Below are 461,373 nucleotides of genomic sequence, written 5' to 3'. Positions count from 1 at the left end.
GCGCCTTATGGCGACTGTTGCACGCCCTCACCCATGAAGGCACACCCAATCAACCGAACCAGGACTGCCTGTCGGAAGCCCTGCAAAGGGCCGACAAAGGCACCTCAACCGGCTCTCTGATCTTCGTCATCGCCGACCTGAACCGTGAAGTCATGGGACTACAGCAAACCCTGGGGCGTTTATGCCAACACCATACGGTGGTGCTGATACCGGTGGATGACCCGGCCGACAGGGAGCTTCCGGAGATGGGCCGGGTTACCTTTGTCGGCCCGGACGGGAATGCCATCGAGATCGACACCCGTGACCGGGGGGCCAGATCGCGCTATGCGGAGACCTGGCAGAAACATCGCAATGAATTAAACGCCATGGCCAGCGGTCTGGGCATCACCCTGATGCCGATCACCACCAATGAAGAGATACACCTCACATTGACCCGTGGGCTGGCGAAACACTTCGGTCGGCACTGATGGATCCGTTACGCGACATTCGAGGTATTGATACGGTCTCCTGGTGGCCTCTCGCCCCGGGCTGGTGGCTGCTTCTGATCGGTATCGCACTGTTGGTGCTATTGGTCTGGTGGGCCATCCGCAGACGCAGACTCTACCCTCTGGGCCGCTGGCAACAGGATGCCCGGCGCCACCTGATCGACCTGAAACGTCGCATCAAACAGGAACCTGCAAAACCGGTTGCCAGCGATCTCTCCGAACTGCTCAGGCGTATCGCGATCGCCCGCTGCGGTCGAAGCATGACCGCCTCACTCACTGACGAAGCCTGGCTGGCGTGGCTGCAGCGCAATGACTCAAGTGGATTCCCCTGGCAGGAGAAGGGACGGCTGCTGCTCGAGCTCCCCTATGCGCCTCCCGACCGCTCAGCCGACAATGAGACTCTCGTGCAGCTGATCGACGCGGCGATCCACTGGGTCAGTGAGGATGCCTGCCATGTTTGAGTTTCACTGGCCCTGGATGGCGCTTCTTCTGGTATTGCCACTGCTGGTCAGGCTCTTCTGGAGGCGACCTGCTACAGAACAGTTTGAAACGGTGGAGGGTCTGCAGGCCACCCTGTTGCACCCAAGCCTACTCCATCTGGAAGCCGCCTTTCAGACCAAACGTCCAAAGGTACCGCTCAGCAAACGGCTCTATCTCGGACTCCTCTCCCTGATCTGGCTATCTCTGGTATTGGCCATGATGCGCCCGCAATGGCTTGAACCCTATACCGAAAACCGCACAGCAGGTTACGACCTGATGTTACTGGTGGATGCCTCGCACTCGATGAATGCCCTGGATTTTACCCTCGATAAGAAACAGGTCAGTCGAATGCAGGTAGTCAAAGGCGTGGTCTCCAAATTTATTGAAGGGCGCCAGGGCGACCGAGTCGGTCTGGTGATTTTCGGTAGCCGCGCCTATGTCCTCTCTCCCCTCACCTATGACCGGAAAGCAGTTAACAGTCTGCTTCAGAATGTGGTGCCGCGCATTGCCGGGGATGGCACAGCCATTGGCGATGCCCTGGGACTGGGCGTGAAAAAACTGCGGGAACGCCCGGCCGGCTCACGAGTACTGGTCCTGATAGCGGATGGGGAGAACACAGCCGGTACCATCCCCCCTTTGCGCGCGGCTGAACTGGCCGGTCAGGAACAGATCCGTATCTACAGCATCGGTGTGGGCAGTAACAAAAAACGCATCCCCATCAAAGAGAATGGCCGCATCGTTACCCGCACAGACCTGAATTTCAATGAACAGGCGATGCGGGATATCGCGGAAGCCGGGGGTGGTGCCTACTTCCGCGCCACCGACACTGAGGCCCTGGAGAAGATCTATCAGAAGATCGATGAGCTGGAGAAGACCGAGGCGGAATCCCGCACTGTCTATGTCCCCCAGCCTCTCTACCACTGGCCGCTGTCTGCAGCCCTGCTGCTGTTGCTGATCCTGGGAATCTACCCGGAGGGCAGGCAACGGCAGCTCAAGGGAGGCGGCTATGTCTGAGGGTGTATTCCATTTTGCCAGACCTGAATGGCTGTTTGCCCTGCTTGGCATTATTCCGGTTTTGGCCTGGCTGATTTTCAGTGTGGTTCGTCCCCGAAAAGGCCCGTTTCACCGCTATGCCGATGAGCATCTACTCCCCCATCTGGTCGGTATCCGGGAACTGAGCGTGAATGAACGATGGAGCCGCTTCATCCGTTGGGCACTGTTGTGGCTGTTTCTGATTGTTGCACTGGCAGGCCCCCGTTGGGATTTCAAAGACATCCAGGCATTCTCGCCGACTAATGACCTGGTCGTGCTGATGGATATCTCCCGCTCGATGAATGTCGCTGACACCCCACCTTCACGACTTGCCAGAGCCCGCCAGGAAGTCCAGGACCTGGTGATGCTGAATGATCAGTTGCGCATCGGTATGATCGCCTTTGCCACAGTCCCCCATGTGATCTCGCCGATTACCGAAGACAGCCAGAGTATTCTGGCGGCACTGCCTGCCGTAACCTCGGAACTGGCCAACCTGCAAGGCAGTCGCCTGGTTGCGGCCATGGAGCGGGCCGAACAGCTGTTCAGCAGCGACTCCCTGCAGAACAGCCGCACGATTCTACTCATCAGTGACGGGGATTTCGTCGAGCCGGGGCTGATTAAACAAGTGGAAGCCATGAAGGATCAGGGGATCATACTGCATACCCTGGGCATTGGCACCGGCGGCGGCGGACCGGTCCCGGCGCGCATTGGACAGAGCGACCTGATGCGGGACAACAATGGGAAAGTGATCGAATCGAAACTCAATCAACCTCTGCTGCAGCGTCTCGCACAAGCCGGCGGCGGGCAATACCTGGAGGCCGATTTTCGTGACCAGGACAGCCGTCGGATACTCGACCTTTCCAGCATTGACTCAGGCACGCCGAGCCAGACCCAGGAGAAGACGAGAATATGGAATGAACGTTTCTACTGGTTGCTGGTACCTTTGCTGCTTTTGCTGCTGCCCTACTTTCGCGTTGTAGCGCCCGGGAAACAAACACCATGAGCAGGCGCTACTCGGTTTTACTCCTGCTCTGCTATGCCGCACTGGTGGACGCCGACTGGTTCCTGAACCAGGAGCAACAGGCCGCAGAGAACTATCAGCAGGGTCTCTATGAAGAGGCAGCCGAGGGGTTTCTGGACCCCTATCGCCGAGGCGTGGCCAACTACCGGACCGGTGATTACGAAAACGCGATCAAAGACTTCAAACAGGTTGAACGGGAAGAGGTCAAGCTTGATGCCCAATACAACCTGGGGAACAGCCACTACCGGATGGAGGAGTTTGAGCAGGCCGTTAAAGCCTATGAATCCGTTCTCCAGGAAGATCCGGAGCACGAAGATGCCAGACACAATCTAGCGCTCGCCAGGGATAAGCTGGTCGAAGAGCAGGAAGAGGAGGAAGGGGAAGAGGAGCAGGAGCAGCAGGAGCAGGAGCAACAGGAGCAGGAGCAACAGGAGCAGGAGCAACAGGAGCAGGAGCAACAGGAGCAGGAGCAACAGGAGCAGGAACAACAGGAGCAGGAACAACAGGAGCAGGAACAACAGGAGCAGGAGCAACAGGAGCAAGAACAGCAGTCTTCAGGTGAATCGGAAGAGCAGGAAGAAGAGCAGTCATCCTCTGGAGAACAAGAGCAGGAACAACAACAGAGCGGCGACCAGGATGAGCAGAGTGATTCCCAGTCGGGCGAGGAAGAGGAAGAGCAGCAGCAGGAACAGCAAAGTGAGTCATCGGACGAGCAGCAGGAGACCGGTGAACAGGACGAGTCACAGGAGCAGGAGTCCGATCAAGGTGAGGAGCAGGAAACCGATTCCCAAGCGCGTGGAGCCAAGGACAGAGAGGAGAGCCTGGAAGGTGATGAAGAAGAACAAAACAGTGAAAGGTCTGCTAACCTCAATAGACCGGATAACGATAAAAACAGAAGCCGATCACAGGAGAGTCTCGGTCAGCAACAGAAAGATCCCGAGTTGAATCCTGACGACCCGCAAAATTCCGAGGCCGTCGATCAGGTAGACCAACAGGAGAGCCCCGAATCAGAAGAGGGTCAGGATGAAACCGAGGGAGGCGAAGAGAAAAGCGGCCCCCGGAGCAAGCTCAATCCACTCATGGAGCAGTGGCTGGATCAGGTTGAAGGCGATCCAACCCAACTGATGCAACAACAATTCAAACTGGAAGAGTACAACTATCTGCGCAGCCGTGGAGGCCGGGACAGAGAAACCAGACCCTGGTAGAACAAGGGGGAGGCACTATCGACATCGTCAAGCTCGCATTAAGCGCCATCATGCTCATGGTCCTGTCGACCAGTGCAACGGCTAATCAGTATCCGGGTCAAAACTATTGGTACAACCCGGCACCGGGTCAATGGAACTATCCGGCCGCCAAGCAGAGGCAACCGGCGCCAGCCACCGGGGGGCAAAGATCAAACAATCCCTACGGCAATGCCTGGCCTTCCCAACAGAGACCAGGCTACCCAGCCTCCAACTACTACGGCAACCAGACAACCAAACCCTTCATAGAGACAAAGATCTCTACCGAAACCCCCTATGTACAACAAAACGTCATTCTCAAGCTGAGCGTCGTCAGTCAGAACAACCTGTTGAGCGTAATACCCAACTTACCCCAAATCGGCAGTTTCCTGCTCAATCTTCAGGAGGGTCCGGTAACCTACTCCCGCACCATCAAAGGCAAGCGGCAGATCGTCAACGATTTCTACTACCAGGTCACACCGCTGAAACCCGGTCAGTTTGAAATCCCGGCGATCAGTGTTACCGGCGAAGAGCAGGCGGTCGGTTACCAGCGTGGCAACAACACGTTTAAAGCCAGCATGAGTAGCGCCATCCAACTCAATGTGAGAGAGGCCAATCCTTCCAGCAAACCCTGGCTTCCGGTTGAACAGTTGAACCTGAAGGTAAAGCTGCCGGAGAACTTCAAAGCGGCCGCCGGCAAACCATTGCCATTCACCACTGAAGTGTCTGCTCTCGGGATTTCCGGCAATAAACTCCCCAGCCTGGAGAGTCAGCTCAACAGCGATGCTTTCAGAGTCTATCGGGATAAGAATCAGACCCACACCTATCTCGATAAAAAATCGAACCGTATCGTCGGACGCCGGGTTGAGACCTTTACCTTGGTACCCCAGTTTGGCGGTGATCTGAAACTCCCTCAATTGAGCATCAACTGGTGGAATACCCGATCCGATATGGCGCAGCGGGCCTCGGTACCACTCCAGCCGATTGCGGTCAGTGGCAACCGAAAAGAGAGCGGATTTTTCGAAGCCGAGAGCTCTCTCTTCCCCTCTGGAACCTCAGCCGCCTTCTGGGTACCTCTGGGATTAGTGTTCGGCGTCATCTTCGGCTACTGGATGGCACTCTGGCTCTCACACAGGAAAGCCGGCAGCAAGCAGAGTTCTCCTTTGGAACCTCTGATCATTTTCTTCAGAAACCCGATGCAGCGGTTGGCGCCCGCCTTCTCACCCCTCAAGGATAAACTGAGAAGCACCACGGCGATTCTGAATCCGGTGACACGCTGGCATCGTTGGCGTCGTCGGCTTGTCGGCGCCCTGCCCCTGTCAGTACGTTTCTATTATTGCGTGCGCTTTGTTGACGAGGAGAGCGATCCGGAGATCTGGGGTTACACCTTGCGCTTTCTCGCCAATAAACATTTGAGTCTTCCGACCAATGCACCCTATAGCGTGATTGCTGATCACATTCTTGATTTCCACCCGAAAGCCGAGCCGGTCAAAATAAGGCAGTTGATCCATCAACTTGAAGAGGCGATCTATGGTCACAATGATCTCGAATTCGATCAGTGGAAAGAGGCCTTCAAACACGAAATCCGTCCCAGCCTGAAGATCTGGAGAATGGATCGCAAGGGTCAGCCAAAACAGAAAGACCAGAACAACATTCTACCCAACCTCAATCCCGAGGTTGTTTCCGGGCAGACTACCAGTTGAACTCGATTGACCTTCGCAGAGAATACTAACTACTTCCGATGACTGTACAAGAATCAGGTTCAGTACAGTTCTGCCTGGCACAATGATCCTGACAGCGATAGACCAGTCTATGATCAGTAGCATCAAACGAGGATTACGAAATCAAGACTACTTTTTTCTAGCCCGATCGGCAGCACCTGCACGGTTGACTTGACGGGGAAAGAGGCGATGGATAGGGTTTTTTACCAGAATCATTACAAGCATCAAGCAAGCGTATGAAAACTGAGTTTACCGGCATTCACCATACCGCCTTTGCCACCCACGACATCAACCTGACGGTCAAGTTCTGGCGGGATCTGTTGGGGATGCGCCTTGTCTACGCCTACGGCTCACCCGGCTACCGACAATACTTCTTCCTCGTCTCTGGCAATAACCGCATCTCGTTTTTCGAATGGCATGATGTGGAGCCCATTCGACCACGTCGACACGGCGATCCGGTGAAAGGATCATTCGTCTTCGACCACATTGCCATCGGCGTGCCCGACAAGAATGCCCTCTGGGATATCATGTCCCGCCTGGATGCAGCAGGATTCCACTGCTCGGATATTATCGATCACGGCTGCTTCTTGTCGATCTACTCCTACGACCCTAACGGCATCCCCATCGAATTCAGCTGTGAAGTCCCAGGTCATGATCTCTTCTGGAACCCGGTCATGAAGGACCTGGCCGCGACCTCCGATTTTCTGACTGAGCCGAATCCGGTACCCGGTCAATGGCCAAAACCGGAGCCCGTAAGCGAAGAGGAGCGAGTCATCGTCCCCGGGGAGGGCAAGGACTTCTTTCCGGAAACCCCCGATAGGACAAACGTATCAACGCCAACCTCGGTGGCAGAGGGCGCCATGAAGGTGCGTGATGTCATGCATCGTGGTGTCTATACCACGACAGTGAATGACACCATTCGATCCGTAGCGGAGACCATCGCAAACGAAAAGATCAGTGGACTGCCGGTGGTTGATGAGAATAACCGGCTTGTGGGCGTCATCTCGGAGAAGGATATCCTCAAGGCCCTGCTGCCCGGCTATACCCAGTTTCTCGAGGATCCTGCCCAGGCCCTGGACTTCCATGCGATGGAATCCTCATACGGTGGAGTGCTGCAGAAGAGTGTCGGTGAGTTGATGTCCCCCTCAGTCATCTCCATCGGTATTGACGCCCCCGTCATGAAGGCAGCGGCACAGATGGACCTGCACAGTTTTCGTCGCATCCCCGTGGTAGACCAGGATTGCCGGCTGGCCGGGATCATCAGCCTCAGTGATATCCATCATGCGATTTTCATGCGTGAACTGGAAGATGCCTCTGACCGCTGAGTTACCCTAACCAGCAACGGGAAGAGAACTTCCAGGGCCTGTTAACACTAATCCAATAAGGCCCCGGTGTTATCGGCTGGAGGTGGGTATCTGAGAAATATCAGTGCCAGAATCGATTCAATCACAAGATAGAAGAGTGTCGGCCAGTCTGGCACACCTTCACTGAACAGAGAGTAGACGCGCGCAGCCACCACCAACGCCAGAGTAAGCCCGATCCCGATTACAAGCGTGCGTTCTCTTTCAATGCGATAACAGGCTAAACAGGCCATCACTCCCAAGCCTGCCATCATGCCATGCAACGCCCGAAACTGATTTGCCTGATCGGCCATTTGCGTATTCAGTCCGGCAGGTTCCGGGTGAAATATGGCGATGGCACCGGGAACCAGGAGACTCAAACCAAACAACATCAATAGTGCCACCAGTAACCGTTTGTGACGTTTCTGCATGGTTGATCTCCACCTCATGGAAGCATCTTAAAGTGATCAGATTCAACCATTGGTTGCGTTTTCTACCACTTAATGTCTTGTCACTCTGTTGATTGATATCCCTTGCTATACGGCAGAGTGGGATCGGCGAGATGACCAGATAAATCATTCCAAAGCAACCAAGAGTTTAATCTTTCAATGAAAGCAGTGTGCAGGTGCTTTTTTACTCGCTCAACCACCCTACATGAAGCCCTGTAATCAACCCAAGTAATTCCTACCCGATGCTCCGAGTTGATCTCTCACACCAAAAACTCCACCCATAACGGACGGTGATCCGCGATATGGTATTTCATAGTCTTGTTAAAGTAATCAGGACTGACATCCCAGGCTGCTCTGAAGAAAGGATCACGATCAAAATCGAACACCCCTGAGTTGCCCTGATAGGCATTGTTCATCGCTCCTGCGTGAAAGGCAACCTGATCGTAATATTTGTCGCCTGCCAAGTTGCTACCCATGGCTGTGGAGTGTTGTGGCAAGATGAGGCGTTTGGCCTTCAACGCTTTATACACTGAGCTTGAGTTGTCTCGAATGGGGAGGTTGAGATCACCCATAACGAGGATGTTCTGTGAATAGGCCCCAGCGGCTCGGTTGCGTTGGTCGGCCCAACGAGCCAGGGCGTATGCTTCGAGGGCACGGCGGTCTTCATCATAATATCTGTTGCTGCCAAAATATAGGTGAGCAGAGACAGCTGTGAATTCCAGCGCCCCTGCCTTGAAAGCTACAACATAGGGGTTACGGTCGAAGCCTTTGTAAGCGCCGGAGACACCACGCATGCGTATGTAGCGATGGTCACTGGGGGGCACTGCGATTTCAGCAGCGAGTTCGAGGCGAGCAACTTTTTGGCTGTCGTAGATGAAGCCTGAGCGTTCATCGTTGCCACCGATGTCGGAGAGTATGACACGGTAGCCTGCCGGCAGGTGATCGACGAGTGCGCATAGGTCTGTAAGGTCGTCGGCGATCTCCTGGATGGCGATGAGGTCAAACCAGCTGATGATTTCGGCCATTAATGCCAGATCGTCATCGGTACGTTGCTGGACACCGAAATTGGTCAGGTTCCAGGTGGCGGCGAGGAGTCGGTTGGGGGCTTTGTCCGGAATACCGCGGTGAGTTTTGTTTCCACGCAGGGCTTGGCGCTCGGTGGCCAGATCGTAGGTGAAATCGGGGCTTTCCTTCTCGTGGGGGATCATGAGCTTCCCTCAGGGATCCGTGTTGTTTTTTTATCCTGTTCAATACTCATTTCAGAATAGGTTGCGGCTGGGGGTTAGGCAACTCGTTACAGGAACGGGATTCCTGTTTTACTGGTTTTCAGTCCGCACAAGCGTGGTGATAAACGCACAGGGATTGGGTGTGATTTCCAAACGCATGGCGAGGTAAGTTATGAATTTGCATTTGGAGCATTGTCAGCTAAGCAATTCCCCATAGGAATCTCAACACTGCCCGACACTCAAAAGCACGATATAATCACTACCCCATGACTCAGCCTGCCAACATCTTCTCCTACCGACCCTACTGGGCCGCCCGCTTTGGTGTCTCCCCTGTCCTGCCGATGAGCCGGGAGGAGATGGACGACCTGGGCTGGGACAGTTGCGATGTGATTCTGGTGACCGGCGATGCCTATGTGGACCATCCCAGTTTCGGCATGGCGCTGATCGGACGACTGCTGGAGGCGCAGGGCTTTCGGGTCGGCATCATTGCCCAGCCGGACTGGAGCCATGCGGATGCTTTCAGAGAATTAGGACGCCCCAACCTGTTTTTCGGCATCACCGCCGGCAATATGGATTCGATGGTCAACCGCTATACCTCGGATCGCCGTATCCGCAGTGACGATGCCTATACTCCCGATGGGGAGGCAGGCAAACGTCCTGATCGCTCCGTGATCGTCTATGCCCAGCGCGCCCGGGAGGCCTTTAAAGGGATTCCTGTCATCATTGGCGGCATCGAGGCGAGTCTGCGGCGGATTGCCCACTACGACTACTGGTCAGACAAGGTGCGCCGCTCCATTCTGCCCGATTCGAAGGCGGATCTGCTGATCTTCGGTAATGCGGAACGGGCCATCGTGGAGGTCGCACACCGGATGGCGAAAGGTGAGAAGATCGATCAGATCCGGGATATCCGCGGCACCGGGTATATGAGCCAGGGGATACCCGAAGCGTGGTTCGAGATCGACTCCACCAAGCTGGATACCCCGGGCGCCAAGGCGGTCCACAAAGACCCCTACCAGCATCAACCCGACTGTAAGCAGGCGATCCGATTCACACCCCACAACCGACCCAGCCGACTCGACCGGGCGCTCAGTGTGGTTCGCCTCCCCTCCTACGATCAGGTGGTGGAGGATGAGATCATCTATGCCCACGCCTCCCGGGTGTTCCACCTGGAGACCAATCCGGGTAACGCCCGTGCGCTGGTACAGCAGCACGGCAAACGGGATGTCTGGCTCAATCCGCCTCCCATCCCCCTGACCACGGAGGAGCTGGACCGGGTCTATGAACTCCCCTACAGCAGAACCCCCCACCCGTCCTACGGGGAGGCGCGCAATCCGGCCTGGGAGATGATCCGCCACTCGGTCAACATCATGCGCGGCTGTTTCGGTGGCTGCACCTTCTGCTCGATCACCGAGCATGAGGGGCGCATCATTCAGAGCCGCTCGGAGGATTCGATCATCCGCGAGGTGGAGACGATCCGCGACCAGGTACCGGGCTTCACCGGCAACATCTCCGACCTGGGCGGCCCGACCGCCAACATGTACCGACTGGCCTGCAAGGATAAGACGATCGAGTCCGCCTGCCGTCGGCTCTCCTGTGTCTTTCCCGGTATCTGCCCGAATCTCAATACCGATCACAAACCGCTGATCAATCTCTATCGGCGCAGCCGCAAACTGCCCGGCATCAAGCGTATCTTCATCGCCTCCGGCCTGCGCTACGACCTGGCGATTCGCTCCCCCGAATATATCCGGGAGCTGGTCACCCACCATGTGGGGGGCTATCTGAAGATCGCACCGGAACACACCGAAGCCTCCCCCCTCGATAAAATGATGAAACCTGGGATTGAGAGTTATGAACAGTTCAAGAGGCTGTTCGACAAATACTCGGCGGAAGCGGGCAAAGAACAGTATCTGATCCCCTACTTCATCGCCGCCCATCCTGGCACCAGTGACAAGGATATGCTCAACCTGGCACTCTGGTTGAAACGCAACAACTTTCGTCCTGATCAGGTACAGGCCTTCCTGCCGACCCCGCTGGCCATCGCCTCGGCGATGTATCACACCGGCAGAAATCCGCTTAGGAAGATCGGCCCGGGCCGGGCCAATGTGAGTGTGGTCAGGGGATTGAAGCAGCGACGCCTGCATAAGGCCTTTTTACGCTACCACGACCCGAAAAACTGGCCCATGCTGCGTGATGCGTTAGCCCGTATGGGGCGCAGCGACCTGATTGGTAACGGCAAAAAACATCTGGTACCGAGCTGGCAGCCCACGGCCGATGGCAGACAAAAACAGCCATCCCCCAAAGGCCGGAATCAAGCCGCCAGAGCCCCGATCAAACAGCGCAGACAAAAGCGCGGCAGCAGCCCAAAAAGAGCCCGTAACAGCCGCTCAAAATAGCTTTTTTATCCCTTTTATTTCAGATAGTTGGAAACAATTTCCCAAACCCGAAAATTGCCCTTTTCGGGGCTTGAAAAAGCGCCCAAACAGAACCATATTCAAAGTAGGGGCGAGTCGTAATATTTACGAATTTCACCTCTTAGGAAGCACCTTACGAAAGGAGGTACGTCATGAATATCACACGTTATGACCCCTGGCGTTCCCTTGAAGAGTGGCGTCAGGAAATGGACCGGATGTTCCATACTCAACCACATCGGGATGAGGAAACCTCCCACCTGGTAGGCGGTGACTGGGTACCCGCTGTTGATATCAAAGAAGAGACGGATCACTTCCTGATCCGTGCCGATATCCCAGGCGTAAAACCGGAAGATATCGAAATCACCATGGAAAATGGTGTCTTGAGCATCCGCGGCGAGCGTAAGTTCGAAGAGACTGAGGAGCGGGATAACTTCAGGCGGGTGGAACGTTCCCACGGTATCTTCTATCGCCGTTTCTCACTGCCGGAAAATACCGATGCCGAAGCGGTACAGGCAACCGGTAAAGACGGCGTCATCGAAATCACCATCCCAAAGACGGAAGATAAAACACCAAAACGGATCGAGGTGACCCACTAACTTCTGCTACCGGGGCTCTTTTCAGAGCCCCGGTTGTTGTTGACAGCAGATCACCGTTAGCCGCGAATGAACGTCAAGCACCGCTGATGATTCTGGAATCTGAAAACCGCAACAGGCTCCAGGGCAGACTCAACGGAAGGATTGGAATCTATTGGGCAACCAACAACGGTTGATCAGAAACGAAAAATCAGACCCAGATTGGTTTCGAACTGAGGAAAGGCATCGCCGCTGATCTGCAGTTCGCAGCCACTATCACAGAAAAGGCTGCTGTTGGAGTTGACCAGGGTACTGTAACCACGCATCTCAAAACGAATTCCCAAACGCTCGGTCGGGTACCATTTGAGACCACCGCCAACACTCAGGGAGAAGCGGGTCTTGTTCTCATAGCCTGCCTGCCCGGGATGCAGATAGGTCATACCCAGCCCACCTGAGAAATAGGGGGTGAAACGATCCTGATAGACGTCCACGGTGCCACCCATGTGAAAGTAGTGCACATCAAGATCGAAGGCATTGTTCGGGTCGGTGGTGTCCGCCAGGGAGGTATCCTGATGGCTGTAGAGAAACTCATAACGGGTTGTTTCAGATGCCGGCTGACTCAGGGTGAATCCCCAATCCGAAGCTTCATCAAAATCCCAACTGCGACCAGTCCGCTCATCATCCAGGGTACCGCCGAAGCGATAGCCGACAAAGGGAGTGAACTCAAGCTCACTCTCTGCCGCCAGACTGGATGTACTACCGAAAATCAGTAGCCAGATTGTTAGAAATTGTGGTCCGCGCATCATGTCGTACAAATGAAACAACTTGTTAGACTCATTATCGTCCAAATTGCTCACAAATTAATGGTAACAATTCACAACTTAGGTGCGAGACAACTCAAGCGCTTGATTATATAGCTTATTTTTCTTTATGCCGGTGACCTTCGAAGCCAGGGAAACAGCCTGTTTGAGCGGTAGTTCCGCCAGGAGTGTGATCAGCATCTGCTCCACATCCACTTCCACTCGTGTCTGAGATACAACAGTCGAGCCTTCGATCAGAATGACAAACTCACCTTTCCGCTGATCCTCATCTTGCTGCAGAATCTGCAGCAGAGATTCAAGATTCCCCCTGAGGAAGGTTTCATAGGTCTTTGTCATCTCTCGGGCAATCACAGCGTCCCGCTCGCTGCCGAAGCTGGCACTCATATCTTCCAGGCTCTCCACCACCCGGTGACTTGCCTCGTAAAAGACCAGTGTCGCCCGCTCAGTTGTGAGATCCTGCAACCACTTCTGCCGCTGGGAGCGGCTGCGGGGTGGAAAACCGGCGAACAGAAACCGGTCGGTGGGCAGGCCGGCTGCCGAGAGAGCGCAAGCCAGCGCGCTGGCACCTGGAATCGGCACAATCTCACCCCCGACAGCGGCGTAACCCCTGACCAGGGGGAAACCGGGATCGCTGATCAGTGGCGTACCCGCATCTGATACCAGGGCGATCGAGGAGCCCTGATCGAGCTCAGCCAGCAGGGTCTCCATTTTTGCCCGTTCATTGAACTGGTGCAGCGAACGCATCGGGGTATCGATGGCATAATGGCGCAACAGAGGGCGGGTATGCCTGGTATCCTCGGCGGCGATGAAATCGACCTGCTTGAGAATTTCGACCGCTCTGGGGGTCAGGTCATCAAGATTGCCGATTGGTGTTGCGACAACGTAAAGTACGCCCTTAGACACAGATATTCCCGTTTCACAGACACTGCTAGGTAGTGTCTAATATAAGTTACTGATTTCGATGGTCAATCCTGGCAGTCATGCGCTGTTCGGATGAACACCATTGTTGAAGCCCTGTTGGCAATCGATTATGTTGCCGGGTTGATTATACTGGATCCCGCTACAGATACTGAGTTATGCACATCATCCGCCATATTGCCCTGTTATCGATCTTTGTCCTGTTGTTTCAGCAGGGTTGTACCACAGTCACCAAAGAGTCCCAGCCTGCCCCGCAGATGTCGCCAGAACTCCGACTGCAGGTCACCTCGTTGCTTGAAGATGAGGATTACGCCACGGCGGCGATGATTGTTGAAACCTACGCCATGGAGTCTGAATCCCCGTTTCGCGAGCAGCTGTTGCTGGAAGCGGTTGAATATTGGCTGAGAGCGGGCGAGCAGGAGCGGAGCCTGGCACTGGTCAAGCTGATCCAACCATCTGAAACAGATCTCGATTTCAACCTGAAACTGAGGATGTTGCGAACCGAACTGGCGGTATTGCAGGGTGACATCGACCAGGCATTGGATCTGATGCAGCCGGAGCCGGGGCCGGACGCACCGTTGGCGCTGCGTCAGCACTACCATCGCAATATGGCGGAGATCTTCCGTCTATCAGGAAACCTGCTGGAGAGCGCACGGGAACTTGATGTACTCGATCTGCTGATGGAGGAGGATCCGGATCAACGCCTGGTCATCCAGGAGCTGCTGGTGCAGACCCTGACCACCATGACCGATACCGCACTGACCCTGTTGCAGCCCCAGCCCCCATCCACCCTGATCGGCTGGATGGAACTGGCAAAAGTCATCAAATCCCAGACAGCGGATCCGGAGGAGCTGAGCAGCAGTCTGGCGGAGTGGCGGCAGCGCTTCCCCGACCACCCGGCGATGCAGACAATGATGGCTGGCCTGCTTGAGCTGCAGGGACTCAGTCCCGATGACCATATTGCCGTCATGCTGCCCCGCAGCGGTCCCTACGCCAAAGTTGCAGCGGCGGTCAGGGATGGACTGATGGCAGCCTGGTATCAACAGCCTCCCCAATATCGCCCCAAACTGCAGTTTTACGACAGCAGTGAGTTACAGAGCACCCTGAGCATCTATCAGCAGGCGATCCTCAACGGCGCACAGATGATTGTCGGCCCGTTGAACAAGGATTCGGTGAAGATGATCTCCAACCTGGAGCTGCTCGACATCCCGGTCCTGGCGCTCAACCAGGTGGAGGACGAGTTCTATGAGACCAATCCCAACCTGTTCCAGTTTGGCCTGGCCCCGGAGGATGAGGCGGAACAGGTCGCCGAACGCGCCTGGCTGGAAGGCCATAGAACAGCCCTGATCCTGACTCCCCAGGGTAACTGGGGAGACCGTCTGGCCAACAGCTTTCGCAATCGCTGGCTGACTCTGGGTGGCGAAATCATGGAGAGCCAAACCTATCTGCCCAAGGAGAACGATTTCTCGGTACCGATCCGAATGCTGCTGAATATCAATGAGAGCGAGGCTCGGATACGCTCACTGACCCGATTGATGGGACAAAGAGTTGAGGCTGAACCCCGCACACGCCAGGACGCGGATTTCATTTTTCTCGCAGCCCGTCCGCAAAAGGCGAGACAGATCCGTCCGCAGCTGAAGTTTTTCCGAGCCGGCAACCTGCCGATTCTATCCACTTCCCACATCTACTCCGGGATCGAACAGGCCGAGCTGGACCGGGATCTGGGCAAGATCAGTTTTGTCGACACCCCCTGGTTGCTTGAAGACAATCACGGAGGTGCCCTGTCGCGCAAAAGTCTCGAGCGGTTCATGCCCGGGGTAAAGGGTCGCTATGCCAGACTCTATGCCATGGGGATCGACAGCTACAACCTGCTCTCCCAACTACAGGCCATGCAGCAGCAGCCGGGCAGACTCTACAACGGCAAGAGCGGCACCATCTATCTGGATGCACAGAACCGCATGCACCGGTTATTGGCCTGGGCCGATATGGAAAAGGGTAAGGCGAGTATCATCGGTTATGCACCTCGCATTGAGATGCCACACAATACCCAAACCTTCAATGACATGAACAGTATTGATGAACTGGGCATCGATGTGGAAACCGGTAGATCCGAAGCAGTCGAAGCCGAACTGCCGCCGGTATCGGATCACGATCTCTCTGAGCCAGCCGGCAGACGATGAAAGCCGACCATCTGCAGCAGGGAGAAGCCGCAGAGCAGCTGGCCGTCGACTACCTGAGTCGTCGCGGTCTCAATCTGGTTACCCGTAACTTCCGCTGTAAAGTGGGAGAGATCGATCTGATCATGCGTGAAAAGCGCACCCTTGTATTCGTTGAGGTCCGCTACCGTCAAACGGACGATTACGGTTCCGCGCTGGAGAGCATCACCCCAAGCAAACAGCGCAAGCTGTTGGCTGCCGCCAATCTCTATCTGCAAAAAAACCGCATCGACCAGGCCTGCCGGTTCGATGTGGTGGCGATCAACGGTTCCGCTAACAACCGGACCACCTGGATCAAGGATGCCATTCAGAGTTGAGGAGCCCCTTACCGCCAACCAGGCTATTCAACCGGAATTGTGGCCGCAACTGATGGTGAATAAGTGCCTATAGTCTGTTCTGTCTCCGATACATCCAGGTAGCAACCTGCAATTCGCCGGGGTGGCAAAGGTGAATGAAGCACTCCAGCAGTCTCCAGTGATCAACAAACCATTTGCGTTTATTCGTGCACATTTTCGGACCGTTTTTTCTTTTGCCATGCGCGGAATTGAATGATGCCGGGCTGAAGAATTTATGAGACACTTGCCAGCGAATCCGGATCAGATCCACCACCAGGCCTAATACACAGATGCTAGACCAAGAGCGCATCCAGAAACTCTTCAACCAGAGCATTCAGATCAAGATCGAAGCTCTGCCGCTTTTAACCCAACCGATTGCCGATGCCGCCAGACTGGTGTTCGACCGCCTGCTTGAGGGCAACAAGATCCTGAGCTGTGGCAATGGGGGCTCAGCAGGCGATGCGCAACACTTCTCATCAGAGATGCTCAACCGCTACGAACGGGAGCGACCAGGTCTACCCGCCATTGCTCTGACAACCGACAGCTCGACTGTGACCTCGATCAGCAACGACTACGATTTCTCATTGATCTTCTCCCGCCAGATCGAAGCCCTGGGTCAACCCAACGACCTGTTGCTGGCAATCTCCACCAGTGGCAATTCGAGTAATGTGAATCATGCGGTACAATCGGCTCACGAACGGGAAATGGCGGTGGTTGCCCTGACCGGAAAAGATGGCGGGGAACTGGCGAAACTACTCGCCCCGGGGGATGTCGAAATTCGCGTTCCATCGATTGTCACCGCGCGGATACAGGAGGTGCATCTTCTGATCATTCACTGTTTGTGTGACCTGGTGGATCAACAGCTGCTCGGCGGTTGATGGTACCGCCTATCAGTTTTTTCATCCGATATAACGAGCAAATTAAACGGATCCCTAAGACAGATAACCATAAGAGGAAGCTCATGCAGATAAAATTCTCACCCACGCTCTACATCCTTCTCGCTGCGCTCACCCTGCAGGGATGTGCCGCAGCGATTGTCGGCGGTGCAGCGGCCACTGCAACCATCATCCACGACAGACGCACTACCGGCGTGATCGTCGAGGACCAGAGCATTGAGCTCAAGGCCTACGATGTGTTGAAGAAAGATCCAAAGATCAAAGAACATACCAATATTTCCGTCACCAGCTACAACATGGTGGTACTGCTCACCGGACAGGCGGCCAATGAAAACCTGCGACGCAAGGCGGAGCAACTGGTCACCGGTGTGGAACGGGTACGCCGGGTGGTCAATGAAATCGAGATCGGCAGTGCCTCCTCGATTGGCGAGGACAGCCGTGATGTAGCCCTGACTTCCGAGGTCAAACTGAAACTCTCAAGCATCGACATACCCGGTTTCGATCCACTCAGAGTCAAAGTGGTCACCGAACGGGGAACCGTGTTTCTGCTCGGTTTGATCACCAAACAGGAGGGTGACGCGGTTACCGAGGTGGTGCGTCATATCAGTGGTGTACGACGGGTCGTGCGGGTCTTCGAGTACATCTGAATTGAGCGAAAAACTCTCAGCGGAGCTGATCAAACAGCTCTCCAAAATAGTCGGCAAGGAGAATCTCTTTACCGACCCGGGAGACTGCCTTCCCTACGGTTATGACAACAGTCGTTTGCAGGCCACGCCTGAGGCCGTGGTATTTGCCCGGGAGCACGATCAGGTTGCCGGCATCGTCAAGCTCTGCCATCAGCATCGCATCCCGCTGGTTACCCGGGGGAAGGGTACCGGCACAACCGGTGCCACGGTGCCACAACAGGGCGGCATCGTTCTCTCACTGGAGCGTATGAACCGGATCCTGGAGATCGACCGGGAAAACCGCCTGGCCAGGGTTGAACCCGGGGTTACCAACAAGGAACTGCAAACCGCACTCCAGCAGCAGGGCTTCTTCTGGCCACCGGACCCGACCAGTGCCACTGTCTGCACCATTGGAGGGAATCTCGCCTACAACTCAGCCGGTCCCAGGGCGGTAAAATATGGCACTCCCAGGGAGAGCACACTCGGCCTGAAAGGGGTCACCGGCAGCGGTGAAACCTTCTACACCGGCGTCAATACAACCAAAGGTGTGGTGGGCTACGATCTGACAAGGTTGATTATCGGATCCGAAGGCACCCTGGCGATCATTACCGAAGCCCGTCTCAAACTGACACCATTGGCACAGACCAAAAGAACCCTGCAAGCCACCTATAGCGATATCCATGCGGCCGCCAAAGCGGTCTCTGCCATCATGGGACAACCGGTCATCCCCTGCGCCCTTGAGTTCATGGATAAATCTGCGCTGGAGATGGTCAGGGAGTTCTCCGATCTGGCCCTCGATTCATCGGTTGGCGCACTGCTGATGATTGAAGTGGATGGCGCCGAACACTGCATTGCCGACGAGGTAACTGCGGTCGCCCAGGCCGCCAGCGTTGAGGGATTGATCGACATCCATACCGCTGAGACCAAAGAGGAAGTGGCCAAACTGTGGAAGACCCGCAAGGCCCTCTCCCCGGCACTGCGCAATATTGCACCTAAAAAAATCAACGAGGATGTGGTGGTGCCCGTCTCCCGCATACCGGAGTTGATCGAGACCCTGGAGAACCTCTCCAAGGAGACCGGTGTCACCATCGTCAATTTCGGCCATGCGGGTAACGGCAACATCCATGTAAACCTGCTGCTCGACCCGGACGACCCGAAGCAACTCGCCGCTGGTGAGCACTGTCTGAATGCGCTGTTTGAACTGGTGCTGGGATTGGGTGGAACACTCTCCGGCGAGCACGGCATCGGCGTCGTCAAACGCCAGTTTGTCGATCAGGAACTCGATCCTGTGGAGCTGAAACTGATGCGCAGCATCAAACAGCAGTTCGACCCCCACCAGATCCTCAATCCGGGCATTCTGTTTCCAGACTGAAATAGAGAGCACCGCAGCAGCCCAGATCATCTGATAGGCCACACTCGATAAACATCAGGCAAAAAAAAACACTCTCAGCCTAAGACAGAGAGTGCTACCCAAATGAGAGGTCGAGCAGTAGAGAAATCGCCTGGTTCAGCATCCGTTGCGGCACAGTTTTTTTGGCCGCAGGCTAACCATTCAAGAGTTCCGTTTCCCTCCCAGCTCTGACCCGTTAGTCTGTTCAGTCTCCACCAATGAGAGCAGGATCTGCAGTGGAGATTCGTGAGAGATCTGGAACCTGTCCAGGCATAGGGGCGCGGAGAAAAAACTGATCATTAAACCGATGGTGATGATGAGTGTTTTGTGCCACATGCCTTTCTCTCCCCGATTAGTTCAAGTAACTGAAAGTTCATGCTGTTAAGGATAGGGAATGGGGAATTTTATGGCTGTGAAATATTCACATCTCAGCTGCGACTTTTTTCCACTGGATTCAGCTCTTGCTGCAGATGGGTACGCTCTCGATAGTATGGGGATAACAGTGCGTAGAGCAGGGTTGTGAATAACATCAGCAGGGTGAAAAAGAGATAGTAGTCCACACCCTGCAGCAGCGAGGTGCCCTCAATGGCAAAGTTGACGATACTGGTAAAGAGATTACCGATCGCAATCGACATCATGAAAAAGGCCATGACAAAGGATTTCATGCGCACCGGCGCCTGGGTATAGGAAAACTCCAGACAGGTAATGGAGACCATCACCTCGCCACTGGTCAACACCAGATAGGCGAGCAGCTGCCAGGCGATGGATGGGGTATGGCCGGCATCGATCTGATACTGAATCCAGGCGGAGATGGCGAAGGCCAGTGCGGCGAGCAGCATACCGAAACCGATTTTTCGCAGCGGGGTCAATCGCCACCTGCGCTGTATCGCCGGGTAGATCAGATAGCTGAAAGTGGGCACCAGCAGCATCACCAGCAGCGGATTGGCGGCCTGGATCTGGGCCGGCAGAATCGCCAATCCAAACAGCTTCAAATCCATGCTTTTGGCCTGTAGCACCCAGGCGGAGCCGGTCTGATCGAATAGCGACCAGAATACAGCGACAAACAGATAGAGCCCGAAGAGCCTTAACAGAACCGACAAGCCCTGGGGAGTGAAGACCTCCCGCACAAAACTCAGCCCCGCAGGGGGGATATGGACAAACCTGCGGCGGCCGGACCAGAAGATAATGGTTGCGATGACCATCAAAATCCCCGGTACGCCGAACGCCCAATCGGGCCCGGCCTGCTGCAGCAACCACGGAGTGGCCAGGGTCGATGCAAAGGCCCCGAGATTGATGGCAAAGTAGAACCAGCCGAAACTGCGTGACAGCAGATAGGCATTGCTGCGACCGAACTGATCCCCAAGGTGAGCCGAGACACAGGGCTTGATGCCACCAGAACCCATTGCGATCAAACCCAGCCCCAGCAGCAACCCCAAACGGGTGTGATCGAGCGCCAGAGCAAAGTGGCCCAGACAGTAGACCAGAGAGAGCAGAATGATGGTGCGGTACTTGCCCAGCAGACCATCGGAGATCAATGCACCAAACAGAGGCGTAAGATAGACCGCCGATACAAACAGATGAAACCAGCCCTTGGCCTCCTCCCCGTTCATCGGATTAGCGGCACCGCTACTGTCGAGCAGGTACTGAGTCATAAACACCACCAGTACCGCACGCATGCCGTAGAAGCTGAAGCGTTCAGCAGCTTCGTTACCGATGATAAAAGGAATTCCTGCCGGCAGATCTTTGGAGGCTAAAGGGGCGCGCAGGTAGTCAGTCACAGTGAAAGGATTCTCCGATTACTCTCCACCCAGAGCTACTGCCATCCAGGCTCAAGGGCGCAACCGATGTCTGGGATCAGTAGCGGGCCGGCAACTGCTTGTTGATCACATACTGATTGGTACTGGAGGTGATATAGCCACCTTTGACAAGATCCTTGAAGATTCGACAGACCATTTCACGGGATGCACCAATGCGATTGGCCAACTCCTGCTGGGTAACATGCCCCTCGATGACCAACAACCCATCCTTCTCTTCAGCCAGACTCAACAGGGTTTTACTCAGTCGTCCATAGACATCTGACAGGGCAAGACTCTTCACCTCGTCGGTAAGTGTTCTAACCCGATGGACCATATCCTTCAACAGATGGATAGAGATATTCGGGTTGGTCTGCAACACCTGATGGAAGGCCTGTTTGGACATGATCGCCACAGTAGTCTTGACGGTGGTCATGATCGAAGCTGATCTTTTGTAGTCATCGATCAATGAGAGCTCACCAAAGTACTCACCCTCCTCCTGATAGTTGATAATGGCCTCTTTGCCATTTTCATCATTCAGATAGACCTTAACCTTACCACTCAAGATGACATACAGGGAGTCGCTGTTATCACCTTCCGAGAGGATGATGGTGTTTCGTGGATAGCTCCTTCTGACCATACGTTGTTCGATCAACGCAAGATCGCTTGGGTCCATACCGGCAAAAATGGAGACGTTTTCTATCATGGCCTTATTATATTGTCTGTGGGTAAATGTTATCTACAGGGGCCACACTCCATATCAACCCATGCCTATTGCCACACTGTCTGGAATGACGCAGTTCTCTCCCTTCACGCTCCCATGTTGTACACTGTGGATCAATCACCCTGAATACACATAAGCAGGTCTGTACCAGGTCAGGGCCTGTCATTACGCATCCAAATGGATGGCCCTGGTAAAACTTTAACAGAAAATAGTGACTTCTACAGTGGCAAGATCAACTGTATTGGAATGTGGTGATCCAAATCTCACTCTGAATCTGCTGGCCAGACAATACATCTTCAGGACTTCAGTGGTGTTTTTCAGCCTCGCAGAAGGCCGTTTCACTGCAGCTGATAGAGACTAACTGGTCAACAGTTTTATAAACCAACAGGGTCGTTGTGGAAAAACATCAGCTTAGATCAACACTGCTACTGGGTATCTCGATTGGTATTCTGGGCGTACTTTTCAGCCTTCTGCCCATGGGTAGCGCCTGGGAGGAAGATGCGGGTCTTGGTCTGTTGTTCAAGTTACGTGGCCAAAGAGCGCCACCTGAATCGGTCGAGATCATCTCGATCAATGGTGAAACCGCAGCTCAACTCGGGTTGGGTGAAGAGATCCCTGATTGGCCACGCAGTCTGCATGCAGAACTCATTGAGCGGCTCAATCAGGCCGATGTCCGGTTGATTGTTTTTGATATCTTCTTCAAGAAAGCCAGGGGCGTTGAATCAGATCGCCAGCTCGCCGATACCATACGACAAAGCGGTAATGTTCTGCTGGTCTCCTACCAGCAACAGCTGCAGATCAAAAACAGCAACGGAACACACGCCTTGGAACAGCTGATCCCCCCTACGACCATCCTGGCCGAGGCGGCACTCGAACTCGCACCGTTCGTGCTGCCGAAAGTTCCAGTCAAGGTCAGTCGGTTCTGGACATTCAGTGGTAATCAAAAACTGCTTTCACTCCCAGCTGCTGCGCTGCTGCATGCCGCCGATCCTGGTGGAAAAAGACTCAAGCAGCTTTTGCTTGGATCCCTTGATGCACATGGGTCATCACTGCAACCACCGAATCTGACAGATCTGCATGAGACCGCACTCTTCATTCGCAACAACCCGGCTCTGGTTGAGCATATGCAAACCCAGCTGGAAGAGCAGCATAAACTGAGGATGTCGAATCTACGCTATCAGCAGATGCAATCAGTGATGCATCTGTTTGAGACACCGGCCTACCCCCATCTCAACTTCTATGGACCGCCAGGCAGCATCAAAACCCACAGCTTGCAGGAAATCCTCGCCTCACCGGCCGATTCATTAAATCATCTACGGGGTAAAACCCTCTTCATCGGCTATGCGGGAGCCTATCAACCGAAACAGAAAGATGGCTTCTATACCGTCTTTTCTCAATCCAACGGCCTGGATATCAGTGGTGTTGAAATTGCCGCCACAGCCTACGCGAACCTGCTCAACCAGGAGATTCTGCATCACCCTCATACCGGCTGGATCGCATTATTGTTGATCCTCTTTGGTGTGGGGATCAGTTTGCTGTTTCGATTCACCCCTGGACTGAATGGAGTTTTTGCGGGTTTGGTGGTTGGTGGGGCTTACTTCGGCTCGACCCATCTGCTGTTCAGCCAATTCAATCTCTGGCTGCCCTGGTTTATCCCACTGGTCATACAACTCCCGGTAGCCCTGGTCGTCAGTCTGATCTGGCACTATCAACAGATGCGTACCAGCCGTGAGCATCTGCGTCGTCTGTTTGGTTACTATCTACCAGGCGATGTAATTGAAAGATTGGCCCGGGACAACAAACAACCGGCTGGCCTGATCGACTCAGCCTACGGGGTATGCCTGGCCTCCGATGCACAGAACTACACGGCGATGGCGGAAAAGATGGCGCCGAAAGTGCTGCAGGAGTACCTGAACCGCTATTTCAAAATCCTCTTTACCCCGGTACGGGCAAACAAAGGCATCGTTTCGGATGTGGTCGGTGACGCGATGCTCGCCATCTGGCCGGCGACCGAAATCAACCACAACATGGAGCAGATGGCCTGTGAAGCGGCCCTGGAGATAGGAACGGCGATCCAAAACTCCGATCTCGAACCCAAACTTTTCACCCGCATCGGACTCCATTCGGGCGAACTGGTGATGAGCCATGTGGGCGCCATCGACCATTTCGAGTACCGAGCGGTGGGAGACATGGTTAACACCACTTCCCGCATCGAGAATCTCAATAAGTTGTTGGGCACGCGGATTCTCGCTTCGGAGGACTTCATCAAACACCTGAAGCGTATACAGACCCGGGAGCTGGGTCTGTTCTCCGTCTCGGGCAAGGAGAAGCCGATTAAGATCTTTGAGGTTGCCGCCAAATCAGAATCTGTCGACGCCAGTATGCTCAGCCTTCATCAGGCTTTTGCGGAAGCGCTCCTATTATGGCAAATGGGCGAGCGTCCAGCGGCCAACAGGAAATTTCAATTGATCGCAGAGGATTTCCCCTCGGATGGCCCGACGAACTACTACATCAATCAGTTCGCTGACCGTAGAAGCACACAAAAGCGCAAATACTAAACATTCCCACTGACCAGGCCATATTGTTAATTAACACCAACATCTGAATTAAGGAAATATATGGTGATAATTACGATTTTATGAATAAAAACGCCTAAACAGCAGACGAGCTGGCTTGAGAACATCAATGGTAAGGCCCATTTTATCAGTCGCATCAGCCACCCCGCCCAGGCCAATTATCCCCCACATCAACGCCTCGATCGAAGGGACGGAATTCACCCTGGAGGTCAACGACAGCGCCACCCTGATCAGGGTGGCGGAAGGCAAGGTCAGGGGCCAACTTCTTGTTGATAAAGTAGCAACATCACAGGGTAAGTGCGCACCAAGGTAGTACGAACAGTCATCAATATGCAATGAGCTGCACAACATCATCACAGCCTTACAGAAAAGGTTTCGGTCTTGAGCCACCCGTTGATAATCAGCTGCAAATTCGCCAGTGCGACTGTCGAAGATACGGATTCAGAAATAATATTCGGCTTGGTAAACTATCCCGACGACAAAAACCGCATAAAGCATTGGGATAATTACACTTTTCTACTGGTTTATTGGGTGTGATCCTGTTTGCAGAGAGGGGGTTATGAGGAGGTACGAACAATCTACATTAAAAATAGGGGCCAATCGTCTTAGCAAATATGAAATAAATTCGCATATCGTTTAATTTTGGTTACTATATAACTCAAGCTTGAGAAATTTTTTTTGCTCAAAAACTGGCTATGCTTGAGATGTTTTTGGATCTAAAAATCGCTATTCAGGGGATCACTATGCAGCATTGCCGAAACTTCACAATGCTCGCCCACTACTTGTTTCTTGTTTTCATCCTTTTCTTACCACAGCATGCCGTCTCTGATGATTGTGTCCATGTGGCGCAATTGGTCTCCCTGGAGGGGAAGGTGGAAAAGAGGGTTGCTGATCAAGGGGGCTGGCACCAGGCAGTACTCGAAGATCATTTCTGTGCTGGCGATACCCTCAGAACATCACACAACAGCAGGGCGGCCATCCGCCTGACAAATGATACCTTGCTGCGTCTGGATGAGAATTCCTCACTGATATTTAGTCAGGTCGCTAAGTCGACCCCCTCCTTCCTGGACCTGCTGCGAGGGGCCATTCATTTCATCAGCCGCACACCAAAGAGTCTTGAGGTCAAAACGCCTTATGTGAACGCCTCCATAGAGGGTACTGAATTTGTGGTTCGAATAGATGATACCGGCACGGATGTGATCGTCTTAGAGGGGGTGGTAATTGCCAGCAATAATGTGGGCTCGGTAGAGCTGGGTGCCAATCAGGCAGCCCGCGCCGAGCAGGATCAACCGCCTGTCGTTACGTCAATCGCCAGACCCTTCAATGCCGTTGCCTGGGCACTTTACTATCCTCCACTGCCAGCTCTACCCAGCGAAGCGGATACATTGGCTCAAGCCGCCATCAAGGCGATTGTTGAGAATCGACTTGAAGAAGCGGCAGAGTCGGCGAAACAAGCACTGGAAAAGGATAGGCATTCAGCCACTGCCTATATGGCGCAATCCTATGTCGATCAGGCTATGTTTGACATACCCGCCGCCTTGGCCAACAGCCAAAAAGCCGCGCAACTTGCACCTCAAAACGCCCTGACACAGGCGCGACTTGCGGAAGTCTGGTTAATGACAGGCAATACCCGCGCCGCTCGTGATTCCGCCAACCAGGCTGTCACCATCGATCCCAAGCTCTCACTGGCGCATACCGTTCTTGGGTTCGCATCGTTACGCGAGATCAGCCTGGATACCGCGAAAACGGCATTTCAGAGGGCTATTGAACTTGATTCAGCGGCTCCCCTCCCCCACCTTGGCTTGGGCCTGCTGGGTATTCGCCAAGGTGATTTGGTGGAAGGCCGCAAAGAGATTGAAACAGCAGCACTGCTCGATCCAAACAACGCCTTGCTTCGCAGTTACATGGGCAAGGCCTATTACGAGGAGAGGCGCAACGACTTGGCATCCCAACAATTTGCCATGGCGAAAGAACTCGATCCCAACGATCCCACGGCCTGGTTTTATGATTCAATATTGTTGCAATCAGCCAATAGACCGGTAGAGGCGTTACATGCGCAGCAGCGTGCGATTGAGTTAAATGATAACCGGGGTGTATATCGTTCAAGGCAGCTTCTTGATAATGACGAGGCATCACGAAACGTAGCGCTTGGTAGAATCTACAACGATTTGAGTTTTGAACAGCAGGCAGCCTATCAGGCGACAGACGCCTTAATACAGGCTCCCATCAATCACTCAGCTCATCGGTTGTTGGCTGACAGCTACGTGGGTATTAGCAACCGGGATGCCGCAAGACAAAGCGAGTTGCTACAATCAAAATTGACTCAACCCCTGAACCTGGATCCTCTGCAACCTCAATTGAGTAACTCAAACCTTGGTCTATTGGATGGAAATGGGCCAGCCGACCTATCCTACTATGAATATAATCCGCTGTTTACTAAGAGTGGTTTGGCGTTTCAATTAGATGCCTCATATGGTGAAGAGAGCACCTGGGCTGAGGATGCAATTTTAGCCGGATTAACTGATCGATTTGCGTTCAGTCTTGGACAGTACCATGCCGAAACAGATGGATTTCGTAACGAAAGTGCTGTTTATGAGCAGGACATCTATAACGGATTTGCCCAATTTGCTCTTTCAGATAGCACATCGTTCCAAATTGAGATTAGCGAATCCGAAGAAGAAAAAGGGGATGTGACTCAACGACTGCTCCCAGAGTTTCTCAATGTTGATGACTTCCAGGTCAATAGTGACATATCCACGATTCGATTAGGTGTTAGGCATGCATTGGCGGCCAACACCAACTTGCTGATTTCCGGCATTAGGCGCGATTATGAATTTGTCCGTTCTCAGGACCTTGATCCCTTTACAACATTCAGTACAGAAAGCGACCGTACGATTGATCTCTATGAAGTGCAATTATCCGGAAAACTGGAGCAAACGGTTTGGTTGGCGGGCGTAAGCCATCAAAATGAAGAGGAAGATGCCTTGTCCGTCTTTGAATTCGCAATGGGTTGTCCGTTTCCAAGTTGCACATCCTCATCTGAACATGATGCATGGCAAACAAGACTATATGGTTATCTGCATTACGACATCAACGATCAATCCACTTTGATGGGTGGATTAAGCTATATAAAGGAAGATGTAGATAATGATGAATTTAACAAGGCCTATCCAAAAATAGGATTTCAGGTCATCCCAACAACCAGCAGCGAACTTCGACTGGCTGTTTTTCGAAACCGCATGAGTGTTGTTTTACCATCACTCTATGAGACACTGGAGCCTTCACAAATTTTCGGTTTCAATCAATTGTACGATGATTTTGACAAAACTGATTACTGGGCCTATGCAGCGGAGTATAACCATCAATTTACACATAATTTACATGCCGGTGTCTCTTCAGTTTTTCGTGAATTAGAGACAGAAATTGGGCTTGTTGACTTTTCAACCATACCTCCAGGCAACACTTCTCAAATAATAGAACACGATGACATGAATACCGTATTGTGGCTTAATTGGACCACTTCACCTTTCTGGTCCTTTGGCGTCGAGTACTCATATAGCAGGAGCGATCTAGCTCAAAACATTCAATCAAATTCCGTTGTATTGGCACCAGACGGCGTTCTTGAATTGAAGACTCACCAACTACCCGTCTCCATCAGTTATTATCATCCGCTCGGTTTCTCTACCAAGCTTACTGCTACCTACTATGACCAAGAAGGCGAGTTCATCAACAAAACCGGGACAGAAACCCAGCAAGGAGAAGACAATGGCGTGTCAACTGACCTTGCTTTTAACTACCGATTTCCAAACCGTCGCGGATCTGTATCCCTTGGCATAAATAACATCTTCGATAAACAGATAAATTTTGAAGATCGAGATAGTTATGACATTAACGATCCGGAGCTTACCGCGTCACCTTCATCCTTTGCTGGCGAAAGATTTGTGTTTGGAAAAATTTCAGTAAACGTTCGCTAGTTAATATAACCACAGAAGAGAGGAGCAGAATATGGCAAAAAGCAACAAAGAAAAAAAGACAAATACCAAGAAAAAGGATAACGAGTCTATTTTTGATTATACTCTGGTATTGAAACCTGACGGGACCGTCAAAGTATATGATGACAGTGACGGCGAGATGAAACTTATAAAACCTTCGAAACGAAAATGCCCACCAATCAAGAAAGTAGTCAACGTACGGCAGTTGACAATAGTCGAAGCAAAGGGCTCTCGCTGGGCATATATCAATCCACCAGGTTATTGGTGGCCAGTCTAAATATAGCTACTGCAGTATATTTAGTTGCTTAGTGAAATTTCAGGCCATTTTCGCATGTGATTTATGCGCTTTTGAAAACCACTTACCGAGACTCTGTTGTATATAATGGCAGAAGCCCGATATTTAGTGGCCTAAGCACCGTTTCACAGCATTATTAAATACGCACTGCGTTACAGGATAATTTATCTTGTTGACGTTTGTTTAATTTAACCTTACCTGCATGATTTCCGCATAAACGCATATACAGGATGTCTCGTATTGATTTTCTCTTCACCCAAAAGGGATACAAGGTGAAGGGAAGGAAGTTCAGGAAGTGAATGGAGAAGTAATGATTTGATTTGATCCGATGCAGATTGGAAAGACCGCTTTTCTGACTCCTGTCAGCTTTCCAAAAATAAACATTATTTGGCAGGTGAATTATGGCCAAGTTTTGTAACATCAAATCTAAAAAGTCGGCATTTGATTACACCTTGGCGATAAGGCCAGATGGCAGCTAATGGATATCAGATAAAAAAACGCTAAAAACCAAAGGAAGAAAAGCAACGCCTCCAATTAAGAAGATTCTCAACACACGTATAATAACCATCATGGAAGCAAAGGATGATTCTGATTTGATATACGAGGAACCTCCCGGCAAATGGTATCAACTTTTATAAACTGATGACAGGTAGTCCAGAATACGAAAGATCAGCGAGGATGATCAACAAACCGTCGGGTTATCAATCTAAGCCACGTGGTTCATAGAGATCGTTTCAATCCGGCCAGCTCCAAATCCAACTTAAAGTAGGCTTGATGATGCCTCAGCGTCTGCAAACAAAGTCTGTATCACCAGATTCTTCAGAAAGGCGAACCGATTGTAATCTTCGTTGAGTTTCTCTGTTCATAACACCTAAGTATAGTGAAAGGATGCCTATGAATCACACACATACCCATGCCAGAATCTACCCACAAATTTTCTGACGAGGTAAAATCTCCAGTGAAACAGTTTTATGATCACACTCGATTAAATCCATCGACCAAACCGACACTCAAATACAGAATAGCACCCATATTGGGGACATTCCGATCGATGCATTATCAAATTACGGCTATAACAGTGACACCAGTACTGCAAAGCGATTCCCGTAAAAACAACACCTATTGCAGAGTCGCAGAAGGATAAGGTGAAGTGCCCCCCTCTTCCATGACCCCTTCTTTTTCACAGGCATACGCTTGCTTTTTACGGGCAATGTCCACCAAGCTATCAGAGTTACCCACTATTTGAACAAAGCGTACATTCTTATACCCTGCAACTTGAAGAAGACTTGCAGCCTTTACACCCTTACGGTTCGACTTGGTTAACAACACAATTGAGCTATCCCGATAGAGTCCATATTCTCTTATCAGATCGAAAACACCATTGATAAAACTGGTATTACCATGGGTGATAAAGCTTTGTTGAAACATATTCCACTCATCGATCGGTCCACCATGGTAGGGAATGTGGGCATCCGCATCCTCAGCCATGCCATATAACATGACCTCTGCACTGCTGCGAATATCGATTGCCAGGGCTTGATCAGTTGGAAGAAACATTTTGCAAACTCCTCTGGAGTACGATTGTTATCAACAACTGCGAAACGGATTGTTCTTTATATCCTTCCCTGGTTCATGGATACCGGTAATCACCGGAATGACAGAAAATCAGATTGATATTTTGAGCCTCAATATAACCGGCTCCTTTTTCTTTTAATTGTTGTAGCAATAACAAGAATCTGTTGTGAATTTGTGCCGACCGGAAAGTGACATAGTGACACCCGACAAGGCCAAACCCGGCACCAGATTGCTATTTAAACCGGACACAATGCAGGGAGCGACTGCCCCACTGCCTTGAAACTCCATGGATAGCCCTATCCGCGAATACTATTTGTGTTCATTCACATTCATTTGCAAACCAATAAAATGACAAACTATCGTGCCCCATGCCCGGTCAAGATCACCGGTATAGTCCGCAGCAGTACCATCATGTCAAACAGCACACTGTTCTTACGCACATAGGTCAGGTCGTAATAGAGTTTATGAGCGGCATCTTCCACCGTCTCACCATAGGGGTACTTAACCTGCGCCCAACCGGTGATTCCAGGTTTAACCTGATGCCTCAAAGCATAGCCACGAATCTTACGTTGAAACTTGGATACGAATTCCGGCCGTTCGGGACGGGGGCCAACCAGACTCATATCACCGACAAATACATTCCATAGTTGTGGCAATTCATCGATCCGGGTCTTTCTGATGAAACGACCGATAAGGGTTACCCGGCTATCATTTTTCGCAGCCATCTGTGCACCATTGCGTTCTGCATCGGTACGCATACTACGGAATTTCCAGACATAAAACTCACGGCCTTTCAGTCCAACCCTGAGCTGGCGATAAAATACCGGATCACGACCCATGGAGCTCAACCAGATCAATCCAGCCGTGATCAACATCACCGGACTTGCAAGTAGTAGGATCAGTGCTCCCAATACAAGATCGAACTGTCGTTTACCAAGACTTTCACCACCCGCTTTTTTTGTCAGCACAAGCTGACTGAACAGAGTATTACCTGTCATCGACCCGGATGCGTTGATAACACCCAGTGAGTCGGTCGTATCGATTTGATTGAATCCGTAACCCGGCCCATCTTGACTTACGAACATGTCGCGATCAGTCTGAACATTCATCTTCCTCTCCCCGTCTGTTTTGTAGATTTGGGCTTCCTTACCCAACTCAGCCGATTCACCAGGCTTTACCAGACCTTTTATCCATTGAAACGAATCATTCTCTGCTTCTGCGGCGCCGTTTCCGCCTGGTATGACCTTATGATTTCAAATCCCAGACCTGGGAAGTTATCGAATGACACACTTGTCATATGTGACATATTCACTTGTCAGTAAGGATTGATCTGCTACTGCCGATAGAGTGACGGGGAGGTGTTTTGTAGTATCTGTCAGTGATGGCTACTCAACAGGTAGTAACCAACAACAGTTAACCCTGACTCAGGCCATCAAACAGGGTGAACGATGATCCCCCTGCTGATGACCGCTGATTGGCATCTTGAAATGGAATAACAGCTCTTTCTCCGATTCGACTTGTATCTGGGAGTCAATACGATTGCCGAATATAGGTACGAACTCCGGATCCAGTTCAGGTACAAGATTCCATGAAAGTACGGCCCGGACGATCGGCCGGTAGCCCTGCATCAAAGACTCCCAATAGCGATCGGCATTGAAACCCAGCGAGACCAGATGACAAACCGGGAATCGAGTCTCGGATTCATCCGCAGCGGCGTCACTGACCTTGAAATGGCTCAATCCAAGGGCCTGAAATCCCGCCTGATCTCCCCAGTCGATAAAGAATCTTACGTATTGCACTGAGCCGTGGCGCCTGAGAATACCACTGTAACCTTCGGGCTGACGCCGGCTGACGATGGCGATCAGTTTTCCAGCTTTCGGATATATTGCCGCACACAAAACTTCTTCCCAGTGAGTAACCTCTGAATAGCGGCGGACGCAGCGTAAAATATCCTGCGGCGGCACCTTCCCGGAAAACATGTTTGCCAGCAAAACACTTCTGGCAAGGATCAGTTCGTCTTCTCCCGCCTCTCCCTTCTCCGGAATGGTTATATTTCTTTTCATTAGCTTGTCCTGAAGCCATTGATGCGAGCCTGCCCAGATAGCATGCAATACGAAAGTTATTCCCAGCCATGTAAAGACGCATCCTCCCGATGTGAAATATTCACTTGACAGTTGACTGAAGAAGCCACAGCAGTGACGGCTCATCTCCCTTTTTCCCAGCCCATTGCGGGCTCTCTGCCAGTGATAAAATAGAATGGTGAACCATAAATGTACGCAATTCACAGCGCAGAAATACAAATTCATCAGCCGCTGCCAAACCGGGTCACAGGTGATAGAGAACAGCTACGAACCACCAGCACAAAACATCGATGTCATGAGAATGTGGTCAACAAATCTGACTAAAAACAGCAGGGTCGGCAATATCTAATTTTCATTATTTTGCAAGATATTGCGCCTATTTGCAGCGAAATATAGGCTATTACAGAAAATAGTGGACACTTCGTTCGAAGCTGAAAGGGCCTTGTCGAACAGACTCACATATTGCATCGCAGCATCATTCTTATCTCTACCGGAAAGCCGGATGACGTTACCGGAAAGGTCAAACCGGGAGGTGGATCTGTGCCCCCAAATCGCTGGTATTGGAGAAATGCCGTGTTATAGTTGGCAACCATTTTTTCAACATAATCCAGTCCGGATACAGAAAAACCACCCCCACGAGGGGTCACCGGACCTAACCATTACAATGATCAAATTAGGGAGAAGCACATGTCAAAGAAGCATCCAGTGGTGGCCGTAACCGGCTCATCAGGCGCTGGCACCACAACTGTAAAACGTGCATTCGAGCACATCTTCTATCGTGACGGCATTAAACCCGCAGTCGTAGAAGGCGACAGCTTTCATCGCTATACCCGTGTGGAAATGCGTGAGAAAATGGCTCAAGGTCTCAGCCATTTCGGCCCTGACGCCAACCATTTCGATAAGATCGCAGAACTCTTCAAGACCTACGGTGCAACCGGCGGGGGCAACAAACGCTACTACCTACATAGCCCGGAAGAAGCCGCTGAACACAATGCCCGACTCGGCTGTGATCAGAAACCCGGTGAATTCACTCCCTGGGAGGAGATTAATCAGGGTACCGATCTGCTGTTCTATGAGGGCCTGCATGGAATGGTTGTGGATGGTGAAACGGATGTAGCCAAACATGTCGATCTGGGTGTAGGCGTGGTACCGATCGTCAACCTGGAGTGGATCCAGAAGATTTTCCGTGACAACGCAGAGCGGGGCTACAGCGAAGAGGCGATCGTCGATACCATCATGCGACGTATGCCGGACTATATCAACCACATTACTCCCCAGTTCTCCCGCACCGACATCAACTTCCAGCGGGTACCGACTGTGGATACCTCGAATCCCTTTATCGCGCGCGATATTCCGACACCGGATGAGAGCTTCGTGGTGATTCGTTTCAGCGATACGAAGAAGTTCGATATCAACTTCCCCCATCTGCTGTCGATGATTGACGGCTCCTTCATGTCTCGGCGCAACTCCATCGTTGTGCCTGGCGGCAAGATGGGATTCGCGATGGAGATCATCCTGCAGCCGATCATCGAGCGTATGATGGACGCCCGTAACGTCTGATTTCGCAGCGCGCAGTCAGAGAGCCGCCCTGCCTCCCGGCACGGCGGCTTTTTTTATCCCGCAAGCCTTTCCATACCCAGATAGATCATAGGGATTTTGAGAATTTTCAATGTCCCGGTATCACGCTTAACTTACCATTTCAGTCAACAATTGATCGTAGCCTACCCCGGAATCAAACCCATGAAAGAAACAGCGCGTCTCGCACATTTCCCGATCTCATTTTTTGCGATGGTCATGGGGTTGGCTGGTCTCTGTATTGCCTGGGAGAAAGCCCAGAGCGTGTTCCAATTACCGATCCGTATCGATATGGCTCTGACCCCCTTCACGGCCCTGACCTTTATCCTGTTGTTCGGGCTCTACAGCATGAAATTGCTGCGCTATCCGCAACAGGTGGTGAAGGAACTCAATCACCCGGTCAAACTCAACTTCTTTCCCGCGGTATCCATCAGCCTGATTCTGTTGTCGGTCACCCTGTTACAGACACTGCCATCGATCTCCTATCTGCCCTGGTCAATCGGCAGCGCGCTGCATCTGGGTTTTACCCTCTATGTCATGAACATCTGGATTCATCACGATAAGTTTGAGATCAACCATATCAATCCAGCCTGGTTTATTCCTGTGGTCGGTAATGTGCTGGTACCGGTGGCCGGCACCGCCCATGGACACGATGAAATTTCCTGGTTCTTTTTCAGTATCGGCATTGTCTTCTGGATGGTGCTGCTGACCATCATCATCTACCGGGTTCTGTTTCATAATCCGCTGCCGGATAAATTGATGCCTACCTTCTTCATCCTGATCGCTCCACCGGCGGTCGGTTTCATCTCCTACGTGAAATTGAATGGTGGATTGGACAACTTTGCTCATGTGCTCTACTACAGCGGCCTGTTCCTCACCCTGCTGCTGGCCAGTATGGCACCTCGCTTTACAAGACTTCAGTTCTTTCTCTCCTGGTGGGCCTACTCATTCCCACTGGCTGCAATCACCATTGCCACCCTGCTGATGTATGAAATAACCGGTCTGATTGGCTTTGCCGTTATTGGATGGTTGCTGCTCTCTTTGCTGACTCTGGTTGTTACCTTTCTGTTTTACCGGACACTGAAAGCGGTTGGCGGAAATAAGATCTGCGTGCCCGAGGATTAGTCTCAAAACATCGATCGTGTTGAGCAGATGAAAGGACGGTCAGTCGGTCGGAATATTGTGTAGAGGGGAGATCCAGATAGGAGGCAGCTGGATCCCGACCTTCGCCCGATGCTGTCCGGAAAAAATCGGTGCGTCTGTGCGGATTCGATGATCATGGCAATGCTTCACCCTATTACGAACCTTACCATCCGTATTAAGACTGATGGTGGCTCAGCAAGCACCATGGGCTTAAATGCATTTAATCAAAACGTATTAGGTGGGGCATGGCCCCACCAAACTGGGTTAGAGTAAGCACGATTCAGGTCTGTTTAATATTGCCTTGTGCAGATTATGAATCTTTGCAGTAAATTGCGTCTGATTGTGGCCCATGGCAATCTCCTCGCTGCAGGCTACAGAGAGGTATCCCCCATTGCTGTAAGAACAGTGTCGCAGAGACGACTAACAAAGAGATTCATTAAGTGATGTTTTTAAGGTAATCGAGACCTTCCGATGTTCGACCCTGCTCATCCAGCAGCTTTGCATACCGGTAAGGCAGATTGCTGTCGAACAGACAGGCAGCATGCTTCTTCCGCATCAGCAACATGATCTTATCCAACTCACCACTCCACTTCCGATCGACAAAAAGATCGGCAAGATGAAACAGCATCGATTCATTGAACCTGGGCCCAGGTTCGGTTAAATGGATGTAGTCACAATAGGTACGAAAAATCAGATCAACGGTCTTACTATCACGCTCAGGTAGACTGAAGATTGTTCGAGCAGCCCGGTGAACATCCTCTTGTTGTGGAAAATGCCGTCCACACTGATAGTAGAGCAACAAAAACCTCAGATCCCGACACTCCTCCCGATAGACTTCCCTGAGCACTTTCAAAGCGTCACTGAACTGTTGCTCATTAAAATAGACTCCGGCTCGATCCATTTCAGCTTCGATGTCCTTGGCAGTCGCTGCTTCATTGAACAAACTCAGATCGGATACCCAATGTGTTTTCTTGATCACCAGCGCCAGCAGCGCACCGATCAGCAGACCCAGGATATGCACAAGGTAGTTCATTTGACTGTTGGAGTAGACCATGAACTGAATAAACTCGATGCTTATCCAGAGTGGCAGCAAACCGAATACCGGTATTGACTGCACATTGGCGTAACGACCGGACAGTTTCAACAGAGGAATCTGCCGATGACCGAAGATCACTGCCGACAGACCCAGCACACCCGAGATCGCCCCAGAGGTACCGAATCCAGGAATCAGAGTCTCTGGAGCAAACATCAGTGCCAAAATGGTAACCACCAGGCCGGATGCCAGATAGAGGGCAAGAAACAGATGACGACCAAGCAGTCTCTCGGTCATATAACCCAGTAACGCCAAGAACAGCAGGTTGCTGATGAGATTCAGTAATCCAGCGTGGACAAACATATGGCTGACCAGTGTCAGACCGATCCACTTACCGGTATATAAACCACAATCGATGCAACCGACTGTCGTTGGTTGATGCCAAATCGAATAGATAAAAAGGTTGATCAGGATCAGCGCAAACGTCACCAGAGGGAGGCGCTTGAGATCAGAGGTGATTGTTCGTGGAGCAGTTGCCATACGGTCTTCCCTGACTTGGTTGTACATTTTTCCTTAATAAACTCATGCCACATTCGCTGTCAGACACGAGCCCCGGCCATGCTTGGTACAAGCGGATGACCAGTGTTGCTGAACGGATAATTGAACAGCCGATCAAGAGGGTCCCTCCACTCAATCATATTCCCTATCCTTCCATTGACGGATAACCATAAAAATTTCTGCGTGATCGGTCAAGGTTTTTCCCGCAACTTTTTCCGCTGCTGTCACGATGGATGGCACCTGAGTGCGTAAAAAAGGATTGGTCGCCAACTCAAGCTGTAGCGTTGAGGGCAGGGTTGGCTCGCCGTTTTGTCGCTTTGCCTGTTCGCTATCAATGCGCTGCATGACCGCCTCACTTTCAGGCTCCACCCAACGGGCAAAGCCCAGATTGTCGAGGGTGTATTCGTGGGCACAATAGATTTTGGTTTCTGCCGGCAGCTGCGCAATCCTTTGCAGTGAGTTTGCCAGTTGTGTCATCGTTCCATCGAATACCCGTCCACAGCCTGCCGCGAACAGAGTATCGCCACAAAACAGCGCCTGTTCGCCCAGATAGGCAATATGTCCGGCGGTATGGCCAGGTAGTTCAAGCACTTGAAAATCTGCATCCAGACCTGGTATCAGCGGCCGATCCCCTTCATGCAGAGGTTCAGTCACCCCTTTGATCGACTCCCCGGCGGGACCGAAAACCTTCAGATCGGGAAACGCCTCCCTCAGTTCCGGAACCCCACCCACATGATCGTAGTGGTGATGGGTGAGCAGTACCGCACTCAATGTCAGTGAGTTTTCCTGCAGCCAGTCGAGCAGTGGAGTTTCATCGCCCGGATCAACGGCAACAGCGGTTGAGGCACCAGGATTTCTGAGCGCCCAGATGTAGTTGTCATCAAAGGCTTTGATTGGAGTGATCTGCAGCATCGCAACTCAGACCAGACGCAACTTTGTTGAACGACTGACCCGTTCAATGGCCGACAGGATGCCAGCGTAATCCAATCCGGCTTCTGTCAACTGCTCCTGATGGCTGGCATGATCCAGGTAGCGATCGGGTAGCCCCAGATTGATCAGATTGACTTGTATACTCTCGGCCACAAGAAACTCATTGACCGCAGAGCCGGCGCCACCTTGAACCACATTCTCCTCAAGCGTGACCAGAATCTCATGTTTGGCGGCCACCTCCCGCACCAGAGCCTCATCCAGCGGTTTGATGAAACGCATATTCACCAGCGTGGCATCGAGATGATCGGCAACCTGCTGGGCGGTGGCAAGCAGACTGCCAAACACCAGCAGCGCCACCTGTTTGCCGCTGCGTCTGGTCTCACCCTTGCCAATCTCCAGTGCCGCTGACCCGGTCTCGACCTCGACCCCCGGCCCGGCTCCTCTTGGGTAGCGGATCATCGCCGGCCCCTCATACTCATACCCGGTTTGCAGCAGTCGATCACACTCCTGCTCATCCCCTGGAGCCATGATCACCATATTGGGCAGACTGCGGACATAACTCAGGTCGAAACAACCTGCATGAGTCGCCCCGTCGGCACCAACCTGCCCGGCCCGGTCCACGGCCAGGGTAACGTCGAGATTTTGCAGGGCCACATCGTGGATCAACTGATCATAGGCTCGCTGCAGAAAAGTGGAGTAGATTGCCACCACCGGTTTCAAACCCTCGCAAGCGAGGCCGGCGGCAAAGGTGAGGGCATGCTGTTCGGCAATTCCCACATCAAAATAGCGCTGTGGAAAGCGTTTTGCATAGGTCACCATACCTGAACCTTCACTCATGGCCGGAGTGATGGCGACCAGCTTTTCATCCTGTTCGGCAACATGACATAACCAATCACCGAATACCTGGGTATAGGTCTTGCTGCTGGTGCCCTTCTCCATTTTGCCGGTAGCCGGATCGAATGGCGTCACCCCATGGTAAACACAGGGATCCTGCTCTGCCGGGATATATCCTTTACCCTTCTGGGTCACCACATGCAGCAGACGGGGTCCGTGCATATGTCGCATGTTGTGCAGCGTGGTGATCAGGGTATCGAAGTCATGCCCTTCAATGGGACCGATGTAGTTAAAGCCCATCTCTTCAAACAGGGTACCGGGCATCACCATGCCCTTCATGTGCTCTTCCCATTTGCCCACCAGATCGCTGAACTGGTGGGGCAGATGGCTGAGCGCGGACTTCCCACCCTCACGCATGCTGGTATAGACCTTGCCGGAGAGCAGTTTCGCCAGGTGATTACTGACCCCCCCAACCGGTTCGGAGATTGACATATCATTGTCATTGAGGATGACCAGCAGGTCCTGATCCAGTGCGCCAGCCTGATTAAGGGCCTCAAAGGCCATCCCGGCACCCATGGCGCCATCACCAATGATGGCAACAACCTTGCGGTTCTCCCCCTTCTGTTTGGCTGCTACCGCCATCCCCAGTGCGGCACCGATCGAAGTGCTGGAGTGACCGGTACCGAAGGCGTCATATTCACTCTCGCTACGCTTGGGAAAACCGGAGAGGCCGCCTTTTTTACGCAGGCTCCCCATACGTTCACGCCGTCCAGTGAGAATCTTGTGCGGGTAGGCCTGATGACCCACATCCCAGATCAGCCGGTCATAGGGGGTATTGAACACATAATGCAGTGCAATGGTCAGCTCCACTACGCCCAATCCAGCAGCCAGATGCCCACCGGTCTGAGAAACGCTGTCGATGAGGAATCGCCTCATCTCCACTGCCAGCGGACGCAGCTTGATCGGGTCCAGCTTACGCAAATCGCCCGGGTAGTTAACCTGGTTCAGGATTGGATAGTCACCCATGCTCTTGGGGGTGTTACCCGTCGTGCCCTGATCTGACATGATTAGGATGGCTCCTTGGTGATACAGTCTGAAAATGAGGCTGCCCTCTGCCTGACAACCCCTCTACTGCAGAAACCTATGATCGAATCCAGAATCGGCAGAATGCTTAATAGTCCGCTACTGATTCACCGCAGCAAGGGGAAAAACCGGCCTGTTGCCGTGACGCCGTGAAGCATTGGACCTTAAACGGTGATTATACCCTTTCACTGCTTCTCCTGCATTCAAACCGGCTCATCTTTGATGTGTTGGGCTTCAGCCATCACAAAATCGAAAAAAGCCCGTGCTGCCGGAGATAAGCGCTTGTTTTTACGGTAAACCAGGTACCAGTGGCGCTGCAGAGGAAAACCCTCGATATCGAGCACCACCAAGCGCCCTGTCTCCAGCTCGAGCTCGATGGTGTGGGTGGAGACCACACCCAACCCCATCCCAGCACGTACCGCTTGCTTGATGGCTTCGTTACGGGTCATCTGCATACCGGGTCTGATTTCAATCTGCTGCTCATCGAAATAGCGCTCCATGGCCAGTCGCGTACCCGATCCCGCCTCACGCATGATGAACACCTCGTCACTCAAGCGTTTGGCCGGAATATTGCGCTGATTCTGCAATGGGTGGCCCGGTGGTGCGATCACCACCAATGGGTTATCCATGAAAGGCTTGAATTCCAGATCGATATCATCCGGTGGCCGCCCCATCAGCACCAGATCGGTCTCATTGTTCTGCAACAGGCTCATCAACCGTTCACGATTGGTCACATCCAGACGCAAGTCGATACTGGGAAAACTGCGGCTGAAAGCCGCCAACAGCCTGGGGGCGAAATAGTTTACGGTACTCGCCACCGCGATATCCAGGTGCCCGGTATCGAGCCCTTTCAGGGCCGACACCACATCCTCCATCTCTTCGAAGGTCTGAAAGATCGTGCGAGCATATTGATGCACCTCCCGCCCGACCTCGGTCAGCTGGATCTTTTTACCCGCATGCTCGAACAGGGGCATACCCACCGATTCTTCCAACTGTTTGACCTGCATCGACACGGCTGGCTGGCTCAGATGCAGCGCCTTGGCGGCCTGCGTGTAGTTGAGATGTTGGGCGACAGTCTCAAAAACCTTTAATTGACGGAGAGTTACGTGCATTCCAGTGGTACCCAATGATCCATGTATCAGAAAAAATGATTATGACGCCATTATAGTATAAGTTTTTATTTATGATTTCGATTAAAAGATCTGACTTCCCTTAAGCTCTGAGATACCTATACTAGCTGCACCTTGATTGAGCATATGCTGAAACTTTGATTGAGCATATACATGAAATCTTTACTTACAGCCGGTCAATTGACTACCGGCTGTATTTCAAGGCAACGCAATCCTAAATTTGGAGGAATCGCTATAATGGCCAAGAAATATGATGCGGGTGTAAAAGAGTACCGCGAGACATACTGGATGCCCGAGTACACGCCACTGGATACTGATATCCTGGCATGCTTCAAAGTTACCCCTCAGCCGGGCGTACCACGTGAAGAGGTGGCAGCCGCTGTGGCCGCTGAGTCTTCTACCGGTACCTGGACTACTGTATGGACCGACCTGCTGACCGACCTGGATCACTACAAAGGTCGTGCCTACGCCATCGAAGACGTTCCTGGCGACGACACCTGTTTCTACGCATTCGTAGCCTACCCGATCGATCTGTTCGAAGAGGGCTCTGTCGTTAACGTCATGACCTCTCTTGTTGGTAACGTTTTCGGCTTCAAGGCCCTGCGTGCACTGCGCCTGGAAGACATCCGCTTCCCAATTGCCTATGTCATGACCTGTAATGGACCACCTCAGGGTATCCAGGTTGAGCGTGATATGCTGAACAAGTACGGTCGTCCACTGCTGGGTTGTACCATCAAGCCAAAGCTTGGCCTGTCCGCTAAAAACTACGGCCGTGCCTGCTATGAAGGTCTGCGTGGTGGTCTCGACTTCACCAAGGATGACGAGAACGTCAACTCCCAGCCTTTCATGCGCTGGAAACATCGTTTTGACTTCGTCATGGAAGCGATTCAGAAAGCGGAAGCTGAAACCGGCGAACGCAAGGGTCACTACCTGAACGTTACTGCACCGACTTCCGACGAAATGATGAAGCGAGCTGAATACGCAAAAGAAATCGGCGCGCCGATCATCATGCATGACTACATCACTGGTGGCTGGTCTGCAAACACCCAGCTGGCTCAATGGTGTCAGGACAACGGCATGCTGCTGCACATTCACCGCGCCATGCATGCGGTCCTCGACCGTAACCCGCACCACGGTATCCACTTCCGCGTACTGACCAAGATCCTGCGTCTGTCCGGTGGTGACCATCTGCATTCTGGTACCGTTGTCGGTAAGCTGGAAGGCGACCGTGACGCGACCCTGGGCTGGATCGACATCATGCGCGACTCCTTCGTCAAAGAAGACCGCTCACGCGGTATCTTCTTCGATCAGGACTGGGGCTCCATGCCTGGCGTACTGCCTGTTGCTTCCGGTGGTATCCATGTATGGCACATGCCTGCACTGGTTAACATCTTTGGTGACGACTCTGTACTCCAGTTCGGTGGTGGTACCCTGGGTCACCCATGGGGCAACGCTGCTGGCGCCGCTGCTAACCGTGTTGCGGTTGAAGCCTGTGTTGAAGCTCGCAACCAAGGCCGTGAGCTGGAGAAGGAAGGTAAGGACATCCTTACCAATGCTGCTGCTTCCAGCCCTGAGCTGAAAGCCGCCATGGAAACCTGGAAAGAGATCAAGTTCGAATTCGACACCGTCGACAAGCTGGACGTTTCTCACAAGTAATGACCAGTTCAGCGGTGGTCGGCACCCGACCACCGGCTGAACGACTCAATCAAATTCGAACAGTTAGAGGTATATACCAATGAGTGATATGCAAGACTACAAGTCAAGCTTGGCCAATGCAGATAGCCGCAAGTTTGAAACTTTCTCCTACCTGCCTTCAATGGATGCTGACCAGATCCGTACCCAGATCGAGTTCATCGTATCCAAAGGCTGGAACCCATCCATCGAACATACTGAACCAGAAAATGCGAGTGGCAGCTACTGGTACATGTGGAAACTTCCGATGTTCGGTGAGACCGACGTTGACGCCATCCTGGCCGAGTGTGAAGCTTGCCACCAGGCTCACCCGAAGAACCACGTACGCCTGCTGGGCCTGGACAACTATGCCCAGTGCGCTGGTGCGTCCATGGTTATCTACCGTGGTGAAACTGTCTAAGTTCTGATTTCAGAACCTTAGTCGAAGGGCCCCGCCCCCCTACCCTGGGCGGCGGGGCTTTTTTTTGAAACAGCTGCTCAAAGTCAGCTGGTTTTCCAAAACAATGTGTTAGGGTTTCGGAAAACCTGCTTTCAACTATTACCCCTGCGGTGCCTTTGGCATCCTGGTGAATAACAACCTGATTACAAAAGGTAGGACATCATGAGCGATATCAACTCAGACCAGTATCAGATTAAAGACGAGCCTTACTACCGCTCCGTAGGCAATGAAGTCGAGATGTACCAGGCAGCCTACGATGCACGCATGCCGGTCATGCTCAAAGGCCCAACTGGTTGCGGTAAATCACGGTTTGTTGAATATATGGCGTACAAGCTTAATAAGCCGTTGATCACTGTTGCCTGTAACGAAGACATGACTGCCTCTGATCTAGTTGGACGCTTCCTGCTCGATATCAACGGCACCAAGTGGCAGGACGGACCATTGACCGTGGCTGCACGGATTGGTGCCATCTGCTATCTCGACGAAGTCGTCGAAGCCCGTCAGGACACCACTGTGGTCATTCACCCGCTGACCGACCACCGTCGTGAACTGCCGCTTGAAAAGAAAGGCGAACTGGTCAAGGCGCATCCGGATTTCCAGATTGTTATCTCCTACAACCCCGGCTATCAGTCGTTGATGAAGGATCTCAAACAATCCACTAAGCAACGCTTTGGCGGCATGGACTTCGACTATCCGGAGACCGAAATCGAGACCGAGATCGTTCAACATGAAGGTGGCGTAGACGCGGAGACTGCCGGCAAGCTTGTACAAATCGCCCAGCGTTCCCGCAATCTTAAAGGTCATGGCCTGGATGAAGGTATGTCTACCCGACTGCTGGTATATGCAGCACAGCTGGTTTCCAAAGGCATCGATCCGATGTCAGCGTGTCAAATGGCCCTGGTCACCCCGCTTACCGATGATCCGGATATGCGCGACACCCTGAGTGCTGCGGTCAACACCTATTTCTGATGCGCGTTGGACGCAGAGAACGCACAGGAGCACAGACTACGCAGAGGGTTCAATCAATGACTCATGTCGTGTATCGATTTGAAAGCGTGCCTTCCCAAGAGGTAGGCACCCGGGCCAAAAGCCCCTTTCAGTCTGCACACACTGATTCTTACCCATCTGTATCAGCTGTTTGTTCTGCGGCCTCTGCGTACCTCGGCGGAATTTGCGTCCGGAGAGAACCATGAGCGTCAATTTTTCGGAATATATCACCTGCCTCGATGAGGGCGACCACGAGCACTTAGAGGCACTTGAGTCATCCTACCATGAGGCCCAACGGGTCATGTCACCGCGCGGCCTGCAAAACTACCTGGAAGGCATGCGTGCCTTCTGTACTCTGGGACGTGGCCAGGACCTGGTGCTGACCTATGTACAGGAAATGCCGGGTGTTGCCAAAGAGGTGGGTGAGGATATCATCCCCGACATCGTCGAAGCGATGATGAAACTGGCTTCGCACACCTCCGGCAGTGTCATCACTCTGATTGTGGCCAGCCTACCACTTGCAGCCTCACGCCTCGGCGATGCGGATGTCATGCGCGGTTTTCTCAAGCTGTTGCACCAGATGACAGGCAAGGCCCCAAGGGGTCTGCGTCCGATGATGGAGAACCTGGACGAACTCCTCTCCAAGCTGACTCTTGGCGGGCTTCGCCGTTGGGTGATGTGGGGTGCACAGGCGCATCAGCGTGACCTTGACGGACAGCTGGCCTATTTTGGTCTACAGACCGAGTCAGCCCGCTCGATTCTCCAGTCTGAGCGACGCGGTACCCTGTTCATCGACAATCAGCGTAAGCTTAACTTCTACTTGCGCGCACTCTGGGCACGTGCCTTTTTCATGCGACCCACGGCAGGCGACTTCGAATCGCGCCAGGGCATTCGTCCCTATATCGAGAGTTTTCAGATCCACGTACCGGATGCCTTCGATCCATTCCGAGGTATTGATGGGATGGAGGTCTATCGGGCCACCGCCGCTCATGCTGCCGCGCACATGGTCTATACCCGTGAACCGATCTCTGCGGAGCAACTCTCTCAGGCACAAATGCGTATGATCGAACTGTTCGAGGATGCTCGCGTCGAGTACCTTGCCTACAGCGCATTTCCCGGTTTACGCAAACTCTGGTTGCAGTTCTTCACCTCCGAGCCTGGTGAGAACGACGATTACGGCAAACCGCACGAGACTATGGATCTGATGATGCGCACGACCCGCGCCATCATGGATCGTGATTATCGTGATGAGAGTGATGTAATCAACCAGGCTGCCGATGATTTTGTAACCAAATTGGAAGAGGATCCTTACAATCCACGTTTGTCCTGGATGGCGGGCATCGATTTCTACAACAAAATTGTCGAAATCGCCAAGATTCCCAGTGTGCGCATCCTCTCCGAGTGGCCGATCCCATATCGGGACGACAACCGCTATTTCTGGGAATTCTCTGAGAACATGTTCGAATCCCAGGGCATCGACTACCTGCCGACTTCGCAGAAGACGGTTCGTCGATACGTCAGCCTGATGGAGTTCGTCAACGACCTCGACTCGGAGATGACTCACGACAATCCGGATGAGATCCTGGTGCTCTCCACTGAGCTGTTCCCCTACGAAGACATGGGAGTCAGTTACAATGAGATGGAAGGCGTGGAGCCTGTATCCGACCCCTACCACTACAATGAGTGGGATTACCATGTACAACTTGCCCGCCCCGAATGGGCAACCGTCATTGAGCGTAAGCAAGGCGTTGGTGATCCCGAGATCATGGACGAGATACTCACCAAGCATAAGCCGATCGCTTCGCGTATCCGCCATCTGATCGATGCATTGCAGCCCCAGGGCATTGTACGACGCAGGGGTTACGAAGAGGGAGAAGAGCTGGATCTTAATGCAGCCGTTCGGGCAATGATAGACATCCGCCGCGGTGTTATGCCAGATCCCCGGATCAACATTCGCATCACGCGCCATGTTCGTGATCTCTCGATTGTGCTGCTGCTCGATCTCTCTGAATCAACCAATGAAAAGATTGGCGACATCGCCGAAGGTGAAGAGGGTTATGAGGATCAGGAGAGCATTCTCGACCTGACCCGGGAGTCTGCCGGACTGCTCTCCTGGGCGATCGACTCGATTGGTGATAACTTTGCCGTTCACGGCTTTGCATCGGATGGTCGTCATGATGTGCAGTATTATCGCTTCAAGGACTTCGAGCAGAGTTACGACGATGAAGCCAAAGCACGCATGGCGGGTATGAAGGGAGGACTCTCCACCCGTATGGGCGCGGCACTGCGACATGCCGGCTGGCATCTGACCGAGCAAAATGCACAAAAAAGACTGGTGCTACTGGTTACCGACGGAGAACCGGCGGATATCGATGAGCGTGACCCTCAATACCTTCGACACGATGCCAAAAAGGCGGTTGAGGACCTGGCCATGCAGGGCGTCTATACCTATTGCCTGACCCTTGATCCCAACGCTGACCGCTATGTCTCCAGAATCTTTGGTGAGAACGGCTACTCGATCGTGGATAATGTGGAACGCCTGCCGGAAAGACTACCCAGTGTGTTCGCCGCACTGACCGGCTAACCGAGACAGCTGACTCTGATCAGGAATCTGCTTTTGGAAAGGGCAGAACCCGTTTGACTTTGGGTTCACAGCCATGCTCTTTGGCCCTTTCCTCAAGCAGATCCATGGCTTTCTTAAACTCGCCTATCAGACGATTATGGAGCTCTCTGGCCTTCTCGTCATAATAGATCATATCGATTGGTGCCGGTTCGGTCAGATTATCCCGATCGAGATCACGACGAAACTTCCAGGCCAATCGAATCAGCTTACCACCCTGGCCATCCTTAACCGCATAGGCCTGGTTATCAATAAAAATCACCTCTTCATCATCCAGCACGGCCTGTATCTGCAAGGTACGAACCGGGATAAAAACATGTTCGTACTGACACCGACTCAACATAAGTCGGCACTGATTGTAGAGAGGAGCCGGAATGGTCAAACGTTCACAAGCCAACTCATCCGGCCTAAAGAAGATTTCACTGAGATTTTCCCCCATGTCAGTAAACCTCAGTCATCATCACCCAATTCAGGATCCCATCCTTTCGCTTTCGCCTCGGTGATCGCCTGCTGATAGATTCGGCTGTGCCTTTCAGCCAGATCTTCCGGTAGATTCGACACCAGGTGTCCATATTTTTCCCACTCCAGAGTAACCTTATCATAGAGATCGGTGATCCTCGGAACCGTCCAGCCTTCGCAGGATTCAGTCTCCGGAATCAAGCCAAAAACCCAGGCATCACGAATGATGTTGCCGGTAGGGTTCATTGCGCCTTTGGGGGCGTTGTGAATACCTTCGTATATTTTATCTGCCATGGTCTTAACACGCTGTTGAGTCAATGTTGATTAAAAAAACCGCCTTTTCATATTATAGATATTGTAAACAGATTTTACTGATTCTCACATAGCTGAATCCACTCTATTTACTGGATTGATAGGTTGCAATAATCATCAACTCCGTGATTCGGTGAAATTCGGACCAGTACTAAAATGAACTATCCCGCTTAAAGTTGAGAGCCTGGAAACACCTATGGTAAAGCACCTTATCTCTGTAGGATGGAAGGAACCGGCAAATTGATCTCAACTCACTTTCATCACATCAAACCTCAATTAACCGCCTATTTTCCTGCAGAACGACCGAGCAGAACCTATTCCGCGTGAGCGTTTTAAAGGGTCGAGTGCTTCACATTTAATACGTCGTTTCATTTCACAGAATAGGGTAAACCCTTGTGTTATACAGCGAATCAAGTGGATATTGTCATAACTTCATAGATTGAGACATCAACTATGCAAGGCAAAGCTACTTCCACAAGTCAATAACAAGGAGATGTAAATGAAGTATCGACAATATATAAAATGGATAGCCGCATTGATGACGCTAGCCAGTTGCAATGCCATCGCAGCAATCGCACAGTATAGCTCCCAGCTGGATCTTACCAATCCTCAATATCCGGTTAATATCAATGGTGCCACAGGTACCGTTGCCGCCGATATCGTCAGAGTCGACCTTGGTAGTGGCTGGGATGGGCAGATGGATATCCAAGTAACGACCAGCAGCTATTCCACATTGGGCACGACATTGGGATTTGCCCTTGCAACAGATCCTAATGATGCTCTGTACAACGATCCGAGTGCTTTTCTTGCACTGTCAGATACGAATGCAGATGTGACCCAGTTCTTTAATGACAATGTCGTTGGGTGGGAGATCTACAGTTGGGGCTCGAACTATATTGCACCTGACGCCACGAATAACATTACCGGGTCCTTGAATCCAAGAAACTTTGATCCCACTAAGCACTATTACGCCTTTCTTGCAGGTGGGTCACTGCTGCCAACCACGATCGATATTCAACTCGATATATCCGATGGTAATGATGTAAGTGCTGTGCCAGTTCCCGCTGCAGTCTGGTTATTTGGCTCTGGCATGATCGGATTACTCTCTGTAAACAGAAGAAAAAGAGTCAGCAATGAAGAGTGTATCAGCTAACTGGCATTGAAGTTCGTCCGTTCTCACACGATACAGCCACAGGGACGCAGGTACCTTGTCCTGTGGCTGTGTATTGTCAATATACAAAGCAACTCATGTTTACTATCAAATTGTTTCACAACTCATTACGGAGTTTTTAATCATCGCTTCAGGTCTCTGCCTTGTTTACAACAGAGAAGCTTTATTAAACCTAACTCATTCGTTGGATTGCATCTCCAGCGATAGCCAGTCTCGTTCAAACTATAAATAATATTACTAACCGTTAGTTCATAAGAGCAATCGCAGCCCACTTACTTTTCGTTCCTCTGATCGCTAATACTAGATTACGGGGGTTGGTTGGAAGCAGAGAGTGATCTATACCATCACTTCTCACTCGATTCGTTTGAGCCTGAGCAGATACATATCGAGTAGTCCACAAAAGTCTCAAACTACAAGTTTGTCCACCTATCCAACAGATCTTCCGGCTTTGATAGTAACTCACCAATCTGAACCGATATTCTTGAATCTGTTTGTGTGAGTTTATCATCCAAGGCAGATCCCTCTGAAACACTGAGCCCAATTGGATAAACAGGCAACTTCCGTATTAGAGCCTGCGATATCAGGTTTTGGTGTAATTCACCAAAATACCCCCCTACCAGACAGCACTCAGGAAATACGCCAATACATTGACCACTCTGGGTAAACTCAAGAATTGTATCGATGTCTTCACGAAGCAACTCACCGTGGACGCTCCGTTTTACCGGAATCGCTCCCCATAGCTTCAGCCAGTAGGATTTCAAGCGATTGGTAAATATTTTTTCATCAGCCAACCATCTGACAGGTAACAAATGAAAAGGAACTGAGGCCGGAACTATTACCACATCAGAATGCTTGGTGTGTGGCGCAACAGCAAGTAGAAGAGGCGTATCTGTTTTTTCCAAATCAGATACATCTACAAGCCTTACACGCATTAACTTAAAATAGTATAGCCGACATAGAGGATAGATAAGTCGTTGTAGTAGCCATGCTGTAGTTGAGTAGAATGAATGGGTTATCTCTTTGTCCATGCAGCCTTCAAACCTAATAATTCCTAAAACAAACAAGTATTATTATTGATAACTATATATTCACTGATTTTACTTCTAATTAATTTTCACCCCCGGCTACAAGGGAAGATAACTCATCAAGCTTCAAGATTTTATCAAAGGATAATACTTACACTCGACAAACAACTCTACAATACCATTCATTTTTGCGTATGGTATATCTTATACAAAGCATGTTAATGGTGTGATTGATCGCTTAGGTTGACAACCAGATGATATTGCTTTGTCCATTTCTACTATTTATATAGTCTTCGATCGGCTTTGGTCGTGCAATACTGTACCCTTGAGCATAATATATACCAACCCTTTTAAGCTCCTCCTGAATCAGACTGTCCTCCACAAACTCAGCTATGGTAACCAATCCCATAGTGTCGGCAACTGTTTTAATCGCTTCCACCATACCCTTATCAACAGGATTCTTATTGATCTCTTTTACGAACATTCCATCTATTTTAACGAAATCGATTGGCAGATTCTTGAGATAACCGAAAGATGATAGGCCAGAGCCAAAATCATCCAGGGCAAACCGGCAACCAAGCTCTTTCAAGTCGTTAATTATTTTAAGTGCGCTTGTTAGGTTTTGTATCGCTGCCGTCTCTGTCACCTCGAAAACCAGCTTTTGTGGATTAATCTGGTACTTATCCAGCAACAATTTAAGCTTGGCTGAAAGTTCATTCCGACTTAATGTCATTCCTGAGATATTGATAAAACAGTCAGGGTGATCAGGTCCAGATTGGGAAAGAAGCCGCATGACTTTTTCGATCACAGAGTAGTCGATACGATCTATTAAGTCATACCGTTCTGCGGATGGTAGAAAAGCCCCAGGTGGAATGAGCTCACCTTCCTGAGATCTCATCCTGACCAAAATCTCAACTCCCTTGATCACCAAATCATTACTCTGTAAGTCTGCAATAGGCTGCGCATAGAGAACCAATCGATCCTCACTTAACGCATTGTTAATTTGTGACACCCACTGCATTTGCCCTAACAGCTGTTTAGTGGAACTGCTGTCCCGTTGATAGACAGTAATACAGTTTCTGCCAGAATCCTTGGCGGAGTAACAGGCCGCATCCACTGAGCTCATCAGCATTCCAATACTCTCACTATATTGATCAATCTCTGCAATCCCTATACTGATACTGATGCGGAAGTTATGCTCCTGCCAGGTGAAGGTATGCTCCTGAATCTCTTTGCGTAATCCATTCACACGATCCTGTGCCATGGAAAGAGGACAATCAGTTAAAATTGCACCGAATTCATCCCCACCCACACGTGCGAGCACATCGCTATCACGAAAATGGCGACGCATAATTGCTGCGATCTGTCTTAGCAGTTCATCTCCTGCCACATGGCCACAAGTATCATTGACTACTTTGAATTGATCCAAATCCATAAAACAGAGGATATGTTCATGGCCCCGCTTTCTTGCCGACTCCAAAGATTGTTCCAAGTGTGATTCAAATGCACTACGATTCAGCAGTTCAGTAAGATTGTCATGGCTCGCCTGCCGGTATAGCTCCTCCTGTAAACGTCTTTCCCTTGTCACATCCCTGATAACAACAACGATACCTGACATCTCCTTATCTTTCGCCAGAATCCGGTTGGCAGTAATATTCACATGCAGATTATTACCATCAACCAACGCCATTCGGGCCAACTGACTCACGACAGCCCCTGTCTTGTTCAACTGACACTTCACTAACAGATCATCAATTTGAGTATCCAGCTCTTCATCCATCAGGACGAATACCGCCTCAAAGTGTTTCCCAATGACGGACTCTGCATCTTGATCGAGTATTTTCAAGGCAGCATCATTCATATAGACAACTCGACCATTTGCATCAGTTGTTACAACAGCATCTGCAATCGATGATAATGTAGTACGTGCCTGATTTCTCTCATCGATCAAGGCCTGCTCAGCTAACCGTAGCGCCGTTACATCCTGTATGTAGACATAGACCTCTTGCACCAGATCAATCCACTGATAGTGCAGCAGTAGATGTTTGTATCCGGTATCCACTTCCGCATAGAGTTGATTCTCTCCACTACCGATTCTTTTGAGAATCTCAGCATGATCATCCGGCAATAAGACACTACTATCCTTGGCATGCAAAAGATCGATCAACCGTTTGAATGCCGGATTGTAAAATATTTCCTTACCATCCAGTTCAAAGGCAGCTATGGGATTAGGATTAGCTTTAGGGTATGCAGCCAGACGCTTATTGCGTGATTCTGCATCTTTCAGCTCATCAACCATATTGGTGAGCAGGCCCGCTTCCTGTCTGCGTGATGCAAACAGATAGAAAAGCAGTGAAAAGACAAAAGAGATACTCAAACCTGCCAGGATCATCTGAAAAACAAGATCGCTGGTTAGCTTATGCGCTCCCTCCAAGCTGTATGCCATCATTAATTTGGCATTACCACGATAGGAATAGGTAATCTCCTTTTCCGTTACAAATCTCCTATCAGCCGGATTCAGTGGACCATAACCGGCGATCATGAAACCATTTTTTGAGATCAATTCGACCTCATCTACTTCAACATACTGACTCGCCCACTGCTTGAACAATAACGCAATGGTATCGTAGTTTCCTTTCTGCAACTCTTCCTGGGTAATAAAAGAGATGACTTCCATTTGACCTCTGGCTAATGCTTTGGTTACCTCCATATGATGCTCGTGCTGATGTTTGATAAATAACCATACCGCTCCAAACAGCATCAATATGAACAACAGCGTTGAGATACTGACAAGCAGTAGAAATGGTTTGCGATTTAATTGCTCTACCACATTACCCCCCTCTGTTCGAGGGTATTCAGAATCTCCCTCAAGGCATCGTAGTCCTGGTAGCTGGTTTGCACCAGTGCAGTTGCCGTCTGCTTAATGGGTTTCAGAACAGACGCAGTATCACTGTTTTTGTGATCGAGATTTAATAGTGCCATTTTCAACTCTTTGAGTAACTGGCTGTCGGTTTTCAACGTGCCGATAAATAGATGTTCTGATACTGCCTCAGTTGTCTCAATGGCTACGATTCCATGTTTCCTATATTTTTCAAAAACCGCTTCTTTGACTGCGCCCGCATCGGCATCACCTGCAAGAACTGCCATAGCAACATTATTATGGTTACTGTAGTGGTGATATCCGGCGAGATCATCTAAGTCGATACCAGCCTCATACAACATCTGTCTTGGTATCAGATGACTCATGGTTGAAGATCTGTTGCCAAAAGCAAATTGGCGTTGTTTGAGGTCTTCAATATCATTTATCCCACTATCATCACTAACGATGATTTTACCGGTAAAAGTCGGTTTACCATTGATTTCCAATCGGGCCAATACCGGAATATCGTTACTAGTGCGCGTCAAACTAACAAACAACGAAGGTCCGATATAGGCAAAATCCACATCACCGGCAAGGATTGCATCAATATGAGACTGGTAGGAATCCCCGATTCTAACCTCGATCTTCTGATCCAACTCCATACTCAGGTAATCCGCCAACGGCTGAAACATCTCTTTCAGTTCATTGTGGGGTCGGTATGGATGCACACCCATTACCAGACTTTCTGAAGCATACGTGATCGTAGAGACAAATAACCACACAGCGAATCCTGAAAGGACTCGCCGTGAATCATGTATTTTAACGCCATCCAGTTTGAAACAACCAATATGCTTCAGCCATAACATCGTTTTTTATAAATACCCCGCACAACCCTAAATTTTGAAATTCCAACGCATTCACCACTTAAGATGGAGTCTCAATTGATCTCGATCTCTGTATACTCTTAAATAATCTCTAACTATGGATGATAATAATCGGTACACCCCGGACCACGATAATTAATCTCACTAGATCTGATCTGTTTTTATTATAATGAGTTCAGATATCAGCTATCTCACACATTATGAGCAGCACCCTCTTATGTCTGAAACCCCCTACCAATCCATCAGCAGGTAATTGTCGCCTCTGCCCTCCCACTCACCACATAGTTAAGACTAGATTAATCCTTTTTTAAAACAAGCTATTTAACATTTGCAGCAGCAACAAGAGCTTTTGAGGATTTACTTACGGCTTATCATAATCATTAATTTATGATTATGTCATTTGTATTTAATAGTATTTATATTTCGACAGAATCCAATGACATAATCTTTCTCCCACAAAGTTAAGCTTATTATTATTTTTGGGTGATTTTCAATGAATTGGGTTTTTTGGAGTGTTTATCGACATTGAACCATGAGGAAAAGAAGACCCGTTTTTACACAGTAATGGAATCAGACTGTCTGCAGTTGATTCTATGGCTATAACGAACCTCAAGTTGCAGACACCTTCATACCTCAGTCATCTGTATGATTGAGTGCTGTTTTAGAGCTGTTCACGACGAACGATAGACGAAATAAAAGCCCACCACCATCCGTTACAGGATGGTGGTGGGTCCACTAGAAATTTACTGATTCAGTAGTGTAGGCGGTGAAGGCGGGGCGTTTGCCGGCGTACCTGAATCCGGGTCCGTTTCACCCAGATAGTAATCATCATGGTAGATGATGCCGTTTTCACTGGTAACCCGATTATCAACCCAGCTGGAGAGGATCAATTTGTTCGGGTTGAAATTTGTAGATTCCCTGAGATTGACATTCGTATACTCTACCTTGAGCACATTATTAACCCACATTCTGACGATGCCGTCCGAAGCGCCTGGCGTATTGTTCCTGAAATAGACTTTCAATGTATCCCACTGACCAGGTCTAACTGGGCTGGCAGCACCACCCACATTTTGTGGCAGGAGGAAGAAACGCCAATCATTGATGTAACTATGCTCAATGGCGTATTCACCCTGGTAGTTATAGACAATAACCTGATATCGACGCTGACTGTCCTGGCCATTTGTATAATTGACCAAGGCTAGTTTCTGCTTACCACTCGGTGTAAACCGCTCGTCATATTTAACACTGAGTTTTAACCATAACTCGTTTGCAGCTTCACCACGAGTATGGGACCCGATACTTACATGATCTCCAAAGTAGTAATCGAGATAGTTGTCCCAATTCTCAGTGGCGCTGTAGTTGATCTGGGCACAGTAGTTTCCATCATAGGCATCGGTTGTATTTATTACTGTGGTATTTGTATCATTACCCCAGAACCAGTCGCTGAGATCGCCACTCTCAAATGAAGTAGTAAAAGGTAGTCCTTGTACTGAATAGGCAGAACCGGATAACAGTAACAACAACCCAAAAATAATAGTATGTGAGTATTTCATCTTACGATCTCAATATTCCAATTTTGTCTTTAGTCAGGGTCTCGATATACGTTGCTCAAGTTTTTTTAAACCTATCCACGGTTGCTGACCGGTTTTTGGTGTATGGCATAATACGAATTTAATTCCCCTGCCAATACGCCAACTCGTCTGAAATGATTCTATTTCGCAACCAGAATCCACATACTCAAGCTCAGTTGATTTTTGCCCTGATTCAGGGACTATATTAGTAGAATAAATATTAAGTGTGTGTGAACCAGGTCAGATAACCTATGAGCATGAGTTCTAAAAAATGATAACCTACTGTTTCTTGAGCTGTTTTATCTGTTTAATTTCTCATTTTTGATTAATCTGAATTTGCTATTTCGGTACCTCTTCACAAAACCGCTGGAGTAACGTAATTCATAATTTGCTTATGGAGTGAGCTTCATAAAAAACATTAATGCAGTCTGGTTTTTTCTCCCGCATGTCCGACTCAACAACCGAAGTCATCACCTTCGATGATTCTGTTCGATATTCTTGTTTAATCACTATTTGGATAGTTGAGTGTTCGGGTAATTTGTCGTTAGCCATTCACTCACGTATTTGTAGACAGATGCTTCCCACTCTCTACTTGCCAGTATGTGATTCGCCTCAGGAATCGTATGTATCTGATAACTGTCTTTATATGGTTTCAACTTTTTTTTGTAGATGTTTTCAAATTTCTCTTCAAACTCCCACAACAACCTGTCTGCACCGCTGAAAATCAGTAACATCTTTTTTGAATTTTTTAACATTTTGAAAAATGAGGGTGCAAATTTTGGATTTACATTACTTCCCTGAAGCGCTTTTGGCATGGCAAGTTCCGTATCCTCGGATTTGCTGGATTGTACACTGCCTGTTAGTTTGCGTAGCGGCTTCAGCAGTATTTTAAAAATAACCCTGAAATCACTTTTAAACGTTAACAGCCTTTTCCATGAGTTCAGGTCTGTGAGTTTTTTGATGTAGCCATCCTTTAAAGAGCTAAGCTGACCTTCAGTCACGAACTTACCAAAATTATCCTCACCACCCTCGAATACATTGATAAGCCCGAGTGCGAGCAATCCTGTGACCCGTTCATCCTCACAGGCTGTCAATAGACCGGTAAGTGCACCACCACACAGTCCACCTAGAATGAACTGATTTTGATCCTGATTAGTTTCAAGCCAGTTCATGGCGTCTACTGTATCACCGATAAAGCGACCATCCAGAATGGTGTTGTAGACATCTTTTAGTACTGATTCCTCTATAACACCTTCAGAATCACCCAACCCAAAAAAGTCGAATCTGAAAACATTGACGCCATGTTCAACAAGCTGCTTTGAAAGCTTGTTATAGAGACGGTGGGGACCAACACGCATTTTCACGCCTGGTGAGAGTAACAATACTGTGGTATTGGATCTGCTGTGTTCGGGTTGTTCAAAAATTCCATATAACTTATATCCATCCCTGTTATCGAATAGTACCGGCGTTGTCTTCATTTGCTTTCCAACCATGATAATGATCTCGTTAAAAGATTATCAGCCCGATCGTAAAATGATTTAATCTCCTTCCAGAACTGCTGTTCATGTGCCTTATCGAGGGTTGGGTTATTACTGAATTTCTCGGAGAACTGAAGATACTGTTTGTTTATCGGTTGCTTTGGATTCCTTACTACCTGCAATATACAGCAGCTCAAATTTTCCGGGTAATCTCGATCCAACAGATTGATTGAAGATATTTCCTGAAAGTAATTATAGTTGATGTAGTACCCTTCTATATTAACTGCCTCACCAGACTTCATTTTATCCACCAGTTCATCCCTGGTTACTTCAACTTTTCCTTTGATCGCCATTTGCGAAGCAAGATTACTGCGAAGTATTTCCTGCATGTACCTGTCGCCATCCAGAATAGGATCCCATAATATCAATTCCTCAATATCACCTCTTGATAATGCAGTTAAGGTTGCAAGGGTTGCACCAAGCCGCAAGCCGAACAGTCCTATATGTTTTATTGACGGATTTGCCTTCTTGACATGATCGACAACAGTACTGATATCTGTCAGGTGTCTCTTCAATGAGGCTTCATCATAATCACCGTCACTATCTCCGTGACCGCGAAAATCAAAGCGGGCAACCAGCATCCCTTGATCGCAAAATGCTCTTGCTGTTGTCACGTAGACTCTATGACTCCAAAGCTTCTCCTCAGCAAATGGATGTACGAAAATATAGGCCTTCGTTGGCTCAGTCTGTTTGGGAAAGTGCTCAATAGTGAAAAGACGTTCACCATCTATTTCTAATACTGTCAGATTTTCATTCATGGTCATTTATAACTTGATTCATGTTCTCAGAACTGGAAGTAGATGAAGACCTGTTTCTGCAGTGGAACAAAAAACAGTAACATCAGCACCATGTAGAGATAAGAGAGATACTGTACGACTGGATTCGCACTTACCAGGTAAAGAAGATCATTCTTTCTTTCAGTTATGTATTCAAAAAACATCAGCGGTACGACAAAGAACAGGATATTGCCTAGCACATAGATCGAATAATCTGTAACCCGATAGTCTGTCGCAAGCAAATAGATCATATCCACCACCTGCTGCATTGACTCTGCCCTGAATAGTAACCAACTGATGCAGGTCAGATGAAATAGGATAAAAACGAACAGTATATGTCGACCAAGTGACGTTGGTTGAGTAAAATAATCCTTTCCTTTGGCTGCTTCGATAGCATGGTAGACAACCAGTATGGCTCCGTGAAACAGCCCCCATACGATGAATGTCCAGCCCGCACCATGCCAGAGACCACCTAAAAACATGGTAAGCACAAGGTTACGAAAGGTCAGAAAATTTCCCAACCTTCCACCACCCAAAGGTATATAGATATAATCCCTGATCCAGGTTGAGAGACTGATATGCCAACGGGACCAGAACTCACTCGGGGATGTTGAAAAATAGGGATTCCTGAAATTCCACATCAAGTCAAATCCCATCCATCTTGCGACACCTTTTGCAATTGATGAATAGCCGGAAAAATCGCCATAAATTTGAAATGCAAAGGCGTATAAACCAACCAGCACCTCAAAGCCTGTCAATTCATTGACAGGTTTAGAAAATATCGTATTGACTATTGGCGCCATATTGTCTGCGATGACGACTTTTTTAAACAATCCAGAAATCACCAGAAAGAGGCCTTCTGAAAATGCTGGCGCATCGAGCTTACGTACCTTTAGAATCTGTGGTAACAGATGACTGGCTCTCTCAATTGGCCCGGCAACCAATTGAGGAAAAAAGGATACATACAGAGCGAAGTCGAGAAACTTATCCGTTGGTTGTACTTTGTTTCTATAGGTGTCAATTGTGTAGCTGAGTGTTTGAAACGTATAGAACGAAATACCGACAGGCAGAATAATATTCAACACAGGCAAACTGACATCGACGCCGATTGTGCCAAGCATCGCAGCGAATTCATTGGAAAAGAAGTTGTAATACTTAAAGAATCCCAAAAAGCCCAGGTTGGTGAAAACCGATAACAGCAACAGATGCTTCCTGAGTTTGGCGTCATCCTGCTTTGCGATATTCAGTGCAACGAAGTAATCAACGACTGTAGATATAAAGATCAGTGACAGAAACCGATAATCCCAATAGCCATAGAAAATATAACTGGCCACCAGCAACATTCGGTTTTGATATTTATGGGGCAGCTGAAAATAGAGCAGAATGACAACTGCAAAAAAGGCCCAGAATATGTAACTGTTGAATAACATTCTCTACTGCCCACTCAATTCCTGACTAATCAGCTTGCCCAGAGTGGTGGTGAATTGCTCACGACCCTTCTCATTAAAATGGACACCATCTTTGTAGAGTGCACCGAACGATCTGAAATTATCCCTATAGTCTTTATAGAGATAGGCCCTCTTTTGCAGCGTTTCTTTCAACTTTTCATTGACTGAATATGCCCCCTCAATAGGCATGGCAATCATAACCAGTTTGATTCCCTGCTCATCCAGCTGGTCGATCAAATCATTCAACATCCTGTAATCAGGTAGAGTCCCATCCGCTTGAGTCTGATGGACGGCCTGATCAGGTGCACCAGCCTGGTTCTGTACCTGAACAAACGTTTCATAGTTAGGTACCAAATTATTAAGTATTTTATTTCTGACCGCTTCTCTGTTGACGAATAATTTTGATGCCCAACCAATAATAAACTCAGATAACTCAGCAAAATCACTCATTCCATAACCAAACAGCAGCAGTCCATCACCAAGCCCAGAGAAGTATCCGCCCAGTCGACTGGGATTAGGTCGATAATCATCATTCAGCAATCCCCAGGCAAATCCGATCACCAGATAATCCAGCTGCATATCAGGTGTAATAAGATTATTTCTCAAAATCATATTCCAATCCCATAGCGAGGTACCATCCGGTGTAATTTTCTTTACCAGATAATCATCAGATAACTGCCTATTCAGTTGGCTGATGTCGACTGCCTCGTTAATCAGGGAATTCCCAAGAAACAGAATATTGGTGCCTTGGTGCTGCTCATATTCTGCGGCAATGTCCGGTATCTGATTGATATGATTCAGATTACCTGAAAGACGGTTTTCAAATGCTCGAAGACCGATCTCAAGTAGTACAACTGTGAGGACTACGGCAGTCAGGATGTATATGCTGTGTTTGGCATTCACTCTGAGCCACCCTTATCCATTTCGCCGCTTTTTTTCTGATTCTTCTCTATCACTTTTGCCGCGATATCAACCACTGATTGCTCTAGCTGAGAGATAACCTGACGAGTCTTCTCATTCCCCTGATTATAGGGATCGATTACTTCCACTGAGAGGTTGGGTGAGTACGCACCAATCCAGATAGTTTTAGCCAATGCTTGCTGATCCATTGAACTGAGCAGATCCCAGTTCTTTCGATCCATGATTACGATGAGATCAGCCCAATTAACATCATCCTGTGAAATCCTGCTGGATCGATGTGCTGCCAGGTCATATCCCCGTTCGGCCAGTAGCTTCAGATACTCTTCTGCACAACTTCGCCCAGTTCTATCGTGAAAGCCGGCAGACCTGATCTCTATATCTGTATTCGAAAGTGATTTTTTAAGTAGGTATTCAACTAACGGGCTCCGATAAATATTCCCATAACAGAGCACCAGGATATGATCTGTTTTCTGGGCAGAATTGATTGCGGATTCGCTTTTTTCCCGCACTACCCGTAACAGTTTTTGGTGACGTATACGTCTTTTAATCGAGCGAACAATACGAACTAAAAGTGATTTCAGCATATCATTTTCAGTCATACTGTCACTCATACTTCAAAATTCAAACGCTGCAGCACATCTGAAACAGTCGAAAACTCAAAATCCCTAATCAGTTTCAACAATCTGCTTTCAAATTTATCAATATTGTTATAGTGCCTGAACTCTGAGAGCCTGCTCGATTTGATCTTTGGCTGCCCTTCGTCGATTTCCCATGGGTGCATGTAGAAAATAAATGGCATCTGATCATTCCGGTTGACACGATTTAGCCCTGCCTTGGACAGCCAATAGGGAAACAGCCTGAAATACCCCCCGCCACTAACCGGTAAGCGACGCTTGGCTACTCCCACAGTCGAGAGAGGAAACTCGATAATCTCATTACCTTTTTCTGTTTTTAATCGGTGAGGCATGGTCTTCGCACCTGGGATACCATACCGATCATGCATGATGGGAAATATGCTTGAGTCATAGGAAAAACCACATTCCGTGAGAATATCCAGTGCCCAAAGGGATTTTTCTGTAATGGAATAACTGGCGGCGCGATAACCTTTAATCGGTCTGCCAATGATATCTTCAATAATTGCCTTGGATTGCTTGGTCTCCTCAAGGAATGTTTCAGGTGTTTGGTTATAAACCAAGTCATGGCTATATCCATGGCAGGCCACTTCGTGTCCAAGTTCAGAAATTTCGTTAATCAACTTTTTGTTTCGTTCAGCCACCCAACCCAATACAAAGAACGTGCCTTTAATATTACTGTCATCAAATATCTTCAAAATCCTGTGTGTATTGTCATAGACACGTGACTCATAGCTTTCCCATTCAGCTTTAGTTATCTGTTTGTTAAATGCCGACACCTGATAGTAGTCCTCAACATCAACGGTTATGGCATTAATTTGTCTGTTTTGCGAAGTCATGTATTTTGATTGTTATATATAATGAGTTTCAATAACTGTTAAGGGTGAGATCTCAGTTCTTTTGTGCTGAATAGTGTTGCTCAATTTTGTTGATGACCAAATCGGTGAATTTCATCATACTTTCACGTTCCAATGTACCATCACCTGTTTTATCTGTAGAGATCACTACCACAGCCGCATCATGACGGCCTTTCAGTGCACCAAGGATACCGTACAGTTTGCTTTGCAGCCTGCTCGATGAGATCTCTCCTCCTATGTAATACCATTGCCATATAATGCGTTCATTTCTCTTACTATCAACGATCGTCTCTTCCGATACCGAGATGGTACGCCCTGCTGAAAGATTGATATCCAGAATAACGCGATCACTGCTGACCCACTCCTCACTATTATATGCCTGATTAAGATCATTGACCGCTTCTTTTCCTTGCTCCTGTGTAGCGTAGTAGGCGGTATACAACTCTGCATTGATACCGGCTACCTGGTATGCGGTCCGTTTTTCAAAATCCGCATTTACCCAGGCTGGATTCCATCTTTCATCTGCGGTCACCTCAGTGAGATTTATTTCACCGAAGCTGAAATCAAAATCGTAACTTCCGCGCATTCCATCGCCATTCATGGCAATTACACTATATATCGGACCGGCACTGGCGGATATCAATAACACACTTGCAATCAAGATTGTTTTGCTGTAGGAAAACTTTGTTACAGGGACCTTACCAGTCTCTATCACAGGCTGTTTCTGTTCTCCCTTGAGTCTCTTCTCATAACTCACTGTGGCGTACATAAAAGCTGCATAGCAGATTACAAACACGACCCAACCAAGCCAGATATGATCATTCAGCAGACTGTGTGTCATATTTGTGTAGTGCCCTGAAAGCACCACAATGTAGATACGAATACTATTTGAGATAAAAGCAACGCCTGACGCCAGCAACATATAGATCACTGCGTGTCGGATTGAATAGTGGGAAAAGAATGAGTAGATAATTGCAAGGGTTATTGCGGCGATCTGATACCTCAGTCCACTACAGGTATCCCCCACTTCAAAAACTCCTTCCGGGATGGTAATAAAATAGGACTCTTGAAACGAGGCATAACCGGTAAAGTGCAACATTTGGTTAACAAATACAGCCGTCGGCACCTGTAATGGCTGTGAAAGTACAGACCAAACTGAGGTTGCACTGATCAAGACCAGGATTGGCAAAACCATCCTGGCTGTATGCTTGATGCCAAACAGCGCCATCACACTGACACTCAGTATCATGATCAGCACCATCTGGGATCCAACCTGTATCTGAGCGATCTCAGACAGCAGCCAGATCACTGAAAGGATAACTAGCAGCAGGAGTAAAATCGGCCTGAAACTTATTTGCAACTCATGCCGGCGTGAATACCACTCTCTGGCCAGCAGGTAATACGATAGGGGTAGCAGCAGCAATCCATGGGATTGCAGGCTGTTTTCAGCAACCCATAAACGGTAAAAGCCGATTGAAGTCTGCCCATACACCAGGGTCAAGATCAACACACAAGCAAGCAGAACCACTCCGCTAAACAGTTGATCTGGGGATAACTCTTTCAAAGTCATTCGTTCCGCCATCTTGGTGTCTCTGTCAGCTGTCCACAACGACCACTGATTACAAATCACTGAAAGTGATCTGCCCTGGTTGAGTGCAGATTGATATTTTCAATTCGCTATGCCTTCAACAACATCACTTCCGATCACTATTAACAAGCCCTAGTATTTGAAATAGCGATTTATTGCCTTTAAAGAGGTTCACAATCGAGCCTCGCTTCCGCACCTCAAATCGATATCCCTTGCAAGTATAGATACTGAGCTTATCCTCAGCTGAATCAACAACTTCCAGTAAGTCGCACAGCTTTTGCTCAGTCTCGCTCAATGCTTTTACCCAAGCGCCAGTGTCGGCATTGAGCTCAGCTTCGAGGAGGTCAGTGAAAAGAATCGCAATATTGCCATCTTCCGCCGTTGCTTCTGCAATATCGCTGGGTGGATCACTGACCGGCAATTTGCTCAATCGGGCCAGCCCGGAGAGCAGTGGGTGCGAACCGAACAAGGCGCGATATCTGTTATCAATCTCAGGGCAAACACCAAATCCGGACAACCAAATCCCATTCACATAGGAGTCTCCCTGAAGCATCCTTTGCTGGTTCATCTCCTCCTGATAAAACAGCATCTGTATTTCATTCAGAAGCCCCCGCCAAGATGCGCTATCACGACCTGACGGCATGAAGGTTTCAATATGCCGTCCCGCAACCGACTCTATATCGGATGTTGTCATATCCGGCAGTGTGCTCAGCTTCATACACCACTGCCCCTGAGCTACCTCTACCAGTGACAGCCCCTCTGTTTCAAAATGGGAATTGAATCGACTGATCAGCCGCTGGGCATAATCACTCTCGATGGACTGGGGAGCCAATCTGATCAAAATCAGCCTGTCTCGATCCGCCAGCAGATGGACAGGGGTTGCCAAAGCCCAACAATCCCCGTCTGATTGCCGATCAGGTGTAAATGCGGTGACGGCGCCGGAAGGAAGATCACGATCGGCAACCACACCAACCCCAAACAGACTGAACAGAGTTGTGGTCAAATCCGTGCCAGGTTCGGCGACTATTTTTGCCTTACCAAGCACCCTCTCCAGGTTTTTCGGCCGATATTCCTGATCATTGAGCTGTTTTAGCGCCGTATCCCAATGCAGGCCGGGCAACAACAGGTCGATCTGTCTCCCCATATTCGCAGCATCCGTTCAACAAGGAGGATTACCTGGTCATCAGACCATGTTGTCCAGGATCGAGTGTTTTACCGCTTCCAGCTCGGCATCAATGGTGATCACCGGTGAGGTTGATTGCTGAATCGCTGTGTCCGGATCCTTTAAGCCATTACCGGTAAGCGTACAGACAATGCTGGAACCTTCAGGGATCTTGCCGGATTTGATATCGCGCATAGCACCAGCCAGTGAAGTGGCCGAAGCGGGCTCACAAAATACCCCTTCATGCCCCGCCAACAGCTTCTGTGCCGCCAGAATCTCCTCATCGCTGCACTCGTCAAACCAGCCACCAGACTCCTGCTGGACTTTCCAGGCCTGATTCCAGGACTGTGGATTACCGATACGGATCGCCGTTGCGACGGTTTCGGGATCTTTAACCGGTCCACCTCGCATGAATGGAGCGGAACCCGAGGCCTGATAACCGACCATTTTTGGTCGTTTACCGGTGATTGCACCACCGGCAAATTTACACTGACCACCACAATAGGCACAGGCATCCGTCACTTTCTCTCCACTGGTGCAACTGTACTCACAGTAGCCTATCCAGTGAGCGGTGATGTTGCCTGCATTGCCCACCGGTAGACAGTGGAAATCGGGGGCGTGTCCCAGCTCCTCGACAATCTCAAAGGCTGCGGTCTTCTGCCCCTGCAGACGATAGGGATTGATCGAGTTAACGATCGTTACCGGGGCGTGATCAGCCACATCCTTGACCAGCTGCATACCATCATCAAAGTTACCCTTGATCTGGATGGTTACGGCGCCGTACATCATCGCCTGAGCCAGCTTCCCCATGGCAATCTTGCCATCTGGAATCAGCACGAAGGCGGTGATTCCGGCTCTTGCCGCGTAGGCCGCCGCAGCTGCGGAGGTGTTACCGGTGGAGGCGCAGATAATCGCTTTACTGCCCTCTTCCACTGCTTTGGTGACCGCCATGGTCATGCCCCGGTCCTTGAATGAACCAGTCGGATTCAGACCTTCATACTTTACGTAGATGTCCACATCCTTGCCCAGTTGCGAGGGAATATTGTGCAGACGTATCAGAGGTGTATTACCCTCTCCCAGACTGATGATCCGGGTATCATCGTGTACAGGCAGTCGGTCACGGTAGCGGTCGATCAATCCAGTGTATCGGGGACGGAATGACATGATATTTAATCCTCAAAAATCTTTATCTTTATCTTATGGGGTCTGATAATTTCTCAGCCCCACCTGTCAGAAACTTTCTGCTATATCGATCGGCAACTAGCCATCGAGACGCTCAATCCTGATCCGCATGATCTGTCCTGAGACGCTCTCCAGCTGTTCAATGGCAGCCAGCGCATCATTCAGGCGTTTCTCCACGACGGTCTGGGTGATCATCACCAGGGGTACGGTACTGTCACCTTCGGCGGGCTCTTTCTGATGAATCGCTTCAATGCTGATCTGTGAATCCGCCAGGATGGTTGCGATTCTGGCGACCACACCCGGTTTATCCTCAACCTGCATTCTCAGGTAATAGGCTGATTCGACCTCTTCGATCGGCAGGATCGGTAGATCGACCAGTTCTCCTGGTTGAAATGCCAGATGGGGGACCCGGTTCTCTGTGTCGGTGGTCAGTGCCCGCACCACATCAACCACGTCGGCTGTCACCGCAGATGCTGTCGGTTCGGATCCCGCCCCGGCGCCGTAATAGAGTGTTGGCCCCACGGCATCCCCGTTGACCAATACCGCATTCATCACCCCATCCACATTGGCGATCAAGCGCCGGTGGGGAATCATGGTGGGATGGACCCGCATCTCGATACCCTTATCGGTCATACGGGTGACACCAAGATGTTTGATGCGGTAGCCGAAATCGTTGGCATACTCCACATCCTGGGGTTCAATTTTGGTAATGCCTTCGGTATAGGTTTTTTCAAACTGCAAAGGAATGCCAAATGCGATTGAGCCCAGGATCGTCAGCTTGTGGGCTGCATCGATGCCTTCCACATCGAAGGTGGGATCCGCTTCCGCATAGCCCAGGGCTTGCGCCTCTTTGAGCACGTCGGAGAACTCACGTCCCTTATCGCGCATCTCGGTTAAAATGAAGTTACCTGTGCCGTTGATGATACCGGCGATCCATTCGATACGATTCGCCGCCAACCCTTCACGAACCGCTTTGATTATCGGAATACCACCAGCCACAGCGGCTTCGAAGGCCACCATGACCCCGTGCTTCTGCGCCGCTGCAAAGATTTCATTGCCATGCATGGCGATCAGCGCCTTATTCGCGGTGACCACATGTTTACCGTTTTCAATCGCTTTCAATACCAATTCTCGTGCGGGGGAATAGCCGCCGATCAATTCGATGATGATCTCGATTTCCGGATTGTCCACCACCGCAAAGGCATCGTCACTGATCTCAACCTTATCCAGGCCGGACAATTTACTGGGATCATAGGCCTTGGCTGCTGCATGGGTAATCTGTATACCGCGACCAGCACGACGGGCAATCTCATCGGCATTGCGGGTCAGGACATTCAGCGTACCGCCTCCAACCGTGCCAAGCCCCAACAAACCAACTTTAACTGGATTCACAGTAATTACTCCTACAATAGATTGCTCAAGATTCGATCAGTCCGTCTTTACGGAACATATCGCGAATACCCCGCACTGCCTGGCGGGTTCTGTGTTCATTTTCAATCAAACCAAAGCGGACATGATCATCACCATGTTCACCGAATCCGATACCCGGTGAAACAGCGACCTTGGCTTCGCTCAACAGTTTCTTGGAAAATTCAAGGGAGCCCATGGCCCGGTAGGGCTCAGGAATCGGTGCCCAGACAAACATGGTTGCTTTCGGTTTTTCCACATGCCAGCCGATATTGTTCAGACCGTCGCACAACACATCCCGACGGCTTTGATACATGCCGCAGATCTCCCTCACCACATCCTGGGGACCTTCCAGCGCCGCAATGGCGGCAACCTGAATCGGAGTGAAGGTTCCATAGTCAAGATAGGACTTGATCCTTGCCAGGGCGGCTACCAGAGTCTTATTTCCTGACATGAAGCCGACCCGCCAGCCCGGCATGTTGTAACTTTTCGACAGGGAGAAGAACTCCACCGCGATTTCATCGGCCCCGGGCACCTGCAGAATCGAGGGCGCCACATAACCATCGAAGACGATATCCGCATAGGCCAGATCGTGCACCACCCAGATGTTGTACTCCTTGGCGATCTCCACAATCTTTTCGAAGAAGTCGAGCTCGACACATTGGGTTGTCGGATTGCCGGGAAAATTCAGTACCAGCATTTTCGGACGTGGCCAGGAGTCCTTGATTGCTCTCACCAGTTCATCGAAGAAATCCACTCCGGGAACCATCGGCACATGGCGCACATCGGCACCGGAAATGATGAATCCGTATGGGTGTATGGGATAGGCCGGATTGGGGACAAGCACCGAATCCCCCGGCCCCATGCAGGCCAGCGCCAGATGTGCCAGGCCCTCTTTGGAACCGATCGTGGCGATCACCTGAGTCTCGGGATCGAGATCGACCTGGTAGCGGCTTTTATACCAGTTACTCATCGCCCGGCGCAGTCGTGGTATGCCTTTCGACATGGAGTAACGGTGGGTATCTTTACGGTTTGCGACCTCGCAAAGCTTGTCCACGATATGTTGTGGCGTGGGCTGATCCGGGTTACCCATGCCAAAATCGATGATGTCCTCGCCCCGCGCTCGCGCCGCCGCCTTGAGTTCATTCACAATAGCGAACACATAGGGTGGCAACCGCTTGATTCTGCGGAACTCTTCCATCTCTTGCGTGGACACGGATACCTCGACTTTTCTGTTAGGTGAAAAGGTACAAAGTTAACTGACCCATAATAAAAGATCAATTCAGGAAACACTTATCCGGCATGATAAAAGCGTTTTTTTGAAATTCTCTCTGTTCAGGGTCACAAGCATGCTGTGAAGTCACCTGTTTATGCCGCGATTCAAGCCTGCAGCGGCAGTTGTCATAGAGCGGAAAAAAGGGTCACTTTTTTGCAATCACCGTTTGCGGTAAGGTCGGACTATGAAATTCATACTTGACGACAACAACAGCGGCCACGCCATCCAGAACTACGGGGCATTCGAGATAACCATCAGTGGCAAGGTATACCGGGAGAGCCTGGTCATCATGCCGGAGCGGATCATCCCTGAATGGCGTCCCGCCCGATTCCAGGAACTCAAGCAGGAGGACTTCGCCCAACTGGCCTCCCTGACCCCGGAGATCGTTGTGCTGGGTACCGGCTCCAAACAGCATTTTCCTGATCATCAACTGATCCGCCCGCTGTTGGAACATCAAATTGGACTGGAAGTGATGGCCACCGATGCTGCCTGCCGGACCTATAACATTCTGATGTCGGAAGGGCGACGAGTGGCTGCAGCTCTGATAATGATCGGAGAGTAGATCAGCCAACTGGCAGTACTATTAACCCGGTGGCTGAAAGTGAACTATTTGGCGCTGGATTAATTTTTAAGACAGCTTCTTCAATTGGCCTGGGTATCCGTTTCGGAGCCCTCTTCCCTGTCATCCTCCAGGATCACAATATCATCCGGAAAGGGATATTTTTCCACCATCCGCTTGCCGAGTTTACCCTGAGCTGCCTGATGCAGGGCATCGGACTCCATCAGAATCAGGATCAGAACAGTTACCATGATCGGCAGAATGCCGATACCACCGATCATCGCCATGACAGCAACTTTCTGCATGCCCATATAGGTGTAACCCGCCCAACCGAGAAAAAACACAGTCAGTACCGCCAGCAGCATATAGATAAACAGACGGCTTCGCTCGGCAGCAATCTGCCAATGGGCATAGACATACCACTGATCGCGATCTTTCGACTTCTTCGCTCGCCAGAGGGTATAGAAAAGCAGGGCAAAAGAGACAACAGGCACCAGCGCCAGTGGCTGCCAAAAGGAGCGCACCAGACCCAGTGCAGCGACAAACCATAAAATGTGATTGCCAATCAGATTGGTCAGAAAAACATCATGAGGTATCTTGGCTTTTTGTACCAATTCTTCTTGGATCTCAAATTTCATCGAGTTTCTTTATACCTGGTCTGTTACCTATGTGGTGGCATCATCCGTTGATGAAATTCAACTCTCCATCGGTCGTTACAGCAATTAATGCCAATAAAAACTGGGGGTTAAGTTTAAACCCGTAGGCGATATAAGCCAATCAGCTCTCACCTTCACTTCCCATGAGCTTGGCCACCAACCATTTTTTCGCCAAAAACAGCAATAAAAACAATATGATACCGACAATCAAGCCGATCCATGGCTGCTCCTTGAGAATTGTTATAAACCACAATCCGCTTCCCATTGTAGAATCCTCCCCTGGTGATTCAGTTGTCGGATAAGTTATAGCCCATGATTGGCGCCACTCAGGCCAATTCCAGGCAACATGTCGAGCATACTGATCATGACAATCCCGCAGTTTCATGATTAGACTCTGTGAAACTGAGATAAAGCAGGTAAGATGCAGAACTACAGCGGTTTTGCCTGGCAGATTTATGGATTCCCAGCCTGGCAATAATGCCAGAGAACAGGCTTGGCGACAAAGAGTGAGGGGCAGTGACTCGTGTACTGTCTCATACCAATGCCTGATATCCGAGGCGCGATGCAGTGCAAGAAGTAACGACAGCAGGTTAAAGACTAAATGGAAAAGAAGATTATCTTTTGGGTTATCTCCCTCTCGGTAGTGGCGGTCGCCCTCGCCGTTCTACTTCCGGGTGGACGCAAGGTTGACAGTGATCCAAAGCTACCCTGGGAGATCCAGGTGACCGCCAACAACGAGATACAAGTATTTGACCTAACCCTCAACAAAAGCCTGTTGCCAGAGGCGAGGGAGATATTCAAAAACCAGGGCAAGGTCAATCTGTTTGTCGGTGCAGATGGACAACCAGCACTTGAGGCCTATTTTGAACGGGTTTTTCTCAGTGGACTGAGGGCTGACTTCATACTCGCCCTGAAGGCGGATGAATCCCTATTGAACGAATTGGTTGATCGTGGCTCCCGGATCAGCCGCACATCGGATACGACCCATAAAATCGTTCTCGGCAGTGATGATTTAGAGATCGCCGAACAACTGCCGATCGAATTGATCAACTACATTCCCGCTGCCAATCTGGATGAGGAGCTGATCAACAGCCGGTTCGGTGAACCGACAGACAAAATTGTCGAAACGGAAACCGGTGTCACCCATTGGATCTATCCTGATCGAGGCATGACCATCGGACTCAATCCTGAGGGAAAGGAGCTTATTCAGTATATGCCCCTGGAACGTATCCAAGGATTGGTGGAGCAGATCAAAAACAGTAATGCTCAATACGAAGAAAAAATGAAGAACAGCTGAAACGCTGGAAAGCAGGTCTAATCCTGATCCTCTGCGTCCGGCATCATCTGTTTTGGCAGACCTTTTTTGGGCTTTTTCGCGGGTGCGATATCGTCATCCATCAGGATTCGATGGGCCTCACCCTCCAGGTCATCAAATTGGCCACTGCGGGCGGCCCAGAACAGCACCCCCACGGCGGCCAGCCCCAAGAAGATCATGCCTGGAATCAGGCCATATATCACATCCATCAATGCACTCCATCAAACATGACTCGGGCCAATTACCATGCCCTAGTTTACTTTAACACCTTTGAACAGGGTACGGATACGGGCAGAATTACCGATAACCGCCAGCGAACTCAATGGCATAGAGATGGCGGCTACCAATGGCGTCACCACAGCTGCCATCGCCAATGGCACCATAATAATATTGTAGGTTATTGAGATACCGATATTTTGACGTATCGTGAGCAACGCCCTGCGGGATAAGCCGATGGCAAGACGCACCCGCTCCAGCTCACTGCTCATCAACACGATATCGGCACTGGCTATGGAGACATCCGTACCTGAGCCCATGGCAATACCCACATCAGCCCGGACCAGTGCCGGGGCATCGTTAACCCCATCACCTACCATCGCCACACGATGCCCATCTGACTGCAACTGACTGATTACTTGATCTTTTTCCTCGGGAAGCACCTCAGCAATCACCTCCATGCCACCGAGGCGCTCAGCAATTGCTTCTGCAGCACGCCGGCGATCACCACTGAGCAGCGTCACAGCAATGCCCTCAGCTTTCAATGACCCAATCAGCGCTTTGGCATCCGGCCTGATACGGTCTTCGACAGCAATCAGCGCCGTCTCTTTGTCATTGATCGCCACCCGGAACCAGCCGATGCCTTGTTCATCGAGCTGACGGGCGTGCTGTTCCAGCCCGTCGGACATCTGGCACTGCCGCCGCTCCAGCAGCGAGAGATTGCCGATGGTCAGCTGCTGCTCATCGACCAGCCCGGTCACACCAAGTCCGGGAAGGGCCTTGAAATCAGTGCATCGATATCGGGTCTGCAAGTGATTGAATGTCTCATCCCAATTCACCACCGACTCAGCCGTAGGATGCTCTGACTGCCGCTCAACAGCGGCCAGCAGCGCCATTAATTCCACCAGCGAATCCGATACTTGCTCATCACCCTCCTGCCACTGCTCACGATCGGTATAGATGCCGACGACAGAGAGCCCTCCCTCTGTCAGGGTACCGGTTTTATCGAACACCACATGGTTAATGGTGGAGAGGGTTTCAAGCACCTCACCGTTCTTGACCAGAATGCCGTATTTGGCGCCAAGCCCCGAGGCCACGGCAATTGACATGGGGGTTGCCAGGCCAAATGCGCAGGGACAGGTAATGATCAACACGGAGGTTGCCGCCAGCAGGGCAATTTCAAAATCGCTGTTGACCCAATAGAGAAAGGTCAGAGTCGCCAACGCCAGTGTCACAGCGACGAACCAGGGGACGATTTGATCGGCCAGACACTGAATCGGTGCCTTAGAACCCTGCGCCTCCTCAACCAGACTGATAATCCGCCCAAGTGCGGTATTCTTCAGCAGGCCGGAAACCTCCACCTGGAGAGCTCCGGCGCCGTTGATGGTTCCGGCAGAGACTGAATCACCAGACTGTTTATCGATGGCCTGGGACTCACCGGTGAGCATCGCTTCGTCAATCGAGCTCTCGCCCATCTTCACAATACCATCCACCGGCACCCGTTCACCCGGTTTGACCAATACCAGCTCACCCACTGCAATGGCACGAATCGGCACAACCTCTTCGACACCATCCCGGGATAGACGGGTGGCTACCCTCGGTTGCAGATCGAGAAGACGCTGGGTGGCCGCCACTGCCTGGCGCTTCGACATTGCTTCCAGATAGCGCCCCACCAGGATGACAAACAGAAAATTCACCACCGTATCGTAATAGACCTCCCCCACGGTACTGCCACTCAGAGTGATGTAGAGAGAGTAGAGATAGGTAATGGTGGCGCCGATCGCAATTGGCAGATCCATTCCCAGATGCATGTTACGCAGTCCGGACCAGGCACCTTTATAGAACGGATACCCCGAATAGATCAGCACCGGTGTCGCCAAGGCGAAGCCGATCCAATGGAAAAGGCTTCGAAACTCCCCTTCACTCGCCCCCGCGTAGAGGGCAATGGAGATCCACATCAGGTTCATCATACCGAAGGCGGCGAAGGCCATTCGATAGAGCAGATGGCGATTCTGTTTTTTTATCGCGCCCTCTGCGGCTTCGGGATCGTAGGGAACGGCCGCATAACCGATCTGCCCGAGGCGCTGAATGATCTGGGAGAGAGAGATTGCACTGTTGTGCCACCTGACATGAAGCCGCTTGCCTGAGAGATTGACCTGAGCGGAGATAATGCCGGTTACGGGATTCAGGGTGTGTTCAATCAGCCATACACAGGCAGCGCAGTGTATCCCCTCAATCAACAGATGGATATCCCGCTCTTCACCCAGTTCGCCGACGAATTCAGCCTGCACATCATCCAGATCGTACAATGCCAGTTCGGTGGGTATTTCCGGTGGAGGCGCCAGACTGGTGCCGTCAGGGGTACGCTGATAGAAGCCTTCCAGCCCGGCATCGTAGATGGCTTCGCAGACCGCTTTACAGCCAAGACAGCAGAAATGCTGCTCCTCGCCCTCGATCGTGCCGATCACTTCGTCCTCAATGGGAATGGGAAGTTGGCAGTGGAAGCAGCCTTCAGAGGCCTCTACATGTGACACGGACTCTCCTGCGAAGAGATAATGATCTTTGTCCGGTCAAACCGGGATTAAGCGCTCTGTGATGACAGAATTCCTTGGCACTGCTTTGTCCTGAATCAGCTCAATATCACTCAATTAACCCTATAAGATCAGCTGCTAAGGCACCCAATCTATACCCACACCGATACGTTTGGGTACCTGGTATTCATCCTCGCCGTTGCGGATACTGACCAGCAGGTCCCAGGCGCCCTTCAGAGGAAAACTCACTGTCGCCTCGTAGAGACCAGGGCCGATCCGCTGCATGGGTACAGAAAAATCCTGACCGGCATCAGACGGCCGATAGGCATGAAAAGTGACTTCATCACGGTCGATCGGGGTGCCTTCGCGGTCTTTTACCGTATATTGGCAAACTACCGGCTGGCCAATCTCGATCTTAGAAGGCAGTTTGATCTTCATCACCCATTTTGGGTCTCTTGCCTGGCGTTTGAGCATGTTTTTCTCATAATCCTGGCCACGGTCATAGAAGTCATCCACAACCAAACCCGGGTTGTTCTGGGTTGCCAGGTAGATCATGATCATGTTCATGGTGAAGAAAACCACCACCATGGCCACCCAACCGATTACCCAGGGACTTCTCCAAGCTGATTTTTTCTCTGTCATGGCTACAAATTATAACGACTATGCATAAAAAAATGAAAAGGGCGGACATCGCTGCCCGCCCTGAGATTGTCGGCTATTTTACCAAGAGCTAGCGTTTTGGGCCAATAAAAACGCTCGTTCGGCTGTTTTCCAGCACCTCACCATCCCGTTCACCCCGAACTTTGAAGATGATCGGCAGACTCTCAGCCGTCAGCTTCTCCTGGGGCACCCGAACAAACACGGTTCGAGGTGTGACCTTGCCACGGCGAGCTGTGGTGACTTGGTCCGCATCGACCAGTATCAGACCATCCAGGCCTTCAGCACTGATGGTGACCGGAAGGTCATTGGTCATTTTGTTGAGGATTTTGACCGTATATTTGTTCTGAATGCTGCCGTCACTCTGCAATACGAAGAGTGGCTGGCGATCATGGATCACCTTGATCTCCAAGGGTGCAAGTGAGGTCAAACCATAGGCAATACCGGCCAGCGCCAGTGTCATAATCGCGGAATAGACCCAAACTCTGGGGCGCTTGTAGAGTGGCACCGGCTTCTTGTTCGCCTCAAGAGACTCAAAGGACTCATAACGAATCAGACCTGTGGGTCGGCCGACCTTCTCCATCACCTCGTCGCAGGCATCGATGCAGAGTGCACACATGATGCAGCCTTCCTGCTGACCATGACGGATATCCACACCAGTTGGACAGACAGCGATACACTGCTTGCAGTCCACGCAATCACCGGTTGTCCGCTCTTCTTCCGGTTGCCCCTTCTTGATGCGCCCTCTGGGCTCACCACGATGAAAATCATAGGAGGGTACGACGGTGGTTTTATCGATCATTACCCCTTGGATTCTGGCATAGGGGCAGAGCCAGAAGCAGGCCTGCTCACGCATATAGCCAGCCAGTACATAGGTTCCTACCGTAAACAGCGCAATGGTGCCAAACGCCACCGAGCCTGCCTGCAGGGTGAAAATGTCGCGCCAAAGGTCAAAAGCATCATAAAACCAGGCAACAAAACTGATGCCTGTCAGAACCGAGATCAGCAACCAGATCAAGTGTTTGGTTATCTTGATTCTGATCTTTCTCCCATTAAGAGGCTCTTTTTCAAGTTTACGTCTTTTGACCGGATTACCTTCGAGCTTCTCTTCCAGCCAAGTGAACACATCGGTCCAAACGGTCTGAAAGCAGAAAAAGCCACAATAGACCCGGCCAGCCAGCGCCGTTGCCACAGCCAGCAACAGGGCAAAAAACAGCAGGGTCAGTGAGAGCATCCAGAAGTCCTGAGGCAGAATGGTTGCACCAAGAATATGAAATTGTCTGTTCGGGATATCGAACAGTACCGCTTGACGATCACCCCACTGAAAATAGGGACCGATGAAATAGATGATCCAGAAAGAGGCCGCCAGCCATTTCAAGTTTCGCCAGTGACCACCCATACGTTTGGCATGAATCGTCTCTTCACCGGTATTCAGATGCCAATGTGCGGATTCAGCGTATAGGTCATCCACAACCTGTTGTTTGGATGCAGTCGTATCACTAGCGCTCAATGGCTCTACTCCTCTGAAGCAGTGGGGGGGTAAATAAGAAAAAAATGATATAGACAGGCTTATCATCAAGCCATGCGATTTATCAATAAGTTAGAAGCAATTAAACAACACTCCATGGCTATTTTACAGAATTATGCCACGACTCAAAACGATTTCAGCGGTTTCGCGATGCTGGAAATATTGAATAGCTTAAATCAGTAACATACTGTTTTAATTACCTAACCTGCTTGAATAAGCTGCCTGAAAAAAGCTCACCCGACAGACGCAAATCCCTAATTAAAGCAAGTGTTATTACACCGCAGCAGAAGCCGTGAGACTGTAACTTTTCTTACATAAAAAAAGGGGGGTATCTATACCCCCCTTTCTTAACTTAGAGCGAATCTTGCTCAGCCGTTATGCTTTTCTGCATCACTCTTGATGAGTTTGCTGACCTTGAAGCCCAAGAAGATGACAATCACCACGCTAATCACCACGGTGACTATTGAACCCCAAAAAACTGCATCTCCGTTCATAGCAATCCCCTTATCTTGTAACCGTGTGAGTTTCCATGCTCACACGGCCATGGTGAAAAAAATGCTCTGTCGGCTTTAAAAAGCCTTATTGTCCGCCACCGAATCTGTGGACATAGACAGCAAGCTTTTTAATGTCATCTTCTGACAGACGACCACCGAAAGCCGGCATAACAGCATCACGAGTCTTAGGCTCAGTTGCGTCATTTACTCCGTACTTGATGGAGTATTTGATGCTGTCGAGCAGGGTCTCACCTTCAGCAGGCATAAAACGATAGATGCCATCGGTCAGATTGGCTGAACCGAGTACGGCCATACCTTTACCGTCCATACCGTGACAGGCGATACAACCCTTCTGAGTGAAGTTAGGATCAGAAGTGGGGTTACCCGCCATGATGGCTTCGGACAAGCTGTCGATCTCTGCGTCCGAGAGGATCTTGCCGTGTGCGGTCATGATGCCCTTACGACCCATGGTGATCGTCTGCGAAATGTTGTCGACACTACCGCCGTAGAGCCAATCGTCGTCAGCCAGTACAGGATAACCGGGGCCACCCTGACCACCGCCACCATGACAGGCCGCACAGTTGTCACCAAACAGTACCTTCGCAGAAGCGATGGTGTATTGAGTCAGAGCAGGTGTAGCCAGAATCTCTTTGGCTGACATACCCTTGATCTGGGTTTCGAACTCGGCACGTACAGCTTCAACCTCGTCCACACCCTTCTTGTACTCATCCATCTGACTCCAACCCATGATGCCCTGTGTAGGCTCCTGACCTACTGGCCACATGGGATAGAGAACGCCATAGGCAATCCACCAGATTACTGATGCCCAGAAGGCGATCATCCACCACCGTGGAGGAGGATTACTCAGCTCCCGGAGGTTGTCGTCCCAAATATGTCCGGTGTTATTTTCACCCGGAAAAGGATTATTTTCCGCCATTTTTATCTCCGCTATCAATTGCATCATCGTCCATTGGGATAAACCGATTCTTTTCAAGCTTATCCTTGTTCTTTGGACGTAGCGCGTAGAAATATACGCCTATCATCAGGAAGAAGGTGACCACCGTCATGATCATGCCGATCCAATCGTTGGTGGTCATCGCCTCCCAATTTGTAGAAAAGTACTCTTTCATTACTGACGATAGACTTTGTTTTCGTCCAAAGTAGCCATGGTGCCCAGAACCTGCAGATAGGCCACCATCGCATCTTCTTCAGTCTTGCCAGCCAGTTCTGCGTTCGCAGTGGCTATGTCTTCATCGGTGTACGGAACACCCAGCAGACGCATGACTTCGAAACGACTTGCCATATCCTTGCCCTCGATCAGATTGTCTTTCAACCAAGGGTAGTTAGGCATGACGGACTCTGGAACCACGGAGCGTGGCTCACGCAGATGCTTGCGATGCCAGTCGTCTGAATATTTGCCGCCGAGACGGGCAAAGTCAGGACCGGTACGCTTGGAGCCCCACTGGAAAGGATGGTCGTACATGGACTCGGAAGCCAGTGAGTAGTGACCATAACGCTCTTTCTCATCACGGAAAGGACGCACCATCTGAGAATGGCAGGTGTAGCAACCTTCTTTCAGATAGATATCACGTCCAGCCAGCTCAAGCGAAGTATACGGACGCATACCATCACCCGGCTTGTGGTCATGCAGAGTCTGACCTGGCTGACGCTGCCAGAGCAGTTCAGGCGCTGCATTGTGCTCCATGGTGTTCTTCATGGTGAAAAGCGGAACGATTTCGACCAGACCACCTACAGAGAGGGATATAGCCAGAATGATCAGGAGCAGCCAGATGTTTTTCTCCATCTTCTCCTGAAAGCTTACAGATTTATTATCATTCGCCATTTTGCGAAACCCCCTTAAGATTAAGCTGTAGCCGCAGCGGTGCGGGCTTGTTGCAGACTACCTTCGCTCGATGCTTTAGAGACAGTCATAAGGACGTTGATCAGCATCATTACAGCACCAAGCAGGAAGATCGCACCACCGATCGCGCGCATGGCGTAGTAGGGATGCATTGCTTCAACGGATTCCGCAAAGGTGTAAGCCAGAGTGCCGTACTCATCATAGGCACGCCACATCAGGCCCTGCATGATACCGGAGACCCACATCGCAACGACGTAGATAACCGCACCGATGGTTGCTGTCCAGAAGTGAGCATTGATCAGCTTTGTTGACCACATTTCGGTGTGGAATGTACGCACCATCAGGTGGTAGATCGCACCGATAGCAACCATGGCTACCCAACCCAGAGCACCGGAGTGTACATGACCTACGGTCCAGTCGGTGTAGTGAGAGAGGGCGTTAACAGTCTTCAGCGACATGACCGGACCTTCAAAGGTGGACATGGCATAGAAGGCCAGAGACATGATCATGAAACGCAGGACATAGTCGGTACGCAGTTTGTCCCAGGCACCGGACAGGGTCATCATACCGTTTACAGCACCACCCCATGAAGGAATGATCATTGCCAGAGAGACAGCGGCACCGAGAGAGCCGGTCCAGTCAGGCAGTGCGGTGTACTGCAGATGGTGAGCACCCAGCCATACATAACCGAACATCAGCGCCCAGAAGTGGATGACTGACAAACGATAGGAGTAGACAGGACGACCAGCTTGTTTGGGTACGAAGTAGTACATGATACCGAGGAAACCGGCAGTCAGGTAGAAACCTACTGCGTTATGTCCCCACCACCACTGGACCATCGCATCCTGAACACCGGAGAAGACAGAGTAGGATCTGAACAGATCAACCGGGATAGCCAGGCTGTTGACTACATGCAGGTAGGTAATCATCACCATCATACCCAGGAAGAACCAATTGGATACATAGATGTGGGATGACTTTCTGGTTGCCAGCGTCATGATGAAGTTGAATGAATAGGCCAACCAGACGACCGCGATCGCCAGATCGATCGGCCACTCCAGCTCTGCATACTCTTTACCAGAGGTAAGGCCAAGAGGCAGGGTAACAACGGCAGATACGATGATCAGGTTCCAACCGATGAAAACAAACCAGGCCAGTTTGTCACTCCAGAGTCTAACGCCACAAGTTCGCTGGACACTGTAATATGATGTCGCCATCAACGCACAGCCACCAAACGCAAAGATAACAGCGTTGGTATGGAGCGGACGAAGCCGTCCGAATGTAATGTATGGTGAATCAAAATTCAGAACCGGCCAGGCTAGCTCGGCGGCGATATACACACCCACTAATGCGCCTACTACTAAGTAGACGACGGCCATGACGGTAAACCAGCGTACAACATCGAAGTTGTATTTTTGCTCGGCTGCGGCGTCCATGTACCCCCCTCTTAAAACAAATAATTGAACAAAACTTTAAAGATTTTTTGTTGAGACTTTCCCAACAGATACAACTGTGTCAAATGACACAATTGCAGCGTGACATATATCACTCTTAATTGAATCAGATGTCAATACGAATTAGCCTATAACCCATCAAAGCGAATATTACGTAACCTTTTGTTTTAATTAGTTATTATCTGCAATAGTGATTAATTGACTCAGATCAAAGAAATCATAAATAAACAAAATTCTGCAATTACAAGACGAACTCTTTAATACAGCTGCTGACAAACCTGTTTGAAAAAGTTTTACATGCGGATGAAAAAAAATTAAAAACAAAAAATTGATTGATAATCACTCTCACTAAAAAACGATGATTTGAAATTTATCTAAGATCGATCTGAAAGCCATCCATCTAATAATCAATACTAATCCCCTCATAAATTTATCCATAGGGTGTACCACTCCTGAAAAAGCCAAATGAAGCTACGGGAAGAGAAGTTTGATAAGTCCAAATGGACAATGAGTAACGCAGAGAGGTGCGATTCAGAACTATTCGCAGCTGTTGACTCAACAGAGGAGAGTGATCGGTTTTATGTTAACAGGCGCTAGGCCAAAGTGACTTTTTGAAGGCCTTCCGGATTAACGACCTTCAAGACATGCTTACTGATTCCGATCAACCCATAATTTTGAAATCTGGTAAGGGTTCGGCTGACTGTTTCACGCGCCAAACCAAGATAACTGGCAATATCACTCCTGGACATGCTGAGACCAAGTTGGTACTGAGACAAACCACGCATCCCGCATCGGGTTGAAAGATTCAGAATGAAGGCGGCCAATCGCTGATCTGCGTTCTGTTGTATCAAGGAGCTGGTCACCAGATGGTTGATGTTGACCTCCTGACCGAGCATGCGGATCAGAGCGCCCTGCAACATCTCATTTCCTCGGCCGGATTGAGGCATCTGATCCAGATCCATCCTGCAAATACTGCTCTCCTCCAGCGCTCTGACCGTAAAGGAGTGGACCCGGTTGGCGATCCCTTCTGCACCAATCAGATCCCCTGGCAGGTAGAAACCCACCACCCGCTCTTTGCCGGACATATCAAGACTGATCGCTTTGAATGATCCGGATTTGACCGCAAACAGAGCGGAAAAAGAGTGTTTTGCGGAAAACAGCAACTCACCACGCTGCATCGGTTGGCGGCGCCTCAATACCACCTTTGAGTCAGCCAGCTCGCGCGCTCCGTAATCGACGACCTGACAGAGCGGATCCAAACCACAATCACAGCAAGCCACCTCCTGCCGGGAAGGATCATATACCGCTGTTTGTTCACAACAGGTTTGCATCTTAACCCATACTATTTGAAGATCGATTCCACAGAGAATCCATCCCGCTCGAGTATATCCCTGAGTCGGCGCAGCGCATCCATCTGTATCTGTCTCACCCGCTCCCTCGTTACCCCCAGCTCATTCGCAACCTGCTCCAAGGTGGAGTTCTCATAACCGTGCAGACCAAAACGTCGCTCTACCACTTCTCTCTGTTTGTCATTCAGTTTGCTCAGCCAACGATCCAGATTGGCATTCAGGCCGTCATTCTGAATATCCACCGTCGGATCCTGGTTCTTTTCATCCGCAATGGTATCCAACAGTGGCTTGTCAGCATCCTTGCCGAATGGTGTATCCACCGAGGTGACGCGCTCATTCAGGCCGAGCATGCGCTTGACTTCGTCGATCGGTCGATCGAGCAGATCGGCAATCTCTTCGGAGCTGGGCTCATGGTCCAGGGTTTGGGCAAGCTTACGCGCCGCTCTGAGATAGACATTGATCTCCTTCACCACATGAATCGGTAAACGGATCGTCCGGGTCTGGTTCATGATGGCCCGTTCGATGGTCTGCCGAATCCACCAGGTTGCGTAGGTTGAAAAGCGGAAACCACGTTCAGGATCGAATTTTTCCACCGCCCTGATCAGACCGAGATTACCCTCCTCGATCAAGTCGAGCAGTGCCAGCCCCCGATTCATATAGCGCCTGGCGATTTTTACCACCAGACGTAAGTTACTCTCAATCATCCGCTGCCTGGCCGACTGGTCCCCTTTCTGAGCCAGCCTGGCGAAATGAACCTCTTCCTCTGCTGTCAGCAGTTTGGAGATACCAATCTCATTGAGATAGAGCCGGGTCGCATCCATTTGCGCATCCCCAGCCTCAGCCGTCTTGGGTTTCAGGGCCTCTGTGACATCGGGTTTCTCCGGTACTGCTTCACTCTCAGGTTGGTCTTCATTCAGACTCAGATCCTGATCATCCAGATCTTCGAGAACGGCATCACTATCTGTCTCTGCCGATTCATCAGGATTGTTACTCATCACTCATCTCCATTGGTCGAACCATGCCCAGGCGTTATCGATCTGTCATGTCACTCCCAAATCCGAACGCTAAAGCCAGTCCAGCTATCGTAATTATCTATTTTCTTGGTAACAGCGGCAGGGGATTAATCGGCTTCCCCTGTTTTCTGATCTCAAAATGCAGCACCGGTTGACCACCGCTGTGTGGCGAACCCATGTGCGCCACTATATCGCCTTTGGCGAGATTATCACCCTCTTTTACCAGCAGTTTTCGATTGTATCCATAGGCGCTCAGGTAATTCTTGTCATGCTTGATGATGACCAGATTGCCGTAACCGACCAATCCACCACCGGCGTAGACCACACGACCCGCCTCAGCGGCCTTGATTGGCTGACCGATCTCTCCACCGATCCGGACGCCTTTGCGATTCTGATCAGAGGATGAAAAAGTCTGCACCACTCTTCCTTTGGTCGGCCAACGCCAGGCTAACTTAACGCGCTTTTTCTGATTTGTGGCCACACTCTTTTTGAGCGGTACTGATTTAGCGACTGTTGGTTTTGGCGGAGACTTGGTGACAGGTCTGACAACAGGTGTTGTGGGTTGAGGCATTTTTACAACCTTTTTCACTGGTGTGGTATCGAGCGGCTGCCTCTGTCGCTTTTTTCGCACTTCCGGCGGCTTCAGGCGCAGCCGCTGCCCCGGATAGATTGAATAGCTGGGGGCTTTAATACCATTCCAGGCTGCCAGATGTTCATGTTCCAGATAGTGTCGCCAGGCAATCGCATAGAGCGTATCCCCAGGCTGTACGAGATAGTATGTCCTGGAGGATTTATACCTGTGTGCCGATGGGCTGACAGGCTTATTGTTCGAAGCTGTGGCTACCCCCTGCTGGGAAGGGCTGACTGCACGATTGTATACCGGTGCACTGCCTTTGGTGGAACAGGCGCTGATACCGATCAGCAGACAGAGCATCATCACGGGGAGTGACAGGGATATGCCAGTCGAACTGCCGTTGTCTCTCATAGGCAACCCAGGGACTGTTTTGCTCTGCTCACACTCAGCACCCCTCTGTTATTTCAGGAATATGAACAACAACACAAATGCCACCACCATGATCCACCCCAACCGGTCCACATAGCGATGCAATGCCCTTTCCATACGGGCCCCACCCCAGGCCATCAATGCGGCCACCAGGAAAAACCTTGCTCCCCGGCCGATCAATGAAGCGATAACAAAGGGGATGAACGACATCGCCACAACACCCGCTGTGATGGTAAAAATCTTATAGGGAATCGGTGAAAACCCCGCCAGAAAAACCGCCCAGAAGCCCCAGCGACCAAACCAATCCTTAGCGGCGAGATAGCCATCCCAGTAGCCCCAGTCCCTGAGTAACGGCTCGATCAGATCGAAGGCAAACAGACCGATGAAATACCCCAGAATGCCCCCGACGACAGAGGCCACGGTGGTCAAACCGGCATAAAACCAGGCCCTCGATGGTTCCGCCATGCTCATCGGCGCCAGCATCACATCCGGGGGAATCGGAAAAAATGAGGATTCAGCAAAACTCAACCCGGCAAGATAGCGAGGCGCATGGGGGTGTCTGGACCATTTCATCGTACGGGCATAGAGGGATGAAAAGAGTCTCACTAAATCATCCCTCCAACCAAGGGTACGAAATTTGCGGACTCCAATGTCTGCTGTTGAAAACCATCTTCGGTCCGGATAATACGTAACATCACTTGTCCCTGATTACTCTTTACCGGCAGAATCAAACGCCCGCCCACGGCCAATTGTCGCAGCAGACTCTGAGGCAAAGCCTCCGCTGCGGCCGTAACGAGTATGCCGTCATAGGGTGCATACTCGGGAAGCCCAACTCCACCGTCACTATGCTTGAGACGGATATTGCGCAGTCCAAGTTCCCGGAACCTGGCCCGCGCCTGATCAAGCAGCGCAGAGATTCGTTCAACACTGTGAACCCGTCGAACCAGCTGAGCGAGAATTGCACACTGATAGCCTGATCCAGTACCGATTTCCAATACGCTCTCCGGCGTACCACCTTCCAGCAGTGCCTCGGTCATCCGCGCCACCGTATAGGGTTGTGATATGGTCTGGCCATGGCCGATTGGCAGTGCCGTCTCCTCATAGGCACGACTGGCCAGCGCCTCATCGACAAAAATATGTCGCGGCGTATTACGTAACGCCTCCAGTACCGCCAGATTGCGGATTCCCTTGGTGCGTAAACGCTCCACCAGCCTTTCCCGGGTTCGCTGGGAGGTCATGCCGATACCCTGGTGATCGCCACTGATAATCATGTTTTCAGCCACTCATCTAGGATCGGTAATGCACTGTGGCGGGTCAGATCCACATGCAGAGGCGTTACCGAGACATATCCCTGCCTGACAGCATGAAAATCGGTACCGGGTCCCGCATCCTGCTCAGCCCCGGCAGGGCCTACCCAATAGATGGTTCTGCCTCTTGGATCTTGGCTTTTGATCACCGGCTCCGCTTTATGACGATGCCCGAGTCGGGTGGAGACAATACCCTGCAACTCCGAATAGGCAATATCCGGCACATTCACATTCAAAATGACACTCTCACTCAACGGTGCCTCGATCAGTCTTCTGACCAGAATCTCGGCAACCTGTGCACCCGTCTCGAAATGTTGCGGATTGTGGGAGTTCATAGAGATAGCAACTGCAGGCAGACCGAGGAAGCGGCCCTCGGTAGCAGCAGCAACTGTACCCGAGTAGAGCACGTCATCCCCCATATTCGGTCCGGCATTGATGCCGGAAACCACCAGGTCCGGCTCCTGCTCGAGTAATCCTGTGATCGCCAGATGGACACAGTCCGTCGGTGTGCCATCCACCCGAATGAAGCCATTCTCCATGGTCAGGGCACGTAACGGATTGACCAGAGTCAGGGAGTTGCTGGCGCCACTGCGATCCTGATCAGGGGCCACAACCACAATATTGCCGACTTCAGACAGCTGCTCGGCCAGCATCATCAGTCCAGTGGCCTGATAGCCGTCGTCATTACTCAGAAGGATGTTCATAGGGGGCACAATATACTGTAAATATTGATCAGTCTCACCCTCCAAATCCCCAGCGGGTGAACAGCGGGATTGAGATTCTTCTCAACTGCTCACAGGGCCTGTTAACATTAAATGACGAGACACTGAACCCTCAACCTGAAGATGAGCAAAAACAGCGACAAATCCGATGACAAAGCACTCTTCCACGAGCAACTCGGGGATGCTGTGCCACTCAATGAGTCACGCGCGGAACCCTATCGCCGCCGTCTGACGCCCAGACCGCTGAATCTACCGGTTGGGGATGAGGAGGAGTCCTCACAGGACCACTATTCGGATCACGAGATCGAAACCGGGGAGGTACTCTATTTTGCCCGGCCCGGCGTACAAAACCGCCTGATGCACGACCTGCAGCGGGGGTATCTGGAGATTGGCGGGGAACTGGACCTGCATGGATTGACGGTTCGCTATGCCAGAGCTGACCTGGATGGTTTTCTGAAGCAGTGTCATGAGCGGCGGATTCGCTGTGTCCGGATCATACACGGCAAGGGTTATGGCTCGGAAGGCAGACAGCCCATTCTTAAGCACAAACTCAACATCTGGCTACGCCAAAGAGACGATGTCCTGGCCTTCACATCGGCACCCCGCCGGGATGGCGGAACCGGCGCAGCCTATGTTTTACTGCGTAATCCGGATAAGAGCAGTCGCTGATAACCGCTCAGAAGCAGGCGGATGAATCGATTTCGGTGATTATGCGCCACAGGCATTGAAATTCAGCTTAAACCGAGTAAAATGCTAGGTTATTATAATGCAGTACAAGTAACATCACTATCCGATGACGCCTCCCCCCAGACCCGCGACTTGACTGCCGACTCCGGTAAACACCGGACCGATTGAGATCAATAGGAGAAATTGAACTTGGCCATCAGAATCAAGAGTCAATGGCACGATGAGGATGCCGCACGTTCAGCTGATGAGATTGGTGGTGCAATTGCGTTTATTGCCTGGCGTATCGCACTGGACAAGGCGATCACCCTGCATGGGGAGAACTTTGTCTATCACAATGATCAACAGCGCCTGGCGGTGATTGCCGAGTATCTGATCTACGAGGTTCAGATCGCTGATCGTCTGATCCACCAGATGGGAGACGATGAAAACCGGGTGGCGACGATTACTGCCCTGGTGATGAAGCTGGCCGACCACTATCACGAAAACGCCAACGAGTTGCTCGGATCCGGTGACCATGCCAACCATCTGATCGCCCTCTACAACGAGCGATCTGCCGAGTATGCCGAGTTCAACTTCGGCGATCAGGGACCCAGCTACCCATTCCTGCGCCATTTGGGGTATGAGATACAGCAGGTGATGACCAGCGATGAGCACGACAACCGCTGGGTGATCGATCAGGTCATGGATGTGGATGGGCCGGAGGTCTATAAACAGCTCTCCCGTGCAATCAGAAACCTCTTCGATTAGGCCTGTTAATACGACCCAGGAAGTCAATATGCGTCCCATCCAGCTACTTACCATTCTTGAGCAAGAGTTCATCAGTACCCGTGCCGGCCACCACACCCCGGTGATGCTCTGGGGTCCGCCCGGTGTGGGCAAATCGGACATGGTTCGTGAGGTCGCGCATAAGCATCAGGCTCCGGTGATCGACATCCGACTCTCACAGATGGAGCCCAGTGATCTGCGCGGAATACCCTTCCGCACCAACGGCAGCGTCGAATGGGCGATTCCCTCTCTGTTGCCCGATGAACAGCGCCATGGCAGCGAGGGTATCCTGTTTCTCGATGAGATCACTTCCGCCCCGCCCACGGTTTCAGCCGCAGCCTATCAACTGATACTGGATCGACGCCTGGGCGAATATCAGGTTCCGGAAGGCTGGGCCATCTTCGCTGCAGGCAACCGCCAGGGTGACCGGGGGGTTACCTACAGTATGCCCGCACCTCTGGCCAACCGCTTCTCCCATTTTGAGGTAGAGACCAATCTGGATGACTGGGTCGCCTGGGCCTACCGTAATCAGATTGATGAACGGATCATCGCCTTTCTGCGTTTCCGCCCTGAACTGCTGTTCGATTTCGACCCGGCGCATAACCCGGTGGCCTTTCCGTCGCCACGCTCCTGGGAATTTGCTCATCGGGCACTGCAGAAATTCATCGACCACCCACAACTGCTTCAAGGTGCCTTGCAAGCCTGTGTTGGACCGGCCGCCGGGATAGAGCTTCATGCCTTCGTCAACAGCCTGGACAAGATGCCCGATCTGGATGCGATATTACGCGGCGAAGAGGTCTCGATACCCAATGAGATCGATCTGCAGTATGCGGTTGCCTCCGCACTGGTCGGTCGCGCCATCCGGGCAAACGAGTCGGGTAATGGACTTGAGGTGCATGGCCGCATACTCGAATATGCCGGCCGTTTTCCGCAACGGGAGATGGGTGTGATGCTGGTTTCCGATATGCACCGCGCGATCGGTGAAACCCTGTTCAGCGTTCCACAGTTCAATGATTGGGCACAGGCGGTGTCCGATGTGATGCTGTATGAGTGAGAACCCCACTACAAGTGCACTGTCTCATGCTAACCAGGAGTGCTGATGGATCAAGATGAGATCGAGACCAAACTGGCCGCCGCACGGACCAAGCTGATTCTTGATAAACCTTTCCTCGGCGCACTGGTGATGCGGCTTCCCATGCAGGAAGCCAATTCAGACTGGTGTCCGACCACCGCCACTGACGCCAAATCCTTCTATTACAATCCCGAGTACATCGATCAGCTCACCCTCGATGAAACCCAGTTCATGCTTGCCCATGAGGCCTTGCACTGCGCCCTCTCCCATTTTGCCCGACGACAGCATCGAACCAAGCTGCATTGGGATATGGCCTGTGACTATGCGATCAATCCCCTGCTCACCGAGGATGGGCTGAAGCCACCACCGGGATCCTTGATGCTACCCCAGTTCAGCGGCATGACCGCTGAAGAGATCTACCCCTGCCTGGATGAAAACAATGACGACCAACCACTGGACAATCATGTCTATGACCAGGACAACACCAAACAGTCCGGCAGCGGCAAAACAGAAAAGGATATGGCCAACAGCCAGCAGGAGAACCATAACGAACAAGAGGGTGACGAGCCTGATAATCCCAACAGCGGTTCAGGCAACGCCGCCTCACAACCCCCTCCCCTGTCTCCGGATGAGGCTGAGACCCTGAATATCCAGTGGCAGCAACGAATGGCCGGGGCAGCCCAACAGGCGATGCAGGCAGGCAAGCTGGATGGTGCAATTGCCCGAATGGTCGACCATCTGTTGCAACCCCAGCTTCCATGGCGACTGCTGCTGGCGCGGTATATGACCGCACTGGCAAGGGATGACTTCAGTTATCAAAGACCCTCACGTCGAGAGGGAGAATTCATATTACCGAGCCTGCGCAGCAATCAGTTGGAACTGGTGGTTGCCCTGGATACCAGTGGCTCGATACAGGATCAGGAGATGGGGGAGTTTCTGGCCGAGATCAATGCACTCAAAGGCCAGATGCGGGCCCGAGTCACCCTGCTCGCCTGCGATTCAGCCATTGCCGAAGAGGCTCCCTGGGTCTACGAATCCTGGGAGGAGTTCGAACTGCCTGAAAAAATCACCGGGGGTGGTGGTACCAGTTTCAATCCGGTTTTCGAGTGGATCGCGGAGCAGGACCAGAGCCCCGATCTGGTAGTCTATTTTACCGATGCGGAGGGGGCCTTCCCCCCCCATGCACCCTACTACCCGGTCATCTGGCTGGTCAAAGGCAAGCAGAAGACCCCCTGGGGTCAGCGCATCCAACTCAACTGATGTCTGCAGCAAAGTGTCGTGCCGTGAACCCAGGACGATGTCGGGATTTGATTACAGTGCTTTCTTCAGTGTGAAGGCACCACGTAGATCACCAGGCTTGTAACCACGCGCCTCATCTGCGGGATAGAGCTCCTTGAGCTTAGCGCTGACCGGCTCGGCAAGTTCAGCACCGTGACACTTGGTGCAGACTTCAGCGGTCGGAATTGCCTTCATCATACGGAAAACCTTACGGCCGTCTTCTTCAACCACTTCCGCTTTGATCATCTTCATCGGATCTTCACCGTCGCTTTTACGGTTTTCAAACTCGTTCAATACAGCGGTTTCCCAGGCATCGGCACGATTCTCAGGATTACGCACCTTGAGACTGGTCCGAGCCACAACCCAACCACTCATCTGGGAGTGGGCTTCTGTAAGACTGGGAGCAACGGTATTACAGGTTGAGATGGTTGCGACCGGGCCATTCTCTTTCATGCCCTTCTGCAGTTCACCTTTCAGATCACCGAAATAGGCTTTGATCACCCCTTTACCCTCTTTGATATTGGCCTGCATGGCCTGATCTGCCTGAACGCCTCCGCTTAGGAAAATGGATGCCAGAAATAAAACTACACTTTTCTTCATCATGGAACTCCGTTAATTGATACCCAATGTAAACCGGTCGGGATCAAAATCCACACGACTCCCAGCCGGCCGGTTGGTCGTGAGGCGCTAGATTAAAGCAATTACCCAAAAAGACAACCTCTTCATTCTTAAAGATTTATTGAGTTTTAGGTAAAACCGAACATTGACCCATTAAGCCGCAAAAGAGACCAATGACTCAATCCACCCATAATTTTATTTCATCCGTCCAGCAACCCAGGGCCGACTATCACCGCTACAGATATGGCGCTAAGATGGCATGGACTCGATAACTCGATACAATGGACGTGTCCGATTATGGGCACTCCCCATAAGAGTTCTGATTCAGGAACTATTCTGCATTCACAGGTATCAGTAATTGGCATGGCAAGAACACCACTGAATATCCGAATCACGCTCCTCCTGCTGGCATTGATACTTCCCACAGCCAGCGCCGTCACAGAAGAAGAGAGCATCAAACTGCCTGAACTGGGCTCCCCATCAGATCAATACCTGACACCTGCGGATGAGATCAGGCTTGGCCGTGAATTCATGCAGAGCGTCAGAAAAACAAGCCCGGTAATGGATGACCCGTTGATTGCGGAATACATTCAAACCCTGGGTGAAAAACTGCTCAAGCAGAGTGAAGCCATCGGTCAGGAGTTTAACTTTTTTGTCATCGAGCGCCCTGAAGTCAATGCTTTTGCCGGTCCAGGCGGTCATATCGGTATCTACAGTGGACTGATACTCGCTACCCAGAGCGAGAGTGAGCTGGCCTCTGTGATCGCTCATGAAATCGCTCATGTCACTCAAAAACATCTGCTGCGGGCCTTTGATGCGGCAAATCAGATGAGCGGCAAGACAGCCGCCCTGCTACTCGCCTCCATCCTGGTCGGCGCCGCCACGTCACCGGATGCCGGGATTGCCCTGGCCACCGGCGTTCAGGCCAGTGCCGTACAGGAGCAGATCAACTTCACCCGGAGCAATGAAGAAGAGGCTGATACGGTGGGTATCAAGATTCTGGCTAAATCAAACTTCGATCCCCGTGCCATGCCGGTTTTTTTCGAGCGACTGACCCACGCCAGCCGCCTCTATGATTCGGGGATACCGGAGATTCTGCGCACACATCCGGTCACCACCAATCGCATTGCTGACGCCCTCGGAAGAGCGGAGACCTACCCCTATAAACAGTACCCTGGTGATCTGACCTATTTCCTCACCCGTGAAACGCTCAGGGTCAGATCCTTCAAGGATACTAAGGCTGCGGTAAAGCATTTTGCGACAGGACTGGAGGAAGGCCGCCATCTGAATCAGGAGGCGCATCGTTACGGCTACGCCTTGGCGCTGAAGGCCGACCATCAGTATGACAAGGCAGAAAAGGCGATTGAAAAACTGCTCAATAAAGCACCACAGCAACCGGAGTATGTGTTGCTCTCCGCTGAAATCGCCAAGCATCAGGATGAGACGGAAAAAGCGCTGAAAATGCTTGAGACCTACTATCAACTGATGCCCGAAAGCTACCCGATCTCAATCGCCTATATTGAGGACCTGACGGATAACAAGCGTCTCGCAGAGGCAAAATCCGTGGCCCAGCAGACCCTAACGCTCCACGACAGGGATCCCAGGCTCTATCGCTTACTCAGCAAGATTGAGCAAAAGGCCGGCCGGAAAGCTGAATCCCACCGCATGCTGGCAGAGTCCTATGTGGCCAGAGGAGAGTATCACCCTGCCATCCGACAGCTGGAGATTGCATTGAAAGAGGCGGAACAGAGCGATTTCTATCAGACTTCCAGAATCGAATCGCGGCTGCAAAAACTTCGCGATCTGGTCAAAAAAGAGCAGTAAGCCGACCTGGGTTTGATAACACCAATCCAACTCACCAGGAGTTCGCTAGATCGATCGGAATCTCACCCATTCCAGGCCAGCCCCAGATAAAAAACCATACCGGCTTGCCGCTGCCACAGTTCATGGCCTAATCAGGCCCGATTTCGAGCGTCACCCCAGCCATTTCACAATCTTCAGGCCAAATCGGCTGGGTTTGAGCCATCAACCATGCCATACCCCGTAAAACCCGTGGTTGGGATAGCATATAACTCTAATTCCGGAAAACCCCTACCCGAAGCAGAATAAACCCAAGCCTTTCATAAGGGTGCCCTGCTGCTAACATCACAAAGCACTAATATTTCAAAATTTTTTGCTTGATATCGCTCTCTGATTCGGTATTCTTACGATCTACCTGTAAAGGTAATGTTTATCGGCAAATCCGTTTAAATAAAAAGAAGCCGGTAAGAATGCATCCTCGATAACGAAATAAACACTGGAGGACATGGTGCACAGCTGTCGCAACTTTTTACTGTAAAAGTTGTTCTAAGCCACTGACAAACATGAGTGACCGTGAGTGATCCCAATACCGAACCGGTAGTTGATGGTGATCCAGTTGATTTTTCATAGCGGAAACAACATGTCTTGCGAGGCACAATAATTCAAGACGACAGCTTTATTAATGCCAATGACCCGGCAAATCTGATTGCAACGGTTGAGGGATAAATCCCGACCAAATTTTGTCACAGAGAACTGGGCAATGAAATTGACCAACCCATTCAGTTTCATAAAACAAACGTTAATCACTAACCTTTCTCAGTCTGGAGAGAATGAATGAGCAATGAAATGAAACGCAGGATCTTCCTCAAAAGATCACTCGCAGCTGGCTCGGTAGGTGTCGCTGCCGCTACCGGACTTTTGGCTCCTCAGCAGGTTCTGGCTGCCTGGAACAAGGCCGCTTTTGAAGCTAAGGAGCTCTCTGGTGCACTGGACGCACTGTTGGGCAGTTCTGACATGTCAGAATCTGCAGACATTAAAGTCAAAGCACCGGATATCGCAGAAAATGGTGCCGTAGTACCAATCACAGTTGATGCCAGCATTGATGGCGTCGAATCAATCGCAATCATTGCTTCCAATAATCCAGTGCCTCTGGTTGCCAATTTCGTCATGGGACCAGGTGCAACCGGTTTTGTCTCTACCCGTATCAAAATGGGTAAAACTGGCGATGTCGTTGGTGTTGTCAAAGCGGGCGGCAAGCTCTACAGCGCCAAGAAAGAAGTCAAAGTCACCATTGGTGGTTGCGGCGGCTGATCGCAGCTGATTCCGTCAAGCACATAACGAATACGAGGTATAGAGCATGGCTAAATCGATCAAGATCCGCGCCAAAGAGAAAGGTGGTGTAACCACAGTTAAGGCCCTGATGACCCATCCAATGGAGACAGGTGGCCGTAAAGACAAGAAGACCGGTAAAACCATTCCGGCTCACTTCATCCAGGAAGTGGTTTGCAAGCACAAAGGCAATACCGTGATGATGGCTGAATGGAGTGGTGGTGTTTCCAAGAACCCCTACATCTCCTTCAAGTTCTCCGGTGCGGCCAAAGGGGATGATATCGAACTCGGCTGGACCGACAACACCGGTAAGAGCGACAGCATGACCAGCAAGATCAAATAACGATCTGCTGCAGTAACGGCTGTTCATATCGTATCGATTCGATAAAATAAAAAGGGCGCATTACGCGCCCTTTTTATTCGCAGGTTTGCCAACCAACAGCGTTAACTCTCTTTTTTCTCCTCATCGGAAGATTCCTCTTCCAGCAATTTCGCCCACTCCTCTTCCAGCGAGCCTGGCTCAAATTCCGCTTGCTCCACTTCCGAGCTATCCATTTCAGGTATTTCGATATCGATGGAGTTGAGGTCGTCCACCATCGATTCACCGCTCTGCCCGGTTACCTCACTGCTTTCAGCAGAAACTTCCGCTTCGGCCTCTGATGTTACATCACTGGCGGTTTGCCCCTCGGCTTCAACGGTCTCGTGCATCATATCATCAGCAATCTCCATCACTTCATCGATGATCTCTGAGACCTCTTCATCCACATTGGCAGAGTCCGCAGCCACCGATTCCACATCCGGTATTTCCACATCCGGTATTTCCACATCCGGCACTTCAATATCAGAGACGTCCGTATCAGAGGCTTCCACATCTGGAATCTCCACATCCGGCACACTCTGATCTGGAATATCAGAGTCAGCTTCAGCTACAACCGGTTGTTCAATCTCTGTCTCGACACTCTCCTCTTCCAGCTCTGATAGAGAGGATTCGGTTAACTCCTCCTCAGTCATATCCGGGATGACCATATCATCATCGCTGTCGGGTTCTGTGCCAGTTACTGCTGCTTCTGCCGGAGGTGGCTCCGCTGCCACTTCAGCAGCTACGGATTGAGCCTGATCAGACGGCGCATTGGCCTCCTGACCGGCAACCGCTGTCGCTTCCACTGGAAAACCGCCATCACCATCAGCAAACATTGTTGAGTATTCATTCAGCATACGACCCATGGTATCCATGGTCACTTTGAGTTCTTCCGCAAGTCGCTCATTCTCTGCTTTCAGCGCTTCAACCTCGTCACTGCTGACATCGTCCGCACCACCGCCACCACTGACATTGCCAGCCAGCGCCTGATAGGCCAGTACCAGATTCTCCACATCCACATCGATCTGTTGCAGATAGACCTGATCATCTTTGAGAAATCCGTTTAGCATATTCTGATAGAGCGTCATCTCCGTCTGTATGATGCCATGCAGCGTCTGGTCAAGCTGGGGACTCTGCAACTGATACTGCTCCTCCAACAGTTTTTTCAACCGCTCGGAACGTTTCTCCTTATCACTCTGCACCCGCTCTGCCAGATGATTTGCCGCTTTCCGTATCCGTTGTTTGCGAAGCAGTGTAAACAGCAGTAAAAGTCCACTCAGAATCACCAGCCCGAGCATGACTTCGGCAATGATCATTGCGCTCAATGAACTGATTTCGATCATTCTGCTTTCTCCTGCTCAGCTTCAGCTGATGCCTCGGGAGACGCCTCAACCAGACTGATCTGATTGTTCCGATTTGATCTGCGGATCCACCAGAAGACACCACCACCAATCATGATCAACAGCAGATTGATAACACCGAACCAGATTGCAGCTCCCAGCCACCCCTGCTCCTCTTCAGGCGCAGGATCTGGTTCCGGTTCCGGTTCCGGTTCCGGTTCCGTTTCCGGTTCCGGCACCGGTTCAGCGACAGGTGCAGGCTCAGGTACCGGTTCAGGAGGTGTTGGCACCGGTTCCGGCTCCGGTGGTTTCATTCCTTCAACCTCAGCCGGACTGTCTATATAGTCAACCACTGCGCCATCCAGGGTACGTGCCTGAGCTTTCAGGGTAACCTTTCTGGAACCGGAAAAACCCATCAGATCGATCACACCGACCGCTTCCCCACCCGCAGAGGATGACTGCAGCGAGAGCGGCAGCTCATTCCCTGATTGATCCTCCAGCCAGGCTTCCACCTGCAGCGAACCGGGTTCGATCAATTTGGCATCGGCACTCAATTGCAGATCCAGTGTCTTGCCATCTTCACGGGGTTGCAGATTCATCTCCAGCGGAGGCACGACCTGATAGGTGGTGCGCCGCTCCCGGTTGAATGTTGCTCCCCGGGCATTGATGATCAACTCACCGACACCGCTGTTCAGAGCTTCCCCACCAAAAGTCATCGTGAAGTAACCATCTCCAGCCTTTGCATCCGGCACACGCCCATCATCCGCGAGTGGCCTTGGCTCAGAGTCACCAAGAATATCGCTTCTGTTGGCAGCGATATTCACTTTCTGCAAAAACTCCTGTTTACTAATGGTCTTGCCGTGATCGGTAAAACTTACCTGATAGTCCAGACTCGATCCGTGAATGATCCGGTTGGGAAGATCGGTGGTCACCATTTTCAGATCAGTCACCACCATCACCCGATTGTCCGGATCCGCTTCAGCCCGAATTCGCCATTCACCTGATTTAGGGTCGGATATGGTCAACATATCGTAGCCCTCATCCCGATGCCAACTGACATTCGCCGGTGCATTTTCCGCATTGTATGACTGACCTTCGGGGGGAATGACTTCTGTCGGCTTGGCTCCCGGTTTATGGAAAACCAACAGGGTCGCTTCGGTAATGCTTGGATCAATGGTGAACTTGTTGTCTTTCAGGGGTACGGAATCGGGTTTGCCAACCTTCTCAAAGATTCTCAAAAAGACCTTTTGCAGCTGATCCGCCGTCTCGGTCTGTTCATACCAGCCGCCAGTCTGACCTGCCAACTCCTGCATCAATTCGTGATCTGCATTTTTCGACAGAGCGATGGTATGCACGGTAACCTGATGCTGTTTCAGTCTGGGTAGTATTTTCTTCAGAATTCGCTGCTTGGAGGCGGCATTCTTCTTTTTATCTTTGGAGATATCCACCATACCGTCAGTCAGCAGAATGACACTCCGACGATAGGGCCCCGGGGGACCACTCCAATCTTCAGTGGATCGTTTGAGCGCATCCTCAATATTGGTGAACTGGCCAGGGGAACCGATCGATTTTGAGCTTTTTCTGGCTTTCTGCTTCCACGCTTTATCCACCTGTCCAAGGGGGATCTGCATATTCACATATTGACCGAATGTCCAGACCCCGGCACGCGTCTCTGATGACAACAGGCCTACCAGCAGACGAAGCGCCGGCCGTCTCAGGTTTTTCGGATCATTTTTCTTCATGCTCCCTGAAACATCGATCAGAATGCGTGCATCGGCCTTCTCAGCCGATGTCTTGGCCACAGCCGCCGGTACCGATATAACGGATAAAACCAGTGTGGCAATGAGAACTCTTTTAGCAATTCCTTTCATCATTCTGGAGAAACCCCGACTCTATTACCCGCCGTACTGAGGACAAACTGGCTGTTGAGACTCAATTCAGCCCAATCCTTTTATGTAGCTTTGCCGGATCTTCTGTTTCTGTTGGTTACCGGCTCTTCCCAGGAGATGCAGGGACACTTACCCTGTCAACCCGGCCAAGAGTCAAATACAAAGCCCTATCACTTTAACGGCTAACCAGGGTAGCTCTTTAATTCCTAATCACCCGGCTGGGTGAAATCTCGATCAGACAAAGTGAATAATCGGCAGGATGGGTGGTTCAGGGCTGTATTTTATAGGGTGAGGGGATCCCATCAGGCTGTTTGGCAAACCGCTTGTAGGACCATTGATACTGGGTCGGGAACATGTTGATCAGGGTTTCCACACTCTGGTTCAAGGCTCTGGCGGCTCGTAGCGGATCAGCATCCGCAATTCCCTCGGGAGCTGGCAGATAATGAATATCGTAGCCTCGCCCACCCGACAGGCGCTCAGCACAGGCAAGGATCACCTTTGCCCCGGTCTTTCTGGCAAGTTTGTTGGTCAGCAACATGGTCAGTGCCGGGTGGCCGAAAAAAGGCGCAAACGCAGCACCCCGTTCGGATTTCGGTTGCTGGTCAGGCAGAATCCCCGTCATGCCGCCCGTTTTCAGCACCTGCAGAATACGCTTCACACCACGATTGTCGGTCGGCACGAGTTCAGCCCCACCCCGCTCTCTGGCTTGTTTGACCAAATCACCGAAGGACTCCTTTCTCGGTGGACGGTATAGGTTGGTCAATCTGCCCCGACGCTGCAGTTCCACGCCGACGATTTCCCAACAACCGATATGGGGTGCAAGTATGATCAACCCCTGCCCTTCATCCCGTATTAGGTGCTCCTCGCCATGAATCGTGTTGATCATTGCCAACACATCATCCAGAGGTCGAAACCAGATGGCACTCATCTCCATCAGAGTACAGCCGATCTGCTGCATTGTCTGATTACGCAATTGATGCCGCTCGACCTCATCCATCCCGGGGTAGCAGAGACCCAGATTGATTTCAGTTATGCGCAGCTCCCGATTGGGAATCAGGGTATAGAGTCTGCCCAGCATCCGACCCAAAGCATGCAACCAGGTGAGAGGCAGACGATGCAGGGAGTACCAGAGTTTGAAAAGAATCCGCTCTAACATGACCGTGGATTGTACACAAAATCGCAGCATTAGCTTATCACTATTAACCCGTCGACTGAGTCTGCCGAATTAACCGGGAAAACTTCCCTTTTCAATGGCCCTGTAAAACCCATAGATTGTTTTCATCCATAAAGCATCTAACATATTGAGAATAAGATATACCACAGAGGAGGCTCTCATGAGCGACCAAAAACTACAAAATCTGACGCCACAGCAGGCTTGGCAAATGATACAGGATGACTCCAGGTCCGTACTGGTGGACATCCGCTCCACCATGGAGTTTCTGTTTGTCGGACATCCCAAAGGCGCGGTTCATGTACCCTGGATCGATGAACCGGAGTGGACAGTCAATCCCCATTTCGTAACCGAGATCCGAAAGTTGCTGCTAGGGGGGAGTATCTGCACCATTGATGAGGGTTGCGCACCAGTGATACTGATCTGTCGCAGCGGCAAGCGCTCACTGGAAGCAGGAAAAGCACTGCTCGACGCAGGATTTTTTCGGGTCTTCCATATCGATGAAGGATTTGAAGGTGATCTTGATGAGGATCATCAACGTAGCACCTTGGGAGGTTGGCGCTTTCACGGCCTACCCTGGGAACAGTGTTGAGACAATCAATCGGACCCTCTGCACCGGGTTGACCTGAAGGTCGGGTGCGGAACCACCTAGTGCACAGGCCCCGGGATACTATCAACGGCTACTTTTGTGTGTAACAATCTCCTGGCCAGGTATCAAAACGTATCATATTGGATACACTGAACATGGATCAGTAACAGCAATTACTAGAATGGTATTTAATCAAAAGAGGGGATTTTCCTGCATCGATGTGGTAAATATCACTCTGCTGGATAGACAGTATTGCAACAGGGAAGAGCAAACTGTTCGGTCATCAGGTTTTTGGCAGCATCGTACTAGCTGAGGAAAATTTGTTTAGACCACAGATGGAATCAAAAAAGCGATCGAAAGGCTTAGCAAAGAAACACAGGGAGGTTTTCAATGCGACAGATAAAACTCATACAGTCTCTATTCTTACTTTCTCTCTTGAGCAGTCTATCCATAGGCAATCAGTTACATGCCATGCAGAGCGGTTATCTGGATGCGATAAAAGCTGACTACAGAGAGTTCAACAGCGGAATATTTGAACCACCACCGGAATCAACCTGGGTCGGCACAGTCAGTACAGATACCAGTAACGCCGGTCTCACCTACGAAAATCTGCAAGACTTTTCCCTGTTTCTAAAGAAAGCCTCTCCAGGCAGCTTCATCTTCTACAACAAATTACCTGACCAATATAAGGATCAGTTGCATCAGCAGTATCTTAAGACGGGCAACCTGGACGAGATCAAAAAGGACATTTTCAAATATTCAAGTGAAATCAAAAAGCAGAATCCCAACTAAGCTTCTGCTCATCAATTTAGCTGTAGCGAAAGTCTATGAACATTCTATTTAAGCCAGGCAAATGGTTAAGCTGCCTTTGCGTATTATTGATCTCCTTTTTTATTGCTACAACAGCCTTTGGAGACGTCGATAGCACGTTGGAGTTACCAGTAGAAAATGAAATCCCCAACGCTGAAGAGATCGCCAGACAGGTCTACTTTGCCAATCACTTTTACGCTTTTAAGAACTTCTCCATTGAGCGCCGTGGTCGCACAATGACCGTACTGATCAATCGCTCCTCCAGCGGTAAAGTCACTGCCACCGCATTGGAACGTCATCTGAACAACAATTACCTATCGGCCGAAGACGAAGCGATTCAATCACGAGACCTGGCAATCTTCCATTCCGGCAAATTGCGGGGCACCGGAATGTTGATTACCGAATACAAAGATGAAGAGAAAAACAAAGACTATATGATCTGGCTGCCCGCCCTGAGGAAGGTCAGGAGATTCGCACAACCCCAACACGATGATGCCTGGGGAGGCAGTGTCTTTACATTCGGCGATGTCACCTTGAGAAAGCCTGAAGATGAGGAGCATGAACTGATCGGCAAGAAAAAACTGCGTACCTGCCTGGGCACCATCGACGACCTCGAAGGCAAGCACTATCGCTACGTCGGGGAACTCCCGGAACGTAGCTGCCGCCATATCAACAAAGAGGTTTATGGTTTAAAGAGTACCACCAGGTTTGACTACTGGTGGTACGACCATCGGATCAGTTACATCGACACCTCAAGCTTTGCCGACTATCGCACCCTCTATTTCAAGGATGGCGAACTGATCAAAGTCATCGACAGAGACTGGGGACTGGTGGACAGTGATAGGGACAGCGATCCACGGGCACTGTTCTGGAAATACTGGTATGGTCTCGACCTGCGAACCGGCCAGGAGAGTTGGGCAGTAATTCCACAAAAAGTGGTCAGTTACAATAAAAAGCGCAGAAACTCATTCTGGACTGAAAAGACTTTACGCAAGATCAAGCGTTGAATTGTTTGCGGTTCGCAAAACAACGCTTTTAATCCTGAAGCTTTTTTACTCCTTGATACCTACGCCTCTGGATAATAGCCTCAAGCTGTACCATGTCAGCACGGCTATGAAGGCTATGATAATGACCAGCGCGATCCGTACATCGATATCCGATACCCCCAGCAGTCCGTAGCGGAAGGTATTGATCATGTAGAGGACCGGATTGGCCAGGGAGACCTTCTGCCAGAACTCCGGCAGAAGCTGTATCGAATAGAACACGCCCCCAAGATAGGTCAGCGGTATCAATACAAAGGTGGGGACGATGGCGATATCATCAAAACTCTTGGCGTAGACGGCATTGATGAATCCGGCCAGGGAGAACAGGATTGAAGTCAGTACAAATACCAGTAGGGTCAGGCTGTAACTGTTGATCGTCAAGTCGGTGAAAAACAGTGAAATCCCGGTTACCACCGTGCCCACGATCAAGCCCCTGGCCATGCCTCCGGTCACATAGCCGGCCAACACAACCCAATTCGGCACCGGTGCGATCAACAGCTCTTCAATGTAGTGCTGTAGCTTGGTACTGAAAAACGAGGAGACCACATTGGCATAGGAGTTCTGTATGACCGACATCAGGATCAACCCGGGAACGATGAACTCGATATAGCTGTAGCCTTCCATCATTCCGATACGCTCGCCGATCAGTTTACCGAAAATAATAAAATAGAGGGTGGTGGTAATGGCCGGCGGCAGGATGGTCTGCACCCAGATCCGGGCAAACCTCAACACCTCTTTGGTGACAATGGTCTGATACGCGATACGCTTTACATGGCCTGAGCTCATGAGCTCTGCTCCTCGCTTTTCGACTGAGCCACCAGATCGATAAACAACTGCTCAAGTCGATTCTGTTTATTGCGCATACTCATGACTGCTATGTCTTGCTGAGTCAGGGATTCGAACAGGCTGTTCATACTCTGTTCGCGCTGTACCGTGACTTCAACGGTTTTATCACCGACCAGCTGCAGATTATAACCCGGCAACTCTGGTGCCGTAGTCAGCGGCTTACTGATATCGAGCACGAAATGTTCGGTATTCAGCTGACTCAGCAGATGGGACATACTGGTCTGCTCGACAATCCTGCCATGATCGATAATGGCAATATTGCGACACAGACTTTCCGCCTCTTCCAGGTAGTGGGTGGTGAGGATGATGGTTGTACCCTGGCTGTTGATCTGTTTCATGAATTGCCACATGGCACGGCGGATTTCGATATCGACACCGGCCGTAGGTTCATCCAGAATCAGCAGTTTGGGTCGATGTACCAGCGCCCTGGCAATCATCAGACGACGTTTCATCCCGCCAGACAACCAACGTGCCTGGGTATGCCGTTTATCCCACAGATCGAGTTGACGTAAACTCTCTTCAGCCCGCTGAAAGGCGGCTTTTCTGGGAATACCATAGTAGCCGGCCTGATTCACCAGGATCTCAACCACCGGCTCCCACATATTGAAGTTGAACTCCTGGGGAACCAGCCCAATCATCGATTTGGCTTCGTTCTTCTGCCGATCCAGATCCTTGCCATAGATGCTCACCTGTCCGGCTGTTTTGTTGGTCAGTGAAGCGATAATGCTGATCGCCGTGGACTTACCAGCACCGTTGGGGCCCAGCAGGGCGAAAAAATCCCCTTCAGCCACATTCAGGCTGATACCTTTCAACGCCTCAAAACCGTTACGGTAGGTCTTGTGAAGATTATCGATTACCAGTGCAGACAATGTTTTCGGTCCTACAGACTCATAGCGCCAAGCGGAGGAGTATCATACTCCTTTTCGTCCAGCTGTAATGGGGGCAGTTACAGCAAATTGCAACCTTACGAGGCTTACTGACCCGGCCATAAGCCTTAATTCTTATGTCCTGGTTGGCAGATACCAAGTAATCTGTAGCGGGGATTGATTTGTGAGTTATCGGACCTGTTAGCAAATATCCAATCAGCCCTAGCTGTGATCAGCGTCCATTTGCGGCTGTGAAGGTCACAACACAGCCACACTGGACCTAGCCCAATCGGCGCTGCATCTCAAGCCATAGCGCCTGGTAGCAGCTGGCGGCAACACTTTTCGGCGCAAATGCCTGCACCGGCATGCGGTGGATACCCATTTTTTCCACATCACTGGCATAGGGAATCTGTGCTTTCAACAGCTCTCCATGCTCGTCAGGCAGGCTTTTCATCACATCCAGATGCATTCGTTTGCGTCTGTCGACCATGGAGAAAAAAGGCATCAGTTCCAATCCGGTGATCCGATGACCTTCCAGAAAATCGAGCAGTTGCCGGTAGGTGCGCAGCGACAGGGTTGTCGGGATCAAAGGCAACAGCAATCCCTCTGCCGCTCGAAAGATATTCTCTGATACCAGAGAGATACTGGGCGGGCAGTCGAGGAAAACGTAGTCGTAGGCTTGCGACAGTGGTCGCAACAGTTTCAGCAACTGCTTGGTCGGATTCTTCGCCTCTTCCAGCCGCAGATCCATATTCCGATAGGAGAAGTCTGCCGGTAGCATATCCAGATTTTCGAAGTCGGTCGCTTTGACCACTTCATCGAGATCAAGCTTGCCTTTGATCAGACGTTTATTACTGCCTTTGACTTTGGGTTTGATGCGAAAATAGTAGGTGGCGGCGGCCTGGGGATCCAGGTCCCAGATCAAAGTGCGATAGCCCTCCGTGGCCGCCAGATGGGCCAGATTGACTGCGGTGGCCGTCTTGCCCACACCACCTTTGATATTGTAAACACCGAGAATATGCATCAAGCCCCTCCAAACAGTTTTCGAAAGGCCTTTTGATTCCCTTCGCTGCTGAAGGCAGCAAACAGATTGGCAAACTCCTCTCGAGCGTTTGCCTGCCGTTCGAACAGGCGTCCCACCAGTACCCCCATCGCCATCAACGCACTGGCCGGCGCCCCCTCTTTGAGCATTTCGCTACCAAAATCCTCAAGTGAGTGTGCCTGGACTTCCAGGTCCTGAAATTCCCCCAGATTATCGAGGATCACCTTCACTGCTTTGATCAACTCACGGATTGCCGGCTTGGGGTAGAGACTCTGAAAAAACTCCATCATATAGCGCAGCTTCTTACAATCCTTGCGCAGCTCATGCAACATTTCGGCTGGCGAGTCCGGGCCGATCGCCAAGCCATCTTTCAAGACCCGGGCGTAGAGCTTACTGATCCGCTTGTCAGCCAATTTGGCGGTCGCCTTGGACGCATTGGGGGCATTCTCCTGATCGGCTCTACTCTCTTCGAGCCACTCACGCCAGGTTTTGACCAGTTTGCGGAAATGGGGAGAGTTGAGCTTCTTGACCAGTTTTGCCTGTTCCGTTTTATGGTGATTCAACAGATAGCTGTAGAAAGGATCGAGATCCCCCTGCAGCGCTTCAGGCAGGCTGGCCCGATACTGATCATACTTCAACAGATAGACATCCAGATCGCGGGTCGGCCCGGTCACCTGGCCGATCCAGCCGAATCCCCGCTTGAACGGCTCAAGCTGCTGGGGATCAAAAACCCCTTTGATCTGGCTCATCGCAGAGCGGGTACGCCGGGTCGCAACCCGAAGGTCGTGCAGAAACTCACTGTCGAGATCCGCTTTGGTCCCGGCAACGTTGGCCTCCAGGGTATTCAGCAGATCCAACATGATCTGCCTGGCCGTAACGTCTGCACTGGCATAGGGATCCAGACGATAGTTCAACTTGGAACTGTAGTCGCCCGGCTTGATACCGGCACCCTGCAGTGCATCCTGGTAGAGGCTCTGCCCGCAGTTGCGCAGCTTCATCGTCTTCAGGTATTCGACGATCTTCTCGAAATAGCTGAGATAGCCCTTCAGCGGCTTCAACACAATGCGGCCTTCCAACCGACCCGACTGCTTGCCGTCAATGGAGGCATAGCTGTTCTGTTCCAGCACCACTCTCACCACGGTCTTCTCTTCAGAATCGAGCAGCGCCAGTGTCTGCTGCTGCTGTATCACATGGACCTTGGGTTGCAAGACACGCATTTCAAGTACGGATGCCAGCTGATCGGCCAGAGCACCGGCAGGCAGATCTTTGACAAACCCGGGAGATTGATCGATGACCTGGACGAGCGGTTCCTTACGGCCTTTTATAGAGTGCCAGCAGAGCCGGTTGAGGCTGCCCTGCTCCTCGTGTAGTTCACCACCCGCATTCCAGACTCTCCAGTCAAAACTGTCGTAGTAAGTCAGTTTTAGTTTGGAGGGCACCTCTTCCCGTAAACCATGGGATTCCTTGAAACTACTCTTCAACTGCTGCAGATCGAAATCGTCCGGTAACAGGTAGGATATCGGGTGTAAGGGCATATTGTCGTCTCTATTACCAAACCATGAAGATTAACTGACCTGACCTTGTGAAACAAATGCCAAATCAGCTATAGGGTTGATCATAGACGAGAAATTCCAGCTTGGTATTGATATTGAGCAATCAAACCGGCTGCTGGAACCCGACTCAACCCGGTTCTATCCGGTCAACAAAACGGGAAACCTGCGGCAATACCGACAGAAGCCCACCGGGTCGATAGCGTCGTAAAGATTGCCTGGAACCAAATGGCTCATAACCGGCTAAGGGGGGCTGAGCCCTGCGCCTGCCGGAGCGGTTGAGACTACTCCTCAGCAACACTTTTACTGGCGATCTCAAACACATCCTTAGAGATATCCGTTTGCGCCAATACCCGCTCAAACGCTTTTCGCATCAATTGCTGGCGCGATTCATCATAACGCCGCCAGCGACTCATGATACGCAGCAGGCGGGCAGCGATCTGTGGATTCAGGGTGTCCAAAGTGATCACCTGATCGGTGAGAAACTCATAACCCGAACCATCGGACGCATGAAAGGCAAAAAGATTGGTCGAGCAGAAAGCACCGATCAGACTGCGTACCTTATTGGGATTGCGGATTGAAAAGGCCGGATGTTCCATCAACGCCTTCACTCCGGAGAGGGTTCCGGGCAGATTGGAGCCGGCCTGAACCGCAAACCACTTATCCATGACCAGGGGATCCTTCCGCCACTTGGCTTCAAAATCGCTCAACGCTCGATCCCGCTCCGGGATATCGCGATTGACCAACCCATGCAGAGCCGCCATCACATCGGTCATGTTATCGGCTGTTTCAAACTGAGCCATGCAGAGTCGGTCGATCTGTGGCGCTTCGAGACTCATCAGATAGTTCAGGGCGAGGTTTTTGAGTCGTCTTTGCCCGATCGACGCGGAGGTAATCTCATAAGCATCTGACTGATTCTGTTCATAGACAGCTGCAAAATCATCCCGCAACGCTTCTGCCAGGGCCCGCTTCAGCCATTGGCGGGCCTGATGTACCGCCTCCACATCCACCTGCGTCATCTGATCACCGATGTTCGATTCCGAAGGCAGACTCAGCAATTCACTCAACAGCGCCTTGTCGGCCTGCTGATCGGTCAGCGCCAGACGATACGCCTCAACGAATCCCCCCGGCAATGCCAGCGGCAAACCCTGTTGACAGGCTGCAACCAGTTTCAACAAGGTACGTCTGGCCAGCGTCTGCGCGGCATCCCAACGGTTAAAGTCATCCGACTCCCTTGCCATGAGGAACATCAGCTGATCGTCGCTGTAGTCATACTCCAGCTTAACCGGGGCAGAGAAACCCCGTAGGATCGAAGGCACCGGCTGTTGCACAAGATCATGGAAGGCAAAAGTCTGCGTCGCTTCGGTCAGCTCCAACACCTGCTCCCTGGACGCGCCAGCTGCAGCCGCACTGGTCTTTAGCGGCAGCGACTCTCCCTGACTGTCCAAAAGCGCCAGTGCGATGGGTATATGGAAGGGTTGTTTCTGTTTCTGTCCCGGGGTTTCCGGTGTCGTTTGGCTGAATGTGATTTCCAGTATCCCCTGCTGCTCGTCGTAGCTTGTCGACACCCTAACCTGAGGTGTACCGGACTGGCTGTACCAGAGACGAAACTGGCTCAGATCCCGCTCGCTCGCATCCTCCATGCATCTGACGAAATCATCGGTTGTCACCGCCTCACCGTCGTGTCTCTCAAAATAGAGATCAGTTGCCTTGCGATAGGTTTCGGCACCCAATAGATTGGCCTGCATCCTGACCACTTCCGCACCTTTTTCATAGACCGTGACGGTATAGAAGTTGTTGATCTCGATGTAACTCTCCGGGCGCACCGGATGGGCCATCGGCCCTGCATCCTCGGCAAACTGATGACTGCGCAGCAGCCGCACATCCTCAATCCGTTTTACCCCACGGGAGCCCATGTCGGCGGAAAACTCCTGATCCCGGAAGACGGTCAATCCCTCTTTCAAACTGAGTTGAAACCAATCCCGACAGGTGATGCGGTTTCCGGTCCAGTTATGAAAATACTCATGGGCGATCACCCCCTCGATATGTTGAAAATCACTGTCTGTGGCCGTATCGGGACGGGCAAGCACGTATTTCGAATTAAAGATGTTCAGCCCCTTGTTCTCCATCGCCCCCATGTTGAAATCGTTGACAGCAACGATCATGAAGATATCGAGATCGTACTCCCGGCCATAGTGCTCCTCATCCCAGGCCATGGCGTGTTTTAACGAAACCATTGCATGGTCGCACTTATCGATGTTTTCCGGTTCCACATAGATACGCAGATCGACCTGGCGGCCGGAACCGGTGGTGTAGCTGTCCTGCTGAAACCTCAGATCGCCGGCAACCAAGGCAAACAGATAACAGGGTTTTGGAAAAGGATCCTCCCAACGAACCAGATGGCGCCCCTCCGGCAGATCCTGCTGATAGACACAGTTACCGTTGGAGAGGAGTACCGGATAGGCCGCTTTATCGGCAATGATGGTTGTTTCGAAGCTGGCCATCACATCGGGTCGGTCGGGAAAATAGGTGATCCGCCTGAATCCTTCCGCCTCACACTGGGTACAGTACATCTTTCCCGACTGATAGAGCCCTTCCAGTGCGGTATTCTCTTGTGGCCTGATCTCTACCTGGGTCGACAGGGTGAATCGCTCTTTAACCTCAGCAATGGTCAGCGTGTGATCATCAAGTTGATAGGCCGCCTCATGCAACTCTTGGTCATCAATGGCGAGCCGCAGGAGTTTCAACTTCTCACCATCCAGCACCAGTTCCGGACTCTGCTCAGTCGAGGCAGGATTGCGACGCATCTTCAGGTGACTGGTAACCAGCGTCCTCTGCGGCTGCAGATCGAACGCCAGGGAGACCTGATCGACCAGAAAGTGTGGCGGCTGATAGTCTTTGAGATAGATGGACTTGGCGTTATCTGTTCGCATCGAAATTCCTGTCTGTTGTTAAACAGCCCCGGTGTTGGCTATTGATCGTTTATCTTGAGCAGTCTAAAGCCGCCAGTTGCATCCAACAATGATGTTCCACAATTGTCTCATGCCATTCACCAGGTGACTGAGCAAATCCTGCTCAGGGCTTCAAATCAGCCCTTGCTAGAGAGACGGCTGAGCGGATCAAATATCTCCAATTAGATCAAATAGCTTGTTGTGACGAACTCAGCAACCCAGTAGATTTCATGGCATATCAACCGATACAGGCTATCCTCCGGTAGAAGTGTGATCGGCCTGCTGTTAGGATACTACTCCATTATAAAAAACTATTTTTATCGTTATTACAATCAGTTAGCATTAGGAGCCTGTTAATGCCACAAGTCGTCATGTATTCCACTGCGATCTGTCCATACTGTGTTCGCGCCAAACATCTGTTGGAGAACAAAGGCGTCACCTATGAGGAGATCCGGATCGATCATGATCAGGAAATCATGCAGGAAATGATGCGCCGCAGCAATCGACATACCGTACCGCAGATCTTCATCGATGACTTTCATGTGGGTGGGTATGACGATCTGGCATCGATGGAGATCTCTGGGCAGCTCAACCAGCTGCTGGGAATTGCGGATGACGAACTTTGATCTGACAGCAACCGTGCGGCTCGACAAGTGGCTCTGGGCAGCACGCTTTTTCAAGACCCGTCAGATCGCTGCCGAAGCGATCAACGGTGGCAAGGTACACCTCAATGGACAGCGAACCAAGCCCGGTAAAGAGGTAAAGGCTGGAAGCCACTTGAGAATTCATAAAGGCTCCCTGGAGTGGGATATCCAGGTGAGTGTACCTGCAGACCGAAGGCGACCTGCAACCGAGGCCCGACTATTCTATGAAGAGACCCCGGAGAGCGTCGCCAGGCGGGAGAAGGTGATTGAAGCTCAGCGCTTGGAACGCGCCAGCATGCCGCAGCCAACCCATGGCAAACCCTCCAAACGGGACCGGCGTATGATTCACCGTTTCACCAATAAATCGGGATAATCATGGACCAGGACGCTTTCCGTCGTACATATCGGGAGATGAACGAGCGTTTCTGTGCCTATGAGAAAAGCCTGCTCTCCCGCCACTGCAACTGCAGCCAGGCAAAAAAGATCTGTATTGCTGAGAGAGAGGGTGTTCACTGTATCTCTGATGAAGCCAACGCCCAATGTCTCGAATTGCTGAAGAATCTGCGCCACCAGGCCCGCTTTGCGCTGAAATCAAACAATGACAATGAGGTGCTGCCCCACGGCAAGGCGATGCGGCTCCAGGTGGGTGGCCTGCGTGGGCTCTTCTCTGTACTCTATCCGGATCAGACAACCCCGGAAGTCATCGAGGATGTGTTTCAGTTGATCAGCCGTGCCAAGGCTGAATTCAACAGCCTGGATAATCTGCCTTTCCAGACACTGATCCAACATGTCTCCGCCTATCAGGGTCGTCGCCGGCTCAGATGATCCATACCATTGGCTCATGCAGACTCTGTATGAATGGCATGTGATGTGAGTGGCCTCATATGACTGCCATGCCATTGGAACCCATTTTTTAAACGGCTGCTCTGTTCACAGGAATAGTTGCAATTGCAGCTTTAACGGGTCGAATACCGGTGCGAGTTTTTTTCGCATCAGACTACCGATTGCGTCCGTTTTGCAAAACACCGGACGTACCACACCGTACCCCATGCCGGATAGAAGATAGAGCGTGCGAAGCTCCTGCTCCCGGCCTTCTGTTTCAGTAACACAGGCATCCAGTTGCTGATCAACCAGAGTGTCGGCCTGTTGCTGTAACTGTTGCAGGGTCAGATCCGGATCCCCATCCGGACGTAGTGCTGAAAAATAGTCCTGCAGAACATCCAGCAGCAGGGTCACCACATCCTGATTGGCCGGCTTCTCCATCACCTTCAGGACAGTTCCTATAAAACCCTGACCCTGAGGGCTGTTGATGCGTAACATCAGGTGTGCGTAGGTATTGCCACGATCAGCCAGATTCTGCCAGGCTGACCTCTCATCCTCAGCGAGTTCCCTGGGTGCTGGCAGCTGGGGCAGATCATCCGGAATGCTGGCAAGGAATCCCAGATAGTAGGTGGGCTTTCGACCGCAGCGCCGCCACAGATCCTGTCGCTCATCCTCACTGATCAATCCGGGCTGCAGCACCAGTCGAAGACTCTCGACGATACTCAGAGGCTCTGTCTCGAAAGGCAGGTATTCAATCAGAAAATGGGCCAGTTCGGGTCCCATCTCCCCGGCAGTAACCTGAGGATTCTGCAACATCCTTCTGGCATTATCCGGCTCCTGAGAGGTCCACCAGGCACGTCTGGCGACCTCGTTGGTCAGGCCTTTGGCGGAGGTGATGGCGACCACCGCTTCCGGCTCCCCGAGCAACAGCAACTGTTCCAGGTTGTCGTCCCGGGTCTGCCCCATGCGGCTCCAACGTTTGAGATAGATCGGATAGCCCCCGGGTGAACCCAGAACATGGCCCGACAGGGTTTCCCTCACCTTGCGAATATAGAGATCTTCCCGGCAGTTGGGATTCAGTGAGAGGGAGCTTTCACCTTTTTCCGTCAAGGCATGCAGGATCATGGATGATTCATCAATGCGGATTGCCTGTGGCTTATTCGCCAACAAAACATTCAGACGTAGCGCATCTTCACTTGAAAGATCCATATCAGCAGATGACAGCGGGGTATGACCTACTGTACAGGCTCTTTAGGTGGTGAGTAGTTGCTGTCCTTGGGGTTGATAAAGATAAACTGGCTCTCACCATCATCCAGCTCGGTATAATCCATCGTGGTCTCATCCAGCAATGAATAGTACTCAGGCGTCATAATGATACTGATCCCTTCCGAGTCGAACTGAATATCCTCTTCGCTGGCGTCATCGAACCCCATCAGATAATCAAAGCTGCCGTCGTCCTTCTGCTGAGCAGCGAAACGTAACGCCATACCTTCCGTACCGCCCATTTTCGCGGCCTGTACAATCTGCTCAGCTGCTCGAGGTGTAATTTTAAACATCGCTCACCCGTTTTTTGCTCTCAAACGTTTTTCACTGACGCCACCAGCGCCAGAAAACGCGCCACCCAGTTGTTACCGCCTACGCTGCGTCTGTGGGTATAACTTGCCAGCAGATTTTTATAGACGTAACCATCATTTTTACCATCGATACCAAAGCCCCGCTCCACCCGGTAGGCGTAGTCATCCTGTTGCGCCTTCAATCCAATCAGAGATGAGTAGTGAAACTCATGGGCATAGATCTCCTGTAGCCCCACTCCGAGGTTAGGCCATGGGCTCCTGCCGGTTTCACTCAGTCGCACATAGCCTCTTCCCTGGGGCTTATCATGCATCACCGTATCGGCCGGTATCACCCCTGCCATTCTACATTTTTTCCCTTGCCAGGACAGACTCCGGGTCAAATAGATTAAGCCGCCACATTCAGCATATACCGGCCCACCCCGCTCGATGAAACCGACAATGGCCTGTTGCATACCCGGATTGCTCTCGATCTGTTCCATGGTCGTTTCCGGAAAGCCACCACCAAGAAAAATACCATCCACATCAGGTAGTTCCCTGTCTTTCAGGGTGTTGAATTCAATCAGCTCCGCACCCAGTTCCCGGAATCTGTCCAGGTCATCCGGGTAGTAGAAGCCAAATGCCTCATCCCTGGCCAGACCGATTTTAAGCCCCTGATATGGCCGATCTGAATTCAATGAAGTTTTTGTGGATGCGTGGCCAATCGGCTCAGCACCATCGGCGATTTCGAGAAAACGATCAAGATCCACATTGGTTTTGGCCGTTTCCGCCAGCTTGTTGATGAGCTTGTCCGAGCTCAGTTCCTCATTGCTCGGAATCAGGCCCAGGTGGCGTTCGACGATCTGCAATTCCGGATCCGCCTGGACTGCACCCAATACCGGAATATCCGTGTAGTGCTCCACCACCTGAATCAGTTTTGACTGGTGGCGACTGCCGCCCACCTGATTGAGAATCACCCCGGCGATCCGTATATCCCGATCGAATGCCTGATAGCCAAGCAACAGCGGGGCAATCCCCCGGGTCATCCCCCGGCAGTTGATGACCAATACAACCGGAGTCCCGAGATGAACAGCCATCGCTGCGTTACTGTTGGAACCAGCCACATCAACACCGTCATATAATCCCTTGTTTCCCTCAATCAGCCCCAGATCGCAATCCTGCTGCTGATTGATATAGCGCTCGGTAATCTCCTCCCGACTCTGAGTGTAGAAATCCAGGTTATAGCACGCTCTGCCTGCCGCCGCGCTCAGCCACAGGGGATCGATATAGTCCGGCCCCTTTTTGAAGGGTTGGACCCGCACCCCTCTGTCCACCAGTGCACGCACAAGTCCAATCGAGAGTGTGGTCTTACCGGACGATTTATGGGCGGCTGATATGTAGATTGAAGGCACGGCTGATGGGGGTGTTTCTCAAATAAGCTGACTACATCCTACGCTGTAAACAAAAAATCCACCACCGCAAAGCGGTGATGGATCTTAGTGCCTGCTCGATTGTCGAGGACGAAAGATCGATTAATCTTCCAGAGTCTCCGGAAAGACCTTGAATACCCTGGCGCCAACCGCAACCATGGTCAGTGCAACAGCAATACCTGCAACACCGAGTGCTGCTTCAGGCAGGGTAGGCACATAACTCATCACCTGTCCATCGTAGAAACCGCTCTCCACAACCTCTTTACCCGGGAACAGATTCATCGGATAGGCCTGTCCACCGATCACAATCACATAGATCTGGAAGAAACCACCGATCAGCACGGCAACAGATGCCGCAGCAATCGCCCAGCGGGACTTTTCGAATGCCGGGGAGTAGATCAGAAACAGCGGAATGATACTGCCGATGAAGATCTGACCGATCCAGAACATCTGGGTATAGACACCACCATCGAGCAGAATGAAACGCTCGATACCATGATGCTGGGTAATGTAGAGATTGGTCAGATTGTACGCCAGGGTGAAGTAGAACACCGCACCAACGAAAACCCCCAACAGGTTTTTCAATTTGGTCAGACGGAAGTCACCCAGTTCACGGTCACCCCAGATATAGGCGGCGATCAGGGTAATGATAAAGAATGCCAAACCATAGCTGAACGACATGATAACGAACATCGGAGCCATGATCGCTGCATCGTAGGCTTCCCGGGCGACCAGAAAACCGAAGATGGAACCGGTACCGGTGGTCAGGGCAATACGCCAGAAGAAGGCGGCAAAACCGACGGTGCGATTGTATTTATTTACGCTACGATCGATCATGGTCCACAGATAGATACCGACAATCGCAAAGAAACCGGTATAGAGAATGACGTTCCAGGCGAATATCGATTTGAAGTTATACTCGGTCATGGCAACGATCAGTCGGTCGGGACGTCCCAGATCGAGTACCAGTACCATCAGGCCGCCAGCCAACAGACCGATAGCCAGCAAGCCGGAGTAACGACCCAGTGGTTTATACAGCGGTCCACCGAAGACTGAGCCGATGGAAGCCACATTCAGTGCCCCGGAAGCGGCGACAATCAGAAATATGGCGAATACATGAGGCAGTCCCCAGACAATCTGGTTCGACATGCCGGTAACCCAGTGGCCATTGTGCTCCATGTAGTAGGCGGCACCCAGGCCAATCGCGATGATCACGCCCAACAGGGCCAGCCCGGACCAGTATCTTGCCGGCGTGCCACAATAGAGTTCGCGGTAATACATCTTACTCATTTTGAATCCTAGCTCCCCTCAGATTACAGGTTGAGATAACGCACGCCGGTATTCAACTCGAGGTCGGCCCGGATCTGTACTGAGTTGGTGGATTTAAGTGTCTTGCTGATCTCGCTGTTCGGATCATTCAAGTCACCGAATAGAATGGCGGCATGGCCCTCTTCGGCACAGGCTTCCTGGCAGGCCGTCTGCATGACCCCATCATCGACACGATGCACACAGAGCGTGCAGGACTCAACGCAACCTTTACCACGTGGCGCATTGACCGACTGTTCAGTCAGAGCTTCATGGATGAATGACCGGGCTTTATACGGACAGGCCATCATGCAGTAACGGCAACCGATGCAGCGGTGGCGATCCACCAGCACTATGCCGTCGACACGTTTGAATGAGGCGTTGGTCGGACAGACATCGACACAGGGTGGATGTTCACAATGCTGACACATCATGACCAGGCGGTTTTCACGGCCGGTCTGCTTGTCTTTCAGTTTTACCGGACGAATCCAGACAGCGTCGGTTGCCGGTCTGCCATGGCCTTTCAGGCCATGCTCTGTATTACAGGCGTCGACGCAGGCACTACAGCCGTCAGCACATTTGTTACTGTCGATCAGCATGCCCCAACGATGCTTAGCATCAGCTCCGGAAGAAGCCTCATCACTGACAGAAGCAGCATGCAGAATAACGCCGGGTGCGATGGTCATGGCACCGGTTGCAGCAATGGCACCGCCAATCATCTTGCGGCGATCCATATTCGGCTGGTCACACTTATTACTCATCTTCAGTCTCTCTGAATCCCGGCTGGCAGTTGAATATCAAGGCCTTCATGCGGATCGGAGTCACCACTATGATGTCCTAATTTGGCAGCTCCGGCCTGTGTGTCGGGCGTTGTTCTGTGGCACTGAAAACAGGCAGGACTCACCGCAACATACTCGTGACAAGCCTGACAAAATTGACCCTCATCGGTTACAGATACCGCTTGACCTTGTGGGTTCTTTGAAGCATGACAGTCGATGCATTCCGACAGACTGTAATCGATGCCACGGATACCATCTAGTACGGTGTCATCTCTGCCATGCTGCAGGTAGTCCATATGATTCCTGCGCATCTGATCCGTTGGTGCCACGCAACTCTTGAGCGAAGCGGCTTTCGAATTTTCGGTCACAAAGCGACTCTCAGCGAACACCTGCATGGCAGGCGCCAACAGCGCCGCCAGCAGGATCAAGAGAGACCTGTTGCTGATGAGAGAACTACGCATCTCAGCTCCTATTCACCTAACCCCATTTGGATATAACCAGTTGGGCAGACATCGGTACAAACATGACAACCGATACACTTGTTGTAGTCTGTGTCCACATAACGTCCTGTGGTGGTCTCATTGCGCTTGACACGGAATACCGCATCCTGAGGACAGAAAACCACGCAGTTGTCACACTCGAAACACATGCCGCAGCTCATGCATCGTTTGGCCTCTTCCTGCACCTGTTCCTGGTTAAGACCATTCATACGCTCTTTGAAGTGGTGTAATACTTCATCCGCAGTAGGAACATCTTCTGAACGCAGCAGACGCGGTGTGAATTCGAAGTGGCCGAGGAACAGATCGTTGGCAGGAATAACCTCCTGACGGGAACGATCTTCATAGTTGTGGACAGCAAATTTCGCAGAGTTGGTACCACGCAGATCACCTTCATTCTTATCGAAGGCTTCGGGCGCCATATCGGCCTCTTTCAGCTTCTCCAGCAGGTCGAAGTGGTGTACATCTACCTTGGGACGCTTGGCCATCGCTTTCTTAGTCATATAGGCATCGATGCTTTCACAGGCAATGGATGCCTGACCAATCGCGGTGGTCAGCAGATGAGGACGAACGATATCACCAGCGACGAAGTGACCCTCTTTACCGGGTACCTGATAGAACTTGTCCGCATCGATCAGGTTGCGGTCATTGGCCATATCCTCCAGACCATCCATATCGGCACTCTGACCAATCGCGGAGACGATCAGATCAGCTTCCAGTACACGTTCGGTACCTTCAGTTGGAACCGGGGTCATACCGTCCATTGTACAATCACAAACCTTCAGTCCGGTTGCACGACCATCAGCACCGAGAATCACTTCCAAAGGCATCACACCATCCAGAATCTCACAGCCTTCATGCAGTGCATCGTGAATTTCGTGCTGTGCAGCAAACATCTTGTCCTTGGTGAACAGAGAGGTCAGGGTTGCAGCTGCAGGCTCAGCACCTTCAGCAAGTGCATCATCCTGATTCATTGCGATATCGAGAACCACATCTTCAGGATTACCAGCCGCGGCATTGGTACCAAGACGGCGGGCGACAGAAATCACGTCGATCGAGGTATCACCACCACCGATACAGACCACGTTCTTCGCAGTGACCTTCATGCGACCCTCGTTGAAGGCCTTGAGGAAAGCGACACCGGAGACACAGTTTGGTGTACCGACCCAGCCGTCAACCGGCAGATCGCGACCATTCTGGCAACCCAGAGCCCAAAGAATGGCATCGTACTCTTTTTCGAGTTCGGCAACCGGAACATCGGAACCGACTTTGACGCCTGCGCGGGTTTCAACGCCCATATCCAGAATACGCTGAATCTCAGCCTGCAGCTTATCGCGTGGAATACGATAGTTGGGGATGCCGTAACGCATCATACCGCCAAGCTCCGGATCCTTTTCAAATACGGTAACCCCGTGACCCATTTTACGCAGCTGGAAGGCAGCAGCCATACCAGCCGGACCACCACCGATTACCGCGACTTTTTTACCGGTATCGGCGCCAGGGGTGAATTTGAAACCTTTCTCGATGGCGGTATCACCGATGTACTGCTCAACCGAGTTGATGCCGACAAAGTCTTCAACCTCGTTACGGTTACAGCCATCCTGACAGGGTGCCGGGCAGACACGGCCCATCATAGAGGGAAAAGGGTTGGCCTCGACAGCACGCTCAAACGCATACTGTTCCCACTCCATACCTTCGGAAGGTTTTTCCTGCTCACGTACGATTGCCAGCCAGCCACGGATGTCGTGACCAGACGGACAGCCACCCTGACAGGGAGGTGTACGGTTGATATAGGTAGGGCACTTGTAGGATGTATCTTCCTGGAAGATCTTATCACCCCAATCATCCCACTCATTGTCGCCGTCTTCAAAACGACGCCAAGTAACGTCTTTTTTCATCTCTTCGCTAGGAGTTGCCATATTCAGTCTCCTTATAGAACTTATCTTGGTCGTGCCCTACACAGGGTAGGAATCATGTTGCGCTAGTTAGTCGTATCTCTATTCATCATCATCTTCGCCATATCCCGGGGCTTCCTCGGGCGGCGTTTTTCTGTTCAACACAATGGCATTGCTGACCAATTGGTGAACACTGACGATCTGGAACATATCCATACCGTAGTAAGGTAATACCTTGGTGAACTGACTCTTGCAGATGGCGCAGATCGCAGCCAAATGGGTAACACCTTTCTCTTCCATGACATTCTTGAAGGCGCTCATCCGAGGCTTCGCCCCTTTGACGCGCACTTCCATCAAATCATCGGTCAGCAGACCACCACCACCGCCGCAGCAGAAGGTGCGCTCATGGATGGTGTCCCACTCCATGTCGTGGTAGTTGTTGACGACTGCCTTGATGACTTTACGTGGAATCTCAAACTGGCCGCCCGGTGTGTCACCCATACGGGAGGCACGGGCCACGTTGCATGAATCATGGAAGGTGATCGACATGTCATCATTTTCCGACTTGTCGAACTCCAGGGTACCCTTTTCGATCTCATTCAGCGTGAACTCACAGATATGCTGTGGTACCGGATAGTCCGGATCGAGGAAATCGAAGGGACCCGCCAGGGTGTTGAGGAAACTGTAGGCGATACGCCAGGCGTGACCACACTCACCAAAGACGATGCGTTTAACACCAAGCTCCAAAGCCGCTTCACGGATTCTCAGCGATACCCGGCGCATATTTTCATAGCTGCCGATGAACATGCCGAAGTTACCGGCTTCCGAGGCTTTGGTACTCAATGTCCAGCTGACACCGGCTTCATGGAAGACCTTTCCATAACCGATCAAGCCATCCACATGGGGCTCGGCAAAGAAGTCAGCTGAAGGGGTAACAAGAAGAATGTCGGCGCCTTTCACATCAAGCGGATATTTAACGGCAACTTCATCCTCTTCGTAAACATCTTCCTCCAGACCTTCAAGGGTGTCGAGGATAGCAGGCCCTGGCAGACCCAGGTTGTTACCGATCTTGTGTACCTTACCGATGATCTCGTTACAGTACTTCTGACCGACACCGATGGAATCGAGAATCTCTCTGGCAGCCATGGAGATCTCTGCGGTATCGATGCCATAAGGGCAGAACACAGAGCAGCGTCGGCATTGTGAACACTGGTGAAAATAGCTGTACCAATCGTCAATGATCTCTTCGCTCAAATCGACAGCGCCGACCAGTTTCGGAAAGTACTTTCCAGCGAAGGTGAAGTAGCGACGATAGACTTTACGCAACAGGTCCTGACGACCCACAGGCATATTCTTTGGATCCTGGGTACCGAGAAAATAGTGGCATTTATCCGTGCAGGAACCACATTTCACACAGGCATCCATGAAAACCTGGAATGAGCGATAGCGGCTCAGCAGATCGCCCATCTTGTCGATAGCGACCTCTTTCCAGTTCTCTACTTTCTCACCGGGAAATCCCAAATCTGTCTGATGTTCAGGTTTAGCCACAAAGCAAGTGATATGCTCCATGGTACCTTCGACCAATTCAGGAACTTCGATGTGTTCACTCAGTTCCGGTGTTTCGAATTCAGCTCCAGCCATTAGTAATCCTCATCGGCCAAGCGTGGACTTAAGACTCTTCAAACTTTCTGGCCCACTCGACCAAGTGACGACGCTCGCGCGGATTGTCCACTTGATTACGGGTTGGGCTGAAGAAGACCCCGGGGATATGCAGCAGCTTGCTGAATGGCAGCAAGATCATCAGCACAGCAACCAGAGTCAAATGTATCAACAGGATCGGATCCATCGGCAGCTCACCACCGCTTAAGGTCCAGAATCCGGTAAAAAATTGCTTCACTGCCACCACATCGGTGTGGATGACAAAGGTCATCATGGCGCCGCTCATACCGATCGTCAGCAGAATCAGCAGCCAAAGGTAGTCGGATGGCGCAGAGATATAGCGAACACGGTCAACGAAAATGCGTCGAACCAGCAGACCGGCCAGACCTGCGACCATGGCAAAGGCAGCATACTTACCGAAGGGCTGTATCAACTGGATAGGCAGCCATACAGGATCGATGAAGTAGCGCACATGTCTCAGTAGGACCAGGAAAAGCCCCATGTGGAACAACCAGGAAAAGATCCAGGTCCACTTGGTGCTCTTGAACAGACTCTCAAACAGCACAACTTCGCGAAACAGTCTGAAAACAACCCCGGTCTGTGTCACAGGCGCCGGAGTCGTGGGAATCTTTAGTGGTGCAGGTGTCTTGGCATACTGGACGATTTTTCTCGTCAAGCCAATTACCAGAACGATGGTCGCTACGATAAACAGCAACGCGTAGACAGATGACATGTTCCTGCGTTCCTCAAGTGTTGGTCTGATTCACCGGCGGGTGAATGTCAGCATTCACCCGCCAAGTGTATGGGTCTCTTAGATACAGCCAGTAGGCTTAGGCAGACCGGCGAAACGGCAAGCCTGCTTACCAGGACCATATGGGAAAAGGGCATACAGATACTTAGAGTTGCCTTTCTCCTTACCCAGTTTCTTACCAACAGCCTTGGTCAGAACGCGCACGGCTGGAGCAATCTGGTACTCTTCATAGTACTCACGCAGGAAGTTGATGATCTCCCAATGCTCACTGGTCAGTTCGAGGTCATCCTCTTTCGCCATAACTTCAGCAACAGCAGGCTCCCATTCGCCCAGGTTGGTCAGGTAACCCTCTTCATCAGTTTCGAAGGTCTTACCATTTGCTTCGATAGCCATATTTTCTCTCCAAATTACGTTACAGAGTTGTTCAGTAAACTAATCAGACCCAAGCCTGTACTTTGTCGTTCTCACTAGCGAGGGCGACAAACTTGGGATAGTCCACGATTTCGATACCATCAACGACCTTATCTTCAGCGACACCGCGCGCTTTCAGGTCGGGGCCCAGTACATAGAAGCTGACACCGCTTGCCGCAGCAATCTTGTCAGCAATCGCTGTGCCCTTGATCGCACCATAGATACCATCTTCATACATCAGCACAGCACTGCCCTGTTTGGCATAGGCCAGGCAGCTATCCATAGAAGACTTCTCGAAAGGTGATTTATTGACTGTGTGTAGCGTGCTCATATTCAATACTCCGGATTAGAAGCTAAACATGACATCTTGTTCTTCCATGATGTCAGCCAGTTCAGCACGACTCACAACTTTGATTGAATCCTTCTCAGCCCAATCATCGTCTTCGTCTTCATAGGTGAGCGGCATCAGATCATCAAGTGTCAGACCACGCTCTTCCAGCGACTCTTTCTCGACGAAAAGCTTGGTCACATCGTAGTCACCCAGTGCCTGGTATGTGGGGGAGAAATTCTTCATATCCACCTCGGCGGTGTCCTGCCCCTTAACCAACTGAAACACACCGTCATCCAGGAAAGCCAAACTTACATCCTGGTCAAACGCTGCACCAATCAACACAACTTCCAGCGACTCCCAGGCATAGATGGTGCCATAGGGTGCACGGCGGTTGATGTACATGAATTTTTTTATCTGCTCAGACATGATCAACCTCTATGCTTTAATCACCGAAAACCATCAGTCGCTCAGACTGGATGCCCGCTTCGACCAGTTGACCGAGACCGGAGATGCGAAAGTTGTCAGCGATGTTTTCAGCGTCCTTTCCGTTACGCTGCATCTCACCTTCGTCAACGATGCCACGACGCTGGGCTGCTGCCACGCAGACAACCATGTCGAGGTCGTATTTTTTCGCCAGCTCAGTCCACCGGTTGACGATATTTCGATCGTCCTGTGGTGGGGTTGTGAGTTTGGTACCGTTGTTCACACCGTCGTGATAGAAGAAGACACGCATCACTTCGTGACCGGCTTCCAGAGCAGCCTTGGTGAACTGGTATGCTGAGTCCGTTGCCTGATGTTGGTACGGACCTTCATTTACCTGAATCGCAAATTTCATCAGTATGACCTTCCTGTTATTCGCCTATATAACTGCAGCCGCTGTTAGAAACGGATGTGAGCAGAGGCATTCAGGTTGCTACGACCACCGCGCCAGTTATCGATGTGATACTTGGTGAAAGGCAGACCGGTCTTTTCGAAGAATTTTGGCCAACCGATACGATCAGCCCACTCACCGATGCGCTCCCAATCCTTGGCGTCTTCTTTATAAGCGCTGAGGATCTGCTTGACGACGGTGGAAACTTCAGGCCAACGCGGAGGGTTGTTCGGTACGCCGGCAGCTACCAGTTTATGGAAGGTCGGCTTGGAACGGGCATTGGAGTTCTTACCACCCACCCAGATCGCGAACTTGGAGTGCTCCGGATCGTTGATCTGCATCGGCGGACATGGCGGAAAGCAGGCACCGCAGCAGATACATTTCTTTTCGTCGACTTCCAGAGAAGGCTTACCGTTAACCATCGCAGGACGGATAGCAGCAACCGGACAACGGGCAACAACCGAAGGACGCTCACAAACATTGGCCACCTGGCTGTGGTCAATCTTAGGCGGCTTGGTGTGCTGGATGTTGATCGCGATATCGCCCTGGCCACCACAGTTGATCTGGCAGCAAGAGGTGGTGATACGTACACGGTTGGGCATCTCTTCCTTTACGAACTCGTCGTAGAGGTCATCCATCAGCGCTTTTACAGCACCGGATGCGTCGGTACCCGGGATGTCGCAGTGCAACCAACCCTGGGTGTGAGAGATCATGGAGACCGAAGGACCGGTACCACCGATCGGGAAACCTTCCTCGTTCAACTTGTCGATCAGTGGCTGAACCTTGGATTCATCACCGACCATGTACTCGATGTTGGAGCGGATGGTGAAGCGGACGTAGCCTTCAGCAAATTCATCAGCTATATCCATCAACTTGCGAATTGTGTAGACGTCCATCTGACGCTGAGTACCGGCACGCACTGTCCAGATGCTGTCACCACTTTTGGCAACGTGACGCAGGACACCAGGACGCAGGCGCTCATGCCAGGCCCATTCGCCATAGTTTTTCTTCAGGACGGGGTGCAAGTAGGGCTCCATCTCTGGGACGCCACTCTCGATCGGCATACGAGGTTCCGACATACCTACCTCCAAAAAAATAGGGTAATTGATTCGTTTTAAGGGGCATTCGGGCGAACCCGATGCCCCCCTTTCAACCTGCTGTCAATCAGCAGAAAACTGAATTATTGCGCTTTGCGTTCAGCCCACTTGCTCGCTTCTTCATCCCAACCATCCATGCGGACATAAGGATTCATACGCGGACGCTCGATCATGTTTGGATCGATCTCCAGGCCGACGCCTTCGAGGAAGTTGACCAGGCCGATACGCTCGATCATCTCACCGGTACGCTCGTGCTCCAGCGCATTCTCCGCGAAGAAGTCGAGGATCTCGGTAGCCAGCTCCTCCAGGGTTTCAAAGTCTTCATCAGACTCAAGCTTCATGAAAGGCACGATAACAGTACCCATCAGGTCGCCGATCTTCAGAGTACGCTTACCGCCACACAGCAGGGTAACGCCTTTGTCGTCGCCGGGAGAGAGCGCTTTGTTCATCACGTTGATGCAGTGCATGCAACGGACACAGGAGGGATTGTCCACCGCCAGGGTGTCGTCATCATTCAATGACAGTGCCTGGGTTGGGCAACGGGTGATCACATTGTCGATGACATATTTGCGACCTTTCTCAGCGACGAAGCTTTTCACTTCGTCCTGATCGACTTTCATGTCATCGCGCCAGGTACCGATGGTAGCCAGATCAGCGCGCTGTACTGAGTTCATGCAGTCATTCGGGCAACCGGAGACTTTGTATTTGAACTTGTAGGGCAGCGCCGGACGGTGCATATCGTCAAGGGCGTTGTTGACCAGCATGCGCATGGTACGACCCTCGTCGAAGCAGGAGTTTTCGCAACGTGCCGCACCAACGCAGGACATACCGGTACGTACCGCAGGACCGGCACCACCGAGATCAAAACCCATTTCGTTGATCTCATCGAATGCAGGCTGAACGTTGTCAGTGGTACAACCCTGGAACATGATGTCGCCAGACTGACCATGGAAAGCAATCAAGCCGGAACCGTACTTTTCCCAGATATCGCAGAACTTGCGAATGGTGTCGGTGTCATAGTGCATGCCTGGAGGTGGCATGACACGCAGGGTGTGGAATTCTGCAGCGGCAGGGAACAGAGCCACGCCGTCATCACCTTTCAATTCGGTAAAACGGGGAATGATACCACCGCCGTAGCCGATAACGCCCACAGTACCACCTTTCCAGTAGCCTTTGCGGGTTTCGTAAGAAGTCTCCAGCTGACCTAGCAGGTCAACCATCATATCGTTGTCTTTGGCGAGGCGCTTGAGGCCGGTAACGAATGAGGGCCATGGGCCACTCTCCAGCTGATCAAGCATGGGGGTATCATGCATCTGTTTTGCCATCACTGTTTCTCCCAATGGTCGTTTATCGAGGTCGTCAGCATTTTACACATTCTATTTTTCTTGGCTGAAAACCAAGTTGTAGAATCCGGCCACCGACCCGCAATCTTAACCTCACAGGCTGGGCCTGCTTCTACTCGGCAGCAAGTTTAGAGTTTCCTAATGCAGACCTATATCCTTCTGATGGGAGAGACAGGGATAGAAACATCTATCCCAAATGGGATAGATAATCACTGTTCAACAGCCATTTTTTAAACACCATTAGCAGTATAACTACTGCAATCACAGCGAGTTATAAACTATTCCCAAATAACTCAATTAAGTGAATATCCCATTTTTTCTTTAGGGGTGAGATTTACACGCAATAACTGCAGATAGGACTTGAACCCAACTTAAGCATATTGTTCAATAGTAATATCCGAGCATTTTACTAAGTATTTAAATGAGTAAAAAAACATGCTGTACCTGAGCGAGATCATGATGCAACATCCAGAGGTTGAGAATTTTGAGCAACTGTTGAGTGTTGTCAAAGAGCGTTCGAAAACGGAGGTATTCTTCCGTATCGACGTCAAACCACCCTTTGCGGATACCCCGGAGAATTGGGAAGACCGTCTTGAAGCGGCATTTACCTAGTATCGGGTAAGCATAGGCAAAGTAAAATATTATTCAGGGTAGAAATCTGTGAAGTATTTGGAATCAGAAACCTTTCTCGGAGACAGCGAAAGCGCTGAAGATGCTGTCAAATCAAGCAAGCTTCTCGAGGTAAAGCTGCAGGAGATCCGTCAACAGCTGGAGGAGCTGGATAGAGACAGCGCCTCTGAGCAACGCCTCTCACTGGAGATTGAGAGCTGCTATATCCTGCTCGATCTGGACCGCAACGATGAAGCCTGGCAGATTGCCAAGAGCGTGTTTGACCGGGCGCTTGCGTCAGAACACTGGCTGGCTGCGGTGGAGGCCTGTGATGTGCTCTATCAGGCGGAGAAGGAAGATGGCGCCAAAGCGCTGGCTCACGGTATCTGGCTGGGGGTCACCTTTCCCATCGATCCTGAGCTGAGTGTCGCCATGCTGCAGCATCTGATCGATGAAACACCGGACAACTCGGATGGTGCTGCAGTGGCAGCGGCAACCGCCTGCTATATCGTCGATCTGCGTGCCGAGGGGCAGACCCAGGAAGACCTCAGGTTTTTCACCAACCAGCTGATGGGCCAGGTTGCCAGACGTCATAGCCAGGTGGAAGAGCAGGAGATTTTCGATTTCTGGGTGGAACGCATGGAACTGGACGATCCCGCCAAATTCCTGCCCCGCCTGGCAACGGTACTCGATGTGATCATTGACGGGGAGTGGTGGTACGACCGGGAAGCGCTGCGCCGCAAAATCCCCGCAGAAGCCTGATCTGGAGTTGAATATGTTCTGGCAGGAAGAGGAAGACGAGGAACGGTTTGTAGTCCCGGACAACGTGCTGGATCTGCTGTTCAAAATCAAGTGCCCCACCCTACCCATCGACCACGCCTGGGCTCTGTCGCAGGCGATCCAGCAGGCGCTGCCCTGGTTTGCCGATGAACCCAATGCCGGCCTGCATCTGATCTACGGGGCGGATTCGGGTAACGGCTGGGAGCGCCCCTCGGGCAGTGACCAGTTACTCTATCTGTCGAGACGAACACCGCTGATACTGCGCCTACCCAACCGTCGAGTTGAGGAAGCAGGGGCGCTTACCGGTCAGACCCTGGATATCGATGGCCACAGTCTGGAAATCGGAAAAAGCCATACCCGTCTGCTCGCTATGACGACCACCCTCTATTGCCGCCATCTGATCGCTGTTGAGGATCAGTCTGAAGATGAGTTTCTGCAGCACTCCGTCGAACAACTTAAAGCGCTTAAGTTGAGGTTTAAAAAGGTGCTTTGTGGTAAAGGCGAACAGTTTGATACGCCGGATGGCACACTGATGACAAAAAGCCTGATGGTTGCGGGCCTACCCCTGGACGATGCCGTCACACTGCAGGAGGAGGGACTTGGCCCACTGCGTACTCGCGGCTTTGGCTTGTTTAATCCACACAAGACTGTTTAATATTACAGGCTGCAAATTCACCGGTTGGCCAGGTTTCTCTCGAGACACCACGATCCTGGGAGAGGATCCAGGCACTGACCGGAACAGAGAATTCCAAGAGCAAAATTTGATTTAACGGGATAGAGTATCTCGTGATTTAGTTAGGAGAGATCAATGTCATATGAAGTAAACGGTAATACAATCGAAGCTGATGCGAACGGTTATCTGGTCAATCTGACCGACTGGAGTGAAGATGTGGCCAAGGCCATTGCTGAGCAGGAAGGTGTAAACCTGTCTGAAAAGGCATGGGAAATCATCAACTTTCTGCGCGATGAGTATATTAACAATAGTGGCAATCAGCCTAACGAACGTAATATGGTCAAGCACTTCAAAGGTGTCTGGACCGATGAGGGCAAGGTGGATGCGAAAGCACTCTATATCCACTTCCCCAAAGGTCCGGCGAAGCAGGCAAGTAAGATTGCCGGCCTGCCTGAAACCAAGCGTAAAGGTGGCTATTAAGTCGATCAGCTAAGCGACTGAAGCTTAATGGGGGTAAGGATCTCCCTTACCCCCGCAAACCCACTCCCCTTGAGTGGTCAAACATCACTCCACATCCGCAGCAGATTGGCATAGGACTTATCCACCAACCCGGTAGTCGACTCTTCAGGACGATTCATCAAGAGATCCTCCCGCGCCTGATCAAGTTCGAAAAGCAGCTCTCGCCGCGCCGGATCGCGCACATAACTCTGTATCCAGGCCAGTGCCACCAACCTTTCACCCCGGGTCACCTCGGCAACATGATGCAGACTCGACGAGGGATAGATCACCGCACTGCCCGCTGCCAGCTTGACCTTCTTTTCGCCGAAGGTGGTACGAATCACCAGCTCTCCCCCCTCATAGCTATCCGGTTCCCGAAGGAAAATGGTCATTGAGATATCACTGCGAAATCGCTGACCACTCAACCCCATGATGGGGTCATCCACATGATCCCCATAGGTCATCCCCGAGTGGTATCGGGCGAAGATCGGATCGGCCATCCGGTAAGGTAGAACCGCTGAACGAAAGGTCCCATTCTGCCCCATGGCACTGGTCAGAATCCGGATCAACAACTCCATCTGTTTTGGCGATCCTTTCAGCTCCTGGTTGTTTTTGACTTTCTGTGCGGCCATGCCGGCCGTCAGCTTGCCATCGACAAACTCCGCATCGGCAAGTATCTGATCGATTTTCTGTAACAGCGCTGAGTCGAGTAGACCTTCAATTTCCAACAACATCAGAAACTCCTATATTGATTCCAGGGCCGTTTGCATCGCTTGTTCGTCGACCGGAAATGTCAACACCCCATGTACGGCATAACGGGATTTGACCTCTTCCAGACGCTGCAGATATTTCGCGTCAATCAGCACAACAACCCCGGCTTCGATATCGTAACGTTGCAGGGTTGCCAACAGGGATTCCAGATTACTCATACGATCCCTGAACTGCGGATCGGAATAGAACTCTGCAACAACCACCTGAGGACGATGCTTCTTAAGCCAGGATTGGGCCTTGCGCACCGAGTTGACCATCTCCACCTTGAAGTTCAGACGTTGATAGAGCGGTATGAAATTCGGGTAACCACCCAATTCAACCACGGCGAGTAATTCCTGATCTTCCATACGCTTGATTTTACCTTTCGGAGACCCGATTATAATGCCCCCGGACGAATTGAACGCCGAGGCTCTCTGTTTTGGATCTTAGTATTTTGTAAACCGTCGATCTGTACCATGCAACTAAATCTTATTATCGATGACTGGTCAATGAACCTTGAAATACCTGATGGCTATATTGACGCCATGAATGAGTCTTTCGAAAAAATGGATCAGGATATGGACAAGGGCTGGCAAATTGGCCAGAAGTGGGTAAAAAACCCGGACAATACCCAGCGCTGCCAATTGGTTGCAGGAAAACTGCTCACCGCCCTGGAGACCGACAATGAACAGTTGGCATTGATGATGGGGGCTTATATCGTCTCCCGTATGCAGGGTGTCAGGCAGGTGGTCATCGATAACACCGGTGAGCCGGAAGAGACCTCATTCCAGTAATCCATCAATCTTGCGATCAGGATCAATCTCTCGATTGGCCATCGATTCAGTCTCACACCAGATTGACAGCACCAATCGACATAAACTCGGTTACAAAACCCCATGCTATTGAAGTGTAAAATCTGTCAAACCGGTTCGGTCTCTCCTGCGGACTGCCGGATTTGATCAGCGACTGCCTCTGATAAGTAAAAGTGAACGCTTTAACAAGCCTGCCCCTTTGCCGAATTTGCTTTCAAATGCCTCAAGTTCAAGTTTGGTATGCGTCCGAAACCTGTGTTTTTTCAGAGAGGAGCGGGCAGCATCTTCCCAGTTTTGAGAAAAGAACATCGCCTTGGCATCCATGAATTGCATTGTGGTACTCCCTGTCGTTGTTCTCAATGTCGATTGACTGGAATTTAAGACCTGTCACAGGAAAACCATCAGCTGCTTTTTGCAAGCGACAGAGGCAGAAATTCAACCAATGACACTATCTGAATTCACAGCTTAGAAGTATAGACCAACCAGGCAGAGTACCCCCTGGAAATAAAGACTTTTTAGATGATCACTGTAATTTGACCACCTACAAACCATACCGTTGGCCAGCCTGTCCCGCTTTGTCGGAACGGGCCTGAAAAACCTTGATGGCCGGTTGATTGTTGTTCTTTATCGCCAGATCCTCAGCACGCATGCCACGACTGTTTTTCCTCTCGGTATCGGCGCCATGATGGATCAAGCGCTCAACAACAGGCCCATGATGGTTATACTGAGCAGCGATCATCAGAGCATCCTCACCATTGTTCACCAGCTGATTGATATCCGCACCCAGATCGATCAGTTTATCGATCACCGCCGGATTCGAGCTGTAACCCGCCGCACCGGTCAATGGAGTACCTTTGAAAATCGTATCGGCCTCATTGACCTCCGCACCGCGCGCCACCAACGCCTCGATGATCTGCGGATCCTCCACAGCCATTGCCGCCCACATCAGCACACCACCATTTTTATTGCCTGGTTCCAGGGCCTCATCGGGCACCTCGGCAACGGAGTGAAGCGTTGCGTCGGCCCAGTACTTCTGAGTGCTGAATTTTCGATGTGGATTGGAAACTTTCAGATAAACCGCAAACAGTATGACTACTGCCAAAGCGATCAGTAATTTTGGATTGACCTGACTCATGCTGCTCCCTTTTAGCACTATCCTGCTCTCTTTAATCAACCTTGGATTGCATCTACCTCACTGTGATCAATAACCAATACAAAACGATCTGAAATCGATGCTGTCCAGGTAGTAAAGACATATACAATGAAATTCGGATTGACTTGGGAAATTAACACCTCAATCAGCATGACCTGATTCACAAGTTTCATAAAACAGGGCGGCCCAGCTCAACGCACAACAGATTCTGCACAGCTGAAGTGGCTATTGCTTATTTCAGAAAATACTCTCTTCCACCATCTGTTTGATCGCAGAGCGGGTATCGACTGGTCGACTCCGGTAACAGTCGAGCAGTCGGGTCGCCAATCCAGACCAGTGGGCCTGTCCCTCGGATACCAGCTGATAGAAACGTTGCCAGTCTCTATCCTGATACCAGCCTTCATAGGCTGAGATCAACGCCGGGAAGAGGGATTTACGCATCCCGGTCAACCCGCCGATATAGAAATGCAGAGAGGCCACATCCTCATCTTCCAGCAATTGAGGCAGTGTCACCTGACAATCGGCCCAATGATCCCTGACTGCACGAACCATCAGCTCGGCAACGGAATGACCGAGCTCCAGAACCATCTCATTCCACTGATCCCCCAGTATCCGTCCCGCCTGATACTCTCCCTTCTCATGCAGCAACACGGCCGCCAGCTCTTTTTCCACCATCAGATCAAGGGAGCTTTGAAGCTGACTTTCAAAATCGTAGTGAGAGAAGGCCCGCCCCAGGGCATTATCGGCCCGCTGCCATCGCCAATTCTCAAACTTCTCCCACAGCAGCCGGCGAAAGGACTCCCGTCTGATATAGATGCGTCCCCCCTGATTCATCGCCGCTGGAGCGGATAAATCTCTGGCGAGCTCACGTCCGGCAACCCAGACCGAGATACCCTCCGGTTCCTCACGACGTTCCAGGTGCCCAAGAAAAAAGAGCGGTTTGTTTTTCGCACCATAGCCCGCGCTGTAGACCAGCCCCAGGGGTTCAAGTGATTGGTTGATGGCTTCCACATCGAAAGGATCGTAGACCTGGCCATCGATCGGCAGGGAGTCGAAGTTGTCATCCACCAGGGACTCCCAGAGCGCTTCCCGCGCTGTAAGCCAATCGCCGACGGATTCATTGGTCAGAGAGGCCTCGTAGTCGAGTCCGTTCTCCCAGCGGTAGTACTCCCGCATCTTTAAAAGGTAGGTACAGAGACCATAATCGGTGCCATGACGGGCATCAGAGATATGGCAATTACGTTGTACCGTGCAACAGAGTTGCCTGAGTGTACCTTTCATCGAATCACCTTCTTAGGGCCTGTTAACAATCCTATATTTTAGAACCTCTTTTACCACCCCCGAGTATTCAGGGTAATACAGACTTAATGAATGACTGCAACTATTTGTTATTCAAACTAAATCTGTAGTTACTCCTGGACTGCAGGAAGTTCGTAGACAAGCAGTTCACGCAACATGGCTGTGGCATAACAACCGGCTGGCAGAAAGAACCTCAGCTCCAGATCCCCCTCCTCAAGAAACTGCCACTCCAAGCCGTTCAGAGCGACTCTCATCGGCCTCCGCTCCTGTTGTAATCCTACATGTTCCAGGCCATTTCGCCACAGCTCAAAGGGGGCCAGCACCTGCCCTTCCAGACTCTCTGCCGCCTGTTTGACCAGACTCCGGCCACGCCCCCAGAGCGGACCGGTCGGATGTATATCCAGTGATGCACAGCGGCTGACCAGCCGATCGGGCTCCTCTTCATGGTCTGCAAAACAGCCCCGACTGCCATCCAGTTGAAAATAGTCACCTGGTATCGGACTGTTCCAGTTTCCCTGTTCGATTCGGGTAGCCAGAACCTGGTTAAACAGCTGCGATCTGGCTGCTGAAATAATCAGCCCGCGTAACGATCGATTGAGTCGCGGCCTGGATGGCGAGAACAGGCGATTCGCCTGATCCAGGTTACTGTAATCATGGCCAAAACGCTGCTCTCCGAAATAGTTGGGCATTCCAGCTCCCTGCAACTGCAGGAGACGCGCTTCAATGGCCTCCTGAGCACCACTGAGTTGCCGGATTCTGAGTACGAAACGGTTACCCCACAGGTTACCTCGGCGCAGCTTCTTTTTGTGCCGATGGACTGCCAGCACTTCGATCAGATCGTCGTCCAGGGCATGCCAGTCAGGCTCAGGCTTACCCGCCATCCCCAGTGAGAACCACTGAGTGGTCACCGCATGACGGTCTTTCAAACCGGCGAAACCCACATCCTTTCTGTCGATCCCGGCCAGACGCGCCAGCTGGCCCGCAAGCCACTGGGTATTGGTCTCTCTTTTTCTGATCTGAACCAGCAGGTGCTCCCCCTCATCATCCGGCAGGAAACCGAGCTCTTCATCCACCTGAAAATCATCAGCGCAGGATCTGATCACACCACCGCCAACGGGACTGCCATGAGCGTAGGGCATCTGCGCCAGGGTTATCCAGGATTGATCACTCACTGGTTTTTTCCACCAGCAGTACGCTGGCCAGTGCGGCAATGCCCTCCCCCCGACCGGTAAAACCCATACCCTCGGTGGTGGTGGCCTTGATGTTGACCCGATCGAGATTGGTTTGCAGATCCCCGGCCAACAGGGACCTCATCTCATCGATATAGGGTGACAGCTTGGGTTTCTGAGCAACGATGGTCATATCCGCATTGGCAAGCTTGAGGCCCAGCTCCTGCAGTTGCTGCATGACCTGACGAAGCAGTTCCCGGCTGTCAATGCCTGCATAGGCTGGGTCGTTATCGGGAAAGTGCCGCCCGATGTCACCCAGGCAAGCCGCACCAAGTAGAGCATCACAAAGCGCATGAATCAGCACATCCCCATCGGAATGGGCCTTCAGGCCCTGATCGTGTGGCACCTCGACCCCACCGAGCACCAACGGGGAGCCGGACTCGAAACGGTGAGCATCATAACCCTGTCCTATACGCATAATTTTTTCACCCTGGCTGCTTAAGAGTTATCCGATCGGGTCGATAAATAAACAGCATTGTACGCTTTGTAGCAACATTTAACCTGGCGATTGAAGATCTCCGCCAGGAGCAGGCAGGATTGCCAGCCTATCGGGTATATTTCGATTCTGCCTCATGCCAACCGCCAGGGATTAAATTTAAATAGATCGAGCAACCAGTAGATGATTCAACGTGTAACCGCAGTGACTCAAAACAGGGTCAAGAAGATCGAGATACTGAGACACCTGCCGAAACGGGTGCAGAACTATGTTCTATCTGAAACTCATATTGAACATTGCAACGCGGATACCCGCATCGCTGTAGCCGGCGAGGCGAACGAGCAGATCTTCTACCTGATGGCCGGGGAAGTCCGGGTCAGTTTCAATGACGGCAAACAGATCGTCTGTAAAGCGGATCAACCCTGCAGCCTGGTTGCACTGGCGGAAAAAACCCCCAGTGAAGTCTCCATAGACAGTCTGACCGCAGTTGACCTGTTGAGTATTCCACGAGAGCTCTACGATGCGATCAAACGGCTGCCGCCGGTGGTCAATCAACGCTCGAACAACACCATCGAGTTGCAGGACAGTGAAGGGCCGGAAGATGAACTCTATTGGGAGTTCCATGAAGCGGTGCAGAACAACTCCCTGGAACTGCCCAGTATGCCGGATATCACCATGCGCATCGCCAAGGTGATCAATGACAGCAACTCCGATAGCGAAGATATCGCCCATGTAGTTCAGGCGGACCCCACAGTGGCTGCCCGGGTGATCAGTGTGGTCAACAGTGCTGCCTACCGGGGTAAGCAACCGATCGACAACCTACCCGATGCGGTCACCCGGCTGGGACGCTCGGTGACCCATAACCTGGTGATCAGTTTTGCCTTGGGGAAACTGTTTCAAAGCCGTTCAAAGATACTTCAGCAACGGATGCTGAGACTCTGGAAACATGTCAGCTATGTGGCACCGATCTGTCATGAACTGGCCAATGTCACCCCGGGACTCGCCACAGACCAGGCCCTGCTCTGCGGGCTACTCCACGACATCGGTGCGCTGGCCATCATCGGCGCCGCGCGCAGCAAACCAGAACTTGCCGAAAACCCCGAACTGCTTGACCGGGTGCTGAACAATCTGAAAGGCGAAGTCGGCGCGATGGTATTGCGGAAATGGGAGTTTCCGGACTACTTTGTTCAGTCCGCACTGCATGCAGAGGACTGGATGGAGGATATCAGTCACGAACCGGACTATGTGGATCTGGTGGTGATCGCCCAACTGCACGCCTTTGTCGGTACTCCGGCGATGGCCAGACTACCCCGTCTCGACCTGGTACCCGCGTTTCATAAACTGGCGCTGGGCAAACTTACCCCCAGACATTCGATCGGCATCATTGAAAATGCCCGGGAACAGATCCGTGAACTGCGTGATCTGCTTGCGCTGTAAACGGATCACTCCTCATCTCTGACCAGCTTGAGATAGTGCTCGGCCAGCAGCAGATCGTGTTGATGAGTGATTTTGATGTTGGTGCCGTCACCCTCCACCAGCAAAGGCCGATGGCCTGACAGCTCCACAGCACTCGCCTCATCGGTAACAGCTGCGCCACTCTCAATCGCCTGCTCCAGGCAGCGGTTCAACAGGCCAAGCCGAAACATCTGAGGGGTAAAGGCGCGCCAGAGACGCTCCCGGGAGACTGTGGCATCGATTTGGTTGAAATCATCGACCCGTTTCAGGGTGTCAGCGACCGGGATACCCAGCAGCCCACCGACCGGATGACTCTGCAGCGTCTCGATCAAGCGGTCCAGATCGGCGGCAGAAAGACAGGGGCGGGCGGCGTCATGCACCAGCACCCAATCATGCTCATCGGCCAATTCGGCGAGACTTGCCAGAGCATTGCACACTGAGTGGTAGCGCTCTGCACCACCGGTGGCCCGAATCACATTGGGGTGATTATGGTGTTCACAGCTTTCCCAGTAGCCATCCTCGGCCGACAAGGCGACACAGACACCAGAGATACGCGGGTGATTCAACAACCTCTCCAGGGTGAGATCGATAATCTTACGGCCACACAGATCCAGATACTGTTTTGGTACCGCCCCACCCATGCGTCGTCCGACACCGGCGGCCGGTACTATCGCCCAGCAGCTATCGCTCATTGGTCTCAGTCCCTGAGGGGGTGATTACCTGATAGAAGGTCTCCCCCTCTTTAATCATGCCAAGCTCACTGCGGGCGCGCTCCTCGATGGCGGCCTGGCCACTGCGCAAATCTTCCACTTCGGCCTGCAGGGCATGATTTCGTTTACGCAATCCGATCAGCTCCTGCTGTAAGGCACCAATCTCATCCTTCAGATTATTAACCTCGGCAAGACTCCCCTCGCCCACCCAGAGGCGATATTGCAGAAACAGCAGCAAGGCAACCAAAATGGCAATAATGATGCGCATCGATCAGTCAAGGATGTGAATGTGTATGGATTCAGGGCAGCCCTGAATGTTCACCGATTCAGAGTGGCGGAGAACCATGCCTCCCTGGACCGGATCACTCCCGGCGCCCTGAGCACAACCTATAGCATACCCAGTGACGCCCTGCCCAACCAGGGAGGATAGGATGTGAGTCAGATCATGCGATGGTTACCGGGAATGCATCTTTACCTGCGTAGACAGCCTCATCACCCAGCTGATCCTCAATGCGCATCAACTGGTTGTATTTGGCAACCCGGTCAGAGCGGGAGAGGGATCCGGTCTTGATCTGCCCGGTACCGGTAGCCACCACCAGATCGGCGATGGTGGTATCCTCGGTTTCACCCGAACGATGGGAGATCACCGCACTGTAACCCGCATCCCGAGCCATATCGATGGCCGCCATGGTCTCGCTCAAAGTACCGATCTGATTCACTTTGATGAGAATCGAGTTGGCGATACTCTCATCGATACCCCGTTTCAGAATCTTGGTGTTGGTGACAAACAGGTCATCACCGACCAGCTGTACCCGCTGACCCAGTTTTTCCGTCAGCAGTTTCCAACCGGCCCAATCACCCTCATCCATACCGTCTTCGATGGTAATGATCGGATATTGATCGACCCAGGCCGCGAGGTAGTCGGCAAACTCTTCGGCACTGAACTTGCGCCCTTCGGAGGCCAGATTGTAGACCCCATCCTCATAGAACTCGGAACTGGCCACATCAAGCCCCAGGTAGATGTCGTTGCCTGCCGCGAAGCCAGCCTTCTCAATCGCCTCAAGAATCACTTCGATGGCGGATTCATTGGACGGTAGATTGGGTGCGAAGCCCCCTTCATCACCGACAGCGGTCGCCATACCCCGGCCTTTCAGTACACTCTGCAGAGCGTGAAAGACCTCGGCGCCGTAGCGCACCGCCTCACGAATCGAACCTGCCCCAACCGGAAGGATCATGAACTCCTGCAGATCGACACTGTTGTCCGCATGGGCGCCACCGTTGATGATATTCATCATCGGCACAGGCAGCCGGTAGGGACCGGATGAGAGGGAACGGTAGAGTGGCAGTGCACGCTCCTGAGCTGCCCCGTGAGCGGCGGCCAGGGAGACTCCCAGCAGCGCGTTGGCACCCAGTTTGGCTTTGTTCTCGGTACCGTCCAGATCCAGCATGCACTGATCGAGTGCGGCCTGTTCGGTGACTTCCATGCCCATCAATGCCTCTTTGATCGGGCCATTAATGTTCGCCACAGCCTGCAGCACCCCCTTACCCAGATAGCGCTGTTTGTCGCCATCTCTGAGTTCCAGTGCTTCCCGTGATCCGGTGGAGGCGCCAGAGGGGACCATCGCCCGTCCAATCGCACCATCCGCGGTAAAAACATCGGCCTCTATGGTTGGGTTACCCCGTGAGTCGAGAATCTCTCGTCCACGTACATCAACAATTTCAGACATTTCGTCTCCATCTAATTCTGTCGTTTGTTTGTATTAAACGTTATTGTCACCGCTGCATTTTACAGGAAGATGACGGGTCAGGCTTACAGTTCAAGTTCGATCAGACCGCTCTGTTTAACCTGTCGATCAAGAGCCGCCAGGGTTTCAAGCAGTCGAGCCATTTTCGGTAACGGCCAGGCATTGGGTCCATCACTCAGTGCTTTATCCGGATTGGGATGGGTCTCCATGAACAATCCGGAGACGCCCGCCGCAACGGCGGCTCTGGCCAGCACCGGCACAAATTCACGTTGCCCGCCGGAGCTTTTACCCTGCCCACCCGGCAGCTGCACCGAATGGGTGGCATCGAACACCACCGGGCAGCCGGTCTCTCGCATCGCCGCCAGTGAACGCATATCGGAGACCAGGTTGTTGTAGCCGAAAGAGACACCCCGCTCACAAACCATCAACTGTTCATTGCCGACCGCTCTCGCCTTTTCAACCACATGCACCATATCCCAGGGGGCGAGAAACTGACCCTTCTTGATATTCACCGGTAATCCCTGCCGGGCCACCCGCTGAATGAAATTGGTCTGACGGCAGAGAAAGGCCGGAGTCTGCAGCACATCCACACACTCGGACAGCTCTTCAAGGGGGGTATCCTCGTGCACATCGGTAAGCACCGGCACAGCCAGCTGCTGCCTTACCTTCTGCAGAATCTGCATGCCCTGCTCCATGCCGGGACCACGGTAGCTCTCAGCCGAGGAGCGGTTGGCTTTATCGAAGGAGGATTTGTAGATGAAGGGTATCTGCAATCCTTCACAGAGCTCCTTCAGCTCACCGGCACTGTCCATGGCGAGCTGCTCACTCTCAATCACGCAGGGACCGGCGATCAGAAACAGAGGGCGATTCAGCCCGATCTCAAAATCACACAGCTTCACTGACCACCATCCCTGTGCTTCCGGGCTGCCTCAATGAAACCGGAAAAGAGTGGATGGCCGTGGCGCGGCGTGGAGGTGAACTCCGGGTGGAACTGGCAGGCGACAAACCAGGGATGGTCAGGTATTTCGACGATCTCAACCAATCGGCCATCCACCGAGCGACCGGAGATTTTCATGCCGGCTGTAACGATGTCATCCAGGTAGCTGTTGTTGAACTCATAGCGATGGCGATGACGTTCCACAATCACATCCTTACCGTAGAGCTGATGGGTTAGGCTGCCGGACTGCAGATTGCACTCCTGCCCCCCGAGACGCATCGTGCCGCCCAGGTCGGAGTTTTCGCTGCGAGTCTCCAGTTGTCCATCCGCATTAAGCCACTCCACAATCAGGCCAATCACCGGATTGGGTGTGGAGCGATTGAATTCGGTACTGTGGGCACCCTCCAATCCCGCCACGTGACGGGCAAACTCAATCACCGCCACCTGCATGCCGAGACATATGCCCAGGTAGGGTATGCGGTTTTCCCGGGCATAGCGCACGGCTTCGATTTTTCCTTCAACGCCTCGGTTACCAAAGCCGCCGGGTACCAGAATGGCATCCATACCCTGCAGGCTCTCGGTCCCGCTCTTCTCAATCTGCTCTGAATCCACATAGTGAATCACCACCCGGTTGCCGGTATGCACACCCGCATGCACCAGGGCCTCGGAGAGGGATTTGTAGGCTTCGGTCAGGTGAACATATTTACCCACCATGGCCACCTTCACCTCGCCCTCGAGGTTATCCAGCCCTTCGAGAAAGGCTTCCCACTCCGAGAGATTGGCAGGGGGAAGATTCAGACCAAATCGCTGATTTACCAGTTCATCCATACCCTGGGCGTGCAACAGCACCGGAATCCGATAGATGGAATCGGCATCCACCGCAGAGATGACCGCCTCTTCAGGCACATTGGTGAACAGAGCGATCTTTCTGCGTTCCGGCTCCGGCAGGGGCTGCTCCGAACGGCACACCAGAATATCCGGCTGAATACCGATCGAGCGCAACTCTTTCACCGAGTGCTGGGTCGGCTTGGTTTTGATCTCACCTGAGGCCTTGATGTAGGGAACCAGGGTCAAATGCATGAACATGGCCCGCTGCTGCCCCATCTCCACACCCATCTGACGAATTGCCTCGAGAAAAGGCAGAGATTCGATATCACCGACGGTGCCGCCAATCTCAACCAGGCAGATATCCTTATCTCCGGCGCCGAGCAGAATACTCTCCTTAATCTGATTCGTTATGTGTGGGATTACCTGTACCGTACCGCCCAGATACTCTCCCTTGCGCTCCTTACGGATCACCTGCTCATAGATCTGGCCGGTAGTGAAATTGTTATTGCAGCCCATGGTGCTGTCGATAAATCTTTCGTAGTGACCGAGATCCAGATCGGTTTCCGATCCATCCTCGGTAACAAACACCTCACCATGTTGAAAAGGGCTCATGGTGCCGGGATCCACATTGATATAGGGATCCAGCTTGATCATGGTGACATCCAGGCCGCGGGCCTCGAGGAGTGCGGCCAGAGAGGCTGAGGCGATACCTTTACCAAGTGAGGAAACCACACCGCCCGTAATGAAAATAAAACTGGTCATGTAATTCTGCTTACCAGGGTTAGAGTGCTGGGAATGGGATATAGGACGGGGGTAAACAGTACCAGATTGGCCCTCTTCACTCAATCTCGAAGGGCCGGTCCGTCATAGATTCGTCATAACTGCCGAGGGGGGAAGAATTCGTTTGAATATCACCGCTCAAGGTCTATAATCGATTGGCGTGTTTCGCAAATAACAACTACTGAGGCTAGTAGCACTTTACCCGACAGTCCAAGCCGTTTTTTCGGCCGACCTCGTTGTAGAGTCCTCAAGCATCGTATGATGGAGGCTTAGGAAGCCACTTTTATACATCACCGATGGTAGTATCAAAACAATCATTTGAGAGGAAGAAAGCATGACTAAATTTGCTAAAGTTCTGAGCATCGCTGCTCTTGTAGCTGCGTCTACCAGTGCCTCTGCCTGGTGGGGCGGTCCTGGCTATGGTAACCGCGGCTGGAACAATGACGGTTGGGGCGATGGTTGGGGTGATGGCTCCGGTGATTTCAGCTTCGGCATGAGTGGTAATGCCCGCGGTTCTGGCTATGGCCGGGGTAACAACTACTACCGTGACTATGGTGGCTATGGACCTTATGGTTATGGCGCTCCATACGGTTATGGTGCTCCTTATGGCGCTCCTTACGGTGCTCCATACGGCTATCCTGCGCCTCCAGCTGCAGCACCTGCACCAGCTGCACCGGCTCAATAAGCCTACCCATGTGCAGAAAAGCCGGCCTTCAGGCCGGCTTTTTTTTGCTCCCAACGGCCCTGGATACGGCTCCTGCAATGACCCAAAGTAATAAAAAAACCAAAACGACTTGATCAACATCAAGAATTTCTGGAAAAATAGGCCGTGTGCTGGTTCACAAAATAGTAGAGAGACAAGGATGTGGTTGTAGGATGGGGAGACAAGCTATCCGCTCCGACAGGCTGTTTGCCGGGAATGCGGTAGAGGTGGCTCCAGCGGTTTAAACATCAACCTCTGGGAGCTGTAACGCCATTGAGGAAATTGAGGTCATCTCGGAAAGGAAATGATACCCCTGACGCGAAAACCGTCTTTACCAGGCGTTGATATCAAAGCACCCCGCATGCTGGAGCGATTACTTGACTAGCAGAAAAGTTGTCTCATTTGAAAATATCAAGGTAGCCTGCAAGAACTGCAGTCTGGCCACCCTCTGTCTACCGATGGGATTGACACCGGATGACGTGGAGCGCCTTGACTGCATCATCAAACGGGGCCGACCCTACCATCGTGGGGATCATCTATACCGTGGCGGTGATAAGTTCCATAGCCTGCGGGTCATCACCAGCGGCTCGGTAAAAACCTACAGTCCCAACGAAGATGGCGGAGAACAGGTACTGGGCTTCCACCTTCCGGGTGAGCTGATCGGCCTGGATGCCATTCAGGATGATTGCCACACCTGCTCGGCGATTGCCCTTGAGACCACTGCGGTGTGCGAGATCCCATTCTCCCAGTTGGAGTCTCTGAGCGCCATCATGCCCAGCCTGCAGCATCAGATGTACCGCCTGCTGAGCCGCGAGATCGGCCAGGATACGGAAATGCTGACCCTGCTGGGTAAAAAGAGTGCCGAAGAGCGCCTGGCCACCTTTCTGCTCAGTTTCTCGGAGCGATTCAAACAACGGGGGTTTTCAGCCAGCGACTTCTTTCTCAGTATGTCCCGTCATGAAATCGGTAACTATCTTGGCCTGGCCGTTGAAACAGTCAGCCGGCTTTTTACCCGTTTTCAGGATGAAAACCTGCTGAGGGTGGAACGCAAACATGTTCAGTTGCTCGACATACCCAGACTCTACGACATCGTGCAGGGCAGCGACAGCGCCAAATCGAGTCAATCAAGGGGCTGACTTAGGGCCTGTTAACACTAAATCTAATAGGCCCTAGGGTCTTTTCTCCGATTCGACCGCTACGGCTGTTTGTGCCAGATACAGGCCTCACCCATCGCTTCAAGCTGCCGCTGATGGGCTTCCAGCTCGGACTCATCCGCCAGGATCACCTTCAGGGGTGGACGGTCGGCAGCCAGACGACGGATATTGTCGGCCGCATTCTCATCGCCACCCTGCTGTCCGAGCTGATCATCCAACACCAGTGCCGCCTGGCCGCCGGTCATCATCAGATAGACATCCGCCAGAATCTCCGCATCGAGTAGTGCTCCATGAAGCTCACGATGAGAGTTGTCGATATCGTAGCGTTTACACAGGGCATCGAGGCTGTTCCTCTGCCCCGGATGCATCTTCTTTGCCATCACCAGTGTATCGGTAACCGCGCTAAGCGTGTCGATACGCTGGGGATTCTCCATCAGTTTCAACTCATGATCGAGGAATCCCACGTCAAACGGGGCGTTGTGGATGATCAGCTCGGCACCACGTACATACTCCACGAAATCCTGGGCCACATCACAAAATCTGGGCTTATCGGCAAGAAACTCATTGGTGATGCCATGCACCTCGATAGCTCCGGCATCGATCTCCCGCTCCGGCTGGAGAAACTGATGAAAATTGTTACCGGTCAGCCGCCTGTCGACCAGCTCGACACAGCCGATCTCAATGATCCTGTGGCCCTGTTCAGGCTCCAGACCTGTGGTTTCAGTATCGAGCACGATCTGACGCATCATCCTACAGCTCCTGGATACCCTTGTTGGCCAGCTGGTCCGCCAACTCATTACCGGGATGCCCCGCATGCCCTTTCACCCAGTGCCAATCCACCTGGTGTTTTTTAACCTCGCAGTCGAGGCTCTGCCACAGATCGGCATTTTTCACCGCCTTCCTGGCGGCCGTCTTCCAGCCATTCTTTTTCCAGTTATGAATCCATTGGGTAATGCCATTTTTGACATATTGGGAATCGGTGGTCACAGCGACACGACTGGCTCTTTTCAGCTGCTGTAATCCCTTGATGACCGCCAACAACTCCATGCGATTATTGGTGGTGCTGGCCTCGCCCCCAAAGAGTTGTTTCTCATGATCCCCATAGCGCAATACTGCCCCCCAGCCACCAGGCCCGGGATTGCCCTTGCAGGCGCCATCCGTAAAGAGTTCTACATGCTGTGTCATCGAATTCTGCTGCAATCCATGGTAGGTGTAACTCAGGTACCGTTTCTGATTGTGGGTTCAGCTGCGGTGGGAATAACCCGCTTCTTCACCGACCATTTCGGCCGGATCGGGGTGATCGTCACCACTCGCTTCACCGCCAGTATGATATACACACCACCAAAATTCGGATAGACCTTGTCACCGAACTGCTCCATAAACTGCAACTTCTGCATCACACCCAGGCTTTGAATCGGTGGCCGGTAGTTCAGATACTGGATCTCCAGCAGATCGAAGCCCAGCAGTGCCAGCCAATCCAGTACCCGCCGGCTGCTGAAAAAGTGGCCACACCAGGGAGGCGTGGAAGAGCGCATGCGCAGCAACCTCACCCCACCCCACAGACTCCAGGGATTGAAACCACTCAGTAACAGCTTCCCCTCGGGTATCAGAACCCGCTCTACTTCGCGTAACACCTGGTGGGGATCGAGAGAAAAATCGAGGGTGTGGGGCAACAGCACCCCATCCACACTGTCGGTGGCAAACGGCAGATGACTCGGATCAGCCTGTAGTTTACCCGGCTGCCCGGAGTTGCCGATCCCCATCACCAGCCGGTTTCGGGCTGGACTGACTTGCAGCAGCTCCTCACTCACCCCCTGATGACCGATCTGCACCAGATGGTAGCCGAAAATGGCTGAGAGATGGCGCTCAAGCGGGATCCGTTCCTGGGCGACAAGATTCGCTCCAAGAGGGGTACCGAACCACTCCTGAATGTGATTCTGTTGGCAAGATCGCAGTTTTAGCCGCCTGTATTCTCTCATCTGTCAAGCTATCGGCTTTGCTACCGACACTACTGTCAGGTAATCTGTGTTTCTTTTTGAGCGCCGCTCTTAAACCTGCTGTTGTGGCATCCGACCCGATTGTCTATCAGTATGACACCACAAAGAGGCGAATGAGCGGCCCTGGTTTGTGCAGGATTCAGGTGTAGCGTCTCATATTGCTAACCGATGTCCCGGCGGTTGTCAGGCACAAGAGGGTTCATGGCTGCGCCTGGATTGAGACAGTGGGCCAGCGGACCATCACTAAGCAAATCAAGGATTTGCTGTGCAACCGAGCAGCCCCGCCCAGTGATATGTGTTGCCACGCGAAACGAGGCCGAAACGATCACAGATTGCAATATGCGGCCGTTTGTCAGGAGTTCACCACATGGAAATCATACACGGCTTTGGTTACATTTTCTTTCAGTATTCGGTATGTCAAAGTCACTTAACAGCTCGGCAACACTTCTCAGCAAGCCCTACCTGCTCGCAATGAATCTGATATTCACCTGTCTGTTGGCGGCCTGTCAGTCTCTGCCGAACGTTGCTGAGGAGTCGGCCCTGACCGAAGTTCCACTGGACAACCTCTCCACTGAAACCGTGCAGATCCAACCCCTGACCGGCAGTGAGAAGGTAATTCCCGAGTCGATGCCGGATTTGGCCGAACAGCTCTCCGAAGTGGTTGCCTCTCTGCCCGACCCGACTCCAGCGCACGCCTGGGACAGAATGCGACAGAATTTTGCCCTTACCATCCCCAGCAACAGCCGTATCGGCAAGGAGCTGAGCTGGTATCAGAAACACCCGAAATACCTGCAGCGTATCCAGGAGCGGGCCGCCCCGTTTCTGTTTTTCATCCTAGAAGAGATCGACAAACGGGATATTCCGGCGGAGATCGCCCTGTTACCAGCCGTTGAGAGCGCGTTTCAACCGTTTGCCTACTCCCCTGGCCGTGCTGCCGGCATCTGGCAATTCATCCCCTCCACCGGGCGCTATTTCGGCTTGAAACAGAACTGGTGGTATGACGGACGCCGGGATGTTGTCAGCTCAACCCGTGCCGCACTCGACTATCTGCAGCGTCTCAATAAACAGTTCGATGGCGACTGGGAGCTGGCCCTGGCAGCCTATAACTCCGGTGCCGGCACCGTACGCAGCGCCATCAAGCGCAACCGTAAAAAGGCTAAGCCGACCGACTACTGGTCTCTGAAGCTGCCCGATGAAACCAGCGCCTATGTGCCTCGCCTGCTCGCACTGGCGAAGATCTTCAAGGATGCGGAAGCCTACGGCATGCCACTGGATCCGATCGCCGACGAGGCCTACTTCGCCACGGTGGATATCAAATCCCAGCTCGATCTGGCACTGGCCGCCGAGATGGCGGAGCTCCCCATCCAGGAGCTCTATCTGCTGAATGCAGGCTTCAACCGCTGGGCCACCGATCCAGACGGCCCACATAAGCTGACCCTGCCTCTCGACCGGGTTGAACCGTTCAAACAGAAGCTCGCCGCCCTACCCCAGGAGAAGCGGCTCACCTGGAAACGCTACAAGATCAAATCCGGTGACTCACTGAGCGTGATTGCCAGTCGACACGGCACCACGGCCAAGCTCATCAGACAGGTCAACAAACTGCGAGGCAATAAGATTCGCGCCGGCAAACACCTGCTGATTCCGGTATCGAGTAAAAAGATCGACCACTATGTCTATGCCCAGGAGCAGCGCAAGGCGGCCATTCAAAACCGCTCCAGAAATGGGGTCAAGAAGCACTACCGGGTTCAATCCGGAGACAGCCTCTGGACCATCGCCAGAGCGCATAACGTGAGTTACAAAAAGCTTGCAGCCTGGAACGGCATGGCTCCCGGCGACCCACTTAAGACAGGTCAGACCCTGGTCATCTGGACCGCCCGCAGCCAGACCAGCACCTCTTTGCTGGATCTGCAACCCAGCGGTACCCAGAGCCGACTGCACTACAAGGTCAGACGGGGAGACTCCCTCTCCAGAATCGCTCAGAGATTCAAAGTCTCGGTTGCGGACCTGAAGCGCTGGAACACCATCAAGGGCAAATATCTACAACCCGGCCAACGGATCAAGCTCTACGTGGATGTCACCGAGCAGACCCTGTAAGTCGAGCAGAAGCCTGTACAGACTGGAAAAAACCTCGGCCACACTGGTCAGGCGATATTGATTCAGATCAAAGAACCACACTTCTTTTTTGACAGCCTGCCGATCCTGGCTGACCATCCCACTCTATAAATCCATGGCAGTAAGAGGGTTTTGACCATGAGTGAGGATTGCAGACTGAGAGACGGGGTTGAACTCAATCTACCCGATGTTGAAAAAATCGCTTTGGCACTGAAATCCCTTTCGGTCTATTCGATGCTGGCCTATGAGCATGAAGATGACCCGGAAGAGCTGGACGAAGTGGTGCAAGAGGGATTGGCAGCCATCGACCGGTTGTTCAACTGCTAACCAACCCTCTTATCAGATTCACCACGCTTCCAAGCAGACAGACGAAATCATTCGAGCGTAGCTCGAGTGCCCGATCTTTGTAGAACGCCAGATCAAGCGACCCATCTTCCAAACGCCGTGGCAACCGATATGGATGACCATTCATGTCTGGGCCTTTCTGCGACGGCGTTCCTCCTGTGTCACACCCGCATACCCCCAGTCGGTTGGCGCCAGTTCTTGAATGACCACATAACTCGCCTCAACCAGGGGACCGAGTCTGGCCTCCAACAGTGAATGGGCCTCACTGATCATCAAGCGTTTTTCATCTTCGCTGTTGGTGCCGGAAGTGATGTAGATCTCCATCAGTACCGATTGATGGTGAGTGATGGCATCGCCTCCCACCGACCACTGCCGATTCGGCTGTGAGCTGATCAGAACCGCCGTAACCGGAACCGCTTTTCCCAATACCCGATGGATCAGTCCTGTCACCTGCTGTTGAAGCGCGGAACAGGTATCGTTGGCTAGTGGCTCACCACTGTGTTGAATCTTGATAACCGGCATGTTGTTTCCCCTTTTCTCCATTTGCCAGTCAAGATAGTCCGCCCATAATGATAAATAAATTGAATCTTTTTTATCTTATTCATTTATGTTACTAATCTATTTGATATGTTTAAAAATCTCGATATCGACCTGCTGCGAACCTTCGTCGCCATTGCGGACCTGGGCGGGTTTGCCAAAGCCGGACGGCAACTGCATAAAACCCAGTCAGCAATCAGCCTGCAGATGAAGCGCCTGGAAGCGCAGAGTGGCTCGAAACTTTTCCGCAAAGCCGGTCGGCGACAGTTGCTCACCGAATCCGGTGAGTTACTGCTCAACTATGCCCGACGGATACTTTCATTGAACGATGAAGCCGCCGCCGCACTGAAACCGGACCCCCTGCAGGGCCAGATCCGCTTCGGTGTGACCCAGGATTTTGCCGATCGAGGACTGGCCAGTGTGCTGGCCCGGTTTGCCGACAACCACCCGGGGATACGGCTCGACGTTCGGGTCAATCCGAGCTGTGAACTGAAAAGGGAGATCGCCAACGGCAAACTCGATCTTGCCGTTGCCTTTCAGGAGCGTGGCGATCGTGGTGACCCCCTGGGAAAACTCCAACTCTCCTGGATCGTCCCGGAACCGTTCATTGACATCGATGATCGACCCTTGAAGCTGGTTCTGTTCGAACCACCCTGCGTGTTTCGAGATCGGGTTATCAACGCTTTGGAGAAGGCATCGATGAGCTGGAGAGTCGTCTACACAAGCCCGAGTCTTCCTGGACTTCTGGCCGCTGTGGAGGCCGGCCTGGGGATTACGGCCCGTCTGTCACACAACAACAGCCCCCCGGTTGCGGGGCTCCCGAAACTGCAATCTGTGGAACTGGCAGTCTACCGTAATCCTCAAGCCACACCTGCCCCACTGGATGCCCTGGAGAAGATTACCAGAGCCCATATCCAAAACAATCTTCAGGATCTCGTTTAAAGATTTCTTGTTCAATACTACAAGCAAGCAGATCTGTTTCAGCTGCCAATACTGAGTTATTGCTGGCGAGTCAATAACTGACAGACTCCACCGGCCAGGCGCTGTTGACCCTTAGCGTAAAGGTGCTCTGCCAATTCATAGATCTGCCAGAATTTAAAGTTTTGATCCTCGTAGGCATAGAGTGTGGTGTACCAACCCTGCTGATCCGCTTCGACACTCAACCTGGCAGCGATACAGTTACGCTCAGGCCCAGCTGTGTTGAGGTAGCCACTCAGGGTCTCTATATCCCGAATGTATTCGCCGAACACCCGAAACGGCAACATCGCCTGCAGTGCGGGTAGATCGTATTTCAGAGGGGAGCCGACCATGGCCTGGTTGACCTGCTCCTGCCAGTAGTCAATGGTTTTCGGACTGTCCAGCGGATCCTCCACTTCGAAGGGGTGTTCATCCGGTGTGACAAACACCGAGGTGGTGTAGACCTGAGGAATACCAGCAATACCCGGATAGGTCAGCTCCACCAGATAGGCTGTCCATCCTGTGTCCGGCCTGGCAACGCTGACATGATAATCACCGTCATCCGCGTTTTCGATATTGCTTTCACGCCACGCCTGGTCACCCAGGGTCTCCTGGCGGAAGTCCCGGCCATCTGGATTACTCGCCTGCCAGAGTTTGGCCACCAGCGGTGTCTGATCACTGCTGACGATCAACTCACCGGTTTTACTCAATTGCCACTCGATGACCGGCCTTGCAATCCCGTTGAGATGCATCTGATTCCAGGCGACCAGCCCCTGGATCATCTCCTCCAGTTTATTCTCAACCGAGTGATTGGTGTTCGGTACGATACGCTGCAGCGTCTCTCCCGGTATGTCATGGATATAGGCTTCCGAAGCATCCGGTAGAAAGTACTCATCACCGGTGGCGCTGAGCAGCAGATGGGGCATGGTCAGCGCCTGTTTGTAGCTGATCGGATCGACCAGCTGCTGCAGCAGTTTGCCTTCCGGTGAGCGGATATTTTTTATGATGCCGTTCTGTTCATAGACCGACAGGGTATCGGAGTAGAAACCGTAGCTGTTGTAGTGGCGCTCAAACTGATCGGCCAGGCGCAGTACATTGAACACCCCGGGCGCCACAGCAACCACCCGGGAATCGATCGCAGCCGTCAACCAGGCGATGGCGCCATACTTGGAAAACCCGTTGACGATGAAGTCATCCACAACCAGACCAAGGGACTCGGCAACAAACGCCTGAGTCGTATCCATGGCGCGAACACTGGCCTTGGTCATCGGCAGAAAGGCCGACCAGGTGGGATCACCGGTCTGCATACTTTTACGCCAGCTGTAGGCAACCAGAGCATCTTCCTCGAGTGGCTGATCCAGCTCCTTGAACTTCAAAGGATGTCCAAGCACCTGACTGATGATTACCTGAATACTCCCGGTAGCAGTCGCAAGAGGCATAAGCTGATCGAAGGTTTCAATAGAAGGCGGCGAATCGGTCGCCCCACCGCCAAAAATAGTCAGATTCGCTGTGGTGCCGCTCAATTGATGAGGTACGATGACAGTCAGCCAATGATCCCAAAGTGTTGGCGTTACCTCCTGCTCGGTACGCCAACTCTGCGAGACCATCTTCAGAAAATAGATATCATAATCCTGCCCCGGACGCTCTTCGATCAATCGATAGGCGTAAGCCGGATCATCCTGATAGACATAAGCTTTAAGCGGGGCCGACTGCTCAGCATGCAGCAGACCGGCAAACAACAGAATCAGGCCGGCGACAGCAACAGCCCGACGAAAGAGTCCATTCATTTACTACTCCAACAACTAACAGCAAATACAAATACCCACGGCCCTGCCTCGATCAGGGCGGATAATACAGAGGAAGGTATTCCTTAAACCAGACCTATAAGCGTCCATCCGAGACGCATCGGTTGATTAAAAGGTTCAAGGGAAGGTGGCGGATCTATCGAGCGCTCCCTGCCTAATACAACATTCCATTGAAGCGTTACAGCTCAGGGCAAAAGCATAAACAACCTTTTTGCACAGGTCCAGTTGCCGTTAATTGAACGACACTCTATATAAATTCGAAACTGTGAACCTGAAACAGGCAGAAACTCAAGGTCTTAACAATATTTGTTTCAGCGGCAGAGAGCCAGTCTGACGCGATTGTAAAAATCGTGCTGCAATGATCTACAACATCTTTTTAATAACCGAGCGCGCAGAGGAGCTCACTACGACCTGTTTTTATCGTAGCGGATCATTGCTGCCCCACTAACTTTCAGTCTAACTCGCACAAATCTTAAAGCCCCTCTCCCCCCTGCCCCTCTCCCGCAAGGGGAGAGGGGAGCTATTCACCCAGCCTATTTGGCACACAGATGAAATTTGACTCTTTCCTGCTTTTATCCCCCGCTGCACGATGTTTTTCATGTTTCAACTCCCAACCTGCAAGAAAAGCTATAGATAATTCATCAGCAAACGGCATAACCTTCGAAGTTAATGGAACAGCGGTGGTATCGGATAAATAACGGCCTCGATGACAACGCTACTGCCGGGTCAATGCCTGGCAGATGCCCGCCGCCAGGAGTTGACGATCTTCAGCATAGAGACGCTCAGCCAGCTGGTAGGTCTGCCAGAACTTGATATTCCGATCACCAACAGCATAGGTTGCAGGGGTACCAACAGAGCAAGATCATGCGCATCCGGTGGCGTGGTGGAGAAGCTACCGCCGACGATGGTCAGGTTGGCGGTGGTGGCGGTCAATTGATGGGGCACGATCAGGGTCACCCAGTGATTCCACAGGGTTGGCGTCACCTCCGCCTCGCTGCGCCAATTTTGGGAATCCATATTGAGAAAATAGGCGTCGTATCCTGCGCCGGGCAGTTGGCCGATCACCCGGTAGGTGTAGGCAGGGTCATCCTGGTAGACATATTCCTTGAGGGGATTGCTCTGTTGGGCCTGGATCAGTCCGGAATATAGCAACATCAAGACGACTGACAACAGTGATCTAACAATCATTCGAATCATTACACTCTCCCTTTAGTAACGGTTGAAGATTATGAGAATTACTCCCTTTTCATCTGATATTTTTTAATCTGTAACAGCACAACCCCGGCGGCGTCCAATAATGGTCGAGCCATGAAATCAATGGTGTCGTGACAGATTAAAAGGATCATTTAATGCTGGTCTGATTTTTAAGCAGGATTGTTGCAAATATGATGGATAGGCCAATCCATCCCAGGGAAAATGATTTCTGAGTAGAATTATGTTAATCTACTCCGATCGCGCTTGACCGGTTAGCGCATATAACGATCAATTGATCGTTCAGATTACCTAGAGCCGTTCGCTTCTCCCCTTCGGGAACAGAGCCTCCCGCTTAAGATATCAGATACTTTTCCAGCCGACCGGCTCCCGCCAGCATTGCTGTCGCCGGGAAGGAAAACTCCTCTCTGGAATACCATAATTTTTTATGTGGCCACTCAATTCGCCAGCACTATGGCTGCCGCTGTTTGGCTACGGAGTAGAATTTATATGTCATTCGATAGTCTCGGTCTGTCGACCGATCTCCTGCGCGCCGTTGGTGAGCAGGGTTATACAGAACCCACCCCAATTCAGCGTAAGGCAATCCCGGTTATCCTGGCAGGTAAAGATGTCATGGCCGGCGCACAAACCGGTACGGGAAAAACGGCCGGCTTCACGCTTCCGCTGCTGCAAAGGCTTGCGGATAAACCGATCACCAAAGGCAAACGTCCGGTTCGCGCTCTGGTCTTGACGCCCACCCGGGAGCTGGCCGCCCAGGTCGGGGAGAGTGTCGATACCTACGGTCGGCACACATCACTGCGCTCCACGGTCATCTTCGGCGGGGTCAAGATCAATCCCCAGATCGCCAAACTGCGCCAGGGTGTCGATATCCTGATCGCCACACCAGGCAGACTTCTGGATCACGCCTCACAGGGCACAGTGGATCTTTCCCGGGTTGAGATACTGGTACTGGATGAAGCGGACCGGATGCTGGATATGGGCTTCATCCATGACATCCGTAAGGTGCTATCACTGTTGCCCGCCAATGGCACAAGACAGAACCTGCTCTTCTCCGCAACCTTCTCCAATGAGATCAAAAAGCTGGCCGGACAACTGTTGGATCATCCCGAGCTGATTGAGGTCGCCCGGCGAAATACCACCGCTGAGCGAATCAAACAGGTTATCCACCCCGTCGACAAACGCCGTAAACGGGAGATGCTCAGCCACATGATCGGCTCCGGCAACTGGCAACAGGTACTGGTCTTCACCCGCACCAAGCATGGGGCAAATCGTCTGGCGCAGCAGTTGGAAAGAGACGGTCTTACAGCGGCGGCAATCCATGGCAACAAAAGCCAGGGGGCACGAACCCGTGCGCTGGCCGGTTTCAAAAACGGTAAGGTCCGGGTGTTGGTGGCAACCGACATTGCGGCCCGCGGCCTGGATATCGACCAGCTTCCCCACGTGGTGAACTACGAGCTGCCCAACGTACCTGAGGATTATGTGCACCGTATCGGTCGTACCGGTCGTGCCGGCAATGAAGGCGAAGCCATCTCTCTGGTCTGTGTCGATGAGCACAAACTGCTGAAGGATATCGAACGTCTTCTGAAAGGCAGGATTCCACAAGTGACCGTTGAAGGCTATGAACCGGATCCGACCATTAAAGCGGAGCCTGTTCAGAAACAGAGAAACAACAATCCTCGCAATAACGATAGAAGAGCGGCTGGCAGTAACAATCGCTCAAGAGACGGTAAAAAAGGATCAGCCGGAAAGTCTCAACAATCGGCTAAGCGGCATGCCGTCAAGGATCAGCAAAAAGGCAAGAACCCACGTAAACACAATCGTGTCAATCAGGCTGAGGAAGCCGCCAAGCCCCGTCGCCATTCAGCGGTAAAACGAAAAAAAGAGACCGCGGCCTTATTGGGTGGCTGAACTGTTGAAGCGTAACACCCAGGCCGGTTTACCCAGGCCTGGGTGTTTTTTCTTTTTATTTAAGATCGAATCGATCCAGATTCATGACTTTATTCCAGGCGGAAACGAAGTCATCCACAAACTTCTCAGCTGAATCCTCTGCCGCATAGACTTCCGCCAATGCCCGCAGTTCAGAGTTTGAACCGAAAACCAGGTCGACCCGGGTGGCACTCCACCTGACCTCCCCGCTGTCCCGATCCCGACCTTCAAACAGATTGTCCTCCCCGCTGACCGGTATCCATTCAGTCTGCATATCCAACAGATTGACAAAGAAGTCATTCGTCAGAACTTCCGGACGATCGGTAAACAGACCGTGACTACTCTGCTCGTAGTTACTGTTGAGGGCCCGCATACCACCGACCAGCACCGTCATCTCAGGTGGGGTCAGGGTCAGAAGCTGGGCTTTATCCAGCAACATCTCTTCAGGCGAAACCGAGTATTTGGCTTTCCGGTAGTTGCGGAAACCATCGGCCTCCGGTTCGAGCACCGCCATCGAATCCACATCGGTCTGCTCCTGGGAGGCATCCATCCGTCCCGGAGTGAAAGGCACCTGTACATCGTGACCTGCACGCCTGGCCGCCTCTTCTACAGCGGCACATCCGGCAACAACAATCATGTCGGCCATCGACACCGGTTTATCAAACTCACTGCGAACCTCTTCCAGAGTCATCAACACCCGGCTCAACTGATCCGGCTGATTGACCGGCCAATCCTTTTGCGGCACCAGTCGGATCCGCGCCCCATTGGCGCCACCGCGCATGTCGGAGCCGCGGAAGGTTGAGGCGGACGCCCAAGCGGTTGTCACCAACTCGGCAACGGAACTCTCCGTTTCCAATATCGCGTCCTTAAGCCGGGCGATATCCTGATCGTCAATCAACTCATGATCGACTGCAGGGATCGGATCCTGCCAGATCAGCTCCTCTGCCGGAACCTCCGTTCCGAGATAACGGCTTTTCGGCCCCATATCCCGGTGGGTCAACTTGAACCAGGCACGGGCGAAGGCATCGGCAAACTCATCAGGATGCTCATAAAAACGACGTGAGATCTTCTCATACTCAGGGTCGAACCTCAGCGCCAGATCCGTGGTCAGCATTTTTGGAACATGACGACGTTCAGGATCATGGGCATCCGGCACCGAGCCCTCCCCCGCACCATGTTTGGGTATCCACTGATGAGCACCGGCCGGACTCTTGCTCAGCTCCCACTCATAGCCGAACAGATTCCAGAAAAAATTGTTACTCCACTGGGTCGGTGTCGAGGTCCAAGTGACTTCAAGACCACTGGTGATGGCATCACCTGCCTTTCCCGAGCCATGACTGCTCTGCCAACCGAAACCCTGGGCTTCGATCGGCGCCGCTTCCGGCTCCGCTCCCACCAGGGTGGCATCACCGGCACCATGGGTCTTACCAAAGGTGTGTCCACCGGCGATCAGCGCCACGGTCTCTTCATCATTCATCGCCATCCGGGCAAAGGTTTCACGAATATCCTTGGCCGCTGCCAGGGGATCGGGATTACCGTTTGGGCCTTCCGGATTTACATAGATCAATCCCATCTGTACGGCGGCCAGGGGATTTTCAAGGGCTTCATGGTCACCGGCATAACGCTTCTCCTCCAGCCACTCCTGCTCCATTCCCCAGTAGATATCCTTTTCCGGCTCCCAGATATCCTCTCGACCACCGGCAAAACCGAAGGTCTTGAATCCCATGCTCTCCAGGGCAACATTACCAGCCAGAATCATCAGATCGGCCCAGGATATCTTGTGCCCATACTTCTGCTTCACAGGCCAGATCAGCCGACGCGCCTTATCCAGATTACCGTTGTCGGGCCAGCTATTGACCGGGGCAAATCGTTGATTGCCGGTACCGCCGCCACCGCGGCCATCACTGGTTCGATAGGTTCCGGCACTGTGCCAGGCCATGCGGATAAACAGTGGGCCATAGTGACCGAAGTCTGCCGGCCACCAATCCTGAGAGTCGGTCATCAGCTCCCGAAGATCCTGTTTCACGGCCTGCAGATCCAGACGGTTGAAGGCTTCTGCATAATTGAACTCTTCACCCAACGGATCGGACTTGGATGAGTGCTGACGAAGGATCTCCAGGCGTAGTTGATTGGGCCACCAGTCGCGATTGGTGGTACCGCCGCCGGCCGTATGATGAAAGGGGCATCTATTCTCAGACATCGTCATCTCCTAATTCGTTATTCAGGTTGTTATCACCCGTAGTGGGATCACCTGTATTAACTCTATGCCTGAATCATTAATTGTTAAAATCGTTTATTACTTTTTTAATTATAGTTTTTACCTATGATTAATTTTCCCCATACATTGAATCCGCAATGTTTTGAAAATGTGGTAAAAAAAACCAGAAGACAAAAGGGGCAGAAGGTCGTGAATCAGCGCGAAATTACGCAACAAGAGATCTTTTAAGAATCAGCCTCGGGAGAGGAGTAATCAAAACAATTCCATTCGCATTGATACCGTTCATCAGCGGCCACCAGAGGATCAGAAATCAACCCCTAATCGGCCACTGCAGGAAAGGCCACCACATGATCCACATAGAGGCGTATTCCGATCATCTCTCCCACATCGTGATCATGATGGCTCTGTACCAGACAGAGCAACTCGGTACCATCCTCGAGTGCCAGGGTGTAGAGATATTCGGCCCCCTGGAATACCTTGTCGACGATTCTCAGCTTGAAATTGCTCTCGTCATCATGCACCACATCATCGGGGCGAATCAGTAACTCCACCCGCTCACCGGCGGTGGGTTGTTTGACAAACTCACCATGGATCTTGCCCAGCGCGGACTGAATGTCACCATCCTGAGTCACCTTGCCGGGGATCATCGCACCCTGACCGATAAAATCCGCAACAAACCGGTCGTTGGGACGATGGTAGAGGGAGTAACCGTTATCCCACTGGCGTAACCGCCCCTCACCGAGCACGCCGATGGCATCAGCCAGGGCAAAGGCCTCCAGCTGATCGTGCGTCACCAGAATGGCGGTGACCTCCTCTCGCTTCAGAATATCCCGGACCTCGCGGGCAAGCTGTTCCCGTAACTCCACATCCAGCCCTGAGAAGGGTTCGTCCAGCAACAGGATATCGGGTTGTGGCGCCATCGCCCGTACCAGAGCCACCCGCTGCTGCTGACCACCGGACAGCTGATGGGGATACTTCTTCTGCGTCCCGGAGAGACCCACCAGTGCCAACAGAGATTTGACCCGCTCTCTTCGTTGCGCCTGACTCTGCCCACGCAGACCAAAGGCGATATTGTCCTCAATGTTCAGGTGGGGATAGAGTGCGAAATCCTGAAACACCATGCCAACCCGCCGCTTCTCCGGTGCCATGGTCTCACCAGGGCGGGACACACATCGGCCATGCAGCAGTATCTCTCCCTTGGCCAGCGGCTCAAAACCTGCGATTGCCCTGAGCAGACTGGTTTTACCACAACCGCTGGGCCCCAGCAGACAGCCGATAACCCCGCGTTGCAGTTCGAAGCTGACATCATCAACCACAGTCTGACGACCATATTTGACGCTTGCATGTTTGACGTTAAGTTGGTTCGGCATGACGGGACCGGGTAATGGATCGGCTTAACAATATTACGGGCAGTATACCAACCGCCACAATGGTCAGAGAGGCGTAGGAAGCATCCGCCAGCCGTTCATCCGAAGCCAGCTCGTAGGCCCTGACCGCGAGGGTATTGTAGTTGAAGGGCCTTAGTATCAGGGTAGCCGGCAACTCTTTCAATACATCGACGAAGACCAATAACAGGGCGGTCATCAAGCTGCCTTTCAACATCGGCATATGCACCCGGTGAATGATCTCCCTGGAGCCCACCCCCATGGAGAGGGCAACTTCATCCATGGTCGGTCGGATCTTGCCCAGCCCCGCCTCCACGGTCTGCAGCGAGACAGCGAGAAAGCGCACCAGATAGGCAAAAATCAGCGCCACCAGGGTGCCGCTGAGCAGCAGGCCCGTGGACCAGCCAAACTGGGCGCGCATCCAATCATCCAGGGCATTATCGAAGGCGGCGAAGGGGATCATCACGCCGATGGCTATTACGGTCCCCGGTATTGCATAGCCCATACCGGCGGTTCGCACCGCCAGCACAACCGGCCAACTGCCGTATTGGCGCTTGCCATAACTGAGAAACAGGGCCAGCAACAGGGCCAATCCTGAAGCGGATGCGGCCAGTAACAGACTGTGACTGATCAGACTCAGAAAGCGGCCATCCAGGCTCTCCTCGGCAGTGGTCAATGCCCACCAGAGCAGCTGGCCTGCAGGCAGTAAAAAACCGAAAAACAGGGCGCCGAAGCAGATCATAAAGGCCATGAAAGATTGCAGACGAGTCAATTGAAAGCGTGTCAATGACTGGTGTCGCTGGGTGGTGTGGTGGTAGCGGGCCTGCCTGCGGGAACCCTTCTCGATCAGAATCAACGTGAATACCACCAGCAGTAACATGGCAGAGAGCTGGGCTGCCGCCGCGGCATTGTTCAAACCGTACCAGGTCCGGAAAATCCCGGTGGTAAAGGTCGAGACGCCAAAGTACTGCACCGTACCGTAATCGGCCAATGTCTCCATCAGCGCCAGGGAGAGGCCCGCCACAATGGCAGGTCTCGCCAGTGGCAGAGCGACCATGAAAAAGGTTCGCCAGGGACCGTTACCAAGGGTTCTGCTGACATCCAGCACACAGATCGACTGCCCCATGAAGGCGGCCCTGGAGAGCAGATAGACATAGGGGTAGAGCACCAATGCCAGCATCAGTGCGGCACCCTCTATGGAGCGGATCTCCGGAAACCAGTAGTCTCCGTAGCCCCAACCGGTGAGCTCCCTGAGCAGGGTCTGTACCGGGCCGGCAAAATCGAAAAGCCCGGTATAGGTATAGGCGATGATATAGGCCGGTATGGCCATTGGCAGCAGCAGTGCCCACTCAAACAGCCAGCGGCCGGGAAACTGGCACATACTGGTAAGCCAGGCGGTACTGACGCCCAGCAACAACACACCGATCGCAACACCAACCATCAACAGCAGGGAGTTGATCACATAATCCTGAAGTACCGTGTCAGCCAGATGCTCCCACACCTCTCCCGCCGGTTCCAACAGATAGCTGAGCACGACCAATACCGGCACTGCCAACAGCAGGGCGATGCTGATAACTCCCATACTCCAGCCATTTGTATGGAATGGCAGGCGTGGCAGGACCCGCTTGTCAGTGATCAGCTGCATGACAATCCGCCTCAACTACCACCCAAGGATGAAAACCGGTGCAGCCACATAAGCAGACCGGTGACGCCCTGTTGACCTTCTCAACGACCAACTACATACCCCGCAACAACCCAGCAAAAGATTGGCTAATCATGCCAGTTATTTCCAACCGGCGCGATCCATCAATTTAAGCGCTTCAGGATTGAGCTCTCCCAGACGGCTCAGGTTGATGCCATCCATGCTGAATTTACCCCAGGCCTGCAACGTCTCTCCCGCTGCTACATCACTGCGAACCGGATACTCACCATTGGTCTCCGCATACCATGCCTGGGCGGATTCACCAACCAGAAACTCGAGCAGTTTAATCGCTGCCTGTTTGTGTTTGGCGGTTTTGATCAGGGCTGCGCCACTGATATTCACATGGGCTCCACGGTCAGCCTGGTTGGGCCAGAACACACCCATCTTCTCAGCAGCCTGACGTTGACCTTGATCCTTTGATTTCAACATTCCAGCCAGATAGTAGGTGTTGGCCACCGCAATATCACAGAGGCCGGCGGCAGCCGCTTTGATCTGATCCCGATCACCACCTTTGGGAGGACGGGCAAACTGTTTGACGAACGATTTGGCCCAGGCCTCAGTTGCCTCAAGACCATTCGCTTCGATCATCGAGGCCACCAGAGATTGGTTATAGATATTCCCTGAGGAACGGATGCAGATCCGCCCCTTCCATTGGGGATCGGTCAGCGCCTCATAGGAAGAGAGTGTGGCCGGATCCACCTTGCCTTTGACATACAGGATCGGCCTTGCGCGCAAGGAGAGACCGAACCAGTGGCCTTGTGGATCCCGATAGTTACCGGGTACGATTTTATTCAGCAGCTCAGACTCAACGGTTTGGGTCACACCGGCCGCTTTGGCCCGGTGCAAACGGCCGGCATCGGTGGTAATCAGTAGATCGGCCGGGGTATTCCGTCCTTCGCTCTGCAGTCGCTGAAGCAGGGCATCCGCTTTGCCCGTCACCAGGTTGACCTCGATGCCTGTCTCTTGAGTAAACCTGTCCAATAGTGGTTTGATAAGTTTCTCTTTACGTGCAGAGTAGAGATTAACCTCATCACCACTGGCCACCACAGGCAGCAAGAGACTCAGCACCACCGGAGCGAGTATGAATTTGGATAAAATTGACACGATAATGTCTCCTTTGAGAGTAGTTTTGAATAATATATGCAAATGATAACGATTTTCATTTGATTTCGCAACACTCCTAATGCCCAAATATGGCAACCACCGCAGATACGGTGCTGACGATCGGTAGAAAAGCATGAAACAGCGAGAAAAGCGCAACGGCCTGACCCTGGTTCATACCGGGGACGGAAAAGGTAAATCTTCCAGTGCCTTCGGTATGGTGTTTCGCGCTGCCGGTTGGGGCATGAAGGTATTGGTGATTCAGTTCATCAAAGGCAAGTGGAAGACCGGGGAGCAGCAGGCCGCTTCCCGGTTTGACAATATCGAGTGGCACGCCCTGGGAGACGGCTTTACCTGGGATACCAACAATCCGCAACAGGATCGGCAGACGAGCCGGGAGATCTGGTCATTCTGCCAGCAGAAAATCCTCTCGGAAGCATATGACCTGGTGGTCCTGGATGAGATCAACTACTGCTGCAGCTATGGCTGGCTCAGCGGTGAGGAGATTGCCGATTTCATCAAACACTCAAAACCCAAATGGATGCATCTGGTACTGACCGGACGGCAAGCACCGGATGAGGTGATTGAGGTTGCTGACACGGTGACGGAGATGGGGCTGGTCAAACACGCCTTCGAGCAAGGAATCAAAGCGGAACAGGGGATCGAGTTTTAGCGGCATTTTGTGGGGCATGTTCCTATTCTGAGCTCTGATAACTCTGACCTGGTGGTGCTGGTTGAGCATTCGGTGGGGCCATGCCCCACCTAAAACTTTAATAACACTAAGCCACACCCAGGCAAGGTGGACCTATTTGAACCACAGGGGAAGTAATAGCTTGCGCTAAAAGCCTTCATGAAATCACAGGCTTAGCTATGATTGAAGCGGCCGTATTATCAAACCTTAGAGCCGAATCGGTGACTCAATCACCATCAAAAACCCGGCCGATTCCACCAAGCACGGATCCTTCACCCTTGTCTGAACCTCCGCCAGAAGGCGCGTTGGCCAGGATACGATCCGCCATGCGCGAGAAAGGCAGGCTCTGTAACCAGACTCTGCCATGCCCCTTGAGGGTGGCAAGAAACAGCCCTTCCCCGCCGAATACCATCGACTTCAGATTACCGGCACGCTGTATGTCATAGTCGATGCCATCGGTAAATCCCACCAGACACCCGGTGTCCACACGCAAGGTCTCACCGTTGAGCTGTTTTTCCACGATGGTTCCCCCGGCCTGGATAAACGCCATGCCGTCACCTTCCAGGGACTGAAGAATAAAACCCTCACCACCAAACAGACCGGTGCCAATCCGCCGATTGAAAGCGATATCCACCTTAGTGCCGAGAGCGGCGCAGAGAAAAGCATCTTTCTGACAGGTCACCTTCTCACCCAGCTTTGCCATATCCAGGGCGACGATATTGCCTGGATAGGGCGCCGAAAAAGCCACCCGCTGCTTGCCTGATCCACGGTTTGTAAAGTGGGTAGTGAATATGGATTCACCGGTAAACACCCGCTTGCCGGCAGAAAACAGCTTACCCATAAACCCCTCATCCGGATTGGAGCCATCCCCCATTTTGGTTTCGAAATCGACACCCTCCTCCAGATAGGTCATCGCACCCGCTTCGGCAATCACCGTCTCTCCCGGATCGAGCTCCACCTCGACCAGTTGCATCTCCGAACCCAGAATCTCATAGTCAACTTCATGACAGCGCATTGGCAAAGCTCCTGTTATTATCTGCAAGCAAACTCAATTACCTTTGGTGAATCAACCAAAGCATCCCTATATCATAGTCAGTGACTTTGTCGGCATGTAAACCCGAAGCCACACTCTATAAAACATTGCTATGGAACAATGGTGAGTAATGTGTGACAAATGACAACGAAGCCTTTAAAAAGTTGCCATTGCCATCATGGCCGGGTGAGCAGGTCCAAACCAACTGCTGTAACTAATGACAAAAATTAACAGATCAGATTCGCCACATAGAGAATACTCAACCACTGAAACCCTGCATAAATCAGAAGCTGTCATGACACACCATCGCACACTTAGCTGGTTATTCCTCGCAGCAACCACGCTGACGCTGGAACTCGCAGCACTCTATTTTCAGCATGTCATGTCACTGGAACCCTGTGTCTTGTGCATCTATCAGCGTGTCGCTGTCGGTATACTCTTTGTCGCTTTTCTGTTCGGAGCCTTCGCCCCCCATCTTTCAATCGTACGCTGGCTCAGCTATCTCATCTGGTCTGCCGGTGCGCTCTGGGGGCTCTATCTGGCACTTAAGCAGTCGGGTCTTCAGCTGGGTATCATTCCACCATCCATGAGCTGTGATGTGAACGCCAAGTTCCCGGACTGGCTGAAACTCGACGAATGGTTTCCCGCCATCTTTCAGCCTTCCGGTTTCTGCGATGATATCCAGTGGCAATTCGTCGGCCTCAGTATGGCGCAGTGGATGATCGTTATCATGGCAGGCTATCTGCTGTTACTCTCACTGTTCATCTTTTTGGACATTCGGGCCAAGATTAACAGGCCCTAGCTGAGCATTCAGCTATCTTTCAGCTGCTCACTGCCGATGTAGGCTTTGTAAAACTGCAGCGCGGCCCGACCGCTCTTTGAGCCTCCTCTCGCCATGGCAAAATGTTTGGCGGCTTCGTGTAGCCGCTCTCGATCACCGCGAAAATCCTTGAAATAGTGATCGACGATGGCCAGGTAACCCTGCCAATTGATCGGATAGAAAGAGAGCCATAGACCGAACCGATCAGAGAGTGCCAGTTTCTCCTCAACGGTATCACCCAGGTGAAGATCCCGCCCTACCAGCACCGCATCCTGGTTATCCTGCATCGACTCAGGCAGCAGATGACGTCGATTCGAGGTCGCATAGATCAGCACGTTAGCCGGTGGTGCTTCAATTGATCCATCCAGCACGCTCTTCAACGCCCGGTAGGAGGCTTCACCCTGTTCAAATGTCATATCGTCACAAAACACAATGAACTTTTGCGGCAGATCCCTGATCTCATCGACGATCTCCGGCAGTTCCACCAAATCGTTTCGGTCCACTTGAATCAATCGCAAACCCTGGCGCCAATAGTTGTTCAGCAGAGCTTTGATCAAAGAGGATTTACCGGTACCACGAGAGCCCCAGAGCAGAGCGTTGTTGGCTCCTTCACCGTTAAGAAACCGTTTTGTATTATCAATCAACTGGCGTTTCTGCTCATCGATACCAACCAACTGGGAGAGCATGATCGGATCGATGCGCTCGATCCCTCGCAGGTAGGCTTTGCGCGGTCGCCAGACAGCGGCATTGATCTTCTGCCAGTCAATCGACATGATTCAGTCACCTTATGTTGTGGAAGGGTTGTTTCAACCGATCCTTTTATCAAACCAACGCTGATACCCGTTACACGATCTCCGGTAATCCGCGACACAGACCTTTGAGCGGAGCCTTCATCAAAGCTTCACATTCCACAGGTTAGAATTCAACTCTAGCCGAAGATTTGTGACCGGTAGAGAGACTTCACCACCCCGATTGAATGATTATGAAATGGCTCTACTTATCCATCGGTTCACTATCCATCGTGAGTGGTCTGATCACCTTCCTGCTGCCGGTGCCCATCGGGGTACCACTGCTATTGGTCGGCACACCGATCATCATGCGCCACTCCCCGACCGGCAGGCGCTGGATCATGCACATGCTGAGACGATTTCCAGCCATGCGGAAACGTATCAAGGAGCATGAGGCGCGCATTGCCAAACACCTGGATGACGATCAGTCCGGATGACGCTTAAGCGGACTTCTGAAGAATAAACAGATCAACTCTTACTGATCTGCTACCACAACGCAGTTTCGCCCTTTCGCCTTGGCCTCATAGAGTGCGTAGTCAGTACGTTTCAGACAGTTGCTCAAAACCTCACCGGGCTGGTACAGGGAGACACCGAAACTGGCGGTTACCGCCAGCTGTTTATCAATCAGTGTCATAGGGTTGCCGGACAGATCATCACACAGACGTTGAGCCAACAGTCTGGCTTCCGCCAGTTGGGTTTCCGGGCAGAGAATCATAAACTCTTCACCACCCCAGCGACCCAGTTCATCCGCCTCACGAATCCGGCTTTTGAGTTGTTTGACGATATATTTCAATACCTGATCGCCGATATCATGACCGTAGCTGTCATTGATCTGCTTGAAGTGATCCACATCCAGCAGGATGATGCAGAAGCTCTCTGAACCCCGTTCGGTCTGTGATACCACCTGATCCAGACGCCGGGTCATGGCGCGGCGGTTCAGAGAGTTGGTCAGATAATCGATGCGTGAAGTCTCTTCAAGCATCTGTTCAACATGCTTTCTTTCTGCAATCTCCCTCAACAGCTTTTCATTGGTTTGCACCAGTTCCATGGTACGGCTCTCGACCCGCTCCTCCAGGTCATCGTGAGCGTTGCGAAGTGCCATCTGGTTGGTCTCGATCAGTTGCTGTTTGACCTCCAGTCTTTGCGACATCAAATCAAAAGCACGCGCCAGCTGATTGATTTCATCACCATTGGCCTGATTACCATTTGACTGCTCATCGGGGGCTATCCTGGCGAAACGGGTGGTCAGATCGGTGATCCGGCGTGTCAGATTTTGCGATAAAAGCCGGCTGAATATCATCGCCAGGATCACAGACAGAGCCAGTGACAAAAAGCCGGCGAGTCGAATCTGTTCGAACTTCTTCTTCACCTCATCGGCTCGCATATCGATACCGACCAGATAGTCATCATTACCCGCCTGTACCGGAGAGTATCCAGATAGAAACACCCCCCAACGATCTTCTGCCAGCTCCTTGTCGACAGAGGGACGAAGAAATCCTTCCATCAGGGTAGCGATATCAGGCTCATAGATTTCACCCGGGAAGGCCGGTTCCTGCATGTCCGAATCCAGTACAAAGGCAGCCTTGTCATCCACCTTTCTCATCACATAGATAAAGGCGATATCGGGATTTGTTTTCACATAACTGCGGAGTTGATTGACGTAGTGCTGATAGTTGGGTGATGTCATATCCTTCTCTTCCCTGATCTGATCCAACTGTGCATCCTGTAGACTGCTGCTGATCAGGGAAGCACTATTCATCAACCGCGACTGCAGAGCATGCATCAGGTTTTCGATGGCGCTATGGTAGAAGTAGCTGCCGACACTTCCGGAAACCAGAATAATGGCAGCAAAGTGACTTAAAAACAGCTTGGTCTGGATGGTAAATCTCATAGGAAAGTATTCTATCTATCTTCTGACATTACACTAGAGTGGTACTCTAGGAACTGCTGCAATCAGTTGCTGGGTATAGTCGTTTTGAGGATTATTGACGATATCCTCGGTTCTTCCCTGTTCAACAATCTGTCCCTGATACATCACGGCAGTACGATCACTGACATATTCAACAACACCGATATTATGCGTGATGAACAACAGAGTAAGGTTGTGTTGCCTGCGAAGTTCCAACAACATTTTCAGGATCTCAGCCTGCACAGAAACATCCAGTGCACTGGTGATCTCGTCACACACAATGAATGAGGGCTCGAGGGATAACGCCCGGGCGATACCGATACGCTGACGCTGGCCGCCTGAAAACTCATGGGGATAACGCCAAAGGGCATCCTCCTCCATCTGTACCTGCTGCAGTAGATCCCTGGAGAGCTCGATTCGCTCCTCCCGGTTCTCACCGATGCCATGTACCTTCATCGGTTCGGTCAGGATTGCGGCAATACTCAAACGCGGATTCAATGAGGAGATCGGATCCTGAAAGATGATCTGCATATTGCGCCGGAACTGCCGCAGCTGGGCCGGTTTCATCCCGGTGATATCGGTGTTGTCAAAGGTGATCTGGCCAGCCGTCGGCTCAGTCAACCTGAGAATACCTCGCCCCAGGGTTGTCTTACCGCTGCCAGACTCACCCACCAGGGCAAGAATCTGCCCCCGAGGGATCTCCAGATCGACACCATCCACCGCCCGTACCTGATCGACCACGCGACGCAGCAGGCCCTTTCGCACCGGAAAGTGGATCGCCAGATTATTGAGTCGGATCAGTGGCGGCTGATCCTGAACGGCCTGATGGGTCTCATGGCGCGCCAGGTTTTCCGGTAGCGCTGCAATCAGTGACTGGGTATAGACATGTTCAGGTTTGTGGATGATCTGATCGGTGGTGCCGGTCTCCACCAGCTTGCCCTGCTGCATTACCCCGACCCGGTCTGCGATCTCCGAAACCACCCCGAAGTCGTGAGTGATGAACAGGATCGCCATCCCGGTACGCTGCTGCAGTGCCTTCATCAGACGCAGGATTTCACGCTGTACCGTCACATCCAGAGCGGTTGTCGGTTCATCCGCAATCAACAAGTCCGGTTCGCAGGCCATGGCCATGGCAATCATCACCCGTTGACGCTGACCACCGGAGAGCTGATGGGGATAGCTGCTGACCCGGGTTTCGGGATCGGGCAGCTGCACATCCTTCAGCGCCATCATCACTCTCTCCCAGGCCTCGCTGGCTGAGAGTTGTGGAAAGTGGAGTTTGACTGCCTCCAGGATCTGCTCACCGATGGTGAATACCGGATTCAGTGAGCTCATCGGCTCCTGAAAGATCATTGCAATCCGACCACCCCGGATTTCACGCATCTTCGACTCTTTCAGTGTCGTCAGATCAACCGCAACCCCCTCCCCGCTCTTGAACAGCACCTGACCGTTCTGTTTCTGCAGACCGGATTGAGGCAGCAAACGCATGATGGAGAGTGCGGTGATCGATTTTCCGCTGCCCGACTCGCCGACCAGACAGAAGGTCTCCCCCCGCTCGATCTCGAAGTCGATACCGTCCACCGCCTTGATCGGTTCCGGTTGGTGTTTAAACCAAGTATGCAGGGCTTTGACAGACAACAGCATCAGTTCGACTTGCTCAGGTAGGGATCGATGGCATCTCTCAAGGATTCACCGATCAGGTTATAGGCAAACACCGTGAAGAAGATCGCACCGCCGGGAAAGGCCGCCATCCACCAGTTGAAACGGGAGGACTGTACCGCCTGGTTGAGCATCTCACCCCAGGAGGGATCATCCACCAGGCCCAGTCCGAGAAAACTCAGGGTCGCTTCCGCCAGAATCGCCGAAGCGACGCCGAAACTTGCCGCCACCAGCACGGGCCCCATACCATTGGGCAGCATATGCCTGAACAGTATGGAGGGCAACGGCAGACCCGCTGCCTCGGCCGCCTGTACGAAATCCTGTTTACGCAGGCGCAGAAACTCGGCTCGCACATAGCGTGCAAAACCGGGCCAGCTGGTGATACCGATGATCACCATCATGATGTAGAGACTGCGACCGAAAAAAGCGACAAAAGTGAGCAGCAGAAACAGAGTGGGCACCGCTTCGAAGATCTCCACCAGACGCATCCCCAGAATATCCACAATGCCGGAGAAATAGCCCATCAATCCGCCGATGATCACACCGATCACCATGGCGATACCGGTGGCGACAAAACCGATACCGAGGGCGATCCTGGAGGCATGGATCATCCGGCTGAGCACATCCGCGCCGTTCTGTTCGGTGCCGAAAAAATGTGGGCGTTCAGCTTGAGACAGGGGTGCCTCAAGTCCGGTATCCCCCAGATCCCGTTGATAATCCTTAGGTGAATAGGGAACCGGAGCAAAGATCACCCAGTCATAGACACCCTCACGTTCGGCGACCCGATACTGCTCGTAGATCACCAGCTTGGGAGGATCGACATAGCTGTAAGCCAAACCACCGCCGATGCTCACCATCAGCACAAACAGGCCCAGTTTACGGGCTCCGCTGATTCGCCAGGGAAGCACCAGCAGCAGGCTGAAGAAGGCGATCAAAAACAGCACATCCTCGGCCTGCAGGTAGGTCAGCACCGGACTGCTCCAGACGCCGTTCTGGCTGAGCAGCAAGGGAAAGCTGCTGGCCAGAAACGGCGCAAAGATACCGATCATCGCCAGCAGGGCGACCCAGCCCAGGCCTAATCTGGCTCCCCAGCGGACGAAGGTCTGACCGAGAATCCGGCGCCAGTAGGTTTGACGATGGGATGAGTGATCAGTCATAGCTCACCCTCGGGTCGGCCAGTGCATAGAGCAGATCGGCAAGCAGATAACCCAGCAGGGTCAGCATGCCGCCGATCAAAGTAATCGACAGTACCAGCTCCCTGTCCCTGGTCTGCACCGCCTCGACGGCCAGTTTACCCATCCCCTCGATACTGAAGATACTCTCCACGATGATCGAACCGGCCAGCAGGCTGGGCAGCAGACTGGCGGCCACCGTGATCAGTGGCAACAGGCTGTTGCGAAACACATGTCGCCAAAGCACCACAGACTCCGCCAGGCCTTTGGCCCTGGCTGTTCGGGCATAGTCGGAAAGCAGATTTTCCAATACTGAGGTACGGGTCAGCTTCGCCAGACCGGCAAATCCGCCGTAAGAGAGACACAATACCGGGAGAGCCAGATGCCATAACCGATCGAACAGAAACCCCCTCAGCCAACTCCCCTGCATGCCATACACCGCCAGCAGCAGTCCGACCAACAGGGCACTGCTGAGAAAGCCCAATTGACGCATCAGCAGATAGTCGGTGCTGGCCAACCAGCCGGCCAACAGGGCAAACAATATCGGCATCAGGACAAACAGGGTGAGTGATTGCTGGGTCTGTGGCAGGGCTTCGACCATCATATAGCCCAACACAGTCCAACAGAGTGCAAGAAAAACAATGCGCAGGGGCTTGTAGCCACTGCGTGCAATACTCATGAACAGGGCCACCGAGAGCACCAGGCAGATAAACAGCAGCCCCACATCCCAGAGACTCGACCAGTGGGGCAGGAACACCTGGTCCAGCACCAGGCGGTCGCTCAGACCGGCGGTGGGAAACCAGTGCCAATACTGCTGATTGGCGAAGAAGCCGATCAGCATCACACCGGCCAGCATGGTCGGCACCGACCAGAGGGCAAGCATCACGATACCGCTGCTGACATCGAAGGAGCGCCCCCGCTCCACCGCCGCTCGCACACCCACCAGCAGCGCAAACATATAGACCAACGGAATGCTCAGCACATTCAGTAAAACAGTGATCGGCACCCGTTCCGCCAACAGATCGGTTACCGGGCGACCATAACGGAAACTGCGACCGAAGTCGGCCCCCTTGCTGAAGGAGAATCCGCTCATCTTATTCTCTTCATCGAACACAAAACCGATCGGGGAGACATTATTCAGCCAGCGCAGATATTGCAGATAGGGGGGATCATCCAGACCATACAGCCGATTGTAGTAGGCCTCGATCTCCTGCTTCGCCTCCGGATCCAGGTTCTGCCCCTCCACCAGGCTCTGGGCACTGATCCCGCCAGGTGATGAGGCCATCACCACGAACACCACCAGCGTGATCCCCAGCAGGGTGGGAACCATCAGCAGCACTCTTCGGATCAGATAGGTGAGCATCTAGTCTAGTGTCCTATATAAAGCGTGCATTTAGAAAGCCACTCAAGCCACGAGTGCAAGGCGCAGCCCGCAGGGAATGGCTGTTCCCTTTCCAAGGTGTGCAACGCCGCAATCGTGGCTTGAGTGGCTTTCCGCAGGGCAAGCTAAGCGGTTTAAACGCCAACTCATGATAGGCTCGTCTAAATGTATGATTTATATAGGACACTACACTTGCATTACTGGTTGTAGCGGTGTTGATCCGCCGGCACATAGGTCTCAACCGGCAGACTGTTCAGATTCAAACCCAATTTGGTCTGCACAATATTACCAATCCGTCGGTCGATGAAGACCAGGCTTTTACTGCGCTTCAGGAAGGTATAGGGCTGATCGTTGTAGAGCTCCCGCTCCGCAGCCTGCCACAGGGGCATGCGGGTCTCCTCATCCACCGTCGCCCTCGCCTCATCGATCAGCTGATCCAGTTTCTCGTTGCGGTAGCCGATGAAGTTGTTGCCCGCATCGGCAATCTGACTGCTATGAAACATCTGATAGAGATCGGTTTCGAGACCGCTGGTCCAGCCCAGGGTGATGGCATCGAAATCACGTTTCTTCATCAGGTCGATCATCACCGACCACTCTGTGGGCTTGGGTTGTAACAGAATCCCCACCCGAGCCATCAGGTCCTTGAGAAACAGCACCATGCGACTGGTATCCTCGTTACCTTGAAAATAGACAAGGTCGAATTCAAATGGTGCGCCTGACTCATCTTCGAGTATCCCGTCGCCGTCACGGTCGGCATAGCCCGCCTCGTTGAGCAACGCCATCGCTCTATGCTGATCGTAGGCTCTGGGCAGCAGATCTGGGTTGTGTTGCTTACTGGTTGCAGTGAAAGGGCTCATAGCCACATCCGCATAGCCCAGATAGATCTCCTCATTGATCCGCTCTCGATCGATAAGGTAGGTCATCGCCTGCCTGACCTTTGTGTCGGCGAAGCGGGTGGGTTCGTCGCTTCTCTGCTGATTCCAACCGATATAGCTATAACCTGCGATCGGACTCATGTATTCCCAATGCTCCGCTTTTTTTGTCAGATCCGTATCCTCAACCAGCTGTTTATACTCTCTGGGGCGGGAGACATAGGTATCGATCTCACCATTGCGGAAAGTGGTCAGGCGGGCACTGTCATTCTCAATGATTCGCCACAACAGACGATTGTAGGCCGGTTGCACTGGTCCCCAATAGCGGGGATTTCGCTGCAGTTCGATGATGCCTTTATCCGGTGACCAGTTGCGTGGATCCTCCAGCCGGTAGGGGCCGGACCCCAGTAGCAACCCCTTCGACTGGTTATAGCTGTTCGGCTCTTGCAGATAGGGCTCATAGAAGTGCTTGGGCATCACCGAGATTCCCCCCGCCAGTGCGAGGGCGTTGAAATAGGGTTCGGCAAATTGAAACCGGACGGTCAGCCTGTCCAGCGCCTCAACGGTTTCAATCTTGGCATAGTAGGCCCGCTCTCTGGGGGCTTGAATCGCTGGATTCATGATGAAACTGAAGGTGAACGCCACATCCTCGGCAGTGAGTGGTTTACCGTCTGAAAAGCGCAAACCATCCCGCAGTTTGAAGACAAAGGTCAATCCATCTTCACTGACCTCCCACTCTCTGGCCAGCAGACCTTCCCACTCCAGGCTATCCGCATTGCGCACCAGCAGACTCTCCAGGATATAGCCCTGAACGGTGGAGGCGTAGACATCCTCAGAAATAAACGGAGTGAGGGATTTCAGATTGACCCCGAATGCCCTGACCAGCCAGTCCCCTTCGGCATAATCCTCTTTTTGACTGGCCTGGTGGGCTCGCTCAAAGGCCGCTGGAACAGACCCTTCATCCGTCTCCGGCTGGGAGCTGAGATTGACACCACTCTCCACCCGTCTGCCCAATGTTCTGAGCTGCATGCCGATATTCCGGATATCTGCCGCCTGCTCCCGCATCAACTGCTCCATCTGCGCCATCTTTTGCCACTGCCGGTCGACCATGTACATAGCCAGAATAATGGTGATGAGTACCACGGCGAGACCACCGAAATAGAGGATGTCCCGGCCGTTCAAACGACGCTGCATGAATGTTCTCCTGTGATCCAGGTTTAATGGATCCAATCTGCAATGTTAATGGCGTAAGGTTGCCGGGTTAGCCAATTGGAGTCAATGGAACGGCAGGGACCGGACAGCACTTTTTAGTGATCCTGTAACAAAAACAGGCCCTTGTTAGATCAGGTCATGGGTCGCTGAGATGTGGCCATAGCCACAGCATGCTATGATTTGTGCTGGTTGGGTTTTCCGGTAAGTACTCTTAACAATAAGACGTCCCAATTAGACAGGAGAGCTATCCTACCGCTCCTGTTAATTCACTAAACAACGACGCCAGTAAGGAATTTTCCATGGGTTTTTTACAAGATAAACGCTTTCTCATCATTGGCATCGCCAGTAACCGCTCCATCGCCTGGGGGGTTGCCGAAGCCATGCACAGGGAGGGCGCAGAACTCGCCCTGACCTACCAGACTGAGAAACTGAAAAAACGGGTAGATGACGCTGCTGAAAAATTCTCGGCTTCGATTGTGGCACCGCTTGATGTCACCGATGATCAACAGATTGCCGATCTGTTCGAGACCATAGAGAAAGAGTGGGGATACCTTGACGGTATTGTCCATGCGGTCGGTTTTGCCCCCAGAGACCACCTGGAGGGAAGCTACCTTGACAACCTGACCCGGGATGGCTTCGCCCTCGCCCATGACATCAGTTCATACAGTTTTTCCGCACTGGCCAAAGCGGGGCGTAAGCTGATGCAGGGACGTAATGCCTCACTGGTGACCATGAGCTATCTGGGTGCGGTACGAACAGTACCCAACTACAATGTGATGGGGGTCGCCAAAGCCAGCCTTGAGGCAAGCGTCCGTTATCTGGCTGAATCTCTTGGCCCGGAAGGCATTCGGGTGAATGGCATATCGGCGGGCCCGATTCGAACTCTGGCGGCATCCGGCATCAAGGATTTCAAAGGCATGCTGGATGAAGCGGAGAAGAAGAATCCATTGCGCCGTAATGTCAACATCGCGGAAGTAGGTAATGCTACCGCCTTTATCTGTTCCGATCTGGCCTCAGGCATCACCGGCGACATACTCTATGTCGACTCCGGCTACCACATCCTCGGCATGGCCTGACCATCCAGCAAGATTGAATTGGGATAAGGTACGGCTTAACACCGTACCTTTTTTATTTGGTAAGTCCGTAAATGAACGCAAACGGTTTTAGGGCCTGCTAACACCAATACAATTCGTGACTCTTATTTACGTTGAATAGTGCTGATTTGCGGACTGAGAGATTTTTAAAACTTATTCGCTATCCTGCTTCAGCAGAATCTGTACATCTGCACGGGATTCGAGATCTTCCAGTACCCGGTCGTAGTAGCTTCTGCCATACAGACGCCGCATGTTTTCAACCTGCTGTACTCTGCTCTCATCCGAGGCGGATTCACCTTCAGTGACTTGAGAAAGCACGAATACGGCAAAGTCGCCCTGGGCCAGTTTAATACTGCCTGAGCTGATCTCTCCTGCCTGCGGCTTGAGCGTACGGAACAGTTCGCTCGACAAGGCCGGTGGCAGCTCTCTGCTGTTGCGGGTTACGGTGATGGGGCCGGTTACCGGATAATTGCCAGCCACCTGCATCAACGGATTGGTGGTGGAAATCTCAGCCACACGCTTGCCAGCCTCGGCTCCGGCCTGCTCTTCCGCCTTCTGTCTTGTGAGCAGCTCGACGATCCGGCTTCGCACATCGTCCAGTGGCTCAACGGAAGCCTCCTGGTGATCCAATACCCGAACCACTACCGAACTGGTGGAATCGAGCTCGATCAATTCACTGTTGTTTCGCTCTTTCAGAACATCGTCACTGTAGGCTGCACCCAGCACTTTGGGTTTCGCCAATGGACCGGTCTGCTGATCCCGGGTCATCCATTCACTCTCAGCCACAGTCAGCCCCAGGGCGGACGCTGAGGATTCCAGGGAGGTGGGATCGTCATAACTCAGGTTGGCCAACTCTTCTGCCATCTCAAAGTAGAGTTTTTCACCCTCAGCCAGGCGGTATCCTTTCTCCACTTCCGCTTTGGCTTCGTCAAAAGGTTTCACACTGCCGGCCTTGATGCCGGTGAGTTTAATCAGATGAAAACCGAAGTTACTGCGTACCGGATCACTGACAGCACCCTCTTCGAGGCTGAATACGGCATTCTCGAAAGCTGGATCCATGATGCCCTTGCCAAACATCCCCAGGTCACCTCCTGAGGCCGCTGAGCCGGGATCCTGTGAGTGCTGCTTGGCCAGTTCGGCAAATGATTCCCCGGCGCGAATCTTTTCCGCCAGATCCTCAATCTTCTGTTTGGCTTGATCAACGGCTGCCTGATCTGCGTCGGCGGTGGCCTGAATCAGAATATGGCTTGCCTGTCGCTGTTCTGGCAGACCGTAGAGATCCTGGTTATCGTCGTAGAAGCCACGCAGCAGCTCATCATCGACGTCGATTGTCTCGCCGATCGCTTCCGCATCCAACAGAATGTATTCAAGCTTGATCTTTTCCGGCGAGATGAAGGCGCTCTCATTGGTCTCGTAGTAGGACGCCACCTCACTGTCAGTGACTGAATTGTCCACCATGTAATCCGCAGCCGGAATGGTGAAATAGGTGATCTCCCGGGTCTGCTTCTGCAAACGATCGCTCTCACTGAGTTCGCGTGCAGTAATGAATGTACCGTTCTCCACGGCCTGGGTCAGCTGCTCGGCCACCAGCGCACGTCTGACACGCTCTTCAAAGCCGGCCGGGGAGAGTCCCTGCAGCTGCAGTGAGCGCTCATAGGTCTGTTGATCGAAGCGACCATCCTTGTGAAAGATGGACATGCTCAGAATAGCCGCCTGGATCATGCTGCTACCGGCTCGCAATCCCATCTCATGGGAGGCCTGTTGCAGCACTTCATCGTTAACCATGCGGTTGAGAACCTCTTTTCTCATCCGCACATCGTCAAACAGTTCCGGCCGATAGGCTGAACCCAGCTGATCACGCAGCTGCTGACGAAAACGTTGAAACTGGGATTCCAGACTGCGCTCGGTAATCTCCACGCCATTGACGGTGGCAGCCAGAGGTTCTGAACCGATTCCAAGGTAAGACTGTATACCCCATAGTGCGAATGGGATTGAGATGAGAATGACGATTGCCCAAGCGATCCAGCCCTGAGCCTTATCTCTGATTTCCTGAAGCATGATCAGTGACTCGAAATATTATTATTACCAGGATCAAATATCCGGGTATCTGGTTAAACAAAAACGGGGTATCTGGTTGAGATACCCCGTTGATGATTAATGTTGGCGGAGCGGACGGGACTCGAACCCGCGACCCCCGGCGTGACAGGCCGGTATTCTAACCAACTGAACTACCGCTCCTAAATGGTGGGTGCTGCAGGGATCGAACCTGCGACCCTCGCCTTGTAAGGGCGATGCTCTCCCAGCTGAGCTAAGCACCCTGGTAGAAGGCGCGCTAGTTTATTGCATCCTTCAACGCTTTACCAGCTTTAAATGACGGGATTTTCGATGCTTTAATTTTAATCGTTTCTCCGGTCTGGGGATTGCGGCCATCACGGGCAGCGCGTTCTTTCACGGAAAAGGTGCCAAATCCCACCAGAGAGAGCGTATCACCGGCTTTCATCGCTTCAGTCACAGCGTTGACCATACCGTCAAGCGCCCGTCCTGCAGCGGCCTTGGAAATATCCGCGGATTCCGCCATTGCCTCAATTAGTTCGGCCTTATTCATTAATCAGTTTCCCCTATGGTCTGGGCGGATCATTCCGCCTTACGAATTATATGTAGTGGCCCTGCAGGGCCCGAAACGCCAGAGTTTATACCGGCTGCCAGATAACCTGTCAAGCAATGGCCTAAGCGAAAACGCCGCAATAAGCCAAGCTGTGACAGGTCTTCATGTTCTAAATTTACAGTGTATTAATGTTTGGTGGGCGCCCCAGCCTTTTTGCCAGCCTCCTGGCTGCGCTTTCTACTCGGTTTTTCAGCCTCTCCCGACTCCTTCTCCTTCTGAGGCTGGGGGGTGTCATTGAGTGCGATTTGTAACACTTCATCGATCCAGCGGACCGGAATGATTTCCAGGTTCTGCTTGATATTCTTTGGAATTTCAACAAGATCTCTCTCATTTTCTTCCGGGATGATAACCGTGGCGATACCGCCCCGGTGCGCAGCGAGTAACTTCTCCTTGAGTCCGCCGATCGGCAGCACTTCACCACGCAGGGTGATCTCACCGGTCATCGCCACATCCGCTTTAACCGGAATCTTGGTCAAAGCCGAGACCAGGCTGGTACACATGCCGACACCAGCACTGGGACCATCTTTCGGGGTGGCCCCCTCCGGTACATGGATATGCACGTCGTATTTCTGATGGAACTCCTCTTCCAGACCGAGGGATTCGGCACGGCTTCTGACCACTGTCATGGCCGCCTGAATCGACTCCTGCATAACCTCGCCCAACTGGCCGGTATGACTCAATCGCCCCTTACCGGGCATCAGAGCCGCCTCTATGCGCAGCAACTCGCCTCCCACCTCGGTCCAGGCCAGACCGGTGACCTGACCCACCTGGTCGTGCTCGTCAGCCCGCCCGTAGCGAAAGCGTTTCACACTCAGGTAGTCTTCGAGACGCTTCGGTGTCAGGGTGACCTTGGTCTTGGTCTTCTTCAGCAGAATCTCTTTCACCACCTTGCGGCAGATCTTGGCGATCTCCCGCTCCAGGTTTCTCACCCCGGCCTCACGGGTGTAGTAACGGACGATATCCCGAATCGCCGACTCTCTGACGATCAGCTCCTCCGGTTTCAGACCATTGTTCTCCATCTGCTTGCGCACCAGATAGCGCTCGGCAATGTTGACCTTCTCATCCTCGGTGTAGCCGGAGAGGCGGATCACTTCCATACGATCCAGCAGGGCCGCCGGAATATTCAAGGTATTGGCGGTGGCAACGAACATCACCTCAGACAGGTCGAAATCGACCTCCAGGTAGTGGTCGTTGAAGGTATGGTTCTGTTCCGGATCCAGCACCTCCAGCAGGGCCGACGCGGGATCGCCCCGGAAGTCCATCGCCATCTTGTCGATTTCATCAAGCAGAAACAGGGGATTACGTGTCTTGACCTTGCTCAGGTTATTGATGATCTTGCCAGGCAGCGCACCGATATAGGTACGACGATGGCCGCGTATCTCAGCCTCGTCCCTGACCCCGCCCAGGGCCATACGGGTGAATTTACGGTTGGTCGCCCGGGCTATCGACTGACCCAGTGAGGTCTTACCCACACCCGGAGGTCCGACCAGACAGAGGATCGGCCCCTTCAGCTTGCGTACACGCTGCTGTACGGCCAGGTACTCCAAGATACGTTCCTTAACCTTATCCAAACCATAGTGATCCTCATCAAGCACGGTGTTGGCGGCACCGATGTCATTGCGGATCTTGCTGCGTTTCTTCCAGGGCAAGCCCACCAGGGTGTCGATGTAGTTGCGCACCACGGTCGCTTCGGCTGACATCGGCGACATCAGCTTGAGTTTGTTCAGTTCGTTGTTGGCCTTCTCCTTGGCCTCTGAGGTCATCCCCGCATTTTCGATTTTCTTGGTCAGATCCTCGATTTCATTGGGTGCATCATCCATTTCACCCAGCTCTTTCTGAATCGCCTTCATCTGCTCATTCAGGTAGTACTCCCGCTGATTCTTCTCCATCTGGCGCTTGACACGCCCACGGATCCGCTTCTCCATCTGCAGGATGTCGTTCTCACCTTCCATCAGCCCCATCAGATGTTCCAGACGCTCTCTGACATTGGGCATCTCCAGCACATGCTGCTTCTCCTCAAGCTTGAGGGACATATGAGCGGCGATGGTGTCGGCGAGACGACTGGGATCATCGATGCTGGAGAGCGAGGTCAATACCTCAGGCGGTACTTTCTTGTTGAGCTTGACGTATTGGTCGAACAGATTGGTGGCCGAGCGCATCAGCACCTCGGTCTCCCTACCGGCCAGATCGATGCTGTCAGTGAGGGTCTCAAGGCGGGCGGTGAAGAACTCATCATTCTCCACAAATTCGGTGATCCTGGCCCGTTCCCCGCCTTCGACAAGCACTTTGACCGTACCATCGGGAAGTTTCAGCAGCTGCAGGATGTTGGCCAGGGTACCGATGGCGTACATATCATCGATATCCGGATCGTCCACATCGGCGCTTTTCTGTGCCGCCAGCAGAATCTGCTTATTGCTCTGCATGGCGGAATCGAGCGCCAGGATCGACTTGTCCCGACCGACGAACAAGGGAATAACCATGTGAGGATAGACAACCACATCGCGTAACGGCAATACAGGAACGATGTTGGCCGTATCTCTTGTCAAACCGGTGTCTTTATATTCTTGACCCATTCACTTGTCCTCATTAGGCAGCGGCCTGCCTGAAAATACTTCAACTGCAGGTACTACAGTGTCAATACAGGGATTTGCATCTGGCAGGTTCTCAGTCGATCGAGCCTGCAGCATATTTCTGACGGTTGATTAATGTATATATGGCCAATAGCCGGATGTTTCAAGTCTATTGTTGGAATCAATCAACGGAAATAACCAAACAGGAATCGTGCCATATCTACCAGAGATCGCCTGGCCACGACGAAACGTCGCCCAGGCAAGCCATTGACTCCGGTAAAATGCTTTGACAGATCAATCAGATGCAGCAATCTGCTTATCGTTGTTTTCGTAGATCATCAATGGATCAGATTCACCGGCGATGACACCTTCATCCACAACCACCTTGGTGACTTCATCCATTGAGGGCAAATCATACATCGTGTCGAGTAACACTTGCTCCAAAATAGTACGCAGACCACGTGCACCGGTCTTCCGCGCCATGGCTTTGCGGGCGATTGCGCGTAAGGCATCATCCCTCAGCTCCAGCTCACAACCCTCCATTTCGAACAGACGGGCATACTGTTTGCTGAGCGCATTTTTCGGTTCGGTGAGAATTTTGACCAGCGAGTCCTCATCCAGCTCCTGCAGTGTGGCCACCACCGGCAGGCGACCGACAAATTCGGGTATCAGACCATATTTGATCAGATCCTCAGGCTCCACATCGACAATGATGTCACCGACCGAGCGGGAGTCGTCTTTACTCTTCACCTCGGCTGAGAAGCCGATTCCACCCTTTTCTGAGCGGTCTTTGATGACCTTTTCAAGCCCGGCGAAGGCGCCACCCACGATAAACAGGATATTTGAGGTATTGACCTGCAGGAACTCCTGCTGAGGATGTTTTCTGCCACCCTGAGGCGGTACCGAGGCGACCGTACCCTCGATCAGTTTCAGCAGCGCCTGCTGCACCCCTTCACCAGACACGTCACGGGTGATGGAGGGATTATCCGATTTACGGGAAATCTTATCGATTTCATCGATGTAGACAATACCGGTCTGTGCCTTTTCGACATCATAGTCGCATTTCTGCAGCAACTTCTGAATGATGTTTTCCACATCCTCACCCACATAACCCGCTTCGGTCAGGGTGGTGGCATCGGCAATGGTAAAGGGCACATTCAACATTCTGGCCAGAGTCTCAGCCAGCAGGGTTTTACCCGAACCGGTGGGGCCGATCAGCAGAATATTCGATTTGGCCAGCTCGACTTCGTTGTCCTTGCCGATGGCATCGAGTCGTTTGTAGTGGTTGTAGACCGCCACAGAGAGCACCTTTTTCGCTCTCTGCTGACCGATAACGTATTGATCCAGGGTCTTTTTTATTTCATGAGGCTTCGGCAGTTTGTTGATGCTGTCTTCACCCGGCTCCTGCATCTCCTCACGGATGATGTCGTTGCAGAGTTCGACGCACTCATCGCAGATAAAAACGGAAGGGCCGGCAATCAGTTTCCGCACCTCATGCTGGCTCTTGCCGCAAAAGGAGCAATACAACAGCTTGCCGTCGTCACCTTTACCGCTCTTGTCACTGCTCATATTTCACTCCTTCAAGCCAAAATCTATCTGCTTTTAATTTCAATCATATCTAACTGCACCTAGATGGCAAGGTTAGTGATTAAAAAACACTGACTTGATAACACGCCATCCATTGCCTGTAAAAGCCACATCACAGAAATCGATGTCAACTGGTCTCACTACCACCACGATCGGACAGTACCGAGTCGATCAGGCCATAGGCGACCGCTTCCTCGCCACCCATGAAGTTATCCCGCTCGGTATCTTGCGCAATTTTTTCCAGGCTCTGACCGGTATGATCGGCCAGAATGGTGTTCAGCCGCTCTCTCAGAAGCAGAATCTCTTTCGCATGGATTTCAATATCCGTTGCCTGCCCCTGGAAACCACCCAAAGGCTGGTGAATCATCATCCGCGAATTCGGCAGACAGTAGCGTTTGTCCTTGGCTCCGCCGGAGAGCAACAGCGCTCCCATACTCGCTGCCTGGCCGATACACATGGTACTGACATCCGGTTTGACGAACTGCATGGTGTCGTAAATCGACAGCCCCGCTGTGACCGAGCCACCGGGCGAGTTGATATAGAGATGGATATCCTTGTCCGGGTTTTCCGACTCGAGAAACAGCAACTGAGCCACGACCAGATTCGCCATGTGGTCTTCAACCGGTCCGACCAGAAAGATCACTCTCTCCTTCAACAACCTGGAATAGATGTCAAAGGAGCGCTCACCCCGGGCGGTCTGCTCGATAACGATCGGCACAAGGCCCAGGCCTTTTGCGTCCGGCATTCCTGACACTGTATCAATCATGGTCTATTTTTCCCCTCTCCTTTCAACCCTGCTCCGTCAGTTCGGCAAAGGTTGTCTGCTCTTCAGTGATGGTAACCTGTTCCAGTACCCAGTCTACCACCTGATCTTCCATTACGACATTCTGCACGGTGGCCAGCTGCTTTTCGTCGCTGTAGTAGTAGTTGACCACCTCTTCAGGCTTCTCGTAACTGGCGGCAAACTCTTCAATTCTCTTCTTCACACGATCGTTATCGACCTGAATGTCGTTTTGCTTAATGATTTCACCAATAAGCAGGCCCAGAGTAACCCGTTTTTTTGCCTGGTCTTCAAACATCTCCCGGGGCAACTCAAACGATCCAGCGCCCTGGGCCATCTGCTGACGGGTCTGATTCTGCAGCGCCTCGATCTCCTGATCGACCATTGCTGAGGGAACATCGATCGGATTCTGCTCAGTCAACAGATCCATCGCCTGGTTCTTAATACGAGCCTCAATCCGTTGTGCAAGTTCACGTGTCATGTTCTCACGGACATCGCTCATCAGCTTGTCGACACCCTCTTCGGCACCGAACTCCTTGGCAAATTCGTCATCGATCTCAGGCAGCACCTCTTCGGAGATGTCGTTGATCTCTACTTCGAACGTTACCGGTTTATCGGCCAGCTCTTCCACCCGGTAATTTTCGGGGAATTTCAGATCGATCGATGATTTATCACCTTTCGACTTGCCGATCAGGGCCGATTCGAAACCTTCGATCATGCGACCGGAACCCAGTACCAGATCCACGTTCTCGGCGCTGCCACCCTCAAAGGCCTCTCCATCGATCGTGCCTTTGAAACTGATCTTCACCTGATCGCCTTCAGCCGCGTCACGCTCCACACTGCTCCAGGTTACGCGCTGTTTGCGCAGCTTCAGCAGCATCTCATCCACATCCTGATCGGCGATCTCGGCCACCGGACGCTTGACCTCCCCGGAGAGCGGGTTGAGGGTAATCTCAGGCATCACCTCAACGGTCGCCACATAGCGGAACAGACCATCATCTTCACTGGACTCGCCAGGTTCGATTTTAGGCATCCCTGCGGGCTGCAGTTTCTCCTGTTGAATCGCCTCCTGATAACTGGATTCGATCATCTGGCCGTAGACTTCCTGCAACACCTGTCCACCGTAGTTGCGACGCAGCAGTTTCATCGGCACCTTACCGGGTCGAAAACCATCCAGTTTGGCGGTTCGGCCAATCTGCTGTAGGCGCTTTGTCACTTCCGCATCGATCTTCTCTGCAGGCAACTCGACGGTAAGACGTCGCTCAAGCCCTTCTCCCGATTCCACCGAAACTTGCATGTATTTTCTCCTGACAGCCTTATCTGTCACTAAATATCTGAATTAAGGAAAAACTGGAAATTTCCTGTCGATCGCCATTGGCAACCGCAGTTGAAATGGTGCGAAAGGAGAGACTCGAACTCTCACGGGTTACCCCACAGGAACCTAAATCCAGCGCGTCTACCAATTCCGCCACTTTCGCTGCTTTCGTATGATTCCCAACCGGCCCAAGGGGATTACCAAGCAATCCAGCCCAAATACCACAGCTGAGAACTGACCATTATAACGACCAATGGAGCAACTCTCCAAGTCCAATCTTGATTAAAACGGTGGTTCATCAGCCCTGGCCCTATGCGCCGTATGGATAAACACCCGCAAAACACTTGGATTCAAGAGGTTATGTTTCCAGCCAGTTCACACCAACAGGGTAGTTTCCAGTCGATGTATGACCTCTTAATTCGGTTTCTGTATTGTCGATCTCAGCTGACCTCAACCCGATCGACACGCTGGAAGCCTCTGGGAAGTTTCCCTCCGCGTCGTCCCCGCTCGCCCTGATACCCGTCCAGGTCGCCCGGTTTCAACACAATATAGCGCTTGCCCGCGTGGGCAGTCAGACTGCCCCCCTTCGGAACCACGGCGATCGCCACCACGAACTCCTCCCTGGCGGCCACTCGCTTCGGTGCGATTGAGATGATCTTGTTACCCTTGCCCTTCGAGAGCTTAGGCAGCTCGCCGACCGGAAAGACCAACATCCGCCCCTCATTGGTGATCGTCACGACGCGATCCGTCTCCACCTCGGCAATCAGCTCAGGCATCAGAACCTGAGCCCCCTTCGGCAGGGTCAGCAGCGCCTTGCCCGATTTGTTTTTCGCCAGCATATCCGACAGACCGACCCGGAATCCGTAACCAGCGTCCGAGGCCAACAGATACTCCTGCTGACTGTCACCACCAATCACCGCACGGAAGGTCGCACCGGTCGCCGGAGAGAGCCGTCCTGTCAGAGGCTCACCCTGACTGCGGGCCGATGGCAGGGTATGCGCCGGCAGCGAGTAGCTGCGACCGTTGGAGTCGAGAAACACCGCCTGTTGATTGCTGCGCAGGCGGGTAGCCGCCAGAAAGCCGTCCCCGGCCCGATAGTTCAGGCCGGTTGGATCGATCTCATGTCCCTTGGCAGTACGTGCCCAACCCATCTCCGAAAGCACCACTGTGACCGCCTCACTGGGGGTCAGGTCGGTCTCATCGAGGGCCTCCGCCGCCTCACGCTCAACGATGGGTGAGCGGCGGTCATCACCATATTTATCCGCATCCGCCTGTAACTCCTTTCGGATCAGGGTGCGCATACGCTGTTTGGATCCCAGCAGTTTTTCCAGCGTCTTACGCTCTTTCTCCAACTCCTCCTGTTCACCCTTGATCTTCATCTCCTCCAACTTCGCCAGGTTACGCAAGCGAAGATTGAGGATGGCTTCTGCCTGAATATCTGAGAGGGAGAAGCGTTTGATCAGTTCGGCCTTCGGATCATCCTCGTAGCGAATGATCGCAATAACCTCATCGATATTGAGAAAGGCGACCAGGTAGCCTTCAAGAATATGCAGCCGGTCAAGCACCTCATTAAGGCGATACTGCAGTCTCCGGCGTACGGTTTCGGTACGAAAACTGAGCCACTCCACCAGCAGCGAGCGCAGATCCTTGACCGCCGGACGGCCATCGATACCGATCAGATTCAGATTGACCCGGTAGCTGCGCTCCAGATCGGTGCTGGCGAACAGATGGGACATCAGTCGCGCCACATCGACCCGGTTGGAGCGGGGTACGATCACCAGACGGGTGGGATTTTCATGATCCGATTCATCGCGCAGATCCTCCACCATCGGCAGCTTTTTGGCCTGCATCTGAGCGGCGATCTGTTCCAAAATCTTCGCCCCTGATACCTGATGCGGCAATGCCGTCACGATGATATCCCCATTCTCCCGGTCGAAACGGGCGCGCATACGGATCGAGCCATGCCCGGTTGCATAGACCTTGGCCAGCTCCGCCGCCGGTGTCACGATCTCCGCCTCGGTGGGGTAGTCCGGCCCGGGGATATAGGTCATCAGATCTTCCAGGGTGGCCTTCGGCGACTCCAGCAGATGGATGCAGGCATTGGCAACTTCACGCAGGTTGTGCGGCGGGATATCCGTGGCCATGCCCACAGCGATACCCGAAGAGCCATTGAGCAGCACATTCGGCAATCTCGCGGGTAGTATCTTGGGCTCCTTCAGGGTGCCGTCAAAATTGGGCGTCCACTCCACAGTCCCCTGTCCCAGCTCCGAAAGCAGGGTCTGGGCATAGACCGTCAGCTTCGATTCCGTGTAACGCATCGCGGCGAAAGACTTCGGGTCATCCGGGGAGCCCCAGTTACCCTGCCCATCCACCAGCGGATAGCGATAGGAGAAGTTCTGCGCCATCAGCACCATCGCCTCATAGCAGGCGCTGTCCCCATGGGGATGGAACTTACCAAGCACATCACCAACAGTACGGGCTGACTTTTTGAACTTGGCACCCGCACTCAAACCCAGCTCTGACATGGCATAGACAATCCGCCGCTGTACCGGCTTCAATCCATCACCGATGTTCGGCAGGGCGCGGTCGAGAATCACATACATGGAGTAATTCAGGTATGCCTTCTCGGTAAACTCATTGAGGGGAACCCTTTCGATTCCCTCTAAGCTGTGATCGATATCGTCAGTCATCTGATCTGTAAGTTACTACTGGCCTGAAAGAGGCCAGATGATACGGAAAGCCGATGAGATAGGGAATACGTGATCAGTATCTGACAAAGGAAATGGTGTGAAATACCGATCAGATAACCGCTACCACCCGGCCAGGTGAGCCTCTGGCTCAGCTGATCACCAACAGCATCATAACAGACAACATGCCATGGCCAAGCTGGCTTACATGAACGGGCAGACGGGTTGTTCCTGCCCCCTATCCTAATGATGGGTTATTCCCGTAGAATCCCACCCATCAGACAACCGATAACAACAGGAAATGACCATGGCCCCTCCGTACAACACACCCCAAGATGCCGAAGATGCCTACTACGATGCCATCGATGATGGGGACCTGGGCGCTATGATGGCCGTGTGGGAAGAGAGTGACGAAATTCTCTGCCTGCTGCCGATGATGCCGGCCCAACGGGGCAGAGCGGCCATCGAGACCGCTTGGGGCGCCCTGTTGAATGAGGATGTAAAGCTTGATATCGGGATCAAACACCTGAGTTGGATCGAGACTGATAACGTAGCCATACACCTGGTCGAAGAGCTGGTCAAAGCGGACCCGGAAACGCCCCCTCACCCGGTCTACGCCACCAACATCTATCGCAAGGGTGATCAGGGCTGGTGCCTGGTGATGCATCAGAACTCACCCACACCACCTCCCGGATTACAGGTCTGATGGAAAACCATAAACTGGTACTGCCCCAGCACCTCAATCAGTATGGCTATCTGTTCGGAGGCAACCTGCTGAAATGGGTCGACGAGTATGCCTGGATCGCTGCGGTTCATGACTACCCGGGGCGCCACTTTGTCACCATCGGACTGGACCGGGTCACCTTTCACCGCAGTGTCAGAGAGGGCGTGATCCTGCGCTTCGATATCCAGCAGAGTAAACAGGGTGATTCATCGGTGGATTATCGGGTCAAGGTATTTGCGGAAGACTCGGTAACCGGTGAGGAAGAGAGTGTCTTCACCACCACCATCACTTTTGTCTGTCTAGATGAGAGAGGCAATAAAACTTCCATCTGACGAAGCCAATCGGCCGCTCAGCTTTCACGTCGTGACCAATAACCAGCCAGCATGGAACCGCTCAGATTGTGCCAAATGGAGAAGATCGCTCCAGGCAGCGCAGCCGCGGCGGAGAAATACTTAACCGACAGCGCAACCCCCAAGCCGGAATTCTGCATACCCACCTCAATCGCCAGGGTACGGCTGATCCGCCGATCCCAACCCAAACCTCTGGCAATCCAGTAACCACCGGCCAAGCCAGCCAGATTATGCAGTACAACGGCCAGCGCCAACAGCATCCCCATGCGGGCGATGTTGCTCTGATTCAACGCCACCACGATACCGATGATCAGAACGATGGCGAGAATGGAGATCAACGGAAAGAGGGGTTTTATCGGTCTGAGTCTGCGGCCATAGAGGGTATTCACCAGAACCCCCAACGACACCGGTAACAGAACTATCTTGAAAATCGACCAGAGCATGCTTTCAACCGGCACCGGAACCTTCTGCCCCACATAGAGCCAAGTAAGCAACGGCGTGGCAATGATCGCCAGCAGGGTTGAAACCGTCGTCATGGTGATCGAGAGGGCCACATCACCCCGTGCCAGATAACAGACCACATTGGAGGCGGTACCGCCGGGACAGGCCCCGACCAAAACCAGCCCGGCCATCAGATAGGGTGGCAAGGCAAGCAGTTCAGCAATCAGCCAGGCGATCAAAGGCATCAATGCGAACTGTAACAACACCCCGACAGCGATGATCTTCGGTTGTTGAAAAACCCGTTTGAAATCTTCCAGACTGAGGGTCATTCCCATGCCGAACATGACCAGACCCAACAGGGGAATGATCCCAGGTTTCAAGGCAACAAACGCAGCAGGATAGGCATAGGCAAGCGCAGATAAAAGTACGGCCCATAGAGGAAAGAGGCGGGTAATTTGGTGAATCATCTGGCCTGCAATAGGATAAGAACATTCGATTGCAAGAGTCTCCGGCCTGAAGCCCAGTTCGTCAAGCTGGACAGGGTCTGCCTGCCCCTTGTCAGGGGCAGTACAGAAGAGCGGTCAAAGGACCATCAAACCGCCTGTTCCACTCGCTCGTCGGACCAACACCCCGAGTCGACCATACGTTTCAGATAGACCTGAAAATCGGTCGCCGGTCTTGCCAACGCCTCTTCAACACCCGGTTGCACCTGGCTGTTTCTGCCATCAAGAACCTCAGTGAACAACTCCTTGAGTAACCACTGCATCGGCTCGGGAACACCCTGCTGTTGAAGTGCAGCCAGATAGGCCTCCACAGGCACCTGAGTATATTTCACCGGTCTCTGTAACAGTTGCGACAGCTCTGCCATACAATCTGCAAAGGTCATGGCGCGAGGCCCGGTCACTTCATACAGCCGATTGCGATGTTTTGCATCGGTCAGACAGGCAACCACCACATCGGCAATGTCTTCCGCATCGATGAAAGGTTCCGGGGTATCCCCTGCCGGCAGTATCAATTCGCCCTGCAGAATCCCGTCGATCATGAAACTCTCACTGAAGTTCTGAAAAAACCAACTCGCCCTGACGATATTCCAGCTGATGCCGCTGTTGATGACAATCTCCTCCGCCTGCCGGGCACCGACTTCACCCCGACCCGAGAGCAGCACGATCTGTTCAACACCAGCCTCATTTGCCATTGCGGTAAAAGCTTCAATGTCTGCCCGCGCCTGAGGTATTGCAAGATCCGGCTGGTAAGTGACGTAGACAGCGACAACACCTTGCAAAGCCGGGCCCCAGGTTTCCCGTTGCTGCCAATCGAATGGCAGAGCCGTTGATCTTGAGACTGCTCTGGTCTGCAGGCCCATCGATTGCAAACGCTGCACTACACGACTGCCGGTTTTGCCATGCTTGCCAATGATCAGTATCGGTTTGTTGGTCATAATCCATCTCCTTTACAGGGTTAAGCGTTGTAAAACGCTGCGTTAGTGCGTATGAGTTGATCCTAGGTAACAACGCACAGACCAACCATGGCTGTTTGTCTATATTTATATGCAGCTTGTCCAAATCGAAAAACCCCATGACCAGCGAAACCAATTCGACAATTGCCGAAGTGTCTGACCCGATCGGGGAAGCACTTCATTTGCTGAAACTGAACGGCACCTACTACTGCCGTTCCGAGTTGAAAGCGCCCTGGGGGGTCTCCCTGCCACCCTTCGAGGGCCACATGATGTTCCATGTGGTGACCCGGGGTGAGTGCTGGCTGGAGGTTGCCGGAGAAAAACCCTGCCTGCTGAAACAGGGCAGCCTGGCCCTGGTTCCCCATGGTGAAGGCCACGAAGTGCGCAGTGATCTCCAGCACCAGACCACGCCCCTGTTCGACATACCAGTGGAGTCGGTGAGTGAACGATATGAAATCATGCATCACGGCGGCAGTGGTGAGCTGACCCAGCTGACCTGTGGGCTGGTGCGCTTTGACCATGTTGCCGGACAGCAGGTTGTAGCCCTGCTGCCACAGGTATTGAAGATCGATACCTGGAAAGAGGATGAGAGCAGCTGGATACAAAACACCCTAGAGTTGATCACCCGTGAAGCGAGGGAACTGCGTCCCGGTGGTGAAACGGTGATCACCCGACTGGCAGACATTCTGGTCATCCAGGCGATTCGCTCCTGGCTCGACTCACTCAGCGGCCCCATACCGGGCTGGTTGAATGCGTTACGGGACAAGCAGATAGGCAGAGCCCTTGCAGCGATTCACCGTAATCCGGAAAGGGAGTGGAACCTGACGTCACTGGCCATGGAGGCGCGAATGTCCCGCTCAGGATTCTCTGCACGATTCACCGATCTGGTTGGTTACACCGCGATGCGTTACGTAACCCGCTGGCGTATGCTGATGGCCCGCACACAGCTGCTCGAATCATCGGAACCTCTGGTGGTGTTCGCGGAACGCTTCGGCTATCAATCCGAAGCGGCATTCTGCCGGGCCTTCAAACGAGAGCTTGGTGTCTCCCCGGGCAGTGTTCGACAGTAGACAGCCGTCTCACACAATCTCCATCATTCAAGCCAGGAATGGACGCCAACCACCGTGAATAGCCGCAATCTGTGTTTTTTTGACTCTTATTTGCGTTCATTTGCGAACCGATGAAATAGGGCCTGTTAACACCAATCATTGAATACACTTCGCTCGCCCTTAGGATCAACTTTCAGTTGCTCAATGCAAATCACGTTTTTGTGCGTAAATAGCCGTAATGATAAAAATTGCCTACTGCGCTGTTAAAAATTACCTTTAAGCTGTTTTGCAGAAATCTAGAATCACAACCATGGAGGCGTGAAGATGAAAATACAAAACAGCAAATCCTCATTTCTGATACCGGCCATCACCCTGGCAGTGATCCTGTCCGGCTGCTTTGCCACCTATCAGGATTCAGGTAACAAGTCTGTTTTCACAAGCCTCAACAACTGTCAGTCATTCACCGACCAGACAGATCCGAACAGCACGCCTTACAAGCTCTGTCCCGGTACGGCAGGTTATCAGCTGATACTGCGCAAAGTTGCCGCAGGTAGAAAGTCGATTGAGATCCTGAGCGATTCACAACAATCCTTCCCCCTCAATTATCAGGCGGTGGTAACCAGGCAGATGTTTCATCTTGGTGAACAGGCTGAGTGGCGGATTGCACACTCATCCACCGGGACTCAACCCGTAGCGCTCATCGCAGAGATTCATGCCCATGAAAATCCCGATGAGCCGGATCAGGTCACCACAATCTACCTGGCCGTAGCAAAAGTATCCGCGACTGAGAGCTGCGTCACCGATGTCATCGAGCAGCAGGGAGTTTCCAGAGCGCAGTTGCAACAACTGGCTGATAAAGCACAGCAGCGAGCTTGCATCGGTACGCCGCCACACTGATGCGGAACCGATCAAACATCGATCCATCAACCTGGTTATAAAGGAATAGCACCATGCCGACACCTGTAGAATTCATGCAAAGATATCGACGTCTCAGGGTCAGGTCTGCAGTTGATGACCCGGCCTCAAGAACCTGTCGCGAGACAACCCACAGCGTCACCCTCAGAAACTACTTCATGATGGATTGGGATGAGGGCACGGAAGAGCTGCGCGATTACCGGACTGTCTCTAGGGGTTCGCGCAGTGATATCTGGTTCAACCAGAACAAAAACCGAATCCGTAATGCGGCAATGGGTAAAGGTGCACCCAGGGACTATGAACTGGCTCTGGAGTGGGCGGTGCGCGCCAATAGAGTACAGACGATCAATCAACTCAACCTGCAGACCTTCTGTGACGACCATCTCGGCATCGATTGTTCGGGTTTTGTCACCAACTATCTGATTGCCTGTGGTAAGCGTAACTACACAGACAACACGGTTCGAAACACCGGAGCCGCCTCCTACTTCCAGGCAAACCGGGCGGTGAACGATCCGAACACAATTCAGCAAGGGGATCTGCTGGTCTGGATGGATGGCAATTCAGTCAGGCGCAGTCCAGGACATGTGGCGGTTGTCGACTCCTATGTAAACCAGTCCGTGGCCGGAGGTAACATGCGTGTCGTGGAAGCCACCGGTTCCCGTCATGCCCGTCCCAAACTGTTGAGTTCAATGTATGCGATCGAACGGATCATCGATCCGGGGCGCGGGGTCCCGGCAATGATTCTTGAAGTACGACGCCACGGCACTTCGGGAAGCCGGGTCGCTGTGATGCGGGTCTGATCTTGCTTAGGGCCTGTTAGCACGAATCCAATCGGCGCTAATGCAGATCCATCAAAACCCTGATGTGGGCTTCCACACTGCGTGCCAGGGCATGGGGCTCGTAGCCCCCTTCGAGCACGGAGACAACCCTGCCCTCAGCATACTGATCGGCAATCTGCAGGATCTGCTCAGTAACCCAGCGATAATCCGCTTCAGTCAAACTGACGCCTGACATGTCATCTTCCACATGGGCATCGAATCCAGCCGAGACGAAGATCATCTGCGGTTCGAAGTGATTCAGCGCCGGCAACCAGTGGTCCGTTACCGCCGCTTTGAATTCAGCACTTTTCGCGGTCGCCTCCAACGGGGCACAGATGATATGATCCGGGCTCTCTTCAATCGCCGTGTAGGGGTAGAATGGGTGCTGAAAGGTCGAACAGACAATCACCCGTCTGTCATCACGGAAGATATCTTCACTGCCATTACCATGATGGACATCGAAATCGAGTATCGCCACACGCTCCAGACCATACTCCGCCATGGCATGTGCCGCACCCACTGAGGCATTGCCATAGACACAGAATCCCATGGTCTTCATGCGCTCCGCATGGTGCCCTGGTGGCCGTACCGCACAGAAGGCATTTTTCAATCCCTCCTGCATGATCAGGTCCACTCCCTTGATCACAGCACCCGCTGCCCGTTTGGCAGCCTGCTGACTCTGTGGACTCACAACCGTATCCGGATCGAGGTGGGCATGGCCTGATTCCGGCATCAGTTTTTCAACCTGGTTCAGATAAGCTTCGTCGTGACAACGCAGCAACTGTTCCCGGGTAACCTCCGGCGCATCATAGTGACGCAGAAAATCGTAAAGCTGTGCCGCCATCAAACGATCATCGATCGCCTGCAGTCTTGAAGCGTTTTCAGGATGCCCCACACCCGTATCATGATTGAGACAATCAGGGTGGGTAATATAGGCCGTTCTCACAAAATACCCCCAAACTATACGGCCACTTCATTAAGCAGCCTAATACTCATTATAAGATCTTTAAAAACCGTTACTTAAGTAAAGAATTTGTCATTTTTTATCGGTAAACTTCCAACCATTCATGCCGATAACCTGAGTGCTCATCGACGTCACCTTGGATATGCTTTAAATCAGACTATCACACCGTGCCCCCGTGAGTAACAACGGACACTTACTCTCATTTTTTTTCACCAGAAGTTCAATAGGCTGGAACTCATGCAATCACACTATTTAACCCCACTATTCTCACCGAAAAGCGTCGCCATGTTCGGAGCCAGTGAAAGAGAAAACTCGGTTGGCGAAGTGGTATTCAGAAACCTGATCTCTTCCGGTTACAAAGGCGCTATCTATCCGATCAATCCAAAGCATGAAGAGATACAGGGAGTCAAAGCCTACAAGTCGATCGAAGAGATCGGCAATCCGGTTGAGCTGGTCGTCGTCGCCACACCGGCCAAGTCCATTCCAGCGATCGTCGAGGCCTGCGGTCTGCATGGCGTGAAAACCATGATCATCCTGTCTGCCGGTTTCAGAGAGTCCGGACCAACCGGTCTGCGTCTGGAAGAGCGGGTTGTCGAAGTCGCCAAGGAGTTCGGTATCCGCTTTATCGGACCGAACTGTCTCGGCCTGATCCGTCCCGACCAGGGGATCAACATCACCTTCGGCAACAACAACGCCAAGCCGGGCAATCTCGCCCTGGTCTCCCAGTCCGGAGCGATCTGCACCGCGATCCTCGACTGGGCGGAGGTGAACGACATCGGATTCTCCACGGTGATCTCCACCGGTATCTCAGCCGACCTGGACTTCGGTGATTACCTCGACTACCTGGTTTCCGATCCGAAAACCGACAGTATTCTGCTGTATGTGGAAGGCATCAAGAATGCCCGCCGGTTCATGAGTGGACTGCGCGCCGCGGCACGCATTAAACCAGTCATCGTGTTGAAGGTGGGACGCCATGCCGCTGGCGCGGAAGCCTCCATGTCCCACACGGGCGCCCTGGTGGGTAGCGACGAGACTTTCTCTGCGGCGCTGTCACGATCCGGTGTGTTGCGGGTGGAAACCATCTCCCAACTCTTTTCAGCGGCCAAGGCCCTCTCTTCCAGATACCGGGTTTACGGCAACAAGCTGGCGATCATCACCAACGGTGGCGGCCCTGGCGTGATGGCTGCCGATCGGGCCTCGGATCTGGACATCGAGCTGGCATCTTTCAACGACGATACCATCAAGGCACTCAATGAAGCCCTGCCTGAAGTCTGGTCTCACGGCAACCCGGTGGACATCATCGGTGAAGCTCCCCCTGAACGCTATCGGGCTGCGGTGGACATCTGCCTTAACGATCCGGGGGTCGATGGCACCATTGTCATTCTCACCCCTCAGGCGATGACCCAACCCGACTCAGTGGCGCAGGAGCTGATCGATCTGGCGGATAAACATAAGAAGCCGATCCTCACCAGTTGGATGGGCGGCAAGCAGATCGAGAATGCACGCAAGCTGTTCAACAATGCCAAACTGCCCTCCTTCCGTACCCTGGAAAACGCGGTTGACGCTTTCTACTATCTCTCATCCCATCAGGAGAGCCAGCGCTTACTGCTGCAGACTCCGGCCAAGAGCTCCAGGCGTCATGAACAGCCTGACGCCGAGGGTGCCCGGTTGATCATCGAGAGCGCCCTCTCGGAACAGCGCAAAGTTCTCTCCGAACCGGAATCCTTTGCACTGCTCGGCGCTTTCCGCATCAATGCGGTACGCAACGGTATCGCACGCTCCGCCAACGAGGCTTTGATCCTGGCTGAATCGATCGGTTTTCCGGTGGCAATGAAGATCTTCTCACCGGACATCTCCCATAAATCCGATGCCGGTGGTATCCGTCTCAACATCAACAATGCCCAGGCGGTTCGCACCAACTACCGGGATCTTATCGAGCAGGTCAAAGAGACCCGACCGGAGGCGACTATCGAAGGGGTGACCGTTGAACAGATGTACCAGAGCCCGAATGGTCGGGAGCTGTTGATCGGTATCGTGCGGGATCCGGTGTTCGGCCCGGTGATCAGCTTCGGTAGCGGCGGCACAACGGTTGAAGTAATGGGGGATTCGGCCATTGCCCTGCCCCCCCTCAACCGGCGTCTGGCCAGCGATCTGATCGATCGCACCAAAGCCTCAAAGATGCTCGACCAGTTCAGACACATGCCTGCTGCCAATCGGGAAGCCCTGGTGGATGTGCTGTTGCGGGTATCGAGCATGGCCTGTGAGTTGCCTTGGATCCAGGAGATGGATATCAATCCGTTGATTCTCGATGACACAGGTGCGGTGGCAGTGGATGCCAGGATCCGGGTCAATTACCCACGCCCATCCACCGACCCTTACCACCACCTGGCGATCCATCCCTACCCAGTCAATCTGGTTGCCCGTACCCAATTGCCCAACGGTATCAACATTGTGATCCGTCCGATCCGACCCGAAGATGCAGACCTGGAGCAGAACTTCACCCGTCAGCTCTCCAATGAGGCCAAGTATTTCCGCTTCATGAGTTCCATTCAGGAACTGACTCCGGAGATGCTGACCCGCTTCACCCAGATCGACTATCACAACGAAATGGCCCTGATTGCGGTAACTGAGGATGAACACCATGAGGTGGAACTGGGGGTTGCCCGCTACGTCATCAACCCCGATAAACGCAGTTGTGAATTCGCCCTGGTCGTAGCCGATGAGTGGCAACGTCAGGGGATCGGTCACAAGCTGATGAACCACCTGATGGGAATTGCCAGAGACCGGGGTCTGGAAAGAATGGAGGGGGAAGTGTTGAGCAACAACTTCAAGATGCTCGACCTGATGAAGTCCCTCTACTTCCAGGTTACCCCTTATCCGGGAGACAACAGCATCAAGCAGGTTGTGATTGACTTATAGTTTTACTGAACCGTTTGTGGTTCTTTATGGGTCAGAGAGCATTGCACGTTACTATTGGAAAATGTTCTCTGACCCCAATTTATCCCAACTTCTATTAAACTTTTGAGCGATTTCACTAAAACCTGAGTCACCTTGTAATTCTCTTTAATCTGATGATTGACTCTATTTACTCACCCATAATCTCAACAACCTTTGTCAACCACTCTTCTGGAGTGAAATCTAACGCTGACGGTTTAACATAACCTCCAAACTCATAAATCATCTGCTCTGTAACATCACCATGCGCAATCAATTCATCTATTGCAATCTTAACTGATGTAACTCTTGATTCACTTTCATTGTCACAAAAATCTCGAACTGCATTTTCAAATATTCCGTATTCGGCAAACCAATCTTGGTGAAAGTAGCCTTTAAAAAAGTAATTCAGAGCTTCTTTGTTCATTCGCATTCCCTATTCTGGATAGGCCGTATGGATTCGATATCCATTCGGCATTAATGGATCTCGTCTAAGTAAAACAGTGATGTCAGTACTTGCCTGAACTGTCGTCGATCCATTCAGTACCTTTCTACCCACCTCGTAACCTAAGTTCATTGACAACGGTAATTGACGATCATTGCCTGCCAACCAGGTCTGTATATTTGCCCTATTACCAGCGAGCACATCCCCTACTGCTTTTTCAGCAATTTCCAGATTGGTGAAACTAGATGAACTTGGAATGTGGGGTTCAGCCACGATTCTATCGATTAATTCTTGATCCGTTTTTCCAACATGCTTGCTGACTGGATGACCACCAAAATTCTCATGATAAATTAGTGTGCCACCAGACTCTTGCTTCACCATCGATGGATTAACTGTGTTTGGAGCATTTACCTGACTCCGTCCTGCACTTCCAGCCCCATTGATCTTAGCATTTTCAGAAACCAGAGAATCGAGTTTCGCAACTTTCCCCATGCTTGCCAGGGCACCAAACACGGCCATATCTACCAGCCCGGTCATCTGCAGCATTGGGTTATTTGACAGCACTTTGCCAGCTACGAAATATTCGCCTTGTTCCTTAGCGGTCTTTACTGCCTCATTTGTTGCTTGTACATCTCCTTTAAACGCATTACCGACATCCTCCCAATTCGGTAGAGTTAATCCTGGCTCTCTGCTTTCCCGATGGTACTCATCGATACCGGCATATTCCAGGTTATCGACGTTTTTTAAATCTGGGCTCTTCTTTCCAACCGCAACACCTAACTGCACAAGACCTTTCACCGTGTTTTCCGCCAATCCATAACCAACGCCGGAAGTCATGGCCGCGTATTGCAATGGAGTTGGACGCGGCCCGATGTCCACCCCTGCATCACTCACACTCAAGGGATCATCGGATTCTCCACTTGGGCTTTCATTCCGCTTGCCGGTATAGTTGACTGCCGTGTTTCCCTGCTCCTCATGCACCTGACGCATCAATCCTCTGCCATCACTTCCAGCATGATCGTAAACCACCACCAAAGCGTACTGGCCATCCGGGGTTGCCGCCAGCTGGCTGATACCCTCACGACCGGCTGATGAGATGAACTCGTTAGCAACTTTACGCTTCTGATTTTGGTTGCGCTGTTCAAATTGGTGCTTGACCAGAACATCCGGCTGGTGGCTTCGACTGGCCTGCTGAAAGAGGATCTCTCCCTCTGACTGCTGTGCCCTTTCCATGCCGCTGTTAACTGCCGTGTACGACTGAGCTGGGGCGTTGTTTGTGTAGAGATTCGGCGTGCTCACGGGTCCCTCCGCTGCATTTTATGGTTGTTTTGGCATTATCTCAGTAAACGCTTATCTGACTACTAGGGATAACCCAAACGCCAACATAATCAATTGAAAATCTGTATTAACTTAGATTTCAGAACAGCTATTTTTTCTATGGAGTATCATTAGGAGATGTCATCCTTTCACTTTCACCCTGCAGTCAACAGCTGGTTTGAAAAGCATTTCGGATCCCCTTCCGAAGTTCAGGAACTGGCCTGGCCTGCGATACAAGCTGAAAAGAACACCTTGATCTCTGCCCCTACCGGGTCGGGCAAAACCCTCGCCGCCTTTCTGGCGGCGATCGATCATCTGGTTCAGCAGGGATTGAGTCTGCCACTGGCAGACGAGACCACAGTCCTCTACGTCTCTCCCCTGAAGGCGCTCTCCAACGACATCCATAAGAATCTGGAGCTGCCGTTGAACGGTATCCGCGATGCCCTGCTGGAGATGGGCTACCCGGATGTACCGATTCGCGCCATGGTGCGTACCGGCGATACCAGTCAGTCCGAGCGGGCAATGATGAAACGCTCACCACCTCATATTCTGGTGACCACGCCGGAGTCGCTCTATATCCTGCTCACTTCAGACTCAGGGCGTGAGATGCTGAAGTCGGTACACAGTGTCATCGTCGATGAGATCCACGCCCTGGCGGGAAACAAACGAGGCGCCCATCTGAGCCTGAGTCTGGAGCGATTGAGTTCACTCTGTGACAGACCACCGGTACGGATCGGCATCTCCGCCACCCAGAAACCCATCGAGGTGATGGCCAGCTTTCTGACTGGCCAGCAGCAGGAGCCCTCCCAGAGTGACTGCACGATTATCGATACCGGCCATGTCCGACAGCGGGATCTGGCGATCGAAATCACCGGCTCGCCGATGGAGGCGGTGATGGCCAACGAGGCCTGGGATGAGATCTACCGCCACCTGGAACAGCTGATCCGGCAACACCGCACCACCCTGATTTTTGTCAACACCCGCCGACTGGCTGAACGGGCAGCGGCGGCACTCGCGCAGAGACTGGGTGAAGAAGCCGTGACTTCACACCATGGCAGTTTGGCCAAGCAGCACCGGCTCGATGCGGAACAGCGTCTGAAAGCCGGTTCCCTGCGGGCTTTGGTGGCCACCGCTTCCCTGGAACTCGGCATCGACATCGGAGAGGTGGATCTGGTCTGTCAAATGGGCTCCCCCCACCGCATCGCCACCTTTCTGCAGCGGGCTGGACGCTCCGGCCACCAGCTCAGCGGTACGCCCAAGGCGCGACTCTTCCCCCTCAGCCGCGACGATCTGGTTGAATCAGTGGCGATGCTCGATGCGATCCGCCGGGATGAGCTCGACCGGATTCCGGTCCCTGATCAGCCTCTGGATGTATTGGCACAGCAGATCATCGCCGAGGTATCCGCCCGGGAGTGGCTGGAACTGGAGCTCTACCAGCGTTTCAAATCCGCCTACCCCTATCGGCAGCTCTCCCGGCAGAGATTCCTGGAGGTGGTACAGATGCTGGCCGACGGTTTCCATACCCGGCGGGGCAGGCGGGGCGCCTATCTGCATCGGGACGGGATCAACGGCAAGCTACGCCCACGGCGCAATGCCCGTCTGACCGCCATTACTAACGGTGGTGCCATCCCAGATCAGTTCGACTATGACGTGATCCTTCAGCCTGAAGGACTCTTCGTCGGCAGCCTCAACGAGGATTTCGCTTTCGAGAGCATGCCAGGGGATATCTTTCAGCTGGGCAACTTCTCCTATCGGATGCTGAAGATCGAGCAGGGCCGGGTTTTTGTTGAGGATGCCCATGGCCTCCCCCCCAGCATCCCATTCTGGTTCGGCGAGGCGCCGGGGCGCAGTGACGAACTCTCCCTGGCGGTCTCCCGTCTGCGGGAGAAGCTCGACACCCTGCTTGATCAGGGGCAGGCGGCGGCACTCGATTACCTGCAGCTTGAGTTGGCGCTCCAAGCCGGTGCCGCAGAACAGCTGGTGGACTACCTGGCGGCGACCAAGGCCCTGTTCGGTCTGCTGCCAAGCCAGCAACGGATCGTCTTCGAACGCTTCTTCGACGAGACCGGGGACATGCACTTCGTGATCCACGCCCCCTTCGGCTCCCGCATCAACAAAGCCTGGGGATTGGCGCTGCGCAAGCGCTTCTGTCGCCGATTCAATTTTGAGCTGCAGGCGGCGGCCAATGAGGACAATCTGATCCTTTCACTCGGTCCGACCCACAGCTTTCCGCTGCAGGAGCCGGCGGGCTACCTGAAGGCGCAGAGCGTCGAACAGGTATTGATCCAGGCTCTGCTGGCAGCCCCGATGTTTCCCACCCGCTGGCGCTGGGTGACCAATATCGCGTTGGCGGTTCCACGGATGCGCAACGGCAAACGGGTGCCTGCCCCGTTCCAGCGTAACGACGCGGAAGATCTGGTGGCGCTGGTGTTTCCGGACCAGCTCGCCTGCTTCGAGAATATCCAGGGGGAGCGGGAGGTACCGGACCACCCACTGGTCAACCAGGTGCTGCAGGACTGTCTGCGTGAACTGATGGACATCGATGGCCTGAAACGGGTACTGCAGGGTATCGAATCAGGCGCGATCCAGGTGGTCGCCAGGGATCTGCCCACCCCGTCACCGATGGCCCATGAGATTCTAAACGCCCGACCCTACGCCTTTCTTGACGACACCCCGGCGGAGGAGCGGCGAGCTCTGGCGGTACAGCAACGGCGCATGGATGCGGGCAACGCCACCGAGATGGGACAACTCGACCTGCAAGCGATCGAGCGGGTCAAACAGGAGGCCTGGCCCCAGCCCCGCAGTGCGGATGAGCTGCATGACGCCCTGGTGATTACCGGTTTCATAGTCGAGCAGGAGATCTCCCCATTCGACCTGCCCAACTGGCAGAACTATCTCGGAGAGTTGCAGCAACAACGGCGGGCCACCCACCTGATAATCAACAATCAGGTCCTGTGGGTGGCAGCAGAGCGGTTGCTGGCGTTAACCACTGTCTGCCCGGAAGGGAGCTTGAGTCCGGTTATTGATCCCCTGCCTGCCGATGAGGCGGAGAGCTTTGAGAAAGCCGTGGTTGAGATTCTGCGCAGTCGCCTGGAGAGTCTCGGACCGGTCACGGTGGCACAACTGGCAGAACCACTGGGACTCACTTCCGCCAAGGCTGATCAGGCACTGACCAGCCTTGAACAGGAAGGTTATGCCATTCGAGGCCATTTCGATTCAGCCCAGTCCGATATCGAGTGGTGTGAGCGGGGTCTTCTGGCCCGCATCCACCGCTATACCCTCAAACAACTGCGCAATGAGATCTCACCGGTGAGTCCCGGGGAGTTCATGTCCTTTCTGTTCAGCTGGCAGGGACTGGATGAGCCTTCCGAGGGGAGCCATGCACTGCAACGGGTGATACAGCAGCTGGAAGGCGTCAGCCTGCCGGCGGCAAGCTGGGAAGAGGAGGTGTTACCTGCGCGGCTGCAGCCCTATTTCTCAGGGGAGCTGGACCAGCTCTGCAGTTCCGGTCAGCTGGTCTGGCTGCGCCTGCATCCACCGGCAGGTCAACACAATGGCCCTAAAAATCCCGCCATCAAAACCACCCCCCTGGCATTCATCCAGCGATCCAATCTCTCCCTTTGGCGCCAACAGGACGAACTCTCCAGCGAGGGACTCAGTGCCACCGCCGTTAAAATTCTCGAGGTATTGAAACATTGGGGTGCCAGTTTCTTCGATGAGCTCAAGCAACAGACCGGCCTGCTCAAGACCCAGCTGGAGAACGGACTGGGAGAACTGGTCGCCTTGGGTCTGGTGACCTCCGATCAATTTCAGGGGTTGCGCAGTATGATTACCCCCCAGAAGGGTCGTCGACCGAGTCGGCGCCGCAGTCCGCTACAGGCCCCGTTGGCCTCCGGCGGGCGATGGTCACTGGTACGCCCCCCGCAGCCTACGCAGGATCGACTGCAGCGGAGCGAGCAACTTGCCCGCATCCTGCTGAAGCGCTATGGCGTGGTCTTCCGCAAACTGCTGGATAGGGAACAGGGCCTACCCCCCTGGCGGGATCTGCTCTACGCCCTGCGACGCATGGAGGCTCGGGGAGAGATTCGGGGTGGCCGCTTCGTAGAGGGTTTTGCCGGTGAACATTTCGCTCTGCCCGAAGCAGTCGGCCATCTGAGGGAGCTGGCAAGGCAGCATGACCGGCAGCAGCAGATCACCATCAGCAGCGCTGACCCACTCAATCTCACTGGCCTGATCACCCCCGGCAAGCGCATCCCGGCACAGCTGGGGCACCGGATTCTCTATCAGGACGGCAAACCAGTGGCGACCAAGCAGGGGAAGACGGTGACCATCGACGACAGCGTTCCGGAGAATGAACACTGGCAGATCCGCAATCTGCTGACCCGTCAGCCTCATCCGGCCAACTACCTCAAATCGGAGCCGGGTCCACTCTCCTGAAAGGCCTGTCAGTAAAACCCGGGCAGAAAAAAACCCCGGTCAGCAGACCGGGGTTTTTTATTTCCTTTACCACCCTGCCATAGGGCAGAGGGTGGATTTTCAACTGGCCCTAAAAGCCGTTGTTAGATCTTCTCTTTGATACGCGCCGCCTTACCGGTACGACCACGCAGGTAGTAGAGCTTGGCGCGACGCACATCACCTCGACGGGTCACTTTCACGGAAGCGACAGTCGGGCTGTAGGTCTGGAACACACGCTCCACCCCTTCGCCATGAGAGATCTTGCGGACGGTGAAGGCCGAGTTGAGGCCACGGTTGCGCTTGGCGATGACGATACCTTCAAAGGCCTGCAGACGCTCGCGCTCGCCCTCTCTGACCCGAACCTGAACAACAACGGTATCACCTGGGCCAAAATCGGGAACCTCACGGCTCATCTGCTCGGCTTCGAGTTCTGCGATGATATTGCTCATGGTCTATTGCTCCTGTGTTTGCTTCGCGTCTCCCGACGCTGCACTGATTTCTGCTAAAAATGTTTTCTCTTCCGCCGTCAGCTGACGATCTTCCAGCAACTCCGGGCGTCGTGCCAGGGTCCGCTTCAGCGCCTGCTGTAGTCGCCAACGGCGAATGGCTTCATGGTTGCCGCTCTGCAAAACCGGCGGCACCGACATCGAATCAATCTCTTCCGGGCGGGTGTAATGGGGACAATCCAACAACCCATCCATGAAAGAGTCCTGTATCGCGGAATCCGCATCCCCGAGTACATCGGGTAACAGGCGGATCACCGCATCTATCACCACCATGGCGGCCAGCTCCCCGCCACTCAGAACGTAGTCCCCGATGGACCACTCCTCATCGACATAACGCTCGATGAGCCGTTCATCGATCCCTTCATATCGTCCGGCAAGCAGCAGCTGAGGTCGTCGACTCTCTGCCAGCCGCTTGGCGCACTGCTGGTCAAACCGCCTGCCCTGAGGACTCAGATAGACCACATTGGCCGGCCCGGCCTCTGCCAGCGCCGCCTCGATGGCCTGCTGCATGGGCTGATACTTCATCACCATGCCCGGACCGCCACCGTAGGGCCGATCATCCACAGTCCGGTGTACGTCTGTGGTGTAGTCCCTGGGATTCCAGAGTTCAACCTGGGCAATTCCCCGGTTGATCGCTCTGCCTACCACACCCTCTCCTTTGAGTGCGTCAAACATATCGGGTATCAGGGTGACCACATCAAAGCGCATGGCTTAGAATTCCGGATCCCAGTCAACCACCATCAACCCGTCCTCCAGGTCGATGCGTTGCACCGCTTCTCCCATGGTATAAGGAATCAATCGCTCCCGATCACCTTTCACCACCAGCACATCGTTGGCACCGGTCTCGAACAGGTGGGAGACCCGCCCCAGGTCGACCCCTTCCAGGGTCTCTACCCGCAATCCTTCCAGATCGGTCCAGTAGTATTCACCGGCGGGCAATCGCGGCAGTTGATCCCTGCCGACGGCAATGTCACTCTCGATAAGCTCCGCAGCCCGGTCACGATCGTCGTAACCTGCAAGCTGGGCGACAATCCCCTTGCCCTGGGGGTGTCCAGCGATAACCTTGATCTCCTGCCAGCGACCCTGGCGTTTCAGGTACCACTGCTTGTAACCTAGGATCCCTTCCTTCGGTGCGGTGTAGGAGTAGATCTTTACCCACCCCCTGACACCAAACAGGCCAGAAACCCGGCCCATTATGATCATCTCTCTATCTGACATTGTCTCTGTCCTTAGCGGCTGTCAGGCCTGGACGAAACAATACCTGTCAGGCAGCCTGCTGCTTGGCAGCCTGTTTCAGCAGGCTTGCAACGCGCTCGCTGGGCTGTGCACCCTTGGAGACCCAATGATCAATACGATCCTGTTCGACACGAAGCTCCTCTTCACCACCGACAGCACCGGGATTGAAGAAGCCCAGGCGCTCGATGTAGCGGCCATCGCGGGCATTGCGGCTGTCAGTGACAACAATGTGGTAGAACGGACGCTTCTTAGCACCAGTTCGAGATAGGCGTATGGTTACCATGATGTACCCTTGAAAATTTGTTAACACACCGGACCGGCCGGCGGGAAACGGCGTATTATAGCTAAGATTGCCCCAATGTGAAGACCCAAATCTGCATTTTTTAGGGGCTTATAGCCTAAATCACTCTATATATTAGACCCCTGGGGCTGTTTATGGCGCTCAGAAGGGAAATCCACCGCCACCACCGGGCATGCCGCCGCCAGGCATACCGCCCCCGGGGAATCGGCCGCCCAGCCCGCGCATCATCTTCTTCATGCCGCCACCCTTCATCTTCTTCATCATCTTCTGCATCTGGGTGAACTGTTTCAGCAGCTTGTTCACATCCTGCACCTGGGTACCGGATCCGGCGGCGATGCGCCGTTTTCTTGAACCCTTGATCACCGCGGGAAAGGCGCGCTCATGGGGGGTCATCGAGTTGATGATCGCGATCAGTCGTCCCACCTGCTTGTCATCCACCTGATTTTTCACATGATCCGGCAGCTCGCCCATTCCGGGCAGCTTATCGAGCAGACCACTCATGCCACCCATTTTAGACATCTGCAGCATCTGCTCCTTGAAGTCCTCCAGATCGAAACCTTTGCCTTTCTGCAGTTTTTTCGCCAGCTTGGCGGCCTTATCCTGGTCGACCTTGCGGCTGACCTCCTCCACCAGGGTCAACACATCGCCCATACCGAGAATCCGCGAGGCGATACGATCCGGATGGAAGGGCTCCAGAGCATCGGTCTTTTCCCCGACACCGATGAACTTGATCGGTTTGCCGGTGATTTGACGTATCGACAGAGCGGCACCGCCCCGGGCATCACCGTCCGCCTTGGTGAGAATCACACCAGTGAGGGGAAGTGCATCGTTGAATGCCTTGGCGGTATTGGCCGCATCCTGACCGGTCATGCTGTCGACCACGAACAGGGTCTCGACCGGGTCGAGAACCTGATGGAGCTGTTTGATCTCCTCCATCATCTCCCCATCCACATGCAGACGACCGGCGGTATCGACGATCAGCACCTCGGCAAAATCCCGCTTCGCCGTCTCCATCGCCCGCTTGGCGATTTTAACCGGCTTCTCATCCCCCTGACTGGGGATGAAATTGGCTTCCACCTCTTTGGATAGCGTCTGCAACTGGTCGATCGCAGCGGGACGATAGACGTCACAACTGACCACACTGACCTTCTTTTTACCCTGCTGCTGCAACCAGCGTGAGAGTTTGGCGACACTGGTGGTCTTACCGGAACCCTGCAGACCAGCCATCAGGATCACTGCTGGCGGCTGGGCGGTCAGATCGAGAGACTCGTTGGCCTCACCCATCACCTGAACCAGTTCATCGTTGACGATTTTAATCAGGGTCTGGCCTGGGGTGAGGCTCTTCATCACCTCTTCGCCCATCGCCTTCTGCTTCACCCGATCGACAAACTCCCGCACCACCGGCAGCGCCACATCCGCCTCGAGCAGAGCCATGCGCACCTCACGCATGGTCTCTTTGATATTCTCTTCCGTCAGGCGGCCCTGGCCCCGTAAATTGGTCAGAACCTTGCCCAGTCTTTGTGTCAGATTGTCAAACATATCCGTCTCGATCGTTCGCTTGAATTTTCACTTCGGCCGCAAGAGTATAGCCCTCTACCAACAGCGCCGGGTGAGTCGAACCGGTGATTATATACCAGCTCCGGCCATCTGCTCCCGTTAAATCTGCTTTTGCAGCAAAGAAGTTGGCAAGTGTTGAAGATCGCCCTTTCACAGCAGCGGTCAAATATGCGAATATCCGCTAAGTCCATTGATTTCAAGAGAAGTTTCACCTTTGACCGCGACACTCGCCATTATCGCCTACCTGGCAACCGGAACTGTCATTGCACTGCGCCTGTTCAACGGCCGCATCGGTTCAGGTTTACCCAGGTCACTGGCCCTTGGTCTGGGCTTTCTCGGCATCCTGCTGCACGCAATCCCCCACTACCAGAATCTGATGGCCACATCGGGATTCAACATGGGCATTTTCAATGCCATGTCGTTGATTGCCTGGACCATCACCCTCCTGCTGCTGATCTCAAGTCTGACCAAGCCGGTTGAAAATCTGGGTATTTTCATCATGCCGATTGCCGCCATTGCGATCTTTCTGGAGAACCGCTATCAGACGGTCCATTTTCTCAGCGGTCAGCTCTCTTCCGGACTGACCATACACATCCTGGTCTCGATGCTGGCCTACAGTCTGTTTACCCTGGCGAGTGTACAGGCGGTGCTGTTGGCGATTCAGGATCACCACTTACGCCAGCGCCACCCGGGGGGTTTCATTCGCGCACTGCCGCCACTGCAGACCATGGAGAGCCTGCTGTTCGAAATGATTGCGGTGGGCTTTGTGTTGCTCAGTCTGGCCCTGCTCTCAGGTTTCGCATTTCTGGAAAACATGTTCCAGCAACAATTGGCACATAAAACCATCCTGTCGATTATCGCCTGGCTGGTGTTCGGAACCCTGTTATGGGGACGATACCGGTTTGGCTGGCGCGGCCAGAAGGCACTGATCTGGACTCTCAGTGGTTTCGTGGTACTGATGCTGGCCTATTTCGGCACCAAAGTGGTACTGGAGCTGATCCTGGGCTGACCACTACAACCCATAATCTGCTAACTTTAGAGTTGGTTAGATGCTGACAGGCATTGAGCCCCGTGATGTGACAATTTGGACAATTGGGTGAACATGCCAAACAACCTATCCACAGCAATAAAAAAACTCAATCAGGGTAAACTGGCAGAGGCGGGCAAGCTATTCTCCAGGGTGATTAAAAAAGACCCGACCAATGGCCAGGCACAATATCTTCTGGGCCAATGTCTGTTACGACAAAATCGCAATCAGGAGGCGGCACTCCATCTGCAACAAGCCATATCGATGGGCAACCCGGAACCTTGCCTCTACTATCTGTGTGGCATGGCCTTAGAGAAATCGGGTCAATTCCAGGAAGCGGAAAAATCCTACGAAATTGCAGAGCGTCTGGGATGCAGCGAAAATTTGATGTACTACATGATTGGCAGTTTCAATGCCAACATCACACAAAATTTCGCTAAAGCGGAAGTCTATTTTGGTAAAACCATCACCAACGACCCCAATGCCTATGTCGCCTATGTAGCGCTGAGCAAACTCTATAACGATCAGGGCCGCTACGAGGATGCGCTGCAAGCACTGGATTACTGCCTGACCCATGGTTATGAAACCGTGGAGGTCTATGTGAACCTGGGCCATGCCCTATCACACCAGGGACGCCAGGAAGAGGCCCTGGCCTGTTGTAAAAAATCTGTTGAACTGGCCCCTGATCATGCGGTCGCACAACAGAACTATCTGGCGCAACTGTTGTTCTCCCTGGATAATGAAGCTGAGATCTATCCGGAAATAGCCGAATTAACCAAGCCGCTAAATGCCCGTGTACGGAAAAAATATGCTGGAGAGATGAACTGTCAGCTCGACAGAAAGCTCACCCTTGGCTTCGTCTCAGCCGATTTAATTCAACATGCCATTGTCCACTACTTCCTGCCGGTGTTGAAACATCTGAACAAAGATAGATTCACCATCATTCTCTATTCCAACAAAATCATTCAGGACCAGACCAGCAATGCGCTGGAAAACCTCTGCGATGTCTGGGTCAACTGCAGTCAGATGGATGACAAACATTTTCAAGACAAAATACGCACTGACCAAGTGGACATCCTGATCGACCTATCCAACAATACCGCCGGCAATCGCTTGACCGCCTTCCTCAACAGGCCAGCACCGATGCAGGTTTCCATGATGGGATTGCAAATGTCCACCGGTCTGAATTGTATGGATTACGCCTTGAGAGACAAACAGACCGCAGAAAAATGTCAGCTCGATCAATATTCATCCGAGAAGATTCTGCCGGTTGAAAACAGCGCCTTCTTTGATCCGTTGATGGAACTACCTCCTGTCGCTCCGCCCCCCTGCATCAGTAATGGATACATTACCTTTGGCTCATTCAACGGTCTGCGCAAGATCGACAAAAGCGTCATGGAAGTCTGGGCTAAATTGTTAAATGCAGTTCCCGGATCAAGGATACGATTGATGACGGATGACTATGAAAATAAATACATGCGGGACTATTTACATGAGATTTTCTCCCAGTTCCAGGTTGATCAAAACCGCTTACAACTACAACCCAGGCTCTCATTAGGGGAGTTTCTCACCTCACATAACGAAGTGGATATTGCACTGGATCCTTACCCCTATCATGGGGAGAGTACCACCTATTACTCGCTACTGATGGGTCTGCCGCTGGTCACTCGTGCCGGCAACTCCTGCGCTTCCAATGTCTCAAACAGAATCCTCGCTGCCATCAACAGAGAACAGTGGGTTGCCAATGATTTTGATGAATATATCGAAATCGCCCTGTCACTCGCCAAGGATGTGGATGGACTCATCGCCAATCGCAATTCCCTGCGAACCGATATAGAAAACTCATCGTTGATGAATTTCAAACTGGTCACCGAAAACATCGAATCTGCCCTGCTCAGAGGATGGCAGACACTATGCGATGAACGAAAGCGGGAGAGTTGATGACAACAAACTTCTTCGTACTATTCTACCATTGCACTCCTCTGTCAGGGGCATAGACCATGAGTAACACCTACGTCACCCAGCCTTCTCTACCACCACTCGATGAATTTGTTCAACTGCTGCAACAGATCTGGTCGAGCAAAAGGCTGACCAACAATGGCCCCTTTCATGAACAGTTTGAAAACGCACTGGCTGAGTACCTGGACGTCCCTTTTGTTTCCCTTTTCTGCAATGGCATGATGGCCCTGCAAGTTGGCCTGCAGTCACTAAAAATCACCGGTGAGGTGATCACCACTCCCTACACCTTTCCGGCCACGACCCATGCCATCTACTGGAATCACTGTACCCCGGTCTTTTGTGATATCGACCCACTTACATGCAACATAGATCCTGAGAAAATAGAATCTCTTATTTCCCCCAAGACCACCTGCATCCTGCCAGTGCATGTCTACGGTATGCCATGCCGCATAGAGAGCATTAAGCATATTGCCGACACCTATGGTTTGAAAGTGATCTATGATGCCGCCCATGCCTTCGGCACCAAACTTAATGGCACTTCGCTGTGTAGTTTCGGTGATCTATCCATCCTCAGCTTCCATGCCACCAAGGTGTTCAACACCTTTGAAGGCGGGGCACTGGTAATCCATGACGAAAAACTGAAACGACGGGTCGACTACCTGAAAAATTTTGGTTTTGCCAACGAAACCACCGTGGTGGCACCAGGAAGTAACGGTAAGATGAATGAGATGCAATCCGCTCTGGGTCTACTGCAGTTGAAACATGTTGATGAGAGCATCAGACAACGGGTACAACTGGCCGAACTCTACAGGCAGCTTCTCAACAACATCCCCGGCATAACACTGCTCGATCCTATCGAACACCTGACTCCCAACGGAGCCTACTGCCCTATTTTTGTCGAGCAGCAATCCTATGGTAAAAGTCGGGATCAGCTCTATCAGATCCTGCAGCATGAGTCGATTTACGGACGCCGATATTTCTATCCGTTAATCAGTCAGCTGCCAGCCTATCGGGGACTGCCCTCCGCCGCTCCGGATCGTCTACAAATTGCAGTTACCGCTGCCAAACAGGTGATCTGCCTGCCCCTCTATGCCGACCTCACAGCGGAGACTGTTGAACGAATCGCCCAGATTGTACGAGACAATGCCGTGCCAGGGTGATAGGGAGCAGCATGACTAGCCGAATCCTACTGGTGGACACCAATCGCGCTGCTGTGCCGATCTATCGTGCGCTGCGGGAGAGGGGCCATGAGGTATGGGTAGTGGGAAACAGACCCGATGAGACACTGGCCAAGCTGGCGTCAAACTATAAAAGGTTGGATTATTCCGATATCAAAGCACTAGCCGCGTTTGTCGACAAACACAGCTTTGACTATCTGATACCCGGCTGCACCGACCTCTCCTACCGGGCCTGCGCTGAGATCAATCGGGGGCGCTATCCCAATATCGATCCCCTCTCCACCACCGAGACCATCAACAATAAGAGCGCCTTCCGTGAACTCGCCGGAAATGTGGGGCTACCCATCCCACGCAGTTTGACATTGGCCCAGATAACTGAAGTTGAGGCGGTCATCGTCAAGCCGGTCGACTCGTTCAGTGGGCGGGGTATCAGTGTGGTATATGATGCAACACCTGACAAGCTTATAGAAGCACAAACAGAAGCAGCCAAGGCCTCCGGCAGCGGCGAGACAGTTATCGAAGAGTTTATTGAAGGACAGCTCTACAGCCACTCCGCCTATCTCCATGCAGGTAAGATTGTGGCGGACTTTATCGTTAGAGAGGATTGCACCATCAACCCATTCACCGTAGACACGAGCCGGGTGGCGGATGACTTCCCAGATCAGTCACTCACCTCGATCAGGGATGACATTGGCCGCTTCGCCGCCGCCATGAGCCTGACTGAGGGTTTGATCCATACCCAGTTCATCTATCGCAACGATGACTATTGGATAATCGAGGCGACCCGACGCTGCCCCGGCGACATTTATGCTCTGCTGATCGAACTGGCGACAGGTTATCCCTATGCCGCAAACTATGCCGCCAGCTTCCTTGGTGAAGCCCCCCAAGCCTATGATAAAGACCGACTACAGTCGCTGATCACCCGCCATACCGTAACCTCCAAGCATGGCAGTTCCCTCTGGGGCTACCAATTTACAGAGCCTGTGGATATTCGTTTGTTTGTCCCCCTTGCCACATCAGGGGACTATATTGAACCAAGCCCCTACGGCAGAGCCGGTGTGTTTTTCTTTGGTTCATCATCCAGCAAGGAGCAACATAGACTCTATCAGAGTATTCTTGAAGCTAAGCTCTATACACTTGACTGAGCCGGAATTAAGGAGTTGTGAATGACAGCCAGCCCCCTTGCCTTAGCATTCATTGGTGGCGCTTTGGACTCTGCAGTGGGTTATACCCACTATGCCGCATGCCGCATGGACGGTCGTTGGCAACTGGTGGCTGGTGCTTTCAGTACAGATGACACCATCAACCGGGAGACAGCCAAAGCCTATGGGGTCACCCCTGAACGTACCTACAGCCACTGGTCTGAGATGATCAGTAAAGAGAAAGGACAACTGGATGCTGTGGTAATTCTCACCCCAACACCTTCACACCAGCCCATCGTCACGGAATGTCTGGCTCAGGGTGTTGCGGTTATCTGCGAAAAGGCCCTCGCCACCAGCAGCGCTGAGATAGAGGAGATACTGACAACCCGCAATCAGCACAACGGCTTTCTCGCAATCACTTACAACTACTCCGGCTATCCCATGCTGCGTGAATTACGCTCCCTGATCCGCAGTGGTGAACTCGGCAGGATCCTCCACTTTCAGGCCGAGATGCCGCAGGAGGGGTTTCGCAGAGTAGACAGCCAGGGTGAGAAACCTGTGCCTCAGGATTGGCGGCTGCATGATGGAGAGATCCCCACCATCTACCTGGATCTGGCGGTTCACCTGCATCAGTTGATCCACTACCTGACAGGGCAGCATCCGTTGCAGGTGGTTGCGGATCAGGCCAAATGCGGCTGGTTCGATGTCATCGACAATGTCTCCTGCCTGTGCCGATATTCTGCGCAGATCATGGGACAGTTATGGTTCAGCAAATCGGCCCTGGGCCATAGGAACGGATTGAAAATACGCATCTACGGCAGTGACGCCTCAGCAGAGTGGCTGCAGGCTAATCCTGAAGAGTTGCACATCTCACATGCCGATGGACGGCGGCAGATCCTGGATCGGGGTGAGACAACCGAGATTGCCGGCGCGTCTCGTTATACCCGCTTTAAGGCGGGACACCCGGCAGGGTTTGTCGAAGCCTTTGCCAATCTCTACCAGGATATCGCTGCAGGACTGATAGCCTACCAAGCGTCATCACAATGGCACTCCGATGAGGTCTACAGCGGAGAACTTGCACTGGAAGGGACCAATATGTTCGCCGCCATGATTCGGTCCTTCAAACAACGGAAGTGGGTCAATGTTCAAGCCACAACGAATACCGACAGCAGTCAGGATTAGCGATGTCAACCGTTGAGGTGATACTGCAATCCTGCCTTTCAAAACCTGCCGGAAACAGTCTACTGGTGGAGCAGTACGTCTCTGATACCGCCAGCGGTCGTCGTTATCTGTTGGGCAGAAATGAACATGCCGCCGAGATCATGCAGATGATAGAGGTCGATGGCATCATTGATGACTTCGCAACCAACGGAACCACCTGGAACAACAAGCCGGTGTTAACCACTGAGCAACTGCCAGACCAGTCCATGGTGGTCAATTGCGCCATGTGCATCGCACCGGTTTCTGCTGCCCGTCGACTGCAAAAACATGGCGCGATTGAAATCCTATCCCTGGCCGAACTATGCAGCCATCTGCCGCAGCGCTTCAAGTTACCCTGGTTTGTCAGTCAAACCCGTGACGAGATTCGTAACCATCTCTCTGCCTGGAACAGTTTGTCAACGGCATTGGTAGACAAGCAATCACAACAGACACTGAATGACCTGCTTCATTTTCGCCTGAGCGGTGACTATCACTACATGAGTGGCTACTCTGTTCGACCGGAAGAGCAGTATTTCGAGCCTTTTATCGAACCATCAGCAGCCCATGTGTTTGTGGATGGGGGTGGTTATGATGGTGACACAACAGAGCAGTTCTGCCATCGATATCCTGGTTACAGACAGGTCTATCTGTTTGAGCCAACTCCAACCAATCTGGCCAATGCTCGTCGTCGCCTAAAGCATCAACGTAATATCACGTTTATCGCCCAGGGGCTCTCAGATCAGCAGGGAAGTCTACCCTTTGATACCGAGGCGGGATCGGCCAGTGCCGTCGATCCTCAAAGCTCACAACAGATTCAAGTCACCACCCTGGATCAGGCTGTGAGCGAGCCGATCAGTTTTATAAAGATGGACCTGGAGGGCTGGGAACTGCAGGCGCTGCAAGGGGCCAGAATACACATTCAAGATGACCGGCCCAGCCTGGCCATCGCCGTCTATCATCAGGCAGCGGATTTCCGCAGGATATTTGATTACGTCACCGGCTTATACCCAGATTATCAGGTCTATCTTCGCCACTATACTGAAGGTTGGTCTGAGACCATCATGTATTTCATACCGGCGAACATTAAGCAGAATTAAATAACAGGCCCTAAGCAGTAAGGATCTTCCATGAACCAGCAGAGCAACCCTTCAAGGATTACCGAAATTCGCCCAAAGGTGGTTTTCCAAGCCGTTGAGAACCGCTTCCAGGATCAGAACAGTGAGTTCACCGTCAACATTCCCAGTAGTGCCATCGGCGGACTGACACTGTTGGAGAGCGCCATCCTGACCTCCTTTGTCAAACTCATCACACCCACAGCAATATTTGAGTTTGGCACCTACATGGGGGCCACCACACTGCTGTTCGCCCGCAACTCACCAACCTCGACCTCAGTTGTCACCATTGATATCGACCCCGACACGACAGTCACCCAAAATGATATCAGTGAAGCAGACTATCTGAGTGACGGGGATGCAAATGATGAACACCTCAAAGACATCTTTGCCACGAATGGCGCCATCTACATCGATCGGGCGGAAGCGGAACTGAAACAGAAAATCATCCGGATCCATCAGGACAGCACCAGCATCGACCCACAGCAGCAGAAATTCATGAAGCACTTTCAACTGATATTCATCGATGGCGGACACGACTTCAATACGGTGAAGTCCGACACTGAAAATGCTTTAAAAATGGCTGCCGATGACGGGATCATTGTCTGGCACGATTTCCGCTCCCAGATCCATGATGATGTCACCCGTTTCCTTGACGGCTTTGCCACGGAACATGAGATCATTCATGTACAAAACACCATGCTCGCGTTCATGTTGTTAGGCAAGTACAAGGAGATCCTCATTTGAACCAGCCGAAGATATCCTGGTACAGAACCCCTCTCTCCAGGCAGCAACTCAGCTCACTGATGAAGAAGAGTGATCTCAAGGGTGCCCTCTATATTTTCTTACATCTCACACTGCTGCTGATCAGCGGTAGTGCTGCATACTACTTTCTGCAACAACAAGCCTGGATGATAGGGTTGATCACACTCGCTCTTCACGGTGCCGTATATGCGTTTCTGGGATGGTCGGGGGCCGGACATGAGTTGATGCATAGAACCGTTTTCAAATCCAAGGGGCTTAACGATCTCTTTTATAAATTGTTTGCATTCTTGAGCTGGAACAACCCCTACTATTTCTCTGTCAGCCACGCCTATCACCATAAATACACAGTGCACAAGGAGCTTGACCAGGAGGTGATCCTGCCGCAAAAACTCTCCATCGGTTCCTGGCTCTGGGCAGTATCCTTCAACCTGCCCCTCTGCTATCGGGCGATTAAGATCACTACTGAAAACAGCCTGGGCATTCTACGCGGCTCATGGAGTGACAGACTGTTCCCCAACAAGTGGTCAAAACAGCGCAAAAAAGTGATTCATTGGGCCCGCTTCCTGTTAGCGGGTCAGCTGTTGCTGGCTGGGATGTTCATTACCAGCGGGCATTGGCCACTGGTCTTCGTCATCACCCTGGCACCATTTATACTGAGCTGGTTCAATGTGGTATTGGCGACGGGTCAGCACTTTGGCATGCAAGCCAATGTAACTGACTTCCGAAAGAATTCTCGTACTATCCTACTGAATCCTCTGCTGGCTTTTCTATACTGGCAGATGAACTACCATATCGAACACCATATGTATCCCAATGTACCCTTTCACAATCTCAAACAGCTGCACAGACTCATCGCATACGATACACCGGCACCAACCTTGGGATTGACTGGACTGATCAAGGAGATGTGGACTGACACTCACGCCTCTGCAAAGGTGGTGCAGTGAGCAGATATCCACTGGGTCGTATTGGAGCGATCAATTGAGTCGGTCTTGGATTGGTTTTGCCCAAGGTGAAGGGCTTGCCCCGACCGATCTAATCAAAGGAGTTATTCTTATAGGCTGAGAGGGCTTGCCTGCCCAGTTTAAGATTGCGACCCTGTTTACTCAGCTCCCCTCTGGCCTCAGCACAGAGGGCCAGCGCCTGCTCGTTGAGTGCGACGATCTGACGCATCTGGGGTTCATAATCCCCTGGTTTGAGTTTGAACTCCCTGTCGTTGAAGATCGATTCCAGGAACGGTCTTCGCTGCCGATCCGCCTGCTCCATGTCACTCCAGGCGGAGTCCTGCGCCAAATCAAATATCCTTTGGCTCAATTCGAGTGCCTGGGTCAGATTTTTCTGGAGCTGCGACACGGGATATAAAGTCCACTGCTGTCAGTTTTAAGAAAAGGAAGCTAGAACTTTTTAACCGTCTCTTTGATGTTGGGCGAATTCTGGATTGCTTCCGGCATTGCATCCCAAGCGGTTTTGATCTCTTTCAACAACGAGATCACTTCATCCAGCGCATCAACATCCTGTTCCACATTGGCAGTGAAGAGGCGGCGGATCATGTAATCGTAGAGCATATCGAGATTGTTGGCGATCTCTCCACCCTGTTCGAAATCGAGGGCGCCGCGCAGGGCATCGATCACCGATATCACCCATTTAATTTCGTTGTTACGGGCCTCATGCTCCTTACGGATAATCGATCCTCTGGCATTGGCCATACCATCCAATGCACCGGTCATAAGCATCTGCACCAACCTAAAAGGGGTAGCATACATCGCTTCGGAGGAAGCCGCTTGACGATAACTGTTGATAGCCGAATTCTTTACCATCATTTTACCTTTTGGGTTGTTTGATCAAGTCCAAACCAACAACCAGGTTAGTTGTTACTGTTCATTGACGCGAGTTGACTGGTCAGATATTCACTGGTGCTGGTCAACAGCGCCATGGTCTGATCCAGTGAGGCAAACTGTCGAATCAGCATGGCCTCATAAGTTTGTAAATGCAACTCCTGACGCTCTATCTGAGTCTGCACCGAGTCTTTCTGACTGTTCAGAGTGTCATCTTTGGAGTCGAGCAGGCCACCTACCTCCAGCAACGACTCAGTGTAGTTGAAGAAGCGAGTCGCATAGCCTGTTGTTGCTTCAGAGAGTATCTGTGTCACTCTGTTAAAGTCATCGGCCAAAGCCGTGGAAAGTTCACTGCTATCGACAGATAAAACACCGTCTCTGTCCCGTGTGATACCGATTTCAAAGAGATAGGCCGTATCACCACTGATATCCACGGTCTGATTGATGACATCGACAAAGCCCTGCTTGATACGCCGCAGGCTGCTGTCGTTATAGAGGGATCCCGCCTCCAGGTCATCGATCTGCTCGATCAGGGTATTGTAGGCATCCACAAAACCGCTGATTCTGTCTTCGATCTCGGTATTGTCCCGGGCGATATTGATGGTTGATGAACCAGCGCCGCTCAGACTGAGCGTCACACCGGATATGGCACTGGTCACTGTATTCGAGGCGCCTGTGATGCTGAAACCGTCAATGGTCAATATGGCGTCCTGAGCAGTATCGACCTGCTCCGCCAGACCGTCACCACCGACACCGATATGAAACAGCCTTGAGAGGCCGTTGGCATCGGTGTTGCTGGCATCATCCCCATCCGTCACATTAACGGTGATGGCATTCGCCAGCCCTGACTCTTCACTGGTCAGAATCAATCGGCTGCCGGATGCCTCATTCAGGATGGTCGCTGTCACACCCGGATTGTCGGTGGCGCTGTTGATCGCGTCACGAATATCCGTGAGGGTGTTGTTTGAGCCATCCAGCACCAGATCCATGGTGTTGCCGTCGACGGTAATCGACAGGGTGCCTGTACCGACCGCCGTGTTGGCATCGGTATAGGCAGAGGAAGCAATCTTGTCGCGGTTCGCCAGTTGGGTAACCACGACATCATAACTGGAAGCCACCGCAGAGGAGTCTGCGGAGACTGTGAGTACCGCCTCATCGGTTGAGGTGGCCGTGAAAGCAGCAAAACCGCTGGAGCTGGTCAGCTCTTCTACAGTCGAGTTGAAGGTATCGATGGCGCTCTTGACCAGCCCAAAGTCGCTGATCTTCTCATCGATCTCTTGTTCCCGAGATTGGAGGGTGGACAGGGGCCGACTCTCGATCTGCAACAGCTGGTTGATGATCGAGTTCCAGTCAGACCCTGTGCTTATCCCTGAAAAGCCTATAGTCATTTCGGTCTTGCCCCTTTGTACAGGTAAGCAATCTCTCTAATTAAACCTGGTCATCCAATAACACGCCTTGAAGCATCCCTTCGCTGGCCTTCTGAACCTGAGAAATAACATGCAAGATCTGGTCCGAAGGTATTTGCCTAACCACCTCTCCGGTATCGGAGTCGATGACTCGCAGTACCTGTTGACCGGTGGCATCGTCAACACTGAATTCCAAATTCCGATTAACTAGTTGATTGAGACTCTCAACCTTGCTCGCCAGCTCAGCGGTATCGATCGCGGGCTGTTGCCCTTGCGCTTGCCTCTGAATAGTTTGCAGCTCAACGGAACCGGTGGACTTAACGTCGACACTAGCTTTGCCATCAGCACTAGGAACTTCCCTTTTATAGGCGTATTGATTGGCCAAATCTGCGATTACGTTTGGCATGGTCATACCCTTATCTATGTTCCAAGTTTAGCATCCGGGGGCGGCGAACGCCCCCGGAAACTACCTTACTGCAGCAAGCTCAAGGCTAACTGAGGAATCGAGTTGGCCTGGGCCAGAGCGGCTACACCGGCCTGCTGTATAACCTGGGCGCTGGTGAATTTTGCAGTCTCACGGGCGAAGTCAGCATCCATGATCCGACCGGCGGCGGCGTATTGAGCTTCTTCCATACTGGCGGCAACCCGACCAGCCTGTTCCAGACGACTCTGCAGCGCACCAACGTTGGCAAGTGCTGTTGAAACCGCGTTGAGGTCGGCGTCAGCCGTTGCGGTATTGGAGATCGCAGCAGTACGGGCTGCCAGTGCGGCAACTGAAATATCGATGGTTTCAGATGTGTTCGCACCAACCACGATGGTGCCGCCACCACCGAATACGGCAGTGCCATTAAAGGTCGCACGACCCAGTGATGCGGTGATTTCTGCGGTAAGCGCATCAAACTCAACAGACATCAGAGCCTGCTGTGCTGCGGTGTAGAGGCCACTGCCGTGTTGTACGGAGAGCTCACGTTGACGCTGCATCATGTCACTGACTGACTGCAGGGTTGCATCGGCAACCGACAGGAAGGATGTGCCGTCCGCGATGTTACGCTGGGCTACGGTCAGTCCGCGAGCCTGTGCAGTCTGCAACTGGGCGATCGCCAGACCGGCGGCGTCGTCTTTCGCCATGTTGATGCGAAGACCGGATGATAGGCGTTGAACTGAAGACTGAAGATCGGATTGTGTACGATTCAGGTTTTTCTGTGCGGCAAGGGAGAATACGTTAGTGTTGACTGTGATTGCCATGACTAATTCCTCTATCTATACCGATGATGGCATCTATGGTTAAGCGCTCGATCACCGGCGATTTGCATTTAGCGGATATACCATTCAATTGTTGGTATTTACCGCCTCCGCTAATTGTAACGGCCCGGCTGCGGAGAACTTTAACCCGACCTGACTTCACTGAGACAGTGGACAACAAAAAACATAGAAGCATAACTAACTGTTTTTATTGATTTAATAACCAGCTTAGCGTGATTCGGCGCAAGGAACAAACATCCTGTGCTTTAATTTCCTGCCTGACAGGCCGGCAAAAGCTGCCGGCCTGCTGGCAATAAAACACCGTCTAGCGACTGACCATCGATCAGTCGCATTGGGTTGAATGGCAATCAACCGGCCATAAGATCCGCTTCTACGATGTTTTTGGCAAAATCCTGATAGGCGCTGCCGACCTGCTTGGCCATGGTGTCAGGATAGGCATGAAACTCACCGGACTCGATGGCAGCGATAATGCACTGGGGTACCAGCTCTGCTGGTTCCGCCAGATCTCCCAATCCGGCGCTGGCCGCCATATCGGTGGCAATCGGTCCGGGATGGACACTGACCACCTGAGTACCCTGATCCTTCAGCATATCCCGCAATCCCTGGGTAATGGAGTAGGCCGCCGCCTTGGAAGCTGAATAGGTGGCGAAATCGGCGAAATTCTTGATCGACGCCACTGAATTGAGCTGCACCAGCGCCCCACCACCGTTTGCTTTGAGGATAGGCGCAAACGCCTGGGCCATACGCATCAGCCCGTAGACATTCACCTCCATCTCATCCTGCATCGCCACCACCGCATTACTCGCCATGGGATTGGCGATGTTCAGCATGCCGGCATTGTTGATCACGATCTCCACATCCGTGGCGACTTTCGCAGCCGCGATGATGCTGTCCGGATCGTGCAGATCGATCCGCAGGGGCACCAGCCGATCCCCGTAAGTGCGGACCATCGATTCCAGAGTCTCAGGTTTGCGCACTGCTGCGTAAATTTTACTGGCGCCGGCCTTGAAAAAGCCCTCAACAATACTCTTGCCGATACCCCGATTGGCACCGGTGACCAACACCACACGATCGTTTACTGATTTCATGAATAGATACCTCAAATTTGCACGGTCATTGTGTACCGGTCGGTACATATTGAAAAAGTATACCGCTCGGTACATAATGTCAAGTAACCATTTTTTTATATCCAAGAGCATGCGATGAGTGTTGGCCGGAAAAGATCATTCGATAAGTCAGCGGCGCTGGACAAGGCGATGCGTCTGTTCTGGAAGAACGGTTATTCCGGCACCTCAGTCAGCGACCTGACCGAGCTGTTGGGGATCAACAAGCCCAGCCTCTATGCCGCCTTCGGTAACAAGGAGCAACTCTTCACCAGCGCCCTGCAACACTACCGATCCAGTTATGGCGAACCGGTACTGGACAAATTGGACAATCCCCAATCGCTACCCCTCAGAGATCGCATCCAGGCCTATATGACAGGTGTCATCGATCTGGTGTCCGACCAGCACTCCCCCAAGGGGTGCCTGTTTGTCAAAAGCAGCTGTGAATCGGGTAGCTCCTGGATGCCGGATGGTGTTACTGAATCCCTGCAGGACCAGGGCCTGCAGGCCAGGCAGAAAATGACAGCACTGTTCGAGGATGAACAGCAACAGGGCCGGCTCTCGAGGGAAGTCAAAGCGAATGAAGTTGCCGACTACCTGATGTCAGTGCTCTACGGGATATCGGTTATGGCGAGGCAGGGCAGAGCCAGGAAAGATCTCATCGCAATCGTCGAGATGGCCCTGAAGACTCTGCCGGTTGGTGAGTCGTAGATGGTTTACAGATAGTTGAACAGAGACAGACTCTGCACCATGTTGAAGGATTGCTGCGCCGCCTGAAGCGCCAGCATATCCTGCTCGAAGCGACTCACCGCTTCGGCCAGATCGATATCCTCGATCTCCGAGAGGGAGCTCTGCATGGTGAAGATGAAATCCTCATTGACCCGCCCCTGATCCTCGATGGAGTTGAGCCTCGCCCCACCCCGGGCGCGTACGGCGCCGATCTGTTCATGGGCCGCATGGATGTCATCGATCAACACAGCGTTTGGCGCATCCGCCTCCAGACCGGCGATCACACCATGTACCGTCTCGAACAGGTTGCGTTGGGCACCGGTACTGGTAGTCAGATTCATGAACACATCGTATCCGTTCTCCCGATCCTGAATCTGCCGGGTGGCGGAGACCTGGATGGTTCTCACACCCATGTCCCCGGAATAGGCAAACACCCCGTCAGCCGGGTTGCTGAAGGGGATCGAGTCCGCATTGTAACCGGCAAAGATATACTCGCCGTCACTGTCCTGGGTATTCGCCAGTCCCATCAGTTCGTCGTTGAGTTGCCTCAGCTCCTGAGCGATGGCGATTCTCTGTTCGGCGGAGTAAGTGTCACTCTGCCCCTGCAGGGTCAACTCAAGCACCCTGGGCATGATATCGTCCACCGCCGCAAGGGTGGCCTCCTGCAGATCCAGTCGGGCCCGGGCCCGGTCCGCATTGGCCTGATACTGTTCCACCTGGGTGATCGCGGTTTTCAGATTCAGCGCCTGGGCGGCCCCTGGCGGATCATCCCGCGGGGTCAATATGCGCTTGCCGGTGGAGATCTGCATCTGGGCGCGACTCAGTGCTGACTGGCGCTCCAGCATGCTGTCGATGCCCCGGCTGAATAGCGTGGAAGTTGAGACGCGTTCCATAGATTATCTCCGAACTGCACCCAGCAGTGTGTCGAACAGGGTGCTGGCCACTGAAATCACCTGGGCCGATGCCTGATAGGCCTGCTGATACTGAATCAACCGACCGGCCTCTTCATCCAGATTGACCCCTGAGACCTCGGCCATGGCCTCTTTGGTGCGGGTCAGCAGACTCTCCTGGGCAGAGAGGTTCAGCTCCGCGTGACGGGTTCTGGAACCCACATCCGAGACCATCGAGACATAGCTCTCGTCGATGGTTGAGGTGCCACCCAGCAGTACACTCTGGCTCTGTACACTGACCAGTCCCAGGGCATTGCGATTGTCACCGGTACCGCTGGTGTTGTTGCCGATGATAAAAGTATCACCGTCGTCCGGTACACCGGAGATGGTGAAGCTGATATCGCCATAGAGAGGAAAGGTGGTGCCGGGTACCTGGGTACCGGCAACCGTTGCGGTATTCAGATCGTCGTAGGTGATGAAGTCGTCAAACGGATCCACACCGGGTACTGAACCGGGATAGTAGACCTCGAAACCACTGGTCGGACCACCCTGGTCATCATAGACAAGCTGAATGGTGCCACCGGCCAGGGGCAGCCCGGTCATACTGGTATTGGCCGGTTGGGTGATGGTTGCATTACCCGTATTCAGGGGATTGCCGTTGGCATCCACTGCCGGCCCGACTCTGAGGGGCGAGGCAGCTGCGAGACGCTCAACATCATCGAACAGCAGACTGAAGTTGTGTGCCGCATTGCGGGTCGGCTGAATGATGAAGGTATCACCTGCCGCCGCACCGACCGCATTGATGTCGATATCGACCCCGTCCACGGTATTCAGTCCGGCAGCAAGCACCTGGGTCACCCCGCTGTTCAGGTTGCGCAGGGTGAAGTCCGCGCCATCGTAGGTCAACTCGTAGGCGTCACCGGTGAGACTGCCCACATCGTTGATGGTGGCGGTAATCGAACTGCCGTTACCCGGTCTTGGAAAGACCTCGACCGTTCCCATACCGAACATGGCGGTACCGGTCAGTCCCTGCAGGTCGAGACCCAATTGGTTCTGACTGTTGATCTCTTCGGCGATACCCAGCGCAACCAAACCTACCCGGTTCTGGGTCGGATCGAGTATTTCGTCACGGAATCTGAGCATACCGCCGATCTCGCCCCCACTCATCTGGTCGGTTACCACCTGGGTACCGAAGGCAAAGTCAAAAGTGATCTCCAGATGACTGGGGTCCATGGTCGAGGGCTGGGTGCCCAGGGTCGATGCATCGGTGTCCATCACCAGAGGCTGACCCTTGCCGATGAATACATTGTAGGCGCCGTCGGTCTGTTCCAGGACCTGAATATCGACCAGCTCCGCCAGTTCATTGACCAGCTGGTCCCGCTTGTCCAGCAGATCGTTGGGGGTACTGCCATAGGCGATTTTGATATCGGCGTTGATCTCGGCAATTCCCTCGGCAATGCGGTTGATCTGACCGATGTTGTATCCGATCTGGTTGTTGATCTGGTTGCGCATGCTTTCGAACTGCTGATCGAAATATTGGAACCGGTCGGCCAGTGAGGCCGCTTCGGTGAGCACCAGCTGACGCGCCGGAATTGAGGCTGGATCGTCCGCCATACCCTGTAGTGCATTGAAAAAATTCTGAATCACCGGCTGCAAACCGGCATCGGCATTGGCCACCAGATCATCCAGCTGCTTGGCTCCTTCGAAATAGGCCTGCAGCTCGGAGGCCACCGAGGAGCTGGCGCGCATCTGGCCGGCGATGAAATCGTCGTATTGACGACGAACTTCGGAAGCATCGACACCACTGCCGATAAAACCGACCGCACTCTGGCTCGGCAAACGGGTGGCAAAATCGATCCGCTGACGGCTATAGCCATCGGTATTCACATTGGCAATGTTATGGCCGGTGGTATCCAGAGCCAGCCGAGTGGCGACCAACCCGGAGACACCTATGGACTGTAAACTCACGTTACTAGCCTCCTATTCCGCTATATCGGCTGACTGACTGAACTCTTGACCTGGTCCAGTGCCGCCTGCATTTCCGGTCCCTCCATCACCCGCAGTATCTTCTCCGCGTAGTTGGGATCGGTGGCATAGCCCGCATCCTGCAGCGCCTGGAAATAGGCAGCCGTATCCTGGGTGCTGTCGAGGGCTTCGCTGTATCTTGGATTCTGTTTGAGGAAGGCCACATAGTCCTGGAAACTCGAATCGAAGGAGTCATAGCTGCGGAAATATTCGCGGCGGCGCACCGCCACATCATCCTGATACTCCAGGGTCTCGTTACCTATCCGCTCACCAGCCCAGCGTTGGTCCGCTTTGATGCCGAAAAGATTATGACTGTTGTTGCCATTGGCAGCGGAGATCATATGGCTGCCCCAGCCTGTCTCCAAAGCCGCCTGTGCCAAAAGCGCTTCTGTGGGCAGCCCCAACTCTGTGGCAGCCGCTTCAGCCGAGGCCCAGAGGGTTGAGACAAAGCTTTCGGGAGATTCGATATTCGGTGCTGCCTGTTGTGTTGGTTCCGCCGTATCAGCTGGTGGCTTATTGGTCACATGCCGACGGGCCAGAGTGGCCGGGTTGTTCCAGTAGCTCTCCAGACCGGAGAGCTCTCGCGTCGCAACCTGGGTCTCGCCACCCAATTGACGACGCAGCATGGGGGTCATACCAAGACCCTGTTTCTCCGCCAAATGGACAGCCAGTTGCTGATCATACATATCCTGGGCAAAACGGCTCTGCTTGCTGTCGAAGACTCCACCGCCGAAGCTGGCCTGACGCATCTGCTTGACCATCATCTGGATAAAGACGGACTCGAACTGCCGAGCCGCCTTTTCTGCGGTTGCCCCCTGATCCGCCCGGGCCTGATGTTTCAGTTCAGCCAGCCCGGAGAAGTCGTGATAGAGGGAGGGGGAAACGTTGTTCATCAGATCACCAGCAACTCTGCACGCAGGGCGCCAGCCTCTTTCAACGCTTCAAGAATAGCCACCAGATCACTGGGAGCGGCACCTACCTGATTGACGGCACGCACTACCTCATCAAGTGAAGCACCGGGATTGAAGAGAAACATATGGTTCTGCCCCTCTTCGGTCACAGTGATCTGGCTTTGGGGAACCACTTCGGTGTTACCACCGCGGGAGAAAGGCGCCGGCTGGGAAACCGCCGGATCCTCGCTGATGCTGACCACCAGGTTGCCGTGGGATACGGCAGCGGGATAGACCCGTACCTGGTTGTTGATCACCACGGTACCGGTTCTGGAGTTGACGATCACCTTGGCTGAGGCGACACCGGGTTTGACTTCAAGCTCTTCGAGCATGGAGATGAAGGTGACCTTCTGGCCTGGATCGAGCGGCGCATTGACCCGAATGGAGGTGGAATCCACCGCCTTCGCCGTACCCGGACCAATGGTCAGGTTGATCGACTCTGCGACCCGCATGGCGGTGGTAAAGTCACCATCATTCAGATTCAGGGTCAGCATCGGCGCCTTGTTGAAACTGTTGGGGACTTCCCGCTCCACCGTCGCACCGTTCGGAATCCGTCCGGCACTGGGAATATTGACGGTCAGCTTGGAGCCGTCCTGACCTTCCGCACTCAGACCACCCACCACCAGGTTACCCTGGGCCAGGGCATAGTTGTTACCGTCGGCACCTTTCAATGGAGTCATCAACAGGGTACCGCCACGCAGGCTTTTGGCATTCCCCAGTGAGGAGACGGTGATATCGAGTTTCTGGCCGACCTTACTGAATGGGGGCAGATCACCATGCACGATCACCGCAGCCACATTCTTCGGTTTGATGTTGACCCCTTCAGGGATCTGCACCCCCAACTGGGAGAGCAGGTTCTTCAAGCTGTTGATGGTATAGGGTGAATCGGTATCCTTATCGCCGGTGCCGTTCAGCCCCACCACCAGACCGTAACCGATCAGCTGGTTGTTACGCACACCCTGGATCGATGCCAGATCTTTGATGCGCTCCGCCAACAAGGGTTGTGCGCTCATCATCACAATGGCAAGAACCAGGAGAATTCGTTTCACAAGAGCTTTCATCTCAGATACCTCAGAAGGGAGAGAGCACACTGTTGAAGAACCGGGAGAGCCAACCCATGGAGTTGGCATCCGCTAACGCACCTTCACCTTTATAGGTAATGGTCGGATCGGCGATACGGGTCGAGGCAACGGTATTGGTAGGCGAGATGTCACTGGGTCGGACGATGCCGGAGAGCCGTACATACTCGGTACCCTGGTTGATGCCGATACGCTTTTCACCACGCACGTATAGATTACGGTTGGGCAGTACTTCAATTACCGAGACAGTGATACTGCCGCTCAGGGCATTGCTTTGGGAGGCACTGCCGTCACCACTGAAATCATTCTCGGAGGCCAGATCGAATCCCAGATTGACATCTTTGTTGTTGGCGATGGGTACAAAACCGGGCACATTGAACTCCATCGCCTGACCGAACAGCGTCGGACTGGTCAGGCTGTTGTTTGAACTTTTGGATGTTGAGGTAGAGGCGGATTTATTCGCCTGGGTACTTTCAACCAGTCGCACGGTCAGCAGATCGCCAACCCGACGGGCGCGTTGATCTTCAAACCAGGCATTCTCGTAACCCGCCTGATAGATCGATCCGTTGCCGGTGGGCGCCGGTGGCGGCAATACCGGACGGATCGGCGCATAGGCAGCATCACGCACCGGGTTACTGTTCTGGCAACCGACCATCACCAACATCATTAAAGCCAGCCAGGTTGTTTTGTGTAGTCTGCCCATCAGCCCGTTATCCCGTTAAAGTTGCTGATTGACGTAGGAGAGCATCTCGTCAGTGGTGGAGATTGCTTTCGAGTTCATCTCGTAGGCGCGCTGTGTCTCGATCATATTCACCAGCTCTTCAACCACGTTCACATTCGAGCTCTCCAACGCCCCCTGAATCAAAGTACCGGTACTGTCATTGCCGGGGATCGCCGTATTCACCCCACCACTGGCATTGGTCTCACGGAACAGGTTGTCACCGATCGGCTCCAGACCCTGGGGATTGACGAAGTAGGCCAGTTCAACCTGACCGATCTGAGTCGGCGTACTGGTGCCGGATACCAAGGCGGAGACCACACCGTCGGAACCGACGGTCAGACTGGTGGCGTTGCTGGGTACGGTCATCGCCGGCTGCAGCTCATAGCCGTTGGGGGTGACGATATTGCCATCGGCGGTAAGACTGAAGGTACCGTCACGGCTATAGACGATATTGCCGTCCGGATGCAGCACCTGAAAATAGCCTTTACCCTGAATCGCCACATCGAGGGAGTTGCCGGTCTGTACGATATTACCCTGGCTGTGCTCTTTCTGAGTCGCAACCACCCGCACACCGGTACCAACCATCAGACCCGATGGCAACTCGGTATTCTCCGAGGATTGGGCACCTACCTGGCGCAGATTCTGGTAGATCAGATCGTTGAACACGGCCCGGTCACGCTTGAAGCCGGTGGTATTCACATTGGAGAGATTGTTGGAGATCACAGACATGTTGGTCTGCTGAGCATCCAATCCGGTTTTAGCGATCCACAGTGCCGGGTACATAGTCTCTTCCTCGTTGCGTTACTGTTTAATCGATATTGTGCAAATTGCCTGCCAACATCAGCTCATGTTCATCAGGCTGGCCGATGCCTTGTCCATCTCTTCGGCGTTTTTCATCATCTTCACCTGCAGCTCGAATTTGCGCGAAAGCTCAATCATGTTCACCAGGGCGTCAGCCACATTAACATTGCTGCTCTCGATGCTGCCTGAAACCAGCTGGGTTGCGGCATCCGCGTCCGCTTCACCCCCCTCTTTCATACGCAGCAGACCATCCTCGCCTTTGCTGAGCGCATCCCGTGGCGGATTGACCATCTTGATCCGGTCAACGACGGCCAGCGCTTCCGGGGTGGCACCCTCAGGGAGAACCGTGATGGTGCCGTCCGGTGCGATCTCGAGACGCTCCATGGGCGGCAAGGCAAGCGGTCCACCATTGCCGATCACCGGCAAACCTTCGCCGTTCGTCACCAGGCCGTTGGCATCCACTTTGAGATCACCACGCCGAGTATAGGCCTCCGAGCCATCCGGGGCCTGTACAGCAAAATAGCCCTCACCGTTGATCGCCACATCCAGGGGATTGCCGGTGGATTGCAGGCTGCCCTTGTCGAAATTGATATCCGGGCGCTCGTCCAGGGCGTAGACCCGGGTTGGATAACCTGGCCCAAACACAGGCATACTGCGGAACTGGTTGAGATCCTCCATGAATCCCGGGGTGTTCACATTGGCCAGATTATTGGAGTTGCTCGCCTGGGCCATCAGCGTCTCTTTGGCACCGCTCATAGCGACATAAAGCATACGATCCATGGGTTGGCTCCTGTCTAGAAATCTTCACTCGATCATCTTTGACAAGAACTCTGCAATTTACGGACCAGCCTGAGGAAACAGAGACATATGAGGTATCTAAAGCGGTTTAAAACAAGCCAGGCAAGCATTCGACTCAAGTCAGTGACAAGTAAACCTGGAACCGACGTCAGGTGAGATTCTAAAGGAGCTGCGAATTAGCGATAATGTAGGCAACTTAAATAATCGAAAAAAAGCAGATGGCCAAAAACACAAAAAAACAGACCCCCTCCCAAGAGACGGTAACCGAAGCCATGCAGATCGCCCGCGCCAATCAGCGTCCAGGTCAGACCAAGGAGCAGACCAAACTGATTGCCATGGGTATCCAGAAAGGCATAGATCAATATAAGAAGCAGCACAAAGCCAAAATCAGGGAGATGGACAAACGCAAAAAGAAGGAGCAGCGCAGTAAACAGGACGATCTTGAAACATCCCAGCAAACCAACGATAGCGACACTCTGCAACAAGCGCCCAATAGACTGCCATGGGTATTGCTGACGCTCTCCTGGCTGCTGTTTGCCGCCTACCTGGTGATTTCCCAGTTCTACACAGCTTGAACCGGATGGATCAGCGCCATCATCCGTCAAGAGAATCCGCGTAGGCGAACAGGGCCGGCACACCACCGGTATGCCAGAAAAGCACCTTATCGGTTTTATTGAACTCACCACCGCGGATCATATCGATCAAGCCACCCATGGCACGGCCTGTGTAGACAGGATCCAGTAGAATGGCTTCGTTTTCAGCGGTCAGTGAAATCGCCTCTCTTTCCAGTTCACCGATTACCCCATAACCATCACCGACGTAATCCCCGTTGAGGATCAGCTCTTCAGCCGTGAAACGACGGTCACTGTTGATCGACAGGCTGGTTCTGTTGGCCAGCTCAACAATGAAATCACCAAATGGGATCGTGTTGCTTTCACCTTTATCGATATTGATGCCAATCAAACGGTAAGCTTTATGCAGCAGGACCTTACCCAGCATCATACCGGCATGGGTGCCACCGGAACTGGAGGCAAAAACGATGTGGGTGATTGCCGAAGTATCCAACTGCATCTCCAGCTCCGCCATGGCGTGGACAAAACCATAGGCGCCAATTTCATTCGAACCACCATAGGGAATTACATAAGGTTGGCTGCCCTCTCTCTTCAGATTTTCTACAATCTCAGGAATATCCTCGCCTTTGCGATGAACACCTCGCCAGTGCACCTGGGAGCCAAACAGCTTATCCAGCATAAGATTGCCGTTTGCCGTGTCGGGGGGTTCGCCACCAAGTACCAGATGACACGACTTATGCAGTAGAGCGGCTGCGGCAGCCGTTTGCCGACAGTGGTTTGACTGTGCAGCGCCAGCCGTTACCACGGTATCGCAATCCTTGGTTATCGCATCGTAAAACAGATACTCAAGTTTTCGGGTTTTATTGCCACCGAGCGCCAATCCGCTCAGGTCATCCCGTTTCATGAATATTTCCGGGCCATTCAGAAGTGAACTGAGACGACTGAGCTTGGTGATTGGTGTGGGAAAAAGCCCAAGGTTTACTTTGGAGGGGGATGTAATACTCATACTGAGAATATTGCCAGCAATACAGTTTAAAATTATTGTTCAATGATGCCGAATTCCCGGGAGATAAATTACAATAAATCCGAAGGGTTCATCATTTAATATTAGCCTGACTCCACCATCGCGTTGACCACATCGTTCCAGGCCAGCGCAAGATTGGTCCGATTGTAGCCTCCCCCACCCAAGGCGATAAAGCGCCCCTGACAAAACTCATTCGCAATTCGACTTAAACTGGCTGCCGCATGGGCGTGAGCGGCTGGGGTAAAGGCCATGTGTGTGATGGGATCCCCTTCAACACTATCCGCGCCTGCCTGAAGAATGATCAGTTCAGGTTTGGCCTGTCGAACAAACTCCTCAACCATCGGCCAGACCTTGTGGAACATCTCATCATCCGCCAATGGAGGGAGTGGCAGGTTGAGCTTACGCCCTTTCCCTGCCCCTTTACCTCTCTCCTCAACAGCACCGGTACCTGGATAGAGATAGCGACCATCCTCATGAATATCGGCAAAGATCAGATCCGGATCGGATTCAAATGCGTAGAAGACGCCATCGCCATGGTGGGCATCGATATCCACATAAGCAATACGACTGATTCCCTGGCTCAGTCGCAGATTCTCGATCATCACACCTGCATCATTGAAGACACAGAAGCCGGCAGCGGAATTACGCTTGGCATGATGCAGCCCGGCGATCGGTACAAATACCTTGGGATGATCCCCGGAAAGCATCTGATTCATACCTGCCAATACCGATCCGACCACCGTAGTAGCGGCCTCATATACCCCTTCAAAAGCAGGGGTATCACCCTGATCGAGATAGCCCCCTCCTGAGGCAGATTGTCGTTTCACGAGACTGACGTAACTCTCTGTATGGAAGGCAAGTAGTGGTTTGTCATCACACTGTTGCGGCGTTGCTATGGTTACCTGCTTATCCAGGCCTCGCTTGACTGTCTCCTGCCAGAACGCCTCGATCCGGTCAGGCCCGAAGGGATGCCCATCGCCAAACCCATACCGACCGAGTGACTCGCCATAATAGATGGTTACCGGGTTTTTGCTCATGGATCACTATCCTCGACCTCTACGTAAACCTAATTTAGCGCATTCTGTGGATTACGTTTGCTCCAGTTTCATCACGCTTGTAGTGGCTGGTTTTAAAAGTGATCGAATACGATACAAAGATAACTGACTTAAATGTAATTTTCTGTATGCCGGCTTCCACACACCTGAATATGCATAATCTGGAAATCGTATCGTTAGCAATGGAATAACCCAAAGTTCGACAATTCTGTGTGACTGATCGATTTTTGATCGTGAGAATGAAATACACAGATCGTAAATTGAGCTATATCGACTGTCAGATCACAGTGGCGCTGGTGGACAGAAACGCAATCAAAGTGGGAGACTCTGATGACGCCAGTTTTTAACCACCTCAATCTATCATTGTTGACACCCTGGCGATCAAACAGAATATACAACCTCAGCACGGCTTCAGATGCCGATCAAACCACAATCGGACTTTGGCTCTTCTACCTGATTGTTCGCCGTAATGAGACGTTGATTGGGAGATTTTGTCTATGTCGCCATGCTGGCAGAATAAATCATGTTTAATAACAGTTATTCTGTAGCCGATTTACTGTCATACTTTGCTACAGATCAACAAGCCATTCCGGGTTAGCTTGATAGGAGACATGATGTCCGGACAGCCTGAACACAAGCAGAATCAAGATCAGCTTCAAGATTACTTGAGTCATCACCGGAATTCAGCTGGATCATCATCCACGGCAGATCCCCGTATCACAGAGCCCGGTCAACCGGCTCGTCGACTTCTGAGGGGTATTCGCGACACTCTTTTAAACCACCTCGACACTGATTCGCAACACACCCCACTCGGCGGTGTAGGTGTTTTTCACTGCAGACAGGCACAGGCTCTACGCAATGTCCCCATTCACCAGCCCCTCATCGTGTTGGTGGTAAGCGGGCGCAAGATCATTGCCTTGGGTGAACGACGGATTGAGGTCCTACCTGGCGAGCTGTTGCTGCTCCCCGGTGGCGCTAGCGTAGAAGTCGGCAACCACCCCGATCATCAGGGAAGACCCTATCTCGGCCTTGCCATGGCATTTTCCCAGGAGTGCATTGCACAATTCAGGCGCAGTTATGGCTCGGAAATTCCAGCTGATACCCAACCATTATGGAATGTATCAGCACCCATGGACCTGGTAGCCGCCATGGCCCAATGGGTTGAATGGTGTATCCGCCACCCGGTTGATCCTACCCTGGCCAGACACCGTCAGGTCGAGATCCTGATGCTACTGGCACGCACCGGTGTTGCCGGCAATCTCCTACTCGACCGTGAGGCCAGTTGGCACGCACGGGTTGCCCAACTTATTACGCTTGATCCTGCACGGGATTGGAGTGCCGGAGAGGTCTGTCGCCGGCTTGGCATCGGCGAATCAACACTGCGCCGACGTCTCAGCGAAGAAGGGATTGGCTTCCGAGAGGTGCTGGAAGAGAGCCGTATGGTGGCCGCCCTCGCCCTCCTCCAGGAGACCTTCTGGCCAGTGGGTCAGATTGCCGAAGCTGTAGGCTATAGCTCCCACTCCCGTTTCAGTGAACGATTCAAACGTCGCTTCGGCCTCTCTCCCATAGAGCTGAAAAAGACCCGTGTGAGCGATGAAGAGCAGAAATCGAGCGCTTGAGGCGAATCTGCCCGCACAAGATCCCTATCCTGATAGTGTCAGTTAATTTTTTGACGTTACTGGCAGTCGCGTAAGCCGGAAAAAGGCCCACGCATCAATGGATATCAATGTCTGCGATATCCAGTAGCTGTCCGACTGACTGATAATAACTGTTATTTTACGCTTGCAGGAGACCTCCATGCCTTCATACAAACTGCTTATAGCAGCCATGACCTTAACATTATCTCCATTGGCACAGGGTTTTGAGCTCACCAGCACCGACATCGAAGCCGGTAAACCAATGCCCAAAGCTCAGGAATATCAAGGTTTCGGCTGTAATGGTGGAAACACCTCGCCTCAACTAACCTGGCACAACGCACCGAAAGGCACGAAAAGCTTTGCCGTTACGGCCTATGACCCGGACGCCCCTACCGGTAGTGGCTGGTGGCACTGGATCGCCTACAATATACCACTAAAAGTAAAGGAGCTGCCGTCGGGCACAGGCAATCCCAGATCTGAGTACGGTGTGCCCGGCATGGTCCAGCACCGCACCGATTATGGTTCAGCGGGGTTTGGCGGCGCCTGCCCACCAAAGGGTGACAAGGCTCACCGTTACCAATTCAGAGTATTTGCTTTGGATGTGAAACAACTGGAAATTTCACCTGAAAGTTCGGCCGCATTGGTAGGTTACATGCTCAATAGCCACAAACTTGGGGTTGCTGAATTGGAAGCGCTCTACCAGCGTTAAACCTCGTTAGGCATCCTTTCATGAATGTAAATTTGGGTCTACATGCCCATTTACTGAAAGTGATTGGAGTGGCTGCTGTAATAGAGTGCGCGGACAATCAACATCCAAAACTCGATCACAGCCATCATGCACAAAAAAACAGCCGGTAGCCTTTATTCGTAACGGTAACCAACGTGGACATTTCATTGCGGCGCCAGTAACTTTCAGTCTAACCCACACAGATCTTAAAGCCCCTCTCCCTTTACGGGAGAGGGGTTGGGGAGAGGGTGTACGCGAAGCGTTTCATGTGAGTGAAAGACAGCAGCTTTGATCCCCTGCTGCACGAGTTTTTTTATGACTCAACGCCCAATCTGAAAGAGAAGCTAAAGACAATTCATCAGTTAACTACATAAGCTTCGAAGTTAACGGGACAGCTGTGTGGACATAGATACCAATACAGCCCTTTACCTTATGACAGATTAAAGAGTTAAGCTAAGCTGGTCGCCCGATAGACACTACTTCGGAACAATTTCGTAGTTACCGTTTGTGTGTATATAAATGAGGCTCTCTTCACCCGCCATGATTGAGACTTGATGTGTCGAAGCTCCCTTGGAGCCGAAATAACTACCTGGAAGCAGGTGTTTTAGCTCAGTTTCACTAACCCGATATTGAGCAACACCCTTAATCACAACGGCGCGAAATAGTGATCCACTGCTTTTTATACTGCCTTCAAATCCAACTGGTAATTTAACATAAGTACCATTGGCCTGACCCGCTTTCAGGCTACCCCAAAGATAGGCAACCTTAGGTCCGTCAGAGGAGAGCGCACCCCCTTTGGGATCAACCCAAACGATGTTCGACGCATCCATGTTAATCGGTCTCTCACCACTATCAAATGCCTTATCAACCGGCAGGACAAGATAGAGGCCTTTATCTATTTCAACCAGTGCAATATTGGTACTACCCTTGGCTGAGGTAATGTGTACCTCACCTTTCGGTTGAGTCCAGAAGGATCCGGCCGGCATCCACATATTCGCAGCATCCGGGTCATCGTTATGGATATTGCCACTTATGACCACAGCTCTGTAGGTGACATTGTGAATATGAGGTGGCGATGAGAAGCCATCCACAAACTTAGCAAGAAAACCAGTTGGCACACTCCCTTTTCGATTCCCCCACAGGGTGCCCGCTTGAGGACTTTTGTCTCCACGCAAGGGATTTAACTGTTCCCAGTTGATTTCAGAGGCCAAAACAACCTGTTTGACAGGTTCCGCTAGGAGCTGTGTGTTAAAGCAGATTGTGGACACTGCACATATAACTGCAGGTAATGGAAAAGTCCGCATATTTCTTAATCTCTCCATACTTTACCTCTGTATAGTAGTCATTTATCTCTGAATCAACAAATCCTACTAGGGCCTGCTAAGGCTAATCCAATAGGCCCTGAAATAATCTATTATTTATACACTCCCTTGATAGATATCTTCTGATAGAAAAATACAAATTGCGATCAACATGAATGACACGAATCCAGAAAATGGCAGCATGAAAGTCATAGACAGGGTGGAGCGAATTTTCTACGACGGCTATTGGATCAAGCGCTACCATGCACCGGTAGATAACCTGTCTGACAAAAAACTGCTGATTCAATCCCTCACCCGCCGTTTATTCAACCATATGGAACATGGAATCAATATCCCGGGTCGCCTGCTTGACAAGGTTCGAGCCGATTACGAGGCTGAAACCGACAGTGGTAAAAAACGGGTCAGGGGTGCAATGTTGGCAGGAGCGTTATTCAATCGCGCTGCTGATATCTTCAACGAGCTGGTTGAACTGGAAGCCTGCGGTGTCCACATTAAAACCGACAATGAGTTGATGGGTACCTGTGGAGAGTGCCTGCAGGAGGCTCTGGAGCTGGGCAAGCTGGCCCGCCACCGGAATGGCGATGCCGGGATCGACGAGTTATGGGGTGAACCTTTCAAAGCCTTCGTCATGTCGATCGAGGATTTTTACCAATCCCGCTATGTAAAGATAGCACTCACCATGCAGAATATCGATCAGGTCGCCGAACACATGGTCGGCTGTCTGCGCAACAACCAGGGACACCAGCAGATAGAGTCGATGATCAGACACTATGCCTGTATGGCGCGACGAAAGTGCGAAATTCTCAGAACCGATCCCGACATCTTTGATGCCTGGGTGGAATTCGTCGTAGCAGGAGAAGCCATAACCAGTTACACAGCCGAACAAGCGGAATCCAAAACCGAGAACGGCATCTTGGATGAATTCGATACCCGTTACATGCTTGAACAGGGTGTTGAACTGATCGCCGACATCACCCGTGCGCGAACCTCAATGCCGAGCAGTACTCAGCAATACCTCTCTTTATGTGAACAGTTCAAGAGCCGAAAAGCTCAAAAATGTGACTAACTGATAAAATATTTATTCCGCTTAGCCATCGTTATATGGATTGGGACAATAACCAAGGTTTCTATATAGGCACAGACAGTCGGCAGGTAAGAGATATTTATCAGGCCTGGTTATGGTATTCAGTAACACTCTTGATTGAGAACCAATTGATACCAATCATTAACGATAAAACCAGAAGACCGAGCCATTCAAAACTACTTATCATCCCAACATCAAGATTAAGAACAACCTGGGCGATGAACATTGCTACAACTATATACTTGGTAATTTGTATTAAGTTCGTATCAGTCTTTGTCCAAGCTTGTGATAATAAATAGATTGTTGCCAACCCATAACTCAACGCCACTGTAGCGGCAATAAATGATAATGGGGGTAACTGCTCAACTTGCAACAACATTAATCCATAAAAAACGAATATTCCCGATACTACAAAGCTTAATACAGTCCAAAGAATAATGATCGGCTTACTCATATTTCACCACATTTTGAGAAATCGCTTCTTGGTTTTTATTTAACGGGCGAAGTTGATTGTTAGACAGCTAATCGTATTCTGATAATCTTAACTTAGAGCAGGCATCACGAGCTGACTCTCGTGAGTCAGCAGGACTACCATCTAACTCCTGCATATTCCCAAGGCTTGATCGGTGACCTATAACTGGAAATAGGCTTTAACCCATGTAGCTCATAGGTGGTTTAATAATCTTAAATGATACTTAACTCTGGTACTAGTTTAACTTAGTCTGGTTGCTTATTCTTCCCAGCCATACTCTGCAAAAAAAATCCAGCTTCAGACGAAGCTGGATTTCCTAAACCAGGTTCTGGAGTTTTGTTTAAGCTTGCTTACGCCGACGGGATCTGTATCCCAATCCAGCCAAGCCGACACCAAACAGTGCAAGGGTCGATGGCTCAGGCACATTCGTCACTTCAACCGCATCGAGGAAATTGCCTGCAGTGCCTGCCGTCGGGGTGACTGAGGTAAAGGTCAATGTGATTTCGTCACCGGTACCCAAAAAGCTATCGGCAAAATGATTCCACTGACCCGTAACATGATCGTCCACGAGCTGATCCAGAATAGTACCGCCGCTATCTTGCAAAGTTACTCGAAAGGCTTCCGAGCTATTCCGTCTTGCACGATAGGCAAAGCTGATGTCATACACTTCAGACAATACGGAGTCGAATGACTGATAAATAGTCCATGCGGTTCCATCGTAAGCGTGGGCATTCAATTCCCCATGCTGGCTGCCTTCGTAAGAATCAACACCCAGAAAGCCCGAGGCCCAGACTTCGATATTGTCGCCCTGCCAACCCCCTGTGGGATCCGAACCATAGGTCCATCCACTGGTAATGCCAGGTGACTCAAAACCACCGTTCACAATTAAATTACTGTGCGCAAAGCCACTTACGGTCAGCAGGCAAACTGCAGTAAGTATTTGAAATCTATTCATTCGAACATTACCTAAATATCGATTGCTCAATTCCAGTTATACACGCAAATATGCTGCCATTATTTATAACTCACTGTATTTACAGGCAACACCACATAATAATAGGAAATAATTTACTAAATTGGATCAATTTTTGACGATACATCATTTTAGTGTAAAAAAATCCGACAATTAACGAATGTCATCAATCATCCCTATTCACAACACCTTAGCGCTCAGATCCAGTGAGTTCAGATATGTCAATCAGTGTTAACAGAGAATCACCTTTCCTAACCAATTGCTTGAGCCGGAAACCATCCAGTCAGTCAGTCTTTCGGGATCTGTGCAACGGGGACGCTCTTCCAATCTGGCGTCTGCTCCTAAAACGTTTTCGATATTCACCCATGGTCATGCCGATACTACGTTTGAACAGACGCCTGAACGAGCTGATGTCCGTGTAACCGACACTGTTGGCGACGCTTTCGTGTGACTTGCCTGTACTCTCAAGCAGCCACTTTGCCCGGTCGATCCTTAGGCTTTGCAAACAGGCATTCGGCCCCTGACCCGTTGCGCTTTTAAATCGCCGGATCAGTGTCCGATCACTGACATTCAAGTATGCGGCGAGTTCAGGAACCTGTTGCGGATCACTCAGATTCTTCTGCATCAGTTCATGAGCCCTGGTAACCACCGGGTCATCATATTTACGCACGCTGCTGACGCGAAAAGCTGCCTGCGAGTGTCGACTGCTGTCGAGCAACAGGTAACGGGCCGTCAAATGGGCAACCCGGTGATTGCTGAAACGTCGAATCACTTCCAGCATCAAGTCCTGATAGGAGGTGGAAGCACCGGCACTGAGAATGGAATCCGCGGCCACCAGCAACTCACTACTCTCCAGCCGGACATCCGGATATCGGGCCGCAAACAGACCTTCCACGGGCCAGCCAGTGGTGGCTTGCTTGTCCTTTAGTAAACCGGCTTCAGCAACGAAAAAACTGCCGGTGCAACTGCTGGTGATCAGGCTCTTCCCGGCAGCGCGCTTGGTCAGCCAGTTGACCAGCGGCCGGTTGTTTTCAAGGATGCTGACCAGGCGGGTTTCATCGATGACTGACATTCCGGGTATGTAGACCACATCCACAGGGCGTATTCCCTTTAAGCTGCAATCCACCGCCTGCAGCATGCCATTGCCGGTTTTTACCGGCAGGCCTGACACGGAAACCACTTTCCACTCATAACGGGGCAGTTGCTGTTTGCCCATCGCCTCACTGATTCTGTTGGCCGCGTAGAGCATATCGATGGAACCGGCGATGGCTGAGGCCATGCACTCTTCTATCACTACGATGGCGACGGAAACGGTCGTTTTCATGTTGGCGAATATGGCATTAAAAATGTCATTTATGACTCTTACTGACAACCTAGTCCAAGACTATATTTTTTTCAACACCGGTAATCTGCCCTGAGGAGAACGAAGATGCCCCTATCGACCGCACAAGCCATATCCGCACCAGACAAACGCAAAAACGGGCCCAAACACACACCGATTCAGTTCGCGTTCTCCGCCCTGACAGGGGTCTCTCCCTATCTGGCCGGACGATTGGCCACCTTCTTCTGGTATCGCACCCAGCATCGTCCCGTAACAGTTGATGAGCAACGGGTATTGGAACGGGCTACTACTGAAGTCAGAAAATTTGCTAACAAGTCAGTCTGCATCTATCGATGGGGCAAGGGTGCACCTGTGCTGCTTACGCATGGGTGGAACGGCAATGCCGGACAGATGACCTTGCTGGTGGAGGCGCTGGTGGCTCGGGGCTTCCAGGTCACCGCATTTGATGCGCCAGGACATGGTCACTCTTCTGGTAATAGCACGGACATCCTTGAAATCAGCGACTTAATCACTCAACTGCTGCAAGAGTCCGGCGAAGATACGGCCGTAGTCGCCCACTCCTTTGGCGGCATGTGCGCCATGCACGCAATCGCAAATGGTGCGCGTGCGAACTCTGTAGTCTGTATTTCACCACCTAGGGATGTCACCACCCTATTGCAGCAGTTTATCAAAATCCTGAGAATGGACAGTGCCGTAGTCAATCAGCTGAAACACCGACTTGAGATGCGATTTGGTGAAGCGATGTGGTCCAGGCTTTCCATGCAGGAGTGGGTCAGTGCTGCCGATATTCCTGGCTTGATCATTCATGACTCGCGGGATCGATACATCCCTGTCTCCAACGGCAGAGCGGTACACACCGCCTGGAAGAACAGTGAACTCCAGATAACCAGAGGGCTCGGCCACATGCGCATTCTGCAGAGTACCGAGGTTATCACCTGCATCGAGCGCTTCCTGACCAAATCCAGTCAGTGAATCAAGGCGTGGAGATAGCCAGGGTGTTGGGGGGGGGGGTAAAAGGTGATCGGGCGTAGGGTGCGGTATGCCGCACCCTACGAACCTTGATAGTCAATCAGAAGTTATCACTATCTGATATTGATAACGGTCTGTGTTACTGCATCCGCTGTGGTGATCACCTGGGCATTCGCCTGGAAGTTGCGTTGTGCCGTGATCAGATTAACCAGTTGCTTGGCCAGATCCACATTGGAGTTCTCCAAGGCACCGGACTGGATCAATCCATAACTGCTGGTTCCGGCCTCACCGATCTGTACATCCCCCGAGGCGAAGGATTCCGCCCAACTGGTATCACCGATCTGGCGCAGCCCCTGATTATTCGAGAAACGGGCCAGGGCGATTTTACCCAAGGGCTCGGATTGACCGTTGGTGAAACGGGCGAATACCACACCGGAATCGTCCACATCCACACCACTCAATCGTCCAGAGGTAAATCCATCCTGAGAGAGCTCGTTTACGGCAAATCCAGAACCAAATTGGGAGGTGGAGCTGTAGTTAAAGGTCAGACCGCTGATGTCAGCCGCACCACCACCCGGGTTGAAATCGTCGATCAACACATTACCCAGAGCATCCACATCACCGGTACTGACGGCCAGTGAGCCGGTATCGCTGAACTGGACATCGGCAAACGCATTACCACCCACAGTGACATTGCTACCATCCACGAAGGTGAAGGCGTTCCACTGATTGTCCGCCACTTTGACATAGAACATGGTTGCGGTATGCGCTGTTCCCAGTGAGTCATAGATGGTGGTTGCAGTTGAGTGGTTGTAACTCAAAGGATCGGGTGGAAAGGTAAAGGTCGGCGCTGTTGGATCCAGGGTTACGGCAGGCGGTTGCTCGGAAGCACTCAGATTCAGGGTTGCCTCGATGCTGGATGTGGTTTGCGGTGTACCCGAAACCACCGGCAGGTTGAGGTCGACGGTTGAACCGGTGTTGAACAGACTGCCAGTTGTGCCGATACGTGGAAAAATCTGTAACCTGGCGCCGGTCTGATCAACCACGTTACCGTCACGATCCACGGAGAATGCCCCTGCCCTGGTATAGGCGCGATCACCAGCCGAGTCTTCCATTACGAAGAAGCCCTCACCATTGATTGCCATATCGAGATTGTTGGAGGTGAACTCGGTACTGCCCTGAGAGAACTGCTGGGCAACCCGGGTCACCCTTACACCACGACCTGGCACCGAACTGCTCACATCGCTGATCGAGTTGGCATAGATATCCGCAAACTCGGCGCGGGACTGTTTAAAACCAACGGTACTGGCGTTTGCGATATTGTGTCCGGTAACTTCCAGGTCGGTGGAAGCTGCATCCAGACCACTCAGTGCGATACGAAATGCCATCTTTTTTCTCCTGTCTATTCACTGAATGGACACCGCCCATCCAATCTAAAAACCTTTATTTATTGAATCTGTACCACGTCATTCATGGAGACCTGACCCAGGCCATCCAGATTGAGCTGGATACCACCTGAACCACCCAGATTGACGCTCTCCACCTGAGCCGATACCAGCACCGTGGGCGCCATCTCCGCGTCATCGACGCTGGCGGTAGCACTGATCTGATAATAACCGTCACCCGCATAGTGGCCGGCATCGTCATAGCCGTCCCAACTGAAGGAGAGGTTACCCGCCTCATGGGTGCCAAGCGGCAGCTCACGCACCAGTTCGCCGGCACTGTTGGTAACCCGAAGGGTGATGTTGCTGGCCGAGGCCGGCAGTACCAGACTCCCCTGGACGGTCTCACCTTCGTTCAACACACCCACATTGCTTTCAACCAGCACATCCCGACCCACCAGACTGGCCGCCTGCAGAGCCTGGTTGGAGGTCAAGGCGCCACGTAGATCATTAAACGAGTCATTCAGATCCCCAATCCCGGATACGGTGGCAAATTGAGAGACCTGGGTGGCCATCTCGGAGTTCTCCATCGGCTTGAAAGGGTCCTGATGGGTCAGCTCGGTGACCAATAGATTCATGAAGTCCTCCAGACCGAGCTGTCCCTGTTCGGACTGATTGGTCTCTGGCTCTCTGACCAGGCCAATGTCTTCATATTGGTTGTATGCGGAAACGATGCCGGTTGTCATAACGGTCTCCTTATTGACCCATGCGTAGGGTGGCAAGCAACAACTGCTTGGCGGAGTTCGCCACTTCCACGTTGCTTTGATAGGAACGGGAGGCTGAGAGCATGTTAGCCATCTCTTCAACCATATTGACGTTGGAACGGAAGATATAACCCTCTTCATTGGCCAGCGGATGATCCGGTGCATGCTCCTGAATCAGCGGTGCATCGCTCTCCACCACACCGGCCATGCGAACCCCATGGGCAACCGCATCCGGATTGAACTGATCGAGCATGGTTTGAAACACCGGCTGTCTGGCACGATAGGTCTCACCGAGGCTGCTGCTGACCGCATCTGCGTTGGCCATGTTGCTGGCCACCAGATTCATACGCAGCGTCTGAGCGCTCATGCCGGTTGCTGCGGTATCAAAGATCTTAAAGATGGACATGACTATTCACCCTTCAGCGCTTTGCGAAGACCACTGATCTTGCTGTTGACGAAATTGAGACTGGTCTGATATTCGATGGCATTGGTACCGAAGGCCGCATGCTCACGCTCACTATCCACCGTGTTGCCATCCAGTGAAGGCTGACTGGGCACCCGATAGAGCAGCTGTGCCGGTGGCACGGTTCCTGATTCCGCCTGGATATGACCGCTGTTGGTGGTTGCCATGCGCATGCCATCGCCCATCTGCTGTTGCAACATCGCTTTGAAATCGATATCCCTCGCCTTGTAATTCGGAGTGTCGGCATTGGCCAGATTGGCGGAAAGAATCTCCGCTCTCTGGGAGCGCAGAACCAGGGCCCGCTCATGTATGCCGAAGAGGTTGTCGAAGTCCATCAGATGCTCCACTGGATGAAATTACTCACAGAGCAAGTAGCAGGGAGCATGCCAATCACTTTAAACGGCTGAAAAAGCAGGTGATTGCTGTATTGAATGAGTGTGCGTGCAGCCTACCGACCTGTGCAACGGCAAGCGACTGCCGCAGAACGGCAAGCTTTGCCGTTGGCTTGATGATCCGGACAGGATGAAAACGCCTGGCTTGAGATTGACAGGAAGGGGCCTGCCAAAGACGACGATAGCCTTAGGCCTGTTGAGACTACCCTTTCAGTCGGTAGGAGATGCCCCCATGCCCCACTTTCATCTCGAAACGATTGGTCAGTTGATTGATCGATTCGGTGGAACCGAGAAACAGATAACCACCGGGATTGAGGATATCCGCCATCCGCTCAACGATGTCTTTTTTCAGATCGTTTGAGAAATAGATCAGTACGTTACGGCAGAAGATCACATCAAAGCGACCCATGGTGTGGAAGCTGTCGGCCAGATTCATCGGCTTGAAACTGACCCGCCGCTTGATCTCCGGCTTCACTTCCAGGCAATCCCCTTTCGGATTGAAAAAGCGCTGCCGCTGTTCCTGGGTCAATCCCCGTTCAACCGCAAGACCGCAATAGACACCCGCCCGGGCTTCATCGAGGATCTTGCTGGAGATGTCGGTGGCTTGAATCTGAACCTGTCGGCCCCGCCCCTTTGCAGCCTGGTACTCATCGGCAATCATGCTGATGTTGTAGGGTTCCTGGCCACTGGAACAGGCGGCGGACCAGATTCGGATGGAGCCGCCCATCTGCTGATTAAGATCCGGCAGGATGGTCTCCTTGAGCAGGATATAGTGTCCGATATCGCGAAACCAGAAGGTCTCATTGGTGGTCATGGCATCGATGACCTTTACCTTCAGGCGTGAGTGTATGGGGGATTTGATCTGCTTCAGCAGTTCACCAAGGGAGGCAATACCAGCCTCTTTCATGACACTGCTCAAACGACTCGAGACCAGGTACTCCTTGCCGTTTCCCAGCAGAATACCGCAGGCCTGCTGGAGAAAATCCTTAAATGCATCATAGTCAGCAGACGAAATGGCCGCGTTTCGATTGTACATGATAGAAATTTTTATTTTACGCCTAGATATTTAATTTTTAAGAAATTTCTTTCATTCGTTTGGTTACGGTACCAACCAGCTCATCGGGCATGAACTTGGCAAGAAACTGATTCGCTCCTACCTTCTTCACCATACTCTCATTAAACACACCACTCAGTGAAGAGTGAAGGATTACATACAGATCGGAAAGCTTGGGATTATCACGAATGGCGCTCACCAGGGAGTACCCATCCATTTTCGGCATTTCGATATCCGAGATGACCATGGCCAGCCAATCACTCACCTTACCCTCTTCCGACCAGGCCTCAAGGTGCGTCAGGGCGTCTCTGCCATCCTTCGCCAGAATGGTTTCAAGTCCGATCTCTTCAAGCACCTTTTTGATCTGATTGCGGGCCACCATGGAGTCATCCACCACCAGTACCTTGTAGGCCTCAAGATCAGCCCCTTCGGTATCGATCGGTATGGTGATCTCTTCATCGATACCCAGCACCTCACTCAGCACCTTCTCAACATCGATGATCTCAACCAGGGTCCCCTCAATCTCGGTAACCGCTGTCATATAGCTGTTGCGGCCCACCCCCTGCGGTGGCGGCAGTATATCTTCCCAATGGGTGTTGACGATACGCTCCACACTGCCCACCAGAAATGCCAGCAGACGACGATTGTATTCCGTGATGATGATGAAATAGTCGGTGGCATTACCCATTTTGGGTCCGCCAATGGCATGACACAGGTCCATCACCGGGATGTTATTCCCCCTCAGCGAGGCCACACCACGGATATTCTCATGGGCACTCGGCAATGCCGTCAGAGGAGGACACTGCACAACCTCCTTCACTTTGAACACATTAATGCCAAAAACCTGACGCCCCGCAAGACGAAACAGCAAGAGCTCAAGACGATTTTGTCCGGCCAGTTTTGTCCTTTGGTCAACACTGTCTAACATTGACGCCATGGTTTGCCACCTTAAATATGCAGATTTTGCTGAAATACAGTAATAAGTATGGCGGCGTGTCAGCGTTGACCTTTAGGCCCACTTCAACAGCCGACTTTTTCGGCACATTGTTTGCATTATTACAATGGAACAGCTTGGAGAATCCGAATGATCAACCCTTTCACGCTTGGCTGTACGCTGCTACTGGGACTGCTGCTATCCGGCAGTTTATCGGGCCAGCCACTGAACAGCGAACACCACGCCCACCAGGCGATTGCCGAGGCTGCTAAAAATTACCTGGAGACGACGCTGGTCCAGGATACGGCGGGGGCGACAGTGAAAGTCACCCCATTGGACCACCGCCTCAAACTGGCCCGTTGTGAAGCGCCGCTGGAGGCATACAGTCCACCGGGCGGGGTCAAACTCGGCCGTACAACCGTAGGAGTACGCTGTCAGACACCCAGCCCCTGGTCGATCTACATCTCTGCCAATGTCTCGATCGAGGCACCGGTGGTGGTTGCGGTTCGCGACCTGCCCCGGGGACAGGCGATCACCAACGAGGATCTGAAGATCAAAGTCTCAGATACCAGTCATCTGCTGAGAGGCTATTTCGAGACCACCGAAGAAGTTGCAGGTCAGACTTCGAAGCGCACCATTCGCCGCGGCCAGGTGGTCACACCATCCATGCTGGTGGTGAGAAAAACGGTCAAACGCGGCGACCCGGTTACCATTGTGGCCGGTGCCGGAGGCATCCAGGTACGGATGCAGGGCAAGGCCATGAAGCAGGGTAACCCGGGGGATCTGATAACGGTCATGAACACCAAATCGAAAAAAAAGGTAGAGGCAAGAGTGGTATCAAAAGGTTTGGTGATGGTCGACTGAGGTATACAATCCACATATCAAGATGTAAAAAAACTGAAATCATGATTGGAATAATCACTGCCCATGGCAGAATAGTCCAGATCCAGGTAACTGAGGTATCGCGATGCCCATTCAAATCAACAGTCTTTCAAGCCGTAGTCTGAAAGGTACGGGAAAAAGTGGCAAAGCAAAAGGCAGCGGCAAGGCGCAAGGTGGCAAAGGGGCTACTGCTACTTCTACCACAGGAGGAGGCGACAGCCTCAATATCACTGGAGACGCGGGCAAACTTCAGGAGCTCGAAGGACGCATTGCCAATATGCCGATTGTCGATGCGCAGAAAGTTGAAGCCGTGCAGCAGGCACTGGCCAATGGCAGCTTTACCATCGACCCCCAGACCTGTGCCGACAAAATGTTGGCCATGGAACTTTCACTGCACTAAGGCCTACTCACACTGATCATGATCAATCCACAACAGCAGATGAGCTTCGTCAGAATCGTACAGACAGAAACGGAACTTACTCAGCAGCTGCTCAACCTGCTGCGCCAGGAGTTTGAACTGCTGAAATCCCCGCCTTCAAAAAAGCTGGAAGAGCTGCTGGCACAAAAGCAACAGCAGCTGCAGCAGATTGAACAGAGCGCCATACAGCACAACCAACTGCTCGCTTCCCTGGGTTTTACCCCGGACCGTAAAGGAACAGAGGCGTTCATTCAGCAATCTCCGGACAATGCGCAGCTGCAGGAGCAGTGGAATAAGTTCACATCCCTGCTTGAGGCGTGCCAGAAGCAGAATGAGATCAACGGCGGAGCCGTACAGCTCAACCAGCATCAGGTTGCCCACGCCCTGGATGTTCTGAGAGGATTTGCAAACAGCGACAAGACCTATGGCCCAGGAGGAGAATCCAGGCCGACCAGCAGCTCCAAATCCCTGGGAAAGGCCTAAAATATTGCACTCGCCTGGTGCGGCGTATAAAGTACACTCTATTAGTAAGTTTTTATGGATGTCACCAGGGAATGATAGGACGGTCTGCCCGCTCGTGGCCGTTTCACATCAAGTGATTGAACAGTGATGATGACAAAACACAATCTCTACCGCCTGCTCACTCTTTTCGCCCTTCTGCTGATCATATCCGATGCCTTTGCCATTGAGCTGAGGCACAGGTTCACTCTCACCGGCTCCGGTGGTGAAACCGGGAGCGGTTATTTCACCTGGGATGATACGGTAGTCGCTGATGGTAATCCGCTGCCCCTGGGGAACCTGGTTTCCGGCTCTGTGACCATCACCGGCGGCGCCACCCCAGGTGGTTCACAAACCTTCCTGCTGGCAGACTGGACCAATGTAATCTTCATCAACACACCCAATTTCGCCGGTGATTTGAACATTGCCGGCAACAACGGTGTCGCCACACTGACAACCCTGGTCCCCTACACCGCACTGGCCTCCGATGGTGGCGCCTGGACGACGACCCTGACCTTCACCCCGGGAACAACCATCATGGCCAGCCCGATCGCCGTGCCACTGTTGGATCTGCCGACACTGATCTTTATTGTGCTGGTGATCGCCATAGCCGGGCTCTGGCAGATCAATCGTTCGCGCACGGTAAACTGATACGACTCAGCAGGTTTCCTCGCCTTTCAGTCCAGTGGAATACCCAGCGTTTCGAGTTGCCACAGATCTTCAGCTCGATCGAGGTCCCAGAGCAATGGCAATTCACGCCAACGCCACCCCAGCTGTCGCATCGAATCCCGGGTGGTTTCAGCCACGTCGGACTCACCCCAGTAATGGCCTTTGAACAGAGGTGGGGGTGTCGATTTCAACCCCAACAGCACATATCCCCCATCCTGAGCTGGAGCCAAAACCCCATCATGTGACTCCAACCAGGTAAAGGCCTGCTGCAGGTGGGCCGGAGTCAATGCCGGACAATCGACCCCCATCAGGACGATCTGCTGATAGCTGTGCAAAGCGCTCTGGGCGGCATGCATCATGCGTTCACCCAGATCCTCACCCTGCTGGAGGAAGAGACTCAGGCCAGGGGTGTTGACCCACTGTTGAATATGAGGATGGTTGGTGGAGGGGGTAAGCCATAGCTGGATTGAGTAATCCGTCTCAGCCGTCAACCAGGCAAGTTGTCGATCCAGCAGTCGACGATAGAGATTGGCTGCCCGCTCGGCACCCAGTGCCGGTATCAAACGGGTTTTCACCTTACCCGTTTCAGGAAGCTTGGAGAAGATGAGCACGGCTCTCGATGGCTTTGTCATCGGCGATCAGTGCCTGTGATTACGGTAATAATCCGCCAACCGTTGTGGCGTGACACCCAGCCAATAGGCAAGACGCAACCCCCACATCAAGAGGATTGTCGGTAGGATTCCAGCAGACTCCCAGCGACGGCTCGAGGTTGTCAGCTGTTGATACAGACAGCGGGGTGGCGCATGCCGTTTCAAGCGTTTGCTGATCTCCACATCCTCCATCAACGGTTGCTGTGGGAATCCACCAATCTTTTGGAAGAGTGCCCGATGGACAAAGATCCCCTGATCACCGGTTGCGATCCCGGTGATCCTCGATCGCCAGTTCATCATCCGTTCAACCACGCGAAGAAGGAGATGGCTGCCACTGAGGCGGATATCGAATCGTCCCCACAGTGACTCATCGACCGGCGGTACGAGCATCGGCTGCTCTGAACCCGGAGTGAGCCGTGTGTCGGCATGAAGAAACCAGAGCAGCTCCCCCGCCGCAACCGATGCGCCGTGATTCATCTGCTGTGCGCGACCAGGTTCTGTCACCAGCAGGTGGTCGACCCAGGCTTGCAGGGATTGATCCGGCGCAGGCTCACTTCCCCCATCGACCAGAATCAGTTCATGTCCCTGTTGACGCAGATACTGCAGCGCCTGCAGCAGATCGATCAGCATCTCTCCCTCATTCAGGCAGGGAATCACTATGCTCAGTTGCGCTGACACGGCTGCTCTATTCTCCTTCAATCCTCAACTCAGCCTGATTCTGTCAATCCTCCAATGCACCTCCACAACTGCTTCCCTGCCCGGCAGTACAACCATAGCAATGCTCTGCCACCTGGATATCAAAGCCATTGAGATCCAAATCAAACAGATCGCGCAAGTGGGGTTTGAACGATGTGTCAGTCTTCAGATGGATCTTCAGCATCTGATTGAAGTCGCAGTCGTAGAGATAACCCTGCCAATCGACACTCAACAGGGTTCGGCACATCACGCTCTGCAGGTTGTCGGCCTGGTAGGCACCTCGCAGCAGTGTCATATATTCACCGAACTGTCCTTTCGATTGCAGCAGGCTGCCGAATCGCTGGATCGGCATATTGGTGATGGTGAAGAGTTGATTGAAATGGACTCCAAAGCGTTGTTCCAGCTCCCGTTGGTAATCCGCCTGCAGTGGTCCTTGCGGGGGAGGCAGAGAAGGTCCCTGGGGATTGTAGACCAGGTTCAGGGTCAGCTTGCTGTCACTCAGGCCATAGCCCAGGCTATTGAGTTTTTTTAGCGACTTGATACTTTGGGTATAACTCCCTTTGCCCCGCTGTTGATCCACATTCTCTTCCAGGTAACAGGGCAGAGAGGCTACCACTTCAACCTGGTGATCTGCGAGAAATTCGGGTAGATCCAAATACCCCTCCTCCTGCATGATCACCAGATTACTCCGGTCGATTACATGCAGATCCATTGCCCGCGCCTGCTCTACCAGATAACGGAAGTGGGGATTCATCTCCGGAGCACCGCCGGTCAGGTCGAGATGTTTCAGTCCCTGATTGCGTAGAAACCTGAGTACGTCATCCACCGTCTCACGACTCATCATCTCGGTACGCTTGGGCCCCGCATTGACATGACAATGCAAACAGGAGAGGTTGCAGAGAAAGCCCAGATTGACCTGCAGGGTCTCCAGCCTCTCCCGCTGAATATTCGGAAAGGTCGTAGGATTGAGTAGATGGACTGTATCTAACATGTTAAATCACCGCTTTCTTATTACTTTATCCAATAGACCGCTGGAACGACCATCAGTGCTATCAGTTTTATACGTATTGTTTTCCGGTTTGGATTCAATTTTAACGGAAATTTATCAGAATCCACCCTCAATCTTGGTATGGATAACCTCTGCACGAGAGGTGACGATCAACCTGGTAAAATTTCAGTCACCAACAATCAGAAGGATATTTCGGTCTATGGTTTTCCAGTTTAAAAAACTGGCAAAACAGCGTACCATTTTGCATCCCGATATCAACAGCGTCTGCCCTCGTAGCTCAGCAGGATAGAGCAATCGCCTCCTAAGCGATAGGTCACAGGTTCGACTCCTGTCGAGGGCGCCATATCACCAAAGTGCACACGGCTGTCACACTGGCATCACAACGAGTCAATCGAATGAGACATACCCAGCTATTTCAGATTTTACTTATCTGTGCCTGCTGGATGATCAGTGTCATCGGTCAATCCAGCCATGCCGCCACCATCCAGGGGCAGGTCACTGGCGTCGAAAGCGGCGAACTGATTCAGATTAAAACTTCAGATGGTCGATATCGACAGGTAAAACTGGCCGGTATTCAGATTCCCAGGCACTCCAGAATCTGGACGGCCAATGCCAAACGGCATTTGGCCATGCGCCTGGCGGGAGGCATCGTCACAGTGGATTACCAAAAGCTTACAGCAAAGGGTGTTATACTCGGATTAGTAAGGCATGGTGGTGCGGATGTCGCATTGCAGATGCTGAAAGCCGGTCTGGCACGTGTATCCATTGAAGACCCACTCAACCCACAAACGCTCCGGGTTTACCAGACCTATGAAGCCCGGGCCAGGAACAGAGGAATGGGACTCTGGCACTAGTGCCGTCTGTCATTAACCCGGCGACTCGGTATGTATAGGGGAAATCAGCTTCAGAGAGGAGACCTGTCCATGGGGAAAAAATCTAAAAAGGCAAATGACGGTCTTGATGACAAGGTAAAAGAGAAGAAGTCCAAGAAGACTAAAAAAGCCAAACGCAGCGAACCGCAGCTGGAGAGCAGACCCAACCCAATCGATCCAAGCTTAAGATATCAGATGATCGAAACAGCGGCCTACTATATCGCTGAAAAGCACGGCTTCGATCCGCGTAAATCGGTTGAGGACTGGGCTCAGGCAGAACAGGAGATCGATGCCAGACTGGATGAAGAGAAACAGAATCGTTGAATTTGCCGATGGGTTAAGAGTTGTCAACGTTCTTCTTGGACTTACCCTTCTTCTTGGATGAAGACTTGGACTCTTTTTTTCGTAGTCTTTTCAAATTCTCACAAAGTGCTGTCTCCAGCGCTTTGTAGACTTTCAACTGAGCGGCCTGATAACGGGTTTCCGGCTCTCCGACCAATTCAAGACGGGCACCAAAATAGGCCAGATCCGCCTCCAGGGAGATCGGATTAAGATTAACCCTCAGTTTGTTGCTATCTTGCTCTTGCAATCTCTCAGTCCCTGCTCATTGACCCACTTGAAGCACTAATACTCTCATCGTTATTCGGCAATCTGAGCACCCTACACCATTATCTTTATTAATATAGATCATTGGATCACGCTATTGTCATCAGGTTTATTTATAACATTAAGTGCCTGTAAAATCCGAAATCCTTTTCATTGGAACCAGCTTAACACAGCCATTTTGTTATCCTGTAAAGCCTGTAAAAGTTGTTCTCAATTTTGACACAAGCTTGATGAATTTTTCACAAAATCTGTTATCAAACAAATAGATTCAGTTAACAGAGGTTAATATAGACAATCATAGATGGGGTTTATCGAGCGCTGGCAATCGAATCCAATGGAGATCACTGAAGGCAGTTCTTCAATACCTGATCTTATTATATGAATGGCCAAGCCCCTGTTACCTCAATCACAAAAAATTCTAAATCCAGCCATCTCAGAGCAGTTTGGGCAGGTGGTAACACGCCCCGCCTGTGCTAACATTTACTGATAGCTGCCCAAAAATAAGTTATCCGCAACCAAACGGTTTCAATCACACAATGACCAAAACTCTGGATGTCCTTAGATCCACCTCTGCCTTTTCCGGAGGCAATGCCTCTTTTGTCGAAGAACTCTACGAATCCTACCTGAAAGACCCGGAGAGCATTCCGCCCGACTGGCGGCATAAGTTCGATGAGTTACCTCAACAGGAGAAGCTCGACACCGCCCATGAACCGATCAGACAGCGCTTTCTCCATCTGGTCAAAGAGAAACGTTCAGCCACCGCTACGCCACAGGAGAACCTCTCCCCGGCCGCTGCCGAACAGCAGGCTTCAGTACTGCGTTACATCAACGGCTATCGTATGCGTGGCCACCAGAATGCAGATCTTGATCCTCTGAAACTGCGGGATATGGTTTCTGTCGACGATCTTGATCTGGCCTATCACAAGCTGGACAACATCGATCAAAACACGATCTACAATACCGGTTCTCTGTTCGCTCCCGAACGTATGGCGCTGAAGGATATCATCGAGCTGGTGAAGAAAAGCTACTGCGGCAGTATCGGCACAGAGTATGGCCATATCACCGATACCAAACAGAAACGCTGGATCCAGGAGCGCATCGAACAGCGCCATCTGTTTCAGCAGTTCAGTGTCAAAGAGAAGCGTTGGCTGCTGACCCTGCTGACAGCAGCGGAAGGCATCGAAAAGTACCTCCACACCCGCTATGTCGGTCAGAAGCGATTCTCACTGGAAGGTGGCGAAACTCTGATACCGCTGCTTGACGATCTGATACAACATGCCGGCAAGAATGACATCAATGAAGCAGTCATCGGTATGGCCCACCGGGGAAGAATCAATGTTCTGACCAACATTCTCGGCAAACCACCGCAAGAGATCTTTGATGAGTTCGAAGGCAGGGTCAGTGTGGATCCCCAACGTCTGTCCGGCGATGTGAAATACCATATGGGCTTCTCCACCGACATCGATACGCCCGGGGGCATTGTGCATACCGTACTGGGATTCAATCCATCCCACCTGGAGATCATCAATCCTGTTATCGAAGGGTCGGTGCGTGCCCGACAACGTCGTCGGGGTGATCACGATGGATCAAGGGTATTGCCGATTCTGATTCACGGCGACTCAGCCTTTGCCGGTCAAGGGGTGGTGATGGAGACACTCAATCTCTCCCAGACCCGTGGTTATTCAACGGGTGGCACGGTGCATATCATCACCAACAACCAGATCGGTTTCACCACCAGCAACCCCCTCGACACACGTTCGACCCTCTACTGCACAGATGTAGCCAAAATGGTCCAGGCGCCGATCTTCCATGTCAACGGGGATGATCCTGAGGCAGTCATCTACGTCACCCGGCTGGCACTCGATTTTCGCATGCGCTTCCGAAAGGATGTGGTGATCGATATGATTTGCTACCGTCGGCTGGGTCACAATGAGGCGGATGAACCCTCGGTCACCCAACCTGAGATGTACAGCAAGATCCGTAACCATCCAACCATCAGAACCCTGTATGCGGACAAGCTTGTGCAAGAGTCGGCAATCACCCCGCAGGAGGCCCGTGATCTGGTCGACAACTACCGTGAATCGCTTGAAGCCGGTATCGTTGAAGCCCGTCCTGTTACCTGCGCATTGCGCCACCCCTACGCGGTACGCTGGAACAGCTTTCGTGGCATCGAGTGGGAGCACCCTTGCGACACGGCCATCTCCATCGATGAATTCAACCAGTTGGCTGAGTCATTACTGCATGTTCCAGGCGGATTCGAACTCCATCCCAGAGTGGAGAAAATCTGGACCGAGCGACGCCGGATGGCCAGTGGAGACCAACTGATCGATTGGGGTTTCGCTGAGAACATGGCCTACGCTTCGTTACTGGCGAAAGGTGTACCGATACGTCTGTCCGGTCAGGATTCAGGTCGAGGCACTTTTTTCCATCGTCATGCAGTATTGCACAACCAAACCAATGGTGAAGCGCTGATACCACTGCAGCATCTGAGTCAGGATCAAGCGGATTTCCTGGTCATCGATTCTCTGCTGTCGGAAGAGGCGGTACTTGGCTACGAGTATGGTTACGCAACCGCCGATCCCAACTCTCTAACCATCTGGGAAGCTCAGTTCGGAGACTTTGCCAACGGAGCTCAGGTGGTGATCGATCAGTTCATCACTTCAGGCGCTGAAAAATGGGGACTATTGTGCGGTCTGGTGATGCTGCTGCCACATGGTTTTGAGGGCCAGGGCGCGGAACACTCCTCAGCCAGGCCGGAACGTTTTCTGCGACTCTGCGCCAACCATAACATTCAGGTCTGCTGCCCAACCAATGCCTCGCAGATCTTTCATCTGTTACGCCGGCAGATTGTTCGCCCGTATCGTCACCCACTGGTGGTACTGACACCCAAGAGTCTGTTACGCCATCGTCTGGCGACCTCATCCAAACAGTCACTACTCGAAGGTAAGTTCGAGAATGTAATCGACGAGATCGATGAGATCGACCCGAAGAAAGTGAAACGGGTTGTCCTCTGCACCGGCAAGGTCTATTACGAACTGCTCGAGACCCGGCGTTCGAGAGGCTTGGAGGACGTTGCGATTATCCGTATCGAACAGCTCTATCCATTCCCTCAAAAGGAGTTCGACAAAGTCATCAAACAGTATAAAAATTCCAAGATGATTATCTGGTGTCAGGAAGAGCCGCAAAATCAGGGTGCCTGGGATCAGATCAAGCACCGCTTCTACCCGTTAACCAGTAAGAATAGACAACTACACTACGTGGGGCGCTCCACAGCTGCAGCACCAGCAGTCGGCTATCGCTCCGTTCACATTGCCCAGCAAGAGACCTTGATCGACGAGGCACTCACCGGACGCATTAACCCTAGAATGAACTATAGGAATCAGGCATATCAACAATGAGCATTGAACTACGTGTTCCACAACTTCCCGAGTCTGTCTCCGACGCCACCATATTGAGCTGGCACAAACAGCCTGGCGAATCGGTTACCCAGGATGAAACACTGGTAGACCTCGAAACCGACAAGGTGGTACTCGAGGTACCGGCACCTCAGGACGGGGTATTGAAAGAGATCCGATTCAAAGTGGGTGAGACTGTCCAGGCTGAGGACGTATTGGCTTTGATGGAAGCAGGCAAAGCCGCCGCCACTACCGCAGCGGCCTCATCCGCACCCGTGGAGAGTGAAGCGGCCGCCGCTGATGAGGCGCCGGTATTGTCACCCGCCGTCAGGCGTTTGGTAAATGAGAGCGGCATCGACCCCACGACCATCAAAGGCAGTGGTAAAAACGGCCGAATCGTAAAAGCCGATGTGGAAGCAGCGATTGCTGCCCAACCGACACAAACCGCCGCCCAGCCTGCAGCCACTGCTGCGGCTGCCACCGCGCAGGCAATCCCTGAGGGTCGCGTCGAAGAGCGGGTGCCGATGACCCGTTTGCGCAAGCGGGTGGCTGAACGCCTGGTGGAAGCTCAGCACACGGCTGCCATACTCACCACATTCAACGAAGTGAATCTGCAGGCGGTCTCCAATCTGCGGGTTACCTATCGGGAGAGTTTTGAGAAGAAGCACGATGTACGTCTCGGCTTCATGTCATTTTTCGTCAAGGCTGCGGTTGAAGCCCTGAAGCAATTTCCCATCATCAATGCCACCATGGATGGGGATGACATTCTCTATCATGGCTATTTCGATATCGGCATTGCGGTTTCCTCACCGCGGGGGCTGGTTGTACCGATCCTGCGTGATGCAGACCAACTCAGCTTTGCCGCCATCGAACAGCGCATCAGGGAGTATGGCGAGAAAGCCAAGCAAGGTACCTTGAGCTACGATGACCTCACCGGAGGGACCTTCTCCATCACCAATGGCGGTGTATTCGGATCGATGCTTTCGACCCCGATTCTCAATCCGCCCCAGAGCGCCATACTCGGCATGCATTCGATTCAGCAGAGACCGATGGTTGAGAAAGGTGAGATTGTCATCCGGCCAATGATGTATCTGGCACTCTCCTATGATCATCGAATCATTGATGGGCGTGACGCGGTACAGTTTCTGGTAACCATAAAACAACTGCTTGAAGATCCGAGCCGCCTGTTGTTGGAGATTTGAACCAAGAGCAAGCCCTTTCGTAACAGTTATACAAATCGACACCAGGGCCTGTTATCAGGCCCCGGTACATTGATTTACAATCGACCCGAAGGTGAAGCAAACGAGCAATTCATTTGCATCCTGCTGCTTGATTCCGGCATTCGCCGGTTTGATAAAATGAGCAAATATCAGAGATCATTTATTCCAGACACACCTTACAACAACAGCCGGTTCATGAAATACTCACAGAATCCCTAACACGAATTACCGCAGTGTTGATGATTTTCCCCTGATCCACTGATTTCATCCAACACTGCCCTAGAAACAAAACTACAATATTTCTTACTGATATTCGGGTAAGACAGGATAGACCATGACACAAATTCGCCAGGATGATTTCATCCAAAACGTTGCAGACGCCATTCAGTTCATCTCTTACTACCACCCTGTCGATTTTCTCAAGGCCCTGGGTGAGGCCTGGGAAAAGGAGCAGAGCCCGGCGGCCAAAGACGCCATGGCCCAGATACTGGTCAACTCCCGGATGTGTGCCGAAGGCCGTCGTCCGGTCTGTCAGGACACCGGTATGGTGGTGGTGTTTCTGAAAATCGGCATGGATGTCACCTGGGACAGCAGCATGAGTGTTAATGAGATGGTCAACGAAGGGGTACGCCATGGCTATGCCCACCCTGACAATGTACTCAGATTCTCGATGGTCAACGATCCTCTCGGGGCACGCAAGAACACCGGTGACAACACGCCTGCCATTGTCCACACTGAATTGGTGCGGGGCGACAAAGTGGAGATTAAGATCGCCGCCAAAGGGGGTGGTTCTGAAAACAAATCCCGCTTTAAAGTGTTAAACCCTTCCGGCTCCCTGGTGGACTGGGTAATTGAGGAACTGCCGAAAATGGGTGCTGGATGGTGCCCCCCAGGCATGCTCGGCATCGGCGTCGGTGGCAGTGCCGAAAAGGCCATGCTGCTGGCTAAAGAGGCCTTGATGGAGCCCATCGATATTCATGAACTGGTTGCCCGAGGGCCACAGAACCGTAAGGATGAACTGCGCCTGGAGCTATTCGAGAAAGTGAACGCCCTGGGTATCGGGGCTCAGGGACTTGGCGGACTGACAACCGTTCTGGATGTAAAGATCAGTGATTTTCCAACCCATGCCGCATCGCTGCCGGTGGCGATGATTCCCAATTGCGCCGCAACCCGGCATGTGGAGTTTACCCTCGACGGCAGCGGTCCGGCCCAACTCACCCCACCCCTGGCCAGTGACTGGCCGGCAGTTACCTGGGAGGCCTCACCCGAAGCACGACGGGTCAATCTGGATCAGGTCACCAGAGAGGAGATCGCCAGTTGGAAGCCGGGGGAATTGATCCTGTTGAACGGCAAGCTGCTGACCGGACGGGATGCTGCCCACAAAAGGATTGCCGACTTGATTGAAAAGGGCGAGGCGCTGCCGAACAATGTGGACTTCACCAATCGTTTTATCTACTACGTAGGGCCGGTTGATCCGGTGCGCGATGAGGTGGTCGGACCGGCAGGTCCAACCACAGCAACCCGCATGGACAAATTCAGTGAAACCATGCTTGGCCAGGCGGGACTGCTTGGCATGGTCGGCAAAGCCGAGCGTGGCCCCACGGCATTGGAAGCGATCAAAAAACATAAAGCGGTCTATTTGATGGCAGTCGGCGGTGCCGCCTATTTGGTCTCCAAAGCAATCCGCAGTTCAAAAGTGCTTGCCTTCGAGGACCTGGGCATGGAGGCGATCCGGGAGTTTGAAGTGGTGGATTTCCCGGTAACCGTTGCGGTCGACAGCCAGGGGATCTCAGTTCACCAGACAGGTCCTGCCGAATGGCGGGGCAAGATCGGGAAAATACCAGTCGTTACGGAGTAGTCCATCATGAACTCATATCGAGCGTTCCGGATAAATTTTAGAAACTCAGAGCACTCTGCCGGTATCGAAGAACTATTACTGGATTCGCCGGAAAAAGGCGAGGTGTTGATCAGAGTACGCTACTCCAGCATCAACTATAAGGATGCCCTGGCAGGCACCGGCAAAGGCAAGATCCTCAGACACTTCCCGCTGACCGGCGGAATCGATGCCGCCGGTGAAGTGGCAGAGAGTAATGACCGGCGATTCAAAGAGGGGGATCAGGTTGTCGTCACCGGTTACGAAATGTCTGCCACTGCAGATGGTGGTTATGCCGAGTATCTCAGAGTACCGGCAGATTGGGTGATCCCTCTACCGGAAGGCCTCACCCTGGAACAATCGATGGCTCTAGGTACTGCAGGTTTTACCGCCGCACTGGCGCTACATCGCATGGAGATCAATGGCCAGCAACCCGATATGGGGCCGATACTGGTGACCGGCGCAACCGGCGGGGTTGGCTGTATCGCGGTTAACATCTTTGACGGTGAGGGCTTTGAAGTTCACGCAGTCACCGGCAAGCAGGAGCAGCAGAGTTATCTCGAGCACCTGGGTGCCCAGGAGGTACTGGGTCGTGACAAGATCCCCCCCGCCCACCATGCTCTCGAACGGGCACACTGGGGTGGCGCCGTGGACAATGTGGGTGGCGCTATGCTTTCCAGCATCGCCTGCAAGATCAAACCCTGGGGTAATATCGCCTCGATCGGCCTGGCCGGCGGCCATCAGCTGAATACCACGGTGATGCCCTTCATCCTCAGGGGTGTGAGTCTGCTGGGCATCGATTCCGCAGGCTGTCCATACCCGCTCCGCACTGAGATATGGCAACGCCTGGCGACCGACCTGAAACCCAGACACCTGGATGATATCGTGCAACAGAAAATCAACCTGGAGCAGTTACCCGATACCTTCGAACAAATGCTCTCCGGCGAAATTTTCGGGCGCACACTGGTTGAGGTTTAAGCGCTTTCTTTGTCCGTGAATGAATGCAAGAAGCGGGTAATCTGTTGTTCATTGCGCTTTTACCCCGCATCCACCAGGCTGACGATGATTGAGTCGATCAAGGTCTTAATGCATAGTCCGGATCGATTGCACTGAACCAAGGCGTGTTCATTCACGGACTAAAATCTAAAACTGATACCCCTTAGGCACCACCACAATACCTTTCTCGGATATGGAAAAACGCGCCGCATCCTGAGCCTTGTCGAAGCCGATGCGCTCACCCGGTGGAATGACAACCCCCTTGTCGACAATGCAGTTATCCAATTCCGCTCCATCACCAACCTCTACCCCTTCAAACAGGATCGAGTTGTGAATCACCGCTTCGTCTCCGATGCGTACATTGGGAAACAGAATCGAGTGCTGCACACTCCCACCGACAATCAATACCCCGTTGGCAACGATTGAATTGATGAAAATCCCTTCACTGCCGGATATTCCGGGTACTGTACGCGCTGGAGGGTATTGAGAATGGTGGGTTCGAATCGGCCATTCAGGCTGATAGAGATCCAGCGCAGGCTGAGGATCGAGCAGTTGCATATTCGCCTCATAGTAACTGTCCAGATTACCTACATCGCGCCAATAGCGATCACGACTGACACGCCCCGCCTTGCCACCGAAGCGATAGGCATATACCTCATTCTCGGCGAACAGTTTCGGCAGTATATCAAAGCCAAAATCGTGCCCTGAATCCGACAACAGATGATCCTCCTCAAGGATCGAAATCAGTCGATCCAGGGAGAACACATAGATGCCCATAGAGACCAGTGCATTCTCGCCTCCCGGCTGACAGGGTTCTGGGTTTTTCGGTTTCTCTTCAAAAGAGGTTACCCGACCCTGCTGATCCACACCCATCACACCGAACTGGCCCGCTTCACTGAGGGGCACTTCCATACTCGCCAGGGTCACACCGGAACTGTGCTCTTCATGAAACGCCAACAACGGCGCGTAGTCCATGCGGTAGATATGGTCGCCGGAGAGGATCAGCACCCGCTCAGCACCACTTCGCTTCAGCATATAGAGATTCTGATAGACCGCATCCGCGGTTCCGTCATACCAACTGCCTCCGGTTCTCATCTGCGGCGGAACCGCTGTGATGTATTCACCCAGCTCGGGATTGAACAGCGACCACCCATCTCTGAGATGTTTCTGCAGTGAGTGGGATTTGTATTGGGTCAACACAAGTACCTGCCTGAGGCCTGAATGGAGACAGTTCACCAGGGTGAAATCGATAATCCGATATTGACCGCCGAACGGGACCGCCGGTTTGGTTCTCTCCAGGGTCAGTGGCTTCAGACGGGAACCATGGCCTCCCGCAAGAATGACTGTCAATGTTTTATCAAGCATCAGATCGCTCCGTGTTGTTTTTTCGCTATCGTTTAACACTAAAGCAAAAACCAGTCCCACTCTATAATACAAACCACTAATCCGCTCCCAAGACCTTGTCGACCGGACAATCAAAGTGATGGCTTTCTGCCGGATGAGTGATCAGAACCCCCCTGACGCGATCCTAAAGCAAGTGTTTTCGACATCGGATAAACCGAGCGCAGACAAAATGTTAATTATAAATCAGATGGTTAGAGATAACCGGAATGGGTCACTGCAGTCAAAAGCAGCAAGCTGGTGCACAACCGGACTGATATAGGTTGGTTGTGCGCACTATTTTGAATCAGATGAGTCAATACAATCAGTATACTGCACCTGGATGGCGCAGCATCTTTCGAGACCTAACGGAGCTTGATACAGCAGCTTGGGCAAACAGCCCCCCTCCAGATAACCCAAGAGTTATCTGTTGACGGCATGCTCAGCCAGCCTGAAATTTCGGATCATTCCCTTTAATGATGACGGTAACCCGAATCCAGCCAGCACTGAGGCAGAGGCTCACCGGATGGAAACTGCATCTGTGCTTTAATAAACTTCTCTGCATCCTGCATCTCTTCACCGGCATGAAAACGTCCGACGATTTCACTGTGGTTGGGATTGAACAGGTCAGTCAGGCTAAGCACTTCAACCAATCTTTCACTGTTTTTCTGCATTAGAAACATTGACTACCTCCTCTCTCAGGGACGAGAAATACGCGCCCTCTACCTTAATTATGGTGGAGTCGATTCGATTTTCAATGTATCTAACCCACGATTCGATCCTGGAATTTATCATCCATAAATGAGCTCCAAACACCACAAACCAGCTCAATCTACCCGTTTCGAAAACCACGATTAGGGCTGGGCAATACCAATACGCCTATTTGCGTTTATTCGCACTCATTTGCGGGCTTTTCAATCTCAGGAATCAAAGCTCCCGGGTGGACATGAATTTCACCTCAGGCCAGCGCTCTGTGGCCAGATCCAGATTGACCCGGGTGGGCGCCAGATAGACCAGTTGCTCATCCCCATCCAACGCCAGGTTGTCGTGGTTCTTCTGCTTGAACTGATCGAGCATCTTCTCATCGTCACACTCGATCCATCGGGTTGTGGCCACATTGACCGGCTCGACGATCGCTTCGACCTTGTACTCATGCTTGAGTCGCTCTACCGCCACATCGAACTGCAGTACGCCTACTGCACCAAGGATCAGATCGTTGTTTTTCAACGGACGGAAAACCTGGGTCGCCCCCTCCTCGCAGAGTTGCAATACCCCTTTCAGCAGGGCCTTCTGTTTGAGCGGATCCTTCAATACCACCCGGCGAAAGAGCTCAGGTGCAAAGTATGGAATACCTTCGTATTTCAGCTCTTCGCCTTCGGTGAAGGTATCGCCGATCTGGATGGTCCCATGGTTGTGCAGGCCGATGATATCGCCCGGCCAGGCCTCCTCCACATGGCGTCGCTCATCGGCCTGGAAGGTGATCGCATTGCTGATCTGCACACTCTTGCCGAGCCGCACATGACGCATCTTCATACCTTTGCGGTAAGTGCCTGAACAGACCCGCAGAAAAGCGACCCTGTCACGGTGCTGAGGATCCATATTGGCCTGGATCTTAAATACAAAACCGCTGAATTTTTTCTCAGCCGGTTCGACCAGGCGCTGCTGGGTATTGCGGGACAAGGGACCCGGCGCATACTCGACAAAGGCCTCAAGCAGCTCTCTGACCCCGAAGTTGTTGATCGCCGAACCGAAAAACACCGGTGTCAGCTCACCTTTGGCATAGGCTTCCAGATCGAGCTCATGGCTTGCCCCACGGACCAGTTCGATCTCTTCACGCAGCTCTTCAGCCTGATTGCCGATCAGTTCATCCAGCTTAGGGCTGTCGATTCCCTGGATCACCTCACCAACCTGAATCTTACCCCCATGGGTGGCACTGAACAGGTGAGTCGTATCCGTACGCAGGTCATAGACTCCCTTCAGGCGCTTGCCCATCCCAATCGGCCAGGAGACCGGGGCACATTTGATCTTCAATACCTCTTCGATCTCGTCGAGAATCTCCAGAGGATCGCGTCCTTCACGGTCAAGTTTGTTGACAAAGGTCAGAATCGGCGTGTCACGCAGTCGACAGACCTCCATCAATTTGATGGTGCGTGCTTCCACGCCCTTCGCCACGTCGATCACCATCAGAGCGGAATCCACCGCAGTCAGGGTACGATAGGTGTCCTCTGAGAAATCCTCATGGCCTGGGGTATCGAGCAGATTGACAATCTCCTCACCGAAGGGAAACTGCATCACCGATGAGGTGACCGAGATTCCACGCTCTTTCTCCATCTCCATCCAGTCGGAGGTGGCATGACGGGCGGCCTTGCGACCTTTTACCGTACCGGCCATCTGAATGGCACCACCGAAAAGCAGCAGTTTTTCAGTTAGCGTGGTCTTACCAGCATCCGGGTGGGAAATGATAGCAAACGTACGTCTCTTGTTGATTTCATTGGATAAATTGCTATCAGCCATAGCGGTAAATTCCTAACTTTGCAGCTAATTTTCTAGCCGATCGGAGATCCCCTCCACAAGAAGGGGCGAAAAACGGTCCATTCTACCGAATAATCGATGCGCGATAAATTACTGCTTTAGAATGCTCTCGGCATCTGAGGAATTGTGTTTGAGCAGAACTTCTCTGAGACCCCTCTCCGCTCTCGATGTGGCATTTACCAGTTCCTGATAGCGCTCTTTTCCGAATTGATCAAACTCCTTTTTAGAATCGTCATTTGTTTTTTTGGCGATTGTGAAGACTTCATTCGCACCGATGTTTGCAGAAGCTCCCTTGATTGCATGAGACTCATCGTGATAACGATTATAATCGTTATCGTCAATTGCTTGCTGTATATGTTTCAGTGAAGTATCAAGGTCACTTAGATAGCTGTGGATGAATCCTTCAAACACACCCTCTTTTGACCCAAGGCGCTTTAACTTATCAAGCACCTGACGATTCAAAACATCGTCGTCAGTTTCATCGATATGGCGACTTTCACTGCTGCCAGTCGAGATAAAGAGCTTGTCAGCAAACTTGTCGGCTTCCGCTCCGGTATATTGGTAAATGACCTTCAGCAGTTCACCTTCATCAACAGGCTTTTTCATATACGCTGCTGCACCGGCATGCTCACACTCTTTACGGGCATTTGTAGTCACGTTGGCAGTAAGCACGATAAAGGGGATCTTATTGAATAAACCGTTAATCGCGTTGTATTCTCTGATCACGTCCAACCCGCCGACATTCGGCATCTGCATGTCCACGATTGCCAGATCAAAGTCGTGGTGCTCGAACAAATCGAGTGCTTCATCCCCATCTTCAGCGGATACCACACTCATGTGATGAGCTTTCAGCATCTCCTCCAGTATCATTCTGTTGACACGGGAATCTTCGGCTATCAGCACATTGAGTTTTTTGAAGTGCTCCTTTTTAGCTTCACTTATCTTTACGATGCCTGACGGAAATTCAACTTTTTTGTTGACTGCGTGAAGCGCATTGAAGAGCTGCCTTGGTGTAGAGAGATCCGTTACGATCGAGGTGACCACATCTTCATAGTTTGACCTTTGCTCTTGAAGATCGATCAGGACGATATCCACATCCTGCGACACGCCAAACCTTACATATTTCAGAAAATCCCCAAGTTCACCTTCGACTGACAAGCCATCCACAAGAAGAATTGGTAATCCACTGCCCTCACACTCATTCTGAACCAGCAGTGGACAGATGTTGTGCAAGTCCGATGTGGACAATACATTCATACCCCAACGTGATGTGAAATATTCGATCCGCTTTGTCAGAGATTCGTTTTCTGTATAGATCAAACATTTTATGTCGGAGAACTCCTGGTTGACCGGAGTATCCACGACAGGCAGTGGAATATCAAAATAGAAGCGGCTACCTTTACCAAAATCACTTTGCACATGAATCTGCCCACTCATCAGCTCAACCAGCTCTTTGGAAATCGTCGTACCAAGACCGGAGCCACCATACTGGCGGGTGATGGAATCATCGACCTGATTGAAACGGTCAAACACATAAGGCAATGCTTTACTGGGTATGCCGATACCTGTATCGATGATCTCAAACCTCAGGATAGCTTCCTTTTGATCCACGGACAGCGCGTTGACTTTTATCTCGACATAGCCATGCTTTGTAAACTTGATCGCATTGCCACAGAGATTGATCAATATCTGTTTCAGGCGGTTTGCATCTCCAATCAGATTGACAGGCACGTCGGTTGAGATAAACACATGAAAACCGAGCCCCTTGTCCTTGGCCACTGGCATTAACGTATCACTGACGGTATGAATCGCTTCATAGACATCAAAGGGCGCTTTATTTATATGAAGTATGCCCGACTCGATTCTGGAGAAATTGAGGATATCGTCAATCAGCTGTAACAGGTGATTCGCGGATTGATTGATCGTCATGACCGACGCACTGGCACTTTTCGGGAGTTTCTCTTTGTGCAGTAAATTGGAAATCCCGATGATACCTGACAGCGGGGTCCTCATCTCATGACTCATGTTCGCAAGGAAGCGCCCCTTAGCCTCATCAGCCTGTTCCGCTTTTGCCTTTGCATCCGACAACTGCATTAGCAGACGGGAAACGAAACCTGAAATGATGATATTTGTAACAATCATCCCATAGCCAATAATGGGATGCTGTAACCAGAAATCACTCATGTTGATCAGTATGAACAGCCCCAAAACAGAGAAAAGCATTCCCAGGTAGAGATACTTCATACCGTATCGGGCGCCATAGCCAACGGTTATCCAGAGTATGACAGTGAATAACGGTGCGCCGGCCTCCCCAGCCCGGTACATGGCCAAACAGGTTGCACCATGATCACCCAGCATGGTGATCGATTTTCTCATTTTCGACTCTTCTTTATAGAAAATGAATGAGAATACGACACCTATCGAGAACAGCAGGTAGACGGCTGCCAGATAGAAAGCCGTATTGAACAACCCAGGCTCAGCATAGATAAATTTGTGGATCAGAAAGTAGACAACCACACAGAACGTAAAGAGCACTCGAATTAACGCCTGCTCATACTCAAGAAGCGCTTCCTCCGATAATCCTTTGCAGATGAAATCAGGTTTAGGCAGTGAAAATACCTGCTTTCTTGTTATGCCAGCCATATATTAATACTCATAATCCACTTGGTTGCTTGACGAATGAGAATTCCTGAAGTCATTACTTGATCGTCCCTTTAAAAATATCCACTCATAAGCTAACGCACGTCAAATTATCTGAACACCCGCATTGATAACCTCCCACACTGGTTTACGATTAAGTAACAACCGGGGATGAATCACATTCAAATATCACTATTTACAAAGTTAAGTGTCGTGAAATCCTTGTGTTATTGTAAGTTGCCCACAAGAGTATGGCAGTTATTTCAGTGGATTCACAAGTTAGGAGATTATCATCATGCTTGCACCTACTCAGACAATCGAAATAATTGAACACGGCTATAAAACGCTGAACATCAACTATCAGGAAGATATTAAGGCTCAATTTTTTGCTATGGATCCAGGCGAAATTCCTTGTTTTTCTCAACAACTTCTTAGAGATATCGACTCCTTTCAAAAAAGATTAACCAACCAATTCAGTATGAATAAGCTCGCTCATCAGCCAGTAGATTACTTGATCTTTACATCGGATGTAGCCGAGGTATTCAATCTGGGTGGTGATCTTGCTTTTTTTGTTGACTGCATCAAAAACAACGACCGGGAGACCTTGTCGAAATACGCCCGCCTGAGTATCGATGTACTTTACAGTAACTACAACAATTTGGGCATGAATGATATCACCACAATCTCTCTGGTGAATGGCACCGCACTGGGTGCCGGCTTCGAGGCAGCGCTCTCCAGTGATTACATCATTGCCGTGGAAGGGAGTGAGTTTAAATTCCCGGAAGTTGTGTTCAATATGTTCCCCGGTATGGGAGCCTATTCATTCCTCTCCCGCCGCATCGCTCCTGCAGCTGTAGAAAAGATGATCGTGAATGCGGAAGGCTATACCGCAGAGCAGCTTTATGAGATGGGCATCGTCGATATGATTGCAGAAAAGGATCGGCTTGATGAAGCCTTACGTCAGTTCATTCGGCGTCTCAAAAAATCGAATATCACCCGCAAAGCCGTTATGAATATGCGCAATCGGGTCATGCCGCTGCAAAAGCAGGAGCTTAACGATATTGCCGATCACTGGGTGGATTCTGCTTTCTCTCTCTCTAATCGGGACATCAATGCCATGTCGAGACTGGTCAGAGCTCAGTCCAGGATGATGGCCAGTCAACAACCCTCCGTAAAAGAGAGTCTGTCTGCCTGAGCCCAGGTAACCCAGCAATCGCCGGTATCTGCACAATTAGGATTTGTAACGGTTAGATCCCGGTCAGTTGTTGCGATTCGTGTTAAAGCACGTTTCGAAAACAACTGAAGGATTAAATATAACATTGTTCACTTAAAATACCGGCCACTCATTTTTTCAGAGCCTGAACAGCAGCACTCCTGACTTCCCTCACCTCTTTTTGCTTTATCCAGCTTACCCATCTCAACACCACGCTTTTCCGAGTAATCAACTAAAGTATTGCATATTCATGTCAGTGAACTATAAATTGAACATCGTTTGTTACATAGACATGTTTCACCATTATTCAAGGAATAAACCGCCTGAATTGAAACTGAATATCGAAATTGTTCAACCGTTTTCATACCCATTTCCAAATAGTAGATATAATTTAATTGGGTAAATAGATTAAAAAGGTGCTATGGACCTCTCAATCGGCAGAATATCGATGCTCGGCAGCCAATCCCAGCTAGCGGGAAGGGTAACGGCTGAGAGTCGAGAACAGCCCCATATCATGGGGTCTGGAGAGGCTGCGGCCCCTGCGGAAAGTAAACAGAACGAAAGTCAAAGACCGGTCAGGGAGACCAACCAGAGCAGTGAACTCACCCAGGAAGAGCAGGCACAGGTCAGAGAGCTGCAACAGCGCGACCGACAGGTGAGAGCCCATGAAGCAGCACACCGCTCTGCGGCAGCCGGCATGGTCTCCGGCGGCAGCTACACCTATCAGACCGGCCCGGATGGTCGAAGATATGCGGTAGGTGGCGAGGTATCGATCAGCGCCTCCTACTCCGGCTCTCCCCAAGAGCGACTACGCCAGGCTGAGACCCTGCGTCGTGCTGCCCTGGCGCCGGCAGATCCCTCCCCTCAGGACAGGATGGTAGCCGCCCAGGCTGCGGCCATGGCATCCCAGGCGCGAGCTGATATCAGTGCCGCTCGGCGGGAGGAGATGGCACAACAGAATCAATCCAATGGTGCGGCAGAGGCGGGTGATGCGGGTCGTGAGTTTGAGGCTCCGTTCAACAGCCGGGCAATTGCTGCATTCAACGGTGTCTCAGGAAGCGCCACGCTCCACAGTACGCCCTCCACCATCGACGAAATCATTTAGTGGGCCACGCAGTAAATAAGGTAACGATCAACCGGACCCACGAGCGTTGAGTCTTTCGAGGGAGAGCAGCAGTGCATCCTCCCGGTTTTTGTTGTGATCAGGGTAGTAGGCCTTGCGCATACCCACTTCGACAAAGCCGATCTTTTCATAAAGTTGCAAAGCGCGCCGATTACTCACCCGAACCTCAAGAAATACGGTCTCGGCTCCGTGCTGCCCCGCCACTTTGATCAGTCGCCGCATCAGCTTCTCACCCAGACCTCGCCTGCGCCACTCCGGTGAGATACAGATATTCAGAATATGCGCCTCATCAATCACCACCGACATCACTCCATAGCCGATCACCTGATCGTCCATGGTAAGTACCCAACATGAGTAACCCACCCTAAGGCAGTCATGGAAGATCCCTTCGGTCCAGGGAAAGGGGTAGACTTCAATCTCCAGGGCGAAGACCTGGGCCAGATCCTCCTCCCGCATTGGCCGTATACCCAGCAGAGGATCGGTGACCAGAGCGCTCATGGTCAGGATTGACCTTGGGCCTTGTTGACAGGAGCGAGCACCGAGAGGGCCAGTTGCAGGTCCTGCCAGGCCTTACTTTTCTGTTCTGGTGAGCGCAGCAGATAGGCTGGATGATAGGTGACCACCAGAGGGATATTGGTCTCTCCAAAGGCATGCACCCGCCCCCTCAGCTTACCCACCGCAATATCCGTTTTGAGAAGATTCTGGGCAGAGATCCGACCGACCGAGAGAATCAGTTTCGGTTGAATCAGCGCAATCTGTCGCAACAGGTAGTCCTGACAGGCCAGTGCCTCTTCTGCAGCGGGATCCCGGTTGTCAGGTGGCCGGCATTTGACGATATTGGCAATAAACACCGCCTCCCGTTTGAACCCCATAGCCAGCAGCATGGCATTCAGCAGTTGTCCCGCACGGCCGACGAAGGGCTCTCCCTGACGATCCTCATCCGCACCGGGTGCCTCACCGATTACCAGCATATCGGCCTGCTGATTACCGACGCCAAACACGGTCTGGCTGCAACCGGCGCGTAAGCCACATTGCCGACACGTTTTCACCTGCTCCCGGAGCGTCAGCCAGTCGGACAGATCCACTGCTGTTGGTGCACGATCAGACGACCCAATCGGATCACTTGCCACAGCAGGTTGCTCCGCCAGGCCGACTTCTGCTTCAGCTTCCACAACAGGTTGTTGTATCGCTTCATGGGAATCGGTCTGACGCAGTCGCCACTGGGTTACCCCCATCATCCGCAGATAGTTTTGGCGCCTCAGCTCATCCATTGTCTCTGGCTCAGGCTATACATCACCGGTTTGCGGGTGAGCCTTGGTGATCGGCGTCATAATCTTGTTGACCGCATTGATATAGGCCTTGGCCGAGGCGATCACAATATCGGTATCCGCACCCTGACCATTGGCGATGCGTCCATCCATCTCCAGCCGAACCGTCACTTCCCCCTGGGCATCCGTACCGCTGGTGATGTTGTTCACCGAATAGAGTTGCAGTTCGGTGCCACTGCTGACGATACTTTCTATCGCCTTAAAGGTGGCGTCCACCGGCCCACCGCCAACGGCTGTACCCGGCTCCTCCGCCCCATCAAGACTCAGCGTGACATCCGCTTTGGGGGTTTCTCCGGTTTCGGAGCAGACCTTCAAAGAGACCAGTTTGATCCGCTCGTTGAAGGATTCGGTCTTGGTGTCGGTCATCAGTGCCTGCAGATCCTCGTCGAAGATCTCATGCTTCTTATCGGCCAGATCCTTAAAGCGGGAGAAGGCCGCATTGACCTCCTCCTCCGATTCGAAGCTGATCCCCAGACTCTCCAGTCGGGTGCGAAAAGCGTTTCGTCCCGAATGCTTGCCCAGCACCATGCGGTTCTGGCTCCAACCCACATCTTCGGCGAGCATGATTTCGTAGGTCTCGCGGGATTTCAGCACCCCATCCTGATGAATGCCTGATTCATGGGCGAAGGCATTGGCACCAACGATGGCCTTGTTCGGCTGAACCGGAAAGCCGGTGATATTCGAGACCAGTTTGGAGCAGCTGAGGATCTGGGTGGTATCCAGCCGGGTTTCACAGGAAAAGACATCCTGACGGGTCTTCACCGCCATCACGATTTCTTCCAGTGAGGCATTGCCGGCCCGTTCGCCGAGACCATTGATGGTACATTCAACCTGGCGTGCGCCATTGCTGACAGCAGAGAGGGAGTTGGCCACCGCCAGTCCAAGGTCATTGTGGCAGTGCACGGAGAAGACCGCCTTATCGGAATTGGGTATCCGCTCCCGCATTTGCCGGATCATTTCACCAAACTGATGGGGCATGGCATAGCCCACCGTATCCGGCACATTCAGGGTACTGGCCCCCGCATCGATCACCGCCTCGAAGATACGACAGAGAAATTCGATCTCGGAACGTCCCGCATCCTCGGCTGAGAACTCCACATTATCGGTATATTTACGGGCCCGTTTGACCGCATGCACCGCCTGCTCAACCACCTGATCCGGATTCATCCGCAGTTTATGCTGCATGTGGATCGGCGAGGTTGCGATGAAGGTGTGGATACGTGAGGAGTTGGCATGCTTGAGGGCTTCGCCTGCCCGGTCTATATCCTTGTCCAGGGCACGGGCCAGGCCACAGATGGTGGAATCCTTAACCACATTGGCCACCGCTGAAACTGCCTCGAAATCACCCGGACTGGCAATCGGGAAGCCGGCTTCGATGACATCCACCTGCAACTTTTCCAAAGCCTTGCCGATACGCACCTTCTCATCCTTGGTCATGGATGCACCGGGACTCTGCTCACCATCCCGTAAAGTGGTATCGAAAATGATCAGTTGATCGGCTTGACTCATGCTTCTCTCCGGCAAGCCAGGTGGACCCACAGCCAGGCAGATCTCAACCCCGGAAGCTTGCTCACAAAATAGTTACCAGAGGGCCTGTTAGCACCAGTCCGGCTGGCCCTCGCAAATCTAGAAAAATCTGTTTTAAGAATAGTATGTTATCCGATCCCGGTCATACCAGGAACAGAGAATGCAATCGGGCGGCGGAGCGCTGCTCGCTATTGACCCGGCGAATATAACCCAGCACCAGGCCATTGCACAGCAGAATCACTCTCCATTCTGCCCGGCTCCACTATCCTGATCGGTGGCAACCCGATCCTCCCGGTGTTTGCGCAACTGGGTAAGGGTCAGTACCGGTCCGGAGATGGCGTAAACCAGAAACAGGGCGAACAAAACGGTGGGAGGATGGGTTTGGATAATCGCCAGTACCACCATCACCACAACCAGCACAATGAATGGCACCTTGCCGCTGAAGTCGATCTCCTTGAAGCTGTGATAACGGAAATTACTGACCATCAGCAATCCCACCAGGGTAGTGAGCACCGCTGCGACCCAATCCAGGCTTTGACCGGAGATCTCATAGTCGACGCCGAGCCATACCCCACCGGCCACGATTGCAGCAGCTGACGGGCTGGGCAGCCCCTGAAAATACTTTTTATCGGCGATGCCGATCTGGGTATTGAATCTGGCCAGACGCAGGGCACTGCTGGCGGTATAGATGAAAGCCGCCAACCAACCCAGTTTACCCAGATCACTGAGCGCCCAGATATAGATGACCAGAGCGGGCGCCAGACCGAATGAGACCATATCCGACAGACTGTCATACTCGGCACCGAAAGCGGATTGGGTTTTGGTCAGGCGGGCCACCCGACCATCCAGACCATCCATCAGCATGGCGACAAAGATCGCCACCGAAGCCACTTCGAACTTGCCATTGACGGCGGCCAGAATCGCATAGAAACCGGCAAACAGTGCGGCCGTGGTAAACAGATTAGGCAGCAGATAGATGCCTCTGCTGCGTTTCTTGGGCTTAGCCTCTTCAGTCTCCATTACATCGATCGCCTTTACGTTATTTTTGGCAGAATCAGGGCTCTCTCAACACCTGCAATATGGTGCAGTTACCGCGCACCAAAGCCGCTTTTCAGAGTACCGTAACTATTAAACTGGCGAACAGGTTAACAGTCGAGCGACTAAGTATATTACTTTCAGCGGGAGTATGCCTCTCTTTGTATAATCAATATGTTAGGGACTTGAAGCCGGCCAACACACCTGGATCCCGGCATTCGCCATGATGAGGCAGCATGGGTTGATCAGCAGCGACCCAGACAAACCAAATACTCGATTCCAGCAAACCGCTGCAGTGTCTGCTGCTGTTTAAGTTACCCGATAGGATTTATCCCTGACAACAGTAGCGAAAAGAGCACTACAATGCTCCTGAGGCTTTGACATCCAGATAGGCATTCACCAGATTAATCGGCAACTGCTGAGGGCGACTGTCGATCACCAGGCCACCCCGGTACTGCAGTCGCTCATGGCTCTCCCTGCGCTCACCAAGATAGTCGACCACCGCCTGAAAACGCAGCGCTCCCGCCCGATCCGTGACCGGTCTGTCCAGCACCTGATCCAGACTTGCCTCATGCAGATCAGCAATCACCACCAAGTGCCGTTTCGCCAGAATCGAAACCGCCTTCTGCAATTCGCTCTGATCTTCGGTACGACTGTTGGTGAGTATCACCAGAAGCGCTCTGCGGTTTTGCAGAGACATCAGCTGGCGGGCTGCAGAGAGATAGTCCGCAGCCTCAAGGGTAGGCTCTATATCGTAGCAGCGGTCGAGAATCCGCCGTACCAGATCGCCGCCCTTGATCGGCGGTTGCCAGCGGTGGATGCCGCCAAAACTGAGGAAACCAACCCCATCACCCTGACGCTCAGCCACATAGCTCAACAGCAGCATTGCATTCAGTACATGATCGAGGTGGGCTCCCTGCTCATCCCGGTGACGCATATGGCGTCCGCAATCGAGTAGAAACACCAGCTGTTGATCCCGTTCATCCTGATACTCTTTGGAGATCAGGCGGCGATAACGGGAACTGGCTTTCCAATCGATCTGGCGTAACGCATCCCCCACCCGATACTCTCTGAGCTGATGGAAATCACTGCCCTCTCCCCGTCGCTGACGCCTTCTGACCCCCATCTGGCTGAGATGGTTGTCTGTCGCCAACAGCGCGAAATGGGCAATCTCTCGAAAATTGGGATAGACCCTGACCTTGGTCTGGTGATCGAGAAACCGTTTCAGCCGCCACAACCTGAAGCTTGAATGGATCACCAGATCAACACCGGTAAACTGTTTATCGCCGCGACTTCTTGGCAGGACCTGATAATTAATGGTCAATTGACGCTGAGCCGGTATTTCAAGGGTGAGCGGCTGATCCCTGACATCACAATCTGCCGGGTGGTGATCGTGAACAGTAACCATCAGGTTGTGTGGGAAACGACTCTCCAGTTTCAGTTGAACCCCGGTCCAGACACCGACCGGAATCGTCGTATGCAGCAGACGCTCCACCTTCGGGCATGGAATTTGTCGCAGCCACCACAGATCAACCGCAGCCAGAAACAGCAGTAAAACCATACCCCCCACCCAGACATAGGCCCAATGGGGATACCAGATGGCTAACAACGCCGGTAGAACCAGCAGCAGCAACGCCAAGATCAAGCGGCGTTTGGGTGTCACTTTCTCGGTGCCGGCAGGTTATCCAGAAGATCCTTCAACACATCTTCCGGCCGGTAGCCTTCGATTTCCAGATCGGTCGTCAGGCGAACCCGATGACGCAATACCGGCAGCGCCGCACTCTTGATATCGTCGGGTGTGACAAAATCCCGATCATCGAGAAAGGCCTCCGCCCTGGCAGCCCGCAGCAGGGAGATCGTACCCCGTGGCCCTGGCCCCGCTTCAATACCGTTCCAATCTCTCGCCGCCCTGATCAGCCGCACCGCATAGTTGATGATCTCATCATCCACCTTCAGGCAGGCCACATGGTTCTGTATCTGCGGTATCTCTTGTGCATTCATCAATGGCCGGATTGTCGAGGTATCGAGCTGGTCTCCCACCCGGCCGTCGGTGATCTGTTTGACCATCTGCTGCTCATCGTCCTCTTCCGGGTAATCGATGAACACCTTCAGCAGAAAGCGATCCAACTGGGCCTGTGGCAGGGGGTAGGTCCCCTCCTGCTCGATCGGATTCTGGGTGGCAAGCACAAGAAACGGCGCGGTTAACGGGAAAGTTCTGCCTTCGATGGTCACCTGCTGCTCCTGCATCGCTTCAAGCAGGGCCGATTGGGTTTTAGCGGGCGAGCGGTTGATCTCATCCGCCAACAACAGGTTACAGAACACCGGCCCCTTGCGTACCCGGAAATTCTCACTCTTCATATCGAACATGATATGACCCGAAATATCACTGGGCATCAGGTCAGGCGTAAATTGAATCCGACTGAACTCACCCTGTATTGCCGCCGAGAGGCTTCTCACCAACAGGGTCTTGCCCAGCCCCGGAACCCCCTCCACCAATACATGTCCGGCAGCGAAAAGGGCCAATACCACTTCATGGATAACCTGTTGCTGTCCAATCACCGCACGGGCTATCTCACTCTCCAACTGTCTGGCCCGGTCCAGTCTGTCCTGAGGGGGGGAGGTTTTATCATGCATGTCTATTTCACTTTTCTGTCTGGGTGTAAGGCAGCGAGCAATCGCTGCAGATTGATACTGTTTTTGATCATTTGCATGGTGTCCGGTTGATCAGGATAGAGGGCCTTGAAAATAGCCGTTGCACTCAAACCGGTCCGTTTCGCCAGCCAATTACATCGCGCCTCTTGATCGAGCTGCAACAGGACTGGATGGGCGCTCAGCCAGCGCTTTTCAACCTGATGCCGAGCCCCTTCCAGCAGTCCGGCCTTGAGATCGTTACGCCAGGCAAATTCAGCACTCGCCTGCAGATGCTCCAACAGATCCCGGCGGTCTGATGTTGTGCTAGCCAAGATCGTTCCACTGCGCCGGCTCATCCACCACACCGTGAGCAATCCCAGAAGCACCAGTGTCACCACCAGCTGAGGCGCCCAGCGCCAGATCAAACTGGTCAGTGAGGGCATCTGCGCACTGTGCAGTAGCCACACAGGATCACCATCCGTTGCCAGATGGGCAAGCAGACGGGCATGCTCAAATTCACCGATCCGGTTATTGCTGAATATATCGCTATCGCTGATCAGAGTGATAAACCCGCCCCCCCAGGGAAACACCAGATAACGGGGATCCTTAACCAGCGGTCTGACGGCTTCGGAGCTTTCGTCGAGTACAAACCGATAGGGCATATCAACATCGACCTCCAATCCTTCAACCTGGGCAGTTAGGTCGAGCGCAAGCGTCTCATTCCCCTCCTCCCTCTCATCCGCATCGACCAGGGTGACACCCAGTTTTGCCAGCAAACCATGCTTGCCCGCCACCGGCAACTGGTCACCGGGCGCTGCCAGCAGATGGCCACCCCGCTCAATCCATGCAAGGAGATCGTTCACGGCACGCTCACTCAATGGAGGCCCCAAATCACGCACCAACAGTAACCCTGGATCTTCAGGTGGCTGGATCAGATACTCTCTACCCGTTCGGCTCTCAACCGACAGACCAAGACGGCTCAGAAACATCTCGGCAGCCAACATGGGATTGCGCCTGGCTTCGAGACTCATGGTACTCCTCACCACCTTTTCGCGACGCTCAAAATTTTTCTCAAACCAGAGCCAGCCAAGGGTGCCTAGCATAACCAACAGTGCAATCAGCAGCAGGGCACTCTTCATACTATCCCGCATCGCGGCCACCAAAATGGTCAATCCATGCACGGCAAAGATCAATCAATTGACTCTTCTGCGGCTGATGATGCGCATAGGCAAGCTGCTGCCAGACAGCGGTCAACTCACTCAGGTAGTCGAACAGATCAGGGATCTGCAGTGTACGACTCCTGTCGAGACACTGCCTCTCTGTATCACCCGCTTTGATTGGCAACGCATAGTGATGCACCAAGCGGGAAAGAGTGGCTCTGTAGAGCAGTGCAACAGCCTCTCTTGGTTGCTCCTGTTGAATCATTTCAAGTGCTTTGACTGAAGGATTCTCAGGCATGCTTTCAGGCCGCAGATCCAGACCGGCCACAATGGTCGGCGCTACCCGCCTGTGACTCTGCTCAATAACCGTACGGCCAAATGCCGATCTGTTTTTTAGATACCAGTGAAGCAGATAGGCGAGCAGAACAATCACCATAATCCAGAGCAGCAACTCGCCCAAAAAAGCGGTCGACTCGGCAATCGATTCCAGCCAGCTTAAAAATGTGGAATCGGATTCATCCGACTGGCTCTCCTCCTCACCCACATATTCCCAATAGTTAACCGTTTTCTCTTCGCCGAAGGCCTCATCGGACAACACCTCCTGAATCAGACTTTCGGCATCCTGATGACTCATCTCCACGGACTGTGCCGTTTCAGGCAGGGAGAAAGCGAAGAATAGAAGAGCGAGACAGGCGAGCAGTGAATTGCGCGTTGTTGCAGGTCGAGTTTCGTGTCGTTGCGCCATCCTGCGCAATCCCAGCTCCAGATCCCAGGCCTCCAGTTGACTGCGTCGCGTCAGGTAAAGTGCAAATCCTGCCGCCACATAGAATGGCGCGATCAGTGACATTGCTGCGAGGGCAGTAAGATGGTGCAACCACTCACTGACAGGATCGGGATCAAACAGATAGCTTTGCCAATCGGTCCACAACAGATCTTCCGGTATCAGGGCCAGGATCAATCCCAACAATCCAAACTGCAGAATCACTTCGAAATGGAGGCCGACAATGGTCAGCCAGGAAGCGGCCCCACTGTTTTTGGCGAGTACATTGATCCGCTTCTTTCGTCTTTCACCCCGCAAACCCTCCAGCACCACCACCGGCATGAAAAAGGAGCGGGCCGGCGTAAATCGGCGCCAGCTCAGCATGGCGATCAACTGGGGCAGTACGATTTTTCTCCAATCACTGAATACACCCCTCAAGCTGATCGTCTCCGAAAACACCCGGCGACTCATCCAGTAGAGCAGAGGCGGTTCATAGACCGGTTTCAGCCACCATAGAATCAATCCCGCCAGCCACAACGGCAGCGGCAGGACAACCAACAGCAACATCACCGGCAATGCACTGCAGAGCCAGATCAGCCAAAGATTGATGAACCACTGTCTGGCCATGGTGAAACCCAGGTCGATACCTTCCCAACTCTCCCGCAGACGCAGTTTGATGGCGATTCTATCCAGATCCATCGTTACGCCCCATAAAGACCAGATAGAGAATAACCACTGCCCAAAGTATCGCTGCAACAGCGTATTTTGTAGCCACGGCCACAGAACTGGATGACCAGAAGGCCTCGATAAAGGCGGCAAACAGCAGCATCAAAGCCGCCCCCATCACCAATGGCAGTGCCTCAAGCGCCCGCATTTTCAGCGCCTGAAGCCGCGTCTGTTGGCGCGGTGCCAACAGCGCGTGACCCAACATCAGACCGGCTGCGCCGCAGATCACAATCGCGGTCAACTCAAAGGAGCCGTGACCGGAAACAAAGGGCCAGAAGGTATCGTGATAACCCAACCGACTTAAATGGCCAGCCACCCCGCCAATCACCAGACCGTTAAACAGCAGAAAAAACAGCGAGCCGATGCCAAACAGAATCCCCGAGGCAAAGGTACGAAAGCCGATACCGATATTGTTCATGATATAGAAACCGAACATCAAGAAATCCGTATCCGAGCTGCGCTCAACAGATCGACCCGGTCGATCATTAGCCGGATCATAGTTTTGCTCCATCTCTGCCACGGTGGCCTCGTTCATCACGCTATAGATCAGGTCATCATTGAGAAAACAGGCAGTTCCCATGATCAAACCAGGCAAAAGGAAGGCCAGCAGGGAGATCAGAAAATAGGCTTTCTGACGCCTTAGCGCCCGGGGGAACCCGGTAAAGACAAATTGCAGGATCCGCCATCCCCATTCCCCCTTGAAGCGGTAGAGTAGCGGATGCCCACGCAACACCATAACGTGCAGCTGATCCACCAGGGCCGGGCTGAAACCTCGACTGCGGGCCAGTGCATAGTGACTGCAAAGCTTGCGATAGAGGAGTGGAAACTGAAGATGCTGCTGTTTGCTCAACTGTCGATGTTGGCGCTTGCGCTGCAGATCTTCGATCAGGGATTCGATCTCATCCCACAAGGGCTGGTTTTCGAGTTCGAACTGCTGCTGTTTCATCAGCGTCCCTTGAGAATCCAGTTGGCATAGCCATACAGGGCCTGCTCAGCCGCAACACCCTGCAAACCTGTCTGCGCGGAAAGCAACTCTGCCAACTCTTGCCGGCGCTCTTCAGAGAGAGTCTCTCGTCGCTCGGCAAAATTCAGTATCACCAGTTGCTCCTCCTCAGAGAGATCCATCGGCGGTTTGAGGGCTGTGGAAGTTGCCGGATCCATGCGCTCAATGTTCTGATCACGATAGACCACCAGCGTTCCGGCTGCCAGATCCCCTAAACGCTGGAAACTGCGATTGCTGAGCATGGTTACCAGCCCGACGCCATACAGAAACGGCAGAAAATCCACACTGCGCAGCAGATTGCGAATCACCGAGGCAGCCGGAGTGACTGGAGTGCCATTCTCCTGAATCACCAGAACACCCATCACCCGTTTACCAGGGGTGGCACCGTTATGCATCTCAAATACCACCGGGTAGAACCACTCAATCAGAAACAAACCGATAAGCATCACCCCTAAACCCAGCCCACCCAGGTAACCCAGCAGCATCGCAAGAGAGAGGTAGAGTAAGGTTCTGATGAGCGCATCGATCGCCCAGGCACAAGCGCGCACCACCGGTCCGGCAACTCGTAGATGAAGTGTTACCCCTTCAGGTATCTCATATTGCCTGAGGGTATCAAGAGGGGAATCAGGAATCCTTTCCTTCATACCTGTGCCACATTTCAGTCGTAGTAGATATCCGTGTAAGCCGAATAGATTGCACCTATCTGTACTGGGAAAAGGATCAGCAGTCCCAACCCGAAGAGTACGCCAGCAAGCACTATTGATACTGGAGACAAGAGCATAAACAGACCGTTCAAAAGAAACAACAGTAGCGCAAGGATACTGTAGAAAGTGAGTGGTAACAGATTTTTAAGACACCCCATGAAGCTCATTTTCATGGCCTGCCAGGCACTCAGATCATCCAGCGCAACCAGTGCCGGCGCAAACAGGTAGGCCATCAGCAGCAGCACGAAGGCAATCATCCCGACTGCGAAACTGGCGATCATCGGTGTCGTGACAGCCATCGCCGATGCGGCATCCATCTCTCCCACCTGGGGAAACACACTCTCCAGGGAGCCGAATACGGTAACCATCATGGTGATGACAATCGCACCGGAGATGATCATATAGAACAGACCAACCATGATCGTCTGCCCCGCATTGTGACTGAAACCGGCAAACAGATGGCTGGGCGAAAACGACTCACCCTCCTCCTGTTCCCGACATCCGATCATGAAACCGGCCACCAATGTGGGCGCCAGCAGGGTCACGGCAATGGCACCGACGACGGGCACCATGGCAACCAGCACATTGACCACACCCCACAGAACCAGCGCAATCATCCAGGCAAAGGGAGACTCTCTGAAAAACGCCCAACCCTCTGCCACCCAACTGAACCCACGCCCGGCGGAAACCGATCTTGGACCGACCATGCCACCTTCACCAGGCTCTTCCAGGTCCGCTTCCGGCGGGGTGTAGGGATCATCCTGACCAACCTCTTCACTAGCAGGTTCTGGTACCTCGCCTCGGGCCTGGGCAGCGAGAAACTTTGCCGCAACAATGCCGCAATCCTGGCAGATCCCCAGCTGCATATTGCCAGAATCGCATTTAGGACAGCGCTCCCGATGAATCTGTGACTGATCCAGCACCTCGGTTGTCTCATCATCACCACCGTAGATACCGAGAGAGAGCTCCGAGGGTTCGGCGGTCTGCAAATCGGGATCGGGATCTAGGGTTATTACCATACCCAGTTTTTCAAGTGATTCCTGGAACTTGAGTGCCTTCTCCAGATCAAGGTCCTTCTTAAGGGCGATTGGCCGGCCTCCGTTGATCAGTCGCTGCGCCTTTTCCTGACCCAGTTTGAATTTTTCACTGAAGAGCATGACCAGGCGGGACTCATCTGCATAGGGCTGCAATTTACCGCTATAGATGACTTGATAAACTTCTGACATTCCTAAGATTCTCCAATCTGCCCGGATGGGTGTCTATAATTGTTAGCAGAACAGGTCTCAAGTGAAACCCCGTTCTCTACACCCGAAAAAAACCCGGCATACCTCCGGGTTATTATTCTATTACGGCAAGTAATTGATGTCCTTGAATTTATTTCAACATATGCGCGATTGCACAATTTTTTAGGATTCTGTTTCCTGTCCGGCAGCAGCCTCATACAGACTGCCATTTATAACTTATTGTTTTATAAGGATTCTTCTAGAATAGTCTCAAGCAACTCGACAATACTCTCAGACACCTCACCACGATCCCCCATCAGCCTGGGAACAAGGTAAGAGGCATAGACTTTTTCAGGCTCGCTCTTCTTTACGTAAACAGCGATGGTGAATGGGCAGATGGCGATATTCTCTGCAGCTGCCTGAGCCATCTTATGTGAGATCAAAGCACTGCAAAACTCAACCGATTCGGCTTTGGTGAATATCTCTGAGTAGCCAAGATCAGCTGCCGTGCGGTTCAGCATATCGCTGACATGCAAGGTGCCACTGACCAGCAGCCCCTGATCGACGATCGCCATTTTTATGTTTTCTACCAGATCCTCGAACGACTCTTCCGAGGTGAAAACACGTACCGGATCATTCTCCGCCACTTCCGAGGCCAAGCTCAGATTGGTACCGAACAACATCAGGCCAATCAATAATAGCAACTTCATCTCCACCTCCAACTCTAGGGTCTCACAAGCTCTCGGCCTCAGTCAGCCTGAGCACTCATTAGCAACCGATATTCGCACCAGCTCAAGTGGCTGGCACCCCCATACACACTGGTGGGGCAGACAACCCGCTGATTGAGTACAATACACAATCAGTATACTCAGCGAACCTGATCTGCACACTCGTGCGATGCCTCAAAGCCAGCACGATAGCATATTGAATCAGCCATCGGCTTAATAGAGATTATATCCGGATATTTTTCAGTGGTATTGGTTTCACGCTGCCCTCTGCCACAGGAACCCATATGGACCTGGCCGCGTAAACAACAAGGCTGGCAACACAGAGTTTTTATAGAAACGGCTTGGAACAACCAATCATGTCAGTTATCAGAAAAGCCTTACAAGAATCGAAAACATGGCTCTACGGCTCCTTCCTCAATGACCGTCGTGATATCAAGATGCAGCAGGCAATCATCAGCCTCAGTTTTGACGATGTTCCCAGCAGTGCAGTGGAAAATGGAATACCCATCCTGGACCGGCATTCGGTCAAGGCAACCTTCTATATTTCATCCGGCCTGGCTACTGGGGATGAACAGGCCAACGCTGAGAAAGGGGAAAGATATCTTGGCCGTGAGGATCTCGCGCAACTCGACAAGGCCGGACACGATATCGGCTGCCACACCTACAGCCATTACCGGCTGACTCAGGGCAGCGCAGAGGAATTGGCCGAAGATGCCCAGCGAAATGTCAGGACACTCAGCTCATGGCTTGGCGGGAAACCGATCGAGCACTTCTCCTACCCTTTCGGATTGGTGGATTTCAAGAGCAAGAGGCGGTTATCCCAACACTACAAAACCCTGCGCAGCTCAAGACCCGGCATCAATCAAAAAGGTACCGATCTGTACCTGCTGAGAGGGACCAGCATCTATAACCCCAGCTTCGATCAGACAGCAATCCAGCGGGTTATCGACAAGACGGTGAAATCCGGCGGATGGCTGGTGTTCTACACCCATGGTGTGGATGACAACCCAGGTGACTATGACTGCACACCGCAACAGTTGGAGTGGGTGCTCGAACAGGCCGTTGCGAGCGGAGCCCGCATACTGCCTGTTGCCGATGCTTATGATGTTATCAACGGCAACAGGCCGTAGTCATCATGAGTTATAAATCACGTTGGTCATCAACGATCGCCACAATCTCTGCCAAGTAACCCTCGGTACTGCAACTGCCGTCGACACCGACACTCTGCCCGGCTTGAATGGTGCCACCCTGGGTAATTTCACTGACGGTATCAGTAATCACGACCGTGATAATTGCAACATCCTCTGCAAGGGTGACCTGCAGGTCCGTGGTCGCCAGGCCGCATACTGTGTCAGTCGTTGGTGCGAGCACAAAACCAACACTACCTGCCGACACGACACTACCAGTGATCTGACCGCTCTCCTCAGAGCCTTCATCATCGGACTCCGTATCAATGATGACCAGCGCTGCATTAATCGTATCCTCTGTTGCGGATGAATCCACGACACCATCAACCTGAATCCGGCGTGATGCCAGGATATCAAGTGAGGTTAGCAGGTCACCAGATTTGGAGAGCACCCGGGTACCGTTAACCCCGGACTCACCAATCTGATGCACAACTTCCAGCAAGGTACCGACCGCAATGCCGTCACCAGCAGAAACGGTCATAGCAAATCCTGAAGTATCGGATTCCCGGTTAACACTACCCTCCAACTGAAGGAACTCACCCAATTCAACAACCAGTGCATCCACTTCCATGAGCGGATGATATCGCTCACCCACAACCCCTTCATGATCAACCAATACGGTATCGTCTGTCACATCATCTTCCAGCTCATCACAATCACCAGGAGCAGACTGTTGCCCTGGGGGTAGATCCAGCTCCCACAGACGACATTCACCTGGAGGCGGCAAGTGTCCACGCGGAATATCCACAGAGGCAGAGGAAGCCACATGGTGGTCCGGTTTCCCGATTACCGTGATCTGCTGACCCACCATGGTTTCCACCAGGAGCTCCGAAAGCGGTCTGGATGTTCCGGTATAGTTGAGGTTATCGAAAAAGGCACTGTCATCTCCCAGACGCACCTCAACACATTCCATGTTACTGGACTCCTGCACTGGTAGAGCATCACAGAGCAACAGCGCATTCTCTTCCGGCATGACCTCTCCGATTTCACCACTCAATCGTACTAGTTTGCTCTCAAAACCCTCTTCAAGCACATCGACGAAGACAACCGGCCGGAAGTTATATCCACGGTTGTTCTCCACAATGTGGATCGAATTCCCAGCATCCAGGTCAACCTGCACAGTGATCACATTACCTTCATCAACTGTAAAGCAACCACGCACCAGCAGATCGAGTTTGCCGTTCCCCGGCAGATTGGGATGGTGAGTTTCGTTGTCCGTGAGATCATCCGGAGTATCATCGACAAGCACCAGCTCAAGATCGCTGAGTGTTAAACGAATCTTGCAGTAAGTACCTACTGGCACATCGTCCCGGAAGGTGAAAGGAATGGATTCACTCCTCAATCTCAGCAGATCGACTGTCTGTGGCGCATCGGAATAGAGCACCACCGAGTCCTCACCCTCGGGCCCAAGCAACTCAACTTGTTCAATGGTCGCATTGATGGATAGGAAAATGTCAGGGTCTGCCGGTTTGTCCGTCAGTAGAATGCCCACAGTACCGGTGCTTTCGGATGTGGCGGTGCTTGTATCTTCTGATGTCGAGCTGCTGTCACTGCTGCCACCGCCACCGCAGGAGATCAGTGTAAGTGTCAGTAGTGCTGTCAGCACCATCGGGGTTAGAAGAGTTGAGATCTGTTTCATCAAGCTCACCTTTTTAGTGCAGTAATTGGGATTAATTTACCACTAACTCAAGATTTATCTGTGATCGTGGTGGGTTATTTACAATTTTATAAATAATCGATTATTTCCCAATCATCCTCTTTAAGGAATTTTTATCGTATAGCGATACTTGTCCCATATTCCCTGAACAACACACCGACACAATCAGCGGCAGAAATTTTTGAGTCAATGTGAAGAAAGCTTACCCAGCTAGCTTCTGTTGAAGAAAATTGATAACGACCTGCCAGGCAGCTCTATCTGCGGCCTCATCATAGCGTGGGCTGGTTGGATTGGTGAAACCGTGAGCCGCATCATAACTGACAGATTCGGTCTGTTTGCCTGCCTCATTCATCGCCTGCTCAAAGTCATGTTGTTTATCAGGCCAGTTACGCTCCTGTTCTGCGTAGATCGCCAAAACCGGCCCCTGAAGATTTGCCAGCTTAGAGGGATCCGTCTCCATCCGACAATAGGCGATTGCAGTGGCATCTACCAGTTCCGGTTTCAGTAGACTGGCGTGTATCGCCTGCTTGCCACCGAAGGAGCAGCCATAGACGGCGATTTTACGGCCATCACGAGCGAGATACTCAATGGCGGAAATCAACTTATGATCGGTTGCTTGCTGATCAATCTCCCGCATCCACAGTGCGGCCTGTTCAGCATCGTCCGTCACGCGCCCATCATACAGATCGACAACCAGTGCCTGATAGCCGGCATCTGCAAACTGATCCGCCCATTGACGATTATGGGGCTTCACTCCCCACCATTCATGCAGGATCAGGATTCCGCTCCTGCTCTCATCGCTGCCGGTTAGATAAGCCTGGAATCGCTCACCCTGTGCAGTCGTTAACTCAATCTCTTTTCCCATGTCACTCACTCATTATTCAGGTTTTCAATATTCACCATCCGATGCGACCCCAGCCAAAGTGGCGGATTAACTGATGGCAGTTCATGACAGAAGATTGTGTCGGATCCTGTACTTGTGTTTCAATCCCGGAATTGTCTCAGGATTGTCTTGAAATTCGACTAAATACCAAAAAACGACAATAGTTACTTGTATTAACCAGACTGCTAACCGGAACTGGCTATCCCAGCCGATTTTTTGCGTGTTATCAAGGACTATGGTGTTTTCCGAAAAACAAATTGCAATTCCCATATAGCCCTAAACCCTGTCATTGCTAGAGAAAAAGACAAGATGTACAGGTCGCTGCAGAGCATTGTGCCGAGGCTATTTTGCCTATTCCAGTTAGTAGATGGATAAGTTTGGTCAAAATGCTGCGCCACTATTGAGAATTGGCCTCACTATTTGTGGTATTCACAGCTGTACACCGACTGTTATTCTAATATACTCATAGACTCTACTCCTCTCCCTCTGTCAGCCGATTTAATGCTTATTACAGAATTAGTCAGCAAGGATATTGTTTCCCATTGCAATCCCTGAACGGCTCTCATTGAGAGCACCTTATTGTTAAATAATACCTATTATTCAACAACTAAGCCCCCTTCTTTTAGTTTATTTAATATAGTACCATTAGCCTCAAGCCAGCCGTAAATCACTATCAATCAGCAACATTTCAGGAGATGAGGGCACACGCCTGCAGGATACTCGTATAAATGTTATTCAACTCATTTGAATTTATTTTTTTATTTCTACCAATAACTTTCTTCATATTTTTTTTTATTGGCAAAAGAAACCATCATAGAGTAGCAATATCCTGGCTTATTCTCTGCTCCCTGTTCTTCTACGGCTGGTGGGATCCCGCCTACCTTGGACTGATCCTCTTCTCCATGCTTTTCAACTACTCCTTTGGAATCATGTTGAGCAGCGACAGTAACGGTATTTATAAAAAAACACTTTTAATCATAGGCGTCGCAGTCAACTTATCCTTACTTGGGTATTTCAAATATACAAATTTCCTTGTCGACCAAATCAATATCGTCGCCGGAACTGAATTTAATATTGAAAGAATCGTTCTACCACTGGCCATCTCTTTTTTCACTTTTCAGCAAATCGCCTATCTGGTTGATGCATATCGAAAAGAGACCAATGAATACAATTTTTTAAAATACTGTTTGTTCGTAACTTTTTTTCCACAGTTGATCGCCGGACCGATTGTCCATCACAAGGAGATGCTCCCCCAGTTCGATCAGGATTCGATCTATAAAATCAACAACCACTATCTGGCACTTGGCCTAACTATATTTTCTATCGGTCTTTTCAAAAAAGTAGTGCTTGCAGACAATGTAGCCGTCTACGCCAATCTGATCTTCAGTGCTGCGGAAAACGGGGAGCCAGTCTCATTCTTTGAAGCCTGGGTCGGTGCTCTATCCTACACATTTCAGCTCTACTTCGATTTTTCCGGGTACTCGGATATGGCTATCGGACTGGCCTATATGTTTGGTATCAAGCTACCGATCAACTTCAACTCACCCTATAAAGCGACCTCGATAATCGATTTTTGGCGACGATGGCATATCACCTTGTCAAGATTTCTCAGAGACTATCTCTACTTCACTCTCGGTGGGAACAAGATGGGGCTTGTGAGACGCTACGCCAATCTGTTCATCACCATGCTGTTGGGCGGCATTTGGCACGGAGCTGGCTGGACATTTGTTTTCTGGGGAATGCTGCATGGCTTCTATCTGATGGTAAACCACGCATGGCGTAAATTCAGATCTTCTGTCCTGAAGTGGGGTAACCACTACTCCAGAACCGAAACCCTAGTAGCCGGTATTATCACATTCCTGGCCGTCGTCGTAGGCTGGGTCTATTTTCGTGCAATCAATCTTGAAGGCGCCAACAGCATGCTCTATACGATGGTTGGGGGCAATGGCATCTCACTGTTGAAATCGCTTGAGAATTACCCTGATCTGGTTTCTACACTTGGCGCCAGTGGCTACTTCACATTCGATGGAATCTTTCCCCACTACTTTGCAGAACTGGAAGGCAGCCTCCTTTGGATAACTGTGTTGGCCATGATCAGCTTTCTAGCGCCAAACTCCATAGAAATCATCAGAAAGGTGGAAGAGACACTCGAGCATAAAATCCCGGCTTACTATGTTTACACCTTCTCTCTATATGTTTCTGTCCTGTTTATTCTGGGTATCTCCAGTCTGATGAGAGTTTCAGAATTTTTATATTTCAACTTTTAAAATGTACAAAAAATTTATCAGCACCTTTTTTATATTTGCTTTCCTGATATTTTGCGTTCAGTTGATCGTCAATTACTATTTCGATCCTTATGGATTCAATGGCAGGTTAAAGCATATTGACAGCAAAGCCGTCAAAATTTTCAAGCCATATGATGTCATCGAGAAAGAGCCATCTACAGTAATCATCGGTAACTCACGAAACTACTACTCATTTTCCCCATCACATACGGGAAAAAACAGTACCTACAACTTATCATTCCCTGGCATAGGCATAGCCCAGATACGCTCTCTTTATGAACATATCTTAAAAGCTGAAATTGACATTGATGAACTGATCATCACCCTGGATTCATTCTGTGACCCCCTGACTATCAGATCAATAAGTAACAGCCTTGATGATCGCGTATTGATCTCTGAGGACAACCCCCAGATCAGAACTTTAGTCAATAAAGTACTCTTCTATTTAAGCCTAGACGCCAGCTACACTTCATACAGAAACATCCGTAAACCAAAAGACAACTTCATGTCCAGTGATGGACGCGCTGTTAAATTCAATGAGTACAACTATCTGAAGAAAGGCCCAGGTAATGCTTTAATTGAGCGAGAATCAAGAAATATATTCAGGAGAGTCAACAGGACGAACAGCATCAAGGCTGCGAGTTATTCCGATTATAAAAAACAGTGCAAAACTGTAAATTTGGATTATATTATTAACTCGACAATTGAGAACAACATCAAAGTCAGTTTCTTCTTGAATCCGGTAAATGCCAGATACTGGGAAATATATGCACACTTTGACGGACTCCCCAGTTATGTACACTATCCTAAAAAACTGATCCAGGAAAAGCTGAATACTATAGCTGAAGAGCACCAGCACCAGTTCGAGGGGTTTGATTTTCTCAGGCTGAATGCTTTCACCTTGGAGCCTTTGAGTTATTCTGATATTGAGGAACGGACCTATTGGTACGAATCATCACACTATAACCTGGCATTTGGTAATATTGTCCTTTCTAATATTTTTGATAAAAACTTTGAAAGAACCCAATTGGTTGCCAACTTAAAAGATACCGATTTGGATCAGGATTATTTAAAACAGAAGTCATTACTCGAGGAGTGGAGGAATACCAATCCGGAACTGAATAATGAAATACGAAACTCAATCGAAAACAGTACTAACTAGTAGTCATTTCATAATTACATCCTAATCTACAGGCATTATAAATATATCAGGTCAATCCGTTTGGATTACCATAGAACCACCAATTGGAATGACACTTTGTTAAATGGAAAATTAACATATTCTCAAATGGTAATCATCGGATCTGGTTATTGTTCTGCATTGTATGGAGCACTTGAGAGTTCAACGGCCGCAGGCCTCGCCTTGAATAATACGGTTAATCTTTTCAATCATTTATAAGATACTCCAGCCTTACTGATCAATACCCTCATAGTATTTACCAGTAATTACTCGGAGCTTACCCAACCGGTCGGCATCTAAAAGACTCTCAAGGAGATAGAAGCGTTTAAACAAGGCACAACATGGCCTATTGGATCAGTGTTAACAGGCCCTATATAACTCGGATCAATATGAGTCTGTCATCAAAACAATCACCTGGTGGTGCCGTTCAACTTTGATAAGTTCGTCTGGCGCGACTCAGACACCGCACGAAATACCGTCTCTATGTTAGGAATCCAGTAATCCCAACTGTGATCACCTGGGGCAGGAAAGTATCGGTCCTCCGGCAGAATGGCTCCGAGTAGCTCAACATCAGGGTAGAGTCTATCCCCTTCTCCGCACATGAGCCATACTCGTTGAAGCTTTGACTCATCTCCGATCCAGTCTTGCGCCATTTGCCAAATTAAACGATCGTAGTTGTCACTTACCATAACCTCATTACGTTCACCAGAATCCCATGACCTGAGACCACCTGATTGTCGTATTGAATCCGTCACATCTCCACCACCCATATAGGGTGAGATCAGCACCAATCCATCCAACGTGCCCGGATGTTGCCATTCATACATCAGCGTACCCATGCCACCCATGGATCCACCTGCCAGCCATATCTCAGAATAACCCTGCTGTCGAGCAGGAGCGACAATTTCATCATGTAGGTGCTTGGTAGCCAGGCCTTTACGATAGTATTTGATGGTCAGGTCGGCCATCAATATATCGGGTTCAGGCCAACCACGATGTATCGCTTCGGGTACTCCGCGTTTTCGCATGTCCTCGGCATCACTGAAAATACCGGGCAGAACAATGATCAGAATTTCACGCTTTTGCTGACTGCCGGCAACCAATTCCTGCCCCATACGGTCAGGCACTGGGCCGAAAATGCTGCAGGCCGACAACAGGATAGATATCAGAAACAATACTAAATATCGATACATTCTGTAAGGTATCTCAAATTGAAACTAGTGACAGAAAAACAAGTATAGTAAGAATTTATTTCCTTTTCATGCGAATCTGCAAACATCACATAGCCTAAGCACTGCCTCCATCCCCAATGAACAGCCCTACCTAGTAGTCACCACATATATACCACCGCTCTAATTGAATACCACTCCGCCAGGTTACAGTAGAATAAGCTGCAATAGGCACCGATCATCTTGTCTAGCTGGAGACTCATCTAACTAAGTTTTAAAACCCTATTACTCATAGGCGTATGAATCAATTAACTCTGTTGGAATGTGCATCAAATTCAGTTTATTGGAAATGTTTTAACTCCACTGAGTCATCCAATACACCATAGTGATAGGCACCTTCGAGAACACCACTCACATAGTACCCATTAAGTCCTTTAAAATTACCCTTCGAGTGATAAATCTCGATGGCGTCATTCTGCTGCTTGGCCTGAGTTACCTGCTTGACCAACTGTTCATCCGCATTACGTACCATGACACCTCTAAATCCATCTGTTAACGGAAATATGTCATTCCCGCTATCACCGCAAAAGACAACCTCCCTGCCCGCCTTGTAAACTTTGGCGACATACTCCAGTGAGGTCTGTTTCGTAGCGCTTGCCGGGAGTACGTCCAACAGGCCATTACCATTGTTGGAATCGAAACTGTAGATCAGTACCTCGTCAAATTTGCCACTGATCAACTTCTCCACTTCGCTCAGAATGGATTCATGATTTTGGTGATCTACGTAATAGCTCTGCTTGAATTCGTTCTGGTGTTGACTCTCCTGTTCACGTAAACCTTTGATCTTTTCCAGTGCACCACGAATTGCAGCATTATCCCAGCGTGGACTCATGGCATGTACATGTTCTATCCAACCAAGGTCCATCGACCAGTTATCGTTTTCATAGTGTCGAATGGTGGTACCTACATCTCCACATAGGATATCGGGGAAGCGTACACCGTATTCGCGTATGGCCATTTCTGTCAGGTCAAGATTACGCCCGGTTACATAGACGACCAGCACACCCTGCTTGAGAGTCCACTCGTTAAACAACTCAATAGCATTTTCATCTACTGGCCATGACCCATTGGGAAGCAGGGTGCGATCGAGGTCAGTGGCGAGTATTTTCATAATTCCTCTTGGATCAGAGTTTTGTGTAGTCATAGAGCTGAAACCCACCATCTGCAGAGCTGTGACTTATGGTGAACTCATGTGTATTGAGGCTAGCCTTTAATGTGGTCGTATCGTTGTCGTTTGTCCAGATCATTTCCAATTCATCTGAAGGGGTATCTCCTATTATCAGGCTACCGTCAAAAGCAGTCGCCGTATTTCGATGACGCATCATTTCCAATTGATCCAGCACCACAGCACTTTGTAGTCCAGTTGCTACCATTTCGCTGGTTAATGTGGTGCGATTGATCTCTTTGTGACCAGCCGGTCCACCCCGATCAGCTGCAGCATAGTCGTTCTTTCCGGCAAAAAGATCCAGGTACCAGACTTGAGGAATACCAGGCATGAAGAGCTGAATGGCGCGTGCCAACCTGAGTTTTTGCTCATCTTCGCCCAAAGCACTGAAATAGGTGGCATTTACCTGATAATAGGCGATCTTTTTACCGTCAGGACCAAACAGATTTTTAACCCGGCCACCACGTTCCAGCACCCGTTCAATAATGGCTTCAATGTCGGCTTTTTCAAGAAGCCCAGCCCGATAGCCGGAATCTGTTTCGAATCCGTCCAGATCAAGCACAGGAATTCCGTCGTGACAGCCGAGCATATTGATTGTTCTGATACCCTGAGTCTGAATCTCATCGATCCATCGCAGAAGATAGGCGTTACGTCCCTGATCCAGAGCGTCAAGCAACAGGCCGGGTAGAAAAAAATCATAAATTGGGTATCCAGCTTCAGCAACCGCAGAGTGTAGATGCTTGCCATACTGTGCATGTATCTCAGGTAACAGCGTCAATTGTTCCGCTTGGGCAATGGTATTGAGACGATCGAGGTATTCCCAAGTACCCGGCACATTGAAAAAGTTGGTCAGTCCAGGTTTTTTATGTAAATAAGCGAAAGCATCAAGGCGAATCAATTTGCCTCCGAAATCAGCCAGACGTTTTAATGTCTCTTCATAAAACTCCCAGACCACTTCCGATTTGGCATTCAGATCCATCTGGCCCAGATAACGACGTTTTGACTCGACAATGCTGACCACCTGTTCCAGGTAGTCCTGGTATGGACCTAAGTCGATATCGTGAAAATCTTTTCCGGCAGAAATCCTTGCATTGAATTTAGCAAGAATCGTTTGTATCCCTTCTGGTGGCAGCATACGAAAGTGATTGATATCATCAGCTTCCAGTGTGCGGTAGTGTATCTGTTGATAAAATGTATTCCAGTACGGACGCTCTGAACCATCTGGAAAGCGAACCATAAGAATCGGAAGCTCAGGTTTACGCATAAAAAGTTTATTGAGATGAGCTTCATTCGGAAGGATGCATCCATCCTCACCCATCTCACCTTCACCTTCCCAGAACCTGTTCCAGTCTATAAAAAAGTCCCGATAGTCAGAGTGAAAACCTTTTTCAAGAATGTCAAGAAACTGAGGAGAACGTACTGAGAGATGATTCAGCACCAGATCAAACTTAAGAACAATATTCATCTCTTTCAGTGTCTGAAGATCCTGTTCCGATACCAGCTCGTCATTGAGTTCATAGCGATTGATGGAAAAGCCCCGATCCAGATCACTTTGGAAAAATGTGGGTAATATATAAAAGAGGGAAAAGACATCGCGCAACTCAGGATTCTGCAGCAGTGTTATGGTATCACTCAGCTTAAATCCAATACTGTCAGGGTAAGCATTGAACATGACCCCATTGGGCAAAGATTTTTCTAACATATCAGCCCTTCTTTTTCTTATTGGTTAGTTAAGAACCCACCATTTTCCAGCGTTATTATAATACATCACCGCGAGTACCACTCAATGGGTTACACACTGAGAGCTAGTGTTCTGCATTTGGCCTGTGTAAATCATGTAGAGCAAAGCAATGAAAGTCGAAGTAAAACCTTTTGAAGGCGATCAGGCTGCGTGAGTCAGGACTTGTTATTTCAGGTATATGACACATCAGAAAAGGTTCACGTCATCATAAATCACTGGCAAGTAGGCGAAACTGAGTACTTGAACTAACTAAAATGTATATTGTAAACACTGGTAGATAAATCGCATTCATTCAGCCAGTTCACTGGAAAAAGTAAACATAAGATATCAAAACAGCTCAAAACAACGGAAGGAACTGTACTGTTTGGCTGAATTTTTTTACGCTCCTGATCAGCTTTACAATGTGAGAGACCAGCCTCAGCTCGATATCACATAATAAACCATATAATTATAAACTTATAATTCTTCCAGTTTAATAAGATTTGCAATAGACTTGATTAATATCAGTATAGTAGATATGGATATATACTGTTTTAATGAAACGTCTTTTCAACGCTATTTCAGTGAGATTGAAATTACCGGAATTCCACTAGAACTTCTTTAGTTACCGTTTTGTTGTGACAGGTCATTGTCATAATACGAATATAAGGACATTATTGAGCAGTAAAATTCCTTAAATTTCTCCTATGGATGGGATTCGACATTGCGAGCAGGTAACGACTATGCGCACTTCGAATTCTCTCTGCACACGCTACTGTACTATTCTGCTACTGCTTTTATCCTCAAACCTATGGTCATCTGACTATCAGGTTCTGGTGGTTATGAGTTATGAGCAGGACAACCCTTGGTGTAAGGAAATTAAAGAGGGTATTGATCGTGTGATGGCTGAATCTGCAGAGCTTACCTATTTCTACATGGATACAAAAGTAGATATACAAGGTGGTGAAGAGAAAGCCAAACAAGCTCTTGCACTCTATGAAACGTTAAATCCGGATGGGATTATCACTGTAGATGATAATGCTCAGTCCATGTTCGTTGTGCCTTTTTTAAAAGACAAGGTGTCCACCCCGATCTTTTTTTGTGGAGTAAACAACGATGCCTCAGCCTACGGCTATCCGAATCAACATATTTCGGGCACATTGGAGCGTGGACATATACGTGAATCTATCGCCTTTCTAAAACAACTTCTTCCCGAAGTTGAAAATATCTGTTTTGTTGTTCGATCTAGTCCATCAGGCCGAGCCATTAAGGCCCAGGTAGAAAGTGAACAGTCAACATACATCGTGCCAATCGAATATTTTGAATTGCTTACCAATACAAGTGAGATTGATGATTTCACCAGCTCCAAAGGAAATCATTGCAATGCAATTTATGTTGATAGCCTCGAAGGAATCATTGACATCAATGGTAAGCCCATGGTCAATCGGCAAGTGATTGACTATTTAAGAGCCAGATTTAACGGACCTGTAATAGGTGGTAACAGTTATCATGTGGAGGATGGTGCCGTCAGTGCGGTTGCCAAAACTGGTCAGGAGCAGGGTGAAATTGCTGCCGGTATGCTTCTCAAGGTTTTAAACGGTACACCTTTGAAGAATTTACCGGTAACTCGTAACTATAAAGGTCGACGCTATATCAATGTAAACAGTATGAAAGAGCTTGGCATTCAACCAAGACCCATTGTGCTCAGGGGGGTGACTCTGGTTACCACGCCAAAATAGTATTAAGTTCCTATAATTAATGATTGTTGATCAACATGCATAAGCGATACGGCAGATTAAAGATTATATCCAAAATATGGATATTCATTGTTTTGTTTATCCTCATCATGTCGATTTCTCTTGTTGTACTTCAAAGAACACTTCATACAACCTATGAACTGGTAAAAGAGGTTGCGGATACCCATCTCAATGATTTAACAGATAACGCTACGAAAACCAGACAGTTGGCTGTAATCTCATCAGATATCAACAGGCTTACACGTACATATTCAACCAGTAATAACACACTTGCTGAAGAAGGCAAGCAAATTTCTATCTACCTTTCTCATATAACCGATGATATAGACAATCAAACACTTATCACACAGCTGAAGAGTTATTCGAATGCATTTGAACTTTTTTTAAACTATTCGAGAAACATAAACAACCTGAAAAGTGAGTTGGATAATCTTTTCAGTTCTGCTCAAAGCGAAATCACACTACTTGAGAATTTGATCAGTACAGGGATGATCGATTCTGCATTGAATGGTGCTGATCACGACTATTACGATCAACTGCTAAGTCTGGTTACAGGTTATCGTGAAAGTATTTTGATAATTGATAAGATGACAACTGAACTGTTAACCCCAGCTAATTCTGAGAATGTTGGAAATAATGATCTATATGATGAACTGTATTCACTTTATCTGCGGGTACAGACAATAACCGCATCCATGCCTGAAGTCTCAGTTCATGGTCGCAATCTATCGTTATATATTCAACAGTATAAGGAGCATATCAAGGCATTGATAACTGAATTGATTGCATTAAATAAATCATTACACCAGCTGGCTCTTAGCGAATCATCCATACATCTACTGATTGCTCAGACCGAAGAGGAAGCTTCATTAGCTGCCGAACAGATCAGGCATGAAATTGATGTTCTGTTTATAGATGTTTTAACACGAATGGGCATTTTTATGTTGATCATGGTAATCATGATTATCACTATCATGTATTATATGTTACGAAGACATATTGAAAAGCCTTTGAATACACTTACAGGCATAGTATCAGAAATAGGCGTGGATCACCTGGACAAGGCTATCATTCTTGGTCGTGATGACGAATGGAAAACCATTGAAAACGCCTTGAATGAAATGAGCAAAAAACTTGCAAAGTCCTATTCAGAGCTCGAAGTCAGTCGTACCAGTTACCATGCATTAGTAAATAATGTTCCAGGAATTGTGTACAGATGCCGAAATGATACGAATTGGACAATGGAATATCTCAGTGATGAGTTCAGCGGTTTAACGGGTTATGATATCAGCGAGGTCCTTGGCAACAGGGAGATCAGCTATTCGGACATCATCCATCCACTGGACAGAGATAAGGTCGAGCAAAAAGTCAATAAAGCAGTCGAACAGAGAGTACCCTTTACACTTGAATATAGAATTATAAAGAAAGATGGAGAAGTCCGCTGGGTTTACGAACAAGGTCGTGCAATCGATTTTCTGAGTACTACCGATCTGAAGTTCAATGGAATAATTCTTGATGTCACCCAGCAGAAGCAGTTGATGGACGCTCTAGCGGAGAGTGAAACAAGATACAGATTGCTGTTGGAACACACCACAGAAGGGATTTTCGGCTTCGATGAAAATGGTGTAACTACATTTATCAATCAGGCCGCTTCTGAGATGCTTGGCTATAGACCTGATGAGATCGTCGGCTCCAACAACCACCATCTAATTCACCACTCAATGATGGATGGAACAGCAATTCCGGAGGAGGAGTGCTGCATGATGCGCCCTATCAAGGATGGTTGTGAATATCATGTAGAAGATGAAGTATTGTGGAACAAGGGAGGTACTCCGTTTCCAGTAGAGTATTGGTCCGCTCCTGTATGGGGAGATGGAAAAGTTATAGGTTCGGTGGTCTCCTTTCACGACATTTCAGAGAGAAAACGGTCTGAAAAGAACATGCAGCATCTTGCCTATCATGACCTGATGACAGGCCTGCCGAACCGAGTCATGTTTAACATGGAATTGAAACAGGTACTGGCTCAATTTCGCCGCCGTGACGAGTTGTTTGCTGTACACCTTTTGGATCTAGACCATTTCAAGGAGGTAAATGACCGACTCGGTCATCCAATGGGTGATAAATTGCTTAAACAAGTATCTTTACGCTTACTGCAAGCCATTCGGGAAACGGACATGCTATCCCGATTGGGTGGTGATGAATTTGCGCTTATCCAAAGAAACCTCGAATCTGTCTCAGATGCATCTTATCTTGCATCTAAGATACTAGATGTTGTCAATGAGGAGTTTATCATCGATGACAATACCATCTATATCGATACCAGTATCGGAATATTCATACCGGAGACAAAATCGATCAAACAGGAAGATGTTCTGAGTAAGGCAGACTTGGCACTGTATAAAGCTAAAGAGGCCGGCAGAGGTATGTTCACCTTTTTTGGAGATGAGATGTCACTGCAGATGCATAATGAGTTAAGCCTTTCCCATGATCTTATTGTGGCACTCAAGCAGAATGAGTTCTTCCTTCAGTATCAACCTCAGTTTGACGCAGTTAGTAAAGAAATTTCCGGTGTCGAGGCGCTTGTAAGATGGAATCACCCTAAGCGCGGCGTCCTGATGCCTGTTGATTTTATACATATTGCAGAAAAACGGGGGATGATAAAACAGATATCCGATTGGGTTTTGTATGAAGCCTGTAAGCAAGCAAAACTATGGTCAGACAGACAGTATCATTTTGGGCGGATTGCCATAAACCTCTGTGCAAAGCAGGTCAATGATACAATGTTTCAACAAAGTATCGAAAATGTGCTCACCATATCCGGTTTACCAGCAGATCTACTTGAACTCGAGTTTACGGAGACTGTCTTCATGGAAGCAACAGACGATACAAAACAGAGTATTCGCCAACTATCGAAACTTGGTGTTCATTTTGCGATTGATGACTTTGGTACAGGTTTTTCCTCTTTGAGCTATCTGCATAGATTCAAGGTTGACAAATTAAAAATAGATAAAGAGTTTATCCATGATGTCAATCAACATCGACATGACGCAGAGATTGCCAAGGCAGCTATAGCACTTGGAAAATCTCTGGAGTTGACCGTAGTGGCTGAGGGAGTTGAAACTCAGGAACAGGTGGATTTTCTGCTACAGCATGATTGTGATCTACTGCAAGGTTTTCTCTATGGACAGCCAGTATCTGCTGAAGAGTTTGAGACTAGATACCTGGGTAAGTTAGTAGGCGCTTGATCCTGGCTTGCGTCTTTAGCTAACTATCACTTTGCAAAATAATCATGCTCTTCAATAAATAGTAGTTGCTAAGCATACCTAGCCAACTAAGGATGAGCGTAAATTCGAAAGAAACTTGATGTATTTTTTATCATCGTTTACATCTTCGAAAAGATCCGTTCTCAATTTTTCAATTCTTTGTGTCGTAATCGATTTTTCAGGTTGTGCCATTTCAGCTTTCATTTTATCAACCATAGTGAGCAGCAGTTTATGGTTATCATGATGATCGATGAAATCAGGATAATTATGACGCGCCATGAAATGCTCTTCAAAATCAAAGTGCTTTTCAATTGCGTGTGAAAGTTGAGTGAAAGCACGCGCTAAATCATTGCCATTTTGTTGTTCGCTAAGCTTGATCAGTTCCTGAAAAGCAGCACCCAACTGAACATGTTGTCGATTCACTTCAGTAATATGGCTCTCGATGTGCTGCGTCAAACTCTTATAGATCTCCTGCATGAACCTTCGTGGATCATAAGGCTTAAGTATGATTGCATTCACACTGGAGATACTTGAGATTTTTAATATCGAGCTGTTGCTGTTTGAGGCTAGAATGACTTTTGGGACATTGCACCACTTTGCCTGATTGTTCATCATTTCCAAAAGCTGTACGGCTGTGATCTGAATTTCACCCTGTTGCGGTAGATCCGCATCCATGACGACCAGATCCGGAACATCGTCGGTCAGAATGGCATTCCAGGCCTTCAGACCACATTCGGATGTTCTTACACGAAACTTTTCCGGGGCCAGCATCAACTGAAGCAGTTGAGAGTCAATTCCCGGGGGTTCGATCAAGAGGATGGAAAAGTGCATGTAAAACCCAGATATCTAATTATTGTACTAGGGCCAGTTAACACTAATTCAATAGGCCCTAGAGGACAGATGATTCTATTATTTAGCAATTTTAATCCCAAACCGCCTTGACATAAAGCAAGGAATCCCGCCTGCTCTCCCCAGCTTATATTCAATCAACTTCATCAACCATATTCGTGGAGTCTGTAGAATTGTTTGGCTGTCTAACCAGAACTGATTGAAGTCGATGGTTCGAACCCCCCCAGTAATAGCTATTAAATCCAAACTCATCTGAACTATTGGATCTTGTGCCGCTTTGGGAAACAGATAAATCCGATATACCATGGGTGTGGCTGTAGACTAAAATTCCGAAACACACCTACGCAAAACATTCACAGGCCTGGAAAAATAGACTGATCGTTAGTCGATGAAACTATAACAATGGCTTTTTTGCTCGATGTGCCTGTACGCCACTCAGTGGCCCAAGCATTAAAATATGTCAACCTCACGATAAATAAACCATTAAGCCGCACTCTGCATCATGCATCAAAAATATGTAGACTGTCACGACGGTGATAAACAGGAAATGTGTCAGCTCGACTGTTCACCCACTACCCACTGTTTACGACCACAAGTTGACAACTCAACGATGGTAGTGCCTAGCCGAGCAGGATGGTTGCAACCACCAAAGCAATACCTCCAAGTACAGCACCATTGATCAAGCCGCTCCAGATGCGGTTGCTCAAACCCTGCTGCTCAACCGTGCTCATCCTGCAGTAACCCGCGGGCTTCCTATAACCCCAGATCAGCCCGATTACAACGGCAACAGCTGTTATCATCATTACCTCATTCATCGAATCCTCGCTTTTCAAATCATTCTCAATAGAGTCCCATTGTCACCACAGTAACACCCGTGGCCCAGGGCCTGTTAACACTAATCCAATAGGACCCAGGTAAACGGAGACAAGCGTGGTATCGATGATCACTCCTTTCACCCGGATCCAGATGACTTTGACGCCCGGCCGTGATGGTTCCATTCGGTGAAGAGTATCAATACCGAGCTTACCAACAACTGCACCAGCTCAGCGAAATAAACCGCATTTCTCGCACCAATTTAGTGCGATCAGTCTGATGAAATTCGATATGCATCAGATTTTAATATAGATAATCAATAACATAGCTAGTTTTCGATTGACTGGTACAGCTGTTGCAATATTACTATCAACTGATATTGATATCCGGGAATCTGTCATGAATGTCGTCAATCTGAATAGCGCAAGAAGTGGTTCGGCGTCACCCTGCGTACACCTTAACCTGAATGTCCGTGGACTGGATACATCGGCCACGCTGGCGATCAATGAAGAGAGCTCTGCCCTGCAGCAGGCTGGTAAAACGATCTATCGACTGGGACTCGGTCAATCACCGTTCCCGGTACCTGACAGTGTCGTCGCTGCGTTGCAGAGGAACGCACATCAGAAAGATTACCTGCCGGTACGTGGCCTGCAGGCATTGCGCTCGGCCGTGGCGGATTTCCACTCCCGGGTCAACGGCATCGAACGGTCTGCTGATGATGTACTGATCGGACCCGGCTCGAAGGAGCTGATGTTCATATTACAGCTGGTGTTCTATGGCGATCTGGTGATACCAGCCCCGAGTTGGGTCTCCTATTCGCCGCAGGCCTCTATCATCGGGCGCCAGATCCGGCGCGTCAATACGCTGGCCGAGAATGGCTGGCGCATCCAAGCCGAAGAACTCGAAGCAATATGTCTCGAGGACCCGGGCCGACCGCGCCTGCTGATTCTGAATTACCCGAACAACCCCGTCGGTATCACCTACAGCGATGCAGAGTTGAAGGCGATCGCAATGGTCACGGAACGCTACGGCATGCTCGTGCTATCGGATGAGATATACAGCGAACTGCACTACGAAGGCGAACACCATTCCATCGCACGTCACTACCCGCAAGGCACCATCATCAGCAGTGGCTTGAGCAAATGGGCTGGCGCCGGTGGCTGGCGCCTCGGCACCTTCCTGTTTCCGCGAGGTCTTCGCTGGCTGCTCGACGCGATGGCCGTGGTCGCAAGCGAAACCTTCACCACGGTGAGTGCACCCATCCAGTATGCAGCGATTCGTGCGTTCGAAGGCGGTTCGGATATCACCGATTACCTGAGTCGCTCACGCCGCATACTCAAAGGCTTGGGGCAGTCTCTGACCGGCCGACTGCGCCATATGGGCTGCGAGTTGGCAGACCCTGAAGGTGGTTTCTACCTGTTCCCAGACTTCAGCTTGCATCGTGAACGCTTTGCTGCTTGCGGGATCAAGACTTCCCGTGACCTGTGCAAGCAACTGCTCGACGATGCGGGCGTAGCCTGTCTGCCCGGTACCGACTTCGGCCGGCCGGCCACAGAATTCACCGTGCGCATGGCCTATGTCGACTTCGATGGCGAACGTGCCCTCATTGCGGCGGATCCTGAAACAGAGATCGATGAGGCGTTTCTGTACGAATATTGCCCGAACCTGATCAATGCGATGGACCGGATCGAGGTGTGGCTGGACAGATTGTAGTGAACGTAGAGTAAAACAGGAATCCTTCAGAACGCTGCCGTGTGTGCTGACGCAGCATATTCATTTTGCCTCTCTGGATTCCAATGGCAAAGGTAGTAGTTTGTATGTAAGAAAAATCCATCTTCACCGCAAACTTACGATCCTGTTGGTAAGATGTACAACTAAAGGTATCTTCAACAACCATCCGCTATATCGACAATTCAGGCTGGGGTTATACAGAGTCAGCAGCCTTCACTTTTGCAACCCGAACACTACGATAAATACCACTCTAATTTTGAGTAATCCTATCAATGCTGCGCACTCCTCGCAGTAAAGCAACACCAAGAACTGATTTTCAACCTCAACAGGCTGTGCGATCCTTCAGAAGATATCGATCTCCTTCAATGCTTGCATCAGCTTCATCCCCCCAACGCCAGACGGAGCCAGCTTCGATAGTTGCATGCCGTCGATCATCTGTATTGAGTTCACCCCTAAGGGGAATTACACGTCAGCTACGCTGTCAATAATTCAGCACCTACCATCAATTACCAGCTTCGCGTGGATTCTTTTCAAACCACCTTAGCTGCCAGAAGCAAATGAATAAACAGATCATTTTTATCCCCGGCCTGTTTGCTCTCGGTATCCTCACAGGCATCTTCATGATCCTGTCGCAACAGGACGATGAGTCCATCACGTCAACGATGGCGGCCACACCCACACAGACATCCGAACCTGCGATTATGGCTGTTGCCAACAGAGCACCCGATGCCATGCAGCCCAACGAGCTTGAATCGCTACAAGACCGTGTCGATCAATTAACCTCTCGGGTCGAGCAACTGGAGCAGTCCTTGCAAGAAATGAGCGTATCGGAGCCCTCAGATGCGCTTGGTAGCGATGAAACGACATCAAGCAGCGCGGAAATACCGTCCAGCGACAATGCACGTGCCCTTACCAACAACCTGCTGAATGCCGGTGTCGACCCAATAATGGCGGAGGAAGTCGTTCGCCGCAGAAGCGAACTTGATCTGAAAAGGCTGGAACTGCGTGATACCGCGATCCGCAGTGGCTACATAGACACGGAACGCTACAGGGATGAGCTGAACGAACTGCTGGCACAGGATATCTCGATACGTGATGAATTTGGTGACTACGTCTACGACCGCTTTCTTTACAACAACGGCCAGCCGAACCGGATTCGCATCGACTCGGTGATGGTGAGCTCCACCGCCGAACAGGCCGGCTTCAAACCGGGCGACATGATCATGGACTACGACGAGCAAAGATTGTTCGATTATACCGAATTACAACGGGCGACCACCCAGGGTACTCGCGATGAGTATGTCAGTGTCAACGTCGAACGTGACGGACAGGAGATGATGCTGTGGATACCGCGCGGACCGATGGGTGTGCGATTGACAAACACACGTATCGATCCGGATCTCTGATAATTTGATGTAAAAGCCCTGCGCTTCCGCGCAGGGCTCTTCAGAACAGATCGAGGTTCTCTAAAGTTGAGTCCTGTCTGTCTTAGTCATCATCGTCCAGATTGAACTGTCATACCGCATCACCCAGTCCGTCAAGAGTTGTGTCCAGGTTGGTGCTCTCCGGATGTTGCACAGCTACGACGAACTCCGTTGGTTTGGCCGGATTGAAGATCATACCGGTCGCCTCAGAGCCATTGACGCGAATGCTCATGAAGTGGTCGATTGACTCAGCAACGCCGTCGTTGTTTTTGTCGCGAGCAAACCAGATATCACCGCCGGTAGTAGAGCTGTTTGGGGCATCTTCGATGATGTAGATATTACCGAGTGCATCCTGTGCCAGGTTATCCGGCGAGTTCAGCATGCCAGCGGTCGGGGCAAAACCATCGTTCTTAGGCGTTACATCACCATTCACAAACTCGCGCACCATGGCAGTTTTCTTGCCAGTCATCTCTACCGACTAGATGATATTCTCGGAAGTAGCCGTAAAATAGATTACTTCATTGCCGTTACGCAGTTTACCTACTTCCATATCCTCCGGGCGGCCATAAGGGGTGCCGTTGGCATCGTCTGCAGCAACGCGACCGCCACGGGTGTCAACGTTTGTGCGCGGATCATTGGTCGGGCCGTTACGGAACGGATCAGTGATGCCATCCAGTGGATTGCCATGCTTATCAGTAAGCGGGATCCAGGTCGCAGCACCGGTGCGAACAACACCCGGTGCCTGTTCATTGTAGAGATCTGCTGCTACGCCACCGGAAGGTATAAAATTGTCTACAGACAGTACGAAAGTCTGGCCCTTGGTGTAGTTACCCTTCTTGTGCATGACGAATTTGTAAATGGAGCCAGAGCGCCATTCGTCAATGTAGTAGATGGTCTTTTTGCTCTGCAGGCTGAAGTTGATGCCTTCGTGTGCAACATTGGCGATACTATCCAGTTCCCGGTACTCAGCATCACGCACACCCAGGGCGACGTTTTAGAAGTCGCAGAATAGGGCCAAGTATATGGTTGCGGTTTTCTCGTTCATATTTTTTTGTATGTATTTTGAAGTCAGACCATGTCACATCTTCCCCGCAAGGCACCCTGATCATCCATACCTGCCCGTGGTTATAATCAGGCCTGTCGTGCCAGCTGACCGTGTGGTTATGCTAGGCGATTCGCAACTGCGCCAGCGAGGCCCGTGCATCGCCACCGCTGATATCGGGCGTGATGCACAACTCGATCATGATGGCAGCCTGCAGACTGACGCTGTAGTCCTCCAGCTCCTGGGTGTTGCCGGCCGGGTAGAAGTTATACTGCTGGCGGACTATCTCGCGGTCATCCTCCGTGCCGGCAGGCAACCAACGCAGAACGAACTCCTGCGTTCGCTGCTGAAGCGTTTCCTCAAACAGCAACTGAATACGCGTGATCTTCTGTGGACTGTCAAACAACAGGCGGATGGTCTGCGTACCGGGCATGCTGGCACGCCAGCCTGTATCATCTTCCGCTGTCAGCGCGGCTTCGATCGGGTAGGCAGCGTCCTCAGAGGTCATTTCAACCCTGGCGAGCTGTTCAAGATCCAGCCAGTCGGTGACATCTGCGGACTGCTGCGATGGCATGGTCTCACCGATAACAAGCTTGCGCATGTATGCCCTCCAGGTAACAGGTTTCTTTATTTAACCAACTTAACACAACTGCATAAGAAATGTGTGCCGCTGGCAGTTAGGTCGGGCAATATTGTTTCATCGCCGCAACGTCCTGGTAGATGAGCACACGAAAAAGCCGGGGACATGCCCCGGCTTTCTTGACTGGTTATGACTGAGCTCAGGCCCGGTCTCCAGCTGATATTACTCGCAATCCGCCTCAAGCACGGCAGCGTATTCTTCGGTATTGATTGTACCGCTCCTGTCGGTGTCGACTTCTGCGAATACCTTTTCAACGCCGACGGCCTTGGCAGCTGCGTACTCGGTTTTATCAAGTATAGGAAGAGTAACCACCCATTTCACCCACATCCAACAGTTTTGGAGTACTGTTGACTCTCTGCAACCGTGCCATGCACCCCGAATCCGGCTGACGGGGAGCCAGCAACGCTGAAAACTTGACCTCGACTCCCCCACAATCGGCTCCATTTCCGACATCCGGCTCTACGAATCCCTGCCGTGGTAGCCTGAGCGAAGCATACTGATTGGCACTGTTGGTTTTCGGCATCGTCAGTCGAACAGCCCTGACTGCAGTCCGACCGGCGGCGCCCGACTTTCAGGTAGCGCCCAGGGCTCACTGGCTTCTGCCTTGTGCTCCAAGTGATCGAGGATCTGCTTGATCACTACCGGGTCTTCAATACAGGCAATCACCTTCATGGTGCCGCCGCAGACACTGCAGGTCTCGATGTCGATGTTGAATACACGTTTGAGGCGTTGTGCCCAAGTCATCGCCGTTCGGCGGGTGATGGGTTAGTGTCAAGAATCTTTCGCACTTTTTAATCAGGCGGTCGCTTACGCAGTCAGTTGATTCTCCAAATTCATTTTATGTATTGCTTGCATGGTCAGGTAACATCGAGTACCCCATTTTGTTCCTGCGATGTGTCTCAGTTGAGCTGCACATAGCATCAATGCTGATTGACCATCGGCAAATGGCTCGACGAGTGCAGCAAGTAGCCGGCAGCAGTTGATCCTCCACCGGTAATCACTACCGATTTTCAGTGGGGTGCTTCTCCAGCTCCCCTTTTTTGTTAGTTACAGGCTACTTTGTCGGACTAGCACACGTAGGCATTAACCGCGAAGCCTGATCCGCATGGGCATATCCCCCCCAGGGGTCAGGAACATCTGGCCTGTGACCTGGGGTTCATAGCCTGAAGTCAGCTCGAAATCAGCGGCGCGCACTAGAGCCGCCAGCATAATGGTGGCTTCGATCATGGAGAAGGCGGCACCGATACAGATACGTGGGCCGGCACCGAAGGGCAGGAAGTGGTAGCGCCCAGGTTTGTCCGGTGCATCCGCGGCGAAGCGGGCCGGGTCGAAGCGGTCGGGATCGCGCCAGAAGCTCTGGTGACGATGAATGGCGTAAAAGGGGACGATGATGATGGTGCCCGCAGATATCGGGACACCGCCGAGTTCCACGTCCCGGAGGGTATCCCGCACGGTTACGGGTGCTGTCGGAAACAGCCGCAGGGTCTCATTCAACACCTGCTTCACTACCACAAGCTCACTAAGATGTTCCCGGCCGATGGGTGCGTCGCCTGCCACGCGCTCGACCTCCGCCCGCATACGATGTGCCCACCGTGGACTGCGAGCGATCAGGTAAAGCGCCCAGGTCAGTGCCAGGGCGGTGGTATCGGAACCGGCCACTAAGAAGGCGATTATATTATCCACCAACTGCTCTTCGGTCATCACCAGGCCGGTCTCCGGGTGCTTGCTTTGGAGTAGACGTCCGAGCAGGTCTTCACCCTTCAGGTCAGCTTCACGGCGTGCATGGACAAGTGTCCGTACTGCCTCGCGCAAGCGCTTTTCATGTGTGCGCATGGCGCTTCCACCCGGCCTCGGCAAGCCATGTGGCAAACGCAGCATGCAATAGAGGATCCACCAGTTGATCTGGCGATAGTATTCCGCGTGGCCGGCTTCCATGACCGCTCTTACCTTGTCGCTGGACCCTCCGAGCATGGTGCGTGAGATCACCGCTAGGGTGGCCTGCATCATGTCCTGGTTGACCGGACGCACTCCTGTAGTGGGCTTCTTGCGCCAGAGGGCGATTAGGTCCTCGGCCACCCCGGACATGATGTCTGTGTACGACAGTAACTCCTCATGCCGGAACAGGGGAGCCATCAACCTGCGCTGCCAGCGCCAGTCTCCGCCGTGTGACTGGATCATGGCGTTGCCGAACAGGGGGGCCTGTATGTCCAAAGAAAGCTGTCCGCGGGGGAACTCGTCGTCTTTGCCCTGCAGAACGGTTTTCAGCGCCTCGGCCCCGGTGACGAAGGCCATGCGCGGTGGTCCCGGAGCGATAACAACGTCTTCCCGGTAGGCTGCTGCCGGGATGATCTTCAAATTGTTCGATAACAATTGAATCAGGTTTGAAGGAAAGCGCAGGGGTTTGGGCGCGGGTTCGACACGCGGGACCAAAATCTCCGGGTTCTCCGTGTTGGAATCGTTCATTGGATCTAGGTCCGCTCCTTGAGCCGGCTTAGGGGGCGGCGTTCGCTACAAACCCGATCATAGAGCCGTTCATAGTCCTCCCACTCGGTACCCAGCAGGCGGTCCAGCACACGGGTACCCAGACCGTAATTGCCGGTGTAGCGGGAGTGGTGCAAGGAATGGTAGATAGTGGTGGCCATCAGCTTGCCCACATGGCGGTTGTAGTTGGCGGGGCGGAACTCAAAATTGGCGTGGCTGAAGGAGTTGATGACCAGGTAGCCGATGAACCAGGCGGCCAGCCCAAAGAAATTGACGCTGATAAACTGGTCGGCGATGACTAGGGGCAGGAGAATGCCCAGGTCGAAGATCAGTTTCTCCAGGAAGGAAAATGAAACCGCCGTCAGGGGCGAGTTGATCTGACTGCGGTGGTGTTCCCGGTGAATCCACAGCAGCGAAGGCAGATGAAAAGCGCGGTGTGAGAAGTAGTGCCAGATCTCTGCCCAGATGAATGTACACACCAGGGTAATCAGGAATGAGCCCCAACTGTCGTTGTCGAAAAACCCGAATCCCAGCATGGCCACCAGCAGCAAGGCATGCAAAGGGGTGAGTACGGAATTCTTGAACTCCCGTTGCAACTGGCCTTTCTTGAGTGGCACATCATAGATCCGCGTGCTGCACAACGGTGAATCGCGTTTCTCGGCCAGGTGCCAGAATAGGGCCATGGCGTGACCAAGCAGGGCGACAATAACCAATACTGCTATCTCAGTGGTTGTGAACATTGAGATTTCCGATGCTTAGAGTCGTTTCGCCAAGGTTTTGGAATACTGTTCCAAGTCCATGACCATGGGTAGGGAAGGGCCGTTCTCGTAATGATAGAACATCTCACCAGCGGGTACGAAACCGATGCGTTTGTACAGTGCAAGCAGACCGGGAATGCAGTCGATATAGCATTCCCTGATGTCTCTGCCGGTGTTCATGACATAGGCTGTCACCGCCCGGATCAACTCCATGTAGATCACACTGCCGCGTCGTGACTTCTCGACCGCGAGCTTGGTACAGATCAGGGTGTGCTTCGGGTGGTGTGGCGATTCGGCCATGCCGTAAAGGGCTTCAAGGGTGCCCAGGTCGCCGTCGGCGGCAAAGTTGGCCCTCAAGGTACCGACCACCTGGTCTTCAAGCATGGCGATGAAGGTGTAGCCGAACGAGTCCAGATTGTCGCGGATCAGCTTTCGCTCGTGGTCCGCGTAGGGGGAGGAGCGGCCCAGTTCCTCGCAATAGATCTGGTAGCGAATGCCCATGGCCTGCTCCAGCATGTCGTCATTGCGGCACAGGATCACCTCGGGCCTGGCTTTTCCTTCGGTCTCCGCCTCCACTTCAACGGCTAGGTTGGCGTCCCGATCGAGCCGGAATTGTGCCGTTTGGGCAAGCGTACGTAACAGGTGCAGGGCAAGCGGCGGATTCTTCCGCTCGATGTCCCACAAAGTGGCGTCATTGAGAAACAGTGCCTGGGTAGGTTGCAGGACGGTAGCCGTGCCAGTGGCCCGGCAGCCCCTGATGAAACCGATCTCACCCACCGGCGAGCCAGGACCCAGGATGATTGGCTCTGATCTTCCCTCGGGCAATACTTCCACCTGGCCGCTGACGATCAGGTACATGTTCGAGTAATGGATACCCTTGCGACGCAATTCGTCACCCACAGAGAAGTCGACCAATTTGAAGTTGGCCAGGTCCAACCACGCCATGGGTGTTTCCATGTCAAACTGGCTTTCTCCGGTGTTTTTCTGCGGGCCCAAGTGTTGTCCTCCGCGTTACCTCCGTTCAACCCGTGTTAGCAAGTGTAGACCAGTTGCAATTGGTAAATTCCTTGTCGATCATTGGGAAACACCCCACCCATGTGTTTCACTACAAGAACAAACCGGTCGGACATATGCTCACGAGTGCATGGAAACGGGCCAGGGTTCGTGTTGGATTACCCCAGGTTCGTGTCCACGATTTGAAGCATACTTTTAGTCGTCGGTAAAGAGTGGTAGGGGATCACGCAAAACTCAAGCAAACGAAAAAAGGGTTAGCGCCTACTACAACGCTAACCCTTTTGAAATCTGGTGGGCCATGAAGGATTCGAACCTTCGACCAATGGATTAAGAGTCCACTGCTCTACCAGCTGAGCTAATGGCCCGTTCTGTAGATGGGGTGGACGATGGGTTGCTCAGGCCGCTTTTCGCAAGTCCATGATTCCTATTGAATTCAGCAACTTACTCGTCTACCCTGTACTACCTAGCAGTACTACTTCAGGGGCGGTGATCATGTCAGATATGAAATATATGGTCAAGAGGGGCCATACATTCTATTACAAGCGCAAATACCCTGTATTTATGCAGGAGGTCTACGGGACATTCTTCACGAAATCTCTCAAAACCCGTGACATCAACGAAGCCCGCAGGCTCAGAGACATGATGCACACTGAGTTCCACAGGGAAGTAGAAGAAGCTCAAGACGAAGGGCGGGACGTTCCTTTAGTGATCCGCATGGCTAAACAGCTCCACAAGCTGAAAGGAAGCGCTGAGGATACACCAGAAGGTAATGCTGAGGCTGGTCTGCTGGATGCCCTTGAGAGATACGTCAACAAGCATGAGCAGACAGAAGCAGAGAACATCAAGCAGGCCCTTATGATCGCTAAGGCAAAGAAGGACTCCCCTTCCCTTAGATCATTATTAGCTGAGTATGAAACTTGGTGTGCTGATGGATTAACTAATGGTGCCGTACGGGACCGGATGAAGATGGTTGACATCTGGGCAGATGAGTTAGGCCGGGATGTGCCTATACATAGCTGCCTGAGTGAGGATGAGGCATGGAGTTTCGTTGATAGGCATATCATCAATAGTGGAGTGGTACATAAGACCAAGCAAAGAAGATTGAATACTCTCAACCTATTCTTTGACTGGGTACAGTCCAAGCGTATTGTCAATCGAAACCCCTTCGGTAACATCAAACTAGAAGCAATCAGAGGACGTAGAGCAGAGGTTAAGCCGGAAGATACCGACCGTAAGGCTTGGTCAGACACACAGCTTCAGACGGTCCTCGCTGAGTTCTCAAGGATATCTAAAGAAGAAAAGCAGCAGGTATCCCGTGAGAATGCCAGCAGATGCCACTCAATAACCCTGATAGCCATTCACACAGGCATGAGGCGCGATGAGATTTGTTCATTACAGGTAGAGGATTGTACTGATGGTGCCTTCAAGGTCCGCGAAGGTAAGACTGCATCTGCCGTGAGAGAAGTACCGATCCACAGCGCCATTAAACCACTTATCGGATCATTGATTGATTCCAGGGATACAGGCCCACTGATCAAGGGCCTTGTGCCCGGAGGACCCGATATGCGCCCCAGCTGGAACATCGGCAAGGTATTCGGCAGAGTGAAGAAGTCTCTTGGGTTCGGAAAAGATTACGTTTTCCACGGCCTACGTCATACCTTCATAACAAAGATGGAACAGGCAGACGTTAGCGGGATACTGATTGAACGTATTGTCGGCCACAAGTCACATGCTCTGGCATTCAATACCTACAGTAAAGGTCAGACGATTGAGGCAATGCGGGAGGCTGTCGAGAAGATAACCTATGATCTGAAAGGTACTGACAAGCTCTAATGAGATACATCTGGCTAACAATATTTATAGTTTGTCCTGGAATACTGCTTCAGCTGGGGCAACCTATGGCTGCTGTATTGCTGGCGGGGGTGTTTGCCATCATTGAGTTTACCTTGAGACCAGGACTAGAAAGAAAGAACAAAAACGGTAGGGGTCCTTAAACACGCAAGCTGTTTCAGTAGAGAATTCCTGGCTCCATCTAGGGGCCTGAAAGTTTTACCGGAAATTTTCGTGAAGGTATAAATTGATAAGTACGGGACGGCTTCCCCCCCCCCCATAGGGGGTGGCCTCCCTATCCTCTTCTTGATTCCTTTCCGATCCCTCAAAGAACCCTGATCGATACCACCCTGGGAGGTGGATAGTTACTTTTGTGTCCCTTTTCTTGTCACTAATTCCGCTAAGTAATTGATTTAAAACCTAAGGTCAATGGATTGTGTATCCATTGGTACTACCTGTGGGGTGATTGTCACGTTATCGGTTGGATTACTATAGAGTAACTATTACTTTCTGCATCAGTTGTTTATGTTGACTTGTACTACTTATTGCACTACTTTTCCTGCACCTTTGAACAAAACAGGACGCAACACAGATGAGTAACACCCAGATCAACACCGTAGACTCTGCCTATAGTACCGCCCTCCTCTGCCTGGATTACTACCAGGACCTTAAAGACACCGCAGATACCCTCACACAGTCTGCCCTTCAGTCTGCTGTAGATCGTATAGGCCCTGACTGGCACCTAGACCCCAGTAGCTGGGAAAGCGTAGACACAGAGCTGGTACGTGGCCTTAGAGAAGCCTTGCAGGATCACTTGAGGACACCGCCAGAGTCCATCCTGATTGAGACCCTGGGGGAAACCCTGGCAAAGGATGAGTATAGAGATCAGTGGGAAGGGCTGACTGTAGAAGAGCTGGAAGAGGTCTGGCAGGGTCTTGCAGATCACCTGTTGTTAGGACACGCATAACCCGTTATTTAGGTACTCGCCGCCAGCCGTAAGTCATTGATTTTTGGTTGGCAGCGACCCCCTACTAAGTCATTGATTCTATTGTATTAGTTTGAATCCCCCCCTTATAGAAAGATAAGCCGTTTTCAGCCTTGCAGATTATCCATGAATTTGCCCGTGGGCATCGGTGGGTATAGAACCACCAGAAGACTGGCTGATACCTCCCTGAACTCTCTCTGATCCCTCACTGACTCCCTATGATCTTTGGGGGGGGGGGTCTGGAGGGCCTCAAATCACCCGATTTTAGCCGTAAGTTTGAAACCCGCACTTACAGGGATAAAACCCTCGCGTGTATGTCTGTCGAGATCGGTTTATTGGCCAAGAGCACTACCACACCGAACACCACCAACCTAACCAGGAGCTTTATTTAATGTGAACACCAATAACTCAACAACCAGCAGTACCCCAAAAGAACGCCAATCAGGTCTCGTCGGTCTCCCAAAGAACACCGATGGGCCTACCTACCGAATGACTGTCCGGTTCCTCCCGGAGTCTGAAGAAAAACTAAAGACCCTCAGGGCCTCTCACGAAGCACAGACCGGAGAGCGCCTATCACTGAGTGCTTTAGTCAATAGCGCAATTCTAGGGCGCGTCGTTAAACGCGAGAAACCTAGAGAAACTCACAGGTGGGGTGGGAAGTAATTCCCACTCTAATCATCAACACAGGAATAAACATAATATGTCAGCAAGAAGTACCAGTAGATCCATCACTCCAGAAGAGCTTGAATCTCTACAACAAGACTTAGACAAAGCACTTGGCAAAGATGGCTCAGAAAGTGTGTGGCCTGCACAGCCTGGGCCAATACACAGCAGTTCGGTTTTAGTCATGCCCGACGGCTCCACTGTAGAAACCGTCCTAGGCACTCGAATTCCAACCGACTCCTCACAGAGAAGTGAGACACTCAACAAGGCTACATCCCGGCCCGCTCAAGGGAGCGTCAAGGCTTACGAATCATATGACCAGATGCTGAGTGATATGAAAGACCCCCGGTACGGTTCGAACGCTGCCTTCACCCATGAGGTAGAAGCTAAGGCTGCTATCTCTAACTTCTAAACAACCTGAACTAAGGAACAAACAAAGCAATGGCAACTACATATACAACCGATGAAAACGGGCATACTGTCGGGGCAACGAACCTCGACATGAAGCTGGAATCAGCAGGCATCAGGAACCTGCCATATCGAAACAAAGTCTACTTTCGTCAATTACAGACCCAGGTCCTTCAGAACACTGGCCGTACACCATCTCTTGACGAAATCCTGGAAGATATCCTCAACGGCACCCATCCGCTCCCCCCTTGGGCTGATACCAGCCGTTACGCTGTTTAAGCAGAGGATAACTAATGCTGTTTACTAACAACCAGCTCCCAGAAGACAAGACCGAAGATAAGGCCGGTCCAACAATTATCCAAACAACGGTCGATCCTGAGCGGTTGGTACGTGCATACATCGAGCGACTGCCTGCGCCTGTCATTGAGTACATTAAGGCGCTACAAGCCCAGGTCCTAAAGTCCTCCGGTCGAACTCCTTCCCGTGATTGGGTTGTTGCTCGCATCATAGAAGGTGTGCTCCCTCTGCCAGACTGGGCAGACACACCGAAACACACCGACTAAACAAGGTCTCCCAGGTCCCGGCAGGGACCCTTCCACTAATACTTACGATATTCGTGATTGTTTCTACCCCTGCCGGGGCCTCTTTACACACCATGAGAATTACACTAATTATCCTCACTGAGATAGTGAAAGAGATTGAATTCCTAGCAGAGTTCTTAACATCTCGTGAAGGCAAACCAGTAACCACTGATGATGTCATAGACACCCTGATCACAGGTAACTGCAAGCTTTCTGAAGGACCCCCACTGTACAGCCACAGAAGGCAGTCTACAGGCACCAGAGAGGCAACAAAACGCCGTCTTGAGGTCACCCTATTCCCTGACACATATCAGCGCATAACGGCACTACAGGAGAGCCTTAGAGAGACCGCAGAGCGTGTTAATCCCTATGCAGATGTTGATTACTCAATAGGTAATCTGATCTATGGATTGATCATGGGTAATTACTCGTTACCTGAAGAGATACCAGTAGACCCTGAGGGCATCTCACAGGATCGTGAAGACGCCTTACAGAGTGCTGAAGATCTAACCCCCAACCCTGAGCAGTGGGGCCAGCCTGGAAGGTTACCTTTCGGCTGACACCTATAAAGACCAACACACCAACGAACTCACAACCACCCTACCCAGAAAACAAAACTGACAGCACACACTCATAGGAGAAACAAAGTCATGAGCAATTATTTAGTCAAGTACGAAGATATGGTTCTATCACGCCCAGCCCTCATCCGAGCCGTTATCAGCCCCAACATCCCAGAACTTGCAAAAGCACCTGACAATCATGTTCTAGGCGTGGCCTTACGACAAACAAACAGAGAAGCAATGGTTGGACTTGTTGATGCTTATATAGTCGATCATGATTTCGAGGCTTTAGACCCTACTGAACCAAATAATTTAGAAGAGCTTGACAATCTTCTAGATGATGAATTTATGGCCCTGCTAATAAATAAGATCGAAGCAGATGAGCAGGCAGAACGCGAAGCCCTTGAGAATATGCTAGACCGGGCACTGGTTGAGGGATTTAGGCGGGGGGTAGCTGCCGCCAGTGCCTCAGGCAAGCTAGACGTAGATATCGACGCCGCTGTATCTCAATCCTCATTCATTCATCGATCAATCAACAGCAGTCTCCAGCAAAAACTCTTGAGTATCAAGGCTACCTCAATGGCACTATAGTTCTACCTGGATATGGCTATCGCCACTGAATGACATAATCAAAGGTAGATAGGTCTATAGGTATCTTAAGGTTGTCTGTAGATTCTTATCTCTAATCTTTTATGTCAATTACTCAGCGTAGCTGATACCAGATTAAACAGTAAGGTAACCAGTAGACCTCTTGTAGTTTACCTGTAGCTCTGCCTACTGGACTCTTACTGGTTACCTTCCAGATTAGTCTAGTTACATTGATTTTGAATAATCAATGATCACATATCTACAGTCCCCTTCCAGTCAATCTTTAAGTCTCTCTATCTAGATATCTCTTTCTTAAGAGCAGCGCCCGGAAACCCGCGTGGTTACAGGGTTTCGGCTCGAATTTGGGGAGTTAATGCCCCCATGATCACCCCTAAATCACCCTAATACTCACTCTGTGAGGACACGGCCAGAACACTCTGGCAAGGAATAACTATGCCCTGTAGTACCCCGAAAATAACCGTTATTGATTCCCTGATGGGACGTGGCAAGTCAACGGCAGCAATCTCTTATATCAATGACAATCCCGACAAGAACTTTGTAGTGGTCCTCCCGACCCGCTCAGAGTGCCTGAGATATGCCGACGCACTCGACAGGACCGCAGTGGTTCCCCACACAGAAGACCAGGCAGGAAAGGAAACCTTACTGTCAGTCTTCAATGAGGCGGTTTCTCAAGGTAAGTCTGTTATCACCACGCACGCCCTGCTGAAACGGTGGGATGATACATCCATAAGAGAACTGCGGGGCAAGGACTACATATTGATCCTGGACGAAGTCCTAGACGTGGTAGAACCTTTCCGAATCACTTCTCACGACTATCACACCCTTGTAGCTGGCGGTGTTGTCAGTGAAGAGGTGGACGAAATCAGCGGTCTAAAGCGCGTTGTCCTCTTAAATAACGACTATACCGGTAAACATGAGCCCTTTATCCAGCAGGTATCCAGAGGGAACATGGTACGAGTCCAGGACGCTGTCTGTGTGTGGCTGACTGGTCCACAGCGTCTCCTTACCTTTGATGAAGTGTTTATCCTGACATACAACTTCCAGGGGTCCGTTATGGCTGCGTGGTTGAAGCTAAACAAGCTCAACTATGAGATGAGGTCTGTAGAGGATGGAATGTTTATTGACTACAAACCTGAGTATGGGCAGTCCTTCAGGCACCTGTTAGATATCGTGCAGGACATCTCCTTGAACTCTATCGGCAGCCGTCGCAATGCGCTATCTGTCAGTGACCTAAGCAAGGCGAAGCCAGAGCGCATGAAGAAACTGAGAAACTGCATGAGAAAGTTCTTTACTCGTAACGACGCAACAGACCCACACCTGAACATGTGGACGTGCCCCCAGGAGTTCAAACCGAAACTTCAGTATTCACCGTTTGGGTATATCGGCGGGAGAGTCTCCAAGAATCAACTAAGAAAGATGACTACAGAGGAGCGTGTTAACCGTGACACACATGTTGCTGTGAACATGAAAGCTACGAATCTCTACCGACATAAGAAATATCTGGCCTATGCGTATAACGCTTTCCCAAACCCAGCCCTCACCAAGCTGTTCTCTGAGTGTGGAGTGTCATTTAACCAGGAGCAATACGCCCTTAACGAACTCGTGCAGTGGCTCTGGCGGTCTCGTGTCAGGCAAGGGAAGCACATCACTGTCTACATCCCTGCCAAACGCATGAGAAACCTGCTGATTGACTGGCTGAATACTGAATCACCGGCAGGCCTTGCAGAGATCAACCAGGCTGCTTAAGGACCTACCTAAGTCCCTCACGGTCACGATCTCTAGACAAGCCTTATGGCGTCCTATTGCGCCCGTGAGGGGCCTATCAGACACCCTCACACAACGAACCCTAGATACCGAAAGAACAGAATATTGAAACCAAAACACGTAACCTATGAAGATGCTGTACACCTTCTGCTTCAAATGCTGGAGAACAGCAGAGAGTTCACCTACATCACTGACACGCTTACTCAGATAACTAGACTCAAGATTCCAGACTGGCAGGGAGACGGGTTTAATGAAGCTGTAACAATGCTGATCGTAGACCTTATGCCCTTTCTATATCAGTCGCTTCCTTTTGATCCCAAGGGGATGTCTACTGGAGCCTACTATGCTCTGTGGGAAGGTCTTGCAGAGCACCTGCTGATGACCGTTTATTAATAGTTCCATAGTTAGGTCTAACCTATATTTTTGGAAAGCCTGATAACACTGTATATTTTAAGCTATATTTTTGATAAAGTGTTAGCAAGGAAATATTTTAACGCTATTTTGATTCTGTCTTGGGCATAGTGCACTGCCCATAATTTTTAAGTTTACTGTAGAGTACTTGACTAAGATATCACGTAAACACTCTAATTCTTAGCTATCACTAGGACACCTTAGATCGTTCAACCGATTAAACTGTTTTTGGAAAGTTGTATATAGGAGATTACAACATGATTAGAAAAGATTTAGTCATATTTACCCTGGCCCCCTTACTCTTTGCTACAAACGTACATGCTGAAGTTGACCCAGAAAAATTAGGTGAGTATTTCAGTTTTGGTTTATCAGTATTACATTTTAAAGACCCACATATTGAAAGTGCCGAAGTAAGAAATGGAGTTGTAAGAGTCACCGACAAAATAGACAACAGAGTCACTCCATGGCTACAAGCACAGTATATTTTTGATGGCACCATTTCTAATTGGAATTACGTAAAACCCGGCATTTTCTTAGGGGTTGGGTTTGGTCCTGAAGGTAACTCTTTAGATACTTTTGGTGTAGGCGGCATGCTCTCAATGAAAAGAACCAAGTGGTCTGACAAGGAAGATACACGCTCATTGAATATCGGTTTAGGTTTGTATACCACAAAAGTTAAACGCCTACCAAAAGACGCTCAAGAAGGAATGGCTTTGCCTGAAGGAGTAGAGTCTGTCCCTTTTATCAAAGAAAACGAGACAGGATTGATGTTAAATATTTCTTTTTCTATCTGAGTACAAAAAATGTTAATGGCACTCATAGGTAACTATGAGTGCCGATTTCTTACTTAGAAATACAAGATAGTTTTTACAATTATACATAAAATAACAGAGTATTTCTCAAATGGACAAAGGTATTATCGACAAAATAAAAGAGTTTTTTTATCATCGGAGTAGTTTTAACTGCTGTCCTCTATTCAGCTACAACTTCATGGATGAATAGTCAAAAATTATCTACTTTAACCGACGACGTAAAAGGTGTAAAAAAATCGCTAATAGCAATGCTTTTAGACGAAAATCCAAACAAAACTGAATTAGCTAAAGGCCTTTTGGCAAGTTCCGCATTAATCAACGGCTTACATAAGTTCAATTCAGAAAAGTATACAGAGGCATTTGAAGTATGGAAATCAGATGCTATATCAGGTAACGAAGATTCAACTTTTGCAATACATGCCGCACGAAAAGTACTTACAAAAAGGATTGAACGCAGCCAAAAGACCACCGACAAGGTGAAGCTACAAGAAATACTCACACAAGCACCAGACATCTCAATTACTAATGGAAAGTATGAATTAGTTGAAGACAATAAAACACTGTAATGAAAAAAACTCACCACAGGACAGCTAAAGAATGGTTAACAAGAGAATATTTATTTACCCATAAAGAACACCAACATAACCAGAAGGACATCAGATATCTGAAAGCCGCCCCTCTGATTAATCATATTTTCGGCCTCACAAAGTCTCAGAATACGATTTTATCAGTGTAACCAGGAGGGCTTAGAAAGTCATGAGGAGGGGCATTGCGTGGGGACAACAGGCACCCAGTTATTTATTAGCTTACCCATTATGGAATGATGTTCTGAAATAAATATTTAAGAAAAAATCAGCCCCAAATCACTCAAGTGATCAAGAATGGAATCAAGAAATAATAAGGATAAACGGTATACTTTTAAAGTTCCTCGTCGTCCTTTGGCAATAGCAATATACCACTACCCAGCTGTTTAGTATCTTGAAGTTTTTTGTTATTTGACGTGAGGGTTTGTATAGCCTCTTCGATGTCCGCGTTCATTTTCTCTAGCTCTTCGTCACTTAAATCCTCCTCAGGCAAGGCTGGTATTTTAACATCATACGTATATCCTTGATCTATATTTTCAGCGAGCCTTAGTGTTTTTCTACGCGCCTCAGTTATAAGCTCATTTTTGCGGCCTTCATCATTAATTTTATAGTGTTTCTCCACTATAGCCGGAATTTCTTCATTGATCCTCACAGTTACTTGTTTATTAATCCACTCTGTCAATTTATCCAGCGTATCTTCTGGCGCTCCACTATCGATAAGATGCTGCTTTTGCTGTTTCAATAGAATCACCCCTCCATAGATACCCGCCACACTTGCGAGAATTTCTAACAGCAGTTTACCCATTTCTATGGCCATAGGCAGCACAAGTGTCGGGTCGGTGGTCGATAGAGAACCTATCTTTAGCGACTCTCGTCTACCGGTTGAAACCTCGGAAAATATTAACAAATTCTCATTCAAGGCTTCTAAGTGATCCGAAAACCCAGAGAGATTATTATCCATTAATTCCCTAGGAATTCTTACAATAAGTTTAAATTCATTGGCAGCCTCAACATCAATTATATTCAAACCACTAATACCTTGTAGAATAAAGGTTAGTTTCTCTATCTTATCTAAAAATGCATTGTGCAGTTCAGTCAAATTTTCCAACGCAACAGAGGGCGTTATATCATTACCAACAAATACCTGTTCAATCTTATCTCTCAACACGTTTCCTATGAAACCATCTACACCCAGCTCCTTAGTAGCCTCTATATCTATAATATTGAATGAATTTACAGCGGAATTAGAAAGAGACTCATTTATCTTTGCTCTCATCTTTCCAAGTTCACTCTGAGATTGGGGTTGGGCAGGTGTATTAATAGAATTTTGAAGGTGAGACAACATATCTTTGAAATATTTCTTAATCAGCCCGTTTTCTACGTCATCTACAATTATTTTTGTTATTGAATACAACTTTTCAATATTCATCATCACTTCCCGTTTTTTATTATTTATAGTTAAATTTGAAAACTAACTAATAATAGATAATCAGATTAGATTATAAGCCACGTAAGCTTGACCAAGCATTCCAGATAGAAAGCACATTAAGCTAGCTAATGCCATAGCCCATAATATTATCTCGATAATAACAGGGCTCCCAATGTCTTTGTTAGATCTACTTTTTATTGCTCTACGCCACCTTTCACCAAACGCATAATCTCTAGCTATAATTGTCGTTAAAGCTATGACCGCAATCACAATAGCTAAAAAAAGACCGACCCAGGAAAACTTCAATACTGGAGCTAGGTCTTGTGAGAGCTTTGGCGCAGACCCGCTAGTAAATATCGTTATCGATAAAGTCAGCGTTCCACCTGAAATCACAAAAATCGAGTTAGCTAGCGAGGTTGCGCGCCGCCTTAAATCCTCTTGATGTGCATTAAAAAGTTCAATATCTGTTGCCATGGAATTACACGTAATTATTTAGCCTAAGTATCCAGGGTAACCCATGCAGGATCATGATCACTCCCGTTGCCCCCATGCTTAGTCCGTCGATCTATAAACGACTGCCCGACACCTTCGGCCAGCTTCGGACTCAACCATATCTGATCAAATAATCTATGCTCTGGAGGTTGGCCGCTCTTCTTGAATCTATGGGTCCATGCAGTTTTCTGAGGACCCGGACCAGTCTTCTCCTCCTTAGCCGGGCGGGTCTCTATAGGATTCTCCAAGGCATTCACAAGGTCATTCCCCTCGATTGTCTTCAATGCAGACAGCGGGGCATCATCTGGTCCGTCATTCATGTCCCCTACGATCATGTAACGGCTGTTGGTCCGCATACGATCAGCGACTATCTTTTGTATGGATTCGGCCTGCTGGCGTCTACGGGTATCGTTCTTGACCTTCCCGTTATCCTCGTCGTCTCCGAAGTGACTCTTTAGATGGGTGTTATAAAGAGTGAATAGGGTCTTTGACCTGTCTTGGCTCTGAATCTCCACCTCTAGAAGGTCTCGCCCGAATACTCTTGTACCTGAGGCTTCTGGGTGTACAGCCGTTTGAAAGGAGGTGACAGCCCCGATAGGCAGTTTGGACAGGACCCCTACGTCAATCAGCCGGGGATCGTTGCCTTCTATTAGGACCCGATAGGGGTAGAGGTTGCCTAGGTGTTTCCTGTTGAATTCCTTCAGGATGTCTATATTCTCAACTTCCTGCACAGCCAGCACGTCCACATCCATTGACATAATCCGGTCCGCTATGGCTTTGGTATCCTTGTCTTTTTTGGCTTTGACCAGCCTCCCCTTGAAGGTCCTGACCCTATAGTTATCATTATCAGTGAACTGATAGCGCACAGACACTGCGGCATCTTTCTTTGCTAGTGTTGAAATGGATGCGGAGAAGTTAAAGCGGGAGAAGAGGTTGTTTAGATTGAAGGTTCCGACTGTCACTTTCATGCCATTGATTCCCTGTGGATTTTCTCTCTCAGCCAATGATAGGACATAATCCGGAATTGGAACAGACCAAGCCAACAAAGACACTCTACAGGCACTTTGAGGTTCTGGAAGATATCTCGCAGAGACTAGGGACTACTATGCTCTGCGGGCTGATCTGACAGATCGCCTAGTAATGGCTGTTGGCGATTGGTCTCAGGCTGAGGCTCATCTGTTCTGATAGCTTGACCCTCTACACCTAGGTTTTTATTAAGCGACTTGACTGCCTTATCAAACTTCGCAATGAACACACGATGAAGGTCTATGATGTAATCCGCTTTGTCTACTTCAAACAATAAATACTCATCATGAATTACTCCGCACTCTTCAATCCTGATTGCGTTTCTAAGGCGGTATGAGAACTCATCTATCAATTGATAAGCTCTGAGAACATTGTCGACTTCTTCTTCCGTAAGTGATCCTAGTCTATCCCGAAGGCTCAAATATGTAGCGTCAAAGGTTTTAGTTGGAATAACCACAATATTCCCTGTGGGCTGACTGAGCCCCTCAACCCGGCAGTTGTATATTTTTATATTGGAGGTTAGTTCTGATTTTATAGCCACCCTGAGGGTGTTGGTCTCATGCCTAATGTGTTCAGCCTGCATCTGCAAGTCATGCTCTTTTTGATCTGCCTGTAGCTGCAACTGGTTTTTGTTATTTTTGTGCAGCGTATACATGATGCCCGGAAAACCTAATATTGCCCCTATAAGTGTCTGGTAATCTTTAAGAATGTCAGGAAGAGCCACAATGGCACCAGCAATGGGGGCGGTGATCACGTCAATGGTCATGACAAAAGTCCCTCTCTCGGTTTCCTTAAGGCATCTGAAGGGGCACGGCAGCGGCCAGCGAGAACTGTACTACTTTTTGTGCTACCGGAATGTACTACCTGGGGTCTTTGTCGGTAGCACAGAATCCCTCTAACTTGTTGTTTTTATTATTAAATAGTTAGAGGAAAAATGAATGGGGTGGACGATGGGTCTCGAACCCACGACCGCCGGAATCACAATCCGGAGCTCTACCAACTGAGCTACGTCCACCATTAACTGTTTGCCTGGCTGCATCGTGTCAGCCACTCCTGCAGACTTGGCACGCCCGGCAGGATTCGAACCTGCTACCCTCGGCTTAGCTTACCAACTACGCCTTTCGACGCCCCCAATCGGGGTTTGTGGTCTGGACTATCTCTTCACCGTCTCAGGCGTCGCACGTATAGTCTCTACGGATCCCCTATCGGGTTTCCTCGGGATTGCCATCAGCACTACCTGTTAAGGTTTCCCCGATACAGTGCGATCCACTTTATGGGTTCTTTTTTCCCCATAAAGGCTCCTATTTGGCACATTGATGTGCGCACTTAAAGGCCGATGCTCTATCCAGATGAGCTACGGGCGCAGAAAAATTGGTCGGGGTAGAGAGATTCGAACTCCCGACATCCTGCTCCCAAAGCAGGCGCGCTACCAGACTGCGCTATACCCCGATATATCGCCTCAGGTGACTATTTGTTCAACCAGGAAAGGCGAAGGGAGGGAATCATACTGTCGTTAACCGCACAGGTCAATGCCAAACGGGCTGCATTTCACCGTTTTGCATCTCATCTGTTTGCCATGATGCGCTGACAGTTTGTCCAGCTTTCGGTATCATGCTGCTCTTTTTTAGACCGATGGAATTTCCATGAGTGCAGAGATTTTGGATGGCAAGGCGATTGCTGCTGAATTAAGGGCAAAAATCAAGGCTGGCGTTGAGCGCCGTGTCGCTGCCGGTCAGCGTCGCCCCGGCCTGGCCGTGGTGCTGGTGGGTGAGAATCCGGCTTCGCAAGTCTATGTACGGAATAAGCGAAAATCCTGCGAAGAGGTCGGATTTCATTCCCAATCCTTTGATTTACCAGGAGATACGTCCCAGGACGATCTATTGGAAGTGATTGACCGTCTTAATCAGGACGAAACCATCGACGGCATTCTGGTGCAGCTTCCGCTGCCGCAGCAGATCGACGAGGAGTCGGTCATCGAACGCATCCTGCCGACCAAGGATGTGGATGGCTTCCACCCCTATAATGTTGGGCGCCTAACCCTGCGGATGCCGATCCTGCGCCCCTGCACCCCGCGTGGCATCATGACCATGCTGGAGCACACCGGCCAGAAACTGGAAGGACTCGATGCGGTCATCATCGGTCAGTCGAATATCGTCGGGCGTCCGATGGCACTCGAACTGTTGGCCGCGCGCTGCACCATCACAGTCTGTCACAGCCGCACCAAGGATCTGGCTGAGAAAGCGCGCAATGCGGATATTCTGGTGGCTGCGGTGGGTCGCCCGGAGTTCGTACCCGGTGATTGGGTAAAAGAGGGGGCGATTGTGATCGACGTGGGCATCAATCGAACCGATGAGGGTAAACTGGTCGGTGATGTGGCCTTCGAAGCCGCCAAGGAGCGCGCCTCATGGATCACCCCGGTACCTGGCGGTGTCGGCCCGATGACCATTGCCACGTTGCTCGAGAATACCCTGCAGGCCACCGAACTGCACAGCTCTGTATAGTCGGAGTGGCTATCTGAACCTATGGTGGGGCATGGCCCCAACCTACCAGCACATTTGAGCCGTGAAGTCACCGTAGGGTGGGGCCATGCCCCACCGATTACTCTCCCCCTGTAACAAGATTGGTTTTTGCAGGAGATGAACCACTCCAATCCGCAGGATAGATTCCAGCTCTGACAAATTTGTGGAAGCTCGACCAGGGCCAATCAACCACTTGCTCAACCAACCCATGTTTGACAGGATTGTAGTGGATATAATCCACATGATTGCTGTAATCATGCTCATCCCAGATCAGATGCTCCCAGTAGCGTCTTTGCCAAATAGTCCTTTCCCCTTTTTAAAAGGGAGCCTGAGGTATTTTCATCATACAGTGAAAAACCTCTGAACTGTTTTGTGAAGATTCCTTTTATATGATTCCAGCGTCGGTGATACGCACTATCATTTTCAGGTAGCCTCCAAATTGTAGGGAGGTGGTCTGGCAACAGACAAAGTGCTTCAATTCTGAAATAGTTTCTCTCACGAACATCTAAGATCGCTCGATGAAGTACACGCCGCGCCAGTTCACTATTAAAAAGTGGTTTACGATTGTAGGTAACAACTGTGAAGAAGTAGGTGCCGCCTGAAAGAGAGGCTCTACGATAGTTTGACATGTTGCCGTTCCTTGGCTGAGTTTGATTAATTTTGAGTGGTTTTTTTAGTGGGGCATGGCCCCACCCTACCCACTATATGCGTTCATTTGCGGGCTACAATTCTTAAAAAGCCTGCGGCTTGCCGCACCAACTATCCTCACCCCCGGCGCCAGGTTGTCCCTTCAGCTCCATCCTCGAGGATTATCCCAGCATCCTGCAACTCGTCCCGAATCCGATCCGCTTCCCCCCACTCCTTGGCAGCTCTGGCATCGATACGGGCCTGGATCATGGCATCGATCTTATCGTCGGAAAGACCGTCATCAGTGGATGCCCCACCCTTCAGATAGCTCTCCGGATCGCTTTGTAACAGACCCAGCATGCCGCCCAACTCTCTGAGCAGCGTACCAAGAGAGGCCGCCTCCTCAACATTCGTCTCCTTAATGCGATTGATCTCCCGCACCAGATCGAACAGTACGGCCAGTGCTTCCGGGGTGTTGAAATCATCGTCCATGGCCTCATGGAAGCGGGTTTTATAACTTTCCCCGTCTGCAGACTGTCCCTCAGGCAGGCCTCTCAATGCCGTATAGAAACGGGTCAGCGCCCCGCGAGCATTGTCCAGGTGCTCGGTATCGTAGTTGAGCGGTGACCGGTAGTGGCTGGTGAGTATGAAATAGCGCACCTCTTCCGCCTGGTAGCGATCAAGAATCTCTCTGACGGTAAAGAAGTTACCCAGGGATTTCGACATCTTTTCGTCATTGATGCGTACGAAACCGTTGTGCATCCAGTATTTGACGAAGGGATGCCCGGTTGCCCCTTCGGACTGGGCAATCTCATTCTCATGATGGGGAAAGGTCAGATCCGCACCCCCCCCATGGATATCGAAGCTGTTGCCCAGGGCATTGGTGGACATGGCGGAACATTCGATATGCCAGCCGGGTCGCCCTCTGCCCCAGGGGGAATCCCAGGCGGGTTCCTCGGGCTTAGCCGATTTCCAGAGGGCGAAATCCAGCGGATCCCGCTTGGCGTCCCCGGGTTCCACCCGGGCCCCGGCCTGCAGATCCTCGATCGATTTTCCGGAGAGCTTTCCGTAGCTGGGAAAGCTGCGTACATCGTAGTAAACATCCCCATTGTCCGCTGCGTAGGCATGCCCCTTTTCGATCAGCCGGCTGATCATCGCCAGGATCTGATCCATATGTTGGGTTGCCTTAGGTTCATCGGTGGGTCTCAATACCCCTAACGCATCCGCATCCTGGTGCATCGCCTGAATGAACTCTTCGGTCAGCTCGGTAAAGGGGATGCCTCTTTCATTGGCCCGGTTGATGATCTTGTCATCCACATCGGTGATATTGCGGATATAACTGACGTCATAGCCATTGGCCTGCAGATAACGGTAGACCACATCGAACACCACCATCACACGGGCATGCCCCAGATGACAGAGGTCGTATACTGTCATGCCACAGACGTACATGCTGACTTTTCCCGCCTGCAGCGGCTGAAAGGTCTCTTTCCGGTTGGTGAGGTCGTTATAGATTGTCAGCATTGCTCCAAGCCTATCCTACTGAGATTAAACCTGGGCATCTTAACCAAAAGGTGGTTGGCTTCATAGCCAATTGATTGGACGACGGTTCTGAAACCCTGTTTTTTAATTATTCTGGCAACTCGGGTCTGATAATCCCAGCTCAGAAATCAGAAACCCGACCGCCACGAAGGTGTACGGCCGGGCTGCTTAGCCACCAATCTTTCCTGATTCGCCCGGATTCAAGTGGTACAGCCGGGTGAAATGTGGTGTTCAGACTTTGAACTGATTGACCATCTTGTCCAGTTTCTGGGAGATCTGCGCCACTTCCTCACTCTCTTTGAGGGTCCTGCAGGTTCCTTCCGCTGTCTGATGGGAGACCTCGTTGATCGCAATGATGTTCTTGTTGATCTCACTGGCCACGCTGGTCTGCTCCTGAGCCGCAGTCGAGATCTGAGCGTTCATCTCACTGATCATCTCCACCGCACCAGAGATCTGTTGCAGCGCTTCACCGGCACGACTCGAGTCAGCAACACTCTGATCAGCCTCCTGCTTACTGGTGCCCATGACCTTCACTGCCTGCTCTGAGGAAGAGATCAATTGTTCAATAATTTCCTGGATCTCATGAGTCGCTTCCTGGGTCCGCTGAGCAAGATTCCGTACCTCGTCAGCAACGACCGCGAAACCGCGTCCCTGTTCACCGGCCCGAGCGGCTTCAATCGCTGCATTCAGGGCCAGCAGATTGGTCTGCTCCGCAATCGCGGTGATCGATTCTGAGACTTGACCGATATTCTGGGTTCCTTCAGCCAGACGCTTGACCACATCGGAGGCATCATCAATCCGTTTCGCCAGACTGACGATCGAATTGGAGACCTGACTGACCACTTCACCGCCGGCATTGGCATTGGTCTTTGCCTCGACTGCGGCCTGTTCCGCACCAGCGGCGTTTTCCGCCACGCGTTCTGCTGCCACCGTCAATTCACCAATCGCCACCGTCAACTGGCCGGTCTCCTTCTCCTGCTCATCCACGCCGTCCCGGGTTACCTTGGTTACCTGAGCAAGACGCTCGGCGGAGCTTGCCAGGCCATCCATTGTGTTAGCCAGGTCATTGATTGTAGGCTGAAACTGATCCAGCATACTGTTTACCGCCTGACCAACCTCGCGGAACTCATCGTTGGCACCCGCCGGCACTCTTGGGCGCAGATCGGAATTTGCCCCGACCTGATCCATTGTCTTCTTCAGGCCGTACAGCGGCTTGATCACTACCTTTCTGACGATCATGGCGATCACAAACAGCCCTGCCAAAAGCACCAGAAAGTTGATTCCGGCACTGATCAACAGCTCATGATCGATCGCTCTGTCCCTTGAACCCATGGAGAAGGTCAGCCGTCCGGCGCCCAACACAGTACCTTCAGGGACCTGATGACAGGTCAGACAGTTGGTGCCATTGCGGTCGGCAACTGCGGGGAAAGGTTCAATGATGGTCAGAATCCGCTCACCCTTGACCTCTTTGACCTCGATGATCTGTTCACCGGCCAATGCCCGACGATCGAGATCATCCATCGGTTTTTCATGATCAAAGCCGGCACCGAAGGTCTTATTGATTGCCTCCGCACGCAGCATGCGTACTTCTAATACGCCATCCCGCTTTGATATCTTTTCCCGAAGCATCTCCCGATTACCCATGGTTCCTGTGAACATCATGGCGTTCATGCTATCGAGATATCCATGCAGCACATCAAATATCTGGTGTTCCGATAACCTTAAGAGCCTGTCCTTTTGCTGCTGTGCTGAATAAATTGTTACGACTGACATGATAAGGATGAAAATCAGCGCCATCGGCGCGACAATCTTCCATTGGACAGAGATATATTTACCCATCGCTCAACTCGGTATTCTTGGAATGATTGATACAGCTATTGACTATTTCGGCAATCAGCTGCATCTCTTGAATATTTATCGGTGATATTTATATTTAAGCCATTCAGATGGCAACTGAAAGATGCCCAGTTATAAATAAGAACAGACCAATCCAGTTGCCAATTATTGACCTCATAAAGCACGAGAAAGGCTAAAGAATCTCTAATTTCTCCCGACAAATAGATTGTACTTAACAAGACAGGAGTTCTGGTTGACCAAGGTGTTGGCCAGCCTCTTGGGCATATTCCAGAAGGAATCAGCCTGACTATTTAATAGATTCGGAGTTATCCAATGGGAAAATTCGCTTCCGCTCTCATGCTAGCCGCCTTAATATCAGCACCATCCGCTCAGGCCAATGAAGCCTTGGCCATGCAGTCTGGATGTCTTGGCTGCCATAAAACCGATGTCAAACTGGTTGGCCCGGCATTCAAGGACATTGCAGCCAAATATGCCGGCGATGCAGCCGAAGTCGATCGCCTGACCAGTAAGGTAAAATCGGGTAGCAAGCCGGGTGAACCATTGGTTTGGGGTGGTGCCATGATGCCACCCAGCCCAGCAAGCGAAGAGAATATTAAAGGTGTTATCGAGTGGATCATGACATTAAAATAGGAAGGAGGGGTAGTTCGATTGGATATCATTTTCCCTGGAGACAGGTTTGCCCATTGGATCAGGGCAACATAACCTAATGCTATGGTTGGCTAAATTGAAATAGTCAGGCGGAGTGTGCAGCACTTCGCCCAGACAATAAATAAGCATAATTATTCAGGAGCACTCTATGTTCAGGCCTAACACACTGATTTTATTAACAACCCTTTCAACCGCATTACTGGCGGGTTGTAGTGCCGGGCCGGCACCGGTCAGTTATAAATCTGAAATCAAACCGATCATCGACAAATACTGCACAGAGTGCCATTTGGCTGGTGGCACAGGCGCTGAAGCCAGTGGCTTCATCACTCAGGACTACGATGCAGTCATGAAAGGCACAAAATTCGGTCCTGTGGTGGTTGCCGGAGATCCTTTGTCGAGCTCTTTCTATCGCTTGGTGGCTGGCAAAGTGGATCCATCCATCCGCATGCCACACGGCAAAGAGGCCCTGTCTGAGGCCGAAATCACTAAAATCGAACACTGGATCACCCAGGGTGCGAAAAACAACTGAGTTAGCAATCAGATACTGAAACAGACAAGCCGAGAAATCCGTACTCCATGGTCACTCATGGATTACGGATTTTTTATTGTTGTCAATAAGTTAGAAACTATTGACTCGAATCAGGCCGGCCCGAGGCATTGGACTGGGCATTTCGCTGTGGATGTCGAATTTACCAAGCGGCCTATAATCCCCCGCCGACCACTTTGAGATGATGGTTTTTAACCGCTATCATGCTCCCTGATCAATCAAACGGAAGCTGACGAACAGTCCAGCCTGAGACGACTGTCGAAATCTGAACCTATGCCACGAGGATGATATGAAAAAAATCCATAAATCCCTGTTACTCTCTTTTAGCCTGCTTTTCGCGTTCTCAGCAGACCTTCTGGCCGAACCGGTGAAAGTGCTGATGAAGACCTCGGTGGGCGACATCACACTCTCGCTCGACCAGGAGAAAGCACCCAAAACGGTGGAGAACTTTCTGCAATATGTGCGGGATGGCTTCTATGACGGGACCATTTATCATCGCGTCATCAAGGACTTCATGATTCAGGGAGGTGGTTTTACAGCCGACATGAACAAAAAAGCGACCCGCGAACCGGTTGAAAACGAGGCAAAAAACGGGCTCAAAAACAAAAAAGGCACGATTGCCATGGCTCGTACATCGGCGCCCCACTCTGCCACCGCCCAGTTTTTCATCAACCATAAGGACAACAGCTTCCTGGACTATCCCAGTCGTGACGGTTGGGGGTATGCGGTGTTCGGTGAGGTCACCCAGGGTATGGATGTGGTTAACGCCATTGCAGAACAGCCTACCGGGGTCAGCAACGGTATGCGTGATGTACCCCGCAGCACAATCACCATCGACAAGGTCAGCATTGTCGAATAGATCGATGTGCCTCTGATCCAGAGCCTGAGAACACGCCTTAACAATAAAACTGATAGGAAAACTGATGATTACAATGACAACCAATCTAGGCCCCATCCAGATCGAGCTCGATGAGGAGAAAGCCCCGAAAACCTGTGAGAACTTCAAACAATATGTAGAGGATGGCTTCTTCGACGGCACCATCTTTCATCGGGTAATCGATAACTTCATGATTCAGGGTGGCGGCTTTCTGCCGGGCATGATCCAGAAGGATACCAGAGATCCAATTGAGAACGAGGCTAAAAACGGCCTGTCGAATGAAGTGGGTACCATTGCCATGGCCAGAACCATGGAACCTCATTCGGCTACCGCGCAGTTCTTTATCAACGTGGCAAACAACAAGTTTCTCGACTATCCGGGACAGGATGGCTGGGGATATTGTGTATTCGGTAAAGTTATAGCCGGTATGGATCTGATCAATCAGATCAAAGGGGTGGATACAACCACCCAGTCCGGACATCAGGATGTACCGGTGGATGACATCGTCATCGAGAAGGCTGAAGTCACCGAGTGACCCAACAGCTTTTTATTTCGGACCTGCACCTGTCTGCCGAAGGGGCAGACAGGTTGCAGCTGTTTCTGAACTTTCTGAGATTCCGGGCAACCACAGCCCACACACTCTATATTCTTGGTGATCTGTTCGATGCCTGGCTGGGTGATGATGACAAGCAATCGATTGCCGTGGAGGTCAGGCAGGCACTGCGACAGCTCAATGAGAGCGGCACTGAGCTGAAGGTAATGCACGGCAATCGGGATTTTCTGATTGGACAGGATTTCTGCAAAGCCAGCGGCGCGCAACTGATCACCGACCCCTGTTTGATCGATCTGTATGGTACACCCACACTGCTGATGCATGGTGATCTGTTATGTACCGATGACCGTGAGTATCAGGCATTTCGCAAACAGATCCGCTCGGCCGATTTCGCCAGCCATTTTCTCTCACTGACCCTCGATCAGCGTATTGCCGTTGCCCAGGAGTACCGGGCAAAAAGCGGCGAGGCGAATGCTCAAAAATCCGACGATATCATGGATGTAAATCAGCAAGCCGTTGAGTACACCCTGCAACAGCATCAGGCGCAAAGGCTGATTCATGGCCATACCCACAGACCGGCTGACCATCATTTCACCCTCGACAATCACACAGTCACCCGTCATGTACTGGGTGAATGGCATGGAGATCATGCCGAGATCCTGTGCGCGACAGAGGATGGTGTCACTCGCGAAACCATCACTCTCCGAGATCTATTAATCTCCACAGAAGGAGTTGATTAACCGCATTCCACTCATTGAGGCATGGGCCTCCGAGTAAACGCCTCCGGCAGGGTAAACAGATCCGCATCAACCGTTTCCGATTCGCTATAGTCGGTCAGAGCCTGCTGATTTCCATTGATATCCCACAAGCGTAACGGCAATCCTTTCCCCAGGAGTGCATCCGGGGCATAGACCTGAATTGCATCGGCGCAGACATCCCGATAGGCCATGGGTACCCCAGAAAGGCTGATTTTATGCTGTTCGGCCAGCAACCCCAGATATTCACCCTGAGCTGCCACACTCATCGCCATCATCTCCGGTAACACCATCGCCTCCTGACAAGGCTGGCCATTGACCAGTAGCGCCCAGTGTTGCGCTTTACGACCCGCGACCAACGGCGCCTCACCCGCATCCTTTGCCAGGACCTTGATTTCGGGCAACCGGGTATCGGATTGGTCGACCGGTTTGGGCTTGATCACCAGAACAGTACGCTCTTCACTATCGACACTGTAGATCACCTGTTGAGCGCGATCGAACAGGATGAAATCGGCGCTGTCACTCCCCTGGTCAATACGCACCATTTGCTTTGTCACCAGCATGCGGCTGAGATAGGGAGCCTGACCCGCTTCCGAGACCTCATACTGCAGCCGTTGGACCTGCAGGCTCTGCGCCAGCAGCGTACTGCTTTGCAGCAGACAGGCCAGAATTAATAGCGGCATTCTCATACCCTTTTGCATAGTGCCTCCAGACGTTCCAGCTCGGACTGACTGAATCCCGCCTCACGCCGAGCCTGATGATGCAGGGGACAACGGATCTCACCGTTGAGAAAACTCTCCAACAGATCGAAATAGGTCTCTTCGGGTGACAAACCACGCTGTTCGCAGAGATAGTTGAACCAGCGACTGCCAAACTGTACATGCCCCACCTCCTCACGCAGGATCACTTCCAGTGCAGCCACCGTCTCATGATCGTCGATCTCCCGGAAACGCTCCATGATACCCGGTGTCACATCAAGCCCTCGGGCTTCCAGCATGCGCGGCACCAATGCCATACGCACCAGTGGATCATGGGCTGTTCGTTGTGCCATCTCCCATAGACCGTTGTGTGCCGGATAATCCCCATAGGCCACCCCGGCCGCGCTCAAGCGTGCTTGTAGCAGCTGGAAATGTTCAACCTCCTCCACCGCCACCTGGATCCAGTCCGTGTAAAAATCAGCGGGCATACCGTCAAACCGCTGCACCGCATCCCAGGCCAGATTGACCGCATTGAATTCGATGTGGGCAATTGCATGAATCAACGCCAGACGCCCCGCTTCACTGCCCATCCGGCGCCGGGGCAATTTACTCGGATGTACCAGAACCGGCCGTTGTGGATGCCCTGCCCGAGTAATCTTCGCCGCATCGGACCAACCCGTGAGAGTGAGTTCACCCCTGGACCAGGCTTCAGCGATCGCTCCGCTCATCGCCATTTTCTCATCCACCGCATCACACAGCAGACAGGCTCTGGCAGCCTGATAGAGGGATTTCTCAGAGTTCATATTTCAAACCAACCACCAGATCCATCACATTGGTGCCGGTGGGACCGGTAGTGATCAGGTCGCCACTCGCCTCCAGCAGTGTACCCGCATCCGCCGCGGTGAGGGATTGTCCGGCATTGAACCCCAAACCATCGACCCGCTTCAGGGTAGCGCCATCCACCAGTGCACCCGCATCATCTGTTGGTCCGTCGGTACCATCTGTACCGGCCGAGAGCAGCAGACAACCATCCACCCCTGCCAACACTTCCGCAGCGGCCAGTGCCAGATGCTGGTTACGGCCACCTCTTCCCGGTTGCGAAGGCAGATTGACCCGGGTCTCGCCACCCCAGATGGTAATGCCCGGAGGGCCTTTGATCACCTGATCTGCCAATTTACGCCCGGTATCTTCCGCCTCCCCATCAAGAAACTCAGCACGCAGACTGACGGCAAAACCCATGGCTTCAGCCTCCTCGGCCGCAGCAGATTTGGCCGCATCGAGATTGGCCACGATCTGCAGCGGTGGAACCTCATCCTGGGGAACCCTGACAACCCGCTGTTGAGCCCCGGCCATCAGCTTTTCACTCAGCCAGTGTGGCAACGTCAGCGTCTCAAGTCGTTGTTGAAGTTGGGGTTCCGGGGTGAGCAGACCGGAACCGATCGCAGCGGGGATATCACCGGGCACATCTGAGATCGCCAACAGGGTGGTCTTCCTGCCATGCAGCCAGTTCAACAGCCCACCCCCTTTGATTCGGGAGAGGCCCTTGCGTACCCAGTTCATGGAGACGATATCCAGACCACTACCCAGCAGCCACTCATTGGTCCTTACCAGAAACGCCAGATCCACCCCCTCGATCGGTACCTCGACCAGACTGGATGCGCCTCCAGAGATCAATACCAGCAGCGGGGTTGATGTAGGCTCATTGAGCAACTCCAGCAAGGCATCCCCGGCTTCAAAACTGGCTGCGTCCGGTACCGGATGGGCCGATTCCAGTGTGCGCCAGCCCTGTTGCCGGCAATAGCGATGATCGATGTGACCATATTTCGAGACCACCAATCCCTGCTGAATGGCATCGCCCAACTGTTCCCGGGCTCCCATCGCCATCGACTGGGCAGCCTTACCGATGGCAACCATTCTCACCGGTGTTGTGAGTGGATACTGCTGCAGCCAGTCGGCAACGGCCCCCCGTCCTTCCACCCGGCTCAATCCCTTCTGATAGATTCTCAACAGTGCCTCTCGGGCTTCCGTTGGCGTTGTGTGTTGCAACATTCAAGCTACCCTGTTTCAAACGGACCAGGCATTACCACTGTTCCTGACTGCAATTTCATAAATTTGCATAGCAATGTATCAGGATTTATTCCATGAAACACGGCTACTGAGTTACACTGTAGGATCTATTCAGTATCACGCCGGGAGTATCGCTTTGGGAAGCATACAGCTACGCCGAAACTTCAGCCGTAACATCCTGATCAGGATGATTCTACTGTTCGCAGTGATCGCGGCACTGATGGTTTGGAAATTCGAGTTCATCAATGATGTCTATTTCCGCGACCAGCTCACCAGTACAGGTCTGATCATCAATGGCACCATTGTCGGCCTGTTCACCATCGGCATCCTGCGCATGATCACGATCTTTCTCCACTATGCCTCGGAAGAGAATGCGCTGCTGCTGTTTTTGCGCAATCTGCGTGAGGGCGAGAGCGATCCACTGAAACGGATTCACAAAAGAGCCATCATCGCCAACCGTTTCCGTACCATGCAGGGATTGCACAAAGCGAACTGCCCGATCAATCACGGCTCCCTCGCCTCGACCTTGGTAGCCAGTGAAAGCACCCGTAACAGTCTGCCAAAATTCATCAACAACATCCTCATCCTGACCGGCGTTTTCGGCACCATCGTCTCTCTCTCGATTGCTTTGATCGGCGCCTCGGACCTGCTCGAAACCTCGATCAACGTAGGCGGCATGGGGATGGTGGTGCATGGTATGTCCACCGCCCTCTCGACCACCATTACCGCAATTGTATGCTTCATATTTTTCGGCTATTTCCACCTCAAGCTGAGTGATGTACAGACCAATCTGATCAGTGGCATTGAACAGGTCACGGTGAACGAGCTGATCCCCAGATTTCAAGTTCAGACCGACAGCGCCCTGTATGAGTTCACCGGCCTGGTCCGCTCACTGCAGAAGCTGGTGAGTCAGATGAGCAACTCCCAGGAGGCGTTCGAGAATATCGAGAAACGTCTGCTCGACTCCCTGGAAAACGTGGAGGAGAAAAACGAAGCGCTGCACAATGATCTGTCAGAGATCAAACATGTTCTGAAGCTAGGCTTCCGCCTGCACGAGGATGATTGATTCGTATGGACGATAGTTTCATCGATCTACGGCTCAACAGCCAGGGCACCCAGGGGGATGACAGCTTCTGGCCCTCGTTCACCGACATCATGACCGTGATCGTGATGATCTTCATGCTTGCGATGGTGATTCTGTTACTGCGTAATATGGAGTTGCTCTCCCAACTCCGCGCCACCATGGAGGCGGAGCAGCAGGCGATGGAACTGGTCAGAAGTACGGGTGAAGAGAATGAGACCCTGGAGGAACGGCTGATCGCACGGGAGCATGAACTGACCATGTTGCGCATGCAGATGATGCAACTACAGGAACGATCCGAAGAGCAGGAGGCGGCGATCTCAAGTCAGCGATTCCAGATCAGCCAGCTGAATCGGGAGCGGGATGAGCTCAACAGCCGGGTCAACACCCTCACCAGCGAACGTACCCTGCTCAACACCCAGATCACCCGACTTAGCCAGGAGGGTGAAAGACTGCGCAATCAGATCAGCGAAGCGAATCAGAATATCCAGACCCTAACCACCGATCTGGACCAGGCTAACATTCGTCAGACCGAAACCCTGCAGGATCTGGAGCAGTTGCGCATCACCCTGTCGAGCAAGGACGAAGAGCTGCTGAAAGTCCTGGCCCTCAATCAGGAGCGGGACGAACAGCTGAGCGACCTGAAAGAGGACTATTCCGATCTTAAGATCCAGTACAACAAACTGCTGCGTCCGGCGCGCACCGCGAAGGGTAAAACCCTGGTTGAAGTGCGCTACACCAAAAAGGGCAAGCAGACCCGAATCGAGTATAAGGGACCGCAGGACAGCCGTTTCAAGTCCATTTCACGCAGTAAGCTGGAACAGAATCTCGCCGTCCTGAAAAAACAGCACAATAACCTCTATGTGAAGGTCATCATCCCCAAAAACAGTGGTCTCTCCTACAACGAAGCCTGGAGCTTCACCAACCATATGCATCGGAAATATGACTACTATTATCAGGAAGAGGCGAAAAAAGAGCGCATCGTGGAGTAACCTCACCGGCGTGGGTTAAGCCGGTTTCAGGGAATTTACCGAAGACCTGACAGTCCAACAGTTGGGAATTGCAGCGGAAGTCTCGGGAAACATGAACAGACAAAGCAGACATATCCTTCTCATTGTTGTCAGCAGCCTGATCATAAGCAGTTGCGCATCAAAGATCCCACTTGCCATTCGCACCCCTGTTGACGGCGACATCCGTGTTGATGAGGTGCAGCAGGACGCAGAGCCATTCATCGGCAGCCGCGTACGCTGGGGAGGTGAGATCATCTCGGTGGAAAATCTGGCGGATGAGACCCATATCGAGATTCTGTCCCACCGCTTGAGCAAGTCTGGTAAACCGCTCGACAGCAAAAAGAGCCGGGGACGTTTCATCGCCCGCATAGAAGGCTTTCTGGAGCCTGAGGATTTTCCCAAAGAGCGCCTGATCACAGTGGAGGGACGACTTCAAGAGGTCGTCGAGAAACCCGTCGGTGAATACCCCTACAGCTACCCCCAGGTAAAGGTGCGGAGCTACCATCTGTGGCCCAAACAGATCGACCCGGCCTATCAACACCGATACTACTACGATCCTTTCTACGATCCCTTTTACTACCCATATTGGCGAAGACACCCAATCTATTGGTAGCCTGAATCATGCTTGAATCCATGAGAGAGAACTTCCTGCTCGTCGGCTTGATCAGCCTGCTGCTCAACCTCTTCGGCTGCAGCAGCAATCCGGTGATTACTCCAGCAGACCGCAGCCTCTCCCCAAAGCAGACAGCTACAGCTTCAACACTTCCAAATCAGCCCATGCAATGGGGTGGCGTGGTGATTGGCATAACCAATCTTGCTCAGTCGAGCGAAGTGGAGATCCTCGCCTATCCACTGGATGAAGAGGGGCGACCGATGAGGGAATCGGCCTCCATCGGACGCTTTATTGCCAGTCAACCAGGCTATCTGGAAGCCGCTGACTACGCTTCAGGACGAATGGTTACCGCCACAGGCCGGATATCAACGATTCGTAAAGATCTGGTCGGTGAAGCAGAGTATGAGTTCCCGGTGATGCTTTGTGAGCAGCTCGCCCTCTGGCCGAAGCAACGGGAGTCCCGGAGCAAACCCCGCATCCGTTTCGGCTTCGGCGCCAGCAGTGGCGGCAGCAGCTACGGCAGTATTGGTATCGGATTTGGTCTGTAAGCGATGTCAGCCCGCGAATGGTTGTTAGATATTTGTCTTGGATGACGGGTTTTTCAAGCCGCAAATGGACGCCAATAGCTGACTTAACGCTTCTTATGCGCCACATCATTGCGCAGATAGACGGGCAGCGCCCTTTCCGCTGGCACCGCCAGACCAGACTCGAAATCAACTGCCGCCAGGGTAGCCACATCCCGGGCACTGCAGTAGAGGTCCGCTTTGTAACCGAGCAGTGACTCTCCAAGCCGCTCACCCAGTTGGGGAGCATAGACACTCCAGCCTGAACCCACCCCATACCACTCCTCGTCCAGAGGCAGATGAACCTGTTGCGCATTGGCCACCTGCTCATCCAGAACCAGCCGTACAATATCGTTACTGTCGACCCGATAACCAGCCCAGTAGAGCTCCCCCATTCTGGCATCAAAGGCTGTCAGCAGGTTCGGTTCGCCCTTTTCCCGATAGGCCCGCTGGGCCAGCGCTGCCAGGGTGGAGACCGGAACCACCGGCAGGTCGGCTGCGAAAGCCGCCCCCTGGATCACCCCGGTAGCAATCCGCACACCGGTGAATGAGCCTGGTCCCCGTCCGAACGCCATCGCATCGAGCTGATTGGCGGACAAGCCAGCCTCGCCCAGCAACCCATCCATCATGCTGAGGATCAGCTCACTGTGGCCTCTCGGTTTGATCTCATAACGAAGCTCGATCTGATCATCGATAAGCAGAGCGGCAGAACAGGCCTCTGTTGCGGTTTCTATGGCAAGTAGTTTCATAAAGCAGGAAAAGCTGAAATTGCAGTGAGCTGCTTACAATAATCCAATTGGCTCACGCTTAACAGGCCAACCCAGGAGATTAATAACTTTCTGAAGAGAGATCCCTGTTCGCTCTGCGTCTCGCAATTCTCTGCTGCAGCCCCATTAGCAGATCCCACAGCACCGGAATGATAAACAGGGTCAAAGCCGTGGCGGCGGCGAGCCCGGTAACGAAGGTCGATGCCATGGTGCCCCAGACCAGTGAGTAGCTGGGAAAGCCCACTGCCATTGGCAGCAGTCCAAGAGTGGTGGTCAGGGTAGTAAGCAGAATCGGTCGCAGGCGAATATGAACCCCTTCGGTGATCGCCTCGCGTCGTGTCATACCACTGCGATATCTTTTGTTGATAAAGTCGATCAGCACCAGCGCATCGTTGACCACCACACCCGCCACACCGATTACCGCAATAAAACTGTTGACGGTAAACAGGGACTGGGTGATCAGCTTGCCGAACACCACGCCGATCAAGGCAAAGACCACCGCAGAGAGTATGATCAGTGGTTGCAGGTAGGACTGAAACTGGGTCGCCAGAATCACATACATCACCAGTACGGCGATGATGAATGCATAGGCAAGCGATTGGAAGGAGCGCTGGGTATCCTCATGTTCACCGCCAAAGGTTACCGTAGCACCGGGATAGTCCTCGCGAATCGTCTCATAGTAGCGTCTCACCGCCTCCACAACCGCCGGGGTTGAAGTGGGCGCACCCTCACGGATATCGGCCTTCAGACTGATCGCTCTCTGCCCCTGGTAGCGCTTGATCTCACCACTCTCATTATAGGCTTTGACCTCTACCAGATCGCTTAAGTAGACCGGCCGCCCGGCATCCTCGATCACCGGTATATAGAGGGCATTTTCCGGCTCTCTCAAGGCACCGGGATCGATTCGCAGTTTGATATCCACCTCTTCATCGATGTGCCGATATTTGCCGAGATATCGACCATCCAGGACACTCGCTGCCAGTTGCGCGACCTGGCTGTTGTCGAGACCATACTCAGCCACCAATTGTTGATCCACCTGTAGACGAAATACCCGCTTGGGTACGCCTCTGTCATCCTTCAGGTCGAGCAGGTTTGGTCCGATCTCTTCAGAAGCCTGCATGAATTTCAGCAACTCAGCGGACAGCGCCGATACCGCCTCGACATTCGCACCGACCACCCGCACGTTGATATCCTTGCCGCTGGGAGGTCCATCATTCTGCGGGTGCACATGCAGATGATAACCATCCTTTTCATAGATCGGTTTAAGCTTGTCCCGCATCCTTTGCAGATGGGCCAGAGGATCATCGAAGGTCTGCTGCTTGGCGCTCGGCATGGTGACAATCACCGAACCGTGATTGTTGCCGTAGATCGGTTCGTAATCCTCGTTGAAGTACATACCGGCCAGCCCGGATGCGGCACTGGCCATCCCCGGGCCATCCTCCATCACGGTCTGAGCGATCTGTTTTACCCGGCTATCGATCTCATCCAGGGAGACATTGCTCGGACCGACCACATCCACATAGTAGATTTTGTAGTCATCGGGGAAAAACTGAATCCGTATCAGCGGTACCTTGCCACTGGCGGATAGACCGATGATCGCCACCGAAACCACAAACAGTACTGAGACAATGAACACTGACAGCAGCCGGTTGTGCATGGTCAGATTGAGCAGCCAGTCGGTAAAGCGACGGGCGACCCGCATCATGGCGTTGTCCCGCTCCAATAACTTGACCGCATTCTGACTGCGCGGACCGAAGTCGAGATAGTGAATCGGCAGGATCAGCAGACACTCGATCAGTGAAGCGACGATAGCAAAAGTGACCGCTTTCGGCACCAAGGCGAAAAACTGTCCGGTTGAACCGGTCATGATCAGCATCGGCAGGAATGCGGCCACCGTGGTCATGGTGGCGGAGATGACCGGCAATGCCACCTCTGACGTACCATTGATGATCGCATCCCGCAGGGGATTACCCTCCTGCACATGGCGGTAGATGTTCTCAGTCACCACAATCGCATCATCCACCACGATACCGGTCACCAGCACAAACGAGAACAGGGTAATCTCATTCAAACTGTTACCGGTGAGATACATGATGAGCATGGTGATCATGAAAGCGAAGGGGATGCCGATGGTGACCAACCCGGCATTCCGAACCCCCATAAAGTACCAGATGATCAGTGACACCAGACTGATACCCACCAGCATGTTCATCCCCAGGGTACTCAATCCATCCTTGATATAGACGGTCGAATCCTGGGTCAGAACCAGCTCCACCCCTTGCGCTTTCAGGGTTGGACGGAACTCCTCAACGACCGCGACCACCTGATCGCGGATCTTCATGGCATTACCCTTTTCGGACTTGATGATCTTCAATCCCAATGAGGGTTTGCCGTTTACCGAGGCGATGACAATCGGATCCCGGTAGTCCATGCCGATACGGCTGGCCAGATCGGATACCTTGACCAGACTGCCATCCGCATCCCGCCGCACCACGGTGGACTGGACCTGTTCCAGATTGTTGAAGCGTTCATCCATCTTGACCAGGAACTCACCACTGTCGTTGGTATACTTGCCGGCCGGGATGGTGTGATTGGCGCCAATCAATGCCTGTGCCACCTGATCGAAACTGACACCGAGTTCGCGCAGTTTCTGCGCATCCAGATAGATGTGAAACTCCTGGGTCTGTTTACCGGAAAACTCCACCTGCTGCACTTCCGGGACTTTGAGGATTCGGGTCTTGATCTCCTCCCCCATCAAAGCCAGCGCCCGATTGTTATGATCACCGAGCAGGTTGACCGCAATCACCGGTAACCAGTCCTGAACTTTTGCATTCAGCAGTTGCGGAGGATCGACGCCTTGCGGCAACTCACTGATTACATTCAGGACTTCAAACCGAACTTCGTTGAAGAGCGCGTCATAATCGGAGTCGTCGATGAATTTGACACGGATATTCGAGCGACCGCTGAACGAGGTGGAGTTGATCCACTCCACATCATCGACTTGCTCCAGCGCATCTTCGATCTTACGGGTTACCAGGCTCTCCACCTCTACCGGAGAGGCCCCTGGGTAGACTGTGGAGATGATCACTTCACCAAAACCGAAATTGGGGTAGCGCTCAGCAGGCAGTGCGAAGAGAGTGATAAACCCCACCACGATCAACACCACAAACATCAGGTTGTAGAAAACCCGCTGTTTGAGTGAGAAAGCGACAAGATCACGCATGGTTTGGTTTACTCAGAGATCATTTGAAACTGATCCCCCGGCTTGATCTGCGGCGAAGTCACCCTTACCCAATCCCCGTCGGTGCCATTCACCCGCCCGAGATAGACCACAGAAATTTCGCTGCCGTCGGGACGCCGCATCCAATACTGTTCATAGCGCTGTTGTAGCGCCTGTTTAGGCACCACTACGGCACCGGAGCGGGTTGGGATATTCAAACTCAGCTCCACCCGCATTCCTCCCCGGTGAGCCGGCAGACCCTCATTCAATTGCAGTTCAAAATAGATCTTGCGTGAGCGTTCATCAAAGGCGGGAGAGAGGCGTATCAATTGAGCCGGGAGAACCAGCTGATGATCCGGCAAACTCACTGACAGTCCTTGCTGCTGCTGTTCCTGCAGTGCACGGAACTCGGTGACACTGAGTGCAAACGGTACAACCAGGCGGCTGTAGTCACCGACCTCAACCACCGGCTCTCCCCCATTCACCCATTGTCCAGGTTCAACATAACGTTTGACAATCTGCCATCCCTCGGGCGCGGTAACACAGAGCCTCTGTTCTCGTTCCTGCAGAATCTTCTCTGCAATCGACAACGATTTGAGTTGATTTCGGGTCTTGTCCAGGTTTCGCTGTGCGCTATCGAGCTGGCTTTCGGAAGAGCTGTTTTTTTTCACCAGTTTGCTGTATCTGACCACCTCCTTGCGGTAGTAGGCCATATCCACCTGGAGCGCCTGCTGTTCAGCCTGATTGGTTCTCAGCTCAAGCTTCAGATAGGTATCATCAAGACAGGCAAATGGGCTATCTGCATCCACCCTGTCCCCCACATCGCCATTGACGCTCTCCACCCGACCGGACTCTTCCGCGGAAAGTGTCACTCTTGAATGAGCACGGGTAAAACCGGATTGGATTTCGTTTTGTACGGCAACCCGGGCTTCGACCAGAGCATTCGCCACTACCGGGCTGGAAACCGATAGCAGACCCAGAAGACATATAAGGATAGACAGCAATCTCATGACGACACGGTTCTCTTTAACCTTAAAGGGTAGTCAATCCAAAAAAAACATAAAGCTGCTGATGAATCCATTCTTATTCCTTATTGTTTCAGTGGTTTTAGCCGAGTACAAGCACCATCTGGCTGGTTACAATAGTTTACACATCCAGACCAGCTGTTTGCATAAACTGTGACTATTCAACTCAGTCAATTTGCGCAGCATCTGAGACATCCATGGGAAGACCGATTGGGAACAAAGGGATGGATGTGCTGTGTAATGGTATACATCTAGGATCGATACAGAGTTCAAAGCCTCTTGACACTGCATACAAACCTATCGTAGGTCGGTTTTCAGTCACCTGTGCATCGGTCGATGCCAGTGTGTATTCGACTCTATTCTGACCAGCTGTCTGTCTCTATAATTATGGATAGGTTGAGGAATGATCGGCATAGGAGAGGCAATTCACATTCAGATCCATGATGACAAACCATAATACAGCGTTTGTTCATTGCACTGACACATTTTTGTGATACCACCCCTCCAAGGATTTTGGAACACTGTTCACCGGAAGAAACTTGTGGATCAGCGATAATTTTTGGAGGCAACCATGTGGATTTTTTATAAACATCTTCCTAAGAATGTAACCCTGAAAGAGATCCAGAGCGTCACCCTGAAGGGCGCCCGCAACAATTGGTCACCGCTATCCATCTTCAATAAACCACGTATCAAACGTACAAAAATCATCCGTATCCGGGATCTACAGAAGGACAGTGTTGAATATCATGCCATCGTCCAGGTAAATCCAACGTCGGCAACCGAGACCATTATAGAAAACCTGGATGGCCGCACCGTCAACGGCCTCTATCTGAGACCTCACCGCTACCAAAGAAGATTTGCCAATCGCGACAGGCGAAACATGCAGAACGAAGTGGCTCAGTCTGGTGAGCGGCGAAAATCGGACAGACGCCGCGATAATCTGATCACCAGAGTCATGGCAATCGACTGAAAAACGGAATGGATACGATCAGGCTCAGCTCAATCTGCTGCGAAGGAGCGCAAAAGGACGCTTAATTTTAACCTCACCAGGTATTAGAGAAGCCACTCCCAAGCCGAAGATCAAATACATCTGATGATTTACGGCCACGATTTCATCACCCGGCGACCAAACAGTACACAGATTGCCGCCGGGCAGATCGCTACTCAAAGTGATGACAAAATATCGGCCAACACCTCACCATCAACCGGATGGAGTGAATGACTGAGGGTTGTGTGCCGGCTCTTCACCCGCCCTTTCAGTACCGGGACATTGTTCATATCCTGGCTATAGGCCGGAACAACTTCATCCCCCATACCCACAGGTCCAGGCCGGATCACTGACACATAGTCGATCTCCGGGTGTGGTTGACGGTTAAGCCAAAACAGCAGAGTGCCGGGATGCTCAGGGGTCAGGTCGAGCAGTACCCCCCAAGAGTCTCTCACCACATCGTAGATGTCTCCGACAAAGAATGATTTCACCATACTGATCGGAAAAACATCATCCGTCTCATCCAACGCCTGCACGGCACGTCCAGTACCCAAATGGGGTGAGGCGATGGTGACCAGCGCCTTGGCCGGAATCTCTCCCATCACCAGGGTCATACGCGCAACCACGCCACCGGCCGAGTGACCGACCAAAACCAGCGACTCATCGGGGTGCTTTTGGGCAACCGCATTGAGCATGCCGTTGAGGATCCTTGATTGGCTTGCAATGGGCGCAATCGAAGGCAGTTCCACGGTATAGAACTTATTCTCCGCCTCGGCACCCGGCAGAGGCAGCAAACCTCGAGGCGTCAGGACACCGGCCGCCTGCCAGCCACCCTGGTGCAGCAGATTGGTGACGCCACTGCGCTCCCAGGAAGCGGCACTGCCGAGATAACCATGCACCAGCACCGCCACATCGGCCTTTGCCGACAACGCCGTCAGACTCAACACTAAAGCAGCAAACCATTTCATGATCTAACCCTCCGTTTATTTACCCGGAAACTGACTAACAGGGCCCCTGCATCAGGCCCTAGAATGTGCTACGCCATACTCTGGTAGTAGAGGTTTTGCGGATGTTTGGCCTCAGTAAAAAAGTAGTAGCGCTCGATCACCAAGCCGGCATATTGAATCAGAAATGCCGCGATCGGCAATCTTGAGGATTCAAGCAGATAGGCAAGCAGTATCAGCAGTACCGGCAAGATGAATACCATCAGCAGAAAACCGTAGCGCAGCATCTGTAGCAGCGCATCGCTTTTGCCGTGAAAGAACTCCCTGGTGTTGAAGGCCCCACCCATGAAACCTTGAGCCTTTTGATGCAACTTGGCATGGTGCACACCAATCGCTGACTGCATGCTGATCTTGCAGCGAAAATCGCTGTTGCGATAGAGAGAGGCACCACGGCTGATGGCTCCCAGGAGGGTCGCCACAACCGCCCAGGTGCCATAGAAAACCACCAGACTGGATGAGAGATAGGCCGACAGAGCAGCCGCCAGCATGAAACCTGAAGCGATACCGAGAAACAGAAAATTGGCCACAGTCAGTGGTGAGTGCCAGGCTTTGATGAAACGCAGGCTGGCATAGATCATCGCCGTACAGAGAAACAGCAGAAAGGTGGCCACGGTCCCCAATGCCCCAACGATCAATGTGGCATCCACCGGCAGAGCCTGGGAGATCACAAACAGAGGCTGTGTCCACCCAAAATAGTGGAACAGACCGTAAAGGGCGGTAAACAACATCGCCGCCGGCAGGGCGATCACCTCACGTGACAACCAGGAGGTACGCCACTGGGTGGCGGCACGCCAGGCCCGTTCCGGACGCCCCAAATGAAACACCGACGCCACCAGCCCAGCGATCAGTAACAGCAACGCAATCAAACTGCCTTGGGCGTAAAACGCATCGGTCTGCGCCGGCAACAGTTTGGCCAGAGCATAAAGCTGACCGGTAAACAGGGCCAGGAACAGCCCCTGCCCAACACCAATCAGCGTGGTCAGAAATATGACTGAAAAGGCTGGATGCATGATAAATTCTCCAAAAACTTAAATAGTCTGAAGCCACTCGACACAAGACGACAGCACGGCACTGCGGTCGTCGACGTTTGTCCTAGGTCGCTTCAGCAACATAATCCGATCGCCCGCTGATGCGGATCACCAGGCCACATCGTCCAGAGTCTCACCACCCTCTGGCAGACTGGGCAACAGCTCTTTCTTCAATGGGTTGTCAGCCCGAACCAGCTCATCTTCGTGGATCTGAATACGGGTCTTGCGACGTGGCAGATAGTGGTTGGCCGGTTTGGTCCCCCACTCGGGCTGCAAGGCATAGCCACCCTGTTCACGAATCGCAACGGAGACTTCAGAATCCGAATCGTGCACATCACCGAACAGCCGTGCACTTGTCGGACAGGCCAGTACACAGGCCGGCTTGCGCTCCGACTCGGGCAGACTCATATCGGTAATACGATCGATACACAAAGTGCACTTTTTCATCACCCGCTGCTTTTCATCGATCTCCCGTGCGCCGTAGGGGCAGGCCCAGGAGCAGTACTTGCAACCGATACACTTGTCATAATCGACCAGTACCACGCCATTATCTTCACGTTTATAGGAAGCGCCGGTAGGACAGACCGGTACGCAGGGCGGATCCTCACAATGCAGACAGGACTTGGGAAAGTGGTAGGTCTCGGTATGTGGAAAGACACCGGCCTCATAGGTCTGCACCCGATTGAAGAAGGTACCGGTAGGATCCTCCCCATAAGGGCGCAGGTCGGTCAGCGGACCGGCCCAACCGGAGGTGTTCCACTCTTTGCAACTGGTCACACAGGCGTGACAGCCGACACAGACGTTTAGATCGATGACAAGTGCAAGTTGTGTCATATTAAAACCATTTTTAAATCATTCAGTTAAGTTTGTGCTTGCGCCGAAACATACCGGCGAAGTAGGCCTGCCATTTGCCCCGCTGAGGATCCTGGCCCGGCACTTTATTCTGCGCTTTGAATTGTGGCGAAGTGACCTTAGGCTCATCCTCGCCAGCCGGGTAGACCTTCACTCGCACATCGAACCAGGCGGCCTGGCCGGTGACCGGGTCGGAGTTCGACATAGTCTCCCCGGCTTCACAGGGCGGCAGTTCCTCGGAGATCAGATGGTTGAGCAGAAAACCCTTTTGCGACTCATTCGCGTTGGCGCTCAAGCCCCAGGCACCGGCCGCCTTGCCGATGGCATTCCAGGTCCACACCGTGGTGGGCTCCACCGCTTCCGAGAGACGCGCCATACAGCGCACTTTATTGGTGGGTGATTCGATCCAGATCCAATCTCCATCACCAAAACCGTTGGCCTCCGCCAGCTTGGGATTGACGAACAGGTAGTTATGGGTGTGAATCTGGCGCAACCAGGCGTTTTGCGAATCCCAGGAGTGGTACATGGCCATTGGGCGCTGAGTTAACGCACTGATCTGATACTGTCTCGAGTCGATCAGTTTATGTTCCAGTGGCGCGGTATAGAAAGGCAGAGGATCGAAATGGCTGATGATCCTTTTGCGTAACCGCTCCGGTGGTTGCTTACCTGACGACTTGCCCTGCGCCGCAAGACGGAATCGCTGCAGCACTTCGGAATAGAGATGCAGGGTGATCGGCTCCACATAGCGGGTCATGCCATGTGCCCTGGCCCACTCCAGATAGCCCTGATTCCAGTTACGCATGTACTGGTAGGATTTCGGCAGTTCATGATGGTAGACGCAACCATTCTTCTGGTACATCTCCCACTGGCGGGGATTGGGCTCGCCTTTGAGAAACTTCTCACCACCCTTGCCCCGCCAGCCGGCGAGAAAACCGATCCCGGATCCGGGGGAACTCTCATAGTTGGTGATAAAGTCTGGGTAGTCCCGAAACTTGCGGCTGCCATCCTGTTTGACGAACGCCGGCAGACCGAGTCGGCTGCCCAGCTCGATCAACACCTCCTGAAAAGGCTTACACTCTCCTTTTGGACGCACCACCGGGATACGTACCGAGTCCACCGGCCCGTCGAATTCTGATATCGGCCGGTCGAGCATCGACATCGCATCATGACGCTCCAGATAGGTGGTGTCAGGCAGCACCAGATCGGCGAAGGCCACAGTCTCCGACTGAAACGCGTCGGCAACGATGATGAACGGGATCTTATACTCTCCATTCTCATCCTTATCCTTCAGCATATCCCGGACATTTTCCGTGTTCATGGAGGAGTTCCAGGCCATATTCGCCATGAACAGCAGCAAGGTATCGATGGGATAGGGGTCACCCCGCCAGGCGTTGGTGATCACATTGTGCATCAGTCCATGTACCGACAGGGGGTACTCCCAGGAGAATGCCTTGTCGATGCGTACTGCCTCTCCCTGCTCATCGACGAACAGGTCATCCGGTTTCGAAGGCCAGCCCAGGGGCATACCGTCCAGTGGGGTATTAGGCTTCACCCCCTCTGGCGAATTGGGGGGCTTGGGACATGGGGGTATGGGCCTTGGAAAAGGCGCTTTATGACGAAAACCACCCGGCCGGTCGACTGTCCCCAGAATCGTCATCAGAATACCCAGGGAGCGAATCGCCTGAAAACCATTGGAGTGTGCCGCCAGTCCACGCATCGCATGAAACGAAACGGGATTACCAGTCACACTCTCATGATCATTGCCCCAGCTGTCGGTCCACTGAATCGGAAGCTCGATCTTCTGATCCCGGGCAACCACCCCCATCTCATGGGCCAGCCGTTTGATGGTCTCCGCCGGAATCCCGGTAATATCTTCCGCCCATTCGACGGTGTACTCCTCGACACGCTCTTTCAGCAACTGAAAAGCCGGCTTTACCTTTGTGCCATCCTCCAGTTTGAAGCTGCCGAGCAGACGAGGGTCGGTGCCAGGTGTATGGGTTGATATCTCCCGATCCAGTTCCCGATCCCACCAGAGTTTGTTCTCCGGATCGAAGCAGCCCTCTTCCACATGGGTTTCGAAGCGGCGAAACAGGCCATGGTCGTCCAGCTCGGGATCATCCACCACCAACTCGGCCGAGTTGGTGTATTTAATCAAAAACTCCCGATCGTAGAGCCCCTGCTGTATCAATTCACGGATGATGGCCAACAGCAGGGCACCATCGGTACCCGGCTTGATCGGCACCCATTCATCAGCAATCGCTGAATAGCCGGTACGGATCGGATTGATGGAGATGAACCGACCACCACGTCGTTTGAAGTCCGCCAGGGCGATCTTCATCGGATTGGAGTGGTGATCCTCCGCCGTTCCGATCATGATGAACAGCTTTGAGCGCTCCAGATCCGGTCCACCAAACTCCCAGAAGGAGCCGCCGATGGTATAGATCAAGCCAGCCGCCATATTTACTGAGCAAAAGCCACCATGAGCCGCATAGTTTGGGGTACCGAACTGTTTTGCGAACAGGCCGGTCAAAGCTTGCATCTGATCACGTCCGGTGAACAGGGCAAACCGCTTGGGATCTTCTGCACGTATCCTTCCCAGGCGCTCTTCAACCAGATCGAATGCCTTTTCCCAGGAGATCTCCTCAAAATCGGAATCGCCACGCTCGGAACCCGGTTTTCGCAGCAGAGGTTTGGTCAGTCTGGCCGGGGAGTACTGCTTCATGATGCCGGAGGAGCCCTTGGCGCAAATTGCCCCCTTATTCAAAGGGTGATTAGGATTCCCCTCGATATGCCGCACTTCCCCATCACGCAGGGTAACCCGTATGCCGCAACGGCAAGCGCACATGTAACAGGTCGTCTCTTTGATTTCGACACGGCCAAGTTCGCTGTCTGACTGTTTTGTAGGGTCCTGCATGGTGGAATGGCCTGCTCAAGGTAGAAAAAGTAAGTATTTTCTTATATTAGCTTTTTATTATTTAGCATGCCAGACGATATTCATCACAATCCTTTGGGGAGGCCCTATTTCATTTAATGGGGGGCGTGGTTACAGAGAGCCAATCGGGCGAAATCACTACGACTTTTTAGTGTGAATTTTTAACATCTGAGTCACCCGTCGATGCATATAATGTCCACCGACGAATAGCGGACCATTGACTCAGGTTTCATGGTCACAGAGAGTCCGCTGAGAATAGTCACAGATCAACAGTACAATTTGCAGAAAATGACTTGAGGCATAATAGAGGCCATCAACACAGATTTCAGAAGAAATTACTGAATCAGTTCTCTGTTTACCGGCTAACAGAGTACAATCCGGATCGTTATCAGACATTAAGCCAATGCCATCTAACGATATTCACTTCAGAGACCTCTGATTCAGAACTTTCTATCATCCCGGTAGATATCGGGTCTCTGGATTATCACCGCATGGACCCCGGTATTTGTACAGATGGCCGATTTTTCAGCGATTCACGTAAGACGTTTTTTTGAGCGAATAGATTGAATACAGGTAACAGTGGATTAATAACCGGAAGTCGGTTTATATGTAACATCACAACAGGATCTGTCAGGGCCTAGTGTTTGGGGTAGAGCAGTTTGATGTTTAATTTGAGTAGAAATCACTATTTGTTGCTGCTGGTCATGTGGTCCGGCCTGATCCTGGCGTGGCTGTTTGGTCATGAAATAATAAAAGCGATCTATGACGGTAACGCGTTTGTTTTCAATCGGCTGATCCAAGGACAGTCACACATCACATTCGAGGAGTATTACGCACTTTACGATACGTTCATCAGGTTGGCGTTGACCCTGGCGATTCTGTTGACACTGGGATCACCGATTCTGAACTGGATATTCAAGGTGGAAAACCGGATCAAGCCCTTCCGTTTAACCGATCTCTACCTTTTTATCTATATCTCTCTACTCTGCCTGATCACTTTCTATCTGGGCATGCAGGGATATATCGACAACAACAACTGGCGGATTGGCGACTGGCTGATCAATTATCAGGCAGGATTTGTAAGAAGGGGTCTGCTTGGCGAAGCCTATCTATGGCTCTGGAAAACCACAGCAACGGAGCCGGCTATCTATGTACTGCTGACACAAATCGTCTGTTACTTCTCCTTTTTCCTGTTTCTGGGGCTGTTGCTGCGAAGACAAGAGAGCCTGTTGCCTTTTATACTGCTCATCGTCTCACCATTTATCTTTGCCTTTCATCTGCACGATCTGCAAGGGGGATTCAGGAAAGAGATACTCTACCTGGCACTGTTCCCACTCTTTACCTGGATATCGATAACGGTCAGTCAAAGCGCCATCAGAAGCACCACCGTTCTGATCATGCTTGTCTATCCGGTTTTGATACTGAGTCATGAGATGCTGGCCGTTTTCCTGCCCTACTTTCTGTCGGTCTATATTGCCAAGACGGATCGATCGCTAAAACCCGATCTGCTGATTGGGGTTTTGCTGGTGATCTCGATTGCGGCTTTCTATGCCGCCATTACCCACGCTGGCAACAACCAGCATGTCGAGATCATTTGCGACTCACTCAATCCACACGCCGTACATCATTGCAAGACCGAAGGCGCCATATCCGCGCTGGCACGCTCAACGGAGTATGGTCTGAACGCAGTACGTGACGGCATACAAAACCAGGGATATTTTTATAAGTATGGGACCTGTCTACTACTCGCTTTACTGGCCTTTGTTCCGATCTTCAACAGATTCCAGTTTATCAAGCACAACTGGCTCGCTTCCCTGTTCATCATGAGCAGTATTCTAGGCACCATCCCGCTGTTCATCGTTGCCATCGACTGGGGTCGATTCCTCCACATTCACCTGGTGTCCCTACTGGTCTTACTGTTGATCAATCCAGCCACTGATGAGAATCCCAGAGGTCTTATTGCGAGAGCCGGTGGTTATATTGATGGTGTGATATCAAAAGGCAATATCAGCAGTCTGATACTCTATTTAGGCATCATATCCCTGCTGATTCTGTATGCCCTTTCCTGGCATATACCACATACCGGTATGGATGAGATCTGGCTTCACCACCTGCCGCTATAAAAAGCCAAGACGATCAGAATCAGCAGCCACAGCTGGACCCCCTGAGTGATTCAGAATCGACATCATGGAGACAAGAGACTCCAGGGTCTGTTAAAGCGATAATTTCTTGAACACCATTTCCGGTATGGATTTAATGATCAGCATGATATAGCGCCAGAACCAGGGTACATAGGCAACACTCTTCTGACCATCGATCGCCTTATTGATATCCTGCGCAACCCTTTCCGATGACGCCCATAGCGCTCCTTTGGGAAAGTCCGCCGTCATCGGCGTATCCACAAAGCCAGGTTTGACTGTCACAACATTGACCCCCGATTTAGAGAGCCTGTTACGTAATCCCTGTAGAAAAATTGTCACCGCACCCTTAGCAGCACCATACACATAGTTGCTTTGTCGCCCGCGATCCCCGGCAACCGAAGAGATCACCACGATGGATCCACGCTGCTTCTCTTCAAAGTAGTTTGCCAGGTTAGTCAACAGTGAGATTGTCGTCAGGGCATTGACCTCGAACTCTTGTTTCGTCAGACCGGGGGAGCGCTGACAGGCTGCTTGATCCGGGAGTGTGCCATGGGCAATCACCACAAGGTCCAGCCCATCCAGTGCCTCCACAGCCGTGTCGAGGACCGACTGATGTCGCTCATACTCAAGCACATCCATGCTTTGCATGGCGACCGACGAGGCTCCCCTGAGCTGTAAGTCATCAGCCAGAATCTTCAGCTTGTTCTCACTGCGTGCGACAAGACAGATCGCATCACCCGCTTCAGCAAACAACTTTGCCAGGTCCTGAGCGATCGCGGAGGTCGCTCCAATGATCAATGTTTTTCTCATGATTCTGCCGTTACCCTTCGCCAAAAACTCGATGAAATCCGGGGATCGATATAATCCTCCATCTTCCGCCAGTTGGTAAAATGAAGCTGAAAATCCGCACTCGACATGCGCGCATCCTTGGATGGGTTGACCCGACCACCAACTGAACGGGTCACTTCATCAAGCTGATTCAGCAGATCCAGTGTCTTCTGTCCATAGTTCGGAAAATCGAGTGCCAGGGTTGCGCCGGGTATGGGAAATGAGAGTAAACCCGGGGATGGCTTGTCGCCAAACAGTTTCAATACGGTAAGAAACGAACCGAGGCCGGTGCTACTGATTCTCTCCAGGATCTCACGCATGGCATCCTCCATATGTTCAACCGGCAAGGCGCACTGGTATTGAAAAAAACCTTTCGATCCATAGATTCTGTTCCATTGATAGATTGCATCCAGCGGATAGAAAAAGGGTTTGTAGTGAACCTGGCCTTTGGTCTGCACCTTTCTCTGCTTGTTGTAATAGACCGTATTGAACATTTTCAAGGTCATTGAGTTGATCAGTGTGAATGGCGGCTCAACAGGTACGGTGAGATTGAACTTCGGTTGCCTGATACTACTGTTCTGCACAGTGTCAGAGTAGTTACCCCGGATAAACAGACCCCGACCCAGTTGATCCCCTTGTGCCAGGCAGTCTATCCAGGCGACGGTATGTTCATAATCCTGGTCGGATGCTTTTGCGATCTCGAAGAACTCTGCAAGATTCGAGTAGCGAATCACCTCCTGATCGATCAACGCACTTTTAACCGGTCGCAGCCGGATCTCAGCCCAGGTTATGACACCGGTCAAACCCAATCCACCAATGGTCGCCTGATACCACTCGGTGTTTTCATCAGCAGAACAGATACGCCTGGAACCATCTGATCGCAGTAACTCGAAGCGGTTGACATGCTGACCGAAGGTACCGGCCTTATGATGATTCTTACCGTGTACATCATTAGCGATTGCGCCACCCACCGTGACAAACTGGGTGCCGGGGGTTACCGATAAAAACCATCCTTTTGGCACCGTAAAGTGGAGGATCTCCTGAAGGGTGACTCCCGCTTCGCAACGCAGTACACCATGTTCTGCATCGAATTCGATAAAGTGATTCAAGCCACGACAATCGATCACAATGCCGCCGTCATTCAGGCAAACGTCACCGTAACTCCTACCGTTACCGTAAGGTAAAAAGCTCTTGCCGTCGCTCCCTTCCAGCGGTAGTGAATCGGTCTGCCAATTCATCTTTCGGGCTTCATGATTGACGACAGGATAACCTGCCCAGGATTGATAACTTCTGTTTGTCATATTAGGACCTGTTAGATCGCCAGCCAGAGTAAAATTGCACCAATACCGACTACCCATTGGCTGTGCCTGTCCCGGATGACAAACACAACGGGATCCTCATCCACTTTCCCACGACGAGCCAACAACCAGATCCGGGTAACCAGATAGAGCAGTAGCGGGCAGAGCAGCCAGATCACTTCCGGATGGGTGTAAAGCCCAGTTACGTGTTCACTGTTTATATACAAGGCCAATACGAGTACCGCCAGATAAGCACTGGCACTGCCGAAATGGGAGAGCGTCTCAAGATCCGTGGTCATGTAACCACGACCAAGGGTTTTGGTTTCCGCCTGGTGCTGCATGGTCAGCAGTTCAGTAAAGCGTTTTACCAGAGCAAGACTGAGAAACAGAAACATGGAAAATGCCAGTAACCAGAATGACGGCATTACCGATACCGCTGCCGCACCAGCGATGATACGGGTGGTATAGAGGCTCGCCAGCGTCAACACATCGATCGGTGCAAAGCGTTTCAGATAAAAGGAATAGGCGACGGTGATCAGATAATATAATCCAAGCACGATCAAAAACTCCAGCGGCAGAAAAAGCGCAATTGAGAAGGCAGTGATCAGCAGTACGGGAATCAGCAGAATGCCATGAATGAGTGAGACCGTGCCTGCTGCAAACGGCCGGTTTCGCTTGGTTGGGTGCTTCCTGTCATCCGCAAGATCGAGCAGGTCATTCAGCAGATAGACGCTGGAGGCACAAAAACCAAAGGCGAAAAATCCCAAAACCGCCTGTTTGAGCAGGCTAATGTCACCGAATTTGTGCGCCATCAACAAGGGGACAAATATCAGAAAATTCTTTAGCCACTGATGCAGACGAAGCGCTTTGATGTAGTTTTTCAGTCGGTTGTCACTATTGCTTTCAAAGATCCCATCGACCTTATGCCGACTCGACGCCTGATCTTTCACACCCCGTTCAGGATTCACCAGAATCGCTGACTCGGCTCCGGCCCACACCTTCATATCGACCATGCCGTTGCCCGCATAGGCGAAACCGCTGTTGCCGAACAGTTCGGTCAGATGTTGCAGCTTACGATCACCCGACAGATTGACCTCGGCATTGCTCGACAGAACATCCTGAAAAATCCCCAGATGGGAGGCGATTGCATCGGCATATCTCCGATTCGAGGCCGTGGCGAGCACCAGTCGTCGGCCATTCCCATGTTCACCCTTGAGAAATTCAAGAAACTCCTGCTGATAAGGCAGAATTGTGACATCAATATCGACTCTGGAAGCAATCTCCTCTTTCAGTACCGCCTTGCCTTTCATAAGCCAAATCGGAAACATGAAAAGAAACAGAAAGTTCTGCTTTATCAGGGCGAACGCTGATTCGGCAAGAAGATCAGTCTGAATCAGCGTTCCATCCAGATCTACGACAAGTGGTTTAGTCATTGAATCACTCATACTAGGCCAATCCCAGCGTCTCTAATTTTGCACATCAGGTGCCTGAAAGTTTTTGTCTTTATCGATCAACTCCAATGAGCCGATGATAATACCGCCAATCAGCACAGCAAACCAAAGTGTGGCCAGTCGGCAGATCAGGGTGGCGGCGATCGCAGCCGAGGTATCTGCACCGATGAGTGTCAGTAACAGCACCATCACCGCTTCAGTACCTCCCAATCCCCCCGGTATGAAGGAGATGGCGCCGGCAAGCACACTGACAGAGTAGATACCTACCGCCATTTCGATCGAGGTCTCAATTTCAAGGGACTGCAGAATCACATAGAAAGCAACTCCCTCGGCAGCCCAGGCCACAAGTCCCAGACCGAGCCCCGCATAGAGCGGTCCTGAGCGCAGCAGTGTGGATGCGGAAACCAGCAGATCGAGAACTTTCAACCCGAAGCTGCGCAGCCGCTCGGAGTTCAATTTATGCAGATAGCGACTGATCAGTGCATGAAATGACCTGACATGGATAAACGGTAGCATGGCAAGAATGAAAACCGTTATGACAATCACCAGCCATTGATACTCAGGGAAAGTGATGGCTGCCACCAGCGCCAGCAGGACCATGGCGACAAGGTCAGTAAAGCGCTCTGTGAAAAATGCCGCCAGACTGGCAGTATAGGAAACGCCATGACGTTTCAGATAGAGAGAGCGAACTGCCTCGCCCGCCTTACCCGGGGTTGTGGTGAAGGCGAATCCACCAAGGTAGTAGGCAAAACTGCGCAGCACTGGAATCCGGCTTTGCAGACGATTCAGATAGATTTCCCAGCGAATGAACCTCAGAGAGTAGTTGACCAGGGAAAGACCCAAAACAATCGACCAATCCATCAGGCTGAGTTTGCCGAGCGATTCGGTTACCGCCTGAAAATCGCTGGCAACCACGGAAACCCCATAGATGGCTATGGCGGCAAGAATCGACCAAAGCAGCGGTCGCATCAAGCGTTGTTGCAGTTCGTTGCTTTGGTTCGTTGACATTTTGTAGGTTCTTTTATTGGCCGATTCAGGTGGAAATCCATTCGAGCAGGTGGGCAGCCTAGCCCTTCGGCTTGTTAGACATCAGCTCCCGGAGCAGCCTGAATCTGAACCGACAACCGAACAACATGCTGACAGCGAATCACTACCCAACCCTTTATTAATCCGGCACTATACAGCGGCTTCAAGCCAACAGCAAACTGATTGTAACTTAAAAAATTTCTGTTAAATAAGTCACTTACAGTTCATGCAAATCCTCTCTGTCTATTCCATTTCCGACGCGGTTGGGGCCGCTCAATAGCGGAATCGCTCTACCACTTCATAACCAAACTCCGGCTTCCAGCCCCAGGAGTAGTTGCGCAGATCGTAGAGCGCCGCCCGTTCAGCTTCTCCTGCGGAGACAGGGCTGAAGCCACAACCGTAGCTGGTTCTGGGTTGGCCTCTCAGAGTGGTGTAACCCGTTTTGACGATAACCAGATAGGCATGGGGGAGATCACTACCGGCTTGAGCGTGTACATCCTGACCTTTTTTTCGATACCCCTGATCGAGCAGCCGTTTTTTTGCCTTCTCCATGGCCGACAAGGCGCTGTCGGAAAACGATGCCTGCCACTCAATCGCAAGGGAGTCCCCTTGGCGTTTGGCAACCACACAGCTGCCACCTGCCCAGACAGACGTCAGCATCGACCACAACAACAGCATCAGAATTGACCTGAAGACCACAGCGGACGAGAAAAATCGGCGATGTTCATCCACCTTCTTTGAATGTTTCGAGTTCTTCCCAACGCGCATAAGCCTGCTCCAGGTCATGTTCCACCTCTGTCATCTGCTGCTGCAGTTCAACCACCTGCTCCCCTTTGCCAGTCTGATAGAGATCAGGATCACTGAGCTGCTCCTGCAAGCCGCTGAGAGATTGCTCCAGCTGTTCAATCTGTTGCGGCAATTGATCCAGTTCACGCTGATCTTTATAACTCAACTTTGCTGTTCTGTTTTTCGGCTTCTGCCGTTGAGACTTGATCTTTTCCTGAGCGGCATTGTCTCTACTGATTTTAGTCTGCTTCTGTTTTTGCTCCCAATCACTGTAACCGCCAACAGACTCGGTAACTCTGCCATCCCCTTCGAAAATCAGACAGCTGGTCACAGAGTGGTCGAGAAATTCCCGGTCATGGCTGACCAGCAGCAGCGTACCCTGATAACTCACCAACAGCTCTTCAAGCAGCTCCAAGGTTTCGATATCCAGATCGTTGGTTGGTTCATCAAGCACCAGAACATTGGCCGGCTTGGTGAACAGTTTGGCCAGCAGCAGGCGATTTCGTTCTCCACCGGAGAGGGCATCCACCGGTGCTCTTGCACGTTCAGGGGTGAACAGAAAATCCTGTAGATAGGAGATGATATGCTTGCTTTTGCCCTCGATCTCCACTTTATCGCTGCCGCCACCCACATTCTCCTGAACCGACAGGGATTCGTTTAGCTGACTGCGTAGCTGATCGAAATAGGCAACCTGAATCTGTGTGCCGAGTTTCACCTGCCCCTGTGCCGGTTGCAGCTGGCCAAGCAACAGATTCAGTAGTGTCGTCTTACCCGATCCGTTAGGACCGATAATGCCGACCCGGTCACCGCGCATGATGGTGGTAGAGAGACCACGGATGATCGGCTTTTCTTCCCAGGAGTAGCTGACATCATCGACTTCAACCACCAGTTTCCCCGATCTTTCAGCGCTCTGCAGCTGCATCTTCACCTGCCCCATGCTGCTGCGACGTTTACTTCGCTGATCCCGCATCGATTTGAGCTGTCTGACTCGTCCCTCATTGCGGGTGCGCCTTGCCTTGATGCCCTGGCGTATCCAGATCTCCTCCTGGGCCAGCTTTTTATCGAAACGGGCATTGGCCAGCGCCTCGGCATTCAGCATCTCCTCCTTACGACGCAGAAAGTTATCGTAGTCGCCGGGCCAGTCCGTCAATTCACCCCGGTCGAGCTCCAGGATCCGGCTCGCCAGGCGACGCAGAAAGGCCCGGTCATGGGTAACGAACAACACCGCACCGGAGAATCCCAGCAGCAGGTTTTCCATCCAGCTGATGGCCTCGATATCGAGATGGTTGGTCGGTTCGTCAAGTAACAGCAGATCGGGCTCGGCCACCAGCGCCTGGGCCAACAGAACCCGCCGTTTCATGCCACCCGAGAGTTCACCGAACTGTGCATCCGCATCCAGGCCGGTACGGGAGATCGTGGTTTCGACCCGCTGTTCAAGTTGCCAACCGCCGCTCGCTTCAAGATCGTGCTGGGCTTTTGCCAGGCTGTCGAGCAGCGACTGATCACCCTCCCCCAGACGATGACTGATACGATGATAGGTCTTCAACTTTTCCGCCAGATCACCAATACCGTCCGCCACCAGATCATAGACCGTGCCTTCGATATCCTGCGGCACCTCCTGGATCAGTCGTGCGACACTGACCCCATTACTGACCACCCGTTCCCCATCATCTGCCAGTTGGGTACCCATGATCACTTTCATCAGGGTCGATTTGCCCATACCGTTTCGCCCCAGCAACGCAATGCGCTCACCCTTCTCGATGCTCAGCTCGATACCATCCAGCAAAGGAGCGTCACCAAAGCTCAGATGGAGATTGCGCAGGGTAATTAAAGGCATCGAATATCCTATTGTGAATGCTAGGGCCTGTTAACAGGCCCGAATGATCTATATCAAGAAAAGTAATTGAGCCGAGTTTTGCTCTGCACCATAATAGGTCACGCTCTGTGCATCAAGCATGCTCAAAGGTGACAGAAAGCCTAAGTGAAAGCAGGTAAGTGCTTTAGCTTAGCGATTGATTGATGAATTGGCACGCCATTTATCTGCTGCAGCAATGCTGCTGAGACGCGGCCGACTCATCTGTCAGCATAGATTATCTAAGACGGCTACCCGGTTGGCCATTCATCTGGAGAGAGAACACCATGAAAACCAAGATTCTGCTTAAAGAAGCAGAAATGCCGACCCATTGGTATAACGTTGTGGCCGACATGCCCAATCCGCCGGCAGCAATCCTTGCTCCTGATGGAAATCCGGTGACGCCGGATGCACTGAGCGCAATATTTCCCGAGGCCATCATCGAACAGGAAGTCAGTGCACAGCGCTGGATACCAATACCGGAAGAGGTACGGGAAGTACTCACGCTTTGGCGGCCATCACCGCTCTATCGTGCCGAACGATTGGAACAGGCGCTGAACACTCCGGCGAAGATCTATTTCAAAAACGAAGCGGTCAGCCCAGCCGGCTCGCACAAACCGAACACTGCGGTCGCTCAAGCCTATTACAACAAACAACAGGGCATCAAACGTCTGACCACCGAAACCGGTGCCGGACAGTGGGGCTGTTCGATTGCTCTGGCGGGGCAGATGTTCGGCCTCGATGTCAGGGTCTATATGGTGAAGGTCAGCTACGATCAAAAACCCTATCGTCGCTCCATGATGCAGACCTGGGGCGCCGAGGTCTTCCCCAGCCCGACCGATATGACCCAGTCGGGAAGGCATATTCTGGAAAAGCACCCGGACTCTGACGGCTCCCTGGGGATAGCCATCTCAGAAGCGGTTGAAGAGGCGGCAGGCCGTTCCGATACCAACTATGCACTGGGATCCGTACTCAATCATGTCATCCTGCATCAGACTATCATTGGTGAAGAGGCGAAAAAGCAGTTCGAAATGATCGGTGAATACCCTGACATGATCTTTGCCCCCTGTGGTGGTGGCTCCAACTTCGCCGGTGTGGCATTTCCGTTTTTTGCCGATAAGGCGAGCGGCAAAGAGGTGGAGCTGGTTGCGGTGGAACCAACCTCCTGCCCGACGCTGACAAAGGGTATCTATGCCTATGATTTCGGTGATACCGAAGGCCTCACCCCTTTAACCAAGATGTACACCCTTGGTCACGACTTCATGCCACCGGGTATCCACGCCGGAGGCTTGCGATACCATGGCGAATCGGCACTGGTCAGCCAGCTCTACAATGAGGGCCTGTTGAGTGCGGTGGCGATTCCCCAGCTGGAGACTTTCGAAGCGGGTGTGTTGTTTGCCAAAACCCAGGGCATTATTCCGGCACCCGAATCTTGTCACGGGGTGGCGGCGACGATTCGGGAAGCCAAGCGCTGCGCTGAGACCGGGGAACCGAAAACCCTGTTGTTCAATCTCTCCGGTCATGGCCACTTCGACATGAGCTCATATGATCGATATTTCAAAGGTGAGCTGGAGGATTATGACTATCCGGATGAGGCGATCCAGGAGTCCCTCGCCAACCTGCCGAAAGTCGGATAAGAGCTATCAGCCAAAATGACAGTTTTGAGTCCAAATCGAGCTGGTCTATGAGAGCAATCGCCAATCACCGCAAAGTGCTTAAGCAAAACGGCTTCTGTTTGCGGTGATTGGCGGTTAATAAGGACTACTCCTCAGTGCCGTTAAATCGCCTGTTTCGATTCCCAGGCCATCAGCAGGCGACTGACCGTGACAGCCGCCTCCTCCTTCACCACTTCATAGCCACTCTCCTGGACTGTTTCAATCAGTTGATGAAGGCCGATGATCAAAGGCTGCAGGCGTTCACGCTCTCCCTGTTTATCTAACAATCTTTGAACATCGGAGATACGCTGGTTGACCACTTCAACCATCAGATTGATATTCTCTTTCCAGCGATGATAGCGGTCTTCATCATGGATGGGCATATTACGCACCAGCAGGGAGACAGATTCCGTATTGATCAGGGTACGATGACCGAAATCGATGATCCGCCCCTTCTCATACATACTCTCCATCATCTCCTGATCCAGCACTCCGACCTCGCCTGCATGGGAAAAATAGTGGCCACTGGGAATCATCCGTACGATCACCCGCAAACCAAAACGTTCCAGTGTCACCAGCATCTGTTCGCCCAGTGAACGTATATCATCACACTCCAGTGTGCGGCCGATAAACTCGGCTATCTCTGCCAATTCAGTGGAAAGCGCCAGAGACTCCTCCATCTCTTCCCGAACCAAAACAGAACGTTGTTTCGCATTTTCCAGATCGTGTCGATTGTTCAACGCAATCCTGATCTTGAGTATTAACTCTTCCGCATCGTAGGGTTTGGCGACATAGTCATCCGCACCGGCCCGATAGCCGGCTAATCGTTCACTCAACCTTGATAGGGCAGAGACGAATATCACTGGGATATCCGATGTGGCAGGATTGGCTTTGATGATGCGGCAGACGGTCAGACCATCCATCATCGGCATATCCACATCCAGCAGAATAAGGTCCGGTGTTGCAACCGCCAGCTGATCCAGACAGGCCTGACCCGTGGAGGCCAGAGAGACCTGATAATTGAACTTTAAGATCAGTTGCAGACTGTCCAGATTGGACTGCTGATCATCCACGACCAGAATATGTTGCGTCGCAGTAACCTGTTGTTGATGACTCATGACCACAGCCTCCATGGGTCATCCAAAACAACAGTGGATTCCGTGACGGCCAGTACGGATGCCTGAACCACCCTGTGGATGCAATGCTTCAAACTCACTTTCCCAGTTAAGCGCATGTTTTTTTATCCCTGAATTCACTCCGGCTTTTGCTATGGAAAATTGCAGCTATACAGCTTTAACCATACACCTCAGCCCAAACCGGTTCCACAGTCAGATAAAAATTCACTGCCATTGAAAGCCGGTTCTGGTATGGTTGACTGTGTAGCTGTGTTTTATGTTGCTCTAAAATAAACAAGTTTACAGGGCCGGGAATTAAATTCCCAATTCGGAATGGCTCATAGCTTGCAAGCTTGACCAGCCGGGGGAACTAAAACCTTATGCTTGAAGACTGTATTAGGTACTGACAATAAACTGGTTACCAGTCCTACTGGTAGCATCTGGCGAATAATGGGTACCTGATAGCTGACAACTACGTATTATGATACGCATAGAGTTGATCATATTTACAGTTGCCTAATGGCCGTTAATTTTATGTGGTAAAGAAATTATGGTTAAGATCGTTTCCTTCAAGGAAGCCAGGGATGGGGTTGCGGATTGCCTGAAATGCTCTCTGCGTGAGTCGGTTCTGTTTGCCGACCTCAAAGAGGAGGATTTCGAAAAACTGCACGACCCGATTGATCAATATACCCTTCCGGTTGGATCCACACTCTATCATTCCGGCGACAAAGGCGATCGCATGTATACCGTTCGCACCGGCATACTCAAGCTTGTTCAGTACCTGCCGGACGGCAGTCAACGGATCGTCCGCCTGATCCGCAGCACCGATATTACCGGCCTGGAGTGCATCCTGGGTGAACCCTATCAACACGATGCGGTTGTCCTGCAGGAGACTGAAGTCTGCGCCCTGCCGGTACGGGTGGTGGACAACCTCAGTAAAGAAAACCCGGCACTCCACTTGGAGCTGCTCAACCGTTGGCAACGGGCACTCAAGGAGGCGGATGCCTGGCTGACCGAGCTCTCCACCGGATCGGCGAAACAGCGGGTCGCACGACTCCTGTTGAGGCTGGTGAAAGACACCCATGAGAGCCAGTGCAGTCTGTTCGCCAGAGAGGACATGGGAGCCATGCTGGGAATCACCACCGAGACGGCCAGTCGCACCATTGCGGAATTCAAGCGTCAGAGCCTGCTGATCGAAACGGCACCGAATCAATTCCTGCTGGATACCCCAAATCTCCATCGAATCGCTGAGGATTGATCATTTTCAATGCTTTAGACCGGTCCTGTCAGTACATTTCCAGGACAATAAACTGTTCTGCCATCAAATCCCGATGGTTCATGGAGATGCCACTTGCACCAGGTCGTCAAGGAAATCGAGGTTCCGGTATTTTCCCTCCAGATCGATCCTGATGAGTGTCGATTTGATACAATTGAAGAGATTGTCGACTACTTTGAATCAGAAATTTCGGCCCATCAGGCCGCTGAGTTCATTGCTACCTTCGATCACAGGAAGCACACATCAGAGCTCCCGGAAGGGCAGCTGGCAGAGGGTATCGTGGCGGCCTACAATCTGGTGTTCTGTTTCGGCTTCACCCTGCAGACTCCGGAGCAACTTGCCTGCAGACCCCGTTCGATCGGCATCTGTCAGATGAATGATCAGATCATCGTCTCATTTCTTGAGGCACCTATGCCGGTAGCCAATGCCCTGATGGAGAAGTGGGCCAAATCGCTGCTGATTGACAATGATTCCACCACCCCCCACTTCAAGAGCGCCTCAGCGGAATAGATTGCGCAACTGAAAACCAACCCGATAAAGATGATGAAAATTGCCGTAACCAGTCAGAACTTCCTTACCATCACACCCCATGCGGGAAAGTGCCGCCGTTTTCTGATACTGGGCAGAAACGAACAGGGAGAACTGGTTGAACTCGACAGGCTGGACCTGCCGAAAGAGATGTCCATGCATGAATTCAAGGGCTTGCAACACCCGCTTTTTGACTCCGATGTCCTGTTGACTGCCAGCGCGGGACAGGGATTTATCAGACGTCTGCAACAGGAGCGGGTGGAGGTAATCTGTACCAGCGAGACAGATCCCTATCGTGCCGCCGACGCCTTTCTGGAGGGCGAGCCTCTACCGGCGGTGGAAGCCGATGCCCACCACCAGAAGAGTGCTCCGATCATGCCGAAATTTGGTTAGGGTCTATTAGGCCCTAACGACGTTTTACATCTCCATCTCCAGGTCATCGATCACCTGATCGATTCCTGCCTGAGCGCAAGCCTCGTCGGTCTCACCGGATGGGGCACCACTCACCCCGACTCCTCCGAGCAGTTGGCCACCAGCCTGAATCGGCAACCCTCCGGCGGACATCACCAGCCCGTCCAGACGCCCGATCGGCGTGTCTGCCCGGCTCTTCAAAGCCGAGGTGGCGGCATTGAAATTGACGGCTGTAAAGGCTTTCTGACGACTGATCGGCACGGTGATTTGCGCCGCGATGGTATCGCGCATGGTGACCTGCACAGTACCGTCCCGATCGACCACAGTGACTCCGATCTGGATACCCTGTTTTCTACAGGCCTCGATGGTGCTCAAGGCGATCTGATTGGCAGTCTCCATGGAAAGACGCTTCAGGGTCACCGTTGGCGCAACTTCATCTTCGGCCTGCACGCCGGGGATTACGCATAGGCTGGTCAGCAGCGCCAGGGTTGTCAGGGATCTCTTCATCATCTCCTCCTCAATGGGTGGTTTTATTCTCATTCCAACTCTTGTGTGGTGCTTCATACTAATTGACGATTATAGCGTCGTACGGGCTTACGCACCTCGCATTGGCAATGCCCGTTAACGATAATGATTCTCTACATATTCATCCACCAGTTGGATGAACTGTTCGGCGATCTGTTCCCCTTTCAGGGTGACCGTTTTTTCTCCATCCACATACACCGGTGCGGAGGGTGACTCCCCGGTGCCCGGCAGACTGATGCCGATATTGGCCTGCTTGCTCTCCCCCGGTCCGTTGACAACACATCCCATCACCGCGACCGACATCTCAGCGACCCCCGGATGTCTCTCCTGCCAGCCCGGCATCCGTTCACGCAGGTGGGCCTGGACCTGTTGTGCCAACTGCTGAAAAAAGGTACTGGTGGTTCGACCGCAGCCGGGACAGGCAACCACCATCGGGGTGAAGGCGCGAATACCCATCGATTGCAGCAACTCCTGTGCGACGATCACTTCCTGGGTCCTGGCCCCACCGGGCTCCGGCGTCAGAGAGATGCGAATGGTGTCACCGATCCCCTCCTGCAGCAGTACCGCCAGGGCGGCACTGGAGGCGACGATACCCTTAGAGCCCATGCCCGCCTCGGTCAGTCCGAGATGCAGCGCATAGTCACAACGGTTGGCCAGTTCCCGATAGACCGCGATCAGATCCTGAACCCCGCTCATTTTGCAGGAGAGCACAATCTGTGACGCAGAGAGTCCCAGTTCGATCGCCCGCTGGGCACTCTCCAGGGCCGAGGTAACCATGATCTCCCGGGTCATCTGATCCGCATCCAGCGGATTCTCCGCATGGGCGTTCTGATCCATCATGCGGGCTACCAGCCCCTTATCCAGGCTGCCCCAGTTGACGCCGATTCTAACCGGCTTCTGATACTCACAGGCGAGCTCAATCATGCGTGCATACTGGGAATCACGCTTCTCTCCACTGCCTACGTTACCCGGATTGATTCGATATTTGGCCAAGGCCTGGGCGCAATCGGGATGGTCGCTGAGCAGACGATGCCCATTGAAGTGAAAATCCCCCACCAGCGGCACATCCAGCCCCTGCTGATCCAGCCGCTCGCGGATTCGGGATACCGCCTTTGCCGCCACCTCATTGTTGACAGTGATCCTGACCAGCTCTGAACCGGCACGGGCCAGCGCCGCCACTTGCTCACTGGTGGATTCCACATCCGCCGTGTCCGTGTTGGTCATCGACTGCACCACCACCGGGGCGCTGCTGCCGATCACCACACCACCTACCTCTACACTTCGGGTTTGATGTCTTTTGATTGCCATGGTTGGGCCTGTAGACCTGTAAGACCTGTTAACTGCAAACCAACGGCGCTCATTGCCGCTGGATCAATTGGCGAAATGCTACTTCAGTTTACCGATACCTAACATCTTGAGAATGTACTTTTCGTAGATCGGTTCCGAAGTTCCCTTTTTCATCTTACGAATGAAGTATTTTTCAAAGGCGATCTTGGCCATATGGACCCATTTGCCCTTCTTGAACCAGGCCACATTGCGTGGTGGTATCTGGGGCAGCGCTACGAACGCCGCACCCGTGTCCCCCATATCCGCCAGACAGATCGCATTCCAGGTTGCCAGGGTTGTGCCCTCCTTACCCGCCAGATCATCCGCAATATTGTGCACAATCGCAGTCACCATGGATTCGATCATATAGCCGGTTTTCGGTGCACCGGTCGGTACCGCGGTCGCTTCCACCGGCGGGATGGCGATACAGACCCCTGCTGCATAGATATTGGGGTATTTGGGATTGCGCTGATGATCATCGACAAACACGAAACCTCGTGGATTACACAAGCCTTCCACTTCGGCTACCGCATCCACCCCCTTGAATGCCGGCAGCATCATTGAGTATTTAAACTCAAGTTCATGATCCTTTATCTTGTGACCGGAATCATCGAACTGCTCCACATACATCTTGCCATATTCAACCTTGGTCACTTTTGCATTGGTGATCCAATTGATATGGTGACTGCGGAAATCACTCTCCAGAAAACCTTTCGAATCGCCTACGCCACCAAGCCCCAGATGGCCAATGTAGGGTTCGGAGGTAACAAAGGTGATCGGTACCTTGTCACGGACTCTGCGCTTACGCAGGTCAGAATCCATGATAAAGGCAAACTCATAGGCCGGTCCGAAACAGCTGGCAAAAGGCATAGCGCCAATAACCACATGCCCAGGCTCGTCGAGCAGATCGAGATAGGCCTGATAGGCCTTTTCAGCATGGTCGACGGTACAGATCGATTCGGTAAAACCATCCGGACCGGAGCCTTCCACCTCTTCAAAAGCCAGTCTGGGTCCGGTGGCGATCACCAGATAATCGAAATCCACGCTATCCCCGTTATCCAGGGTGATGCGATTGGTATCCGGATCGATCTTATCTACCCGCTGGGCAATGAAGTTGATGCCTTTACGCTCGAGATGAGGGCGGATATCAAAGGTGATATGGGAGCGATCCCGCCAGCCGACCGCGAGCCATGGATTGGATGGTACGAACTGGAAATACTCCCGTTCATTGATCATCGTGACTTCATGTTCACGACCAAGCTCCATGCGAAGTTCGTAAGCACATGGCATCCCGCCAGTCCCGGCACCTATAACCACGATATGCGCCATATCGTAAAACCTCCACCCTCCTGATTCTTCTATCTGTTTCGCGATGTTGCCAGGAGAGGCTACAACACCGTTCATAATCAAGCTTACCAGTCTATATCCAAGCTACTGAAATTCAAAGCTAATGAAGTAATTCAATATGCTCTAATCTATGTGGATAGTCTCATCTGATGCGGGCTGGCCATGGACCTGAACAGACAAATCCAGTCAACCCGGGGAAGTTACCGCACACAGGCTCGCTAGACGCTTAACCAGTCACTGACACAATGCTGCTCAGCCAGACTGAACCGGGCTTCCAACTCGGGCAGATGAAGGGAGACCATCGATTTGACCAGCTCAGGGTCGTTGTTCTTCTCGCTGATATGGGAGGCCACCAGATGGCTGTAACGCTCCACCGGCACCCGCTTCAGCAACTGCAGTGCCTGCTGATTGCTCAAATGGCCATGACTGCCGCCTACCCTGGCCTGTAACGACGGTGGATAGGGGCCTTCCGCCAGCATCTGAAGGTCATGATTGAACTCCAGCACCAGACTGTCGCACCCTTGCAGCCGTTCAATGATATGGGGGGTAATATGGCCCACATCGGTGAGTACCCCGAGGCTATGTTTGCCGGTCGTCAGGACAAACTGACAGGGTTCTCTTGAATCATGGGGCACCGGGTAGGGATGGATGGCAATATCCTCGATCATCCAGGGGCCGGTGTGGCAGTCGATCAAATCGAGTCGAGGCAGCTCTCCGTAGCTGGCGCTGTGATAGGTGCCCGGAGTCATCCATACCGGCAGCGCGTAGCGCCGCGCCATCGCCCCCACACCTCGAATATGGTCCGCATGTTCATGGGTAATCAGGATCCCGGTCAGGCTGGCCGGATCCACATCCAGTTGTTTCAACCGATGCTCAATCTCCCGAGCCGCAAAACCGCAATCGAGAAGTATTCTTGCATTGGCTGATTCAATAAGTAGTGCATTACCACGGCTGCCACTGCCAAGGTAAGCGAATCGCAATGGCATAGGGTTCAGCGTATCTGTTCGTGAATCAGGCCTAAAATGGTTTCAACAGCCACCTGATCGGCTGCTTCACCCTGTTCGTTTCTCACCACCACACGGGTAGTCTCCCCTTCCGCAAGCAGTTTCACCTGGTATTGAACCTCGGTATCGATCTTGCTCTCTTCGTCATCCCAGAAAGCCAACATGGAGAAGAAGCCCTTCTCTTCCTTCTCTTCATTGAACAAGTTGCTGTAGCGAACGAAATAGGTACCACTGGAGCGGTCCCGGTCTTCCACGGCAAAGCCTACCCGATCCAGTGCAACGCCTGTCAAACGCCAGGCCCGTGCAAAGGCCTCATCAATCCATAACTCTGGCTGATCGCCACCCTCTACCAGGCGGGCCCGATCCTGTCTGGCATCCGGCGCGGAAATGGCCTGTTGCGCTTTTTCGTTGGCGACGCCCAGATGGACCATCAGACTGCGCAGCATCGAGGCCTCGATATCCGGATCGTTCGGCCTGGGAGCCCAGTATGTGGTATCAGCATCACCACTGATATCCTCTTTCAGTTTCTCCTCCATGCCACGATGGGTCAGATAGAGCTCCGTGGTGCCCGGCTCCAGACCGTGGTCAAGACGCACACGAAACTGGTCTCTCGTCCCTGAGGTATAGACACTATCCAGCGCCTGACGGAAGAATTCAGTGATGTATCCCTGTTTGATATCAGCCCGACTCTCCAGCCAGTCGGTCCTCATCACGCCCACTGCCGGATTCTGTTCCACCAGCAGCAAGCCGTTTTTACGCCAGAACTCGATCACTTTTGGCCATACCTTTGTGGGTGTTGCCGCTATCACCAGCCAGCGTTTGTCACCATCCCGCTCAACCTGGATGTCTTCAAATGACGGCAGCACCTCTTCGGCCACGATGGTGCCGAAGCTGCGTTTTTCCCTCTGGTTGGCGTAATCCTCGTAGGATGCACTGCCCGCGCCAGGAATGGTCATCGCATCCTGAATCGCATTGCTTGAAAGATCCGGCGGGATCTCCAGATCGTCCACAGTCTCTTTCTGGCTGCGGTATTCACGTTCAGAATCGGAGAAATACCCCCCATCGGAACCACAGCCGGAGATAAACAGAAACAACAGGATAAGAGACAGAGAAGTTGGGTTTAAACGCATATTATGAAGTTTTATCAGATTGTACTCTGTTGCCTATGACAAGGATTTGAACATCTAGTTTACCAAGCCTTGCCTGAGACGGAGATTTTGTGGCGCCTACAAGCCACATCGGCTGCGATCACAAAACCCCGGCCTGACGCATCGCCTCACGAACCTGAGGCTCGGAGGAGGCAGTCATCCAGGTCAACGGCAGCCTGATACCTTTGTCCGCCAATCCAAGTTCGGACATCGCCCACTTGACGGGTATCGGGCTCGATTCCACAAACAACGCGCTGTGCAGGCCAGCCAGCTGCTGATCGAGAGATTCGGCCTCAGCCCGGTTTCCAGCCAGAGCCGCCGCCACCATCTCATGCATCAATTTCGGCGCGACATTCGCCGTCACAGAGATGACCCCGTGTCCACCTTGCAACAGAAATTCGCAACCGGTGGCGTCATCACCGCTATAGAGCTCAAACTCGGAACCACACAGATCCCGGATCTGATGCAGCCGATCCAGATCACCTGTCGCCTCTTTGACACCGATGATATTGGCCACGGATGAGAGTCGACCGACAGTCTCAGGCAGCATGTCACAGGCTGTACGGCCAGGCACATTGTAGAGGATCTGCGGTATCTCCACCGCCTCTGCCACCGCCTTGTAGTGCTGGTATAACCCTTCCTGGGTGGGTTTGTTGTAATAAGGGGTAACCAACAGGCAGGCATCGGCGCCCGCCTGCTTGGCGCAACGGGTCAGATCAATCGCCTCCCGGGTTGAATTGGCGCCGGTACCGGCAATCACCGGAATCCGCCCAGCCACATACTCAACCACCCGACGAATCACCGCACAATGCTCCTCTTCGTCCAGAGTAGCCGATTCACCGGTGGTACCAACGGCGACAATGGCGTCACTGCCCTGCTCGACGTGAAAATCCACCAAGCCCCGCAAGGCGTTGTCATCCAGGACGCCTTCTTCACTCATCGGAGTGATCATTGCTACCATACTGCCGTGAAACATCAGTCCACACCCCTAACTTTATATCAATCCGCAATGTTAGCCTGTGGCTCGTGACTCTGACAAGTAGTGTATATTTTTAAGCCGAAGCGATGAGCTACGAAGGCGTGTAGAGCGTAAGGTTCCGTTTTCCCGGTGGAAACAAAACTCTGAGAGCCTGTTTAACCCACTGATTCGGAATTAAACCATGAGATGCTCATGAAATATCGCTTGCGGCTCATTCCTGGTGTTACACTCGACACAACCGTGAACAATAACTGGGGTTTAGAGATATCAATGACCACACCGAAAAACTTTTTGGTTATCTCCGCACTTGGCAAAGATCAGCCTGGCATCGTCAAAAATCTTTCCAAAAAAATCCTCGATGAGGGTTGTAACATAACAGACAGCAGGATGACCGTTCTCGGCGGTGAGTTTGCCATACTGCTGTTGATCGAGGGCCCATGGAACACCCTGGCCAAGCTGGAATCCGCCGTACCGGAGCTGCAGCAGGATCTTGGTCTGACCATCATCTGCAAACGTACCGAAGGCCGGGTTCAATCGAGCAACCAGCTGCCCTATCTGGTGGAGGTGGTCTCCATGGACCATCCGGGTATCGTCAACAAGCTGGCGGAATTTTTTTCCGAGCGCCAGATCAATATCGAAGATATGACCACCAGCAGCTATTCAGCCGCCCACACCGGCACGCCGATGTTTTCGGTACATCTGAGCGTGGGCATACCCTCGGACAGACAGATCGCCGTACTCAGAGAGGAGTTCATGGATTACTGTGATGCCCTCAACCTGGACGCCGTCATCGAACCCATAAAAGGCTAGTGTACTGTCTCATACTAATACGTGATATCTGAGGTCCTAAGGAGGAGTCCCCACACATGAGCTCGATCGCCATTGGTAAAACCGTGCCCGACATCCCACTGCCGGCTACGGGTGATAAAGAGATAAAATTCAGCGATTTTCGCGGCAAACCCATTGTGCTCTATTTCTACCCCAAGGCCAGCACACCCGGCTGTACCCAGGAGGGTCTGGACTTTACCGCCGCAATCGCTAAGTTCCGCCGTCAGTCAGCGGTCATTCTTGGCGTCTCCCGTGACGGGGTAAAGGCCCAGGAGAACTTCAAATCCAAACAGGGCTTCCCTTTCGATCTGCTCTCGGACAAGGAAGAGACCCTGTGCAACAGCTTCGATGTCATCAAGATGAAATCGATGTACGGCAAAAAAGTACGCGGCATCGAACGCAGTACATTCCTGATCGACGAAGATGGAAAACTACGCCATGAGTGGCGCAAAGTGAAAGTCAAAGGCCACGCTGAAGAGGTCCTGGAAACGCTTAAGGCCATGCGATCCGGAAAACTCTCCTGAACCAGATAAAATTTCAATCGCCATGGCACGACAGCCATGGCCGTTATTCGCTTGCCTGTAGATGAGACCCAGCATGTCAGAAAACCAAGCTAAGAAACCCCGTCTGTTCGTCCTGGACACCAATGTCTTGATGCACGACCCAACCGCCCTGTTCCGATTCAAGGAGCACGATATCTATCTGCCGATGGTGGTGCTTGAGGAGCTGGACAAAGGCAAGAAAGGCATGTCCGAGGTAGCGCGCAATGTGCGTCAGACCAGCCGATTTCTCGATGAACTGATGGGCCATGTCTCAAAAGAGACGATCAGTCAGGGCATCCCGCTGAATACCCTGCAATTCAATGGTTCGACCGATTCAGTCACGGGTCATCTGATGTTTCAGACCAAACCGGTATCCCAGGATCTACCCTTGAGCCTGCCGGGTAACACCCCGGACAACAACATCCTGGCCACCGCCTTGAGCCTGCAGTCCGACTATCCGGAGAAGCGGATCGTACTGGTCTCCAAGGATATCAACCTGCGCATCAAAGCGACCGTACTGGGGATACGGGCCGAGGATTACAGCAACGACCAGGTATTGGAAGATGTCAATCTGCTCTACAGCGGGCTCGATGAGGTTGCTGCTGATTTCTGGGAACAGCACACCAAGGAGCTGGAATCCTGGCAGGAGGAGGGACGAACCTTCTACCGGGTCAGCGGACCGGACACCCAGTCCTGGTATCCCAGCCAGTGCCTCTACCTGAAGGGCGACGAGGGTTTCCAGGCGATCGTCAGAGAGAAGCAGAATGAGAGCGCAGTCATCGAACTGGCGGAGGACTACAGCAATCCAAAACATGCCGTCTGGGGCATTACGTCGCGTAACCAGGAACAGAACTACGCACTGAATCTACTGCTTGATCCAGATCTCGATTTTGTCTCCCTGCTGGGCACCGCCGGCACCGGCAAGACCCTGCTGACACTGGCAGCGGGATTGGTACAGACCCTGGACCTCAACCTCTATCGGGAGATCATCATGACCCGGGTCACTGTGCCCGTCGGTGAGGACATCGGTTTTCTACCGGGTACGGAAGAGGAAAAAATGACTCCCTGGATGGGGGCACTGATGGACAACCTGGAAGTGCTCACCCAGACAGAAGGGGGAGAGTGGGGGCGTGCCGCCACGGAGGATCTGCTGCGTAGCCGGATCCGCATCCATTCACTCAATTTCATGCGCGGCAGAACATTCCTGAATAAGTACATCATTCTCGACGAGGCACAGAATCTGACGCCCAAACAGATGAAAACCCTGATCACCCGCGCCGGCCCGGGTACCAAGATCGTCTGTCTGGGCAATGTGGCACAGATCGACACCCCCTATCTGACAGAGACCACATCCGGTCTTACCTATGCGGTCGACCGGTTCAAGAACTGGCCCCATAGCGGACACATCACCCTGCAGCGGGGTGAACGATCACGCCTGGCGGATTACGCTTCCGCCAATCTGTAATCGGCTCAAGTGAGATTGGGGTCAGAGGCGGGCAGCGGTTGGCGCAACAGGGTCAGCCGGAAGGACAAGATGAGACTTTTTTAACGGAGTTTAAAAAACGCTGCTTAGTGCCTTAATGTATGCTGCCCCGATCAACGATACTCTTCAGTTCAGTGATCGAACGACGATAGATCTCGGCGGTTTGATTGTAACTGGTCACCAGTCCATTGGTATCCCCCTGGCGGCCTTTGAATTCCAGGTCACGGGCCAGAATTGAAAGTTCCATGGCCCCTACATTGGCGCTGCTCGATTTCAATGGATGGGCCGATTTCACCAGCCCCTCCATATCCCCGGACTTGACCGCATCCCGGATACCGAGCATCAATCCAGGTGCGCTCTTGAGATAACTCTCAAGCACAGAAACAAAGTCCTCCTCCATGATTTCATAGAGTTCTTCCAACACACTGCGGTCAATCATACCGCCTGCCTTCATGCTCGTATCTCCACCAAGGTCAAGCAATCCCTCACTTGATATATCAACTTCGGCATCTTCACTAGCCGCACTTAGATCCTCCTTTAGACTAGCATCCTCGTCTGGAGATATCATCTCCTCCATGGGCAGCCATTGTCGCAGCATATTCTCCAGTTGAGACGGCTTTACCGGTTTGGAAAGATAGTCATCCATACCTACCGCCAGACAACGCTCCCGATCCCCGGCCATGGCGTTGGCGGTCATCGCAATGACAGGTGTACGCATCAATCCCTGGTTCTGTTCCCGTTCCCGAATCGCCTCCGTCGCCTCGTAGCCATCCATCCTCGGCATCTGGCAATCCATCAGCACCACATCAAACTGTTCAGCCCGAAGTGCATCCATCGCCTCAACTCCGTCATTGGAGGTTACCGGTGACAATCCCGCCTTCTCAAGCATCTTTTTCACTACCGCCTGATTGACCGGATTGTCCTCAACCACCAAAACCCGTCCCACCAGTTTGGTATGCTGCTGATCCTGTTTGATATCCTCTGCCCGTTTCGCACCGGGTTCCGAAAACGGTTCACTCTGACTATCCTGCCAGGCAAGGTGGTCGTCGGGCATGCGCGGCACCGGTATCTCTTCCGGCATGGTCCCCGCCCCAGGCGTCTGCTCAACGTCGAAAATTCGATACAGTCGCTGCTTGATCTCTTTCGGAGTGGCATGAGGAGTCAGGCACTCAACGCCCATCGCCTCGTAGCTGAGCTGAGCCTCTTCTGGCAGATTCACGGCAAGTATCTCCACCTCGCGCATGTGGGGTACTTCTCTGGCCGAGTCTATGGTCTTACTCAGATTGACGCTCGACAGGGCCCCATCGAGCACCATCAGTTCATAGCGCCAACTTGCACCCAGGTTGGCGGAGGACTTGAGCTTGCTGAGTGCGTCATACTGATCCTCGGATTGCTCTACCAGCATCCCCTCTTCCTTCAGTGCATAGAGTAGCTGCCTGGTCTCGGCAGAGGTCTTGTCGGCAAGTAGCAGGGTACGGATATCCTGAAGATTGCGTCTGCCGGATGGCATCTCCTGCAGTGATTTGCGCATTGGCAGTATGAACCAGAAATAGGAGCCTTTTCCCGGCGTGGATTTAACCCCGATCTTCCCCCCCATCAACTCGGTCAGGCGCTTGCAGATCACCAGACCCAGGCCGGTACCGCCATGCTTGCGGGTTGTTGAGGCATCGGCCTGGGAAAAGGGTTCGAACAGGCGCTCCACTTGCTCCTGGGTCATGCCGATACCGGTATCCCGTACGGCAAACATCAGATCCACCTCGGTACGTGAGGTCTGACGATTGGTCACCTCAACCGACACCTCCCCGTGTTCAGTGAACTTCACCGCGTTACTCACCAGGTTGGTGAGTATCTGGCGCAATCGGATCGGGTCGCCGCGAACCGTTTTTGGCACATCCCTGTCAATTCGGTAATTTAACCTCAGATTGCGCCGGTCAGCTGCGTTTTTCATCAACGAGGTGACCTGCTCAATGGTGCCCTCCAGATTGAGCTCGATAAACTCCAGATCGAGTTTCCCGGCTTCGATCTTGGAGAAGTCGAGAATGTCATTGATGATGCTGAGCAGCAGCTGAGAGGAGTTCAGTGCAGTGGCGACAAACTGCCTCTGCTCCCCATTCAGCTTGGTCTCCAGAAGCATTTCCAGAATCGGCAGAATGCCATTCAGTGGGGTTCGGATCTCATGGCTCATGGTGGCGAGAAACTCTGACTTGGCCAGATTGGCACCCTCTGCCGCCTCCTTGGCGAGAAACAGCTCCTGTTCCACTGACTGGCGCTGATCATTCTCCTGAATCAGCCGGCTGCGCATTTCACTCAACTCGGTTTCCGAGGCCACCATCCGTTCATGCAACAATACCCGGTTGGCGGCGATCAACAGATAGCCTTGTTGATAGACCGTCATCCAGGCGGCCAGTATCAGCAGTGCCAATGCATAGGCGATCAACCCGGCAATGAACTCCTCACTGACACTGCCCTGCTCGCCGTTCAGAACAACCATAACCACCATCGAGGCGGTCAGTACAAAAATGATACTGAAGAAAGTATCGATGGTGAGTAAAAGCGCAGTAAGCAGAAAGACGGTACCGATCAGCACCAGATCGATCACCAGAAACTCTGTCGATTCGGGATTGAAGAGCAGATGGACCAGAGCCGCCGCCCACAACAGACCGAGCAACAGAACGCCGGGCAACAGAGCATATCGCCAGAACTGTAATCTGTCCAGTTCACTATGCCTGGCAGCAACTGTCAGCACACTCTGCCCGATCAGCAGCAGAGCAAACAGCCCGCCCCAGATCATGCCCTGCTCAAACTCCCAGACCTTGTTGAGATAAAAGAAGATCGTGCCGGCAATAAAATTGGCGATAATCAGGGTTACGCCATTGGCATATAACAGGCGTACTCGCTCTTTCTTTATTTTAATCGCTTCAATGTCCGGGTCTGACATGACAGTAATTCGGCGCCTAACATCATAAATATCTAGTAAATTAGCATATCATGAATACAACTGCCTCATTTACAAGCATTTCAGTTTGAATCCACTATTCACATTGCATTGGAACAACGCAACGAACTACTATCGGCAACGATCTCCCTGTTCGATCGATCCCGTGACAGTAATAGCTTGAGGTTGACTTGATTACCGACACCCGCAACATAACCCAAATTACCCAGCAGTTTCAGTTTCTGCAGCAGGCGGAGAGCGACTTTAAACAGAGTTTCTTCGGACGCGCCAGCAAGATCGACCTGCCAGCCGACCAACCGATCTGTCACCAGGGCACTGAATGCTCCCATTTGGCTCTGGTGATCTCGGGAACCGCACGGGTCTACAAACTGGGGGAGAACGGCCGGGAGATCACCCTCTATCGGATCGGCCCCGGCGAGAGCTGCATTCTCACCGCCTCCTGCATCATGAATGGAGAGCCTTTTCCCGCCTATGCGGTCTCGGAAGAACCGATCGAAGCAGTGCTGATCAGTACCGCAGATGTGATTCGCTGGACGGACGAAACCCCAGCCTGGCGTAACTATCTTTTCCATTTGATCAGCAGCAGACTCACCGAGGTGATCGGCATTGTGGAAGAGATCGCCTTTCGCCGGGTAGACCGCCGTCTGGCAGGACACCTGATTCAACTCGGCAAACAGAGTGGCGCAAGAATCGAATCGACCCATCAGATGATCGCCTCTGACCTCGGAACTTCCCGTGAGGTCGTCAGTCGCATTTTAAAAGACCTTGAGCAACAGCAGATGATCTCCACTGCCAGAGGTGTCATCAATATCTGTGACCAACAGCGTCTGATCGAGAAGAGTCGTGAAAACCACTATTAGAGCCTGTTAACACTCATCCGGCACCTTAGCACCACCTGCAGTGTGACTTAGTCACATACATTTGCGTAGTAGAGATCTATCCTCTGATCCAGCATTGATCCGATGCAATAGAGAGTCCTCAAGCGCAGGGTCAATTTCAAACCATTGTGGCGAATCAAGCCCTGGTCTGAACAAAAGCGGTTTATGTATTACTCAGGAGAAATAGCATGACTCAAAATGTAGGCAGTATTGAACGTATTCTCAGGATTGTGGGTGGTCTGGCGATTCTTGCATGGGGCTTCCTGCTCAGTGACCCGATCAACTGGCTTGGCGCCATTGGCGCTGTGCCACTGGTCACCGGGCTGGTCTCCTACTGCCCGCTGTGGAGCCTGTTTGGTATCAACACCAAAAAAGCCTGAGCCTCTCAGCGTGGCTGACAACCTGTCCGACCCCACCTGATCAGGGGAGTCGGACGGGGCTATTTTGCAGCCTCCACACCCTCTGACTCATCCCGGGGCCAGGCCGCCAACACCGCTTGCACCAGTGTGGCCAGTGGAATGGCAAAAAATACCCCCCAGAACCCCCAAAAGCCGCCAAACACCAGAATCGCCACAATAATGGCAACCGGATGCAGATTGACCACTTCTGAAAAGAGCAGTGGCACCAGCACATTGCCATCCAGGGCCTGAATAATGAAATAGGTCGCGGCCAACCAGGCGAAGTCCGAGGACCAGCCCCACTGAAACCAGGCGATGAACAGCACTGGAATTGTCACCACAGCAGCACCGATGTAAGGAATAATCACCGACAAACCCACCAACACCGCCAACAGCAGAGCATAATTCAATCCAAGCATGGAAAAGGCAACAAAGCTGCAGGACCAGATAATGATGATCTCCCAGAACTTCCCCCGCACGTAGTTGGCGATCTGTATATCCACATCCTTCCAGACTGTTACCGAGAATCGTCGATGGCGGGGAAGATAGGAGACAAACCAGTCGATGATCAGATGCTTGTCCTTAAGAAAGAAGAACACCAGCAGGGGCATCAGGATCAGGTAGACCACCAGGGTGATCACACCAACCACTGAGGCGAGAGACCAGCTTACAGCCTGTTGGGCAAACGAGGCGATCTCATTGCGCAGCTGCTGAATCAACTCATCCACCTGTGCCTGAGGTATCAGATCCGGGTAGCGTTCGGGGAGTTGCATCAGAGCCTGCTGCCCCATAGCGATCATACTCGGCAGCTGTTGCAGAAAGTCCGTCACCTGGCGGGACAGCAGCGGCAGCAGTCCGAGCATGATCAGGGCTACGAACAGCAGAAACAGAATGAACACCAGAATCACAGAGATCAGCCTGGGCCAGGAGCGACGCTCCATCTGTGTCACGATCCCCTCGAGCAAGTAGGCGATCACGATGCTCGCCAATACCGGTGCGAGCATATCCCCCATGGTAATCACGATACCGAAGAAAAGGACCAGGAACAGAGTCAGAAAGATGATCTGAGGATCGGAGAAGTAGCGCTTGAACCAGTTGGTAATGACCTGCATTTGAATAACCCGGTACCAAATAGGCGGATGTTAGTTAACCCGACGACTCACTTTATCGCTTTCAGCCTGCGGCTAATTATGACTTGCTCAGATAGTTTTGATAGTGTTTTTCAAACAGTGCTTCCAGCTCATCGATCACTTCCACAGCGGCCCTGCCCTGCATGATATGGGATGTCATCAGAGACGAGGTCTCATCCAGCAACTGATCCCGTTCAAGCATAAAGTAGCTCTCGGAGAGGCGCTTGATCGCTTTCACCACGGACTCATCCACAGGCCGTTCGAGCTGCTTCGGCTCCAGGGGTGAGCTTTGATCAACAGCCACCGCATCCTGAAAGCTCCGTTGTGAGAGAAACTCAGCAAATGCCAGCAGAGAGCCCCGCTCACTCGGCGTAATCCGCTCAAAGAGATCCAGCAGACGCTGCTGCTCAGGATCGAGCTTTTGCTGTTTGGGTACAATATGCACCGATAGCAACCTCGTTGCAGATACTGTTCGGGCCTGTTAGGCCTAGCGCCCTACAACTGCTCTTCAGCATGATCCTCACAATAGCCACGCGCAAATTCGAGCAGCTCTTCCATGGCTCGCAGGCGAAATTTTTGCTTTTGATGGACGAATGAGAATGGACGCTCCATTGCCGGCGCCAGATTGATCGCCCTCAGGGTATCCAGCTTCAACTCTTTCTGGATGGTCGCCCGGGAGACCACCGAGACCCCCATACCCGCTTCCACTGCGCCTTTTACCGCTTCTGGACTGCCCAGCTCCATGTAGATATTGAGAGTCGAGTCCGCACAGTTGTTATCCAGATACTCATTGATCACCTCACGGGTGCCCGAACCCTCTTCCCTGCAGATAAAGGGGTACTCCAGCAACTTCTCGATCGCCACTGTCTCCTGATTTGCAAGATCATGGTTGGGCGGTACGATGGCCACCAATTGGTCATTACGGCAGACCTCAACCACCAGGTTCTTGTTACCGACCGGTGCCTCTACGACCCCCAGATCGATATTGTTGTTCTCCACCATGGAGACAATCCCTTCGGAGTTTGAAACCCGCAGATGGATCGTCACCTCCGGATAGCGTGTGCCGAAATCCCCCAGTAACGAGGGCAGCATATACTCTGCAATGGTGGTACTGGCGCCAATGGTCAGTGCTCCACGGATCTCTCCGGTCATCTCCCTGACAGAGTTCTCCATATCCGCGTAGAGATCAAATATTCGATCGGCGTAACTGAATACCCGCTCCCCAGCCTCGGTCAGGCTGATCCGGTTGTGGGTTCTGTCAAACAACCGGGTATTGAAATACTCTTCCAGTTGCCGCACCTGAAAGGTTACTGCCGGCTGGGTCATATGCAAGGTCTCAGCCGCCTTGGTAAAGCTTAAAAGACGCGCAACTGTATGAAAAACCTGTAATCTACGATCCGCCATATGTCTAAGATGCTCAATCAGTTGTTCTTTGTATGGATAAACTCTTTTTATACCACAAACAGCAAGCTTTAGGGAACGCTGATAGACTTTTCCTTTATACCCGCAGACAGGTTATGGTAATTTCTGCCAGGGCCTTTTTAGAACATTTAACTGATCTTCAGTTTGACTGAACTTACCGATGGATGATAAATGGTCTGTTCAGGACTAGAATCGCACCAGACCCAACAAGGACCTAAGAATAAATTTAGGAACCTCTGAATAAGTCTGAACCGAACAGATTGTCGATCAAAATGTGCCGATTCAAGGCGCAGATCGCACGTAATAGCCCGCCATTGCGAAGATCTGCAACGCAAAAGCAGTGCATTTTGGCGACAAGATGTCGGTTCAGACTTATTCAGAGGTTCCTTAAGCAAGGAGCGTCTGGACATAACAACAGAAAGGTGGAGGATCCGCATGCACCATAAAAATAAATTTCAAACCACTACCCTAGCGGTCGCCTGCAGTTCGGCCCTGTTGATGGCCAGTTCAGGGGCGCAGGCCTCAGGCTTCGCCATACCGGAGCTGAGCATTGCAGGTACGGCCACATCCAACGCGCTGGTCGCAAATCACGAAGTCCTGGGCGCTATCCCCTATAATCCGGCCGCCATGTCCTTTCATGAAGGCAGTTCCGTCTCTTTGGGAACCAACCTGGTGCTACCCGATTTGAGTGTCGATACCGGGTCAGGAAGTGTCGACAGTGAAGGCAACGAACTGGTTGCCGTACCGGCCATATCGGCACACGCCACCCTCAACGAGGAGTGGTCCCTGGGTATCTCAGTCAACGCCCCCTTCGGTCTGGAGACCGACTGGGAGACGGATACCTACAGTGATCAATATCCGTTGGGTTCATTCATGCCCACACAGACCAAGCTGGAGATCGTCGCCTTCAGCCCCAGTGCATCCTACAAACTCAACGATCAGGCCGCTCTGGCAATCGGTGTCGACTACTACTGGATGCGGGAAGTGCTGTTCAACAGCGTTCTCAACGATGGCGGCACCTATCCGGGCTTTAATCTGGAAGGTGACGGCCAGGGTGTCGGTTTCAACCTGGGTGGCCTGTTGGTGGTGGATAGCTGGAGTTTCGGCCTGAGCTACCACTCCAGTTCGAAGATCAAAGCGGAAGGCACCCTGGATGATGATGTCGGCGTTCTGCCCTCGACCCTCTCAGACGAGGTCACAGCGACCCTTGAGCTGCCTTGGCGTCTGCAGGTTGGGGCACGCTATGAAGCCACGGAAAAGCTGGCGATCGAATTTGACTACACCCGTACCGGCTGGAACAAGTTCGATACCCTGGAAGTCAAAAACGAGCAGTTCGGCTCCAACGTCTTTACCAGTGTCAACGACTTCGACAATGCCTCCGCCTACCGTCTCGGCGTGACCTATGACTTCACCAAGGCGACTCAGTTGAGGATTGGCTACACCTACGACGAAACCCCACAGAAAGATGACTATTTCAGTCCGCGGGTGCCTGATGCGGATCGTCAGCTCTACAGCCTGGGCGTTGGACACACCATCGATGATGGCTGGACATTCGATGTGGCCTATATGTATGTCGACTTCGACAAACGGACCATCAACAGCAGCAAAGCCGCCGTTGCTGGTGAGGAGTTGAACGGTACCACCGCTGTGAACGGCACCTACGACTCCAGTGTGCATCTGTTCGGCCTCGGCGTGACCAAGACCTTCATGTAGAAGACCCTCAGATCCATATCCACCCAAATGGGTAGAAATTCGGGTGCGGCTGACTGCCGCACCCTTTTTTATTCATCTACATAATCCATATCAACTCTGAATAGCCCCGTTCAATACGGACCAGAGCTGCTACCCGCTCGATACACTTTGCGGATGTTTGCGGCAATTGGCAGGCATTGGCGTATTGAATGCTAGACTGACTGCACATTCAGCCCATCTTTTTACAATCGCAAAAAAAAACGCCGCCCTTGTGGGGCGGCGCCGTGACTGCATTTACTAAGGGTTAAATGTAAAGGCAGATATCGCTAGTACCCGCGAATTCGAAGAATCGGGCGGCACCGGCGTATTCGATACCGTCGATGAATTCAGAGGTATTCATCTCGAACAGATCCACTGTCATTTGACAGGCGATCAGCTTGACTTCGGCTTCCTGACAGAGCTCACGCAGTTCAGCCAGGTCGGCAACGCCTTTTGAAGCCATCTTTTTCTTCATCATGCTGGTCATCATGCCCTGCATGCCTGGCAGCGCCAGACCGACCACAGGGAACCACTTGTCCATACCCATCGGCATGGGCATACCGGGATTGCCCAGCGGGGTCACTTCCAGATTCAGATCCTTTTTCAGGAGCTGCAGACCGTAGAAAGTGAAGAAGATCTCGGTTTCGTAACCCAGTGCAGCGGCTGTTGAGGCCAGGATAAATGGCGGATAGGCCCAGTCTAATGAGCCTTTAGTCGCAATAATCGCTAACTTTTTTTCGTCTGACATTGCTTCGTCTCCAATTAAGTCCCTAGTGGGATTGGCAAACTGATCGCTGATCAGGCCTTTTTGATGAGGAATTCAAACTTACCGCCAACTTCTTTGGATTCCATCAGCTCATTACCAGTCTGATTGGCGAAGGCTTCGAAATCCTTAACTGAACCTGGGTCAGTTGCAATGATGTGCAGAACTTTACCGGACTCCATACCATTCAGGGTTTTTTTCGCACGCAGAATCGGCAGGGGACAGTTGAGTCCGCTTGCGTCCAGTTCTTGATCAAAATCTGCCATGGTATGACCTCCAGCTTTTTAAATTGTGTGTGTGTATCGTTTTGGGTAAAAATCAGACGGACCTTTATATGACAAGCGACTTACAAACGCAAGCTTCTGTCCGTTCCAATCCCCTCCAAAACCGCAGACCCGTAACCAATTCAGGCCTGCCTGTAAATCTATTCAACCTGCTCCGGGACGGTTGGCCTCAGCTGGCCAGCCTGGTCTCCAGACGATAGCCCGATCTCGCCCAACCCAGAATGCCACCGCGCAGATTGACCGCATTGTCGAATCCCTGCTGCGCCAGATAGGCACAAGCATGGTAGGAACGCGCTCCACTATGGCAATAGAGGATCAGATCCTTGTCTTTTGGCAGCTCGGACATGCGAACAGGAATCAGATGCATTGGAATATGCTCGGCATCCGGTAACACCCCCTGCGCCAGTTCACCGGCACTGCGGATGTCCAGTAGCAGAAAATCACCGTCTTTGGCCATGCGGGCCTCAAGATCGGAAGCGTCTATTTCCTTTATCATCACGTTCGGGCAGCCTCAATATCTCTAAAAACAGGGTCAATTAGTATATTAATGTGTTTAAATATTGCAAGTTTGATTAGCCGCCTAAACCCTGGCTTTTTTAATGTGATTGACTCATGCTAGAGTCTCGCAATGGCAAAACTTTGAACAACACACACTTAATAACCGGCTGTATTTTATGGATTTTTTCCCGATTTTCCTGAACATCAGAAACAAATCATGCCTGGTGGTAGGCGGCGGCGCAGTCGCTGAAAGAAAAATTGCACTACTGCTCAAATCTGCGGCGGATGTGGTCCTGGTCTCCCCTGAATTGACCCATGATCTGACCACCTGGCGGGATATGGGACGCCTCAATCACCAGGCGAGGGGCTTCCAGGATGAGGATATCAACGACCGTCATCTGGTGATTGCCGCCACCGACAATGCGGAAATCAATCGGCATATTGCCGAGCTGGCACACGCCAAACGTATTCCCGTCAATGTGGTGGACCAGCCTGAATTGTGCAGCTTCATTGTCCCCTCGATCATCGATCGATCGCCGGTGGTAGCCGCCGTCTCAACCGGTGGAGCATCGCCGGTACTGGCGCGTCTGATCCGTTCCAGACTGGAATCCCTGATTCCCGCCGGTTACGGCCGCCTGGCAGACCTGTGCAACCGTTTTCGCCAGCGGGTGAAGGACCATTTCAGCAAGCCTGAAGACCGACGCCTGTTTTGGGACCGGGTGCTGGAGGGGGGTGTCGCTGAGCGGGTCTTTTCCGGCCACGATGAGGAGGCGGATCAACTGATGGAGCGACTTCTGGCAGATCCCCGTCTGGATCAGGAGATGGGTGAGGTCTACCTGGTCGGTGCCGGACCGGGGGACCCGGACCTGCTGACCTTCCGCGCACTGCGCCTGATGCAGCAGGCGGACGTGGTGGTCTACGACCGACTGGTGGCAAAACCGATTCTCGAAATGACCCGTCACGATGCGGAGCATGTCTATGTGGGCAAGGAGCGCGACAAGCACGCCATGCGCCAGGAAGAGATCAACAAGCTGCTGGCCAGACTCGCCAAACAGGGTAAGCGGGTATTGCGACTGAAGGGGGGTGACCCCTTTATTTTCGGCCGTGGTGGTGAGGAGATCGATACCCTGGCCGCTGAAGGGGTGCCGTTTCAAGTGATTCCGGGAATCACCGCGGCAGCGGGTTGTGCCACCTACTCCGGAATTCCACTCACCCATCGGGACTACGCCCAGTCGGTCACCTTCGTCACCGGCCATCTGAAAGACGGCAGCATGAACCTGAACTGGGATATGCTGGCACAACCGAACCAGACCGTGGTTTTCTACATGGGCCTGGTTGGCCTGCCGGTGATCTGCCGGGAACTACAGGCTCATGGGGTTGCCGGCGAGATGCCGATCGCCCTGATCCAGCAGGGAACGACCCATATGCAGCGTGTCTTTACCGGTACACTGGAGAATATCCTGGAGACCGTGGAGCGGGAACGTCCCAAGCCCCCCACTCTGATTATCGTCGGTCATGTGGTTGAGCTGCAGGAGAAGCTGGCCTGGTTCGAGGCGCCACCCCATTCCGAGCAGGGCGCCACCTCACCGGTTGATTTTTGAGCCAAATAGACGCGAATCACCAAATCAGGCCGGTTTGGGACTGAGCTGATCTTCCCGTAGATTGGGTGTGAAGTAGTCATCCGCATCATCGATGTCCACCGCCTGACCCTCGGCGTTCACCAGGGGTTGTTCAAAGTCGTTCCAACCCCGCAGGCCGGTCTTCAGAGAGACCACGTTTTCGAAACCGAGCATCTTCATGGAGAAGGCGGCCAATACACTGCGATAACCGGAGCGGCAGACCACAACCACCTCCCGCTGGCGTGCCTTGACCAGTTCGGGAATGGTCTCTTCATAGTCCCACTCACAGGCCGACTCGAGTATTCCACGAGGTGCAAGAATCGAGTTCTCGATATGCATCGCGTCATACTCATAGGGCTCTCTGACATCCACAATAAGTAACTTAGAGTTTGCCTCCAAACGCTCTTCCAAGTCCCAGGGCATGATCTCCTGTACATCCCCCAGACAATCACTGATCAGGTTTAAAAAATTTTTCATTATAAAAAGCCTATCCTCTTGAACAGAGGTTTTGTTCTACGGCAATCACCGCGGCTTCAACCCGTGAATGGACCTCAAGTTTTCTAAGGATCGCTTTAACATGAAGCTTCACGGTACCGTCAGAGATTCCCAGGTTTCTTGCAATCACTTTATTGCTTTGACCATCCGCCAGGTGACATAGAATCTCCCGCTCCCGGGGAGTCAGATCATCCAGCGAAGAGGTAGGCGCACTGCTGCTGGGCTGCTCCCCCTGTACCGCCTTGGCCAAAATTCCGGTCAACTCATTGGCGACCACAGTCTGACCTTTGGTGATCTGCTGCAGGGCATCGATCAACTCGTCAGGCTCCATATCTTTCAGCAGATAGCCTTGCGCACCATTCTGCAGGGCTTCGATGACATCCGTCTCCTCACGGCTGGTGGTCAGCATACTGATTGGCATCTGTGGATAGTGTTTGCGCAACACGCTCAATACTTCGGTACCGGTCATGTCCGGCATCCGCATATCCAACAACACCACATCCGGTCGTTCATGGGCCACCGTTTCTATGCCTTTCAGACAGTCGCCTATGGCGATGACATCAATACCTCGGCGCTCCAGCAGTTCCTGTAAACCAATTCGAAACAGAGCATGGTCATCTATTACCAGTACCCGCATTTTGTCACCTCTGTGGACGCGTAGATCTCTCGTTTGCGCTTTGCCCTGAATGCTGACAGACCAACCAAACCCGGCAATATCATATTGTTAGGAGAAGGCATCTCATTTAGCACTACGAATCACCAGTTCAACCCGGGTCCCTTCACCAGGTTCACTCTCAATCGATAACTCACCATCCACCCGCCGAGCACGCTCTTCCATGATTGACAGGCCGATGTGCTCGCCCGGATTACCCTTCGGCGCTGCACCTTCAAAGCCGACACCATCATCCTCAACCAGGATTAAATACTGTCCTGGACTTCGACATCGTAACAGCACTCGAACGGTATGGGCATTGGCATGCTTACGGATATTGGCCAAAGATTCCTGGACAATCCGCAATGCCTGCATCTCCTGTGAAGTATCCAGATCCGTCTTCAGGCAGTCTGGTTGAAAAAATGCGTGGATCGACGTCTCCTGATTGAAACGTTCCACCAATTTACCCAAGGCGGGTATCAGACCTCGCTGATCCATCGGCGCACGGAAACTGTTGATCAACTCGCGCAACTCATCATGCGCCTCATCGAGACCGTTATGGATACGTCTGGCCTCCTGTTCGGCCGTTGCCGATACCGACTCATTCTGCAGCGTCTCTTCCAGCATGCGTACCTGAAAGCGCAGACTGGCCAGGGTCTGCGCCAGTGAATCGTGCAGTTCATGGGCCAATGAGGTGCGCTCTTCGACGATCGACAATCGGCGTGCTTCCGAATCGGAGCGCTGCTTGGCCACCGCCATACCCAGATGACTGCCGATGGTATTGAGAATATCCAGCACATCCTCACGTCCATCGTAGATGCCCGGTCTGTCCACATAGAGATGATAAAAGCCCAACACATCACCGTGATACCACATCGGCACGGAGACCCGCTCAACCTCATCTGCGCTGAACATCCGGCGTCCATGTCGGTGGGTGCAGAGCTTCGGATTCTGATTGCAGAGAATGTCGCCGGGGGAGAGCGTGATACCGCACTGACAGAGTTTGATCGGTAACAGCTGTTGCTCATTGTAGAGCCGACCATCCAGGTCGATGCAACCCACCTGCCTCACCTTATCATCCGGCAGTACCAGATGAACCGTAGCGGAGCGGGCGTTCACCATGCGTTTGAATACTGCCATATACTCCAGCAGCAGTTCATCCAGATTCTCCGACTGGTTGATCCCAGCCGCCACATCATAGAGCACCTGCAGGTTGGTGGTTTTCTGTGCAAGACGCAGGGTCTGTCTGGCTACCCTGACCTCCATATCCTCATAGATATCGGTCAGCTCCTCGCTGAGACTGTCGATGTCCCGCGCCATGCCGCTTAACACACCACTTGGTTCAAACGGCTTCTTGCTGGAGACAGGCTCACCCTGGCAGACCTGATTGACTGTCTGCTCCAGTGAGGAGAGTGGGCGCAACAGCTGACTGCGCAGGCGGATCAGTACCAGCACCAGGGAAAACAGGGCAAAAGCAACTCCGAGTAACAGAACCACCTGTACCGAAGAGCGCCCACCGGTCTCACCGATCAGAAACAGCACCGCAGCCAGAGAGACGGTCAGACTTAACCCCAGAAACAGGATCGGCAGCAGCAGGTTGCCGGTAAACAGAATCCGCAGACTCGGCCAGTGCTTGCGATCGATGAAGCTCTCCAGCCAGGTCAACCAACGGTGCAGCGAACCGGAAACCGGCCCGGGGCCCGGCAGTGACTCATTGGAGGTTGTTTTCTGTTCCGCTTGCATATTGCGACTCTACCATGAACCCGAAAAGCGGGTCAGTTACCCGTTTCATTTAGTAATCCCTGAACAGCCCCGGAATAGACCGTGTTGCGCCAGGCTGTCGATTCATGCGTTATTTCGAGGCTGCTTGAGTTGTTGAAGATAGTCGAGCCGCCAGCTACGGATCGCATCCCCCAGGGCTTTGCCCTGTAGCCCGGAAGCCGCCAGCTGCTCCGGAAGGGGCGCCAACAGCGCCTCTCGGGTGGCACTCAGGCTAGGCTTCAACCAGACCATACGCTCTGGCCAAAGTGCCTCCGCCGCCAGTGACAGCCCCTCGTATCTTTGTGGTTGCTGTCTGGGTTTGAGCCGGGTAACCAGATCGAACAGGCGCTCACTGCTCGCCTCGTCCGTTTGGACAGAAGATAACTGCAGAAGATCACTGATCAGCTGTCCGCTGCGCTTGCCGAGACGGATTTTATCGAGCCAGACGGCCAGATCATGCTGATTCTGTGCGCTGTAAAACAGGGCCACCGCAGCACGAATCTGTGGATCGTCACTGACAGGGACAATCCGCTTCATCGCCGACACCATTCCCCCTGCTGTATGAGTGCCATGCCCTGAGGTTTCACTGCCCATGATTTCAGCCACTTCGGGTAACACCTTCTGCAGCGCACCGCAGCGATGTAAAACCTCAAAAAAGCGCCAGGGCTGGGGCTCATCCATGGCACGACTCATCTCTTTCTGGAAGCGCTCAGTGGACAGGGTCTTCAGCTCGGCAGTCGTCGCCATCTTCTTCATCAAAGCATGGGTGCCATGGGCTACCCGAAATCCCCAGCATCCCAGCTTGGCCGCAAAACGGGCGATACGCAGCAGGCGCAGAGGATCCTCGCTGAAGGCCGGTGTGATATGGCGCAACAAACCCTCCTGCAGATCTCTCTGTCCCTCACAGACATCGATCACACAGCCCGATTCGTCCATCGCCAGGGCGTTGATGGTCAGATCACGACGCAGCAGATCCTGCTCCAGGGTCACCTCAGGACCGTAACTGAGCTCAAATCCCTTATAACCTGGAGCCGTCTTAACTTCAGTTCGGGCCAGAGCATACTCTTCACCGCTCTGCGGATGGAGAAACACTGGAAAATCCCGATCAGCACGAGAGTAACCCTGGGCCAGCATCTCTTCCGGCGTGGCGCCAACCACCACCCAGTCCCGTTCGTTATAAGGCAGCTCCAACAACTGATCCCGTACTGCACCGCCGACCAGATAGACTTTCATTGCCCCTCCTGGTCAGGTCCAAGCTGCTGCTGTTTCTGCTGCAGCTGCCACATCTGGTGATAGCGCCCCTGCTGCTGCAGAAGCTGGGGATGGGTTCCCTGCTCCACAATCCGCCCCTGATCCATCACCAGAATACGATCCGCATCGACAACCGTAGAGAGACGATGGGCAATCACCAGGGTGGTGTGGTTTCTGGCCACCTCCCTCAGCGTCTCCTGTATCGACTGTTCTGTCTTGGTATCCAGGGAGGAGGTCGCCTCATCGAAGATCAGGATCTGTGGTCGTTTCAACATCGCCCTGGCAATCGCAACCCGCTGTTTCTCACCGCCGGAGAGTTTCAGCCCGCGCTCGCCCACCACGGTCTGGTAACCATCAGGCAACTGATCAATGAAATCCGCAATATGCGCGATACGGGCCGCCTCTTCGATCTGCTGTTGAGAGGCGTTGGGATTCCCATAAGCCAGGTTGTAGAGAATGCTCTCGTTGAACAGCACGGTATCCTGGGGGACGATACCAATGGCAGCACGAAGCGACTCCCGTGTCAGCTGGCGGATATCCTGACCATCCACAGTGATCACACCTGCTGTCACATCATAGAAGCGGAACAGCAGACGGGAGAGGGTCGACTTGCCGGCGCCACTGTGACCGACCACCGCCAGCTTCTCCCCCGCCTTGAGGGTAAAATCCACATCGTGCAGGATCTGCCGCTCCGGCTGATAGGCAAAATCGACCTGCTCAAAACGCACTTCCCCACCCTGCAGTTTCAACCGTTCAGCATCTTTCGCATCGGTGATCTCCGGCTGTTGTTCCAGCAGTTTGAAGATCAGATCCATGTCCGCCAGGGAGTATTTGATCTGCCGGTAGACGATGCCGAGAAAATTGAGCGGTATGAACAGCTGCAGCATGAAGGTGTTCACCAGCACCAGGTCACCGATCGACATGGTGCCTTCGACCACCCCGTCGGCGGCATAGATCATGATGATCGCCACACCCACCGCGATAATGCCCCCCTGACCGAAATTGAGCAGTGACATGGAAGTCTGACTCTTCACCGCATTATCTTCCCAGTCCGCCAGGGTATCGTCGAAGCGGCGCAGCTCAAGCTTCTCATTGCCGAAGTACTTCACCGTCTCGTAATTGATCAGGCTGTCGAAAGCCTGACTGTTGGCCTCCGAATCGAGACGGTTCATGATGTGGCGATACTCCATACGCCACTCGGTGATCGCCAGGGTGAATCCCACATAGACGATAACGGTACCGAAGGTCACCAGAGCGAACTTGATGTCATACTGGGTCAACAGCACCGCCGCCACCAGGGAGAACTCCACCACCATCGGCAGAATACTGAAAACCATGTAGTTCAGAATGGTGCTGACGGAACGGGTGCCCCGCTCCAAATCCCGGCTGATCGCGCCGGTCTGACGTTCCAGATGAAAACGCAACGACAGATCGTGCAGATGGGTCAGTACCTTGGTGGAGAGGTTCCGCATCGCCCGGTAGCGTACCCGGGCAAAGATGGCGTCACGCAACTCATTGAACAGGGAGCTGGCGAGTCGCAATACCCCATAACCAATCAACAGAAACAGGGGCAGCACCAGTACCGTATGGACCGACTTTTCAAGACCGTCGACAATCTCTTTGAGTACCAGGGGAATGCCCACATTGGCCAGTTTGGCAAACACCAGACAACCGAGTGCAAACAGCGCGCGTCCACGATACTCCCAGAGGAAAGGCAGCATGCTTTTCAGATTGTGTAGATCCCGCCGATCGGTGTGAACCCGGCTTTGGGATGAAATATGATGGACCATGCCAGCAACAGTGGGTAGACAAAACGGCATATTATCGGAATTTCCCCGATCGTGCGCGACGTATCACCCTATGATTCAAAACCACACTCTTTACAGGCCGATCCCATTCATCCAGGGATAATTCACCGATAACCGCGGTCTGTGATATGGATTGAGACAGGATAATCCTATCGGCCGGATGACGGATTACGCTTAAGTTAGCGGGTTAATAAAACATGCACTGACCGTCTGAACGCGATATATTCTGCGGCTCAGCGGGATCTCCGGCTACTTTGAATCGGCACTAAAGTGTGAACACAGATGAGTAAAGATTGCAGCTACAACGAACTCTACCCTCTCCAGGTGCTGGACGACAGCATGGAACCGGAATTCCCGGAAAAGTGCATCATCGTCATCGAGCCCTCCGAGGTCTGTGCCACAGGAGCCTATGTGGTCGCGGAGACCCAGGGGGATCGTTGGTTCAGGCAATATATTGCCGACAGCGGCACAACCAAGCGGCTGGTAGCACTCAACAGCGACTATCCTGAGATTCAGCTGAAAGAGGGTGAATACAAGATCGTCGGGGTTGTGGTGCAAAGGAATATCGGTCGGGATATCAAACACTACCACCCCTATGTTCCAGGTGGCAAGTCACCGAAAACCATTCCCGTCAACTGATCTGATGCTTCCCCCCTCCATCCGCCTCATATCGGTACTTTTCCTGGGGTTGCTCCTAACTGCCTGCAGTCAGCAGAAACCGGCTGGGAAGCCAGTCTCCGAGAAAGCGAATAAAAACAGATCCCACCTGGTTGCCATTGAACAGTTATCGCTGAAATCCCTTGGGCTCAGCCACCAGCGAAATGGCACCTTGAAAGCACGCCAGTCAGTACGCATCTTCAGTCAGGAGGAGGGACGTATCACCGTACTACCCCACTATGAGGGGGACCGGGTTGAACAGGGAGAAGCCCTGGTCAGGCTTGAAGACGACCTGCTGAAGGCGGAACTGGCAAAGGCTGCCGCCACCAGCCGGCAGATGCAGACCAATCTGCAGCGACTGGAAAAACTGGCTAAGCGTAATGCGGTTTCAGATGATGAACTGGCCCGTGCCCGTACCGACCTGAATGTGGCTGAAGCCGAACAGAGACTGCTGCAGACCCGTCTGGGATACACCCGCATCACAGCCCCCTTCAGCAGCGTGGTCAGCCAGCGCCTGGCGGAACCCGGGGATGTGGTACCCCGGCATACCCATCTGATGACCTTGATCGATCCGAAGTCACTGGTAACCCGGATTCTGGTCTCTGATCTGCTGCTGCCTCAGCTGGAGCTTAACGATCAGGTTTCAGTACGCATCGACGGACTGGGTAGTGACGCCTATCCCGGCAAGATTGTGCGCATCCACCCGGAACTGGACGAAAATACCCGCATGGGTATAGTCGAAGTGGTGCTGGAACCGGTTCCTCCAGGCGCCCGTCCTGGCCAGTTCTGCCGGGTCACCATCAACAGCGCCAATCAGCCGCGACTGACCATACCGTTCAATGCCTTACAGAGAGACGCCAAAGGTGAGTACGTCTATCTGCTGGAGCCGGATCAGACCACCAGTCGCAGAGAGGTGACCACCGGCTTGAGGATTGCTGACCGGCTGGAAATTCTTACCGGCCTTAAACCGGGTGAACAGATTGTCACACGGGGCTTTTTAGGCTTGAAAACAGGCATCAAGGTCGATCCTGTCAACAATTGAACCACTCCCATACCGACCGGCCATAAAGGCATCGCTACTGATTTTTTCCCCATTCAGACTATCCTCATAGTGAGGTGAGCAAAAAAGCCATCTGGGGCCTGTTAATACGAATTCAATTGGCCCTAGTCCGGCTGATGGTCAGGGAGGCCGGAACAACCCGCAACTGACAATAACCACCAGAGATAAAATCTGTCATATCAAGGAGAGGAACCATGAATATCGATCTTGCAGACGTCACACTGCATGTGGATGAGACACTGGACTCCGATGGACTGGCGGATCTGGAAAACGCTTTTCGCAGTCGGGAAGGCGTGGTCTCAGTACATGTCGATAAAAAACGTCCCCATCTGTTTGTCCTCGAATACAACCCGCAGATGGTTAACAGCAAGGACCTGCTCTCTATCACCCAGTTTCAAGGACTGCATGCTGAACTGATCGGTCTTTGAGCCACCACCACAGAGTAACTATCCACCCCATGCAGGCTCTCTGTCCGGGGTGGAGTGCGAATCCCACCTGAGACAGACTCAACATACCTTTTTAAACTGCTTGCTGAATAAGAGCTCAAAACTGCCATCTATTGACGTGGCAGGTATGACGCTCTAGTGTACTTTCTCTAAAAACAAGATTCATACCGGTATCCTCAGATACTGGAACAGAACACAGATCCATGCAGGTTTTATAGATTCAAGGGACGGCTGCTGTAAACCGCTCACACCCTGTTTGAGTGTGATTTGCAGGCGGCCACCCAGGTGTGTGCGACACCAGACAACAGTCATTGACGGGGAGTATCGAGATGCAGAAAGTGACGATTGTGGGGAGTGGTTTCGCTGCCCTGACTGCGGTCAAAACCATACGCGCAAAGAGCAGCTCTGCAGAAATAACCGTTGTCAGTCCCAAAGCGGAGTTTCACTACCTGCCCGGTTCGATATGGATTCCCTCCAGAATCCGTGAACCCAGGGATCTGATCATACCACTGCAGCCTTTCTTCAAACGCATGGGTGTCAATCACGTTGCCGGCACGGCAACCGGGCTGAGTGAAGACGGCCGTCAGCTGGAGACCACGGCAGGTCTGATAGAAAATGATGGCCTGATCATCGCGTCGGGCGGTCGGTTTATCAAAAAACTCCCCGGCATCGAAAACGCCATCACGCCCTGTGAGGGTATCGATGAGACCTTAAAGATCAGACAACGACTGAGCGAGATGGATGGCGGTACCATTGCATTTGGCTTCGCCGGCAACCCCAAGGAACCGAGTGCGATGCGGGGTGGCCCGATGTTCGAATTCCTGTTTGGTATCGACCGGCAACTGCGCCTGGAAAAACGTCGTGACCGGTTCAAACTGGTGTTTTTCACGCCGGCGGAAAACCCCGGTCAGAGGCTGGGCCCGAAAGCGGTCACCGGCCTGGTCAGTGAGATGAAAAAACGGGACATCGAAACCCATCTCGGAAACAAAATGGTCAAGTTCACCTCCACCGGTGTAGAGACTGAAGGGGGGCAGTTCAATGCCGACCTGATTCTTTTCATGCCGGGCATGACCGGAAACCAATGGTTTGACAACACCAGCCTTCCCCGCTCACCCGGCGGCCTGATCAAAGCCGACGCCCAATGCCGGGTTGAGGGCATGGAGCGGGTCTACGTGGCGGGGGATTCGGGCAGTTTTCCCGGCCCGGACTGGATGCCGAAACAGGCCCATATGGCTGACCTGCAAGCTGAGGCTGCCGCCAAAAACCTCTACGCCGACTGGCAGGGTATGCCCGCAGAAGAGACCTTCAAAGTGGAACTGGTCTGTATCGTCGATAGCCAGAACAGCGGCATGCTGGTCGCACGGACCATGAAAAGAAATATTGTGATGCCAAACATGCGTCTGTTCCATTGGTTGAAAAGGCTTTTTGAATGGTGGTATCTGCGTCAGTACCGCTGAGTGAGATCCAATCCGGTTGTCCACTCATCAACGGCCGATCAACCGGTAGACCATCGGGATCAGTAGCAGGGTGAGCAGGGTGGAGAAGATCAGTCCGGATACCAGGGTCACTGCAAGCGGCTGCAACATCTCGGAGCCTTCACCCAACGCCAATGCCAGTGGCATCATACCGGCAACCGTGGTTAACGTGGTCATCAGGATGGGTCGTAACCTCAACCTGGAGGCCTCGATAATGGCCTCATTCTTCGCCGCCCCCGCATCTCGTCTCAGCCCGATATACTCCACCAGAACGATTGCATTGTTGACCACGATCCCGGAGAGCATGATCAGCCCCAGCCAGACCGGCATGGAGAGCGGCAGGTCGACCAGATTCAAACCGAACGCCACGCCAATCAAAGCGAAAGGCACACTCAGCATGATCACCAACGGGTTACGGATCGACTCATACTGCACCGCCATCACAACCAGTACCAGAAACAGCGCCAGAGCCAGCAGAATCATGCCCATCTCCCGCCCCTGCTGCACAGCCTGAAAGCCACCCGCTTCGTAAAGGCTATAACCTGCCGGGAGCGAAATCTGATCAATGATCCCGTTAACCTCCTGGATGGCCACCCCAAGGCTCAACTCACCACCCAAAGAAGCACTGATTTCGATCATCCGCTGCTGCTGGTCCCGCTGGATGGTGACCGGGGTGGCTGCCAATTCCACATCCGCCACCTCACCGAGGCGCAAAGGTACAGGCGGATCGGTACGACTGAAGATAATGATCGACTCGACATCAGCAGGTGTGGCCAGATCCTCTCGTTGCAAGCGCAGACGGACATCGATACTTCTGTCCCCCTCAAGGTAGTCCGTCACCACTTCGCCACCCAGAGCAAGCTTCAGCATCTGGCCCACATCCTCCACGCTGAGACCGAGACTCGAGGCCCGCTGGCGGTCAACCTGCAGTGATATCTCCTGGGTCAGCTCCTCACCCGTGTATTCGATGTTGTTCAATCCGGAGACCTCGCCCAACCGCTGCTTAACCTGTTGAGCAATTTCATTGAGCACCTTCAGGTCTGGTCCTTTTACCCGGATACTCAGATCATCATCCCCCCGGTTGAGCCTGATACCACGAATCCCCTGCACCCGAAGATAGACACGCACCCCTGGCAGTCGTGCCTCTCTGATCTGCTGATTCACCCGCTTGATCCAGGCGCGGCTGCTGATCCCTCGCTCCTCATAGGGCTTCAGTGTCACTTTGATGCTGGCTCGGTTTACCGCTTCATATTGGGTTCTACCGAAAACAAAACCACCAACCTGGGTAAACAGGCTGTCTGTCTCAGGTTGGCTGCTGATGATCCCCTCGATACGGCTGACCAGCTCATCCATACCTTGCAGATTGATACCCCGGTCTGCCGTGATACTGATACTGATACGCCCCTCATCGATCTGCGGCAGAAAGACCTGCTTCTGTGGAATCATGGTGAAAAACACAATTAGCAGCGCCAGGATAAACAGTAACGGCATCAGCCAGGGGATGCGCAACAATTGAGTGATCAAGCTGCTATAGAGAGACTGCAACCCACTGATCAGGCGGTCTATATATTGACGAAAAACACCATCACCATTGACGGTAAGTTTACCTGCCAGGGCAGGCACCAAGGTCAACGCGACCACCATTGATGCAAGAATGGCGGCAGATATGGTGTATATCAGCTCACGAAACAGCAGGCCAACCAGGCCGCCGATAAAGAGAAAAGGCAGTACGGCAGCCAGATTGGTCGATGTTGAGGCTACGATCGCACTGTTGACTTCGGCAGCGGCCTGTTGTGATACCAGGGCTGAGGGGCAGTTATCCTTAACCTTATGCTGATGCCGATAGATGTTCTCAAGCATCACGATGGTACTGTCGACCAGCATTCCGATACCCAGGGCCAATCCTCCCAGGGTCATGATATTCAGGGTAAGATCAAGACTGGTCATCAGGATGAAAGTGACCAGTATCGAGATCGGTATGGCGCTGCCGATAATCAACGTTCGGCGTAGACTGCCAAGAAACAGATAGACTACCAGCATCGCCAGTAGCGCACCGGTCAATGCGGAATTGATCGCATTATCCAGTGCTTTGCGAACAAAACGGGCCTGATCATCAACCGCATGAACTTCGATATCCTTGGGCAGTAAACCTTTCGCTCTCAACTCATCCAGTCTGTTGAGGACATGATCGACCACTTCAACCGTGTTGGCCGTAGGCTGCTTCTGGACGGAGAGCTTGATACCCGGCAGATCGTTCAAACGAATACGCAAACGCTCATCTTCTGCGCTGTCCGCCACATCGGCAACTTCATAGAGTCGGATCAAGGCCGATGTCTCATCCTTACCTACCTGGCGTAGTGGTAGTTGAAGAATCTCCTCCACAGAATTGAACCGGCCGGCAGTGCGTCCACTCAGCTCACCCTGTTGCATTACCAGACGTCCACTGGCCGTCTCCACATTGGCAGCTTTCAGGGCATCGCGCAGGTCGAGCAGATGCATACCCAATCCTGCCAACCTGAGTTGGTCGGCCTGGACGGTGATCTCACGCTCAAGTCCACCACCAACCTCAGCTGATGCAACACCAGGCAGGTTGACGAACCATTTACTGAATTCGAAATCCACCCAGCTCCTGAGTGATACCGGGTCACGTAGTGAAGAACTGACCACAAACTCCGCCACCGGTAGCTGGGAAGGATCTCTTTTGAAGATGATCGGTGGTTCGATACTCTCGGGAAGAAAGCGCTTGGCTCTGTCCAAGCGCGTGCTGGCATCCTGCAGTGCCTGATCAATGTCGGTACCATATCGGAAGGAGAGATCGACCGCACTTCGCCCTTCGGTGGTTCTCGACTGAATGAATACAGCCTCTTCTGTGATCGCCAGTTGCTCTTCCAACTGGCGGGTAACCTGATCCTCCATGATATTGGCAGGAACCCCGGGGTCTACCACTCTGACCTTGATCTCCGGGTAGATTACCTTGGGCAGCAGATCCACGCCGAGTCCACCTAAAGCAAGCAGTCCCAGCACCATTACGGCCAAGGTGAGCATCACCACACCGATTGGATGGTGAATCGACCATGCTGCCAGTCCGCCGCCAATTGCCTTCTTCATTTCGAGCCACTCATATCAAGAGTGTTTATGATATGACAATTTTAGGACTCAGGCACAATCAGGCGCTAAAAATTAAAGTTGGTAGATCAGCTCCAGTCGATCCGCTACTAAATCATAACCTTTGAATCTTAATTCAGCGATTTCATGAGACTGCTCATAGATTCTGTTGAGCTTACTCAGGGTTTGGTCGCGTTTTTCATTGAGCAGATCACGACTTGAAAAGGCCTCAACCAAGGCGATATGCATTCGATAGTATTCTATATAGCTATCGTCGTCTGCTTTACCGAACTGCAGTAATGCCTGCTCGAAATCACGGTATTTGTTGAGCAAATCGATGTGTAGTGCTCGATTAAAATAGAGGTCTGCTACCAGAGGTGAACTACAGCTGGCGGCGATCAAGTGTAACTCTGCTGATGTATACCCAGGATCGTCCAAAGGAAGATCCAGACAGGCGGGATGCTCCTCTGCAGCAGAATACCCCGCATAGAAAACCAGCATACCCAAAATCCATCGAACCATTGCCAGACTCCGTTTTCGACATTTTTATGACAGACTCATTACAAATCTATAGTCAAAATTCGAAATCCTGCAAGTGGTTAAATTCCCACTTGATTTTTTTTATTAAGTAACTAGATGCATAACCTTGATTAGATTTTTTAGAATATTTATTGATTTGTATCTATGTAGTTGGTTGGATTTAACCTTTGAGACCACTTATTTATTCTTTGTTTTTGATAAAGTTTCCCAATTTTATGTCCACATTTTGTGTATGGTTAAGTATCCATGCATTCAAAAAAGTCAATATCTCTTCCATCTCCTCTTTAACTTCACTGTTTACGCCATCCCTTGTAGTAACAACTTTTGCTGAGAAGTCTCTATGCTCACTAACGTGTTGGGCTGCCTCTTCTGGACATTCATCAAAATAACCATACTCTTGCATCAGATGCTCTTCTGTCTGAAAGTGATAAATTGCATAGCTCAACAGTTCCTTAGTGATCCTTTGAAAGACAATATCACTCACATCCTTATCCAGTCCCTGATATGCCTCATTAACCATCTGCAGTAGGTTTTTATGTTGAGAGTCAATAACATCGACTTCTGTTGCCATCTCATCACTCCAGATAAATGAGCTTTTATTTACCATTTGTATGGATACCTCTTTATCGATTGATGCCTGGATAGTTGGATACCAAGAAGGTTGTGTCTGTTGAATTACCAATCCATTGTATAAACGTATCTTCTGGAAGTGGTTGAGTAATAAGAAACCCCTGTATTTTTGTGCAACCCAGATTGTTTACCTCTGATAACTGCCTGTAATCTTCAACACCTTGTATAATTACTGACTTACCAGAGGATTCTGCCAAAGTGTGAATGCTTTTTATCAGTACCATCTGATCACTCTTTGTAGTCATAGTTTTAATTTGTGATAAATTTATCTTTATCAGTTTTACCGGCAACTGAGCCAGCTGTATTAGTGAAAGCTCACCAGCACCAATACCTCCCAATATACAGTCTATTCCAAGCTCTCTGCACGCCTTGATAAATCTATTTGCTCTGTTATATGAGGTGACGATATCGGATTCCTGTATTTCAATATTGATACGCTGCAGAAGTGATTCCGGCAATTCAGTTGTGTGTTTTTTTAGAATCTCCATTAATCCCAATTCAAAACATTGTTCCGGGAATATATTGAAGGAAACAGGAACTCCAGTGCCATTTGCCTTATGAGTATGGAGATAATGGATTACCTGTTTCAAAACCCACTCAGTGATGGATAGTTTGATTTCAGATCGATTTAGCAACGGTAGAAATTCTGCTGGTTTTAATAATCCAAGTATTGGGTTATTCCATCTCAAAAGTGCTTCGCAACTGTTGAGCCAGCCACTTTCACTATCTACAACAGGCTGATAGTAGATTTCCAATTGATTTTCATTCAATGCCCTTAAGACATCGCCAAGTACCTCCTGTTGTGCAAATATTCGACGTTCGAGCTCTTGACTATAGAATTGATATCGATTCTTCCCCAAGCGTTTTGCAAGATACATAGCCTGATCGGCGTGACCTATTAAACCATCAGCATCCATTTTATCTACTGGATAAAGAGTTACTCCCAGGCTTGCACTGACATTGGAAACATTAATATCACCAATAAAGTAGGTTTTTGCGAGTTGGTGAAGGATACGTGAGAGTATCGTCTGGGTTTCATGCTGATCATTAAGTCCCGCCAACAGAATAAGAAACTCATCTCCTCCTAAGCGAGACACGGTATCACCATGTCTGACACTGTATTCCAGTCGACTTGCTGTTTGTTTAAGCAACTCGTCACCAGCTTCATGACCATGGCTATCATTGACTTGTTTGAATCCATCCAAGTCTAGATAGCAGACTGCCATAAGCTCATTGGTTCTGTCTGCTCTTGCAATCATCTGCCTGAGACGATCGATTGCCAACAGCCTGTTCGGAAGTTTTGTCAGATTGTCATAATGAGCCAGTAACTCCAGTTGAGCTTCTGTATTTTTTTCGTCCGTTATATTTGTTATCACTGAAACCGCACCGGTAATGGATGAAACATTGCTATCATAAAGCGCATGGACACTGAGACTAATCCAGCCTGATTCACCATAATCTAAAGATTGATTAATTTGACATTTATCAACAGACTTGCCATTCTTGAGCAGGCTTTTTAGGTAGTCGTTGATATAGGGTATGAATGGATAAGCACTATCAAAATCTGTCAGCCTTTTACCCAGATAATCTGACAATTCATAACTTCTTTTGTGACTGTCTACTAGTTTTAAAAACTCTGGATTAGCATATCGCAACCTTCCTTTATAATCCCAGAGCGCCACAGCCTCGGTAACGGTATCCAGAATTGTATTGAGCTGAATTCTGCTCTCTTCTATTTTTTCCTTGATTATTTTACTTTCAGCCAACTCCCATGTTAATTCTGCAATAACTGATAACTTCTTAATCTCATCATCACCATAATTGCCCGCATTACAATTTCCTACCCCCATCACGGCCACAACCAGATTGCCATTTACCACCGGCACACAAAGGGCTGTAACAGGTTCTACAAACCCATCCGTCGTTTTAAATTGTGAAACCCGAGCGTTTTCATAATTATGTACAATTGGCTTCTTCAGGAGGCAGGACTCAAACCAAATGCTTTTATCCTGCTGGTTATCTTGACTTTCACTTTCTACATATTCAATGATTGACTTGCCCATTCCTGCAGACCAGACCTGAAATGACAATGATTTTTGGTTCTGATCGATAAAATGAAAAAAACCGATTTCACTATCAGTTTTTCCGCATGCTTCATTAATGGCATAAACCAACAACTCATTGGCATTATGATTCTGCGAATAGTCATGTAGATTCACTCTCGCGCTGATTAGCTCTTCATTGAACTTTCTCTCTGTGATGTCGATAAATGAGACAACAACTCCACTATTTTCAGAGTTTTCAATCAGTGGATAGGACCAGTACTCAACTGGAATACTACTACCATCTTTCCGCCAAAACACATCACTTTCCACATGCACCTGCTGTCTGTTTTGGGTTGAGAGAAACATTGGGCAATCTTCTCTTTCATACACTTGACCATTTTGGTGTGTATGATGCATTACATCATGCATAACCTGCCCAGTAAGCTCCTCCTCACTGTCATAACCCAACAGTTCCAGGCCTGCTTTATTTACACTCAAACAGATACCATTTTCATCCAAAACATAGATTGATTCTGCTGTAGAGTTCATAATCAACTTTAAATACTCTTCATTTGATTTGAGCGCACTCTCAATCTGTTTCTTATCAGTGATCTCCGTAATAAACCCTTCAATCAGACCTACACCACTTTCAGTATCGATCAGAGCACCTCTCTCCCAAACCCAGTGCATCCCTCCATCTTTATCGAACAACCTGTATTCAATTTCAAATTGACTATGGTCATCAATCGATCTTGTTACATGATCTCTGACATTTTGCCTGTCATCTTTATGGATCAGATCTGCATATTTAACCAAAGCATTGCCCTTGATCTCTTTTGAGGGATACCCTGCAATATCCTCAATACCATCACTAATGAACTGCATACTCCAGTATTCATCATACTTACATCGATAGACCGCACCTGGAAGATTATTCAACAGTGTACTCAGCGTCCGCCTGGAACTTCTCAAATCCGAGACGATATTTTGCCTTTTAATTGCACCTGCCATCATATCGGCAACCGTTCTAAGCATCGACATATCACCCTTTAAAGAAACATGCTCACGGACTGGGTGATCAAGCCCAAGCAGACCTGACAGCTGATCATTTATTCTAAGGGGGACAGCTTTGAAATAATGGATATCTAGTTGCTGTAAATGATGCCTGTAATCAAATCTGTCCTTGGACAACTGATCCAACGAGTTAATAAACGATAACTCTTGCTGTTGAATAAGCTCAAATATCTTGAAAAAAACTGACTTTGATTCAGTTTCAATAATCTCTTTCAGTGGCCGCCTATCTGGATCATGCCACTCGTTCAACACATCATAGTCATCATAACCTGCGCGGTTTAATATCAAATATACTCTTGAGCTACCGGTCAACAATCCTAATTGTTTTAACAAATCATCAAATCTTCCTGATATTTCTACCCTGCCAGCTCCTATCAGTTTTGAGGAATGTTCAGCTACCAATCGCTCATACTCCAATCGATAGTTCAATTCCAACTCATTTTGTTTTCTTATTGTTATATCTTCAGCCACACCGGCAATTCTATAGCACTCACCTAATTCATCCTTTATCGCAAAAGCTTTGGCCTCAACCCAACTCATACTTCCATCAGGCCGATAAACCCTGTATTCTGGAAACGTCAACTCCACCCAATCCTTCGGCAACTCTTCCAACATAAACCGTTCAATGCGCTTTAGGTCATCCAATGGAAGGGCAGTCATCCAGTTGACAGCATCATCATACAAAGTTTGCCTGCTTCTCCCCCAAAGCTGCTCATATCCAGGACTGATATAATAAACCCTTTGCAAATCGGGAGAGCTCAACCAAAACACCTCTTTTATCGAATGTGTCAATTGTTTAAATTTCTCTTCACTCTCCCTTAATCTACTACGCTCTTTTCTTAATGCATTAATATCTCGAACCAAAGACAAAATACCACTTACATTTTCATGATCATCACGTAATCGACTTGTATTTATCTGCGTCCATACTTCATCTCCATATTTATTTATAAACTTGACCTCATAAGAGCCACTCTCTTCACGCCCACCTCGCAATAGATTATCAGCAGTCTCTACATTTGATCCCTCTCTTATAAAATCATGTATTGACCGCCCAATAACTTCATTCAGGCCGTAACCAAGCATATCGGCCAACCTGGCATTGGCAAATAGAATACCTCCATCCATATCCAGTTGAAAAATACCGTCATGACTATTTTCAACTATTTTTCTGTAGCTTTCTTCACTCTTTACTATTTCTACAGTTAACTGCCTGTAACGTTTAAAAAAAGCTATAAACACAAACCCGATCGCAATCAATAGAATCAATACAGCAACAGCATAATAAAAATAACTCTTATATTCATAAGATTCATCTTCAGGTAAGTTCACCCAATGCGTTTCTATGGGAAATCTCTCTTCATCCAATCCATAGGCAAGCACCAGCCGATAGTCAAAATAGGGTACGTTCGGACTGTTTTTATTTACCCTCAGGCTATCTATTGAAATACCTTCAAGTATCTGTTTCGCCAATCTTGCTGCCTGCCTTCCTTGCGCATAGTGATCAATCATAATTCCGCCAAAAACTCCATTCTTCAGGCCATGCTGCCAAAAGTGAAATATTGGTACACCTGATGCCTCCACTATCAGCTTCAAACTCTCATCAAATGATTTACTTATCTCTTCACTATCTCGATAGGCTGATATTAAAAACAGAAGATCTTCTGAATCAATTTTGGTGACACTCTCTTTCAGTTCAGACCACTTCATACTTATAAGTGATAGAATCTCAATTTCCAGATCATTGTACGCCTCAATGGCGTTATTAAAGCGTTTAAAATCATGCTGACCACTGGTAGTACCATCCACAATCACATACACTTTGTCAGCAGCCGGAAAAAGCGACTTAGCCAGATCCAGGTTCTCTTTAAATGAGGGTATTTCGACAACTCCGGTATAACCTTCACGCTGTTCCAGTTCAAGCGCCATTTCCAAACTATTGATTCCGAGAAAAACAATTGGAATACCTTTAAACAATTTCTCCCGGTAATCATCAACCAACCTCAAGGCATGGTCATCAGCAACAATCACCAAATCGTAAGCTTGCCTGTAATTCAACTTGTAGCTCAGTTGCTGAACAAAATTAATCTGACTCTGCTCGTCATGCAGACGCTTTGAGTCCATGAATTCAATATCAATCTTTGGCCCATCAAAGGTAAAAATGGATCGAAGACCGTTTAAAATTCTCGGTGTTGTCGGAAAGCCTGGATGATAGGAATAGATCAGCAACACCCTCTTTTCCGAGAGTGGTGTATCTGCCATTGATGCATTTCCAAGGAGTAACAATGCACCGAACAGCAGACTTTTCACAAAGAGCCCATAATTCATGCTGCAAGCACCCATTTGCTGAGGGATAGGGTATTAAACTGGATCCTTGCTTTTGTTGACCTTAATGATATGACGTACTAGGTCTTTTTTATTGTTTTCAGATTATCTCCTCATGAAATAATAGGTCAGGATAGGGTTTTTTTTAAGATTTTTATGCCTTCAAATCCCACACACTGCTCAAATCAGCTTTCCTGTCATTCTGACTGCAAAAGATAAATCGCAAACAAACCTTGATCATCCACCCAGTAGCGGAGAGATTTAAATCCATTCATAGCGGCCATCGAGATAAACTCTTCCGGGGAGTATTTATAGGAGTTCTCAGTATGCAGATACTCACCCTCCTCAAATTTAAACTCATGACCATCCAACCTTAAGGTATGCTTAAGCTTACTGATCAAATGCATCTCAATCCGACCCGCCTCAGTATTGTAAAAGGCTTTATGGGCGAAATTATCTGGATTAAGGTCCGCCTTGAGTTCGTTCTGAACTCGATACAGCAGATTCAGATTGAATTTCGCTGTCAAACCGGCTGCATCATTGTAGGCAGCGTTCAAAACGCCATAATTTTTCTTTGTGTCCACTCCAATCAGAAGCATTCCACCACTACCTACAGTGGTATGTACAAGCCTCAGAAATTTACAGGCCTCTTGTTTATTGAAATTCCCCAGGCTGGAACCGGGAAAAAACAGCAGCCTGGGACCGACAGGCACATTCTCAGGCACCGGCAGGGAGTGGGTATAATCCACACAGGCGGCTCGTATCGAGAGCCACGGATACTCCTCAGCCAGTTCAGTGGCACTGGTTTTCAGATATTCAAAAGAGATATCCATCGGTACAAAGGCACTCGGCTGCAACGCATCCAGTAAAAGCCTCACTTTACTGGCACTTCCTGCTCCAGGTTCGATTAAAACTCTGCCTTGACCTGCCAGATCAGCTATCTCTGCAGCATACTGGTCGAGCATTAGTCGTTCCACAGTCGGCAGGTAGTATTCCGGTTGTTGACAGATCTGGTCAAATAACTCAGAACCCCGTTTATCATAGAAAAACTTGGGAGGAATCGACTTCTGACGCTTCGATAACCCTTGCACTACGGCATCATACAAACTCAGCGACTCAGGTTTATGGTCATGAAAGGTTACATTTTCCATCATCCATCCTCCGCAAGCCGCAAGCCTGTGAACGCCCATCGCTCGTCAAAACACTCATAGTCATCATCATAATCATAATCAGCAAACACGAAGGCTTCGAAGAACCAGGTGACATGGGCAATATGCCACTTTGGCGGACTGGTCTGGACGATTGACTGGGTCTGGGAATCATCGACTGAGAGGGGCAAACAGAGAGCCTCCGTGTCGTTTCGAACACGTCGAAACTCCTCAATCAGCAGCTCTCTGTTGGTTGGTGACGCAAGGCTTATGTCAATTCGGTTGTTTTTCATGTTTCTTAACCCATTTCAGGGTTGATTGACAGAAGATGATGCAGTGCAGTTACAGCTATTTTGGCAGACTCAGAAAATCTGGCAGGCCGACAAACCATAGAGTGTATAAGGATATTGGATTCTGTTTTGTGGCGAGACCATGCACCCACTGCGATGTCCAAGTCTGCGCCTGGATCCCCCCACAATCGGATTCTTAAGCCCGGTATCTCCTCAATGAATCCTATGTGACAACAACAAGAGTCAATAATTCTCAGACTATTGCCGGGCATCCCTGTAAATGCCGGCCATTACCCAATTCGACAAAGGAACCCGACAGCACAGTTGTCTGAATGATCCGATTCTGGCAATGTGAGATTAATTCCCATGGGAACACATCAATGGAAGTTATTAAAACTCTGACAGATGTGGGGCAGCCAAACACCTCCCCACCCTCATCGTCATGCTGAGTCAATTAAAAGCAAAACCGGATTTTATCACGGCCTGGATACGCAACCCGCGACAAGTCGGCGCACTGTTCCCCAGTAGTGGCTGCCTGGCCCAGGCCATGGCCACACAGGTCAGCAGTATGAATGGACTCACTATTGAGCTTGGCGCCGGTACCGGGGCAGTCACCTCGGCACTGCTCAGCCGGGGTCTCAATCCTAAACGTCTTGTGGTGGTAGAGAAAGATCAGATACTGGCCGATAAGCTGATCAGCCAATTCCCCAGCCTCTCCATCCTTGCCGGCGACGCCACCCGACTGCAACAGCTGCTGAAACAGAAGGACCTTGGATTGGCCGATAGTGTGGTATCCAGCCTGCCCCTGTTGAACATGCGCACCCATACCCGGATTCGCGTGCTGACCGCGATATTCAACAGCCTCTCTGATGATGGAAAACTGATTCAATACACCTACTCTCCTGCACCTCCGATCCCCAAACAACTCGCCCGCTCAATGCAGCTGGTCGGTTTTCGTATTGATCGTATCCTATGGAATTTGCCACCCGCCCACGTTTGGGTCTATCAAAGGTTTCGTACACCACTGAACCATACTTGAGCGGCCACCCGGCTTTTCCAACAACCATTCCGCATCCAGGGCCTGTTAACACTAATCCAAAAGGCCCTGATATATTAGGATCAGTCTAGACAAGTTCGGTGATGTAATTGTAAGCGAATATGTTCAATGAGCAGTGATGAATTGCGTCAAGTATTCTATACCAACCTTGCCTCGATACCCGCTGGCCGTTACTGCAGTTACGGGGATATGGCCTCACTCTGCGGTGTCCATGTACGTCAGGTTCTTGCCTGGTTGAGAACCCTGCCTGCAGACAGCAATCTACCCTGGTATCGATTGATTACAGGCCAACGGAAGATCGCTGATTACCCCGGCAACCAAAGACAGTATCGATTACTCTCGGATGAGGGCCTGATTCCTGAATCCAATGGCAAGTATCCAACCGCCTACAGGTGGCCGGATCACTCTGTTTGAAGACCCCAGTTCAACCAGGTGGTTCGTTACCAGAGATAGATTCGAACCCGGCTTCCGACAACTGCTCCGGAAAATCCACATCCAGCAGAATTCCACGATCATCCACTGGCAGCAACTCCAGATCGCCGGGGTAATCGATGAGCAACTGTTTGGCCCCATGATCCCCGCTCAAGTCAACCAGCCGCTCTCCCCAACGGGTCGCAAAACCAACCGGATGCCCCCGTTCACCCTTATGCATCGGTGCAACGATGGAAGCTCCCTGCTCCAGCCGCTCAGCCACTTGCGCAATGGTTTGTGGTTTTATCCAAGGCATATCACCCAGTGCAACCAGCCAGCCTCCTGCATCGAGAGAGGCAGTGACTGCCATGGCCAGGCTCTCACCCATTCCAGACGCCAGCTGTTGATTCTCCACCACCCGATAGCCCATCTCAGACAGAGCTGCGGACAACTCGGTATCATTCGGACGAACAACCGCCACACCTCGGGGAACGGCAGTCAATAGATGTCGCGCAGCCATCACCCCCATCGACTCACCACCAGCCATGGGTTGTAACAACTTATTGGCGCCAAACCGACTGCTACTGCCGGCTGCCAACAGAACCCCGATCGGAGGTGACATGCTCAACCTCCTGCCAGACTGGCCGCACCAACACGATTGCGTACAGCAGTGATTTGCGCCAGGATCGAGAGAGCAATCTCAGCGGGACGCTTACTGCCGATTGCCAGGCCAGCCGGCGCGTGAATCCGGGCAATCTGATCGGCACTGTGACCGATTTCCGTCAGCCGCCCACGACGTTTTTCCGCACTGCGCCGGGATCCCAGCGCGCCGATATAGAACAGAGCACGCTCGAGTGCGGCAGTCAGTCCCAGATCGTCCTGCCGGGGATCATGGGCCAGAGTCACGACGGCTGTCCGGGCGACATCCTTCAATCTCCGCACTTCGTCATCCGGCATCCGCTTTGAATAGTGAACACCCACTAACGGATTTTGATCGATAAACTCAGCGCGTGGATCGCAGATCGTCACCCGATAATCGAGGCTGATCGCCATTTGGGCAAGATGGCGTGCGATCTGACCGTTACCGATCAACAACAGCTGCCAGGCGGGGCCGAATACCTTGGTTACCGATTCCCTGGTCACGTCGAACTCTACGCCGGCACCACCGGTCTGCAGAGTGACCTCACCGCTTTCCAATACCACCCGGCGAGCGGTCAGCTGGCCATTATCCATCAGATCCAACAGAGGTTTCAGATTATCGACCGAGCTGAGTAATTCGACCATCAGCTCCAAGCGACCGCCGCAGGGCAGACCCAATCGCTCCGCTTCAGCTTCTTCAACGCCGAAATCGACCAGTGACGGACGCTCTCCCCCCAGCTCTCCTTTCCGGTGGCTCGCTGCCAGGGTCTCTTCCACACAGCCACCGGAAACAGAGCCGACGGTGTGACCGGATCCATGGATAGCCAGCAGGGCGCCAGGAGGCCTTGGTGATGAGCCCCAGGTTTTCAGCACGGTGACCAGCGCCACTCTTACCCCGTCGCCCAACCACCCGGTTGCTGTACGAATCACCTCAAGGTCATCGGAGACCAGACCGGATGTGTCAGGGTGACCCATCAGCCCAGCCGCAGCGGCAGCTGACGCAGTCGCTTCCCGGTTGCCGCGTAGACAGCATTCGCCACCGCCGGTGCAATCACCGGTGTTGCCGGTTCACCTACCCCGGTGGGAGCTTCAGCCGATGCAACAATATGCACTTCAACTTCCGGCATCTGATCGATTCTCAAGATCCGATAGTCAGTGAAATTGGACTGTTCGATCCGACCCTCTCTGAAGGTCAGCTCACTGAACAGGGTCGCTGACAGGCCGAACCCCATACCCCCCTCCATCTGGGCCACAATCACATCCGGGTTGACCGCCACGCCACAATCCACGGCGATCACCACCCGATCCACACTGATCACACTGCGGCGTACCGAAACCTCGACCACTTGAGCCACATAGGAGTTGAACGACTCATGCACGGCGATCCCCTGTCCCCGGTTGCGCCCCATGGGTTCACCCCAACCGGCCTTTTCCGCAGCCAGATTCAATACACCAAGATGTCGCGGATGGTTACGCAGCAGTTTGCGTCGATAGGCCAGGGGATCCTGCCCCGCCTTGACCGCCAACTCATCGATGAAACACTCCACCGCGAAGGCGGTGTGGGTGGAACCCACGGAGCGCCACCAGAGTACCGGTACAGGCAGTTCGGGTGAGTGCAGATCGACCTGGATATGTTTGATCTCATAGGGCAGATTCGCCGCCCCCTCCACCGAGGTCATATCGACACCATCCTTCACCATGACCGATTCGAAAGGGGTGCCTTTGAGGATCGACTGACCCACGATACGCTGCTCCCAGACATGGGGCTCACCCTGACCATTCAGGGCAGCACGCATTCGGTGCAGATAGAGCGGACGGTAGTAACCCCCATGGGTATCATCCTCCCGGGTCCAGACCATTTTCAGCGGGGTGCCCGGTTTCAGTGCCTTTGCGATATGCACAGTCTCCAGCAGATAGTCCGCTGCCGGATTGGCCCGACGACCGAAGGAGCCTCCCGCATAGAGCATGTTGATATGCACCTGGTGTGGTTCGAGGCCCAACAGACCGGCAATCTGATGCTGGTCACTGGTCTGCATCTGCTCCCCATTCCACACCTCGCAACCCGCTTCGTCGATGCGCACCACGCAATTCATCGGCTCCATCGCAGAGTGGGAGAGAAACGGCACACTGTACTCCGCCTCGATGGCGTCGTCAGTCGATGCCATCGCTGTAGCAGCACTCCCCTCTGTTCGGGCTGTCAGTCCCGGTTTCTCTGCGAGCTGTCGGTAGTCATCCAGTATCTGTGCAGAACTCTTGCGAAAGGCTTTCGACTCATCCCAGCTTACAGAGAGCGCATCCCGACCCAGCTTTGCCTGCCAGAAATCATCAGCAACCACTGCCACTCCAGATGGAATCCGGATCACCTCTCTGACACCCTTCACGGCCAGAGCGTCCTTACTGTCGATTTTCGACACCGTCGCCCCAAACCGGGGAGGATGTAATACCACCGCAGTCAGCATGCCAGGCAGTTTCACATCCTGAGTGAAGATGGCCTGACCATTGATCTTCTCCGGACTGTCCTTACGGGGAATACGCTGACCGATCAAGGTGAACGATTTGGGATCCTTAAGCGTCACCGACTCGGGTACAGGCTGCTCAGCCGCCAGCTCCGCCAACTCGCCGAAACCGGATTGCCGTCCACTCGGAGCATGGCGTATCACACCGGACTTGACCGTGATCTCACCCACTTCCACCTGCCACTGTTTGGCGGCGGCCTGAACCAGCATCTGCCTGGCGGCAGCTCCGGCCTTTCTCATCTGTTTCCAGGAGTTGGCGATGGCCGTACTGCCACCGGTACCCTGGGCCTTGCCCCAAAAGAGGTTGTTGTAGCGACCGGCATCCGCAGGCGCACCTTCCACTCTGACCCTCTCCCAGTCCGCATCCAGCTCTTCCGCCACCAGGGTTGCCATGCCGGTATAGGTACCCTGCCCCATCTCCAGGTGTTTTGAGATGACGGTGACAATGCCATTAGCATCGATACGCAGAAAGGCGTTGGGCGAAAAATCCCCTGCGGTCTCTGGTGCTTGGCCCGCAATTCCCGGCCCAGCTTCCCGCTGTTCGGCAACCACCATTGGGATAATGCCCAGCGTCAAACCGGCCAGCGACACCGCACTCCCGGCGACAAAACGACGACGACTGAGATTGACGATTTGATCGGTTTTCATGACTGCACCCCGTTAAGCTTATCCGCAGCCACTTTGATTGCCTGACGAATCCGCGCGTAGGTTGCACAGCGACAGAGGTTACCCTGCATGGCCTGGTCGATATCCGCATCGGTCGGTTTACGGTTGCGCTGCAGTAGCGAGGCGGCGGACATGATCTGTCCAGACTGACAGTAACCACACTGCACCACCTCCAGCTCTCTCCATGCCGCCTGTACCGCCTGACCGGCCGGGCTGGAGAGCCCTTCGATGGTGGTCACCTCTTTACCCACCGCATCGGATACCGGTGTGATGCAGGCGCGAACCGGCGCCCCATCGAGATAGACCGTACAACTGCCACATTGGGCAATGCCGCAACTGTACTTGGTGCCTGTCAGGCCGACATGATCCCGGATCGCCCAGAGCAGTGGGGTCTGAGGGTCAAGATCCAGAGCGTGACGCTTTCCGTTAATCGACAGATTCAACACATCAACCTCCTCGTTGTAATGCCAGCCGCTGAAGCAAACAGGCATGGCATACTTCTGATGTTTAATATTTTTTATGAGAGCTCTGACAAATCCTTTATACCGGCTGGTGCCGAAATGGTAATAAAGAAAATTAATCAGAGATGCCGAATTTCAAAGGAAATCAAGAGTACGCCATTTTGAAAGCCACAATTGCTTCGAGTTCCCAAGCCAAATAATTCCATCCTGTTCCGCAAATGATAGTCGATTCAGCGCCTATATGAGGCACTGAGAGTGTTTTAAACAGGGTTGAACAAACACACATTAATTATCGTTATTGGTTTGCTACAGTTGATTGACTTAGGGATGACAGGTTCAGGGCAGAACAGAGATAGAGTTACATAACGATCAAAAGCGACCATTCGGGTAGATCCACACAACCCTTATCCCACCAAGCAGAGCTCTCCCATCTGGCAGTACGCTTCCACACCGATCACTGACACATTGGCTCTGAATGTGAACAAATCACCTACCTGCTTGGTATTTTTCCACAGCCAATGCATGTCCGGTTTCTGTAGCTTATCACCCAGTTCGATCAGGGATCGTTCTTCAAGGGAGCATCCAGGCAGTTAACGGATCATCCAGTTCTTTCTTACACGATTTAATTAATAAGGATCATACACATGGATATTGTAAAAAAATCCAATAAAGCGGTAACGATCGCATTGTGCTGTTCAGCGATTGGCCTGCAGGGGCATGCATTCGCCAAGGATCTACCGGTCTATCACGTAATCGATAATGGCCTGTCGGAAAATCAAGCCTATCAACTGTCGAAGCTGCTTGACACCAATCCGGATGGCATCGATTTCGAGACGGTACAACGAACCGGTGAACTCAACTATATCGATTTGAAAAATCACCAGTACATCCCAACCCGGATTGCCGGTCGGGGTGAGGCGGACGAAGAGAAGCGATCAACCACCATTGAGCAGATCGATTTTGATGCTCTGTCAATGATCCAGCCGGTCGAAGAGGATCTGGTTCTGCATCAGTTGGAAGGCTCATTGGATGAGATTGGTCTGTTGCCACAGGTCTACAAACCGATCTTGCGTCATACCCAGTTCGAGGCGGTGGATATCGATGGCAACAACCTGGCCCATCAGATGATCGATACCAAGGTGGACCTGCAACTCTATGCCGGCGACATTCCACTGATCGGACCCGGTGCAAAAATCTCCACAACCGTAGGCAGTGAAGGCACCACCACCCAGCTCCATTTCGCCAACCGCTCGCTGGAACAGGGTGAACTGGTGCCAGTCATCGATCACACGGCTGCCAAACTTCAATGTCGTGAGAAGCTTCTGAATGGCGAACAGAGTAAAGCCTTCGAAAAGCTCAATATCACCACTCAACTGGTCTACTTTGCACCCAGCCTGGAAATGACTTCGGTGAAGACCATCCAGCCACACTATGATTGCGGTGGAACGGCAGTCGTGGAGGGTGAGATCGTCAATCTTCTGCATCAACTGATCCCTGCGATTGACAGTAGCGAATATGTTCCGGAAGTGACGCTCGACAGCTGGTTTGAAGGCAAAACAGTCAATGCGAAAGTCGATATCAATGGTGGCATGCCCCCCTACCAGATCGATTGGAACGCCACTCGTGCACAACTTCAGGACAGGAGCGGTTCAACGATCTCTTTTTATCCCCAACAGCGTGACGGGATCAGCGAAGAGCGCGTCAGTGTCACAGTGACCGATGCCAATGGTATTCAGCGTATCGTCACTGCCAAGCTGCCTGTCGGCCGGGTCTCACAACATAACGAGTCCGCGATCGGTCGCTTCTTCAGCAATGCCGTCACAGCCATGCTCGAGAGATTGATCCCGGCGGTGGAAGCGATTGGCGGCATTACCGATTACGGCACTGAAAATGCGGTGACCAATGAGTTCGGCGATCTTGAACAGGGCTTTATCGATCGCATGCAGAGTGCGGGTGTCACTGAGCGCTTCAGCTGGTCGGGAACCCTGGCCTGGGAGCAGGATTTCAAAGCCAGCCAAGACAGCAACTGGATCGACAATACCGATATGACCTTCTATGTCGGCCACGGTTACGGTGGTGGCTTTACCTTTGAAGACAGCACTCATGATGACGGCACCCTGGATCATAATGACGCCACAGGTGACTGGGGTGACAAGGATCTTGAGTGGCTGGCACTGCTCTCCTGTCAGGTACTCAAGGACGAGTGGAGCGGCATGTCACGCTTCGACCGCTGGAAGCAGGAGTTCGATGGTCTTCATCTGCTGCTCGGCTTCCACACCAATGCCTATGCCTGGAACAGCTTCTCCGGTGAGTTCGCGGACAATATGCTGAAAAGCAGCCCGATGACAGTGAAAACAGCCTGGTTCGAGGCAACCGATACCAACCAGCCATCCGGTGTCGTTCCGGTGGTAATGGGTGTACTGGGTAACAACGGCACGTCGAATATGAACGACTACTTCTGGGGTAAGGGGTCCGTCGGCCCGGATATCCGGGACGGGGACATCATCGGCTACTGGAGTATCAAAATCCTGTAAAACAACTCAGGATCATTGCATAAAGCGAACCCGATTCAGTCAGCTGAATCGGGTTTTTTCGTTTCACAAGGCTCTGACTGTTTGCTCGGGCCGCCTGATGAAACCAACTAAACTGCATATGCCATTCATGTTCATTTACTAGCGCCTGTTAACACTAATCCTATAGGCCCTGACAGGCCATAAGACAAAACAGTCCCAAGCGAGATTTTCCACCCGGTTTATTGTTATAAACTCTCACCATGAGTGAACGCCTGATCATGCATATCGATCTGGATGCCTTCTTTGCCTCGATTGAGCAACGGGACCATCCGGAATACCAGGGCCGTCCCCTGGTGGTTGGCGCGAAACCCGGCAGACGGGGTGTTGTGGCAACCTGCTCCTATGAGGCCAGACGTTACGGTGTACGCTCAGCCATGCCGATCAGCGAGGCTGCCAGACGACTGCCGCAGGAAGCCGTCTACCTGCGTCCCGATATCAACCGCTATGGCGAGGTTTCCCAACAGATCATGACTGCCCTGCAGAGCCTGTCACCGGTGGTGGAGAAGGTCTCTGTGGATGAGGCCTTTCTCGATATCACCGGTATGGAGCGTCTGATCGGTGATGCCGAGTCGATCGGCCGGCAGGCAAAACAGCTAATCCATGATCAGGTTGGCTTGACCGCTTCCGTGGGTATCGGGCCAAACCGTCTGATTGCAAAACTCGCTTCGGACTATCAGAAACCGGATGGATTGACTGTGGTCACAGCAGATCAGGTCGAGGCATTTCTCAATCCCCTGCCACTGACGCTTCTGCGTGGCCTCGGCACCAAGAGTGCACCCATTCTGCAGCGCCTGGGGCTTAGCACGGTTGCCGATGTACGTCGACTCTCCCTGCTGGAGCTGCGCCGCCAGCTGGGCAATCTAGCGGGCACCAGTATCTATCAACAGGCCCGCGGCATCGCCTCAGACAGGCTTGATGATCAGTCGACACGCAAGTCGATCTCCAAGGAGACTACCTTTGACCAGGACATCACCGACCCGGCAATCCTGCGGGAGAGTCTCCACTGGTCGGCCCAGGAGGTGGGATATGTGGCCCGTCAGGAGCATCGCAAGGGGAGCCTGGTGACTCTGAAAATCCGTTTTCGCGGATTCGACACCCATACCCGTAGCCGCAGCTTGAACACCCCGACTTCTGCGGATCAGGAGATATTCAATGCTGCCTGGGAGCTTTACCGGAGTGAATCCTGGGATGATCAGCCGGTGCGGCTGATCGGTCTTGGTATCAGTGGCTGGGATGGCGCCGTCGATGAACTGCAGAGGCAACCGGATCTGTTTGGTGATCCAGCACTGCAGACCGATGCGAGGCAGGACCGACTCTATCAAACCCTGGATGAGGTGAGTGGGAAATTCGGCAAACACGCCATACGCCTGGGCAGCAAACGGGGCGACTCCAAAACCGAATCAGAGTCTGAGTAACATTCCGAAAGTCGACTATTCACTCAGCGGATTGAGCCTGAAATCGAGTTGCGTCGATAGCTTGCCAGTGAACCAGCCACTCCACTTGAACCGGCCATTCATGGATTGTCGATCAACCCCCCCTTCGGGCAAAGGCTGCTGACCGCTCAGCTCGATACGCTCCGCTGGATAACGAACCTCCAGACTGAGTTGCATGGGATAGTAGCCATCCAGAAAGCGGCGCATGTAAGGACCATTGCGCAACTGGTAGAGCCCCTCTCCCAGGTTGTGCAACGCCCTGCTTTGCGCACTCAGACAGATCTCTGCGGATCGCTTGATATCACTGAGATCCAGCTTGTGCCCGAGCACCTCGGCATGGCCGATATTGCTTAATGAGACGATGCGGATGTCACGGATGCGTTGCGGGTGATAGACGATCTCCAGGCGGGGCACCGGATCGAGATGGTGGTGACATTGAGAGAGTTCGACCCAGCCATCCTGCAGGCTAGACCGGGTAATGGTAATCTGATTCTGATGATGGTGGACCGGCTTCTCAGGTGGCTGAGAGAGAAACTCAAGCACCCCTTCATTGACTTCGATCTGTGGTTCCTCCCAGAAATCCTCCTCGTCTGTCAGGGTTTTGCCATGGGCGTTGAATACCATCACCAATGCCAACAGGCCACCTATCGAATCGCCAGCTAATACTCTGATTAAACAGTTGCCGCGCATGCTCAGGTCTCCCACGGATCAGACTTCGATAATCTCACACACAATCAAGCTGCCGTATAAACAGCCTACCCATTTCAACACGGCACCTTGATAGGTCATGCTCAGCCGAAGCGTGCCGGATTAATAATTACCACGCATCTTGCCATAGCTTCCCTGATGTCCCTCGGCCTGCAGTAACTATAATTCAAATAATCCACCATCGGTGAACACCAACAGAGAGGTATCCGCCATGGCATACCAGAACTCCAATCCGACCGACCAGCCGCCTGATCAAATGGCTGAAAAAATTCTCGACTACGCAGTACGATTGGCTGAACAGAGCTCCTGGGAGTCGATCCGCCTGCACCAGGTCGCCGAAGAGATGGGGATCAACCTGCAAACCGTTCAAGGTTACTTCCGACAGAAAGATGACCTTGTGGAAGCCTGGTACGACCGTGCCGACCGGGCAATGCTGGCCGATGCAGCAAAGGAGGATTATCAGTGGCTCACCCCGAGAGAGCGTATCCATCGATCGATCTTCTGCTGGCTCACGTCGATGCAGAATCAACGAAAAGTGAGCCGGGAAATGCTTGGCTACAAGTTTGAACTGGGCCATCTCCACCTGCAGGTGCTCGGTCTGTTGAGAATCAGCCGCACCGTACAATGGTTTCTTGAGGCAGCCCATCGTGACTCGGTAGATCTGAAACGGATCGGTGAAGAGGTGGTTACAACCGGCATCTATCTCAGCACATTCGCACACTGGCTGTTTGACGATTCCAGCGGTGCAGAGAAGACAGCGAAGCTGCTCGACCGACTGCTGCGTCGGGCCGAGTCTTTCACCCTATTGACTGCAGCAGAAAAGGCAAGCCACACACACCGCACATCGGATCCGTCAGAGCAGCAGCAGGAGAACGGTAGCGTCGTCCACTGAGCCCGAACAGCTGCCCAAATGGATACCATCACCCACGCCCTGTTCGGCGCAGTCTGCACTGCCGCCCTGCATCGCGCCCCGTCGGCCGGATCCGACGAGCTCCCCCGACGCATGGCCATCACCGGCCTGGCCGCCGCCTTTCCCGACATCGACTATCTGGGATTCTGGATAGACCCCTTACTGTTTCTCGCCGACTGGCATCGCAGCGCAACCCACTCGCTGTTGCTGATTCCCCTTTGGGCGGCCCTGTTGACCCTCTGCAGCTTACCCTGGCAGTGGGCGCGTAACCATCGGCGAACGATCTATGCTCTCTGCTGCCTGGGCCTGCTCTCCCACCTCCCATTGGACCTCTTGACCCCATTCGGGATTAAACTTTTTTACCCCATTACAACAACCTCTTACAGCCTGGCGATCAGCTTTTTCATCGATGGCTATTTCACTGCAATCATTGTGGTTACTCTGTTTCTGCTGCTTTGGCATCCTCCCCGCAGGGTAGCGCTGAGTGGCCTGCTTATCCTCAGCGGTTACCTGACAGGGCAGTGGCTGCTCAAATCACAAGCCCTGCAGGTGGCAGCACTGCAGTTCCCCCAATCGACCGATCTTCATGCACTGCCGCAACCCTTCTCCCCATTCTACTGGCAACTCATCAAAGCCGAAGAAACACACTATCAGGTCGCCTATCTGAGCCTCACCGCTGAGCATCAGGCCATCATCAAAGCGTACCGGGGCAAACGAAACCTGGCATGGAAAACCCACCATCTGCTCGGTGACCAGACAGCGCAAACACCCCTGATTCAAACCGCCTGGCAACATCATCAGTTGCGCAAGTTCAGGGAGTTCGCCCACTTCCCGGTCCTCTATCGATTGGACCGATATCAGGGTGAAACCTGCATCTGGTTTACCGACCTGCGATACACCCTGCCCTATCTGACGCCACCCTTTCGTTACGGCATGTGCCAGCAACAGCAGCAGTGGAAAATCCATCGTCTGAAACGTTTCACAACGGCTGAGCGCCAACCTCTCTAGGCCATTTCATGACCCGTTCGAGAATTCCGCTATATTTAGAGAGACATTTTGTCTGAAGAAAGCGGACTGTTAACCAGTCTAAGAGACCATAGGTCAATTCTCATGTCGTAATGCTTGGGAATTCCGTCTTGGCGGATTGACCCCAGGTCTCCCAGGGCCTGTTAACACTAATCCAATAGTCCCTAATTATAAAAAACTGCTTAGTAAATATTGATTTGGAGGAGATCAGCATGAACCATGCGGTGATACACCACTATGATGACCAGCCGGTAACCATTGCAGAGGTCAAGGAGATCAATTCGGAACAGCCCTGGAAATGGCTCTCTGCAGGTTGGCAGGATATCAAAACCGCTCCACTCAAAAGTCTTTCCTACGGCCTGGCCATGACTGTCGTCAGTTATCTGCTGATGATGTTGATCATCACCAATGAGTTCTACTTTCTACTGCCTCAGCTACTGGCGGGTTTTTTCCTGGTAGCGCCCCTGTTGGGCATCGGCCTGTATGCCATCAGCCGTCAGATAGAATCGGACAAGACCCCCTCCTTCCAACAGGCGGCAGATTCGATCAAAGATAACTATTTCAACATCTTCAGTATGGGACTGATTCTGGTAGTGGCGTTGATCGCCTGGGTAACCCTGGCTCATCTGATCATCGCACTGACCTTCACCGGCATCACCCCATCCACCTGGCAGGGCTTTCTGGTCACCCTGTTCGGCACCTGGAACGGCTTTCAACTGCTGGTCGCCGGTACCGTCAGCGGTGCAGTCATCGCCTTCATGATCTTCAGTATCAGCGCCATCAGCGTACCCATGCTGATTGACCGCAACTGCAATGCGTTTGATGCAATCCAGACCAGCTGGAGCGCAATGCGTCACAACCGTATGCAGCTACTGCTCTGGGGGGGTATTCTGGTTGCCATCATCATTGCCGGATTCCTGACCATGTTCGTCGGCCTGATCATCGGATTTCCGTTGGCAGCCCATGCCACATGGCATGCCTACAGAGATCTGGTTGTGAAACAGGCTTCTGTCTAGTCGCCGGAAGGGGTATATAAGAAACTCAGTCTAAAAACAGGGTACGATCCCGCTACGGAGATAGCAGAATCGTACCCTGATCAGCGGTAACTGACCGCCATCAGACACCCGTCACTTCGTGCAGTTTGCCGGTTTTACAGTCATAAAGGTAACCATGCACCGGAATATCGTCAGGCACCAGCGGGTGGTGCTTAATTCGCTGAACGTCTTCGATCACACTCTTCTTGTTATCAGCGATTGTCATCCAGTTGATATAGCGACCCTCGGTCGATCCTGGGCCTTTGCCTGTATCGTGCCAACCTGTCTCATCCACTGTGGCGGTTTCCAGGCTGCTCGACAGCAGGTCCGCCATGATCTCATTACTGAATGTCTCCATGCCACAATCGGTATGGTGAATCACAAACCACTCATGAGTGCCCAGTAACTTATGAGAGATCACCAGTGAACGGATCGCATCGTCGCTGGCACGCCCACCCGCATTGCGGATCACATGGGCATCGCCTTCTGAAAGACCGGCGAATTTTGCGGGGTCCAGTCTGGCATCCATACAGGTTAAAATGGCAAAGCGACGTCCCGGAGGCATCGGTAACTTCCCTCTATTGCCAAACTCAGCGGCGTAGTCTTTATTCGCCGCCAATACTTCATCATTAATCTGACTCATGACACTCCTCCTCATATTGTTCTTACAATGCAAAAGAGGCAGCACTCCATGCTGGATCAAACAAAGCATCCTGTAGGTTGGACAGTTGTAGTGGAAGAAGATTAACAGCTATTCACTGGTAAGCAGTGGGGGTAAAGCGTATCGATGCGGATACCATGCAATCAGACCTGTCACTACGCAATCGATCTCTATAACACGCCCACCAGGCTCAATCCATCGCCAATCAGAAACAGGGCCAAGCCACACAATAACAGACCAAGAGAGCGGATCGTGGTGAGATAGAGCGAACCACTCAACAACTGTTTCGACCTACCTACAGCTATGGCCAATACGATTTTCGAGCCTACCAGAAGGGTATAAAAACTGAACATGAATAGAAGTGGCGCAACAGTGCCGGAATCCATTGTCTTGATGACAATCGGACCGCCGACACTGAACCAGAACAGATAGGGGTGAGGACTCAGAATATTGGTCAGGACTCCCTTTAAAAGGGATCTGGACTCTTTCGCTTGCAGATCCAGCTCCACCCTTTTTATCTGGATATTTTGATAGCCGAGATAGAAAACGAAGCAGCCTCCGGCCAGCGAGATCAGACCCAGTACCGGTTGCATGGAAGACAACTCATTGACGATGAACAGCATCACAAGAATGATCGGCAGGTCGGTGATCAGAGGCGCAAGCGCAACCCGGATGCCCGAGCCGACATTGTGTTGCAGCGTCTCCGAGATCACCAGGGTCAACAACGGCCCTGGCGCCATGCCGGCGGAAATCCCCAGAATCAACCCACTGGTTAAACTGGTCAACATGGCTTATTGGTCGAAATGGACTGAATAAACCCCAGCCGCTTCAAATGCCATTTTGCTCCGCCCACTGTTTGAGTTGCTCCAGAACATCCAGCGATGAACGACCGAATTCAGTAATTTCATACGCAACTGCCACCGGCCTTGTGCTGAGCACCTCACGCTTGACCAGGCCGATCTCCTCCATCTCCTTGAGTCGTTGATTGACGATCTTTTTACTCGCGCCGCCCAGTTGACGGACAAGATCATTGAATCGCACCGGACCTTGCTGAAGATGCCATAGAATCGAACCTTTCCACTTACCACCGATAATGCGCATGCCACGCTCGATAGGACAGGGTTCGGTACAGGCGCCTGCAACCCTTTTGCGGCCAGCGACATCGATCTGAATCTGAGCCTTCATATTCCCTCCAGGTTACTAAAAGTATACTGGTTGACGAAGTATACCTAATGATAACAGAATAACGGCAAGCCGAAAATCGAAGGGGTCAAACAGATGAAAAACATCCTCATCATCAATGCTCATGAGCCCTACCCTGTGTCACCGGGAAAACTCAATAACACACTGATTGAACGAGCCACCCGTCGACTTACTGAAATGGGCTATGAGGTCCGAACCACCTCGATGAATGAGGCGTATGAAGTGGACTCGGAAGTGGAAAAACATCTGTGGGCAGATGCAATCATCCTGCAGACACCTGTGAACTGGATGGGGGTACCCTGGCGATTCAAACAGTACATGGACACTGTCTATGCAATGGCGATGGCCGGTCTCGCAAAGATGCCACAAGACAGTATGGCTCCGGCGGCACTTTGAAGGGAAAGAAATATCTGCTCTCCCTCACTTTCAATGCACCGAAAGAGGCATTCGATGATCAAGATCAATATCTCTTTCAAAGCAAATCGGTAGACGATCTATTCTTTCCCATGCATATGAATTTCCGCTTTTTTGGTATGGAAGCGATGCAGACTTTTGTCTGCCATGATGTGATGAAAAATCCCGACATCGAAAACGATTTGAAACGTTTCGATGCTCACTTGAACGAACATTTCCAGGTAACAGACTATGCAATATAGGGTTCAATGTGATTGTGGTCGTGTAGAACTGAGCATGATAGGTGAACCCAAAGTTCACGCCTATTGTCACTGTGAGGATTGCCGCAATCTGCTCGATGTGCCCTATCACTCCATCGTTGCCTGGGATGCGGAACAGGTAGCTATCACTTCCGGAGAGGAGCAGATTACCGAATACAAATACCCAACTTTGACGATGACCCGAGTATTCTGCAAACACTGCGGGGAAGTGCTCTACAACACCAATGCGATGGGATGGAAACTGGTCTCTCAATTGCTAATCAGCAAATGCAATAACGGTGAACTCCCCGATGAGTTACAGTCGAACGCCCACTACTTCTATGATCGGCGCATTGTGGATATCGACGACAAGATTCCTAAACAGTAGTAATACCCACTAGGGCCTGCAAAGAAGAGAGACAAAAGATGACCCGGAAATCTGTAAACAGGATTCTGATACTGCTCGCCCACCCATCACTGGACCGTTCCGAGGTCAATGGACCCTTGGCGCAAGCCGCCGCAGACATAGAGGGTATTACCCTGGTCGACCTGTATGCGGAATACCCGGATTTTCAGATCGATATCGACCGGGAGCAGCAGCGGCTGCTCAACCATGATGTCATCATCTTCCAACATCCACTCTACTGGTACTCCACCCCAGCCATTCTCAAAGAGTGGCAGGACCTTGTACTGGAACATGACTTCGCTTACGGCTCCAAAGGTACGGCACTGCATGGCAAGCTGTTTCTCAATGCACTCTCCGCGGGCGGTGCGGAAGCCGCCTATCGGGCCGAGGGCTACAATCACTTCACCATCCGCGAGTTACTCCAACCAATGGAGCAGATGGCCTCCCTGTGCGGCATGAGATACCTGCCACCATTCGCACTGTTTGGTGCCCGTACTGCTGTCGATGAGGGTCGTATCGAACACCATATTGACAATTGGATTGAGCTGCTCAAGGCACTGCGTGACCAGAAGCTCGATATTGAAACCGCGCAAAATCTCCCCAGACTCAATAGCGACCTCAACCAAATCATCAAGGAGACCTGAACCATGGGCGGACTTCTGTTTCAGGCCTTTATCTATCTCTGCGCTGCCGTTATCGCCGTGCCCATTGCCAAACGCCTTGGATTGGGTTCTGTGCTTGGCTACCTGCTTGCAGGCATTTTCATCGGACCTGTAATCGGTCTGGTCGGTTCCGAAACCCAGACCATACAACACTTCGCCGAATTCGGTGTGGTGATGATGCTGTTCCTGGTCGGCCTTGAACTGCAACCGAAAATGCTGTGGGAGATGCGCAGTCGTCTGATCGGTCTTGGCGGACTGCAGGTCGCTCTGACCACTGCATTGATTACCGCTGCAGCGCTGATGATGGGACTCTTCTGGACAGTGGCTTTGACCATTGGTCTGATCTTCTCCCTCTCATCCACCGCCATCGTTTTACAGACACTGAATGAAAAGGGGTTGACCAAAACCGAGGGTGGCCGAGCCGGCTTTTCGGTTCTGCTGTTTCAGGATATCGCTGTGATTCCGATGCTGGCCCTGATTCCCCTGCTTGCACTGCCCGAGTTGGTTGCTGGCAGCGGCGAGTCTCTGACAACCGCTGCCGAGTCCTATGGTGATGCGGGGCACCATCATGATCTGAGTCTGGTGGATGGACTGCCCGGCTGGGCTCATGCGCTGGTGGTGCTTGGCGCCATCGCGAGTGTACTGCTTGGCGGTCACTTCCTGTCGAGGCCGCTGTTCCGCTTCATAGCCGAATCGAGATTACGTGAAATTTTCACTGCCAGCGCCCTGATGCTGGTGATCGGTATTGCACTGCTGATGACGCTGGTGGATCTCTCCCCGGCATTGGGCACCTTCCTTGCCGGCGTGGTATTGGCCAACAGTGAATTTCGTCACGAGCTCGAATCCGATATCGAACCCTTTAAAGGGCTCCTGCTTGGGCTGTTTTTCATCACAGTAGGGGCCGGTATCGATTTCAATATCCTGTTCAACGACTCACTTACCATACTCAGCCTGACAGTCGGTGTGATTGTTATCAAAGGATTGGTTCTGTATGCACTGGCCCGGGCGTTCCGACTGGCCACGACGGATGGCTGGCTGCTGACCCTGGGACTTGCCCAGGCAGGTGAATTCGGCTTCGTGCTACTCAGTTTCAGCCTGCAGAACCAGGTATTGCCAGCGGAGCTAGCCTCCACACTCTCGCTGGTGGTCGCCCTGTCGATGCTACTCACTCCGGTACTGTTCATTGTCTATGACAAATTGATCCTGAACCGTCAGCCGGATTCAGATCAGCGCCGAGCGGATAGCATCGATGAGACCGGCTCAGTCATCATCGCCGGTAATGGACGTTTCGGTCAGATCGTCAACCGCCTGCTGGTTGCCAGCGGAGTTCAAACGACCGTGCTCGACCATCAGGCCGATATCATCAATATGCTCAGCAAGGTTGGTGTAAAAAGTTACTACGGGGATGCATCCCGGCCTGACTTGCTCCATGCTGCTGGCATTGAATCGGCGAAAGCTGTGGTGATCGCCATCGATGACCGCAGTCGCACTCTTGAGATGGTGGAGCATATACGACGCCACTACCCCGAAGTAAAAATTCTCGCCCGGGCATTTGATGTCAACCACCTCTATCTGTTGAACAAAGCCGGTGTGGATATTGCAGTTCGGGAACTCTTCGATGGCTCACTCGAACTGGGCAAAGCGGCACTCAGAGCGGTCGGTGTACATCCCTTCAAAGTGGAAAAGATGTCGATGGCATTTCGCAAACATGATGAAAACGGCTTAAACACGCTCTATGAGCTGTGGGATGAGAACACCGAAATGGCAAGCAACAAAGCCTACCTGGCCCGAGCGAGAGAGCATGGCGATACACTCAAGGGGATGATGGAAACCGATCGTATGCAACTGCATGATCGATCCGAGCGAGGCTGGACACCACCCCCCAAGCACTACACCAAGGATATGGGGGAGTAATCACCGCTTGAACCATTCTGACTTGCCAACGCCACCCTGTTTGGCGGAGAGGGAGGGATTTGAACCCTCGGACCCCGTGAGGGATCACCTGATTTCGAGTCAGGCCCGTTCGGCCGCTCCGGCACCTCTCCGAACAGATGAAATTCCTTTTTTGTACTATATCAGCAGCTCAATCCGGTAAATTCTACCTATAAATCCAGTCAATTGCCTAAAATCAATGCCAAGACCCAAGAATTGGATTACCAATGGTATCCGGTCAATAGCCAATAGATTATATTTTATACAATACCTACTAAACTAAGCATCTAGAGAGTATGCCGGAACCAATATCAAAGATAACAAGTGCGCCAATGGATCCTGCAGCCATTCTTATGGTCATAACTAAAAGTAATCGATAGATCCTGACATAGATGCAGCTTCCCTCAACGACCAAACTCACCACCTGTCTGCTGATGGCCATCTCGCTGCTGATCGGCAGCTGCAGCATCCCGCCACCGCTGGTTGAGCGAATTAAAGCATCCGGTGAGTTGCGGGTGGCCACACGTAACAGCGGTACAACCCTGTATGAAGGATCTGAAGGCCTGACCGGACTCGAGTACGATCTGGTGCAGCTGTTTGCCAAGGAGCTGGGCGTCAAACCCCATTTCATCATCCCTGAAGGTTTTGACGATCTGTTGCCCACGGTCATCAATGGGGATGCCCATCTGGCCGCTGCTGGATTGACCGTCACCCCGGAGCGGCAATCGATTATCCGTTTCGGCCCCGCCTATCAGGAGATAACCCAACAGGTCATCTATCGGGGTGGAACCCACCGCCCGCGCAAGATCGAAGACCTGCTGGACAAGGATCTGCATATACTGGCCGGCAGCAGTCATGAGGAAGAGCTGTTGCGATTGCAAAAGGATTACCCGGTCTTGAGATGGACCAGCCATGACAATCTGGAGAGCGCCGAACTGATGCAGATGGTGGAGGATAAAGCAATCGATTTCACCATTGCCGACTCCAATGAGTTTGCCGTTACCCGACGTTTCATGCCGCATATCAAAGTAGGTTTCAACCTCACTGAACCTCAACCCCTGGCATGGGCCATGGCTCATGCGGAAGATGCCAGCCTCTACCAGGCGATGGAGATCTTTTTCAACCGCATCCGGGAAGATGGCACCCTTCCGCAACTCATTGAACGCCACTATGGTCATATCGGGCGGCTCAATTTTGTCGAACTACGTACCTTCCTGCGCCACCTGAAAAACCGCCTACCCAAATACCGTGCCTTTTTTGAAGAAGCGGCAGAAATGATCGGAATGGACTGGCGTCTGCTGGCGGCTATCGGGTACCAGGAATCCCATTGGAATCCGAAGGCAAAATCTCCCACCGGTGTTCGGGGTATTATGATGCTGACTCTGGCAACCGCCAAGCATATGAAAATAGAGAGTCGCCTCGATCCACAACAGAGTATTACCGGCGGAGCGAAATATCTGCAGTTCATCAAGCGCCGATTGCCAGAGCGGATTCAGGAGCCGGACCGGTTATGGCTGACACTGGCTGGCTACAACGTGGGATTTGGCCACCTGGAAGATGCCCGGATACTCACAGAACAGCTTGGTGGTGACCCTGACAAATGGGTGGAAGTAAAAAAACACCTCCCCAAGCTGAGCCTCAAGAAATGGTACAAGAACCTGAAAAGAGGCTATGCCCGGGGTAAGGAGCCGGTCAATTACGTTGACAACATCAGGGCCTATTATGAGTTGCTGAAATGGCAATTACGCAAGATCGAGGCAACCGAGAAAGCTGAGTCGGAGAATGATGCCAGTCATGTCCTTTCCATAACACCGGATGCCCTGTAGTTCTCAATTGCTTCCACTCTCTGCAACTTAATCATCGCTTCTGTCCATCCGCTCGAGCCACGTCCGCCAGAGATGGTGCAACTGCTTGGAAACCGCGGCGACCGCCGGTTGTTTCCCCAGACTGACCTTGACTTCAGGGGCGGAAAAAGTGCCACCCGCTTCAGCGAATATCAAACGCCCCGCTGCATAATCCCAGAGAGACTGCCCACCATGGTGATAGATTTGGCCACGAGCTGCGGCCATCCAACACCAATCCAGTGCCACGGAGCCGAGACTTCGCTGTGAACGGAAAGGGGGCTCAACCGCCAGGGCTGTGGCCAGAGTTGGAGAGAGCCGCTTGAAATCGACCACCGCGATACACTCCTCAAGCACGGTTTCAGACGGACTCAACTCTAACCTTGCCCCGTTCAGCCAGGCCCCTTCACCCTGCTCTGCACTAAAACACTCATCCCGCATGGGGTCATAGACAACTCCCTGGACGACCTGCCCGGATTGCACCAGCGCGAGGGAGACACTGAAGTGAGGAAATCCAGCGGCAAAGTTGGCTGTGCCATCCAGGGGATCAAGCACCCATAGACCGGAGTCGCTATTATCCAATAGCTGATCATGTTGTGCCGGCGTCATCTCTTCACCCAGCAGCGGGATGTCCGGCCACGCCTGCTTCAGTGCATCAGTCAACCACTGCTGACAGCCCAGATCAGCCGCGGTGATGAGAGTGCCGTCGAGCTTCTTTCTAGAATCGGTTTGCTGAAATCTCGACCTGACCTCATTGACAGCAGCCTGTTTTACCATTTCGGTCAGTTGTTGAAGTTGAGGATGTTGCATCAGAGTCGGCTCTGTTTTGGATTGTTGTTGAGCGGCTACGCAAAGCCAATCATAACCAGTCGGTCAACTGCAGGCCGAAGCCCAAACGATGACTTTTGGCATCAAAATCGATCAGGCTCTCACCATAACCGTTGAAATATTGTAAGTAACCCCGCCAACGGCCGTAAAGCGGAAAACTCCAGTCGAGTTTTATGGTATCCCTGCTCTCACCGTCAAACAGGTTTCTCAGCATCAGGCTGAAAGTCTGCTGGCGCTTTTTGTATAAGCCATGGATCTCATAGCGACCGAGATAATCATCAATATGGGGGTTATCGTCGTTATCTTCCGGAATTCGATACCAGGACTTGAATCCCAACAGGAAATTCCGTTTTTCAAACTTCAAGTCTGCATAGAGGCGATTCCAGCTGCGGGATAGAAAACCACCTTGTCCATTCGATTGATGTACCACACCAAACTGCATCAGCGCATTGCGCCATCCATCCAGCTGCCACGCTTCCGGCCACATATCCGGTACAACCAGAAACAGTTCGGGTTCATGATTGGTCTCCCGGAAGGGAGATGAGATATCCCGGTTGTAGGCCTGCCAGAAGGAAAGATTGGTATAGGCGGCATAGAGATCCACATCACTGCCAAACAACCCTTCGACCACCGGCATTTTATAACTGAGCTGGAATTTCATCTCCCAGCGATCAAAATCGGACTCAGGAATGTTGTATACCTGAAAATTCGGCTCAGCATTGTAGGATGCAAACAGCACATAATTCTGTTTGTGCGGGGAGATTACAAATGGATTCTGGCGGGTTGCCTTTTCAGCATCGCGTCGATTGGCGATCATTGAACCGATCTCCGGCTGCTCACTCTCAGCCACCTCATCCACCCCCCCCTTTGCCGCCGGTTGCTCAGCCAATTCCATATCGCATTGAGCCTTGATCTCCGCAACCGTTTGAGTCGCTGCCGCACGATCCAATTGCCCTAACAGACAGCGCTGATAGTCTGTCAGAGGCTCTGCAGACAATGGGACGGTGAAAGAGACTGAGATCAACAGATAGATAAGTTGTAAAGGCCTGACTGAGGCAAAAGAGTGTTCTATCAATTTCATGCTTTTGATTTAATGCGTTTACGCCTGAAAAAGTCCTGCAACAGCTTGGCACTCTGCTCCCTCATCAAACCACCTTCCACATCGACACGGTGATTGAAACGACCATCCGTGGGTAACAGGTCGAAGACACTGCCGGCTGCGCCGCCTTTCGGGTCCGCCGCCCCATAGACCACCCGCTTGACCCTGGCATGCACAATTGCACCGGCACACATTGGACAGGGTTCAAGGGTGACATACAATGTGCTGTCCGGAAGGCGGTAGTTCCGCTCCTTTTTCGCAGCATCCCTCAACGCCACGATCTCGGCATGGGCGGTAGGATCATGACCACCGATGGGCTGATTCCAACCCTCACCAATCACTCTGCCTTGTCTGACCACAACAGCTCCAACCGGCACCTCACCCAGCTGCTCAGCCCGCGCCGCTAACATCAGGGCATGCTGCATGAAAAGCTCATCATGCTCGTCTTCTGCTGACATGAATTTAAGTCTTTTACTAAATCAGGTTGAAAACTGTGGTGAGAGGATCCGTTCCAGGTCAGATCTCCTGACATTCAGCGGCATCATCCAGCAAATAGTACCACCTTACATATTGTTATCCATCAAATATTACGTGAATTTAATTCACACCGCTATTGAATGCTCAATATCAGGGCAATCCAGCCAATAATTTACGCACATAGCGCGATCTTGAATTCCGTTATAATCAATGGTTATTTAAGACTTCTATTTCGACCACCAATTTCTATACTTAAGGAACCTCTGAATAAGTCTGAACCGAACAGATTGTCGATCAAAATGTGCCGATTCAAGGCGCAGATCGCACGTAATAGCCCGCTATTGCGAAAACCTGCAACGCTGAAGCGGTGCATTTTGGCGACAAGATGTCGGTTCATGACTTGTTCAGAGGTTTCTTAACTAGGGCCTGTCACCTTCAGGGCCGTCGTTAGCAGCCATGAATAGAGAGTTGCAAACAGCAACCATGCAGGTTGAAATATAGCCAGTCGCCAAGGACTATAGAGTTTTTCAACCCAGGGAAGAAGTAAACCTCAAATATTGGATTTACTGCCTGATGAGAAAAAGCACCATTGTCGTCCTCAGCTTGATTGTGATTTCGATCCTCTCGGTCTATTTCATCAATCAACCTGGCCTCACACCCGAGCAATCCCTCCCCAGAAAAGAGCTGCTCGTCTATTGCGGCATCACCATGATCCAGCCGATGTCGGAAATCGCAACGATCGTGGAAAAGCAGGAGAATATTAAGATTTCCATCATAAAGGGTGGCTCTGGTAATCTGCTCAGGTCAATCAAGTTCAACCGCCTGGGTGACCTCTATCTCCCTGGCTCTGAATCCTACATCTCGCAAGCCATGAAGGATGATTTGATCGAGGAGTCGACCCATATCGGCTACAACAAGGCGGCAATCATGGTCCGTCAAGGGAACCCTAAGAACATACCCCCCGGGGTGACAACCCTGCTGAATCCGGATTTGTACATTGTGATCGGCAATCCGGATACCGGAAGCATCGGCAAAGAGACCAAAAAAATACTCACGGCTGCAGGAATTTTCAATCAAGCAATGCAAAATGCAAAAGAATTGACAACTGACTCCAAGCGTCTGGTTGAAGTACTGAAGAAGGGTGAAGCCGATCTGGTGATCAACTGGTATGCAACTTCCACATGGCCGGAAAATTCAGAGCAGATTGATGCACTCCCCATCAATAATGAATATGCGTCGAAAAAGAAGCTGGTATTGGGTCTGCTGAAAACCTCAAAATACCCAGAACTTGCAAAAAAGTTCATGGACTATGCGTCCTCAGACAAAGGCCGAAGCATTTTCGAGCGTTACGGACTCTATACAGTAGACCAGAATATCTGAAGAAGTATGTCACAACTCACCGAACACCCAATACAAAGACAGATCATTGGCCTGGCTCTTTCCATACTGGCCATTGTCGTTGTATTAGTTGCCATTCATAGCGGCTTTCGAAGTAAAGCCAACCAAATCGGAAGCCAGCTGGACAACCAGAAAGCACGGCAGGAGATCGGACTGTCGATCTATCAACGACTGTTTTCCGCCAAGGCCTCAGTTTTCAAGCTCAGCACTCTGGACAATCGTCTTGAGCTCGAAATCGTAAAAAAGCGCTTTGATGACAACCTGCTGATTATCAAGGAAGGACTGGCAATATTGCACAATGGCGGTGTTTTCAAAGACCAGATCGCAACCAACATTCCCGGTCAGAACTCCATGAATCTGGTTGCCAATTACTACCTGCCTGAATCAGAGGGGTATGTGCTTGAAGTACTCGAATTGGGGCCAGCGATTCACAATCTGGATGAACAAGCACAACTTCTTTACCAATTGATAAAGTCAAGAATCGAGCTTTTCCCCAACGAGCCCGCAGATCTACAGGTCCGCATCCACAATTTGATAAAGACCATAAATACCGTACTGCAAAGAACTCAAGAAAATGCAGCCCGAGTACTCTATGACAGCCAGGAGAAAACCTCACAACTCTCCATCGAATATAAAGAGAGTGAGAACCTGTATGACAGTTTTCGCCTACCGGTGGTGGTCATCGCACTGGGTCTCTCCGCCTATCTGCTGCTAGTCACACTCACCAGAGTCGGAAAGGTCATTGAAAACCGCAAACAGGCTGAAGATCAGTTACAGCTGCTGCTTGATACCACTGTAGAGGGCATTTTCGGGGTGGATGAACAGGGAACCACCACCTTCGTCAACCCCTCTGCTTCACGCATGCTCGGCTATAGCCCGGAAGAGCTGATCAACCGTAGCAACCATCAATTGATCCACCACACGCGTAGCGATGGGTCACACTACCCGGCTTCTGAATGCTGCATGCTTGAAGTATTGGAAGGTGGCACGGTGCACACCGTTGATAATGAGCTGTTCTGGCGTAAAGATGGCACCTCGTTCCCGGTGGAATACTCCAGCAACCCGATCTATCGCAAGGGTAAAATAGTGGGTGCAGTTGTTAATTTCCGCGATATCAGTGAGCGAAAACAGGCGGAAAAACGCATTCGAACCCTGCTGCAAGCGATAGAGCAGAGTCCCGTTTCAGTGGTCATGACAGATACCAACGGTGACATCGAATATGTCAATAGGGCTTTCGAAATCACCTCCGGATATAAGGCCAACGAGGTGTTGGGTAAAAACCCCCGGATCCTTAAATCGGATAACACCCCGGAAGAGCACTTCAAAGAACTCTGGCAGGCAATCTTATCAGGGCAATCCTGGCGCGGTGAACTGCAGAACCGAAAAAAGAACGGCGACCTTTTCTGGGAACGGGCATACATAGCACCGGTGGTGGATGAAACAGGTTCAACCACTCACTACCTGGCCGTCAAAGAGGATATCAGCCTGCAGAAACAGCAGGAGAAAAAGATCCTTCATCAAGCCAATTATGACAGTCTGACAAACCTGCCGAACCGTTTTCTTACACTTGATCGACTCTCGCAGATCATCAAGGAGGCTCAGAGAAATCAGCATATGGCTGCTGTGCTTTTTCTCGACCTGGATGACTTCAAGAAGGTCAATGATTCCATGAGCCACGAAGCAGGCGACAAATTACTGATTCAGGCTGCCAAACGACTGAAAGAATCGGTGCGCATTGATGACACGGTCTCCCGGCTGGGCGGGGATGAATTCATCATACTGCTGGGCAGCCTGCATACTGAAAAGGAGGTACTGCCCATTGCAGAAAAAATACTCAATTGCTTTAAGCCGCCTTTTGTTCTGGATGGACGGGAACTGATACTCACCGCCAGCATAGGCATCTCGATCTATCCCAGCGATGGGGACAATCCGGCAGAACTTCTACGTAACGCTGATACCGCCATGTATCAATCAAAAGAACAGGGACGAAACACATTTAACTTCTTCACTCACGAGATGAATAAAGGAATTTCAAGACGGTTGCAGGTTGAAGAGCAGCTTCATGGCGCACTCGAGAGAAATGAGTTTCAACTCTATTATCAACCAATACTCGATATTGCCAAACGTGAAATCATCGGCACAGAATCCCTGCTGCGATGGCATAATCCGATACTGGGTGAAGTCAGACCCGATGAGTTCATTCCAATCACTGAACAGACCGGTCAGATCATACCGTTAGGCCAATTCGTGATTGAACAGGCTCTGTGTACGACAGCACAGTGGCAGAATCAATTCAGTAAACCTTTTAGAGTTGCCATCAATATCTCGCCACGTCAGTTCAGGGATCCCAACCTCATAAAACAGATTAAAGCGGCCTTAGCTCAATGCAGTATACCCAGCAGTTCAGTTGTGCTGGAGATCACAGAAGGTGTTTTGCTGAGTGGCCACACCTATATCGATGACGCTCTATCTGAGCTAAACAATCTGGGTGTAACCATTACCATGGATGATTTCGGTACCGGCTACTCTTCCCTGAGCTATCTGCGCAGATACCCATTCGGTAACCTGAAGATCGATAGAAGTTTTATTAATGACATCACCATCGATCCAGCAGACAGGGAGCTCGTAAATGCCACCATCGCAATGGCACATGGACTGGGAATCACCGTTGTGGCAGAAGGGGTCGAGACAGAAGAACAACTTAACTATTTAAAACAACAGGGCTGTGAAATGGCCCAGGGATACCTATTCAGTAAACCCATACCCGCGGTAGAGATGAAGCATCTGTTGCAGAACAAACAGAAACTGACCACCGCTTGACGGTAAAAACAGACTGATTTCACAAAATTAAACCCTGTAGGCCGACTTATACAGCTATGCTGTAGTAACGACTAACCAGTTCCGGTAATTATATTTCACTCTCAGGTGCATTAAACGCAGGCAACCTCTGCTTTCTCTCTATCTCTATCAATGTGAGCACCATGATCAAGGAGTATCAAACATCTGGATAGTGACAATCAGGGACATTCAACCTGAACGCTAAGCTAGAGGAATCGGCAACAGTCTGAAAATGGAGGCCATAGATGGCAGAAAAAAACTGTTCTGGCGTTATACACACTGTACTGACTTCAAATATCACTGAGAACGACCAATCAGTGACGGTCGCCTCATCGTCCGGCTTTCCGCTCCTGGATGCAGGTGACTGGTTCTGGGCAAGAATCCTGCGACTCGAAGACGGTATTGATGAACTTGTCAAAGTCACCGGGATCACTGACGTCAGCTGGGACATTGAGCGTGCACCCACGGCCTACGCCTTCAATACAGGTGACACCATCACACTATGCAAAGGAGATGCGGGCAAGATTGGAGTATTGGGTGCATCTGAGATTGTCTTCCCCTGGTTCGACACCTGGTCAGCCCTGGCGCAACGTGCGTTTGATGCTGAGGGTGTTGATGTGGATATACGCCACACCGGGTCCGGAGCACTCAGCCATTTCACAGCATTGAACAGCACTGATCCGGAAACCGGCAAGAGTTATGTGGAAATAACCAACTCCATGAACCCAGACATCATCGTGGTTGAGCTGGGAATTACCGACGCGATACTGAATATTGACAACAGATCGGGTTCACAACTTATCGGTGATGCACAAGCCCTCTATGCGGCCCTACGCGCAGGCAGCCCGGATGCAGTCATCATCTACTCCAGGCAGATACCCTATGATGAAGTTCAACATGGCGCCAAATCCGAATCCGAAATGAAAAAGAAGTACTGTATTCCCCATCTGCACTCCACAAGCACCATGCCGGGTGAAACTGGATTGTATACCTCTGAAGCCACTGAATTGGAGAAGATCATTGAGCCAATGATGCAGGACCGTTTAAGGGATTGGCGAGCATTGGACGCAGAGTGCCAGAACCTTGCCGATGTGGTTGTGCACACCGATTATTTCAGGCCCGCCCGACTTGGTCTGTTATCCCATGATCGTCTGCACCTCTCCTCACTCGGACACTTTTTCTTCCTCAGTGATATGTGGAAAATCCTCAAATCAGACGCAACCCTTGCATCACGCATCCCCCAGCTGGACAACATAAGGAACCTTGGCAACTTTACCGATCTATCCATTACCTGGGAGAGCGCGGTGAAACCTGACGCGGTTGGTGATGGTTATCTGATCGACCCCGAATGGCTGGATGGTTTTGAGTACCCTATGTGGCTCAATATAAGAGATTATGCCCATGTCGCCAGTTATCCGGAATATTGGGGCAACCAACAGCGACCCTCCATATCCATTTCTGACAGAGTGGTGCGGAAGAACGGCGAGGTGTTTGTAGTAATGATCAGTAATGCCTGGCCCAGTCAACCTGTATCGTCAAAACTCTGGCCAGCGCACAACGATGAACCCTCTTCTTTTGATCAGTACACACCGGCAAAAACCAGCTCAGGGACTGGTGACATGCTGGAGGCGTACAGCCCCCCTTCAGGCATAATTCCGCCAGGCGACTACTTCATCAAATACAAAATCGGTACTGATGTGTTCGGCCCCTTTCCAATTGCCATATTCGACAGTTACCCCTGGGAATAGGCCCATTGGCAGGATAAGGTTCAAAGCGGCCCTATCCTGCCTCTGACGGCAACCAGTTACACAGGAACAACATAAACGACCCTGAAATTTTTCACCTCAGGACAAACGTTGTCCAGGCCATGGTTACAGCTCTGCACGATACAGCCCAGTACGATTTCCGCTCACAAACGGTGCCCGGAACCGGAATACTCCAGGCGTGCTGAATTACACCCACAACGGCGTTTACCTGATTTATTCCGGATGTTGTCGTACTTGGAGCCTCGAGCCTTCTTGCAATAACACTTTTTCGGCATTGGAAACAGATGGATATCATTACCCAGATCGAATCCATAACCCGGGGTGATGTTCAATCGCCGGATAACCAACTCTGGCGCGATTTCATAGCTGGGGACCGTATCCAACCAGGATGCCCAGTCATAATCTCCACCCGTACCATCGTTAAACTGCATCAATCCATGATCCTCCAGTATCTCCAACTCCTCCGTATAGAACTGTCGATCGCCAGGCGTCTGATTTAACCAGATATTCAGACGACCGTTTGCTCCGGCATAGACCCCCAGCCCTTCGACTTCCACAAGATAGGTATAGATCGGAAAATAACCTACCGCATCAAACCAGGTTGCATAATCCGGCGGCACACCAATCGACTCAACCATCCTATCTTCCACATGCATACTGACCCGAATACAACGCTTTTCCCCATCAAAACCAACAACCTCACCCTGGCCAACATACTCTACAGGGGCCGCAGACACAGCAAGGGAGGTGAGGATAAAGATAGAAAGCAGAACAGACTTTGATAACACTTCCAGTTTTTTCATTTGCTTCTCCTCTTCCACTGAATGAGACAATTAGCAACTCATTACAATCCACGTGAAATAAGTCGCTTTATTCCGGCCTATTCTCTGTTCAACCAACCAGAGAGAATGCCTGATTTATACCTTAATGCCTGGCAGATCAATTCATTGATCACTATTCACACACCATTTGTTAATTTTTCACTTGCATTGATACAAACTGTTTCCACCAATTCATCTCTCCTTGCACGGATTTCGGCCCTCTGCAAACCTGGCAATCTCTCAGGCCACCCATAATGTGCTAATCCAGACCACACAATTTCGATTTGGTGACCGTGGCGGTCAGAAACAAGCCAACAACCCCCTTCATCAGCAGGTTAATCTAAACTTGCCTCTCCATTCCTGCTAATCTTCTGATTTGAACTTGCTTAGGGCCTGTCAACAGGAAACACAACAGGACAATGCTCATACCCTATCGGGTAAACATTTGTGATACCGGAGGAGAAACACAATGAATAAAACAGCCAGCCGCCTTCTGCCGGCCATACTGATCGGAGTTTTCATCACCAGTGAAACCTATGCAGCCACGGAGTGGAACGTCTCCCTGTGGGGAAAACGTCGGGCCTTTACTGAGAATGTGGAAAAGCTGGCCGAATTGGTTGAAGCCAAGACCAAGGGCGAGTTTAAACTGAACATCTCCTACGGCGGCCTCTCAAAATCCCGTGAAAATCTGGATGGAATCTCCATTGGCGCGTTTGAAATGGCCCAATTCTGCTCTTTCTATCACACCGCGAAAAACCCCAGTATTACAGTGACTGAACTACCTTTTTCCCGCACCCTCTCACTGACCAGGGTTGCCGAAATCTATACAGAAGTCTTCAAACACCCTATCGTGAAAAAGGATCTGGCTCGCTGGAATGCCACACTGCTGATGCCTACTCCACTGCCGCAATACAATATCGTCAGCAAGGGGGATGCGATACAGGGGCTGGGGGGTTTCAAGGGGCTCAGGGTACGCGGCCCAGGAGGCATCATGGGGGTTTTAGGTAAATTAGGGGCGGTCAAAACCGGCGTGCCCTTCTCTGAAGTACGTCAATCGATGGACTCTGGCGTAATCGATGCCGCCTCCTTCGCTCCCCATGCCCATCTGGCCACCAAATCCTACAAGGTGGGCAAATGGTATACCACCAATCTCAACCTCGGCTCAGCCAACTGCCCGGTAGTCGTCAATACCGACGCACTCAACAGTTTGAAACCGGCTCATCGTGAGGCGCTGCTCGGCTCTGTGGATGAAGCATTGGCCTTCTATGTAAAGAACTATGAAGAGAACACCACTGGCAAATATCAGAAGGCTGTCGTGGACGAAGGACTCACCAAGGTCACCTTTACTCAAGCGCAGACAACAGAACTGAACAAATTGTCAGAATCGGTGAGAGCGGAATGGATCAAAAAATATGCCGGTAAATTTGATTCACAGGCGCTCTTCGATTTCACCACTGAGCTGTTTGAGAAATAGTCCGATTATCGGCAACAGTACTGCCGCCGATGACAGGTTAGAGGTGGACCATGTCCAATACAGCAACCATTCTGAATGACGAATCGCGATTGAGCCTGGCTGATCGTCTGTTTTTCAGACTGGAATCGTTACTCAATCTGATTGGCGGCATTACCATCTTTCTATTGGTGATACTTGCCACCGTCAATGTACTGGGCCGATGGCTCTTCTCCATGCCAATAGATGGCTATGTGGACTGGGTTGAACAGGCGATGGCTTTTATCGCCTTTCTTGGCATCGCCTACACCAAACGACTTGGCGGCCACATCAGAATGGATATGCTGATTGGTCAGTTACATGGACGGCTGCTCTGGTTTGCCGAGCTGGTTTCGGTGGTGCTGATGTTGCTGGTCACTCTGGTACTGATCTATGGCTCCTATCTGCACTTCTGGCGAGCCTACGATATTGGCGACTCATCGCTGGATATCAACCTGCCCACCTGGCCTGCCAAGCTGGTAGTGCCCCTGGCACTAAGCGTCTTGGCAGTACGCCTGATACTGCAGATCTGGGGCTATGCCAGGGCCTTCAAAGAGGGTGGCGAGCAACCCATCGCCGTACCCTTGATCGAGAACGCAGCCACCGTGGCAGCCAAGGAGGCAGAATCGGTGATGGGAGAGTTTGAAGGCAACAGGGATCACTCATGAGCCTGATCGAAACCATGGCCAACATGGATTCCATCAGCATCGGTCTGTGGGTGACCGGGGCGATGCTTTTTTTTGTGGTCATCGGCGTACGGGTTGCCTTTGCTGCCGCCCTGGCCGGTTTTCTCGGTCTGTTATGGATCTTTAGTGCCAAGCTGGGATTTGAGAAAGGGTTTGGCGTGGCCGTCAAAATGGCAGGGACCATTCCCCACTCCAAAGTCTCCACCCTGGCGCTCTCTCTGATACCCACTTTTATCCTGATCGGTTTTCTGGCCTATCATGCCGGTTTGACACGTGCCCTGTTCGAAGCGGCAAAACGCTGGCTTGGTTGGTTACCTGGCGGCATGGGGGTGGCAACCGTCTTCTCCACAGCGGGATTTGCCGCCGTCTCAGGCGCATCAGTGGCCACATCGGCGGTATTCGCCCGCATTGCCGTACCCGAAATGTTAAAACTCGGCTACGACAAACGTTTCGCTGCCGGGGTGGTCGCTGCCGGCGGCACCCTGGCCTCATTGATTCCACCCTCGGCAATTCTGGTGATCTACGCGATTATCGTGGAGCAGGATGTGGGGGCATTACTGATGGCCGGTTTTCTTCCAGGCGCAGTTTCGGCACTGATTTACGGAGGCCTGGTTATTCTGCTGGCCAAGACCCGCAAAAATTTTGGCCCACCGATCACCGGCTTTAGCTGGAAACAGCGTTTTCAGTCTCTCCCCGGGGCACTGCCGATCTTTTTTGTCGTCGGGATTATCGTGATTTGCATCTACGGCGGTGTGGGCACACCCACGGAGGCGGGTGCACTGGGCGCCTTCGTGATTCTCTGCATGGCACTCTACCGGGGGGCTCGCTGGCCGGAAGTAAAAAACTCCCTGATGGAAACCGCCAAGCTGACGGTAATGATATTCACCATAATCTGGGGGGTGTTGCTGTATGTGAGGTTCCTCGGATTTGCCGATCTGCCAAGCGCCTTTTCAGACTGGATCGTCAGTCTGGAACAGAGTCCGATACTGACCCTGTTGTTGATTCTCTGCGCTTATGCGGTACTCGGCATGTTCATGGACGCCATCGGCATGCTGCTGTTGACACTGCCTGTGGTCTATCCGGCCGTGATCGCCCTGAACGGCGGAGAGGCGGTCACCGCAGCGGAATCCGCATTCGGCGTATCCGGCGTAGGCTGCTCCATCTGGTTTGGCATTATCGTGGTCAAAATGGCGGAGCTCTGCCTGATCACCCCACCGATCGGATTGAACTGCTTTGTGGTCGCAGGCGTACGACCTGAATGCACGGTTCAGGATGTATTCCGCGGCTGTACTCCCTTCTTTGTCGCTGATGTGATCACCATCGGCACCCTGATCGCATTTCCGAATATAGTCCTCTGGCTACCCAGCCTGATCGGCTATGCATGACGTATTACCATCTCTGCCCCACATCGGATTTGCCACTTGCTCTTCAGACCAGCCTGGATACATAACCCAAAAGGCCTGATCCGCGCTACGGTCTTGATACCGACCACAAAATGGTTGATTTGGTTTTTCTATCGGTGATGCTCTTCTCAAAACCATGGATGTATCTGTGATAGCAACACCTTATACTGATACCAGTTACCATTACCATACATGGAACCTGTTCTATGGATACCTCAGCCAACTAAATGCCCATTACCTCATGAATCCATTGAAACCGAAAATCTTCAGAGAGATTCGGGAATAGCGCCTTTATCAAACAATCGACAACATGCACTTACCAGTTAAACTTGGAAAATGGATCGTAAAACTGTGCACTCAGATCGTGCCGGTTCTTTTGATCTCACTGTCGTTACAGGCCAGTATCCTGGAACACTTGAATGAACTGAGCCAACAGCATCCGGGACAGAGTGGTGTCTATATTCTGGAAAAAGGTGAGGAGTCACTGCTAACCCGGGCCTGGCTCACCGAATCCGCACAGAAAACAATCGATGTACAATATTTCATCTGGAGTACGGATAATATCGGCACGCTTGCCAGTGAGTCCCTTCTCACCGCTGCCGAACGGGGCGTCAGGGTAAGGGTCATAGTCGATGACCTGTTGATCGACGCTGAACCGGAGACACTGCTCTCTCTGGATGCACACCCCAACATCCAGATCAAAATCTATAACCCGCTACACTCAGTAGGCAGAGGAACACTGTCACAGCTCTGGCATCTGATCACGGACTTTCGCAGCTCCAATCAACGCATGCATGACAAAGTCGTAATCTACGACCAGACCATTGCGATCACCGGCGGACGCAATATGGCCGATGAGTATTATGATTACGATCATACCTATAACTTCCGCGATCGGGATGTGATGGTTGCCGGTTCTGTATTACCCCGGATACAGCAAAGTTTCGACAACTTTTGGCAAAGCCCCCTGTCAGTCTCTCTTAGCAACCTGCTTGCAGAAGAGAAGCACAATTTGACCCCCGAGCAGATCGAAGACTATACCGAATGGCTCCACCAATATGCCGGCAATCCACTCAATTTCGCACCCGAGATCCGCATCGCAATCACCAATATGGTGACGCGGGTCGAACAGATTTTCACCCAACTGCACTGGACGGATGTGGCCTATATCCATGACCTACCGGGCAAGAACAACCAGCGCAATAACCTGGGTGGTGGCGGTCACAGTACTGCATCGTTGATCGAACTGCTTTCCAGGGCTGAGAAAGAGATACTGATTGAGAGCCCCTATCTGATCATGCCGGAAGGCGGTTTTGAATTTTTTTCCGGGCTTTTGTCCAAAGGGGTGAAGATCGCCATCGTCACCAACTCCCTTGCCTCAACCGATAATCTGCAAGCCTACTCCGGCTATCATAAACAGAAGCAGAGGCTACTGGATCTTGGCATCAGCATCTACGAATTCAAACCCGATCCAGGGATCCACCGTCAACTTATCGATCGGCATGAGCAGCTTGGCAAAACCTCACCCATCTTCGCCTTACACGCAAAATCCTTGGTCATTGATCGTCAGATCACCTACATAGGCACCTTCAACTTCGACCCCAGATCGGCAAATCTCAATACCGAAGTGGGTGTGGTGATTGATGATTCGAAAATTGCACATCAGGTTGCTCAGGCCATTCGCCGGGATATGCAGCCAGAAAACAGCTGGGACGCCTCGGTTGACATTGATCAGCAAGAGGTTGGTTTCCTGAAAAGATTGCAAGTCGACTTATGGGGCCTGCTGCCATTGGATCCTGTACTCTGAAGCACCCCGGATTCAGATGACCAGACTTGTTTTAATCTGTTAACCTAAGCGTTACTCACAGATACAGTCGTCCTGTCAGCTGCAGAAATGCCCGAGCTGCATACTGGACAGGTTGACTTGGAGATGCCGACAACAAGGACTAACCGGTATGAAGTGACTGATTCGCACCATGCTTTTGCTCACCCTATGCACACCCAGAATCGTGGTTTCTGCAACCTCAGACAGTGAGATTTTTTCACAACAGTTACCGGACAACTATCTTCAGGTCGTACTCACCCAACGCAAGGGGCTGTCCGATATCGTGGACTACCTGGAATTCAATACTGACCTCTTCAACGACCAGAATGCCACTGAAAACCAACTGCCGGACAAAACAGAGTGGCAACAAATCCGATCTACATGGGTAAGCCTGCTCGACAGATTGATGATCCTCGATTCAATCAGTCAATCCCATGAAGACTATAAGCAACAGGATGAGGTAACACGCAAGAGAGCCTTTCCCATCGCTTACACCGCCTTCCTTACCCACTACCGCTACGAACTTGATTTTTTGCAGATCACTGAACGCAATTCCCAGGTTCATATCCTGCTGAATGAGCGGGTAGTGGAACTTGGGTTCGAATCCGGCACCTACTCAAAGATAAAATTCCACTACCTGAATATTGCAATTACAACGGAATTCGCCCGCCTCTCCCTCAATTAACGTCTGACCGGTGAGCAACCGGATTTCCCAGTGAATCAGGGCATCATAGAGGATCAAACCAATCTCTGGTACGCGGGACTCAGCTTACTGGTGGTCGAGATCATGGGTCGTTTGGCAACCCCGGCCAACCAGATCGTAAAACAGTTCGACGAAAAATTCGGTTCAGCGGAACAGCAGTTCGAGCTGGTACTTTTCCTCGACGGCAATGAAAAGAGCAAAACGGCAGCCGAATCGGATGTTGCTGATTTCCGGGAAAGCTGGAAACGACCCAAGTGGCATATTTTCATCCAGAAACCAAATGGTTAGTCATCATTGAAACACTCGAACCGGAGTCTGGCGAGAGTCAGCAAGGATCCTACCAAACCCGAATCAGCTGAATAACCACACGAAAGCCGTGTGACTTTAAAACCATTCAAGCTATCCTTAGAAACCATGGAGCTTTGAATATTCCAATCAGTCTCAGGTTTTTAATGTAAATCCCCGCACGTTTAGAACACATATTAAGGACAACGAAAACAATGAAGCCTTTAATCTATTTGCTGCTACCTTTGCTGTTTATCGTAACCCCGATTACACAGGCACAGGGCTTGAAGTATGTACCACTGCAGGAAAATGGTACCACCACCGCCTATGTATCAGTACCCGAGAGCTTCAATTGCAATGTAAAAATTCCCGACACACCAACAGCATTTTGTGCTGCTGGCGGCTATATCTACCATCTACATGGCGCTTTCATCTCTAATCCGGTGGATCCCGAGCAATATTTCAATAATCTTTTACAGCAAGTCAGTGCTGAAAATCCCAATGCCAATATCGAAAATCGTTACAGAATTTCGACCATCTCCCAATATGTGACGCAGCGGGACGCAAACCTGCTGTTCCGTTATGGGCAACAGGTTGTTACTTTTGGATTTGATGTGGTGGACCAGCAGGACAATCAGAAGAGTTCCGCGGCCGTGACGGTCAGTTCTCTACCCAACAACGGGGCGCCAGTGACGATCGTGCAGCTGTACGGGTTTACAGTACCTCTGTCTGAATCCCATGACTATTCACAGATTCAGAATGAGCTGCTGCGGTTTGCCAAATCCTACCAGTATGATCCGAACTGGCTGCAGTCAGCGAATGCCCAACACCTACAGTTCCAGAATAACCTGAGTGCAAAAAACCGCGCCTTCCAGCAGAGCCAGCAACAGATACATCAATCCAATATGGATGCACTGGACAGAAGCCATAACAGTTACATGGAGCGTAGCGCGGCTTCAGATCGCTCTCACAGCGCCTACATTGATTCCATCCATGAAAGACAGCAGCTGGTTGATCCCAACACAGGCACAAGATACGAAGCGGATGGTTACTACGACTACAACTATGTCAATCCAAACGACTCAAGTATCTATTACCGCACGAATGATCCAACGGCCAATCCCAATATAAACAACAATCAGGGGGAAGATTACCAACTGCTGCAGGAAAACAATGCAGGCTGGTAGTAATTACTCACCCGGCACCTAAATCTCAGGGTTGATAGCAACATCACTGCTGTCCCATTAACTTTCAATCTTCCCTGCAGTAAGACTGAAAAAGCTCCTCTCCCACAACGGGAGAGGGGCGTTATCACCATCATGGTCGAAGTTTATGGATCAGCAGTATGGCAACATGAAAAAGAGAAGTGTCAGAGAGTGGTACTCAGATATCGGAGAGTGCCTCCGACTACGTTCAGAACTGCCAAGCACCTATGACCCTACCGATCTCCAAACTTCAATTGATTCTCCAGCAATGCCTGAACCAGTGCTGAGATTGGCGCCTCTTTTCCCAGTCTGCTGCATCGCTCCACCACCACACCGGTGATGGCATCCAGTTCCAATGGCCGCCCCTTTTCACGATCCACCAGCATGGAGGTCTTGATGGCATCAAACTGACAGATCAACTGATACATTTCATCGATGTCACACTGCTGCAGATCGACGCCGTCGGCCTCAGCCGCAAGCGCCACCTCCTCCATCAGCTGGTAGACAGTACGGGTCAGTACCGGATGGGCCGTCAGACTGCGGGTGTCCAATCCGGTCAGGGCACTCAATGGATTGACCCCGTTATTGATCAGCAGCTTTCGCCAAAGCGCTTTCTGAATGGTTTCACTCAATGTGGTTGGTATGCCTGCCCGATTAAAACAGTCCGCCACACTTTTCAGCTCTTGCTGTCTCCCAGGGTGGTCCTTGGCACACTTCCAGGCACCCATTACGACTTGCGCCACACCGGTGGCTTCGATCACCCCAGGACGAATAATATGCCCGCCAATTCGCACGGCGAGTCCACCAATCGTCCGCTCACTTCCAATATGGGCAGCGATGGCAATCTCATTATCGATCCCATTCTGCAGAGACAGCACAGGCGTGGTTGCACCGCTCAACCAGCTTTTCAGGTCCTGCATCACTGACTCTGTAGCACCAGCCTTGACGGTCACGATCAACAGGTCGAAATCGTCTGCACGATAACGATCGAGCAGACCCTGCTGGTCAATGGCATCGACCTTTGCCTCGAAATCGAACTCCGGGTGGCGTACCGACAGACCACTGTTTTGAAGCGCTTTCAGGTGCTCCCCACGGGCCATGTAGAGAACCTGGTGAGCGGCCGCTTGCAGACGTGCGCCATAGTAACCACCGATACCGCCAGCGCCGAGAATCAAAAACCGCATCGTATCGGTTTGCTATGGTTTGGCGTCACGCTTGGCTACGGATACCCCACCGATCGCCCAGTGGGATTTCGGCACTTCCTGTATTACCACACGCACCTGCTCCGGTTTTACCTTGAGCGTATCCACCACGACCTGTGTGACACCCTGATAGAATGCCTCCTTTTGCTCCTGGGAGCGCCCCTCCATGATGGTTGCCTGAATCAATGGCATGAATAGTCCTCACTAGTTGACGGTTGACAAGGCCCCTTTCGCACGCCATTTACGGCATGAAAAAGTGGACGACAATAAAACACGCTGTCAGATCCAAAGTAAAAATGCATGGGGTACCATTGACGTACCCCATGCCCTGAGAGCCCTGGGCCTGTTAACGTTAATAAAAGCTTACAGCCCCAATCGCTGCAATCCTGCCCTGGCACAGATCTCATCCTGCTCTTCGGAGCCACCGGAGACACCGATCGCACCGATCACCTGGTCATTGCTGACAATGGGCAGGCCACCACCGAAGATCACCAGACGATCCCTGTGTACGATACCTTCACGAAGCTGTGGTATATCACGGATTTCATCCATCCATTTACGGGTGGGGAAACCGAACCCGGCAGCCGTGTAGGCCTTATCGATAGAGATGCCGATGGAGTGTAGAAAGGCACCGTTCATACGCTGAAAGGCGAGTAGATTACCACCCTTGTCCACCACCGCGGCATTGATCTTTATCCCCATCTCCTCAGCCTGCTGCACGGCGGCGGTGACCGCATCGGCAGCCGCTCGCCAGTGGATCTGTGGTTCGTTTACCGCCAGCTCCATCAGGTCAAAACCGTTAGAAAGCGGTCATTCAGAGCACGCTCATAGTAGAAGATCCCCTTGCCAACATGGTCGAAATCCCAGCTCCGAACCGGGTGGTCGGGATAGGCGGTATAACCACCGGCATAGACCTCGTTACGGTTACCGGAAGGATCGAAGAAGTAGATGGTCTGACCGCGGGTGATACCGTGACGGGTCGGTCCGATATCGAGGGAAACGTCATTGATGGAGATGATATCGGCAGCAGCACCCACTTCATTCCAATCCTGCAACAGGAAGGCCACATGGTGCAGCTTGCCTGGCTCCTCATGCTCAACAAAAGCAATATCATGGGCCTTGTTGCTTGCAGTGAGCCAGATGGCAAGGGAGCCATCCCCCTCTGGCAAATCGACCTTCTCGGGCTGATAGAAATCAAGCACTTCACAGAAAAACTCCCGCGCCTTGCCGATGTTGGGACCGTAACAGAGCAGATGATCAAAGCGGCTGGCGCCCATGCCTTCGGGACGACGCGGATAGATATCCGGATTGGTGATGCCGGGATGATCATCAGCCATATCGATCTGGTGATAGAGTTCGATGCGGTGACCGGTTGGCAGGGTGAAACCGATACGCGGACCGACACCCGGCTGCTCACCGGCAGGAACATGATCCACCTCCAGACCCCAGGCGACGATCTTGGGTTCAATCTCCCGCAGATAGTCGTCGCTGTCGACCTTGAATGCTACATAGTCCAGGCCGGCGCTCTCCGCCTGACGTAATACGACGCTATGGTGATCAAACTCATCCCAGCCTTTCAGATAGACCCGGCCGTCAGCCTCGGTACTAACGATATTGAGTCCAAGAATATTCTGGTAGTGGTTGATGGCTTCGTCCATATTCAGAACGCGAATCTGAATCAGTCCGGGACGGAGTACGCCTTTGAATGCCATGATTAAATCCTCTCTGTCTGTGTAAATCGTATCGTTATTGAGCCCTTCTGCAGAGCCTCAGACGACAGCAGCAACACTCACCTCATCTTCAGGCTCGACCTGACACTCCGCTCTCAAGGCTTTTTCCATTTTTCCCACCACGCTGATCGATAGATCACTGGTCGGCGTGCAGCGACAAGCCAGCACGATCCGCTTCGATTCATCCGCTTCGCTGATCACGCTTCGGCTCATCTTTGCCTTTAAAAAGTTTCCCGAGGTCACCTGAACCCTGCAGACACCACATCCACCACCCCGGCAACCGACGGGTATGCCCCGCTTGCCAAGCTGCTCCATCCCCTGTAACAGGGTCTGCTGTTCTGAGCAGGGATAGGTCTCGTTACAGTTTTCGATCGTCACCCGGTGTCGCATCGGATCCCCTTGTGTTGAATGTTGTATTGAGTCGACGTTTCCGGACCGGCTCCCTCAGATGAGAAAAAGCGATCCTTGAAGTGGTTAGAGCAGAATGTGTGCCATGAAGGACGCGTGGAGAGAACAACCTCAGCCGGGCGGTCAGCTCAGATCGCTGCCAAAATCAGCCAAAACAGAGGAATTGAATGCAAAAATTACTAAATGATCACTTATTTAAGGGATAACCCTAATATTTTATCGTTATAACAATTAAAATCGATATTTATATTTTCAATCGTTATTTTTTACTGCTATTTTTAAGTTACACTGTCACAAAGCAGACAATACTTATTATATGATCACTTTCTGATGATATCGTGATTTTATTTTCTCACCATATCGTCAGCATGAAATTGATACCAGCCTGAGACGACCCTATGGCCATACAGATCGATCTGAGCTCTGAATTCAACCTCCCCTCAGAGCTCAACCTCTCCCTGGAGGAGGGCCGGATACACCTCAGTGACCAGCGCATGATCATGTTGCATATCGGCGCCATGGGCTCTCTGCGCAAGGAGCTGATCGAGACCCTGGGCATTGAACGGGCCAGGGGACTGCTGACCAGAATGGGTTACGCCTCCGGAGTCCGGGACGCCAAACTTGCCCGTAAGCTGATGCCTAACGCATCGGATGAAGAGCTGATGCTGATGGGGCCCAAACTCCACATGGTGGAAGGCATCGTAAAGGTCTCACCGATCAAGATCGACGTCGACATCGCCAATGGCCGATATTTCGGCGATCTGATCTGGGAGCACTCCTACGAGGCAGATGTTCATATCGAGCAATTCGGCGTACACACCGAATCAGTCTGCTGGACCCAGATCGGTTATGCCACCGGTTACACCAGTGAAATCGTCGGCCGCTTTATCCTCTACAAGGAACCGGAGTGCTGCGGCATGGGCGACCGCCACTGTCGTAATGTAGGTAAACCGGTCGAGGAGTGGGAAGGCAATGTGGAAGAGGATCTCAAATATTTCAATCCGGACCATATCGCAGACCAGTTACTCAAACTCCAAGAGGAAGTGGCCCATCTTCGCTACTCTCTTGATGAGGAGACCGCACCCGGCGACATGGTAGGCAGCGCACCGCCCTTCCTGAAAACCTGCGAAATGCTGAAAAAGGCGGGTGAGAGCAATGTAACCGTACTGCTGCTGGGCGAGACCGGTGTCGGCAAGGAGATGTTCGCCCGGGCACTCCACAGCATCAGTTCCCGGGCAGAAAGAAACTTCATCGCCATCAACTGCGCCGCAATTCCTGAATCACTCATCGAATCGGAACTCTTCGGCGTGGAAAAAGGGGCCTATACCGGCGCCCAGCACTCCCGCCCCGGACGATTTGAGCGTGCACACGGAGGCACGCTTTTCCTTGATGAAGTGGGAGAGCTTTCTCCCGCCGCACAGGCCAAGCTGTTAAGAGTCTTACAGGAAGGTGAGTTTGAACGAATCGGAGACAGCCGCACCCGCAAGGTCAATGTCAGACTGGTGGCCGCCACCAATGTGGATCTGCAGCAGGCTGTGGATGCAGGCAAATTCCGTGCGGACCTCTATTACCGACTCAACATCTTTCCAATTCTGATCCCCGCCTTACGCGAACGGGAAGATGACATACCGGCCCTGGTCAATCGTTTTCTGGAGAAGTACACCGCTCTGCATGGTAAACGTACCCCCGGGATCACCGAACGGGCACTCAGGGCGCTGAGAAACTACGACTGGCCCGGCAACATCCGTGAACTGGAGAACATTATCGAGCGGGGTGTGATCATTACTGCCAATGACACACACATCGACCTGCCAAACCTTTTCCCTGAACTCAGTGTGGAACCCGCAGCCACAGCACAAACTCAAACCTCCACCCTGGCGGACTCCCCCAGCCCACAAAACAGTGGCCTTTTATTCGATCGAATGCTTGACCAGATACTGGAGCAGAACATACCCCTTGGAACCGTGGAAAACAGACTCCTCGACAGAGCCGTCGAGCGGGCCAGAGGCAACCTCGCTTCCGCCGGAAGAATGCTGGGTTTAACCAGACCCCAGATGGCCTATCGGTTAAAAAAATACAGTACACCCTAGAGCCTGTTAAGACGAACTGAAGCCCACCTTCAGCTTGAAGATGCAACTTTCCGTCAAGCGCATCTGAATGTAACAAATGTTGCAGATTCCGATAAGCACCCATGGATAATCTGCCTATCGTCGACAATCAGGTCGCACGTAGGCAACCAAGCAGGAGCTCTTAACCATGTCTGTAGAACGCATCACTTTTACCATTGTCGGTATTCTGATCATGGCAACCGTAGGCGGTTATCTCGCCACACAGAATATCTTTTTTCTCTATGCCTCGATTTTTGTCGGTTTCATGATTTTCCAGGCACCCTTCACCAAGTTCTGCCCATTGCCTTTGCTGTTGAAAATGATGGGCGTGAAAACGGGTAGCGTTTTTGGCTGACGCGCTGAATCATGAATCAATGGATACTCACGCATCCATTGATTCATATTACCCAACCCATTGATGTACAAGACCTTGAACAGAACCTCTCCAATTTCCGCCGAACCTCGCGATAATGGATTTATCGACTGAGCCGCAATGTTCACCCATCAAGCAACAACTTCAGAATTTCTCTACGCCGGAAAAACGATTAAACTTATAGACTCATGAAAACCCGTGAAAGTTAATGATACCCATACTCGATGTGAGCGCACTGCTATGGTTTCTGATCTGCTGGATCGGATATACCCGATTTGCAGACCTTCGAGCCCGCGACAAATTGACACTGATGAGCGCCATGCACGGCTATCGAAGGCAGTGGATGCGTGAGATGATGCATCGGGATGTTCGCATCGTGGATTCCAACATTGTATTGATTCTTGCCAGAAGCGCCACCTTTCTCGCCTCCACAACAATCTTCATACTCGCCGGACTGATTGCGGTACTGGGCACAATGGATACCGCCATGGAAGTCGTGGGCGATCTGCGTTATGCAGTAAAGAGCAGCCGGGAAGTATGGGAACTGAAGATGCTGGGACTGTTACTTGTATTTATCTATGCCTTCTTCAAATTCACCTGGTCAATGCGCCACTTCAACTACCTCTCCACCATTATCGGCGCCGCTCCTATGAGCCATGAGCTGCCGGCATGGAGTGACAGCTTTGCGGAACGGGCCGCCAAGGTCAGCTCCAAGGCCTCCAATACATTCAACCGGGGACTCAGGGCCTACTATTTTGGTCTCGCCTTCCTCAGCTGGTTTCTCCATCCTCTGCTGTTTATTCTCGCTACCACACTGGTGGTTGGCGTACTCTATCGTCGCGAATTCAAATCCGGCATGTTAAAGGAGCTCGGTGATCCGGATGATTTCTCCGCCCGTTAGCGACTGCGGCAACCGCAAAAACAGGCTCCCTTGACCGAACTGAAGCAAAACTAAGGATTAATAACTAACGGCCGATACCTGCTACGATACAACAACGGAATCCAGAGCATTGACATGGAAGCAAAATCTCTCCCAAGACAATTGATCGCACTTACCATCAACCTCAGAGCCGGGTTGAGACTCGCCAGCAACCAACAGCTGACACCTAACAACTTCATCTACTCTATAGACCAACTGCTCTGGCTATTCGCACTGATATTCAGCCTCGAAATCAGTGTCACTTATCTGGCTGTTGATAAACCAGCAACTTTCTCTGCCTATGGACTCAACCACCTGGGTGCTGTCTATCTCTTCGATCTGTTGATTCTTTTGGCGATCTCCAGACTGGTCCACGCCAATACATCTGACACGGGCAAACTGATACTCGCCTATCTCTCATCAATGCCAATTTTCATTATTGTTTTTCAAACCCTGAGCATGCCAACGCACCTCTATTACGACCACCCGCAGAGTGGCGGTCTACTGCTGCTGCTACTGTTAGCCTGGCATCTCTACATCATTCTGAGATTGATGCGAATCGTACTCTCGCTATCACTTGGAAAATCGTTTTATCTTGCAACAACCGCTTTCCTGCTCTCCCTGTCAAGTAGCGTGTTTCTTCCGTATTCACAACTCTGGTACAGCGATGAACCCCCACAGAGCGACAGCCTCTATGAAAAGCTATACAAACTCAGCATAGAAGACCTCTTCTATGACCAGTATCCGATGGTGGATAAAACACTCAATGGCCTGACTTCACAACGCCCCGGAATCACCGATCTCTATCTGGTCACTGTAGCCGGATATGGCTTGGAAAATGTTTTTCTCAATGAAGTTGAGTATGTGCGCGAACTGTTCGATCGTCGTTTCGATACAAGCGGACGATCGATGTCACTGGTGAATAACATCGACACGCTATCTCGATACCCCCTTGCCAACCGTCACAATCTATCCGACAGCCTGTCGGTAATTGGCGAAATCATGGATACAGAAGAGGATATACTGTTTCTGTTCATGACCTCACATGGCAGTAAGGATCCCAAATTTTCAGTGAACTTTGGCCCTGTACCCTTGGACGACATAACACCATTGCAACTACGGCAGGCCCTCGATCAAGCCGGCATTCTTTGGCGGGTCATCGTCGTATCCAGTTGCTATTCAGGCGGCTTCATCGAACCGCTACGCACGCCCAACACTTTGATCATCACAGCAGCAGAAAAGGATCGTCAATCATTCGGTTGCGGCGTCAAAAGCGAGTTCACAGACTTTGGTACCGCCTACTTCAAACACGCCTTGGACAAAGAACCCGATTTCATTGAAGCATTCGACATCGCCGCAAAGTGGATAAAGCAGAAAGAACTCCGCGAACAGCGCAAGCACTCACTACCACAACGTTTCGTCGGTGATGAGATCCGTGACAAACTTAGCCAGCTAGGTGAGATGCGGTATAGCGAGTCCACTACCTATCGGCAAACCTATCGATAGCTGGTGTGTTGTCCCAGGCCAAACCCCAGACATTCAGAGCACCCTGAGGTCTGGTGAGCTCAAACAACATTATCTACCTAGTGATTCAATGGAATCAAGCAACAGCAGATACAGTCGAACCACTGGCTTCGTGAAGTACCGGGGTGCCAAGTTCTGCAAATGAGAAGAGTTTGAAAGTTCGCTCTCCATTGTAATCCAGTACACGCAGATCATCACTCTCATGCAGGTCATTGGCAACCACATTGAAGTGGCCACCATAACGCAGCTTGGCCAGATCATAGGGCACCTCATAGGCAATAAACTTCTCGATACCCTTGATGGCGAGCTTCTCCAGAATCAGCGGATCTTCGATGGATGAGTGAGATGTGAGTATCATCAGCGGACCGCTTCCAGTGATCAGCATAAAGGTTTTCATGGCTACCTCCCTGCCGTGGGATTATGGATTGAAGGTTTGCATCATTACCTCTTTTAATTTTAGCTCAACCAACACCAGCCACTTTCAAATATAAGTGATCCATTCCCGTAGATCTCACCAAGCGGCCAGACCAGTACCGAGTAGAGTACTGATTTCCAAAGGGATTTTTTAGTGGCAGCAGAGATGCTTGAAAAAAGCGTCGGATATGCATTGAGATATTCAATTCTGCAATACATTTTAATGACTTTTCCCAATAGAACAATGATCTCAAATAGCGCTTATAAGCAGACTAAAGGATCGATACAACCCAGCTAAGCAGACAACATCGAAGGCGCTCTATCGAAGCCGTAACAGCGACTCACAAACAAGCTGATTCTTTATTTTAAAACTCATCATCTTTCAGCTCGTCCTTGGACGAATCCTGATGACTGTCACCAGCCAGAAAAAGCGCTGCCACGCCAATTAGAAGCAGAATAACCAACGAAATGGCGATCAGAATATTGCTCATAATCGATACATCCCCAACTGTGTTAAAACCGTTGATACGACACAAAAAGCGCTGCCTGATTGATTATACCCATACAAACTGGAAGTGCTGTATAGACCATCGTCCACGCTTATCGACATCCAGCAAAAATGAGTGCAAGAAACACGTAGAACTTTTGCCTGACAATACCCTTTTACTTTTAAAATCAATACTTTGCCATGCTCATGAATATCAGCCATTATTTAGGCACTGAAGACGCCATTTTTAATTAGAACTGAAGAGATACTTTTGTGGTTTTCTCGTGACGGGGCGGTGAACTTTGCGATTGATAATCGGCACTAACATAAAGAGAAGCGCGACAAGATCCGCACCTTACTGAAATAACTCATAAAACAGAAGGTAGCCTTGAAATTCAGGATTGACCAGGAAGAGAATCCGCAAAACCGCAAGCGCCTGAAACGAAATCTCAAAGTCATCCAGGCTCAGTGAAAGGCATCAAACTGTGTAAAAGCATCAAGTGTAAATAGTATCAGTCGCCTATCCATACGCATTGAGTGTTCAAAGGACAAGCCAATTCGGCCTCATGTGTGTCTATTCATTCACATGACGGCTTCTCTCTAAGTCGCTATTTCGATTTCCTCATACACAGCAGTAACATCCTCTATAGCTGAAACCACAGCCGGCACCATACCTCGAGACAAACTGGCATGACGCCGACAATCAGACTCACTGTTAACGATTCACCCGGCCCGGCAGACTTAAATCGCCGGAGGCCACATCCATGACGTCGACAACACAAAGCAGAGGCGCATGAACACTCTGGTGGACACGCAAACCTGCCGTGACACCATCAAAACTTGCGGCTTCAACGACACCGATATCGGCGAAAGGAACCCGAACCTCGACAATCTCGCCATTGAAGATGGGATCCCAGCCGGGGCTGTCGAGCAAGATGGGCAAGCCAGGCCAGGTATTGGGTAAACGGGGCTTCGCGCCTTCCGCTATATCGACCACACCCAGCGCACCCTCGCCACAACGTTCATTGGGTTGCAACACCACCCAGTGACTGTGCCAAACAGCCCCGTCATTCTTCACATCACCATCACCGTTCTCATCGAACAGGGGTGTATCATCGAAATCAGGGTGTGAGGTCACCGCCAACGCCAGAATACCGGCGTTATGTTCAAAACCCACGCTATAGCTATCAATTGAGGTTGGCCAGACGTAGGAAAATACATGACTGCCTGCAAGTTGACCTGTTGCCGTTGGCTTGCTGGAACCCGCATTCGATGAAACGGCCATATGGAACAGCGCAGTATTGCCCTCACTGCTGATCTTCGTATGGATGATATCGAAAGGCGCCAGTTTCGCATTACCCTGATCCGCCCTGATGCCACCATGGTGATCCTGATGAGCACAGACCGGCAATGAGAGCGAAATAAGCGTTATTACTGAGATCAATGAGCCACCCTGCATCACGAACCTCCTTTCACATCCGCCAAGGAGGCGCCGAAGTTGATGTGGAAGACCCCCCCGTCAAGCAGTAGCGCCGGAACCGATTGGATACCGACTTGTTCTGCCTCAACAATCCGACTCCGGTCTGCACCAAGATGCACCACCTCCAATTCGTAACGTCCCTTGTCCAACGCATCAAGAACCTGTTGTTCCGCAGCGACACAGACAGGGCAACCCGCATGGTAGAAAATAGCTTTTTTCATAAGTGACTCCTCGTATGATTAAGATTATTGTATCGACTCGATACCATTATCAAGTTAGCAGAGGATCTCAAGCTTGTCAAACTAGTTTTTAGTCGATACTATAATCCTATGGATTCAAATAGCCTCTATAATCACCTTGAGCGTCTCAGCGAACTTTTGCGTACCGATCTACGCAAAAGCGGTATCAAGCATGGCCTGCAGCCTGTACAGCTCGAGGTGTTACACTACCTGTCTGTTTGCAATCGCTATTCGGACACGCCATTGGCTGTGAGCGATTATCTTGGCCAAACAAAAGGCACAGTCTCCCAGACCATCAAAGTACTCGAGCAAAAAGGGCTGTTGTTAAGGCGTACCGATGCTGGAGACAAACGTGTCTCCCATCTCGGACTCACCGCAAAGGGCAGCAAGCTGCTGGATCGACTGGTACCGCCTCCGATGCTGACGAATGCCTGTGATAATCTGTCAAAAAAAGCCCGCACACAGATCAATCACGCTCTCAATCAACTGGTTATGGCACTACTGCAAAGTAATGGCATGAAAAGTTTTGGTGTATGCCACACCTGTCGCTACAACGGGCGCTCAGAAGATGGTGGCTACTACTGCAATCTGGTTCAGCAGCCATTAACGGTGGATGATGTGCAGCGTATTTGCCGTGAGCATGAGGCCGCAGCCTGAGGCAAACTGCCACCCGAAGATAAGGATTGTAATAATGGGGCGTATGAAAATGAGAAGGAGCGTGTGCGCAATTCGTCATGTCGCCTTTGAAGACCTTGGTTTACTCGAACCCCTGCTTGAAAAGTCCGGCTTTGAGATAAATTATGTCAATGCCTGGGAGTTGGACAGAAAAACTGCCGAGATGGCAGATCTGGTGGTGTTTCTGGGTGGACCGATCAGCGTAATGGATGAGGTCGACTATCCCTTCCTGACTGACGAAATCGCTATTGCCAAAACCAGGCTTGTCACCGCCAAGCCGACCCTCGGCATCTGCCTTGGCGCACAGATTCTCGCCCGTGCAATCGGCGCTAGTGTTCGCCCCGGACCGGTGAAAGAGATCGGCTGGGCGCCGGTTAACCTATCGGATGCAGGTCAGGCATCCGTACTCACCGAATTAGGTGACACCCCGGTGCTGCACTGGCACGGTGAGGTGTGTGAGCTACCCGCTGATGTAGAGAGCCTTGCCTATACGCCCGACTGCACAGTTCAGGCATTCATTCCTGGCCCCAATTCATTGGCACTGCAGTTCCATATCGAAGCCGGCGCTTACGGTATAGAACCCTGGCTGATCGGCCATACGGGTGAAATCGCACAGACCCCCGGAGTCACAATTGCAAAGCTACGCTCAGATACACACCAGAGCAGCGCTTCACTGAGGTCTGCTGCCACTAATGCCTTCCAACGCTGGTTAGCAGAAGTCGGTTTCAGTAATGATAAATAACGCGAACAGCTGAAGAGTGTCTGTACAGGACTTTTATAGGTAACTCCCTGTTTACGCTTAAAATCAGCACTTTTGCTATGTATGCTGATTTCAGCTGTTAGATAGACCGTGTTAACAAGCTTTTCATTTGCTCCTGGAGGAGATACTTTTGTGATTTTCTCGTGACTGACCGGTGAACTTTGCGATTGATAATCAGCACTAATCTAAAGATTGCTTTGAGGATCTATCGATGAAGTTTTCCATGTATGGCAGCCTGTTGGCCATTGCAATGCTAATCTCTGGCTGTTCTCAGCCTCTAGCCAACCGGGCAGCGTCGTTAGAAGAGGAGTTGCAGGGGTTATCAGTGGCAACATTTGCCGGCGGATGTTTCTGGTGTGTCGAAAACGGATTTGAGATGCTGCCTGGCGTCAAAGAGGCTGTATCCGGTTACAGCGGCGGCGTGGAAAAAAACCCGACTTACCGTAAAGTTGCCCTCGGTATGACCGGCCATACCGAGGCCGTACAGGTCTATTACGACCCGCAGGTCATCAGCTACACAGGCTTGATACAGGCTCTGTGGCGAATGATGGATCCTACCGATTCCCGTGGTCAGTTCTACGACCGGGGCAGACAATACCGACCGGCCATCTTTTACCATGACAGTGAGCAGAAACGAATTGCGGAAAAACTGCGCACTGAATTGGATGCCTCCGGGCGCTACGAGGATCCGGTGACCATTGAGATTGTACCCTTTACTGAATTCTACCAAGCGGAAGAGAAACACCAGGATTACTATAAAAAGAACCCGGTCCGATACAACTTTTACACATTCAACTCCGGTCGTTATCAGTTTGTGGATGATGTTTGGGGAGAGGAGCGGCATGTGGATTACACCAAATATTGCGACAAACATACGGATGAAATTTGATCAGACTTCGACAGCCTAGGAGTTAAAAAAACCTGACAAGGACAGGACCAGATTCTGTTGACACAACTGGAGAGACACCTGAAGAGTGCCGTCTGACAGAGATCCTCAACACTCAAAACTCTCTACCAATCACAATTAAGTGGTGAAAACGAGAACTGTTTCCAGGCCCAATACCCCTACATTATTAAAGACTTTTCGATGCCAGACGCTACCATGCTCACATAGGGGGGATCTATTATCGTGACTGTTTCAATCGATTTGCGTCAGGTCGTCTACGCCCTGGCCGACGCACTGGACCTGGTCGGGGTCGACGAAACTGCCCACGGTAAGCGGGTGGGCTACATGGCATTCAAGTGCGCTGAGATGATGGGCATGGACAAGGAGGCTCGTGAGCGCCTGTTCCACATCGGCATGCTGCACGACTGCGGTGTCTCTTCCACGGAGGAACATACCCATCTGGTTGAGGAGATGGTTTGGGAGGGAGCCGATGCCCACTCCGCGATCGGCGCAACCCTGCTTGAGAGCTTCTCCTATTTTCACGATTACGCCCAGGTCGTGCGCTACCACCATACGCCTTGGGAGTCTCTGCTGGAAAGCGATGTGAAACCTGAAATCGCCCGCGACGCCAACCTGATCTTCATGGTCGACCGGGTCGATGCACTATCTGCCATCCACTATGGTAAGGATCTGCTTCAACAGACCGGGAATATCCGTAAGGAGATTCAGGAGTATGCCGGAACCCTGTTCAGCCCCGATCTGGTGGAACTATTTGTGCTGGTTTCAAACTCTGAGGCGTTCTGGATGATGCTGGAACCACCCCACCTGCAGCGCTTTCTCTTCGACATGGAGCGATTCACTACCCCGCAACCGGTCTCTTTTGAAAAACTGAAACAGATGGCGCGTATTTTCGCCACCATCGTCGATGCCAAGAGCCACTTCACCTTCGAACACTCCGTCGGGGTTTCACGCCTGGCACGCCACTTGGCCGAGCGCTCGAGTATGGCTTTCGATACCTGCGAGCGCATCGAAGTGGCCGGACTGCTCCATGACCTGGGCAAGCTGCGGGTGCCGGATCAGGTTCTCGACAAACCTGGGCCTTTGGACGCCGACGACAAGCTGTTGCTCCACCGACACAGTTTTGAGACCTACCAGGTACTGCGTGAAATCGAGGGGATCGAGGATATCGCCCTATGGGCCGCCTACCATCATGAAGCCCCCAATGGACAGGGATACCCCTTTCGTCGAATCGGTGAGGAGTTGACTCGGGAGGCCAGGATCATCGCCGTGGCCGACGTGTTTCAGGCACTCGCCCAGGATCGCCCCTATCGGGCAGCGATGGCACTGCCGAAGATACTTGAGTTGATCGGAGAAATGGCCGAATCGGGTCATCTGGATACCGATCTGGTCGAGCTCGTAAAGGCGGAACCGGAGACATGCTTGAAACTTGCTGTTTCCGTATGAAGATAACATCAGGATAGCCGGATGCCGGCGTTTGTGGCTACTCCTATTATATAAGTTGGTCAAATGAAAAAACCGCTTTCCCCAACCAGACTCCAGCAGCTCATCAGACAGCATCGACGACAATAAACATTTCATGTTGGTCACCCTGGCCCGGCTTGCCGCATCATGTGGAAAAGTCGCCAGTGAGAGGGTTTGTACGGTCACCTCAGCTGGATTTTAACCCATCACTGTCATATCATCGCAACGGGTAATCGCCGTAACATTCTAAGACAGGCGGATTCAAGACCGCAGCGGAACAGATCCAGGAATCATGCAATAATCTGTCCGGGCGCGCGGGTCATTTGAAAACACGAATCAACCTAGACCATCGAAATGAGATATTTTAGCTTTGTCGTACTGCTGTTTCTGTTCTGGATCGCCTTGTCCGGACATTTCGAACCCCTGCTGCTGGGCCTGGGGGCAGTTTCGATTGCACTCACGGCATTCCTATCCCACCGGATGAATGTCATCGATCACGAAAGCTACCCGCTGCATCTCTCATTAAAATTCCCCAGTTACTATTTCTATCTGTTCGGCGAGATTATCAAAGCGAATATCGACGTAATCAAACGGATCCTAAGCTGGGAAAAAACACCGATCAGTCCACAGATGATTGAGATCCCTCAGTCGCAACAAACCGACCTCGGGGCTGTGATTTATGCCAATTCCATTACACTGACCCCTGGAACGGTCACGATTAAGATATCGGAAGAGAGCCTCACTGTGCATGCGCTCAGCAAGGAGGCAGCCGCCGATCTGGCCACCGACACCATGTCGAAAGAGATTACCAACCGGGTTTTCAAAGAATAATGTATATTGCAGCTTCACTGGCGATCCTGGTCACCATGGGATTGGCCCTCGCGCGCGCGCTATCAGGGCCTACGACCTATGACCGTATTGCGGCGGTTAACATGCATGGCACCAAAACGGTGCTGTTGATTGCGGTTTTGGCTTTTCTATCCGGCAGAACCGATGTACTGGACATTGCACTGGTCTATGCACTGATCAATTTCATTGGTGTCGTCGCCGCCCTCAAGCTGGTCGAACAGGGTAATTTTCACACCTCGGACAGCCTCGATGGTGATGCGAAACAGGGAGAGCCGAAGTGATTATCGATATTCTCAGTTCGATCTTTCTGTTGGTTGGCGCTGCGCTCGGCATCGTCGGCGGAATTGGGATCCACCGCTTTCCCGACTTCTATACCCGCCTGCACGCGATCGGAATAACCGATACCCTGAGTGCCTTGATGATTCTGCTGGGTCTCGCGCTGCAGGCCGGATGGAGTATTGCGGCCTTTAAACTGGCCCTGATCTTCATATTCCTATTTTTTACCAGCCCGACTGCTTCTCATGCGCTGGCATACGCAGCACAACACAGCGGTCTCAAGCCCAAGCTTGACCAGAAATAAGCCGGTGGGAGTGAAAAATCATGATTGATGTTGTAGTCGATATTATTCTACTCACCTTTTTGGCGACCACCTCCATCGCAATCATGCGCATGACCAATCTGTTTGCGACCGTGATGCTGTTCGGAATCTTCAGCCTGCTCTCTGCCGGTCTGTTCGTGGTGATGGATGCGCCCGATGTGGCCTTTACCGAAGCAGCCGTGGGTGCGGGTATCTCCACGGTCTTGATGCTGGCGACCCTGGCCCTGGTCAAGCGACCGAAAGAGCCCTACTACGACGAGGCGCCGCAGGCTCACACCGCATGGCTACCGCTGATCGTCGTGATAGTCACCGGTTCGGCGCTGGTTTACGGCACTTGGGACATACCAAACTTTGGTTCCCCGGATGCCCCGTCACAGACACACGTCGCACGTTTTTATCTGGAAAACTCGATGCCCGACACCGGGGTACCGAATACGGTAACCGCAGTACTGGCGAGTTATCGCGGCTTTGACACCCTGGGCGAAGTCACCGTGATCTTCACCGCCGCGGTAGCGGTACTGCTGCTGATCGGTGGCAAGCGCCCGAAACCGGCACTCAAAACAGAGGATGAGGAGGCACAAGATGAGGCCTAATCTGATCCTGCATGTCATAGCAAAGTTCGTTATTCCGCTGATTATCCTGTTTGCACTCTATGTCCAGTTTCATGGAGATTTCGGACCCGGCGGAGGCTTCCAGGCCGGGGTTATCTTCAGTGCCGCCTTCATCCTCTACAGCCTGGTTTTCGGACTCGAAACCGCAGAAAAGATTATCCCTCACCACTGGTTGCGCATCCTGGCGTCACTCGGCGTGGTGATCTATGCCGGGGTGGGAATAGAGTCCCTGATTTTGGGCAGCAACTATCTCGACTACACACTTCTGGGCAGCAATCAGATTGCCGGCCAGCACCTGGGTATCCTGCTGGTCGAACTGGGTGTCGGCATCACGGTGGCTGCCGCCATGTTGATTCTATTTTTTGCCTTTGCAGGCAGGGGCAGAGAGTAATGGAATTCTTTATTGGCCACTATAACTACTGGATCGTGATCATTTTGATGATGGTCGGGCTCTATACGGTGATCAGCCGTGGCAACCTGGTTAAAAAAATCATCGGCCTGAATATCTTCCAGGTTTCGGTTTTTTTCCTTTATATCAGCATGGGCACGGTGGAGGGAGGTGCAGCGCCTATTATCGCTGAAGGTGTCAAAGTCTATTCAAACCCGCTACCCCATGTCCTTATCCTCACCGCCATCGTGGTTGGCGTGGCGACGACGGCACTGGCGCTGGCTTTGGTGGTACGTATCAAGGAAACCTACGGAACCATCGAAGAAGATGAAATTCATAATCTGGATCACTCGCTGTAATGGGAAATCATATTAGTCTGCTGCTGGTCGTTGTACCGCTGATTGCGGCACCCCTGGTGGCCGTATTACCCCGTGGCCGGTTGCCTTGGGCGGCCTCGTTTGCCGTGTCCATCGCTTGTGCCGTGTTTGCCGGAATCCAGCTCGGGTCGGTGCTTCAAGGTGGGACCATCAGTTATGAACTTGGTGGTTGGGCACCCCCATGGGGAATTGAGTACCGCATTGATGCGGTGAACGCCTTTGTCGCCCTGATCGTTGCGGTCATTGCTGCACTCACCCTGCCCTATGCACTGCACAGTGTGGAGCGGGAGATACCGGAAGAGAAAATACCGACTTTTTACAGTGCCTTACTGCTCTGTCTGACTGGACTGCTCGGTATTACCCAGACCGGTGACATCTTCAATGTCTTCGTCTTCCTGGAGATCTCTTCACTCTCCTCCTATGCACTGATCAGCCTTGGCAAAAGCAGGCAGGCGTTCACTTCCTCCTACCAATACCTGATCATGGGCACCATCGGCGCCACCTTCTACCTGATCGGGGTGGGTCTGCTCTATTCCCAAACCGGTACGTTGAATATGCAGGATATGGCGAATATCCTGCCCAGCGTACTGCACCTTAATACCGTGGTGACCGGCTTTACCTTCATCATGGTCGGTATCGCCCTGAAGCTGGCACTGTTTCCCCTGCACCTCTGGCTACCGAACGCCTACACCTACGCGCCCACAGTGGTCACCGTTTTTCTTGCCGCAACGGCCACCAAAGTCGCCGTGTATGTGATGCTGCGCATCCTGTTCACCGTATTTCCGCAGACCTTCACCATCACCACCCCCGCTGACGAGCTGTTTATCCTTGCAGGTATGGCCGGTGTTCTAAGTGCATCGGTTTACGCCATCTACCAGAAAAACATCAAGCGACTGCTGGCCTACTCCAGTGTGGCTCAAATCGGTTACATGGTTCTGGGGATCGGCTTTGCCACGACAACCGGTCTGACGGCAACCCTGATTCATCTATTCAACCATGCGCTGATGAAAGGCGCGCTGTTCATGGCCATTGGTGCCATCATCTACCGTATCGATTCATGCCGTCTTGATCAGATTCATGGCCTTGGCCGGGCTATGCCCTGGACATTCGGTGCGATTGTCATCGGTGGCCTGAGCTTGGTTGGTGTACCGGGCACGGCCGGATTTATCAGTAAGTGGTACCTGGTGACAGCGGCCCTGGAACAATCCGCATGGATCCCGGTTGCCGTGATTCTGATTGGCTCTCTGCTGGCTGTTGTTTATGTGGGTAAATTGATCGAAGCCCTCTATTTCAAACCGGTAACCGATAACGGCAAGGTCGTGACCGAAGCACCGTTAATGTTACTCGTACCGACCTGGGGCCTGGTGCTCGCCAACATCTATTTCGGCCTGGATACAGACCTGACGGTGGGAGTTGCTGAACAAGCCGCCGCAATTCTCGGGGGGATGAAGCCATGAGTGCCGAGACATTGCTGCTGACGATCCTGCTGCTGCCACTGGCGGGAGCAGCCGGTATAATCATCACCCGCCGCAACCCGGATGTCAGGGAAGGGGTAACCCTGCTCTGTTCGGCATTGATTGCCGCGCTTGTGGTGGTTCTGGCAAACCGCTTCATGGATGGCGAGACGTTCGCCCTGACCCTGATCGAGCCAGTACCCGGCATTGCCATCAGCTTCAAGATCGAAGCGCTGGGCATGCTGTTTGCGCTGATTGCCGGCATTCTCTGGCTGGTTACCTCAATCTATGCCATCGGTTACATGCGGGGCCACAACGAACAGAATCAAACCCGGTTCTTTGCGGCCTTCGCGGTCTCTATCGCCGCCACCATGGGCATCGCCTTCTCCGCCAATCTGTTTACCCTGTTCCTGTTCTATGAATTGCTGACCCTCTCAACCTACCCCCTGGTCACCCATGCCGGTACCCCGGAAGCGAAGCAGGGCGGGCGGGTCTATCTCGGTATTCTGCTGGGCACATCGATCGCCCTGTTCCTGCTCGGCATACTGGTGACCTGGTCGCTGACCGGCCGTGTCGACTTTGAACCGGGCGGTATTCTCTCCGGCCATATCGATCCCGCCTGGGCCGGTCTGCTCTATGCGCTGTTCCTGTTCGGCATCGGCAAAGCCGCCGTAATGCCTTTTCACCGCTGGTTACCTGCGGCGATGGTGGCACCCACTCCGGTCAGCGCCCTGCTGCATGCGGTCGCTGTGGTCAAGGCCGGTGTCTTCACCATACTCAAGGTGACGATTTACATCTTTGGCAGTGATTTCATCCTCTCCAATGACGTCACCGGCGGGCTGATCTGGATGGCCGCCGCCACCATATTGATCGCCTCCATGGTTGCGATGACCAAGGACAACCTGAAGGCGCGGCTCGCTTACTCCACCGTCAGCCAGCTGAGTTACATCGTTCTGGGGGCGATGCTGGCCAGCAAAGCTGGCCTGATCGGCGCCTCGATGCATATTGCGATGCACGCCTTTGCCAAGATCACACTGTTCTTCGCTGCTGGCGCAATCTTCGTCGCCTGGCATAAAAAGAAGGTCAGCGAACTGAACGGACTGGGACGCGCCATGCCCGTCACCTTTACCGCCTTTTTTATCGGCACCCTGAGCATCATCGGTCTGCCGCCTTTCGGTGGCATGTGGAGTAAGTGGTACCTGGCGCTGGGTGCGGTCGAAACCACTCAGCTATTACTGCTCGCGGTGTTGATGATCAGCTCGCTGCTCAACATCATCTATCTGCTGCCGATCCCGATCCGGGGATTCTTCAGTAAACCGGAAAGTGGAGAACACTACACAGAGATCGAGGAAGCACCGAAGTCGATACTGCTGGCGATGGTGATCACATCGACCGCCTGCATCATCCTCTTCTTCTACCCAGATCCCTTCTATCGACTGGCGAGTTTAGCTGTCGGAGGCTACTGACATGTCAGATGAAAAAGAGAAAATCCATATCTTTGACCGGCAGGAGAATGTCGATCGCCTGCTCAAAGGGTTCTATGCCATTTGCGTTCTGTTAGTCGTGCTCGACCTGGTCCTGCACCGCCACATCGGCTTTGTCTGGGAGAAACTGCCGGCCTTTTATGCCATATACGGTTTTGTCGCCTGCGTTCTGCTGGTCTTGATTGCCAAGAAAATGCGTAATGTCCTGATGCGTGGGGAAGATTATTACGATGAGTGAGCTACCTCCGTTCCTGCTCTTTTTTGCTGCTGCACTGCTGGCTGCCTTTACCCGCGGTCTGCCGCGGCAGCTGATACTGCTGGCTACGCCGGTGGTGACCGGGCTCTATCTCTGGCAGGGCATCAACCCCGGCACCGATGTCGCCTACAGCGTGATGGGTTATGAGCTGAGCATCCTGCGCGCAGACAAGCTCAGTCTGCTGTTCGGTTATCTGTTCTGTATCGCCAGTTTCTTTGGTGCCATCTACGCCCTGCATGTGAAGGATACAAAACAGCATATTGCGGGCATGACGTATGCGGGCAGCGCGCTTGGCGCGGTCTTTTCCGGCGACCTGATTACCCTCTTCATTTTCTGGGAGCTGCTGGCCATCAGCTCTGTGTTTCTGATCTGGGCACGAGGCACGGAACGGGCATTGAAGGCCGGCATGCGCTACCTGGTCTACCAGGTTCTGTCAGGGGTACTGCTGCTGGCCGGTGCACTGGTCTACTACCACCAGACAGGTACACTGGAATTCAATCACATCGGCCTGGATGTGGGTGTGGCCGGCTGGTTGATCTTCATCGCCTTCGGCATCAAATGCGCCTTTCCGTTCCTCCACACCTGGCTTACCGATGGCTATCCCGAAGCAACCGTGACCGGCACGGTTTTTCTCTCCGCTTTCACCACCAAGGTCGCCGTCTACTCCCTGGCCAGAGGCTTTGCCGGTGAAGAGATTCTGGTCTATATCGGCGTCACCATGGCCTGCTTCCCGATCTTCTATGCGGTAATCGAAAATGATCTGCGCCGGGTATTAGCCTACAGTCTGATCAACCAGGTCGGCTTCATGGTAACCGGTATCGGAATCGGCACTGCACTGGCACTGAACGGTGCCGTTGCTCACGCATTCAGTGATGTGATCTTTAAAGGTTTGCTGTTCATGAGCATGGGCGCGGTACTCTACCGGGTCGGCAACATCAATGGCTCTGACCTGGGCGGACTTTACAAATCGATGCCCAAAACCACCGCACTCTGTGTGATCGGCGCACTCTCCATCTCCGCATTCCCGCTGTTCAGTGGCTTTGTCAGTAAGTCGATGGTGATGACCGCGCTGATGCAGGAGAACCATGGCTATTTCTGGCTGCTGATGCTGTTCGCCTCGGCCGGTGTATTCCATCACGCTGGTATCAAGATCCCCTATTTCGCCTTCTTCCATCACGATTCAGGCATACGCACCCAAGAGGCGCCGACGAACATGCTGGTCGCCATGAGCGTGGCCGCGTTCCTCTGTCTCTTTATCGGCATGCAGCCGCAGTATCTCTATGCGTTGCTGCCCTGGGAAGTCGACTACTGGCCCTATGACCTGACCCATGTACTGGCGCAGACACAGTTGCTGTTCTTCTCCGCCCTGGCGTTTGTCTGGCTCAATAAACAGGGGCTCTACCCACCGGAACTGCATTCGGTCAACCTGGATGCCGAGTGGTTCTACCGCAGATTGATTCCTGCTGGCACCCATCGAAGCGTAAACCTTCTGGCACGGGCTAAAGCGTCGATGGTGACAACGGTTACGAATCAGATACAGGGTGTGCAAGAGCAGTTCGGCAAGTCCCCGCTGGCCAAATACCACCTCTCGGAGAGTTGGCCAACCGGCAGCATGGTGTTCTGGATCTCGATGATCCTTGCTTTCCTGTTACTGGACATCTTCAGCCTGGGTCTGCTGGCCTGAGGTGAATACCGGTTCACACGAGGAGGCTGAATCCCAGATTCGTCGTCCTTGTGTGCACCGGTAGGCTTTTCCAGCCAATAAATCAAAGATTCAGCTTTTTCTCCATCAATTGACTGTCATGGCGCTGCGCGGTTTGGACGGCCAGCGTTGCTGCGGCTATCTGTCCGGAGGCGGACTATAGTGGAGCTGTCCGTTGGCTTACTCAAAATCCACCAGCACAAGCGGCGATACGTCGGCATCGTAGTCTACCGTTGAAACACCAAAGCCGAACAGCTTGAGAAAGTCGGCATTGTAGCCGGCAATGTCTGTCATCTCTTCAACGTTTTCAGTGGTTACCTGTGACCAAACACTCTCCACTTCGGCCTGCAGTTGCGGGTCCAGCTCTTTTTCATCCATACGCAGACGGTTGGCATCATCCACACGTGGGGTCTCGGAGTAGAGACCCTCGGTAAATAAGCGCTGAGTCTGCTCAATACAGCCTTCATGAGTACCCTGCGCCTTCATCAATTTGAATAGAATGGACATGTAGAGAGGCATCACTGGTATGGCGGAGCTGGCCTGGGTCACCAATGCCTTAAGCACGGCCACTCGAGCTTCTCCCTGGATGGGAGCCAGCTGCTTGTTGAGTTCGCTGGCAGTTCGATCCAGGTCCTCTTTTGCCCGGCCGATCGTGGCATGGCCGTAGATCGGCCAGGTGATCTTGTCTCCTAAATAGGTATAAGCGGTGGTTTGCGCGCCCTCGGCCAGCAGATCAGCCGCTGCCAGCGCCTGCAACCACATCGCCCAATCCTCACCACCCATCACTTTGACGGTTGCCTCGATCTCCTCATCGGTGGCCGGGTCAATGGTGACCTCACCCACCTGGAGCGTATCGGTGTTCAGGTTTTTTGCGGTGTAGGATTTACCGATCGTCTTCAGTACGGAGCTATGGAGTACACCGGTTTTGGGGTCGGTTCGCTTGGGCGAGGCCAAACTGTACACCACCAGGTCAATTTTCCCCATCTCGGCTTTGATGGTCTCGACCACTCGATCTTTCATCTCATCAGAGAAAGCATCGCCATTGAAGCTTTTGGCGTATAAACCCTCAGCCTTGGCCTTCTCCTCAAAGGCGGCCGCATTATAAAACCCTGCCGTACCGGTGCGCTTCTCACTGCCCGGTTTTTCATAGAACACGCCCAGCGTGTTGGCGCCATAGCCAAATGCGGCCGTGATGCGTGTCGCCAGGCCATAACCGGTTGACGCACCGATTATCAATACATTTTCAGGTCCCCGGCCAGCCGGAATAGCGGAGCCTCTGATGTAATCAATCTGTTCCTGGACGTTGGCTGCACAGCCAGTTGGGTGGGCATTGGTACAAATGAACCCACGGACTCTGGGTTTAATGATCATAGAATCAACCTTTTGATATTCGAACACGGCCAGGCGCAGACCCGGCAAAAGCGGTCTATTATAGTCGTGGAGTGCAGGAAGATTAAACGCCAGATTGACTGTCTGCCGTCAGCGGCCTACCGAACCACCCTCAGACGACGTTGATTCCGGGTTTCGTCATTCGCACCTGAAGGCCGTTTGGCAGACAATTCAGCCTGTCCTCATCAATTTTTGGTGTCTATCCAGATGGTCAGTGAAATCACTTACAATCAGTGGTTGGCTGAAGTAGTAACCCCGGGCATAGTCACAGCCGCTGCTACGCAGGAATTGCCACTATGCCGCAGTCTCCACACCCTCAGCCACAACCTTGAGTTCCAGGTGATGGACCATGGCGATAATTGCTTCACTCATAACGGCATCTTCAGGACCGGTGGTCACATCCCTTACAAATGATTGATCGATCTTGATCTTGTCCACAGGAAAGCGTTTGAGGTAGCTCAGTGAAGAGTAGCCGGTGTTGAAATTGTCAATCGAGATACTGATACCCTGTTTACGCATACTCAACCCACAACAGGGTATCGTTGATCAATAACCTGATAGCGTAATCTTCAATACAGGATTGCCCATGTGACGATCTGTAAACTCAAAAGATTGTCCAATCCATAAGGTATAATTAGGCTATAGGTAGTGATCGATCAACGGATCAGTGTAGAGATAGAGATTCCGAGAAGTTGATCTCCTATTTTGGATCTGCATGTCTCTCGGAGGAGTTTTGGTTGAACAAGACATCCATTAAAAGCAGAACATTTGGCCTCATATTGTCCATTCTTCTCATGACTGGCACAGCCGAATCGGATCCAGTGAAATCCGCAAGCGAACTCGACTATCCACCGTTCTCAATTGTCCTGGAAGACGGTCGTGCAGATGGCTTTTCCGTTGAATTGATGCGCGCCGCACTTCAGGCGATGAACCGTGACGTAACATTTAAGACCGGGGCCTGGCCAGTAATCAAACAGGAGCTTGAAAAGGGTTGGCTGGACGCTCTACCACTGGTTGGTCGCACCCCGGAGCGTGAAGCGCTTTTTGACTTCACGATTCCTTACATCAGTCTGTATGGAGCTGTTTTTGTTCGTGATGGCAAACACGATATTGCCAATCTGCAAGACCTTATGGGACTCAGCATCGGGGTTCTGCAAGGTGATAATGCTGAAGAGTTTTTACACCGGGAGGGTTTCACAGAAAATATTGTTGCCACCAAAACCTATGAAGAAGCATTCTTAATGCTTGCCGGGGGTGAAATCGATAGCATTGTCGCACAACGGCTGGTTGGACTGACTCTCATCGACAAGCTTGGTCTTAAGAATATCGAAACCGCAATAGCGCCGTTAACTGAGTTCAAACAGGACTTTTGTTTTGCCGTTGCAGACGGTGACAAAGAACTGCTTGCTCTACTCAATGAAGGATTGTCGTTAATCATTGCCAACGGCACCTATGATCATTTGCGGGAAAAGTGGCTGGGCATCCTGGACAGGAAAGAGGATGAAAGAGTACTCACCTTACAGATAGCCACGGGTGCAACCACACTACTTGCTCTCATAGTCATAGGGCTGTTCATCTACTATCACTGGCGAGAGCACTACAATCTAAAGTTTAATGAAGAGAAGTTCCGCACACTCTTCGAAAACATGGCTCAGGGAGCATTCTTTCAAAGAGTTGATGGAGTATTGATCGATATCAACTCAGCCGGACTTAAACTGCTGGGCGTAACCTACGATCAGTTTATCGGAAAAACCTCGATGGACCCGCAATGGCGGGTAATCCGGGAAGATGGTACAACGATTCCCGGTGACCAGCACCCTTCAATGCAGGCGTTGCTGACGGGAAAACCTGTCAGGGGTGCAATTGTCGGCGTCTATCACAGTCGTGAAAAACGTACGGTATGGCTGAATATCACCGCCATCCCCCAATTTAAACCTGAACAGGACCGGCCTTATCAGGTGTTCGTTACCATGCATGACATATCAAAACGTAAGCAGACTGAAGAGACACTGAAGCAACAAGCAATACATGACCCACTGACCGGCTTGTACAACCGCTCTGAACTGGAGAGGCGTCTAGAAGAGGAGGCACAGCGGTCAATACGATATAACCACGAGCTGTCACTCTTTATGATTGACATCGATCATTTCAAACAGATCAATGATCAGTACGGTCACCCGACCGGAGATCAGGTCCTCCGCCAATTGACCAGCTTTATAGACCGGAACGTACGCAAAACCGATTATGCCGCACGTTATGGCGGTGAGGAGTTTGTGATTGTACTGCCGGAGACACCATTCCCAAAAGCATTGGAGTTAGCAGAGCGGCTCTGCCGACAGATCGCCGGTACGCCTCTGTCCTCCCTTGAGAACGGTAAAACGATCAACTTGACCATCAGCATCGGAGTCGCCACCATGCCGGAACATGCCAAATCCTGGGGCGATCTGTTGAGCACGGCGGACACAGCCCTGTATGCCGCCAAGAGAGCCGGTCGCAATCAGGTTATGAGTGCATAATCAGACGGGTTGCCGGCATTCTCAGCCTACCACCATCATGTTTCTATGTTTACCCAGATATTCGGTGAAATCACCAACCGTCAATGGTTGGCTGAAGTAGAAACCCTGGGCGAAGTCACAACCGCTTTTACGCAGAAATTGCCACTGGGCCTCTGTCTCCACACCCTCAGCCACCACCTTGAGTCCGAGATGATGGGCCATGGCAATAATCGCTTCACACAGGGCGGCATCTTCCGGATCGGTGGTCACATCCCGAACGAATGATCGATCGATCTTGATCTTATCCACGGGAAACCGCTTGAGGTAGCTCAAGGACGAATAACCGGTACCGAAATCGTCGATGGATATCCTGATGCCTTGCTGACGCAGCACACCCAAACGCACACCCGGCTCCCGATGTTCGTTCAGAAAGACGCTCTCGGTAATCTCAAGGAAGAGCCTGGAAGAGAGATGCTGATTGGCCTTCAAAAGATCAGCCATTTTTTCCAGGAATCCCTCGTACTGGAACTGCACTGTGGAGACGTTGACCGAGAGCAGTTCCATCTTCAGTCCAGCTCGATCCCATTGTTTGAGATCCAATGCGGCTTGCTGCAGCACCCAATCCCCGATGGGTACGATCAGCCCGCTCTCCTCCGCCACCGGGATGAACTCATCCGGCCTAACACGCCCACGCCCAGGTGACTCCCATCGAATCAAAGCCTCAGCACCCACAATCTGACCATCCGCGATATCAACAATGGGCTGATAGTGAAGTAGAAACTCCTTTTCACGGATTGCGTTACGCAGGGCTGCACCCATTGAGATTCGTCCCTCGGCCTCTCGATTCATCTCCCAGGTGAAGAAGCGATAGGTATTGCGCCCATCCTCCTTGGCCTGGTACATGGCGGTGTCGGCATGCTGTAGTAACATGCCCGAATCACTGCCATCCTGCGGATAGATGGTGATACCGATACTGGCGGAGACATGGGTCTCCTGAGCCGCCAGATCGAATGGTCGTGACAATTCATTGAGTATCGAGGCGGCCACTCTGGCAACCGATTGACCCTCACTGATGGCGGGCAGAATAACGGTAAACTCATCACCACCCAGTCGGGATACCGTATCCATCTCTCTGACGCACAATCGCAGTCTGCGAGCCGCCTCCTGCAGCAGTTGATCGCCTGTAACATGCCCCAGGGCATCGTTGACATACTTGAAACGATCCAGATCGATAAACAGCAACGCGACCATGGTCTGTTGCCGCTGCGCATAGGCCAGTGCATGATCCAGCCTGTCGAGGAAGAGATTACGGTTCGAAAGACCCGTCAGTGAGTCGAAATTGGCCTGCTGCCAGATCTGATCCTCATAATCCTTGCGCTCCTCAAGTCGTTGGTAGCTGCGCTTGGCATAAAAGCCGATGGCACTGAGACCCGCCAACCAGATCAATCCCAGCCCCATAGAAATCTCCCGCTTTTGCACGGCAGCCGTGGCTAAGTAGTCCCTCATCGGCACAGATATTCCCACTCCACCCCGGACATCCCCCACCTTATAGCCCTGATTATGGTGACACTTGAGGCAACCTGCCTGGGTCTGCATGGGACGAATCAGGCGCAGGTATGGCTCACCATCGATATCAGTAAGCTCAAACTGCTCTTTCTCACCTCGGCTGAAAGACTCCAGAGCTGCCCGTTCCCAGTCGTCCGGTGCATTGTCCGGATTGAGCGGTTTGATGCTGGTGATTCTCCCTCTGACGCCATAGAGATCCGCGTAATCGTCCATCATCTGACGCAGCATGTAGGCTGGATTCATCAGGGTCAGTTGACGACCGGAAGGCGTCACCAGATCCCGTTCAGGAATGTGATTCAGGAGGGGACTTGGCTGGGTACGCTCGGTA

Annotated in this window: 421 protein-coding genes, 8 tRNA genes and 2 pseudogenes (2 of these 431 only partly in view); 175 read left to right on the top strand and 256 right to left on the bottom strand. The window is 51.8% G+C overall.

Going from position 1 to position 461,373, the window contains the following annotated elements; all coding sequences use genetic code 11:
* The 7 genes from A3193_RS03450 to A3193_RS03420 all read left to right on the top strand — a co-directional run.
* On the top strand, nt 1–467 hold the 3' portion of the coding sequence (locus A3193_RS03450) for a DUF58 domain-containing protein (RefSeq protein WP_069004772.1). Its footprint begins 445 nt before the window's first position; 467 of the gene's 912 nt are visible here — the last part of the coding sequence; its start codon lies off the left edge, out of view; its stop codon occupies nt 465–467.
* On the top strand, nt 467–946 hold the full coding sequence (locus tag A3193_RS03445; RefSeq protein WP_069004771.1) for a DUF4381 domain-containing protein: 480 nt from the start codon (nt 467–469) through the stop codon (nt 944–946). The genes A3193_RS03450 and A3193_RS03445 overlap by 1 nt, the downstream gene beginning before the upstream one ends.
* Nucleotides 939–1,979 (top strand): VWA domain-containing protein, encoded by a 1,041-nt coding sequence (locus tag A3193_RS03440; RefSeq protein WP_069004770.1) that lies wholly within the window; start codon nt 939–941, stop codon nt 1,977–1,979. Before A3193_RS03445 ends, A3193_RS03440 begins: the two co-directional genes overlap by 8 nt.
* Nucleotides 1,972–3,000 carry a vWA domain-containing protein gene (locus A3193_RS03435; protein ID WP_069004769.1) on the top strand — a complete coding sequence of 343 codons (1,029 nt, stop codon included), beginning with the start codon at nt 1,972–1,974 and terminating at the stop codon, nt 2,998–3,000. The genes A3193_RS03440 and A3193_RS03435 overlap by 8 nt, the downstream gene beginning before the upstream one ends.
* Nucleotides 2,997–4,223, top strand: a complete 1,227-nt coding sequence (locus A3193_RS20245; protein ID WP_069014089.1) for a tetratricopeptide repeat protein — start codon at nt 2,997–2,999, stop codon at nt 4,221–4,223. Before A3193_RS03435 ends, A3193_RS20245 begins: the two co-directional genes overlap by 4 nt.
* 50 nt (nt 4,224–4,273) lie before the next feature.
* Complete coding sequence (locus A3193_RS03425; RefSeq protein ID WP_069004767.1) at nt 4,274–5,941, top strand: BatD family protein; 1,668 nt, start codon at nt 4,274–4,276, stop codon at nt 5,939–5,941.
* A gap of 254 nt (nt 5,942–6,195) precedes the next feature.
* Nucleotides 6,196–7,284 carry a CBS domain-containing protein gene (locus A3193_RS03420; protein ID WP_069004766.1) on the top strand — a complete coding sequence of 363 codons (1,089 nt, stop codon included), beginning with the start codon at nt 6,196–6,198 and terminating at the stop codon, nt 7,282–7,284.
* Nucleotides 7,285–7,331: 47 nt separating this feature from the next.
* Here A3193_RS03420 and A3193_RS03415 read toward each other — a convergent pair whose 3' ends face one another.
* Nucleotides 7,332–7,730, bottom strand: a complete 399-nt coding sequence (locus A3193_RS03415) for a DUF4345 domain-containing protein (protein ID WP_069004765.1) — start codon at nt 7,728–7,730, stop codon at nt 7,332–7,334.
* A gap of 278 nt (nt 7,731–8,008) precedes the next feature.
* A complete protein-coding gene (locus A3193_RS03410) occupies nt 8,009–8,956 on the bottom strand; it encodes an endonuclease/exonuclease/phosphatase family protein (RefSeq protein ID WP_069004764.1) in 948 nt (315 codons plus the stop codon).
* A 284-nt stretch (nt 8,957–9,240) separates the two neighbouring features.
* On the opposite strand from A3193_RS03410, the gene A3193_RS03405 reads away from it, so the two are divergent.
* Nucleotides 9,241–11,367 carry a YgiQ family radical SAM protein gene (locus A3193_RS03405; RefSeq protein ID WP_069014088.1) on the top strand — a complete coding sequence of 709 codons (2,127 nt, stop codon included), beginning with the start codon at nt 9,241–9,243 and terminating at the stop codon, nt 11,365–11,367.
* Nucleotides 11,368–11,537: 170 nt separating this feature from the next.
* A complete protein-coding gene (locus tag A3193_RS03400; RefSeq protein ID WP_069004762.1) occupies nt 11,538–11,981 on the top strand; it encodes an Hsp20/alpha crystallin family protein in 444 nt (147 codons plus the stop codon).
* A 173-nt stretch (nt 11,982–12,154) separates the two neighbouring features.
* Here A3193_RS03400 and A3193_RS03395 read toward each other — a convergent pair whose 3' ends face one another.
* Nucleotides 12,155–12,781, bottom strand: a complete 627-nt coding sequence (locus A3193_RS03395) for an outer membrane protein (protein ID WP_141694626.1) — start codon at nt 12,779–12,781, stop codon at nt 12,155–12,157.
* A gap of 57 nt (nt 12,782–12,838) precedes the next feature.
* On the bottom strand, nt 12,839–13,681 hold the full coding sequence (gene rsmI, locus A3193_RS03390) for a 16S rRNA (cytidine(1402)-2'-O)-methyltransferase (protein WP_069004760.1): 843 nt from the start codon (nt 13,679–13,681) through the stop codon (nt 12,839–12,841).
* 173 nt (nt 13,682–13,854) lie between these two features.
* On the opposite strand from rsmI, the gene A3193_RS03385 reads away from it, so the two are divergent.
* From A3193_RS03385 to A3193_RS03365, 5 genes are all read left to right on the top strand, one after another.
* Complete coding sequence (locus A3193_RS03385) at nt 13,855–15,876, top strand: penicillin-binding protein activator (protein WP_069014086.1); 2,022 nt, start codon at nt 13,855–13,857, stop codon at nt 15,874–15,876.
* Nucleotides 15,873–16,229, top strand: coding sequence for a YraN family protein (locus A3193_RS03380; protein ID WP_069004758.1), 357 nt, complete (start codon nt 15,873–15,875; stop codon nt 16,227–16,229). Before A3193_RS03385 ends, A3193_RS03380 begins: the two co-directional genes overlap by 4 nt.
* Nucleotides 16,230–16,537: 308 nt before the next feature.
* On the top strand, nt 16,538–17,125 hold the full coding sequence (locus A3193_RS03375) for a phosphoheptose isomerase (protein WP_069004757.1): 588 nt from the start codon (nt 16,538–16,540) through the stop codon (nt 17,123–17,125).
* Between the two features lie 83 nt (nt 17,126–17,208).
* A complete protein-coding gene (locus tag A3193_RS03370) occupies nt 17,209–17,790 on the top strand; it encodes a BON domain-containing protein (RefSeq protein ID WP_069004756.1) in 582 nt (193 codons plus the stop codon).
* 1 nt (nt 17,791) lies between these two features.
* Nucleotides 17,792–19,180, top strand: a complete 1,389-nt coding sequence (locus tag A3193_RS03365) for an FAD-binding oxidoreductase (RefSeq protein WP_069014085.1) — start codon at nt 17,792–17,794, stop codon at nt 19,178–19,180.
* Between the two features lie 446 nt (nt 19,181–19,626).
* On the opposite strand, the gene A3193_RS03360 is transcribed toward A3193_RS03365, so the two are convergent.
* Together A3193_RS03360 and A3193_RS03355 are read right to left on the bottom strand one after the other, a co-directional pair.
* Entirely contained in the window at nt 19,627–20,976 is a 1,350-nt protein-coding gene (locus A3193_RS03360; protein WP_069004754.1) for a POT family MFS transporter, read from the bottom strand.
* A 76-nt stretch (nt 20,977–21,052) separates the two neighbouring features.
* Nucleotides 21,053–21,697 carry a Crp/Fnr family transcriptional regulator gene (locus tag A3193_RS03355; RefSeq protein WP_069004753.1) on the bottom strand — a complete coding sequence of 215 codons (645 nt, stop codon included), beginning with the start codon at nt 21,695–21,697 and terminating at the stop codon, nt 21,053–21,055.
* Nucleotides 21,698–22,110: 413 nt separating this feature from the next.
* On the opposite strand from A3193_RS03355, the gene A3193_RS03350 reads away from it, so the two are divergent.
* From A3193_RS03350 to A3193_RS03335, 4 genes are all read left to right on the top strand, one after another.
* Nucleotides 22,111–24,273, top strand: coding sequence for a CHASE2 domain-containing protein (locus tag A3193_RS03350; protein WP_069004752.1), 2,163 nt, complete (start codon nt 22,111–22,113; stop codon nt 24,271–24,273).
* Between the two features lie 127 nt (nt 24,274–24,400).
* A complete protein-coding gene (locus A3193_RS03345) occupies nt 24,401–24,604 on the top strand; it encodes a FecR family protein (RefSeq protein ID WP_069004751.1) in 204 nt (67 codons plus the stop codon).
* A 391-nt stretch (nt 24,605–24,995) separates the two neighbouring features.
* A complete protein-coding gene (locus tag A3193_RS03340; protein ID WP_162273726.1) occupies nt 24,996–28,265 on the top strand; it encodes a FecR domain-containing protein in 3,270 nt (1,089 codons plus the stop codon).
* Nucleotides 28,266–28,296: 31 nt separating this feature from the next.
* Nucleotides 28,297–28,560 (top strand): hypothetical protein, encoded by a 264-nt coding sequence (locus A3193_RS03335; RefSeq protein ID WP_069004749.1) that lies wholly within the window; start codon nt 28,297–28,299, stop codon nt 28,558–28,560.
* A 1,137-nt stretch (nt 28,561–29,697) separates the two neighbouring features.
* Here A3193_RS03335 and A3193_RS03330 read toward each other — a convergent pair.
* From A3193_RS03330 to A3193_RS03320, 3 genes are all read right to left on the bottom strand, one after another.
* Complete coding sequence (locus A3193_RS03330) at nt 29,698–30,135, bottom strand: rhodanese-like domain-containing protein (protein ID WP_069014083.1); 438 nt, start codon at nt 30,133–30,135, stop codon at nt 29,698–29,700.
* A 374-nt stretch (nt 30,136–30,509) separates the two neighbouring features.
* Complete coding sequence (locus tag A3193_RS03325; protein WP_069014082.1) at nt 30,510–31,262, bottom strand: exopolysaccharide biosynthesis polyprenyl glycosylphosphotransferase; 753 nt, start codon at nt 31,260–31,262, stop codon at nt 30,510–30,512.
* A 315-nt stretch (nt 31,263–31,577) separates the two neighbouring features.
* On the bottom strand, nt 31,578–32,216 hold the full coding sequence (locus tag A3193_RS03320) for a hypothetical protein (RefSeq protein WP_069014081.1): 639 nt from the start codon (nt 32,214–32,216) through the stop codon (nt 31,578–31,580).
* Nucleotides 32,217–32,921: 705 nt separating this feature from the next.
* Here A3193_RS03320 and A3193_RS03315 point away from each other — a divergent pair.
* Both A3193_RS03315 and A3193_RS03310 read left to right on the top strand, forming a co-directional pair.
* On the top strand, nt 32,922–33,794 hold the full coding sequence (locus tag A3193_RS03315; protein WP_069004745.1) for a phosphoribulokinase: 873 nt from the start codon (nt 32,922–32,924) through the stop codon (nt 33,792–33,794).
* 180 nt (nt 33,795–33,974) lie between these two features.
* A complete protein-coding gene (locus tag A3193_RS03310; protein WP_069014080.1) occupies nt 33,975–34,934 on the top strand; it encodes an SLAC1 anion channel family protein in 960 nt (319 codons plus the stop codon).
* A 454-nt stretch (nt 34,935–35,388) separates the two neighbouring features.
* Here the strand turns inward: A3193_RS03310 and A3193_RS03305 are convergent, their stop codons facing one another.
* From A3193_RS03305 to A3193_RS03290, 4 genes are all read right to left on the bottom strand, one after another.
* The gene (locus tag A3193_RS03305; protein ID WP_069014079.1) at nt 35,389–36,525 is read right to left on the bottom strand and encodes a rhomboid family intramembrane serine protease; all 1,137 of its coding nucleotides are present in this window, start codon (nt 36,523–36,525) and stop codon (nt 35,389–35,391) included.
* 150 nt (nt 36,526–36,675) lie between these two features.
* A complete protein-coding gene (gene gloB / locus A3193_RS03300; protein ID WP_069004742.1) occupies nt 36,676–37,455 on the bottom strand; it encodes a hydroxyacylglutathione hydrolase in 780 nt (259 codons plus the stop codon).
* 6 nt (nt 37,456–37,461) lie between these two features.
* The gene (dxs, locus tag A3193_RS03295; protein WP_069014078.1) at nt 37,462–39,372 is read right to left on the bottom strand and encodes a 1-deoxy-D-xylulose-5-phosphate synthase; all 1,911 of its coding nucleotides are present in this window, start codon (nt 39,370–39,372) and stop codon (nt 37,462–37,464) included.
* A gap of 221 nt (nt 39,373–39,593) precedes the next feature.
* Entirely contained in the window at nt 39,594–40,502 is a 909-nt protein-coding gene (locus A3193_RS03290) for a LysR family transcriptional regulator (protein ID WP_069004740.1), read from the bottom strand.
* Between the two features lie 252 nt (nt 40,503–40,754).
* On the opposite strand from A3193_RS03290, the gene A3193_RS03285 reads away from it, so the two are divergent.
* The 4 genes from A3193_RS03285 to A3193_RS03265 all read left to right on the top strand — a co-directional run bounded on the left by A3193_RS03285 (nt 40,755) and on the right by A3193_RS03265 (nt 46,222).
* A complete protein-coding gene (locus A3193_RS03285) occupies nt 40,755–42,176 on the top strand; it encodes a form I ribulose bisphosphate carboxylase large subunit (RefSeq protein WP_305782024.1) in 1,422 nt (473 codons plus the stop codon).
* A 79-nt stretch (nt 42,177–42,255) separates the two neighbouring features.
* On the top strand, nt 42,256–42,612 hold the full coding sequence (locus A3193_RS03280) for a ribulose bisphosphate carboxylase small subunit (protein ID WP_068988155.1): 357 nt from the start codon (nt 42,256–42,258) through the stop codon (nt 42,610–42,612).
* A gap of 201 nt (nt 42,613–42,813) precedes the next feature.
* Entirely contained in the window at nt 42,814–43,620 is an 807-nt protein-coding gene (locus A3193_RS03275; RefSeq protein ID WP_069004739.1) for a CbbQ/NirQ/NorQ/GpvN family protein, read from the top strand.
* Between the two features lie 220 nt (nt 43,621–43,840).
* Entirely contained in the window at nt 43,841–46,222 is a 2,382-nt protein-coding gene (locus tag A3193_RS03265) for a nitric oxide reductase activation protein NorD (protein WP_069014076.1), read from the top strand.
* Between the two features lie 19 nt (nt 46,223–46,241).
* Here the strand turns inward: A3193_RS03265 and A3193_RS03260 are convergent, their stop codons facing one another.
* Together A3193_RS03260 and A3193_RS03255 are read right to left on the bottom strand one after the other, a co-directional pair.
* Nucleotides 46,242–46,697 (bottom strand): hypothetical protein, encoded by a 456-nt coding sequence (locus tag A3193_RS03260; protein ID WP_069004737.1) that lies wholly within the window; start codon nt 46,695–46,697, stop codon nt 46,242–46,244.
* A gap of 11 nt (nt 46,698–46,708) precedes the next feature.
* Complete coding sequence (locus A3193_RS03255) at nt 46,709–47,011, bottom strand: hypothetical protein (RefSeq protein WP_069004736.1); 303 nt, start codon at nt 47,009–47,011, stop codon at nt 46,709–46,711.
* A 517-nt stretch (nt 47,012–47,528) separates the two neighbouring features.
* On the opposite strand from A3193_RS03255, the gene A3193_RS20685 reads away from it, so the two are divergent.
* Entirely contained in the window at nt 47,529–48,182 is a 654-nt protein-coding gene (locus A3193_RS20685) for a VPLPA-CTERM sorting domain-containing protein (protein ID WP_201258776.1), read from the top strand.
* Between the two features lie 428 nt (nt 48,183–48,610).
* Here the strand turns inward: A3193_RS20685 and A3193_RS03245 are convergent, their stop codons facing one another.
* From A3193_RS03245 to alaC, 15 genes are all read right to left on the bottom strand, one after another.
* On the bottom strand, nt 48,611–49,228 hold the full coding sequence (locus A3193_RS03245; protein WP_069014074.1) for a lysophospholipid acyltransferase family protein: 618 nt from the start codon (nt 49,226–49,228) through the stop codon (nt 48,611–48,613).
* 235 nt (nt 49,229–49,463) lie between these two features.
* Complete coding sequence (locus tag A3193_RS03240) at nt 49,464–52,055, bottom strand: EAL domain-containing protein (protein WP_069014073.1); 2,592 nt, start codon at nt 52,053–52,055, stop codon at nt 49,464–49,466.
* Entirely contained in the window at nt 52,049–52,951 is a 903-nt protein-coding gene (phnD, locus tag A3193_RS03235; protein WP_083218542.1) for a phosphate/phosphite/phosphonate ABC transporter substrate-binding protein, read from the bottom strand. The genes A3193_RS03240 and phnD overlap by 7 nt, the downstream gene beginning before the upstream one ends.
* Nucleotides 52,952–53,712: 761 nt before the next feature.
* Complete coding sequence (locus tag A3193_RS03230; protein ID WP_069004731.1) at nt 53,713–54,522, bottom strand: hypothetical protein; 810 nt, start codon at nt 54,520–54,522, stop codon at nt 53,713–53,715.
* Between the two features lie 527 nt (nt 54,523–55,049).
* Nucleotides 55,050–56,033 carry an alpha/beta hydrolase family protein gene (locus A3193_RS03225; RefSeq protein WP_235614887.1) on the bottom strand — a complete coding sequence of 328 codons (984 nt, stop codon included), beginning with the start codon at nt 56,031–56,033 and terminating at the stop codon, nt 55,050–55,052.
* Entirely contained in the window at nt 56,015–56,836 is an 822-nt protein-coding gene (locus A3193_RS03220) for a serine aminopeptidase domain-containing protein (protein WP_162273725.1), read from the bottom strand. Before A3193_RS03220 ends, A3193_RS03225 begins: the two co-directional genes overlap by 19 nt.
* A gap of 26 nt (nt 56,837–56,862) precedes the next feature.
* Nucleotides 56,863–58,056 carry an MBOAT family O-acyltransferase gene (locus A3193_RS03215; RefSeq protein WP_335340710.1) on the bottom strand — a complete coding sequence of 398 codons (1,194 nt, stop codon included), beginning with the start codon at nt 58,054–58,056 and terminating at the stop codon, nt 56,863–56,865.
* Nucleotides 58,057–58,287: 231 nt separating this feature from the next.
* Complete coding sequence (locus tag A3193_RS03210; protein ID WP_069014069.1) at nt 58,288–59,205, bottom strand: hypothetical protein; 918 nt, start codon at nt 59,203–59,205, stop codon at nt 58,288–58,290.
* The gene (locus A3193_RS03205) at nt 59,202–59,822 is read right to left on the bottom strand and encodes an arsenate reductase/protein-tyrosine-phosphatase family protein (RefSeq protein WP_162273724.1); all 621 of its coding nucleotides are present in this window, start codon (nt 59,820–59,822) and stop codon (nt 59,202–59,204) included. Before A3193_RS03205 ends, A3193_RS03210 begins: the two co-directional genes overlap by 4 nt.
* An 8-nt stretch (nt 59,823–59,830) precedes the next feature.
* Nucleotides 59,831–60,694: an XrtA system polysaccharide deacetylase gene (locus tag A3193_RS03200; protein WP_069004725.1), complete on the bottom strand. Its 864-nt coding sequence runs from the start codon at nt 60,692–60,694 to the stop codon at nt 59,831–59,833.
* A 52-nt stretch (nt 60,695–60,746) separates the two neighbouring features.
* The gene (locus A3193_RS03195; protein ID WP_235614961.1) at nt 60,747–62,282 is read right to left on the bottom strand and encodes an exosortase C-terminal domain/associated protein EpsI; all 1,536 of its coding nucleotides are present in this window, start codon (nt 62,280–62,282) and stop codon (nt 60,747–60,749) included.
* Between the two features lie 124 nt (nt 62,283–62,406).
* Nucleotides 62,407–63,444, bottom strand: a complete 1,038-nt coding sequence (locus A3193_RS03190) for a hypothetical protein (protein ID WP_069014066.1) — start codon at nt 63,442–63,444, stop codon at nt 62,407–62,409.
* A gap of 39 nt (nt 63,445–63,483) precedes the next feature.
* Nucleotides 63,484–64,626 (bottom strand): threonine synthase, encoded by a 1,143-nt coding sequence (gene thrC, locus A3193_RS03185; protein WP_069014065.1) that lies wholly within the window; start codon nt 64,624–64,626, stop codon nt 63,484–63,486.
* Nucleotides 64,627–64,722: 96 nt separating this feature from the next.
* Nucleotides 64,723–66,036, bottom strand: coding sequence for a homoserine dehydrogenase (locus A3193_RS03180; RefSeq protein WP_069014064.1), 1,314 nt, complete (start codon nt 66,034–66,036; stop codon nt 64,723–64,725).
* A gap of 25 nt (nt 66,037–66,061) precedes the next feature.
* The gene (alaC, locus tag A3193_RS03175; RefSeq protein ID WP_069004720.1) at nt 66,062–67,252 is read right to left on the bottom strand and encodes an alanine transaminase; all 1,191 of its coding nucleotides are present in this window, start codon (nt 67,250–67,252) and stop codon (nt 66,062–66,064) included.
* 259 nt (nt 67,253–67,511) lie between these two features.
* On the opposite strand from alaC, the gene A3193_RS03170 reads away from it, so the two are divergent.
* Nucleotides 67,512–67,889, top strand: coding sequence for an Mth938-like domain-containing protein (locus tag A3193_RS03170; protein ID WP_069004719.1), 378 nt, complete (start codon nt 67,512–67,514; stop codon nt 67,887–67,889).
* An 80-nt stretch (nt 67,890–67,969) separates the two neighbouring features.
* On the opposite strand, the gene A3193_RS03165 is transcribed toward A3193_RS03170, so the two are convergent.
* Together A3193_RS03165 and A3193_RS20340 are read right to left on the bottom strand one after the other, a co-directional pair.
* Nucleotides 67,970–68,524: a hypothetical protein gene (locus A3193_RS03165; protein WP_069004718.1), complete on the bottom strand. Its 555-nt coding sequence runs from the start codon at nt 68,522–68,524 to the stop codon at nt 67,970–67,972.
* Nucleotides 68,525–68,663: 139 nt separating this feature from the next.
* Nucleotides 68,664–68,927 (bottom strand): hypothetical protein, encoded by a 264-nt coding sequence (locus tag A3193_RS20340; protein WP_139116946.1) that lies wholly within the window; start codon nt 68,925–68,927, stop codon nt 68,664–68,666.
* A 216-nt stretch (nt 68,928–69,143) separates the two neighbouring features.
* On the opposite strand from A3193_RS20340, the gene A3193_RS03160 reads away from it, so the two are divergent.
* The gene (locus A3193_RS03160) at nt 69,144–69,839 is read left to right on the top strand and encodes a hypothetical protein (protein ID WP_069004717.1); all 696 of its coding nucleotides are present in this window, start codon (nt 69,144–69,146) and stop codon (nt 69,837–69,839) included.
* Nucleotides 69,840–69,856: 17 nt separating this feature from the next.
* Here the strand turns inward: A3193_RS03160 and ccoS are convergent, their stop codons facing one another.
* From ccoS to surE, 15 genes are all read right to left on the bottom strand, one after another.
* A complete protein-coding gene (ccoS, locus tag A3193_RS03155; RefSeq protein ID WP_068988134.1) occupies nt 69,857–70,066 on the bottom strand; it encodes a cbb3-type cytochrome oxidase assembly protein CcoS in 210 nt (69 codons plus the stop codon).
* 42 nt (nt 70,067–70,108) lie between these two features.
* Nucleotides 70,109–72,607 carry a heavy metal translocating P-type ATPase gene (locus A3193_RS03150; protein ID WP_069014063.1) on the bottom strand — a complete coding sequence of 833 codons (2,499 nt, stop codon included), beginning with the start codon at nt 72,605–72,607 and terminating at the stop codon, nt 70,109–70,111.
* Nucleotides 72,608–72,742: 135 nt separating this feature from the next.
* A complete protein-coding gene (locus tag A3193_RS03145) occupies nt 72,743–73,246 on the bottom strand; it encodes a FixH family protein (RefSeq protein WP_069004715.1) in 504 nt (167 codons plus the stop codon).
* Nucleotides 73,247–73,334: 88 nt separating this feature from the next.
* Nucleotides 73,335–74,771 (bottom strand): cytochrome c oxidase accessory protein CcoG, encoded by a 1,437-nt coding sequence (gene ccoG, locus A3193_RS03140; protein ID WP_069004714.1) that lies wholly within the window; start codon nt 74,769–74,771, stop codon nt 73,335–73,337.
* Nucleotides 74,772–75,157: 386 nt separating this feature from the next.
* Nucleotides 75,158–75,283, bottom strand: a complete 126-nt coding sequence (locus A3193_RS20875; protein WP_268803085.1) for a hypothetical protein — start codon at nt 75,281–75,283, stop codon at nt 75,158–75,160.
* Nucleotides 75,284–75,368: 85 nt separating this feature from the next.
* Nucleotides 75,369–76,220: a cytochrome-c oxidase, cbb3-type subunit III gene (gene ccoP / locus A3193_RS03135; RefSeq protein ID WP_069004713.1), complete on the bottom strand. Its 852-nt coding sequence runs from the start codon at nt 76,218–76,220 to the stop codon at nt 75,369–75,371.
* Nucleotides 76,207–76,413, bottom strand: a complete 207-nt coding sequence (locus tag A3193_RS03130) for a cbb3-type cytochrome c oxidase subunit 3 (RefSeq protein WP_083218262.1) — start codon at nt 76,411–76,413, stop codon at nt 76,207–76,209. Before A3193_RS03130 ends, ccoP begins: the two co-directional genes overlap by 14 nt.
* A complete protein-coding gene (ccoO, locus tag A3193_RS03125) occupies nt 76,413–77,126 on the bottom strand; it encodes a cytochrome-c oxidase, cbb3-type subunit II (protein WP_069004712.1) in 714 nt (237 codons plus the stop codon). Before ccoO ends, A3193_RS03130 begins: the two co-directional genes overlap by 1 nt.
* A 20-nt stretch (nt 77,127–77,146) precedes the next feature.
* Nucleotides 77,147–78,580, bottom strand: coding sequence for a cytochrome-c oxidase, cbb3-type subunit I (ccoN, locus tag A3193_RS03120; protein ID WP_069004711.1), 1,434 nt, complete (start codon nt 78,578–78,580; stop codon nt 77,147–77,149).
* A gap of 611 nt (nt 78,581–79,191) precedes the next feature.
* On the bottom strand, nt 79,192–79,929 hold the full coding sequence (locus A3193_RS03115) for a helix-turn-helix domain-containing protein (RefSeq protein WP_069014062.1): 738 nt from the start codon (nt 79,927–79,929) through the stop codon (nt 79,192–79,194).
* Between the two features lie 11 nt (nt 79,930–79,940).
* Complete coding sequence (rpoS, locus tag A3193_RS03110; protein ID WP_069004709.1) at nt 79,941–80,942, bottom strand: RNA polymerase sigma factor RpoS; 1,002 nt, start codon at nt 80,940–80,942, stop codon at nt 79,941–79,943.
* 97 nt (nt 80,943–81,039) lie between these two features.
* Nucleotides 81,040–81,945: a peptidoglycan DD-metalloendopeptidase family protein gene (locus A3193_RS03105; RefSeq protein WP_069014061.1), complete on the bottom strand. Its 906-nt coding sequence runs from the start codon at nt 81,943–81,945 to the stop codon at nt 81,040–81,042.
* A gap of 48 nt (nt 81,946–81,993) precedes the next feature.
* Entirely contained in the window at nt 81,994–82,569 is a 576-nt protein-coding gene (locus tag A3193_RS03100; protein ID WP_069004707.1) for a YqaA family protein, read from the bottom strand.
* Complete coding sequence (locus A3193_RS03095; protein ID WP_479686387.1) at nt 82,569–83,207, bottom strand: protein-L-isoaspartate(D-aspartate) O-methyltransferase; 639 nt, start codon at nt 83,205–83,207, stop codon at nt 82,569–82,571. Before A3193_RS03095 ends, A3193_RS03100 begins: the two co-directional genes overlap by 1 nt.
* 23 nt (nt 83,208–83,230) lie before the next feature.
* On the bottom strand, nt 83,231–83,974 hold the full coding sequence (gene surE, locus A3193_RS03090) for a 5'/3'-nucleotidase SurE (RefSeq protein WP_069004705.1): 744 nt from the start codon (nt 83,972–83,974) through the stop codon (nt 83,231–83,233).
* Nucleotides 83,975–84,115: 141 nt separating this feature from the next.
* On the opposite strand from surE, the gene A3193_RS03085 reads away from it, so the two are divergent.
* The 4 genes from A3193_RS03085 (at nt 84,116) to A3193_RS03070 (ending at nt 87,776) form a co-directional block, all read left to right on the top strand.
* A complete protein-coding gene (locus A3193_RS03085; protein WP_069004858.1) occupies nt 84,116–84,661 on the top strand; it encodes a Smr/MutS family protein in 546 nt (181 codons plus the stop codon).
* 207 nt (nt 84,662–84,868) lie between these two features.
* A complete protein-coding gene (locus A3193_RS03080) occupies nt 84,869–85,426 on the top strand; it encodes a hypothetical protein (RefSeq protein ID WP_069004704.1) in 558 nt (185 codons plus the stop codon).
* A 28-nt stretch (nt 85,427–85,454) separates the two neighbouring features.
* Nucleotides 85,455–86,498, top strand: coding sequence for an AAA family ATPase (locus A3193_RS03075; RefSeq protein WP_069004703.1), 1,044 nt, complete (start codon nt 85,455–85,457; stop codon nt 86,496–86,498).
* 45 nt (nt 86,499–86,543) lie between these two features.
* Entirely contained in the window at nt 86,544–87,776 is a 1,233-nt protein-coding gene (locus A3193_RS03070) for a vWA domain-containing protein (protein WP_069014059.1), read from the top strand.
* Nucleotides 87,777–87,827: 51 nt separating this feature from the next.
* Here the strand turns inward: A3193_RS03070 and A3193_RS03065 are convergent, their stop codons facing one another.
* Nucleotides 87,828–88,394: a Tll0287-like domain-containing protein gene (locus A3193_RS03065; RefSeq protein ID WP_162272507.1), complete on the bottom strand. Its 567-nt coding sequence runs from the start codon at nt 88,392–88,394 to the stop codon at nt 87,828–87,830.
* A gap of 381 nt (nt 88,395–88,775) precedes the next feature.
* Here A3193_RS03065 and A3193_RS03060 point away from each other — a divergent pair, with 381 nt between their 5' ends.
* From A3193_RS03060 to soxZ, 3 genes are all read left to right on the top strand, one after another.
* Nucleotides 88,776–90,236, top strand: a complete 1,461-nt coding sequence (locus A3193_RS03060) for a M48 family metalloprotease (protein ID WP_069014057.1) — start codon at nt 88,776–88,778, stop codon at nt 90,234–90,236.
* Nucleotides 90,237–91,046: 810 nt separating this feature from the next.
* On the top strand, nt 91,047–91,523 hold the full coding sequence (gene soxY / locus A3193_RS03055) for a thiosulfate oxidation carrier protein SoxY (protein ID WP_083218261.1): 477 nt from the start codon (nt 91,047–91,049) through the stop codon (nt 91,521–91,523).
* Between the two features lie 46 nt (nt 91,524–91,569).
* Nucleotides 91,570–91,884 carry a thiosulfate oxidation carrier complex protein SoxZ gene (soxZ, locus tag A3193_RS03050; RefSeq protein ID WP_068988116.1) on the top strand — a complete coding sequence of 105 codons (315 nt, stop codon included), beginning with the start codon at nt 91,570–91,572 and terminating at the stop codon, nt 91,882–91,884.
* 101 nt (nt 91,885–91,985) lie between these two features.
* Here the strand turns inward: soxZ and A3193_RS03045 are convergent, their stop codons facing one another.
* The 3 genes from A3193_RS03045 to A3193_RS03035 form a co-directional block, all read right to left on the bottom strand.
* Nucleotides 91,986–93,242: a hypothetical protein gene (locus A3193_RS03045; RefSeq protein ID WP_069014056.1), complete on the bottom strand. Its 1,257-nt coding sequence runs from the start codon at nt 93,240–93,242 to the stop codon at nt 91,986–91,988.
* Nucleotides 93,239–95,113, bottom strand: coding sequence for a vWA domain-containing protein (locus tag A3193_RS03040; RefSeq protein ID WP_083218541.1), 1,875 nt, complete (start codon nt 95,111–95,113; stop codon nt 93,239–93,241). Before A3193_RS03040 ends, A3193_RS03045 begins: the two co-directional genes overlap by 4 nt.
* A gap of 283 nt (nt 95,114–95,396) precedes the next feature.
* The gene (locus tag A3193_RS03035) at nt 95,397–96,314 is read right to left on the bottom strand and encodes a lysophospholipid acyltransferase family protein (RefSeq protein ID WP_083218259.1); all 918 of its coding nucleotides are present in this window, start codon (nt 96,312–96,314) and stop codon (nt 95,397–95,399) included.
* Between the two features lie 148 nt (nt 96,315–96,462).
* Here A3193_RS03035 and A3193_RS03030 point away from each other — a divergent pair, with 148 nt between their 5' ends.
* The 3 genes from A3193_RS03030 to A3193_RS03020 all read left to right on the top strand — a co-directional run bounded on the left by A3193_RS03030 (nt 96,463) and on the right by A3193_RS03020 (nt 98,705).
* Nucleotides 96,463–96,891 (top strand): rhodanese-like domain-containing protein, encoded by a 429-nt coding sequence (locus tag A3193_RS03030; RefSeq protein WP_069004696.1) that lies wholly within the window; start codon nt 96,463–96,465, stop codon nt 96,889–96,891.
* A gap of 387 nt (nt 96,892–97,278) precedes the next feature.
* Nucleotides 97,279–97,680, top strand: a complete 402-nt coding sequence (locus A3193_RS03025) for a hypothetical protein (RefSeq protein WP_139116945.1) — start codon at nt 97,279–97,281, stop codon at nt 97,678–97,680.
* Between the two features lie 137 nt (nt 97,681–97,817).
* A complete protein-coding gene (locus A3193_RS03020; RefSeq protein WP_235614886.1) occupies nt 97,818–98,705 on the top strand; it encodes an outer membrane lipoprotein-sorting protein in 888 nt (295 codons plus the stop codon).
* A gap of 45 nt (nt 98,706–98,750) precedes the next feature.
* Here A3193_RS03020 and A3193_RS03015 read toward each other — a convergent pair whose 3' ends face one another.
* From A3193_RS03015 to pepN, 5 genes are all read right to left on the bottom strand, one after another.
* Complete coding sequence (locus tag A3193_RS03015; RefSeq protein ID WP_069014050.1) at nt 98,751–99,527, bottom strand: ABC transporter permease; 777 nt, start codon at nt 99,525–99,527, stop codon at nt 98,751–98,753.
* On the bottom strand, nt 99,524–100,456 hold the full coding sequence (locus tag A3193_RS03010; RefSeq protein WP_069014046.1) for an ABC transporter ATP-binding protein: 933 nt from the start codon (nt 100,454–100,456) through the stop codon (nt 99,524–99,526). Before A3193_RS03010 ends, A3193_RS03015 begins: the two co-directional genes overlap by 4 nt.
* 277 nt (nt 100,457–100,733) lie before the next feature.
* A complete protein-coding gene (locus A3193_RS03005) occupies nt 100,734–101,477 on the bottom strand; it encodes a ParA family protein (protein ID WP_069014044.1) in 744 nt (247 codons plus the stop codon).
* Nucleotides 101,477–103,030 carry a CHAD domain-containing protein gene (locus tag A3193_RS03000; protein ID WP_069004688.1) on the bottom strand — a complete coding sequence of 518 codons (1,554 nt, stop codon included), beginning with the start codon at nt 103,028–103,030 and terminating at the stop codon, nt 101,477–101,479. Before A3193_RS03000 ends, A3193_RS03005 begins: the two co-directional genes overlap by 1 nt.
* A gap of 299 nt (nt 103,031–103,329) precedes the next feature.
* Nucleotides 103,330–105,978, bottom strand: a complete 2,649-nt coding sequence (gene pepN, locus A3193_RS02995) for an aminopeptidase N (protein WP_069014043.1) — start codon at nt 105,976–105,978, stop codon at nt 103,330–103,332.
* A 374-nt stretch (nt 105,979–106,352) separates the two neighbouring features.
* On the opposite strand from pepN, the gene grxC reads away from it, so the two are divergent.
* The 3 genes from grxC to A3193_RS02980 are packed head-to-tail and all read left to right on the top strand — an operon-like array spanning nt 106,353 to nt 107,465.
* Nucleotides 106,353–106,622 (top strand): glutaredoxin 3, encoded by a 270-nt coding sequence (gene grxC, locus A3193_RS02990; RefSeq protein WP_069004686.1) that lies wholly within the window; start codon nt 106,353–106,355, stop codon nt 106,620–106,622.
* Nucleotides 106,609–107,013 (top strand): RNA-binding S4 domain-containing protein, encoded by a 405-nt coding sequence (locus A3193_RS02985; protein ID WP_069004685.1) that lies wholly within the window; start codon nt 106,609–106,611, stop codon nt 107,011–107,013. The genes grxC and A3193_RS02985 overlap by 14 nt, the downstream gene beginning before the upstream one ends.
* A 2-nt stretch (nt 107,014–107,015) precedes the next feature.
* Nucleotides 107,016–107,465 (top strand): hypothetical protein, encoded by a 450-nt coding sequence (locus A3193_RS02980; protein WP_069004684.1) that lies wholly within the window; start codon nt 107,016–107,018, stop codon nt 107,463–107,465.
* A 105-nt stretch (nt 107,466–107,570) separates the two neighbouring features.
* On the opposite strand, the gene A3193_RS02975 is transcribed toward A3193_RS02980, so the two are convergent.
* The 15 genes from A3193_RS02975 to dsrA form a co-directional block, all read right to left on the bottom strand.
* On the bottom strand, nt 107,571–108,671 hold the full coding sequence (locus tag A3193_RS02975) for a sulfur reduction protein DsrS (RefSeq protein WP_069014042.1): 1,101 nt from the start codon (nt 108,669–108,671) through the stop codon (nt 107,571–107,573).
* 26 nt (nt 108,672–108,697) lie between these two features.
* Nucleotides 108,698–109,018, bottom strand: coding sequence for a HesB/IscA family protein (locus A3193_RS02970; protein ID WP_069004682.1), 321 nt, complete (start codon nt 109,016–109,018; stop codon nt 108,698–108,700).
* A gap of 20 nt (nt 109,019–109,038) precedes the next feature.
* The gene (locus A3193_RS02965) at nt 109,039–110,424 is read right to left on the bottom strand and encodes a cobyrinic acid a,c-diamide synthase CobB (protein ID WP_069014041.1); all 1,386 of its coding nucleotides are present in this window, start codon (nt 110,422–110,424) and stop codon (nt 109,039–109,041) included.
* Nucleotides 110,425–110,544: 120 nt separating this feature from the next.
* Nucleotides 110,545–111,732, bottom strand: coding sequence for an NrfD/PsrC family molybdoenzyme membrane anchor subunit (gene nrfD / locus A3193_RS02960; protein WP_069004680.1), 1,188 nt, complete (start codon nt 111,730–111,732; stop codon nt 110,545–110,547).
* A gap of 23 nt (nt 111,733–111,755) precedes the next feature.
* On the bottom strand, nt 111,756–112,508 hold the full coding sequence (dsrO, locus tag A3193_RS02955) for a sulfate reduction electron transfer complex DsrMKJOP subunit DsrO (RefSeq protein ID WP_068988097.1): 753 nt from the start codon (nt 112,506–112,508) through the stop codon (nt 111,756–111,758).
* A 2-nt stretch (nt 112,509–112,510) separates the two neighbouring features.
* Entirely contained in the window at nt 112,511–112,987 is a 477-nt protein-coding gene (locus A3193_RS20680; protein ID WP_201258745.1) for a sulfur reduction protein DsrJ, read from the bottom strand.
* Between the two features lie 8 nt (nt 112,988–112,995).
* Nucleotides 112,996–114,942, bottom strand: coding sequence for an NAD(P)-binding protein (locus A3193_RS02945; protein WP_069014039.1), 1,947 nt, complete (start codon nt 114,940–114,942; stop codon nt 112,996–112,998).
* A 78-nt stretch (nt 114,943–115,020) separates the two neighbouring features.
* The gene (gene dsrK / locus A3193_RS02940) at nt 115,021–116,559 is read right to left on the bottom strand and encodes a sulfate reduction electron transfer complex DsrMKJOP subunit DsrK (RefSeq protein WP_069004678.1); all 1,539 of its coding nucleotides are present in this window, start codon (nt 116,557–116,559) and stop codon (nt 115,021–115,023) included.
* 28 nt (nt 116,560–116,587) lie between these two features.
* On the bottom strand, nt 116,588–117,310 hold the full coding sequence (locus A3193_RS02935; RefSeq protein WP_069014036.1) for a respiratory nitrate reductase subunit gamma: 723 nt from the start codon (nt 117,308–117,310) through the stop codon (nt 116,588–116,590).
* Nucleotides 117,311–117,388: 78 nt separating this feature from the next.
* Nucleotides 117,389–117,721: a TusE/DsrC/DsvC family sulfur relay protein gene (locus tag A3193_RS02930; protein WP_069004676.1), complete on the bottom strand. Its 333-nt coding sequence runs from the start codon at nt 117,719–117,721 to the stop codon at nt 117,389–117,391.
* A gap of 43 nt (nt 117,722–117,764) precedes the next feature.
* Complete coding sequence (gene tusB / locus A3193_RS02925; protein WP_069004675.1) at nt 117,765–118,070, bottom strand: sulfurtransferase complex subunit TusB; 306 nt, start codon at nt 118,068–118,070, stop codon at nt 117,765–117,767.
* 15 nt (nt 118,071–118,085) lie between these two features.
* Nucleotides 118,086–118,496, bottom strand: coding sequence for a sulfurtransferase complex subunit TusC (gene tusC / locus A3193_RS02920; RefSeq protein WP_069004674.1), 411 nt, complete (start codon nt 118,494–118,496; stop codon nt 118,086–118,088).
* Nucleotides 118,497–118,512: 16 nt separating this feature from the next.
* Entirely contained in the window at nt 118,513–118,905 is a 393-nt protein-coding gene (gene tusD, locus A3193_RS02915; protein WP_069004673.1) for a sulfurtransferase complex subunit TusD, read from the bottom strand.
* 44 nt (nt 118,906–118,949) lie between these two features.
* Entirely contained in the window at nt 118,950–120,020 is a 1,071-nt protein-coding gene (gene dsrB, locus A3193_RS02910) for a dissimilatory-type sulfite reductase subunit beta (RefSeq protein ID WP_069004672.1), read from the bottom strand.
* Between the two features lie 101 nt (nt 120,021–120,121).
* A complete protein-coding gene (gene dsrA, locus A3193_RS02905) occupies nt 120,122–121,363 on the bottom strand; it encodes a dissimilatory-type sulfite reductase subunit alpha (protein WP_069004671.1) in 1,242 nt (413 codons plus the stop codon).
* A 453-nt stretch (nt 121,364–121,816) separates the two neighbouring features.
* Between dsrA and A3193_RS02900 the strand changes: the two genes are divergently transcribed.
* From A3193_RS02900 to A3193_RS02885, 4 genes are all read left to right on the top strand, one after another.
* On the top strand, nt 121,817–121,993 hold the full coding sequence (locus tag A3193_RS02900) for a sulfur relay protein DsrC (protein ID WP_069004670.1): 177 nt from the start codon (nt 121,817–121,819) through the stop codon (nt 121,991–121,993).
* Between the two features lie 48 nt (nt 121,994–122,041).
* Nucleotides 122,042–122,752 (top strand): hypothetical protein, encoded by a 711-nt coding sequence (locus A3193_RS02895; protein ID WP_069004669.1) that lies wholly within the window; start codon nt 122,042–122,044, stop codon nt 122,750–122,752.
* Nucleotides 122,753–122,765: 13 nt separating this feature from the next.
* A complete protein-coding gene (locus A3193_RS02890) occupies nt 122,766–123,425 on the top strand; it encodes a type I-MYXAN CRISPR-associated protein Cas6/Cmx6 (RefSeq protein ID WP_069004668.1) in 660 nt (219 codons plus the stop codon).
* Between the two features lie 153 nt (nt 123,426–123,578).
* A complete protein-coding gene (locus A3193_RS02885) occupies nt 123,579–123,923 on the top strand; it encodes a TusE/DsrC/DsvC family sulfur relay protein (RefSeq protein ID WP_069004667.1) in 345 nt (114 codons plus the stop codon).
* A gap of 77 nt (nt 123,924–124,000) precedes the next feature.
* On the opposite strand, the gene A3193_RS02880 is transcribed toward A3193_RS02885, so the two are convergent.
* Both A3193_RS02880 and A3193_RS02875 read right to left on the bottom strand, forming a co-directional pair.
* Nucleotides 124,001–124,675 (bottom strand): Fe2+-dependent dioxygenase, encoded by a 675-nt coding sequence (locus A3193_RS02880; protein ID WP_069004666.1) that lies wholly within the window; start codon nt 124,673–124,675, stop codon nt 124,001–124,003.
* A 9-nt stretch (nt 124,676–124,684) separates the two neighbouring features.
* A complete protein-coding gene (locus A3193_RS02875; protein ID WP_069004665.1) occupies nt 124,685–125,059 on the bottom strand; it encodes a hypothetical protein in 375 nt (124 codons plus the stop codon).
* 141 nt (nt 125,060–125,200) lie between these two features.
* Here A3193_RS02875 and A3193_RS02870 point away from each other — a divergent pair, with 141 nt between their 5' ends.
* Nucleotides 125,201–125,485: a hypothetical protein gene (locus A3193_RS02870; RefSeq protein WP_235614885.1), complete on the top strand. Its 285-nt coding sequence runs from the start codon at nt 125,201–125,203 to the stop codon at nt 125,483–125,485.
* A 165-nt stretch (nt 125,486–125,650) separates the two neighbouring features.
* Here A3193_RS02870 and A3193_RS02865 read toward each other — a convergent pair whose 3' ends face one another.
* The 5 genes from A3193_RS02865 to ispF form a co-directional block, all read right to left on the bottom strand.
* The gene (locus A3193_RS02865; RefSeq protein WP_069004663.1) at nt 125,651–125,836 is read right to left on the bottom strand and encodes a hypothetical protein; all 186 of its coding nucleotides are present in this window, start codon (nt 125,834–125,836) and stop codon (nt 125,651–125,653) included.
* 208 nt (nt 125,837–126,044) lie between these two features.
* A complete protein-coding gene (locus A3193_RS02860; protein WP_069004662.1) occupies nt 126,045–126,638 on the bottom strand; it encodes an ankyrin repeat domain-containing protein in 594 nt (197 codons plus the stop codon).
* Between the two features lie 255 nt (nt 126,639–126,893).
* Nucleotides 126,894–127,937, bottom strand: a complete 1,044-nt coding sequence (locus A3193_RS02855; RefSeq protein WP_069014031.1) for an Sfum_1244 family protein — start codon at nt 127,935–127,937, stop codon at nt 126,894–126,896.
* A gap of 128 nt (nt 127,938–128,065) precedes the next feature.
* A complete protein-coding gene (gene truD / locus A3193_RS02850; RefSeq protein WP_235614884.1) occupies nt 128,066–129,127 on the bottom strand; it encodes a tRNA pseudouridine(13) synthase TruD in 1,062 nt (353 codons plus the stop codon).
* The gene (gene ispF / locus A3193_RS02845) at nt 129,120–129,602 is read right to left on the bottom strand and encodes a 2-C-methyl-D-erythritol 2,4-cyclodiphosphate synthase (RefSeq protein WP_069004660.1); all 483 of its coding nucleotides are present in this window, start codon (nt 129,600–129,602) and stop codon (nt 129,120–129,122) included. The genes truD and ispF overlap by 8 nt, the downstream gene beginning before the upstream one ends.
* 201 nt (nt 129,603–129,803) lie before the next feature.
* Between ispF and A3193_RS02840 the strand changes: the two genes are divergently transcribed.
* Nucleotides 129,804–131,057 (top strand): HDOD domain-containing protein, encoded by a 1,254-nt coding sequence (locus A3193_RS02840; RefSeq protein WP_083218258.1) that lies wholly within the window; start codon nt 129,804–129,806, stop codon nt 131,055–131,057.
* 5 nt (nt 131,058–131,062) lie between these two features.
* On the opposite strand, the gene ispD is transcribed toward A3193_RS02840, so the two are convergent.
* Nucleotides 131,063–131,767 carry a 2-C-methyl-D-erythritol 4-phosphate cytidylyltransferase gene (gene ispD / locus A3193_RS02835; protein ID WP_069014021.1) on the bottom strand — a complete coding sequence of 235 codons (705 nt, stop codon included), beginning with the start codon at nt 131,765–131,767 and terminating at the stop codon, nt 131,063–131,065.
* A complete protein-coding gene (gene ftsB / locus A3193_RS02830) occupies nt 131,757–132,053 on the bottom strand; it encodes a cell division protein FtsB (RefSeq protein ID WP_069004658.1) in 297 nt (98 codons plus the stop codon). The genes ispD and ftsB overlap by 11 nt, the downstream gene beginning before the upstream one ends.
* A 21-nt stretch (nt 132,054–132,074) precedes the next feature.
* On the opposite strand from ftsB, the gene A3193_RS20515 reads away from it, so the two are divergent.
* Nucleotides 132,075–132,215, top strand: a complete 141-nt coding sequence (locus A3193_RS20515) for a hypothetical protein (protein ID WP_155523055.1) — start codon at nt 132,075–132,077, stop codon at nt 132,213–132,215.
* Between the two features lie 13 nt (nt 132,216–132,228).
* Here the strand turns inward: A3193_RS20515 and eno are convergent, their stop codons facing one another.
* The 3 genes from eno to A3193_RS02815 all read right to left on the bottom strand — a co-directional run bounded on the left by eno (nt 132,229) and on the right by A3193_RS02815 (nt 136,057).
* Nucleotides 132,229–133,512 carry a phosphopyruvate hydratase gene (gene eno / locus A3193_RS02825; protein WP_069004657.1) on the bottom strand — a complete coding sequence of 428 codons (1,284 nt, stop codon included), beginning with the start codon at nt 133,510–133,512 and terminating at the stop codon, nt 132,229–132,231.
* Nucleotides 133,513–133,595: 83 nt separating this feature from the next.
* Nucleotides 133,596–134,429: a 3-deoxy-8-phosphooctulonate synthase gene (gene kdsA, locus A3193_RS02820; protein ID WP_069014019.1), complete on the bottom strand. Its 834-nt coding sequence runs from the start codon at nt 134,427–134,429 to the stop codon at nt 133,596–133,598.
* Entirely contained in the window at nt 134,426–136,057 is a 1,632-nt protein-coding gene (locus A3193_RS02815) for a CTP synthase (RefSeq protein WP_069004655.1), read from the bottom strand. The genes kdsA and A3193_RS02815 overlap by 4 nt, the downstream gene beginning before the upstream one ends.
* Before the next feature lie 352 nt (nt 136,058–136,409).
* Here A3193_RS02815 and A3193_RS02810 point away from each other — a divergent pair, with 352 nt between their 5' ends.
* Complete coding sequence (locus tag A3193_RS02810) at nt 136,410–136,760, top strand: sulfur globule family protein (RefSeq protein ID WP_068988072.1); 351 nt, start codon at nt 136,410–136,412, stop codon at nt 136,758–136,760.
* A 395-nt stretch (nt 136,761–137,155) separates the two neighbouring features.
* The gene (fnr, locus tag A3193_RS02805; RefSeq protein ID WP_069004654.1) at nt 137,156–137,914 is read left to right on the top strand and encodes a fumarate/nitrate reduction transcriptional regulator Fnr; all 759 of its coding nucleotides are present in this window, start codon (nt 137,156–137,158) and stop codon (nt 137,912–137,914) included.
* 59 nt (nt 137,915–137,973) lie between these two features.
* Here the strand turns inward: fnr and dnaQ are convergent, their stop codons facing one another.
* Genes dnaQ through A3193_RS02790 form a run of 3 tightly spaced genes read right to left on the bottom strand, consistent with a single transcriptional unit; the run spans nt 137,974 to nt 139,911 of the window.
* Nucleotides 137,974–138,678 carry a DNA polymerase III subunit epsilon gene (gene dnaQ, locus A3193_RS02800; RefSeq protein WP_069004853.1) on the bottom strand — a complete coding sequence of 235 codons (705 nt, stop codon included), beginning with the start codon at nt 138,676–138,678 and terminating at the stop codon, nt 137,974–137,976.
* Nucleotides 138,679–138,682: 4 nt separating this feature from the next.
* Entirely contained in the window at nt 138,683–139,117 is a 435-nt protein-coding gene (gene rnhA, locus A3193_RS02795; RefSeq protein WP_069004653.1) for a ribonuclease HI, read from the bottom strand.
* Nucleotides 139,118–139,149: 32 nt separating this feature from the next.
* On the bottom strand, nt 139,150–139,911 hold the full coding sequence (locus A3193_RS02790) for a class I SAM-dependent methyltransferase (RefSeq protein WP_069004652.1): 762 nt from the start codon (nt 139,909–139,911) through the stop codon (nt 139,150–139,152).
* Between the two features lie 432 nt (nt 139,912–140,343).
* Between A3193_RS02790 and A3193_RS02785 the strand changes: the two genes are divergently transcribed.
* Complete coding sequence (locus tag A3193_RS02785; RefSeq protein WP_069014017.1) at nt 140,344–142,023, top strand: lytic transglycosylase; 1,680 nt, start codon at nt 140,344–140,346, stop codon at nt 142,021–142,023.
* Between the two features lie 156 nt (nt 142,024–142,179).
* Nucleotides 142,180–142,368: a ribonuclease H gene (locus A3193_RS02780; RefSeq protein WP_069004650.1), complete on the top strand. Its 189-nt coding sequence runs from the start codon at nt 142,180–142,182 to the stop codon at nt 142,366–142,368.
* Nucleotides 142,369–142,509: 141 nt separating this feature from the next.
* On the opposite strand, the gene A3193_RS02775 is transcribed toward A3193_RS02780, so the two are convergent.
* Nucleotides 142,510–142,908, bottom strand: coding sequence for a tautomerase family protein (locus A3193_RS02775; RefSeq protein WP_069004649.1), 399 nt, complete (start codon nt 142,906–142,908; stop codon nt 142,510–142,512).
* A gap of 105 nt (nt 142,909–143,013) precedes the next feature.
* Here A3193_RS02775 and A3193_RS02770 point away from each other — a divergent pair, with 105 nt between their 5' ends.
* Nucleotides 143,014–143,865, top strand: a complete 852-nt coding sequence (locus A3193_RS02770) for a LysR substrate-binding domain-containing protein (protein ID WP_069014013.1) — start codon at nt 143,014–143,016, stop codon at nt 143,863–143,865.
* A 56-nt stretch (nt 143,866–143,921) separates the two neighbouring features.
* On the opposite strand, the gene A3193_RS02765 is transcribed toward A3193_RS02770, so the two are convergent.
* Both A3193_RS02765 and A3193_RS02760 read right to left on the bottom strand, forming a co-directional pair.
* On the bottom strand, nt 143,922–145,667 hold the full coding sequence (locus A3193_RS02765) for a PhoPQ-activated protein PqaA family protein (protein ID WP_069014012.1): 1,746 nt from the start codon (nt 145,665–145,667) through the stop codon (nt 143,922–143,924).
* Nucleotides 145,668–146,411: 744 nt separating this feature from the next.
* Nucleotides 146,412–146,882: a PhoPQ-activated protein PqaA family protein gene (locus A3193_RS02760; protein WP_069014009.1), complete on the bottom strand. Its 471-nt coding sequence runs from the start codon at nt 146,880–146,882 to the stop codon at nt 146,412–146,414.
* Between the two features lie 504 nt (nt 146,883–147,386).
* On the opposite strand from A3193_RS02760, the gene rhlE reads away from it, so the two are divergent.
* Nucleotides 147,387–148,805, top strand: coding sequence for an ATP-dependent RNA helicase RhlE (gene rhlE / locus A3193_RS02755; RefSeq protein WP_071932385.1), 1,419 nt, complete (start codon nt 147,387–147,389; stop codon nt 148,803–148,805).
* Between the two features lie 55 nt (nt 148,806–148,860).
* Here rhlE and katG read toward each other — a convergent pair whose 3' ends face one another.
* From katG to A3193_RS02735, 4 genes are all read right to left on the bottom strand, one after another.
* Complete coding sequence (katG, locus tag A3193_RS02750; protein WP_069014006.1) at nt 148,861–151,023, bottom strand: catalase/peroxidase HPI; 2,163 nt, start codon at nt 151,021–151,023, stop codon at nt 148,861–148,863.
* Nucleotides 151,024–151,358: 335 nt separating this feature from the next.
* A complete protein-coding gene (locus tag A3193_RS02745; RefSeq protein WP_069004644.1) occupies nt 151,359–152,411 on the bottom strand; it encodes an ABC transporter ATP-binding protein in 1,053 nt (350 codons plus the stop codon).
* Nucleotides 152,395–154,071, bottom strand: coding sequence for an ABC transporter permease (locus A3193_RS02740; protein ID WP_069004643.1), 1,677 nt, complete (start codon nt 154,069–154,071; stop codon nt 152,395–152,397). The genes A3193_RS02745 and A3193_RS02740 overlap by 17 nt, the downstream gene beginning before the upstream one ends.
* A 138-nt stretch (nt 154,072–154,209) precedes the next feature.
* The gene (locus tag A3193_RS02735; protein WP_235614958.1) at nt 154,210–155,226 is read right to left on the bottom strand and encodes a Fe(3+) ABC transporter substrate-binding protein; all 1,017 of its coding nucleotides are present in this window, start codon (nt 155,224–155,226) and stop codon (nt 154,210–154,212) included.
* Nucleotides 155,227–155,365: 139 nt separating this feature from the next.
* Here A3193_RS02735 and cobO point away from each other — a divergent pair, with 139 nt between their 5' ends.
* Nucleotides 155,366–155,902, top strand: coding sequence for a cob(I)yrinic acid a,c-diamide adenosyltransferase (cobO, locus tag A3193_RS02730; protein ID WP_069004642.1), 537 nt, complete (start codon nt 155,366–155,368; stop codon nt 155,900–155,902).
* Nucleotides 155,903–156,146: 244 nt separating this feature from the next.
* On the opposite strand, the gene A3193_RS02725 is transcribed toward cobO, so the two are convergent.
* Complete coding sequence (locus A3193_RS02725) at nt 156,147–156,935, bottom strand: TIGR00266 family protein (RefSeq protein ID WP_068988058.1); 789 nt, start codon at nt 156,933–156,935, stop codon at nt 156,147–156,149.
* A gap of 313 nt (nt 156,936–157,248) precedes the next feature.
* Here A3193_RS02725 and dsbB point away from each other — a divergent pair, with 313 nt between their 5' ends.
* On the top strand, nt 157,249–157,755 hold the full coding sequence (gene dsbB / locus A3193_RS02720; protein WP_069004641.1) for a disulfide bond formation protein DsbB: 507 nt from the start codon (nt 157,249–157,251) through the stop codon (nt 157,753–157,755).
* Nucleotides 157,756–157,763: 8 nt separating this feature from the next.
* On the opposite strand, the gene A3193_RS02715 is transcribed toward dsbB, so the two are convergent.
* Complete coding sequence (locus tag A3193_RS02715) at nt 157,764–158,546, bottom strand: ATP-binding protein (protein WP_069004640.1); 783 nt, start codon at nt 158,544–158,546, stop codon at nt 157,764–157,766.
* 209 nt (nt 158,547–158,755) lie between these two features.
* Between A3193_RS02715 and A3193_RS02710 the strand changes: the two genes are divergently transcribed.
* On the top strand, nt 158,756–158,998 hold the full coding sequence (locus A3193_RS02710) for a hypothetical protein (protein ID WP_069004639.1): 243 nt from the start codon (nt 158,756–158,758) through the stop codon (nt 158,996–158,998).
* Nucleotides 158,999–159,036: 38 nt separating this feature from the next.
* Here A3193_RS02710 and A3193_RS02705 read toward each other — a convergent pair whose 3' ends face one another.
* The 5 genes from A3193_RS02705 to A3193_RS02685 all read right to left on the bottom strand — a co-directional run bounded on the left by A3193_RS02705 (nt 159,037) and on the right by A3193_RS02685 (nt 166,748).
* Nucleotides 159,037–160,452: a sensor domain-containing diguanylate cyclase gene (locus tag A3193_RS02705; RefSeq protein WP_069014003.1), complete on the bottom strand. Its 1,416-nt coding sequence runs from the start codon at nt 160,450–160,452 to the stop codon at nt 159,037–159,039.
* A 33-nt stretch (nt 160,453–160,485) separates the two neighbouring features.
* Complete coding sequence (locus A3193_RS02700) at nt 160,486–162,114, bottom strand: ABC transporter ATP-binding protein (protein WP_069014000.1); 1,629 nt, start codon at nt 162,112–162,114, stop codon at nt 160,486–160,488.
* Nucleotides 162,114–163,286, bottom strand: a complete 1,173-nt coding sequence (locus A3193_RS02695) for an ABC transporter permease (protein ID WP_069004636.1) — start codon at nt 163,284–163,286, stop codon at nt 162,114–162,116. Before A3193_RS02695 ends, A3193_RS02700 begins: the two co-directional genes overlap by 1 nt.
* Nucleotides 163,279–164,664, bottom strand: coding sequence for an ABC transporter permease (locus A3193_RS02690; RefSeq protein ID WP_069013997.1), 1,386 nt, complete (start codon nt 164,662–164,664; stop codon nt 163,279–163,281). The genes A3193_RS02695 and A3193_RS02690 overlap by 8 nt, the downstream gene beginning before the upstream one ends.
* Before the next feature lie 215 nt (nt 164,665–164,879).
* Complete coding sequence (locus tag A3193_RS02685; RefSeq protein WP_069013994.1) at nt 164,880–166,748, bottom strand: peptide-binding protein; 1,869 nt, start codon at nt 166,746–166,748, stop codon at nt 164,880–164,882.
* Between the two features lie 317 nt (nt 166,749–167,065).
* Between A3193_RS02685 and A3193_RS02680 the strand changes: the two genes are divergently transcribed.
* A complete protein-coding gene (locus A3193_RS02680) occupies nt 167,066–167,842 on the top strand; it encodes an enoyl-ACP reductase FabI (RefSeq protein ID WP_069004633.1) in 777 nt (258 codons plus the stop codon).
* A gap of 171 nt (nt 167,843–168,013) precedes the next feature.
* Here A3193_RS02680 and A3193_RS02675 read toward each other — a convergent pair whose 3' ends face one another.
* The 10 genes from A3193_RS02675 to parC all read right to left on the bottom strand — a co-directional run bounded on the left by A3193_RS02675 (nt 168,014) and on the right by parC (nt 179,468).
* Nucleotides 168,014–169,918, bottom strand: a complete 1,905-nt coding sequence (locus A3193_RS02675) for a SurA N-terminal domain-containing protein (RefSeq protein WP_069013991.1) — start codon at nt 169,916–169,918, stop codon at nt 168,014–168,016.
* Nucleotides 169,919–170,021: 103 nt separating this feature from the next.
* Nucleotides 170,022–170,098, bottom strand: a tRNA-Asp gene (locus A3193_RS02670).
* Nucleotides 170,099–170,102: 4 nt separating this feature from the next.
* Nucleotides 170,103–170,178: transfer RNA gene (locus tag A3193_RS02665), tRNA-Val, on the bottom strand.
* Nucleotides 170,179–170,192: 14 nt separating this feature from the next.
* Nucleotides 170,193–170,465: an HU family DNA-binding protein gene (locus tag A3193_RS02660; protein WP_069004631.1), complete on the bottom strand. Its 273-nt coding sequence runs from the start codon at nt 170,463–170,465 to the stop codon at nt 170,193–170,195.
* 185 nt (nt 170,466–170,650) lie between these two features.
* Nucleotides 170,651–173,098 (bottom strand): endopeptidase La, encoded by a 2,448-nt coding sequence (gene lon / locus A3193_RS02655; RefSeq protein ID WP_069004630.1) that lies wholly within the window; start codon nt 173,096–173,098, stop codon nt 170,651–170,653.
* 291 nt (nt 173,099–173,389) lie between these two features.
* A complete protein-coding gene (gene clpX, locus A3193_RS02650; protein ID WP_069004629.1) occupies nt 173,390–174,664 on the bottom strand; it encodes an ATP-dependent Clp protease ATP-binding subunit ClpX in 1,275 nt (424 codons plus the stop codon).
* Between the two features lie 145 nt (nt 174,665–174,809).
* The gene (clpP, locus tag A3193_RS02645) at nt 174,810–175,448 is read right to left on the bottom strand and encodes an ATP-dependent Clp endopeptidase proteolytic subunit ClpP (RefSeq protein ID WP_069004628.1); all 639 of its coding nucleotides are present in this window, start codon (nt 175,446–175,448) and stop codon (nt 174,810–174,812) included.
* Between the two features lie 22 nt (nt 175,449–175,470).
* Entirely contained in the window at nt 175,471–176,760 is a 1,290-nt protein-coding gene (gene tig, locus A3193_RS02640; protein ID WP_069004627.1) for a trigger factor, read from the bottom strand.
* 96 nt (nt 176,761–176,856) lie between these two features.
* Nucleotides 176,857–176,941: transfer RNA gene (locus tag A3193_RS02635), tRNA-Leu, on the bottom strand.
* Between the two features lie 277 nt (nt 176,942–177,218).
* On the bottom strand, nt 177,219–179,468 hold the full coding sequence (gene parC / locus A3193_RS02630; RefSeq protein ID WP_069004626.1) for a DNA topoisomerase IV subunit A: 2,250 nt from the start codon (nt 179,466–179,468) through the stop codon (nt 177,219–177,221).
* A 304-nt stretch (nt 179,469–179,772) separates the two neighbouring features.
* Between parC and A3193_RS02625 the strand changes: the two genes are divergently transcribed.
* The gene (locus tag A3193_RS02625) at nt 179,773–180,171 is read left to right on the top strand and encodes a YybH family protein (protein ID WP_069004625.1); all 399 of its coding nucleotides are present in this window, start codon (nt 179,773–179,775) and stop codon (nt 180,169–180,171) included.
* On the top strand, nt 180,171–180,521 hold the full coding sequence (locus tag A3193_RS02620) for an acyl-CoA thioesterase (RefSeq protein ID WP_069004624.1): 351 nt from the start codon (nt 180,171–180,173) through the stop codon (nt 180,519–180,521). The genes A3193_RS02625 and A3193_RS02620 overlap by 1 nt, the downstream gene beginning before the upstream one ends.
* Before the next feature lie 17 nt (nt 180,522–180,538).
* On the opposite strand, the gene A3193_RS02615 is transcribed toward A3193_RS02620, so the two are convergent.
* Together A3193_RS02615 and A3193_RS02610 are read right to left on the bottom strand one after the other, a co-directional pair.
* Nucleotides 180,539–181,447, bottom strand: a complete 909-nt coding sequence (locus tag A3193_RS02615) for a bile acid:sodium symporter family protein (RefSeq protein ID WP_069013989.1) — start codon at nt 181,445–181,447, stop codon at nt 180,539–180,541.
* Between the two features lie 125 nt (nt 181,448–181,572).
* Nucleotides 181,573–182,418, bottom strand: coding sequence for an NmrA family NAD(P)-binding protein (locus A3193_RS02610; protein ID WP_069013986.1), 846 nt, complete (start codon nt 182,416–182,418; stop codon nt 181,573–181,575).
* A 137-nt stretch (nt 182,419–182,555) separates the two neighbouring features.
* On the opposite strand from A3193_RS02610, the gene A3193_RS02605 reads away from it, so the two are divergent.
* From A3193_RS02605 to A3193_RS02595, 3 genes are all read left to right on the top strand, one after another.
* Nucleotides 182,556–183,506, top strand: coding sequence for an AraC family transcriptional regulator (locus tag A3193_RS02605; RefSeq protein WP_069004621.1), 951 nt, complete (start codon nt 182,556–182,558; stop codon nt 183,504–183,506).
* A 303-nt stretch (nt 183,507–183,809) separates the two neighbouring features.
* Nucleotides 183,810–184,382: a hypothetical protein gene (locus A3193_RS02600; protein WP_069013981.1), complete on the top strand. Its 573-nt coding sequence runs from the start codon at nt 183,810–183,812 to the stop codon at nt 184,380–184,382.
* 53 nt (nt 184,383–184,435) lie between these two features.
* Entirely contained in the window at nt 184,436–185,200 is a 765-nt protein-coding gene (locus A3193_RS02595; protein WP_083218256.1) for a CHAP domain-containing protein, read from the top strand.
* Between the two features lie 37 nt (nt 185,201–185,237).
* Here the strand turns inward: A3193_RS02595 and A3193_RS02590 are convergent, their stop codons facing one another.
* Nucleotides 185,238–186,164 carry a histone deacetylase family protein gene (locus A3193_RS02590; protein WP_069004618.1) on the bottom strand — a complete coding sequence of 309 codons (927 nt, stop codon included), beginning with the start codon at nt 186,162–186,164 and terminating at the stop codon, nt 185,238–185,240.
* Between the two features lie 255 nt (nt 186,165–186,419).
* Between A3193_RS02590 and A3193_RS02585 the strand changes: the two genes are divergently transcribed.
* Nucleotides 186,420–189,101 (top strand): bifunctional acetate--CoA ligase family protein/GNAT family N-acetyltransferase, encoded by a 2,682-nt coding sequence (locus A3193_RS02585; protein ID WP_069004617.1) that lies wholly within the window; start codon nt 186,420–186,422, stop codon nt 189,099–189,101.
* Between the two features lie 166 nt (nt 189,102–189,267).
* Here the strand turns inward: A3193_RS02585 and A3193_RS02580 are convergent, their stop codons facing one another.
* Nucleotides 189,268–189,543, bottom strand: a complete 276-nt coding sequence (locus A3193_RS02580) for a contact-dependent growth inhibition system immunity protein (RefSeq protein WP_139116944.1) — start codon at nt 189,541–189,543, stop codon at nt 189,268–189,270.
* A 9-nt stretch (nt 189,544–189,552) separates the two neighbouring features.
* Nucleotides 189,553–190,860 (bottom strand): RNase A-like domain-containing protein, encoded by a 1,308-nt coding sequence (locus A3193_RS02575; RefSeq protein ID WP_141694624.1) that lies wholly within the window; start codon nt 190,858–190,860, stop codon nt 189,553–189,555.
* A gap of 156 nt (nt 190,861–191,016) precedes the next feature.
* On the opposite strand from A3193_RS02575, the gene A3193_RS02570 reads away from it, so the two are divergent.
* The gene (locus tag A3193_RS02570; RefSeq protein ID WP_069013974.1) at nt 191,017–195,315 is read left to right on the top strand and encodes a DEAD/DEAH box helicase; all 4,299 of its coding nucleotides are present in this window, start codon (nt 191,017–191,019) and stop codon (nt 195,313–195,315) included.
* Between the two features lie 122 nt (nt 195,316–195,437).
* Here the strand turns inward: A3193_RS02570 and rplS are convergent, their stop codons facing one another.
* The 5 genes from rplS to ffh all read right to left on the bottom strand — a co-directional run bounded on the left by rplS (nt 195,438) and on the right by ffh (nt 198,915).
* The gene (rplS, locus tag A3193_RS02565) at nt 195,438–195,782 is read right to left on the bottom strand and encodes a 50S ribosomal protein L19 (protein ID WP_069004613.1); all 345 of its coding nucleotides are present in this window, start codon (nt 195,780–195,782) and stop codon (nt 195,438–195,440) included.
* Between the two features lie 3 nt (nt 195,783–195,785).
* Nucleotides 195,786–196,547 carry a tRNA (guanosine(37)-N1)-methyltransferase TrmD gene (gene trmD, locus A3193_RS02560; RefSeq protein ID WP_069004612.1) on the bottom strand — a complete coding sequence of 254 codons (762 nt, stop codon included), beginning with the start codon at nt 196,545–196,547 and terminating at the stop codon, nt 195,786–195,788.
* Between the two features lie 3 nt (nt 196,548–196,550).
* Nucleotides 196,551–197,057 (bottom strand): ribosome maturation factor RimM, encoded by a 507-nt coding sequence (gene rimM, locus A3193_RS02555; protein ID WP_069004611.1) that lies wholly within the window; start codon nt 197,055–197,057, stop codon nt 196,551–196,553.
* Between the two features lie 46 nt (nt 197,058–197,103).
* Nucleotides 197,104–197,358, bottom strand: a complete 255-nt coding sequence (gene rpsP, locus A3193_RS02550) for a 30S ribosomal protein S16 (protein ID WP_069004610.1) — start codon at nt 197,356–197,358, stop codon at nt 197,104–197,106.
* 159 nt (nt 197,359–197,517) lie between these two features.
* Nucleotides 197,518–198,915: a signal recognition particle protein gene (gene ffh / locus A3193_RS02545; protein ID WP_069004609.1), complete on the bottom strand. Its 1,398-nt coding sequence runs from the start codon at nt 198,913–198,915 to the stop codon at nt 197,518–197,520.
* 232 nt (nt 198,916–199,147) lie between these two features.
* On the opposite strand from ffh, the gene A3193_RS02540 reads away from it, so the two are divergent.
* The 8 genes from A3193_RS02540 (at nt 199,148) to A3193_RS02505 (ending at nt 208,263) form a co-directional block, all read left to right on the top strand.
* Nucleotides 199,148–199,942: a cytochrome C assembly family protein gene (locus A3193_RS02540; RefSeq protein WP_069013970.1), complete on the top strand. Its 795-nt coding sequence runs from the start codon at nt 199,148–199,150 to the stop codon at nt 199,940–199,942.
* Nucleotides 199,943–200,035: 93 nt separating this feature from the next.
* A complete protein-coding gene (locus A3193_RS02535) occupies nt 200,036–201,901 on the top strand; it encodes an O-linked N-acetylglucosamine transferase, SPINDLY family protein (protein WP_141694752.1) in 1,866 nt (621 codons plus the stop codon).
* Nucleotides 201,902–201,960: 59 nt separating this feature from the next.
* Nucleotides 201,961–203,079, top strand: coding sequence for a DegT/DnrJ/EryC1/StrS family aminotransferase (locus A3193_RS02530; protein WP_069004606.1), 1,119 nt, complete (start codon nt 201,961–201,963; stop codon nt 203,077–203,079).
* A gap of 11 nt (nt 203,080–203,090) precedes the next feature.
* Nucleotides 203,091–204,242 (top strand): ATP-grasp domain-containing protein, encoded by a 1,152-nt coding sequence (locus A3193_RS02525; protein ID WP_069013960.1) that lies wholly within the window; start codon nt 203,091–203,093, stop codon nt 204,240–204,242.
* 21 nt (nt 204,243–204,263) lie between these two features.
* Entirely contained in the window at nt 204,264–205,421 is a 1,158-nt protein-coding gene (locus A3193_RS02520; RefSeq protein WP_069013959.1) for a Gfo/Idh/MocA family protein, read from the top strand.
* 2 nt (nt 205,422–205,423) lie between these two features.
* The gene (locus tag A3193_RS02515) at nt 205,424–206,536 is read left to right on the top strand and encodes an FkbM family methyltransferase (RefSeq protein ID WP_069013958.1); all 1,113 of its coding nucleotides are present in this window, start codon (nt 205,424–205,426) and stop codon (nt 206,534–206,536) included.
* A 30-nt stretch (nt 206,537–206,566) separates the two neighbouring features.
* Nucleotides 206,567–207,298 carry a class I SAM-dependent methyltransferase gene (locus A3193_RS02510; protein ID WP_069013957.1) on the top strand — a complete coding sequence of 244 codons (732 nt, stop codon included), beginning with the start codon at nt 206,567–206,569 and terminating at the stop codon, nt 207,296–207,298.
* Nucleotides 207,295–208,263: a fatty acid desaturase gene (locus tag A3193_RS02505; RefSeq protein WP_069013956.1), complete on the top strand. Its 969-nt coding sequence runs from the start codon at nt 207,295–207,297 to the stop codon at nt 208,261–208,263. Before A3193_RS02510 ends, A3193_RS02505 begins: the two co-directional genes overlap by 4 nt.
* A gap of 88 nt (nt 208,264–208,351) precedes the next feature.
* On the opposite strand, the gene fliT is transcribed toward A3193_RS02505, so the two are convergent.
* The 6 genes from fliT to A3193_RS02475 all read right to left on the bottom strand — a co-directional run bounded on the left by fliT (nt 208,352) and on the right by A3193_RS02475 (nt 212,908).
* Nucleotides 208,352–208,669: a flagellar protein FliT gene (gene fliT / locus A3193_RS02500; RefSeq protein ID WP_069013955.1), complete on the bottom strand. Its 318-nt coding sequence runs from the start codon at nt 208,667–208,669 to the stop codon at nt 208,352–208,354.
* 41 nt (nt 208,670–208,710) lie between these two features.
* Complete coding sequence (gene fliS / locus A3193_RS02495; protein WP_069013954.1) at nt 208,711–209,133, bottom strand: flagellar export chaperone FliS; 423 nt, start codon at nt 209,131–209,133, stop codon at nt 208,711–208,713.
* A 47-nt stretch (nt 209,134–209,180) separates the two neighbouring features.
* Nucleotides 209,181–210,539 (bottom strand): flagellar filament capping protein FliD, encoded by a 1,359-nt coding sequence (fliD, locus tag A3193_RS02490; RefSeq protein WP_069013953.1) that lies wholly within the window; start codon nt 210,537–210,539, stop codon nt 209,181–209,183.
* 40 nt (nt 210,540–210,579) lie between these two features.
* Nucleotides 210,580–210,963, bottom strand: a complete 384-nt coding sequence (locus tag A3193_RS02485) for a flagellar protein FlaG (protein WP_162272505.1) — start codon at nt 210,961–210,963, stop codon at nt 210,580–210,582.
* A gap of 65 nt (nt 210,964–211,028) precedes the next feature.
* Nucleotides 211,029–211,802: a flagellin N-terminal helical domain-containing protein gene (locus A3193_RS02480; protein WP_069013952.1), complete on the bottom strand. Its 774-nt coding sequence runs from the start codon at nt 211,800–211,802 to the stop codon at nt 211,029–211,031.
* Nucleotides 211,803–212,167: 365 nt separating this feature from the next.
* Nucleotides 212,168–212,908, bottom strand: coding sequence for an SDR family oxidoreductase (locus A3193_RS02475; RefSeq protein WP_069013951.1), 741 nt, complete (start codon nt 212,906–212,908; stop codon nt 212,168–212,170).
* A 114-nt stretch (nt 212,909–213,022) separates the two neighbouring features.
* Between A3193_RS02475 and A3193_RS02470 the strand changes: the two genes are divergently transcribed.
* Nucleotides 213,023–213,634: a TetR/AcrR family transcriptional regulator gene (locus A3193_RS02470; protein WP_069013950.1), complete on the top strand. Its 612-nt coding sequence runs from the start codon at nt 213,023–213,025 to the stop codon at nt 213,632–213,634.
* A 5-nt stretch (nt 213,635–213,639) separates the two neighbouring features.
* On the opposite strand, the gene flgL is transcribed toward A3193_RS02470, so the two are convergent.
* From flgL to flgF, 7 genes are read right to left on the bottom strand one after another with little or no spacing between them, the layout of a single operon-like run.
* Nucleotides 213,640–214,545, bottom strand: a complete 906-nt coding sequence (gene flgL, locus A3193_RS02465) for a flagellar hook-associated protein FlgL (RefSeq protein ID WP_069004596.1) — start codon at nt 214,543–214,545, stop codon at nt 213,640–213,642.
* Nucleotides 214,546–214,548: 3 nt separating this feature from the next.
* Nucleotides 214,549–216,510 (bottom strand): flagellar hook-associated protein FlgK, encoded by a 1,962-nt coding sequence (gene flgK, locus A3193_RS02460; protein ID WP_069004595.1) that lies wholly within the window; start codon nt 216,508–216,510, stop codon nt 214,549–214,551.
* A gap of 20 nt (nt 216,511–216,530) precedes the next feature.
* On the bottom strand, nt 216,531–217,460 hold the full coding sequence (gene flgJ / locus A3193_RS02455; protein ID WP_069013949.1) for a flagellar assembly peptidoglycan hydrolase FlgJ: 930 nt from the start codon (nt 217,458–217,460) through the stop codon (nt 216,531–216,533).
* A complete protein-coding gene (locus tag A3193_RS02450; RefSeq protein WP_305782023.1) occupies nt 217,460–218,533 on the bottom strand; it encodes a flagellar basal body P-ring protein FlgI in 1,074 nt (357 codons plus the stop codon). The genes flgJ and A3193_RS02450 overlap by 1 nt, the downstream gene beginning before the upstream one ends.
* A 55-nt stretch (nt 218,534–218,588) precedes the next feature.
* A complete protein-coding gene (gene flgH / locus A3193_RS02445) occupies nt 218,589–219,299 on the bottom strand; it encodes a flagellar basal body L-ring protein FlgH (RefSeq protein ID WP_069004592.1) in 711 nt (236 codons plus the stop codon).
* 15 nt (nt 219,300–219,314) lie between these two features.
* Entirely contained in the window at nt 219,315–220,100 is a 786-nt protein-coding gene (gene flgG / locus A3193_RS02440; protein WP_069004591.1) for a flagellar basal-body rod protein FlgG, read from the bottom strand.
* 57 nt (nt 220,101–220,157) lie between these two features.
* Nucleotides 220,158–220,898: a flagellar basal-body rod protein FlgF gene (gene flgF, locus A3193_RS02435; protein WP_069004590.1), complete on the bottom strand. Its 741-nt coding sequence runs from the start codon at nt 220,896–220,898 to the stop codon at nt 220,158–220,160.
* Between the two features lie 236 nt (nt 220,899–221,134).
* Here flgF and A3193_RS02430 point away from each other — a divergent pair, with 236 nt between their 5' ends.
* Nucleotides 221,135–221,491 carry a DUF2956 domain-containing protein gene (locus A3193_RS02430; protein ID WP_069004589.1) on the top strand — a complete coding sequence of 119 codons (357 nt, stop codon included), beginning with the start codon at nt 221,135–221,137 and terminating at the stop codon, nt 221,489–221,491.
* A 19-nt stretch (nt 221,492–221,510) separates the two neighbouring features.
* On the opposite strand, the gene A3193_RS02425 is transcribed toward A3193_RS02430, so the two are convergent.
* Nucleotides 221,511–222,494 carry a D-cysteine desulfhydrase family protein gene (locus tag A3193_RS02425; protein WP_069013947.1) on the bottom strand — a complete coding sequence of 328 codons (984 nt, stop codon included), beginning with the start codon at nt 222,492–222,494 and terminating at the stop codon, nt 221,511–221,513.
* A gap of 101 nt (nt 222,495–222,595) precedes the next feature.
* Nucleotides 222,596–223,549, bottom strand: a complete 954-nt coding sequence (locus tag A3193_RS02420; protein WP_069013946.1) for an acetoin utilization protein AcuC — start codon at nt 223,547–223,549, stop codon at nt 222,596–222,598.
* A gap of 632 nt (nt 223,550–224,181) precedes the next feature.
* Between A3193_RS02420 and A3193_RS02415 the strand changes: the two genes are divergently transcribed.
* Nucleotides 224,182–225,186 carry a helix-turn-helix transcriptional regulator gene (locus A3193_RS02415; RefSeq protein ID WP_069013945.1) on the top strand — a complete coding sequence of 335 codons (1,005 nt, stop codon included), beginning with the start codon at nt 224,182–224,184 and terminating at the stop codon, nt 225,184–225,186.
* Nucleotides 225,187–225,364: 178 nt separating this feature from the next.
* Entirely contained in the window at nt 225,365–225,913 is a 549-nt protein-coding gene (locus A3193_RS02410; RefSeq protein WP_068988005.1) for a YbhB/YbcL family Raf kinase inhibitor-like protein, read from the top strand.
* Between the two features lie 494 nt (nt 225,914–226,407).
* On the opposite strand, the gene A3193_RS02405 is transcribed toward A3193_RS02410, so the two are convergent.
* Nucleotides 226,408–227,142, bottom strand: a complete 735-nt coding sequence (locus A3193_RS02405) for a DUF4437 domain-containing protein (protein WP_305781997.1) — start codon at nt 227,140–227,142, stop codon at nt 226,408–226,410.
* Between the two features lie 262 nt (nt 227,143–227,404).
* On the opposite strand from A3193_RS02405, the gene A3193_RS02400 reads away from it, so the two are divergent.
* Nucleotides 227,405–228,319: a hypothetical protein gene (locus A3193_RS02400; protein WP_069013943.1), complete on the top strand. Its 915-nt coding sequence runs from the start codon at nt 227,405–227,407 to the stop codon at nt 228,317–228,319.
* A gap of 100 nt (nt 228,320–228,419) precedes the next feature.
* On the opposite strand, the gene A3193_RS02395 is transcribed toward A3193_RS02400, so the two are convergent.
* The 3 genes from A3193_RS02395 to A3193_RS02385 all read right to left on the bottom strand — a co-directional run bounded on the left by A3193_RS02395 (nt 228,420) and on the right by A3193_RS02385 (nt 231,106).
* Nucleotides 228,420–228,791 (bottom strand): hypothetical protein, encoded by a 372-nt coding sequence (locus A3193_RS02395; protein ID WP_069013942.1) that lies wholly within the window; start codon nt 228,789–228,791, stop codon nt 228,420–228,422.
* Nucleotides 228,792–229,149: 358 nt separating this feature from the next.
* A complete protein-coding gene (locus A3193_RS02390) occupies nt 229,150–229,764 on the bottom strand; it encodes a PEP-CTERM sorting domain-containing protein (RefSeq protein WP_069013941.1) in 615 nt (204 codons plus the stop codon).
* A gap of 301 nt (nt 229,765–230,065) precedes the next feature.
* On the bottom strand, nt 230,066–231,106 hold the full coding sequence (locus A3193_RS02385) for a GlxA family transcriptional regulator (RefSeq protein ID WP_069013940.1): 1,041 nt from the start codon (nt 231,104–231,106) through the stop codon (nt 230,066–230,068).
* Between the two features lie 105 nt (nt 231,107–231,211).
* Between A3193_RS02385 and A3193_RS02380 the strand changes: the two genes are divergently transcribed.
* The gene (locus A3193_RS02380; RefSeq protein ID WP_069013939.1) at nt 231,212–232,096 is read left to right on the top strand and encodes an alpha/beta fold hydrolase; all 885 of its coding nucleotides are present in this window, start codon (nt 231,212–231,214) and stop codon (nt 232,094–232,096) included.
* A 110-nt stretch (nt 232,097–232,206) separates the two neighbouring features.
* On the opposite strand, the gene flgE is transcribed toward A3193_RS02380, so the two are convergent.
* The 6 genes from flgE to A3193_RS02350 form a co-directional block, all read right to left on the bottom strand.
* Entirely contained in the window at nt 232,207–233,481 is a 1,275-nt protein-coding gene (flgE, locus tag A3193_RS02375) for a flagellar hook protein FlgE (RefSeq protein ID WP_069004579.1), read from the bottom strand.
* Between the two features lie 59 nt (nt 233,482–233,540).
* Nucleotides 233,541–234,221, bottom strand: coding sequence for a flagellar hook assembly protein FlgD (locus tag A3193_RS02370; RefSeq protein WP_069004578.1), 681 nt, complete (start codon nt 234,219–234,221; stop codon nt 233,541–233,543).
* 10 nt (nt 234,222–234,231) lie between these two features.
* Nucleotides 234,232–234,645 (bottom strand): flagellar basal body rod protein FlgC, encoded by a 414-nt coding sequence (flgC, locus tag A3193_RS02365; RefSeq protein WP_069004577.1) that lies wholly within the window; start codon nt 234,643–234,645, stop codon nt 234,232–234,234.
* A gap of 2 nt (nt 234,646–234,647) precedes the next feature.
* A complete protein-coding gene (flgB, locus tag A3193_RS02360) occupies nt 234,648–235,037 on the bottom strand; it encodes a flagellar basal body rod protein FlgB (RefSeq protein WP_069004576.1) in 390 nt (129 codons plus the stop codon).
* Nucleotides 235,038–235,296: 259 nt separating this feature from the next.
* Complete coding sequence (locus tag A3193_RS02355; RefSeq protein ID WP_069004575.1) at nt 235,297–236,130, bottom strand: CheR family methyltransferase; 834 nt, start codon at nt 236,128–236,130, stop codon at nt 235,297–235,299.
* 37 nt (nt 236,131–236,167) lie between these two features.
* The gene (locus A3193_RS02350) at nt 236,168–237,085 is read right to left on the bottom strand and encodes a chemotaxis protein CheV (RefSeq protein WP_069004574.1); all 918 of its coding nucleotides are present in this window, start codon (nt 237,083–237,085) and stop codon (nt 236,168–236,170) included.
* Nucleotides 237,086–237,232: 147 nt separating this feature from the next.
* Here A3193_RS02350 and flgA point away from each other — a divergent pair, with 147 nt between their 5' ends.
* From flgA to A3193_RS02330, 4 genes are all read left to right on the top strand, one after another.
* A complete protein-coding gene (flgA, locus tag A3193_RS02345; protein ID WP_083218537.1) occupies nt 237,233–237,946 on the top strand; it encodes a flagellar basal body P-ring formation chaperone FlgA in 714 nt (237 codons plus the stop codon).
* A gap of 103 nt (nt 237,947–238,049) precedes the next feature.
* Nucleotides 238,050–238,364: a flagellar biosynthesis anti-sigma factor FlgM gene (gene flgM / locus A3193_RS02340; protein WP_069004573.1), complete on the top strand. Its 315-nt coding sequence runs from the start codon at nt 238,050–238,052 to the stop codon at nt 238,362–238,364.
* Nucleotides 238,365–238,382: 18 nt separating this feature from the next.
* Entirely contained in the window at nt 238,383–238,865 is a 483-nt protein-coding gene (locus tag A3193_RS02335) for a flagella synthesis protein FlgN (RefSeq protein WP_069004572.1), read from the top strand.
* Between the two features lie 126 nt (nt 238,866–238,991).
* On the top strand, nt 238,992–239,531 hold the full coding sequence (locus A3193_RS02330; protein WP_069004571.1) for a hypothetical protein: 540 nt from the start codon (nt 238,992–238,994) through the stop codon (nt 239,529–239,531).
* Between the two features lie 26 nt (nt 239,532–239,557).
* Here A3193_RS02330 and A3193_RS02325 read toward each other — a convergent pair whose 3' ends face one another.
* Genes A3193_RS02325 through arsS form a run of 3 tightly spaced genes read right to left on the bottom strand, consistent with a single transcriptional unit; the run spans nt 239,558 to nt 241,886 of the window.
* Nucleotides 239,558–240,181 carry a TIGR04282 family arsenosugar biosynthesis glycosyltransferase gene (locus A3193_RS02325; protein WP_069013938.1) on the bottom strand — a complete coding sequence of 208 codons (624 nt, stop codon included), beginning with the start codon at nt 240,179–240,181 and terminating at the stop codon, nt 239,558–239,560.
* Between the two features lie 6 nt (nt 240,182–240,187).
* Complete coding sequence (locus tag A3193_RS02320) at nt 240,188–240,877, bottom strand: TIGR04283 family arsenosugar biosynthesis glycosyltransferase (RefSeq protein WP_071938083.1); 690 nt, start codon at nt 240,875–240,877, stop codon at nt 240,188–240,190.
* 43 nt (nt 240,878–240,920) lie between these two features.
* Nucleotides 240,921–241,886 (bottom strand): arsenosugar biosynthesis radical SAM (seleno)protein ArsS, encoded by a 966-nt coding sequence (gene arsS, locus A3193_RS02315; protein WP_069004569.1) that lies wholly within the window; start codon nt 241,884–241,886, stop codon nt 240,921–240,923.
* A 284-nt stretch (nt 241,887–242,170) separates the two neighbouring features.
* Between arsS and A3193_RS02310 the strand changes: the two genes are divergently transcribed.
* From A3193_RS02310 to A3193_RS02300, 3 genes are all read left to right on the top strand, one after another.
* Nucleotides 242,171–242,247: transfer RNA gene (locus A3193_RS02310), tRNA-Arg, on the top strand.
* Between the two features lie 52 nt (nt 242,248–242,299).
* Entirely contained in the window at nt 242,300–242,758 is a 459-nt protein-coding gene (locus A3193_RS02305; RefSeq protein ID WP_069004568.1) for a thermonuclease family protein, read from the top strand.
* A gap of 69 nt (nt 242,759–242,827) precedes the next feature.
* Nucleotides 242,828–243,100: a DUF2934 domain-containing protein gene (locus A3193_RS02300; RefSeq protein ID WP_069004567.1), complete on the top strand. Its 273-nt coding sequence runs from the start codon at nt 242,828–242,830 to the stop codon at nt 243,098–243,100.
* A gap of 13 nt (nt 243,101–243,113) precedes the next feature.
* Here the strand turns inward: A3193_RS02300 and A3193_RS02295 are convergent, their stop codons facing one another.
* Complete coding sequence (locus A3193_RS02295) at nt 243,114–243,365, bottom strand: hypothetical protein (RefSeq protein WP_069013937.1); 252 nt, start codon at nt 243,363–243,365, stop codon at nt 243,114–243,116.
* 553 nt (nt 243,366–243,918) lie between these two features.
* On the opposite strand from A3193_RS02295, the gene A3193_RS02290 reads away from it, so the two are divergent.
* From A3193_RS02290 to A3193_RS02275, 4 genes are all read left to right on the top strand, one after another.
* Nucleotides 243,919–246,780, top strand: coding sequence for a 2-oxoglutarate dehydrogenase E1 component (locus A3193_RS02290; protein WP_069004565.1), 2,862 nt, complete (start codon nt 243,919–243,921; stop codon nt 246,778–246,780).
* The gene (odhB, locus tag A3193_RS02285; RefSeq protein WP_069004564.1) at nt 246,777–247,979 is read left to right on the top strand and encodes a 2-oxoglutarate dehydrogenase complex dihydrolipoyllysine-residue succinyltransferase; all 1,203 of its coding nucleotides are present in this window, start codon (nt 246,777–246,779) and stop codon (nt 247,977–247,979) included. Before A3193_RS02290 ends, odhB begins: the two co-directional genes overlap by 4 nt.
* A gap of 352 nt (nt 247,980–248,331) precedes the next feature.
* Nucleotides 248,332–249,855, top strand: a complete 1,524-nt coding sequence (locus A3193_RS02280) for a fumarate hydratase (protein WP_069013936.1) — start codon at nt 248,332–248,334, stop codon at nt 249,853–249,855.
* A 6-nt stretch (nt 249,856–249,861) separates the two neighbouring features.
* A complete protein-coding gene (locus tag A3193_RS02275) occupies nt 249,862–250,848 on the top strand; it encodes an oxidoreductase (RefSeq protein ID WP_069013935.1) in 987 nt (328 codons plus the stop codon).
* 165 nt (nt 250,849–251,013) lie between these two features.
* Here A3193_RS02275 and glgC read toward each other — a convergent pair whose 3' ends face one another.
* The 4 genes from glgC to A3193_RS02255 form a co-directional block, all read right to left on the bottom strand.
* Nucleotides 251,014–252,270, bottom strand: coding sequence for a glucose-1-phosphate adenylyltransferase (gene glgC, locus A3193_RS02270; protein WP_268803038.1), 1,257 nt, complete (start codon nt 252,268–252,270; stop codon nt 251,014–251,016).
* Nucleotides 252,271–252,719: 449 nt separating this feature from the next.
* Nucleotides 252,720–252,929 (bottom strand): acetyltransferase, encoded by a 210-nt coding sequence (locus tag A3193_RS02265; protein WP_069004560.1) that lies wholly within the window; start codon nt 252,927–252,929, stop codon nt 252,720–252,722.
* A gap of 244 nt (nt 252,930–253,173) precedes the next feature.
* On the bottom strand, nt 253,174–254,760 hold the full coding sequence (locus A3193_RS02260) for a peptide chain release factor 3 (protein ID WP_069004559.1): 1,587 nt from the start codon (nt 254,758–254,760) through the stop codon (nt 253,174–253,176).
* Between the two features lie 108 nt (nt 254,761–254,868).
* Nucleotides 254,869–257,421, bottom strand: coding sequence for a hybrid sensor histidine kinase/response regulator (locus A3193_RS02255; protein ID WP_069013934.1), 2,553 nt, complete (start codon nt 257,419–257,421; stop codon nt 254,869–254,871).
* A 292-nt stretch (nt 257,422–257,713) separates the two neighbouring features.
* Here A3193_RS02255 and A3193_RS02250 point away from each other — a divergent pair, with 292 nt between their 5' ends.
* Together A3193_RS02250 and A3193_RS02245 are read left to right on the top strand one after the other, a co-directional pair.
* Nucleotides 257,714–258,613, top strand: coding sequence for a crotonase/enoyl-CoA hydratase family protein (locus tag A3193_RS02250; RefSeq protein ID WP_069013933.1), 900 nt, complete (start codon nt 257,714–257,716; stop codon nt 258,611–258,613).
* A 466-nt stretch (nt 258,614–259,079) separates the two neighbouring features.
* Nucleotides 259,080–259,736, top strand: a complete 657-nt coding sequence (locus tag A3193_RS02245; protein ID WP_069004556.1) for a putative metalloprotease CJM1_0395 family protein — start codon at nt 259,080–259,082, stop codon at nt 259,734–259,736.
* A gap of 27 nt (nt 259,737–259,763) precedes the next feature.
* Here the strand turns inward: A3193_RS02245 and rimI are convergent, their stop codons facing one another.
* From rimI to A3193_RS02185, 12 genes are all read right to left on the bottom strand, one after another.
* Complete coding sequence (gene rimI, locus A3193_RS02240; protein WP_069004555.1) at nt 259,764–260,252, bottom strand: ribosomal protein S18-alanine N-acetyltransferase; 489 nt, start codon at nt 260,250–260,252, stop codon at nt 259,764–259,766.
* Between the two features lie 2 nt (nt 260,253–260,254).
* On the bottom strand, nt 260,255–261,025 hold the full coding sequence (locus A3193_RS02235) for a uracil-DNA glycosylase (RefSeq protein ID WP_069004554.1): 771 nt from the start codon (nt 261,023–261,025) through the stop codon (nt 260,255–260,257).
* A 15-nt stretch (nt 261,026–261,040) separates the two neighbouring features.
* Nucleotides 261,041–262,591, bottom strand: coding sequence for a 2-isopropylmalate synthase (locus tag A3193_RS02230; RefSeq protein ID WP_069013932.1), 1,551 nt, complete (start codon nt 262,589–262,591; stop codon nt 261,041–261,043).
* Between the two features lie 255 nt (nt 262,592–262,846).
* Nucleotides 262,847–263,629: a CDP-diacylglycerol--serine O-phosphatidyltransferase gene (pssA, locus tag A3193_RS02225; RefSeq protein ID WP_069004552.1), complete on the bottom strand. Its 783-nt coding sequence runs from the start codon at nt 263,627–263,629 to the stop codon at nt 262,847–262,849.
* A gap of 373 nt (nt 263,630–264,002) precedes the next feature.
* Nucleotides 264,003–265,307 (bottom strand): DUF58 domain-containing protein, encoded by a 1,305-nt coding sequence (locus A3193_RS02220; RefSeq protein WP_069004551.1) that lies wholly within the window; start codon nt 265,305–265,307, stop codon nt 264,003–264,005.
* Entirely contained in the window at nt 265,304–266,278 is a 975-nt protein-coding gene (locus tag A3193_RS02215; protein ID WP_069004550.1) for an AAA family ATPase, read from the bottom strand. Before A3193_RS02215 ends, A3193_RS02220 begins: the two co-directional genes overlap by 4 nt.
* A gap of 2 nt (nt 266,279–266,280) precedes the next feature.
* Nucleotides 266,281–267,426: a DUF4350 domain-containing protein gene (locus tag A3193_RS02210; protein ID WP_141694750.1), complete on the bottom strand. Its 1,146-nt coding sequence runs from the start codon at nt 267,424–267,426 to the stop codon at nt 266,281–266,283.
* Complete coding sequence (locus tag A3193_RS02205) at nt 267,416–268,894, bottom strand: DUF4129 domain-containing protein (protein ID WP_069013930.1); 1,479 nt, start codon at nt 268,892–268,894, stop codon at nt 267,416–267,418. Before A3193_RS02205 ends, A3193_RS02210 begins: the two co-directional genes overlap by 11 nt.
* Entirely contained in the window at nt 268,881–269,867 is a 987-nt protein-coding gene (locus A3193_RS02200) for a stage II sporulation protein M (RefSeq protein WP_069004547.1), read from the bottom strand. Before A3193_RS02200 ends, A3193_RS02205 begins: the two co-directional genes overlap by 14 nt.
* Nucleotides 269,867–270,568 (bottom strand): RDD family protein, encoded by a 702-nt coding sequence (locus A3193_RS02195; RefSeq protein ID WP_069013929.1) that lies wholly within the window; start codon nt 270,566–270,568, stop codon nt 269,867–269,869. The genes A3193_RS02200 and A3193_RS02195 overlap by 1 nt, the downstream gene beginning before the upstream one ends.
* A 14-nt stretch (nt 270,569–270,582) precedes the next feature.
* Nucleotides 270,583–271,854 carry a BPSS1780 family membrane protein gene (locus A3193_RS02190; RefSeq protein WP_069004545.1) on the bottom strand — a complete coding sequence of 424 codons (1,272 nt, stop codon included), beginning with the start codon at nt 271,852–271,854 and terminating at the stop codon, nt 270,583–270,585.
* A gap of 242 nt (nt 271,855–272,096) precedes the next feature.
* Entirely contained in the window at nt 272,097–272,561 is a 465-nt protein-coding gene (locus A3193_RS02185; RefSeq protein WP_069004849.1) for a hypothetical protein, read from the bottom strand.
* Between the two features lie 374 nt (nt 272,562–272,935).
* Here A3193_RS02185 and A3193_RS02180 point away from each other — a divergent pair, with 374 nt between their 5' ends.
* The gene (locus A3193_RS02180) at nt 272,936–273,709 is read left to right on the top strand and encodes a polysaccharide deacetylase family protein (RefSeq protein WP_069004544.1); all 774 of its coding nucleotides are present in this window, start codon (nt 272,936–272,938) and stop codon (nt 273,707–273,709) included.
* Between the two features lie 10 nt (nt 273,710–273,719).
* On the opposite strand, the gene A3193_RS02175 is transcribed toward A3193_RS02180, so the two are convergent.
* Together A3193_RS02175 and A3193_RS02170 are read right to left on the bottom strand one after the other, a co-directional pair.
* Nucleotides 273,720–275,405 carry a DUF4382 domain-containing protein gene (locus A3193_RS02175; protein ID WP_069013928.1) on the bottom strand — a complete coding sequence of 562 codons (1,686 nt, stop codon included), beginning with the start codon at nt 275,403–275,405 and terminating at the stop codon, nt 273,720–273,722.
* Between the two features lie 220 nt (nt 275,406–275,625).
* Nucleotides 275,626–276,288, bottom strand: coding sequence for a dienelactone hydrolase family protein (locus A3193_RS02170; RefSeq protein WP_069013927.1), 663 nt, complete (start codon nt 276,286–276,288; stop codon nt 275,626–275,628).
* 746 nt (nt 276,289–277,034) lie between these two features.
* On the opposite strand from A3193_RS02170, the gene A3193_RS02160 reads away from it, so the two are divergent.
* Nucleotides 277,035–278,573 (top strand): MBOAT family O-acyltransferase, encoded by a 1,539-nt coding sequence (locus A3193_RS02160; protein WP_069004541.1) that lies wholly within the window; start codon nt 277,035–277,037, stop codon nt 278,571–278,573.
* A gap of 61 nt (nt 278,574–278,634) precedes the next feature.
* A complete protein-coding gene (locus tag A3193_RS02155; RefSeq protein ID WP_139116939.1) occupies nt 278,635–279,753 on the top strand; it encodes a hypothetical protein in 1,119 nt (372 codons plus the stop codon).
* Nucleotides 279,754–280,181: 428 nt separating this feature from the next.
* Here the strand turns inward: A3193_RS02155 and A3193_RS02150 are convergent, their stop codons facing one another.
* The 3 genes from A3193_RS02150 to A3193_RS02140 form a co-directional block, all read right to left on the bottom strand.
* Nucleotides 280,182–280,886: an alpha/beta hydrolase gene (locus A3193_RS02150; protein ID WP_069013925.1), complete on the bottom strand. Its 705-nt coding sequence runs from the start codon at nt 280,884–280,886 to the stop codon at nt 280,182–280,184.
* Between the two features lie 394 nt (nt 280,887–281,280).
* Nucleotides 281,281–282,111, bottom strand: a complete 831-nt coding sequence (locus A3193_RS02145; protein ID WP_069013924.1) for an HAD-IIB family hydrolase — start codon at nt 282,109–282,111, stop codon at nt 281,281–281,283.
* Between the two features lie 13 nt (nt 282,112–282,124).
* Nucleotides 282,125–283,867 (bottom strand): alpha-amylase family protein, encoded by a 1,743-nt coding sequence (locus A3193_RS02140; protein WP_069013923.1) that lies wholly within the window; start codon nt 283,865–283,867, stop codon nt 282,125–282,127.
* A gap of 860 nt (nt 283,868–284,727) precedes the next feature.
* Here A3193_RS02140 and A3193_RS02135 point away from each other — a divergent pair.
* Nucleotides 284,728–285,624, top strand: a complete 897-nt coding sequence (locus tag A3193_RS02135; RefSeq protein ID WP_069013922.1) for an ABC transporter substrate-binding protein — start codon at nt 284,728–284,730, stop codon at nt 285,622–285,624.
* A gap of 35 nt (nt 285,625–285,659) precedes the next feature.
* Entirely contained in the window at nt 285,660–288,887 is a 3,228-nt protein-coding gene (locus tag A3193_RS02130; protein ID WP_069013921.1) for a bifunctional diguanylate cyclase/phosphodiesterase, read from the top strand.
* Between the two features lie 78 nt (nt 288,888–288,965).
* Here A3193_RS02130 and A3193_RS02125 read toward each other — a convergent pair whose 3' ends face one another.
* Nucleotides 288,966–289,736, bottom strand: a complete 771-nt coding sequence (locus A3193_RS02125) for a hemerythrin domain-containing protein (protein WP_069013920.1) — start codon at nt 289,734–289,736, stop codon at nt 288,966–288,968.
* 638 nt (nt 289,737–290,374) lie between these two features.
* Nucleotides 290,375–290,557, bottom strand: coding sequence for a hypothetical protein (locus A3193_RS02115; protein ID WP_141694619.1), 183 nt, complete (start codon nt 290,555–290,557; stop codon nt 290,375–290,377).
* Between the two features lie 409 nt (nt 290,558–290,966).
* Between A3193_RS02115 and A3193_RS02110 the strand changes: the two genes are divergently transcribed.
* Together A3193_RS02110 and A3193_RS02105 are read left to right on the top strand one after the other, a co-directional pair.
* Nucleotides 290,967–292,280, top strand: coding sequence for a pyridoxal phosphate-dependent aminotransferase (locus A3193_RS02110; RefSeq protein ID WP_069013918.1), 1,314 nt, complete (start codon nt 290,967–290,969; stop codon nt 292,278–292,280).
* Between the two features lie 575 nt (nt 292,281–292,855).
* On the top strand, nt 292,856–293,704 hold the full coding sequence (locus A3193_RS02105; RefSeq protein ID WP_069013917.1) for a PDZ domain-containing protein: 849 nt from the start codon (nt 292,856–292,858) through the stop codon (nt 293,702–293,704).
* A 109-nt stretch (nt 293,705–293,813) separates the two neighbouring features.
* On the opposite strand, the gene A3193_RS02100 is transcribed toward A3193_RS02105, so the two are convergent.
* The 9 genes and pseudogenes from A3193_RS02100 to A3193_RS02060 form a co-directional block, all read right to left on the bottom strand.
* Nucleotides 293,814–294,191 (bottom strand): alkaline phosphatase PhoX, encoded by a 378-nt coding sequence (locus A3193_RS02100; RefSeq protein WP_069004529.1) that lies wholly within the window; start codon nt 294,189–294,191, stop codon nt 293,814–293,816.
* Between the two features lie 9 nt (nt 294,192–294,200).
* The gene (locus tag A3193_RS02095; RefSeq protein ID WP_069013916.1) at nt 294,201–294,701 is read right to left on the bottom strand and encodes an alkaline phosphatase PhoX; all 501 of its coding nucleotides are present in this window, start codon (nt 294,699–294,701) and stop codon (nt 294,201–294,203) included.
* A gap of 187 nt (nt 294,702–294,888) precedes the next feature.
* Nucleotides 294,889–295,365: a hypothetical protein gene (locus A3193_RS02090; RefSeq protein ID WP_069004527.1), complete on the bottom strand. Its 477-nt coding sequence runs from the start codon at nt 295,363–295,365 to the stop codon at nt 294,889–294,891.
* A gap of 201 nt (nt 295,366–295,566) precedes the next feature.
* The gene (locus tag A3193_RS20510; RefSeq protein ID WP_155523034.1) at nt 295,567–295,716 is read right to left on the bottom strand and encodes an EF-hand domain-containing protein; all 150 of its coding nucleotides are present in this window, start codon (nt 295,714–295,716) and stop codon (nt 295,567–295,569) included.
* 213 nt (nt 295,717–295,929) lie between these two features.
* Nucleotides 295,930–296,169: pseudogene (locus A3193_RS02080) on the bottom strand (IS91 family transposase); the annotation flags it as partial.
* Nucleotides 296,170–296,487: 318 nt separating this feature from the next.
* Nucleotides 296,488–297,867: a cytochrome P450 gene (locus A3193_RS02075; protein ID WP_069013914.1), complete on the bottom strand. Its 1,380-nt coding sequence runs from the start codon at nt 297,865–297,867 to the stop codon at nt 296,488–296,490.
* A gap of 5 nt (nt 297,868–297,872) precedes the next feature.
* Nucleotides 297,873–298,625, bottom strand: coding sequence for a sterol desaturase family protein (locus A3193_RS02070; RefSeq protein ID WP_069013913.1), 753 nt, complete (start codon nt 298,623–298,625; stop codon nt 297,873–297,875).
* A 15-nt stretch (nt 298,626–298,640) separates the two neighbouring features.
* A complete protein-coding gene (locus tag A3193_RS02065; RefSeq protein ID WP_069013912.1) occupies nt 298,641–299,639 on the bottom strand; it encodes an N-acyl amino acid synthase FeeM domain-containing protein in 999 nt (332 codons plus the stop codon).
* 307 nt (nt 299,640–299,946) lie between these two features.
* Nucleotides 299,947–300,022: transfer RNA gene (locus A3193_RS02060), tRNA-Lys, on the bottom strand.
* Between the two features lie 127 nt (nt 300,023–300,149).
* Here A3193_RS02060 and A3193_RS02055 point away from each other — a divergent pair.
* The 8 genes from A3193_RS02055 to A3193_RS02005 all read left to right on the top strand — a co-directional run bounded on the left by A3193_RS02055 (nt 300,150) and on the right by A3193_RS02005 (nt 308,846).
* The gene (locus A3193_RS02055) at nt 300,150–301,490 is read left to right on the top strand and encodes a tyrosine-type recombinase/integrase (RefSeq protein WP_069013911.1); all 1,341 of its coding nucleotides are present in this window, start codon (nt 300,150–300,152) and stop codon (nt 301,488–301,490) included.
* Nucleotides 301,491–302,079: 589 nt separating this feature from the next.
* Nucleotides 302,080–302,454, top strand: coding sequence for a hypothetical protein (locus tag A3193_RS02050; protein WP_069013910.1), 375 nt, complete (start codon nt 302,080–302,082; stop codon nt 302,452–302,454).
* A 1,744-nt stretch (nt 302,455–304,198) separates the two neighbouring features.
* Nucleotides 304,199–304,684 (top strand): hypothetical protein, encoded by a 486-nt coding sequence (locus tag A3193_RS02030; protein ID WP_069013907.1) that lies wholly within the window; start codon nt 304,199–304,201, stop codon nt 304,682–304,684.
* Between the two features lie 90 nt (nt 304,685–304,774).
* Nucleotides 304,775–305,275: a hypothetical protein gene (locus A3193_RS02025; protein ID WP_069013906.1), complete on the top strand. Its 501-nt coding sequence runs from the start codon at nt 304,775–304,777 to the stop codon at nt 305,273–305,275.
* A 492-nt stretch (nt 305,276–305,767) separates the two neighbouring features.
* Nucleotides 305,768–307,039, top strand: a complete 1,272-nt coding sequence (locus A3193_RS02020; RefSeq protein WP_141694524.1) for a hypothetical protein — start codon at nt 305,768–305,770, stop codon at nt 307,037–307,039.
* A gap of 123 nt (nt 307,040–307,162) precedes the next feature.
* A complete protein-coding gene (locus A3193_RS02015; RefSeq protein WP_069013904.1) occupies nt 307,163–307,450 on the top strand; it encodes a hypothetical protein in 288 nt (95 codons plus the stop codon).
* A gap of 275 nt (nt 307,451–307,725) precedes the next feature.
* Nucleotides 307,726–308,262 (top strand): hypothetical protein, encoded by a 537-nt coding sequence (locus tag A3193_RS02010; protein WP_069013903.1) that lies wholly within the window; start codon nt 307,726–307,728, stop codon nt 308,260–308,262.
* A 200-nt stretch (nt 308,263–308,462) separates the two neighbouring features.
* The gene (locus tag A3193_RS02005; RefSeq protein WP_069013902.1) at nt 308,463–308,846 is read left to right on the top strand and encodes a hypothetical protein; all 384 of its coding nucleotides are present in this window, start codon (nt 308,463–308,465) and stop codon (nt 308,844–308,846) included.
* A 352-nt stretch (nt 308,847–309,198) separates the two neighbouring features.
* Here the strand turns inward: A3193_RS02005 and A3193_RS02000 are convergent, their stop codons facing one another.
* The 6 genes from A3193_RS02000 to A3193_RS01975 form a co-directional block, all read right to left on the bottom strand.
* On the bottom strand, nt 309,199–310,293 hold the full coding sequence (locus A3193_RS02000) for a hypothetical protein (RefSeq protein WP_069013901.1): 1,095 nt from the start codon (nt 310,291–310,293) through the stop codon (nt 309,199–309,201).
* A gap of 60 nt (nt 310,294–310,353) precedes the next feature.
* The gene (locus A3193_RS01995; protein WP_069013900.1) at nt 310,354–310,767 is read right to left on the bottom strand and encodes a hypothetical protein; all 414 of its coding nucleotides are present in this window, start codon (nt 310,765–310,767) and stop codon (nt 310,354–310,356) included.
* A 23-nt stretch (nt 310,768–310,790) separates the two neighbouring features.
* Entirely contained in the window at nt 310,791–311,789 is a 999-nt protein-coding gene (locus A3193_RS01990) for an endonuclease/exonuclease/phosphatase family protein (protein WP_141694525.1), read from the bottom strand.
* Nucleotides 311,790–311,878: 89 nt separating this feature from the next.
* Nucleotides 311,879–312,577 carry a hypothetical protein gene (locus A3193_RS01985; protein ID WP_069013898.1) on the bottom strand — a complete coding sequence of 233 codons (699 nt, stop codon included), beginning with the start codon at nt 312,575–312,577 and terminating at the stop codon, nt 311,879–311,881.
* 173 nt (nt 312,578–312,750) lie between these two features.
* Nucleotides 312,751–312,826: transfer RNA gene (locus tag A3193_RS01980), tRNA-His, on the bottom strand.
* Between the two features lie 357 nt (nt 312,827–313,183).
* Nucleotides 313,184–313,260: transfer RNA gene (locus A3193_RS01975), tRNA-Pro, on the bottom strand.
* Nucleotides 313,261–313,454: 194 nt separating this feature from the next.
* On the opposite strand from A3193_RS01975, the gene folD reads away from it, so the two are divergent.
* Nucleotides 313,455–314,312, top strand: a complete 858-nt coding sequence (gene folD, locus A3193_RS01970) for a bifunctional methylenetetrahydrofolate dehydrogenase/methenyltetrahydrofolate cyclohydrolase FolD (RefSeq protein ID WP_069013897.1) — start codon at nt 313,455–313,457, stop codon at nt 314,310–314,312.
* A 97-nt stretch (nt 314,313–314,409) separates the two neighbouring features.
* On the opposite strand, the pseudogene A3193_RS19975 reads toward folD, so the two are convergent.
* The 3 genes and pseudogenes from A3193_RS19975 to A3193_RS01955 form a co-directional block, all read right to left on the bottom strand.
* Nucleotides 314,410–314,959 (bottom strand): annotated as a pseudogene (locus A3193_RS19975) (REP-associated tyrosine transposase).
* A 136-nt stretch (nt 314,960–315,095) separates the two neighbouring features.
* Nucleotides 315,096–316,481, bottom strand: a complete 1,386-nt coding sequence (cysS, locus tag A3193_RS01960; protein ID WP_069013895.1) for a cysteine--tRNA ligase — start codon at nt 316,479–316,481, stop codon at nt 315,096–315,098.
* Nucleotides 316,482–316,730: 249 nt separating this feature from the next.
* A complete protein-coding gene (locus A3193_RS01955; RefSeq protein WP_162272405.1) occupies nt 316,731–318,170 on the bottom strand; it encodes a methyl-accepting chemotaxis protein in 1,440 nt (479 codons plus the stop codon).
* A gap of 498 nt (nt 318,171–318,668) precedes the next feature.
* Here A3193_RS01955 and A3193_RS01950 point away from each other — a divergent pair, with 498 nt between their 5' ends.
* The 5 genes from A3193_RS01950 (at nt 318,669) to A3193_RS01930 (ending at nt 321,721) form a co-directional block, all read left to right on the top strand.
* Nucleotides 318,669–318,986: a c-type cytochrome gene (locus tag A3193_RS01950; protein ID WP_069004508.1), complete on the top strand. Its 318-nt coding sequence runs from the start codon at nt 318,669–318,671 to the stop codon at nt 318,984–318,986.
* 166 nt (nt 318,987–319,152) lie between these two features.
* On the top strand, nt 319,153–319,533 hold the full coding sequence (locus tag A3193_RS01945) for a c-type cytochrome domain-containing protein (RefSeq protein ID WP_069004507.1): 381 nt from the start codon (nt 319,153–319,155) through the stop codon (nt 319,531–319,533).
* A gap of 307 nt (nt 319,534–319,840) precedes the next feature.
* On the top strand, nt 319,841–320,410 hold the full coding sequence (locus A3193_RS01940) for a peptidylprolyl isomerase (protein WP_069013893.1): 570 nt from the start codon (nt 319,841–319,843) through the stop codon (nt 320,408–320,410).
* Between the two features lie 64 nt (nt 320,411–320,474).
* Nucleotides 320,475–320,963, top strand: a complete 489-nt coding sequence (locus A3193_RS01935; RefSeq protein WP_069004505.1) for a peptidylprolyl isomerase — start codon at nt 320,475–320,477, stop codon at nt 320,961–320,963.
* Nucleotides 320,960–321,721, top strand: a complete 762-nt coding sequence (locus A3193_RS01930; RefSeq protein WP_069013892.1) for a UDP-2,3-diacylglucosamine diphosphatase — start codon at nt 320,960–320,962, stop codon at nt 321,719–321,721. The genes A3193_RS01935 and A3193_RS01930 overlap by 4 nt, the downstream gene beginning before the upstream one ends.
* A gap of 11 nt (nt 321,722–321,732) precedes the next feature.
* On the opposite strand, the gene A3193_RS01925 is transcribed toward A3193_RS01930, so the two are convergent.
* From A3193_RS01925 to A3193_RS01915, 3 genes are read right to left on the bottom strand one after another with little or no spacing between them, the layout of a single operon-like run.
* The gene (locus tag A3193_RS01925) at nt 321,733–322,419 is read right to left on the bottom strand and encodes a hypothetical protein (RefSeq protein ID WP_069013891.1); all 687 of its coding nucleotides are present in this window, start codon (nt 322,417–322,419) and stop codon (nt 321,733–321,735) included.
* Between the two features lie 2 nt (nt 322,420–322,421).
* On the bottom strand, nt 322,422–323,237 hold the full coding sequence (locus A3193_RS01920) for a ferritin-like domain-containing protein (protein ID WP_069013890.1): 816 nt from the start codon (nt 323,235–323,237) through the stop codon (nt 322,422–322,424).
* Nucleotides 323,227–324,483, bottom strand: a complete 1,257-nt coding sequence (locus A3193_RS01915; RefSeq protein ID WP_069013889.1) for a glycerate kinase type-2 family protein — start codon at nt 324,481–324,483, stop codon at nt 323,227–323,229. Before A3193_RS01915 ends, A3193_RS01920 begins: the two co-directional genes overlap by 11 nt.
* Nucleotides 324,484–324,637: 154 nt before the next feature.
* On the opposite strand from A3193_RS01915, the gene A3193_RS01910 reads away from it, so the two are divergent.
* The 4 genes from A3193_RS01910 to A3193_RS01895 all read left to right on the top strand — a co-directional run bounded on the left by A3193_RS01910 (nt 324,638) and on the right by A3193_RS01895 (nt 327,753).
* Nucleotides 324,638–325,567, top strand: coding sequence for a hypothetical protein (locus tag A3193_RS01910; RefSeq protein WP_069004500.1), 930 nt, complete (start codon nt 324,638–324,640; stop codon nt 325,565–325,567).
* Nucleotides 325,568–325,572: 5 nt separating this feature from the next.
* Complete coding sequence (locus A3193_RS01905) at nt 325,573–326,574, top strand: hypothetical protein (RefSeq protein ID WP_235614883.1); 1,002 nt, start codon at nt 325,573–325,575, stop codon at nt 326,572–326,574.
* Nucleotides 326,575–326,665: 91 nt separating this feature from the next.
* Complete coding sequence (locus A3193_RS01900; protein WP_069004499.1) at nt 326,666–327,205, top strand: Slp family lipoprotein; 540 nt, start codon at nt 326,666–326,668, stop codon at nt 327,203–327,205.
* Between the two features lie 8 nt (nt 327,206–327,213).
* The gene (locus A3193_RS01895; RefSeq protein ID WP_069013888.1) at nt 327,214–327,753 is read left to right on the top strand and encodes a Slp family lipoprotein; all 540 of its coding nucleotides are present in this window, start codon (nt 327,214–327,216) and stop codon (nt 327,751–327,753) included.
* Between the two features lie 83 nt (nt 327,754–327,836).
* Here A3193_RS01895 and tsaB read toward each other — a convergent pair whose 3' ends face one another.
* From tsaB to A3193_RS01880, 3 genes are all read right to left on the bottom strand, one after another.
* Nucleotides 327,837–328,517 (bottom strand): tRNA (adenosine(37)-N6)-threonylcarbamoyltransferase complex dimerization subunit type 1 TsaB, encoded by a 681-nt coding sequence (tsaB, locus tag A3193_RS01890; protein WP_069013887.1) that lies wholly within the window; start codon nt 328,515–328,517, stop codon nt 327,837–327,839.
* A 79-nt stretch (nt 328,518–328,596) separates the two neighbouring features.
* The gene (locus A3193_RS01885; protein WP_069004496.1) at nt 328,597–331,758 is read right to left on the bottom strand and encodes an efflux RND transporter permease subunit; all 3,162 of its coding nucleotides are present in this window, start codon (nt 331,756–331,758) and stop codon (nt 328,597–328,599) included.
* An 8-nt stretch (nt 331,759–331,766) separates the two neighbouring features.
* Nucleotides 331,767–332,765 carry an efflux RND transporter periplasmic adaptor subunit gene (locus tag A3193_RS01880; RefSeq protein ID WP_069019327.1) on the bottom strand — a complete coding sequence of 333 codons (999 nt, stop codon included), beginning with the start codon at nt 332,763–332,765 and terminating at the stop codon, nt 331,767–331,769.
* 586 nt (nt 332,766–333,351) lie between these two features.
* On the opposite strand from A3193_RS01880, the gene A3193_RS01875 reads away from it, so the two are divergent.
* Nucleotides 333,352–333,750 (top strand): hypothetical protein, encoded by a 399-nt coding sequence (locus tag A3193_RS01875; RefSeq protein WP_069004494.1) that lies wholly within the window; start codon nt 333,352–333,354, stop codon nt 333,748–333,750.
* A gap of 194 nt (nt 333,751–333,944) precedes the next feature.
* Here the strand turns inward: A3193_RS01875 and A3193_RS01870 are convergent, their stop codons facing one another.
* The 4 genes from A3193_RS01870 to soeA all read right to left on the bottom strand — a co-directional run bounded on the left by A3193_RS01870 (nt 333,945) and on the right by soeA (nt 339,566).
* Nucleotides 333,945–334,736, bottom strand: a complete 792-nt coding sequence (locus tag A3193_RS01870; protein WP_069004493.1) for an esterase/lipase family protein — start codon at nt 334,734–334,736, stop codon at nt 333,945–333,947.
* A 68-nt stretch (nt 334,737–334,804) separates the two neighbouring features.
* Nucleotides 334,805–335,782, bottom strand: coding sequence for a sulfite dehydrogenase subunit SoeC (gene soeC, locus A3193_RS01865; RefSeq protein ID WP_069013886.1), 978 nt, complete (start codon nt 335,780–335,782; stop codon nt 334,805–334,807).
* A 126-nt stretch (nt 335,783–335,908) separates the two neighbouring features.
* A complete protein-coding gene (gene soeB, locus A3193_RS01860) occupies nt 335,909–336,634 on the bottom strand; it encodes a sulfite dehydrogenase subunit SoeB (protein ID WP_069004491.1) in 726 nt (241 codons plus the stop codon).
* Nucleotides 336,635–336,656: 22 nt separating this feature from the next.
* A complete protein-coding gene (gene soeA, locus A3193_RS01855; RefSeq protein WP_069013885.1) occupies nt 336,657–339,566 on the bottom strand; it encodes a sulfite dehydrogenase subunit SoeA in 2,910 nt (969 codons plus the stop codon).
* Between the two features lie 680 nt (nt 339,567–340,246).
* On the opposite strand from soeA, the gene A3193_RS01850 reads away from it, so the two are divergent.
* Nucleotides 340,247–341,707 carry a hypothetical protein gene (locus A3193_RS01850; RefSeq protein WP_069004489.1) on the top strand — a complete coding sequence of 487 codons (1,461 nt, stop codon included), beginning with the start codon at nt 340,247–340,249 and terminating at the stop codon, nt 341,705–341,707.
* 90 nt (nt 341,708–341,797) lie between these two features.
* Here the strand turns inward: A3193_RS01850 and A3193_RS01845 are convergent, their stop codons facing one another.
* The 6 genes from A3193_RS01845 to A3193_RS01820 all read right to left on the bottom strand — a co-directional run bounded on the left by A3193_RS01845 (nt 341,798) and on the right by A3193_RS01820 (nt 348,951).
* Complete coding sequence (locus A3193_RS01845) at nt 341,798–342,535, bottom strand: SDR family oxidoreductase (protein ID WP_069004488.1); 738 nt, start codon at nt 342,533–342,535, stop codon at nt 341,798–341,800.
* Complete coding sequence (locus A3193_RS01840) at nt 342,532–343,854, bottom strand: FAD-binding oxidoreductase (RefSeq protein ID WP_069013884.1); 1,323 nt, start codon at nt 343,852–343,854, stop codon at nt 342,532–342,534. The genes A3193_RS01845 and A3193_RS01840 overlap by 4 nt, the downstream gene beginning before the upstream one ends.
* An 11-nt stretch (nt 343,855–343,865) precedes the next feature.
* Nucleotides 343,866–345,284 carry a UbiA family prenyltransferase gene (locus A3193_RS01835; protein ID WP_069004847.1) on the bottom strand — a complete coding sequence of 473 codons (1,419 nt, stop codon included), beginning with the start codon at nt 345,282–345,284 and terminating at the stop codon, nt 343,866–343,868.
* Between the two features lie 33 nt (nt 345,285–345,317).
* Entirely contained in the window at nt 345,318–346,310 is a 993-nt protein-coding gene (locus A3193_RS01830; protein ID WP_069004486.1) for a lysylphosphatidylglycerol synthase transmembrane domain-containing protein, read from the bottom strand.
* 291 nt (nt 346,311–346,601) lie between these two features.
* Nucleotides 346,602–347,006 (bottom strand): hypothetical protein, encoded by a 405-nt coding sequence (locus A3193_RS01825; RefSeq protein ID WP_069004485.1) that lies wholly within the window; start codon nt 347,004–347,006, stop codon nt 346,602–346,604.
* 46 nt (nt 347,007–347,052) lie between these two features.
* The gene (locus A3193_RS01820; RefSeq protein WP_069004484.1) at nt 347,053–348,951 is read right to left on the bottom strand and encodes an ATP-binding cassette domain-containing protein; all 1,899 of its coding nucleotides are present in this window, start codon (nt 348,949–348,951) and stop codon (nt 347,053–347,055) included.
* A gap of 302 nt (nt 348,952–349,253) precedes the next feature.
* Between A3193_RS01820 and A3193_RS01815 the strand changes: the two genes are divergently transcribed.
* Nucleotides 349,254–350,603, top strand: coding sequence for a TrpB-like pyridoxal phosphate-dependent enzyme (locus A3193_RS01815; protein ID WP_069004483.1), 1,350 nt, complete (start codon nt 349,254–349,256; stop codon nt 350,601–350,603).
* 140 nt (nt 350,604–350,743) lie between these two features.
* Here A3193_RS01815 and A3193_RS01810 read toward each other — a convergent pair whose 3' ends face one another.
* Nucleotides 350,744–351,739 carry a response regulator gene (locus A3193_RS01810; RefSeq protein WP_162272406.1) on the bottom strand — a complete coding sequence of 332 codons (996 nt, stop codon included), beginning with the start codon at nt 351,737–351,739 and terminating at the stop codon, nt 350,744–350,746.
* A 547-nt stretch (nt 351,740–352,286) separates the two neighbouring features.
* Here A3193_RS01810 and A3193_RS01805 point away from each other — a divergent pair.
* The 3 genes from A3193_RS01805 to A3193_RS01795 all read left to right on the top strand — a co-directional run bounded on the left by A3193_RS01805 (nt 352,287) and on the right by A3193_RS01795 (nt 353,933).
* Nucleotides 352,287–352,994: a Crp/Fnr family transcriptional regulator gene (locus A3193_RS01805; RefSeq protein ID WP_069004481.1), complete on the top strand. Its 708-nt coding sequence runs from the start codon at nt 352,287–352,289 to the stop codon at nt 352,992–352,994.
* A 93-nt stretch (nt 352,995–353,087) separates the two neighbouring features.
* On the top strand, nt 353,088–353,522 hold the full coding sequence (locus tag A3193_RS01800) for a DUF6858 family protein (RefSeq protein WP_069004480.1): 435 nt from the start codon (nt 353,088–353,090) through the stop codon (nt 353,520–353,522).
* A gap of 33 nt (nt 353,523–353,555) precedes the next feature.
* Entirely contained in the window at nt 353,556–353,933 is a 378-nt protein-coding gene (locus A3193_RS01795; RefSeq protein ID WP_069004846.1) for a NifB/NifX family molybdenum-iron cluster-binding protein, read from the top strand.
* A gap of 24 nt (nt 353,934–353,957) precedes the next feature.
* Here A3193_RS01795 and A3193_RS01790 read toward each other — a convergent pair whose 3' ends face one another.
* The 6 genes from A3193_RS01790 to dapA all read right to left on the bottom strand — a co-directional run bounded on the left by A3193_RS01790 (nt 353,958) and on the right by dapA (nt 360,277).
* The gene (locus tag A3193_RS01790; RefSeq protein WP_305781995.1) at nt 353,958–354,491 is read right to left on the bottom strand and encodes a GlcG/HbpS family heme-binding protein; all 534 of its coding nucleotides are present in this window, start codon (nt 354,489–354,491) and stop codon (nt 353,958–353,960) included.
* Nucleotides 354,492–354,572: 81 nt separating this feature from the next.
* Complete coding sequence (ispG, locus tag A3193_RS01785; RefSeq protein WP_069004478.1) at nt 354,573–355,784, bottom strand: flavodoxin-dependent (E)-4-hydroxy-3-methylbut-2-enyl-diphosphate synthase; 1,212 nt, start codon at nt 355,782–355,784, stop codon at nt 354,573–354,575.
* Nucleotides 355,785–355,862: 78 nt separating this feature from the next.
* A complete protein-coding gene (locus A3193_RS01780) occupies nt 355,863–357,131 on the bottom strand; it encodes an NAD(P)/FAD-dependent oxidoreductase (RefSeq protein WP_069013882.1) in 1,269 nt (422 codons plus the stop codon).
* 236 nt (nt 357,132–357,367) lie between these two features.
* Complete coding sequence (locus A3193_RS01775; RefSeq protein ID WP_069013881.1) at nt 357,368–358,135, bottom strand: MBL fold metallo-hydrolase; 768 nt, start codon at nt 358,133–358,135, stop codon at nt 357,368–357,370.
* A gap of 5 nt (nt 358,136–358,140) precedes the next feature.
* The gene (gene bamC / locus A3193_RS01770) at nt 358,141–359,283 is read right to left on the bottom strand and encodes an outer membrane protein assembly factor BamC (protein WP_083218250.1); all 1,143 of its coding nucleotides are present in this window, start codon (nt 359,281–359,283) and stop codon (nt 358,141–358,143) included.
* Between the two features lie 118 nt (nt 359,284–359,401).
* Nucleotides 359,402–360,277, bottom strand: coding sequence for a 4-hydroxy-tetrahydrodipicolinate synthase (gene dapA / locus A3193_RS01765; protein WP_069004475.1), 876 nt, complete (start codon nt 360,275–360,277; stop codon nt 359,402–359,404).
* 273 nt (nt 360,278–360,550) lie between these two features.
* Here dapA and A3193_RS01760 point away from each other — a divergent pair, with 273 nt between their 5' ends.
* From A3193_RS01760 to A3193_RS01750, 3 genes are all read left to right on the top strand, one after another.
* Complete coding sequence (locus A3193_RS01760; protein WP_069004474.1) at nt 360,551–361,090, top strand: glycine cleavage system transcriptional repressor; 540 nt, start codon at nt 360,551–360,553, stop codon at nt 361,088–361,090.
* 56 nt (nt 361,091–361,146) lie between these two features.
* On the top strand, nt 361,147–361,632 hold the full coding sequence (locus A3193_RS01755; protein WP_069004473.1) for a peroxiredoxin: 486 nt from the start codon (nt 361,147–361,149) through the stop codon (nt 361,630–361,632).
* A 73-nt stretch (nt 361,633–361,705) separates the two neighbouring features.
* A complete protein-coding gene (locus tag A3193_RS01750; protein WP_069004472.1) occupies nt 361,706–363,115 on the top strand; it encodes a PhoH family protein in 1,410 nt (469 codons plus the stop codon).
* 112 nt (nt 363,116–363,227) lie between these two features.
* Here A3193_RS01750 and A3193_RS01745 read toward each other — a convergent pair whose 3' ends face one another.
* Nucleotides 363,228–366,071, bottom strand: coding sequence for a hybrid sensor histidine kinase/response regulator (locus tag A3193_RS01745; protein ID WP_069004471.1), 2,844 nt, complete (start codon nt 366,069–366,071; stop codon nt 363,228–363,230).
* A gap of 188 nt (nt 366,072–366,259) precedes the next feature.
* Between A3193_RS01745 and A3193_RS01740 the strand changes: the two genes are divergently transcribed.
* Nucleotides 366,260–366,949, top strand: coding sequence for a Crp/Fnr family transcriptional regulator (locus tag A3193_RS01740; protein WP_069004470.1), 690 nt, complete (start codon nt 366,260–366,262; stop codon nt 366,947–366,949).
* Between the two features lie 206 nt (nt 366,950–367,155).
* Nucleotides 367,156–367,347, top strand: coding sequence for a YgaP family membrane protein (locus A3193_RS01735; protein ID WP_069004469.1), 192 nt, complete (start codon nt 367,156–367,158; stop codon nt 367,345–367,347).
* 59 nt (nt 367,348–367,406) lie between these two features.
* On the opposite strand, the gene A3193_RS01730 is transcribed toward A3193_RS01735, so the two are convergent.
* From A3193_RS01730 to A3193_RS01720, 3 genes are all read right to left on the bottom strand, one after another.
* Nucleotides 367,407–368,477, bottom strand: a complete 1,071-nt coding sequence (locus A3193_RS01730) for an AI-2E family transporter (RefSeq protein WP_069004468.1) — start codon at nt 368,475–368,477, stop codon at nt 367,407–367,409.
* Nucleotides 368,478–368,553: 76 nt separating this feature from the next.
* Nucleotides 368,554–368,940, bottom strand: a complete 387-nt coding sequence (locus A3193_RS01725) for a hypothetical protein (protein ID WP_069013880.1) — start codon at nt 368,938–368,940, stop codon at nt 368,554–368,556.
* A 50-nt stretch (nt 368,941–368,990) separates the two neighbouring features.
* Nucleotides 368,991–369,899: a selenium metabolism-associated LysR family transcriptional regulator gene (locus A3193_RS01720; RefSeq protein ID WP_069004466.1), complete on the bottom strand. Its 909-nt coding sequence runs from the start codon at nt 369,897–369,899 to the stop codon at nt 368,991–368,993.
* Nucleotides 369,900–370,352: 453 nt separating this feature from the next.
* On the opposite strand from A3193_RS01720, the gene A3193_RS01715 reads away from it, so the two are divergent.
* The gene (locus A3193_RS01715) at nt 370,353–371,630 is read left to right on the top strand and encodes an OmpP1/FadL family transporter (protein WP_069004465.1); all 1,278 of its coding nucleotides are present in this window, start codon (nt 370,353–370,355) and stop codon (nt 371,628–371,630) included.
* A 283-nt stretch (nt 371,631–371,913) separates the two neighbouring features.
* On the opposite strand, the gene dsrE2 is transcribed toward A3193_RS01715, so the two are convergent.
* The 3 genes from dsrE2 to A3193_RS01700 form a co-directional block, all read right to left on the bottom strand.
* Complete coding sequence (dsrE2, locus tag A3193_RS01710; RefSeq protein WP_069013879.1) at nt 371,914–372,396, bottom strand: sulfur carrier protein DsrE2; 483 nt, start codon at nt 372,394–372,396, stop codon at nt 371,914–371,916.
* A gap of 50 nt (nt 372,397–372,446) precedes the next feature.
* Complete coding sequence (locus tag A3193_RS01705) at nt 372,447–372,677, bottom strand: sulfurtransferase TusA family protein (RefSeq protein WP_068987885.1); 231 nt, start codon at nt 372,675–372,677, stop codon at nt 372,447–372,449.
* Nucleotides 372,678–372,864: 187 nt separating this feature from the next.
* Nucleotides 372,865–373,191, bottom strand: coding sequence for a rhodanese-like domain-containing protein (locus A3193_RS01700; RefSeq protein WP_068987884.1), 327 nt, complete (start codon nt 373,189–373,191; stop codon nt 372,865–372,867).
* Nucleotides 373,192–373,369: 178 nt separating this feature from the next.
* Between A3193_RS01700 and cysG the strand changes: the two genes are divergently transcribed.
* Nucleotides 373,370–374,794: a siroheme synthase CysG gene (gene cysG, locus A3193_RS01695; protein ID WP_069004464.1), complete on the top strand. Its 1,425-nt coding sequence runs from the start codon at nt 373,370–373,372 to the stop codon at nt 374,792–374,794.
* A 24-nt stretch (nt 374,795–374,818) separates the two neighbouring features.
* On the opposite strand, the gene A3193_RS01690 is transcribed toward cysG, so the two are convergent.
* The 5 genes from A3193_RS01690 to A3193_RS01670 form a co-directional block, all read right to left on the bottom strand.
* The gene (locus A3193_RS01690; protein WP_069004463.1) at nt 374,819–375,289 is read right to left on the bottom strand and encodes a rhodanese-like domain-containing protein; all 471 of its coding nucleotides are present in this window, start codon (nt 375,287–375,289) and stop codon (nt 374,819–374,821) included.
* A 10-nt stretch (nt 375,290–375,299) separates the two neighbouring features.
* Complete coding sequence (locus A3193_RS01685) at nt 375,300–375,944, bottom strand: response regulator (RefSeq protein WP_068987881.1); 645 nt, start codon at nt 375,942–375,944, stop codon at nt 375,300–375,302.
* Between the two features lie 102 nt (nt 375,945–376,046).
* The gene (locus A3193_RS01680; protein WP_083218249.1) at nt 376,047–377,702 is read right to left on the bottom strand and encodes an ATP-binding protein; all 1,656 of its coding nucleotides are present in this window, start codon (nt 377,700–377,702) and stop codon (nt 376,047–376,049) included.
* A 102-nt stretch (nt 377,703–377,804) separates the two neighbouring features.
* Nucleotides 377,805–378,953, bottom strand: coding sequence for a tRNA nucleotidyltransferase/poly(A) polymerase-related protein (locus A3193_RS01675; RefSeq protein WP_069013878.1), 1,149 nt, complete (start codon nt 378,951–378,953; stop codon nt 377,805–377,807).
* On the bottom strand, nt 378,950–380,761 hold the full coding sequence (locus A3193_RS01670; protein ID WP_069004461.1) for an ABCB family ABC transporter ATP-binding protein/permease: 1,812 nt from the start codon (nt 380,759–380,761) through the stop codon (nt 378,950–378,952). The genes A3193_RS01675 and A3193_RS01670 overlap by 4 nt, the downstream gene beginning before the upstream one ends.
* 300 nt (nt 380,762–381,061) lie before the next feature.
* On the opposite strand from A3193_RS01670, the gene A3193_RS01665 reads away from it, so the two are divergent.
* The 4 genes from A3193_RS01665 (at nt 381,062) to A3193_RS01650 (ending at nt 384,399) form a co-directional block, all read left to right on the top strand.
* Complete coding sequence (locus tag A3193_RS01665) at nt 381,062–381,418, top strand: S24 family peptidase (RefSeq protein WP_069013877.1); 357 nt, start codon at nt 381,062–381,064, stop codon at nt 381,416–381,418.
* Between the two features lie 4 nt (nt 381,419–381,422).
* A complete protein-coding gene (locus A3193_RS01660) occupies nt 381,423–382,478 on the top strand; it encodes an efflux RND transporter periplasmic adaptor subunit (protein WP_069004459.1) in 1,056 nt (351 codons plus the stop codon).
* A 212-nt stretch (nt 382,479–382,690) separates the two neighbouring features.
* Complete coding sequence (locus A3193_RS01655) at nt 382,691–382,924, top strand: ATP-binding protein (RefSeq protein ID WP_069004458.1); 234 nt, start codon at nt 382,691–382,693, stop codon at nt 382,922–382,924.
* A 347-nt stretch (nt 382,925–383,271) separates the two neighbouring features.
* Nucleotides 383,272–384,399, top strand: coding sequence for an NAD(P)/FAD-dependent oxidoreductase (locus A3193_RS01650; protein WP_069004457.1), 1,128 nt, complete (start codon nt 383,272–383,274; stop codon nt 384,397–384,399).
* A gap of 27 nt (nt 384,400–384,426) precedes the next feature.
* Here the strand turns inward: A3193_RS01650 and A3193_RS01645 are convergent, their stop codons facing one another.
* The 6 genes from A3193_RS01645 to A3193_RS01620 all read right to left on the bottom strand — a co-directional run bounded on the left by A3193_RS01645 (nt 384,427) and on the right by A3193_RS01620 (nt 395,577).
* A complete protein-coding gene (locus A3193_RS01645; RefSeq protein ID WP_069013876.1) occupies nt 384,427–387,525 on the bottom strand; it encodes an efflux RND transporter permease subunit in 3,099 nt (1,032 codons plus the stop codon).
* 72 nt (nt 387,526–387,597) lie between these two features.
* On the bottom strand, nt 387,598–388,044 hold the full coding sequence (locus tag A3193_RS01640) for a hypothetical protein (protein ID WP_139116935.1): 447 nt from the start codon (nt 388,042–388,044) through the stop codon (nt 387,598–387,600).
* Between the two features lie 199 nt (nt 388,045–388,243).
* The gene (locus tag A3193_RS01635; RefSeq protein WP_071938082.1) at nt 388,244–388,669 is read right to left on the bottom strand and encodes a bacteriohemerythrin; all 426 of its coding nucleotides are present in this window, start codon (nt 388,667–388,669) and stop codon (nt 388,244–388,246) included.
* Between the two features lie 16 nt (nt 388,670–388,685).
* Entirely contained in the window at nt 388,686–394,139 is a 5,454-nt protein-coding gene (locus A3193_RS01630; protein ID WP_162273723.1) for an ABC transporter substrate binding protein, read from the bottom strand.
* A 194-nt stretch (nt 394,140–394,333) separates the two neighbouring features.
* Entirely contained in the window at nt 394,334–395,290 is a 957-nt protein-coding gene (gene egtD / locus A3193_RS01625; RefSeq protein ID WP_069013873.1) for an L-histidine N(alpha)-methyltransferase, read from the bottom strand.
* Entirely contained in the window at nt 395,287–395,577 is a 291-nt protein-coding gene (locus tag A3193_RS01620; RefSeq protein ID WP_069013872.1) for a hypothetical protein, read from the bottom strand. Before A3193_RS01620 ends, egtD begins: the two co-directional genes overlap by 4 nt.
* 439 nt (nt 395,578–396,016) lie before the next feature.
* Here A3193_RS01620 and A3193_RS01615 point away from each other — a divergent pair, with 439 nt between their 5' ends.
* Both A3193_RS01615 and A3193_RS01610 read left to right on the top strand, forming a co-directional pair.
* Entirely contained in the window at nt 396,017–396,613 is a 597-nt protein-coding gene (locus A3193_RS01615; RefSeq protein WP_069013871.1) for a class I SAM-dependent methyltransferase, read from the top strand.
* 126 nt (nt 396,614–396,739) lie between these two features.
* Entirely contained in the window at nt 396,740–397,045 is a 306-nt protein-coding gene (locus A3193_RS01610; protein WP_069004449.1) for an MGMT family protein, read from the top strand.
* Nucleotides 397,046–397,055: 10 nt separating this feature from the next.
* On the opposite strand, the gene A3193_RS01605 is transcribed toward A3193_RS01610, so the two are convergent.
* From A3193_RS01605 to A3193_RS01590, 4 genes are read right to left on the bottom strand one after another with little or no spacing between them, the layout of a single operon-like run.
* Entirely contained in the window at nt 397,056–397,664 is a 609-nt protein-coding gene (locus tag A3193_RS01605) for a nucleotidyltransferase family protein (RefSeq protein WP_069004448.1), read from the bottom strand.
* A 2-nt stretch (nt 397,665–397,666) separates the two neighbouring features.
* Complete coding sequence (locus tag A3193_RS01600) at nt 397,667–398,656, bottom strand: XdhC family protein (RefSeq protein WP_235614882.1); 990 nt, start codon at nt 398,654–398,656, stop codon at nt 397,667–397,669.
* On the bottom strand, nt 398,656–400,845 hold the full coding sequence (locus A3193_RS01595; RefSeq protein WP_069013870.1) for a xanthine dehydrogenase family protein molybdopterin-binding subunit: 2,190 nt from the start codon (nt 400,843–400,845) through the stop codon (nt 398,656–398,658). Before A3193_RS01595 ends, A3193_RS01600 begins: the two co-directional genes overlap by 1 nt.
* Nucleotides 400,842–401,354: a (2Fe-2S)-binding protein gene (locus A3193_RS01590; protein WP_069013869.1), complete on the bottom strand. Its 513-nt coding sequence runs from the start codon at nt 401,352–401,354 to the stop codon at nt 400,842–400,844. The genes A3193_RS01595 and A3193_RS01590 overlap by 4 nt, the downstream gene beginning before the upstream one ends.
* A 614-nt stretch (nt 401,355–401,968) precedes the next feature.
* Between A3193_RS01590 and A3193_RS01585 the strand changes: the two genes are divergently transcribed.
* Both A3193_RS01585 and dinB read left to right on the top strand, forming a co-directional pair.
* A complete protein-coding gene (locus A3193_RS01585) occupies nt 401,969–403,858 on the top strand; it encodes a DUF6345 domain-containing protein (RefSeq protein WP_069004445.1) in 1,890 nt (629 codons plus the stop codon).
* 239 nt (nt 403,859–404,097) lie between these two features.
* Nucleotides 404,098–405,312 carry a DNA polymerase IV gene (dinB, locus tag A3193_RS01580; RefSeq protein ID WP_069013868.1) on the top strand — a complete coding sequence of 405 codons (1,215 nt, stop codon included), beginning with the start codon at nt 404,098–404,100 and terminating at the stop codon, nt 405,310–405,312.
* 15 nt (nt 405,313–405,327) lie between these two features.
* Here the strand turns inward: dinB and A3193_RS01575 are convergent, their stop codons facing one another.
* Entirely contained in the window at nt 405,328–406,020 is a 693-nt protein-coding gene (locus A3193_RS01575; RefSeq protein ID WP_069004443.1) for a hypothetical protein, read from the bottom strand.
* A gap of 229 nt (nt 406,021–406,249) precedes the next feature.
* Between A3193_RS01575 and A3193_RS01570 the strand changes: the two genes are divergently transcribed.
* From A3193_RS01570 to A3193_RS01560, 3 genes are all read left to right on the top strand, one after another.
* Nucleotides 406,250–406,930 (top strand): TetR/AcrR family transcriptional regulator, encoded by a 681-nt coding sequence (locus A3193_RS01570; RefSeq protein WP_069004442.1) that lies wholly within the window; start codon nt 406,250–406,252, stop codon nt 406,928–406,930.
* Between the two features lie 18 nt (nt 406,931–406,948).
* Nucleotides 406,949–407,956 carry a metal-dependent hydrolase gene (locus A3193_RS01565; RefSeq protein ID WP_069013866.1) on the top strand — a complete coding sequence of 336 codons (1,008 nt, stop codon included), beginning with the start codon at nt 406,949–406,951 and terminating at the stop codon, nt 407,954–407,956.
* Between the two features lie 230 nt (nt 407,957–408,186).
* On the top strand, nt 408,187–408,990 hold the full coding sequence (locus A3193_RS01560; RefSeq protein WP_069004440.1) for a DUF2189 domain-containing protein: 804 nt from the start codon (nt 408,187–408,189) through the stop codon (nt 408,988–408,990).
* A gap of 100 nt (nt 408,991–409,090) precedes the next feature.
* Here A3193_RS01560 and A3193_RS01555 read toward each other — a convergent pair whose 3' ends face one another.
* The 3 genes from A3193_RS01555 to A3193_RS01545 form a co-directional block, all read right to left on the bottom strand.
* Nucleotides 409,091–409,651, bottom strand: coding sequence for a beta-class carbonic anhydrase (locus A3193_RS01555; RefSeq protein ID WP_069004439.1), 561 nt, complete (start codon nt 409,649–409,651; stop codon nt 409,091–409,093).
* Nucleotides 409,652–409,839: 188 nt separating this feature from the next.
* A complete protein-coding gene (locus A3193_RS01550) occupies nt 409,840–410,457 on the bottom strand; it encodes a LysE family translocator (protein ID WP_069013865.1) in 618 nt (205 codons plus the stop codon).
* Between the two features lie 40 nt (nt 410,458–410,497).
* The gene (locus A3193_RS01545) at nt 410,498–410,854 is read right to left on the bottom strand and encodes a winged helix-turn-helix transcriptional regulator (RefSeq protein WP_069004437.1); all 357 of its coding nucleotides are present in this window, start codon (nt 410,852–410,854) and stop codon (nt 410,498–410,500) included.
* A gap of 93 nt (nt 410,855–410,947) precedes the next feature.
* On the opposite strand from A3193_RS01545, the gene A3193_RS21000 reads away from it, so the two are divergent.
* From A3193_RS21000 to A3193_RS01525, 5 genes are read left to right on the top strand one after another with little or no spacing between them, the layout of a single operon-like run.
* Nucleotides 410,948–411,268, top strand: coding sequence for an NAD(P)H-dependent oxidoreductase (locus tag A3193_RS21000; RefSeq protein ID WP_305781994.1), 321 nt, complete (start codon nt 410,948–410,950; stop codon nt 411,266–411,268).
* Nucleotides 411,265–411,528, top strand: a complete 264-nt coding sequence (locus A3193_RS20995; RefSeq protein ID WP_305781993.1) for an NAD(P)H-dependent oxidoreductase — start codon at nt 411,265–411,267, stop codon at nt 411,526–411,528. The genes A3193_RS21000 and A3193_RS20995 overlap by 4 nt, the downstream gene beginning before the upstream one ends.
* 34 nt (nt 411,529–411,562) lie before the next feature.
* Nucleotides 411,563–411,913, top strand: coding sequence for a GFA family protein (locus A3193_RS01535; RefSeq protein WP_162272407.1), 351 nt, complete (start codon nt 411,563–411,565; stop codon nt 411,911–411,913).
* Nucleotides 411,914–411,951: 38 nt separating this feature from the next.
* A complete protein-coding gene (locus tag A3193_RS01530; RefSeq protein WP_069004435.1) occupies nt 411,952–412,575 on the top strand; it encodes an NAD(P)H-dependent oxidoreductase in 624 nt (207 codons plus the stop codon).
* Nucleotides 412,576–412,578: 3 nt separating this feature from the next.
* On the top strand, nt 412,579–414,507 hold the full coding sequence (locus A3193_RS01525; protein ID WP_069013864.1) for a monovalent cation:proton antiporter-2 (CPA2) family protein: 1,929 nt from the start codon (nt 412,579–412,581) through the stop codon (nt 414,505–414,507).
* 41 nt (nt 414,508–414,548) lie between these two features.
* Here A3193_RS01525 and A3193_RS01520 read toward each other — a convergent pair.
* Nucleotides 414,549–414,638: transfer RNA gene (locus A3193_RS01520), tRNA-Ser, on the bottom strand.
* 279 nt (nt 414,639–414,917) lie between these two features.
* Between A3193_RS01520 and mltF the strand changes: the two genes are divergently transcribed.
* Nucleotides 414,918–416,351, top strand: a complete 1,434-nt coding sequence (gene mltF / locus A3193_RS01515; RefSeq protein ID WP_235614881.1) for a membrane-bound lytic murein transglycosylase MltF — start codon at nt 414,918–414,920, stop codon at nt 416,349–416,351.
* Nucleotides 416,352–416,378: 27 nt separating this feature from the next.
* Here mltF and A3193_RS01510 read toward each other — a convergent pair whose 3' ends face one another.
* The 3 genes from A3193_RS01510 to tadA are packed head-to-tail and all read right to left on the bottom strand — an operon-like array spanning nt 416,379 to nt 418,751.
* Nucleotides 416,379–417,176 carry an inositol monophosphatase family protein gene (locus tag A3193_RS01510; RefSeq protein ID WP_069004433.1) on the bottom strand — a complete coding sequence of 266 codons (798 nt, stop codon included), beginning with the start codon at nt 417,174–417,176 and terminating at the stop codon, nt 416,379–416,381.
* Between the two features lie 49 nt (nt 417,177–417,225).
* A complete protein-coding gene (locus tag A3193_RS01505; protein WP_083218247.1) occupies nt 417,226–418,275 on the bottom strand; it encodes a phospholipase A in 1,050 nt (349 codons plus the stop codon).
* Entirely contained in the window at nt 418,272–418,751 is a 480-nt protein-coding gene (gene tadA / locus A3193_RS01500) for a tRNA adenosine(34) deaminase TadA (RefSeq protein WP_071932381.1), read from the bottom strand. Before tadA ends, A3193_RS01505 begins: the two co-directional genes overlap by 4 nt.
* A gap of 592 nt (nt 418,752–419,343) precedes the next feature.
* On the opposite strand from tadA, the gene A3193_RS01495 reads away from it, so the two are divergent.
* From A3193_RS01495 to A3193_RS01485, 3 genes are all read left to right on the top strand, one after another.
* The gene (locus tag A3193_RS01495) at nt 419,344–420,150 is read left to right on the top strand and encodes a substrate-binding domain-containing protein (RefSeq protein ID WP_069004432.1); all 807 of its coding nucleotides are present in this window, start codon (nt 419,344–419,346) and stop codon (nt 420,148–420,150) included.
* Between the two features lie 6 nt (nt 420,151–420,156).
* Nucleotides 420,157–422,988: a bifunctional diguanylate cyclase/phosphodiesterase gene (locus A3193_RS01490; protein WP_069004431.1), complete on the top strand. Its 2,832-nt coding sequence runs from the start codon at nt 420,157–420,159 to the stop codon at nt 422,986–422,988.
* Between the two features lie 263 nt (nt 422,989–423,251).
* On the top strand, nt 423,252–424,754 hold the full coding sequence (locus A3193_RS01485; protein ID WP_069013863.1) for an SGNH/GDSL hydrolase family protein: 1,503 nt from the start codon (nt 423,252–423,254) through the stop codon (nt 424,752–424,754).
* Nucleotides 424,755–424,915: 161 nt separating this feature from the next.
* Here A3193_RS01485 and A3193_RS01480 read toward each other — a convergent pair whose 3' ends face one another.
* Complete coding sequence (locus tag A3193_RS01480) at nt 424,916–425,575, bottom strand: hypothetical protein (RefSeq protein ID WP_069013862.1); 660 nt, start codon at nt 425,573–425,575, stop codon at nt 424,916–424,918.
* 487 nt (nt 425,576–426,062) lie between these two features.
* On the opposite strand from A3193_RS01480, the gene dctP reads away from it, so the two are divergent.
* The 7 genes from dctP (at nt 426,063) to A3193_RS01445 (ending at nt 433,171) form a co-directional block, all read left to right on the top strand.
* Nucleotides 426,063–427,067 (top strand): TRAP transporter substrate-binding protein DctP, encoded by a 1,005-nt coding sequence (dctP, locus tag A3193_RS01475; RefSeq protein WP_069004428.1) that lies wholly within the window; start codon nt 426,063–426,065, stop codon nt 427,065–427,067.
* A 50-nt stretch (nt 427,068–427,117) separates the two neighbouring features.
* A complete protein-coding gene (locus tag A3193_RS01470) occupies nt 427,118–427,750 on the top strand; it encodes a TRAP transporter small permease subunit (protein WP_069004427.1) in 633 nt (210 codons plus the stop codon).
* On the top strand, nt 427,747–429,153 hold the full coding sequence (locus A3193_RS01465; RefSeq protein ID WP_305781992.1) for a TRAP transporter large permease: 1,407 nt from the start codon (nt 427,747–427,749) through the stop codon (nt 429,151–429,153). Before A3193_RS01470 ends, A3193_RS01465 begins: the two co-directional genes overlap by 4 nt.
* Nucleotides 429,154–429,535: 382 nt before the next feature.
* Complete coding sequence (locus A3193_RS01460; RefSeq protein ID WP_162273722.1) at nt 429,536–430,978, top strand: phospholipase D family protein; 1,443 nt, start codon at nt 429,536–429,538, stop codon at nt 430,976–430,978.
* Nucleotides 430,979–431,147: 169 nt separating this feature from the next.
* Nucleotides 431,148–431,681, top strand: a complete 534-nt coding sequence (locus A3193_RS01455; RefSeq protein WP_141694748.1) for a hypothetical protein — start codon at nt 431,148–431,150, stop codon at nt 431,679–431,681.
* A gap of 30 nt (nt 431,682–431,711) precedes the next feature.
* Nucleotides 431,712–431,987: a hypothetical protein gene (locus A3193_RS01450; protein ID WP_069013859.1), complete on the top strand. Its 276-nt coding sequence runs from the start codon at nt 431,712–431,714 to the stop codon at nt 431,985–431,987.
* A gap of 212 nt (nt 431,988–432,199) precedes the next feature.
* Nucleotides 432,200–433,171, top strand: coding sequence for a hypothetical protein (locus A3193_RS01445; RefSeq protein WP_069004423.1), 972 nt, complete (start codon nt 432,200–432,202; stop codon nt 433,169–433,171).
* A 251-nt stretch (nt 433,172–433,422) separates the two neighbouring features.
* Here A3193_RS01445 and A3193_RS01440 read toward each other — a convergent pair whose 3' ends face one another.
* From A3193_RS01440 to A3193_RS01420, 5 genes are all read right to left on the bottom strand, one after another.
* Nucleotides 433,423–434,373 (bottom strand): ketopantoate reductase family protein, encoded by a 951-nt coding sequence (locus A3193_RS01440; protein WP_069004422.1) that lies wholly within the window; start codon nt 434,371–434,373, stop codon nt 433,423–433,425.
* A gap of 12 nt (nt 434,374–434,385) precedes the next feature.
* Nucleotides 434,386–434,583 carry a tautomerase family protein gene (locus tag A3193_RS01435; protein WP_069004421.1) on the bottom strand — a complete coding sequence of 66 codons (198 nt, stop codon included), beginning with the start codon at nt 434,581–434,583 and terminating at the stop codon, nt 434,386–434,388.
* A 171-nt stretch (nt 434,584–434,754) separates the two neighbouring features.
* Nucleotides 434,755–435,177 (bottom strand): GlcG/HbpS family heme-binding protein, encoded by a 423-nt coding sequence (locus A3193_RS01430; protein WP_069004420.1) that lies wholly within the window; start codon nt 435,175–435,177, stop codon nt 434,755–434,757.
* A complete protein-coding gene (locus A3193_RS01425; RefSeq protein WP_069004419.1) occupies nt 435,177–436,103 on the bottom strand; it encodes a catechol 2,3-dioxygenase in 927 nt (308 codons plus the stop codon). Before A3193_RS01425 ends, A3193_RS01430 begins: the two co-directional genes overlap by 1 nt.
* 57 nt (nt 436,104–436,160) lie before the next feature.
* Nucleotides 436,161–436,511, bottom strand: a complete 351-nt coding sequence (locus A3193_RS01420) for a 2Fe-2S iron-sulfur cluster-binding protein (RefSeq protein ID WP_069013858.1) — start codon at nt 436,509–436,511, stop codon at nt 436,161–436,163.
* Nucleotides 436,512–436,927: 416 nt separating this feature from the next.
* Between A3193_RS01420 and A3193_RS01415 the strand changes: the two genes are divergently transcribed.
* From A3193_RS01415 to A3193_RS01400, 4 genes are all read left to right on the top strand, one after another.
* Nucleotides 436,928–438,619, top strand: coding sequence for a sigma-54-dependent Fis family transcriptional regulator (locus A3193_RS01415; protein WP_069004417.1), 1,692 nt, complete (start codon nt 436,928–436,930; stop codon nt 438,617–438,619).
* Between the two features lie 166 nt (nt 438,620–438,785).
* Nucleotides 438,786–438,992, top strand: coding sequence for a YgaP-like transmembrane domain (locus A3193_RS01410; protein WP_069004416.1), 207 nt, complete (start codon nt 438,786–438,788; stop codon nt 438,990–438,992).
* A 226-nt stretch (nt 438,993–439,218) separates the two neighbouring features.
* Nucleotides 439,219–439,911, top strand: coding sequence for a DUF599 domain-containing protein (locus A3193_RS01405; RefSeq protein ID WP_069004415.1), 693 nt, complete (start codon nt 439,219–439,221; stop codon nt 439,909–439,911).
* A gap of 114 nt (nt 439,912–440,025) precedes the next feature.
* The gene (locus A3193_RS01400; RefSeq protein ID WP_069004414.1) at nt 440,026–441,435 is read left to right on the top strand and encodes a C13 family peptidase; all 1,410 of its coding nucleotides are present in this window, start codon (nt 440,026–440,028) and stop codon (nt 441,433–441,435) included.
* A gap of 94 nt (nt 441,436–441,529) precedes the next feature.
* Here the strand turns inward: A3193_RS01400 and A3193_RS01395 are convergent, their stop codons facing one another.
* From A3193_RS01395 to A3193_RS01385, 4 genes are all read right to left on the bottom strand, one after another.
* Nucleotides 441,530–441,850, bottom strand: coding sequence for a cytosolic protein (locus tag A3193_RS01395; protein WP_069004413.1), 321 nt, complete (start codon nt 441,848–441,850; stop codon nt 441,530–441,532).
* 382 nt (nt 441,851–442,232) lie between these two features.
* Nucleotides 442,233–442,358 carry a single-stranded DNA-binding protein gene (locus A3193_RS20335; protein ID WP_139116933.1) on the bottom strand — a complete coding sequence of 42 codons (126 nt, stop codon included), beginning with the start codon at nt 442,356–442,358 and terminating at the stop codon, nt 442,233–442,235.
* Between the two features lie 711 nt (nt 442,359–443,069).
* Entirely contained in the window at nt 443,070–443,813 is a 744-nt protein-coding gene (locus A3193_RS01390) for a hypothetical protein (RefSeq protein WP_069004412.1), read from the bottom strand.
* Nucleotides 443,813–444,055, bottom strand: coding sequence for a thioredoxin family protein (locus tag A3193_RS01385; protein WP_068987827.1), 243 nt, complete (start codon nt 444,053–444,055; stop codon nt 443,813–443,815). The genes A3193_RS01390 and A3193_RS01385 overlap by 1 nt, the downstream gene beginning before the upstream one ends.
* Nucleotides 444,056–444,163: 108 nt before the next feature.
* Here A3193_RS01385 and A3193_RS01380 point away from each other — a divergent pair, with 108 nt between their 5' ends.
* The 14 genes from A3193_RS01380 (at nt 444,164) to A3193_RS01315 (ending at nt 455,577) form a co-directional block, all read left to right on the top strand.
* Nucleotides 444,164–444,730: a MarR family winged helix-turn-helix transcriptional regulator gene (locus A3193_RS01380; protein WP_069004411.1), complete on the top strand. Its 567-nt coding sequence runs from the start codon at nt 444,164–444,166 to the stop codon at nt 444,728–444,730.
* Between the two features lie 61 nt (nt 444,731–444,791).
* On the top strand, nt 444,792–445,490 hold the full coding sequence (locus tag A3193_RS01375; protein ID WP_235614880.1) for a glutamine amidotransferase: 699 nt from the start codon (nt 444,792–444,794) through the stop codon (nt 445,488–445,490).
* Nucleotides 445,491–445,719: 229 nt separating this feature from the next.
* Complete coding sequence (gene msrA, locus A3193_RS01370) at nt 445,720–446,397, top strand: peptide-methionine (S)-S-oxide reductase MsrA (RefSeq protein ID WP_083218534.1); 678 nt, start codon at nt 445,720–445,722, stop codon at nt 446,395–446,397.
* Nucleotides 446,398–446,637: 240 nt separating this feature from the next.
* The gene (locus A3193_RS01365) at nt 446,638–447,858 is read left to right on the top strand and encodes an HD domain-containing phosphohydrolase (protein WP_069013857.1); all 1,221 of its coding nucleotides are present in this window, start codon (nt 446,638–446,640) and stop codon (nt 447,856–447,858) included.
* Nucleotides 447,859–448,230: 372 nt separating this feature from the next.
* Nucleotides 448,231–448,707, top strand: a complete 477-nt coding sequence (locus A3193_RS01360) for a Na+/H+ antiporter subunit E (protein WP_069004409.1) — start codon at nt 448,231–448,233, stop codon at nt 448,705–448,707.
* Nucleotides 448,707–449,006: an MrpF/PhaF family protein gene (locus A3193_RS01355; RefSeq protein WP_069004408.1), complete on the top strand. Its 300-nt coding sequence runs from the start codon at nt 448,707–448,709 to the stop codon at nt 449,004–449,006. The genes A3193_RS01360 and A3193_RS01355 overlap by 1 nt, the downstream gene beginning before the upstream one ends.
* Nucleotides 449,003–449,305, top strand: a complete 303-nt coding sequence (gene mnhG / locus A3193_RS01350; protein WP_305781991.1) for a monovalent cation/H(+) antiporter subunit G — start codon at nt 449,003–449,005, stop codon at nt 449,303–449,305. Before A3193_RS01355 ends, mnhG begins: the two co-directional genes overlap by 4 nt.
* 20 nt (nt 449,306–449,325) lie before the next feature.
* Nucleotides 449,326–449,916 carry a DUF4040 domain-containing protein gene (locus tag A3193_RS01345; protein ID WP_069004407.1) on the top strand — a complete coding sequence of 197 codons (591 nt, stop codon included), beginning with the start codon at nt 449,326–449,328 and terminating at the stop codon, nt 449,914–449,916.
* Nucleotides 449,906–450,325 (top strand): Na(+)/H(+) antiporter subunit B, encoded by a 420-nt coding sequence (locus tag A3193_RS01340; RefSeq protein ID WP_069004406.1) that lies wholly within the window; start codon nt 449,906–449,908, stop codon nt 450,323–450,325. Before A3193_RS01345 ends, A3193_RS01340 begins: the two co-directional genes overlap by 11 nt.
* Nucleotides 450,325–450,681: a cation:proton antiporter subunit C gene (locus tag A3193_RS01335; RefSeq protein ID WP_069004405.1), complete on the top strand. Its 357-nt coding sequence runs from the start codon at nt 450,325–450,327 to the stop codon at nt 450,679–450,681. The genes A3193_RS01340 and A3193_RS01335 overlap by 1 nt, the downstream gene beginning before the upstream one ends.
* Nucleotides 450,681–452,156, top strand: coding sequence for a monovalent cation/H+ antiporter subunit D family protein (locus A3193_RS01330; RefSeq protein WP_069004404.1), 1,476 nt, complete (start codon nt 450,681–450,683; stop codon nt 452,154–452,156). Before A3193_RS01335 ends, A3193_RS01330 begins: the two co-directional genes overlap by 1 nt.
* A complete protein-coding gene (locus A3193_RS01325) occupies nt 452,153–453,619 on the top strand; it encodes a monovalent cation/H+ antiporter subunit D family protein (protein ID WP_069013856.1) in 1,467 nt (488 codons plus the stop codon). Before A3193_RS01330 ends, A3193_RS01325 begins: the two co-directional genes overlap by 4 nt.
* A 1-nt stretch (nt 453,620) precedes the next feature.
* The gene (locus A3193_RS01320) at nt 453,621–453,875 is read left to right on the top strand and encodes a hypothetical protein (protein WP_069013855.1); all 255 of its coding nucleotides are present in this window, start codon (nt 453,621–453,623) and stop codon (nt 453,873–453,875) included.
* Complete coding sequence (locus tag A3193_RS01315; protein WP_305781990.1) at nt 453,868–455,577, top strand: Na(+)/H(+) antiporter subunit D; 1,710 nt, start codon at nt 453,868–453,870, stop codon at nt 455,575–455,577. The genes A3193_RS01320 and A3193_RS01315 overlap by 8 nt, the downstream gene beginning before the upstream one ends.
* Before the next feature lie 198 nt (nt 455,578–455,775).
* Here the strand turns inward: A3193_RS01315 and fabV are convergent, their stop codons facing one another.
* Nucleotides 455,776–456,966 carry an enoyl-ACP reductase FabV gene (gene fabV / locus A3193_RS01310; RefSeq protein ID WP_069004401.1) on the bottom strand — a complete coding sequence of 397 codons (1,191 nt, stop codon included), beginning with the start codon at nt 456,964–456,966 and terminating at the stop codon, nt 455,776–455,778.
* Between the two features lie 312 nt (nt 456,967–457,278).
* A complete protein-coding gene (locus tag A3193_RS20730) occupies nt 457,279–457,503 on the bottom strand; it encodes an EAL domain-containing protein (protein ID WP_069004400.1) in 225 nt (74 codons plus the stop codon).
* Nucleotides 457,504–457,778: 275 nt separating this feature from the next.
* On the opposite strand from A3193_RS20730, the gene A3193_RS01300 reads away from it, so the two are divergent.
* Nucleotides 457,779–459,500 (top strand): diguanylate cyclase, encoded by a 1,722-nt coding sequence (locus A3193_RS01300; protein WP_069013854.1) that lies wholly within the window; start codon nt 457,779–457,781, stop codon nt 459,498–459,500.
* 21 nt (nt 459,501–459,521) lie between these two features.
* Here the strand turns inward: A3193_RS01300 and A3193_RS01295 are convergent, their stop codons facing one another.
* Nucleotides 459,522–461,373: the 3' portion of an EAL domain-containing protein gene (locus tag A3193_RS01295; protein ID WP_069004398.1), read on the bottom strand. 230 nt of this gene lie beyond the right edge of the window; only the last 1,852 of its 2,082 coding nucleotides appear in the window; the start codon falls outside the window, past its right edge — the gene reads right to left on this strand; it ends in the stop codon at nt 459,522–459,524.

It is taken from the genome of Candidatus Thiodiazotropha endoloripes, from assembly GCF_001708965.1.
Lineage (GTDB): Bacteria > Pseudomonadota > Gammaproteobacteria > Chromatiales > Chromatiaceae > Thiodiazotropha > Thiodiazotropha endoloripes.
This window is presented reverse-complemented; position numbering and strand designations above follow the sequence as displayed.

What these genes read in the sequence shown, in the direction of transcription:
- A3193_RS03445 (WP_069004771.1), top strand. Translation starts at nt 467, where the DNA reads ATGGATCCGTTACGCGACATTCGAGGTATTGATACGGTCTCCTGGTGG.
- A3193_RS03440 (WP_069004770.1), top strand. Translation starts at nt 939, where the DNA reads ATGTTTGAGTTTCACTGGCCCTGGATGGCGCTTCTTCTGGTATTGCCA.
- A3193_RS03435 (WP_069004769.1), top strand. Translation starts at nt 1,972, where the DNA reads ATGTCTGAGGGTGTATTCCATTTTGCCAGACCTGAATGGCTGTTTGCC.
- A3193_RS20245 (WP_069014089.1), top strand. Translation starts at nt 2,997, where the DNA reads ATGAGCAGGCGCTACTCGGTTTTACTCCTGCTCTGCTATGCCGCACTG.
- A3193_RS03425 (WP_069004767.1), top strand. Translation starts at nt 4,274, where the DNA reads ATGCTCATGGTCCTGTCGACCAGTGCAACGGCTAATCAGTATCCGGGT.
- A3193_RS03420 (WP_069004766.1), top strand. Translation starts at nt 6,196, where the DNA reads ATGAAAACTGAGTTTACCGGCATTCACCATACCGCCTTTGCCACCCAC.
- A3193_RS03415 (WP_069004765.1), bottom strand. Translation starts at nt 7,730, where the DNA reads ATGCAGAAACGTCACAAACGGTTACTGGTGGCACTATTGATGTTGTTT.
- A3193_RS03410 (WP_069004764.1), bottom strand. Translation starts at nt 8,956, where the DNA reads ATGATCCCCCACGAGAAGGAAAGCCCCGATTTCACCTACGATCTGGCC.
- A3193_RS03405 (WP_069014088.1), top strand. Translation starts at nt 9,241, where the DNA reads ATGACTCAGCCTGCCAACATCTTCTCCTACCGACCCTACTGGGCCGCC.
- A3193_RS03400 (WP_069004762.1), top strand. Translation starts at nt 11,538, where the DNA reads ATGAATATCACACGTTATGACCCCTGGCGTTCCCTTGAAGAGTGGCGT.
- A3193_RS03385 (WP_069014086.1), top strand. Translation starts at nt 13,855, where the DNA reads ATGCACATCATCCGCCATATTGCCCTGTTATCGATCTTTGTCCTGTTG.
- A3193_RS03380 (WP_069004758.1), top strand. Translation starts at nt 15,873, where the DNA reads ATGAAAGCCGACCATCTGCAGCAGGGAGAAGCCGCAGAGCAGCTGGCC.
- A3193_RS03375 (WP_069004757.1), top strand. Translation starts at nt 16,538, where the DNA reads ATGCTAGACCAAGAGCGCATCCAGAAACTCTTCAACCAGAGCATTCAG.
- A3193_RS03370 (WP_069004756.1), top strand. Translation starts at nt 17,209, where the DNA reads ATGCAGATAAAATTCTCACCCACGCTCTACATCCTTCTCGCTGCGCTC.
- A3193_RS03355 (WP_069004753.1), bottom strand. Translation starts at nt 21,697, where the DNA reads ATGATAGAAAACGTCTCCATTTTTGCCGGTATGGACCCAAGCGATCTT.
- A3193_RS03345 (WP_069004751.1), top strand. Translation starts at nt 24,401, where the DNA reads ATGGTAAGGCCCATTTTATCAGTCGCATCAGCCACCCCGCCCAGGCCA.
- A3193_RS03340 (WP_162273726.1), top strand. Translation starts at nt 24,996, where the DNA reads ATGTTTTTGGATCTAAAAATCGCTATTCAGGGGATCACTATGCAGCAT.
- A3193_RS03335 (WP_069004749.1), top strand. Translation starts at nt 28,297, where the DNA reads ATGGCAAAAAGCAACAAAGAAAAAAAGACAAATACCAAGAAAAAGGAT.
- A3193_RS03330 (WP_069014083.1), bottom strand. Translation starts at nt 30,135, where the DNA reads ATGTTTCTTCCAACTGATCAAGCCCTGGCAATCGATATTCGCAGCAGT.
- A3193_RS03325 (WP_069014082.1), bottom strand. Translation starts at nt 31,262, where the DNA reads ATGAATGTTCAGACTGATCGCGACATGTTCGTAAGTCAAGATGGGCCG.
- A3193_RS03320 (WP_069014081.1), bottom strand. Translation starts at nt 32,216, where the DNA reads ATGAAAAGAAATATAACCATTCCGGAGAAGGGAGAGGCGGGAGAAGAC.
- A3193_RS03315 (WP_069004745.1), top strand. Translation starts at nt 32,922, where the DNA reads ATGTCAAAGAAGCATCCAGTGGTGGCCGTAACCGGCTCATCAGGCGCT.
- A3193_RS03310 (WP_069014080.1), top strand. Translation starts at nt 33,975, where the DNA reads ATGAAAGAAACAGCGCGTCTCGCACATTTCCCGATCTCATTTTTTGCG.
- A3193_RS03305 (WP_069014079.1), bottom strand. Translation starts at nt 36,525, where the DNA reads ATGGCAACTGCTCCACGAACAATCACCTCTGATCTCAAGCGCCTCCCT.
- gloB (WP_069004742.1), bottom strand. Translation starts at nt 37,455, where the DNA reads ATGCTGCAGATCACTCCAATCAAAGCCTTTGATGACAACTACATCTGG.
- dxs (WP_069014078.1), bottom strand. Translation starts at nt 39,372, where the DNA reads ATGTCAGATCAGGGCACGACGGGTAACACCCCCAAGAGCATGGGTGAC.
- A3193_RS03290 (WP_069004740.1), bottom strand. Translation starts at nt 40,502, where the DNA reads ATGCACGTAACTCTCCGTCAATTAAAGGTTTTTGAGACTGTCGCCCAA.
- A3193_RS03280 (WP_068988155.1), top strand. Translation starts at nt 42,256, where the DNA reads ATGAGTGATATGCAAGACTACAAGTCAAGCTTGGCCAATGCAGATAGC.
- A3193_RS03275 (WP_069004739.1), top strand. Translation starts at nt 42,814, where the DNA reads ATGAGCGATATCAACTCAGACCAGTATCAGATTAAAGACGAGCCTTAC.
- A3193_RS03265 (WP_069014076.1), top strand. Translation starts at nt 43,841, where the DNA reads ATGAGCGTCAATTTTTCGGAATATATCACCTGCCTCGATGAGGGCGAC.
- A3193_RS03260 (WP_069004737.1), bottom strand. Translation starts at nt 46,697, where the DNA reads ATGGGGGAAAATCTCAGTGAAATCTTCTTTAGGCCGGATGAGTTGGCT.
- A3193_RS03255 (WP_069004736.1), bottom strand. Translation starts at nt 47,011, where the DNA reads ATGGCAGATAAAATATACGAAGGTATTCACAACGCCCCCAAAGGCGCA.
- A3193_RS20685 (WP_201258776.1), top strand. Translation starts at nt 47,529, where the DNA reads ATGAAGTATCGACAATATATAAAATGGATAGCCGCATTGATGACGCTA.
- A3193_RS03245 (WP_069014074.1), bottom strand. Translation starts at nt 49,228, where the DNA reads ATGGACAAAGAGATAACCCATTCATTCTACTCAACTACAGCATGGCTA.
- phnD (WP_083218542.1), bottom strand. Translation starts at nt 52,951, where the DNA reads ATGTTATGGCTGAAGCATATTGGTTGTTTCAAACTGGATGGCGTTAAA.
- A3193_RS03230 (WP_069004731.1), bottom strand. Translation starts at nt 54,522, where the DNA reads ATGAAATACTCACATACTATTATTTTTGGGTTGTTGTTACTGTTATCC.
- A3193_RS03225 (WP_235614887.1), bottom strand. Translation starts at nt 56,033, where the DNA reads ATGGTTGGAAAGCAAATGAAGACAACGCCGGTACTATTCGATAACAGG.
- A3193_RS03220 (WP_162273725.1), bottom strand. Translation starts at nt 56,836, where the DNA reads ATGAATGAAAATCTGACAGTATTAGAAATAGATGGTGAACGTCTTTTC.
- A3193_RS03205 (WP_162273724.1), bottom strand. Translation starts at nt 59,822, where the DNA reads ATGACTGAAAATGATATGCTGAAATCACTTTTAGTTCGTATTGTTCGC.
- A3193_RS03200 (WP_069004725.1), bottom strand. Translation starts at nt 60,694, where the DNA reads ATGACTTCGCAAAACAGACAAATTAATGCCATAACCGTTGATGTTGAG.
- A3193_RS03195 (WP_235614961.1), bottom strand. Translation starts at nt 62,282, where the DNA reads ATGACTTTGAAAGAGTTATCCCCAGATCAACTGTTTAGCGGAGTGGTT.
- A3193_RS03190 (WP_069014066.1), bottom strand. Translation starts at nt 63,444, where the DNA reads ATGGGGAGACAGATCGACCTGTTGTTGCCCGGCCTGCATTGGGATACG.
- thrC (WP_069014065.1), bottom strand. Translation starts at nt 64,626, where the DNA reads ATGTCATTCCGTCCCCGATACACTGGATTGATCGACCGCTACCGTGAC.
- alaC (WP_069004720.1), bottom strand. Translation starts at nt 67,252, where the DNA reads ATGGAAGAGTTCCGCAGAATCAAGCGGTTGCCACCCTATGTGTTCGCT.
- A3193_RS03170 (WP_069004719.1), top strand. Translation starts at nt 67,512, where the DNA reads ATGAAATTCATACTTGACGACAACAACAGCGGCCACGCCATCCAGAAC.
- A3193_RS03165 (WP_069004718.1), bottom strand. Translation starts at nt 68,524, where the DNA reads ATGAAATTTGAGATCCAAGAAGAATTGGTACAAAAAGCCAAGATACCT.
- A3193_RS20340 (WP_139116946.1), bottom strand. Translation starts at nt 68,927, where the DNA reads ATGAAACTGCGGGATTGTCATGATCAGTATGCTCGACATGTTGCCTGG.
- A3193_RS03160 (WP_069004717.1), top strand. Translation starts at nt 69,144, where the DNA reads ATGGAAAAGAAGATTATCTTTTGGGTTATCTCCCTCTCGGTAGTGGCG.
- ccoS (WP_068988134.1), bottom strand. Translation starts at nt 70,066, where the DNA reads ATGGATGTGATATATGGCCTGATTCCAGGCATGATCTTCTTGGGGCTG.
- A3193_RS03145 (WP_069004715.1), bottom strand. Translation starts at nt 73,246, where the DNA reads ATGACAGAGAAAAAATCAGCTTGGAGAAGTCCCTGGGTAATCGGTTGG.
- A3193_RS20875 (WP_268803085.1), bottom strand. Translation starts at nt 75,283, where the DNA reads ATGAACGGAGATGCAGTTTTTTGGGGTTCAATAGTCACCGTGGTGATT.
- ccoP (WP_069004713.1), bottom strand. Translation starts at nt 76,220, where the DNA reads ATGGCGGAAAATAATCCTTTTCCGGGTGAAAATAACACCGGACATATT.
- A3193_RS03130 (WP_083218262.1), bottom strand. Translation starts at nt 76,413, where the DNA reads ATGAAAGAGTACTTTTCTACAAATTGGGAGGCGATGACCACCAACGAT.
- ccoO (WP_069004712.1), bottom strand. Translation starts at nt 77,126, where the DNA reads ATGGCGAATGATAATAAATCTGTAAGCTTTCAGGAGAAGATGGAGAAA.
- ccoN (WP_069004711.1), bottom strand. Translation starts at nt 78,580, where the DNA reads ATGGACGCCGCAGCCGAGCAAAAATACAACTTCGATGTTGTACGCTGG.
- A3193_RS03115 (WP_069014062.1), bottom strand. Translation starts at nt 79,929, where the DNA reads ATGCAAACCTGTTGTGAACAAACAGCGGTATATGATCCTTCCCGGCAG.
- rpoS (WP_069004709.1), bottom strand. Translation starts at nt 80,942, where the DNA reads ATGAGTAACAATCCTGATGAATCGGCAGAGACAGATAGTGATGCCGTT.
- A3193_RS03105 (WP_069014061.1), bottom strand. Translation starts at nt 81,945, where the DNA reads ATGAGAGACAACGGCAGTTCGACTGGCATATCCCTGTCACTCCCCGTG.
- surE (WP_069004705.1), bottom strand. Translation starts at nt 83,974, where the DNA reads ATGAACATCCTTCTGAGTAATGACGACGGCTATCAGGCCACTGGACTG.
- A3193_RS03085 (WP_069004858.1), top strand. Translation starts at nt 84,116, where the DNA reads ATGAGCAAAAACAGCGACAAATCCGATGACAAAGCACTCTTCCACGAG.
- A3193_RS03075 (WP_069004703.1), top strand. Translation starts at nt 85,455, where the DNA reads ATGCGTCCCATCCAGCTACTTACCATTCTTGAGCAAGAGTTCATCAGT.
- A3193_RS03070 (WP_069014059.1), top strand. Translation starts at nt 86,544, where the DNA reads ATGGATCAAGATGAGATCGAGACCAAACTGGCCGCCGCACGGACCAAG.
- A3193_RS03065 (WP_162272507.1), bottom strand. Translation starts at nt 88,394, where the DNA reads ATGAAGAAAAGTGTAGTTTTATTTCTGGCATCCATTTTCCTAAGCGGA.
- A3193_RS03060 (WP_069014057.1), top strand. Translation starts at nt 88,776, where the DNA reads ATGGCAAGAACACCACTGAATATCCGAATCACGCTCCTCCTGCTGGCA.
- soxY (WP_083218261.1), top strand. Translation starts at nt 91,047, where the DNA reads ATGAGCAATGAAATGAAACGCAGGATCTTCCTCAAAAGATCACTCGCA.
- soxZ (WP_068988116.1), top strand. Translation starts at nt 91,570, where the DNA reads ATGGCTAAATCGATCAAGATCCGCGCCAAAGAGAAAGGTGGTGTAACC.
- A3193_RS03045 (WP_069014056.1), bottom strand. Translation starts at nt 93,242, where the DNA reads ATGATCGAAATCAGTTCATTGAGCGCAATGATCATTGCCGAAGTCATG.
- A3193_RS03040 (WP_083218541.1), bottom strand. Translation starts at nt 95,113, where the DNA reads ATGATGAAAGGAATTGCTAAAAGAGTTCTCATTGCCACACTGGTTTTA.
- A3193_RS03035 (WP_083218259.1), bottom strand. Translation starts at nt 96,314, where the DNA reads ATGCTGCGATTTTGTGTACAATCCACGGTCATGTTAGAGCGGATTCTT.
- A3193_RS03030 (WP_069004696.1), top strand. Translation starts at nt 96,463, where the DNA reads ATGAGCGACCAAAAACTACAAAATCTGACGCCACAGCAGGCTTGGCAA.
- A3193_RS03025 (WP_139116945.1), top strand. Translation starts at nt 97,279, where the DNA reads ATGCGACAGATAAAACTCATACAGTCTCTATTCTTACTTTCTCTCTTG.
- A3193_RS03015 (WP_069014050.1), bottom strand. Translation starts at nt 99,527, where the DNA reads ATGAGCTCAGGCCATGTAAAGCGTATCGCGTATCAGACCATTGTCACC.
- A3193_RS03005 (WP_069014044.1), bottom strand. Translation starts at nt 101,477, where the DNA reads ATGCATATTCTCGGTGTTTACAATATCAAAGGTGGTGTGGGCAAGACG.
- A3193_RS03000 (WP_069004688.1), bottom strand. Translation starts at nt 103,030, where the DNA reads ATGCCCTTACACCCGATATCCTACCTGTTACCGGACGATTTCGATCTG.
- pepN (WP_069014043.1), bottom strand. Translation starts at nt 105,978, where the DNA reads ATGCGAACAGATAACGCCAAGTCCATCTATCTCAAAGACTATCAGCCG.
- grxC (WP_069004686.1), top strand. Translation starts at nt 106,353, where the DNA reads ATGCCACAAGTCGTCATGTATTCCACTGCGATCTGTCCATACTGTGTT.
- A3193_RS02985 (WP_069004685.1), top strand. Translation starts at nt 106,609, where the DNA reads ATGACGAACTTTGATCTGACAGCAACCGTGCGGCTCGACAAGTGGCTC.
- A3193_RS02980 (WP_069004684.1), top strand. Translation starts at nt 107,016, where the DNA reads ATGGACCAGGACGCTTTCCGTCGTACATATCGGGAGATGAACGAGCGT.
- A3193_RS02975 (WP_069014042.1), bottom strand. Translation starts at nt 108,671, where the DNA reads ATGGATCTTTCAAGTGAAGATGCGCTACGTCTGAATGTTTTGTTGGCG.
- A3193_RS02970 (WP_069004682.1), bottom strand. Translation starts at nt 109,018, where the DNA reads ATGTTTAAAATTACACCTCGAGCAGCTGAGCAGATTGTACAGGCCGCG.
- nrfD (WP_069004680.1), bottom strand. Translation starts at nt 111,732, where the DNA reads ATGAGTAAGATGTATTACCGCGAACTCTATTGTGGCACGCCGGCAAGA.
- dsrO (WP_068988097.1), bottom strand. Translation starts at nt 112,508, where the DNA reads ATGAGTAATAAGTGTGACCAGCCGAATATGGATCGCCGCAAGATGATT.
- A3193_RS20680 (WP_201258745.1), bottom strand. Translation starts at nt 112,987, where the DNA reads ATGCGTAGTTCTCTCATCAGCAACAGGTCTCTCTTGATCCTGCTGGCG.
- A3193_RS02945 (WP_069014039.1), bottom strand. Translation starts at nt 114,942, where the DNA reads ATGGCAACTCCTAGCGAAGAGATGAAAAAAGACGTTACTTGGCGTCGT.
- dsrK (WP_069004678.1), bottom strand. Translation starts at nt 116,559, where the DNA reads ATGGCTGGAGCTGAATTCGAAACACCGGAACTGAGTGAACACATCGAA.
- A3193_RS02935 (WP_069014036.1), bottom strand. Translation starts at nt 117,310, where the DNA reads ATGTCATCTGTCTACGCGTTGCTGTTTATCGTAGCGACCATCGTTCTG.
- A3193_RS02930 (WP_069004676.1), bottom strand. Translation starts at nt 117,721, where the DNA reads ATGGCTATCGAAGCAAATGGTAAGACCTTCGAAACTGATGAAGAGGGT.
- tusB (WP_069004675.1), bottom strand. Translation starts at nt 118,070, where the DNA reads ATGAGCACGCTACACACAGTCAATAAATCACCTTTCGAGAAGTCTTCT.
- tusC (WP_069004674.1), bottom strand. Translation starts at nt 118,496, where the DNA reads ATGTCTGAGCAGATAAAAAAATTCATGTACATCAACCGCCGTGCACCC.
- tusD (WP_069004673.1), bottom strand. Translation starts at nt 118,905, where the DNA reads ATGAAATTTGCGATTCAGGTAAATGAAGGTCCGTACCAACATCAGGCA.
- dsrB (WP_069004672.1), bottom strand. Translation starts at nt 120,020, where the DNA reads ATGTCGGAACCTCGTATGCCGATCGAGAGTGGCGTCCCAGAGATGGAG.
- dsrA (WP_069004671.1), bottom strand. Translation starts at nt 121,363, where the DNA reads ATGGCAAAACAGATGCATGATACCCCCATGCTTGATCAGCTGGAGAGT.
- A3193_RS02900 (WP_069004670.1), top strand. Translation starts at nt 121,817, where the DNA reads ATGCTGTACCTGAGCGAGATCATGATGCAACATCCAGAGGTTGAGAAT.
- A3193_RS02890 (WP_069004668.1), top strand. Translation starts at nt 122,766, where the DNA reads ATGTTCTGGCAGGAAGAGGAAGACGAGGAACGGTTTGTAGTCCCGGAC.
- A3193_RS02885 (WP_069004667.1), top strand. Translation starts at nt 123,579, where the DNA reads ATGTCATATGAAGTAAACGGTAATACAATCGAAGCTGATGCGAACGGT.
- A3193_RS02880 (WP_069004666.1), bottom strand. Translation starts at nt 124,675, where the DNA reads ATGTTGTTGGAAATTGAAGGTCTACTCGACTCAGCGCTGTTACAGAAA.
- A3193_RS02875 (WP_069004665.1), bottom strand. Translation starts at nt 125,059, where the DNA reads ATGGAAGATCAGGAATTACTCGCCGTGGTTGAATTGGGTGGTTACCCG.
- A3193_RS02870 (WP_235614885.1), top strand. Translation starts at nt 125,201, where the DNA reads ATGAACCTTGAAATACCTGATGGCTATATTGACGCCATGAATGAGTCT.
- A3193_RS02865 (WP_069004663.1), bottom strand. Translation starts at nt 125,836, where the DNA reads ATGCAATTCATGGATGCCAAGGCGATGTTCTTTTCTCAAAACTGGGAA.
- A3193_RS02860 (WP_069004662.1), bottom strand. Translation starts at nt 126,638, where the DNA reads ATGAGTCAGGTCAATCCAAAATTACTGATCGCTTTGGCAGTAGTCATA.
- A3193_RS02855 (WP_069014031.1), bottom strand. Translation starts at nt 127,937, where the DNA reads ATGAAAGGTACACTCAGGCAACTCTGTTGCACGGTACAACGTAATTGC.
- ispF (WP_069004660.1), bottom strand. Translation starts at nt 129,602, where the DNA reads ATGCGTATAGGACAGGGTTATGATGCTCACCGTTTCGAGTCCGGCTCC.
- A3193_RS02840 (WP_083218258.1), top strand. Translation starts at nt 129,804, where the DNA reads ATGATTCAACGTGTAACCGCAGTGACTCAAAACAGGGTCAAGAAGATC.
- ispD (WP_069014021.1), bottom strand. Translation starts at nt 131,767, where the DNA reads ATGAGCGATAGCTGCTGGGCGATAGTACCGGCCGCCGGTGTCGGACGA.
- ftsB (WP_069004658.1), bottom strand. Translation starts at nt 132,053, where the DNA reads ATGCGCATCATTATTGCCATTTTGGTTGCCTTGCTGCTGTTTCTGCAA.
- eno (WP_069004657.1), bottom strand. Translation starts at nt 133,512, where the DNA reads ATGTCTGAAATTGTTGATGTACGTGGACGAGAGATTCTCGACTCACGG.
- A3193_RS02815 (WP_069004655.1), bottom strand. Translation starts at nt 136,057, where the DNA reads ATGACCAGTTTTATTTTCATTACGGGCGGTGTGGTTTCCTCACTTGGT.
- A3193_RS02810 (WP_068988072.1), top strand. Translation starts at nt 136,410, where the DNA reads ATGACTAAATTTGCTAAAGTTCTGAGCATCGCTGCTCTTGTAGCTGCG.
- dnaQ (WP_069004853.1), bottom strand. Translation starts at nt 138,678, where the DNA reads ATGCGTCAGATCGTGCTCGATACTGAAACCACAGGTCTGGAGCCTGAA.
- rnhA (WP_069004653.1), bottom strand. Translation starts at nt 139,117, where the DNA reads ATGACACAGCATGTAGAACTCTTTACGGATGGCGCCTGCAAGGGCAAT.
- A3193_RS02790 (WP_069004652.1), bottom strand. Translation starts at nt 139,911, where the DNA reads ATGAGAGAATACAGGCGGCTAAAACTGCGATCTTGCCAACAGAATCAC.
- A3193_RS02785 (WP_069014017.1), top strand. Translation starts at nt 140,344, where the DNA reads ATGTCAAAGTCACTTAACAGCTCGGCAACACTTCTCAGCAAGCCCTAC.
- A3193_RS02780 (WP_069004650.1), top strand. Translation starts at nt 142,180, where the DNA reads ATGAGTGAGGATTGCAGACTGAGAGACGGGGTTGAACTCAATCTACCC.
- A3193_RS02775 (WP_069004649.1), bottom strand. Translation starts at nt 142,908, where the DNA reads ATGCCGGTTATCAAGATTCAACACAGTGGTGAGCCACTAGCCAACGAT.
- A3193_RS02770 (WP_069014013.1), top strand. Translation starts at nt 143,014, where the DNA reads ATGTTTAAAAATCTCGATATCGACCTGCTGCGAACCTTCGTCGCCATT.
- A3193_RS02765 (WP_069014012.1), bottom strand. Translation starts at nt 145,667, where the DNA reads ATGAATGGACTCTTTCGTCGGGCTGTTGCTGTCGCCGGCCTGATTCTG.
- A3193_RS02760 (WP_069014009.1), bottom strand. Translation starts at nt 146,882, where the DNA reads ATGATTCGAATGATTGTTAGATCACTGTTGTCAGTCGTCTTGATGTTG.
- rhlE (WP_071932385.1), top strand. Translation starts at nt 147,387, where the DNA reads ATGTCATTCGATAGTCTCGGTCTGTCGACCGATCTCCTGCGCGCCGTT.
- katG (WP_069014006.1), bottom strand. Translation starts at nt 151,023, where the DNA reads ATGTCTGAGAATAGATGCCCCTTTCATCATACGGCCGGCGGCGGTACC.
- A3193_RS02745 (WP_069004644.1), bottom strand. Translation starts at nt 152,411, where the DNA reads ATGCCGAACCAACTTAACGTCAAACATGCAAGCGTCAAATATGGTCGT.
- A3193_RS02740 (WP_069004643.1), bottom strand. Translation starts at nt 154,071, where the DNA reads ATGCAGCTGATCACTGACAAGCGGGTCCTGCCACGCCTGCCATTCCAT.
- cobO (WP_069004642.1), top strand. Translation starts at nt 155,366, where the DNA reads ATGAAACAGCGAGAAAAGCGCAACGGCCTGACCCTGGTTCATACCGGG.
- A3193_RS02725 (WP_068988058.1), bottom strand. Translation starts at nt 156,935, where the DNA reads ATGCGCTGTCATGAAGTTGACTATGAGATTCTGGGTTCGGAGATGCAA.
- dsbB (WP_069004641.1), top strand. Translation starts at nt 157,249, where the DNA reads ATGACACACCATCGCACACTTAGCTGGTTATTCCTCGCAGCAACCACG.
- A3193_RS02715 (WP_069004640.1), bottom strand. Translation starts at nt 158,546, where the DNA reads ATGTCGATTGACTGGCAGAAGATCAATGCCGCTGTCTGGCGACCGCGC.
- A3193_RS02710 (WP_069004639.1), top strand. Translation starts at nt 158,756, where the DNA reads ATGAAATGGCTCTACTTATCCATCGGTTCACTATCCATCGTGAGTGGT.
- A3193_RS02705 (WP_069014003.1), bottom strand. Translation starts at nt 160,452, where the DNA reads ATGAGATTTACCATCCAGACCAAGCTGTTTTTAAGTCACTTTGCTGCC.
- A3193_RS02700 (WP_069014000.1), bottom strand. Translation starts at nt 162,114, where the DNA reads ATGCTGTTGTCTGTCAAAGCCCTGCATACTTGGTTTAAACACCAACCG.
- A3193_RS02695 (WP_069004636.1), bottom strand. Translation starts at nt 163,286, where the DNA reads ATGACTGATCACTCATCCCATCGTCAAACCTACTGGCGCCGGATTCTC.
- A3193_RS02690 (WP_069013997.1), bottom strand. Translation starts at nt 164,664, where the DNA reads ATGCTCACCTATCTGATCCGAAGAGTGCTGCTGATGGTTCCCACCCTG.
- A3193_RS02685 (WP_069013994.1), bottom strand. Translation starts at nt 166,748, where the DNA reads ATGCAGCGTCGTTTGAACGGCCGGGACATCCTCTATTTCGGTGGTCTC.
- A3193_RS02680 (WP_069004633.1), top strand. Translation starts at nt 167,066, where the DNA reads ATGGGTTTTTTACAAGATAAACGCTTTCTCATCATTGGCATCGCCAGT.
- A3193_RS02675 (WP_069013991.1), bottom strand. Translation starts at nt 169,918, where the DNA reads ATGCTTCAGGAAATCAGAGATAAGGCTCAGGGCTGGATCGCTTGGGCA.
- A3193_RS02660 (WP_069004631.1), bottom strand. Translation starts at nt 170,465, where the DNA reads ATGAATAAGGCCGAACTAATTGAGGCAATGGCGGAATCCGCGGATATT.
- lon (WP_069004630.1), bottom strand. Translation starts at nt 173,098, where the DNA reads ATGGGTCAAGAATATAAAGACACCGGTTTGACAAGAGATACGGCCAAC.
- clpX (WP_069004629.1), bottom strand. Translation starts at nt 174,664, where the DNA reads ATGAGCAGTGACAAGAGCGGTAAAGGTGACGACGGCAAGCTGTTGTAT.
- clpP (WP_069004628.1), bottom strand. Translation starts at nt 175,448, where the DNA reads ATGATTGATACAGTGTCAGGAATGCCGGACGCAAAAGGCCTGGGCCTT.
- tig (WP_069004627.1), bottom strand. Translation starts at nt 176,760, where the DNA reads ATGCAAGTTTCGGTGGAATCGGGAGAAGGGCTTGAGCGACGTCTTACC.
- parC (WP_069004626.1), bottom strand. Translation starts at nt 179,468, where the DNA reads ATGACTGACGATATCGATCACAGCTTAGAGGGAATCGAAAGGGTTCCC.
- A3193_RS02625 (WP_069004625.1), top strand. Translation starts at nt 179,773, where the DNA reads ATGGCCCCTCCGTACAACACACCCCAAGATGCCGAAGATGCCTACTAC.
- A3193_RS02620 (WP_069004624.1), top strand. Translation starts at nt 180,171, where the DNA reads ATGGAAAACCATAAACTGGTACTGCCCCAGCACCTCAATCAGTATGGC.
- A3193_RS02615 (WP_069013989.1), bottom strand. Translation starts at nt 181,447, where the DNA reads ATGATTCACCAAATTACCCGCCTCTTTCCTCTATGGGCCGTACTTTTA.
- A3193_RS02610 (WP_069013986.1), bottom strand. Translation starts at nt 182,418, where the DNA reads ATGACCAACAAACCGATACTGATCATTGGCAAGCATGGCAAAACCGGC.
- A3193_RS02605 (WP_069004621.1), top strand. Translation starts at nt 182,556, where the DNA reads ATGACCAGCGAAACCAATTCGACAATTGCCGAAGTGTCTGACCCGATC.
- A3193_RS02600 (WP_069013981.1), top strand. Translation starts at nt 183,810, where the DNA reads ATGAAAATACAAAACAGCAAATCCTCATTTCTGATACCGGCCATCACC.
- A3193_RS02595 (WP_083218256.1), top strand. Translation starts at nt 184,436, where the DNA reads ATGCCGACACCTGTAGAATTCATGCAAAGATATCGACGTCTCAGGGTC.
- A3193_RS02585 (WP_069004617.1), top strand. Translation starts at nt 186,420, where the DNA reads ATGCAATCACACTATTTAACCCCACTATTCTCACCGAAAAGCGTCGCC.
- A3193_RS02580 (WP_139116944.1), bottom strand. Translation starts at nt 189,543, where the DNA reads ATGAACAAAGAAGCTCTGAATTACTTTTTTAAAGGCTACTTTCACCAA.
- A3193_RS02570 (WP_069013974.1), top strand. Translation starts at nt 191,017, where the DNA reads ATGTCATCCTTTCACTTTCACCCTGCAGTCAACAGCTGGTTTGAAAAG.
- rplS (WP_069004613.1), bottom strand. Translation starts at nt 195,782, where the DNA reads ATGAGCAATATCATCGCAGAACTCGAAGCCGAGCAGATGAGCCGTGAG.
- trmD (WP_069004612.1), bottom strand. Translation starts at nt 196,547, where the DNA reads ATGCGCTTTGATGTGGTCACCCTGATACCCGATATGTTTGACGCACTC.
- rimM (WP_069004611.1), bottom strand. Translation starts at nt 197,057, where the DNA reads ATGTCAGATAGAGAGATGATCATAATGGGCCGGGTTTCTGGCCTGTTT.
- rpsP (WP_069004610.1), bottom strand. Translation starts at nt 197,358, where the DNA reads ATGGTAACCATACGCCTATCTCGAACTGGTGCTAAGAAGCGTCCGTTC.
- ffh (WP_069004609.1), bottom strand. Translation starts at nt 198,915, where the DNA reads ATGTTTGACAATCTGACACAAAGACTGGGCAAGGTTCTGACCAATTTA.
- A3193_RS02535 (WP_141694752.1), top strand. Translation starts at nt 200,036, where the DNA reads ATGCCAAACAACCTATCCACAGCAATAAAAAAACTCAATCAGGGTAAA.
- A3193_RS02530 (WP_069004606.1), top strand. Translation starts at nt 201,961, where the DNA reads ATGAGTAACACCTACGTCACCCAGCCTTCTCTACCACCACTCGATGAA.
- A3193_RS02525 (WP_069013960.1), top strand. Translation starts at nt 203,091, where the DNA reads ATGACTAGCCGAATCCTACTGGTGGACACCAATCGCGCTGCTGTGCCG.
- A3193_RS02520 (WP_069013959.1), top strand. Translation starts at nt 204,264, where the DNA reads ATGACAGCCAGCCCCCTTGCCTTAGCATTCATTGGTGGCGCTTTGGAC.
- A3193_RS02515 (WP_069013958.1), top strand. Translation starts at nt 205,424, where the DNA reads ATGTCAACCGTTGAGGTGATACTGCAATCCTGCCTTTCAAAACCTGCC.
- A3193_RS02510 (WP_069013957.1), top strand. Translation starts at nt 206,567, where the DNA reads ATGAACCAGCAGAGCAACCCTTCAAGGATTACCGAAATTCGCCCAAAG.
- fliS (WP_069013954.1), bottom strand. Translation starts at nt 209,133, where the DNA reads ATGGTAAAGAATTCGGCTATCAACAGTTATCGTCAAGCGGCTTCCTCC.
- fliD (WP_069013953.1), bottom strand. Translation starts at nt 210,539, where the DNA reads ATGACTATAGGCTTTTCAGGGATAAGCACAGGGTCTGACTGGAACTCG.
- A3193_RS02485 (WP_162272505.1), bottom strand. Translation starts at nt 210,963, where the DNA reads ATGCCAAACGTAATCGCAGATTTGGCCAATCAATACGCCTATAAAAGG.
- A3193_RS02480 (WP_069013952.1), bottom strand. Translation starts at nt 211,802, where the DNA reads ATGGCAATCACAGTCAACACTAACGTATTCTCCCTTGCCGCACAGAAA.
- A3193_RS02475 (WP_069013951.1), bottom strand. Translation starts at nt 212,908, where the DNA reads ATGAAATCAGTAAACGATCGTGTGGTGTTGGTCACCGGTGCCAATCGG.
- A3193_RS02470 (WP_069013950.1), top strand. Translation starts at nt 213,023, where the DNA reads ATGAGTGTTGGCCGGAAAAGATCATTCGATAAGTCAGCGGCGCTGGAC.
- flgL (WP_069004596.1), bottom strand. Translation starts at nt 214,545, where the DNA reads ATGGAACGCGTCTCAACTTCCACGCTATTCAGCCGGGGCATCGACAGC.
- flgJ (WP_069013949.1), bottom strand. Translation starts at nt 217,460, where the DNA reads ATGAACAACGTTTCCCCCTCCCTCTATCACGACTTCTCCGGGCTGGCT.
- A3193_RS02450 (WP_305782023.1), bottom strand. Translation starts at nt 218,533, where the DNA reads ATGATGAGCGCACAACCCTTGTTGGCGGAGCGCATCAAAGATCTGGCA.
- flgH (WP_069004592.1), bottom strand. Translation starts at nt 219,299, where the DNA reads ATGGGCAGACTACACAAAACAACCTGGCTGGCTTTAATGATGTTGGTG.
- flgG (WP_069004591.1), bottom strand. Translation starts at nt 220,100, where the DNA reads ATGTACCCGGCACTGTGGATCGCTAAAACCGGATTGGATGCTCAGCAG.
- flgF (WP_069004590.1), bottom strand. Translation starts at nt 220,898, where the DNA reads ATGGATCGTATGCTTTATGTCGCTATGAGCGGTGCCAAAGAGACGCTG.
- A3193_RS02430 (WP_069004589.1), top strand. Translation starts at nt 221,135, where the DNA reads ATGGCCAAAAACACAAAAAAACAGACCCCCTCCCAAGAGACGGTAACC.
- A3193_RS02425 (WP_069013947.1), bottom strand. Translation starts at nt 222,494, where the DNA reads ATGAGTATTACATCCCCCTCCAAAGTAAACCTTGGGCTTTTTCCCACA.
- A3193_RS02420 (WP_069013946.1), bottom strand. Translation starts at nt 223,549, where the DNA reads ATGAGCAAAAACCCGGTAACCATCTATTATGGCGAGTCACTCGGTCGG.
- A3193_RS02415 (WP_069013945.1), top strand. Translation starts at nt 224,182, where the DNA reads ATGTCCGGACAGCCTGAACACAAGCAGAATCAAGATCAGCTTCAAGAT.
- A3193_RS02410 (WP_068988005.1), top strand. Translation starts at nt 225,365, where the DNA reads ATGCCTTCATACAAACTGCTTATAGCAGCCATGACCTTAACATTATCT.
- A3193_RS02400 (WP_069013943.1), top strand. Translation starts at nt 227,405, where the DNA reads ATGAATGACACGAATCCAGAAAATGGCAGCATGAAAGTCATAGACAGG.
- A3193_RS02395 (WP_069013942.1), bottom strand. Translation starts at nt 228,791, where the DNA reads ATGAGTAAGCCGATCATTATTCTTTGGACTGTATTAAGCTTTGTAGTA.
- A3193_RS02390 (WP_069013941.1), bottom strand. Translation starts at nt 229,764, where the DNA reads ATGAATAGATTTCAAATACTTACTGCAGTTTGCCTGCTGACCGTAAGT.
- A3193_RS02385 (WP_069013940.1), bottom strand. Translation starts at nt 231,106, where the DNA reads ATGAAAACGACCGTTTCCGTCGCCATCGTAGTGATAGAAGAGTGCATG.
- A3193_RS02380 (WP_069013939.1), top strand. Translation starts at nt 231,212, where the DNA reads ATGCCCCTATCGACCGCACAAGCCATATCCGCACCAGACAAACGCAAA.
- flgE (WP_069004579.1), bottom strand. Translation starts at nt 233,481, where the DNA reads ATGGCATTTCGTATCGCACTGAGTGGTCTGGATGCAGCTTCCACCGAC.
- A3193_RS02370 (WP_069004578.1), bottom strand. Translation starts at nt 234,221, where the DNA reads ATGACAACCGGCATCGTTTCCGCATACAACCAATATGAAGACATTGGC.
- flgC (WP_069004577.1), bottom strand. Translation starts at nt 234,645, where the DNA reads ATGTCCATCTTTAAGATCTTTGATACCGCAGCAACCGGCATGAGCGCT.
- flgB (WP_069004576.1), bottom strand. Translation starts at nt 235,037, where the DNA reads ATGGACTTCGACAACCTCTTCGGCATACATGAGCGGGCCCTGGTTCTG.
- A3193_RS02355 (WP_069004575.1), bottom strand. Translation starts at nt 236,130, where the DNA reads ATGTACAATCGAAACGCGGCCATTTCGTCTGCTGACTATGATGCATTT.
- A3193_RS02350 (WP_069004574.1), bottom strand. Translation starts at nt 237,085, where the DNA reads ATGGCGTCAATGTTAGACAGTGTTGACCAAAGGACAAAACTGGCCGGA.
- flgA (WP_083218537.1), top strand. Translation starts at nt 237,233, where the DNA reads ATGATCAACCCTTTCACGCTTGGCTGTACGCTGCTACTGGGACTGCTG.
- flgM (WP_069004573.1), top strand. Translation starts at nt 238,050, where the DNA reads ATGCCCATTCAAATCAACAGTCTTTCAAGCCGTAGTCTGAAAGGTACG.
- A3193_RS02335 (WP_069004572.1), top strand. Translation starts at nt 238,383, where the DNA reads ATGATCAATCCACAACAGCAGATGAGCTTCGTCAGAATCGTACAGACA.
- A3193_RS02330 (WP_069004571.1), top strand. Translation starts at nt 238,992, where the DNA reads ATGATGACAAAACACAATCTCTACCGCCTGCTCACTCTTTTCGCCCTT.
- A3193_RS02325 (WP_069013938.1), bottom strand. Translation starts at nt 240,181, where the DNA reads ATGACAAAGCCATCGAGAGCCGTGCTCATCTTCTCCAAGCTTCCTGAA.
- arsS (WP_069004569.1), bottom strand. Translation starts at nt 241,886, where the DNA reads ATGTTAGATACAGTCCATCTACTCAATCCTACGACCTTTCCGAATATT.
- A3193_RS02305 (WP_069004568.1), top strand. Translation starts at nt 242,300, where the DNA reads ATGAGACATACCCAGCTATTTCAGATTTTACTTATCTGTGCCTGCTGG.
- A3193_RS02300 (WP_069004567.1), top strand. Translation starts at nt 242,828, where the DNA reads ATGGGGAAAAAATCTAAAAAGGCAAATGACGGTCTTGATGACAAGGTA.
- A3193_RS02290 (WP_069004565.1), top strand. Translation starts at nt 243,919, where the DNA reads ATGACCAAAACTCTGGATGTCCTTAGATCCACCTCTGCCTTTTCCGGA.
- odhB (WP_069004564.1), top strand. Translation starts at nt 246,777, where the DNA reads ATGAGCATTGAACTACGTGTTCCACAACTTCCCGAGTCTGTCTCCGAC.
- A3193_RS02280 (WP_069013936.1), top strand. Translation starts at nt 248,332, where the DNA reads ATGACACAAATTCGCCAGGATGATTTCATCCAAAACGTTGCAGACGCC.
- A3193_RS02275 (WP_069013935.1), top strand. Translation starts at nt 249,862, where the DNA reads ATGAACTCATATCGAGCGTTCCGGATAAATTTTAGAAACTCAGAGCAC.
- A3193_RS02265 (WP_069004560.1), bottom strand. Translation starts at nt 252,929, where the DNA reads ATGTTTCTAATGCAGAAAAACAGTGAAAGATTGGTTGAAGTGCTTAGC.
- A3193_RS02260 (WP_069004559.1), bottom strand. Translation starts at nt 254,760, where the DNA reads ATGGCTGATAGCAATTTATCCAATGAAATCAACAAGAGACGTACGTTT.
- A3193_RS02255 (WP_069013934.1), bottom strand. Translation starts at nt 257,421, where the DNA reads ATGGCTGGCATAACAAGAAAGCAGGTATTTTCACTGCCTAAACCTGAT.
- A3193_RS02250 (WP_069013933.1), top strand. Translation starts at nt 257,714, where the DNA reads ATGCTTGCACCTACTCAGACAATCGAAATAATTGAACACGGCTATAAA.
- A3193_RS02245 (WP_069004556.1), top strand. Translation starts at nt 259,080, where the DNA reads ATGCTCGGCAGCCAATCCCAGCTAGCGGGAAGGGTAACGGCTGAGAGT.
- rimI (WP_069004555.1), bottom strand. Translation starts at nt 260,252, where the DNA reads ATGAGCGCTCTGGTCACCGATCCTCTGCTGGGTATACGGCCAATGCGG.
- A3193_RS02235 (WP_069004554.1), bottom strand. Translation starts at nt 261,025, where the DNA reads ATGGATGAGCTGAGGCGCCAAAACTATCTGCGGATGATGGGGGTAACC.
- A3193_RS02230 (WP_069013932.1), bottom strand. Translation starts at nt 262,591, where the DNA reads ATGAGTCAAGCCGATCAACTGATCATTTTCGATACCACTTTACGGGAT.
- pssA (WP_069004552.1), bottom strand. Translation starts at nt 263,629, where the DNA reads ATGGAGACTGAAGAGGCTAAGCCCAAGAAACGCAGCAGAGGCATCTAT.
- A3193_RS02215 (WP_069004550.1), bottom strand. Translation starts at nt 266,278, where the DNA reads ATGCATGATAAAACCTCCCCCCCTCAGGACAGACTGGACCGGGCCAGA.
- A3193_RS02210 (WP_141694750.1), bottom strand. Translation starts at nt 267,426, where the DNA reads ATGCGGGATAGTATGAAGAGTGCCCTGCTGCTGATTGCACTGTTGGTT.
- A3193_RS02205 (WP_069013930.1), bottom strand. Translation starts at nt 268,894, where the DNA reads ATGGATCTGGATAGAATCGCCATCAAACTGCGTCTGCGGGAGAGTTGG.
- A3193_RS02200 (WP_069004547.1), bottom strand. Translation starts at nt 269,867, where the DNA reads ATGAAACAGCAGCAGTTCGAACTCGAAAACCAGCCCTTGTGGGATGAG.
- A3193_RS02195 (WP_069013929.1), bottom strand. Translation starts at nt 270,568, where the DNA reads ATGAAGGAAAGGATTCCTGATTCCCCTCTTGATACCCTCAGGCAATAT.
- A3193_RS02190 (WP_069004545.1), bottom strand. Translation starts at nt 271,854, where the DNA reads ATGTCAGAAGTTTATCAAGTCATCTATAGCGGTAAATTGCAGCCCTAT.
- A3193_RS02185 (WP_069004849.1), bottom strand. Translation starts at nt 272,561, where the DNA reads ATGAAGTTGCTATTATTGATTGGCCTGATGTTGTTCGGTACCAATCTG.
- A3193_RS02180 (WP_069004544.1), top strand. Translation starts at nt 272,936, where the DNA reads ATGTCAGTTATCAGAAAAGCCTTACAAGAATCGAAAACATGGCTCTAC.
- A3193_RS02175 (WP_069013928.1), bottom strand. Translation starts at nt 275,405, where the DNA reads ATGAAACAGATCTCAACTCTTCTAACCCCGATGGTGCTGACAGCACTA.
- A3193_RS02170 (WP_069013927.1), bottom strand. Translation starts at nt 276,288, where the DNA reads ATGGGAAAAGAGATTGAGTTAACGACTGCACAGGGTGAGCGATTCCAG.
- A3193_RS02160 (WP_069004541.1), top strand. Translation starts at nt 277,035, where the DNA reads ATGTTATTCAACTCATTTGAATTTATTTTTTTATTTCTACCAATAACT.
- A3193_RS02150 (WP_069013925.1), bottom strand. Translation starts at nt 280,886, where the DNA reads ATGGGGCAGGAATTGGTTGCCGGCAGTCAGCAAAAGCGTGAAATTCTG.
- A3193_RS02145 (WP_069013924.1), bottom strand. Translation starts at nt 282,111, where the DNA reads ATGAAAATACTCGCCACTGACCTCGATCGCACCCTGCTTCCCAATGGG.
- A3193_RS02140 (WP_069013923.1), bottom strand. Translation starts at nt 283,867, where the DNA reads ATGTTAGAAAAATCTTTGCCCAATGGGGTCATGTTCAATGCTTACCCT.
- A3193_RS02135 (WP_069013922.1), top strand. Translation starts at nt 284,728, where the DNA reads ATGAGTTATGAGCAGGACAACCCTTGGTGTAAGGAAATTAAAGAGGGT.
- A3193_RS02130 (WP_069013921.1), top strand. Translation starts at nt 285,660, where the DNA reads ATGCATAAGCGATACGGCAGATTAAAGATTATATCCAAAATATGGATA.
- A3193_RS02125 (WP_069013920.1), bottom strand. Translation starts at nt 289,736, where the DNA reads ATGCACTTTTCCATCCTCTTGATCGAACCCCCGGGAATTGACTCTCAA.
- A3193_RS02115 (WP_141694619.1), bottom strand. Translation starts at nt 290,557, where the DNA reads ATGATGATAACAGCTGTTGCCGTTGTAATCGGGCTGATCTGGGGTTAT.
- A3193_RS02110 (WP_069013918.1), top strand. Translation starts at nt 290,967, where the DNA reads ATGAATGTCGTCAATCTGAATAGCGCAAGAAGTGGTTCGGCGTCACCC.
- A3193_RS02105 (WP_069013917.1), top strand. Translation starts at nt 292,856, where the DNA reads ATGAATAAACAGATCATTTTTATCCCCGGCCTGTTTGCTCTCGGTATC.
- A3193_RS02100 (WP_069004529.1), bottom strand. Translation starts at nt 294,191, where the DNA reads ATGACTGGCAAGAAAACTGCCATGGTGCGCGAGTTTGTGAATGGTGAT.
- A3193_RS02090 (WP_069004527.1), bottom strand. Translation starts at nt 295,365, where the DNA reads ATGCGCAAGCTTGTTATCGGTGAGACCATGCCATCGCAGCAGTCCGCA.
- A3193_RS02075 (WP_069013914.1), bottom strand. Translation starts at nt 297,867, where the DNA reads ATGAACGATTCCAACACGGAGAACCCGGAGATTTTGGTCCCGCGTGTC.
- A3193_RS02070 (WP_069013913.1), bottom strand. Translation starts at nt 298,625, where the DNA reads ATGTTCACAACCACTGAGATAGCAGTATTGGTTATTGTCGCCCTGCTT.
- A3193_RS02055 (WP_069013911.1), top strand. Translation starts at nt 300,150, where the DNA reads ATGTCAGATATGAAATATATGGTCAAGAGGGGCCATACATTCTATTAC.
- A3193_RS02050 (WP_069013910.1), top strand. Translation starts at nt 302,080, where the DNA reads ATGAGTAACACCCAGATCAACACCGTAGACTCTGCCTATAGTACCGCC.
- A3193_RS02030 (WP_069013907.1), top strand. Translation starts at nt 304,199, where the DNA reads ATGAGAATTACACTAATTATCCTCACTGAGATAGTGAAAGAGATTGAA.
- A3193_RS02025 (WP_069013906.1), top strand. Translation starts at nt 304,775, where the DNA reads ATGAGCAATTATTTAGTCAAGTACGAAGATATGGTTCTATCACGCCCA.
- A3193_RS02020 (WP_141694524.1), top strand. Translation starts at nt 305,768, where the DNA reads ATGGGACGTGGCAAGTCAACGGCAGCAATCTCTTATATCAATGACAAT.
- A3193_RS02010 (WP_069013903.1), top strand. Translation starts at nt 307,726, where the DNA reads ATGATTAGAAAAGATTTAGTCATATTTACCCTGGCCCCCTTACTCTTT.
- A3193_RS02005 (WP_069013902.1), top strand. Translation starts at nt 308,463, where the DNA reads ATGAATAGTCAAAAATTATCTACTTTAACCGACGACGTAAAAGGTGTA.
- A3193_RS02000 (WP_069013901.1), bottom strand. Translation starts at nt 310,293, where the DNA reads ATGAATATTGAAAAGTTGTATTCAATAACAAAAATAATTGTAGATGAC.
- A3193_RS01995 (WP_069013900.1), bottom strand. Translation starts at nt 310,767, where the DNA reads ATGGCAACAGATATTGAACTTTTTAATGCACATCAAGAGGATTTAAGG.
- A3193_RS01985 (WP_069013898.1), bottom strand. Translation starts at nt 312,577, where the DNA reads ATGACCATTGACGTGATCACCGCCCCCATTGCTGGTGCCATTGTGGCT.
- folD (WP_069013897.1), top strand. Translation starts at nt 313,455, where the DNA reads ATGAGTGCAGAGATTTTGGATGGCAAGGCGATTGCTGCTGAATTAAGG.
- cysS (WP_069013895.1), bottom strand. Translation starts at nt 316,481, where the DNA reads ATGCTGACAATCTATAACGACCTCACCAACCGGAAAGAGACCTTTCAG.
- A3193_RS01955 (WP_162272405.1), bottom strand. Translation starts at nt 318,170, where the DNA reads ATGAACGCCATGATGTTCACAGGAACCATGGGTAATCGGGAGATGCTT.
- A3193_RS01950 (WP_069004508.1), top strand. Translation starts at nt 318,669, where the DNA reads ATGGGAAAATTCGCTTCCGCTCTCATGCTAGCCGCCTTAATATCAGCA.
- A3193_RS01945 (WP_069004507.1), top strand. Translation starts at nt 319,153, where the DNA reads ATGTTCAGGCCTAACACACTGATTTTATTAACAACCCTTTCAACCGCA.
- A3193_RS01940 (WP_069013893.1), top strand. Translation starts at nt 319,841, where the DNA reads ATGAAAAAAATCCATAAATCCCTGTTACTCTCTTTTAGCCTGCTTTTC.
- A3193_RS01935 (WP_069004505.1), top strand. Translation starts at nt 320,475, where the DNA reads ATGATTACAATGACAACCAATCTAGGCCCCATCCAGATCGAGCTCGAT.
- A3193_RS01925 (WP_069013891.1), bottom strand. Translation starts at nt 322,419, where the DNA reads ATGCCGCTATTAATTCTGGCCTGTCTGCTGCAAAGCAGTACGCTGCTG.
- A3193_RS01920 (WP_069013890.1), bottom strand. Translation starts at nt 323,237, where the DNA reads ATGAACTCTGAGAAATCCCTCTATCAGGCTGCCAGAGCCTGTCTGCTG.
- A3193_RS01915 (WP_069013889.1), bottom strand. Translation starts at nt 324,483, where the DNA reads ATGTTGCAACACACAACGCCAACGGAAGCCCGAGAGGCACTGTTGAGA.
- A3193_RS01905 (WP_235614883.1), top strand. Translation starts at nt 325,573, where the DNA reads ATGGACGATAGTTTCATCGATCTACGGCTCAACAGCCAGGGCACCCAG.
- A3193_RS01900 (WP_069004499.1), top strand. Translation starts at nt 326,666, where the DNA reads ATGAACAGACAAAGCAGACATATCCTTCTCATTGTTGTCAGCAGCCTG.
- A3193_RS01895 (WP_069013888.1), top strand. Translation starts at nt 327,214, where the DNA reads ATGCTTGAATCCATGAGAGAGAACTTCCTGCTCGTCGGCTTGATCAGC.
- tsaB (WP_069013887.1), bottom strand. Translation starts at nt 328,517, where the DNA reads ATGAAACTACTTGCCATAGAAACCGCAACAGAGGCCTGTTCTGCCGCT.
- A3193_RS01885 (WP_069004496.1), bottom strand. Translation starts at nt 331,758, where the DNA reads ATGCGTGATCTTGTCGCTTTCTCACTCAAACAGCGGGTTTTCTACAAC.
- A3193_RS01880 (WP_069019327.1), bottom strand. Translation starts at nt 332,765, where the DNA reads ATGAGATTGCTGTCTATCCTTATATGTCTTCTGGGTCTGCTATCGGTT.
- A3193_RS01875 (WP_069004494.1), top strand. Translation starts at nt 333,352, where the DNA reads ATGTGGATTTTTTATAAACATCTTCCTAAGAATGTAACCCTGAAAGAG.
- A3193_RS01870 (WP_069004493.1), bottom strand. Translation starts at nt 334,736, where the DNA reads ATGAAATGGTTTGCTGCTTTAGTGTTGAGTCTGACGGCGTTGTCGGCA.
- soeC (WP_069013886.1), bottom strand. Translation starts at nt 335,782, where the DNA reads ATGCATCCAGCCTTTTCAGTCATATTTCTGACCACGCTGATTGGTGTT.
- soeB (WP_069004491.1), bottom strand. Translation starts at nt 336,634, where the DNA reads ATGACACAACTTGCACTTGTCATCGATCTAAACGTCTGTGTCGGCTGT.
- soeA (WP_069013885.1), bottom strand. Translation starts at nt 339,566, where the DNA reads ATGCAGGACCCTACAAAACAGTCAGACAGCGAACTTGGCCGTGTCGAA.
- A3193_RS01850 (WP_069004489.1), top strand. Translation starts at nt 340,247, where the DNA reads ATGTTTAATTTGAGTAGAAATCACTATTTGTTGCTGCTGGTCATGTGG.
- A3193_RS01845 (WP_069004488.1), bottom strand. Translation starts at nt 342,535, where the DNA reads ATGAGAAAAACATTGATCATTGGAGCGACCTCCGCGATCGCTCAGGAC.
- A3193_RS01840 (WP_069013884.1), bottom strand. Translation starts at nt 343,854, where the DNA reads ATGACAAACAGAAGTTATCAATCCTGGGCAGGTTATCCTGTCGTCAAT.
- A3193_RS01835 (WP_069004847.1), bottom strand. Translation starts at nt 345,284, where the DNA reads ATGACTAAACCACTTGTCGTAGATCTGGATGGAACGCTGATTCAGACT.
- A3193_RS01830 (WP_069004486.1), bottom strand. Translation starts at nt 346,310, where the DNA reads ATGTCAACGAACCAAAGCAACGAACTGCAACAACGCTTGATGCGACCG.
- A3193_RS01825 (WP_069004485.1), bottom strand. Translation starts at nt 347,006, where the DNA reads ATGCTGTTGTTGTGGTCGATGCTGACGTCTGTCTGGGCAGGTGGCAGC.
- A3193_RS01820 (WP_069004484.1), bottom strand. Translation starts at nt 348,951, where the DNA reads ATGCCTTTAATTACCCTGCGCAATCTCCATCTGAGCTTTGGTGACGCT.
- A3193_RS01815 (WP_069004483.1), top strand. Translation starts at nt 349,254, where the DNA reads ATGAAAACCAAGATTCTGCTTAAAGAAGCAGAAATGCCGACCCATTGG.
- A3193_RS01810 (WP_162272406.1), bottom strand. Translation starts at nt 351,739, where the DNA reads ATGAGTCATCAACAACAGGTTACTGCGACGCAACATATTCTGGTCGTG.
- A3193_RS01805 (WP_069004481.1), top strand. Translation starts at nt 352,287, where the DNA reads ATGGTTAAGATCGTTTCCTTCAAGGAAGCCAGGGATGGGGTTGCGGAT.
- A3193_RS01795 (WP_069004846.1), top strand. Translation starts at nt 353,556, where the DNA reads ATGAAAATTGCCGTAACCAGTCAGAACTTCCTTACCATCACACCCCAT.
- A3193_RS01790 (WP_305781995.1), bottom strand. Translation starts at nt 354,491, where the DNA reads ATGAGAATAAAACCACCCATTGAGGAGGAGATGATGAAGAGATCCCTG.
- ispG (WP_069004478.1), bottom strand. Translation starts at nt 355,784, where the DNA reads ATGGCAATCAAAAGACATCAAACCCGAAGTGTAGAGGTAGGTGGTGTG.
- A3193_RS01780 (WP_069013882.1), bottom strand. Translation starts at nt 357,131, where the DNA reads ATGGCGCATATCGTGGTTATAGGTGCCGGGACTGGCGGGATGCCATGT.
- A3193_RS01775 (WP_069013881.1), bottom strand. Translation starts at nt 358,135, where the DNA reads ATGCCATTGCGATTCGCTTACCTTGGCAGTGGCAGCCGTGGTAATGCA.
- bamC (WP_083218250.1), bottom strand. Translation starts at nt 359,283, where the DNA reads ATGCGTTTAAACCCAACTTCTCTGTCTCTTATCCTGTTGTTTCTGTTT.
- dapA (WP_069004475.1), bottom strand. Translation starts at nt 360,277, where the DNA reads ATGTTTCACGGCAGTATGGTAGCAATGATCACTCCGATGAGTGAAGAA.
- A3193_RS01760 (WP_069004474.1), top strand. Translation starts at nt 360,551, where the DNA reads ATGACCACACCGAAAAACTTTTTGGTTATCTCCGCACTTGGCAAAGAT.
- A3193_RS01755 (WP_069004473.1), top strand. Translation starts at nt 361,147, where the DNA reads ATGAGCTCGATCGCCATTGGTAAAACCGTGCCCGACATCCCACTGCCG.
- A3193_RS01750 (WP_069004472.1), top strand. Translation starts at nt 361,706, where the DNA reads ATGTCAGAAAACCAAGCTAAGAAACCCCGTCTGTTCGTCCTGGACACC.
- A3193_RS01745 (WP_069004471.1), bottom strand. Translation starts at nt 366,071, where the DNA reads ATGTCAGACCCGGACATTGAAGCGATTAAAATAAAGAAAGAGCGAGTA.
- A3193_RS01735 (WP_069004469.1), top strand. Translation starts at nt 367,156, where the DNA reads ATGACTCAAAATGTAGGCAGTATTGAACGTATTCTCAGGATTGTGGGT.
- A3193_RS01730 (WP_069004468.1), bottom strand. Translation starts at nt 368,477, where the DNA reads ATGCAGGTCATTACCAACTGGTTCAAGCGCTACTTCTCCGATCCTCAG.
- A3193_RS01720 (WP_069004466.1), bottom strand. Translation starts at nt 369,899, where the DNA reads ATGGCGGATCGTAGATTACAGGTTTTTCATACAGTTGCGCGTCTTTTA.
- A3193_RS01715 (WP_069004465.1), top strand. Translation starts at nt 370,353, where the DNA reads ATGCACCATAAAAATAAATTTCAAACCACTACCCTAGCGGTCGCCTGC.
- dsrE2 (WP_069013879.1), bottom strand. Translation starts at nt 372,396, where the DNA reads ATGTCAGACGAAAAAAAGTTAGCGATTATTGCGACTAAAGGCTCATTA.
- A3193_RS01705 (WP_068987885.1), bottom strand. Translation starts at nt 372,677, where the DNA reads ATGGCAGATTTTGATCAAGAACTGGACGCAAGCGGACTCAACTGTCCC.
- A3193_RS01700 (WP_068987884.1), bottom strand. Translation starts at nt 373,191, where the DNA reads ATGATAAAGGAAATAGACGCTTCCGATCTTGAGGCCCGCATGGCCAAA.
- cysG (WP_069004464.1), top strand. Translation starts at nt 373,370, where the DNA reads ATGGATTTTTTCCCGATTTTCCTGAACATCAGAAACAAATCATGCCTG.
- A3193_RS01690 (WP_069004463.1), bottom strand. Translation starts at nt 375,289, where the DNA reads ATGAAAAATTTTTTAAACCTGATCAGTGATTGTCTGGGGGATGTACAG.
- A3193_RS01685 (WP_068987881.1), bottom strand. Translation starts at nt 375,944, where the DNA reads ATGCGGGTACTGGTAATAGATGACCATGCTCTGTTTCGAATTGGTTTA.
- A3193_RS01680 (WP_083218249.1), bottom strand. Translation starts at nt 377,702, where the DNA reads ATGCAAGCGGAACAGAAAACAACCTCCAATGAGTCACTGCCGGGCCCC.
- A3193_RS01675 (WP_069013878.1), bottom strand. Translation starts at nt 378,953, where the DNA reads ATGAAAGTCTATCTGGTCGGCGGTGCAGTACGGGATCAGTTGTTGGAG.
- A3193_RS01670 (WP_069004461.1), bottom strand. Translation starts at nt 380,761, where the DNA reads ATGGTCCATCATATTTCATCCCAAAGCCGGGTTCACACCGATCGGCGG.
- A3193_RS01665 (WP_069013877.1), top strand. Translation starts at nt 381,062, where the DNA reads ATGAGTAAAGATTGCAGCTACAACGAACTCTACCCTCTCCAGGTGCTG.
- A3193_RS01660 (WP_069004459.1), top strand. Translation starts at nt 381,423, where the DNA reads ATGCTTCCCCCCTCCATCCGCCTCATATCGGTACTTTTCCTGGGGTTG.
- A3193_RS01655 (WP_069004458.1), top strand. Translation starts at nt 382,691, where the DNA reads ATGAATATCGATCTTGCAGACGTCACACTGCATGTGGATGAGACACTG.
- A3193_RS01650 (WP_069004457.1), top strand. Translation starts at nt 383,272, where the DNA reads ATGCAGAAAGTGACGATTGTGGGGAGTGGTTTCGCTGCCCTGACTGCG.
- A3193_RS01645 (WP_069013876.1), bottom strand. Translation starts at nt 387,525, where the DNA reads ATGAAGAAGGCAATTGGCGGCGGACTGGCAGCATGGTCGATTCACCAT.
- A3193_RS01640 (WP_139116935.1), bottom strand. Translation starts at nt 388,044, where the DNA reads ATGGTTCGATGGATTTTGGGTATGCTGGTTTTCTATGCGGGGTATTCT.
- A3193_RS01635 (WP_071938082.1), bottom strand. Translation starts at nt 388,669, where the DNA reads ATGGTAAATAAAAGCTCATTTATCTGGAGTGATGAGATGGCAACAGAA.
- A3193_RS01630 (WP_162273723.1), bottom strand. Translation starts at nt 394,139, where the DNA reads ATGAATTATGGGCTCTTTGTGAAAAGTCTGCTGTTCGGTGCATTGTTA.
- egtD (WP_069013873.1), bottom strand. Translation starts at nt 395,290, where the DNA reads ATGATGGAAAATGTAACCTTTCATGACCATAAACCTGAGTCGCTGAGT.
- A3193_RS01620 (WP_069013872.1), bottom strand. Translation starts at nt 395,577, where the DNA reads ATGAAAAACAACCGAATTGACATAAGCCTTGCGTCACCAACCAACAGA.
- A3193_RS01615 (WP_069013871.1), top strand. Translation starts at nt 396,017, where the DNA reads ATGCTGAGTCAATTAAAAGCAAAACCGGATTTTATCACGGCCTGGATA.
- A3193_RS01610 (WP_069004449.1), top strand. Translation starts at nt 396,740, where the DNA reads ATGAGCAGTGATGAATTGCGTCAAGTATTCTATACCAACCTTGCCTCG.
- A3193_RS01605 (WP_069004448.1), bottom strand. Translation starts at nt 397,664, where the DNA reads ATGTCACCTCCGATCGGGGTTCTGTTGGCAGCCGGCAGTAGCAGTCGG.
- A3193_RS01600 (WP_235614882.1), bottom strand. Translation starts at nt 398,656, where the DNA reads ATGGGTCACCCTGACACATCCGGTCTGGTCTCCGATGACCTTGAGGTG.
- A3193_RS01595 (WP_069013870.1), bottom strand. Translation starts at nt 400,845, where the DNA reads ATGAAAACCGATCAAATCGTCAATCTCAGTCGTCGTCGTTTTGTCGCC.
- A3193_RS01590 (WP_069013869.1), bottom strand. Translation starts at nt 401,354, where the DNA reads ATGCCTGTTTGCTTCAGCGGCTGGCATTACAACGAGGAGGTTGATGTG.
- A3193_RS01585 (WP_069004445.1), top strand. Translation starts at nt 401,969, where the DNA reads ATGGATATTGTAAAAAAATCCAATAAAGCGGTAACGATCGCATTGTGC.
- dinB (WP_069013868.1), top strand. Translation starts at nt 404,098, where the DNA reads ATGAGTGAACGCCTGATCATGCATATCGATCTGGATGCCTTCTTTGCC.
- A3193_RS01575 (WP_069004443.1), bottom strand. Translation starts at nt 406,020, where the DNA reads ATGCGCGGCAACTGTTTAATCAGAGTATTAGCTGGCGATTCGATAGGT.
- A3193_RS01570 (WP_069004442.1), top strand. Translation starts at nt 406,250, where the DNA reads ATGGCATACCAGAACTCCAATCCGACCGACCAGCCGCCTGATCAAATG.
- A3193_RS01565 (WP_069013866.1), top strand. Translation starts at nt 406,949, where the DNA reads ATGGATACCATCACCCACGCCCTGTTCGGCGCAGTCTGCACTGCCGCC.
- A3193_RS01560 (WP_069004440.1), top strand. Translation starts at nt 408,187, where the DNA reads ATGAACCATGCGGTGATACACCACTATGATGACCAGCCGGTAACCATT.
- A3193_RS01555 (WP_069004439.1), bottom strand. Translation starts at nt 409,651, where the DNA reads ATGAGTCAGATTAATGATGAAGTATTGGCGGCGAATAAAGACTACGCC.
- A3193_RS01550 (WP_069013865.1), bottom strand. Translation starts at nt 410,457, where the DNA reads ATGTTGACCAGTTTAACCAGTGGGTTGATTCTGGGGATTTCCGCCGGC.
- A3193_RS01545 (WP_069004437.1), bottom strand. Translation starts at nt 410,854, where the DNA reads ATGAAGGCTCAGATTCAGATCGATGTCGCTGGCCGCAAAAGGGTTGCA.
- A3193_RS21000 (WP_305781994.1), top strand. Translation starts at nt 410,948, where the DNA reads ATGAAAAACATCCTCATCATCAATGCTCATGAGCCCTACCCTGTGTCA.
- A3193_RS01535 (WP_162272407.1), top strand. Translation starts at nt 411,563, where the DNA reads ATGATAGGTGAACCCAAAGTTCACGCCTATTGTCACTGTGAGGATTGC.
- A3193_RS01530 (WP_069004435.1), top strand. Translation starts at nt 411,952, where the DNA reads ATGACCCGGAAATCTGTAAACAGGATTCTGATACTGCTCGCCCACCCA.
- A3193_RS01525 (WP_069013864.1), top strand. Translation starts at nt 412,579, where the DNA reads ATGGGCGGACTTCTGTTTCAGGCCTTTATCTATCTCTGCGCTGCCGTT.
- mltF (WP_235614881.1), top strand. Translation starts at nt 414,918, where the DNA reads ATGCAGCTTCCCTCAACGACCAAACTCACCACCTGTCTGCTGATGGCC.
- A3193_RS01510 (WP_069004433.1), bottom strand. Translation starts at nt 417,176, where the DNA reads ATGCAACATCCTCAACTTCAACAACTGACCGAAATGGTAAAACAGGCT.
- A3193_RS01505 (WP_083218247.1), bottom strand. Translation starts at nt 418,275, where the DNA reads ATGAAATTGATAGAACACTCTTTTGCCTCAGTCAGGCCTTTACAACTT.
- tadA (WP_071932381.1), bottom strand. Translation starts at nt 418,751, where the DNA reads ATGTCAGCAGAAGACGAGCATGATGAGCTTTTCATGCAGCATGCCCTG.
- A3193_RS01495 (WP_069004432.1), top strand. Translation starts at nt 419,344, where the DNA reads ATGAGAAAAAGCACCATTGTCGTCCTCAGCTTGATTGTGATTTCGATC.
- A3193_RS01490 (WP_069004431.1), top strand. Translation starts at nt 420,157, where the DNA reads ATGTCACAACTCACCGAACACCCAATACAAAGACAGATCATTGGCCTG.
- A3193_RS01485 (WP_069013863.1), top strand. Translation starts at nt 423,252, where the DNA reads ATGGCAGAAAAAAACTGTTCTGGCGTTATACACACTGTACTGACTTCA.
- A3193_RS01480 (WP_069013862.1), bottom strand. Translation starts at nt 425,575, where the DNA reads ATGAAAAAACTGGAAGTGTTATCAAAGTCTGTTCTGCTTTCTATCTTT.
- dctP (WP_069004428.1), top strand. Translation starts at nt 426,063, where the DNA reads ATGAATAAAACAGCCAGCCGCCTTCTGCCGGCCATACTGATCGGAGTT.
- A3193_RS01470 (WP_069004427.1), top strand. Translation starts at nt 427,118, where the DNA reads ATGTCCAATACAGCAACCATTCTGAATGACGAATCGCGATTGAGCCTG.
- A3193_RS01465 (WP_305781992.1), top strand. Translation starts at nt 427,747, where the DNA reads ATGAGCCTGATCGAAACCATGGCCAACATGGATTCCATCAGCATCGGT.
- A3193_RS01455 (WP_141694748.1), top strand. Translation starts at nt 431,148, where the DNA reads ATGCTTTTGCTCACCCTATGCACACCCAGAATCGTGGTTTCTGCAACC.
- A3193_RS01445 (WP_069004423.1), top strand. Translation starts at nt 432,200, where the DNA reads ATGAAGCCTTTAATCTATTTGCTGCTACCTTTGCTGTTTATCGTAACC.
- A3193_RS01440 (WP_069004422.1), bottom strand. Translation starts at nt 434,373, where the DNA reads ATGCGGTTTTTGATTCTCGGCGCTGGCGGTATCGGTGGTTACTATGGC.
- A3193_RS01435 (WP_069004421.1), bottom strand. Translation starts at nt 434,583, where the DNA reads ATGCCATTGATTCAGGCAACCATCATGGAGGGGCGCTCCCAGGAGCAA.
- A3193_RS01430 (WP_069004420.1), bottom strand. Translation starts at nt 435,177, where the DNA reads ATGGAGCTGGCGGTAAACGAACCACAGATCCACTGGCGAGCGGCTGCC.
- A3193_RS01425 (WP_069004419.1), bottom strand. Translation starts at nt 436,103, where the DNA reads ATGGCATTCAAAGGCGTACTCCGTCCCGGACTGATTCAGATTCGCGTT.
- A3193_RS01420 (WP_069013858.1), bottom strand. Translation starts at nt 436,511, where the DNA reads ATGCGACACCGGGTGACGATCGAAAACTGTAACGAGACCTATCCCTGC.
- A3193_RS01415 (WP_069004417.1), top strand. Translation starts at nt 436,928, where the DNA reads ATGGCCATACAGATCGATCTGAGCTCTGAATTCAACCTCCCCTCAGAG.
- A3193_RS01410 (WP_069004416.1), top strand. Translation starts at nt 438,786, where the DNA reads ATGTCTGTAGAACGCATCACTTTTACCATTGTCGGTATTCTGATCATG.
- A3193_RS01405 (WP_069004415.1), top strand. Translation starts at nt 439,219, where the DNA reads ATGATACCCATACTCGATGTGAGCGCACTGCTATGGTTTCTGATCTGC.
- A3193_RS01400 (WP_069004414.1), top strand. Translation starts at nt 440,026, where the DNA reads ATGGAAGCAAAATCTCTCCCAAGACAATTGATCGCACTTACCATCAAC.
- A3193_RS01395 (WP_069004413.1), bottom strand. Translation starts at nt 441,850, where the DNA reads ATGAAAACCTTTATGCTGATCACTGGAAGCGGTCCGCTGATGATACTC.
- A3193_RS20335 (WP_139116933.1), bottom strand. Translation starts at nt 442,358, where the DNA reads ATGAGCAATATTCTGATCGCCATTTCGTTGGTTATTCTGCTTCTAATT.
- A3193_RS01390 (WP_069004412.1), bottom strand. Translation starts at nt 443,813, where the DNA reads ATGCAGGGTGGCTCATTGATCTCAGTAATAACGCTTATTTCGCTCTCA.
- A3193_RS01385 (WP_068987827.1), bottom strand. Translation starts at nt 444,055, where the DNA reads ATGAAAAAAGCTATTTTCTACCATGCGGGTTGCCCTGTCTGTGTCGCT.
- A3193_RS01380 (WP_069004411.1), top strand. Translation starts at nt 444,164, where the DNA reads ATGGATTCAAATAGCCTCTATAATCACCTTGAGCGTCTCAGCGAACTT.
- msrA (WP_083218534.1), top strand. Translation starts at nt 445,720, where the DNA reads ATGAAGTTTTCCATGTATGGCAGCCTGTTGGCCATTGCAATGCTAATC.
- A3193_RS01360 (WP_069004409.1), top strand. Translation starts at nt 448,231, where the DNA reads ATGAGATATTTTAGCTTTGTCGTACTGCTGTTTCTGTTCTGGATCGCC.
- A3193_RS01355 (WP_069004408.1), top strand. Translation starts at nt 448,707, where the DNA reads ATGTATATTGCAGCTTCACTGGCGATCCTGGTCACCATGGGATTGGCC.
- A3193_RS01345 (WP_069004407.1), top strand. Translation starts at nt 449,326, where the DNA reads ATGATTGATGTTGTAGTCGATATTATTCTACTCACCTTTTTGGCGACC.
- A3193_RS01340 (WP_069004406.1), top strand. Translation starts at nt 449,906, where the DNA reads ATGAGGCCTAATCTGATCCTGCATGTCATAGCAAAGTTCGTTATTCCG.
- A3193_RS01335 (WP_069004405.1), top strand. Translation starts at nt 450,325, where the DNA reads ATGGAATTCTTTATTGGCCACTATAACTACTGGATCGTGATCATTTTG.
- A3193_RS01330 (WP_069004404.1), top strand. Translation starts at nt 450,681, where the DNA reads ATGGGAAATCATATTAGTCTGCTGCTGGTCGTTGTACCGCTGATTGCG.
- A3193_RS01325 (WP_069013856.1), top strand. Translation starts at nt 452,153, where the DNA reads ATGAGTGCCGAGACATTGCTGCTGACGATCCTGCTGCTGCCACTGGCG.
- A3193_RS01320 (WP_069013855.1), top strand. Translation starts at nt 453,621, where the DNA reads ATGTCAGATGAAAAAGAGAAAATCCATATCTTTGACCGGCAGGAGAAT.
- A3193_RS01315 (WP_305781990.1), top strand. Translation starts at nt 453,868, where the DNA reads ATGAGTGAGCTACCTCCGTTCCTGCTCTTTTTTGCTGCTGCACTGCTG.
- fabV (WP_069004401.1), bottom strand. Translation starts at nt 456,966, where the DNA reads ATGATCATTAAACCCAGAGTCCGTGGGTTCATTTGTACCAATGCCCAC.
- A3193_RS20730 (WP_069004400.1), bottom strand. Translation starts at nt 457,503, where the DNA reads ATGCGTAAACAGGGTATCAGTATCTCGATTGACAATTTCAACACCGGC.
- A3193_RS01300 (WP_069013854.1), top strand. Translation starts at nt 457,779, where the DNA reads ATGACTGGCACAGCCGAATCGGATCCAGTGAAATCCGCAAGCGAACTC.